The following is a 461373-nucleotide window of genomic DNA, read 5'->3' as shown; positions in this document are numbered from 1 at the left end:
CGCCCGAAGCGGTCGAGGCCATCAGGTCGGCGTTGGTCAGCTCCAGCACCAGGCGGCTGAGCAGGCGCGAATAGTCGCGCAGGCGCTGGTCGATACGCGCCTGGCCGAAGGCGTCGGTGAGCACAGTCTTGTTGTCTTCAGCAGGGTCGTGCCAGGTGGAGCCGCCGGGGATTTTTGGGTTGTTGGTCTGGGTGTAGCCATCGAGGTCGCCCAGCTCCCAGTGGGTGGCCTCTATATACAGAATCGGAATGTTCAGCGGCTCGAAAGACTCGCCATCGCTGCAGCAGCCGGTGCCCTTGGGGTATTGCGGGTCCAGGCCCGGGTTGGTGAACAGTGGGATGTTCAGCTCCTTGGCAATCTGCAAAGCGTGCTCGCGCAATGACGCCAAGGCGGGGTTGGCGGTGCTGTTCTGGCCGGCGTGGGCATACATCATGTCGCCGGTGATCAGGCTGTCGAGGTTGATCATCGCCAGCATGTTTGCGCGTTGGCTGGCGCTGAGTGAGTCGACAAACGCCTTTGAGCCGCGCAGGCCTTCTTCTTCTGCGCCGAAGCCGACGATCTGCAGGCCGTTTTCCAACTGCAATCCGCCGAGGTTCTTCGCCACTTCGGTCAGCACACTGGCGCCGGAGCCGTTGTCGTCCAGGCCTTGCAAGGTCGGGCGGCCGAAGTAGGTGTCGAAATGCGCGCCAATCACCACGTACTGCGCCTTGGTGCCGGCGGCGTAGGCCACCACGTTTTGCGAGGCGCGACTGCCGTTGTTCCAGGTGAAGTTCTGGCGACTGAGACTGTAGGCCGAACCCATCTGGCTCTGCATCCAATCCGCGGCCCCGTTGAAATTGGCGGTGCCGCGATACCGGCCGGGGTAGTCGTTGATCAGCGTTTCCAGGGTGGTGTTGGCGTGCTGGCCGTAATCGTAGGCCTGGGTGTGGGTCGACAGCAGGCTGCCGACAACGCTGATTGCGAGGGCTAGGGGCTTTATCACAAGGTCGTCCTTGAGGTGATGGGGATGTTCAAGCCCAGACCCATTGCACAATGCGCGCCTCATTCCCTGGGCGATTGCGAAGTGGCGCATTGTTAAACGCGTGGGTCGCTTGGCTGTAATTTGTAACGGATTTGATACTGATTGAGGCGTGACATGTCGTGATGTGGCGCACGATTTTGGCGAGGGGTGCAGCGAAAGGTAGCGTATTTGTTACATAAATATCGAGGTCAGCACATAGCAAATGTGGGAGCGGGCTTGCTCGCGAAGACGGTGTGTCAGGCAACTGATCCAGCGACTGACACACCGCATTCGCGAGCAAGCCCGCTCCCACACAAACCCGGCTCCCACTGGGGGATTCGCGGTGTTTTTAGGCCTTGAGGGTTTTCACACCTTCAGAAGTGCCCAGCAGCAACACATCAGCCGGACGCGCAGCGAACAAGCCATTGGTGACCACGCCCACGATCGCATTGATCTGGGTTTCCAGCTCAACCGGGTTGGTGATCTGCATGTTGAACACGTCGATGATGATATTGCCGTTGTCGGTCAACACGCCTTCGCGGTACACCGGGTCGCCGCCCAGTTTCACCAGCTCGCGGGCCACGTGGCTGCGGGCCATCGGGATCACTTCCACCGGCAGCGGGAACGCGCCGAGTACCGGCACCAGCTTGCTGGCGTCGGCGATGCAGATGAAGGTCTTGGCCACGGCGGCAACGATCTTCTCGCGGGTCAGGGCTGCGCCGCCGCCTTTGATCAGGTTCAGGTGTTCGTCGCTTTCATCGGCGCCGTCGACGTAGAACTCCAGGTCGCTCACGGTGTTGAGCTCGTACACGGGAATGCCATGGCCCTTGAGGCGTGCGGCGGTGGCTTCGGAGCTGGCCACGGCGCCGTCGAACGCGCCTTTGTGCTGGGCCAGCGCATCGATAAAGCAGTTGGCGGTGGAGCCGGTGCCAACACCGACGATGCTCTTGTCGTCGAGTTTAGGAAGGATTAAATCGACGGCGGCCTGGGCCACTGCCTGTTTGAGTTGATCCTGGGTCATGCGGGCTCCGGAACGGGCGGGGAGTTATCGAGGGCGGCGAGTATAACCCAACAAAACCTCGGGATTCGTGTGGTCGCCCGGCCAAACGCTGGGTTAGACTCCTTGGCCCTGCCCAACCTGCTCAGTGATACCCGCCGATGCTTGAACAGTACGTCAAAAAGATCCTCACCTCGCGCGTTTACGACGTGGCCGTCGAAACCCCATTGCAGACCGCTCGCCAGCTCTCCGAGCGCCTCGGCAACAAGGTCTGGCTCAAACGTGAAGACTTGCAGCCGGTGTTCTCGTTCAAGATTCGGGGCGCTTACAACAAGCTGACCCAGCTGAGCTTGGAGGAGCGCGCGCGCGGCGTGGTCACCGCGTCTGCCGGCAACCATGCCCAGGGCCTGGCCCTGGCGGCCAAGGTGCTGGGGGTCAAGGCCACCATCGTGATGCCCAAGACTACCCCGGAAATCAAGGTCGAAGGCGTGCGTTCGCGTGGCGGCAAAGTGGTGCTGCACGGTGATTCCTTCCCGGAAGCCCTGGCCTACTCGCTGAAACTGGTCGACGAAAAAGGCTACGTCTACATTCACCCCTATGATGATCCGCACACCATTGCCGGGCAGGGCACCGTGGCGATGGAGATTCTGCGCCAGCACCCAGGGCCGCTGGACGCGATTTTTGTGCCGGTGGGCGGCGGCGGGCTGATCGCAGGGATCGCGGCGTACGTGAAATACCTGCGCCCGGAAATCAAGATCATCGGCGTCGAGCCGGACGACTCCAACTGCCTGCAAGCCGCCATGGCCGCGGGCGAGCGCGTGGTATTGCCGACCGTCGGCATCTTCGCCGATGGCGTGGCGGTGGCACAGATCGGCCAGCACACCTTCGACATCTGCAAAGACTATGTGGACGAAGTGATCACCGTCAGCACCGATGAAATCTGCGCGGCGATCAAGGACATCTACGACGACACCCGCTCGATCACCGAGCCGGCCGGTGCATTGGGTGTGGCGGGGATCAAGAAGTACGTTGAGACGCGGGGCATTACCGGGCAAACCCTGGTGGCCATCGACTCCGGCGCCAACGTCAACTTCGACCGCCTGCGCCATGTGGCCGAGCGCGCCGAGCTGGGTGAGGGCCGCGAAGCTATCATCGCCGTGACCATCCCCGAGCAGCCGGGCAGCTTCAAGGCCTTTTGCGAGGCCGTGGGCAAGCGCCAGATCACTGAATTCAACTACCGCTACCACTCCGGCCGCGAGGCGCACATCTTCGTTGGCGTGCAGACCCACCCGGAAAACGACCCGCGCAGCGCGCTGATCGCCAGCCTCACCAGCCAGGGTTTCCCGGTGCTGGACCTGACCGAAAACGAACTGGCCAAGTTGCACATTCGTCATATGGTCGGCGGGCATGCGGCGAAAGTCAGCGATGAGTTGGTGTTCCGTTTCGAATTCCCGGAACGTCCGGGCGCGCTGTTCAACTTTCTTAACAAATTAGGCGGGCGCTGGAACATCTCGATGTTCCACTATCGCAACCACGGCGCGGCCGACGGCCGTGTGGTCGCCGGCCTGCAAGTGCCGGCGGACGAGCGCCACCTGGTGCCGGCCGCGTTGGCGCAGATCGGCTACCCGTATTGGGATGAGAGCGAAAACCCGGCCTACCAGCTGTTCCTCGGTTGAGCGACTACGCTGACTGAGCGGCCTTTAAGGAATCGAGACCATGGAAACGCTGACCACCCTGAAAGTTATCCACATCACCGCCACCGTGTTGCTGCTGCTCAGCGGCCTGGGCCTGGCGGTACTGGCCTGGCGCAAACGTAGTGCCGGCGCGGCGGTTACCGTGCAACGCCCGTGGGCGTTTGTGTGGTTGCTGATGGGTATTTGCGTGGTCAGCATGCCGTTTACCGGCTGGTGGCTCGTGCACTTGGTCGGCTGGCCGCTTGGGCAAACCTGGATTCTGGGCTCCAGCATCCTCTACACCGTGGCGGCGCTGGCCTGGTTCTGGCTGGTGGCGCGGCTTAATCGCCTGCGCTTGGGCGGCGGCGGCAGCCTGAATTTCACCTTGGCGCTGGCGGTGGTCAGCCTGGTGGGGTTTGTGGCGATTGCCGGGTTGATGGGCGCCAAGCCGGTCTAAAGGAGCGTCATGAACATTCTTCTGGTCGGCGCCACAGGGTTTGTGGGCCGCCATCTGTTGCGCGCCTTGCAGCAAGCAGGGCATTGCGTGGTCGCTACATCGCGCGAGCCTCGAAGCCAGGGTTGGCCGGGGGTTGAGTGGCGTGCGCTGGACCTTCGCCTGTTGGCCGGCGACCCCGAGCATTTTGTTTTCCCTGACGCTGTTGATTTATTGATCAACGCGGCGGGCCTGCTCAGCGTGGATGTGGCCGAGGTGAGCCGCGTACAGGATCAAGGCGCTCGTGTGCTGTTTGATCTGGCCGCCCGGCGCGGTGTACCGGTGTTGCAGGTTTCCGCCCTGGGTGCTTCGGTGCAATCCGACGTGCCGTTCCTGGCCAGCAAAGGCTCGGCGGATGAGTATCTGCTCGGCCTGGGCATAACCGCTGTGGTGCTGCGGCCTTCATTGGTGGTGGGCGTGGGCGGGACCAGCAGTGGCTGGTTGACCGGGCTTTCGCCCTGGCCGCTGATTCCGTTGCTCGACCTCAATGCCCAGCTGCAGCCCGTGCACATCGACGACGTGGTCGGTGCCGTGTTGGCGCTGTTACGGCGGTGGCCGGCCGAATCCATGGTACTGCCGTTGGTGGGCCCTGAGCCGCTGCGGTTGTTCCAGGTCATCGATCAGTTACGCGCCGCGCAAGGCTGGCGGCGGGGCCGATACCTGCAAGTGCCGTTGCTGGGCCTGGGCGGCTGGCTGGGTGATCGGCTGGGCTGGCGGGCGCTGAATCGCCAGAGTATCGCCCTGGCGCAACAGGACAATGTGGCCGACCCTGAGGTGCTGGCCTCGGTCTGCGGCTATACCGCCGCGCCGCTGGCCTCGCGCCTGCACGATTGGCCGAACGCCGCCATCAGCAGCCAGCAAACGATTCGCCCGCTGATGCTGGCGGTGATGGTGCTGATCTGGCTGGGCACTGCGGCGGTCTGCCTCGGCCCGGGTTACGACTGGGGCCTGCGCATCATGGCCGAGGCGGGTGTGCAAGGCTCTTGGGCGGCGCTGGCTGTGATCGGCGGTTCGGTCTGCGATGCGTTGTTGGGTTTAGGGTTGCTGGTGACGCGTTGGCGCAGGCAGGCGCTGATCCTGCAATTGCTGCTGATGGCCGGTTACACTGTGTTTATCAGCCTGGTTCTGCCCCATTACTGGTTTGACCCTTATGCCGCCGTCGCCAAAAACCTGGTGCTGATGGTGGCCACTTTATGGCTTCTATGGACAGAACCGTCGCGATGAGCGCCTACCTGCTGCTGAAAACCCTGCATATCCTGTCGTCGACCATTCTGTTTGGGCTGGGCGCAGGCTCGGCTTACTACGCCTTGCGCGCTTGGCGCAGCGGCAACGTTGAAGTCATCGCCGTGACGTTCAAGCACCTGGTGTTCGCCGACTGGGCGTTTACCGCGACCACGGCAGTGTTCCAACCCTTGAGCGGTGTTGGCTTGATGCATTTGGCGGGTTGGTCGATGCAGCAGAGCTGGCTGCAATGGACCGTCGGCCTGTATTGCCTGGCCGGGGTTTGCTGGCTGCCGGTGGTGTGGCTACAGATTCGCGTGCACAAGATGGCGGAGCAAGCGTTGCGCGACGGCACGGCGATGCCGATCAAGGCAAACACTTATATGCGTTGGTGGTTTGGCCTGGGCTGGCCGGCGTTTCTGGCGTTTATGGCGATTTTCTATTTGATGGTGGCTAAGCCGATGTAGGGCTTAAGACCGAGTCGACTTTATTGAAGGCAAGCCAGTTCCCACACTTGAATGTATTCACACATCCAAGTGTGGGAGCTGGCTTGCCTGCGATGGGCATAGGTATCTACACAACTTTTTTCGGGTTGAGTGCTGTGGTTGTCGTGGGGGGGGCGCTGGGTACATATCCGTTATTTGGGTGATGGCTTGGATTGGTTCCGCTCTTACAGCGGGTCACTTTTGAAAAGAGCCCAAAAGTAACCAAAAGGCTCTTGCCCCACCACTCGGCACCTCGCTTAGGCTCGGTGTGCCCTCACGCAGGCTTTGGAGCGGGGGCCGCCGCGATGGGCCATCCTTGGCCCAGCGCGGCTAAACCGGCGTCCTGCCGGTTTACCCCCGCTCCAAAGCCTGCGTTCGGCCAGCGTGGTTGACGGGGCGCCTAAGATCAAAATCAAGATCAAGATCTACAGCACGGCGGCCTAGTAGCCGACCTGAGTGGTTAGATCAAAAGCAAAGGCGAGGCGGCCTGACAGCCGACCTGATCTTGGAGGCTGAACTCAGTCAAATGTGGCAGGGGGCTTGCTCCCGATGGCGGTGTGTCAGTTGATGCATCTGGTGAATGGCCCACCGCATTCGCGAGCAAGCCCGCTCCCACATTTTGAGCTCAGTACATCAGGTAGATGTGTGTACTCGGTCAAATGTGGGAGCTGGCTTGCCTGCGAAGGCATCACCTGGCTATGCCTGATGTACCGAGGTGCCTGCATCGCAGGCAAGCCAGCTCCCACAGAAAAGCAGCTCTGCCTCTGATCTGTTTTTGCTGTGCTGTTGCCCTGCTTTTGCTTCAACCACTCAGGTCGGCTACTAGGCCGCCGTGCTGTAGATTTTGATCTTGATCTGGCATGCCGAGCCTAGGCGAGGCACCGAGTGGTGGGGCAAGAGACCTTTTGGTTACTTTTGGCTGGGCCGGCATTCCGGGCGTTTGCCAAAAGTGACCCGCTGTAAGAGCGGAACCATACGAAGCCGTTACCGCAGCAACGGATATGTACTCAATCTACCTAAACCCATCACAAGCTCAGCACCACACAAAGCGTTGCGTAGATACCTATGCTGCGATAGGGCCATCAGCTTCGCAGTGTAATCACCGGCCAGCCACGCTTCTGGGCCTCAGCCCGCAAATTTGGGTCCGGATCTACCGCCACCGCATGCGTCACTTGCTCCAGCAACGGCAAATCATTCATCGAATCGCTATAGAAGTAGCTGTCTTGCAGGCTGTAACCGGTCTCTTCCAGCCAGCGATTCAAGCGCGTCACCTTGCCCTCGCGAAAGCACGGCACATCGGTGCTGCGCCCGGTGTAACGGCCATTTTCCATCTCGCACTCGGTGGCGATCAGGGTTTCAACGCCCAGGCGTGCGGCAATCGGTGCGGTAACGAAGCGGTTGGTGGCGGTGATGATCACCAGCTTGTCGCCGGCGGCGCGGTGCTTGGCCAACAGTTCCACGGCCTGGGGCAGCATGATCGGCTCGATGCAGTCACGCATGTAGTCGTTGCGCCACTCGTTCAACTGGGCCATCTCGGTGCGGCCGAGAATCTCCAGGCAGAAGTTCAGATACTCGGCGTTATCCAGCGTGCCGGCCAGGTAGTCCTGGTAAAACTCATCGTTGCGGGCCTTGTAGGCCACTGCGTCGAGAATCCCGCGTTCGCAGAGGTAATCGCCCCAGGCGTGATCGCTGTCACCCCCCAGAAGCGTGTTGTCCAAGTCGAATAAAGCCAGGCGCATTGCAGTTACTCGCTGAAAAGTCTGTAAAAAGGCGTCCAGAATACGGTCTTTTCACAAGAGTGCACATAAGGTAAGAAGCCTCGTTGCCGCTGGAACAACCTTTGTGGAACAATGCGGCGACATGCGTTTGCGAGGTTGTTGCCGTGATCGACCCCGATGGTTTCCGTCCTAATGTCGGGATTATTCTTACGAATGATGCCGGACAGGTGCTATGGGCTCGCCGAATCAACCAAGATGCCTGGCAGTTTCCTCAAGGCGGAATCAACCCCGACGAAACCCCTGAAGACGCCTTGTACCGTGAGTTGAACGAAGAAGTCGGCCTTGAGCGTGAAGATGTGCAAATTCTGGCCTGTACCCGTGGCTGGTTGCGCTATCGTTTGCCGCAACGCCTGGTGCGTACCCACAGCCAACCGCTGTGCATCGGCCAGAAGCAGAAATGGTTTCTCCTGCGCCTGATCTCCAATGAGCAGCGGGTGCGGATGGATTTAACCGGTAAACCGGAGTTCGATGGCTGGCGTTGGGTCAGCTATTGGTATCCGTTGGGCCAGGTGGTGACATTCAAGCGCGAGGTTTATCGTCGCGCTCTCAAAGAGCTTGCCCCGCGCCTTTTAGCGCGCGACTGACGACGGAGTTCGACCCCGAGCCATGCTCAATACGCTGCGCAAGATCGTCCAGGAAGTTAACTCCGCCAAGGATCTCAAGGCGGCGTTGGGGATTATTGTGTTGCGCGTCAAGGAAGCCATGGGCAGCCAGGTCTGCTCGGTTTACCTGCTGGACCCCGAGACCAACCGTTTTGTGCTGATGGCCACCGAGGGCCTGAACAAGCGCTCCATCGGCAAGGTCAGCATGGCGCCCAATGAAGGTCTGGTGGGCCTGGTGGGGACGCGTGAAGAACCCCTGAACCTCGAAAACGCGGCCGATCACCCGCGCTATCGCTACTTTGCCGAAACCGGCGAAGAGCGCTACGCCTCGTTCCTCGGCGCACCGATCATTCACCACCGCCGCGTTGTCGGCGTGTTGGTCATCCAGCAAAAAGAGCGCCGCCAGTTCGATGAAGGTGAAGAAGCCTTCCTCGTGACCATGAGCGCGCAGCTTGCCGGGGTTATTGCCCACGCCGAGGCGACGGGCTCGATTCGCGGCCTGGGCCGCCAGGGCAAGGGCATCCAGGAAGCCAAGTTTGTCGGCGTACCGGGTTCGCCGGGTGCGGCCGTGGGTACGGCGGTGGTGATGCTGCCGCCGGCCGACCTCGATGTGGTGCCGGACAAGACCGTCAACGACATCGACGCCGAAATCAAACTGTTCAAGACTGCCCTGGAAGGCGTGCGCGCCGACATGCGCAACCTGTCGACCAAGCTGGCCACGCAACTGCGCCCCGAAGAGCGCGCGCTGTTCGACGTGTACCAGATGATGCTCGACGACGCGTCGCTGGGTAATGAAGTCAAAACCGTGATCAAGACCGGCCAGTGGGCCCAGGGCGCGCTGCGCCAAGTGGTCACCGATCACGTCAACCGTTTCGAATTGATGGACGACGCCTACCTGCGCGAGCGTGCCTCGGATGTACGCGACCTTGGTCGCCGTCTGCTGGCCTACCTGCAGGAAGACCGCACCACCAACCTGGTTTACCCCGACAACACCATCCTGATCAGTGAAGAGCTGACCGCCACCATGCTCGGCGAAGTGCCGGAAGGCAAACTGGTGGGCCTGGTCTCGGTACTGGGTTCGGGTAACTCCCACGTCGCGATTTTGGCCCGGGCCATGGGCATTCCGACGGTCATGGGCCTGGTCGACCTGCCGTATTCCAAGGTCGACGGCATCAACATGATCGTTGATGGGCACCGCGGTGAAGTCTTCACCAACCCCAGCGAGCTGCTGCGCAAGCAATACGCCGAGGTGGTGGAAGAAGAGAAACAGCTGGCACTGGGCCTCGATTCGCTGCGCGAGTTGCCGTGCGTGACCCTCGACGGCCACCGCGTACCGCTGCTGGTTAACACCGGCCTGCTCGCCGATGTGGCCCGCGCGCAGCAGCGTGGTGCCGAAGGGGTAGGGCTGTACCGCACCGAAGTGCCGTTCATGATCAACCAGCGGTTCCCGAGTGAGAAGGAGCAGCTGGCGATTTATCGCGAGCAACTGTCCGCCTTCCACCCGTTGCCGGTGACGATGCGCAGCCTGGACATCGGCGGCGATAAGTCACTGTCCTACTTCCCGATCAAGGAAGACAACCCCTTCCTTGGCTGGCGCGGCATTCGCGTGACCCTCGACCACCCTGAAATTTTCCTCGTACAAACCCGTGCCATGCTCAAGGCCAGCGAAGGCCTGAACAACCTGCGCATCCTGCTGCCGATGATCTCCGGCACCCATGAGCTGGAAGAAGCCCTGCACCTGATCCACCGCGCCTGGGGCGAAGTGCGCGACGAAGGCGCCGATGTGCCGATGCCGCCGATTGGCGTGATGATCGAAATACCTGCAGCGGTGTACCAGGCTAAAGAGCTGGCGCGGCAGGTGGACTTCCTCTCGGTCGGCTCCAACGACCTGACGCAGTACCTGCTGGCCGTGGACCGTAACAACCCACGGGTGGCCGACCTCTACGACTACCTGCACCCGGCGGTGCTGCAAGCCCTGCAACACGTGGTGCGCGACGCCCACGCCGAAGGCAAGCCGGTGAGTATTTGCGGTGAAATGGCCGGTGACCCGGCGGCAGCGGTGCTGTTGATGGCGATGGGCTTTGACAGCCTGTCGATGAACGCCACCAACTTGCCGAAGGTTAAGTGGATGCTGCGCCAGGTGAATTTGAGCATGGCCAAGGAGTTGCTGGCCGAGCTGATGACTATCGACAACCCGCAAGTTATCCACAGCTCGCTGCAACTGGCGCTCAAAAACCTGGGGCTGACGCGGATGATTAACCCGGCTTCGGCAAAAACGTTGTAGGGCCTGACGCCGATCAAAATGTGGGAGCGGGCTTGCTCGCGAATGCGGTATATCAGACAAAAATTCAGTGCCTGACACTCCGCATTCGCGAGCAAGCCCGCTCCCACATTAGTTTTGCGGTATGGCTAAATGTTGAGTTCTACCTCACCCAGACGGCCACCCAACGGCCCAAAACTACGCTCCACCATCTGCCGCGTCCCGTCGGCATTCACAATCAACGCCGTGCTCGCCCGCGTCCCATAACTGGGGCTGGCGATAAACACGCTCGACAACAAACTCTCTGTTGCCAACCCCACGCAGGTATCCGGCAGGTCGGCAAACGGCGCGGTCTGCGGGTCGCTCAAAATCCCCAGCAACGCCTCCGGCTGCGGGTTCTCCAGCAAGTCGTGCAACGCCGCCTTGGCTTTGAGCAATTTGGGCCACGGCGTATTCAGCCCGGCATTCGATAACCCATAAACCCCGGCCTCCAGCCGCGTTGGCTCGGCCTGATTGGCGTTGTAATGCCACAGCTGATCGCGCGTGCCCACCAGCAGGTTAAAGCCGGCATATTCAATCGAACGGCCGTTAACGTCGGCTAAATAGTCGTCAATTGGCAGCGATCCACTAAGAAAGCGCGCCACTAATTCCCCGCGCGACTTGCGTGCCGGCGGCTGGTGCGGGTCGCGAATATTGGTCAGGGCGGCAAACCGCCCGTCGGCGTTCACCCCAAGCCAACTGCCGCCCGCTTCCTGATCGCGGCCGGCGTAGATGTGCGGCGCATCCGGCCACTGGGCCAGCGGCAGGCTGGGGCGGGCGTAGAACTCATCGCGGTTGGCCGCAACGATCAGCGGTTGGGCATGGCCCGGCCGCCAGGCGAAAACAATCAGGCACATCAGGCGATCCCTTTTGTGTTTTCCCCCACTCTACCCACACAACGGCGGGCGTTCCATCGTATCGAAGTTGGGCCGCACGCCTTCCATCCGTTAACATGCCAGGCTGTTTTGTGTGTGCGAGCTTCTTAATTTGAAATTGCGGCTGTAACGCAGGCTTAATCGCACACCGGCATGGTCCGGTGCGCCATGACTATTGATTTAACGAGGAGTCGCAATGCTGCCTTACCCGCAGATCAACCCGGTGGCCTTGGCCATCGGTCCGCTGCAAATCCATTGGTACGGGTTGATGTACCTGATCGGCATCGGCGGTGCCTGGCTGCTGGCTTCCCGGCGCCTGAACCGTTTCGACCCGACCTGGACCAAAGAGAAACTCTCCGACATGGTGTTCTGGATGTCGATGGGCGTGATCGTCGGCGGGCGTCTGGGGTATGTGCTGTTCTACGATCTGCCGGCCTATATCGCCAACCCGACGCTGATCTTCGAGGTGTGGAAGGGCGGCATGGCGTTCCACGGTGGCTTCGTCGGCGTGATGATCGCGGCTTGGTGGTTCGGCCGCCGCAACGGCAAGTCGTTCTTCCAACTGATGGACTTCGTTGCGCCGTTCGTGCCGATCGGCCTGGGTGCCGGGCGCATCGGTAACTTCATCAACGCCGAGTTGTGGGGCAAGCCGACCGACGTGCCGTGGGCCATGGTGTTCCCGCCGTTCAGCGACCCGGCGCAATTGCCGCGCCATCCGTCACAGCTCTACCAGTTCGCCCTGGAAGGTGTGGCGCTGTTCCTGATTCTGTACATCTTCTCGCGCAAGCCACGCCCGACCATGGCCGTGTCGGGGATGTTCGCGCTGTTCTACGGGATCTTCCGTTTCATCGTCGAGTTCGTCCGCGTGCCGGATGCACAGCTGGGTTACCTGGCGTGGGGCTGGTTGACCATGGGTCAGATCCTCAGCATGCCGATGATTCTGGCGGGCCTGGGCCTGCTGTGGTGGGCGTACAATCGCCCGCAAGGCATCAAGAACACCGCGCTTTAAATTCGAATGCCGGGGCCTGCTTGAAGGGTTGAGCAGCCTCGGCTTCAACGATACGGGTACTAAAATGAAGCAATATCTCGAACTACTGAACGACGTCGTGACCAATGGATTGACCAAGGGCGATCGCACCGGCACCGGCACCAAAGCCGTGTTTGCCCGTCAGTATCGGCATAACTTGGCCGACGGCTTCCCGCTGCTGACCACCAAGAAGCTTCATTTCAAAAGCATCGCCAATGAATTGATCTGGATGTTGAGCGGCAATACCAACATCAAGTGGCTGAACGAAAACGGCGTGAAAATCTGGGACGAATGGGCCACCGAAGACGGTGACCTGGGCCCGGTGTACGGCGAGCAGTGGACCGCCTGGCCGACCAAAGATGGCGGCAAGATCAACCAGATCGACTACATGGTCGACACGTTGAAGAACAACCCCAACAGCCGTCGCATCCTGTTCCACGGCTGGAACGTCGAATACCTGCCGGACGAAACCAAGAGCCCGCAGGAAAACGCACGCAACGGCAAGCAAGCCCTGCCGCCGTGCCACCTGCTGTACCAGGCATTTGTGCATGACGGTCACCTGTCGATGCAGTTGTACATCCGCAGCTCCGACGTATTCCTCGGCCTGCCGTACAACACCGCCGCCCTGGCGTTGCTGACCCACATGCTGGCCCAGCAATGCGACCTGATCCCGCACGAGATCATCGTCACCACTGGCGACACGCACGCTTACAGCAACCACATGGAACAGATTCGCACCCAGTTGGCGCGTACGCCGAAGAAGCTGCCGGAACTGGTGATCAAGCGCAAACCGGCGTCGATCTACGATTACAAGTTTGAAGACTTTGAAATCGTGGGCTACGACGCGGACCCAAGCATTAAAGCCGACGTGGCCATCTAAAAGTCGGACTCGGTCAAAATGTGGGAGCGGGCTTGCTCGCGAAGGCAGTGTGTCAGTCGCCGAAAATATTGACTGATCTACCGCATTCGCGAGCAAGCCCGCTCCCACATTTGTTTCATGTATACATTAATGCCCGTGGCTTCTGCCCACGTGCGAAGGCTCAGCCTCGCTGGCCGCAACACTCCCGCTGAGCTCCAACCGCTGCAAAATCCCGCATTGGTCCATACCCGGCCCACCGCCGCAGCGTTGGCGCAGGTCCAGCAACTGTTCCTGCAACGCCAGCAACCCATCGATCCGCGCTTTCACGTGGTGGATATGTTCGTCAATCAACGCATTCACGCTTTCGCATTGGTCCTGGGGGCTGTCGCGTAGCCCGAGCAGGCTGCGGATTTCTTCCAGCGTCATGTCCAGGCTGCGGCAATTGCGGATAAAGATCAGCCGCTCGGTGTGCGCCTGGGTGTACACGCGGTAGTTGGCGTCGGTGCGCGCCGGGGGCGGCAGCAGGCCTTCCTTCTCGTAATAACGGATGGTTTCCACCTGACAGTCGGTCAGTTTGGCCAATTCGCCGATCTTCATCGCAGCAATCTCCAAATGGGTGCTTGACCCTATAGTGGCTACAGGGTCTTTACTTGGCAACAGGCACCTTTACGGACGCGACAGAATGAGCGATTCCCTCCACACCCCAAAACAGCATGATCACAAGCACGACCATGATCATGACCACGGCGCCAAACTGACGCCGGTCAAACCGCACGATCATGCCAGCCATGGCGGCTCTTGCTGCGCAAGCAAGGCTGCGCCTGCGGTGGTCACGCTGAGCGAAGCGCCGACTACCGGCTCGCGCTTGAGCACCTTTCGCATCGAAGCCATGGACTGCCCCACCGAGCAGACGCTGATCCAGAACAAGCTGGGCAAGCTCGCCGGTGTACAGCAGCTGGAATTCAACCTGATCAACCGCATCCTCGGCGTCACCCATGACCTGCCGAGCACCGCGCCGATCATCGACGCGATCAAATCCATCGGCATGCAGGCCGATCCCATCGAAGAAGGCGCTCCAGCTGCCGCACCGCCCGCCAAGAAACACTGGTGGCCGCTGGCAGTGTCCGGCGTGGGCGCATTGGGCGCCGAAGTGCTGCATTTCACCGGCTTAGCGCCGACTTGGGTGATTGCGCTGGTGGCGCTGGTATCGATCCTCAGTGGTGGCCTCACCACCTATAAAAAGGGCTGGATCGCGCTCAAAAACTTCAACCTGAACATCAACGCCCTGATGAGCATCGCGGTCACCGGCGCGATCCTGATTGGCCAGTGGCCGGAAGCGGCGATGGTGATGTTCCTGTTCACCGTGGCCGAGTTGATTGAAGCCAAGTCCCTGGACCGTGCGCGCAATGCCATCAGCGGCTTGATGCAGATGACCCCGGAACAGGCCACGGTGCAGCAAGCCGACGGCAACTGGGTCGAAAAAGACATTAAAAACATCGAGCTTGGCGATATCGTGCGGGTTAAGCCTGGTGAGCGCGTCGGCCTGGACGGTGAAGTCACCGCCGGCCAATCCACCATCGACCAGGCGCCGATCACCGGCGAAAGCCTGCCGATCGAAAAGGGCGTGGGCGATAAAGTCTTCGCTGGCACCATCAACCAGGCCGGCTCCCTGGAATACAAAGTCACTGCAGCCGCCAACAATTCCACCTTGGCGCGCATCATTCACGCCGTGGAACAGGCCCAAGGCGCGCGGGCGCCGACCCAGCGGTTTGTCGACAGTTTCTCGAAAATCTACACCCCGGCGGTGTTCCTGTTTGCGCTTGGCGTGGCAGTGATTGCGCCGCTGTTCCTGGCGGGCGTCTGGTTCGACTGGATCTATCGCGCTCTGGTGCTGCTGGTGGTTGCGTGCCCATGCGCCTTGGTGATCTCCACCCCGGTGACCATCGTCAGCGGCCTGGCCGCAGCGGCGCGCAAAGGCATCCTGATCAAGGGCGGCGTTTACCTCGAGGGCGGCTACAAGCTCGACTACCTGGCCCTCGACAAGACCGGCACCATCACCCATGGCAAACCGGTGCAAACCGATTACCTGGCGCTCTTTCCCAACATCGACGACAGCGCGCCAGCGCTGGCTGCCAGCCTGGCCGGGCGTTCCGACCACCCGGTGTCGTTGGCCATCGCCAATGCAGCTGTGGATAAAAACCTGCCGAGCCACGTTGTGGATAACTTCGAGGCCTTGGCCGGTCGCGGTGTGCGCGGTGATATCAATGGCGAAACCTACCACTTGGGCAACCATCGCCTGGTGGAAGACCTCGGCCTGTGCTCGCCCGAACTGGAAGAAAAGCTCTTCGCCCTCGAAAAACAAGGCAAGTCCGTGGTGTTGTTGCTCGACAAATCCGGCCCACTGGCGCTGTTCGCCGTGGCCGACACGGTCAAAGACAGCAGCCGCGAAGCCATCCAGCAACTGCACGAGCTGGGCATCAAGACCCTGATGCTCACCGGTGACAACACCCACACCGCCAAGGCGATTGCAGCTCAGGTCGGTATTGATCAGGCCCAGGGCGACTTGTTGCCCACCGACAAGCTGCAAGCCATCGAAGCCCTGTACGGCCAAGGCCATCGCGTGGGCATGGTCGGCGACGGCATCAACGACGCCCCGGCCCTGGCCCGTGCCGAGATCGGTTTTGCCATGGCGGCTGCCGGCACCGACACCGCCATCGAGACCGCCGACGTGGCCTTGATGGACGATGATTTGCGCAAGATTCCGGCATTCATTCGGCTCTCCAGGCAAACGTCGAGTATCCTCAAGCAGAACATCACCCTGGCGCTGGTCATCAAGGCGATCTTCCTGGTCGTCACCTTCCTGGGGATGGCCACCATGTGGATGGCGGTGTTCGCCGACATGGGTGTGGCCCTGCTGGTGGTGTTCAATGGCCTGCGCCTGTTGCGCAAATAGACGATGAGAGGGGCGTGTGCTGAGTGCCGAGTTAAAGGCGTTTTTTATGGTCGCCCGCCTGGGCAGCATTACCCAGGCGGCAAAAAAACTCGGCCTGAGCCAGCCCACGGTCACCACCCAGATTCGCAACCTGGAAAGCCAGTACGGTGTTGAGCTGTTCTATCGTGGCGGCCGCCGCCTGACGGTCAGCGACGACGGCGCGCGCCTGTTGCCGATGGTCAAGGCACTGTTGCAGCAGGAAGCCGATATCGAGTTTTTCCTGCGCAACAACGGGCAGGTCCAAGGGGCCTTGAGGATTGCCGCAACGGCGCCGTACTACATCCTCGATCTGGTCAAAGCCTTTCGCGAACGCCTGCCTCAAGTGGACGTTTCGGTGGAAATCGGCAACTCCCAGCAGGTGCTCGAAGCGCTGGACGATTACCGCGTCGATGTCGCCGCGTCGTCACAATTGCTCGAAGACCCACGCCTGATTCGCCGCGTCTTGGGCACCGATCCGCTGGTGCTGGCGGTGCATCGCAATCACCCCTTGGCCAAGCTCGATCACGTGCCGCTCAATGCGCTGGCCGGGCACACCTTGCTGATGCGCGAGACGGGTTCCACCACGCGGCGGTTGACCGAAGAAATGCTGCAAGGCGCAGGCGTGAGTTATGGGCCGCTGCTGGAAATCGGCAGCCGTGAGTCGATTCGCGAAGCAGTGCTGCGCAATATCGGCATCAGCATCATCGCCCGCCAGGAAGTGCCCCATGACCCGCAGCTGCGGGTGCTGACCATCGAGAATGCGCCGCAGATTCCGGAGTATCTGTACTGCCTCAAGGAAAGAAAATCGGCTCGCCTGCCTGCGGCGTTTCTTGGGCTGGCGCAGGAAATGTCCCCCCTCTGAGTGTGTCGCGGCACCTGTGGCGAGGGAGCTTGCTCCCGTTGGGCTGCGTAGCGGCCCCAAAAAGCTTGGGAGCGCTGCGCACTGGAGCGCCAGCCCGGTCCAGCGGGAGCAAGCTCCCTCGCCACAAGGGGAGCCGTTCCTACACAAATCCACCAATACCACTATCACTCCCTTTTGCCTTCCTGCCACACCAGATACTCATTGCCCACCTAGCATGGCCTTCATCAGTTTGATGAGGTGCCTCCATGAACACAGCCCTGACCCACCCCGGCGCGCCGATGACGGTGCGCGGTATCCAGAAACGCTTCGGCGCCTTTACCGCGCTGGACAACGTCTCGCTGGACGTCGCCGCCGGCGAGCTGGTGTGCCTGCTGGGGCCGTCCGGCTGCGGCAAGACCACCTTGCTGCGCTGCATCGCCGGCCTGGAACGCCAGGACAGCGGTGAACTGCGCCTGGGTAACCGCGATGTGTCCCTGCTGCCACCTCAGGCGCGGGACTACGGGATTTTGTTCCAGTCCTACGCGCTGTTTCCCAACCTGACGGTTGAAGCCAACATCGGCTACGGCCTTACTGGCAGCGGCCGCGATGAAGTGCGCAAGCGTGTCGGCCAAATGCTCGAACTGGTCGGCCTGCTCGGCAGCGAAAAGAAATACCCCGGCCAACTTTCGGGTGGCCAACAACAGCGTGTCGCTCTGGCGCGCGCCCTGGCACCGGCGCCTTCGTTGTTACTGCTCGACGAACCGATGTCGGCCCTCGACGCCCGCGTTCGCGAGCATCTGTGCACCGAGCTGCGCCAGCTGCAACGGCGCCTGGGCATCACTACGCTGATGGTCACCCACAACCAGGACGAAGCGATGTTGATGGCCGACCGTATTGCCGTGATGAACAACGGCAAGGTCGAGCAATACGCCACGCCTCAGGAAATCTACGACCGCCCGGCCACGCCGTTTGTGGCGGAGTTTGTCGGCCAGGGCAACTGGCTGCCGTTCAGCCGCAACAGCGCGAGCCATGCCCAGGTCGGCGGGATGAACATGCGCTTGGCCGACGATGCTGGCGTGGCCAAATCCGGGCGCTTGTTCTGCCGCCCGGAAGCCATCAGCGTCAACCCGCCAGTGCATGAAGAAAACCTGTTCCCGGCCAAGGTCCGCGAGATCACGTTTCTGGGCAACCGCTGCCGCATGAGCTTTGAACTGGAGCAACTGCCCGGCCACCCGCTGTTGGCCGAATTGGCCCCAGAGGCCATGCCGCGCCTGGGCGCCCAGGACATCTGGGTCGCCTTGCCGCCGCGCAGCCTGCAGGTGTTTGCCTGAGATGGCGGCTGTTATGGCACTGCCGCGTCAGGTCTCGCGCGCCGAAAACGGCGACCGCCTTTTTGTGCTCGGCGGCAAACTGCTGTGGCTGGTGCTGTTGGCCGTCGCCGTATTGCTGCCGCTGTTGGCGATCTTCTGGCGTGGTTTCAGTAGCGAAGCCGGGCAGGGCGGTGGCTGGGTCGCGGCGCGAGAACTGGCGACCAGTGCCAACTTTCACTGGCTGCTGGGCAATAGCCTTAAAGTTTCTCTCAGTGTGGCGGCGATCGTCGTACCGCTGGCCTATCTGTTTGCCTACGCCCTGCAACGCACGCTGATTCCCGGCAAGGCGATTTGGCGCGGCCTGTCACTGTTGCCATTGATGGCGCCGTCGATGCTGCCGGGCATTGCGCTGGTCTACCTGTTTGGCAACCAGGGCCTGTTGCGCGGGCTGCTCTCGGACAACATCTACGGCTTCTGGGGCATTGTGCTCGGTGAAGTGATCTACACCTTCCCACACGCGTTGATGATTCTGTTGTCAGCACTGTCGCTGGCGGATGCGCGACTTTTTGATGCCGCTTCGAGCATGGGCGCCAGCCCGGCGCGGGCGTTTCGCAGCATCACCTGGCCGGCCACGCGCCAGGCGGTGTTCGCCGCGTTTTGCCTGGTGTTCACCTTGACCATCACCGACTTCGGCGTGCCCGTGGTGGTGGGCGGCGATTATCAGGTGCTGGCATTGGAGGCCTACAAGGCAGTGGTCGGCCAGCAACAGTTCGGTCGCGGCGCATTGATTGGCATGGTGCTGTTGCTGCCGGCGCTGTTCAGCTTTGGCGTCGATGCGTGGTTGCGCCGCCGTCATGGCGACTCCATGAGCGGCCGCGCCCAGGTGTTCCAGCCAGCGCCCTCGCGACTGCGTGATGGCTGCTACCTGGCCATCGTGCTGCTGATTTGCGCGGTGTTGCTACTGGTGTTCGGCATGGCCGTGTACTCGTCGCTGGTGAAGTTCTGGCCGTACAACCTGTCGTTGTCGCTTAACCACTACCAATTTGAAGACACGGCCGGCGGCGGTTGGCTGGCCTATCGCAACAGCTTGACGATGGCCCTGTGCACCGCGCTGATCGGCAGCGTGCTGATCTTCACCGGCGCCTACCTGATGGAAAAGACCAAGACCCAGAAGGGCCTCAACCTGGCACTGCGCATGCTCAGTTTTGTGCCGATGGCCGTGCCGGGCCTGGTGTTGGGCCTGGGCTACGTGTTCTTTTTCAACCTCAACGGCAACCCGCTGCACGTGTTCTACGGGACCATGACGTTGCTGGTGGTGTGCACCATTGCTCACTATTTGACCACTGCGCAGATGACCGCGACCACGGCGCTGCGCCAACTTGATAGTGAGTTTGAAGCCGCCGCGCTGTCGCTCAAAGCGCCGTTGTATCGCCATTATTTGCGCGTGACTGTGCCGATTTGCTTGCCGGCGCTGCTGGACATCGTGCGCTACCTGTTTGTGTCGGCAATGACCACGGTGTCCGCCGCGATCTTCCTCTACAGCCCCGACACCATCCTCGCCGCCGTCGCCGTGTTGAACATGGACGATGCCGGCAATGTGGGCGGCGCCGCAGCCATGTCGACTCTGATCCTGTTCACCTCAGCTGGCGTCTCGCTGCTGCTGGCGTGGGCCTCACGTGGCGCGCTGCGCCGCTCCCAAGCCTGGCGCCAGACCGCGCCCGGCCAATAAAACATCCCTGAAGGAGGTGCTCCATGTTCAAGCCCTTGGCCCTGGCCGCTGCTCTACTCAGCGCATTCAGCCTGAATGCCTTTGCTGCCAACACCGAGTTGACCGTGTACACGGCCCTCGAAGCCGAGCAGTTGAAGACCTATAAACAGGCCTTCGAAAAGGCCAACCCCGACGTCGAGATCAAATGGGTGCGCGACTCCACCGGCATCATCACCGCCAAGCTTTTGGCCGAGAAAGACCGCCCGCAAGCCGACGTGGTGTGGGGCCTGGCGGCGTCGAGCCTGGCGATTCTCGATCAGCAAGGCATGCTCGATAACTACGCGCCGAAGGATCTGGACAAGATCGGCAAGCACTACCGCGACCCCGCCAACCCACCGGCCTGGGTTGGAATGGACGTGTGGGCTGCGACCATCTGTTTCAACACGGTCGAAGCCGAGAAGCAGGGCCTGAGCAAGCCGGTGAGCTGGCAAGACCTGACCAAGCCTGAGTACAAGGGCAAGATCGTGATGCCTAACCCCGCGTCGTCCGGCACCGGTTTCCTGGATGTCAGCGCCTGGTTGCAGACCTTCGGCGAGAAGCAGGGCTGGCAGTACATGGACGACCTGCACCAGAACATCGGCCAGTACGTTCACTCCGGCTCCAAGCCCTGCAAGCTGGCGGCTTCCGGGGAATTCCCGATTGGTATTTCATTTGAATACCCGGCCGTACAGCTCAAACGCCAGGGTGCGCCGCTGGACATCATCCTGCCGAAAGAAGGCCTGGGCTGGGACATCGAAGCGACTGCCGTGATCAAGGGCACTGCCCACGCCGACGCGGCTAAAAAGCTCGCTGACTTCTCGGCAAGCGCGGCGGCGATGGACCTGTACAAAGACAACTTCGCAGTCCTCGCCCAGCCCGGTATCGCCAAGCCGCAGACCGAATTGCCGGCCGATTATGAGCAGCGCCTGATCAAGAACGACTTTGCCTGGGCTTCGAAAAACCGCGACAGCATCCTGACTGAGTGGCGCAAGCGCTATGACGGCAAGTCGGAAAAACAGTGATTGATCGTTCCCGCGCTTCGCGCGGGAATGCCGCCCTGGACGCTGCGCGTCCGCTCTTGAAAGTCGTGACGCAAAGCGTCACCGGATGCATTCCCACGCGGAGCGTGGGAACGAGAGGAACGCATGAGTAGTGATCTCTTAGTCATCGGCGCCGGTATCCTCGGCCTGTCCCACGCCTACGCCGCCGCCAAACGCGGCCTCAAGGTCAAGGTGTTCGAGCGCAGTGCCACGCCACTCGGCGCCTCAGTGCGCAACTTTGGCCAGGCACTGGTCACCGGCCAACCCCCGGGGCCGATGCTCGACCTGGCTCAGGAAAGCCGCGATATCTGGGGGCACTGGGCGCAGGTGGCGGGGCTGCAGCTCAAGCGCAATGGCTCGTATCTGTTCGCCCGCACCGAAGCCGAAGAGCATTTGCTGGAAGCTTTTTGCGCCGGTCGCGCCCACGAATACGGCTACAACGTCGACTTGCTGCAAGGCGCGGCGATGAGGGATTTATATGGCGGCCAGTTCCGTCATCACCGTGCGGCGCTGCATGGCAAGGACGATCAACAGCTGTATTCGCGCGAAGCGATCCCGGCGCTGATCAACTACCTGCGCAGTGAGCTGAAGGTGGAGTTTCACTTTTCCACCCTGGTACGCGATGTCGAACCGGGTCAGTTGCACAGCACGGCGGGCAGCTTTCGTGGCGAGCAGATCATTGTTTGCTCTGGCCATGATTACCAAACCCTGCTGGCTGAATCGATTGGCGAACTCAACCCGAGCATCTGCCGCCTGCAAATGCTGCGCGCCCGGCCCGCGATCAATTTGAACCTGCAACACGCGTTGCTCACGGGCTTGAGTTGCGTGCATTACGGCGCTTTTGCCGACCTGCCGGAAGCCGCGCCAGTGCAGGCGCAGATCCTGCGCGACGCCCCGCACTTGCAGGAGCACGGCATTCACTTGCTGATCAGCCCGACGCCCCATGGCGAACTGATTATCGGCGACTCACACGACTACGGCAGCGATGCCTCGCCGTTCAACGCCGAGCAGGTCGATGACTGGTTGATCGAACTGGCCGAGCAGACCTTGGGCTGCAAAATCCAGGTGATGGAGCGCTGGCAGGGCGTGTATGGCTCACGTGGGCCGGGGCCGTTTTCATTCCTGCGCGCGGTCCCAGGTGTGAGCGCGGCATTGATGCACAGCGGCGTCGGCATGAGCGTGGGCCCTGCCATGGCCGAGCGAAATATCAGCGCATTGTGGGGCGCGCAGGCATGAACCCGGAACAGGCGATTGCCGAAATCTTCGGCTTGTACGAGCAGCACGGCACGGCCGATTACATCGGCGAGCCGGTGTCGCAGATCGAGCATATGTCCCAGGCCGCACAACTGGCTATGTCTGAAGGCTTTGACGATGAGGTGGTGCTCGCGGCGTTTTTCCACGACATCGGCCATCTCTGCGGCCAGGGCGGCGAAAACATGGGCGGTTATGGTGTGGTCAGCCATGAGCGGCTCGGCGCGGATTATTTGCGCCGCGCAGGCTTCAGCGAACGCATGGCCAAGCTCGTGGAGTATCACGTGCAAGCCAAGCGCTACCTGACGTTCAGCCAGCCGGACTATTACGCCCGGTTGAGCGAAGCCAGCCGTCGCACCTTGGGTTACCAGGGCGGCGCCATGACCGCCGAAGAAGCCGGCGCTTTCGAGCAAGACCCGCTCTGCCAGGTCAGCCTGCGCATGCGTCACTGGGATGAGCAGGCCAAGCAAATGCACGTGCCGGTGCTTGACCTTGAGCGATTGAAAACAATGGCACACCGACTGCTGATAGCCGCCAGCGTGGTTTCATACGCTCAGCCCGGAAGCGGCGGCTAGCGAGGTTTTCGTCCGAGTCATTACTCTCATGCGACTTCAGCCACGCAAGAGAGCATGTGATGCATTACTTGAAAGCCACTGCGCAGGATCGCAGCGGTAACGGAAAGGCCGATATGGTTGTCCTGCAGTTTTTCGAGCAGGTCCCCAACGAACCTGACGAAATGGTTCATGAGGCGGTCGCCATCGACATTACTGCTGATGGTGCCGCCGATATTCTGCTGCCTGGTGATATCAATCGCGACGGTTTTAAATCGGCGGAAGATAAATCACTGCTCAAGTGTTTTGCCGACATCTATTTGAAATTGAACTGGTTCAACGCCGGAGAAACCTGGCGTCGGTATATGACCATGCACGTCGCGCACACCGCCAAAAACGGTGTTCCAAATGCCATCAAACTCAGTTTTTACGAGTGCTGTACGTCGCGGGGAAAACGCACGCTGGTCTACACCGCCTCAGGCTATGACGGCGACAGCGATGGGGTGTTGGAGTCGTTCACCAGCAGCGACCTTGACCGCAATGGCATTGCCGACCATCACGACAAACTCGCCATAAAGGCCTTGTGCAACACCTTCCTGGCGTTCGACTGGGCGGCATGACCATTGGCTGTCGTTAACGTAATGGCCGCCACTACAAGGGACAAATAAATGCGTTATTTAAAGGTTTTCGCACAGGATCGTACGGGAGATGGCCGTGCAGATACGGTGCTGCTTCAGTTCTACGAAGGCGCCGCTGGCACGCAAGACAGTTTGGTCAATCAGGCCGTGGCCTACGACTTTTCAGCCGACGGCAAAGTCGACTACAGCAGAGGGGATGTGACGAACGACGGGCAGGAAAACCGCCTGGATAGAGGGTTGCTCGATAAGTTTGCGACGGCCTACTTGACGCTTAACTGGTTTAACCCTGGGACTGCTTCAAGTCGCTACATGAAAATGTTTGCCGAAGACTTCTACAAAGACGGCACGCCCGACACCGTGCGCCTGCACGTGCAGGAGGTGGTGGGCATCATCGAACCGGCCACTCTGATCGCCTGGAATGCCGCGTATGACTTTGATAACGATGGGAAACTTGAATGGAACATTCATTTCGATATCAACCATGACGGTGTGATAGACGACGTTGACCAGCGCTTGGTCCAGCAGTTGGCCGAGCTCTATCTGAAGTTCAATTGGCACGCGCCCGAAGCCTTTGAGGTCAAAGTCATTGATATTCCGGCTGCTTAGCGAGCCTGTCCTCGTGTCGTCGTTTCTGACTTATCAACGGGCACTCACCGTCACTCACCATTGAGCTCCTGCGCCAGTGCTTGAATCTGCTCCTGGCGCTCGGTCTGGCTCAGCTTGGACTGTGGGTTGAGAGACGACCAGTGCGGGTGGGCGCGGGCTTTGCCCAGGGCATCGGGCAACTTGCCTTCGCGCCAGGTTTTGTCCTGGGGCGTGTCGACCTTGATGCTGTGCATCGCCGCGTGGCCGCGCAGGTTCAGGGCCTTGAGCAACTGGCGTTGGCGCAAGGCAAGCAGGCGCAGCACGCTGTCGTCGACGGTCAGCTCGCGTTGGCCCTTGATCTTGCCCAGCAGGCGGCTGCCGTAGCTGCGCGCCGTTTGCAGCGCGCCACCGGCAATCGCACCGGCAATCGCGGCGGCACCGAGGGTCAGGCCACCGACCAACAGGTCCACACCCGCACCGGCTGCCGCGCCTGCGGCAATCCCACCACCGACGCGCACGCCGAGTTGCTTGAGGGTTTCGGGGTTGAACAGGTCGTCACCCCAACGTCCGTCGAGCAACGGCAAGTCGCTGGCGGCGGCGTCCTGTGGGCGGAAGCCGAACAGTTTGAGCAAGGCTTCCACACACTTCTGTTCGCGCTGGCGCACGGCCGTGCGCAAGTCGCTGATGGCTTGCTGCTCATGCTCCGTGACCACGCTGCGCCGGCACGCGGCGCAGTCGATCAACAGCTCGGCGATTAACCGCGCGGCGCTTTGCTGGCGAGCCTGGCGTTGGGCTTCCTGATCGAGGATCAGCCGCTCCAACTGCGGGCGCGCGTTTTCCAGCAGCAGGGCCAAGCTTTCATAGAGCCGACGCTCGCCGTCTTCCGGTGGCGCCACGCTGTCGAAACGCACCAGCGCATGCAAGCCGAGCCGCGCCAGGGCTTCGCGCCAGTCGGGCTCGCGGTGGTCACTGCTGCTGACAAAGTTGAGCACCGGCAGCAACGGTTTGCCGCAACTGGCCAGCACTTGCAGCTCGTCGCGGTACTTGGCCAGCACCGGTTCGCGGGCGTCGATCACATACAGGCCGGCGTCCGAGGCCAGTAACTGGCGCAGCACTTTGGCTTCCTGTTCGAAACGCTGGCGTGCTTCGCTGCCTTCCAAAAAACGCGCCAGGCGGGCCGGGCCGTCGAGGCGTTCGCCGGGGCGGTCCAGGCGTTCCAGGTAATCGAGCAGGGCGATGGCGTCTTCCAGGCCGGGCGTGTCGTACAGCTCGAGCAAGGCTTCGCCATCCACTGACAGGCGCGCGCCTTCTACATGCCGCGTGGTGCTGGGGCGATGGGAAACTTCGCCGAAGCCGACGTCACGGGTCAGCGTGCGCAGCAGCGACGTCTTGCCGACATTGGTGTGGCCGACCACGGCGAGTTTCAGTGGTTTAGTCATGACCGGTCTCCAGCCACGTGAGCGGCGCGCAATCGGCGAAGGGCACTTCAAGTTGTTGCAGCGCGGCGTGCCAGTCGCCCAGGCGTTCGGCGTCCAGTGCCTGGCCGGGCGGGGCTTGCAGCAGCCACACGCGGGTGGCGGTTGCGCTGCGCGCCAGCTCGGCGATCAGCGCCAGGCTGCCACGGTCGGGCGAGCGGCGTGGGTCGCAGGCGATGGCCAGGCGCGCGGGCGGGAAGCGGGTGAGTTGTTCCAGCAGTTTGTTGCGCGATTCGCGGCTGTCGAGGATGCCGGCATTCTTGACGCTGGCCGGCAGTTTGGGGGGCCAGGCGTGTTGGTCGTCCAGTTCGATGGCCACCAGCAGGGCACCGTCGCTCTCCAATTCGCTGACGCCGCCGCTGACCTGGTGTAACTGTTCGGGGGCGGCATCGTTGACGCCAAGCCGTTCGCTGCTCGGCATCAGGCGTTCGCGCAACTGGCTGTAGCCGGGCAGGTTGAGGTCCAGGCGCAGGGCGGCGCGCCCGCGTTTCCAGTGCCACAGGCACAGCAGCGCGAGGATCAACCGCGGCAGCAGGCCGTAGACCAGCAGCACGCCCACCAGCCAGGCGGCCCAGGCTTGCCGTGCGCTTTCGATATTCAGCGCGGAGTCGCCGCTGGCGCGAATCATCTCGACGGTCGGCACGTTAAAACCCAGCAGCGCGGGCAGGCTGCCGAGGGCTTGGGTCACCGCGACGAACGTGTCGGCGCCAAGGATGGTGGTTTCCCACACAAAGCCATAGCGCCGGGTGGCGAGCAAGGTCAGCAAAATCAGCATGGCGCTGAGCAACGCCAGTAGCCACAGGCTGTTGACCAGCACACCCACCGCCCAGCGATTGAGTTTCTGGCGTTGCAGCAACAGCAGCAACGCCGGCGCCAGTTGCGCGGCTTTGGCATCGCGGGCGAGTTTTTCACTCAGCCATAACCACAGGCGGCCGAGGCTGGCGCTGTGTTCGCCGGCAAACAGCAGGCCCAGGGCCCAGCTGATTAACAGGATCAGGTTCAAGCCGAGCAGGCTGCCCAGGGCCCAGAACACGTTGACCGGAGTCAAACCGTTGCCCAGTGCGGCAAACGCCAGACCGGCGCCACTGATCACCGCGACCACGGCCAACAGCACCAGCGCCAAGCGGGCACCTTGCAGCCAGCGGGTGAGGGCGGCGCTCAGGCCATCGCGTTCGGCCAAGTGCAGGGCGCGCTGTTGAATGCGCGTCGGCAAGTCGCCACCGGCCGTGCGGGCCAGGCGGTTGGCTTCCAGGTCTTCCAGGGGACCTGCGTGTTCTTCACGCAGGCGCACGGTTTCCGTCAGCCAGAGTTTGTGCAGGGGGTTCAGTGCAGTCACGCGCCGTCCTGTTGAGCAAGTGAGGTTGGAGCATAACCGCTAGGTCGCGGCTCTGGTATTCTCGTCGGCATGAAAAAAACTCTCCCTTTAAGCCTGATCGCAGCCCTCGGTGAAAACCGTGTGATCGGCGTCGACAACAGCATGCCCTGGCATTTGCCGGGGGATTTCAAATATTTCAAGGCCACCACGCTCGGCAAGCCGATCATCATGGGGCGCAAGACCTGGGATTCCCTGGGCCGACCGTTGCCGGGGCGCTTGAACATTGTGGTCAGCCGTCAGACCGATCTTGAGCTTGAAGGTGCGCTGGTATTTCCGTCACTCGATGCGGCGGTCGAAAGGGCTGAGGCCTGGGCGCTGGAGCAGGGCGTGGATGAGCTGATGCTGATCGGCGGTGCGCAGCTGTATGCGCAGGGGCTGGAACAGGCGGATCGCCTGTATCTGACGCGGGTGGCGTTGAGCCCGGAAGGGGATGCGTGGTTTCCCGAGTTTGATTTGAACCAGTGGAAGCTGGTCTCGAATGTCGAGAATGCGGCTGAGGGTGATAAGCCGGCGTACAACTTCGAAGTCTGGGAAAAAGCCTAAAAGCTTCGCGAGCAAGCCCGCTCCCACATTTGACCGAGTTTCAACATGAGAATGTCAAAATGTGGGAGCGGGCTTGCTCGCGAAGGCGGTCTAACAGGCGCTGCTAAACCTGCGCTAACTCAGCATGCTCATCGGCATTCAACAGCGCTTTATCCGTCTGCCCCATGATCTGGCTGGTAATCGCACCCGCCGTCATCGAACCGTTCACGTTCAGCGCCGTACGGCCCATGTCGATCAGCGGCTCTACCGAAATCAGCAGCGCCACCAGTGACACCGGCAAGCCCATCGCCGGCAGCACGATCAGCGCGGCAAAGGTCGCACCGCCGCCAACACCGGCCACACCGGCCGAACTCAAGGTCACAATCGCCACCAACGTCGCGATCCACAGTGGGTCGAGCGGGTTGATGCCCACGGTCGGGGCAACCATCACCGCCAGCATGGCCGGGTAGAGACCGGCGCAACCGTTCTGGCCGATGGTGGCGCCAAACGAGGCAGCGAAACCGGCGATGGATTGCGGGATGCCCAGGCGGCGGGTCTGCGCCTCAATGCTCAACGGGATGGCGGCTGCGCTGGAGCGGCTGGTGAAGGCAAACGTCAGCACCGGCCACACCTTGCGGAAGAAGCGCAGCGGGTTGACCCCGGCCAGCGACAGCAGCAGGCCATGCACCACAAACATCAGGCCCAGCGCCAAGTACGACACCACCACAAAACTGCCGAGCTTGATGATGTCTTGCAGGTTGGAACCGGCGACCACTTTGGTCATCAGCGCCAGCACGCCGTACGGCGTCAGCTTCATCACCAGGCGCACCAGGCGCATCACCCAGGCTTGCAGGGTGTCGATGGCGTTGAGCACTTTCTGGCCTTTTTCTACGTCGTCCTTGAGCAGTTGCAGCGCGGCAACCCCCAGGAACGCAGCAAAAATCACCACACTGATGATCGACGTCGGCTTGGCGCGTGCCAGGTCGGCGAATGGGTTGGCCGGCACGAACGACAGCAGCAGCTGCGGGATATTCAGGTCGGCGACCTTGCCTGCGTAATCACTCTGGATCACTTGCAGGCGCGCCATTTCCTGGGTGCCGGCCACCAGGCCTTCGGCGGTGAGGCCGAACAGGTTGGTCAGGCCGATACCGATCAGCGCCGCAATCGCCGTGGTGAATAGCAGCGTGCCGATGGTCAGGAAGCTGATTTTGCCCAGGGACGAGGCGTTATGCAGGCGCGCCACGGCACTGAGGATCGAGGCGAACACCAGCGGGATCACGATCATTTGCAGCAGTTGCACATAGCCGTTGCCGACCAAGTCGAACCAGCTGATCGAGGCCTTGAGCACCGGGTTACCATCGCCATAAATAGTGTGCAACGCCGCGCCAAACAGCACGCCAAGCACCAGTGCAAACAGGACCTTCTTAGCGAGGCTCCAGTTTGTATGACGCGTTTGTGCCAGGCCCAGCAACAGGGCCACGAACACCAGTAAGTTGAGAATCAGGGGCAGATTCATTGAAGCTCCGTTGAGAAGGCAGCCAATCGCGTGAGCCTGCGATTGCGAACCGGGAAGCCTAACAGCTTGAAATATATTGATTTAATACCGATATGGAATGTTGACTGTCGTTTTTGGAATAAGCATTTGGCGCTCAGGCGCATGGCATTGGCGCAATCACGACGCACGCGGTCGCGCTCGGGTGATGACTGTCACACAGATTTGTTAGCGTCGATGTCTTTCACTCAGGGAGAAAACGCTTATGAAGCTCGCGCCAACCTTACTTGCCGCCGCCTTCTGCTTCGGCCTGGCCGGCCAGGCATTTGCCGCCACCGAGTTGAAGCATTGGCCGGCGCCTGCCGCCGAGCAACTGAACAAGATGATCGCGGCGAATGCCAACAAGGGCAATTTCGCGGTCTTCGACATGGACAACACCAGCTACCGCTACGACCTCGAAGAGTCCTTGCTGCCGTACCTGGAAAACAAGGGCCTGATCACCCGCGACACCATGGACCCGTCCCTGAAGCTGATCCCGTTCAAGGACACCGCCGACCACAAGGAAAGCCTGTTCAGCTATTACTACCGCCTCTGTGAAGTCGACGACATGGTCTGCTACCCGTGGGTCGCGCAGATTTTCTCCGGCTTCACCCTCAAGGAACTCAAGGGCTACGTCGACGAGATGATGGCGTCGGGCAAGCCGGTGCCGGTCACCTATTACGAAGGTGACGTGGTCAAGACCATGGAAGTGCAGCCGCCGAAAGTCTTCACCGGCCAGGCTGAACTGTTCAACAAGCTGATGGAAAACGGCATCGAGGTCTACGTAATGACCGCCGCATCGGAGGAGTTGGTGCGCATGGTCGCTGCCGATCCGAAGTACGGCTACAACGTCAAACCCGAAAACGTCATCGGCGTGAGCACCCTGCTCAAGGACCGCAAGACCGGCGAACTGACCACCGCGCGTAAACAGATCGCCGCCGGTAAATATGACGAGAAGGCTAACCTCGGCCTGGAACTCACCCCGTACCTGTGGACCCCGGCGACCTGGATGGCCGGTAAGCACGCGGCGATCCTGACCTATATCGACGAGTGGAAAAAACCGGTGATCGTCGGCGGTGATACACCGACCAGCGACGGCTACATGCTGTTCCACGATGTGGACGTGGCCAAGGGCGGCATCCACCTGTGGATCAACCGCAAGGACAAATACATGACCCAACTCAACGGCATGATGGCCAAACACGCGGCCGCACAAGCCAAGGAGGGGTTGCCGGTGACGGCGGACAAGAACTGGGTGATCGTTAAGCCAGAGGAGATTCAGTAAGACCGAGGCGCCTGCCTTCGCGAGCAAGCCCGCTCCCACAGTCGACCGCATTTTCATATTGGAACTCGGTCAAGTGTGGGAGCGGGCTTGCTCGCGAAGGCGGTCTCAAGAACACCCCAGGGCCTCAGCAAAATAGATATCAATTGCGAACCAATCTCATCCTCTGTTAGCGTGCGCACTTCCTGAACATCCTGTTCTTCTCAAGCCGCTCTTCTCAAGCCGCTCTTCTCAAGGTGGTGCCGTGCTCTCCTGGAATTCGCAGATCGCGCGCCTGTTCGCGGAGCAGAAGAAAGCCCTCGAAGCCTTCGTCACCCGTCGCACCGGCAGCGCCCAGGTGGCCGCCGACCTGACCCAGGAATCATTCCTGCGCCTGGCTCGGCTGGACTCCGGCGAGAAGATCGACAACCTTCCGGCCTTCCTCTTCACCATCGCCAGCAACCTGGTGCGTGACCACCAGCGCCAGGCCATCCGCCGCGAGCGCCTGGATGCCGGCGAACCCAGTGAAGAGCTGCCCTGCAGCAACCCCGGTGCCGACGAACAGTTGGCCGCTTACCAGCGAGAGCAATTGATGCAGGACGCGATCCTGGCGCTGCCCGAAGCGACTCGGCAGATCTTCCTGCTTTATCATGTCGACGAACTTTCCTACCGCGAGATTGGCGAACGCCTGTCGATCAGCCCGCGCAGTGTGGAATACCAATTGCGTCGCGCCTTGATTGAATGCCGCGCCTACATCAAGACGCGGCTTGCCTGCGATGAACAAGGACGTCGGTCATGACCGCCAGCGCCGATGAGTTGTTTGAAGAAGCATCCGGCTGGTATTTCCGCCTGCATGCTGAGGACGTAACCGCCGCCGAGATGGACGCCTTTGCCGCTTGGCTGGGGCAGGGCAATGCCCAGGATGAAGCCTGGCAGGAAGTGCAGGCAATGCTCGGCGGGCTGCGCACACCTGCGCGGGTGATTCGCCGCGCCGAACAGGCGGCCTGGCGCAAACCCGCGCGGCGTTGGGCCTGTGCCGCCGCCGTGTTGCTGGCAGTGGGCCTGACCCTGCACAACACGCCTTGGCTTGACCGGCTGCGCGCGGACTACGCCACCGGCACCGGCGAGTCGCGCAGTATCGAGCTGGCTGATGGCTCGCACCTGCAACTCAACACCGACAGCGCAGTGCAGATCCGCATGAGCGCAGGCGAGCGCCAGGTTCGCTTGCTGCGCGGCGAAGGTTTCTTCGAGGTCACCAAAGACCCGGCGCGGCCTTTTGTGGTGCAGTCCGGCGATGGCTGGGTGAAGGTCGTGGGCACGCAATTCAGCGTGGCGCGGCGCGATGCGCAAACCCGTGTGCAGGTAGCACAAGGCAAGGTGCAGGTCAGCGCCGGCAGCGGTACACCGGTGTACCTGGAGCCGGGGCGGGCGGTGGAGTATCAAGGCCAGCAATTGGCCGATGTGCACGCTTTCGACCCGGCCAGCGGCTTTGCCTGGCGTCAGCGCCAATTGGTATTTCGCCAGCAGCCGCTGTCGGACGTGGTCAACGAGCTGAACCGCTATTGGCCCGGCAAGACGCTGGTAGTGGGCGACACACTGCGCAATCGCGTGGTCTCCGGCGTTTTCGAAATCGACAAACCCGACGCCGTGATCAAGGCGCTGGAATACACCCTCAACCTGCGTGCCGAGCATTACACCCCGTATTTGCTGGTGCTGCGCGAAGGCGAAGCGTCCTAAGCGTAACTTTTTCAAAAACTTTTCAGGGTTTCCCGGTAAGCGTTCGTCCTTGATCACTGAGGCGTAAATAGTAAGCACTCTCAAGTAGTGCGGCGCCGATCACAGACTTTTTGCACCGGGGAGCACCATCCATGGCACACCGATTCGCCGCGCGGCCCTTGCTGGCACTGGCCATTTCCATGGCGTGCGGCACTGCGCCGCTGTACTTGCAGGCCGCCGAGACTACACAGGCCCAGACCTACCGTTTCGATATCCCAGGGCAAAGCCTGGACGCTGCGTTGGCGGCGTTTTCGGCGGTGACGCGGGTTCAGGTGTTGGTGTCGGGTGAGTTGACTCAAGGCGTGGTGTCGCCGGGTGTGCGTGGCAACCTCGGGCAGCGCGAAGCGTTGGGCCAACTGCTCGGCGGTACGGGGTTGAGCGGGGCGTTTATCAACGCCGATACCGTGACCCTGGAAAAACGCGTGGCAACCGGCGGTGCGCTGGAAGTGGGCGCCACCACCATCAGTGCCGAACACCTGGGGGCGACCACCGAGGGCAGCGGCTCCTACACCACCGGCGCGGTGACTATCGGCAAGGGTGAACAGAGGCTCAAGGACATCCCGCAATCGGTCAGCGTGATGACCCGCAAGCAAATGGATGACCAGAACACCACCAAACTCTCCGAAGTGGTCAAGCGCACGCCTGGCCTGACCGCAACCAAATCCCCCGGCCCTGGCATGTTTATCTTCTCCCGGGGTTTCGAGGTGGGCACCCTGCAATACGACGGCGTGCCTATCCCGCGTAACACCTACGCGCTGGGCAGCTACCTCACCGAAAACATGGCGATCTACGACCGCGTCGAAACCCTGCGCGGGCCCGCCGCGTTGCTGCAAGGCGCAGACAGCCCCGGTGGCGCCATAAACCTGGTGCGCAAGCGCGGTCAGCAGGCGCCCACGGTGACCATCACCGCCAAGGCCGGCTCCTGGGACCACTACGGCACCCAGGTGGACGCTGGCGGCCCGCTTAACGCTGAAGGCACGTTGCGCGGCCGGTTTGTGGCGGATTACGACACCACGAATTCTTTCGTCGACTATGCCGGCAGCTGGAATCAGACGGTCTACGCCGCAGTGGACTACGACTTCACCCCCGACACCACGGTGGGCGTGGGCATCAGCAACCAGAAAGGCCATTCGCGGCCCAACTTCATGTCGCTGCCGCGTTACGCCAACGGCAACAATATCGGCTTACCGCGCTCTACCTTCGTCGGCGCCAGCTGGAACCGCAGCGTCAACAACCAGACCCAGGTGTTTGCCGACATCGAGCATCGCTTCAACGATGACTGGAAAGTAAAAGCCGCCCTGGTGGCCATGGATGAACACAACGACGCCACCTACCAGGCAACGTGGGATGCCATCCCCAACCCCGGCACCACCGGCAACGTGCGCTATGTGGACTGGGTGACCGACTTCAACAACAAGAGCCGGGGCGTGGATGTCTACGTCAACGGCAAGTTCGAGACCCTCGGCTTCCAGCAGGAACTGGTGCTGGGGGCCAACTACTCCAAGCTCACCACCCACGACCTGTACGCCCGCGATGCCACCGACGGCGCAGACATTTTCAACATCGACCATAACCGCCCGCAGCGCGACAAGTACCAGCTGTTCCAGGACGGTTCCGGCTCAAAGAACTGGTATGACGTCCGCCAGAAAGGCATCTACGGTACCTGGCGCGTCAAGGTGCTGGACCCGCTGACACTGATCCTCGGCGCGCGCACCAGTTGGTACGACTTTTCCTATACCGACCAGAGCGGTTTCCAGGGCGTATATGACGACCCGACCCGCAGCACCACGCAAACCACCGGCCGGGTGACCCCGTACGCCGGCCTGGTGTATGAGCTCAACGAACAGTGGTCGGCGTACGCCAGCTATGCCGATGCGTTCGAGCCCCAGACCAGCCTGACCACCTCCGGCTCCCTGCTCAAGCCCATCGAAGGCAAGAACTATGAGTTGGGCCTCAAGGGCGAACTGGCCGATGGCCGCCTGAATACGTCCTTTGCGATTTTCCGTTACGACCAGGAAAACCGCGCCGTGCAGGACCTGCAAGGGCCGATGAACTGTGGCGGCTGGTACTGCTCGGTGGCCTCGGGCAAGGTCCGCAGCCAGGGCTTTGAAGCCACGTTGAGCGGTGAAGTGCTGCCAGGTTTGCAACTGGCCTCGAGCTATACCTACAACACCACCAAATTTCTCAAGGACAACACCTACGAAGGCAAGGTCTTCAGCACCTGGACCCCCAAGCACCTGCTCAAGGTCTGGGGCGATTACCAGTTACCGGGCGACTGGCAGAAAGTCAGCCTCGGCGCCGGCGTGACTGCGCAAAGCAGCACCGAAGCCTACGATCGCAACTTCAGCGTGCCCGGCAATGCGCTGTGGGATTCGCGGGTGGCCTACAAGATCAATCAGGAATTCACGGTGGCGGCGAACCTGAACAACCTGTTCGACAAGAAGTACTACATTCCCGCGTACAACGCGACGTGGGGCAGTAACTACTATGGCGACCCGCGCAATGTGATGTTTACCATGACCTACACACCGCAATTCTAAGCCCTGCACACAAAACCTGTGGGAGCCAGCTCCCACAGTTGATCTTCAGTGTTCTAAAGGTTTTATGCAGGCAAAAAAATGCCCCGCACGTGGCGGGGCATTTTTATGCGCGGGGCTTACAGGCCGTCGAGCATGGCTTTGTTACGCACGGCGCCCTTGTCGGCACTGGTGGCCAGCAAGGCGTAAGCCTTCAACGCGGTGGTGACTTTGCGCGGACGCTTTTCCACCGGCTTCCAGCCTTTCTTGTCCTGCTCGACGCGGCGCGCGGCCAGCTCTTCGTCGCTGATCAACAGGTTGATCGAGCGGTTCGGAATGTCGATCAGCACTTTGTCGCCGTCCTGCACCAGACCAATTGCGCCACCGGCAGCGGCTTCCGGCGAAGCGTGGCCGATGGACAGGCCCGAAGTACCGCCCGAGAAGCGGCCGTCGGTCAACAAGGCGCAGGCTTTGCCCAGGCCTTTGGATTTCAGGTACGACGTGGGGTAGAGCATCTCTTGCATGCCCGGGCCGCCTTTCGGGCCTTCGTAGCGGATGATGACGATGTCGCCTTCTTTCACTTCGTCGGCAAGGATGCCGCGTACCGAGCTGTCCTGGCTTTCGTAGATCTTGGCGCGGCCTTCGAACACATGGATCGACTCATCCACACCGGCGGTTTTCACCACGCAGCCGTCCAGCGCGATGTTGCCGTACAGCACGGCCAGGCCGCCTTCCTGCGAGTAGGCATGCTCGACACTGCGGATGCAGCCGTTTTCACGGTCGTCGTCCAGGGTGTCCCAACGGGTCGACTGGCTGAACGCGGTTTGCGTCGGGATGCCGGCCGGGCCTGCCTTGAAGAAGTGATGCACCGCTTCGTCGTCAGTTTGGGTGATGTCCCACTTGGCGATGCCTTCGGCCAGGGATTTGCTGTGCACGGTCGGCAGATCGGTGTGCAACAGGCCGCCACGGGCCAGGGAACCGAGGATCGAGAAGATCCCGCCGGCGCGGTGCACGTCTTCCATGTGGTACTTCTGGATGTTCGGCGCGACTTTGCACAGTTGCGGCACGTGGCGGGACAGACGGTCGATGTCGCGCAGGTCGAAGTCGATCTCGGCTTCTTGCGCGGCGGCCAGCAAGTGCAGGATGGTGTTGGTGGAACCGCCCATGGCGATGTCCAGGGTCATGGCGTTTTCGAACGCCTTGAAGTTGGCGATGTTGCGCGGCAACACCGACTCATCGTTCTCGGTGTAGTAACGCTTGCACAGCTCGACGATGGTGCGGCCGGCCTGCAGGAACAGCTGCTCGCGGTCGCTGTGGGTGGCCAGCGTGGAACCGTTGCCCGGCAACGCGAGACCTAAGGCTTCCACCAGGCAGTTCATCGAGTTGGCGGTGAACATGCCGGAGCACGAACCGCAGGTCGGGCAGGCGCTGCGCTCGTATTCCGCAACCTTCTCGTCAGAAGCGCTGGAATCGGCGGCGATGACCATGGCGTCGACCAGGTCGAGGCCGTGGGAAGCGAGTTTGGTCTTGCCGGCTTCCATCGGGCCGCCGGACACGAAGATCACCGGGATGTTCAGGCGCAGGGAGGCCATCAGCATGCCGGGGGTGATCTTGTCGCAGTTGGAAATGCACACGATGGCGTCGGCACAGTGGGCGTTGACCATGTACTCCACGGAGTCGGCGATGATCTCGCGGCTCGGCAGGGAATACAGCATGCCGTCATGGCCCATGGCGATGCCGTCATCCACGGCGATGGTGTTGAATTCTTTGGCAACGCCACCGGCGCGTTCGATCTCGCGGGCGACCAGTTGGCCCAGGTCCTTGAGGTGGACGTGGCCCGGTACGAATTGGGTGAACGAGTTGGCAATCGCGATGATCGGCTTCTTGAAGTCGTCATCTTTCATCCCCGTGGCACGCCACAGTGCGCGGGCGCCGGCCATGTTGCGGCCGTGGGTGGATGTTTTCGAGCGGTAATCTGGCATGGAGCACTCCGGGCGGCTAATCAGGTACTAATCAGGTGCTAAAGGGGAAGTGAGCTTCTATTGACGTCTGGAACACTCAGAAAATGGCCGTGTGTCCAAACGTTGCCACTCGCGTCGCGGGATCGCCGCTTGCTTGGGCCTCGAGCTCATAAACCCGCCGGGGGATGACTGGCGATGAATAGCGTCGATTCTACACCGCTGGCGGCGGGAGGGAATGGGCAGGTGTGAGCGCCGGATGCGTGGGCTCGCGGTTTCAGACCGTCTGTCGACGCCGGACAAATCTCTCTCGCTGATAAGTCAGGGCCTACAAGGGCCGATATCTAGCGCAATGTAGCCTGTTTAGACTCGCCGGCTTCGGCCTACACACCGGCCAAAGGAATTTGAATGCCCGGTATCAATCGTTTTTTTTGGTTTTGCCTGCTGATCGGCCTGTTTCAGGGCATGGTGTTCTATGGCTCCGATTTGTTGTTTTTCGTGGGTGAAACGTTCTTTCTTTTCACTTGGACTCTGCTCTTGGTGGGGGGTACCGCGTTGCAGCTGCTGGGGGAACAAATCCGGCAGTGGCGCTCTGTGCTGGCTGTGTTTACGTTCACTTTGTTGATGGGCGGCATGACGCTATGGGTCAGTTACGGGACCGAGCCTGCAGGTATCAGTGGCGCGCGTGTCGATTCCTGGATCCTCAGCCTGGTGCCGCTCGCGACTATCGGCGCCTGCTTTTTATCTGCCTGGCCCGCCACCAAGGGGCAGCGCTGGCGGTATGAGGAGTTGTCTCGGAAAGCGTGGAACAGCGTGCTCATTGTGCTGTTCGCACTGATCCTGATGGGGCTGTATATCGCGCTGGTCATGCTCTGGGGTCGGCTGATGCAGATAGTGGGCATCGAGTTTTTCAAGCGCCACTTCTGGCGCGAATTCTTCATGTGCGTCAGCCTGCCGATGGTGTTCTCGCTGGGCATGTACCTAGGCACACGCAACGAAAAAACCATCGGCCTGATACGCAATATGCTGTTTGGCGCCTGTAGATGGGGGTTGCCTTTGATTGCACTGATCAGTGTGTTGTTTATCCTAATGCTGCCGTTCATTGGGCTCGCCCAGGTCTGGGCTACGGGTTATTCAATGCCGATTTTGCTGGGGTTGTGCGCTGTCCAGTTGTTCTTGCTTAATGGTGTATTTCAGGACGGCAACCAACCCAGCCCCTACCCAAAATGGTTGGTGCGTTTTATCGAGTTGAGCTTGCTGTGCCCTCTGATTTTGGCCGTACTGGCGTTTTATTCGACCTGGTTGTGGGTTGAGCAATATGGTGTGTCGACGCAACGTTTTATCGGCCTTGGGCTGGCGTTGCTAGGTGGCCTGTACGGTTTGGCAGCGGTGTGGGCAATGGTCTTGCGCTCGGCTGTCTGGCTCAGCAACTTGCGCGTGACTAACCCGGCAATAGCGTTGCTGACTTGCGTGTTGTTGGTGTTGATCAATACGCCGCTCCTCGCCCCGACGTGGCTCGGAGTCAGCTATCAGGAGCGGCACGTGCTCGACGAGCGCACCACGTCTGAAACGTTTGATTCGTGGTCCGAGGGCCCTGACTAAACACCGAAAGCCGTTATCGTCGCCCGATCCGCCTATTGGTCAGCAGCCCCCAAAGGCTGAGCCCGATGAAACTGATGGCGATGGTCATGAGCAGATGACCACCTGTCTGAGTCAATGCCGCACTGCTGACGGCAGCGGTGATGAACATGATGCTGTTGCCGGCCGAGGCTGCAGTGCCGGCGCTGCTTGAAAACAGCAACATCGCTGCCGAAATGGCGGCTGGCCGCACCAGCGTCACGGCCAGGGCACTGATCAGCATGGGAATGAGCAGGGTGATGGTCGTTATGGCTTCGTAGTGGATGATCAGCGCCAGCAGCACGCCAGACACACTGAGCAAGCCGAGGCCGATGTTGATTTGTCGCGGCAGTGAGATGCGCTTTTGCAGATACGACGCCGCCACGCCGCCGAACAGATAGGCCAGGCCGTACACCATCAGCACCAAGGCGTATTGGTATTCGGACAGCTTCAACTCATCCATGAAAATCAGCGGTGTCACGCTGATCAACGCGAAATAACAGGCGAACACCAGCGCGGCGATCCACCAATAGCGCAGGAAGTCTCGATTGCGGGCGACGGCTTTCAGTGTGCCGATGACCGACACCGGCGCGCGGTGCGGGCTGGCGGACTTGGACGCCAGGGTGAAGAACGCATGGATCAACATGCCCAGCGCCATCAGGGCGAAACCATAGAAGCTGCCTTGCCAATCGAAGGTGGTTTGTAGCCAGGAGCCGATCAGTGGCGAGAGCGCGACAAACGAGCCGCTCAGGGTCATGTAGTAGAGGCGCACGCGGGCTCGGTCCTGTTCCTCGAACAGGTCTTCCACCAGTGCGTGGCCCAGTACGAAGAACCCGCAACCCATGGCCTGCAGCGTGCGAAACATCAGGAAGGTCAGGTAATTCGACGCCAATGCGCATCCCATCGCCCCCACGATCGACAGCGTGATGCAGCCCATCAGGACTTCCTTGCGCCCCCATTTGTCCGACAGCGGGCCGGCGACCAGTTGTGAGATCGAAAAGACCAACGTGAATAAACTGATGGAGAGCGCGATGTCTGCCGTAGGCGTGTCGAACCTGGCGGCGAGCGCGGGAAACGAGGGCAGCAGAATATTGATCGGGAAGAAGCTGATCAGTGAAATGCAGGTGATGAGGATGAAGCGTGAGCGCTGTTGGCGTTTTACGTCGCCAGTGGGTTGGGCGTAGGACTCAGACATTGTTGTTGTTTTCCGGAGTGATTCCAGAAACCGATACTAGCCTGCGAAATGTGGAATTCAATCAAAACCGTTTCGCACGCCACGCAAAAAAATGTGGGAGCTGGCTTGCTCGCGAATGCGCAGTGTCAGTCAATACATTCATCGACTGACACACCGCCTTCGCGAGCAAGCCCGCTCCCACATTTTGATCTGCGCTTATAGCTTAGCTATTTGGCAGCAACCGGCAGGTAATGCTCTTGATGTAGCGCGTCTCGGCAATCGCCGGGTGCACCGGGTGATCCGGGCCCTGGCCGCCGCGTTCGAGCATCTGGATATTGCGGTCCAGGTGACGGGCGCTGGTCAGCAGGATGTTTTGCAGGTCGTCTTCCGGCAGGTGCATCGAGCACGATGCGCTGACCAGGATGCCGTCTTTGCTGAGCAGGCGCATGGCTTGCTCGTTCAGGCGGCGGTAGGCGCCTTCGCCGTTTTTCATGTCTTTTTTGCGTTTGATGAAGGCCGGTGGGTCGGCGACGATTACGTCGAAACGTTCTTCGCTGGCTTTCAATTCTTTCAAGGCCTCGAACACGTCGCCTTCGATGCAGGTCATTTTCTCGGCAACGCCGTTCAGTGCCGCGTTGCGCTCCACGCCGTCGAGGGCGAAGGCGGAGGCGTCGACGCAGAACACTTCACTGGCGCCGAAGGCTGCGGCTTGCACGCCCCAGCCGCCGATGTAGCTGTACAGGTCGAGTACGCGTTTGCCTTTGGCATACGGGGCCATGCGGGCGCGGTTCATGCGGTGGTCGTAGAACCAACCGGTCTTCTGGCCCTGGATCACCGGGGCTTCGAATTTCACGCCGTTTTCTTCCAGCGCCACCCACTCCGGCACTAGGCCGAAGACGGTTTCGACGTAGCGGTTGAGGCCTTCGGCGTCGCGCGCGGCGGAGTCGTTCTTGAACAGGATGCCGCTTGGCTTGAGCACCTGGGTCAGGGCCGCGATCACGTCTTCTTTGTGGGCTTCCATGGTCGCCGAAGCGATCTGGACGACCAGGATGTCGCCGAAACGGTCAACCACCAGGCCTGGCAGCAGGTCGGAATCGCCGTACACCAGGCGGTAGAACGGCTTGTCGAACAGGCGATCACGCAGCGACAGCGCGACGTTGATGCGGTGCACCAGCAGCGACTTATCCAAAGGCAACTTGATGTCGCGCGACAGCAGGCGTGCGCAGATCAGGTTGTTCGGGCTCATGGCCACGATGCCCAGGGTCTTGCCGCCGGCCGCTTCCAGGATAGCCTGGTCGCCCGCCTGGAAGCCGTGAAGTGGGGTGGCTGCCACGTCGATTTCGTTGCTGTAGACCCACAGGTGGCCGTTGCGCAAACGACGATCGGCGTTGGCTTTGAGACGCAGGCTTGGCAGGGACATGACGTCGCTCCGGAAAAAAGAGCGGGAGTATACCGTGTTGTGCATGAATTCGCGGCGCCGCCGGACATGTGGGAGCGGGCTTGCTCGCGAAAGCGGTGGATCAGCCACTGTATTCGGTGACTGACACCGAGCTTTCGCGAGCAAGCCCGCTCCCACATTTGATCTGGTTTCAGTTCGGCATTTGGGTGTCGGTCAAGTCTTCATAAGGGTTAGAATCCCCGCCTAGCCCAGAGTGTGTACTTATGTCCCAAGAGCTTTCCGCCGAACAGATCCAACAGGCCCTGCAAGGCATCAGCGTGCCGCCTCAACCGCAAATCATGGTGGATTTGCAGATGGAGCAGTACATGCCCGACCCGGACCTGGAAGTGATCGCGCGGTTGATTTCCCAGGACCCAGGCCTGTCTGGCGCCTTGTTGAAAATCGTCAACTCGCCGTATTACGGCCTGAGCAACAAGATCGCCTCGATCCAGCGTGCGGTAAACCTGCTGGGCAGCCGCTCGATCATCAACTTGATCAACGCGCAGTCGATCAAAGGCGAGATGAGCGACGACACCATCGTCACCCTCAACCGCTTCTGGGACACCGCCCAGGATGTGGCCATGACCTGCCTCACGCTGGCCAAGCGCACCGGCTCGCAAGCTGTCGACGAGGCGTATGCCCTGGGCCTGTTTCACGATTGCGGCGTGCCGTTGATGCTCAAGCGCTTCCCCAATTACATGGTGGTGCTCGAAGAGGCCTACGCCAATGCTGGTGCCGACTGCCGCGTAGTCGATACCGAGAACAATGCGTTCAACACCAACCATGCCGTGGTGGGTTATTACACCGCCAAATCCTGGCGCCTGCCGGAGCATGTGACCGACGCTATCGCCAACCACCACAACGCCCTGGCGATTTTCAGCGATGAGTCGTCGCGTAATCCGCAACTGAAAAACCTGCTGGCGATCCTGAAAATGGCTGAGCACATCTGCTCGTCCTATCGCGTGCTGGGCAACCAGACCGTGGACCATGAGTGGAATGCCATCGGCCATCTGGTGCTGGATTACGTGGGCCTGTCGGACTACGACTTCGAAAGCATGAAGTTGTCGATCCGCGAACTGGGCGCGCACTGACCCTTTCTTCACGAGGTACACATGCCCGAGTTACCAGAAGTCGAAACCACCCGACGCGGGATTGCGCCGCATTTGGAAGGCCAGCGTGTCAGCCGCGTGGTGGTGCGTGAGCGGCGCCTGCGCTGGCCGATCCCGGAAGACCTTGATGTGCGCCTGTCCGGGCAGCGCATCGTGCTGGTGGAACGGCGGGCCAAGTACCTGTTGATCAATGCCGAAGTGGGCACGCTGATCAGCCACTTGGGCATGTCGGGTAATCTGCGTCTGGTGGAGGTCGGCCTGCCGGCGGCCAAACATGAGCATGTGGACATCGAGCTGGAGTCCGGCATGGCCCTGCGCTACACCGACCCACGGCGCTTCGGCGCGATGCTGTGGAGCCAGGACCCGCACAATCACGAGTTGCTGATTCGCCTGGGCCCGGAGCCGTTGACTGACCTGTTTGATGGTGAGCGGCTGTTCCAGTTGTCCCGTGGCAAGTCAGTGGCGGTGAAGCCGTTCATCATGGACAACGCGGTGGTGGTGGGCGTGGGCAATATCTATGCGACGGAGGCGCTGTTTGCCGCCGGGATTGATCCGCGTCGCGCCGCTGGCGGTATTTCACGCGGTCGTTACCTGAAGCTGGCGATTGAGATCAAACGCGTGCTGGCGGCCGCCATCGAACGTGGCGGCACCACGCTGCGGGACTTTATCGGGGGTGACGGGCAGCCGGGGTATTTCCAGCAGGAGTTGTTCGTCTACGGCCGGGGCGGCGAGGGGTGCAAGGTGTGCGGTGCGGAGTTGCGCAACGTGGTGCTGGGGCAGCGGGCGAGTGTGTTTTGCCCTAAGTGCCAGAGCTGAATGCTATGTGATGGCTGTTGCCGCCTTCGCGAGCAAGCCCGCTCCCACCTTCGACCGCATTCTTATGGTGGAACTCGGTCAACTGTGGGAGCGGGCTTGCTCGCGAAGAGGCCCCAACAGCCACTAAAGAGGCTCAGGCCTTACCGGTAATCAACCGGTACTTCTCCATCAACTGCTCTTCAGTCTCAGGGTGTGCCTCGTCCAGTGGAATGCAATCCACCGGGCACACTTGCTGGCATTGAGGCTCGTCGTAGTGGCCGACGCACTGGGTGCACAGGTTGGGGTCGATCACGTAGATCTCTTCGCCCTGGGAAATCGCAGCGTTCGGGCACTCGGGTTCGCAGACGTCGCAGTTGATGCAATCGTCGGTGATGATCAGGGACATGGAAACTCCTGCCAGGGCTGTCAGCCAGGGCATCTGAAAAACTAATGCGCACAATTGTGCCGCATTGGCGCCCGCAGTGCGAGCGTGTGGCAAGCCCGAATGTCGTTCGCAGTCTCGGTGGCGAGGGAGCTTGCTCCCGCTGGGGCGCGAAGTGGCCCCACTCTGCTGGAAAAGATGGGGACTGCTGCGCAGTCCAGCGGGAGCAAGCTCCCTCGCCACATTGAGCTTACTTCTTGAAGCGTAGGGTCAGCGCATCTGCGACAGCCGGGTGCACGAACTTGGTGATATCTCCGCCCAAAGCGGCGATTTCGCGAACCAACGTCGAGGAAATGAACGAATAACGCTCCGACGGCGTGAGGAACAGGCTTTCAACGTCCGGCGCCAGTTGGCGGTTCATATTGGCCAGCTGGAATTCGTACTCGAAGTCCGACACCGCACGCAGGCCACGCAAGAACACATTGGCGTTCTGCTCTTTGGCGAAGTGCGCCAGCAAGGTCGAGAAACCCACCACTTCTACGTTGGGCAGGTGCTTGGTGACCTCACGCGCCAGCTCCACGCGCTGTTCCAGGGGAAACAGCGGGTTTTTCTTGGGGCTGGCAGCGACCGCGATGATCACATGGTCGAACAGGCGAGAGGCGCGCTCGACCAAATCGCCATGGCCTTTGGTAATCGGGTCGAAAGTACCTGGGTACAACACTCGGTTCATCGCGTCGTCCTGGCGGAGTCCGTTGGGGAACCGGATGGTATCGCAGCCATCCCGGTCGGCCAAGTCAACTTATGCATAAGAAAGCCGTATAGACACCGCGAATACCCCATTTTTTCACGCTGTTTTCAGACGTTCGGCCAAGGCTGTCGCCAGTTGCGCGGTTAATCCATACACCGACAATTGCGGGTTAGCCCCAATGCTGGTGGGGAATAACGAGCCGTCGTGGATCGACAGGTTGCGCAACTGGTGATGGCGACCGAGGCTGTCGGCCACTGCGTTTTTCGGGTCTTCACCCATGGCACAACCGCCCATCACATGGGCGCTGCCCAGCGTGGTTCGATGCAATTCCAGGCTCAAGCCGTCAATCAGGCTGCGTGCCTCGGCCAAGGTGCTCACGTAACGTGCATCGTGGTGCAGCGGCTTGACCGACTTGGCGCCCGCCGCGAACTGAATCTCGGCCATGCTGTGGAAGGCGCGGCGCAGGCCATCCCAGGCGTAGGGTGATACCTGATAATCCAGCACCGGCGTGCCGTCCCCGCGCAAATCCACGGTGCCGCCTGGGCTGTCGGGGTGGAAACCGTCGCGCAGCAGCGCGAGCATGGCGTGGGTGTGGGGCAGTTGGCTCATGTCCAGTGCGTTGCCGGTGCCGTAGCCGCCGAACAAAGTGCTGGCCAATCCCGGGTGTAAGGGCGGTGCCTCCAGCTTGTAGGACATTTTGCCGGTGGTGCCGTCCAGCCATTGGAAGTGGTCGGAGTAGATCGACTGCGGCGCGCCGTAGAACGGGTTGATGACTTCGTCGAACTGCCCGGCGGAAAAATTCACCAGATGCAGGAATGTGCGCTTGCCCACGCGCGAATGCGGGTCGGGCGCGTCCGAACGCATCAGCAGTGCCGGGCTGTTGATACCGCCGCCCGACAGCACGTAATGCTTGGCCTTGACCGTGATCTTGCGCCCGGTCGGTGCCACGCAGCGTTCGTCCATCGCCACGCATTCCAGGCTGCTGATGGTGTCGCCGCTGTACTTGAGGCGTTCAGCGCGGGCCAGATACAGCAGCTCGCCGCCTTTCTCCAGCGTGGACGGGATGGTGGTCACCAGCATCGATTGCTTGGCGTTGACCGGGCAACCCATGCCGCAGTAGCCCAGGTTGAAGCAGCCCCGCACGTTACGCGGGATCACGTGCCAGCTGTAACCGAGTTTTTCACAGCCTTTGCGGATCACATCGTTGTTGGCATTCGGTGGAATGGCCCATGGGGCAATGCCCAGGCGCTGCTCCATCTTCTCGAACCATGGCGCCATCTCGGCGCTGCTGTGGCCTTTTACCGCGTATTCACTGGCCCAGTGGGAAAGAGTGGCGTCGGGCGTACGAAAGCTCGACGTCCAGTTGATCAGCGTGGTGCCACCTACGGCACGGCCTTGCAGGATGGTGATCGCGCCGTCCTTGCTCATGCGGCCAATGCCTTCCTGGTACAGGCTGGCGTAGGCCTCGTCTTCGAGCAGCTTGAAGTCGCTGCTGGTCTTGAGCGGGCCCTCTTCGATCAGCAGCACCTTGTAACCGGCGGCGCTGAGGATTTCGGCGGTGGTGCCGCCACCGGCGCCGCTGCCGATGATCACCACGTCGGCTTCCAGGGTCAGGTCGCTGTCTAGCGCTGCGCCATTGTGGGTTTTCCAGCCGCGGGCCAGGCCGTCGCGGAACAGATCGGGTACGGGCATAGGTGTGCACTCTTATTTTTGTACGAAGTTGCAACCAATGTGGGCGCTGGCAAGCCACACATTTTCGATTGGGTTATCAGGGCTAGATTTTGGGTGGGCCGGGATAGCCGCAATGCGCCCAGGACTCTGGGCGCAAGTACCACGCCATGATCACCAGCTTGAGCAGCGAGCCCTGGCCCATGCGCAGCAAGTTCAGGTAGCTGTTTTCCCAGCGGTGCAGGAAGTTGCCGATCTGCTCACTGCTGGCGTTTTCCCAACGGCCCCAGATACCGGTCAACGGGCCACGGGTGATGCCCATGCTCAATACGTCGAACAGCTGCTGGGTGAGCTTGAACATCTCCGGTGACAGGTGCTGCAGGCTGTAGTCGAGCTTTTTCAGGGTGTCTTCGATCCCGGCGACCACTTCCTGGGCACTGGCCGCGCCTTCGAGCAGCACCGGGATCACCGCGCGCAAGAACGGCAAGTCACTGCTACGCAGCATGGCAAAGCCGCTGGCCGGGGTGCTGCTGGAGCAGCCGCTGAGGCTGGCGCCGAGCCCGGCGGTGGCCAGGAAAGCGCTGGCGCACAGGCCGATTTTGAGGACGCCGCGCCGCGACAGCGCAGGTGTTTCAGTCAGGCTGGGGTTCATTGTTATTGTTATCCCGAGAGTGGCGGAATCAGCGAACAAACAGCTTTTGAATCAACTTTTGGATCGACTTGCCGTAGGGCGGGTAGATCAACTTCGCCGCATTCAGGCGCTGTTTCACCAGCACACCCTTGGCCTTGCTGAAGGTGAGGAACCCTTCGTGGCCGTGGTAGTGGCCCATGCCCGAAGGGCCGATGCCGCCGAAGGGCATGTCGTCCTGGGCCACATGCAGCAAGGTGTCGTTCAGGCACACACCGCCGGAGTGGGTCTCGTGGAGTACGCGGTTTTGTTCGCGCTTGTTGTAGCCAAAGTAATACAGGGCCAATGGGCGAGGGCGCTGGCTGATGTAGGCAAACGCCTGGTCGATGCCGCGATACGGCACGATCGGCAGCACCGGGCCGAAGATTTCGTCCTGCATCACGGTCATTTCATCGCTGACATTCAGCAACAGGCTGTGGGCCATACGCCGTGCCTGGCCCTGATCGTAAAGCGCAATCAGGGTGGCGCCTTTGTCGGTGGCGTCCTTGACGTAGGCATTCAGCCGAGCCTGTTGCCGCTCATTAATGATGGCGGTGTAGTCCGGGTTGTCGGCCAGGGTCGGATAGAACCTGCGAACCGCCTTGCTGTAGGCCTCGACGAACCCCTCGACGCGGTCTTCCGGCACCAGCACGTAGTCCGGCGCCACGCAGGTTTGCCCGGCATTCAGGCATTTGCCGAAGGCGATGCGCTCGGCGGCGTCCTTGAGCGGCACGTCGGCGGAAACGATGGCCGGCGACTTGCCGCCCAGCTCCAGCGTTACCGGCGTGAGGTGCTCGGCAGCGGCGCGCATCACGTGCTTGCCGATGCTGGTGGCGCCGGTAAACAGCAGGTGGTCGAAGCGCAGCTTGGAAAACGCCATGCCCACTTCGGCTTCACCCAGCAGTACGCACACCAAGTCTTCGGGGAAGATTTTCGCCAGTAGTGCCTTGAGCAATTCACCCGTGGCGGGCGTGGACTCGCTGAGCTTGAGCATCACCCGGTTGCCCGCCGCCAAAGCGCCGACCAGCGGGCCAATGGCCAAATACAGCGGGTAGTTCCACGGCACGATCACCCCGACCACGCCCAGCGGTTGATAGATGACTTTGGCCGACGCGGGTTGGAAGGCAATGCCTACGGCGCGGCGGGAAGGTTTCATCCAGCCTTTAAGGTGTTTGCTGGCGTAGTGAATGCCATGCAGGCTGGGCATCAGTTCGGCGAACAGGGTTTCGTCTGCGCTGCGGTGGCTGAAGTCTTGGCTGATCGCGCTGATCAACCCCTCGCGTTCGTCGCTGAGCACGTCGCGCAAGGCCTTGAGCCATTGCTGGCGCTGCGCGGCCGGTGGCATCGGGTTGGCGGCATAAGCGCGGCGCTGGGCGTCGAACAGGTCCTGGAGTTGATCCAGCGCCTGGGAATCTTGCAGATAGGCAATGGTGGCAGACATGGCGCAGTTCCCAATTGTTATAGGTCTGCCTGGATTTTTAGAGTCATTGCTCTAAATTGTCAAATGTCATTGCAGCAACATGCGGATTTATCCAAACAAGGATAGGCCGTAAGATGCCCCATCACGTGTATAGAAGCTGATCCCCTATGGCACCACGAGTAAAGACCAGCGAGCGCATTGTGCAAACCAGCCTGGAGCTTTTTAACCAGCAGGGCGAGCGCAGCGTCAGCACCAACCATATTGCCGCCCATATGGAAATTTCCCCGGGCAACCTGTACTACCACTTCCCCAACAAGCAGGCGATCATCGCCGTGCTGTTTCGCGAATATGAAGCCCTGGTGGACAGTTTCCTGCGCCCGCCCCAAGGCCGCGCCGTCACCGTCGAAGACAAGCGCTTCTACTTGCAGGCCGTGTTGGCTGGCATGTGGCGCTACCGCTTTTTGCACCGCGACCTCGAACACCTGCTGGAAAGCGACCCGGAACTGGCCACCGGTTACCGGCGGTTTTCCCAGCGCTGCCTGATCCAAGGCGGCGCCATCTATCAGGGGTTTGTGGATGCGGGCATTCTCACTATGGACCCGGTACAAACCGAGGCCCTGACCCTCAATGCCTGGATCATCCTCACTTCGTGGGTGCGTTTTTTGTGCACCACCAATGAAAACTCCACCCATTTGAGCGCTGAGGCGATCAAGCGCGGGGTGTATCAGGTGCTGGTGCTGGAGGCGGGGTTTGTCACACCTCAGGCGAAAGAGGCGGTGGATGCGCTGTTCAAAGAGTTTTATGTGCCGTTGAACCAGGCACTGGAAGAAGTGAAGTAGGACCTTTCCCGAAACTGTTCACAGGAGTCCGTCATGCCGCTTGCCCAACTGATCAGCCCCCAGCAACTCGCCGAGCGCCAGAAGGCCGGCAGGTTGGTAATCCTGGATTGCCGCTTTGCCCTGGAAGACCCGGACTACGGGCTTTGCAGCTATGCCGAAGGGCATATCGAAGGCGCGCAATACGCTGACCTGGAACGCCACCTCAGCGGTCCGGTGACCAAAGGCGTGACCGGCCGGCACCCATTGCCAGTTGCGCACACGTTCACTGAGCAATTGCGTGCCTGGGGCATCAATGCCGACACCGATATCGTGCTGTATGACGACGGCCCCGCTGCCTATGCCGCCCGCGCCTGGTGGCTGCTGGCCTGGCTGGGCAAGCGTGATGGCGTGTTTATTCTGGACGGTGGCCTCAAGGCCTGGCACGCAGCCGGCTTCCCTTTGAGCCTGGATGGGCCAGTGGTTGAGCCGGGAATGTTTGTCGGAGCGCCGGACAATCACCTGCTGCTGGACGCCGAACACCTGCAAAAACGCCTGGGCGAACCGGGCATGACCTTGATCGATGCCCGCGCCCAGCCGCGTTTCCGTGGCGACGTGGAGCCCATCGACCCGATTGCCGGGCATATTCCTGGCGCGCAATGTGCGGCGTTCAATGAAAACCTGGGCAGTGATGGCCGCTTCCTGCCGGCCGAACAGCTTAAGCAGCGTTTCGCCACGCAGTTGCGGGGCCGTTCGCCGGATGAGCTGGTGGCGTACTGCGGTTCGGGCGTGACAGCGTGCCACAACCTGTTCGCCCTGAGCCTTGCGGGTTACCCGTTGGGCAAGCTGTATGCGGGGTCGTGGAGCGAGTGGATTACTGATCCTGCGCGAGGAATTGCGACGGGCGACTGATTTGCCTGGCCTGCAAACCCAATCAAACTGTGGGAGCGGGCTTGCTCGCGAAGGCGTAGCGTCAGTCGACACTTCATTGGCTGAACCACCGCCTTCGCGAGCAAGCCCGCTCCCACAGTTTTAACCGTGTTGTGTCAGTAACCATTGTGGGATTCGGCGTTCCAGGTAGTAACTAGGGCGCTTGAGCGAACCCTCAACAAACCCCACGTGCCCACCCTTGGCCACCAACTCGAACTCGGTGCAGTCCGACAGTTCGCTGGCCTCCGGCAAACTATGCGCGAACACAAACGGGTCATCCGCGGCCTGGATAATCAGCGTGGGCGTGCGAATTTCACCCAAGTAATATCGGCTCGAGGCACGACGGTAATAGTCCTCGGCGCTGAGGAAGCCGTGCAGTGGCGCCGTCACCCGCCCGTCGAAGTCCCAGAACGTGCGCATCTTCTCCAGCGAGCCAAGCGCCTCAAGGGCTTTGAGCCCGTCCGCTCGGCCATCCAGTAAAAAACGGCTTTGTTTGACGCGGATATACGCCAACATTTCGCGCATAAAGTGCTTTTGATAAACCCGCGAAAACCCCAGCCCGATACGGTCCGCACATTGATCCAGCCGAAACGGCACCGATACCGCCGCCGCGCCTTGCAACCCACAGGCTATGCCGGTTTCCCCCAAGTGCTTGAGCAGCACATTGCCCCCCAGCGAATAACCCACGGCATACAGCGGCGCCAACGGCCGCTTGGCGCGCAAATGGGCAATCGCCGCCGCGAGGTCTTCGCTGGCGCCCGAATGGTAACTGCGCGCCAAGAGGTTTGGCTCGCCCGAGCAGCCGCGCCAATTCAACGCTGCGCTGGCCCAACCTTGGGCGGCGAGGACTTTTTGCAGCCCTGCCACGTAGGGCGAGTTGGATGAACCGGTCAGCCCATGCAGCACCAGCACCAACGGCGCTTGCGCGTCATGGGGGCCATGCCAGTCGAGGTCGAGGAAGTCGCCGTCGTCCAGCCACAGGCGTTCGCGTTGGCGTTCGAGATGCGTGGTGGGGCGCCACAGCGGCCCCCACAGCGTTTGCAAATGGGGGTTGCCGAGACCGAAGGCGGGTTTGAACAGGTCGGAAGAAGGGGTCATGTCACTCTCGGTAGCAAGCGAACTCACTGTGGCGAGCGAGCTTGCTCGCGCTGGGCTGCGCAGCAGCCCTAACAAGAACACCGCACTTATTCAGTCAGAACACTGTTGCAGGTTTTGGGGCTGCTTCGCAGCCCAGCGGGAGCAAGCTCCCTCGCCACAATTGGAGTCAGGCTGAAAGATTAAGCAGCGCTTTCGACCAACCGATGCCACAACGCGTAATACACCCGACCGGATTTCTGCTCCCGGTGCAGGCGCCAGCTGCCCGGCAGGCCGAGCGTAGACGGTGCGGTCTCGCTTTCAGTGTAGATCCACGAATCCGCTGCCAGCCATTGGCGTTCTTCCAGCAACGCACACACAGTCGGCAACAGGTTCTGGTTGAACGGCGGGTCAAGAAACACCACGTCGTATTCGGTGGCCGCCTGGGTTTCCAGGTAGCGCAGCGCGTCGGCGGTTTGTACCTGGCCGGTGGTGCAACGCAGCGTGCCCAGGTGTTCCTTGAGGCTGGACACCGCCACATTGCTGGCATCCAACGCCTGGCCCTGGGCCGCGCCACGGGACAACGCCTCCAGGAACAGCGCGCCACTGCCGGCAAACGGGTCCAGCACCTTGGCCCCGCCGATGTACGGCGCGAGCCAGTTGAACAGGGTTTCGCGCACACGGTCCGGCGTCGGGCGCAGGCCTACGACATCGGGGAAGCTCAGCTTGCGGCTGCCCCATTCGCCGCCAATGATGCGCAGCTGGCCCACACCGTTATGCACGTTGTGGACAGGTTTTTTTGGGCGAGATGAACTGGCCATTAATGCTCCGGAACCCCGAGCGGCTGCTCGGCAGGTTTATCAGTGGGGGGCGGTAGTGGCTTTTGCGCAATCGTCGGGCCGGCGGTCACGATGACCATCTTGTCGGCGCTCAAGTGTTTATTCATTGCAGCCTTGACCTGCTCTACGGTCAGGGCCTGGGATTGTTTCATGAAATCTTCCAGATAACTCAGCGGCAGGTTGTAGAAACCCATGGCGCCCAGCTGCCCGGCGATATCGGCGTTGCTCGCGGTGGACAGCGGGAAGCTGCCGGCCAGCTCACGCTTGGCGTCGTCCAGTTCCTTTTGCGTCGGGCCGGTCTTGAGGTAGTCGGCCAGCACGTCTTCCACCAGGCGCAGGGTGCCGCCGCTCATTTCGGCGCGGGTTTGCAGGTTGATCATGAACGGGCCGCGTACCTGCATCGGCGAGAAGCCGGAGTACACGCCGTAGGTCAGGCCGCGCTTTTCGCGCACTTCGCTCATCAAACGGGTGCCGAAGCCGCCGCCGCCGAGGATCTGGTTGCCCAGCGACAAGGCTGCATAGTCCGGGTCGGCGCGGTCGATGCCCAGTTGCGCGAACAGCAAGTGCGTTTGCTTGGACGGGAACTCGATATGGCTCAGGCCAGCCTTCGGTTCGGTCGGCTGGGCGATTTTCGCCAGGGCCGGGCCTTTAGGCAGTGACGCGGAGACCTTGGCGGTCATAGCCTCGGCCTCGGCGCGAGTAAGGTCGCCGACCACTGCAATCACCGCGTTGCCCGCCGCATACGCCTTGGCGTGGAACGCCTGCAGTTGCGCGAGGGTGATCTTCGGAACGCTCTCTGGCGTGCCTTCGCTCGGGTGAGCGTAAGGGTGGTCACCGTACACGCGCTTGAACAGCTCAAGGCTGGCCAGCTTGGCCGGGTTCTGTTTCTGGTATTCAAAACCGGCAAGGATCTGGTTCTTGATCCGCGCCAGGGAGTCGGCCGGGAAGGTCGGCTTGCCGATCACGTCGTCAAACAGGGTGAGGGCCGCGTCGCGTTTGTCGCTGTCGCTCAGGCTGCGCAGGGACACCAGCGCCATGTCGCGGTAAGCGCCATTGCCGAAGTCGGCACCCAGGCCTTCAAAGCCGCTGGCGATTTGGCTGACATCTTTGCCCGGCACACCTTCGTTGAGCATGGCGTTGGTCAGCAGGGCCACGCCGGGTGTGTTGCCGTCCTGGCTGCTGCCGGCGGCGAACAGGATGCGCATGTCGAACATCGGCAACTCATGGGCTTCGACGAACAGCACCTTGGCGCCTTCGGCGGTGGTCCAGGTTTGCACGTCGAGCTTGCGGTTGGTCGGCGCCTTGCCGTCCAGTTCCGCCAGGGATTGCAGCTTGTTGGCCGATTCAGCTTTATCCAGCGCCTGGCTGGCGACGGATTCGCTCGGGCGCAACAAGTACACGGCGCCGGCAGCGATCACGGTGACGGCGATCAGGGCGGGCAGGATCAGGCGGCTGCTTTTGCGATCACTCATGAGCGGTCTCCTCAGGCAAAACATGGGCGACGCTCAAACGTTCGCGGGTGAAATAAGTACGTGCGGCTTTCTGGATATCTTCCGGGGTTACGCTTTGCAGGTCGGCAAGCTCGGTGTCCATCAGTTTCCAGGACAGGCCGACGGTTTCCAGGGAGCCGATAGCCGTGGCCTGGCTGGTGATGGAGTCACGCTGGTAAACCACGCCGGCAATGACTTGGGCGCGGATGCGCTCGAGCTCTTCGGTGGTCGGCGGTTTGGCTTTCAACTCATCCAGCAGGCGCCACAGGCCGGCTTCGGCTTGGGCAATGGTCTTTTTCTTCTGCTGATTCGGCGTGGCCGTCAGGGTGAACAGGCTGTCACCCCGGGTGTAGGCGTCGTAGCTGGTGGAGGCGGCGGATACCAGCTCTTCACCGCGCTCCAGTTGCTCCGAAATACGCGCGCTGTAGCCGCCGTCGAGCAAGGCCGAGAGCAGGCGCAGGGCTTGTACCGAGCGCTTATCTTCGGCGGTGGCCAAGCCAGGCACGTTGAAACCGAGGATGACGCTAGGCAGTTGGGTCTGCACGTGCAGGGTCAGCAGGCGTTCGCCGGGTTCGGCGAGTTCCAGCGGGATTTTCGCGGGGGGCACGTCACGCTTGGGGATTGGGCCGAAGTAACGCTGGGCCAGGTTCTTTACCTGGTCCGGAGTCACGTCGCCGACCACCACCAGCGTGGCGTTGTTCGGCACATACCAGGATTGATACCAGTGGCGCAGCTCTTCGACTTTCATGCGCTCCAGGTCCGCCATCCAGCCGATGGTCGGCGTGTGGTAGCCGCTGGCCGGGTAGGCCATGGCCTTGAAACGCTCGTAGGCCTTGGACATCGGGTTATCGTCGGTGCGCAGGCGGCGCTCTTCCTTGATCACCTCGATCTCGCGGCTGAACTCATCGGCCGGCAGGCGCAGGCTGGCCATGCGGTCGGCTTCCAGCTCGAAGGCGACGCCCAGGCGGTCACGGGCCAGCACTTGGTAGTAGGCGGTGTAGTCATCGCTGGTGAAGGCGTTTTCTTCGGCGCCCAGGTCGCGCAGGATCAGCGAGGCTTCGCCGGGGCCGACTTTGGCGCTGCCCTTGAACATCATGTGTTCCAACGCGTGGGACAAACCGGTCTGGCCGGGTGTTTCGTAGCTCGAACCAACCTTGTACCAGACCTGGGAAACCACCACCGGCGCGCGATGATCTTCGCGCACGACCACTTTAAGGCCGTTATCCAGGGTGAATTCATGGGTGGGTTGGGGGTCGGCAGCCAAAGCTGAAAGGGGCAGACAAACTGTACTGAACAGCAGGCCTGCAGCGCGGCGGGCTAGAGCATTCATTCGTTTTTAAACCTGTTGGGCTGCCCGCTTGGTCTTAGCGTCGGCGGGCGAGGAGGTTAGGGCGTGTCATTCCTCATTACCAGTACCGCGCCGGAGCCTGCTAGTGTGCAGGGCAAGGGGCGAGGAGCGCGATTTGGTTTTTCCAAATAAGCTCCGAGTAACGCAGCCCTGCACACTAGCAGGCCCGGCCCTTCGGGTTGTGCCTAAAAGCTAGCCAGGCTGCGTTGCAGGCCTTGGCAAGGGAAGCACATTCCCGGCGGCCTGCGCCTTGCCTGGCTAGCTTTTAGGCGACAACGCGGTACTGGTAATGAGGAATGACACGCCCTAGGATACTGATCCGATTTGGACACGGCCACCATGGCGGTAATCATGTCCCGGATCCAGTCGTAGGAAAGTGGCGGTGCAGGGTGTTTTTCCCCGACAATCTTCCGTTTTTCGCCGATGTTATCGCTTCAGTCCTTTATTGAAACGATTTGTTGAGGCCTTTATTTACGCCTTACAAAATGTTGCGCATGAACAAGCGAGCGTTAAAGCAGTCTGTTCTGCATCGAATTTATTTACCGAGGCGCCCTGGCGCATCGCTACTTTGAGATAGCCGTCCTCCATGTTTGGTTCCAACGACGACAAGAAGAGCCCAGCTGCGGCTGGCGAGAAAAAAGGCCTGTTCGGATGGCTGCGCAAAAAGCCGCAGGAAACCGTCGTCGAACAGCCGCAGGTTCAGCCTGAGCCGATTCCTGAGCCGATTCCTGAGCCCATAGTAGAAGCCGAACCGGTGGCTGAAACCCCGGCGCCGGTGATTTTGCCGATGGCTGAACCTGTGTTACAGCCAGTGGCTGAAGTTGAGCCAGAGCCAGAGCACAAGCCGTGGCTGGAACTGCCGGTGGCCGAAGAGCCCGTGGCGTTGGTTGAGGATGTGCAGGCCGAACACATGGCGCCGCCGATTCCGGCTGTGGTTGAGCCAGTGGAAGTAGTGGTCCAAGCGCCGCCGGTCGTCGAAGTGCCGGCGCCGGTCGTTGTTGAGCCGACACCTGTCCCTGTCGTCGTTGCCGCGCCTGCCGTTGTCGAGCCGCCTGTCGAACAAGAGCCGGTCACCGCTGCCACAGAAACCAGCAAAACCGGCTTCTTCGCCCGCCTCAAGCAAGGCCTGAGCAAGACCAGCGCCAGCATCGGCGAAGGCATGGCCAGCCTGTTCCTGGGTAAGAAAGTCATCGATGATGAGCTGCTGGAAGACATCGAAACCCGCCTGCTGACTGCCGACGTGGGCGTTGAAGCCACCGCCGTCATCATCCAGAGCCTGACTCAGAAGGTCGCGCGTAAACAGCTGACCGACGCCGACGCCCTCTACAAGTCCCTGCAGGCTGAGCTGGCGGCAATGCTCAAACCCGTGGAAGCGCCGCTGGTGATCACCCCGAACAAGCCGTTTGTGATCCTGGTTGTCGGTGTCAATGGCGCCGGCAAAACCACCACCATCGGCAAGCTGGCCAAAAAGCTGCAGTTGGAAGGCAAGAAAGTCATGCTCGCCGCCGGCGACACCTTCCGCGCCGCTGCCGTGGAGCAGCTGCAGGTCTGGGGTGAGCGTAACAAGATCCCGGTGATCGCCCAGCACACCGGTGCCGACTCCGCCTCGGTGATCTTCGATGCTGTGCAAGCTGCCAAGGCGCGCAATATCGACGTGCTGATCGCCGATACCGCCGGTCGCCTGCACACCAAAGACAACTTGATGGAAGAGTTGAAGAAAGTGCGCCGCGTGATCAGCAAGCTCGACGCCGACGCACCGCACGAAGTGTTGCTGGTGCTCGACGCCGGCACCGGCCAGAACGCCATCAGCCAGGCCAAACAATTCAACCAGACGGTACAACTCACCGGCCTGGCATTGACTAAGCTCGACGGCACGGCCAAAGGCGGCGTGATCTTCGCCCTGGCTAAACAGTTCGGGTTGCCGATTCGTTACATCGGCGTCGGTGAAGGCATCGACGACCTGCGCACCTTTGAAGCCGAACCCTTTGTACAGGCACTCTTTGCCGAGCGGGAGCGTTCATGATTCGATTCGAACAGGTCGGTAAACGCTACGCCAATGGCCATGTAGGCTTGCATGAGCTGAGCTTTCGAGTGCGTCGCGGCGAGTTCTTGTTCGTGACCGGTCACTCGGGCGCGGGCAAAAGTACCTTGTTGCGCCTGTTGTTGGCCATGGAACGCCCGACCACCGGCAAGTTGCTGCTGGCAGGCCAGGACCTGGCCACCATCAGCAATGCACAGATTCCGTTCCTGCGCCGTCAGATCGGCGTGGTGTTCCAGAACCACCAGTTGCTGTTCGATCGCACGGTGTTCAATAACATTGCGTTGCCGTTGCAGATCCTCGGGCTGTCCAAGGCGGAGATCGTCAAGCGGGTGGATTCGGCCCTGGAGCGCGTGGCGCTGTCGGATAAAACCGATCTGTACCCCGGCGACCTGTCCACCGGCCAGCAACAGCGCGTCGGCATCGCCCGCGCCATCGTCCACCGCCCAGCCTTGCTGCTGGCGGACGAACCGACCGGTAACCTCGACCCGCGCCTGGCGGCCGAGATCATGGGCGTGTTCGAAGACATCAACCGCCTGGGCACCAGCGTGCTGATCGCCAGCCACGACCTGGCGCTGATCGCGCGCATGCGCCACCGCATGCTGACCCTGCAACGTGGCCGCCTGATCGGTGACGGGGAGGCTGGCGTATGAGTGCAACACGCAGCCCTAAAGTTTCCGAGCGCGTGGCGCCCAAAGCCGCCGACCCGCAACCGCAGAAGAAAAAACGCGACGAAGACGACGGCCCGGATTTCAGCACGCTGTTGCGCGCCTGGATCGAAAGCCACCGCGCGAGCCTGCTCGATAGCCTGCGCCGCCTGGGTAAACAGCCCATCGGCAGCTTTTTCACTTGCCTGGTGATGGCTGTAGCGCTGAGCCTGCCCATGGGTTTGTCGCTGCTGCTTAATAATGTCGAGCGCCTGGGCGGTTCCTGGCAGCGTGCGGCGCAGATTTCCCTGTACCTGAACCTCGACGCCAGCGCCAAAGATGGCGAGAGCCTGCGCGATGACATCAAGAACCTGCCGGGCGTAGCAGACGCCGAGTACATCAGCCGCGACCAGGCCCTTGAGGAGTTCCAGCAGCAATCGGGCCTGGGCGAGGCGCTCAAGGAGTTGCCGCAGAACCCGCTGCCGGGCGTGGTGTTGGTGACGCCGAACGAAGTCGACAAGCCCGCACTTGAAGCCCTGCGACAAAAACTCGCAGAGATGCCCAAGGTACAACAGGCGCAACTTGATCTAGTCTGGGTAGAACGCCTGGCCGCGATTCTCAAGCTGGGTGACCGCTTTGTGTTCGGCCTGACAGTATTGTTGGTGTCTGCATTACTTTTGGTGATAGGTAATACCATTCGTCTTCATATTGAAAACCGTCGCACCGAGATAGAAGTGATTAAACTGGTCGGCGGCACGGACAGCTATGTGCGTCGTCCTTTTCTGTATATGGGCGCGCTTTATGGCTTCGGTGCCGGGATTTTGTCCTGGGGCGTACTGGCGTTTGGCCTGGACTGGCTGAACGACGCGGTGGTTGGGCTTGCCGGCTTGTACGGCAGCGATTTCGCCCTGGCCGGCGTGCCGGTTGCCGATGGTTTGTCACTCTTGCTTGGCGCGGTATTGTTGGGGTATATCGGTGCTTGGATTGCGGTCGCTCGTCATTTACGTGAGCTGGCGCCGAAGTAGTTAATGTCAGATTAATGTGGTTTCGTTTGTATTGACCGTATCAGTGGTTTAGGGAACTTGTCCTACGGTTCCCGGTCAATTTTCGCAGTGCTGAACTGCACGAGTTATGTGAGTCGGAGGTTTTTTCGTATGACCACTTCTATGCAACCTGTCTATGCCTTGGTCCCGGGTGCAAACCTGGAAGCCTATGTGCACACGGTCAACAGCATTCCATTGCTGACGCCGGAGCAGGAGCGTGAACTGGCCGAGAGTCTCTATTATGAGCAGGATTTGGGGGCGGCTCGGCAGATGGTGCTCGCCCACCTGCGTTTTGTCGTACATATCGCCCGTAGCTATAGCGGCTACGGCCTGGCCCAGGCTGACCTTATTCAGGAAGGCAACGTCGGCCTGATGAAGGCTGTAAAGCGCTTTAACCCTGAGATGGGCGTGCGCCTGGTGTCGTTTGCTGTGCACTGGATCAAGGCGGAAATTCACGAGTTCATCCTGCGCAACTGGCGCATTGTGAAAGTCGCGACCACCAAGGCTCAGCGCAAGCTGTTCTTCAACCTGCGCAGCCAGAAGAAACGCCTGGCGTGGCTGAACAACGAGGAAGTCCACCGTGTGGCCGAAAGCCTCGGTGTGGAGCCGCGTGAAGTGCGCGAGATGGAAAGCCGCCTGACCGGCCATGACATGGCCTTTGACCCGGCCGCCGAAGCGGACGACGACAGCGCCTTCCAATCGCCAGCCAACTACCTGGAAGACCACCGGTACGACCCGGCCCGTCAACTGGAAGACGCTGACTGGAGCGATAATTCCAACCACAACCTGCACGAAGCGCTTGAAGTGCTGGACGACCGCAGCCGTGACATCCTCTACCAGCGCTGGCTGGCAGAAGAAAAAGCCACGCTGCACGACCTGGCGCAGAAGTACAACGTGTCGGCCGAGCGGATTCGTCAGCTTGAGAAAAGCGCGATGAACAAGCTGAAGTTGTCGATCGCCGCCTAAAACGCAGAGTTCGAAAACAACGCGATCGAATGTGGGAGCGGGCTTGCTCGCGAAAACGGAGTGTCAGTCACCGGAAATGTTGACTGAAACACCGCTTTCGCGAGCAAGCCCGCTCCCACATTTGTTTCTATGTTGTGTCAGTCAGCCCACGGAGCCTTGCGTGAGTTGTTCAGCTCCACCAAGTAACCATCCCCACCCAACTGGCTCATCTGCTGACGAATCCACGCCGCCCTACGCGCCACATACGCCGTCGGATGGCTGGCACTCCACACCCGTGGGTTCGGCAACACTGCGGCCAAGTAGCTGGCCTGCTGGCGCGAAAGCGCCTTGGCACTGACCCCAAAGTGATGCCGCGCCGCCGCTTCGGCGCCAAACACACCTTCATCCCATTCCACGCTGTTGAGGTACACCTCAAGAATCCGCTGCTTGGGCCAAAGTATCTCGATCAACCCGGTGAACCAGGCCTCCAGGCCTTTGCGCAAGTAACTGCGGCCGGTCCACAGGAACAGGTTCTTCGACACTTGTTGGCTCAAGGTACTGGCGCCGCGAATCGAACCGCCGCGCTCGTTGTGCAGCAACGCCGCCTGAATCGCGCCAAAATCAAAGCCCCAGTGCTGCGGGAAGCGCTGATCTTCACCGGCCATCACCGCCACTTTCAGGTCGTCTGCGATCTCGTCCCACGCCACCCACGTGCGCTGCAGGTCAATCGGCTCGCCGTCGACCCAGGATTCAACCTTGCGCTCCACCATCAACGCAGTGAACGGTGGCGGGACGACACGAAACAGCAGCACCAGCAGCACACTGCCGATGGCAAACCATTTCACGACTTTGAGAAAACGCTTGAAGAGGAGACGCAGCATAGAGATGGCTTGGCCGAACCCGTTGAGCGGGCCATTATACAGACCCGGCCCTTTGAGTCTGACTGGAGTTCCTCATGCTGCGTAGCTTTCTGATGCTGGCTGCCTTTTTCGGCTTCACCGGCGTCGCCCTTGGTGCTTTCGCCGCTCACGGCCTGAAAAACCGCCTGAGCGCCGAGTACCTGGCGATCTTTCATACCGGCGTGACCTACCAGTTGGTGCACGCCCTGGCGCTGTTTGGTGTGGCGTTGCTGGCGGCGCATATCCCTGGCCGCCTGATCAGCTGGGCGGGCATTTCATTTACCGTCGGTATCCTGCTGTTCTCCGGCAGCTTGTATGCGCTGACCCTGACCGGCATCAGCAAGCTCGGCATTATCACGCCCTTTGGCGGGCTGGCCTTTCTGCTCGGCTGGTTCTTCCTCGGCTTGGCGGCGTGGCGCTTGCAGGCGATCTGACCGAGGGACTTGGGCCAGCAACGCCAATCGGGCTAGAATGCTGGCCCCTAAAAACGATGGCGGCCCGTGGCATGCGCATTCAGTTGAACGGCGAATCCTTTGAACTGCCCGACGGTGAAACCGTTGCGGCCCTGCTGACCCGTCTGGATTTGACCGGGCGTCGTGTCGCAGTGGAGCTCAACCTGGATATCGTCCCGCGTAGCCAGCACGCCCAGACCGCGCTCACCGAAGGTGACCAGGTCGAAGTGGTCCACGCCATCGGCGGCGGTTAGTCGCCCGGCGCGCAACTGCGCCGCCCCGGATTCTGCAGAACCTCACCCCATTTCGAGGATTTCCCATGAGCATCGTTCGTAGCGACAAGCCCTTCGTCCTGGCCGGTCGCACCTACCAGTCCCGTCTGCTGGTCGGCACCGGCAAGTACCGCGACATGGAAGAAACCCGCCTGGCCATCGAAGCCTCGGGCGCCGAGATCGTCACGTTCGCCGTGCGCCGCACCAACCTCGGCCAGATCGAAGGCGAGCCGAACCTGCTCGAAGTGCTGTCGCCGGACCGTTACACCTTCTTGCCGAACACCGCCGGTTGCTACGACGCCATCGAAGCCGTGCGCACCTGCCGCCTGGCCCGTGAGCTGCTCGACGGCCACAACCTGGTGAAGCTGGAAGTGCTGGCCGACCAAAAGACGCTGTTCCCCAACGTGATCGAAACCCTGAAGGCCGCCGAAACGCTGGTCAAGGAAGGCTTCGACGTGATGGTCTACACCAGTGATGACCCGATCATTGCCCGCCAATTGGCGCAAATCGGCTGCATTGCGGTGATGCCACTGGCCGGCCTGATCGGTTCCGGCCTGGGTATCTGCAATCCGTATAACCTGCAGATCATCCTCGAAGAAGCCAAGATTCCTGTGCTGGTGGATGCCGGCGTCGGTACTGCGTCCGACGCCACTATCGCCATGGAGTTGGGTTGCGATGCGGTGCTGATGAACTCGGCTATCGCCCATGCCCAGCAACCGATCATGATGGCCGAAGCCATGAACCACGCCATCGTTGCGGGCCGCCTGGCCTATCTCGCCGGCCGCATGCCAAAAAAACTGTACGCCAGCGCCTCTTCGCCGCTGGATGGTCTGATCAAGTAAGAGCCATTGATGACTGAATCAAACGAAACGCCGAACACCGTGGAAGAAGGCGACGAGTCCAAGCACCGCCGCATCAAGAGTTTTGTGATGCGCGCCGGCCGCATGACCGAAGGCCAGCAAAAGGGCCTGGAGCAAGGTACGCCGCTGTTCGTGTTGCCGCTGGCCGACGCGCCGGTGGACTATGACCAGGTGTTCGGCCGTTCGGCCCCGCGCTCGCTGGAAATCGGTTTCGGCATGGGCCACTCCCTGCTGGAAATGGCTGCGGCCGCGCCGGAGCAGGACTTCATCGGTGTGGAAGTGCACCGCCCAGGTGTCGGCGCGCTGCTCAACGGCGTGCTGACCCAAGGCCTGACTAACCTGCGGGTCTATGACTGCGACGCGATTGAAGTGCTCAACCGCTGCATCGCCGACAACAGCCTCGACCGCCTGATGCTGTTCTTCCCGGACCCATGGCACAAATCCCGTCACCACAAGCGCCGCATCGTCCAGGCATCCTTCGCGGAACTGGTGCGCAGCAAACTCAAAGTCGGCGGCATCCTGCACATGGCCACCGACTGGGAGCCGTATGCCGAATACATGCTGGAAGTGATGGATGTCGCCCCTGGCTACCGCAACCTGGCCGAAGACGGCAAATGCGTGCCACGCCCGGCTGAGCGCCCGATCACCAAGTTCGAGCGCCGTGGCGAGCGGTTGGGGCATGGGGTGTGGGATTTGAAGTTCGAGAAGCTGGCTTAACTGGCCACTTGCTTGAAATGCGGTAAAAAATGTGGGAGCGGGCTTGCTCGCGAATGCGCTGGTTCAGTCACCTAAGAGGTTGACTGACACTCCGCATTCGCGAGCAAGCCCGCTCCCACAGTTTGTTTTGTGTTGGGCTTTAAATCAGCGGCGGTCTGCCACAACGCCAATCAGCACCAGCACCACCACCAACACGGGCGCCAAGCTGTAGTTATTGAACTGGCTCAAGCCCCGCACAATCCACGGCGTGGCGTAGATCAATGCCGCGCCGCTGCCGATCATGCACACCAATGCCATCAACGGTACGCGCAGTGCGCCGGCGATGCTGCCCAGGCGGGCTTCAACCCAGCCTTTGATATCGGCGCCGAACAGCACCAGCAAGCAGCCGACAAGAGCCAGGGAGATTTCCGACAGGTTGCTACGGCTCCAGCGGGATACGGTGGCGAGCAGGTCGAGTACCAAATCCATTCGATTTCCTTAAGAGCGATCAGCTCAAAAACGTCTGCAACAGGTCATTGAGAAAGAGTTGCCCGCGGTCGGTGGCCGCCAGGCGTGACGGTTCGACCTGCATTAAGCCACTTTGTTCTGCCTCACGGCGGCCTTCATCCAGGCTCGCCAGGTCGAGGCCGGTGCGCTCGGCATAGAGCTTGGCATCGACGCCTTCGGTGAGGCGCAACGCGTTCATCAGGAACTCGAATGGCAGTTCTTCGTTGGTCAGTTCTTTTGCCCCGGCCTGGAAGTTTTTGGCCGGGTTCAGGTAGTCCTTCGGTGCCCGTGTCTTCCAGGTGCGCACGATGCGCCCGTCCGGGTGGCTGAGCTTGCCGTGGGCGCCGGCGCCGATACCGATAAAATCGCCAAAACTCCAGTAATTCAGGTTATGCCGCGCCGGGCGGCCCGGTTGGGCGTAGGCCGACACTTCATATTGCGCATAACCGTGTTCGGCCAGCAGCGCCTGGCCGGCTTCCTGAATGTCCCACAGCGTGTCGTCTTCGGGTAGCGCGGGCGGCTGGTTCCAGAACACGGTGTTGGGTTCTAGCGTCAGTTGATACCAGGACAGGTGAGTAGGCTTCAGTGCGATAGCCTGGCGCAAGTCGCTCAGGGCATCGTCCAGGGACTGATCGGGCAAGCCGTGCATCAGGTCCAGGTTGAAGTTATTGAACCCGGCCTGGCGCGCCATGCCAGCTGCGCGTGTGGCTTCGTCGCCGTTGTGGATGCGGCCCAACGCCTCAAGCTTTTGCTGCTGGAAACTCTGGATGCCGATGGACAGGCGATTGATCCCCAGCTTGCGGTAGGCCACGAACTTCTCTTGTTCGAAGGTCCCGGGGTTGGCTTCCAGGGTGATCTCGATGTCGCCGGCAAACGGGATGCGCGCTTCCACACCCTTGAGCAAACGACCCAGCGCGGCGGCGCTGAACAGGCTCGGTGTGCCGCCGCCGAAGAAGATCGAGCTGAGCTCACGGCCGTAAACCGCGTGCAGGTCTTGATCAAGGTCGGCCAGCAACGCGTCCACATACTCCTCTTCCGGCAGCACCTTGCTCGCGGTGTGGGAGTTGAAGTCGCAATAAGGGCATTTGCGCACACACCACGGGATGTGGATGTACAGCGCCAAAGGCGGCAAGAGGGGCAGGGCCGCCCGAGGTGTTTGCGCGCCGCCGTGGATCAGCGGCTGCGCGGAGGTGTTCTGGGTCATTTCAGGCTCAGGCGTTGGCGCAGCAAATCCATTGCGCGGGCGCGGTGGCTGATCTGGTTTTTATCGGCCGGGCTTAGTTCGGCGCTGGAGACATCGCGCTCCGGCACCCAGAACAGCGGGTCATAGCCAAAACCATGCTCGCCGCTGGCCGCCTGCAGGATGCGCCCGTGCCACAGGCCTTCGCAGAGAATCGGCAGCGGGTCGTCGGCATGCCTTACCAGCGCGAGCACGCAGACGAACTGCGCGCCACGCTGCACATCCGGCACGTCCTTGAGGGCGTCGAGCAGCTTGGCGTTGTTGGCCGCATCGCCCTTGCCGTCGGCATACCGCGCCGAGTAGATGCCAGGGGCGCCGCCGAGGAAATCCACGGCCAGGCCCGAGTCATCCGCCAATGCAGGCAGGCCGGAAATGCGCGCGGCATTGCGCGCCTTGAGGATGGCGTTCTCGACGAACGACAGGCCGGTTTCTTCCGGCTCGACCTGGCTGAACTCGCCGATCGAGCGCAGTTGCACGGAGTCACCGAGCATCGCCTGGAGCTCTTTGAGTTTGCCGGCGTTATGGCTGGCCAGTACGAGTTGGGTGAGGTTCATTATTCGGCCGGAAACAGTTCTTGGTTGAATTGGAAGCTATGGGCTTTGCCGCCGGTTTCAACGTTGATGGTAAACGTCTTGTATTCCCGCTGCGGCACGGAGTAAGGCGCCAGGTAATTGATTCCGCCTTTCTCGGTGATCTGCTTGAACGTCAGGATCTCAGTCTTGCCGCTCAGATCCTTGATGGTGCCGGTCACTTGCGCCGCCACGGGGGTCACGCCCTTGACCACGGTCACATTGATCAAGCCCTTGTTCTTGCTGCGCACCACACCCACGTCCTGGGCCGTTTCGGGTTGCAGGAAGCTGGAGGTGAAAGTGTTGTAATGCACCGTGATATCGCCGAATTCTTTCTGGCGATTACCGTCGATAGCGTCCGCCGCCATGGCGCTGGCGCCCAGGCATGCGGTGAGTAGAAATACAGCCAAACGACTCATGATCGTCCCTCTTGAAGATGATTAGACGGCAATCTGGTGATCCGTCAGGCCAGGACTGCTGACCCGGTAGATGCCGATTTCGCCCAACAGGTTGGGCCATAGCTTACTCGCCCAGCCGTGGCGGTGTTGTTGATCGACGGCAAGGCGGTTGATCACCTTGGCTTCACGCTCGCCGCACAAGGCTTCGAAGTCTTCGAAGGTGCAGAAGTGGATGTTCGGCGTGTTGTACCACGTGTACGGCAGGAAATCCGACACCGGCATGCGGCCCTTGGTGGCCAAGTACCAGCGGCAGCGCCAGTGGCCGAAGTTGGGGAAGGTGATGATGCACTGGCGACCCACGCGCAGCATTTCGTCGAGGATGCGGTCCGGGTAGTGCACCGCTTGCAGGGCCTGGGTCATCACCACGATGTCGAAGCTGTTGCTGGCAAAGTTGCCCAGGCCCTTGTCCAGGTCCTGCTCGATCACGTTGATGCCTTTGGCAACACACTGGGCGATGTTGTCCGGGTCGTTTTCCAGGCCATAGCCGGTGACTTGCTTGTTGTCCCGCAGCCAGCTCAGCAGTTCGCCATCACCGCAGCCAAGGTCGAGCACGCGGCTGCCGGCGGGGATCCAGTCTTGGATGATTTCCAGGTCGGCTCTCATGGCGTTCTCACAAAGTAATGCGATTCATGTAATTGCTGAAAGCCTGCAGGTAACGCGGGATCGGAATCAGGAAGGCATCATGGCCTTGCGGAGCATCGATCTCCAGGTAGCAGACGTCTTTCTTGGCAGCCATCAAGGCGTCCACCAGCTCACGGGAGCGGGCCGGCGAGAAGCGCCAGTCGGTGGTGAACGACATCACGCAGAACTTGGCCGTGGCGCCCTCGAAGGTTTTTGCCAGGTCGTCGTTGTAGTTCGCGGCCGGGTCGAAGTAGTCCAGTGCCTTGGTCATCAACAGGTAGGTGTTGGCATCGAAACGCCCGGAAAACTCTTCGCCCTGATAACGCAGGTAGCTTTCTACCTGGAACTCGACGCTGTGGAAGTCGTAGTTGAGCTTTTCGCTCTTGAGGCCACGGCCGAATTTTTCGCCCATGGAGTCGTCGGACAAGTACGTGATGTGCCCGACCATCCGTGCCAGCATCAAGCCGCGCTTGGGGATTACACCCGCTTCCTGGAACGAACCACCGTGGAACTCGGGGTCGGTGAGGATCGCCTGGCGCGCCACTTCGTTGAAGGCAATGTTCTGTGCCGACAGCTTGGGTGCCGAGGCGATGGCCAGGCAATGGCGTACGCGGTCTGGGTAGGTGATGGTCCATTGCAACGCTTGCATGCCGCCGAGGCTGCCGCCGATGACGGCGGCCCATTGCTGGATGCCCAGCAGGTCGGCGAGATGGGCCTGGCTGTGCACCCAGTCTTCCACGGTCAGCACCGGGAAATCCGCGCCGAACGGCTTGCCGGTTTCCGGGTTCAGGCTGCTCGGGCCGGTGGAGCCGTTGCAGCCACCGAGGTTGTTCAGGCTGACCACAAAGAACTTATTGGTGTCGATGGGCTTGCCCGGGCCGATGCAGCTGTCCCACCAGCCGGGCTTGCGCTCATCGACGCTGTGGAAACCGGCGGCGTGATGGTGGCCGGACAAGGCGTGACAGATCAGCACGGCGTTGCTCGCCGTAGCGTTCAACTGGCCGTAGGTTTCATAGATCAGGTCATAGGCAGGCAGCGAACGGCCGCAGGCCAGGGCCAGCGGTTCGCTGAAGTGCGCCACTTGGGGCACGACCAGTCCAACAGAATCGGGGGGGAAGGCAGTTGGCATCGACCCTGCTCTCGTTTAAATGAGGCGTAAGTCTAAAGAGCGGGGCCCCCAGCGGCAAGCAAAGGCCTGCACGGAGTCAATTCAGTACGCGGATACAAAATGTGGGAGCGGGCTTGCTCGCGAATGCGGTGTGTCAGTCAGCAAAAATATCGACTGATCGACTGCATTCGCGAGCAAGCCCGCTCCCACACTTATCCGCGTTTCAAATCAGGCCGAATAGTTCTTTAGGCATGAACGCGTAGTAGGCCAGGCGCGGGATCACCCAGCTTTGCAGCAGCTGGATCGCGATGAACGCGAAGATCGGCGAGATATCCAGGCCGCCCAGGTTGGGGATCAAGCGACGGAACGGCGCCAGCACCGGCTCGGTGATCTGGCTGACCAGCTCAGCGCCAGGGCTGCGGCTGCCCGGTGCGACCCACGAGAGGATCACGCTGATGATCATCGACCAGAAGATGATCTTCAAAAACAGCGAGAAGATACCGATCAGGCCCCAGGGCAACAGCAGCGGGGTGAAAGCCTGATAGCCGTTGAGCATCAGGATCACCACAAACAGCAAGATCTGCAGCAGCAGCGCCAGCACCAGCGAAGACATGTCCAGCCCGAACAGGCTCGGGATAACCCGGCGCAGCGGCTTGAGCAGCGGTTGGGTGGCCTTCACCACGAACTGGCAGAGCGGGTTGTAGAAGTTCGCCCGCACCAGTTGCAGGATAAAACGCATCAGCACGATCAGCAGGTACAGGCTGCCCAGGGTCTGGATGATGAAAATGGCAGCGTCATTGATTCCGAGCATGTTTTATTCCTATCTAACCCAGTTGCATGTAGGGGACGACTATTTGCCCAGCTGCTCGGCCATTTCAGCCGAACGATGCGCCGCGGCGCCCAGTGCTTTTTCCACCAGGGCTTCAAAGCCCCCGGCCTGGAACGATTCGATGGCCGCCTGCGTGGTGCCGCCCGGCGAGGTCACGCGGCGGCGCAGTTCGGCGGCGTCCACGTCGCTGCCCACGGCCATCTTCGCAGCGCCCAGCGCGGTTTGCTCGGCCAGTTGCTCTGCAACGTCGTGTGGCAACCCAAGCTTCACGCCAGCGACAGTCATGGCTTCAATCAGCAGGAAGAAGTAAGCCGGGCCGCTGCCCGACACGGCGGTGACCGCGTCCAGTTGCTGTTCCTGTTCCAGCCACACGGCGATGCCCACGGCGGACAGCAGCTCCTGGGCCTGGTCACGCTGTTCTGCGCTCACTTCGGACGTGGCGTACAAGCCGCTCACACCCTGGCGCAGCAGCGCCGGGGTGTTAGGCATGCAGCGCACGATGGGCTGGGCACCGAGCCAGTTGTTCATGCTGGCGCAGGTGATCCCGGCGGCAATCGACACGACCAGTTGGTGCGGCTGCAGGCTTGGGCGCAGGCTCTCGCACACGGCTTTCATGGCCTGCGGCTTGACCGCCAGCACGATCACGTCAACGCCTTGGATGGCCTCGGCGTTGTCGGCGAAGGTTTCAATACCGTGCTCGGTGCTGACGCGAGCGCGGGTGTCGGCGCCTGGGTCGCTGGCGCGGATCTGTGTGGCTTCGAGGCCTTTGGCCCGCAGGCCACCGATCAGGCTGGCCGCCATGTTACCGGCGCCGATAAAGGCAATACGCGTGTTGCTCATGACAGGTCCTTATTCAGAGGAAAGGCAGCCATTTCACGGCTGGCCGTAGTCGCGGGCGCCAAACAGTGCGGTGCCGATCCGCACCCAGGTGGCGCCTTGGGCAATGGCCGACTCAAGGTCGTGGCTCATGCCCATGGAAAGTGTATCGAGCCCCAGGTTCAAGCTGGCTTGCAGCTCGCGTACCGTGGCGAACGCTGCGTCTTGTGCGGCTCGGTCTTCAGTCGGCTCGGGGATCGCCATCAAACCGCGCAGCTTCAGGCGCGGCAGGGCGCTGATCGCATTGGCCAGGGCCGGCAGGTCGGCGGGTGTACAGCCGGACTTGCTGGCTTCGCCACTGACGTTGACCTGGATGCAGATGTTCAGCGGCGCCAGGTCGGCCGGGCGCTGTTCGGACAGGCGTTGAGCGATTTTCAAACGGTCCACGGAATGTACCCAAGCGAAGTTCTCGGCGATCGCACGAGTCTTGTTCGATTGAATGGGGCCGATGAAGTGCCAACTCAAGGGCAGGTCGGTTAATTCGGCCTGTTTGCCCAAGGCTTCTTGCAGGTAGTTCTCGCCAAAGTCGCGCATTCCGCCGGCATAGGCTTCGCGCACGGCGTGTGCGGGTTTGGTCTTGCTCACGGCCAGCAGGTGGATGCTGCTTTCGTCACGTTGCACGGCGTGGGCCGCGGCGCGGATCCGCTCGCTAACCTGGCCAATGTTGTCTGCTATCGTCGACATTCAAGATGCACCCGTGGATATGGAGTCCGCGGCATTCTACTGGAAATGGAAAGCCCTATGGATATCACTGAACTGCTGACGGCCAGCGTGCGCCGCGGCGCCTCCGACCTGCATTTGTCGGCCGGCCTGGCACCGATGCTGCGTGTTGATGGCGAGGTCTGGCCGCTGGATGGCCCGACGCTTTCGCCTACGCAAGTTGCGGACATGCTCAGCCCTTTGCTCAACCAGCACCAACAAAAGGATTTCGAAACATCTCTTGAAACGGATTTTGCCTTCGAGCTGCCGAGTGTGGCGCGGTTCCGGGTGAATGTGTTTCAGCAGGATCGCGGCATGGGCGCGGTGTTTCGCACCATCCCCGCCGAGGTGCAGAGCCTGGAAGGCCTCGGGCTGGGCGAGGTGTTCCGGCGTATCGCGCAACTGCCGCGCGGCCTGGTGCTGGTGACCGGGCCGACCGGGTCCGGCAAGTCCACGACGCTGGCAGCGATGATCGATTACCTCAATGGGCACCGGCGCCAGCACATCCTCACTCTGGAAGACCCTATCGAGTTTATCCACAGGCCGAAAATGGCCCTGATCAACCAGCGCCAGGTACACCGAGATACCCACAGCTTTTCGGCGGCGCTGCGTTCGGCCCTGCGCGAAGACCCGGATGTGATCCTGGTGGGCGAGTTGCGCGACCTGGAAACCATCCGCCTGGCGCTCACGGCTGCTGAGACCGGGCACCTGGTATTTGGCACGCTGCACACGACGTCGGCGGCAAAGACCGTGGGTCGGCTGGTCGATGTGTTCCCGGCAGCGGAAAAGGCCATGGTGCGCTCGATGCTCTCGGAATCGTTGCAGGCGGTGGTGTCGCAAGTGCTGGTGAAGAGGGTCGGCGGCGGTCGGGTGGCGGCTCACGAGATCATGCTGGGTACACCGGCCATTCGTAACCTGATCCGCGAAGACAAAGTGGCGCAGATGGTCTCGGCGATCCAGACCGGTGGGGCGTTGGGGATGAAAACGTTGGACATGAGCTTGAAGGCGTTGGTCAGCGAGGGGCTGATCAGCCAGGAGGCGGCACGGGGGCAGGCGAAGGTGCCAGCAGATATCTAGCGAACACTGAGATCACTGTGGGAGCTGGCTTTGTGGCGAGGGAGCTTGCTCCCGCTGGGCTGCGAAGCGGCCCCAAGATTTTGGGAGCGCTTCGCACTCCAGCGGGAGCAAGCTCCCTCGCCACAACAAGCCCGCTCCCAAATTGTTTACTGCATTTCAGCTAGAGATCAGCGCTGCACAACCCGCAAGTTGCTGTTCTGCTCTTTCGGCAGCACCCGCTTGGCAATCACGTAGTTCTTGTCCCAGAACGGCTTTTTCAGCGTGTCGATACTTACCGACTTGCCACGACGCGGCGCGTGGATAAAGCGGTCGTTGCCCAGGTAAATGGCAACATGGTTAACCTGGCGGCTCTTCAGCTTGAAGAACAACAGGTCGCCCGGCTTCAGGTCTTTGCGATCAACCTTCAGCCCGTGGCCGGCGGCCATGGCGTTGGAGGTGCGTGGCAAATCCACCGCTTTGACGTCGTTAAATGCATATTTCACCAAACCGCTGCAGTCGAACCCTTTACTTGGGCTGCTGCCGCCCCAACGATAAGGAGTACCGAGCACATTAACGGCGCGGCTCAAGACGTTGCTGCTTTGTTTGGTGTTGACTGCCATCAGGCCGGCGGTTGCTTTACCGTTGTGGGCCTTGCTCAGTTGAGTAGGGCGGTTGACGGTCAGCTTTACCGATTTGGCGGTGCTTGGCGTGCTGTGAACTTTAGGGGTGAAACCGTTAACGTTAGGAAGTCGTTGCTCACGATTGGTGGCGTGGGCGGCCAGTGGCATTAATAGGCAAATGGTTAGCCATGTCTTGAAAAATGGTCGCATTAGGCGTGGCTCTTTTAGGTTTGCGCGCAACTTTATAACAGCTTTTTGTGTCGTTCTCAGGCCGTTTGTCGACTGAACCCTGGGGTCAAATTCAGGAAAAACGCGACGAATTGCCGCTATTGTCCTACAGAGGTCAGGTGGCATAAGGCTTTGCGGGAAGGAAGATACCATTTGCCGTGCGTCGGGCGCCCGTAAAAAAGTCACAAAGAAAATGAAAAAATTTATCTATCGAGGCTAAAGAGGTACTCCATGAACACCTATCGACAGGATGTGATGCAGCAAGACACCCACAGCAAAGTGATCGGTTACCTGCTGTGGATTTTCGGTTTTACCGGGGCGCACCGCTTCTATTACGGCAAGCCGGTGACCGGGACAATCTGGTTTTTTACCTTGGGTCTTTTCGGCATCGGTTGGCTGATCGACTTGTTCCTGATCCCGGCCATGGACCGTGAAGCGGACCTGCGTTTTACCGCCGGCCCCATCGAATACAACGTGGCCTGGATACTGCTGGCGTTCCTGGGTGTGTTCGGTTTGCACCGCATGTACCAAGGCAAGTGGATCACCGGCCTGATCTACCTGCTGACCGGCGGGTTGTTCCTGATCGGGGTGCTGTATGACTTCTGGACGTTGAATACGCAGATTTCGATCCGCAATGCCGAGCGCAATAACGGGCGATAAATCGCTCAAGTCATGTAGAGATGCAAATGTGGGAGCGGGCTTGCTCGCGAATACGGTGCGTCAGCCGACAAATATGCTGACTGATCCACCGCATTCGCGAGCAAGCCCGCTCCCACATTTACTGTGCTCACTTCAGGCCGGAGTCAAGCCTGGTAGCTGATCCGCCCATCCACCAACGTGTACCGCACCGTCGCCGGCAGGCTGTGGCCGATGAACGGGCAGTTTTCGCCTTTGGACAGCCAGTGCTCCCCGGCAACCGTGGAGCTGGCCGGGTCAAACAGCACCAGATCCGCTGCCGAACCCTCCGCCAATTTACCTGCCGGCAGGCGCAAGGCCTCAGCCGGGCCGGCGCTCAGGCGCGCCAATAATGTCGGCAGGTCAAGCAAACCATCTTCCACCAACGTCATCGCCAGCGGCAGCAACAGCTCGACGCTGCTGATACCCGGCTCTGTTGCGCCAAACGGCGCCAGCTTGGCATCACGCTCGTGGGGTTGGTGGTGGCTGGAAATCGCCGACACCACGCCGGACTTCACGGCCGCACGCAAACCTTCACGGTCGGCCAGGGTGCGTAGCGGTGGCTGCACGTGGTACAGGCTGGAGAAGTCGATCAGCGCCTCATCAGTCAAAATCAGCTGGTACAACGCCACGTCTGCCGTTACTGGCAGGCCGCGCGCCTGGGCCTGGGCGATCAAGGCCACGCCGCGAGCGCTGGTCAGCTGGCTGAAGTGCGCACGCACACCGCTCTGCTCCACCAGCAGCAGGTCACGGGCCAGGGCCACGGTTTCAGCGGTTTCCGGGATACCCGGCAGGCCGAGGAAGCTGGCCACGGCGCCTTCATGGGCCAAGCCGCCTTCAGCCAGGTCGCGGTCCTGGGAGTGGAAGATCACCGTCAGGTCGAAGGTGGCTGCGTATTCCAGGGCGCGGCACAGAGTACGTGTGCTGCGAAAGCTTTCCAGGCCGTTGCCGAACGCCACGCACCCGGCGTCGCGCAGGGCGATCAACTCGGCGAGCTGTTCGCCTTCCAGGCCTTTGCTCAGGGCGCCGATGGGGAACACTTTGCAATTGCCGGCTTCGCGCGCGCGGTCGAGGATCAGCTCGGTCACGGCCGAGGTGTCGAGTACCGGCTTGGTGTGCGGTGGGCAGCACAGGCTGGTCACACCACCAGCAGCGGCGGCGCGGGTTTCACTGGCGATGGTGCCTTTGCGGCTGTAACCCGGCTCGCGCAGGGCGACGTTCAGGTCGACCAAACCAGGCGCGGCCACCAGGCCTTTGGCGTTGATGGTCTCGCTGGCGCTGAAGCCCGCAGGCGCGGCGCCGATGGCGATGATTTTGCCGGCTTCCAGATGAAGATCGGTAACGTGATCCAGCCCACTGGCTGGGTCGATGACTCGGGCGCCGAGAATGCTGAGCTTCACTGGGCGTTCTCCTGCTCGAATTGACGTTGCGCGGTTTGCCCGCTCATGGCCATGGACAACACCGCCATGCGCACGGCGATGCCGTAGGTCACCTGGTTGAGAATCACCGACTGGCTGCCGTCGGCCACCGCCGACTCAATCTCTACGCCCCGGTTGATCGGGCCTGGGTGCATGACGATGGCGTCCGGCTTGGCCCCAGCCAAACGCGCGGTGGTCAGGCCGAACAGGCGGTAGAACTCACCTTCGCTCGGCAGCAGGCCACCGGCCATGCGCTCGCGTTGCAGGCGCAGCATGATCACTACGTCTACGTCCTTGAGGCCTTTGGCCATGTCGGTGTAAACCTTCACGCCGTATTGCTCGATGCCGATTGGCAGCAGGGTTTTCGGCGCGATCACGCGGATGTCCGGGCAACCCAGGGCTTTGAGGGCCAGCATGTTCGAGCGCGCGACCCGCGAGTGCAGGATGTCGCCGACGATGGCCACCGAGAGGTTTTCAAAGCCGCCCTTGTGCCGACGAATCGTCAGCATGTCGAGCATACCTTGGGTCGGGTGCGCGTGGCGGCCGTCGCCGCCATTGATGATCGCTACGTTCGGGCACACGTGCTCGGCGATGAAATGCGCGGCGCCGGAGTCGCCGTGGCGTACCACGAACATGTCGGCGGCCATGGCTTCCAGGTTGCGCAGGGTGTCGAGCAGGGTTTCGCCCTTGCTCGCCGACGAGGTCGACACGTTCAGCGTGATCACGTCAGCCGACAACCGCTGGGCCGCCAGTTCAAAGGTGGTGCGGGTGCGGGTGGAGTTCTCGAAGAACACATTGCAGATGGTCTTGCCGCGTAGCAGCGGGACCTTCTTCACCGCGCGGCCACCGACTTCGAGGAACGAGTCGGCGGTGTCGAGGATTTCGGTGAGCAGTTCGCGGGGCAAACCGTCGAGGGACAAGAAGTGTTGCAACTGGCCCTGAGCATTGAGCTGCAGCGGGCGCTTGGCATCTAGAGGCGTCATCGCGGGGACTCTGTACAAGGCGGTTTAAAGGGCAAGGTCTTGCAGTTCGAGTTCGAGCGGCGTGGGACCGGACAATTTTACCCGCTGCTGGGCTGAAAGCGACAGGGTCGCGCCGACCACATCCGGGCTGATCGGCAATTCGCCGGCGTCCAGGTCCAGCAGGCACACCAGGGTCACGCTGGCCGGGCGGCCGTAGTCGAACAGCTCGTTCATGGCGGCGCGGATGGTGCGGCCGCTCATCAGCACGTCGTCGATCAGCACCAGGTGCTGGCCTTCGATCTCGAACGGCAGCGCCGAAGGGCGCACTTGCGGGTGCAGGCCGTTCTGGCTGAAGTCGTCGCGGTAGAAGGACACATCCAGCGTACCCAGTGGCGAGTCGCTGCCCAGTGCTTCCAACAACGCTTGGGCCACCCACACACCGCCAGTGCGAATGCCGATAAAGCGCGGCTCGCTGATGGCACGGTGTTGCAGGTGCGCCGTGAGGCGTGTCGCCATCTGGCTGATCAGTTCGGCGGGATTGGGCAGGCTCATGGTGGCTCCTTCAAGGTCTCGCGCAGGCAAGGTCCGGGCTCAAACGTAAAAAGACGCGGCAAGCCGCGTCAGTCAGGATTCAAATAAAGCGGTGTTTTCATCCAGCCAACCCTGCAACAGCAAGGCGGCGGCGATGGCGTCCACCGGGTTGTCGAGGTAACTACCTTTCTGGCCGCCACGGTCGCGGCGCTCACCCTTGGCTTCAAAGGTAGTCAGGCGCTCATCGTGGGTATAGAAGGGCAGGTTGTAGCGGCCATTGAGGCGGCGGGCGAATTTTTCGGCACGCAGGCACATGTCGCTGGGCGTGCCGTCCATGTTCAAGGGCAGGCCGACCACCACCGCGTCGGGTTTCCACTCCTTGATCAGGGCTTCGACCTGATTCCAGTCCGGTATGCCGTTCTGGGCTTTCAAGGTGCACAGTTCACGGGCCTGGCCGGTAATCACCTGGCCGACCGCTACGCCGATCTGTTTTGTGCCGTAGTCAAAACCGAGGATCAAGCGCAAGGCCATCAGGCGTGCCCCGCCTGGCTGGTCAGCAGGCTGAGGTTGACCCGCAGCTTGGCCGCCGCTGCTTCCAGGCGCAGTTCGCTGGCGGTATTGAACAGGATGTCGGCGTCGAACGGGCACGTCAGCCAGGCATTGCTGGCCAATTCAGCTTCCAGCTGCCCGGCTTCCCAACCGGCATAGCCGAGGGTGATCACGCTTTGTTCCGGCCCCACGCCGTCGGCGATGGCGAACAGCACGTCCTGGGAGGTCGACAACGACACACCTTCCAAGTCGACGGTGGCCTGGAACTTCGGCCCGGTGGGGTGCAGCACAAAGCCGCGATCAGTCTGCACCGGCCCACCGATGTAGATCGGTACGCTCTGGCAACGGGCCGGCGGGTCGATCTCGGGGCGCAATTGCTCAAGAATGTCCGCCAGGTTCAGCTCTTGCGGGCGGTTCACCACCAACCCCATGGCACCATTGGCGGTGTGCTCGACGATGTAGGTCAAGGTCTGCGCAAAGTTCGGGTCGGCCATATGCGGCATGGCGATCAGGAATTGGTGCTTGAGGTAGGTCGGGCTGACATTTTTCATGCCCACTAGTGTGGCGTTGGAGGGGCGAACTGACAAGCTGGGAGTTAGATGCAGACCTAATGTGGCGAGGGAGCTTGCTCCCGCTGGTCTGCGTAGCAGACCTGATACCGGCATTGTATTTTTCCAATTGAAACGCGATCACAGGTTTTAGGGCCGCTGCGCGCCCCAGCGGGAGCAAGCTCCCTCGCCACATTAAGCCCAGCCAACAGAGTGTCAGTTACTGGACAGCCGATCACCCCGGGCAAACTTCCAGGTGCGGATGATTTCCAGGCGGTCGATGTCGTTCAGGTCGCCGGTAAACGGCGCAAAAGGCGCGGCCAGGCGCACGATGCGTTGGGCGGCCTGGTCCAGCAGCGGTTGGCCGGACGACTCCAGCACCTGCACTTCATATAACGAACCATCACGGTTGATCGACACCAGTAAGCGCAAATTGCCATAGATCTGCTGGCGTCGGGCTTCGTCCGGGTAGTTGAGGTTGCCGATGCGCTCGACCTTCTTGCGCCATTCGTCCTTATACCAGGCGCCTTTGTCGCGCATGGTCGAGGCGGCGTTCAGGCGGTAGATGCGCGGGCGCTTGGCGTACAGCTGTTGTTCGTTGGCCAGTTCCGCTTCGAGGCTGGAGATCTGGTCGGAAAGCTGCGAGCTGTCGAAGGTCGGCGCCGGTTTCACGGGCTCGGGCTGCGGCTCGGTCTTGGTTTTCTCGCGCTGGGTCGGGGCTTTTTGCGGTTTTGGCGCGACGGTGGTCACGGCGGCTTTGGGTGCGGCCTGCTTGACCTCGGGCTTGGGCGTGGGCGGCGGGGTGACTTTATTCACCTTGTTGTCCTGGAACGGCGCCACTTCGGTGGTCTTGGGCACCGCCTTCTTGTCGAGGGTGCCGCTGCCCTGCTGATTGTCCTGGGCGAGAAAGTCGGCCTTTTCAGGCTTCTTTTCGCTCTTGAACGTGGCGAGGGTGATTTCCAGGGTTTTGGTGATTTGCTTGGGTTCGGCGAAGGTGAAGCCCAGGCCGAGCAGCAAGGCGAGGTGGATCAAGGCTGCCAGGAACAGGGTAAATCCGAGCCGATCAGCCGGGCGCACGCCGCTGTGGGAGAGTTCGGGGGGCAGATCGGACGGGAGCGTCATGACAAAAAAACCAACATCGCGCGTTTCACAGGTGGCGCATGATAACGCAATGTTGGTGTGTGTCCGGCTGTTCTATGTCACTTGGCGTTTAGCTTGCGCTCGATGGCCGCCATCAGCATTTCGCCGATGTTCGTGCCAAATGCGTTGTCGATCTCGCGAATACAGGTCGGGCTGGTGACGTTGATTTCGGTGAGGTTCTCACCAATTACGTCTAGTCCTACAAACAGCAGGCCTTTTTCGCGCAGGGTTGGGCCGACTTGGGAAGCGATCCAACGGTCCTTGTCCGACAGTGGTCGCGCCTCACCACGACCACCAGCCGCCAAGTTGCCACGCGTCTCGCCCGCCGCCGGGATACGCGCCAGGCAGTAATCCACCGGCTCGCCGTCAATCATCAGGATGCGCTTGTCGCCGTCCTTGATCGCCGGAATGTAAGCCTGGCCCATGATCTGCTGGGTGCCCAGGGCTGTCAGGGTTTCCAGGATCACCGACAGGTTAGGGTCGCCGGCACGGTGGCGGAAGATCGACGTGCCACCCATGCCGTCCAGCGGCTTGAGGATCACATCGCCATGCTTGGCGGCGAATTCACGCAGCACGTCGGCGCGGCGGCTGACCACGGTCGGTGGCGTGCACTGTGGGAAAAGGGTGGCGAACAGCTTTTCATTGCAGTCGCGCAGGCTCTGCGGCTTGTTGACGATCAACACACCGGCGCGCTCGGCCTGCTCCAGCAGGTAGGTGGAGTAGACGAATTCCATGTCGAACGGCGGGTCCTTGCGCATCAGGATCACGTCCAGATCGCTCAAGGGGCTGTCGATTTCATCCGCCAGCTCGAACCACTTTTCAGGGTTGGCAAACACCTGCAGCGGGCGCATGCGTGCGCGGGCCTCGCCGTCGCCCTGGTAAAGATCGCGCTGCTCCATATAGAACAAGGTCCAGCCGCGGGCCTGGGCGGCCAGGAGCATGGCCAGCGAGCTGTCCTTTTTATAGGAAATGCTGGCGATAGGGTCCATGACAATGCCGACGCGAACGCTCATGGGGGATTTCCTCTAGCAAATTAGGGCGCATAAAAGTGGCGTCAGAGTGGCGCTGCGGCTGTTGTGGGTCAAGGAAAAACCACCTGGCCGGTCGCTCGATAGATTGCGCCCGGAGACTGTGCTAAAAAGACTGCCACGGCGCAGCAGCCCTTGAATTCCAAGGCTTCTAGCGCTCATCCTGTGCAACATCAGGCAGTACACACCGAAAACCGATTCGCTGTGGCGATGGTAGAGCAGATATGGAACAGCATTCCAACGCCTTGAGAGTGATGGTGATCGACGATTCGAAAACGATCCGCCGCACCGCAGAAACCCTGTTGAAGAACGTGGGGTGCGACGTCATCACGGCCATCGACGGTTTCGATGCCCTGGCTCGAATTGTTGATCATCACCCGCACATTATTTTTGTCGACATCATGATGCCGCGCCTGGATGGCTATCAGACTTGCGCACTGGTGAAGAACAACCCGGCGTTCAAGTCGATCCCGGTGATCATGCTGTCTTCCAAGGACGGCCTGTTCGACAAGGCCAAGGGGCGCACCGTGGGTGTCGATCAGTTTTTGACCAAGCCTTTCAGCAAGGAAGAACTGCTGAGTGCGATCAAGGCCTACGTGCCCGGCTTCGCCGCAGTAGAACAAGCACACTGACACCGCCTCACAAGGGCCGGCGTCCACCAATGTAGTGGGGAAAACCATGGCACGTGTTCTGATCGTCGACGATTCGCCGACCGAAATGTACAAATTGACCGGCATGCTGGAAAAGCACGGCCACCAAGTCCTCAAGGCCGAAAACGGCGCGGACGGCGTGGCCCTGGCGTCCCTGGAAAAACCCGACGCGGTGCTGATGGATATCGTCATGCCCGGCCTCAACGGCTTCCAGGCCACACGCCAGTTGAGCAAGCATACCGACCCGAGCATCAACTCGATCCCGATCATCATCATCACCACCAAGGATCAGGAAACCGACAAAATCTGGGGTGAACGCCAGGGCGCCAAAGATTACCTGACCAAGCCTGTGGACGAAGAAACCCTGATCGCCACCCTGAACAAGGTGCTGGCCGGCTGACGGCACGCCATCATGACCGAGTCGCAAACTGCCTTCGAGCTGCTGCTGGACATCGACCGCCGCTGCCGCCTGCTGGCCGCCGACCTGCCGTCCCAGGAAACCCGCCTGCAACGTTGGAGCGGGATCGGCTTTCGCCTGGGGCCGTATTGGTATGTGGCGCCGATGGGCGAAGTCGCCGAGGTGTTGCATGAGCCGCGCTGTACCTTGATGCCCGGCGTCAAACCCTGGGTCAAGGGCGTGGCCAACCTGCGCGGGCGTTTGCTGCCGGTGATGGACCTGGGCGGGTTTCTCGGCCTGGAGTTGTCCAAGGCGCGTAAGCAACGGCGGGTGCTGGTGGTGGAATTCAGCGACTTGTTTGTCGGGCTGCTGGTGGACGAGGTGGTGGGCATGCAGCATTTCGCGCAAGACGCATTGTTGGCAAGCGTGCCCCCCGTGGCACCGTTTATCCAGGGCCAGTTCGACAGCGACCAGCTGTGGCAGGTCTTCAGCCCCTTCGCTTTGGCCCAGGCCCCAGGCTTCATGGATGTTGCCGCATGACCACTGTCACCTCACCCAAACCGCAAGCCGCCTCGCGCAGCCGTTCGCAGATCATTGTGCTGTTTATTGCACTGATCGTGTTCATCATGCTGTTGTTCGCCAACTTCGCGTACCTCAACACCCAGTCCACCTACGATAAGCAGTACATCGGCCACGCCGGTGAGCTGCGCGTGCTGTCCCAGCGCATCGCCAAGAACGCCACCGAAGCCGCTGCCGGCAAGGCCGCCGCGTTCAAGCTGCTGGGCGATGCGCGCAACGACTTCGCGCAACGCTGGGGTTACCTGAAAAAAGGCGACATCGACACCGGCCTGCCGGCCGCGCCCAGTGCGGTACGCGCCGAGATGCGCGCGGTGCAGACCGACTGGGAAGCACTGCTGAAAAATACCGACGCGATTCTTGCCAGCGAACAGACCGTGCTGTCGCTACACCAAGTGGCCGCGACCCTCGCCGAAACTGTGCCGCAATTGCAGATGGAATCGGAGAAGGTCGTCGACATCCTGCTGCAACGCGGCGCCCCGGCCGGCCAAGTGGCGTTGGCCCAGCGCCAGTCGCTGCTGGCCGAACGCATTCTTGGCGCGGTCAACACCGTGCTGGCCGGTGACGAAACCGCCGTGCAGGCCGCCGACGCCTTTGGTCGCGACGCCAACCGCTTCGGCGTGGTGCTCAACGGCATGCTCAACGGTAACCCGGGCTTGCGCATCACTCAGGTCGAAGACCACGACGCGCGTGCGCGACTGACGGAAATCGCCGAGCTGTTCGAGTTTGTCTCCGGCTCCGTGGATGAAATCCTCGAAACCTCGCCGCAGCTGTTCCAGGTGCGCGCCTCGGCGAGCAATATCTTCAACCTGTCGCAAACCTTGCTCGATGAAGCCTCGCACTTGGCCACCGGGTTTGAAAACCTCGCCAGCGGGCGCAGCTTCGACACCATCGGCGGCTACGTGCTGGGCCTGTTGGCACTGGCCTCGATCATCCTGATCGGCCTGGTAATGGTGCGCGAGACCAACCGCCAGTTGCATGAAACCGCCGAGAAGAACGAGCGTAACCAGAACGCGATCATGCGCCTGCTCGATGAAATCGAAGACTTGGCCGATGGCGACCTCACGGTGACGGCCTCGGTCACCGAAGACTTCACCGGCACCATCGCCGACTCCATCAATTACTCCGTGGACCAACTGCGCGATCTGGTCGCCACCATCAACCTCACCGCCGGCCAAGTGGCGGGCGCGGTGCAGGAAACCCAAGCCACCGCCATGCACTTGGCCCAGGCCTCGGAGCATCAGGCCCAGCAAATTGCCGAAGCGTCCACGGCGATTAACCAGATGGCCCAGTCTATCGACCAAGTCTCGGCCAACGCTGCCGAGTCCTCGGCGGTGGCGGAGCGTTCGGTGGAAATCGCCAACAAGGGCAACGAGGTGGTGCATAACACCATCCACGGCATGGACAACATTCGCGAGCAGATCCAGGACACCGCCAAGCGCATCAAGCGCCTGGGCGAATCATCCCAGGAGATTGGCGACATCGTCAGCCTGATCGATGACATTGCCGACCAAACCAACATCCTCGCCCTCAACGCCGCGATCCAGGCGAGCATGGCCGGTGATGCCGGGCGTGGTTTTGCGGTGGTGGCCGACGAAGTACAGCGGCTGGCCGAGCGTTCATCAGCCGCCACACGGCAGATTGAGACACTGGTACGGGCGATCCAAACCGACACTAACGAAGCCGTGATCTCCATGGAGCAAACCACCACCGAAGTGGTGCGCGGCGCGCGGCTGGCGCAAGACGCCGGGGTGGCGCTGGAAGAGATCGAAGGCGTGTCGAAAACCCTGGCGGCATTGATCCAGAGTATTTCCAACGCGGCGCAGCAGCAGACGTCGTCGGCGGGGCAGATTTCCCTGACCATGAACGTGATTCAGCAGATCACCACGCAGACGTCGTCAGGCTCCACGGCTACCGCCGAAAGCATCGGCAACCTGGCGAAAATGGCCAGTCAGTTGCGCAGGTCGGTGTCGGGTTTCACGCTGCCACCACCACGATCGGCGGATGATTGAAATGCAATCAAAATGTGGGAGCGGGCTTGCTCGCGAATGCGGTGGGTCAGCTAATAGGTTAGGTGGCTGATACACCGCTTTCGCGAGCAAGCCCGCTCCCACATTGGATCTCCTTTTGATTTGAGATCTTGGCAACACACGCAATCCATGAATTCTAAGCGGAGCAGTTATGGTTGATCGGCACGACTACGTGGCCCTCGAATGGGTCAAGGGCGACATTGCCGAAACCCTGAAACAGGCCCGTTCGGCGCTTGACGCGTTTGTCGAAACCGGCGACAGCGACGCTCTCGCCGAGTGCCTGGCCGGCATCCACCAAGTGCATGGCGCGCTGCAAATGGTCGAGTTCTACGGCGCGGCGTTGCTGGCCGAAGAGATCGAAGAGCTGGCCCTGGCCCTGCAAGCCGAGCGCGTCGGCCAGCGCGATGAAAGCATCCGCCTGCTGCAACAAGCCCTCGGCCAACTGCCGCTGTACCTCGACCGCGTGCACAGCGCCCGCCGCGACCTGCCGCTGGTGGTGTTGCCGCTGCTCAACGACCTGCGCAGCGCGCGCGGCGAAAGCCTGCTGTCGGAGACCAGCCTGTTCAGCCCGCAGCTGCTGTCGATTGCGCCGTTGCCCGATGAGGCCTTGGCCCAACGCACGCTGCCAGACCTTCATGAACAACTGCGCCAGTGGCACCAACTGCTGCAACAGGCTCTGGCCGGTTTGCTGCGTGAAGACCATGGCCCCAGCAACCTGGAAGACATGGCGCGGGTGTTTGCACGCCTCGAAGCGCTGTGCCAGGGCGCGCCGCTGCTGCCGTTGTGGCAAGTCACCTCGGCGCTGGTCGAAGGCATGCTCACCGGCGTGATCGCCAACAGCCCGGCGCTGCGCAGCCTGCTCAAGGCCAGCGACAAACAACTCAAGCGCCTGTTGGTCCAGGGCATCGGCGGCATTAACCAGCCTGCGCCGGATGAACTGCTCAAGAGCCTGCTGTTCTATGTGGCCAAGGTCACCCGGCCGACGCCACGCATGCAAAGCCTCAAGGAACGTTACGGGCTGGATGAAGCTTTGCCCGACAGCGCGGTGGTGGATGCCGAACGCGCGCGCCTGGCGGGGCCGGACCGTAATGCCATGGGCTCAGTGCTCGGCGCTTTGTGCGAGGAACTGGTGCGGGTCAAGGAACGTCTCGACTTGTTCGTGCGCAGCGACCGCCAACACACCGACGACCTTGATGCCTTGCTGGCGCCGCTGCGGCAGATCGCTGACACCTTGGCGGTGCTGGGCTTCGGCCAGCCGCGCAAGGTCATCATCGACCAGCTCGCCGTGGTGCTGAGCCTGGTCCAGGGCCAGCGCGAACCCAATGACGCGGTGCTGATGGACGTCGCCGGGGCGTTGCTTTACGTCGAAGCCACGCTGGCCGGCATGGTCGGCACCGTCGAGCCGCAAAGCCGCGAAGAAAGCCGCCTGCCCACCACCGACCTGACCCAGATCCATCAACTGGTGATCCGCGAATCCTGCCAGTGCCTTAAGCAAGCCAAAGAGCTGGTCATCGATTGTGTAGAAGCGCACTGGGACCGCCAGCGCCTGGAGTCGCTGCCTGAGCTGCTCAGCCAGGTGCGTGGCGCGTTGGCGATGATTCCCCTGCCGCGCGCGGCGAGCCTGATGCGCGGCTGCACCGATTATGTCGACGAACAGCTGATGGTGAACGATGCCGCGCCATCCGAGGCGCAGCTGGGGCATTTTGCCGACGTGATCAGCAGCTTGGAGTACTACCTGGAACGCATGCTTCAGGACCCCGACGCTGCTGGCGAACGCGTACTGGAACTGGCCACCCAAGGCCTCACCGCACTCGGCTATTTACCCGCCGAAAAGCCTTGGCGCCAAGCCCTGGCCGCGCCGGATGGCGCACTGTCGACAGAGGTCGCGCCGAGCCAATCCCAGTTCGACGCATTGGCCAGCCCCTCGTCGCGCCTGAACCCGCCAGCCCTGCAGCGTCCGGGCAGCCTGCTGCCACCGCCCGCTGGCGAAGAACCTATTGATGATGAACTGCGCGACGTTTTCCTCGAAGAAACCGACGAAGTCCTCGACGTGCTGCATCGCTCCTTGCCCAACAGCGCCGACAAAACCGCCCAGGGCGAAATGCGCCGGGCCTTCCACACGTTGAAAGGCAGCGGCCGTATGGTTCGCGCCCTGGTATTGGCCGAGCTGGCCTGGGCCGTGGAAAACCTGCTTAACCGCGTGCTCGAACGCAGCGTGGCCCTCAGCCCGGACGTGCAGCACGTGCTGGATGAAGCCGTGGCCCTGCTGCCGGAATTGATCGCCGACTTCGCGGCCGACGACCAGCGCCAGCGTGATGAAGTCGACGCCCTGGCCGCCCGTGCCCACGCCTTGGCCAGCGGCAGCGAGCCGGGCGCAGAGCCCCACGATCCGATGCTGCTGGAGATCTTCCGCAACGAAGCCCAGAGCCATCTGGAAAGCCTCAACCACTTCTTGCAACAGGCCGCCGAACACGTGCCGCTGCAAGTCAGCGATGAACTGCAACGCGCCTTGCACACCCTCAAGGGCAGCGCCTACATGGCTGGCGTGTTGCCGATGGCCGAACTGGCGCGGCCGCTCGATCACCTGACCCGCGAGTACAAGGCCCACCGCCTGCCGCTGGACCTGGATGAAGTGCAATTGCTGCTGGAGGCCGAAGGCTTGTTCCAGCGCGGCTTGCGTCAACTGAACAACGACCCGCTGGTGCCGATCAAGGGCGCGCCAGACTTGATCAGCCGTACCCAAAACCTGCTCGACCAGCAACTGCAAGCCCTGCTCGACGCGCCCAGCACCGGCCTGCGCATCAAGCGTGACCCGCAGCTGATCGCCAACTTCCTGGCCCAGGGCATGGACATCCTGCTGGATGCCGAAAGCCTGCTGCGCCGCTGGCAGCAACACCCCGGCGAGCGCCAGGAACTGACGGCGCTGCTGGACGAATTGACTACCTTGGGCGAGGGCGCGCACATCGCCGACCTGCACGCCATCGACGCGCTGTGCGAAGCCTTGCTTGATCTGTACGGCGCCGTGGAAGAGAGCAGCCTGGCGGTCAGCGAGCGGTTTTTCCATGAGGCCGAACAGGCCCATGAAGCGTTGATCAACATGCTTGACCAACTGGCGGCCGGCCAGGAAATCAACCCGGCACCGGCGCGGGTGCAAGCCCTGCGCGAATTGCTCGATGAAGCCCTCGACCCGTCCGCCACTGGCCTGATAAAAAGCGACGGCAGCCGTGCGTTGAGCATCAGCGAACTGGGCGCCGCCACCGCACAGTTGGACCAGGACACGGCAATGGACGACGAGATCGTCGAAATTTTCCTGGAAGAGGCGGTGGATATCCTCGACAGCGCCGGGCAGTCCCTCAAACGCTGGCTACTGGACCCGGACAACGCGGCACCGCTGTCGTCGTTGCAACGGGATCTGCACACCCTCAAGGGCGGTGCGCGCATGGCCGAGATCGGCCCAATTGGCGACCTGGCCCATGAGCTGGAAGGCCTTTACGAAGGCTTGGTGGACCGCCGCTACAGCTACTCGGCAGAACTGTCTCAAGTATTGATGGCCAGCCATGAGCGGCTGGCCTTGCAGTTGGATGAACTGCAGGCCCTCCAGCCCCTGAGCGACGCCAACGACGTGATCGCCCAGCTGCGCACGTTGCGCCAGGGCAACGCGCCCGCTACCCCGGCCGCTGAGCCGGAAACTGCGGCGGCTGATCCCGAGTTGCTGGATATCTTCCTCGAAGAAGCCGCCGACATTCTCGACAGCTCAAGCAGCGCCTTGCTGCGCTGGCAGGCCGAGCCGAGCAACCGCCAGGAAGTGGAAACCCTGCTGCGCGACCTGCACACCCTCAAGGGCGGCGCGCGCATGGTCGAGATCGCGCCGATTGGCGATTTGGCCCATGAGCTGGAGTTCCTCTACGAGGGGCTTTCCGCAGGTTTGCTCGCGCCGTCGCCGGAACTGTTCGCGTTGCTGCAAGGCTGCCACGACCGCCTGGCGCAGATGATCGACGCGGTGGCGGGCGGGTTGCCGGTGGGGTCGGTAGACAAACTTATCGAGCGCATCAAAAGCCTGGTGCACCCCAGCGATGAGCCGGTCGCGCCGGTCGCATTGCCCGCCGGTAAAGCCGAAGCGGCGGTTGATCCCGCGGCCGACATGGTAAAAATTTCCGCTGATTTGCTGGATGATCTGGTCAACCTGGCCGGTGAAACCTCGATCTTCCGGGGCCGTATCGAGCAACAGGTCAACGACGCGCGCGTGGCTCTCAACGAAGTCGAAACCACTATCGAGCGCATGCGCGACCAACTGCGCCGCCTCGACACCGAAACCCAGGGCCGCATCCTCAGCCGTCAGCAGGCCGAGGCCGAGCGCTTGGGCTATGAAGAATTCGACCCGCTGGAAATGGACCGCCACTCGCAGTTGCAGCAGCTGTCTCGCGCATTGTCCGAATCGGCCTCCGACCTGCTGGACCTCAAGGAGACCCTCGATCGCCGCAACGGGGATGCGCACAACCTGTTGCAGCAACAGGCGCGCATCAACACCGAGTTGCAAGAAGGCCTGATGCGCACGCGTATGGTGCCGTTTGAACGCATGCTGCCGCGCCTCAAGCGCATCGTGCGCCAGGTGGCGGAGGAGTTGGGCAAGGACGTCGAATTCGTGGTCGGCAACGCCGAAGGCGAGATGGACCGCAACGTATTGGAGCGCATGGTGGCGCCGCTGGAACATATGCTGCGCAACGCCGTCGACCACGGCCTGGAGTCACGCGAGGCGCGGCTGTTGGCCGGCAAGCCTGCGCGGGGCCGTATCAGCCTGGACCTGACCCACGAAGGCGGCGATATCGTCTTCGACATGCGCGACGACGGCGCCGGTGTGCCGCTGGAAGCGGTGCGGCGCAAGGCGATCAAGCGCGGCTTGCTCGCGCCTGATCAAGACATCAGCGACCGCGACGTGTTGCAGTTCATCCTGCAGCCGGGCTTTTCCACCGCCGAAAAAATCACCCAGATTTCCGGGCGCGGCGTGGGCATGGACGTGGTGCACGAAGAAGTGCGCCAGCTTGGCGGCTCAATGGTGATTGATTCGACGGCGGGCGAGGGCGTGCACTTTCGTATTCGCCTGCCGTTTACCGTGTCGGTCAACCGCGCGCTGATGGTGCAATGCGCGGACGACCAATACGCGATCCCGCTCAACACCATTGAAGGCCTGGTGCGCGTGCTGCCCCACGAGCTGGCCGGGCACTATCAGCAAGACCCGCCGCGTTATGAATACGCCGGTCAGCGCTACGAACTGTTTTACCTGGGCGACCTGCTGCACACCGTGGCCCGGCCGAAACTGCTCGGCCAGTACCAACCGGTGCCGGTGCTGCTGGTGCAATGCAACGAGCGGCGTGTGGCGGTGCATGTGGACGCCATGGCGGGTACGCGCGAGATCGTGGTCAAGGGCCTGGGGCCTCAGTTTGCCGGGGTTCAGGGCTTGTCCGGCGCGACCATCCTGGGCGATGGCCGCGTGGTGCTGATCATCGACTTGCTCGCGCACATCCGTGCACGCCAACCAGCGTTGCCGGCCCAGTCGGTCGACACGCCGCTGATCCTCAACGACCCGCTGAAAAAGCGCCCGCTGCTGGTGCTGGTGGTGGACGACTCGGTCACCGTGCGCAAAGTCACCAGCCGCCTGCTGGAGCGCAACGGCATGAACGTGCTCACCGCTAAAGACGGCATCGACGCCATCGCCCTGCTCGAAGAACACACCCCGGACCTGATGCTGCTCGACATCGAAATGCCGCGCATGGACGGCTTCGAAGTGGCCATCCAGGTGCGCAACGACCCACGGTTGATGCGCCTGCCGATCATCATGATCACCTCGCGCACCGGCCAGAAACACCGCGACCGCGCCATGGCCATCGGCGTCAACGACTACCTCGGCAAGCCATACCAAGAGTCGGTGCTGCTGGAAAGCATCGCCTACTGGAGCAAGTCCCATGCTTGACCACCGCACCAGCCAACTCACCTGCCTGCTGCTGCCGTTGGCTGACCGCCATCTGGTACTGCCCAACGTCGCCATCGCCGAGCTCATCGACTACCAGCGCGGCGAACCGGCCAGCGACGCACCACCGTGGTATTTGCGGCAAGTGACGTGGCGCGATCGGCAATTGCCGCTGATCAGCTTTGAAGCGGCCTGCGGTGAGGCCAGCGTGACCGGTGAGCGCTCACGGATTGTGGTGCTGAACGCGCTGGGCGGGCGGCCGACGTTGAAGTTTATTGCGATGGTGATTCAGGGGATTCCACGCTCGTACAAGCTCGATAGCCAGTTGAGTTATGTGGATGTGCCGCTGTGCCCGCTGGAGCTGGCGGCGGTGCAGGTGGGCGAGCATGTGGCGAAGGTGCCGGATTTGATGGGGCTTGAAGCGTTGTTGGTCGAATCCGGCCTGGCCTGACCGAAGGCCCTGATCGTTCCCACGCTCCGCGTGGGAATGCATCGCGTGACGCTCCGCGTCACCTTTGTGCTGAACTTGAGCGTTGCACTGGCTGGCGGGACGCGGAGCGTCCCAGGCGGCATTCCCACGCAGAGCGTGGGAACGATCAATCGCAGGCAAGCCAGCTCCCACACTGAACTGTGCTCGGCCCAAGCTCTCAATCAATCCGGGCAAACCGCTCAATCGCTGGCTGCTCCCGATGCTCGGCCTGCCACAAGTCGTAGGCACTTTGCATCGACAACCATAGCTGCGCAGTACTCACGCCCGCCCGCTCCAGCCTCACGGCAAGGTCAGGGCTGACAGGCGCATGGCCATGCAAGATTCTTGAAAATGTCTCGCGGGCAAAGCCTAGGCGTCGTGCCATTTCAGTGATGGTAATGCCCAAGGCTGGGATCACATCTTCAAGCAGGATTTCGCCTGGGTGAGGTGGGTTGTGCATGGGCATCTTGGTGCGTCCTGCTGCGGTGAGCATCTGCCATGAAGGCTAGGCAGGCGCGTTCTGAGCGGCAACCCTAAAGCACTGTATGAAACTTCCTTTTTGCCACTTCGGCTCTACTCATTTGATGCGAATTGATAGCACGAATGTCGGAAGTGGATGGATTTGTTGTAGGTGCATTCTGCATTTGGATTGAGCGGGTTTTCAGGCCTGAGTGGAGTGGCTAGCTTCTGCGTTCCTCACTGCCTGCAAGGATCTGCAAATGGCCGTACCGTTAATGCCGCCCGGTGTTTCAATTTTTGAAAACATGGCGATATCTCGATGTAAACGCACTCATCTCAAGCCGGGCTCGGCATTCGCCTATTCTTGGTTTTATTCTCAGGTCAGGGCTGCAGGCCCATGGAACTACAAGAAGCGAGGGCGCGAGTATGAGGCTTTTGGTAACTTTAATTACGGCGCTACGGGTACGGTGCTGGGCATTCCCGAGCATGTGTTGTTGCGAGCTGCTGGTGTGGCTCAAACCGCCGCAAAAACCACCCTTCCGGATTTTGGAACATGGTGGGGCGGTGAGCCTTTTGGTGATGACCCACGGGACCAATATTGGATAAGAAAAGGTATTGAATATGCAATTTCGCAAGGCCACTAAGCGCCTCATACCGTTTCTGCGTAATTGCCTGCTTGTGGTCTGCCTGATCTATATCGGCGGCAGTTGGATCCTGTCGTCCGGAACACCGGATCTGGATGAAGTGGTGTTGAAACATTCATTGGGCAACGGCACCTCTATATATGGTGCGCGAGACGGCCAGGGCGGTGCGACGGTAGGATTTTCCTACAGGTACTACGTCCATGAGGACTTGGGGAGTGATCAGGAAATACTCACCGCATTAGTGTCTGCACATCCTTTTCTGAAAACCAAAGAGCCCGATGTTCAAGTGAGTGATGAGGGCGGTGCGCTGCACCTGATCATTCAGGGGAAGGTCTATGAGTACCACAGCTATGCGCTGGAGGGCCTTGGAGCGGTCAAGGTGATGATGGCTTTGTGATGGGCCAGTCTTCGGATTTTTCCTGCAAGATTTCGGGCTGTGCATGAACTTGTTGCGGGTAGTCATGGCGGCTAGTCTTCGTCCCGTCATCGAAAAAACGGTGACACGGACGTGCAAGTCCGACGAAACTGTTTAGGCGTACAAACGCCCAGCCAACCACGGGCGCTTTTTGTGCTCGCTGCTTTATGGCGGCTGCGCGCAGGAGGTCTTCGGACCTGCTGGGTGTCCTAAACAGGCCCGGTCTTGCACACCTGCGCACGGTCGCCACCCTCATTCGCGTGCAAGCGAACGGTGGCGCTCCTTACTAACTGTTTAGGAGCTTTATCATGGTCAAACCTACCCCGAATCCGCCTCTCTTCACCGTCAACCCACACCAAAACACCGAAGCTCTACTGGTCAACGCCAGCGAAACCTTATCGTCGCTAAACGCCATGACCTGCAATCTTGCCTTCAACCTGGACACCTCCCAGCGCGCAATCATGCTCGGCATTCAGCAAATGGCCGAGTTGAGTCAGTTGCTCGTCGATAGAGCGCTGGAACAAGTCAGCCCGACGCCGGAAGGTTGAAGCGGTCCCAAAAAGGGATTGATCGGTCCCTGTTTGGGACCGCTACCTAACAACCACCACCGAACAAATGTGGGAGCGGGCTTGCTCGCGAATGCAGGGTGTCAGTCGGTACATGAGTAACTGACCCACCGCATTCGCGAGCAAGCCCGCTCCCACATTTTGTTCTTCATTTGGTCAGAGATCAGCGATTTGATCGTTCCCACGCTCCGCGTGGGAATGCATCGCGTGACGCTCTGCGTCACCTTTGCGCTTGCACTGACTGGCGGGACGCGGAGCGTCCCAGGCGGCATTCCCACGCAGAGCGTGGGAACGATCAATCATGCTCGGCATCCAGCAAATGGCCGAGTTGGGTCAGTTGCTGGTCGATAGAGCGCTGGAACAAGTCAGCCCGACGCCGGAAGGTTGAATCGGTCCCTGTTTGGGACCGCTATCTAACAACCACCACCGAACAAATGTGGGAGCGGGCTTGCTCGCGAATGCAGGGTGTCAGTCGGTACAGGTGTAACTGACCCACCGCATTCGCGAGCAAGCCCGCTCCCACATTTTGATCTTCAGTCGGCTCGAATCCAGTATTTGCTGATTGATCGTTTCGTATACTTCAACCGCTTAAAACTTGATCGTTCCCAAAAAGGGACCTATCGTTCCCTTTTTGGGACTCTTTGGCCGCAGCCATGCAAATCTTGCCGCTCAGCACTGCACTCTTCACCAACACCCAGCAGAAAGTGCTGGGCCTGCTTTTCGGCAAGCCCGATCAAAGTTTCTTCACCAATGAAATCGCGCGCTGGGCCCAGGTGGGCAAGGGCAGCCTTACCCGTGAGCTGGAGCGTTTGCAGCTGGCGGGCATCTTGAGCATGACGCGCCAAGGTAATCAGACCCACTACCAAGCCAACCCCCAATGCCCGATTTACTCGGAGTTGTTGGCCATCGTGCGCAAGACCCTGAGCCTGGACGAACCCTTGCGCACTGCATTGGCGCCTTTCGCCGAGCAACTGACGTGGGCTTTCATCTACGGCTCCATCGCCAAGGGCGAGGCGCACTCATCCAGTGACATAGATCTGATGCTGATCGGCGAAAGCCTCAACTACAGTGAAGTCATGGAGCAGCTCATGCCGTTGGAAGAGCAACTGGGCCGCACCATCAATCCGACGCTTTACACCCCCGAGGACTGGATCGGCAAATGGAATGCCGGGAACAGTTTTGTGCAGCGGGTCGTGCAGCAGGACAAGATCAATCTGATGGGGGGCAACCCCCTGGAATCCATGGATGGACAGCAAGGCAAATCTGGAGAGCCTGCAACGTAGCGGTGGCTTGAAGGCTGAGCCGCCGGATCGCAAGGAGTGTGATGGGCTGATGCGCTCGGCTCAGGACCGGTTAAGGGATGCGGGTAATCCACTGTTGTCGTTCGCCAGTCGTTTCGACCTGGCCTACAACGCCGCCCACGCTATCGCGCTCACGGCTTTGCGCTTGCGAGGGTATCGCTCTGACAAGCGCTATCTGGTCTTTCAATGTCTGGTTCACACCACCGACGCGAGCAAGGTGCAGGTGAGGTTATTAGCTCTGTGCCATGAGCGCCGAAATCTGGCGGAATACGAAGGGTACATGGATGAGGATGAGGCGCTGCTTGGGCAGTTGATGGATGGCGCGATGACTCTGCTGAATAAAGTGGAAGATTTGTTGGCGGCCCATCAATGGCAATGACCACCGAACAAATGTGGGAGCGGGCTTGCTCGCGAATGCAGGGTGTCAGTCGGTACAGGTGTAACTGACCCACCGCATTCGCGAGCAAGCCCGCTCTCACATTGATCGTTCCCACGCTCCGCGTGGGAATGCATCTTGTGACGCTCCGCGTCACCTTCGTTCACGACTTGAGAATTGCACTGACTGGCGGAGCGCGGAGCGTCCCAAGCGGCATTCCCACGCAGAGCTTGGGAACGATCAACTCTGCTGAATAAGTGGAAGATTTGTTGGCGGCCCATCAGTGGCAATGACCACTGAACAAATGTGGGAGCGGGCTTGCTCGCGAATGCAGGGTGTCAGTCGGTACAGGTGTAACTGACCCACCGCATTCGCGAGCAAGCCCGCTCCCACATTTTGATCTTCAGTCGGCGCGAACTCAGTGTTTGCTGATGATCCGTTACTGCAACCGTAATGATTCGCCATTGGGCTTGATTGATGCCCCCAAGTTTCACTCCTAAGGTACAGCCCACGACAGCAAACCCCGTGGAGCGACCATGACAACAACCATCACCCCCGACTCGCGCTGGACGCGGCGGCGCGACGAGAAGCAGCGGCGCCTCGGGCTGGTCAAAAAATACGCAGACGGGGCGGTGTTGCCCAGTGACAGAATCGTCGAGGCCTTGGAAGCCCTGATCCTTCCCGGCGACCGCGTGGTGCTGGAGGGCAACAACCAGAAGCAAGCCGACTTCCTCTCGCGCTCGCTGGCCAAGGCAGACCCGGCCAAGCTCCACGATTTGCACATGATCATGCCCAGTGTCGGCCGCTCCGAGCACTTGGACCTGTTTGAAAAGGGCATCGCCCGCAAGCTGGATTTCTCCTTCGCCGGCACCCAATCCCTGCGCATCAGCCAGTTGCTGGAAGACGGCCTGCTGGAAATCGGCGCGATCCACACCTACATCGAACTCTACGCGCGGCTGGTGGTGGACCTGATCCCCAACGTCGTACTGTCGGCCGGTTTCATGGCCGACCGCGCCGGCAATATCTACACCGGTGCCAGCACCGAAGACACGCCGGCGCTGATCGAACCCGCCGCGTTCAGCGATGGCATCGTGATCGTGCAGGTCAACCAGTTGGTGGATGACGTCACGGATTTGCCCCGCGTCGACATCCCTGCAAGCTGGGTGGATTTTGTGGTGGTGGCCGACAAGCCGTTCTATATCGAGCCGCTGTTCACCCGCGACCCGCGCCATATCAAGCCGGTGCATGTGCTGATGGCGATGATGGCGATCCGTGGCATCTACGAAAAACACAATGTGCAGTCACTGAACCATGGCATCGGTTTCAACACGGCCGCTATTGAATTGATCCTGCCGACCTACGGCGAATCGCTCGGTCTCAAGGGCAAAATCTGCCGCAACTGGACCCTCAACCCACACCCAACCCTGATCCCCGCCATCGAAAGCGGCTGGGTGGAAAGCGTGCATTGCTTCGGCACCGAGTTGGGCATGGAAAACTACATCGCCGCGCGGCCGGACGTATTCTTCACTGGCCGCGACGGCTCGATGCGCTCCAACCGGATGTTCTGCCAACTCGCCGGCCAGTACGCGGTGGACCTGTTTATCGGCGCCACATTGCAAGTGGATGGCGACGGGCATTCCTCCACCGTGACCCGTGGCCGCCTCGCCGGTTTTGGCGGTGCGCCGAACATGGGCCATGACCCGCGCGGCCGTCGCCATGGCACGCCAGCCTGGCTGGATATGCGCCACGACGATGCGCCGGAAGCCTTGCTTGAGCGCGGCAAAAAGTTGGTCGTACAAATGGTCGAAACCTTCCAGGAAGGCGGCAAACCCACCTTCGTCGAGACCCTCGACGCCGTGGAAGTGGCGCGCAAAAGCGGCATGCCGCTGGCGCCGATCATGATCTACGGCGACGACGTTACTCACTTGCTCACCGAAGAAGGCATCGCCTACCTGTACAAGGCGCGCTCCCTCGAAGAGCGCCAGGCGATGATCGCCGCCGTCGCAGGCGTGACCGCCATCGGCCTGCGCCACAACCCCAAGGACACCGCGCGCATGCGCCGCGAAGGCCTGATCGCGTTGCCCGAAGACCTCGGCATCCGCCGCACCGACGCCACCCGCGAGCTGTTGGCCGCCAAGAGCGTGGCCGACCTGGTGGAGTGGTCCGGTGGCTTGTACAACCCGCCCGCCAAGTTCAGGAGTTGGTAAATGCGCGCACTCAAACTGCATGAAATCAGCCTGGCTGATCGCCTGGCGGACATGGCCGTCGATGCGCTGATCGATGAGGCTGACTTGTCACCCAAACCCGCCTTGGTGGACCGTCGCGGCAACGGTGCCCACAGCGATTTGCACTTGGGCCTGATGCACGCTTCGGCGTTGTCGTTGTGGCCGATGTTCAAGGAAATGGCCGAAGCCGCGCTTGAATGTGGTGAAGTCGGTTTGCCTTTGCGCGAAGCCCTTGGGCGTATCGGTCGAGAAGGCGAGCAAGCGATGCTCACCACCACCCACGGCGTGAACACCCATCGCGGCGCGATTTGGGCGCTTGGTTTGCTCACCGCTGCGGCGGCGCTGGAGCCCCGTGCCGTAACGCTAAACGCGGCCAAACTGGCCCTGCTCAACGACCGCTACGCCCCGCAACCGCTGAGCCACGGCGCCCAGGTTGCGCAACGCTACGGCGCTCGCGGCGCCCGTGAGGAAGCGCAACTCGGCTTCCCGTCCGTGATGCAACGCGGCCTGCCGCAACTGCACAAAAGCCGCCGGCAAAATGCTGGCGAACAGAACGCGCGCCTGGATGCCTTGCTCGCCATCATGACCGACCTGGCCGACACCTGCGTGCTCTACCGCGCAGGCACCGAAGGCCTGCACGCCATGCAACGCGGCGCCCAAGCCGTGCTGGACGCAGGCGGCAGCGCAAGCCTGGCCGGTCGCCGCCAATTGCACGAACTCGACCGCCAATTGCTGGCCCTGAATGCCTCCCCCGGCGGCGCCGCCGACCTGTTGGCCGCCTGCCTGTTTATCGACCGCCTCGATGGAGCGCTGTGATGGAAACCTTATGCTTTGAATTCCCCGCCGGGCAGCCGCCAAAAGGCCGTGCGCTGGTAGGTTGCGTCGGCTCCGGCGACCTGGAAGTGCTGCTGGAACCGGGCACGCCCGGCACGCTGATCATCCAGGTGCAGACCTCGGTGAATGGCGCTGAACAACGTTGGCAGCACCTGTTCGAACGTATCTTCCAGGAACACACGCCACCGGCCTTGAAGATTGATATCCACGATTTCGGCGCCACGCCGGGCGTGGTGCGCTTGCGTCTGGAACAAGGTTTCGAGGAGATCGGCCATGACTGATTTGCTCAGCAAACACAGCTTTGTCGAACTCGGTGCACGGCAGCGGGCCAAGGCCTTGCTGGACGCCGGCACTTACCGCGAACTGATCGACCCGTTCCAACGCGTCATGTCGCCGTGGCTCAGCCGCCAGGGCGTGGTGCCTCAAGCCGATGACGGCGTAGTGATCGCCAAAGGCAGCATCGCCGGCTTGCCGGTGGTGGTTGCCGCTATCGAAGGCAACTTCCAGGGCGGCAGCCTCGGTGAAGTGGGTGGCGCGAAAATCGCCGGTGCTCTGGAGCTGGCGGCCGAAGACAACCGCAAGGGCATCCCGACCCGCGCCGTGCTGTTGCTGGAAACGGGTGGCGTGCGCCTGCAGGAAGCCAACCTCGGCCTGGCGGCGATTGCCGATATCCACGCGGCGATTGTCGATCTGCGCCAGTACCAGCCGGTGATCGGCGTGGTGGCGGGCAGTGTTGGCTGCTTTGGCGGTATGTCGATTGCCGCTGGGTTGTGCAGTTACCTCGTCGTCACCCGCGAAGCACGCCTGGGCCTCAATGGCCCGCAAGTGATCGAGCAGGAAGCAGGCCTGGAAGAATACGACTCCCGCGACCGTCCGTTTATCTGGAGCCTCACCGGCGGCGAGCAGCGCTTTAACAGCGGCTTGGCCGACCGTTACGTGGCGGACGATGTGGCGCAGATCCAACAGACCGTCACCGCGCTGCTGCAACAAGGCTTGCCCGAACACCAACGCAGCCGTCAGGTCGATTTCTACCTGGCGCGCCTGGCTGAACTCGACGCCACGCCGCAGATCGACGCGGCGACAGTTCGCGACCTGTATCAAGGAGACCGCTCATGAGAGGGCTGCAGTGGTTCAACGCATTAAGTAACGGCGCCACGCCCGTGGAGGGTTTGCCGGCCTCGCTGAAAGTCGCCGACGGCGTATTGGGTGAACACGCCGTGCGTTTCATCGCCGTGGTCACCGACGCGCAAAACCGCTTCCCACGGGCGCGCAATGGCGAAGTCGGCCTGCTCGAAGGCTGGGGCCTGGCCAAGGCCGTGGACGCGGCCATCGCAACGGGCGACAAGCGCCCGATCATTGCCATCGTCGATGTGCCCAGCCAAGCCTATGGCCGGCGTGAAGAAGCCCTGGGCATCCATCAGGCCCTGGCCGCCGCCGCCGACAGCTACGCCCGCGCGCGACTGGCCGGCCACCCGGTGATTGCGCTGCTGGTGGGCAAGGCCATGTCCGGCGCGTTCCTGGCCCACGGCTATCAGGCCAACCGGCTGATTGCCCTGCGTGACCCCGGCGTGATGGTGCACGCCATGGGCAAGGCTTCGGCGGCGCGGGTGACGCTGCGCAGCGTTGAAGAATTGGAAGCCCTGGCGGCCAGCGTGCCGCCGATGGCCTACGACATCGAAAGCTATGCCAGCCTCGGTCTGCTCTGGGAAACCCTGTCGGTCAGCCAGATTGAACAGCCCACGGCGGACGATGTGGTGCGGGTCAGCGATTGCCTGGTACACGCCATCAACGATGTCGATGGCGCCGATTTAAAAGGGCGCCTGGGCGCCACCAACCGTGGCGCTTCAAGCCACGTACGCCAGCTGCTGCGGGAGCAATGGTGAACGCCCACGATTTGCTCTGGGGCATGACCCCGGCGCACCTGCCCGCCGATGCACCGGCCTGGGCGGTGGACGCGATCAGCGCCGGCCACCCGGTGGTGGTGCGCCGCGCCCTCGCCGAACCTGGCCACGTGGCGGTCGGCGTGCGCGGGCGTTTGCGTGAGCAGCGGTTTGCGGCGGTGATGCCCATCGCCGCCGTGCAGCGACGAGTGACGCCGGAAGCCTTGCGCGCGGTAATCTCGCCACGGGATTTACCGGCGTTACGCGCGCTCGATCTATTGCGGCCGGTGCTGGCGCAGGAGACGTGGGGCGTTACCGGCAGCGCGGGTTTCGAGCTGGCCAGCGGCATTGAAGCGCTGCATGAGCAAAGCGACCTGGATTTGATCCTGCGCACGCCCCAGCGCCTGGCGCGCGGTGATGCCGAGGACCTGCTGGCGATATTGAACACGGCGCCGTGTGCCGTGGACCTGCAACTGCAAACCCCGTTTGGCGCCGTCGCCTTGCGCGAATGGGCCGGCGGCTCACGCCGCGTGCTGCTCAAAACCAGCAGCGGCGCGCACTTGGTGGTTGACCCTTGGCAGGCCGTGGCATGAGCAGCCTTTTGGTGTTTGCGGGGCAGGGCGCCCAGCGCACGGGCATGCTCCAGGCGTTGCCTGCCGATGTATTGGATGAGGCCAGCGATGCCTTGGGTGAAGACGTTCGCCTGCTCGATTCGGCGCAGGCCTTGGCGCGTACGCGCGCCGTTCAGCTGTGCCTGCTGATCGTCGGCGTCGCCCATGCCCGCCAGTTGCACCACACGCCCGATTACGTGGCGGGCCTGTCCATCGGCGCCTACCCGGCAGCGGTCATCGCGGGCGCTTTGGACTTTGTTGATGCGGTAAAACTGGTCAGCCTGCGCGGCGAGCTGATGCAAAACGCTTATCCACAGGGTTACGGGATGACCGCGCTCATCGGCCCTGAGTTATCCACTGTCGAAACCGTGCTGGCAGATATCCACAGCGCGCAAACCCCGGTGTACCTGGCCAACATCAACGCCGACAACCAAACCGTGATTGCCGGCAGCGATGAGGCAATGAAGCTCGTCGCAGCACGCATCAAGGGCAACGGCATCGCCAAGCGCCTGGCCGTCAGCGTGCCGTCCCATTGCGCGCTGCTGGATGCGCCTGCCCAGGCGCTGGCGCAAGCGTTCGTTACGCTCAAGGCGCCGCGTATTACCTACCTGAGCAGCACCCGCGCGCGGCCGATTCACAACCCTGAGCAACTGCGCGACGACCTGGCTTTCAACATGTGCCGCATCGTCGATTGGCGCGGCACCGTGCAAAGCGCTTACGAGCGTGGCGTACGCCTGCAAATCGAACTGCCGCCAGGCGCGGTGCTCACCGGCCTGTCACGCCGTGTGTTTGAGCAAGGCACGGTGATCGCCTGCGAAGGCGCGCGCCTGGACACCTTGCAGGCCCTGCTGCAAGAGGAGGAACGCCGCCACCGATAAAGCACCACCCAAGGCTTTCGAAGCACAAAAACAACAATTTCGATGAAGCACTTTGAGGACAACAACGATGATTATTTATGGTGTGGCCTTGCTGGCGATCTGCATGTTGGCGGGTGTGATCCTCGGCGACATGCTGGGTGTGTTGCTGGGCGTCAAATCGAATGTGGGCGGCGTCGGGATCGCCATGATCCTGCTGATCTGCGCGCGCTTGTGGATGCAAAAACGCGGTGGCATGACCAAGGACTGCGAAATGGGCGTGGGCTTCTGGGGCGCCATGTACATCCCGGTGGTGTTGGCGATGGCCGCGCAACAAAACGTGGTGACCGCGCTGCACGGCGGCCCGGTCGCTGTGCTGGCCGCCATCGGTTCAGTCGTGGTCTGCGGCTGCACCATTGCTCTGATCAGCCGCACTCACAAGGGCGAACCCTTGCCCGCTGAAGAGCCGCTGATCGCAGCTGCAGGAGGTCGCTGATATGTGGCCTCTGATCGAAAAAGGCTTGGAAAATAACAGCCTGGTCACCGCGTTTGCCTTCGTCGGCGTGGTGATGTGGGTTTCCGTGGTGCTGTCCAAGCGCCTGACCTTCGGGCGCATTCATGGCTCGGCGATTGCCATCGTGATCGGGCTGGTGTTGGCTTGGGTCGGCGGCACGCTCACCGGCGGGCAAAAAGGCCTGGCGGACATGGCACTGTTCTCCGGTATCGGTTTGATGGGCGGTGCGATGCTGCGCGATTTCGCCATTGTCGCCACGGCGTTTGAGGTGCAAGCCACCGAGGCGCGCAAGGCCGGGATGATTGGCGTGATTGCGCTGCTGCTGGGCACGATTTTGCCGTTTATTGTCGGCGCGAGCATGGCCTGGGCGTTTGGCTATCGTGATGCGGTCAGCATGACCACCATTGGCGCGGGGGCTGTGACTTACATCGTCGGGCCGGTGACGGGTGCGGCGATTGGCGCGACCTCGGATGTGATGGCGCTGTCGATTGCGACGGGGTTGATCAAGGCGATTCTGGTGATGGTCGGCACGCCCGTGGCGGCGCGCTGGATGGGCTTGGATAACCCGCGTTCGGCGATGGTGTTTGGCGGGTTGGCCGGCACGGTGAGTGGGGTGACGGCGGGGCTGGCGGCGACGGATCGGCGGTTGGTGCCGTACGGCGCGTTGACGGCCACTTTCCATACCGGGCTTGGGTGTTTGCTGGGGCCGTCGTTGCTGTACTTCATCGTGCGCGGTTTAGTCGGCTAACCCGATCGTTCCCACGCTCCGCGTGGGAATGCCTCTTGTGACGCTGTGCGTCACGCTTTTTGGAGCGGACGCGGAGCGTCCAGGGCTGCATTCCCACGCAGAGCGTGGGAATGATCAGAGTGAGACTTGGCGATTGGCATACATCCGGCACTCTGCCAACAGCGCCAGCAAGTTCGGGTCTCGCTCCTTGGCCTTCAAAAACACCACGCCAATATGCTGCTGCAACCGATACCTGGCTTGCAGCGGTATCAGCTTCACGCGGTTCTCATACACCGCCGCAATCCGCCCCGGCAGCAGCGCATAACCCACACCCGAACTGACCATGCTCAACAGCGTGAAGATGTCATTGACCTGCATCGCCACCTTCGGCTCGAACCCCGCCTGCTTGAACACCCGGTTGCCATCCTGATGCGTGGCGAAGCCTTGGGTGAGGGTGATGAAGGTGGCGTCGCGCATATCGGCCAGGTCGATTTCCTGTTCGCGGTCGAAGGGTGAGTCGGCCGGGGTGGCGAGAAAAATGTCGTCGGTGAACAGCGCGATCTGCTCACAATCAGGGTCGTTGGCGCGTTCGTCGAGGGAGATCAGGATCGCGTCGACTTCCATGTTTTTGAGCTTGTAGAGCAGGTCGAAGTTGGAGCCCAGGATCAGGTCGATATTGAGTTCGCTGCGACGAATTTTCAGGCCCATGATCAGCTGCGGTACGGTCTTGACCGTCAGCGAATACAGCGAGCCGAGCTTGAAGCGCTCGGCCGAGAAACCCGCGGCTTCGCGGGTCAGGCGCACGCTGTCGACCACATCGGCCACCAGCTTTTGCGCGCGTTCTTCCAGCACATAGGCGCTTTCCAGCGGCGTGAGGTTGCGCCCTTCATGTTTGAACAGCGGGCAGCGCAGCGCGTTTTCCAGCGAGTGGATGGCGCGGTGCACGCTGACGTTGCTGGTTTGCAACTCGGCGGCGGCGCGGGCCAGGTTGCCGGTGCGCATGAACGCCAGGAAGATCTCGAGCTTCTTGAGGGTGAATTCTTCGTCGATCAGCATGGCCGTGACTCTTGTACGAATACCCTTGATTGTGCCCCTAAAACCCGTTCACTCCCAGCCATGCGCTGCACCGCCACTTGGCATAGGCCAAACCTGCGCGCACGGTGATCAATGAGGGAACAGGTACAGCCTGGACACGGTCACAACCGCACCCGCCAAGCCAAGCAGGCGTCGGCCGAAGATAATGCCGACGTTGGCGAAGTTGGGGTCGAGGCATGAAGCGAATCATCTATCGGCGTATGCGTTTTGGAAAATGAAGAAAAGGTTGTTACCTGCCGAGCCGCCCAGCGCGTCAGACTGCAGGTAGCACAACCAAGTGATAACGGTTATTCGAGGTGAGTGACACATGTATCACGGGGAACGATTTAACGCCTGGAGCCATTTGGTCGGGGCGGTTGCCGCTTTTGTCGGCGCAGTGTGGATGCTGGTGGTGGCGAGCCTGGATGGCAGCCCCTGGAAGATCGTCAGCGTGGCGATTTATGGTTTTACGCTGCTGGTGCTGTACAGCGCGTCCACCGTGTACCACAGCGTGCGCGGGCGGCGAAAAGAGATCATGCAGAAGGTCGATCACTTTTCGATCTACCTGCTGATCGCCGGCAGTTACACGCCGTTTTGTCTGGTGACGCTACGCGGGCCGTGGGGTTGGACGCTGTTCGGGATTGTGTGGGGGCTGGCGGTGATCGGCATCCTGCAAGAGATCAAGCCGCGCTCTGAGGCACGCATCCTGTCGATCGTGATCTACGCGGTGATGGGCTGGATCGTGCTGGTGGCGGTCAAGCCGCTGCTCGCTGCGCTCGGCACGGCCGGGTTTGTATGGCTGGCGTCGGGCGGGGTGTTGTACACCGTGGGCATCATCTTTTTTGCCCTGGAAGATCGTATGCGGCACTCCCATGGGATCTGGCATTTGTTTGTGATCGGCGGCAGCTTGCTGCATTTTGTGGCGATCATGCATTACGTGCTGTAACAGGCAACGCGGTCAAAAATGTGGGAGCGGGCTTGCTCGCGAAGGCGGTGTATCAGTTTCAGATGAAGTGGCTGACACTCCGCTTTCGCGAGCAAGCCCGCTCCCACATTGGATTTTTGTTGTTCTCACAAACGTTCCAGTAGCGCCCGCGCGCGGTTGCCGAAAATATCCAAGAGACTCGCCAACATATGCGGCGGCGGTTCATCCGCGCGGGTCAGTGCATACAAGGTGATCGGCAGCGGCGGGGTGAGCGTGCGAATACAAGTGGTTGCCGTCGACGCACCCAAGGCCGTGAACGGGTCGATCACAGTCAACCCTGCCCCGGACTCCACCATCGCCCGGGCCAGGGAATAGGTTTGCACCGAGATCGTCACCCTGGGCGGTGGGTCGACATTTTCCAGGTAACTGTCGAGTTTTGCCGCCAACGGATCAGCGCTGGACAGGCCAATCAACGGCGCCCCCGCCAGGTCAGCCAGTGGCAGTGGCGTGCTCATCTCGGCTTCTGGCCAATAACCCTTTGAAGCCAACGCCACCAACACCCCGTGGGCCAACACTCGCGTGGTCAAGCCCGGATGGCCGGAGAAGTTGAGGGTCAGTGCCAGGTCGATCTCGCGCATCAACAGCTTTTGCACCAATTCGCCGCTATGGTCGCTGGACAGCTCGCAGGCCATGTTCGGGTAATCGCGTTTCCACTGCAGAATCGAAGGCGGCAGCAGCGACAGGGCCAGCGCTGGGATGGCGCCTATGCGCACACTTTGCCCCGGCTCGCGGCGTAAGCTCTTGGCCAGGCGCCTTACGCCTTGCAGGCTCTGGGTGACCTTCTCGACTTCGCTTTCCAGCGCCAGGGCTTCCGGGGTGGGCTGCAACTTGCCGCGCACGCGCAGAAACAATGGAAAGCCCAATTGCTGCTCGGCGTGCTGCAATACCTTGGTCACCGCCGGTTGCGAGACGTGCAGCAACTGAGCGGCGGCGCTGACTGAGCCGGTCTGGCGGATGGCCTGGAAGATTTCGATATGACGCAAGCGCATGGCACGTCCATAACCTTTGTTTATAGGTGACCCATCTTTATTCATTGTCGGTGGCCTGTCACCTGCCCCTAGGCTTGAGGCCTGTTCATTCAATGGCGGGAGGCTGGCATGGCCAGGCACGTTTGTATCATCGGCGGTGGCGTCATCGGCTTGGCGAATGCCTATGCCCTGGTGCGTGCCGGGCATGAGGTGACGGTGATCGACGCGCGCGGCAGCCTCGGCAGCGAGACCAGTTTCGCCAACGGCGGGCAACTGTCCTACCGCTATGTCGCGCCGCTGGCCGATAAAGGTGTGCCGCTGCAGGCCATCGGCTGGCTGCTGCGCGGTGACTCGCCGTTAACGCTGCGCCCGCGCCTCGACCCGCAGCAGTGGCGCTGGATGGCCGCCTTTATCGGCGCCTGCCGTGGCTCGGTCAACCAACGCAATGCCGCTCACCTGCTGCGCCTGGCCACTCTGAGCCAGGCCACCTTGCAGCAATGGCGCGAGGATGATCGCCTGGACGGCTTCGACTGGCGGCGCAACGGCAAGCTGGTGACGTTTCGCAGTGTCGGCACCTTTGAGCGTGCGCGCAGCAAGGTCACCGATTTTCTGCAACAGCAGGTGCTGTCGGCCGCTGATTGCGCGCGCCTGGAACCGGCGTTGGCGGGCGATGAGTTTGTCGGCGGTATCTACACGCCGAACGAAGAAGCCGCCGATTGTCATGCCTTCTGCCAGCGACTGGCCGCGCGGCTTGAGGCCTCGGGGCGTTGCACGTTTTTGCTGGGGCGCAAGGTCACGGGAATCCGCCACGCCGACGGTGCCGTGCAGGCCATCGTGCTGGGCGATGAAGTGATGCCGGTTGAGCAGCTCGTACTCGCCGCTGGGCATCGCAGTGCTGAGTTGAGGTTGCCTGGGTTGTCGTTGCCGCTGTATCCGCTCAAGGGCTACAGCCTGAGCGTACCGATTGGCGCGCATCACCAGGCGCCGAATGTGAGCATCACCGACTATGACCGCAAGATCGTCTACGCGCGTATCGGCGCGCAGCTGCGGGTGGCCGCCATGGTCGACATCGTCGGCTTCGACGCCGGCCTTGAGCCCAAGCGCCTGGCGCTGATCAAACGCCAGGCGCTGGAGACGTTTCCCCATGGCGGTGATTACGCTCATGCGCTTGAGTGGGCCGGCATGCGCCCGGCCACGCCGACCGGGTTGCCACTGATTGGCGCCAGCGTTTATCGCAATCTATGGCTGAACCTGGGCCATGGCGCGCTGGGCTTTACGCTGGCCTGCGGCAGTGGCCAACTGTTGGCCGAATTGATCGGCCAGCACCGTCCTTCCATTGATATGCAGGGCCTGGCGCCCCGCGCGGCTTGATTCGTCACACCACCAACGGAGAATAACAATGAAAAAAATCCTGTTGACCGGCTGCACCCTGGGGCTTCTGTTTGGCGCTCAGGTTCAGGCGACTGAAGCGCCTTTGGATGGCACCTTGAGCAAGATCGCCAGCGCCAAGTCCATCACCCTGGGCTATCGCGATGCGTCGGTGCCGTTTTCCTACGTAGGCGATCACAGCGGCAAACCCATGGGCTATTCGGTCGACCTGGCGAGCAAGATCGTCGAGCGTATCCGGCAGAAAACCGGGGTGGCCAACCTTAACGTGAAGTACAACCTGGTGACGTCCCAGACCCGTATCCCGCTGGTGCAGAACGGCACCGTGGACCTGGAATGCGGCTCCACCGGCGTGACCGCCGAGCGGCAGAAGCAGGTGGCGTTTTCCTACGGGTTTATCTATGTGAAGGGCCAGTTGCTGACCGCCAAGGACAGCGGCATCCACGGCTTTGAAGACCTCAAGGGCAAGAACGTGGTGACCACCGCCGGCACCACCAATGAGCGCTTTCTCAAAAATTACAACGCCGAACACAAGAGCAACATGTCGGTGATCAGTGCCAAGGACCACGGCGAAGCTTTCAAGATGCTCGAGACTGGCCGTGCGGCGGCGTTCTACATGGATGACGCGCTGCTCTATGGCGAGCGTGCCAAAGCCCGTGACCCACACCGCTGGGTGGTGGTGGGCAAAGAGCAGTCGCGGGAGATCTACAGCTGCATGGTCCGCAAGGACGACCCGCAGTTTCTTGCGCTGGTCAACGAGACGCTGGGCGACCTGTACCGTTCCGGGGAGATCAACGGGATTTACCAGCGCTGGTTTGAACAGCCGATTCCGCCCAAGGGCTTGAACCTGGAATTCCCGATGACGGCTGAGTTGAGGGCGATTATTGCGTCGCCTGTCAGCGACCCGGTGGACTGAAAACCCAATCCAAAATGTGGGAGCGGGCTTGCTCGCGAAGGCAGTGGGTCAGTTGATAAATAGGCTAACTGATCCACCGCATTCGCGAGCAAGCCCGCTCCCACATTGGGTTTGGGTTTGCACAGCGGGGTTAGAAGTCGCCCCACAGTTGCTGGGCAACGGCCAACGCCACCACCGGCGCCGTTTCAGTGCGCAGCACGCGCGGGCCGAGGCGCGCAGCATGGAAGCCGGCGCCTTGGGCGGTGTCGACTTCGTTATCGGTCAACCCACCTTCAGGCCCGATCAGAAAAGCCAGGCTGGCAGGCTTGGCATGGCTGATCATCGGCTCGGCCACTGGGTGCAGCACCAACTTCAAATCCGCCTCGGTTTGCTTTAACCAATCCACCAGCAGCAACGGCGGGTGAATCACCGGCACCGTCGAACGCCCGCATTGCTCGCAGGCGCTGATCGCCACCTGGCGCCAGTGCATCAGGCGTTTGTCGGCGCGTTCGTCCTTGAGGCGCACTTCGCAGCGCTCGCTGAAAATCGGCGTGATCGCATTCACGCCCAGCTCGGTGGCTTTCTGGATCGCCCAGTCCATGCGCTCGCCACGGGACAAGCCCTGGCCGAGATGAATGTGCAGGGGCGATTCGGTCTGGCCTGCGAAGCTTTCGGTGAGTTGCACGCTGACGCGTTTTTTACCGACCTCCAGCAACGTGCCCAAAAACTCCTGGCCGGAGCCGTCGAACAGTTGCACAGCGTCGCCTTCGCCCATGCGCAATACACGGCTGATGTAGTGCGCCTGGGCTTCGGGCAACTCGTGCTCGCCGAGGCTCAGCGGGGTGTCGGTGAAAAAACGGGACAGTCTCATTTCTGTTCTCTGGAAAAGGTTGTGCACAGCGGACGCGGAGCGTCCTGGGCTGCGTTCCCATGCGGAGCCTGGGAACGATCAGGTAGGTGCTATCAGCCCGGGTCGCGGAAGTCTGGGTGAAAGTCTTTGGGTACCGCAACGCTGACTTTGCTGTTGGTGGCGATGTCGATGCCTTCACTGGCTACCTCAGCCAAAAAGTCGATCTGCTCCGGGGTAATCACGTACGGCGGCAGGAAATACACCACGCTGCCCAACGGCCGCAACAGCGCGCCGCGTTCCAGGGCGTGTTCGAATACCTTCAGGCCACGGCGTTCCTGCCATGGGTAGGCGGCCTTGGTGGCCTTGTCCTGCACCATCTCAATGGCCAGCACCATGCCGGTCTGGCGCACTTCCGACACGTGCGGGTGGTCCACCAGGTGCGCGGTGGCGGTGGCCATGCGCTGGGCCAGGGCCTTGTTGTTCTCGATGACGTTGTCTTCTTCGAAAATATCCAGCGTTGCCAGGGCTGCCGCGCACGCCAGCGGGTTGCCGGTGTAGCTGTGGGAGTGCAGGAAAGCACGCAAGGTCGGATAGTCGTCGTAGAAGGCGTCGTAGACATCGTCGGTGGTGACCACGGCCGCCAGCGGCAGGTAGCCGCCGGTGAGGGCCTTGGACAGGCACAGGAAGTCCGGGCGGATGCCCGCCTGTTCACAGGCGAACATTGTGCCGGTGCGGCCGAAACCTACGGCGATTTCGTCGTGGATCAGGTGCACGCCGTAACGGTCGCAGGCTTCGCGCAGCAGTTTGAGGTACACCGGGTGGTACATGCGCATGCCGCCGGCGCCCTGGATCAGCGGCTCAACGATTACGGCGGCAACGGTGTCGTGGTTCTCGGCCAGGGTTTGCTCCATCGCCAGGAACATGTTGCGCGAATGCTCTTCCCAGCTCATGCCCTCAGGGCGCAGGTAGCAATCGGGGCTTGGCACCTTGATGGTGTCGAGCAGCAGCGCCTTGTAGGTCTCGGTAAACAGCGGCACGTCGCCCACCGACATCGCGGCGATGGTTTCGCCGTGGTAGCTGTTGGTCAGGGTCACGAAGCGTTTTTTGTTCGGCAGGCCGCGGTTGAGCCAATAGTGGAAGCTCATCTTCAGCGCGACTTCGATGCACGACGAACCGTTGTCGGCATAGAAGCAGCGGGTCAGGCCTTCAGGCGTCATTTTGACCAGGCGCTCGGACAGCTCGATCACCGGCTGGTGGCTGAAACCGGCGAGGATCACGTGTTCCAACTGGTCGACCTGATCTTTGATGCGCTGGTTGATGCGCGGGTTGGCGTGGCCGAATACGTTGACCCACCAGGAGCTGACGGCGTCGAGGTAGCGCTTGCCTTCGAAGTCTTCCAGCCATATGCCTTCACCGCGTTTTATCGGGATCAGCGGCAGTTGCTGGTGGTCTTTCATCTGGGTGCAGGGATGCCACAGCACCGCGAGGTCGCGTTGCATCCACTGGTTGTTCAAGCCCATCGTTTTATCTCCTCGAAGCGGTCCCGCGGCCGGCGCAGGCGTAACAATCGCGCAAGCCTATGCAATGCCAGGCAGTGTCACAACCCATTACAGAAGAATTCGCAGTAAACGCGGGACGGTCTGTCACGTTTCTAAGGAATAGTCCTTAATCCATAGTTAACGTACTGTGCATAACCTCTTGATCGTATTTCTCGATATTTCAAAGCGAAATTTTCCGCTTTAATTCGATAGGTAAATCGCTAGTCTTGGGCACAGTTCTTACGGGATTTGGAACATGCAGCTACGTAATTCGCCGGCACGCTATGGTTGGGTCAGCATGGTTTTGCACTGGGGTGTGGCCCTGGTGGTGTTCGGTTTGTTCGCGCTGGGCCTGTGGATGGTCGGTCTCGACTATTACAGCGCCTGGCGCAAAGACGCGCCTGACCTGCACAAGAGCATTGGCATCACGTTGTTTGCCATCATGCTGGTGCGCATCGTCTGGCGCCTGGTCAGCCCGCCGCCACCGCCGCTGGCCAGCTACAGTCGCCTGACCCGTATGGGTGCTGCGTTTGGCCATGCTTTCCTTTATCTCGGGCTGTTTGCCGTGATGATCGCCGGTTACCTGATTTCCACCGCAGACGGTGTCGGTATCCCGGTGTTTGGCCTGTTTGAGATTCCTGCCGTGGTTTCCGGGCTACCGGACCAGGCAGACACCGCCGGTGTGGTGCACCTGTACCTCGCCTGGGTGTTGGTAGTCTTCGCCGGCTTGCACGGCGTGGCTGCGTTGAAACACCACTTTATCGATCGTGATGCGACCCTCACGCGAATGCTGGGGCGCTAAGCCTGATGTTCAACCTCGACTCACAAGGAATAGAAAGCATGTTGAAAAAGACTCTCGCCGCTCTGGCACTAGGTACTGCTCTGCTGTCTGCAGGTCAGGTCATGGCTGCTGACTACAAGATCGACAAGGAAGGCCAGCATGCCTTCATCGATTGGAAAATCAGCCACCTGGGCTACAGCTTCATCCACGGTACCTTCAAGGACTGGGATGGTTCGTTCAGCTGGGATGCCGCCAAGCCTGAAGCCAGCAAAATCGCGGTCGACGTGAAAACCGCCAGCCTGTGGTCCAACCACGCAGAGCGTGACAAGCACATCGCCAGCAAAGACTTCCTGGACGTCGCCAAGTTCGCCGATGCCAAGTTCGTGTCTACCGCGGTTAAATCCACCGGCGAAAAAACCGCTGACGTGACCGGCGACCTGACTTTTCACGGCGTGACCAAACCTGTGACCTTCAAGGCCACTTTCAATGGCGAAGGCAAAGACCCTTGGGGCGGCGAACGTGCTGGCTTCAACGCCACCACCACGCTGAACCTGAACGACTTCGGCATCAAAGGCCCAGGCCCGTCTTCCCAGACCGTGGACCTGGACATCTCGCTGGAAGGTGTCAAAGCGAAGTAATTACTTTCGCTGTTTCACCCTCAAAACGCCGACCTCAGGGTCGGCGTTTTGCTGTCTGCCTGTTTATAAGCTGCCCTGATAGATCACAACTTGCTCTTTGAGCCAGGTGTGCAGCGAGGTTAACTGCGCTGAATGTTTACTGCCGGCCGGCCAGACCAAAAAGTAGCGCGAAGTGTGCACCGGCTCGATATCGGTGAGTCGGACCAAGTCCCCGCGTTGAATCAACGAATGGGCAATCGAGCGCCGAGTCAACGCGACGCCGTGCCCCAGCCTCACGGCTTCGAGCATCAATGTAGAGTCGGTGAACTCCAGCGAGGCTTGAGGGCGTTGCTCTTCCACGCCCGCCGCGCCAAGCCAGATGGGCCAGCTTTCACTGGCGTGCAGCAGTGGCTGCTCCAGGATGGCTTGCGCGGTGTCGGGCAGCACGCCGTGGTTGAAGTCGCGCGCAGCGACCACCAGTAATGAGTCGCCCATCAGCGGTTCACAATGCACATCGGCCCATTGCCCATGGCCGAAACGGATCGCGCAATCGAGCGGGCCCTGCTCGAAGCGGGCGAACTCCATGCTCGACTCCAACCTCAGGTGCAGTTCCGGGTGGGCGCTTCTGAAATCATGCAGGCGCGGCAGTAACCAATGCATGGCGTAGGAGGGCAGCACCGACACGGTCAGTTGCGGGTGCCTGGTTTTAGCCATGAGGTTTTCGGTAACCCCCGCAATCTCACCCAGCGCCTGCCGGATCTGGTAGGCATACACACGGCCCTCGTCGGTCAGCGACAGGGCGCGTTTGTTGCGCATCACCAACGCGATGTCCAAATACTCTTCAAGCGAACGAATCTGATGGCTGACGGCACTGTGGGTAACGTGCAGCTCCGTGGCGGCCAGGTTCACTTTGCCCAGTCGCGCCAGGGCTTCGAAGGCACGCAATGCGGCAAGCGGAGGGAGTTTCAATGTGTGAATTCCTTTCACAAAAAAGACTAATAATAGCCGCTATACGTAAAATCAGTGCGCTACTGATAATGCGCGACCGGTTATTCATTTAAATAGCGTCGTGCTGAATTCAGGAGTTGTAAGTCGTGATAGATGAAATTCAAGCGTTTCTGAAAGACTATTTTAGTGTGCTGCAAACCCAGGATCTGAAGGCATTCGATCAAGTGTTTCATCGGGGTTGCGTGTTATATAGCGCGCAAAACGCGGACGTGGTCGTGCGGCCCTTTGCAGAGTACCGGGCAATGGTTCAAGGCCGTAAGTCGCCCCAGGAAGGCGGTTTTCCGCAACTTGATGAAGTGTTGATGATTGATGTGATGTCCTCGGAAATGGCCATCGTGAAAGTGCGTTTGCGCTTGTTCAATAATGTAATGGTCGACTATTTGAATTTAATGAAAGTTGAAGGTCGCTGGATGATTTTCGCCAAACTGTTTCATAAGGCGGGTGAAGCATCCGACTCATGAGCACCGCGTCAGATACAAAAACGCCCCGAACAGTCGGGGCGTTTTTTTTGCCGTTTAAAACTCAGCGGTTGCGGGTCAGCAACGCTGGTTTCTCACCACGAGGGCGGCCTGGCAGTTGATCCAACTGCTCAGGTGTCGGGAAGCGGTCAGCTTTCGACTCCTTGTGGATGATCTTCGGCGCCGGGCCACCGCGTGGGTTTTGCACGGCGGGCTCGGACGAGCGTGGCTGGTCGTCACGGGCCGGGCGACGGTTGTTGCTGCGCGAGTCTTCACGACGCGCCTGGCCATCACGCGGTGCGCCATTACGCGGGCCGCTGCGCTTGGCAGGTGGCGTGCCTGTGGTGCCGCCGCTGCTGTTGCGCGGACCATTTTGACGACCGCCCTGCGGTTGGCCACCACGTGGAGCGGCAGAACCTGCGCCTGCGGCCGGTGCCGGTGCACCAGGACGACGGCCACGGCCTTGAGCCGGCTTGGCCTGGGGCACGTAGTCGACGCGGTTACCGAAGTTATCCACGTCGTCGTCGAGGAACTCGTCCGGGGCGCGGTCGGCTGCAGCGCGTGGCGGTTGGCTCGGCTGGCGCTGTTCGCGGGCCGGGGTGCCTTCACGGGGCTTTTGCTCGCGGGCTGGGCGTTCGCCACGGCCGTTGGTCGGCGCTTTTTCCTTGCCGCCTTTGTCTTTGCCCTTGTCGCGACGACCACCGCCACCACCGCCGCCGTTCGGGCCATCGCCCTTCGGACCGCGTGGGTTGCGTGGGTTACGCACGTCTGGACGCTCGCGCGCTTCAGGCTTCTCGGCCTCCACGGCGCTGGAGTCGAAGCCCATCAGGTCGCCGTCGGCGATTTTCTGCTTGGTCATGCGCTCGATGCTTTTCAGCAGTTTTTCTTCGTCCGGTGCGACCAGGGAAATGGCCTCGCCCGAACGACCGGCACGGCCGGTACGGCCGATACGGTGCACATAGTCTTCGTCGACGTTTGGCAGCTCGAAGTTGACCACGTGTGGCAACTGGTCGATATCCAGGCCGCGGGCGGCGATATCGGTGGCGACCAGGATGCGCACTTCACCGGCCTTGAAGTCGGCCAGGGCTTTGGTGCGCGCATTCTGGCTCTTGTTGCCGTGGATGGCGACGGCGGTGAGGCCGTGTTTGTCCAGGTACTCGGCCAGGCGGTTGGCGCCGTGCTTGGTGCGGGTGAACACCAGTACCTGTTCCCAGGCGCCGTGAGTGATCAGGTGCGCAAGCAGCGAGCGCTTGTGGCTGGCGGCCAGGCGGAAAACGCGTTGCTCGATACGCTCCACCGTGGTGTTCGGCGGCGTGACTTCGATGCGCTCCGGGTTATGCAGCAGCTTGCCGGCCAGGGCGGTGATGTCGTTGGAGAACGTTGCCGAGAACAGCAGGTTCTGACGTTTGGCCGGCAGGCGAGCCAGGACTTTTTTCACGTCATGGACAAAGCCCATGTCGAGCATGCGGTCGGCTTCGTCCAGCACGAGGATTTCCACGTGGGACAAGTCAACGCTGCCTTGGCCGCACAGGTCGAGCAAACGACCTGGGCAGGCGACCAGCACGTCAACACCGCGGGACATGGCCTGAACCTGTGGGTTCATGCCGACGCCGCCAAAGATGCAGGCGCTGACGAACTTCAAGTCGCGGGCATACAGCTTGAAGCTGTCGTGCACTTGGGCGGCGAGTTCGCGGGTAGGGGTCAGGACCAGTACGCGCGGTTGGCGCGGGCCGTGACGCTGGGATTTGTCCGGGTGACCGTTGGGGAACAACCGCTCCAGAATCGGGAGGGCGAAACCACCGGTTTTACCAGTACCTGTCTGAGCCGCAACCATCAGGTCGCGACCTTGCAACACGGCGGGAATAGCCCGCTGTTGCACCGGAGTAGGCTCGGTATAGCCCGCTGCCTCGATGGCGCGGACTAAAGCCTCGGAGAGACCGAGGGAAGCAAAGGACATGAGTAATCCTGTTTTAGTTAGGGCTTGGCCCAAAGGGATAATCTTGCCGGGCGTGAATGGCGCTTAGGGGAGCGCAACCCCGTCCGGTCCTGCTGCGTCTGGCGGGCACTCCACCGGCTCGCGCGGGCTGAAAGCTGCGCAGTAGCTGGGTTAGGTGCCTTTTTCAAGACCTCAGCGGCCGGGCGTGAGCCTGGCGGAAAGGCCGGAGTATAACAGAGCAATCACGGCGCGCCGCTTTCCTGCTGCTCAACGGTGTTACCAGAGGCCGTAATCGCCTGGATTCCACCATATTTGGCGCTCAAGACGGCGTAAGCGGGCTCCTGCTTGAAGCGTTTGAGTTCGGCAGCGAAACGCTGCACCAGCAGGTCCATGCCTGCGCCACGGCGCACGGCGAGAAATTGCGGCTGGCGGCTGACCACCACTGGCGCCTGGCTGACCTTGCCTTCCAGGCCCATGGCCTTGATCACATGCTGGCCCACGCGGCGATCCGTAATCACCAGATCGATGCGCCCCAGCGACAGCTTGCCGAAGTTCGCCTCGTGGCTGGGCGCCGGCTCGCGGTTGAACAGGGTGGATTCGCTGAAGGCGTCGCCATATAAGTAGCCTGGCGACGTGCCGACGGTCAGCCCGCGCACATCATCGAGGGTTTCGGCCGGGTGAGGGCGATCATTGGCGTAGAACAGCACGAATTCGACGTCCGACAGTGGTTCGCCGGGGTAGAGCAGCAAGGCGTCGCGCTCATGGCTGTGGAAAATGTCCAGCGCGCCGTCGGCGTGACCTTGGTCGAGCATGGCCAGGCAGCGTTTCCAGGGCAAAAATTGCCACTCCACGTCCACACCCAGACGCTGGAACACGATCACCGTGGTTTCATAGTCCAGGCCGTGCATGCTGCCGTTATCGTCGTACACGTAAGGTGCCCAGGGCTCGGTGACAATGCGCAGTTTCTCGCCGTAAGCGGTGAGGCTCAGACAAGTAAAAAACACAGCGGTCAACAGCTTGAGAATGACGGGCATACCCTGAGGTTACGACGCTACTGCACTAAAGAGAAGCTCTGGCACACGCATTTGCGGGCAAGTTGATGTGGCGCATTTAAAACAAAAAGGCCCTCGTATTAACGAGGGCCTTTGGGTAACGGAGCAAGCCTCAGCGTGGCAGCTTGAGGTTGTTCCAGATGGCCAGGCTCGGTTCAGCCTGGTTCAGGGTGTAGAAGTGCAACCCTGGCGCGCCACCTTGCAGCAATTGTTCACACATTTCGCTGATGACCTGTTCGCCGAACGCCTGGATGCTCTTGACGTCATCGCCATAAGCTTCCAGTTGCTTGCGCACCCAGCGTGGGATTTCAGCGCCGCAAGCGTCGGAGAACCGCGCCAGCTTGCTGTAGTTGGTGATCGGCATGATGCCCGGCACGATCGGGATGTTCACACCCATCGCCCGTACACGCTCGACGAAGTAGAAATAGCTGTCGGCGTTGAAGAAGTACTGGGTGATCGCGCTGTCGGCGCCGGCGTTGGCCTTGCGCACGAAATTTTGCAGATCGTCTTCGAAATTGCGCGCCTGGGGGTGCATCTCCGGGTACGCCGCCACTTCGATATGGAAGTGATCGCCGCTTTCTTCACGGATGAAACTCACCAGGTCATTGGCATAGCGCAGCTCACCGCTGGCCATGCCCATGCCGGAAGGCAGGTCGCCACGCAGGGCGACGATGCGCTTGATGCCGGCTTGTTTGTACTGGGTGAGCAGGCCGCGCAGGTCGGCCTTGCTGTCGCCCACGCACGACAAGTGCGGAGCGGCGGGAACTTTGACTTCGCTTTCCAGCTGCAGCACGGTGTTGATCGTGCGGTCACGGGTCGAGCCGCCGGCGCCGTAGGTGCAGGAGAAGAAGTCGGGGTTGTAGCTGGCCAACTGCTTGGCAGTCGCCATCAGTTTTTCATGCCCAGCATCGGTCTTGGTCGGGAAGAACTCGAAGCTGTAGCGACGGTCTTGGGACATGGTAATACCTATGGAAACTCATCAAGCCAGAAGATGTACACCGTCAATGTGGGAGCGGGCTTGCTCGCGAAAGCGGCGGGTCAGTCAATATATTTTGTGACTGGCCCACCGCATTCGCGAGCAAGCCCGCTCCCACACAAGCCCGCTCCCACAGAGAGAGCAGGCAGCAGGCATATCAGTAGCGGTAAGCGTGCGGCTTGAACGGACCTTCGACGGTCACACCGATGTAGTCGGCCTGGGTCTTGGTCAGTTGAGTCACCACGCCGCCGAAGCCGCGGACCATTTCCAGGGCCACTTCTTCGTCGAGTTTCTTCGGCAGTACTTCCACGGTCAGGCGCTCGGCTTTCTGGGCTGGCGACAGGTCGGCGTATTTCTGGCCGAACAGGAAGATCTGCGCCAGTACCTGGTTGGCGAACGAGCCATCCATGATGCGGCTTGGGTGGCCAGTGGCGTTGCCCAGGTTAACCAGGCGGCCTTCGGCCAGCAGGATCAGGTAATCGTCGTTCTGTGGGTCGAATTTGACAGCGCCGGTACGGTGAACCTTGTGTACCTGCGGCTTCACTTCTTCCCATGCCCAGTTTTTGCGCATGAAAGCGGTGTCGATTTCGTTGTCGAAGTGACCGATGTTGCAGACAACGGCGCGCTTTTTCAGGGCTTTGAGCATGTTTGCGTCGCAAACATTCACGTTGCCGGTGGTGGTCACGATCAGGTCGATCTTGCCCAGCAGGGCCTTGTCGATGCTTGCTTCGGTGCCGTCGTTCTGGCCGTCGATGAACGGCGAAACCACTTCGAAGCCGTCCATGCAGGCTTGCATGGCGCAGATCGGGTCAACTTCGGAGACTTTAACGATCATGCCTTCCTGACGCAGCGACTGGGACGAACCCTTGCCCACGTCACCGTAGCCGATCACCAGGGCTTGCTTGCCCGACAGCAGGTGGTCGGTGCCGCGCTTGATCGCATCGTTCAGGCTATGACGGCAGCCGTACTTGTTGTCGTTCTTGCTCTTGGTCACCGAGTCGTTGACGTTGATGGCCGGGATTTTCAGCTCGCCCTTGGCCAGCATGTCCAGCAGGCGGTGTACGCCAGTGGTGGTTTCTTCGGTCACGCCGTGGACGCGGTCGAGGATCTGCGGGTACTTATTGTGCAGCAACTCGGTCAGGTCGCCGCCGTCGTCGAGGATCATGTTGGCATCCCATGGCTTGCCATCCTTGAGGATGGTTTGCTCCAGGCACCAGTTGTACTCTTCTTCGGTCTCGCCTTTCCAGGCGTAAACCGCGATGCCGGCAGCGGCGATAGCGGCAGCGGCCTGGTCTTGAGTCGAGAAAATGTTGCACGACGACCAACGCACTTCGGCACCCAGGGCAACCAGGGTTTCGATCAGCACGGCGGTCTGGATGGTCATGTGGATGCAGCCGAGAATCTTCGCGCCTTTGAGCGGCTGCTCAGCGGCGTACTTGCGGCGCAGGCCCATCAGGGCTGGCATTTCAGATTCGGCGATAAAGGTTTCGCGACGGCCCCAGGCAGCGAGGGACATGTCGGCGACTTTGTAGTCGGTAAAACCTGCAGGCGTGATTACAGCGCTCATGAAGAGCCTCCATTCGTAGTGTGCGAATGGGCGCCGTTGTGCGTTTAGTATCCAGCTGGCTAACCAGGCCGGACAACGCCCCATCCGAGCCTGACAGGTCGAGCCTGCTGCAGCGCCCCTCGGACAGGTGGCGGGAGAACGGTATCAATTACAGATGACCGTTTTGAAGCGATGGCGATTATAGCTGTGCGCGCCAGACTTCCCAAGCCTTTCTGTCGGGCATATGAAGATCGCTCATGGGCTTGATAGGCAATGGTTCATAGAGCTTGAGCCTGGGCTCTGCCATGATGTTGCCCATCATTTCGCAACACGCTTTGGAGTGACCATGAACTTCCACACCCGCAAATGGGTAAAACCCGAAGACCTCAACCCCAACGGCACCCTGTTCGGTGGCAGCCTGCTGCGCTGGATCGACGAAGAAGCGGCCATCTACGCGATTGTTCAGTTGGGCAACCAGCGTGTGGTAACCAAGTACATCTCTGAAATCAACTTTGTCAGCGCTTCGCGCCAGGGCGACATCATCGAGCTGGGCATCACCGCCACCGAGTTCGGCCGCACCTCGATCACCCTGACCTGTGAAGTGCGCAACAAGATCACCCGCAAGAGCATTTTGACCGTGGAAAAAATGGTCTTCGTCAACCTGGGTGAAGACGGTTTGCCGGCGCCGCACGGCCGTACAGAGATCAAGTACGTGAAGGACCAGTTCCAGGAAGACGGCATCAGCGAGTAATCCTGCAACTGGCCAGTGAACGCTCTTGATGGGCGACAGGTCGTACCTGAACAACACCCCCGTTCAGGTACGCCCATGGCCACGCAAGAAAACGGCAAGACCCCCAACTTGTCGCAGGAAGAACAGCAAGACGTCGACAAGAACCAGCCGCCCCGTGCGGCGGTGTTGCACGAGATCATCCGCACCCAAGGCGACCAGGAACTGGAGCGCAGTGTTGCCGCCTTGTGGTGGTCGGCATTGGCGGCCGGGCTGACCATGGGCCTTTCGCTGATGGCCATGGGGTTACTCAATTCCCGACTGCCGCAGGGCGAGGCCTTTAAAGTGATCGCCAGCTTCGGCTATTGCGCAGGCTTCCTCGCGGTGATCCTCGCGCGCCAGCAACTGTTCACCGAAAACACCCTGACCGCCGTGTTACCGGTGATGAGCAAGCCCACGTGGGGCAATGCCGGGCGACTGCTCCGGCTGTGGTCGGTGGTGCTGGTGGGCAACCTGTGCGGCACCTTGTTGGTGGCCTATGTGATGCTGCACCTGCCGATCTTCGATACCAAGACCGATCTGGCCTTCCTCGAAATCGGTCGCAAGATCATGGAAAACGACGCCGGCCAGATGTTTGCCAAAGGCATCATCTCCGGCTGGATGATCGCCACCATGGTGTGGATGATCCCATCGATGGAAAGCGCCAAGATGTGGATCATCATCCTGATCACCTACCTGATGGCGTTGGGGGACTTCACCCACATCGTCGTCGGCTCGGCGGAAGTGTCGTACCTGGTGTTTGCCGGCGAGTTGCCGTGGAAGGATTTCTGGCTGGTGTTCGCCGGGCCGACCCTGGCGGGCAATATCATCGGCGGCAGCTTTATCTTTGCGCTGATCAGCCATGCGCAGATTCGCAGCGAAAGCAGCCTGCCAGGTAAAGCGGCTGCGGACCCGAGGCATCCGCAGCAGATCAACAAGGATCAATGATGCTCAGGCGTGGCTTGGGGCTCGTCCCGGGTCACGCGCTTGACCAGCTTGCCGATGCTTAACCCCTGCAACAGGATCGACGACAGCACCACGATGTAGGTGATGCTCAGCAGCAGGTCGCGCTCCGGCCCCAGCGGCAAGGCCAGCGCCAGCGCCACTGAAACCCCGCCACGCAAACCACCCCAGGTGAGGATACGGATAGTGCCGCGCGGCACTGTGCGCCAGCGCCGCAGCAGCAGGATCGCCGGGGCCACGGTCAACAGGCGTGAGAGCAGGATCGCCACGGCCAGCAAACTGGCGGCCAATACGTGCAGCCAGTTGAACGGCAACAGCAGCAGCTCCATGCCGATCAACGCGAACAGCAGGGCGTTGAGCATGTCATCGAGCAATTCCCAGAAGCCATCCAGGTAGCGGCGAGTCATGTCGTTCATCGCCAGCTTGCGGCCCAGGTTGCCGATGATCAGCCCGGCCACCACCATCGCAATGGGTGCCGAGACGTGCAGTTCGGTCGCCATTGCCGAGCCGCCGATCACCAGGGCGAGGGTCAGCATCACTTCGATCTGGTGCTGCTCGATGCTCTTGATCATCAGGTACACCAAATAACCGATCAGCCCGCCGAACACCACGCCGCCAATCGCCTCGTGGGCGAACAGCATGGCCGTGGCGCTGACGGTGGGTGTTTCGCCCAACTGCGCGATGCCCAGCAGTACGGTAAACACCACCACGGCTGTACCGTCGTTGAACAGCGACTCGCCGACGATCGTGGTTTTCAGCGGTTTCGACGCGTTAGCGGTTCGTAGCACACCCAACACGGCAATCGGGTCGGTGGGCGAAATCAGCGCGCCGAACAGCAGGCAGTAAAGGAAACTCACGTGCCAGCCGAACAGCGCAAAGATGTAGTACGCCAGGCTGCCAATCACCACCGTGGCAATCAACACGCCGAAGGTCGCCAGCAGGCCAATGGGCCAGCGGTAACTGCGCAGGTCGCTCAAGTTGACGTGCAAGGCGCCGGCGAATAGCAGGAACGACAGCATCCAGTTCATCAGCAGGTCGCCGAAGTCGATCTGGCCGATCAATTGCTGAATGCGCTCTTCCAAGCCTGGATAGCCGATGAAGCTCAGGCCTTGCAAGAGCAGCGAAAATAGCAGGGCCGTGACCATCACACCGATGGTGGGCGGCAGGCCGATAAAACGGTAGTTCACATAGGTGAGCAGCGTGGTGAGGCAAATGAAGGCGGCGACAAGTTCAAGCATCCGGGGTCCTTGAAAGGTGGAGTGAGCGTTGGTTAATGGGTGGATGGACCGCAGCAGTGGCGGGATGTTGCAAGGTGTAGGGCAAAAGGCCGGTAGAACCTTTTGCGGTGGCGTGGTTCATAGCGGTTAAGTGCGGCGTGGCACTTTTAGTGCTAAAACTTTAACCGCTGGCTAAAACTACAAAAGGAATCAGTGATGACGGTGGCTTTCTGGTGTGTGTTGATCGCAATTTTTCTGCCTTACCTGTGCACAGGTGTGGCCAAGTTCAGCGGCGGCAAGTTCGGGCCTCGCCAGAACCACGACCCTCGCGCTTTCCTGGACACGCTCGAAGGGTTCGCCAAACGCGCCCACAGTGCGCAGCTCAACAGCTTTGAAGTCACCCCGGCATTTGCCGCGGCGGTGATCATTGCTCACCTGGCCGGCACCGCGTCGCTGGTGACCATCAATGTGTTGGCGGTGCTGTTTATCACCAGTCGCCTGCTGTACATCATTTGCTACCTGGCGGACTGGGCGATGCTGCGCTCGCTGGTGTGGGCGCTGGGCATAGCGTTGATTGCGAGTTTCTTCTTTGTCTCGATCTAAGGCTTAACGCGAATACCTGTGGGAGGGGGCAAGCCCCCTCCCACATTTAGACGACATCGTCTGTCAGGTCCCAGCGGGCGCATCCGGCACGTGCGGCAACGCAGCGCCCTTAGGCCACAACATCCAGATCTGCCCCTGCTGCTTCATATTCCCGGCCAATTCACCCGCCGCATCACCCGTGCCCCAGAACAGGTCCGCGCGCACTTCGCCGGTGATTGCACCGCCGGTGTCTTGGGCCGCCACAGGTCGGGCAATCGGCGAACCATCAGGTTTGGTGGTCGACAGCCACAACAGGCTGCCCAGCGGAATTACCTTGCGATCCACTGCCACACTGTAGCCAGCAGTCAACGGCACATTCAGCGAACCGCGCGGGCCTTCATTGCTGTCCGGGCGGGCACTGAAAAACACATAGCTGGGGTTGCTCGCCAACAATTGCGGAATACGTTGCGGGTTAGCCTTCGCCCAGGCGCTGATCGCACCCATGGTCACGTCTTCTTTCTTCAGCTCGCCTTGCTCCACCAGCCAGCGGCCGATCGGGCGGTAAGGGTAGCCGTTCTGGTCGCCATAACCGACACGCAGTTGGCGCCCACCCGCCAGTTGAATTCGGCCCGAACCTTGGATTTGTAGAAACTGCAGGTCCATCGGGTTGGTCAGCCAGGCAATCGGTTTGGCGGTAGAGCCTTGGCCGTTGATGGTACTGGCGTCGTCATAGGGTTTGAGCACACGGCCTTCGAGGCGACCGCGCAGGCGCTTGCCCTTGAGTTCCGGGTAGATGCTTTCAAGGTTGACGATGATCAGGTCATCCGGCACGCCATACACCGGCACATGGGCGGTGGCGGTTTCGGTGAGGCTGCCGGGGTATACCGGTTCGTAGTAGCCGGTGATCAGGCCATTGGGTGTGTTGTCAGCCGAGCGCAGGCCGAACACATCCAGGCGCTCCTTGAGAAAACCGCGAACCGCCGTGGCATCGCTCGGCACGGCGGCCGCAGCTGCACAGGTCGCGCCCCAGACCGGGTCAGCCTTGAGGCGTTGGCAGGCGCTGCGCCAGGATTCAAACCCGGCCAGCAGGTCGCTGTCGGAAACGGCCGGCAGGGCTTCCCACGGCGCACTCACATAGGTGGCGACAGCATGCGGTTTAGCGGTTTCATCTTTGCCGGCGTCTTTGCCGCCATCGCAGCCGGCGAGCAACGCGATCATCGGCAGAGCCCACGCCAGGCGGCGGCTCCAAGGTTTCAAGGTGACATTCATACACGTAATTCCTGAAGCGATTGCCCGCGCCGTAGGGCTTTTGGGCAACCCTTATTATTAATAGGGCTATTGGTCTTTACGGGCGGGGCGAGGATACTGGCCGCCGTTTCCCGTGACCTTGAAGCCATGATGACTTTTAAAAAACTGACCCTGGTATTGCTGGCCTGCCTGACCTTGTCCGCCTGCGGCGGTGTCGATCCGAACTCGCCCCTGGGTCAGCGCAAGGCGATTTTTAAACAGATGCTCAAGACCGGCGAAGACCTGGGCGGCATGTTGCGTGGGCGTATCCCGTTCGACGGTGCGAAATTCGCCGAAGGCGCGGTCAAGCTCGATGCGTTGTCCCACGAACCGTGGAAACATTTCCCGAGCGTGCGCGAGGAAGATCACACCAGCGCCAAGGATAATGTGTGGCAGCAACAGGCACGCTTCCAGGAACTGGCCCGAAACCTTGAAACAGCCACCGGTGAATTGGTGATCGCAAGCCAAGTGCAGCCTTACAAGGCCAGCAACCTTGGGCCGGCAGTGCAGAAGGTTGAAGATGCCTGCACGGCCTGCCATAAACAGTTTCGGGACCACTGACCGGTTTTACTCGTCGAGTTCTTCGACGGCGTCCTGCAGGTCTTTGCGCGACTGGGCGAGCTTGTCTTTGCGTTTGTTGATCTTGTCCGCGTCGCCCTTTTTCATCGCTTTGTCGAGGTCGGCCTGACGGCGGCTGACGTCGTGCTTGGCGTCGAGCACCTTGTTTTCACGCTCTTTGCGCAAAGACGCGTCGGTGCAATGGGCGGTGACTTCGCTCAGGGCTTTTTCCAGGCCTGCTTGTTGCTCACTGTTGCCATGGGCCTTGGCTTGTTCGATCTGAGTAGTGATGGCTTGGCGCTTGGCGGCGCAGCCGGTCAGGGGTTGCGCTTCTTCGGCGGCCAACAGCGGGGTGGTCATGAAGCTTGCGACGGTGAACAAGGCAAGCGGTGCTAGGAATTTCATGTAAGGCTCCAGGGTCGCAATCAAATGGCAGGATGAATTCTGCCGTGGGTTGAAGGTGGCAGGGCCAGGTTCAAAACCCGTCAATCCCTGCCACACGTAGTGTTTCAGCCAAAGCTTGTACCTGTGGGTCGCGAAAAAAAGCGCTCAATTGCGCCGCGCGGCCCGGGCCGATGCCGTCGTTAGCCAGCCAGGCCTGGGTGTCTCTGGCGGCCAGGGTCTGCCAACCGCCCTCCAGGTCGTTGCGTGCCGAAGGCGGTACGCCCAAGGCTTTGAGCCATTGAGCAAACGGCCGTTGCCGCGCGCTTTGAAGGCTGTCGAGTAAACGCGCACGGCTGCGATCACCCAAGCCATCAATGTTAGCAAGCTCTGCCGCATCCAGGGTTAACCAATCGAGAATGCCTGCGATTAGACCGGCCTGGATCAATACGTTCCAGGTTTCGCGCCCGATGTGCGGCATGGACAAGCCCTGGTTGCCGCTCAACCAGGTCAGGCGCGCGAGCAGTTGCTCCTCGCAGCCGGGGTCCAGCTGCCAACAGCTCAAGGGGTGAAAGTCTCGAGGGTTGGGGGCTTGCACCTGCACGCGTGTTTCGTTGCGCAGAATCACTTGGTCCAGTCGAGGAATCACTTGGCCGGCCAGGCTGATGGACACCTGATCACCGGGCCGGATATCCAGCGCTTGCCAGCGTTTCAGGGAGCCGACGCTGACGCGGTTGATTTGCCGATCATCCAGTCGCACCGGCTCCAGCTCCAGGATGGGGGTGATGCGCCCGGTGCGGCCGATCTTGAACCGAACCTTGCGCACCAGCGCCAGTGCCTTGGCCGCCGGGTACTTCCAGGCAACCGCCCAGTAAGGTGCGCTGGCTTGCCAGCGTTTGGCGGGCGCGCGTGAGGCCTGGTGCAGCACCACGCCATCACTGGCGAAGGGCAGGGGTTGGTTGTACCAGTAGGTGCGCCAGTGTGCGGCGTCACTGATGGTTTGGACCGGCTGGCTGTAGCGGCTGCTGTCGGTAAAACCCCATCGCGCCAGGCCAGCCAGGCGCTCGGTAAAGTCTGCTGGGCCGTCTGGCCAGGCCCAGACGAATAGACCGATTCCTGCAGCCTCGGCATCGCTCAACTGTCGACGGTTCATCAGCCCGGCCACTTTGCTGCGTGCATTCAGCCCGCCATCATTTGACTGCACATGCTCGTCGAGGCGCCAATAGAGTTCGCCTTGCAGCACCAGGTCGATGGGTTCCGGCAGTTGCCGGATGATACTGGGGATCTGGCGTGCGGCGGCCGACCAGTCCTGGCCGAGCAAGCCGTTGCCTCGGCTGATGAGTTGGCTCAACCGACCCTTGCGATACACCAAGGTCACCGCAACACCGTCGACCTTGGGTTGAACCCACACGTCTTGTCGGGTCCTGAGCCAGTCATCGACAGCCTGTTCGTCCAGCAGCTTTTCCAGCCCGGTATGGGCGACCGGGTGGGCCCGCGTACCCCGTGAGCTTGCCAGTGGGTTGTCCGCCACTTGCGCAGGCTGGGCAAAACATTCTCGCCAGTGAGCCAGGCGCAGCCGGGCCTGATCGTAGAGTTCATCACTGACAGGGGATTGGCCGAGCCGATGATAACTGTCATCCCACAGCTTGATCTGTTCAGCCAGGGTGCTGACCTGTGATCGAGCTTCCTCGGGGCAATCTTCAGCCCACGCCAAAAAAGGCAGGGCGCTGAGTAAAAGAGCAATCAGTAACCGCATCATGAGCATCCTTGCTCGGAAAGGGTGCCCAGCCTAAATGATCCACGCAGCCACAAAAAAGCCCCGACGGTGCGGGGCTTTTTACCAGGTGTTTCTGCTTACTTGAACAGACCGCCCAAGGCTTTCACCGGATCGTTCTTGTCAGCCTTGGCCTCCTGCGTTTGCTGCTTGGCGTCGACTTTGGCCTGGGATTCAGCCAATTTGTTGCAACCTTTGTTGACCTGCTCCTGCGCCGCTTTAAAGGCTTTGACTTTCAGCGAGTCGTTGGCGGCCTCGGCAGCATCGATCTTGGTTTGCAGGTCTTTGGCTTGCTGCTGGCAGTTGCCGGAATTGCCGCCCAGTTGGGAGCTCAAGGCACCACCCAGGGCACTCAGGTCGGCGGCATGCGCCGGCAGGGCGAACAGGCTGAGCAGAAGAGCGGCAGTGGCGAGCGTGGAAAAGCGCATGAAAACCTCAATGTTCGATTGCCTGCGCGCTTATCTGTCCCGGGCTGGCGCAGGGCAATATCCAAGTAAGGTAAGGGCCCGAGAGGGCGCGGATTCTAGATGGCCATTATTTAGCCTGCAAGTATTGGATCCAAAAAATGTGAGCGTCTCGGGTAAATCGCCCGACAATAAAAAGCCCCGCAGGGAAAACCCTGCGGGGCTTTGTGTACCGCGAGCTGTTACAGGCCGGCAGCCGTGCGCAAGTCGTTGGCGCGGTCGGTTTTTTCCCAGGTGAACGTGGTGAAGGTGTCGTCGCCGACGGTCTTCTGCGCAGGGGTACGACCGAAGTGGCCGTAGGCTGCGGTTTCCTGGTACATCGGGTGCAGCAGGTCGAGCATGGTGGTGATTGCGTACGGGCGCAGGTCGAAGATCTCACGCACCAGCTTGACGATCTTGTCATCGCTGATCTTGCCGGTGCCGAAGGTATTCAGCGAGATCGACGTAGGCTGGGCCACACCGATGGCGTAGGAAACCTGGATTTCGCAACGCTCAGCCAGGCCGGCCGCGACGATGTTCTTGGCCACGTAACGGCCGGCGTAGGCTGCCGAGCGGTCAACCTTGGACGGGTCTTTACCCGAGAACGCGCCACCGCCGTGACGGGCCATGCCGCCGTAGCTGTCGACGATGATCTTGCGACCGGTCAGGCCGCAGTCGCCCACCGGGCCGCCGATGATGAACTGGCCGGTCGGGTTGATGTGGAACTGGGTGTCTTTGGTCAGCAGTTCGGCCGGCAGCACGTGCTTGACGATCAGCTCCATGACGCCTTCACGCAGGTCGGCGTAGGAAACATCCGGGTTGTGCTGGGTCGACAGTACGACGGCGTCGATACCGACGACTTTGCCGCCTTCGTAACGGCAGGTCACCTGAGACTTGGCATCCGGGCGCAGCCACGGCAGCACGCCGGATTTACGCGCTTGCGCCTGGCGCTGTACCAACTGGTGCGAGAAGGTGATCGGCGCCGGCATCAGCACGTCGGTTTCGTTGCTGGCGTAGCCGAACATCAGGCCTTGGTCGCCGGCGCCTTGATCTTCAGGCTTGGCGCGGTCCACACCTTGGTTGATGTCGGGCGACTGCTTGCCGATGATGTTCATCACGCCGCAGGTCGCGCCGTCGAAGCCGACGTCGGAGCTGTTGTAGCCAATGTCAGTGATCACGTCACGGACGATCTGTTCCAGGTCGACCCAGGCCGTGGTGGTGACTTCACCGGCGATGATCGCCACGCCCGTTTTCACCAGAGTCTCGCACGCCACACGGGCGAACTTGTCTTCAGCAATGATGGCGTCCAGCACCGCGTCAGAAATCTGGTCGGCGATTTTGTCCGGATGCCCTTCAGACACGGACTCGGAGGTGAAAAGGGAGTATTCGCTCATCTCGATGTTTTCCTGATATTTACCGATGGTGAGTGTCGCCAGCCGGCCGCTGAAAATGGCGGACCTGGATCTGGAAACCATTACGTAAACCTACATAGAGGCTTTCCCCGGGAACGAGTCCCGCAGCGGTGGCCCAACGGGCCAGATCGTCCTGTTCAAAACCCAACCAGAGATCACCGCAGGCCTCCTTGGCCCAACTCTGGTTGTGGCTGCATAAATCTGTGACCAGCAGGCTACCGCCCGGTTGCAGCAAATTTGCCATGTGCTTGAGGGCGTCGGCGGGGGCGGCGAAATGGTGCAAGACCATGTTCAGCACCACGCAGTCGGCCCGCAGCCCGGTGTCGTTCAGCGCATCAGCCAACTGCAGGCTGACGTTGCTCAACGCTTCGCGCTCGCAAAGCTGGCGCGCCAGTTCGAGCATCGCCGGGCTGTTGTCCAGCGCCGTGACCTGCGTAAAGCGGCGCGCCAGTTCCGGCAGGAAACCGCCGTCGCCAGGGCCAACTTCCAGCGCCGTCGCCTCATCACTGAAGCTCAGCTTGTCCAACAGCGCCAGTACGCTTTCGCGGTACTGGGGCAAGCCGGCGATCAGGTCCTGTTGGGCGCGAAACTTTTCGGCAACCCGGGAGAAAAAGTCCTGGCTGGCCGCGGCGCGTTGCCCGTGGACTTGGCTGATACGCGACTGCACATCAGCCGGCAGGCTCAAATTATCCACTTCTTCGAGCAGGGCGGCGTGCAGCTTGCCGCCGAGCAGTTCGGTGTGGGGCAGGGCGCGTCGGTAGAAAATCGCATTACCTTCGCGGCGGGTAGCTACCAGGTCGGCCTGGGCCAGTACCTTGAGGTGGTGGCTCATGCCGGACTGGCCGATGGCGAAGATCTGCGCCAGCTCCAGTACCCCGAAAGAATCGTTGGCCAGTGCGCGCAATACGTTCAGGCGTAACGGATCACCAGCGGCCTTGCACAGGGCTGCCAGTTCATCGCCGTCGTCGGGACGCAAGGTGGGCGCAGATAGGTTCATAAGGCCAGCAGTCTAGTGACGGGTGGAAATCCCCGCAAGGCCAATATCAAAAAGTTTTGATATTGGTCGATAATCGGTGGTTATAAGCAGCCGCTATAACCTTTAGACGAAGCAGTGGCCCGTTTCTGCAAGCGATTGCCGCGCAAACGGCAGGAAAAACACCCTCAAGTGACTATCTGTCATTGCCCGCAGGCGGTGGCTGAGGGAAAATGCCGGTCCTTTTTTCCGTTTCTTTTTCTCAAACCCCAGGAGATCAGCGATGCCCAGCCGTCGTGAGCGTGCCAACGCCATTCGTGCCCTCAGCATGGATGCCGTGCAAAAAGCCAACAGCGGCCATCCCGGTGCCCCGATGGGCATGGCGGATATCGCCGAGGTACTTTGGCGTGACTACCTGAAACACAACCCGAGCAACCCGTCATTCGCCGACCGCGACCGCTTCGTGCTGTCCAACGGCCATGGCTCGATGCTGATTTATTCGCTGCTGCACCTGACCGGCTACGACGTCACCATCGATGACCTCAAGAGCTTCCGCCAGCTGCACAGCCGCACCCCGGGCCACCCTGAATTCGGCTACACCCCAGGCGTCGAGACTACCACCGGTCCCCTGGGCCAAGGCCTGGCCAACGCTGTCGGCTTCGCGCTGGCTGAAAAAGTCCTGGGCGCGCAGTTCAACCGCCCTGGCCACAACATCGTTGACCACCACACCTACGTGTTCCTGGGTGATGGCTGCATGATGGAAGGCATTTCCCACGAAGTCGCTTCCCTGGCCGGTACGCTGGGCCTGGGCAAGCTGATTGCCTTCTACGATGACAACGGTATCTCCATCGACGGCGAAGTCGAAGGCTGGTTCACTGACGACACCCCTAAGCGTTTCGAAGCCTACAACTGGCAGGTGATCCGCAACGTCGACGGCCACGATCCGGAAGAAATCAAAACCGCCATCGACACCGCTCGCAAGAGCGAGCAGCCGACCCTGATCTGCTGCAAGACCACCATCGGTTTCGGCTCGCCGAACAAGCAAGGTAAAGAAGACTGCCACGGTGCCCCCCTGGGTGACGCGGAAATCGCCCTGACCCGTGAAGCGCTTAAGTGGAACCACGGCCCGTTCGAAATCCCGGCTGATATCTACGCCGAGTGGAGCGCCAAGGAAAAAGGCCTGGCCGCCGAAGCCGAGTGGGACCAGCGTTTTGCCGCCTACTCCGCCGAATTCCCGGAGCTGGCCAACGAACTGGTGCGCCGCCTCGCCGGTGACCTGCCTGCCGATTTCTCGGAAAAAGCCTCGGCCTACATCGCTGAAGTCGCGGCCAAGGGCGAGACCATCGCCAGCCGTAAAGCCAGCCAGAACACCCTGAACGCTTTCGGCCCATTGCTGCCTGAGATCCTCGGCGGTTCGGCTGACCTGGCCGGTTCCAACCTGACCCTGTGGAAAGGTTGCAAAGGTGTCTCGGCTGAAGACGCCAGCGGCAACTACATGTACTACGGCGTGCGCGAGTTCGGCATGAGCGCCATCATGAACGGCGTGTCCCTGCACGGCGGCCTGGTGCCTTACGGCGCAACCTTCCTGATGTTCATGGAATACGCGCGCAACGCCGTACGTATGGCTGCGCTGATGAAGAAGCGTGTTATCCATGTGTACACCCACGACTCCATCGGCTTGGGCGAAGACGGCCCGACGCACCAGCCGGTCGAGCAGCTGACCAGCCTGCGCACCACGCCGAACCTGGATTGCTGGCGCCCAGCCGACGCGGTTGAATCCGCCGTGGCCTGGAAGCACGCCATTGAGCGTAAGGACGGCCCTTCGGCGCTGATCTTCTCGCGTCAGAACCTGCAACACCAAGTGCGTACCGACGCGCAGATCGCTGCGATCAGCCGTGGTGGCTACGTGCTCAAGGACTGCGTTGGCGAGCCGGAGCTGATCCTGATCTCCACCGGTTCCGAAGTGGGCCTGACCGTTCAGGCGTACGACAAGCTGACCGCGCAAGGCCGCAACGTACGTGTTGTGTCCATGCCGTGCACCAGCTTGTTCGAAGCCCAGGATGCCGACTACAAGCAATCGGTTCTGCCACTGCAGGTCAGTGCGCGTATCGCCATCGAAGCGGCTCACGCCGACTACTGGTACAAGTACGTGGGCCTGGAAGGCCGCGTGATCGGCATGACCACCTACGGTGAGTCGGCGCCGGCGCCAGCGTTGTTCGAAGAGTTCGGTTTCACCCTGGAAAACATCCTGGGTCAGGCTGAAGAGCTGCTGGAAGACTAAGTCAGTCTGCGTTGTCTGTACTGGCGCCATCGCGGGCAAGCCCGCTCCCACATTTGGATCACGGTCTAATGTGGGAGCGGGCTTGCCCGCGATGGCGTCAGAACATTCAACACCGAACTAACCTTGATCGAGAACCCCATGCCTCAACCGCGTCCCTACAAAGTTGCACTCAACGGCTACGGCCGCATTGGTCGCTGCGTCTTGCGTGCTCTGTTCGAGCGAGGGGCGGCGGCCGGGTTTGAAATTGTCGCGATCAACGATTTGGCCGACATGGCCAGCATCGAATACCTGACGCGCTTTGACTCCACCCACGGCCGCTTCCCGGGCGAAGTGCGAGTGGAAGGCGACTGTCTGCATATTAATGGCAACTGCGTGCAGGTCTTGCGCAGTGCCACCCCCGAAGGCATCGACTGGAAAGCACTGGGCGTCGACCTGGTGCTGGAATGTTCCGGTGTCTATCACACCCGTGCCGATGGCCAGCGTTTTCTCGACGCCGGCGCACCGCGTGTGCTGTTTTCCCAGCCGATGGCCAGCGAGGCGGATGTCGACGCCACCATCGTCTACGGCATTAACCAGGATTGCCTGACCGGCGACGAACTGCTGGTGTCCAACGCCTCCTGCACCACCAACTGCAGCGTGCCGTTGTTGCGCTTGCTGGATCAGGCGATTGGCCTGGATTACGTGTCGATCACCACGATTCACTCGGCGATGAACGACCAGCCGGTCATCGACGCCTATCACCATGAAGACCTGCGCCGCACCCGCTCGGCGTTCCAGTCAGTGATTCCGGTGTCTACCGGCCTGGCCCGTGGCATCGAAAGATTGTTACCGGAACTTGCCGGGCGAATTCAGGCCAAAGCCGTACGGGTGCCGACGGTGAACGTGTCGTGCCTGGATATCACCATGCAAACCGTCAGCGACACTGATGCCACCGAGGTCAACCGGATACTGCGCGACGCCGCCACCAGCGGCCCGCTCAAGGGCCTTTTGGCCTATACCGAGTTGCCGCACGCCAGTTGTGATTTCAACCATGACCCGCATTCGGCGATTGTCGATGCCAGCCAGACCCGCGTTTCCGGCCCAAGGTTGGTGAACATCCTGGCCTGGTTCGACAACGAATGGGGGTTTGCCAACCGAATGCTGGATGTTGCGGAACATTATCTGCACATCGCCTCTAAACAACCTCAACAGTAACTCAGGAACTGCGACCCATGACCGTGTTGAAGATGACCGACCTCGATCTGCAAGGTAAGCGCGTACTGATTCGCGAAGACCTCAACGTCCCAGTCAAGGACGGTGTTGTCACCAGCGATGCGCGAATCCTGGCCTCGCTGCCGACCATCAAGCTGGCCCTGGAAAAAGGCGCGGCCGTGATGGTCTGCTCCCACTTGGGTCGCCCGACCGAAGGTGAGTTCTCCGCCGAAAACAGCCTCAAGCCGGTTGCCGACTACCTGAGCAAGGCCCTGGGTCGCGACGTGCCGTTGGTGGCTGACTACCTGGGCGGTGTCGACGTTAAGCCTGGCGACATCGTGCTGTTCGAAAACGTGCGCTTCAACAAAGGCGAGAAAAAGAACAGCGACGAACTGGCCCAGCAATACGCGGCCCTGTGCGACGTGTTCGTGATGGATGCTTTTGGCACCGCGCACCGCGCCGAAGGTTCGACCCATGGCGTGGCCAAGTTCGCCAAAGTCGCTGCCGCCGGCCCCTTGCTGGCCGCTGAACTGGATGCACTGGGCAAGGCCCTGGGCGCACCGGCCCAGCCAATGGCCGCCATCGTTGCCGGTTCCAAAGTGTCCACCAAGCTGGACGTGCTCAACAGCCTCAGCCAGATCTGCAACCAGCTGATTGTGGGCGGTGGCATTGCCAACACGTTCCTGGCAGCCGCTGGTCACCCGGTGGGCAAGTCGCTGTACGAACCCGACCTGCTCGACACCGCCCGCGCCATCGCTGCCAAAGTCAGCGTGCCGCTGCCGGTGGACGTGGTGGTTGCCAAGGAGTTCGCTGAAAGCGCCGAAGCCACCGTCAAGCTCATCGCTGACGTAGCGGCCGACGACATGATCCTGGACATCGGCCCGCAAACCGCGGCCAACTTCGCTGAACTGCTGAAGTCGTCCAAGACCATTCTGTGGAACGGCCCGGTTGGTGTGTTCGAGTTCGACCAGTTCGGCAACGGCACCCAAGTACTGGCCCACGCCATTGCTGAAAGCTCGGCTTTCTCCATCGCCGGTGGTGGCGATACCTTGGCGGCCATCGATAAATATGGCGTTGCTGACCAAATCTCCTACATTTCTACCGGTGGCGGCGCATTCCTCGAATTCGTCGAAGGTAAAGTTCTGCCGGCCGTTGAAGTGCTGGAAACCCGAGCCAAAGGCTGAGGCGCGTGATCCGGAAAAGGAGTATTCCCATGATCAAGTCGTTGGTACTGGTGGTCGCAGCGGGCCTGTTGGCCGGCTGTGGCAGCACGCCAAGCGCTAAGCCTGCGGCGGCAGAGCCTGCGCCTGGGCAGAAAAAAAGCTGCTACCAGGCTGACTGGCAAGCCGAAACCATGCCGGTGATCAACAAGCGCATCGGCAACGAACGGCTTGAGAAATACGACGCCGCGCCCAACGGTCAGGAACAGGGTTGCCCTTGACGGGTCTGATCAACTAACCGACAGCAGTGGCGGCCCTTGGGCCGTCGTTCGAGGATTGGCAATGAAAGGCGTTTTCGCCCTGGCAGCACTGGCCTTATTGGCCGGCTGCAGCAGCATGAACATGTTCAACAAGGCAGAGCCTGCCGACAAGTGGACCACCTGGACCTGCGACAGCAAGGCCGAGGTCAACTGGCGCTTTGCCAACCCGGCCCGTTCCGAAGTGGATGTACGCCTCGGCGGCTCGGACCAGGTTTACCGTCTTAAGCAGGACGTCGCCGCCTCGGGCGTGCTGTACAGCAACGACCAGTTGGCGTTTCACCAAAAAGGTGAGGAAGGCCTGATTTACTGGGTCGCCACCGATGATTTGATCGGGCGAGGTTGCAAGGCCCAGTAAGACGAACACGATCTCGAATGTGATGAGATCAAAATGTGGGAGCGGGCTTGCTCGCGAATGCGGTGGGTCTGTAATGAATGTGTTTGCTGATACAGCGCTTTCGCGAGCAAGCCCGCTCCCACAGTAGATCCGGTTCCAAAGTGACATGGATTTTTGAATCGGACACTGCAATAACGATTCAGCAAGCCAGGGATGCAAACCCTGACCTGCAATAACTTGAATAGCAGCCGCCGCTACGGCAGGCTTGCACGATTAACGACCCTCGAACGGGAGAGACAACACAATGGCACTTATCAGCATGCGTCAAATGCTGGACCACGCAGCCGAGTTCGGCTACGGCGTCCCAGCCTTTAACGTCAACAACCTTGAGCAGATGCGCGCCATCATGGAAGCCGCTGACAAGACCGACTCCCCAGTGATCGTCCAGGCTTCGGCCGGTGCCCGCAAATACGCCGGCGCCCCATTCCTGCGTCACCTGATCCTCGCCGCGATCGAAGAATTCCCACACATCCCGGTGTGCATGCACCAGGATCACGGCACCAGCCCTGACGTGTGCCAGCGCTCCATCCAACTGGGCTTCAGCTCGGTGATGATGGACGGCTCCCTCGGCGAAGACGGCAAGACCCCGACCGACTACGAGTACAACGTCCGCGTCACTCAACAGACTGTAGCCATGGCCCACGCCTGCGGTGTGTCGGTTGAAGGCGAGCTGGGCTGCCTGGGTTCCCTGGAAACCGGTATGGCCGGCGAAGAAGACGGCATCGGCGCCGAAGGCGTGCTGGATCACAGCCAGATGCTGACCGACCCGGAAGAAGCCGCCGACTTCGTCAAGAAGACCCAAGTTGACGCCCTGGCCATCGCCATCGGCACCAGCCACGGCGCCTACAAGTTCACTAAGCCGCCTACCGGCGACGTGCTGGCCATCGACCGCATCAAGGAAATCCACAAACGCATCCCTAACACCCACTTGGTGATGCACGGTTCTTCCTCGGTGCCACAAGAGTGGCTGGCGATCATCAACCAGTACGGCGGCGACATCAAAGAAACCTACGGCGTACCGGTTGAAGAAATCGTTGAAGGCATCAAGTACGGCGTGCGCAAGGTCAACATCGACACCGACCTGCGTTTGGCGTCTACCGGCGCAATGCGTCGCCTGATGGCCACCAACCCAAGCGAATTTGACCCACGTAAATTCTTCGGCGCCACCGTGACCGCGATGCGTGATGTGTGTATCGCACGTTACGAAGCCTTTGGTACTGCGGGCAACGCTTCGAAGATCAAGCCGATCTCGTTGGAAGCGATGTACCAGCGTTACCTCAAAGGTGAGCTGAACGCCAAGGTGAACTGAGCCTTAGGCGTTTAAACAGAAGCCCGCAGCGATGCGGGTTTTTTTGTGGGTGGGATTTGACTAGGTAAGTTTGAGTACCAGGAAAATCGCCAGGTGATCGTTTGATTCAGCACTAACTGACAGGTGTGTGCGCTTGTTTTTTATTCCAATAAAAATAGACCGCAATTGACACTGATGCAGTTAAAAATGCCATGCCTGCAGCCACGACAAAAGGCGCTGGGCGACCGCCTGCGATGATTAGCACTGTTCCTAAAGAAGGTCCTGTTATAACGCAGAGTATTTGGATGCTCCTGAAAGACATGGAGACTCTTCCGATGTTGTCAGAAGGGCATAATTGTTGAAGGATTATATTTGAAGATATTATCAGCGTCTCATAGCCGAAGCCATTTACAAACCAAACCAACGGATAGATATAGGCTCTTCCCGGTACTTGGAAAAGTACTAAGATTGCGGTCAGGAGTAATGCTGCAGAGAAAACAACTAATGCATGTGACCGAAGTAGAATCTCATCAATATTGCCCAGCTTGAACTTCACCAGCAGTGCTGCACATATTGCACCTCCGGCTGTTGCCGAGACAATTACTGAAAAATTAACTGGAGGTAAACCTTCATAGGCTAGAAAAGACGCCAAATGCGGGTCGTAAATTCCTAACGCCAGCGATATAAGCAGGGAGTACAAAAAACCTATGCGTAGTTGAAAGGGCAAGGCATTAAATATAGAAAGCCCTCTCGTCATGTCGCGATAGAGTGGAAGGGTTTTCGTGGCGGAACTATTCATTTGCGGTCGAAATACCAGGCAAGTAGACCTTAGGAGTGGGAAGGTTAATAAAACGGCGGCAGCCGACAAAAAGAATAAACCCTTAGGCGATAATACTGCCGTTAACACGCCTGCAAGTAACGGCGCAAAAATTTTTGAGGATTGATCAAATACACTGACGTAGCTGAAAAAAGATTTGCGCTCTTCAGCACGTATCAGTTGCCGAACCATAATGGTTATCGAAGGGAAGTAAAATAGGTTTGACACGCCTTTGATGATAACGAAAAACAGAAAACTCTGAAGGTCTGGAGACACTGCCAGCGCTACGGTAGATAGTGTGCGCATTAAGGCGCCAAATACGAGTGTTTTCCTTACGTCATGCCGATCTATCAGCGTTCCAACGATAGGACCAAAAAACAACATTGGGGCGCCCAGGCAAAAAGCCAGGAGCGCTATTGATGAAGGAGAGGCATGCCATAGATAAACGGGAACCGTGAAGATCAAAAAAATATCAAGCCACAGTGAGAGACTGGATAGCGCTTGCACGTAAATAAGTTTACTTGACGTTTTCATCATGCCGATCTGAATTGAGAAAAAGGTGGTCTTCAAATACGAAGCCGTCGAGTTTATGTTCACTGGCGAATCGATACAGGTCGCTCAACCTATTTATAAAGCCACGGCCGTTAAAGTTCAGTGAGGTGTTACAAAGTACCCCAACTCCTGAAACATCACGATAGGCGCTCAGTAATTGATACATACAAAGATTCTGCAACTTATTGACTGATTGAGGGCGCGCTGAGTTGTCAACATGCGTCACGGCCGGAATTTTAGATGAAATAACTTTGCGAAATTCCAGCATGAAGGGTGAGGGGTCAGGCGGGCAGAAGTATTCAGCCATACATTCTTCTAAACATATCGGCGCAATAGGTCGGAACCCTTCGCGCTTCTTGATTCTGTTCAATTTAATGAGGTTTTCTCTAGGGTAGGGCGCCGCTAATATTGAGCGATTTCCCAGGGCTCTAGGACCCATTTCATATCTGCCCTGCACCCAACCTAATATGCAACCTTCATGAAGCAATCGCGCAACACGTCGCCTATCATAGGGTTCACTAACGAAGGTGCCTGTGCTATCTGTGTCAGTTTGTGAAGGCTCCCCTGCATAGGGTGACCAGGTTATCTTGGCAAGTCCCTTGGTATGCCATAATGCGTCAATCGCAGTTCCAATCGCAGATCCACTGTCGTTTGTACATGGAGGAATAAATACATCAGAGAATAGTTGTGTCTCTTTCCATTTGGAGTTCCAGTCACAATTTAATCCGCATCCGCCAACAATTAATAAAGGTGCGTCATCAAAAACCAGTGGCTGTACAAAATCACGAAACAGATTGAAAATTGCGTTTGACAGGTGATGTGCAAGTGATGCAAGTCGAGGGTCGTCAAGTCCAATATTGTAATATTCACTGTTGCGGAATTGGTGCTTGTGAAGCGTTCTAAAGTTCATGTTCTCGTCAAGTAGTGTCGCTATTATGTGTCTGGCGTCCTCATCAATATCACCGTTTTCACCATAAGCAGCGAGCGCCATGAGTTTGCCGGCATCACTTAAACGAATTTGTCCCGCTCCAAGATTAAAAGTAGGATCTGCGAGCGCGTATAAAAAAGCAAATCTGTCCCCAGGGTTTTCAAGTGCACTACCTAATTTGGTAATACTTACGTTTTCATCGATTCGATAGAATGCGCCGAAATAGCCCTCCCAGAGTAATGCGTAGCAAGGCTGCCCTTGTGGAAAGGGTGAAAGCCCGTATCCGCATAAAAGGTGTGAGCGCTCATGGGAGGATGAAAAATAAGTAACGTCGTGACCCAATATTGAGCGTTTTTGATTAATGATCTGCTCTAATCCAGAATAGCCTGCACCAATGGTGTCACCTTTTGAGCTAAGTCCTCTACTCCACCCACTCTGAGCTACTATGTCCACGGGGTTGTTGATCATGTGAGAAATTTTCAACAGTATGTCGGGTGTCACGCTTGAAAAACGAAGGCCGTTATCCTTTTCTGCTTCTACAGAAAACTCCAAGTGGTTACCAATAATTAGGGCCACCGCCCCGTCATGTCCATCCTTAAGGCCAAGAATTACAATGTCATCATTTTCTACATTGACCATGCTCAGTCCCTCATCAGATTCCGTCTAGTAGTTCTCTAACTTCTTTGGTGTACGAACTACCCGTTCCATGCCCCGCACCCACCAAGAAAATGACTTGTTCCGAGGGAAGGTTGACCTCTAAGAGTTCATTTATCTCTTTGTCATGAAAGTAACCGGTCAACCAAGGATGTAAACCAAGCGCGGTAATTAATAAATTTGCAGTTTGTGATAAATGCCCGACGTCCATCAGCATTGGGCGATAGGCACGAGAGTGGGGGTATTTCCACCAAAGTTTGTCAAAGCGAGAGGTAAAAAAAATTGCAAACGCTAAATTGTTTGCCCAGTGCTGGCCGCATAAATAAGTAGATATTACTTCAGTTGGAAGATCGCGTACTTTCTCCAGAGTATGCTGCTCACTTATATAATGATAAATGCCGGGTGCGAGATCCTCGACATTTCGTACCCATACGTAACCCTCTGTCGCCTGTAAGCCTCCGGCTGAAGGTGACGTCCTTCTGAAGCCGAACTTTTGAGCGCCAATCGGAGCGTCGTAATCGGCCTCTTTTTTATCTGCTAAAGTTCCATACAGTACGGTCGCTAGTGACAATATTGATACTGACGTATCAAAAAAATCTCGGCAGGTATGACGTGCCAAAAGGGTCTCCCAAAGGCTCGCTTCTTTAATGACCGAGATGTTTGGAGGTGGCAGTAAAGTTTTTTTGCCTCCTTTTACTAAAGAAATATTTGGTTCGTTTTTATGAATTGACTTGCAAAAATTTAAGTAGCTTTTAGCATATTCAATGTACATTTCAGGCTTGTCTGGGGTTGGGGAATTCGGATGAGATGTCCCAATATGGAATATTTTTGATAGCACGTCCCAACCCCATTCATCGGTTGGTTTTACTTCATGAAGGACCCCGGATGTATCTATGGATATGTCATCGTCCGTATCCGATACGAAATCGCCTGCCGAAAAATGCACTAGTCGCTCAAATTCTCCAGTGCTTAATTGGTATTGAGCGTGATTTCTATAGTCCCACAAGTAAGTCGCGCCATCTTTAAGCACAAAAAATATGTCGTTCGAGAGCCATTTTTTTTTCGCAGTACACATAGCCGCCTGACCACCTATTAGTGAGGTTCATATTTAGTGGCTGCCTGGGCCGAAGCCCAGGCGGTACATCATTATTTAGTTTCTAGCTTTCTACTGTCAGAAGCTTCGACAATGCTACCCCCATAGTTGGGGATGAACTTGTAGTGGGGTACAGTCACCGTCTTAATTGAGAAGTGAGGGGTCTGGTACGCGTCGTTTGACTGATTGTTAAGCGTCGGTTCTATAATTACACGTTTCATATATAGTTCCTCAGGGTTATTGCCTTCGCAGATTTGCGATGCACTTAAACCGTATGAGGGCCTATTGTGATTGTCAATTTCAATTTCTTGTATTGTGTTTTTTTTAGTTTAGTTTTCGTGTGTTTTTCCAGGGGTTTGTCGGATCGTTCTGATTGGCATTTCCTACGTCTTACCCCACCATTGATTTCTGACAATACTAATTCATACACGAGGCTGTAATATTCAGTTGCATATAAGTCGAAGTGATCGGCATGCGTGATGTCTGTATTGCGCGTTAGGAAGCGTTCGGTACTGCGGGTGGTTCTTCGAAGAACCTGCCGGTCTTTCAGGGCGCGATGTGCCAGCGTTCTTCAAAGGGTGAGTAGAACGCCAAGGTGAACTGAGTATCAGGTATTTAAAAATAAGCCCGCAGCGATACGGGCTTATTGTGGCTGGGATTTTATCTGTTGTATTTATTGAAATGTCCGTTAAGACGGACATTTGGAGGGGCTCTTCCCAAAAAGTCCGATATGGGGGACGTCTGGTTTTTTGAAGTGAGGACTCGATTAGCCAGCAGTTGGCCTATCGAAACCACGATGCTCAATCACCCGGAACACATCGCTCACGTCCTGCACCAGAATACGCGCGGTGTTGGCCACGTTATTCAGGTCGCGCTCGGCGAAGTCCGGCAGGCTGGAGCAGGCGATCAGGTTGAGGTGTTCAAGGGCGGCGTTGAGGCGTTCGCGCAGGCAGGCGTGGAGGTCGAGCAGTGGGGCGTCGCTGTCGATTAACAGCACGGGGTAATCGGTGGCGGTTTCGGTGCAGGGACTGAAACGACGGGGTGGCAGTTGTTGGGTCATGGCAAATATTCCTCGTATCTAAAAAGGACTACCGCCGTTCGCTGCGAAACGAATGGGTGGTAGCTGTGTGCGGGTTCGCAGACCGAGGATACGAGGAACCCGGCAGACCCGAAGGTCTCCCACACACAGCCACCATAAAATAAACGCCGGGCGCCGAAGCGTCGTCGTTGCATTCATGATGCTTGGTTACACACGTATCGTTAGGGCTGCGAAACCCTATCGCCGATCACTGCCGGCGACGGGGCGAACTATAAGCGCCGACCTGATTCCCCGCAACGGTCGTGTAGGACGCTGAGCAACTGTGGGAGCTGGGCTTGCCCGCGATGGCGGTGTGTCAGCCACTATTTGCCGCGACTGATACACCGCCATCGCGGGCAAGCCCGGCTCCCACAGGGATCGTGGGTGTTCAAAAGGTGGGAATAATCGCTGACCCCTTCGGACCAGGCCTACTGGAAATGAGGCCGCGCTTACTCGTGATCAATATCCAACTTCGCAAACGTCACCCGCGCGCCTTCCTTGCTATTGCCACTGTTGTCCTGCACATAGGCGCCCGCCTTGAAATACAGCGGTTTGGCGCCCCACGCGGCACCGATGCGCTCATTCCATTGGCCGTCAGCGGCCTCGACACTCAGCAGCCCAGCCTTATTGAGGTTGATCACGTAGGTAAAGCTCTTCTCCAGCGGCACATTGGAGGCCACGATAATCACGCGGCCTTCTTCTTCGTCGGGGCGCATGCGCACTTTGGCGACGATGTTGCCGGTCTGGGTCTTTTGCTTGAATTGGTATTCCAGTTTGATCAGCGGTTTCTGGCTGTCATAGGCGTGAATTTGGCCGATGACCACTTTGCCGCTGGAGGGCACTTGGTTAACGGCCAGGGTGGCGCGTAGAAAGTTGTCGGCGTCGGGGTAGGTCCAGTTACGCAGCCGCCCATCGGCGTAGGTTTCACGCAGTTCGCTGCGCGGGTAAACAGCGTTTTCGGTGCGGGTGCCGGTCACGGGTGTCCAGAATTGCACGTCGCTGCCTTCGGCCTGGAAATATTGGTCCTTGAAGCCGCTAAGCAGTTTCGGCGTGTCGATGGTCGTGGGTGGCGAGCCGACCGGAATGCTCAGGTTCCAGGTGGAAAGGTCGATCATGGTGTTGGCCTTTTACAGAGGGTGAAAGCTTCGGCCTGTGGGCCTTACAGGTTCTTTATAGGCGGTGATCGTCTGGTTGTTAAACAATTGCTGGCAATTTATTGGCGTCAGAGGAATGCCAAAAAGCCATGTTTCCCATGAACCGTGGGCTGTAGGGCTTGACCGTTAGTCGGCTTCCTGAGCTTTGGCGCAATGATGGCACCCACGTCACTTCTGCTTTTTTAGAACCGGGGCTAGAGTGAGGCCTCAGTGTTTGTCCGGTTTTTTATCAAAAGTGACCGGCGCAGCCCCTCAAGGAAGAGACGTAGCATGGATTGCGCTCCACACCACGGCGAAGGCAGTTCGGTTCTTTTGGTGGTCGATGACTACCCGGAGAACCTCATCAGCATGCGCGCGCTTTTGCAGCGTGAAGACTGGCACGTGATGACCGCCGCATCCGGGCTGGAGGCGTTGGAGTTGCTGTTGGCGCACGAAGTCGACCTGGTCTTGCTCGACGTGCGCATGCCCGGTATGGACGGCTTTGAGGTCGCACGCCTGATGCGTGGCAGCCCGCGCACGTGCATGACGCCGATTATCTTGCTGAGTGCCCATGCCCAATCGGCGGCCTCTGTGTTGGAAGGTTATGCCAGCGGCGCCATCGATTACCTGTTCAAGCCGTTTGACCCGCATATTCTCAAGCCCAAGGTGCAGGCCCTGCTGGAGCATCAGCGTAACCGCCGGGCGTTGCAGCGCCTGAGCCATGACTTGGAGTCTGCGCGTGCCTTTAATGCCTCGGTGCTGGACAACGCCGCCGAGGGCATTTTGGTGGTGGGCGAGGGCAGTGTGATCGAGTACGCCAACCCGGCTATTTCGCGGCTGCTTAATGCCACCATGGCCGAGCTGCAGGGCGAGAGCTTCTTGAGTTTCCTGCAAAAACCCCATGTGCCCACCTGGTTGGGTTTCCCGATGTACGAGGCGTATCGCAAGGGCGAGACGTGGCGCCAGCACGACGCGATTTTGCGCACCGGTCGTGGCCAGCAAGTGCCGGTGGCCTTGTCTTGCGCGCCGTTGCCCGCCGAGCAGAAGGCCATGGTGGTGACGGTGCTGGACATGTCCGAGGTGCGCCACCTGCATCAGCAGCTGGAGTTTCAGGCGGTGACCGACCCGCTGACCGGGTTGTTGAACCGGCGTGGCTTTCACCAGGCGGTGGAGAACACTTTATTGCGCAGCGAACGTAACGAGCTGTCGCTGGTGCTGCTGTACCTGGACCTCGACGGCTTCAAGCGGGTCAACGACTCGTTGGGCCACGACGCGGGGGACCGGGTGTTGCGCTGGGTCTCTGAGCAAATGCAGGCGTGTTTGCGCTCCTACGACATTCTTGGGCGTATGGGTGGGGACGAATTCACCGCATTACTGGAGTTGGAGTTCCCGGAACAGGCGGCAAAGATTTCGGAAAAATTGATCGAACGCGTGTCGGTGTGCCAGCAGGTCGATGGGTTGGATGTGATGCTCGGCGTCAGCATTGGCATTGCGACCTTCCCGGACTGCGGCTCGGACTTGAACGGCCTGCTGCGCGCAGCGGATATCGCCATGTACGAAGCCAAGCGCGCGGGGCGTCAGCAATATCGCTATTACGACCAGGAAATGAACGGCCGCGCCCGCTCGCGCCTGATGCTCGAAGACAGCGTGCGCGCTGCGATCCAAAACAAGGATTTCACCCTGGTGTATCAGCCACAGGTGTCGCTTGAGGATGGGCGGTTGCGCGGTGTCGAAGCGTTGCTGCGCTGGCAGCACCCGAGTGTCGGCGATGTGCCACCGGGCCTGTTTTTACCGTTGTTAGAAGAGGCGCGGCTGATCAGCCAATTAAGCGCCTGGATCTACCAGCAGGTCGCCGCCCAACGGCAGGCCTGGCAAGCCAGCTTCGATGAAGAGCTGGTGCTGAGCGTGAGCTTGAGCAGCAGCCAATTCAACATGCCGAACCTGGCCGGCCAACTGCAGCAGGTACTCGAGCGGTATGGGTTGCAGGGGCGCCAGTTGGAGGTGGAAATCAGCGAAGACAGCCTGATGAGTAACCTTGAGGAAACCAACAAGCAGCTGAAGTTATTGCGTCAGATCGGGGTGCGTATCGCCTTGGATGACTTCGGTCTGGGCCAGTGCTCCCTGGCCCATCTGCGTGACTTGGAGTTCGACACGCTCAAGCTCGACCCGCAATTGGTGGCGCGCCTGCCGGGCTCGGTGCGCGATGCGGCGATGGCCTGCAGTATCATCCAGCTGTGTGGGCATTTTGATGTACTGGTGATCGCCGAGGGCGTGGAAACGCTCGAACAGGCCCAGTGGCTCAAGGCCAATGGTTGCTCGTTTGTCCAGGGGCCGTGGGCCGCGCAGCCGCTGCGGCCTGAGGAAATGGCCGACTGGGCCCACCCCGGGCCGCTTTGAAATTCGCTACACTGGCGCCCATTCGAACCCTGTTGCTGAACTCATGACCGCGCTGAAATACCTCCAGGCCTACCCCGCAGCTCTCCAGGAGCAAGTGCGCCAACTGATTGCCAAGGACCAGTTGGGCGCCTACCTGGAACAACGTTACCCCGAGCGCCATGCGGTGCAGAGTGACAAGGCGTTGTACAGCTATGCCCTGGCCTTGAAGCAGGAACACCTGCGTAACGCGCCGGCCATCGACAAAGTGCTGTTCGACAACCGCCTGGACCTGACCCACCGCGCCTTGGGCCTGCACACCACGATTTCACGGGTGCAGGGCGGTAATCTCAAATCCAAGAAAGAGATCCGCATTGCTGCGTTGTTCAAAGAGGCCGCACCGGAGTTTCTGCGCATGATCGTGGTGCACGAGCTGGCGCACTTCAAGGAATCAGACCACAACAAGGCGTTCTACAAACTCTGCGAATACATGATGCCCGGCTACCATCAGGTGGAATTCGACCTGCGGGTGTACCTCACGTATCGCGACTTGCAGGGCAAGCCCTAACCTCACCAGGCGACCCACCATGGACGTGAGCAAGACCAAAAGCAGTTTCTACCGCCGCCTGTATGTGGCGTACCTGATCGACAGCGGGCAGGCCAGCAGCGTGCCGGCACTGACCGACGCCACGGGCATGCCGCGGCGCACGGCGCAGGACACGATTGCCGCGTTGGCCGACTTGGATATTGTGTGCGAGTTCGAGCAGGAAGGCGGTGCGCGCAATCATGCGGGGCACTATCGGATTCGTAGCTGGGGGGCGATTGATCGCGGGTGGATCGAGGCGAATTTGGTGGGGATCAAGCAGGTGTTGGGTTATCCCTGAATGTGGCGGTGATTGGGCTGACGCTTTCGCGAGCAAGCCCGCTCCCACATTCGACCGCGTTTCAAAGGGTGTACACGGTTAATGTGGGAGCGGGCTTGCTCGCGAAGGGGCCATCAGGCGCGGCGCATACCAATATGCGCAATATCATCTTCCAGGTATTCCTCACCCTCCACCACAAACCCATACCGCCCGTAATACCCCTGCAAATGCGCCTGGGCTGACAGAAAAATCGGCGTTTCAGGCCAGATATCTTCAATGCGCTTGAGGGCCTCTTCCATCATCTGATGGCCCAGCCCGGTGCCGCGTGCCACGGGCGCGACGATCACGCGGCCGATCACCACATCACCGCCCTGTGTCTCCGGGTCCAGCAGGCGCAGGTAAGCCACCAACGCATCATTCTGCCAGGCCATCAGGTGGTGGGTGTCACCCGCAAGGTCCTGCCCGTCGAGGTCCGGATAAACGCACTGCTGTTCAACGACAAAGACCTCGCTGCGCAGGCGCAAAATGGCGTACAGCTGCTCCTTGCCTAAGTCGTCGTGATGCTTGCAGACCCAATCGACCTTCATGGTGTGTTCCCTTATTAATGGCTATTGCCGATAGTAAGCGTGGCGGGGCCTCCTGTCTAAATTGAGCATTTTTGTGAATGGCGTCAATTTGCCATCATTCAGTGCGATCGCGGCGGAGTTCTTTGTGTAATCTGCAATGCAGGCTCATTGATGAGCTACTGTTATCAGGCCACCGCCTGCCCGCCAAGGACTTTAAGCATGCCGCGATTTTCTCGTGCCGTTGCTTTGATAGGAGTGTTGTTGCTGGCCCAGCCTGCGGTCGCACAACGTTTGCGCCTGGTAGCGGATGCCTGGCCACCGTTTACCGATTCCACGTTGATCAATGGCGGGCTGGCGACCGATATCGTCAGCACGGCCTTGTCGCGCGCAGGCTACGCCAGTGATTTCGAACAGGTGCCTTGGGCTCGGGCGTTGATGGGTGTGGGCGATGGCCGTTATGACGTGTTGGTTAATGCCTGGTACGACGACGCGCGTACGCAACTGGGGCAGTTTTCCGCTGAGTACTTGCTCAACCGTGTGCGCTTTATCAAGCGCCGTGACGATCCCATCGATTATCAAAACCTGGAGCAACTGCACGATCAGCCTATCGCGGTGGTGCGCGGCTATGCCTATTCGGCGGCGTTCGACCAGGATGCGCAGTTGCACAAAGTGCCTGTGCATAACTTCGCCATGGCCGTGCGCATGCTCGCGGCGCAGCGTGTAAGGCTGACGCTGGAAGATGAATATGTTGCCCGTTATTACCTGGCACGCGAATCCCCACGGGTGCGCAATGCGGTGGAGTTTTTACCCCAGCCGCTGAGTGAAAACAGCCTGCATATTCTGGTCAGCCTGAAGAACCCCGAGCATGAACAGATCGTCGCCGGTTTTGACCGCGAAATTGCCAAGATGAAGGTCGATGGCAGTTATGCGCGGTTGATGAAGGCGCATGGGATGTAGCTTTCTTGCGGGCCCTATCGCAGGCAAGCCAGCTCCCACATTTTGAATTGCAAACACCTTCAAATGTGGGAGCTGGCTTGCCTGCGATGGCTATTTAAGCTGCGCGGGTGTCTTTGATCAAGTGCGCCGCCAACGTGCGCAGCGGCCCCAGCTGCCGGCAGATCAACGCCAACTGTGTCTGCACCAACCGCTGCCCTTCATCGATCTCATCGGGCATTTGCTCCAGGTCCGCCGCCAGCGCTTCTTCGGCATCGCTCTGAATGGCGATCGGCTGCTTGTTGGCCAGCCCCGTGGCGATTTCGTCGATGCTCGCCGCCAGGCTGTTACCGGCGCCGTCGATCAAATGCTCACGCACTTCGGCCGGCAGTTGCGTCTCGCGGTGCGCGCCCAGCCCCGACAGGTAGCTGAGCAAGGTGTGCGACAGCACCAAAAAGCGGAAGCCTACGTCGGCTTCTTTGCGAAAGTGCCCCGGCTCCATCAGCATGTTCGCCAGCGTGGTAGACAGCGCCGCATCGGCGTTGTGCGCGTTGCGCCGGGCCAGGCGGTAGGCCAGGTCGTCGCTCTTGCCCGCGGCGTATTGCTGCATGATTTGGCGCAAGTAGATGCTGTTGCAGGTCAGGGTGTTGGCCAGCACCTTGTTCAGGCGCCGGCCCTGCCAGTCCGGCAAGAACAGGAACACCGCCAGGCCCGCGATCAGGCTGCCAATCAGCGTATCGAACAGCCGTGGCAGAAACAGCCCATAGCCATCGCCCACTTGGTTGAAGCAGAACAACACCATCAAGGTGATCGCCGCCGTGGCCAAGGTGTAGCGGGTGGTGCGGTTGATAAAGAACACCAGGCCGGCGGCGATGGCGAACAGCGATTGCACCACGGGGCTTGGGAACAGGTCGAACAGCGCCCAGGCCACGGTCAAACCGATGGCCGTGCCGATGATCCGCTGGCCGAGCTTGCGCCGGGTTGCGCCGTAGTTGGGTTGGCAGACGAACAGGGTGGTGAGGATGATCCAATAACCCTGGGAGGCGTGAATCGCATGCAAGGTGCCATAGCCGATAGTCAGCGCCAGGGCGAGGCGCAAAGCATGGCGGAACAGCAACGACGTCGGCGTCAGCTGTGTGCGCAGGCGCGTCCACATTTCCTTGAGGTTGCGCGGGGCACGGTCCAGCAGGTTGCTGTCGGTAGCGTCGGCGAGCGAGTCGGGGTTGCTGGCGTCGCCCAGCAGGCGGTCGAGCGTGGACAGGTTGGCCGCCAAGGCGCGCAACGAGCGCAACAAGCCACGCCACGCGGGGTTGCTTTGAATGCGCAAGTGCTCCAGCGAGGCGTTCAAGTCGCCGAGGGCTTCGGCGAAGCTGTCGTCATAAATGAAGGGCTGGCGCAGTTGGATCGATTCGCCCAGGGTCTGGCAGGCTTTGCCTTGTTGGCGCAGCAGGCGCTGACAGCGGAACAGCACGTCGCTGTGGAAGAAGGCTTCGGCCAGGGCGTTATACGGGTAGTGGGACGAACTGGCGCGCTCGTGGATGTCTTGGGCCAGGAAGTACAGCTTCAGGTAGCGGCTGACTTTCGACCCCGGCCGACCATTGCCGACGCGGTGCAGAATGATTTCTTTCGCGGCATTCAGCGCCGCCACCACGCGCCCGTTTTGCTGGGCCAGTTCCAGGCGGCGCGCCTCTACATCCAGCTGACGAATCGGCTCGAACAGCGACGATTTGAGCTTGAGGTAGCGCCCCAACTCGCGAAACAGTCGCGCCAGGCTCTGTTGCACCGGTTGGTTGGAAAACAGCGCCTGCCACAACACCGAGAGCACGCCATACCAGGCGGCACCGGCCACCAGCAGCAGCGGTTCGTGCCAGAAGTCAGAGACGGCGCCACCGCGCTGGTCTACGCCGATCATGGTGTAGACCGACAGAATCAACGTCGCCGAGGCAATCGCGCCATAGCGTTCGCCCAAGGCGCCGAGCATGGTCAGGCAGAAACTGGCCAGGGCCAGGGCAATGGCGAAGATCCACGGATAGGGAAACAGCAGCTCCACCGACAGCGCGGCGATGCTGAAACACACCAGCGTCACCGCCAGGGCATTGAGTCGGCCTTGCCAACTGTCGTCGGTCTCGGCCAGGGCGCTGGCGATAATCCCCAGGAACAGCGGGATCAGCAGCGCCATTTCATCCTGATACCAGCACAGCGCCATGCTGCCGGTGAGGGCGATGAACACCCGTACGCTGTAACTGAATTTATCCAGCGCCCACAGGCGCCGCATGGACTGCTTGAATGAGGTCGATGACATGAAGTCTGGAGTCTTCCGGGACAGTGCCGCTAAATTGAGCTATCAAGGACGCCACGGCAAGCGTGGCGATCACATCAATTGCGCAAAATGTTCAGGATCACTACAAAACTAATGTGGGAGCGGGCTTGCTCGCGAAAGCGGAGGATCAGTTAAAAATCTATCAACTGACACACCGCATTCGCGAGCAAGCCCGCTCCCACATTTTTTTACCGCGTTGTGTCAGGCGTATTGCGCGGCCGCGTAGCCCGAAGCCCAGGCCCACTGGAAGTTGAAACCGCCCAAGTGCCCCGTCACATCCAGCACTTCACCGATGAAGTACAACCCCGGGCTTTTCAGCGATTCCATGGTCTTGGACGAGACTTCGCGCGTGTCCACCCCGCCCAATGTCACTTCGGCGGTGCGATAGCCCTCGGTGCCGGCCGGCACCAGTTGCCAGCTGCCCAGTTTTTGCGCGATATCGGCGATTTCGGCATGGGTGTACTGCTTCATCGGCTTGGACACGAACCAGGTGTCGGCCAGCAGGTTGGCCATCTTCTTGGTGAAGATCTCACCGAGCAGGGTTTTCAACTCGCTGTTGGGGCGCTCGACCTGCTGCTGTTGCAGCCAGGCATGCGCGTCGTGGTCGGGCAGCAGGTTGATTTCCAGCGTGTCGCCGGTTTCCCAGTACGAGGAAATCTGCAGGATCGCCGGCCCACTCAGGCCGCGGTGGGTAAACAGGATGTTCTCGCGAAAGCTTTGGTCGTTGCAGCTGACCAGGCAGTCCACCGAGGTGCCGGACAACTCGCCGCACACGTCCTTGAGCTGGTCGGTGATGGTGAACGGCACCAATCCTGCGCGAGTCGGCAGCAGTTCATGGCCGAACTGCTTGGCCACCTGATAACCGAACCCGGTGGCGCCCAAGGTCGGAATCGACAGGCCGCCCGTGGCGATTACCAGGGATTCGCAGCTCAGCTCACCCAGCGTGGTTTGCAGCTGATAACCGGCTTGCAGCTTGGCAATCTCCTGGACTGAAGTGTCCAGGTGCATGCTCACGCCGACTTGAATGCATTCATCGAGCAGCATGCCGAGGATGTCGCTGGATTTGTTATCGCAGAACAACTGGCCGAGCTTTTTCTCGTGGTACGGCACGCCGTGCTTGGCCACCAACCCGATGAAATCCCACTGGGTATAGCGGGCCAGGGCGGACTTGCAGAAGTGCGCGTTGTGCGAGAGGAAGTTGGCGGGCTCGGTGTACATATTGGTGAAATTGCAGCGGCCACCGCCGGACATCAGGATCTTCTTGCCGGCCTTGTTCGCGTGGTCGATCAACATCACCTTGCGCCCACGCCCGGCGGCGGTCAGTGCGCACATCAAGCCTGCGGCGCCGGCGCCAATGATCACAACTTCGGTCGAGCGCAAAACGGTGTCCTCTTACAAATTCTGAATCAGATCGTTCCCACGCTCTGCGTGGGAATGCCGCACTGGACGCTCTGCGTCCGCTTTGTGACGCGGAGCGTCACGGGATGCATTCCCACGCGGAGCGTGGGAACGATCAGGATCAGAGGATGCGCACGCGCAACGAACGGCCTTTGATCTTGCCGTCATTCAAGCGCTGCAATGCCTGCTTGGCGATCCCGCGCTCCACGGCCACGAAGGCCTGGAAGTCAAAGATCGCAATCTTGCCAACCTGGGCGCCTGGGATGCCGGCTTCACCGGTCAACGCGCCGAGGATGTCGCCCGGGCGAACCTTGTCTTTACGGCCGGCGGCAATGCACAGGGTGCTCATCTGCGGCAGCAGCGGGCCACCGCTTTGTGGCTTGAGGTTGTCCAGCTGGTCCCAGTTCAGCGGTGACTTCTGCAGTTGCTCGATGGCTTGGGCGCGGTGCGCTTCGGACGGCGCCACCAGGCTGATCGCAATCCCCGTCTCACCGGCGCGGCCAGTACGGCCTACGCGGTGGATGTGGATTTCCGAGTCACGCGCCAGTTCGACGTTGATCACCATGTCCAGCGAGTCAATGTCCAGGCCACGGGCGGCCACGTCGGTGGCAACCAGTACCGACGTACTGCGGTTGGCGAACATCGCCAGCACTTGGTCACGGTCGCGCTGTTCCAGGTCGCCATGCAGGCCGACGGCGGAAATGCCCTTGGCCGTCAGGTGATCCACGGTTTCCTGCACTTGCTGCTTGGTAAAGCAAAACGCCACGCACGACGCCGGGCGGAAATGCGCCAGCACTTTGGTCACGGCGTCCATGCGCTCTTCCGGCGAAATCTCGTAGAAACGCTGTTCGATCTGGTCGTCGGAGTGGAAGGCTTCGGCCTTCACTTGCTGCGGCGCGCGCATGAATTTCGAGGCCAGCTGCTTGATACTCACCGGGTAGGTGGCCGAGAACAGCAGCGTCTGGCGGCGCGCCGGGGTCTTGCTGATGATGTCTTCGATGGCGTCGTAGAAGCCCATGTCGAGCATGCGGTCGGCTTCGTCGAGAATCAGCGTGTTCAAGCCGTCGAGCACCAGCGAACCTTTGCGCAGGTGCTGCTGGATGCGGCCCGGCGTGCCGACGATGACGTGGGCGCCGTGCTCCAGTGAGGCGATCTGCGGGCCGAGGGACACGCCGCCGCACAAGGTCAGTACCTTGATGTTGTCTTCGGCACGGGCCAGGCGACGGATTTCCTTGGCGACCTGGTCGGCCAGTTCACGCGTCGGGCACATCACCAGGGCCTGGCAGCCGAAATAGCGCGGGTTGATCGGGTTCAACAGGCCGATGCCGAAGGCGGCAGTCTTGCCGCTGCCGGTCTTGGCCTGGGCAATCAGGTCCAGCCCTTTGAGGATCACCGGCAAGCTTTGCGCCTGGATCTGCGTCATCTCGACATAACCCAGCGAGTCGAGGTTAGCCAGCATGGCGGCGGAGAGCGGCAAAGTATTAAAAGCGGTGGCGATGGTAGTCACGGGACTGGCTCTGCAAAACAAAATGTTGCGCAGTGTACCAGTCCCACAGGATTTTCCCTGCAAGTTCTAGACGGGAAGCCTGTTAATGCTCGATGTCGTGCTCGCGGCTGACCACCCGTTTGCCGTCGGTTGGCGACAGTTGCAGGAAGATCGCCGCCGCCAGCATCGCCATGATGCCCACGGTGAGGAAGGTCAGCTGGAATGCGCCGAGGACGCTTTCTACACCGTCGTTGCCGGTTTCAGCGGTAAAGCCGCCGAGCAACGCGCCGGCACAGGCGACGCCCAGGCTGAGGGACAATTGCGCCACCACCGAGAGCAAACTGTTGCCGCTGCTGGCCTGGGCGTCGTCGAGGTCGATCAGGGTGACGGTGTTCATGGCGGTGAATTGCAGGGAGTTGATCGCCCCCAGGATTGCCAGCATGCACAACAGCAGCGGGTAGGGCGTGTGCTCGCTGACCAGGCCCATGCTGGCCAGCATGATGCCGAGGAGCAAGGTATTGCCGGTCAGCACCACGCGGTAGCCCAGGCGTTCGATCAAGGTGCGGGCGATGGACTTGGCAAACATCGCCGCCGCCGCCAGCGGCAGCATGCTCATGCCGGCTTCTGATGGCGAGTAACCCAGCGCCACCTGCAACAGCAGTGGCACCAGGAACGGCAGGGCGCCGCTGCCCAGGCGCGCAAACAGGTTGCCGAGAATGCCCACGGCAAAGGTGCGGGTCTTGAACAGCACCGGCGAGAACAGCGGGTTATCGATATGCCCGGCGCGCAGCCAGTACGCCGCCAGGCACGCCAGCCCGCCGAACAGCAGTAACATCACGCGCAAATGCGGCAGGTGCAGTTCGCCCAGGCCTTCCATGGCGATGGTGATCAGCACCATCGCCGCGCCAAACAGCACAAACCCCACACTGTCAAAACGCGTGCGCTCGCTGCCGCGCAGGTCGGGAATCAACTTCCACACGGCGTAGCAACCGACCATGCCCACTGGCAGGTTAATCAGGAAGATCCAGTGCCAGGTCAGGTATTGCACCATCCAGCCGCCCAGGGTCGGGCCGAGCAACGGGCCCAGCAGGCCGGGGATGGTAATGAAGCCCATGATCCGCACCAGTTCGGAGCGGGGGTAAGCGCGCAGTACGACGAGCCGCCCGACCGGCAGCATCAGCGCACCGCCCAAGCCCTGGATCACCCGCGCGCCCACCAGCATGGTCAAGCTGCTCGACAGGGCGCACAACAGTGAGCCGATGCTGAACAGCATGATCGCGCCAAAGAAGATTTTCTTGGTGCCGAAGCGGTCGGCCACCCAGCCCGAGGCCGGGATCAGCAAGGCGACGGTGAGCATGTAGGCAATCACCACCCCTTGCATGCGCAGCGGGTTTTCCGCGAGGTCCCGGGCCATGGCCGGCAGTGCCGTGTTGAGGATCGTCCCATCCAGCGACTGCATGAAGAAGGCAATCGCCACCACCCAGGGGAGCCAGCGGGCGGTCTTGGCATCGAGAGGGGCGCGATTGGGCATGAGCTACCTTTTTGTTAGCAGGCTATGTGTCGGCGATTATGCGCCATCCATTGCTCCTTTTCCCACTGGCGGTTCGTCTAAATCTGACAACGCCGCGTGCTTACCGACGAGGAAATCCAACAGCACACGGTGCACCGCCAGTGCGGCCTCGCGTGACTCAAGGTCGAGCAAGTGGCCGGTGTGTTCAGCCACGGCGAACGTGCTGCGCCCCACATATTTTTTGAACAGTTGGGCCTCTGCCGCCGGGGTGTACTCATCCAGCGCGCCGTTGATGAAATGCACCGGGGTTTCGATCTGCGTGAGCGCCGGCAGGTAGTTGCCATCGCCCAGGCCCAGCACCTGATGGATATGAAAGCGCGCCTGGCGGTACTCGGTGGTGGCCATGCTCGACAGGTGCCGATGGTTATTGCGCTTGAGCCTGGGCGAGAGGTATTTGCCGACCGTCTCGTTGAGCAAGTGGCCGACCGCCGACTTGTCATCGGCCTCGATCAACACGCGCACGCGTTCGACATAATCGAGCATCGCCTGGTTGAGGTTGGGCGCCAGGGCCATCACCACCGAGCTTTCGATGGAGGGCGGGTTGTGCGCCAGGGTCAGCAGCGTGGAGATGCCGCCCCACGAGGCCGACACCAAATGGTTGACCTCAAAGCGCTCCACCAGGGCGCGCAGGATGTGCACCTCGTCGTCCTTGGTGACCAGGTCAAGGTCGGTGTTGTGCTCGCGCGAAAGGCCGGAGAACGGCAGGTCGAACAGCAGCACATTGAAGTGTTCCGCCAGGCATTTGCTGGTGCGGGCGAAGGAACGGGTGGTGGACAGTGCCCCATTGACCATCAGGACGGTTTTTTTCTCCGAATCGTTACCGAGCTGCTCAACGTGAACGTTGTAGTGTTTGAACAGCCCTTCTATGACAAAACTTCCATGGTCCATGTCAACGCTCCAGCTTGCCGAATCCAGGCAAGGTCATGCTTCACGTGCGCGCACGCGGGGTTAGTGGCAGGGTGCCACCAACCGTTATAACGAGGTTTTTTGCGGGCGACAACCGACCGCACTGGGAGATGTGTGAGATGGGATTTTGCGGTAGGAAGGGGTGAGGCGGGGGTATCAGAAAAGAACACAGAACAGTGTGGGAGCTGGCTTGCCTGCGATGGCATCACTGCGGTCCTACTGACACACCGAGGTGTCTGCATCGCAGGCAAGCCAGCTCCCACAGGGGGAAGTGCTGTTTACAAAGTGAGAGTGAGGCGTTTAACCAACGCCCCCGGCAGCAAATTGGACGCGGTATTGCGCTGGCTGTACGTACTGGCCGACAACAACAGCTCCCGCTCCGCCGTCAGTGCTTCAAGCTGCGAACCGAGCAGGCTATACACGCTGTCATCAAAACGCATGGTGCTGACCGGCGCCTTGATCTCGCCGTCTTCCACCCAGAACGTGGCGAAACGCGTCATGCCGGTCAGGCGTGCGGCCGGCAAGTCCGAGTAGTTCAAGTACCACAGGTTGCTGATGTACAGCCCGGTGCCCAATTGCTTGAGGATATCGGCCTGGGCCAAGCTGCCCGCCGCCATCTGCAAGGCACTCGGCGATTCATCGCTGCTGGCGCCGTTGGTGCTCAAGCCGTATTCGGCAGCGCTGCGTGAGTTGATCAACTGGCCTTCTGCTTTGCCCGCGTTGATCAGCGTGACATCCCCGCGCGGGTAGCCTTCGGTGGAAAATGCCTGGCTCAGCGAGCCGCTGATCTGCTCGTCGACCTTCACCAGCGGGCTCAGCGACTGTTCACCGGCATACAGCTTTTGCAACGAGCTGCCTTTACTGGCAATCGCCTGCGCGGAAAACCCGCCCCAGGTGATGATGCTGATGATTTCTTCCAGCGCGGCCGGCGCGAGGTAGGCGCGGTATTGGCCCGGCGCCAGCTTGTGCAGCGGGCGGCCGAGAAACTCCAGCTGCTCGCGGGCCTGTTGGAAGCGTGCGGCGAACTCGGCGCTGTTCCAGGTGTGCCCGGCGTAGCTGGCTTTAACCGCTTCGCCGTTGGCGTGGAACAGGCTGAAATCGAAGTTGAAGCTATTGGACTGGTGCCAGCCGAACGCGCCATCTGAACTGGCGAAGCCACGGCTGATTGGGCCGGCCGCGTAGAAACCGACCAAGTCCACGCCGGCTGCGGCCTGGCTGATGTCATCCAGCACCTGGGCCAGTTCCGGCAGTGGGCGCAGTTGTTCGTTGCTGCTTTGCCAGGCGTTGTGATTGAGCAACAGGTACGGGTCCTGCGGCAGCAATGGCAAGGTTTCGCGCAACTGTTGCAGGCCATCGGCGAGGCGTTGGCGGTCCAGCTCGGGTTCACCGGCAAGGGTGATGCCGAGGTCGGCGTGGCGGCCGTCGTTGATCAGCTTGAGGTTCAGGCTGGCCTGTTGCACGTGCCCGGCTTGACGCACTTGCGCGTGGTTGAAGCGCACGAACTCGGAGGATTCGTCCGCATAACCCAAGTGAAATTGTTCCTTGTCGGTGACGGCCTGCTTGAGCCACTCCACCAGTGCCTTGAAGGTGTTCATCAGGCATCTCCCCCAAACACGTCGACGTCACTGAACACACACGCAGGCGACGCATGGCCCACGCGGATTACTTGGTTGGGTTCGCCTTTGCCGCAGTTGGGCGTGCCCAATACCTTGAAGGTGCTGGCGTCGCCGACGGCGCTGAGCTTGCGCCAGAATTGCGCGGAAATCGCACGGTAGTTGGGGCTCTTCACGACGCCCTTGAGTTCACCGTTTTCGATCAGTTGGCCCCACTCGCAGCCGAACTGGAATTTGTTGCGCGCGTCATCAATGGACCAGGAGCGGTTGGTGCTCATCAGAATGCCGTGCTCGATACCGCTGATCAACTCGGCCTGGGTCTTGTCGCCGGCCTCGATGTTCAGGTTGGCCATGCGGTCGATCGGCGCGCGGTTCCAGCTGCACGCGCGGCTGTTGGCGACGCCTTGCATGCCTGCGCGAAATTGCGACAGGGCGCCGCCCAACGGCTTGAGCAGCAGGCCGTCGCGGATCAGGAACTGCTTGGTGGCGCGGGTGCCGTCGTCGTCATGGCTGTAGCTGGCGAGCTGTTCGGGGATGTCCGGGTCGAAGGTCACATTCAGCAGCGGTGAGCCGTATTGCAGGTGGCCGAAGTCGCTGGCCTTTACAAAGCTGGTGCCGGCGTAATTGCGCTCATCGCCGAGGATGCGGTCCAGCTCCAGCGGGTGGCCGATGGATTCGTGGATCTGCAGGATCATCTGGTCGGGCATCAGCAGCAGGTCGCGCGGGCCGTGGGGCGTGTTGGGCGCGAGCAACAGTTGCAGCGCCTCGTCGGCGACGGTGCGGGCAGCGCCGGCCAGGCCGAAGCGGCGAATCACGTTCGCACTGCCTTGCTGGCCGAAGTTGGTGCCGCCCAGCGTGCGGGTCTGGCTGTCGTTGCCATCAAACGCGGTGACGCTCAGGCCTGGGTAGACGAAGCGCTGGGCCTGGCGCAATTCGGCACCGGCACTGTTGAGGTAGATCTGTTCAACCCGAGTGGTGCCCAGGCTGACTTCCCAGCTGACCAGGCGCTCATCCTTGGGCACGCTGGCAGACTCGTCACCGAGCAGTTGGTAGCAGTCGCTCAGGGACGGGAAGGGCTGGTCGAGGTCAGGCGACAGGTAGTCGGCGACGTCGCTGGCCACGGGCTGCGTGTGCAGGTCGAGCAGGGCGTGAGGCAAGATGCGCCGGGCTTGCTCTTCAGCACGCTCAAGGGCGGCTTGCAGGCCGGCAAGGGAGATATCGTGGGTGGCGGCGTAGGCTTCCACCCCATTGAGACGCACGGTGAGCATGGCGCCCTCGTCGTGGTTCAGGTGTGGCGGCTCGGCGACGTTCTTGCGTACCGACAGGTATTGGCCGGATTCGCGTACGTAACGCAGCGAGAAAAATTCGGCGCGGGTGCGCAGGGCACTGAAGTGCTTTTTGAGTGTGGCGTGGTGGTCGAACATGGGGCCTTCCTTGTGGGCGGCTCATCGCGGGCAGGCAACAGAGTAGGCCTGGGGCGGGGAGCTGATCAAGGAAAGGTGATCACCTGTGGCGAGGGAGCTTGCTCCCGCTGGGCTGCGCAGCGGCCCCCAAAATCTTGGGAGCGCTTCGCACTCCAGCGCGAGCAAGCTCGCTCGCCACAGGGTATTGCGGTTACTGAGCCAACGGGCCCACTTCACGCATCGGCTTGCCACGCACCGGCGCATCGCCTGCTACGTAGTAGTCGGCGGTGCTGCGCGGCAGTGGCTGGCGGCCACGGATCTTGTCGGCGATTTTCTCGGCGATCATGATCGTCGGCGCGTTCAGGTTGCCGGTGGTGATGATCGGCATGATCGACGCATCCACAACGCGCAGGCCCTGCATACCATGCACGCGGCCTTCACCGTCCACTACGGCCATCTCGTCGGTGCCCATCTTGCACGAGCACGACGGGTGGAACGCGGTTTCGGCGTGTTCGCGGATGAACGTGTCGAGCTGTTCATCGGTTTGCACGTCAATGCCCGGGCTGATTTCGCGACCACGGTATTGGTCGAGAGCCGGCTGTTGCATGATTTCACGGGTCAGGCGGATGCCGTCACGGAATTCCTGCCAGTCCTGCTCAGTGGCCATGTAGTTAAAGAGGATGCTCGGGTAGTCCCGTGGGTTCTTCGACTTCAGCTGCACGCGGCCACGGCTTGGCGAGCGCATGGAGCCCATGTGCGCCTGGAAACCGTGCTCCTTCACGCCGTTGCTGCCGTTGTAGTTAATCGCTACCGGCAGGAAGTGGTACTGGATGTTCGGCCATTCGAATTCAGGACGCGAACGGATGAAACCGCCGGCCTCGAACTGGTTGCTGGCGCCGATACCGGTGCCGTTGAACAGCCACTCGGCACCGATGGCTGGCTGGTTGTACCAGAGCAGCGACGGGTACAGCGAGACCGGTTGGGTGCAGGCGTATTGCAGGTACAACTCAAGGTGGTCCTGCAGGTTTTCGCCGACGCCTGGCAGGTCGTGGACCACCGGGATGTCGAGGCTTTCCAGCAGTTTGGCCGGGCCAACACCGGAGCGTTGCAGCAGTTGCGGCGAAGCGATTGCGCCGCTGCACACCAGTACTTCTTTGCGCGCACGGGCTTCAACGCGCTCTTCAGCGGCGCCGATCAGGTAACGCACGCCAACCGCACGCTTGCCTTCAAACAACACTTTGTCGGTGAGGGCGTGGGTGACGATGGTCAGGGTCGAACGCTTTTTAGCCGTGTCCAGGTAACCGCGTGCGGTGCTGGCGCGACGGCCTTTAGGCGTGACGGTACGGTCCATCGGGCCGAAGCCTTCTTGCTGGTAGCCGTTCAAGTCGTCGGTACGCGGGTAGCCGGCCTGTACGCCTGCTTCAACCATCGCGTGGAACAGCGGGTTGTTGCCGGCTTTAGGCGTGGTCACGCTGACCGGACCTTCGCCACCGTGGTAGTCGTTGGGGCCGATGTCCCGAGTTTCAGCTTTTCTGAAATAGGGCAGGCAGTCCAGGTACGTCCAGTTTTCAAGCCCTGGAAGTTTTGACCAGTTGTCGTAGTCCATGGCGTTGCCACGGATGTAGCACATGCCGTTGATCAGCGACGAGCCGCCCAGGCCCTTGCCGCGACCGCATTCCATCCGGCGGCCGTCCATGTGGGGCTCTGGATCGGTTTCGTAGGCCCAGTTGTAGCGGCGACCTTGCAGCGGGAACGCCAGGGCGGCCGGCATTTGGGTACGGAAATCGAGACGGTAGTCCGGGCCGCCGGCTTCCAGCAGCAGGACGGTGACGCCTTCGTCTTCGGTCAGACGGGTCGCCAGGGTGTTACCGGCGGAGCCGGCACCCACAATGATGTAATCGTATTCTTGGGACATAAATGCACCCTCATATAAGTGGTTCAAGCTGCTTTTGTGGCGAGGGAGCTTGTTGTGGCGAGCGAGCTTGCTCGCGCTGGAGTGCGTAGCGCTCCCAAGATTTTTGGGACTGCTACGCACTCCAACGGGAGCAAGCTCCCTCGCCACAAAGGCGCACCCCGGCTCGGGGGTGTTAGAACACCGAGGCGTAGTCGCCCAGCTCAACCTGTACCGATTTGATGCGGGTGAAGTTGTTCAGCGAGCTGATGCCGTTCTCGCGGCCCACACCGGATTGCTTGTAGCCACCGACCGGCATCTTGGCGTCGGACTCGCCCCAGGCGTTGATCCAGCAGATACCCGCTTCCAACTGATGAATCACGCGGTGAGCGCGGTTCAGGTCCTTGGTCACCAGGCCAGCGGCCAGGCCGAAGTCGGTGTCGTTGGCGCGGCGGATCACTTCTTCTTCGGTCTCGTAAGTGAGGATGCTCATCACTGGGCCGAAGATTTCTTCACGGACGATGGTCATCTCGTCGGTGCAGTCGGTGAACACGGTGGGTGCCACGTAAGCGCCTTTGGCGAATGCACCGTCGGTCAGACGGTCGCCGCCGCACAGTACGCGGGCGCCTTCTTCTTTACCTTTGGCGATGTAGCCGAGCACGCTTTCCATGTGGGCGAAGCTGACCAGCGGGCCGAAGTTGGTGTTTTCGTCTTGTGGGTCGCCAACGCGAATGCGCGCAACACGCTCAACGATCTTGGCTTCGAAGGCCGCTTGCAGGTGTTTAGGCACGAACACGCGAGTGCCGTTGGTGCAGACCTGGCCGGAGCTGTAGAAGTTGGCCATCATCGCGATGTCGGCCGCGCGATCCAGGTCGGCGTCTTCGAACACGATCAGCGGCGACTTGCCGCCCAGTTCCATGGTCACTTCTTTGAGCGAGGAGCTGGAAGCGCTGGCCATGACCTTCTTGCCGGTGTCGGTGCCGCCGGTGAACGAGACTTTCTCGATGCGCGGGTGCTCGGTCAGCCAGGTGCCGACTTCACGGCCGCTGCCGGTCAATACGTTGAACACGCCCGCCGGAACGCCGGCTGCGGTGTAGATCTCGGCCAGTTTCAGGGTGGTCAGCGAGGTGACTTCGCTCGGCTTGAAGATCATTGCGTTACCGGCGGCCAGGGCCGGTGCGGATTTCCACAGGGCGATCTGGATCGGGTAGTTCCAGGCGCCGATACCGGCCACTACGCCCAGCGGTTCGCGGCGGGTGTAGACGAACGAAGTGTCGCGCAGTGGGATCTGCTCGCCTTCGATGGCCGGCACCAGGCCTGCGTAGTATTCCAGCACGTCAGCGCCAGTCACGATGTCGACGTATTGGGTTTCGGAGAAGGCTTTACCGGTGTCCAGGGTTTCCAGGGCGGCCAGCTCATCGTTGCGCTCACGCAGGATGTCGACGGCGCGACGCAGGATGCGCGAACGCTCCATGGCGGTCATCGCGGCCCAGATTTTCTGGCCTTTTTCGGCGCTGACCACGGCACGTTCAACGTCGTCTTTGGTAGCACGTTGCACTTGGGCGAGAACTTCACCGTTAGCCGGGTTGATGGCTTCGAAGGTGGCATCGCTGCCAGCGTCGCTGTAGCCGCCGTCAATGTAGAGTTTTTGCAGTTCGAAACGGGCCATAAAGTCCTCGCAAGTGCATAAGTGGTTGGCGTTACCCGCCACCAGTGGGCCATGGGGTTCTGGCAACACTGAGTGGCAGACGTTCAGGGGCTGAGCGGTTATGTGTGCTCTAACTCACCTGCTTGGCCAATTGGAAATCCATGTATTCGTAAGCGATCCGCTGCGCCTGCTCCGTGTCGAAAGCGTCTCCCGACAGGGCACCGCGCAACCACAAACCGTCGATCAAAGCCGCCAGGCCCCGGGCTGCGCTGCGTGCATCTTCCAGCGGCAGCACACGGCGGAACTGGCAGCACAGGTTGGAATACAAACGGTGATCGTTGATCCGCTGCAACCTGTGCAATGACGGGTGGTGCATGCTGGTGGCCCAGAAGGCCAGCCAGGTTTTCATTGCCGGGCCGTTGACCTGGCTGGCGTCGAAGTTGCCGCCGATGATCACCTGCAGGTGGGCACGGGGGCTGTCTTCCTTCAACGCTTGCCTGCGTTCGTGGACGTTCTCGATCAGCACATTCATCAAGTACCGCATCGTTGCGGCGATCAGGCCGTTCTTGTCCTGAAAGTAGTGACTGATGATGCCGTTCGAGACGCCGGCCAAACGGGCGATCAGCGCAATGCTGGCATCTCCCATTCCGACCTGATCGATGGCCGTCAAGGTGGCTTCGATCAACTGCTGGCGGCGTATGGGTTGCATACCGACCTTGGGCATGTAGCACCTCTCCTTAGGCCTGCCGGTGGGCGATAAACGTCCGTCGGCTTGAAGGCCAGTCTATTTTGTTTTGATTGAACGTTCAATCAACAAAGAATAAGATCTGCGACAAATGGTCGCGACCTACAGATATTTCCTACCTGTGAGCCACTGCCTCTGACACCTGCAAAAACCCTTGAAACAGGCCATCTCAGGGCCTGGCCATTGCTTCGGCACGGCTCAAGAATTTTCGGGGTGTCTTTATAACACCCGTCCGTCGACTGCCGAAAAATCGATGTCCCGGGATAACCGTTGCCTTGTGTTTCTCTCTCGCACTGCCTGGAGCATCTGCGCCATGAGTTCTGCCTCTCTTATAAAGACCCCGCCGGAAAAGGTCCGGGTCAACGGTTGGGTGTTTTACACCTCCACCGCGCTCATTCTGTTGTTGACCGCCATTCTGATCATCGCCCCGCAGGAGGCCGGGCGCATGCTCGGCGTAGCACAGGCCTGGCTGTCGAAAAGCTTCGGTTGGTACTACATGGTGGTCATCGCCGCTTACCTGGTGTTCGTGGTCGGCCTGGCGTTTTCGTCCTATGGCAAGTTGAAACTGGGCAGCAAGGACGACACCCCGGACTTCAGCTACGGCGCCTGGGCCGGCATGTTGTTCTCGTCGGGCATCGGCATCTCGCTGCTGTACTTCGGTGCCTCGGAGCCTTTGGACCACTACTTCAACCCGCCCGAAGGCGCGGCCGCCAGCAATGGTGCGGCACGCCAGGCGCTGCAACTGACCTTCCTGCACTGGGGCCTGCACGGCTGGGCGATCTATGCACTGGTCGGCCTGGCCGTGGCGTACTTCGCGTATCGCCATAACCAGCCGCTGGCGTTGCGTTCGGCGCTGTACCCGCTGGTGGGCGAGCGTTGGGTGAAAGGCGCGGCCGGCCACGCGGTGGACGGTTTCGGCATGTTCGTGACCCTGCTGGGCCTGGTGACGAACCTGGGGATTGGTTCGATGCAGGTGTCGTCTGGGTTGGAAAACCTGTTCGGTATGCAGCACAGCAATACCAACCTGTTGATCGTGATCATCGTGATGAGCACCGTGGCGACCATCGCCGCCGTGTCGGGTGTGGAAAACGGCATTCGCCGCCTGTCCAACCTCAACATTGTGCTGTTCAGCGGTTTGCTGATCTTTGTGCTGCTGTTCGGCCCGACCCTGCACCTGCTCAACGGCCTGGTGCAGAACACCGGTGACTACCTCAACGGTATCGTGCTGAAAACCTTCGACCTCTATGTGTACGAAGGCGACGCCGACAAGACCGAGCGCTGGATGGGCCTGTGGACCCTGTTCTACTGGGCCTGGTGGATTTCCTGGGCGCCATTCGTAGGCATGTTCATTGCGCGTATTTCCCGTGGCCGCACCGTGCGTGAACTGGTGGCTGGCGTGCTGCTGATTCCGCTGGGCTTCACCTTGGCGTGGTTGTCGATCTTCGGTAACTCGGCACTGGACCTGGTGCTGAACCACGGTGCGGTGGAGTTGGGCAAGACGGCGCTGGAACAACCGTCGATGGCCATCTACCAACTGCTGGAGCATTACCCGGCGTCGAAAATCGTCATCGGCGTGTCGATCTTCGTGGGCTTCGTGCTGTTCCTGACCCCGGCGGATTCCGGCGCGGTGATGATGGCCAACCTTTCTTGCAAAGGCGGCAATGTGGACGAAGATGCGCCGCATTGGCTGCGAATCTTCTGGTCGGTCGTGATCACCCTGGTGACCATCGGCCTGCTGTTTGCCGGCAACTTTGAAGCCATGCAAACCATGGTGGTGTTGGCGGGATTGCCGTTCTCGGTGGTGCTGATTCTGTTCATGTTCGGTTTGCACAAGGCCATGCGCCAGGACGTGGCCATCGAACAGGAGCAGGCGCAATTGGCCGAGCGTGGCCGTCGTGGTTTCAGCGAGCGTTTGACCGCCCTGGACCTGCAACCAAGCCAGGGCACTGTGCAACGCTTTATGGACAAGCACGTCACGCCTGCGCTGGAAGAAGCGGCGGTTGCGTTGCGTGATCAGGGGCTGCAAGTGCAGACCCTGCTGGGTAAATCCAAGCGTTGCATTGGTGTGCGTATCGAGATGGAAGAGGGCAACCCGTTTGTCTATGAAGTGAGCCTGGATGCTTACTCGTCGGCACCGAGCGACTTGCCCGAAGAAGAGCGCACGCGTTACTACCGGGCCGAGGTCTACCTGCACAATGGGCCTCAGGAATACGACCTGATGGGCTTTGCCCAGGAACAAATCACCCGGGACGTGCTCGATCAGTTTGAAAGCCATCGGCAGCTCCTTGGCCGTGTCTATAGCTGATAGTTGAGCGGGGCGGCGCCGTCACTGGCGCCGCTTATTCAGTGCGTAAACAGATCAAAATGTGGGAGCGGGCTTGCTCGCGAATGCGGTGGATCAGTGACAGATGTGTTGACTGACACACCGCATTCGCGAGCAAGCCCGCTCCCACATTGACCCCGTTTCTTCAGCGGGGTTTGGGGTGTTGGCCTAGCCCAGGTTCTTGCCCAGCAGGGCGTGGTACAGCTCGCTGTCCCCCAAAATCCCCACCACTTGGTTGTTGTTGTGCAACACCAGCTTGTTCCCCGTGTGATACCGAATCTGCAACGCATCGCGCATGCCGATATTCGAATCCACCAGCGTCGGTACACGGCCCAAACCTTCCACCGGTTGTCCCGGCGCCCAGTTCTGCAGATTCAACGGCGTGCCGTTCTGGCGTGCGCCTTTAATCACATTGCCTTCAGTCAGGTCCAGCCACGAATCACCACCCGGGTCCAGGCTGATGGAGCCGTTGACGTGGGTGCAGTTGTCCAGGGTGCGCATCAGGCTGCGACCGCACAGAACGTTCAGCGGGTTGGTATGCGCGACGAAGGTGCGCACATAGTCATCCGCCGGGTTCAGCACGATCTCTTCCGGCACGCTGTACTGGATGATCTTGCCGTCTTTCATGATCGCGATGCGGCTGCCCAATTTGAGCGCTTCATCCAGGTCGTGGCTCACAAACACAATGGTCTTGCTCAGCTTGCGTTGCAGCTCCAGCAATTCATCTTGCAGGCCTTGGCGAATCAGCGGGTCGAGGGCGGAGAAAGGTTCGTCCATCAGCAGGATATCGGCGTCCATCGCCAACGCGCGGGCCAGGCCGACGCGCTGCTGCATGCCGCCGGACAATTCGTCGGGCTTCTTGTTGCGCCATTGGGCCAGGCCCACCAGCTCGAGTTTTTCATCCACCAGCGCGCGCCGCTCTTTCTCCGGGCGGCCCTGCATTTCAAGACCGAAGCTGATGTTCTCGCGCACCGTCAGCCAGGGCATCAAGGCGAACTTCTGGAACACCATGGCGATGCGCTTGGTGCGCATCATTTTCAGCTCGGCAGGCGTGCAGGACGCGATGTCGATCTGGCGCCCTTCATGCTCTACAAACAACTGGCCACGGCTGACGGTGTTGAGGCCGTTGATGCAGCGCAGCAAGCTCGACTTGCCCGAGCCCGACAGGCCCATCAGCACGCAGATCTCGCCTTTTTCCACGTCCAGGCTGGCTTTTTCAACGCCGACAATCTGCCCGGTCTTTTTCAGGATCTCGTTGCGGTGCATGCCCTGGTCGAGCAGCTTGAGGGCTTCGCGCGGGTCTTTGGAGAAGATCACGTCGACATTGTCGAATCGGATAATGCTCATGCATCACCCCCTACTTTGGCGTCGGGTTGTTTGCAGATGCGGTCGAGCATGATGGCCAGCAATACGATTGCCAGGCCGGCTTCAAAGCCCAGGGCAATGTCAGCGGTGTTGAGTGCGTTGACCACCGGCTTGCCGAGGCCGTCGGCGCCCACCAGGGCCGCGATCACCACCATCGACAGCGACAGCATGATGCATTGGGTAATGCCGGCGGCAATGCTCGGCATGGCGTGGGGCAGTTCAATGCGTGAGAGCAACTGACGGCGCGAGCAGCCAAAGGCCTTGCCGGCGTCCATCAACTCTTGCGGCACATCACGGATGCCCAGGTAGGTCAGACGGATAGGCGCGGCAATCGCGAACACCACCGTGGAAATCAGCCCAGGCACCACACCCAGCCCGAAGAGGGTCAGGGTAGGGATGAGGTAGACGAAGGTCGGTACGGTCTGCATCAGGTCGAGCACCGGCCGCATCAGGGTGTAGAACATCGGTTTGTGCGCGGCAACAATGCCCAGCGGCACACCGATGACCACGCAGACCAGGGTGGCGAACAACACCTGCGCGAGGGTTTCCATGGTTTCCTGCCAGTACCCAAGGTTCAGGATCAGCAGGAAGGAGGCAATGACAAACGCCGTCAGGCCCCATTTGCGTTGAATAAAGTGAGCGAGTAGCGCAACCAGACCGATCAATGCCAGCGGATTGAACCAGGTCAGCGCAAACGTCACGCCGTGGATCATCGTTTCCAGGGTCGATGCGATTGCGTCGAAGTAGTTGGCACCGTGTTGGGTCAACCATTCGACGAAGGCAGCGATGTACTGGCCTAGTGGGATTTTATGTTCAGTCAGCATGGTAGTGAATGTCCACATGCGAAGGGGAAAACATCCCGGACCAGCGCACCGGTCCGGGGTCAGCAATTACTTGTCGAGGTAAGCTTTAACGGCCTCCAAACCGGGTTTGCCATCAACCGTAGTCACACCGGCCAGCCAGGTGTCGAGCACTTGCGGGTTCTTCTTCAGCCAGGCCTTGGCGGCGGCGTCGGGTTTCATCTTGTCGTCCAGGACGTTGCCCATCAGGGTGCTTTCCATGTTCAGGGTGAACGACAGGTTTTTCAGCAACTGGCCCACGTTGCTGCATTCCTGCGTGTAGCCCTTGCGCACGTTGGTGTAGATGGTGGCCTGGCCGTAGTTGGGGCCGAACGAGTCGTCACCACCGGTCAGGTATTTCATCTTGAAGCGGGTGTTCATCGGGTGCGGTTCCCAGCCGAGGAACACGATGGCCTGGCCACGCTTGGAGGCGCGTTCCACTTGCGAGAGCATCCCGGCTTCGCTGGACTCAACCACTTTGAAACCCGCGGTTTTCAGGCCGAAGGCGTCTTTGTCGATGAGCGTCTGGATGGTGCGGTTGCCGTCGTTACCCGGTTCGATACCGTAGATCTTGCCGCCCAGTTCATCCTTGAATTTGACGATGTCGGCGAAGTCTTTCAGGCCCTTGTTGTACAGCGCTTCTGGTACGGCCAGGGTGTACTTGGCGTTTTCCAGGTTGGCGCGCACGGTTTCCACGGTGCCGGCATCACGGTACTGCTTGATGTCGTTTTCCATGGTCGGCATCCAGTTGCCGAGGAAGATGTCCATGTTCTTGCCGTCGGCCAGCGACTTGTAGGTCACCGGCACCGAAATCATCGTGGTGCGCGGCTTGTAGCCGAGGCCCTTGAGCACTTCGCTGGTGGTTGCGGTGGTGACGGTGATGTCGGTCCAGCCGACATCGGAGAAGTTAACGGTCTTGCACTGTTCCGGTTCTGCAGCGTGTGCCAGGGCTGGCAGACTCAGCATGGCGGCCAACAACAACGAGGGTGAACCTTTCATCGGGGTAGACTCCTGTGTCTTTTTTCTGGCGGCATTCGCCGCGCTTTATAAGTGTTGCGGTTGGGTCGTGCATCGAGGCGACGGCACGGTGCCTTGCAAACGAGTCGAGACTGATCATGTACCAGTGAAAATCTGACGCCTACAGGGGGCGTCGTATCCAGTACAGGGATGGTCGTATCCAGTGTCGGTGACGTCGCTTACAGATTTTTCCAATGGCAAAACCGCAGTTTTTACCGATCTGCACCGCTAAAAACGGCCAAAACGCCCGATCGCACGGGAGCGACGCTGGTGAGCATGGTTACGTCGGTGTGAGACGCCGTGAGGGCGGATAAAAGCTTGATGATGCCGCCATCTGGGCGATCTGAGCGTAGCAGCTCCTTGGTGTCCGGCCTGCTCACCTGCGGAGTTACACGTTAATGGCTATCAGTGTTTTCGACCTGTTCAAGATCGGCATCGGGCCTTCGAGTTCTCACACCGTCGGCCCCATGCGCGCCGCGGCGTTGTTCGTCCAGGCATTACGTGAACGTGAACTGTTGGAACAAGTACGGCGCGTCGAAGTTCAGCTGTATGGCTCATTGTCGGCCACCGGCATCGGCCACGGCAGCGACACCGCCACCATCATGGGCCTGATGGGCGAATGGCCGGACGCCATCGACCCGGCGCAAATCGGCCTGCGTATTCACACCCTGCGCGAGACCGACACACTGCTGCTCGACGGCCGTTTGCCGGTGTCGTTCATCTGGGCCCGCGACATGCGCCTGCTCGACGAAAACCTGCCGTTTCACCCCAACGCCATGACCCTCGTCGTGTTCGGCGATGAAGGCGAGCTGCACCGCGACACTTACTATTCAGTCGGCGGCGGCTTTGTAGTGGACGAGGCCCAGGCGCAAAGTGGCGTGGCCGACATGGACCGCACCGAACTGCCGTATGATTTTTCCAGCGCGGTGGAGCTGTTGCAGCTGTGCAAGACCCACAACCTGCGCGTGGCGCAATTGATGCTGGCCAATGAAAAAACCTGGCGTAGCGAAGAAGACATCCGCAGCGGCCTGATGAAGCTGTGGCGCGCCATGCAAGATTGCGTGGAGCAGGGCCTCAAGCACGAGGGCATCTTGCCCGGCGGCTTGAACGTGCGCCGGCGCGCCGCCAAATTGCACCGCAGCTTGCAGGAGTTGGGCAAGCCGAATGTGATTGGCTCGACCTTGAGTGCCATGGAGTGGGTCAACCTGTTCGCCCTGGCGGTGAATGAAGAAAACGCAGCGGGTGGGCGCATGGTCACCGCGCCGACCAATGGCGCGGCGGGGATCATTCCGGCGGTGCTGCATTACTTTATGAAGTTCAGCGAAGAGGTCACCGAAGCCAACGTCGTCGACTACCTGTTGGGTGCGGCGGCGGTGGGGATCCTGTGCAAAAAGAACGCCTCGATCTCGGGTGCCGAAGTCGGTTGCCAGGGTGAAGTGGGTTCGGCCTGCGCGATGGCCGCCGCTGGGTTGGCCGAGATTCTTGGCGCCACGCCGGAGCAGGTGTGCAACGCCGCCGAAATTGGCCTGGAACACAACCTCGGCCTGACCTGCGACCCGGTGGGCGGGCTGGTGCAAGTGCCGTGCATCGAGCGCAATGCGATTGCCGCCGTCAAGGCGATCAACGCCGCGCAAATGGCGCTGCGCGGTGACGGCCAGCACTTTATCTCCCTGGACCGGGTAATCCGCACCATGCGCGATACCGGCGCGGACATGCATGACAAGTACAAGGAAACATCGCGGGGCGGGTTGGCGGTGAGTGCGGTTGAGTGTTGATCCAGTGATACCGCCATCGCAGGCAAGCCAGCTCCCACAGGGGAATGCATTCCAAATGTGGGAGCTGGCTTGCCTGCGATCGCGGTAGTCGCAGCAACACTGCTCATAAAGTGAACACCGGAACCAAAAGGCGCCACCTTTTAGCGCGTCGCAAACAGATAAGTAGCCCTCAGACGATTCCCCTCCCGACCACCCGTCACTCGTGCGCGCGGTGACAGACTTTTCCTACGCCCGCAAAGCGCCTTCCCACAAGTGCTACCGATCTGCTCACACCCCGTGAGCGGGCTCACTCCAGCGTCCTTTTCGGGGCATATCCCGTACGTGTTGCGCGGGCTTATATAGACGCGTCATCAGGTCGTTTTCAGGAGTTATTGAATGGCCATTCAATTTTAGGCATGGCATTTGCTCTATCAATTCAAAGTCTCTCCTTTCCAGGGCGAGCGCAATAACAAGAGCCTCGCCTGAGGCCATCACCCGCTTTGTGTGAGGAGATACCGCGATGACGTCGTTCAACTCCGGGGCTCAACCCCAGAACCGTGCGCCTCAATCCATCGGCTTTTTGCTGCTGGACAATTTCACGCTGATTTCCCTGGCGTCTGCAGTGGAACCCCTGCGCATGGCCAACCAGCTGTCCGGCCGCGAGCTGTATCGCTGGACAACCCTGAGTGTCGACGGCAACCAAGTGTGGGCCAGCGACGGTCTGCAAATCACCCCCGATGCCTCCATGCACAAAGCCCCGGCCCTGGACACTGTGATCGTGTGCGGCGGCGTGGGTATCCAGCGCACCGTTACCCGTGAACATGTGTCGTGGCTGCAAAGCCAGGCGCGCCAGTCGCGTCGCCTCGGCGCCGTATGCACCGGCAGTTGGGCCCTGGCCTGCGCCGGTTTGCTCGACGGTTTTGACTGCAGCGTGCACTGGGAATGCCTGGCGTCGATGCAGGAAGCCTTCCCGCGCGTGGCCATGAGCACACGCCTGTTTACGCTGGACCGTAACCGCTTCACCAGTTCGGGCGGCACCGCGCCGCTGGACATGATGCTGCACCTGATCAGCCGCGACCACGGCCGTGAATTGTCGGCTGCCATCTCCGAAATGTTTGTGTACGAACGCATCCGCAACGAGCAGGATCACCAGCGCGTGCCGCTCAAGCACATGCTCGGCACCAACCAGCCGAAACTGCAGGAAATCGTCGCGCTGATGGAAGCCAACCTCGAAGAGCCCATCGACCTGGACGAGCTGGCGGTATACGTCGCCGTGTCGCGCCGTCAGCTGGAGCGGCTGTTCCAGAAATACCTGCACTGCTCACCATCGCGTTACTACCTCAAGCTGCGCCTGATCCGTGCGCGGCAGCTGCTCAAGCAAACGCCGATGTCGATCATCGAAGTGGCCTCGGTGTGCGGGTTTGTGTCCACGCCGCACTTCTCCAAGTGCTACCGCGAATACTTCGGCATTCCGCCACGCGATGAACGCGTAGGCTCCAACACCACCCAGCAAGTGGCGATGATGCCGATTCCGCAGGCGCTGGTGTTGTCACCGTTGTCGGGGCCGATGTCGGCGTTGAGCCAGGCCAGGAATGAGTCGACGTTCGCGAGTGTAAGGCTCTAGACCGAGTCGCCTGCATTCGCGAGCAAGCCCGCTCCCACATTTGGAATGCATTCCCCTGTGGGCGCTGGCTTGCCTGCGATAGCGATCTATCAGGCGCCAGAGTTCTGCTTGAACTGCACCAAAGCCGGCAACAACTGCTTATCGATCGCCTGACGCACAGCCGGCAAGATCGTCGCACTGCCGGTGTACATCTGTTCCACCATGCCCTTGAGCGCCTTGGCCCGCGCGGCGCTCAAACCGCGCACCGCACACTCGCAAGCCTGCTCGGCGGTGGCACCGCTGGACACTTCAAAACCCAGCGAGCGCAGTTGGCCCAGCAGGTCATCCTGGTCAATCAAATCCGCGTGCATCATGACGTTCATCCTGGTGTAGGGAGCGGGGACTGACTGGGATTCTGGTAGGCCCTCGGCCGGTCGGCAAGGGCAGAATTGACGAATGGCTCAGATGGCTATGAACAGGTCGTTTTCGGGTCATTTACCGACACAAGTAACAGGCACACTGAAGGCCAGGCACGCACCTTGAAGGTTTGGTCACCCTCGGGATGTCACGCTCACACCCAGCACTCTGCCCCGAACCAGTCACGGCTGGATCGGGGCTTTTTTTGCCTGGGGTTTGTGGTAGATGTGCCGGCCTCTTCGCGAGCAAGCCCGCTCCCACATTCGACCGCATTTCAAAGATAAAACTCGGTCAAATGTGGGAGCGGGCTTGCTCGCGAATGCCGCGCCTCGGTCTACCGCTGCAACACCAGAATTCTAGAAAGCAACTCATCCCTGTCGATGTAACAACCCTGGAAATGCCGCGCCCCGGAAGCCGGGTCAAACGCATTACGCGCATGTAAGGTGCGGCGGTTATCAAAGCACCACAACTCCCCCGGATTCAGGCGCTTGACCAGCCGAAAACGCGCTTCCCGCGTCATCGCGATAAAGCGCCGATACGCGCGATACAACAACGGCATCTGTTCAACCGGCGCCTCGAACGGCCCACGCAAAAAGTTGGCCATGCGGATCTCCGCGACTTCCCCCAAGGCATCCAGCGCAATGATCGGCGCGAGGCGGCGGTAGTCGCTGTGACGGTCTTTATTGCGAAACTCAACGGGGATTTCACACAGCGCGCGAAACGCCTCGGGGTCTTCGATGCGCAGTGCATTGGCGATGGCAAACCCATCGACAAAAATACTCTCGCCGCCCGTGGCATCGTTCACCAGGCAATGCAGAAATTGCAGCCCCGGTTGCAGCTCGCGTGTGGGCAAATCGCTGTGCAACGGCAGGTTGAAAGCGGTGTAGGCATTGCTGTCGGCATCGGCCTTGGATTGCACGTTGAACAGCACGCCGAAGTTACTCTCGCGAATGAACGAAATGCGCTTGGCGATCAGTGCCAGGGAACCGGGTTCGGTGGGCACTCCACGGATTTGCGTGAGGCCCGAGTCACGCAAGGCCAGCAACCATTGCAGCAGGGTTTTCGAGTCTTCCATCACGGCTGCGTAGTCGAATACGGGTAACTCGAAAGCGCTGTCCCACAACCGCGATTTGGGTTTGGCTGCACGGCGCTCGGCGCGGGATTCATCATCGTAGGCATGTGCCCGCAGCCAGCCCGGATCGTATTGGCTGCGATGACCGCCGTGCCATTCCACGCTCAGAAAACCTTGATCAACATGCGCACTGACGGCGGTGAGATTGTCTGCTACATCGACAATCTCCAGCACCTGCTCGCGGGTCACGCTGTACACGCATTCCGCGCACGGGCAGTTGTCCCGCAGCCATTGATGATGGAACGGGCTCACCCGCCCATCGGCCCATTGCACGCGAAGCTGATCAGCCAGCACTTGCACCTCGGCGAGGTCGCAGATTGTTGGGTAGGTACGGAAGTCGGCAACAGCGGCGGCGGTTTGCATGGCGATTCCTTAGTGTTTTTTGGGCGGTAATCCAATCACGCGGCCGAGCAGAGCAGGCCTTGGCAGGTCGGCCTGGTCAGCGCTGATGGCAATGAGTTCCCCCAGGGTGGCCTCGGTGAACGGTGCCGAATGCGGGCCGGCGAGGTCGACGTGCAGCAGCATCTGTTCATTGCCGGCCAGTTCTTTCTCATCACCGACCAGGTGCAGGCTGTGATAGAGGTGCAGGCGCTTGGCATCGTGAGCGATCAATTGGGTGTGCACCTCTACCTCTGCACCAAGTTTCACCTCGTGCAGGTAGTTAAGGTGCAGCTCCAGGGTGAACAACGAGTGGCCGCTGGCTTCGCGGTTTTCACTGTCCAAACCCAGGGTGTCCATCAGCGCATCGGTGGCGTAGCTGAAGATCAGCAGGTAGAACGCGTCGCGCAGGTGGCCGTTGTAATCCACCCAGTCGGGCTGGATGTTGGTGGTGTAGGTGGTCAATGCGGGCATGGCGTGGATTCCGAAAATGTACTCGGTCAAAAATGTGGGAGCTGGCTTGCCTGCGATAGCGGCGGTGAGTCGTACATCGCTATCGCCGGCAAGCCAGCTCCCACATGAAACCAACAGCGGTTACTCAGCGAAGCTCATACCGTGCTTGGCTTTGGTGGTCTTCACCGCTTCCAGCACCGCCAGCAGGCAATCATCACGATAGCGCTCCAGCGCCGAAATGCTGTGTTTGCCCAACTGCTCGCTGGTGCCATCGACCACATCGTCAATCAACTTGTCGGTCAGCTCCGGCGCCGGCAAATACGTCCACGGCAACTGCAACGCCGGGCCGAACTGTGCCATGAAGTGCCGCATCCCGGCATCGCCGCCGGCAAGGGTGTAGGTGAGGAACGTGCCCATGAACGACCAGCGCAAGCCAGCGCCAAAACGGATCGCATCGTCGATCTCGCCGGTGGTCGCCACGCCGTCATTGACCAAGTGCAACGCCTCACGCCACAGCGCTTCGAGCAGGCGGTCGGCAATAAACCCCGGCACTTCCTTACGCACGTGCAACGGGCGCATGCCGAGGGATTCATACACCTTGATCGCCGCTTGAATGGCTTCGGGTGCAGTGTGCTTGCCGCCCACCACTTCCACCAGCGGCAACAGGTAAACCGGGTTGAACGGGTGGCCGACCACGCAGCGTTCCGGGTGGGTCGAGCCCTCGTAGAACTCACTCGGCAACAGGCCCGAAGTGCTGGAGCCTATCAACGCATTCGGCTTGGCCGCCGCGCTGATCTTGCTGTGCAGTTCCAGTTTCAGCTCCAGGCGTTCCGGAGCGCTTTCCTGGATGAAATCGGCGTCTTTCACGCACTCTTCAATAGTGGCGACAAAGCGCAGGCGGTCCTGGGAGGCACCCGGCGCCAGGCCTTGTTTTTCCAGGGCGCCCCAGGCGTTGGCGACGCGTTTGCGCAGGGCCGCTTCGGCACCGGGCGCCGGGTCCCAGGCGACCACGTCCAGCCCGTGGGCCAGGGCGCGGGACACCCAGCCGCTGCCGATAACGCCGCTGCCGAGGGCGGCGAAGGTTTTGATTTCGGTGATAAAGCGCATGTCGACGTTCCCTGAATAATGTGAAGAACCCTGTGGGAGCGGGCTTGCTCGCGAATGCGGTGTGTCAGTTGATGCATTCGGTGACTGATTCACCGTCTTCGCGAGCAAGCCCGCTCCCACATTTTTAATTCGGTTTCGGCAGGAAGTTAGCCGCGCTTGGTCAGGCCCATCTTCACGCGGCCTTCCGCCGGGGTCATAACCCGTGCGCCCAGGCGGCTGAGGATTTCACTCGCCCGCTCCACCAGCTGACCGTTGGTGGCCAGCACGCCTTTGTCCAGCCACAGGTTGTCTTCCAGGCCGACCCGCACGTTGCCGCCCAGCAGCACGGCTTGTGCGGCCATCGGCATTTGCATGCGGCCGATGCCGAAGCCTGCCCACACTGCGTCGGCGGGCAGGTTGTCGACCATGGCTTTCATGGTGGTGGTGTCGGCCGGTGCGCCCCACGGGATGCCCAGGCACAGTTGGAACAGCGGGTTATCGAGCAAGCCTTCCTTGATCATCTGTTTGGCGAACCACAGGTGGCCGGTGTCGAAAATTTCCAGTTCAGGCTTAACGCCCAGCTCTTGAATGCGCTTGGCGCCAGCACGCAGTTGCGCCGGGGTGGACACGTAAATGGTGTCGCCATCGCCGAAGTTCAGCGTGCCGCAATCGAGTGTGCAGATTTCCGGCAGCAGCGCTTCCACGTGGGCCAGGCGCGTCAGCGGGCCGACCAGATCAGTGTTGGGGCCGAATTCCATCGGGTTTTCGCCGCCGCCGATTTCCAGGTCACCGCCCATGCCAGCGGTGAGGTTGACGATAATGTCGATGTCGGCCTCGCGGATGCGCTCCATCACTTCGCGGTACAGCGCTACATCGCGGCTGAACTTGCCGGTTTGCGGGTCACGCACATGGCAATGCACCACGGTCGCGCCGGCTTTGGCGGCCTCTACGGCAGCGGCGGCGATTTGTTTGGGAGTGACCGGCACGTGTGGGCTTCTGCCGGTCGTGTCGCCAGCACCGGTGAGTGCGCAGGTGATGATGACGTCGTGGTTCATGAGTCGGTTCCTTACAGGCGGGCGTAGTGATGCCGCGCGCAGCCAACAGCGGCTGCGACGCGGTGATTCGGGTCAGGTTATTTGCTGGTCAATTGCAGGTTGGCCGCGGCCGGTTTGCCGTCGAAGGTGGTCACGCCTTCGAGCCAGCGCTGCTGGTCTTGCGGGTGGTCCTTTAGCCACTGCCTGGCGGATTCGAGCGCGTCTTTGTGATCCAGCAACGGCTGCATCATTCGGCTCTCGTCGGCGGCGGTGAAGGTCAGGTTGGTCAGCAGCTTGTGCACGTTGGGGCATTGTTCGGCGTAGGTGGGCGAGGTGACGCTCCACACCGTGGCCATGCCTTCGTTCGGGCCCAGGGCGTCGTCGCTGCCGGTAAGGTAAGTCATCGCCACGTTGACGTTCATTGGGTGCGGCGCCCAGCCGAAGAACACCACGGCTTCCTTGCGGCGTACCGCGCGGTCCACGGCGGCGAGCATGCCGGCTTCGCTGGACTCCACCAGCTGGAACTTGCCCAGGCCGAACTGGTTCTTGGCGATCATCGCCTTGATCTGGGTGTTGGCGCCCGAACCTGGCTCGATGCCGTAGATCTTGCCGCCCAGCTCCTTCTCGAACTTGGCGATGTCGGCGAAGGTTTTCAGGCCTTTGTCCGCCAGGTAAGTCGGCACGGCGAGGGTGGCGCGCGCGTCTTCCAGGCTCGGCTTCTCGAGGACTTTGACTTGTTTGGCGTTGACGAACGGCGTGATGGTCTGGGTCATCAACGGGTTCCAGTAGCCCAGGAACAGGTCCAGGCGCTGGTCACGGATGCCGGCGAAGATGATTTGCTGGGAGGCGCTGGTCTGTTTGGTCTTGTAGCCGAGGCCGTCGAGCAACACTTGGGTCATGGCGCTGGTGGCGATCACGTCGGTCCAGTTCACCACGCCCATGCGCACGTTCCGGCAAGATTCTGCGTCGGCCGCGAATACGCTGGTGCTCAAAATGGCGCTGGCGCTGAGTGCGAGCACGCAGCGGCTGATCAGTCGGTTCATGGTGGATCCCTCGGCAGGTCGTTATTGTGGGGTCCGGCGTCTTTGTGCGCCGTGCAGCCAAGTTACGCAAGCCGAGGGCCGGCAAAGCGCACGGCGGCGACCAGCTCTTGCACTGCAGCGACCTGTGCTCTTGAATGGCCCCTTGAACTGGCGTATCACAGTGACCACGCTGCCCGTCTTGCGAGAGCGCCACCATGTCCCAGGATTTCTACTTTCTGCTGATGCCGGGTTTCTCGGCCATTGGCTTTATTTCCGCGCTGGAACCGCTGCGCGTGGCCAATCGCTTTCGTGGCGAGCTGTACCGTTGGCATGTACTCAGCGCCGATGGCGGTGCGGTGCTGGCGAGCAACGGCATGTCGGTGAACGCCGACGCCGCGCTGGAGCCGCTGAAAAAAGGCGCGACCTTGATGGTGGTGGCCGGTTTCGAACCCTTGAAGTTCACCACGCCCGCGCTGGAACACTGGCTGCGCCGCCTCGACCACGACGGCGTGACGCTGGGCGCCATCGACACCGGCGCCTGCGTGCTCGCTGAGGCCGGTTTGCTCGATGGCCACCGCCTCACCCTGCACTGGGAAGCCATTGACGCCTTCAAGGAGTCTTATCCACAGCTCACCGTGACCCAGGAGCTGTTCGAGATCGACCGTCGTCGCATCACCTGCGCCGGCGGCACTGCTTCCATCGACCTGATGCTCGACCTGATCGCCCAGGCTCACGGCCCGGACCTGGCGATCCAGGTTTCCGAACAATTCGTACTCGGCCGCATCCGCCCGCGCAAAGACCACCAGCGCATGCAGATCGCCACACGCTACGGCATCAACAACAAGAAGTTGGTGCAGGTGATCGGTGAAATGGAGCAACACACTGAGCCGCCGCTGAGCACGTTGGCGTTGGCCGAGGCGATCAAAGTCACTCGGCGCCAGCTGGAGCGGCTGTTTCGCCTGCATTTGAACGATACGCCAAGCAACTTCTACCTCGGCCTGCGCCTGGAAAAAGCCCGACAATTATTGCGCCAGAGCGATATGAGCGTGTTGGAGGTGAGTATTGCCTGTGGGTTTGAGTCGCCTTCTTACTTCACGCGCAGCTATCGGGCGAGGTTTGCGAAATGTCCGAGAGAGGATCGGCGACGGGAAGTGGTTTGACGGGCAATTATAGTTAATTATACTCACTACTATAATTTATAGTCCTTTCCATAATTGAGTATAAAACCATGTCCAAGAACAGCGGCTTTGTGTTTCGCCGCCCCGCCCTGGCAAGCAGCATTGCCGACGGTTTGGTGGGGGCCGGTATTCAGGATTTCACTTCCGGCCTGTTCCTCGCGGCGCCGCGCCGCACCGGCAAAAGTACCTTTTTGCGTGAAGACCTGATCCCGGAGTGCCAACTGCGCGGCTGGCTGGCGGTGTATGTCGATCTCTGGGCGGACAAAGACAAAGATCCGGCAGAGTTGATCGACAGCGCGATTGCCGCTGCTCTGGTGCCCTATGAAAAGGGCATTCGCAAACTGGCCAAGAACATTGGAATCGAGAAACTCAGCTTTCTGCGCACGCTCTCTTGGGACTTTACCAAACCACAATTGCCTGTCGGCGCAACGCTGACCCAGGCCTTGGAATTGCTCCACAGCGCTGCGCAAAAACCCGTCGTACTGGTGATTGACGAAGCGCAGCACGCCTTAACCACCGAGTCCGGTATCAACGCGATGTTCGCGTTAAAGGCCGCCCGGGACCAGCTCAACCAAGGCCGTGACGAGGAGGGCAGCGGCTTGCACCTGGTGTTCACCGGTTCCAATCGCGACAAGCTTGCGCATCTGGTGTTGGGCAAAAGTCAGCCGTTTTTCGGCTCCAGCATCACGCCGTTCCCCTTGCTCGGCAAAGCGTTCACCCAGGCTTATACCGCACACCTCAACGCGCACCTGGCCGAAACCAATCAATTCAGCGCTGCCGACATTGATGAGGCGTTTGAGTTGGCAGGTCATCGTCCCGAGATGCTGCGCACCATTATTGGTGAAGTGGCGCTGGAACTGGGCGAGGCCAGCAATTTGGGCCAACTGTTGCACAGTCGTGCCGAACTATTGCGCGCGGGTATATGGACTGAATTCGAAAGCGCCTGGAACAACCTCACCATCCCCCAGCGCGCCGTGCTGGAAGTGATGGTGGAGCGTTCGCAACACAACCAACCGTTCGCGCCGTTTACCGACAGCACCCTGACGGCAGTCAGCAAAGCGCTGGAAGACATGGGCAGCGACGTGGTGCCGGGCACTCAGACCATCCAGGCCTGCATCGATGCCCTGCGCGACAAGGAGCTGGTGTGGAAGTCGAGCCGGGGAGGCTATGCCTTGGAAGACAAAACGTTCGGCGATTGGCTGCTGCACAAAAGCCGTACATCTCACTGAAGGGCAACACGCATCAAATGTGGGAGCGGGCTTGCTCGCGAATGCGGTGTATCAGTGAGAGATGTTTAACCTGACACTCCGCATTCGCGAGCAAGCCCGCTCCCACAGGGGATTTGTGGTGTGGCTTACTTCTTTACCAGTGCCGAACACGCTGTTTTGTAGGCCTCATGCTGATATTTGTTCAGCGAGGCCGGCAGGGCAAAGTCGTGCTTCTTGTTCTGCGCATTGATGGTCTGCGGCGACAACAACACCACCTCAACACCCTCCAGCAACTGAAACACCCCTTCAATCTTGAACGTGGTCGGGCCACCGGCGAATTCGCCTTTCTTGCTGCGTTTCTTGATCGCGATGCGGGTGATGGCGTTTGCCTGCACAAACGCCTTCACCTGGGCGGCGAAGGCTTTGACGTTGGCCGCTTCATCGTCGCCGTCGAGGGCGATTTTCTTGGTGGCCAGGGCGATGTGTGTCAGCGCCTGGCTGTCCAGCGAGGCGACAGCGATGATGGCTTCGCTGCCTTTGATTTCGATGCCGCAGATAGTCATGAATGGCCTTGATTCAGAGAAAAGTGGCGGGGATTGTCGCTTATTCCTGCCCAATCGACTCCAAAAACTCCGACCGCTCATCACTCATCCGCGCCAGGCAATCATTCTGCGCAATCGCGTACTCCTTGCTGCCATTCACTGCCGGGAAGGTGTCCACTGCGCAATCGGCGTCGCGCAGTTTTTCCCATTTCTGCTGGGCATCCTTCAGACGAGCGGTAATGTCGGCTAGTTGCGACTTGTTGCTGCCATAGGTCGAACCCATGCGTTCCAGCAGGCCTTGATAGTTATCCTTGAGCAATTGCTCGGCGGTGGTCTTGTTGTAGGTGGCGCATTCCAGGGTTTGCTTGTCGTTCTCGATGCCATCGCACGGCGTGCTGTCGGTGTCTTCGGCCGCGTGGACGCCGGTTGCGATGAGTGCCAAAGCCAGGAAAATCGATTTCATTGCGCCGTCTCATATCAGGTGATGCGGAATTCTGGCTCAAGCGTAAGACAAAGAACAGTCACCCGTCAGACGTGTCATGACGCCCTTTGTCGCGGATTGACGCTTTCGGCAATTCCCCTGTCGTTTTTGCACCCGGCTCAGGTTGCCCCTGAGCATATGCTGGCCCCAAAGCGCCGGCAGACGATTCGGCGCACGAATCGCCAATAAGGGGACGCCTGATGAGCCCAGCGCAATTGCACGCCGACAGCATCGTTATCGACGGGCTGATCATTGCCAAGTGGAACCGCGACCTGTTCGAGGACATGCGCAAAGGTGGCCTGACCGCCGCCAACTGCACCGTGTCGGTGTGGGAAGGCTTCCAGGCTACGATCAATAACATCGTGGCCAGCCAGACCCTGATCCGTGAGAACAGCGACCTGGTGATCCCGGTGAAAACCACCGCCGACATCCGCAAAGCCAAGGAACAGGGCAAAACCGGCATCATCTTCGGCTTCCAGAACGCCCATGCGTTTGAAGACCAACTGGGCTACGTCGAGATCTTCAAGCAGCTCGGCGTGGGCGTGGTGCAGATGTGCTACAACACCCAGAACCTGGTCGGCACCGGCTGCTATGAGCGCGACGGCGGGCTGTCGGGCTTTGGCCGTGAAATCGTCGGTGAGATGAACCGCGTCGGCATCATGTGCGACCTGTCCCACGTCGGCTCCAAGACCAGCGAAGAAGTCATCCTCGAATCGAAAAAACCGGTGTGCTACTCCCATTGCTTGCCGTCCGGCCTTAAAGAGCACCCGCGCAACAAGTCCGATGAAGAACTCAAGTTCATTGCCGACCACGGCGGCTTTGTCGGCGTGACCATGTTTGCGCCGTTCCTGGCCAAGGGCATCGATTCGACCATCGACGATTACGCCGAAGCCATCGAATACACCATGAACATCGTCGGCGAAGACGCCATCGGCATCGGCACCGACTTCACCCAGGGCCATGGCCAGGATTTCTTCGAAATGCTGACCCATGACAAGGGCTACGCCCGCCGCCTGACCAGCTTCGGCAAGATCATCAACCCGCTGGGCATCCGCACCGTGGGCGAGTTCCCCAACCTCACCGAGACCCTGCTCAAGCGCGGCCACAGCGAGCGTGTGGTGCGCAAGATCATGGGCGAGAACTGGGTCAATGTCCTAAAAGACGTCTGGGGCGAGTGAATAACTCTGGAGCCTACTCCGCTCGCCGATAGCTGCGTCAGGTCCTCGCGCCAAACTCGCCGTACGTCCCGTACTGTCTCGCTTGTCGCTCCGGTCCTTGCTTGCTCTCGACGTGCTCGCTACGGCTCCAAAGTCATTCACACGGCTTGTTTATAAGAGCAAAGCAAAAGCTTTGTTAAGCACTCAAAACGAATTTTCGGAGTTAAGTTTCCATGGCCAAGATCGCCCCGCAATTGCCAATCGAAGTCGACAGCGAAACCGGTGTCTGGACCTCCGACGCCCTGCCGATGCTGTACGTACCGCGGCATTTCTTCGTCAATAACCATATGGGTATCGAAGAAGTACTGGGCGCTGATGCCTACGCCGAAATCCTCTACAAGGCCGGCTACAAATCTGCCTGGCACTGGTGTGAAAAAGAAGCGGAATGCCACGGCCTGGAAGGCGTCGCGGTGTTTGAGCACTACATGAAACGCCTGTCGCAACGCGGTTGGGGCCTGTTCAAGATCCAGGACATCGACCTCGACAAAGGCACCGCCAGCGTCAAGCTCGAACACTCGGCATTCGTCTACGTGTACGGCAAGGTCGGGCGCAAGGTCGACTACATGTTTACCGGCTGGTTTGCTGGCGCCATGGACCAGATTCTGCAGGCGCGTGGCAGCAAGATCCGCACCGTGGCCGAGCAAGTCTACGGAGGCTCCGAAGAGGGCCACGACGACGGCCTGTTCACCGTCAAGCCGTTGTAAGTCGAGGAACCGTGCCATGGCTTTCGAAGCAATGTTCGCGCCGATCCAGATCGGCAAACTGACCATCCGCAACCGCGTGCTCAGTACCGCCCATGCCGAGGTGTATGCCACCGACGGCGGCATGACCACCGACCGCTATGTGAAGTACTACGAAGAGAAAGCCAAGGGCGGGATCGGCCTGGCGATCTGCGGCGGTTCTTCCAGTGTGGCCATCGACAGCCCGCAAGGCTGGTGGAAGTCGGTGAACCTGGCGGATGACCGGATCATCCCGCACTTCCAGAACCTGGCCGATGCCATGCACAAGCATGGCGCCAAGATCATGATCCAGATTACCCACATGGGCCGCCGCTCGCGCTGGGATGGCGAGCATTGGCCGACCCTGCTGTCGCCGTCGGGTATCCGCGAGCCGGTGCACCGCGCCACCTGCAAAACCATCGAACCGGAAGAAATCTGGCGCGTGATTGGCAACTACGCCACGGCTGCGGCGCGGGCGAAAGCCGGTGGCCTGGACGGCGTGGAACTGTCGGCGGTGCACCAGCACATGATCGACCAGTTCTGGAGCCCACGGGTCAACAAGCGCACCGACGAATGGGGCGGCAGCTTTGAAAACCGCATGCGGTTCGGCCTGGAAGTATTGAAGGCCGTGCGCAAGGAAGTCGGCCCGGATTTCTGCGTCGGCATCCGTTTGTGCGGCGATGAATTCCACCCGGACGGCTTGTCCCACGAGGACATGAAGCAGATCGCCAAGTATTACGACGACACCGGCATGCTGGACTTCATCGGCGTGGTGGGTTCGGGTTGCGACACCCACAACACCCTGGCCAACGTTATCCCCAACATGAGTTATCCACCGGAGCCCTTCCTGCACTTGGCGGCCGGCATCAAGGAAGTGGTCAAGGCCCCGGTGCTGCATGCGCAGAACATCAAGGACCCGAACCAGGCCACGCGTATTCTGGAAGGCGGCTACGTGGACATGGTCGGCATGACCCGCGCCCACATCGCCGACCCGCACCTGATCGCCAAGATCAAGATGGGCCAGATCGACCAGATCAAGCAGTGTGTCGGCGCCAACTACTGCATCGACCGTCAGTACCAAGGCCTGGACGTGCTGTGCATCCAGAACGCCGCCACGTCCCGTGAATACATGGGCGTGCCGCACATCATCGAGAAATCCACCGGGCCCAAACGCAAAGTCGTGGTGGTGGGTGCCGGCCCTGCCGGGATGGAAGCGGCGCGGGTTGCCGCCGAACGTGGCCACGACGTGACACTGTTCGAGAAGAAAGAATTTATCGGTGGGCAAATCACCACCGCTTCCAAGGCGCCGCAGCGCGACCAGATTGCCGGCATTACTCGCTGGTTCCAACTGGAACTGGCACGCCTGAACGTCGACCTGCGCCTGGGCGTGGCGGCAGACGCGGCGACCATCCTCGACCTGCGCCCTGACGTGGTGGTGCTGGCGGTGGGTGGTCATCCGTTCCTGGAGCAGAACGAACACTGGGGCGCCGCTGAAGGTTTGGTGGTGAGCAGTTGGGACGTGCTCGACGGCAAAGTCGCGCCGGGCAAGAACGTGCTGGTCTACGACACCATCTGCGAATTCACCGGCATGTCGGTGGCGGATTTCCTGGCGGACAAAGGCAGCCAGGTCGAGATCGTCACCGACGACATCAAGCCGGGCGTGGCCATCGGCGGTACGTCGTTCCCGACCTACTACCGCAGCATGTACCCCAAAGAAGTGATCATGACCGGCGACATGATGCTGGAAAAGGTCTACCGCGAAGGCGACAAACTGGTGGCCGTACTGGAGAACGAATACACCGGCGCCAAGGAAGAGCGTGTGGTCGATCAGGTTGTTGTCGAGAACGGCGTGCGCCCGGATGAAGAGATCTACTACGGGCTCAAGGAAGGTTCGCGCAACAAAGGCCAGATGGACATCGAAGCCTTGTTCGCGATCAAGCCGCAGCCGTGCCTGAGCGAGCCGGGTGAGGGGTACTTGCTGTTCCGCATCGGTGACTGTGTGGCGCAGCGTAATACCCACGCCGCGATCTATGACGCCCTGCGCCTGTGCAAGGATTTCTGACCCACTTGATCGTTCCCACGCTCCGCGTGGGAATGCCGCCCTGGGCGCTCCGCGTCCGCTCTTAAGGTCGTGACGCAGAGCGTCACAGGATGCATCCCTGCGCAGAGCGTGGGGACGATCATTGACCCCGAGGTCTTTGGGAGCTTCACCATGTTGAACATCCTTCTTCCCATCCTGCTGTTTACCGCCCTGGGCCTTGCCGCCCTCGGCGCCCTGCGCCGGGTGAACATGTGGCGCCGTGGCCGCGCCTCCAAAGTCGATTTGCTTGGCGGCCTGCTGGCCATGCCCAAGCGCTACATGGTCGACCTGCACCACGTGGTCGCCCGCGACAAATACATCGCCAACACCCACGTCGCCACCGCCCTGGGCTTTGTGCTGTCGGCGTTGCTGGCGATTCTGGTGCACGGTTTCGGCCTGCATAACCGCATCCTCGGCTATGCCTTGCTGCTGGCTTCGGTGCTGATGTTTGTCGGCGCCACGTTCGTCTACCTGCGTCGGCGTAACCCACCGTCACGCCTGTCGAAAGGTCCGTGGATGCGCCTGCCGAAAAGCCTGATGGCGTTCTCGGTGAGCTTCTTCCTGGTGACCTTGCCGGTGGCCGGAATCCTGCCTGCTGACTTCGGCGGCTGGCTGCTTGCCGCGCTATTGAGCGTGGGCGTGCTGTGGGGCGTGAGCGAGATGTTCTTCGGCATGACCTGGGGCGGCCCGATGAAACACGCCTTCGCCGGTGCCCTGCACCTGGCCTGGCACCGCCGCGCCGAACGTTTTGGTGGCGGCCGTTCTACCGGCCTGAAACCGCTGGACTTGAGCGACAAAACCGCGCCTCTGGGCGTGGAAAAACCCAAGGATTTCACCTGGAACCAACTGCTCGGCTTCGACGCCTGCGTGCAGTGCGGCAAGTGCGAAGCTGCATGCCCGGCGTTCGCCGCCGGCCAGCCGTTGAACCCGAAAAAGCTGATCCAGGACATGGTGGTCGGCCTGGCGGGCGGCACCGATGCCCAGTTCGCCGGCAGCCCGTATCCATCAATTAACGGCGGGGGCAAACCCATCGGCGAACACAGCGGCAACCCGCACCAGCCGATCGTCAACGGCCTGGTGGATGCCGAGACCCTGTGGTCGTGCACCACCTGCCGAGCCTGCGTGGAAGAGTGCCCAATGATGATCGAGCACGTGGACGCCATCGTCGACATGCGCCGCCACCTCACCCTGGAAAAAGGCGCCACCCCGAACAAGGGCGCCGAAGTCCTCGAAAACCTGATCGCCACCGACAACCCCGGCGGTTTCGCCCCGGGCGGTCGCCTGAACTGGGCGGCGGATTTGAACCTGCCGTTGTTCAGCGAAAAAGGCAGCGCCGATGTGTTGTTCTGGGTTGGCGACGGTGCCTTCGATATGCGCAACCAGCGCACCCTGCGCGCGTTCGTCAAAGTGCTCAAAGCGGCCAAGGTCGACTTTGCGGTACTCGGCCTGGAAGAGCGCGACAGCGGCGACGTCGCGCGCCGCCTGGGCGATGAAGCCACGTTCCAACTGTTGGCCACGCGCAATATCCAGACGTTGGCCAAGTACAGCTTCAAGCGCATCGTCACCTGCGACCCGCACAGCTTCCACGTATTGAAAAACGAGTACGGCGCCTTTAACGGCAACTACGTGGTGCAGCATCACAGCACGTTTATGGCCGAACTGATCGGCGACGGCGCGCTGAACCTGGGCCAGCACAAGGGCAACAGCGTGACCTATCACGACCCTTGTTACCTGGGCCGCTACAACGGCGAATACGAGGCGCCGCGCCAAGTGCTGCGCGCGCTGGGGATCGAGGTCAAGGAGATGCAACGCTCGGGCTTGCGTTCACGCTGCTGCGGTGGCGGCGGCGGTGCACCGATCACTGACATTCCCGGCAAGCAACGTATCCCGGACATGCGCATGGAAGACATCCGCGAGACTGGCGCCGAGCTGGTGGCCGTGGGTTGCCCGCAATGTACGGCGATGCTTGAAGGCGTCGTGGAACCGCGTCCGTTGATCAAGGACATCGCCGAACTGGTCGCCGATGCGTTGTTGGACGAGGCCGCACCGACCCAAGCCCCGACAAAGCGTGAACCTGCGGAGGTGCATTGATGAGCGACATTATCCGCCGCGACCCACGGGCCGAATGGATCGCCCGCAACCGCCTGCACCCGTTGCATGCAGCCATGCAGCCGCTGCAACACAGTTGGATGGGGCCCAACGGCGTCATCCGCAAGAACCTGCATGGCATCGGTTTTATCGGCCCCAACGGCATCAAGCGCATCGACCGCAGCGGCGCCCAGCAGGGTGGCGCGGCCAAGCGTACGGCGGCGGTGGAGGTGCAGGTGCCGCTGCATCAGGTGACAGCACCGGCGTTCTACATCAGCGTAGTGCCGGACATGGTCGGCGGCCGCCTGAGCAGCCACGACCGCGACGTGCTCGGCCTGGCGCGGCAACTCGCCGGCAGCGACGGCGCGGTGCTGGCGGTGGTGTTTGGTGAACACAAAGAAAGTGCGTTTGCCACGGCGGGTGTTGACCGCCTGTTAGTGCTGGACGGCCACGCATTCGACGGTTATTCACCGGAACAACGCGTGCAAGGCCTGCGGGCTGTGGATAACCAGTTCAACCCACGCCATTGGCTGCTGCCCGACAGCCGCAGCGGGGGTGGCGAGTTGGGACGGCGTTTTGCCGCGAGCCTTAAGGAGCGCCCGGCCACACGGGTCTGGCAGATCAAGGGCGATGAGTGCCTCGGCCGCGCCGGTGCGGGCCAGGAAGACTTGGCTCGGCCGCTGCCGCGCCTGATTCTCGCCGCGGCCGAATGCGCTGATCCCGTCAGCGAAACGCGCCACGAAGTGTTGCCCATGGAGTTATCCACAGCCTTGGCGCGCCGCTTGCCGCGTATCGAAGATCTCGGTGCGGTGGCCGTCGACCCAGGCGCAATTCCTATGGCCGAGGCGGAGTTTATTTTCTCCGGCGGCAACGGCGTGAAGGACTGGGCACTGTTCCACCAGACCGCCGCTGCACTGGGCGCTACCGAAGGTGCCTCGCGGGTGGCGGTGGACGATGGCTTTATGGCGCGTGAGCGCCAGGTCGGCGCCAGCGGCACCTGGGTCACGGCGCGGGTTTACGTGGCCGTGGGCATTTCCGGGGCGATCCAGCACCTGCAAGGCATCGGTGCCTGCGACAAGGTGGTGGCAATCAACCTGGACCCGGGCTGCGACATGATCAAGCGTGCCGACCTGTCGGTGATCGGCGACAGCGCCGCGATTCTGCAAGCCTTGATCACTGCGGTCGAGGCCCACCGCAATGGCGCCAAGCGCGATGCGGCTTAAGGACATGACCATGACGACGAATGTAATCAGCTTGGTGTCCATCGGCGCCCACCCGACCTCAGGCCGCCCACGCCGCGCCGAGCAAGATGCCCGTGCTGTCGAGCTGGGCTTGCAGATGGCTGGGGATAAGTTGCAGGTGCTGCATGCAGGCAATATCCATGAGCCCACATTGCGCAGCTACCTGGGCATGGGCTTGCCACAGTTGCATGTGCTGGAACAGCCGGCAGGTGCTGACGCCTTGCCGGTGCTCAGTGATTACCTGCGCGACGCCGGCGCCCAAGTGGTGCTCACCGGCAGCCAGGCGGAAACCGGCGAGGGCTCGGGCATGTTGCCGTTCCTGCTGGCCGAGCAACTGGGCTGGCCGCTGATTGTGGGGCTGGCGCAGGTGGAGTCTATCGATGCCGGCGTGGCCCACGTGCTGCAGGCGTTACCGCGCGGGCAGCGGCGGCGCTTGAAAGTGCGTTTGCCGTTTCTGGCCACGGTGGATAACGCCGCGCCCAAGCCACGGCAGAGTGCCTACGGCCCGGCGCAGCGCGGCGAGTTGGCGGCCCATGAGGTGGAGATTGAACACGACGAGTTATTCACAGCTGCGCTGCTGCAACCGGCCAAGCCACGGCCCAAGCGCCTCAAGGTGATCAAGGCCAAGAGTGGTGCGGATCGTATGAAGGCGGCCACGGCCAAGGCCAGTGGTGGCGGTGGGCAGGTGCTCAAAGGGCTGAGCCCTGAGGCGGGTGCTGAAGCCATTCTCAAGCTGCTCATCGAAGAAGGCGTGGTGCGCTGATTCCCTGTGGGAGCTGGCTTGCCTGCGATAGCATCACTTCGGTCTAACTGATAAACCGAGTTGCCTGCATCGCGGGCAAGCCCGGCTCCCACAGAAAAGCCCGCTCCCACATTAGATCTGCGGTATTTGTGGTCTTACCCACAATCCCTGTTGACCCGTCTGTGGATAACCTGTTCGCGATTGTCCACAGCCCCGGTAAATCAAGCCCTACAGCCCACTGTACGAAAAACAACCAGGCTAACTGACGGTTTTTCCTTGGGTTTTTTCACAAACCTGTTCATTGCTCAAGGCAGACTTGCCCCCAAAGTCTGTTGGCGCTTCTGTGGATAAGATGTTTGCTACCGTCTACAGCCCATATAAACAGGGGCTTGCAGTGATCTGGTTAAAATATGATCAATTCGCGTTATTTACCCGATGAAAACCCTGAATACCCCGATTTATCAAGCGTTGACGTGGTTTTCCACAGCGCCGCGAAAGTTGTACCCAAAGTCTGTTGGTGCTTCTGTGGATAAGGTGTTTGCGTAGTGCTACAGGGCACGTAATCCGTGGCTTTCAACGCTTTGGTTAATAAATGATCAGTGGCTGTTAAAATCGCGTGAAGTGAATAAGTCACGGATTTTCTTCATTTATTTTCAGGTGGAAACGCACTTGCCCACAATTGCTGTGGGTGGCTTTGTGGATAAGTTGTTAGGCGAAGGCTGGAGGGCCGGGCGGCAGCGGCCTGCGAAAGGTTTGATCAAAATTTGAACACGGGTGATATCCAATGTGGGAGCTGGCTCCCACATTTTGATCGGTCGTGTGTCAGTTACTCGTGAACGGCTACGCCCTTGAGGTAAGGCGCCGGCGCCGCCCCCAGGTTGCTCAGCAAGCGCTCGCTGTACCAATCCACAAAGTTCACCACGCCAAACTCATAGGTCTGGGAGTACGGCCCTGGCTGGTAAGCGGTGGAATTGATCCCGCGCTGGTTTTCTTCGGCCAGGCGACGGTCCTGGTCGTTGGTGGCGTCCCACACTTTGCGCATGCGCTCCACGTCGTAGTCCACGCCTTCGACGGCGTCCTTGTGCACGATCCACTTGGTGGTGACCATGGTTTCCTGGGCGCTGATCGGCCACACAGTGAACACGATGATGTGATCGCCCATGCAGTGGTTCCAGGAGTGGGGCAGGTGCAGGATGCGCATCGAGCCCAGGTCCGGGTTCTTGATGCGGCCCATCAGCTTATTGCAGCCTTGCTTGCCGTCGAGGGTCATCGATACGGTGCCCTTGAGCAGCGGCATGCGCACGATACGGTTACGCAAGCCGAAGCTGGCGTGGGCGTAAGGGATTTTTTCCGCGTCCCAGGCGGCGGCCGACGCGGCGACGTGGTCCTTGAAGGCCTGGTCGGCGCGCGGGTCGGTGACGTCGTCCCACTCCAGCAGGGTTTTCAACAGTTCCGGGTGCGACGCGTTGCAGTGGTAGCACTCGCGGTTGTTTTCCAGCACCAGCTTCCAGTTGGCTTTTTCGAACAAGGTGGTCTGGATCGCCACCTTGGTGTTTTCCATGTCGTACGGTTCCATGTAGTGGTTCAGCGTCGACAGGAAGTCATCGATGGCCGGTGGGTTCTCGGCCAGGCTGATGAAGATATAACCGCCGGCGGTCTTCACGTTCACGGGTTTCAAACCGTACTGCTTCATGTCGAAGTCGGCGCCCATTTCGGTGCCGGCGAACAGCAGGCGGCCGTCCAGTTCGTAGGTCCACTGGTGGTAGTGGCAGACGAGTTTGGCGACCTTGCCCTTGTCGCTGGTGCACAAACGCGAGCCACGGTGGCGGCACACGTTATGGAACGCATGCACCACGCCGTCGGCGCCACGGATCACGATGATCGGGTTCTTGCCCACTTGCAGGGTCAGGTAGTTGCCCTTGGTGGGGATCTCGCAGGTCATGCCGGCGATCAACCACTCTTTCTGGAAGATCTCCTGCATGTCGATATCAAACAGCCGCTCGTCAGAGTAAAACGGCTGCGGCAGCGAAAAGGTGCGTTCGCGCTCTTGCAGCATTTGCGCGGTGGCCTTGCGTGCGGGTTCCAGCGGATCGCCCAAGCTTAAGGTTGCGGTGACGTCCATCGTGTGTGTCCTCAGGGCCATTCTGTGTGGCCGGCGAAAAGTGACTAATCAGGTTTTGCAGCAAGGCGTAAAGAAAGCGTAGTTGTTGGGAGCGAGTGTGGGCCCGGCAAAGGCCAGAACCTTGTCCATTAACGACATGGCCCACTCTGATCCCGACGCGCAACCCCCGTGGTATGGGGGCTGGTCGCGATAAGTATGTGAATGTCGCAGATAGGTAAATGGGTGGTTCTCGCGTTACGCAGAATCGCCACCATCAGGCCGATATACGGCTGCGGAGAACAGCATGTCCAACAGCTTCCTGAATCCGGTAACCACCCAGACCTGGGCCAATGGTCGGCACATCGTCCGTTGCGTCAAAGTCATCCAGGAAACCTGGGACGTGCGCACCTTCTGCTTTATGGCCGACCAGCCGATCCTGTTTTTTTTCAAGCCGGGACAATTCGTCACCCTGGAGCTGGAAATCGACGGCCAGCCGATCATGCGCTCCTACACTATTTCCAGTTCACCGTCGGTGCCGTACAGCTTTTCGGTAACGATCAAGCGCGTGCCGGGCGGCAAGGTCTCCAACTGGCTGCACGACACGCTGCATGAGGGCCAGGAGCTGGCGGTGCACGGGCCGGTCGGGTTGTTCAATGCCATCGACTTCAGCAACCCCAAAGTCCTCTACCTCAGCGGCGGCGTCGGCATCACGCCGGTGATGTCCATGGCGCGTTGGTATTACGACACCAACGCCAATGTCGACATGACCTTTATCCACAGCGCCCGCTCACCCAAAGACATCATTTACCACCGCGAGCTGGAACACATGGCGTCGCGGATCGATAACTTCAGCCTGCACCTGATCTGCGAAAAACACGGGTTGGGTGAGCCCTGGGCCGGTTATCGCGGCTACCTGAACCACAAGATGCTCGAATTGATGGTGCCGGACTTCCTCGAACGCGAAGTGTTCTGCTGCGGCCCTACGCCGTACATGAACGCGGTGAAACGCCTGCTGGAAGCCGCGGGCTTCGACATGGCGCGCTATCACGAGGAATCCTTCGGCGCCACGCCGCCCGAAGCGCGTGCCGACGCCGTGGAGCAAGCCGAACAAGCCGCCGACGCCCCGGAAATCGACCTGGCGGACCTGCATCAGGTGGAATTCATCGCCTCGGGCAAAAGCATCCGTGTGGCGCCGGGCGAAACCGTGCACGCGGCGGCAGCCAAGCTTGGGCTGCTGATTCCGAAAGCCTGTGGCATGGGGATTTGCGGCACCTGCAAGGTGATGAAACTGGGCGGGGAGGTCGAGATGGACCACAACGGCGGGATCACGGAAGAGGACGAAGCCGAAGGCTACATCCTGTCGTGCTGCAGCGTGCCGAAGGGTGATGTGCGCATCGAGTTCTGATTAACCGCGCTCGATCGTTCCCACGCTCCGCGTGGGAATGCCTCCTGGGACGCTCCGCGTTCCGTTTCCAGTTGTGACGCGGAGCGTCACGGGCTGCATTCCCACGCAGAGCGTGGGAACGATCATCAGCACCACCGTTGTATGTCTATTAAACCCTCACTTCCCGCGTAATTACGGGCGCTGGAATATCGCCAGTGCTCGGCCAAGTCCACATAGCCTCGCTTTACGGGGTTGCAATGGATGTAATCCAGTTTTTGGCGCATCACTGTCTCGCTGTACACCAATTCGGCATGTGAGCCTTCCTGCCAAAGCTGATAAACCCGGTCTGCCTTGTGTGCGCGTTTGCTGAAGCGCAGGCGTTGTAACACCCGCTCGGCACCTTTGCTTTGCAGGTCATCAATGATGGTACGCGCGGTGAAGGATTTGAATTGACTGACGCACTTGCACAGGTCAGGCGCTTGGGCGACGAAGTGCAGGTGGTTTTCAAGAATGACGTAGCCAAATAGGCTTAGCGCATGGTGCTTTTGCTGATATCGCCAACACTCCAGGAGATGGCCCACGAGGTAGTCGCGGGTAAACAGCGGTAGCCACTCCATGACAGTGCACGTTAGGAAGTGCGGTTTTTCGGGTTCGGTGATGACGTAGCGGCTTCTGCCCATCTATTCGTCCTTGAGTCGAGGTGTGGCGTGGACGCGGAGCGTCCGGGGATGCATTCCCACGCGGAGCGTGGGAACGATCAGTGTCGCTCCGCGTGGGAACGATCACTCAGGTCGGTTCCGCGTTGCAGGTCATGAGTCTGCGACGCGGTCCTTAGTTGTTAACGTGCAAAGAGCTGGATGGAGAATTGATCGCCTGAGGCTGTCAATTCGAAGGCTTTTTCATAGATGGTCAGGGTTCTCGAAGGCTCCCTGATGGTGTCACCGACGTTTGCCAGTTTCCTGAATTCGTCCCAACTTACGAACGTGTCGCTCAGGCTGCCGCCTTGTCGTGTGTTTAGGTTGTAGCATTGATTTTCCATGGTCTAACCTTCTGCTGGATTTCCGTTTCCGGCCGATTATTCGGCAGGCAGTTGTGCCCGAAAGGTGGCCGCTGCAGCGGCCTTTTCCTTCCGGGTTCCAGTAGGCTAGTCGATGAAAATAGGGTTAGATGCTGTCGGAAACACCAAATAACATTCTCGGCAATCCGCCAGTATTCGTCGCGCTTAGGCGCTCATCACTTTCCTAATATCCGCAGCTAATTCTCTTACGCGCTCTTCCTCGGTATCCCACGCACACATGAAGCGCGCGCCGCCTTTGCCGATGAAGGTGTAGAAGCGCCAGCCCTTGGCCGTCAGTGCCTCGATGGCCGCTTCCGAGAGCTGCAGGAACACGCCGTTGGCCTGTACCGGGAACATCAACTCGACGCCGGGAATATCCGCCACCAGGCTGCTCAGCAATTGTGCGCAGTGGTTGGCGTGGCGGGCGTGTTTGAGCCAGGCGTCGTTTTCCAGCAAGCCTACCCAGGGCGCGGAGAGGAAGCGCATTTTCGACGCCAGCTGGCCGGCCTGTTTGCAGCGGTAATCGAAGTCTTCAGCCAGCTTGTGGTTGAAGAACAGGATCGCCTCACCCACCGCCATGCCGTTTTTCGTGCCGCCAAAGCACAGCACGTCTACGCCGGCTTTCCAGGTCAGGTCTGCCGGTGAGCAGCCCAGGAACGCGCAGGCATTGGAGAAGCGTGCGCCGTCCATGTGCAGGTTCAGGCCCAACTCTTTGCAGGTGACGCTGATCGCGCGGATTTCTTCCGGGGTGTACACGCTGCCGACTTCGGTGGCTTGGGTCAGGGTGACCACGCGCGGCTTGGGGTAGTGAATGTCCTGGCGCTTGAGGGCGATCTCGCGGATCGACTCCGGGGTCAGCTTGCCGTTTTCGGTGCGCGCAGTGAGCAGCTTGGAGCCGTTGGAGAAAAACTCCGGCGCGCCGCACTCGTCGGTTTCAACGTGGGCGGTTTCCGAGCAAATCACGCTATGGTAGCTCTGGCACAGCGAGGACAACGCCAGGGAGTTGGCGGCGGTGCCGTTGAAGGCGAAGAATACTTCGCAGTCGGTTTCGAACAACTTACGGAAACCGTCGGCAGCGCGGTGGGTCCATTCATCATCGCCGTAGGCGCGTTGATGGCCCTGGTTGGCGAGTTCCATGGCGGCCCAGGCTTCCGGGCAGATGCCGGAATAGTTGTCGCTGGCGAATTGTTGGCTCTTGTCGGTCATGGCCCATTCCTGTGGTCGATGTTGGTGCGCACTGTAACCAAGATTGTCCGAAGTGCGCACGCACTGTAAATGCAAAGTCACTGGGGAATTATGCACGGTACTCAAACGATGCCTGTCGGACGCGTCCGTGATGGCGCTCTGGATTTGCTCAAGTGGCTGGCGCTGCTGAGCATGGTGCTGGACCATCTGCGCTACGTCGGGCTGAGCCTGGATGGCTTGTATGTACCGGGGCGCCTGGCGTTCCCCTGGTTTTGCATGGCGATTGCAGCCAATTTGCATCGGGTTCGAAACGCACCCGTGACCGGCCAATGGCGCTACTTGGGTTGGTTGTTGCTGTTCAGTGTGATCAGTGAAGTGCCGTACCGGCTATTTGTCGACGATGCCGATACGTTGAACGTATTGCCGACCTTGGCGCTGGGCCTGCTGATTGCTCGAGGATGGCAGCAGAAGGCGCTTGTTGATCGAGGTTTGGCGCTGATCGCCTTCACATTGGCCGCGGTTTTTTCCACGCAGTTGATGTTTGGATTTTTCGGAGTTTTGTTGCCGCTGGCCATGCTGCTGGTGTTCAGCCGCCCATGGTATTTCAGCGTATTACCCGGCTTGGTGTGTGTGGCCGCTAACCAATGGCAGATTCTGCTCAATAGCGCCAGCTTGATTGCGATGCTTGGGCTGGCTGCTTGCCTGATCGCGCCCTTGGCGGGGCTGCTCGTTTTGCGACACGGCAAGCACGCCGCGCCACCTCCCATGCGCCGCTGGGCCTATGCCCTGTACCCGTTGCATTTTCTACTCTTGCTGGTGGTTCGCAACGCTATTGGCTGAAGGCGATTGCAGCCAAGAAGGAGGGAATGGATGAGCGGAGTAAAACTCGCGCATTTTTTTCACGTCGTGTTCAAACCAATCCCGTAGCCATTGGCAATATTGAAGCGAAATGGCCTGTCCATGCACTGGGCTGGCACGTTCATCGACAATACAGTGGGCCGCCATCATTCCCGACATCAGGGCCTTGAGTACGCCGTGAGAGGCGCCAGGGTCCAACACGGTGGCTGCGTCTCCTATGATGAAATACCCATTGCCGGCCGCTTGGTCGCAGATTCGCCAGGTGACATCGGCACCCTGGATCGCGCCTTCACACGCCAGTTGGTCAAAACCGGCCGGCACAGCCGATGCCTTGGGCAGCTTGTCTTGCGCAAAGCGCAGGCGCGTCCAGTGATAGAGCCCCTGGCCGATGTGAGCCGTCCAGTACCAGCCTGCTCGATCAGCGAAGATGCCCAGCGCAGTCTCTTCAACCGTTCCTCGCTTATAGCCATACACCGCCGTCAACGGTGCGGAGTAGCGATGCGATGTCAGCCCCAGTTGGCGTGCCAGCCAACCATGCGCGCCACTGGCATCGACAAGGTGCCTGCAAAACAACTTCTCTGTCTGGGTCCGAATGCCCACCACGCGATCTTTTTCCAGCAGCACGGCCTTTGCCTGACAAGGTTGCAGGGCATGCACGCCTAATGCGATTGCTTGATTCAACAGCAACCCATCCAGCGTTGCCCTGGGGATTTGAAACCCTCGCCACGGCCCGTCTTTATCTTCGCCAAAAGGAACAAAGCGGCGTTCCTGATCCCACTGTACCCAGGTGCCCGTGGGGCGGATGAAGGCATCGCCGCGGACGTTTTCAGCCACGCCCAATTGCTGGAGCAGCGGTTCTATACCGGGGTGCAAGGTTTCACCCGGGCGTGGGCGCGGAAACAGCAGGCGCTCAACAAGCGCTACTTTCAGGCCCTGTTGCGCGCAACAAATGGCTGCCGCGCAACCTGCCGGGCCGGCGCCTATGATGATCACGTCATAATGATTCATGGTGTTTGGTCTGGGGTTTCTTGAATGTGCTCCCACCGCTCAATCCCCCGTTGGCGCAACATAACGTTTGGCCATACCAGGTAGGTATACGTGTCGGTCAGTTGGATTCGCACTTGGTCGAACGCGGGTGATCGAGCCGGTAAATAGCGGAACATTTTGAATCGATAACCCGTGTCATTGGGCGACACTGACACGTTCGTATTGAGCGTCACTACTTGGGCGTCACCCGGCGTTGCAGGGGTGAACGAGTCGATATGCCAGCGCGGAGCCCTGTCGGACTCTTCCACGGAAAGCCTGACTCGCCGGAAGGCATCGATACGCCGTTGATATTCCTGAGTGTCGACTTTGCCTGTCATCGCCAGCGAAAACTTTCCATTGAGTGCGTTTTCTACGTAGTCGACGTAGAAGAAGGATTCGAAGGCCCTGTGTGTTGCGTTATTGGCGATATAGCTCTTAGCTGCGGCTACGCCGTCCCAGGGCAAACCGGCATTTTTGCCGACCTCCTGATCCCGCATCGGCTTGATGGTCGGGCCGGCGATGCCATCAGGCTCATAGGACTGTGCTGAGTCCGGTGCAACAGCGGGCCAAAATGAGCTTAATGCCGCGCAAAGCTTGGCATCCTCGGCAAATGGGCTGGCCAGCCTGTAAGTCGCCAAGTGTCTTACGTCGCCCGAGGCGCTTCTGTGAACAGCGGTGGCAACGTCCCAGCCCGGCGCAAATACCCCAGCGCCTGCATCAGGAAGACACGATGCGCACTGCGCAGAAGCAACTTTTGGCTGGGGCGTGGTCGGTGCGGGCGTGGCATCAAATTGGGCAACAATCGCGGTCATGCTGACGTCCGTACTGGAAAAGGACGCAGGAAAAGACTGGATATTGGCCGGGTAACGAGAGTCGGACAGGCATCGCGGTTGTGTTTTGAAGAGTGTGCCCGGAAGATCCGGGTCGAGGTCTTCAAGCCATTCAACCAAGTGCCGCTGCGCGCACAGAGGGTAGAAGTCCGGCGGGCAGATCAGCGAATAGGCGGCCATGCGTTGTGGAATGGCGGCGTCCAGCGCTGTGCATTGGGCTTGAATCCGGCCATCGGCGGTGAAGTCCAGATAATGCAAGGCTTTGAAACTGCCCTTGGTTAACTCGGCCCGCATGTCTGACCGGCGATTGAGATTGGTGATGTTGCCGGCGTCATCGACTTTGTGGCGAATATGCACGAATTGCGAAGCGTTTTCGGGAAGTGTCAGGCTGGAAGCCAGAAGTGCGGGGTTGGCAGGCACGTTGAACGTCAACGGCTTGCCTTGGTATTGAGCGGCTTCAGTCAGATATTTATGGGGGGTGGCCGCCATTAATCCTTGGCCATACGTTTGCTCGGGCAGCCAGTCTGCGAGGCCTTGGGTGATGACGAAGGGCGGTTGGCTGATATGGGGTTCTGCCCAGCCCGACCCTGACCCCAGCGCCAGATGTATGTGGCGTAGTTTCTCGTTTCTGTGCTGTGCTTGGAGTTCAACGGCCAGTGTCATGCCGGCGATGCACTCGTTGCCGTTGAACAGTTTGTGCAGGGGCACCCAGAAATCGTGGGTGGCGTCATCGGCGCCAAAGCGCATGGGCCCGAAGCGGGTGCGGTCGCCTTTGAGCTGGACCGCGACATAGGCGCTGTACCTTGCCGGCAGCACTCGAATAGCAAAATTGTCCTCTTCTACAAACGGCAGGAAACCTCTGCTTTTTGCGTCGTACAAAGGGGCCGTAGAGCCCACCCGTGCCAGCCCGGAGCGTGAAAAACACAGATCGGCCTGCACCTTGTGCACGGTGTCGGGCGCCGGGCGATACTCGACCGCGAAGACCACCACCGCCATGGGCCGCCCACTGGCGCGCGCCGTCAATTGCGCAAGGCTGGGCGGCTGGCGGCCATACACGTAGGTGAGGACGGTTTCGAGTTCTGCCGGCGTGGGGTAAGCCAGGAGTGGGTTGCCGCTGGCGTCGGTTGTCACGTTGGGGCTGGCCAGTGCGTGGTAGAGCAGGCTGGCGGCGGGTTTGCCGGGTTCAATGCCCCGTGTTCCGCTCAAGGCGAAGTCTTCAAAGCCTGGGCGTGTTCGGTCTGGATTCAGCGTTTTACCCAGTTCGTTTTCAAGCGTGGGCGCAAGTATGTCGAGGCCGTGGCGAAGCAATAAGTTGCGCCAGCCAAAGGGCGCCAGACGCTTGCAGATATCAGAAACTTGGTTAAGTAGAGCCATGCCTGCATTCCTCAACGGGTGTGGGGCTCAATCTGGGTTTGCACCTTTGGAATTGAGCCGTGAACGCGTCGAATGCATGAACTGGCGCTGTTTGATGTGCAAGCGTAGCTGGGTTTGTAGGGCGGTGTGATCTAAGCATCGTTTGTACGTGCCTAAACGCGCTGCCAGGGTTTAATGCCCTGTTGGCGCAAGATAACGTTTGGCCATACGAGGTACGTAAACGTCTCGGTCAGTTTGATACGTGTTTGGTCGAACGCCGGTGATTGCGCTGGAGTAAAGCGGAACATTTCAAGTCGATAACCTATGCCATAGGACGTCGCTGGCAAGTCTGTGTTTGCCGTGACAACTGTGTAGTCGTCAGGCGTTGCAGGGTTGAACGAGTCGATAAACCAATCCCTTGCGGTGTTTCCCAATGAACGTCTGACTCTGCGCCAGGCATCAATGCGACGTTGATATTCCTGTGAGTCGACTTTACCCGTCAGCGCCAGCGAGAATTTCGTGTTTAGCGCGTTTTCCACGTAATCGGTGTAGAGATAAGTCTCGTAGGCCCTATGTGTCACGCCATTTGCGATATAGCTTGTCGCTGCGGGTACGCCATCCCAGGGCAAGCCGGTTTTCTTTCCGATTTCCTGATCCAGCATCGGCTTGATGGTCGGCCCGGCTCTGCCTCCCGGTTCATAGGATTGCGCAGAATCCGGCGCAACGGCGGGCCAAAAAGAACTCTGGGCTGCGCAAAGTTTGGCATCCTCGGGGAATGGGCTACCTAGCCTGTAAGAAGCCAGGTGCGTTACGTCGTCCAGTTCAGAGATGCCAACGTCCCAGCCGGGTGCGAACACCCCGGCTCCTGAATCAGTAAGATGCGAGGCACACCTTGCTGATGTGACAGTCGGTGTCAGGGGCGTAGCAGAGGCCGGCGAGCTATTAAATTGGCCAACAATTGCCGTCATGCTGACGTCGGTGCTGGAAAAGGACTCTGGAAAAGACTGGATATTGGCCGGGAAACGCGAGTCGGACAGGCATCGCGGACGAACAGAAAAGACCGTGAACTGAGCAACTCCGCCCATGCTTTCGAGCCATTCCAGCAGGTGTCGCTGGTCGCAAAGGGGGTAAAAGTCCGGTGCGCAGATCAGTGAGTAGGCGGCCACGCGTTGTGGAATCGCGGCGTCCAGAGCCGTGCAGTGGGCTTGAATCCAGCCATCGCCTGTGAAATCCAGATAGTGCAGGGCCTTGAAATTACCCTTCCTCAACTCGCTAAGCATGTTGGGTCGCCGATTCATGTTGATCACGTTGCCCGTGTCATCGACTTTATGACGAATGTGCACAAAATCGGGGGCATTACCGTTAATTGCCAAGCTGGAAACCAGAATGCCAGGACTGTCAGGCACATTGAATGTCAACAGTTTGTCCTGGTATCGAGCGGCTTCAATCAGATGTTTATGGGGAATGGGGGCGATTAATCCTTGGCCATATACAGGCTCGGGCAGCCAGGCTGCGAGGCCTTCAGTCATAACGAAGGGCGGCTGGCTGATATGGGGTTCCGCCCAGCCCGAACCGGCTCCCAACGCCAAGTGTATACGGCGTAATTTCTCGTTTTTGTGCTGTGCCAGGAGCTTAACGTCAAGTGTCATGCCAGCAATGCACGCGTTGCCGCTGAACAGTTTATGCAGCGGCACCCAGAAATCATTGGTTGCGTCATTTTGGCCAAAGCGCATGGGGCCGAAACTGGCGCGGTCGCCTTTAAGCTGGACTGCAACATAGGCACTGTAGCGCGCGGGCAAGACGCGAATCGCGTGATTTTCCCCATCTACAAACGGCAGGAAGCCTCTGTTTTTTGCGTCGTACAACGGCGCCGTAGTGCCCACCCGCGCTATGCCGGTTCGCGAAAAACACAGATCGGCATGCACCTTGTGCACCGTGTCCGGTGCCGGGCGGTACTCAACCGCGAAGACCACCACCGCCATGGGCCGCCCATTGGCGCGCGCCTGCAGTTGCGCAAGGCTGGGCGGCTGGCGGCCATACACGTAGTTGAGGACGGTTTCGAGTTCTGCCGGCGTGGGGTAAGCCAGGAGGGGGTTGCCGCTGGCGTCGGTGGTCACATTGGCATTGGCCAGTGCGTGGTAGAGCAGGCTGGAGGCGGGTTTGCCGGGTTCAATGCCCCGTGTGCCGGTCAAGGCAAAGTCTTCAAAACCTTGACGTGTGCGGTCTGGATTCAGCGTTTTACCCAGTTCGGCTTCAAGGTTGGGCGCCAGGATGTCCAGGCCGTGGTGACGTAATAAGGTGTGCCAGCCATGGGGCGCCAGGCGTTTGCAGAGGTCGATAACGTGGTTAATTAAAGCCATGCCTGTATGCCTCGATGCCTAAACGCGCTGCCAGGGTTTAATGCCCTGTTGGCGCAAGATAACGTTTGGCCATACGAGGTACGTAAACGTCTCGGTTAACTGGACATTGGCCAGGTCGAACGTGCGCGGTTCAACCCGTTTACAGCGGAATACTTTAAGTCGATAGCCTATTTCATCTGCTGTCACTGTCACGCCCGTGTTGAGCGTGGCTATTTTGGATTCATCCAATGTGGCCGTGTTGAAAGAGTCGATAAACCAATCAAACGCATCGTCGTCGTCATCGTCGTAGCCCTCGAGTGAGTTTCTGACTTGCCGTAAGGCCTCGATTCGACGTCGGTACTCCTGCGTGTCGACTTTGCCCGTCAGCGCCAGCGAGAACTTTCCGTTGAGCGCGTTTTCCGTGTAGTCGGTGTATTGGAGGGTCTCATAGGCCCTGTGGGGCGCGTTATTGGCGACGTATTTTTTCGCTGCCGGTACACCATCCCAGGGGAACCCGGCATTGTTGCCGATCTCCTGGTCCAGCATCGGATTGATGGTCGGACCGGCACCGCCATTCGGTTCATAGATTTGCCCTGAGTCCGGCGAAATGGCGGGCCAGAATGAACTCATTGCAGCACAGATCTTTGCATTCTCGGGAAACGGGCTACCTAGCCTGTAGGCCGCAAGGTGTATTGCGTCACCCAATGCGGGTTCTTGAGTAGCGGTGCCTATATCCCATCCCGGAGCGAATACCCCTGCGCCTGCATCAGGAAGACACGAGGCACGCTGTGCAGATGCGACGCTCGGACGTGGTGTCGCAGGGGCGGGTAGGTTATTTAGTTGGGCAACGATCGCTGTAATGCTGAGGTCCGTACTGGAAAAAGAATTCGGAAAAGATTGAATATTGGCCGGGAGCCGCGAGTCGGACAGGCAGGTCGGTTCTACGTTGAAGTACGAGGCCCGAGCATCCTGGTTGATGCTTTCGAGCCATTCCACCAGGTGGCGCTGTTGGATCAGGGGATAAAAGTCAGGTGCGCAGATCAATGAGTACGCGGCCACACGCTGTGGAATAGCGGTGTCCAACGCTGCGCATTGGGCTTGAACCCACCCATCGGCAGTAAAGTCGAGGTAATGCAAGGCGCTGAAATTGCCCTTCTGCAACTCGGCAAGCATGTCTCGCCGATGATTGAGATTGATGACGTTACCTGCCTCATTGACTTTATGGCGAATATGCACGTTTTCTGGAGCATTGCCGATGATTGCCAAGTTCGACGCAAAAAGTGGCGGGTTGTCCGGGACATTGAACGTCAACGGTTCACCCTGGTATCGGGCAACTTCAGCCAAATAATTGTGCGGCCTGGGGGCCATTAATCCAGGGCCATAGGCTGGCTCAGGCAGCCAGTCGGCGAGGCCTTGGGTAATAACAAAGGGCGGTTGGCTGATATGAGGTTCGCCCCAGCCGGAACCTGAACCCAACGCCAGGTGTATACGGCGCAATTTCTCGTTTTTGTGCTGGGCCTGGAGGGCAACATCCAGCGTCATGCCGGCGATGCACTCGGTGCCGCTGAACAATTTATGCAGCGGCACCCAGAAATCTTCGGTTGCGTCTTTTGCGCCAAAGCGCATGGGGCCGAAATGGGCGCGGTCACCTTTGAGCTGGACCGCGATGTAGGCGCTGTAACGTGCAGGAAGCACTCGAATAGCGTGATTTTCCCCTTCTGCAAATGGCAGGAACCCTCGGCTTGGCGCGTTGTACAACGGAGCCTTAGTACCCACCCGCGCGATGCCGGTGCGCGAAAAACACAGATCGGTCTGAACCTTGTGTACCGTGTCCGGCGCCGGGCGGTATTCGACTGCGAAAACCACCACCGCCAAGGGGCGCCCATTGGCCCGCGCCTGCAGTTGCGCAAGGCTGGGCGGCTGCCTGCCGTAAACGTAGTTGAGGACGGTTTCGAGTTCTGCCGGCGTGGCGTAAGCCTGGAGTGGGTTGCCGCTGGCGTCGGTTGTTACGTTGGCGTTGGCCAGTGCGTGGTAGAGCAGGCTGGAGGCGGGTTGGCCGGCTTCAATGCCCCGTGTCCCACTCAAGGCGAAGTCCTCAAAGCCTGGGCGCGTACGGTCTGGAGTCAGCGTTTTACCCATTTCGGCTTCAAGGTCGGGCGCCAGGATGTCGAGACCGTGGTGAAGCAACAGGGTGTGCCACCCATGAGGTGCCAGGCGTTTGCAGAGATCGGTAACGTGGTTAAGTAAGTCCATGCCGGTGGTCCTCGCTACCTAAACGCGCTGCCAAGGTTTAACACCCTGCTGACGCAAGACAACCTGGGGCCATACAAGGTAAGTAAACGTTTCGGTTAGTTTGATATGAACTTGGTTGAACGCGGGTGAGATAACCCGTTCATAGCGAAACACTTCAAACCGATAGCCGAAGTCAGTCGGCGTAACTGACCCGTTCGTATTAACCGCGACTACGTTGGAATCGCCTGGTGTTGCAGTGTTGAGCGAGTCGATAAACCACTGGTTGGACGTGGCGCCCAATGACAGCCTGACTCGCCGGAAGGCATCGACACGCCGTTGATATTCCTGCGAGTCGACTTTACCCGTCAGTGCCAGCGAGAACTTTCCATTGAGCGCGTTCTCGGTGTAGTCGGCGTAGCGGTATGCCTCGTAAGCCCTATGTGTAGCGCTTCTGGCGATATATTTTTTCGCTGCCGCTACGCCATCCCAGGGGAACCCGGCATTTTTGCCGATCTCCTGATCCAGCATCGGTTTGATGGTCGGGCCAGCACCGGCATTCGGTTCATAGGATTGCGCTGAGTCGGGTGCAACGGCGGGCCAGAATGAACTCAGTGCGGCGCACAGCTTGGCATCTTCGGGGAATGGACTACCCAGCCTGTAAGCCGCCAAGTGTCTTACGTCGCCCAAATTGGTTTGGTGATCAACGACGCCAACATCCCAGCCGGGTGCGTATACGCCTGCTCCTGCATCAGGGAGGTATGAAGCGCACCTTGCAGACGCGACGTTTGGCTGGGGCGCAGCCACGTCAGGCGAGGTATTAAACTGGGCAACAATGGCAGTCATGCTGACGTCTGTACTGGAGAAAGACTCGGGAAAAGACTGAATATTGGCGGGCAGACGAGAGTCGGACAGGCACCGCGGTCGTATACGGAAAATGGTGAACTGAGCAAGCCGGTCCATGCTTTCGAGCCATTCCATCAGGTGTCGCTGCTTGCACAGGGGATAAAAGTCAGGGGGGCAGACCAATGAATACGCGGCCACGCGTCGTGCAATGGCGGCGTCTAACGCTACGCACTGGGCTTGAATTCGGCCATCGGCGGTAAAGTCCACGTAGTGAAGGGCTTTGAAATTACCCTTCTGCAACTCATCCAGCATGTCTGGCCGGCGATTGAGGTTGATGATGTTGCCAGCGTCATCGACTTTGTGGCGAATATGCACGTATTCCGGCGCATTTTCGTCCAGCGCCAAGCTGGAAACCAGGAGGCTGGGGTCCTCAGGTACATTGAACGTCAAAGGCTTGCCCTGGTATTGGGCAGCCTCCGTCAGGCGTTTATGGGGTAGGGCAGCCATGAGCCCAGGGCCATACGCGAGCTCGGGCAGCCAGTCCGCGAGGCCTTCAGTGGTGATGAACGGAGGTTGGCTGATATGGGGTTCGCCCCAGCCGGAATCTGGCGCCAACTCCAGGTGTATGCGGCGTAATTTCTCGTTTTTGTGCAGTGCCTGGAGCTCAACGGCCAGCGTCATGCCAGCAATGCACGCGTTGCCGCTGAACAGTTTATGCAGCGGCACCCAGAAATCATTGGCTGCATCGGGTGCGCCAAAGCGCATGGGGCCGAAGTTGGCGCGGTCGCCCTTCAGCTGGACCGCGATGTAGGCGCTGTAGCGCGCTGGCAACACTCGAATTGCGTGATCTTCACCTTCTACAAACGGCAGGAAACCTCTGCTTTTTGCGTCGTACAACGGCGCCGTAGTGCCCACCCGTGCTATGCCGGTTCGCGAAAAACACAGATCGGCATGCACTTTGTGCACCGTATCCGATGCCGGGCGGTACTCAACCGCGAACACCACCACCGCCATGGGGCGCCCATTGGCACGCGCCTGCAGTTGCGCAAGGCTGGGCGGCTGGCGGCCGTAGACGTAGTTGAGGACGGTTTCCAGTTCTGCCGGGGTTGGGTAGGCCTGAAGAGGGTTGCCAGCGGCGTCGGTGGTCACATTGGCATTGGCCAGCGCGTGATACAGCAGGCTGTGTGCCGGTTTGCCAGGCTCAATGCCCCGTGTGCCGGTCAAGGCAAAGTCTTCAAAACCTTGGCGTGTGCGGTCTGTATTGAGCGTTTTACCCAGTTCGGCCTCAAGGTTGGGCGCCAGGATGTCCAGACCGTGGTGACGCAATAAGGTGTGCCAGCCATGGGGCGCCAGGCGTTTGCAGATATCAATAACTTGGTTAAGCAGCGCCATGCCTGCATGCCTCGACGGGGTGTGGCGTTCAATCTTTTCGATTAAACGGTGAACGCGTCGAATGCATGAGCTGGCGCTGTTTGATTGGCAAGCGTAGCTATTTTTTTGTGTTGTGCGCGCCAACGCCGCGGTTTTTGTTTACGGCTCCCGGTGTGACGCGCGATCTCAGCGCTTTATGCGCCTGCACGCCAGGCCATGTCGTAAACGCACCTTTGCGTGGCGTCCGTAGGCATTTGACCTGTCTGCACCAGCCCTACCATCGCATCAAAGGGCTCTGCACGGGCCTCAACAATACGAAAGGCTGGGAGAGACGCGATGTTCAGCAAAAAAGACCAGATCCAGGGATATGACGACGCCTTGCTGGCGGCGATGAATGCCGAGGAGCAGCGTCAGGAAGATCATATCGAGCTGATCGCGTCCGAGAACTACACCAGCAAACGCGTGATGGAAGCTCAAGGCAGCGGCCTCACCAACAAATACGCCGAAGGCTACCCAGGCAAGCGCTACTACGGCGGCTGCGAGCACGTGGACAAGGTTGAAGCCCTGGCCATTGAGCGCGCCAAGCAGCTGTTCGGCGCCGACTACGCCAACGTGCAGCCGCACTCGGGCTCGTCGGCCAACAGCGCGGTGTACCTGGCGCTGCTGAACGCCGGCGACACCCTCCTTGGCATGAGCCTGGCCCACGGTGGCCACCTGACCCACGGCGCCAAAGTGTCGTCCTCGGGCAAGCTGTACAACGCTGTGCAATACGGCATCAATACCGACACCGGCTTGATCGACTACGACGAAGTCGAGCGCCTGGCCGTCGAGCACAAGCCGAAGATGGTCGTGGCTGGTTTCTCCGCCTACTCCAAAACCCTGGATTTCCCACGCTTTCGCGCAATCGCCGACAAGGTTGGCGCGCTGCTGTTTGTTGACATGGCCCACGTCGCCGGCCTGGTGGCTGCTGGTCTGTACCCGAACCCGCTGCCCTACGCCGATGTGGTCACCACCACTACCCACAAGACTCTGCGCGGTCCACGTGGCGGTTTGATCTTGGCCCGTGCCAACGAAGAAATTGAAAAGAAACTCAACTCTGCGGTGTTCCCCGGCGCCCAGGGCGGCCCGCTGATGCATGTGATCGCCGGCAAGGCCGTGTGCTTCAAGGAAGCGGCGGAGCCGGGCTTCAAGGTTTATCAACAACAAGTGATCGACAACGCCCAGGCCATGGCCAGCGTGTTTATCAAACGTGGCTACGATGTGGTGTCCGGCGGCACCGACAACCACCTGTTCCTGGTCAGCCTGATTCGCCAGGGCCTCACCGGCAAAGAGGCGGACGCCGCCCTCGGTCGCGCCCACATCACCGTCAACAAGAACGCCGTGCCGAACGACCCGCAGTCGCCGTTCGTGACCTCGGGCCTGCGCATCGGCACCCCGGCGGTGACCACACGCGGCTTCAAAGTACCGCAATGCATTGAGCTGGCCGGTTGGATCTGCGACATCCTCGATAACCTCGGCGACGCCGATGTCGAGGCCAACGTGGCCAAGCACGTGTCTGCCCTGTGCGCTGATTTCCCGGTTTATCGCTGAGCGCGGTTTTGGAGTAATGACTATGCAACGCTACTCGGGCTTCGGCCTCTTCAAACACTCACTCAGCCACCACGAAAACTGGCAGAAAATGTGGCGCACGCCCACGCCTAAAAAGGTCTACGACGTGGTCATCGTCGGCGGCGGCGGGCATGGTCTGGCGACCGCCTATTACCTGGCCAAAGAGCACGGCATCACCAACGTGGCCGTGGTTGAAAAGGGCTGGCTGGGCGGCGGTAACACCGCGCGCAACACCACCATCGTGCGCTCCAACTACCTGTGGGACGAGTCGGCGCACCTCTACGAACACGCGATGAAACTGTGGGAAGGCCTGTCCCAGGACCTGAACTACAACGTGATGTTCTCCCAGCGTGGCGTTTACAACCTGTGCCACACCCTGCAAGACATCCGTGATTCCGAGCGTCGCGTGAGCGCCAACCGCCTCAACGGCGTCGACGGCGAACTGCTCAATGCCAAACAAGTCGCCGACGAGATCCCGTACCTCGACTGCTCGAAAAACACCCGCTACCCGGTACTCGGCGCCACCGTGCAACGTCGCGGCGGCGTGGCCCGTCACGATGCCGTGGCCTGGGGCTTTGCGCGTGCTGCGGACGCACTCGGTGTGGACTTGATCCAGCAGACCGAAGTGATCGGCTTCCGTAAGGAAAACGGCGTGTGCATCGGCGTAGAAACCAACAAGGGCTTTATCGGCGCCAAGCGCGTCGGCGTGGTGACGGCCGGTAACTCGGGCCACATGGCTTCGCTCGCCGGTTTCCGCCTGCCGATCGAATCCCACCCGCTGCAAGCGTTGGTGTCTGAGCCGATCAAGCCAATCATCGACAGCGTGATCATGTCTAACGCTGTGCACGGCTACATCAGCCAGTCCGACAAGGGCGACCTGGTGATCGGCGCCGGTATCGACGGCTACAACGGCTACGGCCAGCGCGGCTCGTACCCGGTGATCGAACACACTATCCAGGCCATCGTCGAGATGTTCCCGGTGCTGTCGCGCGTGCGCATGAACCGCCAGTGGGGCGGCATCGTCGACACCACGCCGGACGCCTGCCCGATCATCTCCAAGACCCCGGTGCCGAACATGTTCTTCAACTGCGGTTGGGGCACCGGTGGCTTCAAGGCCACGCCAGGCTCAGGCAACGTATTTGCCGCGAGCCTGGCCAAGGGTGAAATGCACCCACTGGCCGCACCTTTCTCCATCGACCGTTTCCACAACGGTGCGTTGATCGACGAACACGGCGCTGCGGCCGTCGCCCACTAACAGGAGAAATTTCCTATGTTGCATATCTTCTGTCCTCACTGCTTTGAGCTGCGCTCCGAAGAGGAATTCCACGCGTCCGGCCAAGCGCACATCCCGCGCCCGCTGGACCCGAATGCCTGCACCGATGAAGAGTGGGGCGACTACATGTTCTTTCGCGATAACCCGCGCGGCCTGCACCACGAGCTGTGGATTCACGCCGCCGGTTGCCGCCAATACTTCAACGCCACGCGCGACACGCTGACCTACGAAATTCTTGAAACCTACAAGATCGGCGAGAAGCCGCAATTCACCGCCAAGGCTTCTGGAGAGAAGGTATGAGCCAGATCAATCGCCTGTCCAACGGTGGCCGCATCGACCGCAATAAAGCCCTGACGTTTACCTTCAACGGCCAGAGCTACAAAGGCTTTGAGGGCGACACCCTGGCCGCTGCACTGCTGGCCAACGGTGTCGACATTATTGGCCGCAGCTTCAAGTACTCGCGGCCTCGCGGCATCTTTGCTGCCGGCTGCGAGGAGCCCAACGCGGTGCTGCAGATCGGCGCCACCGAAGCCACCCAGATTCCCAACGTGCGCGCCACGCAACAGGCGCTGTACCAGGGCTTGGTCGCCACCAGCACCAACGGCTGGCCGAGCGTGAACAACGACATGATGGGCATTCTTGGCAAGGTCGGCGGCAAGCTGATGCCGCCGGGTTTCTACTACAAAACCTTCATGTACCCGCAATCGTTCTGGATGACCTACGAGAAGTACATCCGTAAGGCTGCAGGCCTTGGCCGCTCGCCGACCGAGAACGACCCGGACACCTATGACAACTTCAACCGTCATTGCGACGTGCTGATCGTGGGCGCAGGCCCTGCCGGTTTGGCCGCGGCGCTGGCCGCCGCGCGCAGTGGCGCTCGGGTGATCATTGCCGATGAGCAGGAAGAGTTCGGCGGCTCCTTGCTGGACTCGCGCGAAAGCCTCGACGGCAAGCCAGCGGCCGAATGGGTTGCCAGCGTGGTTGCTGAGCTCAAAGCCTTGCACGATGTGGTGCTGCTGCCCCGCGCGACGGTCAACGGCTACCACGACCATAACTTCCTGACCATTCACGAACGCCTCACCGATCACCTCGGTGACCGCGCGCCGATTGGCGTGGTGCGTCAGCGTATCCACCGCGTGCGCGCCAAGCGTGTGGTGCTGGCGACCGGTGCCTGCGAGCGCCCGCTGGTGTACGGCAACAACGACGTGCCGGGCAACATGCTCGCTGGCGCGGTCTCCACTTACGTGCGTCGCTACGGCGTGGCACCCGGCAAAAAACTGCTGCTGTCGACTAACAACGATCACGCCTACCGCGTGGCACTGGACTGGTTCGACGCTGGCCTCACGGTGGTGGCCGTGGCCGATGCGCGCCACAACCCACGCGGCGCACTGGTTGAAGAAGCCCGCGCCAAAGGCATTCGTATCCTTACCGGCAGTGCCGTGATCGAAGCGCGTGGCAGCAAACACGTAACCGGCGCCCGCGTCGCGGCCATCGACGTCAAAGCCCACAAAGTCACCAGCCCCGGCGAGTGGCTGGAGTGCGACCTGGTCGCCAGCTCCGGTGGCTACAGCCCGGTGGTTCACTTGGCTTCGCACCTGGGCGGCAAGCCGACCTGGCGTGAAGACATCCTCGGTTTCGTACCGGGCGAAGCACCGCAAAAACGCGTATGCGTCGGTGGCATCAACGGCGTCTACGGCCTCGGCGATTCCCTGGCAGATGGTTTTGAAGGTGGCGTGCGCGCGGCCAGCGAAGCCGGTTTCGCGCCGGTAGAAGGCACACTGCCCAAAGCCTTGAGCCGTCTGGAAGAGCCGACCTTGGCGCTGTTCCAGGTGCCTCACGAGAAAGCCACTGCACGGGCGCCGAAGCAATTTGTCGACCTGCAAAACGACGTGACTGCCGCCGCCATCGAACTGGCGACCCGCGAAGGGTTCGAGTCGGTCGAACACGTTAAGCGCTACACCGCGCTGGGCTTCGGCACCGACCAGGGCAAGCTGGGTAACGTCAACGGCCTGGCGATTGCCGCGCGTTCGCTGAACGTGACCATCCCGCAGATGGGCACCACCATGTTCCGCCCCAACTACACGCCGGTGACTTTCGGCGCCGTGGCGGGCCGCCATTGTGGGCACATCTTTGAACCGGTGCGCTACACCGCGCTGCAAGCCTGGCACGTGAAAAACGGCGCCGAGTTTGAAGACGTCGGCCAGTGGAAACGCCCGTGGTACTTCCCGCGTAACGGTGAAGACCTGCACGCCGCCGTAAAACGCGAATGCCTGGCTGTGCGCGACAGCGTCGGCCTGCTGGACGCGTCGACCCTCGGCAAGATCGACATTCAAGGCCCGGATGCCCGCGAGTTCCTCAACCGCATCTACAGCAACGCCTGGACCAAGCTCGACGTGGGCAAGGCCCGCTACGGCCTGATGTGCAAAGAAGACGGCATGGTCTTCGACGACGGCGTCACCGCCTGCATCGCCGACAACCACTTCCTGATGACCACCACCACCGGCGGCGCGGCGCGCGTACTGCAGTGGCTGGAAATCTACCAACAAACCGAATGGCCGGACCTCAAGGTGTACTTCACCTCGGTCACCGACCACTGGGCGACCATGACCTTGTCCGGCCCCAATAGCCGCAAGCTGTTGAGCGAAGTCACCGACATCGACCTGGACAAGGACGGCTTCCCGTTCATGACCTGGAAAGAAGGCCTGGTTGGCGGCGTGCCGGCGCGGGTGTTCCGTATCTCGTTTACCGGCGAGCTGTCGTACGAAGTCAACGTGCAGGCCGACTACGCCATGGGCGTGCTCGAACAGATCGTCGAGGCCGGCAAAAAGTACAACCTGACCCCGTACGGCACCGAGACCATGCACGTACTGCGCGCCGAGAAGGGCTTCATCATCGTCGGCCAAGACACCGACGGCTCGATGACCCCGGACGACCTGAACATGGGTTGGTGCGTAGGCCGCACCAAACCGTTCTCGTGGATCGGCTGGCGCGGGATGAACCGTGAAGACTGCGTGCGTGAGGAGCGTAAGCAACTGGTGGGCTTGAAGCCGATTGATCCGACCGTGTGGCTGCCGGAAGGCGCGCAGCTGGTGCTGGATCCGAAGCAGACGATCCCGATGAAGATGGTCGGCCACGTCACCTCAAGCTATGCGCATAACTCGCTGGGTTACTCGTTTGCGATGGCGGTGGTGAAGGGCGGCTTGAAGCGCATCGGCGAGCGGGTGTTTTCGCCTCAGGCGGATGGCAGCGTGATCGAGGCGGAGATTGTGTCTTCGGTGTTCTTTGACCCGAAAGGCGAACGCCAGAACATCTGACAGACCGAGTCGCGGCCTTCGCGAGCAAGCCCGCTCCCACAGGGGAATGCATTCCAAATGTGGGAGCGGGCTTGCTCGCGAAGACGCCAGTAGCCGCACAACAGAATTAGGAAAGGTGCTATATGACAGCAGCCAACGTATACCAACAACGCCCCACCACCGGCGCCAAGGCCGAGTCGTCGCTGCACCATGCCGACCTCGCCAGCCTGGTCGGCAAGGGCCGCAAAAACGCCGGGGTGACCGTGCGTGAAAAGAAACTTCTCGGCCACCTGACGATTCGTGGCGATGGCCATGACGCGGCCTTCGCCGCCGGCGTACACAAGGCCCTGGGCATCGAGTTGCCCGGCGCCCTGCAGGTCATCGTCAACGGCGAGACCAGCCTGCAATGGCTCGGCCCGGATGAGTGGTTGCTGGTGGTGCCGAGCGGTGAAGAATTCGCCGCCGAGCAAAACCTGCGTGCCGCCCTGGGCGACCTGCACATCCAGATCGTCAATGTCAGCGGCGGCCAGCAGATCCTCGAACTCAGCGGGCCGAACGTGCGCGATGTGCTGATGAAATCCACCAGCTACGACGTGCACCCCAACAACTTCCCGGTGGGCAAGGCGGTGGGCACGGTGTTCGCCAAGTCGCAGCTGGTAATCCGTCACACCGCCGAAGACACCTGGGAGCTGGTGATTCGTCGCAGCTTCTCGGATTACTGGTGGTTGTGGCTGCAGGATGCATCGGCTGAGTTCGGCCTGAGTGTTCAAGCCTGAGGAGTCACGCACTATGAGCCGCGCACCCGATACATGGATTTTGACCGCCGACTGCCCCAGCGTGCTCGGCACGGTGGACGCGGTCACCCGCTACCTGTTCGAACAGGGCTGCTACGTCACCGAGCACCATTCGTTCGATGACCGCCTCTCGGCGCGGTTTTTTATTCGCGTCGAATTCCGCCAGCCCGACGGTTTCGATGAACAGGCTTTCCGCGATGGCCTGGCCACGCGCGGTGAAGCCTTTGGCATGATCTTCGAGCTGACTGCACCGAACTACCGGCCAAAAGTGGTGATCATGGTCTCCAAGGCCGACCACTGCCTCAATGACCTGCTGTACCGCCAGCGTATTGGTCAGCTGTCGATGGACGTGGTTGCGGTGGTCTCCAACCACCCCGATCTCAAGCCATTGGCCGACTGGCACCAGATTCCCTACTACCATTTCCCCCTCGACCCCAACGACAAACCGTCCCAGGAGCGTCAGGTGTGGCAAGTGATAGAAGAGACCGGCGCCGAGCTGGTGATTCTTGCGCGCTACATGCAAGTGCTGTCGCCGGAGCTGTGCCGCAAGCTCGATGGCAAGGCCATCAATATTCACCACTCGTTGCTGCCGGGGTTCAAGGGCGCCAAGCCGTATCACCAGGCGTACAACAAGGGTGTGAAATTGGTCGGCGCCACGGCGCATTACATCAACAACGACCTGGACGAAGGCCCGATCATCGCCCAGGGCGTGGAGGTGGTGGACCACAGCCACTACCCAGAGGATTTGATTGCCAAGGGGCGCGATATCGAAGGGCTGACATTGGCCCGGGCCGTTGGGTATCACATTGAGCGGCGGGTGTTTCTCAATGCCAATCGCACGGTGGTGCTCTGACTGACGCCTTCGCGAGCAAGCCCGCTCCCACACTTGGAATGCATTCCCCTGTGGGAGCGGGCTTGCTCGCGAAGAGGCCCTTACAAACAACGCACAAACAGCATCTGTACCCGAGCACTTAAACGCGCTGCCTGCCTGGGCAACGCGGTTCCATAAAAACAACAGCGAGGTGAAAGCATGTCTGGTAATCGTGGTGTCGTGTATCTCGGCAACGGCAAGGTCGAAGTACAAAAAATCGACTATCCCAAAATGCAGGACCCCCGTGGCAGGAAGATTGAACACGGCGTCATCCTGCGCGTGGTCTCCACCAACATCTGCGGCTCCGACCAACACATGGTGCGCGGCCGTACCACCGCCCAGACCGGCCTTGTGCTCGGTCACGAAATCACCGGCGAAGTGATTGAAAAGGGCAGCGACGTCGAAAACCTCAAAATCGGCGACCTGGTCTCGGTGCCATTCAACGTAGCGTGCGGCCGCTGCCGCTCCTGCAAAGAGCAACACACCGGCGTGTGCCTGACCGTCAACCCGGCGCGGGCCGGTGGTGCCTATGGCTATGTCGACATGGGCGACTGGACCGGTGGCCAGGCCGAATACGTACTGGTGCCGTATGCCGACTTCAACCTGCTGAAACTGCCGGACCGCGACAAGGCCATGGAGAAAATCCGCGACCTGACCTGCCTCTCCGATATCCTCCCGACCGGTTACCACGGCGCCGTGACTGCGGGCGTTGGCCCTGGCAGCACGGTGTACATCGCCGGCGCCGGCCCGGTCGGCCTGGCCGCTGCCGCTTCGGCGCGCCTGCTGGGTGCCGCCGTGGTGATCATCGGCGACGTCAATTCAATCCGCCTGGCCCACGCCAAGGCGCAAGGGTTTGAAGTGGTTGACCTGTCCACCGACACCCCGCTGCACGAACAGATCGCCGCGCTGCTGGGCGAGCCGGAAGTGGACTGTGCGGTTGACTGCGTGGGCTTCGAAGCCCGTGGCCACGGGCATGACGGCGCCAAGGCAGAAGCCCCGGCCACCGTGCTCAACTCGCTGATGGGCGTGGTGCGTGTGGCAGGCAAGATCGGTATTCCTGGCCTGTACGTCACCGAAGACCCAGGCGCTGTCGATGCCGCCGCAAAAATGGGCAGCCTGAGCATTCGCTTTGGTTTGGGCTGGGCTAAATCCCACAGCTTCCACACCGGGCAGACGCCAGTGATGAAGTACAACCGCCAGCTGATGCAGGCGATCATGTGGGACCGTATCAACATTGCTGAAATTGTCGGTGTGCAGGTGATCAGCCTGGATGACGCGCCACGTGGCTATGGCGAGTTTGATGCGGGCGTGCCGAAGAAGTTTGTGATTGATCCGCACAAGTTGTTCAGTGCGGCGTAAATATATGATTGAAAAAATGGCGACCCACAAGGTCGCCATTTTATTTACTTCGCAAACGTGGGGAATCCTGCAGGGGGTGCAGGTATTAACTGGTAGGTAGCTCCACGGAGGAAGTTTCTCCAGTAGGCGTTTTGCGTCTTACTTCATGCCAGATATGCAGTGGGTAAGCCGCGTGAATCACGATGGGTGCCTGGCTGCTATACGAAACCACATTGTTAGCCACGCGAACATTGGCAATTTTTCCTTTCCATCCGTAGCAAGCCACTTTGGTTTGACCGCCTGGTTCTGGATAGTCCATCCAATAGTAGCCAAGCGGGGCTTTTGTGAGCTGATTGCCAGGGTCTTGGTGATCGTTGCAATCGTCAAGCACGACTGGAATGGTCGCTTTGATCACAACCTCCCATTCATCTTCATCCTCTTTACTTTCCAAGTTGAATACATATTTTTGATAACCCCTCTCAACAGGACATTCTTGGGAGGTAGGCACTGCGTGGCCACTGCTTAGCGCGTGAAGCATTGCAGCGAATGTTTCAAATGTCAGGGTAGGAAATAGTTCCATGTTAGCCTTCTATAAAGTTAATGACTGGAATGGCCATTTTCCCGAGCCTTGAGGGTGCGCGGTGGTAATTATAGATACGGCGTTTGTTGGGCTCGACGTTGCAGGGCGTCTATCCTGTTGCTGGAAAGTTCAAGGTGCAGGTAACCCGCTGAAGGAGGCGCGGTGCCAAAGAAGTGAGTGATAGACCCGCATAACTTGTTCAGTGCCGCCTGAATGAAAAAGGGCGACTGTTAGTCGCCCTTTTTGCTCTTTGAACTTAGTTCGAGTAAGTAAATGAACACTTGGAAATATCAGAAGCCCTGCACGCTACGCTCTTCCAACTAGTGCCTGAGGCGGCTGCCCAGTTTTTGACGGGCTTTAACGTGACTCGCACACCTGCATCACTATCACTATCGCCTTCATAACTGCAAATCACTGCTTTAGTTTCATCCTTGTATTTAGCATCAAGTGCGTTATTGAGAAGGGCGTCCAGAGACGCCCTTTTGACGCGTTTGCTTATGCCTGCAAACGTCGGCTGATGACATCCAGCAAGTCACACCCATCCCGCAATGGAATGGCACAGAGCAGCGCGAAGTCCTGGAGGACGAGGTTGTCGGTTTGCAAGCCCTCGCGAAACGCGAGGTTTTCCATGACTTGGGTGACGGCGCGGATGCGGTAGACGGCGGCGTCGTGGAGTACGTCCAGCGGGACTTGGGTGTCGATAAGCAGGGAAGGGGTGGTGCTGTCGTGGCCGGTGAGCGGCATGTATCGGTTCATGTTTTAAAACCCATTCAAGTAGAGGTGGGCTACACACTTATCCGTCGCCAAACGGATTGGGTGGCAGCTGTACGCAGGTTGGCGAACCGGGAATGGAACCGGCAGACCCGAAGGTCTCCCGCGCACAGCCACCATGAAAGCAGCTATTGCGGACGCAAAAGAACCTGCAAAAAAGCAGAAGCTTTTGCACCATTCACCCGAGTCGCCAAACCCGTGTCGCCATGTGGACGACCGCCGAACTATAAGCGCCATCCATCGCCATGAGCAAGTCGCCCGGCCGATGAAGATCAAATGTGGGTCACTGATGGGTGAATGCGCACTGGGACGCATCAGGGTCTTCGCAATAGCTGCCTTTCCAGTCACCGACAGGCGTGCGGTTCCACTCTTTGATGGATTTGAGCGTGACCGAAACGCTGGCGTTGTTGCTCATGGGGCCTTTGTAGGTGCAGGTGAGGTCTTTGGTGCGCGCATCATATCGAGCATCATGAAAGGTCGAGTCGGTCAGGTCGGACGCTGAAGCCAATGCGTTTTCGCCTGTCCAGGTAAGCCCGCCCGGCTGTGAGGTTGCATAGCTGTAGCCGCCGCCGGTCATCGCGGTTTGGTTGATGTTCTGGATCGGTGGGCAGGTTGAGGTCGCCGCGATGGCATTGGCCATCAGCCCTGTCATTGCAGACAAACCCGCAAGCAGTGCGCGCTTCATGAATGTCTTCCGGTGGGGCGCAGGAGGTTCATGCTGCGGGCGATACAGGGAGTTGGCTACTGTTATAAATGACAGTTTCTTAGCGTATTTACTTATTGTTGAGCCGCTGGTTATTTCAAAGTCGCCCAGCCAATGAAGATCAAATGTGGGAGCGGGCTTGCTCGCGAAGGCGGCGTGTCAGTCAACACATTCATCAACTGATACACCGCCTTCGCGAGCAAGCCCGCTCCCACAGGTATTGAGTGGTGTCAGCGGGTAGCCAGTGCGCCTTGGTAAAGAACCGGGCCGGTGGGTTGGCCGGTCGGCGAACCGCCTTGTGGCTCCAGGCTGACAGCGAGGGTCGCGGGGGCAGTCAACAGCGCCTGCTGTTCTTCACTCAACTGGATTCGGCCTTTACCCGAGCTAGGCACCAGGCCCAGGGAGATCGGTTTGCCACCGGGCGCAATGACCCACAATTCCAGGGCGCGCGTCGGCTCTACCGCCGCCAAGGTCAATGGCTCTACTTGCAGGTGATCGCCAAATGCCTGGATCTGCAGCGCCGGTTGCTGGTTAGCCGCGACCAGCGTGGCGTTGTACTCGGCGCCGATATCACGCTGATAAAGCACACCCACCAGCACCGCGACGACCACCGCGCAGGCAGCCGCCAGCACACGAAAGCTCATCCAGAACGGTTTCTTCGCCGGCACATGCAGTACCTGCGGCTCGATGCGCGCCTTGATGCCGGCCCATACGTGATCGGGCACCGGTCGCTCGGGCAGTGCGCCGGTCAGGCTGGCGAGTGCAGCCTGCCAGTGGCCAAGTTCGACGCGCAGCGCGGCGTCTTCCAATAACAGCGCGTCGAAGCGCCGACGGGCAGTAGCAGGCATCAAGCCGATAGCGTAATCGGCAGCCAGGGCGCGGCGCAGGGCGGTGGTGTGGTAGTTCATGATTCAAGGCACCTGCGCAGGCGCTCCATGCCGCGGCGAATCCAGGATTTGACCGAGCCCAAAGGCGCGGCCAAGTGTTCGGCCAATTCCGAGCACGACAGGCCCTGGAAGTAAGCCACGGTGATTGATTGGCGCTGCATGCCGTCGAGCGTATCGAGGCAGCGGTTCAGGGCGCGCGCTTCCCGTTCGTTGTCGAGCTGTTCGTGAGCGCTGGGGCTGTCGTCGAGCATTGCATCCTGCTGGCCGTCGGCCAGGGGCTGTTCGCGGTGTTTGCGCAACTGGTCGATGGCCAGGTTGCGGGTGATGTTGACCATCCAGGTCATGGGTGCCGCCAGGTGTGCCTCGTAGCGCGAAGCGTTGTACCAGATGCGCACAAAGGCCTCCTGCAGCACTTCTTCGGCCAGGTCCGTGCGCCCCATGAACCGGAACGCAACGCCGTGCAGCCGTGGCGAAACGCTGCGGTAGAGGGTTTCGAACGCCTGGCGGTTGCCCAGGGCGCACTGGGCCAGCAAGGGCTGCAACGGGTCAGCATCATGGGTGGAAATAGGGCTTCTCCAGGCTCTCGAACGAGGGCGACGGGACTGCGCACGGTAGGCAGAGGGTAGTCCAGCTTGTGCATTCATTCCATCCAACTCCGGGCGGCGCATGAGGGATATACGCGAGGCAGGAACATTTGGATGCAGCCTTTTCTGAACTAATCTACAGGGGGGAACAATCCTTCGGGACTGTCAGTCAAACGCCTGCTTTTTAGTTCCTACATTCAGAGGTTGTCTTGATGAAGATTTCACGCGGTTTTGCCCTGTCCTGCCTGATGACCGTGGCCGCAGGCCCGGTGTTTGCTGCAGGTTTCAGCCTCGGCGACGTGGCCAATGCCGTTTCCGGCGCCCAGGGCAGCAATAACAAAGCGGCTGCCGCAGCGCCGAGTTCCGAGACCGCAGGCCTGCTGAGCGCATTGACCTCGCAACTGAACGTGACCCCCGAACAAGCCGTGGGCGGCACTGGCGCGATGCTGGGCCTGGCCAAAAACAAACTGAGCGGCAACGACTATTCGCAACTGGGCAAAAGCGTGCCCGGCCTGGATCAACTGTCGGGGAGCAATTCCCTGGGCAGCCTCGGCGCCTTGAGCGGGATGCTCGGCCAGAGCGGCGGCAGCAAGACCAGCGGCCTGGACGGCCTGCTGGGTAACGTGAAGAACACCAGCGACCTGAACACCGCGTTCAGCGCGCTGGGCATGGATAACAGCATGATCGGCAAGTTTGCGCCGGTGATCCTGCAATACCTGGGCGGCCAGGGCGCCAACGGCTCGGTGCTGAGTAAACTGGCCTCGGCCTGGGGCACCGGCAGCTAAATACGCTCCGCGCGCAATTGTTCGATGCGCGCGTCCTTCTCCTTCCAGAGCTGGTTCACCCAGTTCTGGACGGTCTGGCGAAACGCCGGATCATTCTCGTAATCGCCCTGCCACAACGCCGGGTCGAGCGCTCGGGTGCGAATGTCGATGATCACTTTCGGCACTGCGCCGCTGATCAAATCCCAGAACCCCGGAATCTTTTGCTGCTGCTTTTGAGATGGATAAACCACGGTCACGTCGAGCACCGCGTCCAGCTGTTCGCCCAGCGTCGCCAGCACAAACGCCACGCCGCCCGCCTTGGGCTTGAGCAGCCGCGCAAACGGTGAAGCCTGCTGCTTGTGTTTGGCCGCGCTGAACCGCGTGCCTTCCAGGTAATTGACCACCGTCACCGGCTGGCGCTTGAACAGCTCGCAGGCCTCTTTGGTGATCTTCAGGTCCTGGCCCGCCCGTTCCGGGTGCTTGGCCAGGAACGCTTTGGTGTAGCGCTTCATGAACGGGTAATCCAGCGCCCACCAGGCCAGGCCGAGGAAGGGCACCCAGATCAGCTCTTTTTTCAGGAAGAATTTGAAGAACGGCGTGCGCCGGTTAAGCGCCTGGATCAGCGCTGGAATGTCGACCCAGGATTGGTGGTTACTGATCACCAGGTAAGAGGTGTCGCCACGCAAGTCGCCGCCGCCGCGAATCTCCCATTGGGTGGGGATGCACAGTGAGAAGATCAGCTTGTCGATCTCGGCCCAGGTCTCGGCGATCCACATCACCGCCCACGAGGCATAGTCGCGATAACGCCCGGGCGCTACCAGCTTGAGCAGGGCAAACAGTATCAACGGCCCGAACAGCACCAGGGTGTTGAGCAATAGCAGCAGTGTGACGAAACAGCCGGTGAGCAGGCGGCGCATAAGTAACTCTTGGAATCTTGTGGGCAGGCCATGATAAGAGAGCTGCGCCTATAGGCCAAATCGCAAATCACCGTGCGAATGTTTCACAATGTGAAGGCTATGCTCGTTCCCAGGCTCTGCGTGGGAATGCCGCCAGTGACGCTCTGCGTCAAGCCTTTAAGAGCAGACGCAGAGCGTCCAAACCTGCATTCCCACGCAGAGCGTGAGAACGAGCTGCTGATGGCGGGGCTAACTAAGTGCTGCTTTTGCGGTCTAGAATCCGCCTACTTCTTTCGAGGAAATCACTTCGTGAAACTGCTCCTTGCTGCGTTTGCCCTGGTGGCTCTGCCCGTCATGGCTGCCGAACCGACCCTCTACGGTCGCTACGAATACATCCAGTTGCCGGAGATCGGCGAAACCTTCAAGGCCAAGATGGACACCGGCGCGCTGACCGCTTCGCTGTCGGCCCGTGACATCGAGACCTTCACCCGTGATGGCGACGATTGGGTGCGCTTCCGCCTCGGCGGCAAAGACGCGACCAACAAGGTCTACGAACATAAAGTCTCGCGCATCAGCAAGATCAAGAGCCGCGCCGACGAAGACGATGACAAGGACGAAGCCACCGTGGCCAAGCGCCCGGTGATCGACCTGGAAATGTGCCTGGGCAACGTCAAGCGCACGGTTGAGGTCAACCTCACCGACCGCAGCAGCTTCAACTACCCGCTGCTGATCGGCGCCAAGGCCCTGCGTGAATTCGGCGCAGCGGTGAACCCGGCGCGCCGTTACACTGCTGACAAACCGGACTGCTGACGGACCCACATGCCGCATATCCTGATTGTCGAAGACGAAGCGGCGATAGCCGACACGTTGATTTTTGCGCTGCAAGGCGAGGGCTTCACCACCACCTGGCTGAGCCTTGGCCAGGAGGCGCTGGCCCATCAGCGCCAGACGCCGGCCGACCTGATCATCCTCGACATCGGCCTGCCGGACATCAGCGGCTTTGAAACCTGCAAGCAATTGCGCCGTTTCAGCGAGGTGCCGGTGATGTTCCTCAGCGCGCGGGATGCCGAGATTGACCGCGTGGTGGGCCTGGAAATCGGCGCCGACGATTACGTGGTCAAGCCGTTCAGCCCACGGGAAGTGGCGGCGCGGGTGCGGGCGATCCTCAAGCGCGTCACCCCAGGTGCGGCGCCGACGGTATTCCAGGTGGACCTGGAACGCATGCAAATACACTATCGCGGTCAGCCTTTGAGCCTGACCCGCCATGAATTCCGCTTGCTGCAAAGCTTGCTCGAGCAACCCGAGCGCGTGTTCAGCCGCGAACAACTGTTGGACGCGGTGGGCGTGGCGGCCGATGCCGGTTACGAACGCAATATCGACAGCCATATCAAAAGCCTGCGCAGCAAACTGCGCGGCGTGGCCGCCGATGCCGAGCCGATCCAGACCCACCGTGGCCTGGGCTACAGCTACAGCCCGAGCCATAGCTGATGCGCCTGGGGCTGCGGATTTTCCTGGTGTATGCGCTGTTTATCGGCCTGACCGGCTACTTCGTGCTCAACACGGTGATGAAGGAAATCCGCCCCGGCGTGCGCCAGTCCACCGAAGAAACCCTGGTGGACACGGCCAACCTGCTCGCCGAAATCCTGCGGCTGGACGTGAAGAATGGCACCCTCGGCCAGAGCCATTGGCCGGAGTTGCTTAAGGCCTACGGCAGCCGGCAACCGGGCGCGACCATCTGGGGCCTGCCGAAAAACCAGGTCAACCACCGTATCTACGTGACCGACGCCAACGGCATCGTGTTGCTCGACTCCACGGGCGAGGCGGTCGGCCAGGACTATTCCAAATGGAATGATGTGTACCTGACGCTGCGCGGCGAATATGGCGCGCGTTCGACCCGTAATGAGCTGGATGACCCCAACTCGTCGGTGATGCACGTGGGCGCGCCGATCCGCGACAACGGCCAGATCATCGGCGTGGTCACCGTGGCCAAGCCCAACAGCTCGCTGCAGCCCTATGTGGACCGCACCGAGCACCGCCTGCTGTGGTACGGCGCCGGGCTGGTGGTGTTGGGCCTGCTGCTGGGCGCGCTGTTGTCCTGGTGGCTGAGCCGCGCGTTGCACCGGCTGACGGCGTATGCGCAGGCGGTGAGCGAAGGCCGGCGTGCCGAGTTGCCGCATTACCGTGGCGGCGAACTCAAGCAGCTGTCCACGGCCGTAGAGCACATGCGCACGCAACTGGAGGGCAAGGCTTACGTCGAGCATTACGTGCACACCTTGACCCACGAATTGAAAAGCCCGCTGGCGGCGATTCGTGGCGCGGCGGAGCTGCTGCAGGGCGACATGAGCCGCGAGCAGCAGCAGCGTTTCGTCGGCAATATCGACAGTGAAAGTGCGCGCTTGCAGCAGTTGATCGAGCGCCTGCTGAACCTGGCCCAAGTGGAACAGCGCCAGGGTTTGGAAGAGCAAATCAGCATGCCGTTGGCCACCTTGGTCGACGAAGTGCTCAAGGCGCAATGCGCGCGCATCGAAGGCGCCGGCTTGCACGTCGAGCAGGCCATTGCCGCGGATGTGAAGGTGTTCGGCGAGCCTTTTCTGTTGCGCCAGGCCTTGGGCAATCTGCTGGATAACGCCCTGGACTTCACGCCACCCGGTGGCACCTTGAGGTTCAGCGCGCACACCCAGCACAACGATGTGCAGGTGAGCCTGTTCAACCAGGCTGCGCCGATTCCCGACTACGCCTTGCCGCGCCTGAGCGAGCGTTTCTACTCTTTGCCGCGCCCGGCCAGCGGGCGCAAAAGCACCGGCCTTGGCCTTAACTTTGTCGAAGAAGTGATGAAGTTGCACGGCGGCGCGTTGCAGATCGGCAATGTGCAAGGCGGCGTGCAAGTGGTGCTGCATCTCCACACAGTCTCCACATTGCCCACATAAATCTCCCACACGCGCGGCTCACGCTCTGCCCATCAAAACAGGGAGAGCCCCATGAACCGCAGCTTGCTTTTCAAACTTGGCGCCATTGCGCTGCTGATCCTGCTGTTGCTGATTCCATTGTTGATGATCAACGGCATCATCAGCGACCGCCAGCAGATGCGCGATGGCGTATTGATGGACATCGCGCGCAGCTCCAGCTACAGCCAACGCCTCACCGGCCCGGTGATGGTAGTGCCGTATCGCAAGACCGTCCGTGAGTGGAAACTCAATGAAAAACTTAACGAGCGCTACGAACAAGTCAGTGAGGTGCGCGGTCGTCTGTATTTCTTGCCGGAGCAGTTTGAACTCGACGGCAAGGTGCAAACCGAGCTGCGCTCGCGGGGCATTTACCAGGCGCGGCTGTTCCATGCCGACAACCGCATCAGCGGGCGTTTTGAGCTACCGGAACAGCTGGGTATCAAGGAAAACTTTGCCGATTACCGTTTTGAGCCGGCGTATCTGGCGGTGGGTATCAGTGACATTCGCGGCATTGAAAATGCGTTGAAGCTGGAGCTGGGCAGCCAGCGCCTGGCGTTCTCGCCAGGCACTCAAGTGGCGTGGCTGGGCGAGGGCGTGCACGTGATGCTGCCGGAGCTGGACAGCAAAAAACCGGCCCCGGTGGGCTTCGCCTTTGACCTGCGCCTGCAAGGCACCGAGCAGATGCAAGTGGTGCCGGTGGGCAAGACCAGCCAGGTCAAGCTGGCCTCGAACTGGCCGCATCCGAGTTTTATCGGCAACTTCCTGCCGGCCCAGCGTGAGGTCACCGCGCAAGGTTTTACCGCCAATTGGCAGACCACGTTCTTCTCCACCAACCTGGAAGAAACCATGCGCAGCTGTGTGTGGGACAAGGTGTGTGACGACTTCAATAGCCGCAGCTTTGGTGTGAGCTTCATCGACCCGGTGGACCAGTACCTCAAGAGCGACCGCGCGATCAAATACGCGCTGCTGTTTATCGCCCTGACATTTGCCGGCTTCTTCCTGTTCGAAGTGCTCAAGAACCTGGCGGTGCACCCGATTCAATACGCATTGGTGGGCGTTGCCTTGGCGTTCTTCTACCTGCTGCTGTTGTCGTTGTCCGAGCACATCGGCTTTGGCTTGGCGTACCTGTTGTCGGCGAGTGCCTGCGTGTTGTTGATTGGGTTCTACGTGTGCCATGTGCTGCGCAGTGTCGCCCATGGCCTGGGCTTCTCGGCGGGGCTGGCGGCGCTGTATGGCTTGTTGTACGGGCTGTTGAGTGCCGAGGATTACGCGCTGCTGATGGGCTCGCTGTTGCTGTTCGGGCTGTTGGGCACGGTGATGGTGCTGACACGCAAACTGGATTGGTATGGCGTGGGCAAGCGCAAGGTGCAGTTTGATCTGGAGGCGGTGCAATGATCGGGTTACGGGAAGATCAGCAGTTGGGTGAGCAGTTGGCCGCAAGCATTGTCATATTCCTCAACGCCACCACCTTCCAATGTGGGAGCGGGCTTGCCCGCGAAGGCGGTGGGGCAGAAACAGATGCGCTGAATGACACGCCGCCATCGCGGGCAAGCCCGCTCCCACAGTAGATTGGGGTGAGTATCAGAGCGGTGGCTGGGTCTGCAGCATTGAAGGTCGCTGGCTGACCTTGGCGTACCAATCAGCAAGCTGGGGGTTTGCGGCCCGCCATTGCAGGTCCGGGTGGCGGAAGTCCAGGTAACCCAAGGCGCAGGCCACGCTGATGGACGCGATGTCGAAGCGGCTGGTTAGCTCGGCAATCGCCTCTTGCTCCAGTTCGGCGACGGCGCGGCGGATTTTGTTGCGCTGCTCATCCAGCCATTGGTCCCAGTGCTTTTCTGCCGGGCGCATGGCGGTTTCGTAACGCACCAGCACGGCGGCATCCATGATGCCGTCGGCCATCGAAGCCAGGGTCAGGCGGCGCCAGCGGGCCGAGCCGTCGCGGGGGATCAGCGGGTTGCCAACATGCTGGTGATCGAGGTAATCGAGGATCACCCGGCTATCGTGCAGCACCGAGCCGTCGGCCAGGCGCAGGGCCGGGATCTTGCCCACGGGGTTATCCTGTACAAGCTGCGCGTCCGGGTTGACCGGCGTCGGCATGCAGCCGTGCAACGCCACACGGTCCTGCTGGCCGGTCTCGATCAGCAGCACGCGGACTTTGCGAACAAAGGGTGAGGCGGGGTTGTGGAACAAGGTCATGCTGGGCGCGGACATGGGCATTCCTCGAAATGGGCAGTGGCTAGCCTAGAGGGTTGCGCGGTGGCTGGCGAGGGGGCTTTTGGGTGTTTTTGAGGGCCTCATCGCAGGCAAGCCAGCTCCCACCTTGAAATGCATTCCACCTGTGGGAGCTGGCTTGCCTGCGATAGCGCCCTCAGCCGCGCCGCCTGAACAACGCCCAAACACCAATCACCGCAGGAATCCCCAAACCCACCCAACTCAACGAATCCCACAGCCCATCCCCCAGCAGCGCGGCAAACAAGCCGGCCGCGCTGAGCACGCCAATCCCCAGCGGAATACCAAACACCTTCCAGAAATTCGACTGACGCGGCTTCATACCTTGGCCGCCTTGCGCCGCACGATCCACAGGTAAACGCCACTGCCCAGCACGATGATGGTCAGCACATCCAGCACCGCCCACAGGATCTTCATCGGCATGCCGCCGTAGTCACCGAAGTGCAGCGGCTGCGACATGCCCATGGCGTCCATGTACCACGGCCGTTCGGCGATGGCGGTGACGGCCAGGGTGCTGGCGTCGATCAGTACCGGCGTGAGCAAGTGCGAGGTCAGGTGCGTGCTGCCCTTCATGAACACCGCGTAATGGTGCTCACTGGAAAAACGCGTGCCGGGGAACGCGATAAAGTCCGGCTGCATGCCGGGCGCGGCCTTGGCGGCGATGCTCAGCAGCTCAGTGGCCGGTGCGCGTTGGGTCAGCGGCGGCGCGGTTTTGTACGGCTCGATCATTGCGCTGAGGCTGTCCTGGCGCCAGGCCGCGATGATCAAGTCGGCGCAGGCGCTGATCACACCGGTCACGCCCACCACCAGCGCCCAGGTCAGCGTGACCACGCCGATCAGGTTATGCAGGTCGAGCCAGCGCAAGCGCGTGGACTTGTCCTGGCGCACGGTGGCGAACTTCAAGCGGCGCATGAACGGCAGGTACAGCACCGTGCCCGAGACAATTGCCAGCACAAACAAAAGGCCCATGAAGGCCAACAGCAACTTGCCCGGCAGGCCGGCAAACATATCCACATGCAGGCGCAGCAGGAACAGTGTCAGGCCGCCATTGGCCGCTGGGGTTTCGACGGCTTCACCGGTGCGCGCATCGAGCATGAAGGTGTGCGACGAGTTGGGCTCGGTGCCTGCTGTGGCGGCCATGATCGCGATCACGCCGTTCTTGTCGTCCTCGTCCCACGCCAGGTACTGCATCGCCTCACCCGGGCGATGCGCCTGGGCTTTGGCCACCAGTTGCTCAAGGTTCAGCTGTGGCGTATCGGCGGGCATCTGCGCAAGTTCGGGTTCGTTGCCCAGCAGGTGATCGATCTCGTGGTGGAAGATCAACGGCAGGCCGGTGAGGGCGAGCAACAGCAGGAAGGCGGTGCAGATCAGGCTGGTCCAGGTGTGGATGAAGGACCAGCGGCGGATGGTTTTGCTTTTCATGGTTCATCCAAATGCAAAAGGGCCACGGCGTAACCGTGACCCTTGGGTGACCGTGTCAGTTGTTTACCACTTGTAGTTCACAGCCGCCACGACATTGCGTTCATCACCGTAGTAGCACCATGCGCCGTCGCAGGTCGACAAGTAATCCTTGTTGAAGATGTTCTTGGCGGTGACATCCACCGAGACGCCCGCGAGTACTGGGTTGATACGGCTCAAGTCGTAATGCACTGCAGCATCGTAAACGGTGTACGAACCTACATGGCCGTTGGCCGTATTGGCGGTGTTGCCGTAGGTGTCGCCCACATAACGCACACCAGCGCCTACGCCGAAACCATCCAGTACGCCCGAATGCCAAGTGTAGTCAGACCACAGCGACGCCTGGTTGCGTGGCACCAGCTTCATGCGGTTGCCCTTGTCATCCCCTTTGAGGATTTCGGTGTCGGTGTAGGTGTATGAACCCACCAGCTTCAGGTTGTCGGTGACTTCCGACGTGGCTTCCAGCTCCAGGCCGCGCACGCTGATTTCGCCGATCTGGCTGGTGACGTTGTTTTGTGTCACCGAAACGTTTTGCTGGCGCAGGTCAAACACAGCCGCGGTCAGCAGGGTTTTGCTGCCTATCGGCTGGTATTTCACGCCGACTTCAGTCTGCTTGCCTTGGGTCGGCTTGAACGACTGTGTGGCACTTGCACTGGCACCAGCAGTTGGCTGGAATGACTCGGTGTAGGAGATGTACGGCGTGATGCCCGAATCAAATACATAGCTCAGCCCCGCGTTACCGCTGAAGGCCTTGTCGCGTTGGGTATTGGTGGCGTCATTCATGTTGAAAAAAGTGGTGCCGGTGTGAATCCAGTCTTCACGACCACCCAAAGTCAGGCGCCATTTGTCCAGGGCAATCTGGTCTTGAATGTAGAGGCCGGTCTGCACAGTCTTCTGGTTGTAGTCGTAGAAGGTGAGTGGCGCGCCAGCCGGGCGTGGCTGGTTGTAGATCGGGCGGTTTGGATTAATGCTCGCGGCATTGCCTTCGATCCAGTGGTAGTCGGTGTTGGAGCGCTGGTGATCCAGGCCGAGCAACAGGGTGTGGTTGAGAGCACCCGTCTGGAAGTCGGCCTGGAAGTTGTTATCCACAGCCAATTGCGAAATGTCTTCGTCTACTTTGTCGTAGATGCGTTTGAGCATGCCGTCTGCGCCGACAGCGGTGTCGCCGTAGCTGGAGTAGGTCGTGTTAAAGGCCAGTTCGCTCTTGGTGTAACGCAGGTTTTGTTTGAACTGCCAGACATCGTTGAAGCGATGATCAAAGGCATAACCCAGAGCGTAGTAGGTGCGGTCGTAGTAGTCCTGGTCCGGCTCGCCAAGGTTCTTGTGATGGGAAATATTACCCGCCGGCGAACTCAGCTTGGTGCCTTGCAACGGTAAAAACTGGCCACTGATACCAGTGTCGTCGCGGGTGAACTGCGAGAGCAGGGTCAGGTGGGTGTCGTCGTTGATGTTCCAGGTCAGGCTGGGTGCGATGTTGTAGCGCTTGTCTTCGATATGGTCGATAGGCGTGCCGCTGTCACGCACCACACCGTCAACCCGATAGAGGAATTGGCCTTGGTCATCGATTTTTCCAGTGCTGTCGAAGCTGATTTGCTTGCGGTTATTGCTGCCGACCTCGGCGCGCACAGCGTTGCTGCTTTCAGTTTGTGGACGACGGCTCACCATGTCGAGCATACCGCCCGGTGGGGTTTGGCCGTAGACCGAGGATGCTGGGCCACGCAGCAGTGTGATGCGGTCTAGGTTCCACGTTTCCTGCTTTGGGTTGGCGTATGAGCCTTTGGGCAGCGGCAGGCCGTCAAGGAACTGAGTCGGCTCGAACCCACGTACTCGCAGCCAGTCGGCGCGGGAGTCGCTACCGTAGCTGCTAGCGATCACGCCCGGCATGTAGCGTACGGCGTCGTCGAGGTTCTGCACGCCACGGTCTTCCATCTGGGCGCGCGTGACCACCGACATCGAACGGGGCGCTTCAACGATCGGTGTATCCGTCTTGGTGCCCGCAGCGGTGCGTGTCGCTACATAACCATCCACCGGGCCCCACGCGCTTTCATAGCTGCCTTGCCCGGTGATACTGGTCTGCGGCAACGCCACAACACCCTCCGCAATCGCCACCAACGAATAAGTCCCGGCACTGCTTTGCTCCAACTGCAACCCAGTCCCGCGCAACGCCTCACGCAGCGCGCCCTGTGCATCGAACTGGCCGTTAACCGGTGCCGACGTCTTGCCCGACGCCAGCGCAGGGTTGAGGGTCAGCGCAAGACCGGCTTGGCTGGCGATCTGGTTCAGGGTGCTGGCCAACGGCGCCGCCGGCAGGTTGTACGCGCGCACGCTGGAGGCCTGTTCGGCGGCGACCAGTGCAGTGCTGGTCAGCGGGGCGCTGAGGGCAATGGCCACGGCTAACAGGCTGGGGCGCAACAAGGTGTCTAGCGTGCGGGACATAGGGCGGCTCCTGAATGGAAACATTTCTCAATTGCCTATGTGCCGAGCGAGATTCGAAAAGTGATAGGGCGGGGTGAAAATATTTTTTGATTCGGGCATTTGGGGTGTTTTTTAGGGCCTCTTCGCGAGCAAGCCCGCTCCCACATTGACGGTGTTCTACCTGGAGAAACACATTCGAATGTGGGAGCGGGCTTGCTCGCGAAAGCGGTAGTCCACGCATCGCCTAACCTAAGGCTTGGCGGTAACGTTCACCCACCACGGCGTATGCTGCTCGATGCGCACCGGCAAGGTCGGCAGCAGCGCGTTCAGCGCAAGCGTAGTGTCGTGCAGCGGGAAGCTGCCGGTGATGCGCAGATCGGCCACTTGTTTATCTACACCCAGATAGCCGCTGCGGTAGCGGCTGAGTTCCTCGACCACATCGCCCAGGCGGGCGTTGTCGACCACCAGCATGCCGCGCGTCCAGGCGTCGGCAGCGGGGGTGACGGCAAGCGCAGGGCCGAGGCCGTCGCTGCGCATCAGCACTTGCTGGCCTTGCTTGAAAATCTGTTCCTGGTGCAGCGCCTCAGGCTGAGCGGCCACGGCGGACTGCAGCACGCTCAGGCGCGTGGCGTCGTCTTCGCGCTTGACGATAAACCGCGTGCCCAATGCGCGCAGGCTGCCGTCGCGGGTTTGGACATAAAACGGGCGGGCATCGTTATGGCCGGTTTCGACGAGGATCTCGCCTTCCTGCAGCACAATCAGCCGGCGTTTTTCATCGAAACGCACATCGATGGCGCTGTGGGTGTTGAGGTTGATCAGCGTGCCGTCCGCCAGTTTCAGCGTGCGTTGCTCGCCGGTGGCGGTGCGTTGGTCGGCCAGCCAATAGTGGATCGGCACGTAACGCTCACCGGCAAACAACGCCAGCCCGCACACCAACGCGATACTCGCCAGGCCGCGCCCCAGCTTGCGCACGCGCTGGCGAATGCCCTCGCGTGACTGCAACAACGCCGCCCGCGCCGGGCCTGCGGCCACGCTGAAACGCTGGTCGAGCATGCCCAACTGGCGCCAGGCGCGCGCATGTTCGTCATCGCTGGCCAGCCATCTGGCGAATTCTTCCTGCGCAACCAAGTTGCCGTCACCGGAATCGAGGGACAGTTGCCACGCAATCGCGGCATCCAGTACACGCGCCGAAACCGGCTTGGCGCTGATCACCGTCACAGCGGCTCGCCATACAGCGCGATGTAGCACTGGCGAATGCCCTGGGCCAGGTACTGGCGCACGCGCGGCACTGACACTCCGAGGCGCTGGGCGATTTCGGCGTGGCCCAGGCCGTCGAGGCGGTTATAGAGGAAGGCGGCGCGGGCCTTGCTCGAGAGCTTGGCGAGCAGGCGGTCGATGGCCTTGAGGTCTTCGAGGATCAGTTGCTGTTCTTCCGGCGAGGGGTGCTCGCTTTCCGGGATCAGCATCAATTCGGTGAGGTAAGCCTGTTCCAGCGCCGCGCGCCGGAAGTAGTCGAACAGCAAGCCTTTGGCGATTGCCACCAGAAACGCCCGTGGTTCGCGGGGTTCGCGCAACTCGTCACGGCCCAGCAGGCGCATGAAGGTGTCCTGGCTGAGGTCTTCGGCGCGGCTCGGGCACGCCACGTTGCGGCGTAGCCAGGCCAACAGCCAGCCACGATGGTCGCGATACAACGCGCCAACAAGCTCACTGTGTGGGGTCTGGACCGACGACAAGGCATCACCGAATAAACAAGAGGTTTAAACTAACGAGAATTATTCGCGATTGTGTCAGAGGCAAAGAGTGGGCGCAATTGGCGTCTGTCGGCGATCGTTCCCACGCGCTGCGTGGGAATGCATCCCGTCCCTTGTGCAGGGCTTGAGTTTTGCGCCAAAAGCGGACGCGGAGCGTCCCGCCGGCATTCCCACGCAGAGCGTGGGAACGATCTTAGAAACCTGGGGCTTGTTTGCGCCGTTTCCATTGGCTCAAGCGCTCCTGCAGCGCCTGCGGGGAGTCGATGTGCTGCTGGCGTGCGCGACTCAACAGGATGAGCATCAGCTCCGCCGTGGCCAGGGCGTCGGCGCTGGCGTGATGGCGTTCACCGACCTGCAGCTTGAAATGGCTGATCCAGTCGTCCAGCCCGGCTTCACGAATATTCGCTTCGGGGCACAGCAGCGGGGCGATGTCGGCGACGTCGAGGAACGGATGCGCCAGGCGATAGCCCAGGCTGTCCTTAAGTGCGCGGCACAGCATGTGTTGATCGAACGGTGCATGGAACGCCAGCAACGGGCTGTCGCCGACAAATGCCATGAACGCCAGCAACGCCTCGACCGGGTCGCTGCCGGCGGCAATGGCGCTGGGGCCGAGGCCGTGGATGAGGACGCTGGGGCTGAGTTTTGTTTCGGCGCGGTGCAGGGTGCGCTCGAACATCTGCGAAAAATCCACGGCGCCGTCCTCAATCACCACCGCGCCGATGGACAGCACCTGGTCACGGTTGAGGTTCAGGCCGCTGGTTTCCAGGTCGACCACTACCCAACGCTGGCTGCGTAAGGAACTGTCGCCCAGCACCGCGGGTTTGGGCAGTTGCTCCAGGCGCCGTTGTTGGGTCGCGTCGAGCCCGGGCTTTTTCGTACGCAGCCAGTCGAACAGGCTCACAGCTGATACCGGAAGGTCAGGCTGCTTTGCAGGCGCTGGGCCTGGCGCAGGGACTCACGCAGGATGCGACGGTCCAAGTGGTTGAGGCTGTCGGGGTCGACGCGGTTGGAATACGCTTGGTTCTCGCGGGTTTGTAACTGGTGCTGCTGCATACGGGTTTGCTGGATAAAGTGATAGGCCTCTTCGTACGCGGCGCCGTCCAAGGGCTCGATGACCTCCTTAGCCACTAACTGGCGCAGGCGCTCCAGGGTATTGTTGGCGTGGATGCCGTTGGCCAGGGCCAGCAGGCGCGCGCCATCTACAAAGGGCGTAAGGCCCTGCACCTTGAGGTCGAGGGTGGCTTTTTCGCCACCTTTGCGCGTCAGCACAAAATCGCGAAAGCGCCCCACGGGCGGGCGCTGGCGCAAGGCGTTCTCGGCCAACATGCGTTGGAACAGCCGGTTATCCGCCACTTGATCCAGAATGCTCTGGCGCAACTGCTCGCAGCCCTGCTCGTCACCCCACACCACGCGCAAATCGAAATAGATACTGGAGGCCAGCAGATTTTCCGGCGTTGCCTCGCGGATAAACGCACCGAAGCGCCGCGCCCATTCGGCCCGCGACAGGCACAGTTCGGGGTTGCCGGCCATGATGTTGCCCTTGCACAAACTGAAGCCGCACAACGCCAGGCTTTGGTTGATCTGCTGCGCCACGGGCAACAAGCGGCCACGAATCTCGGCGGCTTCGGCGGCGTCCTTGGCGTCGAACAGGATGCCGTTGTCCTGGTCGGTAAACAGCGTCTGCTCGCGACGGCCCTCGCTGCCGAAACACAACCAACTGAAGGGCACGCCGGGGTCGCCTTTGTCGGCCAGGGTCAGCTCGATCACCCGGCACACGGTGTGATCGTTGAGCAGGGTAATAATGTGGGTGATCTGGGTGGACGACGCGCCATGGGCGAGCATGCGTTCCACCAGTTGGCCGATCTCACCGCGAATCGCCACCAGGTTTTCCACGCGTGGCGCGTTGCGGATGGTGCGCGCCAGGTGGACCAGGTCCACCCGTTGCAGGGAAAACAGGTCGCGTTCGGACACCACGCCACACACGCGCTGGTCTTTCACCAGGCACACATGGGCGATATGCCGTTCGGTCATGGCAATGGCGGCATCAAAGGCGCTGTGGTCCGGGGTCAAGAAGAACGGCGCCTGGGTCATATGGCCTGCGATGGCCTGATTGAAATCACTGGTGCCGTCGGCCACCACCTGGCGCAAGTCGCGCAGGGTGAAGATCCCCAAGGGCGCCTTGTGCGCGTCGACGATCACGATGCTGCCCACTTGCTGCTCATGCATCAGCGTCACCGCCTCGCGCAGTGGCGTGTTCGGGCAGCAGGTGACCGGATGGCGCATGGCCAATTCGCCCAGGCGCGTGTTCAACGAGTATTGGGTGCCGAGGGTTTCCACGGCTTTTTGCTGCACCTGTTGGTTTACCTGGTCCAGCAGGCTGCTGACACCGCGCAGGGCGAAATCGCGAAACGGGCTGGACAGCGCGAACAGCTTTATAAACGCCGGCTTGTTCAATTGCAGGCAGAAAGTGTCTTCGGCGGCCTTGTGCTCGGTGCGGGTCGCACGTTCGCCCAGCAGCGCAGCGAGGGGGAAACACTCGCCGGTGGTGATTTCGAAGGTGGTTTCAGTTGCATCTTGATTCGCCAGCGGGCGCTCGCCGACCACTCGGCCCTGCTTGACGATGTAAAAGTGCTCCACCGGCCCGCCCGACGGCTTGAGGATGCTGTCGCCTGGGCCGTAGAAGCGTAATTGGCACTGTTCGACCAGAAACGCCAGGTGTGCGTTTTCCATCTGGTTGAACGGGGGAAAGCGTTGCAGGAATTGCAGGGTGCCGTGAATGTTTTGCAACACGGCGATTTTTCCCGCCTGCGTGAAAGCATCAGCTTTACTCATAACAGTGACCGCAGTTTCTTGTCGTTATCGTCCTTTATGGTCAGCCCCCGTGCCCTGGGTGCCCATTGGACGTAAGTCTAGGTAGCGGTAAAACCATTCACCACTAGGGAAAAACCTTACACGACTATCGTCCAAACCCCGTAGAACGCCCACTAGGCAAACTTTCCGACGAAGTGCACATTGATCGCCCTTCCGCAGATGTCTGACGAGTGTGCTGCGAGATAGATAAGAACTGCTGAGAAACGTATGCCTGACCACGATATTTTGAGTGATGCCGAGCGCGAGGCGCTAAGCGCCGTGATGCTGGAGCCCGATCTACCGCCACAACGCGTGTTGATTGTCGATGACGACAAGGACGCGCGAGAACTGTTGGCGGAGATCCTGGGCCTGGACGGCATTCGCTGCATGACCGCCGACAGTGGTGAGTCGGCGTGGGATTTGTTGAAATCCAGCAGTTCCATTGGCCTGTTGATTACTGATCTGCGTATGGAGCCCAGCAACGGGCTTAAATTGATTGAGAAAGTGCGCGGTTCTGAGCGAGCGGCGTTGCCGATCATCATCATGTCGGGGGACGCGGAAGCGCCGGACGTGATTGATGCAATGCATTTGAGCGTGGTGGACTTTTTGCTCAAACCGATTGATAGCGTGAAGCTGGCGAAGATGGTCAAGCGCGAGTTGGGCATGGCGCAGTAGTGACCGCTGATCAGGCTGTTGTCATACCTGTCAATGTTGACAGTAGGCAGGGGCCTATTAAGTCTGTGTACTTCCCTGACAGTATTTATATTCATCATGGTCGCGATGGCTGACGTTACGTTTGGGCGGCCAACGCCTGTGGCTGTGCTGAAGGGTACTTATACCGTGTCGTCTAAATAACGAACTTGGGCTTTCAGCTCACGCCGATTTCAGTGTGTAAAGTCGGCGAGCATAGTTATTCAGGTGACAGCGCGGGAGCAGAGGTAACCGGTGGTCGGGTTCCCGTTAAAACTGTCAATTATGACAGTAGAAAAGCCATGAGGGCCCTTGTTTACTGGCATTGAAAGCAGCGATGAACATCGTTGCTTCAATCACTAAACATAAAGGGGTTTGATATGGCATTTCCGAAAAATTACACCGGAACAGCGAGCGTTAAGGTTACGAGTGCCGTTAAAACTATAGATGAGTTCACAACCGAAGACGTGTCAGGGGGGTTCGATAGCTTTATTGCGTGCGCCTCGGGCGGCTCGAATTCAAGCTTCTCTGTTATTTATCTGGAGTCCGTCAGAAAAAATGGCGTCTACAATTTTACTTACGATAAATCGACCAGCGGGCGCTTAACGTATGTTCGCAACGGGAGTGCGCTCGACGTGTTCGGCACTGTGAAGGTGACGACTACGTATGAAGGAGATAGGCAAGAATTACAGTTCAGCGGAACGTTTGTAAAAGATGAGCGCGAGTACAAAATCGAGGGGACAGGTTATCTCAAGTACGAGTGGATTTTTTAATCAGCTTGTTTGTAGTGCTGAACGCCCTGTTCTTAAGAACAGGGCGTTCAATTTTGATCAAGTTCTATTTTTCGCTTTGAACTCCCGACGCCGACGGTGCAACACCGGCTCGGTGTAACCGTTAGGCTGCTTGGTCCCTTCAATCACCAACTCCACCGCCGCCTGGAACGCGATGTTGCTGTCGAAATCCGGCGCCAGCGGACGATACAGCGCATCCCCGGCGTTCTGACGGTCCACCACCGGCGCCATGCGCTTGAGGCTTTCCATCACTTGGGCTTCGTTGACGATGCCGTGGCGCAACCAGTTGGCGATGTGCTGGCTGGAAATGCGCAGGGTGGCGCGGTCTTCCATCAGGCCGACGTCGTTGATGTCCGGCACTTTCGAGCAGCCGACGCCTTGGTCGATCCAGCGCACGACATAGCCGAGGATGCCCTGGGCGTTGTTGTCCAGCTCGTTGCGGATTTCTTCCTCGGACCAATCGGTGTTGCTGGCCAGGGGAATGGTCAAGATGTCGTCCACCGACGCACGCTCGCGCTTGGCCAGTTCGGCCTGGCGCGCGAACACGTTAACCTTGTGGTAGTGCAACGCGTGCAGCGCAGCCGCCGTTGGCGACGGCACCCAAGCAGTGTTGGCACCGGCCAGCGGGTGAGCGATTTTCTGCTCAAGCATCGCCGCCATCAGGTCGGGCATCGCCCACATGCCTTTGCCGATCTGCGCACGGCCCTGCAGGCCGCTGCTCAGGCCGATGTCGACGTTCCAGTTCTCATACGCGCCAATCCACTTCTCAGCCTTCATCGCCGCTTTGCGCACCATCGCGCCGGCTTCCATGGAGGTGTGGATCTCGTCGCCGGTACGGTCGAGGAAACCGGTGTTGATAAACACCACGCGCTCGCTGGCCGCTTTGATGCAGGCCTTGAGGTTGACCGTGGTACGGCGCTCCTCGTCCATGATCCCGACTTTAAGGGTGTTGCGCGGCAGGTTCAGCACGTCTTCGATGCGCCCGAACAGCTCGTTGGTGAACGCGGCTTCTTCGGGGCCGTGCATTTTCGGTTTAACAATGTAGACCGAACCGGTGCGGCTGTTCTTGCGGCTGTTGTTGCCGTTGAGGCTGTGGACCGCCGCCAGGCTGGTGAGCAGGCCGTCGAGAATGCCTTCGGGCACTTCGTTGCCGTCTTTGTCGAGGATCGCATCGATGGTCATCAAGTGGCCAACGTTGCGCACGAACAGCAGCGAACGACCGTGCAGCGTCACGTCCTGGCCATCCACGCCGGTATAAACGCGGTCGGCATTCATGGTGCGGGTGAAGGTTTTGCCGGCCTTGGCCACTTCTTCGGCCAGGTCGCCCTTCATCAGGCCGAGCCAGTTGCGGTAGATCACCACTTTGTCATCGGCATCGACGGCGGCGACGGAGTCTTCGCAGTCCATGATGGTAGTCAGCGCAGCTTCCATCAGCACGTCTTTGACGCCGGCGGCGTCGGTCTGGCCGACCGGGGTGCTGGCGTCGATCTGGAGTTCGAAGTGCAGGCCGTTGTGTTTCAACAGGATCGCAATCGGCTGCGCCGCAGGGCCTTGGAAGCCGATCAACTGCGCGTCGTCGCGCAGGCCGCTGTTGCTGCCGCCCTTGAGGCTGACGATCAGCGTGCCATCCACGATCTTGTAACCGGTGGAATCGACATGGCTGCCGGCGCTGAGCGGCGCGGCTTCGTCGAGGAACGCACGGGCGAAGGCAATCACCTTGTCGCCACGTACCTTGTTGTAGCCCTGGCCCTTCTCGGCGCCATCGGCTTCGCTGATGGCATCGGTGCCATACAGCGCGTCATACAGCGAGCCCCAACGCGCATTGGAGGCGTTGAGGGCGAAACGCGCATTCATCACCGGTACAACCAGCTGTGGGCCGGCCATGCGGGCGATTTCGTCATCGACGTTTTGGGTCGAGGCCTGGAAGTCTGCGGCTTCTGGCAGCAGGTATCCGATGTCTTGCAGGAAGGCTTTGTAGGCCACCGGGTCGTGGGCTTTGCCTGCGTGAGTCTGGTGCCAGGTATCGATCCGCGCTTGGAAATCGTCGCGTTTGGCGAGTAGGGCTTTGTTCTTCGGAGCCAGGTCGTGGATGACCTTGTCGGCGCCGGCCCAGAACTGGTCGGCAGTGATGCCGGTGCCGGGAATGGCTTCGTTGTTCACGAAGTCGAACAGGACTTTGGCGACCTGCAGGCCACCGACTTGAACGTGTTCAGTCATTGCTTGCCTCACTCTGCGGAGCTTATGCGCTGTTTCAGATTTTCATTATGTAGTGCACGGTTGGGCATACTACATGATGACTTGCGGTTGTGAAAATTAGACTAAATACGTCGTTTAGCGACCCACTTTGGCCGTACGGTCACAGCGGAGAACCGGATGTTCTCAAAAAACTATTGGATTGTTCCAGATAAATATAAAAATGGTACACGATTTGTTTTCGGGGACTCACCGGTCCACCTTATAGATTGAATTCAGAGGGCTTCGCCATGGACCATCTTGTACTCACTATTATCGCCGCCGACAAACCCGGCCTGGTTGAACGCATCGCGCAGAACATTGCTGACCACGGCGGCAACTGGCTGGAAAGCCGTATGGCGCACATGGCCGGGCAGTTTGCCGGGATCCTGCGGGTAAGTGTTCCCACAGAGAGCCGTCAGGATCTGGTGAATGCGCTGGAGGACTTATCCACACATGGCATTCGCGTGCTGGTGGGCGAGGGCAGCACAGGGCAGGCGTCTGCCTCCAAGCCGATCCTGATGACGCTGGTGGGCAATGATCGGTCGGGCATCGTGCGTGAGATCACCACGCTGTTGAGCAAGCAGGGCGTCAACCTGGAGCGGCTGAGCACCGACGTGCGCCCGGCACCCATGAGTGGTGATCCGCTGTTCAGTGCCGAGGCGCTGCTGCAGGTGCCGTCGTCGCTGTCCCTTGAGACGCTGCAAGCCTCACTGGAAACCTTGGCGGATGACTTGATGGTGGAGCTGCGCAACGAGGAATAATCATCCACAAGGTTATGCATGGAAAACTTGCATGGGCCTGTGGATAACCTGTAGAGACCCGGCGCCAGGCCACGCCGGCCGGGCTTCTGCTTGACTTGAGCAAAAAACGAGCAGTTTCAAGGGCTTGTGCACAAATGGCGGGGATCAGGTTGTGGATAACCTTGGGGTGGATGCCTGCAAGCCACGGCCGCTGTGGCTTGCAGAGGTTTGTACGTTATTTGATCAGCGTTTGCGTACGGTCAGCCAGGCATCCAGGCTGTAGACCACCAGGCCGGCCCAGATAAACGCGAAGGCAATCAGCGTGCTGGTTGCCAGATGTTCACCGAACAAAAACACCGCTTCCAGCAGCACCAGCGTCGGTGCCACGTACTGCAAGAAGCCCAGCGCGGTATAGGGCAGATGGCGCGCGGCAGCGTTGAAGCACACCAGCGGGATCAATGTCACTGGGCCGGCGGCCACCAGCCACCAGGCTTCGGTTGTGCTCCAAAACTCAAGTTGTGCGCTGTGCGCGGACGGGTTGAACAGCAGCCAGGCCACAGCGATTGGCACCAGCATCCAGGTTTCCACCACCAGCCCCGGCAACGCCTTGACCGGCGCCTGCTTGCGGATCAGGCCGTAGAAACCGAACGTCAGCGCCAGCACCAGCGACACCCACGGCAAACTGCCGACCTGCCATACCTGCTGCGCCACACCGACCGCAGCCAGCCCGACCGCCATCCACTGCAAGCGCCGCAGGCGTTCGCCAAGGATCACCATGCCCAGCAGCACATTCACCAGCGGGTTGATGTAGTAACCCAGGCTGGCTTCGAGCATGCGCCCGCTGTTAACCGACCACACATAAGTCAGCCAGTTGGCGGCGATCAATGAGCCGCTGAGTGCCAATATCGCCAGGCGCTTGGGGTTGTCGCGCAGTTCACGGAACCAGCCTGGGTGCTTCCACACCATCAACAGCAAACCGCCGAACAGCGCCGACCACAACACGCGGTGTACGATGATTTCGGCGGCGGGAACGCTGGCGATGGCTTTGAAATAAATTGGGAACAGGCCCCAGATGACATAGGCGCTCAGGCCCAGGATGTACCCCTTGCGGGGGTTGGCAGCTTGCATTGCAGAATCCTTGCTCAGGCAGCTAACAAAGGCGCAATTGTAAGGATTTTTGTCGACCGGTGGGATGAGGCTTTTCTGTGGGAGCTGGCTTGCCTGCGATGCAGGCAACTCGGTGCATCAGTTCTGCCAAGGTGATGCCATCGCAGGCAAGCCAGCTCCCACAGAAGAAGGGGGTCAGAACAGTTTCAGCGGTTCTTCATTGAGGGCTGAGAGCTGCTCGCGCAACGCCAGCACCTGGTCGCCCCAATACCGCTCGCTGCCAAACCACGGAAAGCTGTGGGGGAACGCCGGGTCTTCCCAACGTCGCGCCAGCCAGGCGCTGTAGTGCATCAGGCGCAACGCGCGCAGAGGCTCGATCAAGGCCAGTTCGCGTGGGTCGAAGTCGTGAAACTCCTGGTAGCCGTCCATCAATTCCGACAGCTGGCCCAGGCATTCCTGACGGTCGCCGGCAAGCATCATCCACAGGTCCTGCACGGCCGGGCCCATGCGGCAGTCGTCCAGGTCGACGATATGGAACATCTCATCGCGGCACATCATGTTGCCGGGGTGGCAGTCACCGTGCATACGGATGTTCTTGTGCGGCGTGGCTTTGTAGACCTCTTCCACGCGCTTGAGCAGGTCGCGCGCCACGGACTCGTAGGCCGGCAGCAGGCTTTTTGGAATGAAGTTGCCTTCCAGCAAGGTGGTGAGGGAGTCGTGACCGAAGTTTTTCACCCCCAAGGCTTCGCGGTGTTCGAACGGGCGGGTGGAGCCCACGGCGTGCAAACGGCCGAGCAACTGCCCCAGGCGATAGAGCTGATCCAGGTTGCCCGGCTCGGGCGCACGGCCGCCACGGCGTGGGAACAGGGTGAAGCGGAAACCGGCATGTTCGAACAGGCTTTCGCCGTTGTGGATCAGCGGCGCGACCACCGGCACTTCGCATTCGGCCAGTTCGAAGGTGAAGCGGTGCTCTTCGAGGATCGCTTCGTTGGTCCAGCGCTGGGGCCGATAGAACTTGGCGATCAGCGGTTCGGAGTCTTCGATGCCCACCTGATACACGCGGTTTTCGTAGCTGTTGAGCGCCAGGACGCGAGCATCGCTGAGAAAACCGATGCTTTCGACAGCGTCGAGAACCAGGTCGGGCGTGAGTGTTTCAAACGGATGGGCCATGCGAACTCCTGCGCGCAGCAGGGCGCCGCGTCCGGCCCGGTATGGTAACGCACCAGCGCTGGGATAGGGCGCTGTTGTGTGGCGAGGGAGCTTGCTCCCGCTGGGCTGCGCAGCCGCCCCAAAACCCTACGCCGCGCTCTGACTGAAGGGCTGCGGTGCGCTGGGTTAGGGCCGCTTCGCGCCCCAGCGGGAGCAAGCTCCCTCGCCACAAGGGCCTATCAGGCGCCGACGATCCCGCCGTCATCCCGCCGAATGGCCATCACCGAGGAGCGCGGCTTGCCATTGGGCAGGTGCTCCGGCCAGGTCGAACCACCGGTCTCGCCCGGATGCTGAATGCCCACAAACAGCGTCTTTTGGTCCGGCGAAAAGCTGATGCCCGTTACCTCACACGCCACCGGCCCGACCATGAAACGGCGGATTTCCCCGGTGCTCGGGTCGGCACACAGCATCTGGTTATTGCCCATGCCGGCGAAGTCGCCCGCGTTGCTGTAGTCGCCGTCGGTGAGGATCCACAGGCGCCCAGCCCTGTCGAAACCCAGGCCGTCAGGGCTGTTGAACATGTTTTGCGGATTGATGTTGGAAGAGCCTCCTTTGGGTGTGCCGGCATGCACACCGGGGTTGCCGGCCACCACAAACAGGTCCCAGGTAAACGTCGTGGCACCATGGTTATCGGCATCGGTCTTCCAGCGCAGGATCTGGCCGTAGACGTTTTTTTCGCGCGGGTTGGGCCCACCCACCGGCTGGCCATCTTCGCCGCGCTTGGCGTTGTTGGTCAGGGTGCAGTAGACCTGGCCGTCGGTGGGGCTGACCACGATCCATTCCGGGCGGTCCATGCGCGTGGCTTTGACCACGCTGGCGGCCAGGCGCGCGTGGATCAGCACTTCGGCCTGGCTGGCGAAACCTGTGCTGGCGTCGATGCCGTTTTTACCGTGGGTCAACTCGACCCATTGGCCCTTGCCCTTGGGGTGGTCGGCGTTGCCATCGCCCGCGTCGAAAATCGCCACGTACAAGGTGCCGTGGTCGAGCAGGTCTTTGTTGGCCTTGGGGTTCTTGTGGTTGATCTTGTCGCGGCTGACGAACTTGTAGATGAACTCACCGCGTTCGTCGTCGCCCATGTACACCACGGCGCGGCCGTCGCGGGTTTCAGCCAGGGCAGCGTTTTCGTGCTTGAAACGGCCCAGGGCGGTGCGCTTGACCGGCGTGGATTGCGGGTCGAACGGGTCGATCTCCACCACCCAACCGTGGCGATTGAGTTCATTGGGGTTCTTGGCCATGTCGAAACGCGGGTCGTGCAGGTGCCAGTTGATGTCTTTGCTGGCCGCTACCACACCGTAGCGCTTTTGCCCGGCGTCGAAGGTTTGCTGTGGGTTGCTGCTGCCAAAGCAGTCGGTGAAGTTCTCTTCGCAGGTCAGGTAAGTGCCCCACGGGGTCTTGCCGTTGGCGCAGTTCTGGAAGGTGCCGAGGGCTTTTTTGCCGGTGTTGTCGGCGCTGGTTTTCAGCCAGGCGTGACCGGCTGCCGGGCCGCTGAGGCGGATCGGTGAGTTACCGTGGATGCGTCGGTTGTAGCGCGAATCCTGGACAAACTGCCAAGTGTCGCCCCTGCGCCGCACTTCGATCACCGACACACCTTCGCTGGCCTGGGCCTTGCGCACGTCTTCGGCCGATTGCGGCGCGCCGCCGTGGGCGTAGAGGTAGCGGTAGTTGGTGTATTCGTTGTTGATCGCCATCAGCGCGCGGTTGTCGTCACCGGGGAAGGCGAACAGGCTCATGCCGTCGTTGTTATCGCCGAACTGCTGCTCCTGGGCTTTGGCGGTGCCGTTGCCGGAGGGGTCGAACGCCGGAGCGTTCTTGTGCAACGGCTGGCCCCAGCTGATCACTACCGAAGCGCTGTAGCCGGGCGGCAGGGTGATAGCGTCGCTGGTGGCGGCGGCAATGCTGGTGAACCCCAGCAGTGGGCTGGCACTGGCGGCGTTCACGGCCAGGGCGCTGCGGGTCAGCAGGTTGCCGCCGAGGAACATCGCGGCACCGCACAGGGCGCCGGCGCCGATAAAACGACGGCGGGTCAGGCCGACCATCTGTTCAAGGTCGGTGGCTTGGTTTTCTTCTAATAGGCTCATCTCAGGCTCCCTGCGGTTTTTGCAGACACCTTAAGGAGCGCGCGTGACGAAATTGTTGCAGTTTGAAGTGGCGCTCGCCCGCTACACCGGCGTGCCGAGCAACACGTTGCTGGGCGAGAACTGCACCTGGATCTGCTGGCCCTCGGCGGCATTCAGTGCCTTGAGCGCGGCGGGCTGCGCCAGGGCGCATAAAACCTGACCGTTGGGCAAGGTGATACGCACCTCGCTGGGGCCGTCATCAGCGTCGAGAATCGTCTCGATCACGCCGCTCATGCAATTGTGTCCAGGTGTTGCAGCTTGCCCGATAGCGAGCAGCTCCAGCCAGCCGGCCTTGATCAAGGCAACCACTTCCACGCCGCTCTCGAGTTCCAGGCGTTGGGTGCTGTCGTGGGTGATCTGCGCACTCAAATTCAAGCCGCCCGACAATTGCAGGCGGATCAGGTCATTGCGGCCATGGCTGTCGATGGCGCTGACCTGACCGTGCAATTGGTTGCGCGCACTGGTGCGCAGCATCAAGCGGCCCAGCAGGTTGAAGTCACTGGCATCCTCATCCGAACCGAGTATTTGGGCCTGCAACACTTGTAGGCGTTGGTAGAGGCGCAACACGCGCTCACCTTCGGCCGTCAGCTTGGCACCGCCGCCGCCCTTGCCGCCGACGCTGCGTTCGACCAGCGGTTTTTGCGCCAAGTTGTTCAATTCATCGATGGCGTCCCAGGCGGCCTTGTAACTCAAGCCGGCGCTTTTGGCCGCGCGGGTGATCGAGCCCTGCTCGGCGATGTGCGCCAGCAGGGCAATGCGCTGCGGGCGGCGAATGATGTGTTGGCTGAGGGAGGTCGGCAGAGACATGTGGATACGCTTCTATAAGGTCAGCGGACGTTGCAGGCGTGGCGCACGGGAGTCAAGTCATGTGCCGGGTTTTGGCGTGCGGGCCAGGCAGTAGACGTCGACCTGGCGCGCGCCGGCGTCCATCAACAGCCGAGCCAGGCTGTGGGCGGTGGCGCCGGTGGTGAGCACATCGTCCACCAGTGCCAGGTGGCGGCCTTGCACCTGGGCGTCGGGTGCCAGCGCAAACGCGGCGAGCAGGTTGCGTTTGCGGGTCTTGGCGTCGAGGGCTTGTTGCGCGACGGTTTCATGGGGGCGTAACAACAGATGTTCATCGTGGGGGATATCGAGGTGTTCACTGAGCCAGCGGGCCAGCATCAACGCCTGGTTGAAGCCGCGCTCGCGCAGGCGCTTACTCGCCATGGGCACCGGCAGCAGGCAGTCGGGGCGCGTGAGTTCGGTGTTGTCGAAGCGGTGTTGCAGGTGCTGCCCCAGGAGGCTCGCGAGCAGGTGGCCGAATGGCCAGCGCGACTGATGCTTGAAGCGGCTGATCAAACTGTCGACCGGGAAACTGTAGGACCACGGTGCGATCACCTGTTTAAACGCAGGCGGTTGTTTCTGACACTGGCCGCAGATCAGTCCTTCCATCGGCAACGGCAGGGCGCATACCTCGCACTGCTCCAGAGACCACGGCAGCTCAGTTTCGCAGACGTTACACACACAATCGGCCGATTCGGTGGCTTCATCGCAGACTAAACAGGTCTGGTTGTTTTTTAGCCAGATGTAAACCTCGTGTTTGTGTCCAGGTTGACAGTGCATGAATCTTCCTTAAATATGCCGAGCATCCGTGTCGTGACTGTGGGTATTGCCCTTCCCACAGCGAAAGCCCAAGCATAATCAAGGAATCGCCCATGAGCGCCAGCATCACTGCCACCCTGCGTCACGATTGGTCCTTAGCCGAAGTCAAAGCGCTGTTTGTACAGCCCTTCAATGACCTGTTGTTCCAGGCGCAGACCGTGCACCGCGCGCATTTCGACGCCAACCGTGTGCAAGTGTCGACCTTGCTGTCGATCAAAACCGGCGCTTGCCCGGAAGATTGCAAATATTGTCCGCAGTCGGGCCACTACAACACGGGCCTGGAAAAAGAAAAGCTGATGGAAGTGCAGAAGGTCCTCGAAGAGGCTGCGCGCGCCAAAGCTATCGGTTCGACCCGTTTCTGCATGGGCGCTGCCTGGAAACACCCGTCGGCCAAAGATATGCCGTACGTGCTTGAGATGGTCAAAGGCGTGAAAGCCATGGGCCTGGAAACCTGCATGACCCTCGGCCGCCTCGACCAGGACCAGACTGTAGCGCTGGCCCAGGCCGGCCTCGACTACTACAACCACAACCTCGACACCTCGCCGGAGTTCTACGGCTCGATCATCACCACCCGCACTTACAGCGAGCGCCTGCAAACCCTGGCCTACGTGCGCGATTCGGGCATGAAGATCTGCTCGGGCGGCATCCTCGGCATGGGCGAGTCCCTCGACGACCGCGCCAACCTGCTGATCCAACTGGCCAACTTGCCGGAGCATCCGGAATCGGTGCCGATCAACATGCTGGTGAAAGTCGCCGGTACGCCGCTGGAAAACGCCGATGACATCGACCCGTTCGACTTCATTCGTATGTTGGCCGTGGCGCGCATCCTGATGCCGCAATCCCATGTGCGCCTGTCGGCCGGTCGTGAAGCGATGAACGAGCAAATGCAGGCCCTGGCGTTCTTCGCTGGCGCCAACTCGATCTTCTACGGCGACAAACTGCTGACCACCGCCAACCCGCAGGCCGACAAGGACATGCAACTGTTCGCGCGCCTGGGCATCCTGCCGGAAGCCCGTGAAGAGCACGCTGATGAAGTGCATCAGGCGGCCATTGAGCAGGCGTTGGTGGAGCAAAAGAGCAGCGAGCAGTTCTATAACGCCGTGGTTTGACGCCGATCCCCCATTTGGAATGCATTCCAAATGGGGGAGCTGGCTTGCCTGCGATGACGGCGGCACATTCAGCATCAATGTGTCTGGATAACCGCTATCGCAGGCAAGCCAGCGCCCACATTGGACCGAGTTCAACCTGATCTACCGAGGCCTGCATGTCTTTTGATCTCGCCGCGCGTCTCGCTGCCCGCCGTGCCGAACATCTTTATCGCCAACGCCCTTTGCTCCAGAGCCCGCAAGGCCCTGAAGTCGTGGTGGACGGCCAACCGCTGTTGGCGTTCTGCAATAACGATTACCTGGGCTTGGCCAATCACCCGCACGTGATCGAGGCCTGGCGCGCCGGTGCGTCCCGTTGGGGCGTGGGCGGCGGCGCCTCGCACTTGGTGGTCGGCCATGCCACGCCGCACCATGAGCTGGAAGAGGCGTTGGCCGACTTGACCGGGCGCCCGCGCGCGCTGTTGTTCACCACCGGCTATATGGCCAACCTCGGTGCGGTCACGGCACTGGTGGGGCAGGGCGACACGGTGCTGGAAGACCGCCTCAACCATGCCTCGCTGCTGGATGCCGGTTTGCTCTCAGGTGCGCGTTTCAACCGCTACCTGCATAACGACGCTGCCAGCCTGGCCAAGCGCTTGGAGAAAGCCACCGGCAATACGCTGGTGGTCACCGACGGCGTATTCAGCATGGACGGCGATCTGGCCGGCCTGCCCGCGCTGGCCCGTGAAACCAAGGCCAAAGGCGCCTGGTTGATGGTCGATGATGCCCATGGCTTTGGCCCGTTGGGCGCCACTGGCGGCGGTATTGTCGAGCATTTCGGCTTGAGCCAGGAGGACGTCCCCGTGCTGGTCGGCACCCTGGGCAAAGCGTTCGGCACGGCCGGGGCATTTGTGGCGGGCAGTGAAGAGCTGATCGAAAGCCTGATCCAGTTCGCACGGCCGTATATCTACACCACCAGCCAACCGCCGGCGCTGGCCTGTGCCACCCTGAAAAGCCTGCAACTGCTGCGCACCGAGCATTGGCGGCGCGCGCACCTTAATGGCCTGATCCGCCAGTTCCGCCAGGGCGCCGAACAGCTTGGCCTGAACTTGATGGACAGCTTTACGCCGATTCAGCCGATCTTGATCGGTGACAGCGCCAAGGCCGTGCGCCTGTCGCAGATGCTGCGCGAGCGCGGCCTGATGGTCACCGCGATTCGCCCGCCCACCGTGCCTGCCGGCAGCGCGCGTTTACGCGTGACATTGACGGCGGCCCACAGCGAGGCGCAGGTGCAGCTATTGTTAAACGGATTGGAAGCGTGTTTGCGCTTGTTAGGCGCCACGGAGCCCGACCATGCGTGATCGACTGATATTGCTGCCCGGCTGGGGCCTCGGCGTATCACCGCTGGAGCCTTTGGCGGCCGCCTTGCGTGGCCTCGACGAACACCTGCAGGTGCAGATCGAACCGTTGCCGGCGTTGGATTCCAGTGAGTTGAATGAATGGCTCGACGAACTCGACGCCACACTGCCGGACAACGCCTGGCTGGGCGGTTGGTCGCTGGGCGGCATGCTCGCCTCGGAGCTGGCGGCGCGGCGCGGCGAGCGTTGCTGCGGGCTGCTGACGCTGGCGAGCAACCCGTGTTTTGTCGCCCATGCTGGCTGGCCCAGCGCGATGCCGGCCGAAACGTTTGATGCGTTTCTCGCCGGTTGCCATGCCGATTCCCAAGTCACCCTCAAACGCTTCGGCCTGTTGTGTGCCAAGGGTGCGCAAGACCCGCGCGGGCTCTCGCGTTTGCTGGTCAGCGGTGCGCCGAATACGCCTTCCAGCGTGTTGATGCCAGGGCTTGAGTTGCTTGCCCAGCTCGATACCCGTGCCGCGCTGCTGGCCTATCGCGGCCCCCAGCTGCACCTGTTCGCCGGTCTGGATGGGCTGGTGCCTGCCGAGGCCGCCAGTGATTTGCTGGCGTTGCTCCCCGATGTCGAAATCGGCCTGATTGAACAGGCCGGTCACGCTTTTCTTCTGGAAGACCCCCACGGTGTAGCGGGGGCCATCCAGGCTTTTTTGCATGAGTGCGTTGATGACTGATTTATCCCGCCCGCCACTGCCGGGCGCCTTGCCGGACAAGCGCCAAGTGGCGGCCTCGTTTTCCCGCGCCGCTGCCAGTTACGACAGCGTGGCCGAGTTGCAGCGCGCGGTGGGCACTGAACTGCTGGCGCGCCTGCCCGCTGGCAATGCACCGCAGCGCTGGCTGGACCTGGGCTGTGGCACGGGTTTTTTCAGCCGCGTGCTGGGCGAGCGGTTGCCGGCAAGCCAGGGCGTGGCGCTGGATATCGCCGAGGGCATGCTCAACCACGCGCGGCCCTTGGGTGGCGCCGAGCATTTCATCGCCGGTGACGCCGAGCGCCTGCCGTTGCAGGGCGAGAGTTGTGGGCTGATCTTCTCCAGCCTGGCCGTGCAATGGTGCGCGAATTTCGAGGCGGTGCTCAGCGAGGCTTACCGCGTGCTGCAGCCTGGCGGCGTGCTGGCGTTCGCGAGCCTGTGCGTGGGCACTCTGGATGAGCTGCGCGAAAGCTGGCGCGCCGCGGATGGCCTGGTGCACGTCAACCGCTTCCGCACCTTTGAGGCCTATCAACAGCTGTGCGCCGCCAGCGGCTTGCGTGTGGTCAGCCTGGAGCGCCAGCCCCACGTGTTGCATTACCCGGATGTGCGCAGCCTGACCCACGAACTCAAAGCGTTGGGCGCGCATAACCTCAACCCGGGTCGCCCGGGAGGGTTGACGGGGCGCGCGCGGATTGTTGCACTGGTGGACGCTTACGAGCAGTTCCGTCAGGCCCAGGGCCTGCCCGCCACGTATCAAGTGGTGTACGCCGTACTGGAGAAACCTCTATGAGCGCCGCTTACTTCATCACCGGCACCGACACCGATGTCGGCAAGACCACCATCGCCGCCGGCCTGCTGCACGCTGCAAGGCTGGCGGGCAAAAGCACCGCTGCGGGAAAACCGGTGGCCTCGGGTTGCCAGGTAACGCCCAATGGTTTGCGCAATAGCGATGCTCTGGCACTGCTGGCTGAGTGTTCGTTGCCGCTGACGTATGCCGAGGTCAACCCGGTAGCGTTCGAGCCTGCCATCGCGCCACACCTGGCGGCGCGAGAGGCGGGCGTGGCGTTGACGGTGCAGTCGTTGTTAAAGCCGATGCAGCAGATTCTGGCGCGGCAGGCAGATTTCACCTTGATCGAAGGCGCGGGCGGCTGGCGCGTGCCGTTGGTCGATCAGGCCAACCTGTCGGACCTGGCCATGGCGCTCAAGCTGCCGGTGATCCTGGTGGTGGGCGTGCGCCTGGGCTGTATCAGCCATGCCTTGCTGACCGCTGAAGCCATCGCGCGCGACGGTTTGCCGTTGGCAGGCTGGGTGGCGAATATCATCGACCCCAAGACCTCCCGTCTGGAAGAAAACCTCGCCACCCTGGCTGAGCGGCTGCCCGCGCCATGCCTGGGCCGCGTGCCGAAACTCAAGCAGGCCAGTGCTGAAGCCGTCGCCGAGTACTTGGAGTTGGACCTGCTTGACTGATTTTGGCTATCGACAAGGCATTATGCCATTAGTGTTTTTGACGGGCGTTTTGCCGGGATGTCTGCTTAAATTCCAGCTCACGATTCTCTAAAGGCAGGCTTACGCCATGGAAATCTCTGGAAGCAGCGCGTTTTATTCGGGGCTGAGCACTATTCAGGCCGGGCAGAACCGCGTCGACCAGGCCGCCGGCAAGATTGCCAGCGCCGCGACGACCCAGCCATCGGACGCACAAAGCGACCGTCTGCAAGCCAACGACCGTGCTCAGCCGTCCAACTCGGCGAGCAATATGGTCGAAATGGCCCAAGGCAAGTTTCAAGTCGAGCTGGGCGCCAAAGTCGCCAAGGCTTCGGATGAAATGCTCGGCACCTTGATCGACACCTACGCTTAATCCCCCTCTCTTCGGTACGCTGGTTTTTCTGTGGGAGCGGGCTTGCTCGCGAAAGTGATGCAACAGTCAGCCGATGTATTGACTGGTGCACCGCCTTCGCGAGCAAGCCCGCTCCCACATTTGCTCTGCGTCGTCTATCTGAACTTTTACACGCCCTGAACCACGTGGCATCTCGCCGCAGGCCTTGCCGTGCGCGGCATTGATCCGTGTCTTGACAAACGGCTTCGGGAGGGTGCTTGACAACCCCAGGTCGTAAACGTATGTTTCAAACACCTGTTTGACCGCCAGCACACATCCACGCGGTTGTTCATCCCAGATACATCAGCAGAGGTTTATCGCTATGCCTGACTACAAGGCCCCCTTGCGTGATATTCGCTTCGTTCGTGACGAACTGCTCGGTTATGAAGCGCACTATCAGAGCCTGCCGGCTTGCCAGGACGCTACCCCGGACATGGTTGACGCCATTCTCGAAGAAGGCGCCAAGTTCTGTGAGCAAGTGCTGGCACCGTTGAACCGCGTGGGTGACATCGAAGGGTGCACCTGGAGTGAGTCAGGCGTTAAGACCCCTACTGGTTTCAAAGAAGCCTACAAACAGTTCGTCGAAGGCGGCTGGCCAAGCCTGGCCCACGACGTGGAGCACGGTGGCCAAGGCTTGCCGGAATCCCTGGGCCTGGCGGTGAGCGAAATGGTTGGCGCCGCCAACTGGTCGTGGGGCATGTACCCGGGCCTGTCCCACGGTGCGATGAACACCATTTCCGAGCACGGCACCCCTGAGCAGCAAAACGCTTACCTGACCAAACTGGTCTCGGGCGAGTGGACCGGCACCATGTGCCTGACCGAGCCGCACTGCGGCACCGACCTGGGCATGCTGCGTACCAAGGCCGAGCCTCAGGCGGACGGCTCCTACAAAGTCTCGGGCACCAAGATCTTCATCTCGGCCGGTGAACACGACATGGCCGACAACATCGTCCATATCGTGCTGGCCCGCCTGCCGGATGCACCGGCTGGCACCAAAGGCATTTCGCTGTTCATCGTTCCCAAGTTCGTACCGAACGCAGACGGTTCGATTGGTGAGCGCAACGCCGTTTCCTGTGGCTCCCTGGAACACAAGATGGGCATCCACGGCAACGCCACCTGCGTGATGAACTTCGACGCGGCCACCGGTTTCCTGATCGGCCCGGCCAACAAAGGCCTGAACTGCATGTTCACCTTTATGAACACCGCGCGTCTGGGCACTGCGCTGCAAGGCCTGTCCCACGCTGAAATCGGCTTCCAGGGTGGCCTGAAATACGCCCGCGACCGCCTGCAAATGCGTTCGCTGACTGGCCCGAAAGCGCCGGACAAAGCCGCTGACCCGATCATCGTGCACCCCGACGTGCGCCGCATGCTGCTGACCATGAAAGCCTTCGCTGAAGGCAACCGTGCGATGGTGTACTTCACCGCCAAGCAAGTGGACATCGTCAAGTACGGCACCGACGATGACGCCAAGAAACAGGCCGATGGCCTGCTGGCCTTCATGACCCCAATCGCCAAGGCATTCATGACCGAAGTCGGTTTTGAATCCGCCAACCACGGCGTGCAAATCTACGGCGGCCACGGCTTTATCGCCGAGTGGGGCATGGAGCAGAACGTTCGCGACAGCCGCATTTCGATGCTGTACGAAGGCACCACCGGCATCCAGGCACTGGACCTGCTCGGCCGTAAAGTGCTGATGACCCAGGGCGAAGCGCTCAAGGGCTTCACCAAGATCGTGCACAAGTTCTGCCAGGCCAACGAAGGTAACGACGCGGTCAAAGAGTTCGTTGCACCGCTGGCTGCGCTGAACAAAGAGTGGGGCGAGTTGACCATGAAGGTCGGCATGGCCGCGATGAAAGACCGTGAAGAAGTCGGTGCTGCTTCGGTGGATTACCTGATGTACTCCGGCTACGCGTGCCTGGCTTACTTCTGGGCCGACATGGCGCGCCTGGCTGCCGAGAAACTGGCTGCCGGCACCAGCGAAGAGGCGTTCTATACCGCCAAGCTGCAGACCGCACGCTTCTACTTCCAGCGTATCCTGCCGCGTACCCGCACACACGTTGCCACCATGCTGTCGGGCGCCAGCAACCTGATGGACATGAAAGAAGAAGACTTCGGCCTGGCTTACTAAACCTACCGAGCTCCCTTCCAGAGCCGCCACTTCTTCATTGGGGTGGCGGCTTTTTATTATTCGCTTAAACCTCCCATGGCTTGGTGTGATGGCCAGCCTCTGCCGTATACCCTCAACATCGCCCGGCAGTTACAGGGTTGGCGACCGATACCTGTCCAGCAAATGCCTAGACCACTCGTCGCCACTGTCAATTCTGACAGTAGATTCGGTTAATCCTCCAAGCGCCTCATTCACCTTGCCCGTCGCGCCATTCCCGGCGCCCTAAACCAGCAAGGTAATGATGATGACGACTCCTACCGGCCCAATCGTTGACATATCCCTGAATGCACCCAAAGCGACCTTCGCCATCGCGCTTGATGAAACCGAGATCCCATATAAACTCGACTACCCTGAAATAGCAAAATGGGCCTTGGGCCTGCGCGCCACGGACCCTTATGCCGAGTTCTCCTCCGAGGCCTGGTTCGCTGAATCCATCGGTGACGAATTCTACCTGTACTGTAATGACAAACTGGTGAGCAAGGGCAGCATTACCACCAAGGCAACGCGTTACTTCTTGAAAGTCCTCCTGAACGACCTGCCGGAGGGCTTGGTCAATGTGTACTGGGAAGTGGAGCGCAGGACCGGTCAGAAAAGTCGTTCGACGACCGAGACGTATCTGGTCATGAAAACCCACCCTGCCGGCATAGACCGTAGGCCGGACATCTTCGGGCACGACGGATTGCGCGTGGTGGCTGAAGGCTTTTCGGCAGAGTCGGATATTGATGAAAACACTGCAGCTCGCGGGATGTGGGCTCTGGTTGATAAATATCTGAACGCCCGTGAGAACGATGAAATTTTCGTCTACCTGGACGGTGTCCCCACCAAACATCGCTTGAGCGCCACAGAGGCCCGCGGGGCTGGGCCGTATCGGGTGTTCATACCGCCGACGGTCTTCAAGAAGATCAGTCAATCCGGCCCCATAGCGCTTATTTGCACCGTGTTAGACGTGGCCGGAAACACACCCGAGGGGAACGATAAGTTTTCGCCGCCCTTCATGTTGAACAGCAACGCGGACCCCTTGCTGTTTGATCCACCGTTGCTTTATGTCAAAGACATTGAGTCCATTGTGTTTGATCTGGGCACCCAAAGTAATCTCCCTCTCAGCGTGCTGGCTACACCGCGACGCACGGTAGGGTTCCCCAGCCCACCCAACCAGATCGTTGTGACGCTGACCTGGTTCAGGCCTGACGGTACAACAATACGCGCGAGCAAGAGCTTGCCGCCGTTTGCGCACACGCAAAGGGCCGGCGATAAAACGCCGGTGCCTGATGATTACTTCCAAGAGGAAGGGTTTGTTCGCATGTCGTTCGTTCTGTTAACCCCAACAGGGGTATTGCTTGGACGCTCGGGCAGCAGCACGGTGCGGGTGGGGGGCACGCGGGTATTGACGTATCCGGCGCCGGCCTTCGACAACAAGCCAGGGCCTCAGACGATCACCCTGCAGAACTATCCCAATGGGGCCGATGTGACGGTGGCGTACCGGAGCATGTCCACTAACGATGTAATCCGCCTCAACTTGACCACTCCAAATGGCACCGTCGTCACCCTTGGGCTAAAGAGCGGGATAAACGGTGGAACAGTGATCTTCCGCATCGATGCGCAAACCCTCGCCCAGAGCGCGGGCCAAGTTATCAAGTTAAGTTACGAGGTGACGGTGGGGGGCAAAACCACCAAGTCAGATGTTCAGGAGCTGACGTTTCAGGCTGCCACAATAAGTCCAGGTGTGTTCGCCACTGTCGCTGTGGGGCTAAACGCACATGATGTCAGGATCACCAAGGACGGGTTGCTGGCTTATGTAGGTAATACACTTGACCATACGGTTTCAGTCATCGATATCAAGTCCCGCAAGGTTGTTGATACCATTTTTGGAACACCGTCGGCGTTCCAGCTGTTGTTGAACGCAGATAACTCACGGCTGTATGTGAGCAGTTTCAGGTCTGGAACAATTGCAGTCATTGATACCGCAACGCGCAGATTAATTCTGACGATGACGCCTCAGGGCGGCGAAAGGACTGCATGGATGGCACTCAATGCAGATGAGTCGCGCCTGTTTGTGGCGTGCACCTACGGTGGATTCGTAGCGGTCCATGATGCGAAAACGGGTGCGGTTCTGAACCGCATCACCACGCCACCGTTGCCGGAGGGTGTAACGCTCAACCCAGAGAAAACACAGATATTCATCTCCACCAGTAAGGAGACGGTGATCACCAATGCGAATGGCCTCGGCGGGGGCATGGCAAGAGTTGCAGGCAACACCCAATCCGAAGGGATAGCCTTCAATCCCAACAACAAACCGTATCCGCGTGCCTACGTGACCGGAGTTGATTCACTCGCGATTATTGATACCCAGACCAATGTTGTTACCAAGAGGCTGTCCGGCTTCACTTACGCTTGGGGCGCTGCGATGAATCCGAGGGCTCCGGAATGCTATGTTGGCGCAGTGGGCCCAGGCGGGACGCCAGGCAATCGCGATTCGCTTTACATCATCAATACTGAAACAGAACAAGTTATTCGTCGCTACGCCGGCTTCGACAACATTGGCGGTATCGCTTTTACACCCAATGGTGAACTCGCCCTTATGGTGAATCATGGAACGGGGATAGTGTCATTCTTTAAGACTTGAGATGTTTTGGTCACCTCAGAACACTGCTTTGAAAATGTATTGGGGCAGCTTAACCCTAGGTTGTCTTTTTTTTTCGCTTAAACTAACCGCTGGCCTATGCGGGAATGTCGCGAGATGACACAAGATAAGTCGACCTGGGTTACTAACTTTCGGCCGGTTCTTTAAAAAGCCGCCGCTCCTTCTGGAGTGGCGGCTTTTTTGTGGGCGCTGAAAAACTGCAGCTAAGGGGTCGGGACAAAAGGTGTTCCGTCGCAATAGAAGTTGCCGGGCAGGACACCCCTGACCGCAATTGCCAAAGGCTGCGATTGAAGCACTTGCCCGGTAGCACTCGGCGTCGTATAGCTGAAATACATCACGCCTCTGCCGATGAGCCGCATTGTAGTCGAGTAAGGCACGTTTACGGTCTGCCCCACTGTTGAAGCGTTCGGTGAAATCGGTACTGTTATGGTGATCGGTGGGGCAATGGGGGTCGAACCATCGTCTTGCCGGCTCAGAACGCAAGTCAATGTCGCCGACGTGTTAGCCCGTAACAGGGCAGAAGGTGGAAGAAATACCTCAATAGACCGGTTTGCGTAGGTTGCGCTCACAGGCAGCGGCGAATTGCAGGTCAGGCTGCCGTTGTTCAGGTTGCGCACCACCGGCGGAGCCAACTGCATCAGGGGCGAAAAATTGAGGATGAGGGTTCTGTCAGGCCCGAAGTAGCTGGTTGCGCCGTTGATGACCCTGAACTTGACCGTGCTTTGCGTATTATTGTTGGCGGCGCCCGGAACATAGGTTTGCAGTAGCGCCGTGGTAGCAATAAACCGCAGAGGGAGCGGTTGTCCTGTATAGGTCAATGTCGTTGTCACGGGGGTATTCGTACCCAGGATTCCGGTCAGAGTGTCGCCGTATTGCAAGCCGTCGGCGCTGTCCAGCCACATCTCGATCCCGCCTTGCCCGCTTTGGTTGATATCCGCCAAGGTCACTGTGTTGTCGGGCGCCATTGCCTGGGTCACGCGTGGCATGGCAATGTTCGACGGTGTGATTCGCAACGCCACCATGATCTCAAGAATCAACGAATCCCGAGCGCGGGTGCCAGCCTCGGTCAGAAGGCGGTAAGTCAGTTGCAGCATGCCGTTGCCACGAGCGCGAAAAACTGACGCGGGGACGGATATATAACGAATAGCCGGATAGTCGGGCAAGTTAACGACAACGTTGGGCGGCAGGTTGTAAGGCACCTCCATATGGCTGGCAGTGGTGCCTAAGTAAAAAACACCCCTCGCATTTGTTAGAGCGTTGGTCACCGGGTGTTCAGGAATCCGGAACATGACCGGGTCATTGTTGGCCAGATACTCATCTGTAATGAGCGGCGTCGCCAGGTTCGTGGGCAGCAGTGGGCGCGGCGCGGTGATGACCTCGTAACCAAACGGTGGGGTTTTTTGGACCCGCAAGGGCGTGCTGGCGGTCGCGCGCAGAACGTTATTGCCATCGTCCACGATATAGGTGAGTAGATACTTGCCCTCGTTGCCCACCATGCAGCGCGGCACGTTTATTTCAATATCCCCTGTGGGATAGGTCGAATAGCGCTGGTAGGCCACCGCTTGGTATTCGCCCGGCACAGGGGATTCACTGAACACTATGATCCTGCACTCGGTGCCGGTAGGCCCGGGCTGCGGCAGCGGCGAGATTCGAAGCTTCAGGTCACTTTCCGCCGCCCGCAGGGGGATCAAGCCGTTGGTATTGGGGATAGCGTCCACCACGGCCAGCGGCGGCAGCCTGGGTATTGCGTTACGAATCAAGAACAGTGAGCCGGTGCGCACTTGTTCGGTGACTAAGGTATCCATAGTGGTGACTCCCATCGTGTGAAAGGACACTCCCTTGTCCCGACTACCCTCTGGGCGAAAATGAGTGGCAGGCGCTAGTAAGCACGCCATAACCATTGATGGATACTGTCAGAACTAACAGGCAGAGGAAGCTCGCGCATCGCTCTGTTCATCGCGGTGATAAAAAACCGCAGTGTGACACTCAGGGATTAGACCGAACGGCCGTTAAAGTGATGGCAATGTGATACAGGTCACATTGAATGTGCTTAACTGTGCGCAGTGAAGGCACTGTGCCATCTTTTTGAGTGGGTCGGAGCTTTACCCTTGTCGCGCGCGTCCGCTGTACGTTTGAGTCATTTTCTCCCCTCGTTGCTGCTGTTGCTGGCCGGGCTCTCGGCTGCGTATGTCAAAGATCTCAACGTCTTCTTCACCTCGCTGTTTAACGTGCTGCCGACCTTGGTGTTGCTGCTCGGTGGTGCGTACTGCGCGGTGTATCGGCGCCAGCGTGAACTGTTCTTGATGGTCACGGTGTACGTCGTTTACTTCCTGTTGGACACCCAGACCGATTACTACCGCGACAACGGTCGTGTCCGAGAAGATGCGGCGGTGGTCTTTCACCTGTGTTGCCTGTTGTTGCCACTGCTGTTCAGCATTTATGCGCTGTGGCAGGAAAAAACCCACCTGTTCCGAGACTTCGTAGCCCGCTGCGCCGTGCTTTTCGCCTTAGGCAGCGTGGCACTGGCGCTTGAGCAGAGTTTTCCGCAGGCCTTGTTGAGCTGGCTGGCGGAGATCCGCTGGCCGGCCTTGCATGGCCGATGGATGAGCCTGATCCAGCTGTCGTACCCCATGTTCCTGATTGGTTTTGTCACCCTGGCGGCGCAGTACTGGTATCAGCCGCGTCCTTTGCACGCCGCGCAACTGGTGGGGCTGCTGGGGCTGTTCTGGATGTTGCCGCAAACCTTCATCCTGCCGTTTACCCTGAACATCATGTGCAGCCAGGTGATGTTGATGATCGCGGCCGGCGTGGCGCATGAGGCTTATCAAATGGCCTTCCGTGATGAGCTGACCGGCTTGCCGGGCCGCCGCGCGCTCAACGAGCGCATGCAGCGGCTGGGGCGCAACTATGTGCTGGCGATGAGTGACGTCGACCACTTCAAACGCTTTAACGACACCCACGGCCATGATGTGGGCGACCAAGTCTTGCGCCTGGTGGCCAGCAAGCTGTCCAAGGTCAATGGCGGCGGGCGTGCCTACCGCTATGGTGGTGAGGAGTTTGCCGTGGTATTCGCCGGCAAGACCTTGGACGAATGCATGCCGCATTTGGAAGAGATTCGCGAGATCATCGCCAACTACGACATCAAGCTGCGCAACCCGGACCGCCCCCACGACGATCAGCAAGGCCGCCAACGCCGCGCGGGCAGCGGCGCGTCAAGTGTATCGGTGACCGTCAGTATCGGTGTGGCCGAGCGCCAGGCCGAGCAACGCACCCCGGAAGAAGTGCTCAAATCCGCCGACCAGGCGCTGTACGCTGCCAAAGGCGCGGGGCGTAACTGCGTGGTCGCGGCGGGGCAAACCCGGCGTGGCGCAGTGCGCATGGAGAGTGCTGTCGGTTGAGTGATGGCGCTGTATTCAGCGGTTCTACAGTGATTGATTGCGCCAGTGGCCGGCAGTAGGTTGAAACCATCTGCTGCCGGAGACATCGCCATGCCTGAATACAAAGCGCCTCTGCGCGACATGCGTTTTCTGATCGACAACGTGTTTGATTTCCACGGCCATTACGCCGCGCTGGGTGCGACGGACGCCAGCCCGGATATGGTCAGCGCGATCCTCGAAGAAGGCGCCAAATTCTGCGAAAACGTGCTTTCGCCGCTCAATCGCAGCGGCGATGAAGAAGGCTGCCACTTCGACAACGGTGTTGTGACGACGCCCAAGGGCTTCAAGGAAGCCTTCGCGCAGTACGTGGAAGGCGGCTGGCACGGCGTGGCGGCGGACCCAGCCTACGGTGGCCAGGGCTTGCCGCACTCTTTGGGTCTGGTGCTGAGCGAAATGATCGGTTCCAGCAACACGTCCTGGGGCATGTACCCGGGGCTGACCCACGGCGCAATGTCGGCGATCCACGCCCATGGCACCGATGAGCAGAAAGCCACCTACCTGACCAAACTCACCGCCGGCGAGTGGACCGGCACCATGTGCCTGACCGAAGCCCATTGCGGCACCGACCTGGGGCTGATCAAGACCCGCGCCGTGCCCCAGGCGGACGGCAGCTATGCGCTCACCGGCAGCAAAATCTTCATCTCGGCCGGGGAGCACGACATGAGCGCCAATATCATCCATTTGGTGCTGGCCAAGTTGCCGGATGCGCCGGCGGGCACCAAAGGCATCTCGTTGTTTATCGTGCCCAAGTTCCATGCCGATTCGGGTGAGCGCAACGCGGTGCACTGCGGCTCCATCGAGCACAAGATGGGCATCAAGGCGTCGGCCACTTGCGTGCTGAATTTCGACGGTGCCAAGGGCTTCCTCATTGGCGAAGCGAACAAAGGCCTCAACTGCATGTTCACCATGATGAACCACGCGCGCCTGGGCACCGGCATGCAGGGCTTGTGCAATGGCGAAGCGAGTTTCCAGGGCGCCATCAAGTACGCCAACGACCGCCTGCAAATGCGCTCGTTGACCGGCGCCAAGGCGCCTGAGAAAGCCGCCGACCCCATCATCGTGCACGCCGATGTGCGCCGCATGTTGCTGACCATGAAAGCCTTCAACGAAGGCAACCGCGCGCTGACCTACTTCACCGCGCAATTGCTCGACACCGCGCACCTGGGCAGCGATGCCGGCCAACGCCAGGAAGCCGAAGACCTGTTGGCGTTCCTTACCCCGATCTGCAAAGCCTTTATGACCGATACGGGGCTGGAGGTGACCAACCACGGTATGCAGATATTCGGCGGCCATGGCTACATCCGCGAATGGGGCATGGAGCAATTGGCGCGTGATGCCCGCATTGCGCCGATCTATGAAGGCACCAACGGCATCCAGGCGCTCGACCTGCTAGGGCGCAAGGTGCTCGGCAGCCAGGGCAAGCTGTTACGCGGTTTCACCAAAATTGTGCATACGTTCTGCGCGGCAAATGCTGAGCATCCGCAGCTCAAGGCGCATGTGGCACAGCTCAATCAACTGAACCAGCAATGGGGCGAGTTGACGGTGCAGGTCGGCATGGCCGCCATGAAAAACCCGGATGAAGTGGGCGCAGCGGCGGTGGATTACTTGATGTACAGCGGTTACATCATTCTCGCCTACCTGTGGTTGCGCATGGCGATAGCGGCGCAGGCACAAGACGATGCCGAGTTTGCCAAAGCCAAACTGGCTACCTGCGACTTTTACTTCAAGCGTTTGCTGCCGCGTACGGCCTCGCACCGGGCCGCAGTGGAAGCGGGCAGTGAGTGCCTGATGAGCTTACCTGCTCAGTTGTTTGCCCTGTAGGCGGCTGATTCTCCTGCGGCTAACTGTGTGCGGGCTTGTGTGGGAGCTGGCTTGCCTGCGATGCAGTCACCTCGGTACGTCAGTGAAACGGCGGTGATGCCATCGCAGGCAAGCCAGCTCCCACATTAGATCCATGTGTGACTTATAAATACTTAATAGTCACGAACGGACCCTATGTGTCTGAAAAGTTGTTCGGGTACACTCGGAGCTTGTAAAACCGATCCTACCGAATCACTTTTCACGTTCTCACGAGGTTTGCCATGGCTGATTACAAAGCGCCGCTGCGTGATATGCGCTTCGTCCTCAACGAAGTATTTGAGGTCGCCAAGACTTGGGCCCAATTGCCGGCATTGGCAGACACCGTGGATGCCGAAACCGTCGAGGCGATCCTGGAGGAGGCCGGCAAAGTCACCGCCAAGTCCATCGCGCCGCTCAGCCGTAACGGCGATGAGCAAGGCTGCCGCTGGGCGGACACCGTGGTCAGCACGCCGGAGGGTTTTCCACAGGCTTACAAAACCTACGCCGAAGGCGGCTGGGTGGGCGTAGGCGGTGACCCGATCTTCGGCGGCATGGGCATGCCCAAGGCAGTTTCGGCCCAGGTTGAAGAGATGATCAACTCGTCGAGTTTGGCGTTCGGCCTGTACCCGATGCTGACGTCCGGCGCCTGCGTGTCGATCAACACCCACGCGAGCGAAGCACTCAAAGCCATTTACTTGCCGAAGATGTATTCCGGCGAATGGGCCGGCTCCATGTGCCTGACCGAAGCGCATGCCGGGACCGACCTGGGGATTATCCGCACCAAGGCCGAGCCTCAGGCGGACGGCTCTTACACGATCAGCGGCACCAAGATTTTTATCACTGGCGGCGAACACGATCTCACCGAAAACATCATCCATCTGGTGCTGGCCAAGCTGCCGGATGCGCCGGCCGGTCCCAAGGGCATCTCGCTGTTCCTGGTGCCCAAGTTCATGGTCAATGCCGACGGCAGCCTGGGCGCACGTAACCCGGTGAGCTGTGGCTCCATCGAGCACAAGATGGGTATCCAGGCGTCCGCGACCTGCGTGATGAACTTCGACGCAGCCGTGGGTTACCTGGTGGGTGAGCCTAACCGTGGTTTGGCGGCGATGTTCACCATGATGAACTACGAGCGCCTGGGGGTGGGTATCCAGGGCTTGGCGTCGGGTGAACGCTCCTATCAGAACGCGATTGAATATGCGCGTGACCGTCTGCAAAGCCGTTCGCCGACCGGCGCCCAGGCCAAGAACAAAGTCGCTGACCCGATCATCGTGCACCCCGACGTGCGCCGCATGCTGCTGACCATGAAGGCTTCCAACGAAGGTGGCCGCGCGTTCTCCACTTACGTGGCTACACAGTTGGATATCGCCAAGTTCAGCGAAGACGCCGTCGCCCGCGAGCGTGCCGACAATCTGGTGGCGCTGCTGACGCCGGTCGCCAAAGCGTTCCTCAGCGACCTGGGCCTGGAAACCACCGTGCTCGGCCAGCAGGTGTTTGGTGGCCACGGCTACATTCGCGAGTGGGGCCAGGAGCAGCTTGTTCGGGATGTGCGCATTACCCAGATCTACGAAGGCACCAACGGCATTCAGGCGCTGGACTTGATGGGGCGTAAGATTGTCGGCAGCGGCGGTGCGTTCTACACCTTGTTCGCCGACGAGATCCGCCAGTTCATCGCCACGGCGGGCACCGAACTGGGTGAGTTCACCCGCCCGCTCAGCGCGGCGGTGGATAACCTGGATGAGTTGACTGCCTGGGTGCTGGACCGCGCCAAGACCAACCCGAATGAAATCGGCGCAGCGTCGGTGGAGTACCTGCACGCCTTTGGCTACATGGCTTACGCCTATATGTGGGCACGCATGGCCGAGGCGGCGTGGGGCAGAGAGGCTGAGGAAGACTTCTATGCCAGCAAACTGGGCACCGCACGTTTCTACTTTGCGCGCTTGCTGCCGCGTATTCATTCGCTGAGTGCTTCGGTAAAAGCCGGTAGCGAATCGCTATTTTTGCTGGATGAAGCACTGTTTTAAGGGCTTTGAGGGCGTGTAAGCATTCTCTTACATGACGTGCTGCTATTCGTCCTCTATCGCCAAATTGGATCCACGGATAATCTACTTCACATGGACGTCGCGCAGGAAGCGCAAAGCAACAACAGGGACACGTAGGATTCTGCCAGGATGGCGGAGTGAAATGGATGTCAGGGAAACAGTCTGCAAAGCCCCGCTTCGGCGGGGTTTTCTTTTGCCTGCGAAAAAGTCAGGCAGATGCCTGCGGGGCATTCATCACGTCTTCCAGCAAGGTGCGCAGCAGCGCCACCGTGGCTTGCTGGCGCTGTACGTCGCGGTACACCAGGCCGACTTTCAGCGGCACTCTCGGCTCACTCAAGGGTTTCCACAGCAACGCCTTGCTGTTGTGCTCGTCCTGGGAGCGCCCGGGCAGCACCGTCGCCAGTTTGGTATGCGGCAGGCTGTCGAGTATCCCAATCATCGTATTGAGCTCCGCCTGCACTTGCGGCCGCCGGCCCAGGTTGGCGAGCTGGCCCTGCCAGATCTGCCGCACTTGAAACTCTTCCCCCAACAGCAACATCGGCAATTCGGCGGCCTGTTTGAGCGAGACTTTCTTGAATTCGCGCAGGGGATGGTCTTCGGGTATCACCACCTTCAATTCATCTTCATACAACAGCACACCGTGCAGCCCCGGCTGGCGCGGCGGCAGGTAGCTGATGCCGATGTCCAGCGAGCCGTTAAGCAGCCGGCGCTCAATCTCCAGCCCCGTCAATTCGTAGATCTGCACCACCAAATGCGGTTGGGCCTTGCGCACGCGCTCAAGCATTTGCGGGACGAGGCTGGTGTGCACGGTTTGCAGCACGCCGATGGCCAAGGTGCGCATCGCCTGGCCCTTGAAGTTGCGCAAGGCTTCGACCGCTTGCTGCAGGCCATCAATCAGCGGCAATGCATGGTTGTACAAGGTGTGCGCGGCCAGAGTCGGTAACAGGCGTTTGCTGCTGCGCTCGAACAGGCTCACGTCCAGGTTCTGCTCCAGCTGGCGAATCTGTTGCGACAAGGCCGGTTGAGAGATCGACAGACGCTCCGCAGCACGGCCCACGTGGCCTTCCTCATACACCGCGACGAAATAACGCAGTTGCTTGAAATCCATAAGAGTTACTTATCGAAAAAGCTGGAAAATCGAAATGGCCGGTGGCCGCTCAGAGGCCTAGTCTAGCGCCTATTCGCAGGGCTTACAGGGCCGGATCTGGCAATGAACAGCGTATTTGTTGATAGCGTTTACATAGGCAAGGCAAAACACCTCCAGGCCGTGTTTGCACGGGGCACCGACCAAGGTCCGGTTGCCATCGGGGGTGAGCTGTGAATCTGTTTCGTCGCCCTGCGCCGAGCCTGGACGATTTGATCCTGGACGCGCCACATGACCTCACCGGTGAAAGCCTGATGCCCACCGCGGCAAGGCCTGCGCAGGTGTTCGTGCGTGGCCAGGGCTCCTGGCTCTGGGACAGCGACGAGCGTGCGTATCTGGATTTCAGCCAGGGCAGCGCCGCCAACAGCCTTGGCCATAGCCCGCAAATATTGATCACGGCCCTGGCCGATCAGGCTCAGGCGCTGATCAACCCAGGCAATGGCCTGCACAACCGCGCCCAACTGAACCTCGTCGATCGGCTGTGCCATCACACCGGCAGCGATCAGGGTTACTTGCTCAATAGCGGCGCGGAAGCCTGCGAAGCCGCGATCAAACTGGCGCGCAAATGGGGCCAACTGCATCGCGGTGGGGCTTATCGCATCATCAGCGCCAGCAACGGCTGCCACGGCCGCAGTTTCGCGGCGATGGCCGCCTCGAGCGGTGCTGGCGCAAACCGCTTTGAGCCGCAATTGCCGGGTTTCAGCCACGTGCCTTTCAACGACCTGCCGGCCCTGCACGCGGCGGTGGATGCACAGACTGTCGCCATCATGCTGGAGCCGATCCAGAGTGAAGCCGGGGTTATTCCCGCCACCGAGCACTATCTCAAAGGTGTTGAGCGACTGTGTCGCGAGCTGGGAATCCTTTTGATCCTCGATGAGGTGCAAACCGGCATCGGCCGTTGCGCCAGCTTGCTCGCCGAACAACAGTACGGCGTGCGCGCCGACATCATCACCCTCGGCAAAGGCCTGGGCGGCGGCGTGCCGCTGGCGGCGTTGTTGGCGCGCGGCAAAGCTTGCTGCTTCGAAGTGGGCGAATTGGAAGGCACCCATCATGGGAATGCATTAATGGCATCGGCGGGAGTGGCAGTGCTCGATACGGTGTTGGAACGCGGCTTTCTCGAACACGTCCGTGAGTCAGGCCTCTACCTGGGCGAAGGCCTCGCCCGTTTGGCTTATCGCTACGACCACGGCCAATTACGCGGCCATGGCCTGATGTGGGGCCTTACGTTGTCGGATGATTCTGCAGATGCCGTCGTAAAAGCAGCCCTGCATGAAGGCCTGATCCTCAACGCCCCGCAACCCAATTGCCTGCGCTTCACCCCAGCCCTGACGATCAGCAAAAGCAACATCGACGAAATGCTCCTGCGCCTGGCCCGCGCCTTCTCCCGCGTGCGCACCGCACAACTGCAATGCCGCAAGGGCATCGCCGTTTAAACACTCATTCCCGAACCGTCTCGCGGCATACGCGGCGCCTCCAGCCTGATTCTTTTGGCTGGGGGCGTTTTTTTGTCTGCTCATTTCAGGATGGCCCAGTGCCAGATCTCACTGAACCCTCACGAGCGCCCAAGGTCGATTAGCTACACGGCTCACACGAGCCGATTTTCTGGAGCTGACCCATGGATATCATTCGTATCATCATCGCCATTCTGCTGCCGCCACTGGGTGTGTTCCTGCAAGTGGGCTTCGCCGGCGCGTTCTGGCTGAACATCCTGCTGACCCTGTGCGGTTACTTCCCGGGCATCATTCACGCTGTGTACATCATCGCCAAACGCTAAAACCCTCAGCCTTTTGCGATGAGCCGTGAGTTGCGCTCGTTGCGAAAGGCCAACTGCTCGATGGTCTGAGTGGCGTGCTCGGCTTCTTCCCGCGCTTGCAGGATGATGCCGTGCTGCTCGGACTTGCTGCACACCGGGTCGGCGTTGCTCGCGTCCCCCGTGAGCATGAAGGCCTGGCACCGGCAGCCGCCGAAGTCCTTTTCCTTCTCGTCGCATGAACGGCACGGCTCGGGCATCCAGTCGTAGCCGCGAAAGCGGTTAAAGCCAAATGAGTCGTACCAGATGTGCTGCATGCTGTGGTCGCGCACATTGGGAAACTGCACCGGCATCTGTCGGGCACCGTGGCAGGGCAGGGCAGTACCGTCCGGCGTTACGGTCAGAAAGATGCTGCCCCAACCGTTCATGCAGGCTTTGGGGCGTTCTTCGTAGTAATCCGGCGTCACAAAGATCAGCTTGCACGGGTGGCCTTCGGCTTCGAGCTTGGCGCGGTATTCGTTGGTGATGCGTTCGGCGCGCACCAGCTGTTCTTTCGTCGGCAACAATCCCACACGATTGAGCTGCGCCCAACCATAGAATTGGCACGTGGCGAGTTCGACGAAGTCGGCTTCCAGCGCGATGCACAGCTCGATAATGCGGTCGATCTTGTCGATATTGTGCCGATGGGTAACGAAGTTCAGCACCATCGGATAGCCATGGGCCTTTACTGCACGGGCCATTTCGAGCTTTTGCGCGAAGGCTTTTTTTGAGCCGGCCAGCAGGTTGTTCACCTGTTCGTCGCTGGCCTGGAAGCTGATCTGGATATGGTCCAGCCCGGCCTTCTTGAAGTCACTGATCTTCTGCTCGGTGAGGCCGATGCCGGACGTGATCAGGTTGGTGTAAAACCCAAGCTTGCGCGCCTCGGCGATCAGCTCGGCAAGGTCCTGGCGTACCAGCGGTTCGCCGCCGGAAAAGCCCAACTGCGCGGCACCCATCTCCCGCGCTTCGCGAAACACCTTGATCCACTGCTCGGTGCTCAGCTCCTTGCCCTGTTCGGCAAAGTCCAGCGGGTTGGAGCAATACGGGCATTGCAACGGGCAGCGATAAGTCAGCTCGGCGAGCAGCCACAGTGGCAGGCCAATGGGCGGTTTTTCAGGCAAGGGTGATCCAGTGCTCAGCACGGGCGACCTCCATGAATTGCTCGATGTCTTTACCGAGCTCAGGCACACCGGGGAATTGTTTATCCAACTCGGCGATGATCGCCGCCACGTCGCGCTCGCCGTCGATCAAACCACCGATCAGCGCGGCGCTGTCGTTGAGCTTGATCATGCCTTCGGGGTAGAGCAACACGTGGCCTTTTTGCGCCGGCTCGTATTGGTAGCGGTAGCCCTGGCGCCAGGTCGGTGTTCTGCTGCGATCAAAACTCATAGGGTGATCCCTTTATGCCACACCCGCTGCTCGGTCACGCTGTGATAGGGCGGGCGGTTCAGTTCGTAGGCCATGCTCATGGCATCCAGCATGCTCCACAGGATGTCCAGTTTGAACTGGAGAATTTCCAGCATGCGTTCCTGGCCCTCGCGGGTGGTGTAGTGCTGCAGCGTAATCGCCAGACCGTGCTCCACATCGCGTCGGGCCTGGCCCAAGCGGGTACGGAAATATTCATAACCGGCCGGGTCGATCCACGGGTAGTGCTGCGGCCAACTGTCGAGCCGCGATTGGTGGATCTGCGGGGCGAACAGTTCGGTCAGCGAGCTGCTGGCGGCTTCTTGCCAGCTGGCGCGGCGCGCGAAGTTGACGTAGGCATCTACCGCAAAACGCACGCCGGGTAGCACCAGTTCCTGGGAACGCAGTTGGTCCGGGTCGAGGCCGACCGCCTGGCCCAGACGCAGCCAGGCTTCGATGCCGCCGTCTTCACCGGGGGCGCCGTCGTGGTCGAGCAGGCGCTGAATCCACTCGCGGCGGATCTCGCGGTCCGGGCAGTTGGCCAGAATCGCGGCGTCTTTGAGCGGGATGTTCACCTGATAATAGAAACGGTTGGCGACCCAGCCCTGGATCTGCTCGCGGGTGGCGCGGCCTTCATACATCGCCACGTGGTACGGGTGATGGATATGGTAGAAGGCGCCTTTGGCCCGTAGGGCATGCTCGAACTCAGCGGGCGTCAGCGGTGTGTCAGTCATGTGGTGTGCTCCTACAATTCAATGCTCATGCCGTCGTAAGCCACTTCGACATTACGCCGCACCAACTCAGCGCGCTCGGGGGAGTCTTCATCGAGGATCGGGTTGGTGTTGTTGATGTGGATAAGCACCTTGCGCTGCTCGGGCAACTGCTCCAGTACTTCCAGCATGCCGCCGGGGCCGTTTTGCGCCAGGTGGCCCATCTCGCGACCGGTGCGGGTGCCGACGCCACGGCGCTGCATTTCATCGTCATCCCACATCGTGCCGTCCACCAGCAGGCAGTCGCTGCCGGCCATGATTTCCAGCAGCGGCGCGTCGACCTTGCCCAGGCCTGGGGCGTAGAACAGTTTGCCGCCGGTGCGCAGGTCTTCGACGATCAGGCCGATGTTGTCGCCTGGGTGCGGGTCGAAGCGGTGCGGCGAGTAGGGCGGTGCGGCGCTGCGCAGTGGCAGCGGGGTGAAGCGCAGGTTGGGGCAGGCCGGGATGGTGAAGCTGGCGTCCAGCTCGATGCGGTTCCAGGCCAGGCCGCCATTCCAATGCGTGAGCATGGTGAACAGCGGGAAGCCGGTGCTCAGGTCTTCATGGACCATGTCGGTGCACCATACCTGGTGCGGGCAGCCTTCGCGCAGGCTCAACAGGCCGGTGGTGTGATCGATCTGGCTGTCCATCAGGATGATCGCGCTGATGCCGGTATCGCGCAGCGCGCGGCCGGGTTGCATCGGTGCAAAGCCTTGCAGTTGCGCGCGGATATCCGGCGACGCATTGCACAGCACCCAATTCACGCCATCGTCGGAGATCGCGATGGACGACTGGGTGCGCGCCTGGGCCCGCAGGCTGCCGTCGCGAAAGCCTGCGCAGTTCACGCAGTTGCAGTTCCACTGCGGGAAGCCACCGCCGGCGGCGGAACCTAGAATCTGGACAAACATGGTCGCTCCATCAAAGCTCAAAACAAAAACGCCCCGGGCGAACCGAGGCGTTGTATTACTCAGCCAATTAACGGCTGGCGAAGTACATGGTGACTTCGAAACCAATACGCAGATCAGTGTAAGCAGGTTTGGACCAAGACATATTCATACTCCTACGAAGGGATGGGACGTTCACTACTCAGTAATACATATAGTCCACCTCCAACCGGAGATGTTCAGAGGTGTGCGTATGAATGTTACGCAATTCTTTTCAAGTTAGCGCTGTCTTGGTGGCAAAAGCCTTTTGCAGGGCCAGCAATGATCAGCCTGCTGTGTGCCAGAAATCCTTACAGCGCGGGCCGTTGGCCACGCAGCGCCAGCCGCCTGCAGCGTCGTTGAGCTGCCGTGCGGCGTGCTGCAGATCTGCGTGCGTGCGGCTTTGGATCAGTCGCTGAAGCTGCTCCAGGTAACCCGACGAATGGCCAGCCAGTTGCGCCTGCCAGAGCAGGTCGGCGGCTTGGGCGACAGGCAGTGCCTGGGCAGTGAATTGCTGCGCCAGGTTCCGGTTACCAAGGTCGGTACTGTTGTTGATCAACGCCGGCAGTTGCGCCAGGAAGGTCTGCAGGTGTTCGATGATCCCGGTCAGGGAAACGCTGGGGGATTGAACACCAAACAGCAGGCCGGTTTGCCCGTTGATCTGTCGGATGCCGCTGAATACGGCGTAGCCGATTTGCAGTTCTACCCGCAGGCGCTGGTAGAACGGCCCTTGGAGCAGATGCCCGAGCAATCGCCATGCCGCTTCATCGGCCAGGGATTGGGTTGGCGCCGGGCAAAACAGCAGCAACGCGGCTTCGCTGGAGTCGGTTTTTATCTCGTGCCAGAGCCGCTGGCCGTCGAGGTTTTGGGGCGTGTATTCGAGGCTTGCCGGCTGGCCAGGCAATCGCGCTGCGGCGGTCTTGATAGCCGCCTCACACGTTGCGGGCAAACCTGCGCCCAGGCCTTGCCAGCGTGCGGTGGCCCATGACGCTGGTGTCTCACTCGGCCCAGCGCCAGTACCGACACAGTAAGCGGGTAACGCCTTGAGCAGTTCTCGGATGGCAATCATCGGCGTTTGGGCGGATGGCGACGGCGGCTCGGCGGACCGGCCCAGGTTAAGCGCCAGTGCTTCGAGCACGGCCGGCATGGGCTCGTGAAGGCCGACCATTTTCACCATCCAGTCATTGGCGAGTGTTTCGAAAGTCAATTCGATTCCGGCCTGGCGGGCATGCTCGCGCAACGGTTGCAACGTGTTTTCCAACCCCGCTGGAGCCGCGCAATCAAACCGCCAATGCAGGTACAACGCGCCCTCATCAGTGTCATCCGCCAACGCTTGGCTGAAGGTCAGCGCCGACGCATCTCGACGCCCCCGCGAGCGATCCTGGGCAAAGGTACGCAAGCCACGGTGGGCGCTGGTCTGGCCGCGAATCAGGCCGGCGCGTTCTTCCTTGACCGGTGGGCGCAAGAATGGATTGTTGGGCGGTAGCTGCCAAGCCTGCTCGGAGCGTGGCAGGTGCAGTGAGTCGAGCAGGCGCTTGAGGGCTGCGACGCCCTGCTCCGACAGGTCTTCGCTGTCGTTGCGAGCCAGTGCCAGGGCGCCCTGGATCTGTTGTTGGCGAGCGTTGAGCAGGGCGAACTCTTCTCGTAACGGCGCCCAGTCGCTGCGTGCGAAAAAGCTCAACCAGTCGTGCAATAACGCTTCGATCTGAGTAGCCGAATCGCCTTGGGCGCCGAGGGTAATGTCGATATCCAGCAGCGCTTGCCCGGCGAATTGATACAGCACGGATGCTTGCAGTGCGCTCGCCAGCTTTTGTGCTTTCAGCTGCGCCAGTAAGCCACCGGGTGCCGAGGCGTTGAGCCAGGTGCACAGAAAATCCAGTGCTTCACGGGGCGTGTGACAGGCAATGACGTGGTGCAGGTGGTTATTGGCAGCGTGTTGATAGGCGTGTGTTGCGCCGTGCATCAGTGCCGGCGGTTCGGCCTGTGGGTGCAAAGGCCCCGAGGCCAATGCCTCGCTGAATTGCTGCGCCAAGGCTTGCAGCTCATCCAATGTTTGTGGGCCGGCAAGGCTCAAGGTCATCTGCCCGCTTTGGTAAAAATGCGCGTGGAATTCGCGCAGTGCTTGCTGAAATGCCTCACGTTCTACCGGCAGGCTGTCCCTGTTCCCGGCATGAAAGCCACGCAGCGGATGATCCGCCGCCAAGCCTTCGAACAGCGCGAGCTGCTGCTGCGCCGTGGCATCCTGGGACCAGGCGACAAACTCTGCGTGCAGCACTTCGCGCTCACGCAACTGATCTTCAATCGCCAGGCGCGGGTGAGCCAGCATGTTCGCCAGGCGCTCCAGCCCTTCGGCAAAGCTCGCCAGTGGCAATTCAAAGAAGAAGTCGGTGGTGCGCTCGCGGGTGCTGGCGTTGACCTGCCCGCCGTGGCGTTGCACGTAGGCCATCAGGCCTTCGCTTGTGGGAAAGCGCTCGGTGCCGAGAAACAACAAATGCTCAAGAAAGTGCGCCAGCCCCGGCCAGGCCAATGGCACGTCATGGCTGCCCGCAGCCACCCGTAAAACGGCAGCGCAACGTTTCAAGCGTGGCGCATGGCGCAGGGAAACCCGCAGGCCGTTGGCCAGGGTCAGGTGCAGGTGATGAGGGTGGGCCGGCGCAGGCATGGGCACTTCCGAAACGTAGGATGTGGCCATGTTAACAAACCGCTGACAAACCGGCTGGGTCAGGGCTTGTGCAGTGCGCCGTACAACTGCGGGCGACGGTCTTGCAGGTAGTGATTGGCGGCACGGGCATCGATGATGGATTGGCGATCCAGCGTCCCGACAATCAGCGCTTCATCCAGGCCGGCCTGGGCGATGCGCTGGCCATTCGGCGCGGCAATGCTGCTTTGCCCGCAATAGTGAATTTCGCCTTCCTGCCCGCAATAGTTGGCGTAGGCCACGTAACACTGGTTTTCAAAGGCCCGCGCCCGCACGGTGACGTCGGCGACAAAGTCGAACGGCACCATGTTGGCGGTCGGCACCAGGATCACTTCGGCACCGGCCAGGGCCAGGCGACGAGTGTTTTCCGGGAACTCCAGGTCGTAGCAGATCAGGAAACCAAGCTTCCAGCCGTTCAATTCCACCAATGGGAAATCATCTTCCCCGGCACTGAACATCGAGTGGTCCAGGTCGCCAAACAAGTGAGTCTTGCGGTAGTTGCACAGACGCTGGCCGTGGGCGTCGATCAACTGCACGGCGTTGTAGATCTGGCCGTCCTCGGCCCGTTCCGGGTAGCCGTACAAAATCGCCAGCCCGGCGCTTTTGGCAAGCGCGGCAATCGCCTGTGCCGAGGCGCCATCCTGCGCTTCGGCCAACGCGCCAACGGCTTCGGCGCCGATGTTGTAGCCGCTGAGAAACATCTCCGGCAGCACCAGCACATCGGCATCCGACGCTTCATGCGCCAGCTGATGCAGACGCTTGAGGTTGCCGGCCACATCCAGCGGTAGCGGCGGGCATTGGTACAGGGCGACGCGCATGCTCAACTCCTTAATCGGCCAGGGCGATTGGCCCGATCTCATCGAATACATCACCCGGCCCTGGGTTCTGCGGATGCGTGCTGCCGCCGAAGTGGGTCATGATGCCCCACACCGCGTTCAGCGAGGTTTGCACCGCGCCTTCGACCCAGGCGGGCGTCCAGGAGACGTCGTCGCCGGCGATAAAAATCCCACGTTGTTCGGCGGGCATGTCCTTCTGCATAAAGTGCGCATACATCCGCTGGTTGTAGCGATAGTGGCCGGGCAACGCGCCTTTGAAAGCACCGAGGAAATGCGGGTCGGCTTCCCAGGACACGGTAATCGGGTCGCCGATGATGCGCGCCTTGATGTCGACTTTCGGGTAGATTTTTTTCAGCGCATCGAGCGCCAGTTTCACCCGCTTATCGATGGGCTGCGGGAGCATTTTCAGCGCGTCGCTCATCCACGAATACGACAGGCAAATCACGCCTGGCTTGTCGTCGCCGTTGTCGAACAGGTAAGTGCCACGGGTCAGGCGATCGGTGAGGGTCATGCTCATCAGGTCGCGACCGGTTTGCGGGTCTTTATCTTTCCAGAACGGGCGGTCGACCATCACGAAGGTTTTGGACGATTGCATGTAGCGCGTGCGGTCCAGGGCCATCCACATCTTTTGCGAGAACAGGGTTTCGTCGCATTCGATCTGGGTGGTCAGCAGCCAGCTTTGGCAGGTGGTCAGCACGGCGGCGTATTCACGGGTGTCGCCATAGTTGTCGGTCACGGCAAAGCGACCATCGGCGGCATGGGCAATACGGCTCACACCGGCCCGTGGCGCACCGCGATGCAACGAACTGAGGCTGGTGCCCGCCGGCCAATGGGCGCAGCGCTCCGGTACGTGGCGCCAGATGCCCATGGGCACTTGTGCCACGCCGCCGACCACCAGGTGCTGGTGGTCGTCGCAGTTGGTCATCACCACACGGAAGATTTCCAGCATCGAGTTGGGGAAGTCCGAGTCCCAGCCACCGGTGCCGAAACCCACTTGGCCAAACACTTCGCGGTGCGCGAAAGACAGTTTGGCGAAGGCCTTGGAGGTGGCGACGAAGTCATAGAAGGTGCGGTCGTCCCACAACGGCACCAGCTTATTCCACAGCTCTTTAAGGCGCGGTACGTCACGGTCGCGGATGGCTTGCTGGATATCACCGAACTGCGAACCGGCTTCCAGCGCATCCGCCCACGCATCGGCGACTTCCTGGAACAGCACCGGCAAATCAGACAGTTTTTGCGCGTAGTGGGTCTGGCCTTCGAGGTCGACCACGGTACTGCCGGAGGCCGGCGTCAGCGGGTTGGGGAAGGGTTTGGTCTCCAGGCCCAGCTTGTCCACATAGTGGTAGAACGCGGTGGACGACACCGGAAAACGCATGCCACCCAACTCGGCGATGATGCCTTCGGCCCCTTCAAACGCCTGGGAGCGCAAGCGGCCGCCCATTTTCGAGGCCTCATACACCACCGGCTTGAGGCCCAGCTTCATCAGCTCATAAGCGGCCACCAGGCCCGCGATCCCTGCACCGACAATCGCCACTTCGGCGCCATGGTTGGCGGCCGGAATGCTGCCCAGGCCAGCCGGGTGTTCGATCCAGTCATCAAAGGCAAACGGAAAATCCGGGCCGAAGATGGTGATAGGTTTTTTACCGTCGGCGGGGTGGCGATTGGTCTTGCTGATGGTGCTGGACGGAATGCTCATGGCTGACCTTACTGACGACTCGGCGGGATTGGGCCCGTTGAGTATAGGAAAAGATGGCAGCCAGTTTAGGCAGCGTAGCGTACGTAATTAAGACGCAATGTGTCGTCGGATTGAACTGTTTTTAGTCAAAGTGACGAGCGCGGTGGTCAGATTGGTTGTCCGCGATCCAATTTGTTACTGAGGATGATCGACGTGGTGGTTTTCTCCACGCCGTCGACACTGCCGATCTGGTCCAGCAACTGATCAAGCTGCTCGGGCGAATCGGTGCGCAGCCAGGCCACGTAATCGAACTCGCCACTCACCGCGCACAGCTGCTGCACCTGCGCCATCGCACTCAGCCTGCGCAGCACTTCCTTGCCCGAACGCGCTTGTACGGTGATCCCGACATACGCCTGCAAACCGCCATCGACTACCCGCTGCCCGAGGCGTACGCCATAACCGGTAATCACCTGGGTTTTCTCCAGGCGCGCCAGGCGCGACGTCACCGTGGTACGCGCAATACCCAACTGCCGGGCAAGCATGGCCACGCTTTCGCGGGCGTTGATCTGCAAGGCAGCAATCAGTTGGCGATCGATTTCATCGAGGACGGGCAAGGGCAGAGCTCCAGTGCGGGCGGCAATGGGTCGCCATGTTACAGGCTTGCGCGGTGCTGGAGCGCTGCGATCTGCGAGATTAAGGTGCCTTGCACACTTTCGCAGCGGCGGGATCGTTCGGGATAAACGAGTCCGGCGCGCCAGGCTTGAGCACCACATAGCCACGGCGCCATGGCTGGTCGTCAATCAGGTTCCAGCGATGGCCGGTGCCGGTGTTGTCTTCAGCGACCAGCACTTCACCCGGGTGCAAAGTGAATTTCTCGCCGTCGCGAGTTGCAAATGCCAGGGTGCCGGAGAGTGTCATGACGTATTGCGGCTCTGGGTCGTTATGCCAGCCGTAAGAAGCATGTGCCGGAGTGGTTTTGAAGTGAATGGCGGTCACGTCGTTGCGCATGCTTTGGTCGATGGTGCCCTCCAAAACGTGCGAGGCGTTGTCTGCGCCGGTGCAAAGTTTGTACGCCTTGATGGTGGCCGGGGCAGGCGTTGCTGCGTGTGCGCCGTTCAGCGTTGCAAGGGTGATTGCGAGAGCGCCTGCGGTGCGCAGGCTGAGGGTAAAAAAAGCGTGAGGTGATCGGTTGGCTTGAGGCATAGAGCCGGAGTTCCTCATACTGGGGTGAGTGGCCGACCATGGTCTGTGCCGCAGCAGTTGAGGACAATTAACAAATCTTTCATTGCAGGCAAGGGCGTGAGAGCCAGCGTCGCCTATTCCCATACGCCAGACACGCAAAAGCCGCGCAGTGCGCGGCTTTGAGTATGGTGGGCCCAGTAGGACTCGAACCTACGACCAAGGGATTATGAGTCCCCTGCTCTAACCAACTGAGCTATAGGCCCTCAGTAGGTCGCGGATTATAACGATGGTTTCCCCACTGTGCCATCCGAAAAGTCTGAAACCCTCATATGAAGAAAAGCCTCGGCAAAAAGCTCGGGCGGCAGGGGCAGGCTGACGATGTAGCCTTGCATCTGTTCACACCCTTCGGCGGCCAGGAAGGTCTGTTGTGCGGCGTTCTCTACGCCTTCGGCGATGATGGTGAATTGCATGCTGTGGCCCAGCGCGATGATGGCGCGCACGATGGCGGCGTCGTGGGGGTCGTCGGGCAGGCCGCGTACGAAGGACTGGTCGATCTTGAGGAAGTCCAGTGGCAGGCGCTTGAGGTAACTGAGGGATGAGTAGCCGGTGCCGAAGTCATCAATTGCCAGTTGCACGCCCAGGCGTTTGAGTTGGTGCAGCACTTCCAGGGCTTCTTCGGCCTGGCTCATGATGAAGTTTTCGGTGATTTCCAGTTGCAGGCAGCCGGGCTCCAGGCGGTAGTCGCGCAGGAGCTGTTCGATGCGTGCGAGCAGGCCGGGGTGGCGCAGTTGGGCGCCGGCCAGGTTGACCGAGAGTGGGCCGAAGTCATCGAAGATTTCTTTCCACAGGTGCATCTGACGGCACGCCTGTTCCAGTACCCAGTCGCCGATCTGCAGGATCATGCCGTTTTCTTCGGCCAGGGCGATGAAGTGTTCAGGCGGAACATCACCAAAGGTTGGGTGGTGCCAGCGGATCAAGGCTTCGGCGCCGATCAGTTCCTGGGTGTCCAGGCTCAGCTTTGGTTGGTAGTACAGAAATAACTCTTCACGCTCGATGGCCCGGCGCAGTTCGTGTTCCAGGGCCACGCGCTCGTTGGCTTGGGCGGTGAGGTCGCGGGTATAGCTTTCGACGCGGTTACGGCCCTTGGCCTTGGAGCGGTACATCGCCGCGTCGGCGTTTTTGACCAAGGTGGCGACGTCGGTGCCATCCTGCGGGTACAGGCTGGTGCCGATACTGGCACTGATGAAGAACTCGTGCTCGCCGGCCTGAAACGGCGGGGTAAAGCAGGCGAGCAGCTTGTTGGCCAGGTGCTCGGCATCGCTGGCTTGTTGCAGGCCGGGTAGCAGGATGATGAATTCGTCGCCACCCAGGCGCGCCACGGTGTCGACGTCGCGCAGTTGCTCCTTGAGGCGTACGGCGATGTCCTTGAGCAGCAGGTCGCCGACCGGGTGGCCGAGGCTGTCGTTGATGTGTTTGAAACGGTCGAGGTCGAGGAACAGCACCGCGCCTTGGTTGCCACTTTCCTGCTGGCCGTTAAGTGCCGCCTGCAGCCGGCTTTCGAACAGGGTGCGGTTGGGCAGGCCGGTCAGTGGATCATGATGCGCCTGGTAGTCGAGACGCGCCTGGGCATGCTTGAGGCTGGAGATGTCGGCAAACACGGCGACAAAGTGGGTGATCACTTGCTCGCGGTTGCGCACGGCACTGATGGTCAGCCAGCTGGGGTACAACTCGCCGTTTTTACGGCGGTTGGAGATCTCACCCTGCCAGTGCCCCTGGGCAGTCAACTGGTGCCACATTGCCGCGTAGAACGCGCTGTCATGCAGGCCGGAAGCGAGCAGGCGCGGCGTACTGCCGAGGGCTTCGGCTTCGCTGTAGCCAGTAATTTCGCTGAAGGCACGGTTAACGGCGCTGATGTTCTGCCGGGTGTCGGTGATCAACACACCTTCGGCAGTGCTTTCAAATACCGTGGCCGCCTGTTGCAGTTTTTCCTGCATGAACTGGCGTTCGGTGATGTCCCGCGCGATGGTCAGCATGCACGCTTCATCGCCGATGGGCAGCGGCCGGCTGGACACTTCGCAGAGGCGAATCTGCCCATCGTTACGGCGTATACGGCAGACGAAATCGCGGACAAAACCGTCGCGTTGCATCAGTTCGAGCATGTGCTTGCGTTCGTTGAGGTCGACCCAGATGCCCAGGTCCAGGGTGGATTGGTCGATTGAGGTGGCACTGGTGAAACCGGTAAGGCGGCTGAAGCCGTCATTCACCTCAATCAGCAGCCCATCGCGCTGACGGCTGAGCAGCAAGCCATCGGGTGAGGCGTGGAAGGCCTTGGCGAATTTCTCTTCGGAGGTTTGCAGCTGTTGCTGGGTCTCCTTGAGCTGGCTGATATCGCGCACCACCACCACCAAGGCTTCTGTGGTGTCGAGTTGGAACGGCTCCGCCGAGATCAGCCCGGTAAAGACCTGGCCGTTACTGCGCCGAAAAGACATTTCCAGGTTGCGGATGCTGGTGGTCTGCACCCGTTGCAGCAGGTCGGGGCCCACGCCTTGAATGCCCCAGATATTCAATTCGGTGGCGCTTTTGCCCACCACGTCTGCGGCACTCAGGCCGATCTGGTCCTCAAACGCCTTGTTGACCTCCAGCAGGCAGCCGTCGGACAGGCGCGCAATCACCAGGATGTCCGGGCATTGCTGGAACACCGAGGCGAATTTTTGTTCGGACAGCTGCAAGGCTTCTTCGGTGCGCTTGGCTTCGCTGATATCGATCATCAGGCCGCGCAGTACCGGCTCATGCCCATGCTCGATCAGGCTGACAATGTCGCGCACCCACAAGCAGCGGCCATCGGCGGTGATTACCCGATAATCGATGCTGTGGTCACGGTTGGCGCGGGTTTCCCGGTAGCAGTAGGCCTCGGCACGTGTCAGGTCGGCGGGGTGGACGATGTTGCGCCAGAAGCCTGGGATCAGCCAATGCGCACGCGGGTAGCCCAGCAGTTCCTCGGCATGGGGTGACACGTAGCTGTAGGTGAAATCAGTGATGCTGGCTTCCCAGGCGATGGCGGACAAGCTCTCCACCAGCCCGCGATAGTGATATTCGCTGCTGCGCAGTTCTTGTTCGAGGGCGACCCGCCGGGAGATTTCCGAGCTGAGTCGACGATTGATCCGAATCACGATAGCCAGCACGGTGCTCAACAGCAGCACGGCTGGCAGGCCGTACATCAGCAGGTCGTACCAGAACGTGCGGTGATTAGTGATGCTGCCGACCCAGTGTTGCTGGATAGCGTCGGTTTCGCTGGGGCTGAGGTCGGCGAGGACCTTATCCAGGATGCCCACCAGCATTTTCTCATCACGCGGCACGCCCATCGCCAACTGATAGCGATAGGGCGTTTCGCCGCTGACGTATAAACCATCAAGCTTGAGTTGGCGCAGGCTCCAGACGCTGGAGGCAAGATCACCGACCACGGCGTCCACTTCATCGGTGGCCAGCGCTTGCAGCGTCGAGCTGACGTTGGGCATGGCCACCAGGTTGAGGTCAGGATGGTGGGTGCGCAGCAATTCGTGGGGGGCGTAGTTCTCCACCACGGCAATCTTGAGACCGTACAAGTCCTTGAGGTTGCGTGGTTTCGCACCACCTTCATGGGCGAGGATGATAATCGGGAAATCCAGGTACGGGCGCGTAAAGGCCAGGAAGCTCTGGCGCTCCGGGGTGGACATGATGCCGGGCAGCAGGTCGAGCTGGTTGTTTTTGGCCTGTTCGAGCACGGCGCTCCAGTTTACGGGCTCGATCAGGTTGATCCTGACGCCCAGGCGGTCCTGGATCAGGCGCACGTAGTCGGCGGCCAGGCCTTGATAACGGCCATTTTGGTCTCGGTACTCGAAGGGTGGCCAAGAGGCGTCCACCCCAAGGCGCAGCTCCTGATGGTCCGCCAGCCAGCTACGCTCTTCATCAGTGAGAGTCAACGCGCCAGCCGTTGCGGTCCAGGTCAGCAGCGACAGCAGTATCACGGTCGGCAGTCTGGGCATAACGGTCTCGTTATGGCACGGGGAATGTTTCGAGTGTAGACGGGCATTGCGGGGGAGGGGCGTAGCGGGGCAGTTAATCTGTAGAAAGTAATCTGCACAAAGCAAAACCCCCGGCCTGGGCCGGGGGTTCTGTTATCACTCGTCGAGGAAGGAGCGTAGATGCTCGCTTCGCGTCGGGTGGCGCAACTTGCGCAGCGCCTTGGCTTCGATCTGACGGATCCGCTCACGGGTCACGTCAAACTGCTTACCGACTTCCTCAAGGGTGTGGTCGGTATTCATGTCGATGCCGAAACGCATGCGCAGTACCTTGGCTTCACGGGCAGTGAGGCCGGACAGTACGTCGCGAGTCGCTTCTTTAAGGCTCTCCACAGTGGCGACATCGATTGGCGACTGCATGGTCGAGTCTTCGATGAAGTCACCCAAGTGGGAGTCTTCGTCATCACCAATCGGCGTTTCCATGGAGATCGGCTCTTTAGCGATCTTCAATACCTTGCGGATTTTATCCTCAGGCATTTCCATGCGTTCGCCCAGCTCTTCCGGGGTCGGTTCGCGACCCATTTCCTGCAACATCTGCCGGGAAATACGGTTGAGCTTGTTGATCGTCTCGATCATGTGCACCGGAATACGGATGGTGCGGGCCTGGTCGGCGATCGAGCGAGTGATCGCCTGACGGATCCACCAGGTGGCATAAGTCGAGAACTTGTAACCGCGACGGTATTCGAACTTGTCCACAGCCTTCATCAAGCCGATGTTGCCTTCCTGGATCAGATCGAGGAATTGCAGGCCACGGTTGGTGTACTTCTTGGCGATGGAGATCACCAGACGCAAGTTCGCTTCAACCATCTCTTTCTTCGCGCGGCGGGCCTTGGCCTCACCGATCGACATGCGACGGTTGATGTCCTTGATTTCGGCAATCGTCAGACCGGTTTCGGTTTCAAGCGCAGTCAGCTTCTGCTGGCAACGAATGATATCGGGCTGCAGGCGACCAATGGCTTCAGCGTATTTCGCCTTGCCTTTGGCCAGTGCGTCGGTCCAGCTTTCGTCAACTTCGTTACCCGGGAACTGGCGCAGGAAGTCGGTACGCGGCATACGTGCATCACGTACACACAGCTGCATGATTGCGCGCTCTTGGGCACGCAGACGCTCCAGGGCACTGCGAACACGCTCAACCAGGCCTTCGAATTGCTTCGGCACCAGCTTGATCGGCATGAACAGCTCAGCCAGGGCCACCAGCTCGGCGATTGCCAGCTTGTTGCCACGACCGTGCTTTTTCAGGGCCTTGCGGGTGATTTCCATTTGATCGGAAACCGCACCGAAACGCTGGGCAGCGATGACCGGGTCCGGGCCGCTTTCGACTTCATCTTCGTCGTCGCTGCTGGCTTCAGCCTCGTCGTCGTCAGTGTCGTCGTCAGCTTTGACAGCTTTCGGGTCGACTGGCGGCGGTACTTCGGCGGCAGGCGGCGCAATGCCGTCGTCCGGGTCGATGTAACCGCTCAGGACGTCGGACAGGCGACCGCCTTCGGTGGTGACGCGGGTGTACTCGGACAGAATATGGTCAACCGTGCCAGGGAAGTGCGCAATTGCGCCCATCACTTCACGGATGCCTTCTTCGATACGCTTGGCGATTTCAATTTCGCCTTCGCGTGTCAGCAACTCGACCGTACCCATTTCACGCATATACATGCGCACAGGGTCCGTCGTGCGACCGATGTCGGTCTCCACTGCTGCCAACGCTGCTGCTGCCTCTTCGGCCGCAGCCTCGTCGGTATCAGCGTCGGCCAGCATAAGGGAATCCTTATCTGGCGCAGTTTCGAATACGTTGATCCCCATGTCGTTAATCATGCGGATGATGTCTTCCACCTGCTCTGGATCTGAAATATCCTCAGGCAGGTGGTCGTTGACCTCTGCGTAAGTCAGGTAACCCTGCTCACGACCCAGTGTGATCAACTCTTTGATACGAGACTGCTGTTGCGCTTTTCCGGACATAACACCCTATCCACTGAAGGTCTTGGCGGGCAAAAAACAAGCCGAGGATTATACCCGAGCTATGACCTCACACGCCAGCTGAGGTCGGGTTTGATGCGGAAACATTCTGTTTTAAGAGGTCGCGCATCTGTTTTGCTATCTGAATCTGCTCTTCAGCCGACAATCCCGGCTGCCTTGCTCTCTTGATGAGCTCTTCGAGGGTCTGCGTATGCTGACCCGCGGATAACCTAGTAATGGTGTCTAAAAACTGTTGTTCAAGGTTATCGCCGTCAATTAGCCACTCCTTTTCTGCGAGTGCTTTCAATAGCCGGCCTTGTTCGGTGCCATGCCAACGAGCCATCAACTGAATTGAGTTTAGCTTAGGATTTTTCTGTACCGCCTCGATCAAGGCGATCAGCACCTGAGCATAAGTGTTGCTTTCGTTGGCAAAGTGATCAGCGCTTTCAACTTTCTTGGCCAATTGCGGGTGGTGGATCAGCGTGCGCAACGCAATAAGCGTCGGGGCTTCCACCGCCACTGGCGTACGTGGAGCGTAGGCTTCATCGCGATCACCGCGTTTGCCGTTCTTGCTCCAGGGTTTCTTGTCCCATTTTTTGCCGCCGGCGCCGGGTTTCTTCGGTGTCCACTCTTGCTGGGGCGTGTAGGCCTCCTGCGGTTGGTGGAAGTCGGAATAGTCCGGCATGGCGTCGTAATCCATGCCCGGGTCGTACGCCGGCGGCGCATCTTGCGGTGCGTTGTGTACCAGCTGGCTGACGGCTTCGCCGCTCAGGCCGGTGATTTCCAGCAGGCGCATGCGCATCAGTGATTTCAGGTTGGCGCCCGGTACTTTGTCGATCAGCGGCGCTGCGAGGGTGGCCATGTGGGCCTTGCCTTCGAGGGAGCGCGGGTCGGCTTCTTCGGTCAATTGCTGGAAAAAATAGTCCGCCAGCGGCTGCGCGTGTTGGTTGATGCGCGCACGGAATGCGTCGGTGCCTTCGGAGCGCACAAGCGTGTCCGGGTCTTCGCCTTCAGGCAGGAACAGAAAGCGTGCGCGGCGCCCGTCCTGCAGGCTCGACAGCGTGGCTTCGAGTGCGCGCCAGGCGGCGTTGCGGCCGGCCTGGTCGCCGTCGAAACAGAACAATACGCTGGGCACCACGCGAAACAGGCGCTTCATGTGTTCTTCGCTGGTCGCGGTGCCGAGGGTGGCGACGGCATTACGCAGGCCCTGCTGGGCGAGGGCGATCACGTCCATATAGCCTTCAACCACGATGATTTCATCGAGGTTGCGATTATTCTTGCGCGCTTCGAACAGGCCGTAGAGTTCCTGGCCTTTGTGAAACACCGGGGTTTCCGGGGAGTTCAGGTACTTGGGTTTGTCGTCCCCTAGTACGCGCCCACCAAAAGCGATGATCCGGCCACGGCTGTCTCGGATCGGAAACATCACACGGTCGCGGAAACGGTCGTAGCGCTTGCCGGTCTCAGCGTTTTCCACCAGCAGCCCGGCGTCGATCATGGCCTTCTGCTGCAGCGTGTCGCTGCTCAGGTGCTTATAGAGGTTGTCCCAGCCGGGGGGCGCGAAACCGAGGCCAAAGTCCCGCGCGATTTCACCGGTGAGGCCACGGCCCTTGAGGTAATCGACGGCGGCCTTGCGCTGCGGGTGGCTTTTAAGCGCCTGACGGTAGAAGTCGGCAGCGGCTGTCAGCAGCGGGTACAGCGGCGAGTCGGTGGGTTGCCGCGGTTTGTGCGGGCGGCCACTTTCTTCTCGGGGTATTTCCATGCCGGCGGCTTTGGCCAGGTCCTCGATAGCCTGGGGGAAGTCCAGGTTGTCGTGGTCCATGAGGAAGCCGAGGGCATTGCCGCCCGCGCCGCAGCCGAAGCAGTAGTAGAACTGCTTGTCGGGGCTGACGCTGAACGAGGGTGTCTTTTCTTTGTGGAACGGGCAGCAGGCGGTGTAGTTTTTGCCGGCTTTTTTCAATTGCACGCGCGAGCTGACAACATCGACGATGTCGGTGCGGTTCAGAAGGTCGTCAATAAAGCTCTGGGGAATTAGCCCGGCCATGGCGTTCTCGTCATCACTGCGTGTCATGAGGCCCGCGAAGTGCTCGGGCGCGCAAATGTGCGGCTCGATCAACTGTCGTCTGCTTGGGCTGTCAGGGAGTGTATCTGCCGAACATTCACTGACGTTAATTTCTATCAGCGTTCGGCATGGAAATGTTGCCCGGGCGTCCGGTGTTGGCCAATGGTGGGCCTCGGAAACGCATAGTTGGGCACAGCCGACACAGTTGATCGTCTGTTTGTAGAATGAGTGTGCTCGTCAGTAGCCTTGTTAGGCTCGTCAGAAGAGACGTGCACCGCTGGCAAAAGAGCCAGTCCTGACGTGTGAAGCAGTGTCTCGGTCGCATGTGCGGCGTCGACGATGAAGCATCAAGCGATATCCGCAAATGCCAATAGCCCGGCTGAGGGCCGGGCTTGGCAGAAGCTTGCTACGTAAGTCTGTGTATTAGTACAGACGAACGGCGCGGCGCTGCTCGCGCTGAACTTTCTTAGCGTGACGCTTAACAGCGGCTGCTGCTTTGCGCTTACGCTCAGAAGTTGGCTTCTCATAAAATTCGCGGCTACGAACTTCAGCCAGAACACCGGCTTTTTCGCAGGAGCGCTTGAAACGACGCAGAGCTACGTCGAAGGGTTCGTTCTCTTTTACTTTGACGGCTGGCATCCAGAGCTACCTTCTTTCATTACCGGGAATCAACGTTCTCGTCGCAAAAAATTCGCGGCTGAGGTCGTCGGTTTTTAAGGGTTGCGGATGTTAACCCCTCATTGCCCGGAATGCAAAGCCTCTGATCGAAAACCGCTAGTCGGGAGGGGGAGTGGCGACTATTATGCGCGCCTTCGAATTCAGCCTCTACAAGGCGCAAACCCATGCTAGTACTGGGACTTGAAACCTCCTGCGACGAAACCGGTGTCGCACTTTACGACAGTGAACGCGGGCTTTTGGCCGATGCACTGTTCAGTCAGATCGACCTTCACCGCGCCTATGGCGGTGTGGTGCCGGAGCTGGCCAGCCGTGATCACGTCAAGCGCATGCTGCCCTTGATTCGCCAGGTGTTGGACGAGGCCGGCTGCGTGCCGACCGAGATCGATGCAATTGCCTACACCGCAGGCCCTGGATTGGTCGGAGCCCTGCTGGTTGGGGCCTCTTGCGCCCAGGCGCTGGCGTTTGCCTGGGGCATTCCGGCCCTCGGCGTGCACCATATGGAAGGCCATTTACTGGCGCCCATGCTGGAAAAAACGCCGCCGCAGTTCCCGTTCGTCGCTTTGTTGGTTTCGGGGGGGCATACGCAGTTGGTTCAGGTCGACGGGATCGGCCAATACACGCTGTTGGGCGAGTCCCTGGATGATGCCGCGGGTGAAGCGTTCGACAAGACCGCGAAGATGATGGGCCTCAATTACCCCGGTGGTCCGGAAATCGCTCGCCTTGCCGAAAACGGCGTCCCGGGCCGCTACACCTTCCCGCGCCCCATGTGTGATCGCCCAGGCTTGATGTTCAGCTTCAGTGGCTTGAAAACCTCTGCACTGAACACCTGGCAACAGAGCGTCAGCGCCGGGGACGACAGTGAGCAAGCCCGTTGCGACATCGCACTGGCGTTCCAGCAGGCCGTGGTGGAGACTTTGACCATCAAGTGCAAGCGCGCCCTGAAGCAGGCGGGCATGAAGCGCCTGGTGATCGCAGGCGGCGTCAGCGCCAACAAAGCCTTGCGCACCTCGTTGGAAAAAATGCTCGGCGACATGCAAGGCGATGTGTTCTATGCGCGCCCTGAGTTCTGCACCGACAACGGCGCGATGATCGCCTATGCCGGTTGCCAGCGCCTGCAGGCCGGGCAACATGAAAGCCTGGCGATCAGCGTGCAGGCACGCTGGCCGATGGAGCAGCTGTCACCGCTTTGAGGTGCGCCGTGAGCCGGGTTCAGGGCGGGTATTTAAAAATGCCGTTCGCGCCCGGCAAACAGGTCGCGTAAATTGCCGCGGTGGCGCCAGACGATCAGCAGTGTCAGCACGCTCATCGGCAACAGCGCCGCAGGTTCCTGCCAGGCCAGCAATGGCAGGGTGAGGGGTGTGGCGATCAGTGCCGCCAACGAGCTGGTGCGGGTCAGGTAAAACGTCAGCAGCCAGGCCAGCACGGCTAGCAACGCAGCTGGGGGGTAAATCCCCAGCAACATGCCGGCCGCCGTGGCGACACCCTTGCCACCGCGAAAGCGGAAGTACAGCGGGAACAGATGGCCCAGGACGGCACACACGCCCACCCAGGCCTGCTGTTGCAGGCTAAGGCCAGCTAAATTGGCGATCAGTACGGGCAACAGGCCTTTGCAGACGTCGCCCAGCAGCGTCAGTACGGCGAGTTTCTTGCCGACCAGGCGCAACATGTTGGTGGCGCCGGCATTGCCTGAGCCACTCATTCGCGGGTCGGGATTTCCCGTCAGGCGGCTGAGCAAAATGGCGAAGGACAGCGAGCCGAGCAGGTAGGCGAGAATCGCCAGTAACCAAAACATGCTAACTATTCCGGGCGAGGACGCCCTGATTCTAACGGGGCATCGCGCCCTTGTCGTGCTGCGGAGAAGAGCTTGGACAGAGTGTTTATCGAAGGCCTGGAAGTTGACACCGTAATCGGGGCCTACGACTGGGAGCGCGGCATCAAGCAATGCCTGCGCCTGGACCTGAGCTTCGCCTGGGACAATCGTCCGGCTGCGGCCGGTGATGACCTGACGCTGGCGCTCGATTACGCCAGCGTGTCCGCGCGTATCCAGGCCTTTGCCGAGCAGTCCCAGTACCAGTTGGTGGAAACCTTTGCCGAGCGCCTGGCCGAAGTGCTGATGAGTGAATTCCAGATTCCCTGGCTGCACCTCAAGTTGACCAAGCCAGGCGCCGTGCCGGCAGCCAAGGGCGTGGGCGTGGAGATCGAGCGCGGATGTCGCTAACTCAGGTTTACCTTGGCCTTGGCAGCAATATCGAGCGCGAGCCGCATTTGCGCGCTGGCCTGGATGCGCTGGCGAGCTTCCTGACCGACATGCGCTGCTCGCCGGTGTTCGAAAGCCAGCCGGTGGGCATCAAGAGTGGGCCGTTCTTCAACCTGGTGGTGTCGGCGTATACCGACCTGCCGTTGATGGAACTGGATCGCCGGTTGAAATTCATCGAGGCCGACAACGGCCGCTATGCCCCGGATCGCAAGGGGCTGCCGCTGGATATCGATGTGTTGCTGTATGGCGAACTGGTGGGGAATTTCGATGGCTTGATCCTGCCGCGCGCAGAAATCCTGAAAAATGCCTTTGTATTGTGGCCGCTGTCCTTGATGGCGCCGGATCGCGTGCACCCGGAGGCGGGCAAGACATTAGCCGAGTTGTGGCGCGACGCGCAGATCGATCAGGTGCTGGCACCAGTCGGCTTTGAGTGGCAGGGCCGGCAACTCACCCCGAACGCATTCTTGTAGGCACCAAGCTTTCTGTGGCGAGGGAGCTTGCTCCCGCTGGGCTGCGAAGCAGCCCCAAGCTTCTGGGGGCGCTGCGCACCCAGCGGGAGCAAGCTCCCTCGCCACAAAGGTTGGCGTTCAGGCGTTGTGCTGTTCCTTGTAAGCTTTCAGCGCCTTGAGCCGTTCGCGCTTGAGCGCCTCGCCCAGCGCCGGGCCTGTGAAGCCTTTCTCCAGCAGAGGCGCCACGGCCACTTCGCGCGCCACCTTGGCCGCACCGCGCAAATAATCCGCCTGTGGATAACTTCTCTGTTCCAGGCCTTTACGGCCTCGTGCATCCATTTCGCACGCCACCACAAACTCCTCGAAGCGCTGCGGTCGCCGATATACGTCAAAACTCTGCAGCAACTCCAGCAATGTCGAGGCTTTGAGCTCCAGCGCACGATGGCCGTGAGTGTGATATTGGCCCACCAACAGCGCCAGTTCCTGGCAATCCCTCGGCACCTTGAAGCGCTCGTTGACCGCCTTGATCAGCTTCAAGCCCGTATGTTCATGGGCAATATGCTGCGGCAACTTATCCACAGCCGTCAGGCCTTTGCCTACGTCATGCAGCAGGCAGGCCCAGCGCACGGTGAGGGGTTGTTTGTGCAGGGCCGCCTGTTCCAGCACGCTCAAGGTGTGTATGCCGGTGTCGATTTCGGGGTGATGGGCTTCGGGCTGTGGTACACCGAACAGCGCATCCACTTCCGGCATCAGGGTTTTCAGCGCATTGCAGTCACGCAGTACTTGGATAAACACCTGAGGTTGGTCTTCCATCAACGCCCGGGAGATTTCTTTCCAGCTGCGCTCCGGGGTCAAGGCTTCCAGTTCGCCGGATTCGCTGAGCTGACGCATCAGTTCCAGCGTCTCAGGCGCTACGGTGAAACCCAGGTGTGCATAACGCGCCGCAAAGCGCGCAACGCGCAGCACTCGCAGAGGATCTTCGGCAAACGCCGGGGATACGTGGCGCAAAATGCGTGCTTCAAGATCACGCTGGCCGTGGTACGGATCGCTCAAGTTACCGTCATCGTCCTCGGCGATGGCGTTGATGGTGAGGTCGCGGCGAATCAGGTCTTCTTCCAGCGTGACCTCGGGGCTGGCATGAAACACAAAGCCGCCGTAACCCCGACCACTCTTGCGCTCGGTGCGGGCGAGGGCATATTCGTCGCCGTTCTTTGGGTCCAGGAACACCGGGAAGTCAGCGCCCACCGGCTTGTAGCCCTTGGCGAGCATTGCCTCAGTGGTTGCGCCGACAACTACGCGGTCAATGTCGGTGACTTTGATGCCGAGCAGGCGATCACGCACCGCACCGCCGACTGTGTAGATTTTCATGAAAAAGCCTCCATTAGCGGCACAGGATACCGCCTGTGCCGGGCTAATGGAGGCTTTGCTGTTTCAGAGATGCACCACAGCCAGGTCCAGGCGGCCGTAGTCGTTGTCGTTGTGATCGTTGCGCGGTGGCACATGGTGAGTTTTCATCACTTGGTCGCCCTGCAGGGTTTCCAGGTGAATGTCGAAGCCCCACAAACGGTGCAGGTGCTTAAGCACTTCCTCGGTGGATTCGCCCAAAGGTTTGCGGTCGTGCTGCTGGTGGCGCAGGGTCAGCGAACGGTCGCCGCGCACGTCGATGCTGTAGATCTGCACGTTAGGCTCGCGGTTGCCCAGGTTGTACTGCGCCGCCAAGGTCTCGCGGATGGTGCGGTAACCAGGCTCGTCGTGGATCGCTGGCACCACCAGGTCGTCCTTGAGGTCGTCATCCATGATGCTGAACAACTTGAGGTCGCGAATGACCTGGGGTGACAGGTACTGCAGGATGAAGCTCTCGTCCTTGAAGCTGCTCATGGCGAACTTGATGGTCGACAACCAATCGCTGCCGGCGATTTCCGGGAACCAGCGGCGGTCCTCCTCGGTGGGGTGTTCGCACATGCGTCGGATGTCGCGGTACATGGCAAAGCCCAGCGCGTAGGGGTTGATACCGCTGTAATACGGGCTGTCGAAGCCTGGCTGAAATACCACGCTGGTGTGGGAGGTGAGGAACTCCATCATGAAGCCGTCGGTGACCAGACCCTCGTCGTACAGATCATTCATCAAGGTGTAGTGCCAGAACGTTGCCCAGCCTTCGTTCATCACCTGGGTCTGGCGCTGTGGATAAAAGTACTGGGCGATCTTGCGTACGATACGCACGATTTCCCGTTGCCAAGGTTCCAGCAGTGGTGCGTGTTTTTCCAGAAAATACAGGATGTTTTCCTGAGGTTCGGCGGGGAAGCGTGCGTTGTCCTTGTCGCTGTTTTTCCCGGTTTTCTTGGGAATGGTGCGCCACAGGTCGTTGATCTGTTTCTGCAGGTGCTCCTCGCGCTCCTTCTGGCGCAGGCGCTCCTCCTCGGCAGAAATCGGATATGGGCGTTTGTAGCGGTCGACCCCATAGTTCATCAGGGCATGGCAGGAATCGAGCAGATCCTCCACCGCGTCGATGCCGTGGCGTTCCTCGCATTGCATGATGTATTGCTTGGCGAACACCAGGTAATCGATGATCGAGCTGGCATCGGTCCAGGTGCGGAACAGGTAGTTGCCCTTGAAGAAGCTGTTGTGCCCGTAGCACGCGTGCGCCACCACCAGTGCCTGCATGCAGATGGTGTTTTCTTCCATCAGGTAGGCGATGCATGGGTCGGAGTTGATCACGATCTCGTAGGCCAAACCCATTTGGCCACGGGTGTAGGACTTCTCGGTGCTGAGGAAGTGTTTGCCGTAGGACCAATGGTGATAGCCCAAGGGCATGCCGACCGAGGCGTAGGCATCCATCATCTGTTCGGCGGTGATCACTTCGATCTGGTTGGGGTAGGTGTCCAGGGCATAACCCGCCGCGATACGGCTGATTTCCCGGTCATAGGCCTGGATCAGTTCAAAGGTCCACTCGGAGCCGGTGGAAATGGGTTGGCGCTTATGCTCTTTTTTGGCGGTCATGTCACTAACCTGCGCTGGAAGAGTTCACGGAAGACCGGGTAGATATCGCCGGCCGAGACCAGTTGCTGCTGGGCGAAGGTGTCGGCAAAGGCTTCGCCGATGCGCTCATATTCGAACCACAGGGCCTGGTGCTCACGGGGGGTAATCTCGACGTACGTGTAGTACTGCACGAACGGCATGATCTGGTTAATCAGGATGTCGCGGCAGATGGGCGAGTCGTCGTTCCAGTTGTCGCCGTCGGAAGCCTGAGCCGCGTAAATGTTCCACTCATTGGCCGGGTAGCGTTCGGCCATGATTTCCTGCATCAGTTTCAGCGCGCTGGACACGATGGTGCCGCCGGTTTCCCGCGAGTAAAAGAACTCCTCTTCATCCACTTCTCGGGCGCTGGTGTGATGGCGGATAAACACTACGTCGATCTTGTCGTAGTTCCGCTTCAGAAACAGGTACAGCAGGATGAAGAAGCGCTTGGCGATGTCCTTGGTGGCCTGGGTCATCGAGCCGGACACGTCCATCAGGCAGAACATCACGGCCTTGGAGCTTGGGTTGGGTTGTTTGACCAGCAGGTTGTATTTCAGGTCGAAGGTGTCGAGGAACGGCACGCGGTGAATCCGCGCGCTGAGTTTTTCGATTTCTGCCTCGATTTCCTGGATATCGCCGAAGTTGTCCGGCTCTTCGCGCTTCAAACGCGCCAACTCTTCCTTGGCCTGCTTCAGTTTGGCACGGCTGCTGCCCGACAGGGCAATACGCCGGGCATGGGCCGAGCGCAGGGTGCGGATGATATTGATCCGCGACGGGTTGCCCTCGTTGCTGATCCCGGCACGGACAGTCTTGAAGGTGTCGGTGCCGGTCAGGTTACGTTTGACCAGGTTGGGCAGTTCCAGGTCTTCGAACATGAATTCGAGGAATTCTTCCTGGGTGATCTGGAACACGAACTCATCCATGCCCTCACCGGAATTACCCGCCTTGCCAGGGCCTTTACCACCGCCACCGCCTTGCGGGCGCTGGATGTGTTCGCCGGTGGTGAATTCCTTGTTGCCTGGGTGCACGACGGTCTGTTTGCCGCCCCGGCCGTGGTGCAGCACCGGTTCGTCGATGTCGCGCCCGGGAATGCTGATTTGTTCGCCATGCTCCATGTCGGTGATGGAGCGGCGGCTGACGGCCTCTTCAACCGCCTTTTTGATGTGGTCACGGTAGCGCCGCAGGAAACGCTGACGGTTTACCGTACTCTTGTTCTTGCCATTGAGGCGTCGGTCGATCACATAGCTCATGGGGAGCCCTCCGGGCAGCTTCACGTTACAAGCTTCAAGCCGCGAGCTGGAAGCTTAGAGACAAGCGGTCAGCTGCCAGGCCAAGGGCCCGGCAGCGCACGCCTGTCGCTGCCTTACTGTGATTTACGAACCCGCAGATACCACTCGGAGAGCAGCCGTACCTGTTTGTCGGTGTAGCCGCGCTCGACCATTCGAGTAACGAAGTCGTTGTGTTTTTGCTGATCTTCCTTGCTGGCCTTGGCGTTGAAGCTGATGACCGGCAGCAGATCCTCGGTGTTGGAGAACATTTTCTTCTCGATGACCACCCGCAGCTTCTCGTAGCTGAGCCAGGTAGGGTTCTTGCCGTTGTTGTTGGCGCGGGCGCGCAGTACGAAGTTGACGATTTCGTTGCGGAAATCCTTCGGATTACTGATGCCGGCCGGTTTCTCGATTTTCTCCAGCTCCTCGTTGAGGGCCACGCGGTTGAGGATCTCGCCGGTTTCCGGGTCGCGGTATTCCTGATCCTGAATCCAGAAGTCGGCGTACAGCACGTAGCGGTCGAAGATGTTCTGGCCGTACTCGCTGTAGGACTCCAGGTACGCAGTCTGTATTTCCTTGCCGATAAACTCGATGTAGCGCGGCGCCAGGTACTCTTTGAGGAAGCGCAGGTAGCGCTCGCGGGTTTCGGCCTGGAACTGTTCCTGTTCGATCTGCTGCTCCAGCACATACAGCAGGTGCACCGGGTTGGCCGCAATTTCGTGCGGGTCGAAGTTGAATACCTTGGAGAGAATCTTGAACGCAAAACGTGTGGACAGGCCGTTCATGCCCTCGTCAACGCCAGCGGTGTCGCGGTATTCCTGAATCGACTTGGCCTTGGGATCGGTGTCCTTGAGGTTTTCGCCGTCGTAGACGCGCATCTTCGAATAGATGTTCGAGTTCTCCGGCTCCTTGAGCCGCGACAGCACGGTGAACTGAGCGAGCATCTTCAAGGTGTCAGGCGCGCAGTGAGCCTTGGCCAGGGAGCTGTTGAACAGCAACTTGTCGTAGATCTTGATCTCATCGCTGACCCGCAGGCAGTACGGCACCTTGACGATGTAGATCCGGTCGATGAACGCTTCGTTGTTCTTGTTGTTACGGAAGGTGTGCCATTCCGATTCGTTGGAGTGGGCCAGCAGGATCCCGGTGAACGGAATCGCGCCCAGGCCTTCGGTACTGTTGTAGTTGCCTTCCTGGGTGGCGGTGAGCAGTGGGTGCAGCACCTTGATCGGTGCCTTGAACATCTCCACAAACTCCATCAGGCCCTGGTTGGCCCGGCACAGCGCGCCCGAGTAGCTGTAGGCGTCGGCGTCGTTCTGTGGGAATTCTTCGAGTTTGCGGATATCGACCTTACCCACCAGCGCCGAAATATCCTGGTTGTTTTCATCGCCCGGTTCGGTTTTTGCCACGCCGATCTGGTTGAGAATCGACGGGTAGAGTTTCACCACGCGGAACTGGCTGATATCCCCGCCAAACTCGGCCAGGCGCTTGGTGGCCCAGGGCGACATGATGGTATTGAGGTAGCGCCGTGGGATGCCGAAGTCTTCTTCGAGGATCGCGCCATCTTCCGTGGCGTTGAACAGCCCCAAGGGCGACTCGAACACCGGCGAGCCCTTGATGGCGTAGAAGGGCACCTTCTCGATCAGTTGTTTGAGTTTTTCAGCCAGGGACGATTTACCGCCGCCGACGGGGCCGAGCAGGTAGAGAATTTGTTTCTTCTCTTCCAGGCCTTGGGCGGCATGGCGGAAGTAGGAGACGATCTGGTCAATGCATTCTTCCATGCCGTGGAAGTCTTCAAAGGCCGGGTAGCGGCGGATCACCTTGTTGGAAAATATTCGCGACAGGCGCGAATTATTGGCGGTTTCCACCAGCTCCGGCTCACCAATCGCCAAGAGTAGGCGTTCGGCGGCAGACGCGTAGGTGCTGCGGTCCTGTTTGCACAGCTCGAGATACTCTTGCAGCGTGAGTTCTTCCTGCTGTGTGGACGCGAAGCGTTGTTGGAAGTGGCTAAAGATACTCATGACGTCGTCACCTCGCTCGATACGTGGAGCCGACGCCGGGTCAATCAGTCGATGCTGGCAGTCATTGGTGATCAACCAATGGCCGTTTTCCCCCCAAACACCCTGAAACGCTACCGATGACCCGCACGCCGGTGTACCGGCTCTCCCCTGATTCGGATGGCCTGCGCTTAAGGATAGTTCGGAATCGGGGAGGTCAAGGCGGGATACGTAATTAGTTTGGCTGCGCCGTTCGTCAGAAACGGCGCGAGCCCAAGCGTCACGCGGGGTAGCGGGGTGTGAAAAAAATTATTGCGAATCGCTTGAGGCAATTTCTGCAGGATAGGTCGCGCGCCACAGCTCAAAGCCGCCGTCCAGGCTATACACGTCGGAGAAGCCCTGGCTGATCAGATAGGCCGCCGCGCTCTGGCTGGAGTTGCCGTGGTAGCAGGCGACGATCACCGGCGCGTCGAGGTCGGCGGCGCGGATGAAGTCGGCAATGTTGTGGTTGTCCAGATGTTGCGCGCCAGTGATGTGACTGGCGGCGTGAGCCTGAGGGTCGCGGATGTCGACCACCACAGCGCCTTTTTCGCGCAGGGCCAGGGCTTGTTCGGGAGGGATACGTTTGAATTCGCTCATGGCGGGCTCCTAGGGCTTGGCGGCCGGCAGTGTCACAGAAAGGGGGGATTCGCACTGGCAGCTCAGGCGCTCGCCGGTGTCGATGTTCATCAGGGTCATGCTGGCGCCCCACACGCAGCCGGTGTCGAGGGCGAATACACCGGGCTCATCGCACTTGCCCTCAAGGGCCGCCCAGTGGCCGAAAATAATCTTCGTGTCACGGGTCTTGCGTTCCTTGTGCGCGAACCAGGGCTTGTAGCCGGGCAGCGCGGTGTCGGCGCCTTCCTTGCTCTTGAGGTCCAGCTTGCCCTCGGCGGTGCAGAAACGCATGCGCGTGAAGTAGTTGGTGATCACGCGCAGGCGGGCCACGCCGGTGAGGTCGTTGTCCCACTTGACCGGCTCGTTGCCATACATGCCGTCGAGGTAGGCGGTGTACAGGTTGTCATCGGCCAGGGCGCTCTCGACTTCGGCGGCGCACTTGAGGGCTTTCTTCAGCGTCCACTGCGGCGGGATGCCAGCGTGGACGAGGGCCATGTTGCGGCCTTCGTCGTAATGCATGAGCTTGTGCTGGCGCAGCCACTCAAGCAGCTCGGCGCGATCCGGCGCTTCAAGGATCTCGCGCAGGGTGTCGCCCTTTTTCAGGCGCTCGATGTTATTGCCGGCGGCCAGCAGATGCAGGTCATGGTTGCCCAGTACGCACACCAGCGAATCGCGCAGGCTATATAAGTAGCGCAGGGTCTCCAGAGACTCGGGGCCGCGATTGACCAAGTCGCCCACTAACCACAGGCGGTCGCTGGCCGGGTTGAAGGCAACCCGCTCGAGCAGGCACTTGAGAGGCTCCAGGCAGCCTTGCAGGTCGCCGACCGCATAGGTCGCCATCAGTGCAGGGCTCCAGGCACCGCGAGGCGGAAGGGCGCGATGATGGCGTCGAAATGTTTACCGTCGTCGGCGAGCATCTGATAGCTGCCTTGCATGTTGCCGACGCGCGAAGTCATCACGGTGCCGCTGCTGTAGGTGTGGCTTTTGCCGGGGGCGATCAACGGTTGCTGGCCAACCACGCCGGCACCGCGCACTTCCTCGACTTGGCCGTCACCGTCGGTGATCACCCAATGGCGCGACAGTAGCTTGGCCGGCACCTGCCCGTTGTTCTTCACCGTGATGGTGTAGGCAAAGGCGAAACGGTTTTGTTCGGGTTGCGATTGGTCCGCGAGGAAGCGGGTGACGACGCTGACGTCGATCTGGTAGCGAGGATCGGACATGCAAGAGGCCTTAAAAGCAAAAGCGGAGGACAGCAGATGCGGATCAGTCTAGGCCATCAGCAGGGCACTAGGCCAGACATGCTGTCTGGCCCATGCTTGGCAGGCTTCAGTCCGCGGCTGGCGCAGGCTGGATGGCGAGCTGGTCAGCCAGGCGTACAAACGCGGCCAGGTCCAGTTGCTCGGGGCGTAGGCTGCCATCGACGCCGGCGGCTTCGATTTCAGCGTTGCTCAGCAGCGCCTTGAGCGTATTGCGCAGGGTCTTGCGGCGTTGGTTGAACGCTTCGCGCACCACGCGCTCGAGCAACTTGTGATCCTTGGCCGGGTGCGGCAACACAGCGTGAGGCACCAGACGCACGATGGCCGAGTCGACCTTCGGCGGCGGGTTGAAAGCGCCCGGGCCGACGTTGAACAGGTGCTCTACGCGGCAATGGTACTGAACCATGATCGACAGGCGGCCCCAATCGCCACCGCCAGGGCCTGCCGCCAAACGCTCAACCACCTCTTTTTGCAGCATGAAGTGCATGTCGCGGATGATCCCTGCGTTATTCAGCAGGTGGAAAATCAGCGGCGTGGAGATGTTGTAAGGCAGGTTACCGACTACCCGCAGGCTGTTGGGCGCGGCATTGAGGCTGTTGAAGTCGAACTTCAGCGCATCGCCCTGGTGCAGGTTGAAATTGGGTTTGTCGGCAAACTGCTGGTTGAGGATCGGGATCAGGTCCTTGTCCAGCTCAACGACATCAAGCTGCCCGCCACTGGCCAGCAGGCCTTGGGTCAAGGCGCCCTGGCCCGGGCCGATTTCCAGCAGGCGGTCTTCGGGCTTGGCGTGGATGGAGCGCAGGATACGGTCGATTACGCCAGCGTCGTGCAGGAAGTTTTGCCCGAAGCGCTTGCGCGCCCGGTGTTGGTAATGCTCAGTCATATACGGGTCTCGGCCATCTGATAGGCGGTTTCCAGGGCCACGTGCAGGCTGCCGGTATCGATCTTGCCGCTGCCCGCCAGGTCCAGGGCAGTGCCATGGTCGACGGAGGTGCGGATGATCGGCAGGCCCAGTGTCACGTTGACTGCGGCGCCGAAGCCTTTGTATTTCAGCACGGGCAGCCCCTGGTCATGGTACATCGCCAGCACTGCGTCGCAGTGCTCCAGATACTTGGGGGTAAACAGAGTGTCCGCAGGCAGTGGGCCACGCAGGTCCATGCCTTCTTGGCGCAGACGCTCTAATGTCGGTTCAATGATGTCGATTTCTTCATGGCCCAAATGGCCGCCTTCACCGGCGTGCGGGTTAAGCCCGCAGACCAGGATGCGCGGTTGGGCAATGCCGAATTTCTGTTGCAGGTCGCTGTGCAGGATGCGCGTGACGCGCTCCACGCGCTCGGCGGTAATGGCATCGGCGATATCGCGCAACGGCAGGTGCGTGGTCACCAGGGCAACCCGCAGGCCGCGCGTGGCCAGCATCATCACCACTTGGGCGGTATTGGTCAGCTCGGCGAGGAATTCGGTATGCCCGGAAAAGGCGATGCCGGATTCGTTGATCACACCTTTGTGTACCGGGGCGGTAATCATGCCGGCGAAGTCGCCGTCGATGCAGCCCTGGCCCGCACGGGTCAAGGTTTGCAGCACAAAGGCCGCATTGGCTTTGTTCAGTTGCCCGGCAACCACCTTGGCCGCCAGTGGGGTGTGCCACACATACAGGCTGCCGGCCGGTGCAGGCAGGTCGGGCCAGTTGCCCGGCGCCACGTCCAGCAGGTTGACGGCCACACCCAACTGCGCGGCCCGCTCAAGGAGCAGGTCGCGGCTGGTAATGGCAATCAGGGGGTGTGGCTGAGGCTGCGAGGCGAGCAGCAGGCACAGGTCTGGACCAATGCCGGCCGGCTCGCCGGGTGTTACCGCGAAACGCTGGGGTTTCACTGTGCTGCCTGGTCGGTGCCTGTTTGCTCGGCGCCTGGCAGCTTGTTTTCTACGTAGGCTTCGTCACGGATCTGACGCAACCAGGTTTGCAGCTCTTCATCGTATTTGCGGTTACGCAACACGGTCAGTGCTTGTTGCTCGCGGGCCTGAGTGGTGTTGTCAGTCGCGCGGCGACCAAGAACTTCCAGTACATGCCAGCCATATTGCGTCTTGAACGGCTTGGACAGCACGCCTTGCGGCGTATCGGCCATCACTTGCTGGAACTCAGGCACCAAGGCTTTCGGGTCGATCCAGTTCAGGTCGCCACCGTTGAGAGCCGAACCCGGGTCTTCCGAGAAGCTCTTGGCCAGGGTTGCGAAGTCTTCACCGCCTTCGATGCGGTCATAGATCTTCTGGGCCAGCTCCTTGGTTTGCGCCTCGGTACGGATTTCGCTCGGTTTGACCAGGATGTGACGAACATGCACTTCGTCTTTCAGCGAGGTCTCGCCGCCACGTTTTTCCAGCAGCTTGAGGATGATGAAACCGCCTGGCGTGCGTGCTGGCTGGGTGATTTCACCTGGCTGCATGGCGCTCAGCTCGCGGTCAAACGGAGGTGGCAATTGAGCAGCTTTACGCCAGCCCATGTCACCGCCGTCCAACGCGTTGTCACTGCCGGAAACGGCAATTGCTGTCTGGGCAAAGTCAGCACCGGCTTTCAGGCGGTCATAAACGGCCTGGGTTTTTGCGGCGGCTGCATTGAGCTGCTCGGCGTTGGCGCTGTCCGGTGTCGGAATCAGGATGTTGGCCAAGTGCAGTTCTTCGGAAAGCTGCATCTTGCCCAAATCCGAAGCCAGGAAGTTCTTCACTTCCTGCTCGGAAACCTGAACCCGTTCGGCCACACGGCGCTGACGCACACGGCTGATGATCATTTCACGGCGGATCTGGTCACGGGCGTCCTCATAGGACAGGCCGTCGTGGGCCAGGGCGGCGCGGAACTGGTCAATGCTCATGTTGTTACGTTGAGCGATGGTGCCAACGGCCTGGTTCAGTTCTTCGTCCGAAATACGGATGCCGGAACGATCGCCGATCTGCAGTTGCAGGTTTTCGACGATCAGGCGTTCCAGGACCTGTGGGTCCAGCACGCTGGTAGGCGGCACGCCGCCGCCACGCTTGGCGATGGTCTGCTGAACTTCCTTGACCCGTTGGTCCAGTTGGCTCTGCATGATCACATCGTTATCGACGATGGCCACTACCTTGTCCAGCTGTTGAACCGCAGCGTGTGCCGATGCGGTCCCCAGGAACAGCGCGCCCAGCACTAGTGGGCGCAAGCAATCAGAAAGCTTTGTCTTCACGTTCACGATAACCTTCAATGCCTTTGTCGAGGAAGCTCTCTACCTTGGCGCCGGTCAGGCCGCCGAGTCCTTTGAGGACGATCTGGAAGAAGAGCCCGTGGTCACCCTTTTCGTTAAGCGGGGCGATCTGGCTGTATTCGTCGTTGGAAACCCAGTAACGGTTGATGACGCGCAGTTTCCAGCAGCAGTTGTCGTACTCGAAACCACCGAAGGCTTCCAGGGTACGGTTGCGAGCATAGTCATACTGCCAGCGGGTGATCAGGTTCCATTGAGGAATGATCGGCCACATCATCGAGAAGTCGTGTTGCTGGATTTTGTAGTAATCCTTCACGAAGTTCGGATCGCCCGGTTGACCGTAGTCACCACCGAACTGCCATTTGCCGGTCAGTTGGTTGTAGACAACCTGGTCGTTACGATAGCGGTAGCCGACGTTGATGATCTTGTTCGGGTTGTCTTCCGGCTGGTAGTGCAGCATGGCGCTGCCGGAACGAGGACTGTGTTCCTCGGTGTCCCAGTTGTAATCGGCAGTGGCACGCCAGTCGCGGTTGAAACGGAACTCGTAGTCCAGGGCGACAGGCGACACATCAGACTGTGCATCGGCACGGTCGGACGCGAGGATGCCCGGCAGTTGAACCTGGCGATCCTTGAAGTACACCGCCTGGCCGATAGCAACGCGCTGACGCTCAAAGCCGTTTTCTTCGATCCAGCGACTGGTCAAGCCCAGCGAGAGCTTGTTCTCGTCGCCGATCCGGTCGTTGCCGCTGAAGCGGTTGTCACGGAACAGCGAAGCGTAGCTGAACGAGTATTCACTGGTGTCGAATACCGGAATATCACTCTGGTCCTTGTTCGGGACATAGAGGTAGAAGGCGCGCGGTTCCAAGGTTTGGCGATAGTCTTTACCGAACCAGTTGGTATTGCGGTCGAAGTACAGGCCGCTGTCTACGCTGGCGATTGGGACTGCGCGGTCTTGAGAACTCTTGAAATCGCCACCGGCGTATTGAGTGCCCGCTGCGACTGCTGCCGCCTGTTGCGCGATGATGTCGTTCTTGCCCTTGGTATCAAGGTCAAGATCGTACTTGGTGTAAACGTACTTGAGCTTCGGCGTAATAAAACCGTAGGTCCAGTTCATCGGGTATTCGACGGCAGGCGCGACGTTCAGGCGAGTACCGTTTGCACGGGTCAAGCCGGTAACGTAGGTGTCCAACCGCGGCGACACAAGGCCGTTCTCATCGGTGAACGTGCCATTTTCCAGGTCCCGATCAAAGCGCACAGCTTCTGTTTCATAGGTGAAGTTCACGCCACCCGGATGGTACGGCAGCATCCCGTTGAAGGTGATCTGCGGTAGCCGGTTATACGGGGTGATCTGGGAAATCGTCGCCAGTTGGTAAGCCTGAAGGTTCAGGCGCGCCTGGTAGGAGTCGCCGCGATAGGTCACGGAGCCCTGCTGGTTGACGAAGTCCTGGGTCTGAATGCCTTCCTGGTAGGACTTCAGGTCCTGGAAGTAGTAAGGATCGCTGATCTTGGTGTAGTCGACCTGGGTCGACAGACGCGAATCCAGCCCGCCCTTATGCTGCCAGTTGAGCATGTAGCGAGTTTTTTCGTAGTCGGTCTGTTTTTCCCGCTCGTTGCTGTCGTCGTTCAGGTACGCGCCGCCGAACTGGCCTTCGCTGGACTTGGTGAGGTAGCGGAATTCGCCTTCCATCAACAAACCGCGCTTGGTCATGTACTGCGGGTACAACGTGGCGTCGTAGTTCGGTGCCAGGTTGAAGTAGTACGGCGTTACCAGCGTGAAGCCGGTTTCGCTGCCGGTGCTGAAGCTCGGCGGCAGGAAGCCGGACTGACGACGGTCGTCGATCGGGAAATAGATGTACGGGGTGTAGAGGATCGGAATGTTCTTGATCCGCAACGTCGCGTTGGTCGCCGTACCGAAACCGGTGGCCGGGTTCAACGTGATGTTGTTGCCCTTGAGCTGCCAGGCGTTGCTGTCCGGCTCGCAGGTGGTGTACGTACCGTCCTTGAGACGGATGATCGCGTTCTCGGCACGCTTGGCGTACAGCGCGTTACCGCGGATACGCGACTTGTGCAGCACGTATTCGGCGTTGTCGATCTGGGCGGCGCCAGTATCGAGCTGGACCTCGGCATGGTCACCGACGATCAGGGCGCCGTTGTCGCGCAGACGGACGTTGCCGTTCAGCTCGCCACGGTTTTCGGCCTGATACAGGCTGGCTTCCTGGGATTCCAGCTGCATGCTGCCCTGGCGCATGACGACGTCACCGGCCAGGGTTGCGATTTGCTGTTCCTGCTCGTAACGAGAGGCCTTGGCACCGATGAAGGTCGGCGCATCGCTCTTGTTCGTCTTGTCGTTCATGCCAGGACGCATCGGTTCGATGTACGAACCCGAGCAATAAGGACCGGTCTCAGCCAACTGGGCTGCGGTCAGCTTCTCGCGAGGCACCCAGTCCAAGTGGCTGTAGTCGGCGCTGCGCGAACGCAGGCCTCGGCCCTTGGCGTCGGTGACCAGCGCGGTTTTCGGCTCGGCCTCGGCGCTGCCGCCAGCCTCGGCTTGCGCCGTGCTGTTGGCCGAGCTGACGGCTGCGCCGTCATGCACCGGGCGTGGTGGCAACGGGGCTGCGGCGGTTTTTGGCGCGCAATCCCAGGCACCCGAAGCAGAGACTGAGCAGTCATACTGTTCCGCGGCGACCACGAATGAGGTGGCGAAAGGTTGCATGGCCAGCAGACTGCCGGTTACCAGCAACGGAAATTTTCTACGAAACGCGGGGGATTTCAATGCCATCTTATTAGTCCGGGCTTCCTGCGTGCCATCTGCCCGCGGTTTGGGCCGCACGCCTCTCGATGGTCTGAAAAAGATGCGTGATAATAAAGCATGACCCGCTTGACGGCTAGCGCCGTCGGAGACCCTTGTAATGCCCGAGCAAGATCTACGTTTACAACAGCTGAAAGTCTGGCTGGATGAGCAGTTGCCGATCCTTTTCAACGCTCAGGACTGGGGTGCCGTACCACCGGCCACATTGACCGCAGCCAGCAGCGACGCGAGTTTCAGGCGTTACTTTCGGTGGGAAGGCGGTGGCCGAAGTTTCGTCGTAATGGACGCGCCACCCCCCCAGGAAAACTGCAAACCTTTCGTCGATATCGCTGATTTACTCGCGAAATCAGGAATAAATGTGCCAAAAATTTATGCAGAAGATTTGCCGCGCGGCTTTCTTTTGCTCAATGACCTGGGCAGAAAAACCTATCTGGACGTGATTGACGAGCAAAACGCCGATCAATTGTTTGCCGATGCCATCGACGCGCTGCTGGCTTTTCAGCAATTGCCGATGGACACGCCGCTGCCCAGCTACGACGTCGCCTTGTTGCGCCGTGAGCTGGAACTGTTTCCGGAATGGTACGTTCGCCGGCATTTGGGTATCGAGTTTGATGCACAGCAGCAAGCCTTGTGGCAGCGCGTCAGCGATCACTTGATCGACAGCGCCCTGGCCCAGCCCAAAGTGCTGGTGCATCGCGACTATATGCCGCGCAACCTGATGATCAGCGAACCGAACCCGGGCGTGCTGGACTTCCAGGATGCGGTCTACGGCCCCGTCACCTACGACATCACTTGCCTGTTCAAGGATGCATTCCTCAGCTGGCCCAAGGCGCGCGTGCGGGAATGGCAGCGCGGCTACTGGGAGCGTGCCGGGCAGCTGGGTATTCCGGTGCAGGCCGATTTTGCAGAGTTCCAGCGCGCGAGCGACCTGATGGGCGTGCAGCGTCACCTCAAGGTAATCGGCATTTTTGCGCGCATCTGCCATCGCGACGGCAAGCCACGCTACCTGGCCGACGTGCCGCGCTTCTTTGCTTATATAGAGGCGGTACTGGCAGACCGCCCTGAGCTGGCTGAGCTGGGCGAACTGCTTGCCAGCCTGCGCCAACCGGTCGAGGCTGGCGTATGAAGGCCATGATCCTGGCGGCCGGCAAGGGCGAGCGGATGCGCCCGCTCACGCTGCACACGCCCAAGCCGCTGGTGCAGGCGGGCGGCAAGCGGCTGATCGAGTATCACCTTGAAGCGCTGGCAAAGGCCGGCTTCAGCGAGATCGTGATCAACCATGCCTGGCTCGGCCAGCAGATCGAAAGCTACCTGGGCGACGGCGCGCAGTTTGGCCTGCGCATCCAGTATTCGGCCGAAGGCGAGCCGCTGGAAACCGGTGGCGGGATTTTCAAGGCGCTGCCGTTGCTGGGCGACGAACCCTTCCTGCTGGTTAATGGCGACATCTGGACGGACTTTGACTTTGCCAGCCTGCGTCACAAGCCGCTGCAAGGGCTTGCTCACTTGGTCATGGTCGACATGCCTGACCACGCGCCTACAGGCGGCGACTTCTACTTGAGCGACGGCTTGCTTCATGATGCCGCGCCCGGTGCCGATAACCTGACCTTCAGTGGCATTTCAGTGCTCGACCCCCAGCTGTTCGCGGGTTGCAGCGCCGGTGCCTTCAAACTGGCGCCGCTGTTGCGGGAGGCCATGGCCAAAGGTCTGGTAACGGGAGAGCACATGACGGGACGCTGGATTGATGTCGGCACGCTGGAGCGTCTGGCGCGGGTTGAAACCTTGCTGACTGCGGGGCACTAAGATGTTGTGGCCAGGGACACTGATTGGTGCCGGGGCTGGCTTTGCCATTGCCAGTATTCCGGGGGCCTTGTTGGGCGCATTGCTGGGGCAGGCACTGGATCGCCGCCTTCAATTGCAAAGCTGGGCGCAATTGCGCGAGCGCTTGGGCGGGCGCCCGGCGCTGCGCAACGACGAATTGCTGTTCGTGCTGTTGGGGCGCCTGGCCAAGAGTAATGGCCGGGTCGTGGACGGGCATATCCAGCAGGCACGCCAGGAAATGCGCTCGCTGGATATGACCGAGTCCGCCCAGCGCCGGGCAATTATCGCGTTCAATCGCGGTAAATCCGGTTCCGACCGGGTGCGTACTTATCTGCGGGTGCTCAAGGCTCAACCCCATGCGGCGGAAGGTGTGTTGCGCGCCTGTTGGCGCATGGCCTGGGCGGACGGCAAGGCGGATAACGCCGAGCGCGACTTGATCGAGTCGTGGGGCAAGTGGCTGGGCTGGACGCCGCAACAGCTTCAGGCGTTGGCTGCCGACTACGTGCAGGAGCGCAAACCATTGGCTAATCGTGCGGGTGCCTATCAGGACGCAATGCGAATCCTGGGGGTGACGTCGACCAGCGAGCCGACAGTTATCAAGCGTGCCTATCGCCGCCTGCTCAGCCGCCACCACCCGGACAAGATTGCCGGCACGGGTGCCAGCCCCGCACAGGTGCGCGAGGCGACCGAGCGAACCCGCGAGTTGCATAACGCCTACGCGTTGATTCGCGAGCGCCGGGATTTTCGCTAGCCAGCACAAATCCTGAGTTGCCAACTCCATTCGTGTGGGAGCTGGCTTGCCTGCGATAGCGGTGTGTCAGCTAAACAGTTGTCACTGACAGCCCGCTATCGCAGGCAAGCCAGCTCCCACAGTTGATTGGGTTATCAGATCAAGGTTACTCAGCAGCAGTCTGCGGACTCAACCACCCGCGAATCCGCCGATACAATTGCTCCTGCTCGGCAGCACTGTTGCCGGGCAAGGTCTTGAGAGACACCTGCTTATAACCTTCATTCTTGCCACGCTTGGCGGCCTGGGCGCGCGCCAGTGCGTTTTTGCGCTCCAGGGCGGCGTCTTGGTAGAAAACATCCGCCGTCGGCACTTTCAGCGCGGGCGCCAGTTGTTGCAGGTCCGGCTGCCGGGCCGCTGGCGTCTTGCCGGCTACCATGACCAACTTCTGCACCTGGGACGGTTGTTTCTCGCTCAGGTAGCGCGCGGCCCACCAGGCGCCCGTGCCATGGCCGAGCAGCACCACACTGCGTGCGCTCTGGGTCTGGGCAAAGGCGACGGCGGCGTCGATCCGGTCGAAGATGCGCTTGGCGTCGGTCTTGTCCTGTTCATCGGCGCCCGGCACTACCGCCGGGTCGGTGCCCTCGGCTTCGGCGCTCGCGGCCTGTTCGATAGGTTTGGCGGCGGTGCTGCCGTCTTTACTGCTGGTGTCGACGGCAGCCTTGGGCGATTCCATGACGCGCGGCGGCAAGGTGTCGACGTTCACGTCCGGCAGCGACAGGCTCAGCGTGCCCCAGTTGGCATCGGGCAATTTGCGCCGCAACGGTGCGATTGCTTGCGGCCAGTCAGCACTTTCACCGGCGCCCGGCACGATAATCACCACGCCTTCGGGCTCGGCGCTGTTGGCCGGTTTCCACAAGGCCAGGAATGAATCGCTGCCGGCCTGCAATTGTTGCTGTTCCTGTTGCGGAACCTGGCGCTCCAGGGCGCTGGCTTCTTCCTGGCTGCGCTCGGGCAGGGGTTGGCGTTCAACCGGTTTTTCGGCGGCGGGTGCAGGGGCGTCGGCGGCTTGAACAGAAAAGGCGCTGGTAAATAGCAGCGACAGGCACAATGCTGGCAGTGCCGAACGGTGGATAAAGGGCATCGTTAATTCCCGGCCAGAAGTGATTCCAGCAGCCTAATGGGTTGGTCAGTGTTTGTCAGTGATGTGAGACGTGGATCATGGGTTTTCGCTGTCTGCTGGTTATCGGCGGTTTGTGCTTTGCCTTGATGGCGAATGCCGCGCCTGCGCCTGTCGCACCCCAGGCGCAGCTCAATGCGCAGCAGCGTGAATGGCTGGCCGAGCATTCGGAATTGCGCGTGGGCCTGGTATTGCAGGCGCCGTACGCGCAATACGATCGGCGCCTGCAGCGCTTGTCCGGGGCCAATGTCGAGTTGATGCAGTGGCTGGCCAAGGCGCTGAATATCGAACTGACCTGGCGCAACTTTCCCAACCAGGAGCAACTGGAAGCCGCTGTGCGCGACGGCGCGGTGGATATTGCTCCCGGTCTGCAGCAAACCCCGGCCGGCTTGCGCCTGTGGTTATTCAGCGACCCTTATATGCGCGTGCCCCAGCATATTGTGGGTTTCCGCGACGGCGGTGGCGCGGTGGAGCTGGAGAAACTCGACGAGTTGTCCCGCGTGGCCGTGCGCATGCCCAGCGCGGTCGCCGATTACCTGCGCAGCAATTATCCCAACCTCAACCTGCAAGGCGTGCCCATGGAGCGCCAGGCGCTGCAATTGTTGGTGAGCCAGCAGGCGCGTTATGCCGTGGTCGATGAGGCGCAGTTGAGCCGGTTGTCCGGTGAGGCGGAGTTTGCCGGGCTGGCGGTGGTCGGCGATATCGGCCTGCCGCAACTGCTGCGCGTGGCCACCCGTCGTGAGTGGCCAGAACTGGCGAGCATCATGCAAAGCGCTTTGCGCGCGATACCTGCCCGCGACCTTGACCAACTGCACAGCCGCTGGCTGCAACCCAAATACCCGCGGCTGACCGAATCGCCGGGGCTGTGGCAAAACCTCAGCCTGCTCCTGGCGATGTTCTTGCTCGCCAGCCTCGCGGTGGTGTTTTGGCAGCGTCGTCACCAGCGTGTGCTGGAGCACAGTTTGCTGGCCGCCCGCGAAGAAAGCGCCGCGCGCGCCGCCGGTGCCGAGGCCTTGCGGTTGACGCAGTTCTCCATCGATCAAAGCACGGTCGGCATCCTGTGGGTCAATTGGGACAGCCATGTGCGTTACGCCAACCATGCCGCCGAGACCATGCTGGGCTACGGCGCGGGCGCGTTGATCGAGCGGCCGCTGATCGATTTCGACCCGACCTTGAACATGGACCGCTGGCTCAACCTTTGGAAACGCGCGCGTGCCAGCGAAGAAGGCCCGCAAACCTTCGCCGCTGATTGCGTACGCGCCGACGGCAGCATCCTGCCGGCCGATGTGTCGTTGAGCTTTCTGCGTTTTGCCGACGGCGAATACTTGGTGGTTTATCTCAACGACGTTACCGAGCGCCGTCGTTACGTGGCCGCCTTACTGCAAAGCGAAACACAATTGCGCGAACTCTCGGCCCACCTGGAAACCGTGCGCGAAGAAGAAAAGGCGCGTATCGCCCGTGAAGTGCACGATGAGCTTGGGCAGATGCTCACGGTGCTCAAGCTGGAAACCTCGATGTGCGAGTTGGCCTACGCGCAACTGGACCCGGGCCTGAACGAGCGCTTGCACAGCATGAAACGCCTGATTGCCCAGTTGTTCCAGCTTGTCCGGGATGTGGCCACCGCGCTGCGCCCGCCGATTCTCGACGCCGGCATTGCCTCGGCCATCGAGTGGCAGGCCCGCCGCTTTGAAGCCCGCACACAAATCCCTTGCCTGGTCCAAGTCCCGGATAACCTGCCGGCCCTCAGCGATGCCAAGGCCATTGGCCTGTTCCGTATCCTGCAGGAGGCGCTGACCAATGTGATGCGCCACGCCCAGGCGCATACTGTCGAGCTGACCTTGAGCGTGGAGGGCGCCGACCTGCGGCTGACCATCAGCGATGATGGCATCGGTTTCGTCGAGACCCAGGGCCGCCCGGTGTCCTTTGGCGTCGTCGGCATGCGCGAGCGGGTGCTGATGATGGGCGGGCAATTGAGCCTGCACAGCGAACCGGGGGAGGGCACCACCTTGAGTGTCACGGTGCCGTTGGATGCATAACCCTAAGAGGAAGCCCCTGTGATTCGCGTATTGGTAGCCGAAGACCACACCATTGTTCGTGAAGGCATCAAGCAATTGATCGGCCTGGCCAAAGACCTGCTGGTGGTCGGTGAGGCCAGCAATGGCGAGCAGTTGCTCGAGACCTTGCGCCATGTGCAGTGCGAGGTGGTGTTGCTGGATATCTCGATGCCCGGCGTGAACGGCCTGGAAGCCATTGCGCGTATCCGTGCACTGAGCCATCCGCCGGCGATCCTGGTGTTGTCGATGCACGATGAGGCGCAAATGGCCGCCCGTGCCCTTAAGGTCGGCGCGGCGGGGTATGCCACCAAGGACAGTGACCCGGCGCTGTTGTTGACGGCGATTCGCAAGGTCGCGGCGGGCGGGCGTTATATCGACCCGGACTTGGCCGACCGCATGGTCTTTGAAGTCGGCCTTACCGATGCGCGGCCGCTGCATTCGTTGCTGTCGGAGCGCGAGTTCTCGGTGTTCGAGCGTTTGGCCCAGGGTGCCAACGTCAATGACATCGCCCAGCAACTGGCGCTGAGCAGCAAGACCATCAGCACCCACAAGGCGCGGTTGATGCAAAAGCTCAATATCACGTCATTGGCTGAGTTGGTGAAGTACGCCATGGAACATAAACTCTTGTAACCCCATTGATCGTTCCCACGCTCCGCGTGGTAACGCCTCTTGTGACGCTCTGCGTCACGCTTTGGGACGCAGAGCGTCCCAGGCTGCATTCTCACGCGGAGCGTGGGAACGATCAGAGGCAGGCGGCATGCCCAATAACGACACCGCAAAAATACCGCCACGCCCATTCTTGCTGCTTGCGGCTCGTCACGCGTAGCAGTCCTGTCCCATCCCCGCCATCCGTGTAGGGCAATCCCTACCCCGAACCTTCCATCCGGCTGATGCGATTCTCTCCTGGCCCCCGATTTCCGGGGCCTCGCGCCTGGACTACGCTTGTGCCACAGCAGTCCAAAATACAAAGGTGCGGGTATGAGCGAGGTGGATTCAAATGATGTGCTGGTCAGCTTTCGTGGCGTGCAGAAGAGCTACGACGGCGAGAACCTGATCGTCAAAGACCTCAACCTGGAGATTCGCAAGGGCGAGTTCCTCACCCTGCTCGGGCCGTCCGGTTCGGGCAAGACCACCAGCCTGATGATGCTCGCCGGTTTCGAGACGCCGACTGCCGGCGAGATCCTGCTGGCCGGGCGTTCCATCAACAACGTGCCGCCGCACAAGCGCGACATCGGCATGGTGTTTCAGAACTACGCGCTGTTCCCGCACATGACCGTGGCCGAGAACCTGGCGTTCCCGCTGTCGGTACGTGGCTTGAGCAAGACCGATATCAGCGAGCGGGTCAAACGCGTGCTGAGCATGGTCCAGCTCGATGCCTTCGCCCAGCGCTACCCGGCGCAACTGTCTGGCGGCCAGCAACAGCGGGTGGCCCTGGCCCGCGCGCTGGTGTTCGAACCGCAACTGGTGCTGATGGACGAACCCCTCGGCGCCCTCGACAAACAACTGCGTGAACACATGCAAATGGAGATCAAGCACCTGCACCAGCGCCTCGGCGTGACCGTGGTGTACGTGACCCACGATCAAGGCGAAGCGTTGACCATGTCCGACCGCGTGGCGGTGTTCCATCAGGGCGAGATCCAGCAGATCGCCGCGCCGCGCACCTTGTACGAAGAACCGAAAAATACCTTCGTCGCCAACTTCATTGGCGAGAACAACCGCCTCAATGGTCGCCTGCACAGCCACACCGGCGAACGCTGTGTGGTGGAGCTGGCGCGCGGCGAAAAGGTCGAGGCGCTGGCAGTGAATGTCGGCCAGCTCGGCGGCCCGGTGACCCTGTCGGTGCGCCCGGAGCGCGTCAGCCTCAATGACTCCAGCGAATCGTGTGTGAACCGTTTCTCCGGGCGCGTGGCCGAATTTATCTACCTGGGCGACCACGTGCGCGTGCGCCTGGAAGTCTGCGGCAAGGCCGATTTTTTTGTGAAACAACCGATTGCCGAGCTGGACCCAGCCCTGGCGGTCGGCGACGTAGTACCGATTGGCTGGCAAGTCGAGCACGTTCGCGCACTCGACCCACTTCTAGAGGCGAATTGATCGCCCCCTGGCTTCACCAACCCTGCACGTGGAGAGAACAACAATGTTGAGATCCCTTAAGTATTCCGCCCTGGCCATCGGCTTGATGGGCGCGACACAGGCCATGGCAGGCCCGGACCTGACGGTCGTGTCCTTCGGTGGCGCGAACAAGGCGGCCCAGGTCAAAGCCTTCTATGCACCGTGGGAAAGCGCGGGCAACGGCAAGATCGTCGCCGGTGAGTACAACGGTGAAATGGCCAAGGTCAAAGCTATGGTCGACACCAAAAGCGTGTCCTGGGACCTGGTGGAAGTGGAGTCGCCGGAACTGTCCCGTGGCTGCGACGAAGACATGTTCGAACCGTTGGACCCGAAACTGTTCGGCAACAGCGCCGACTACGTGAAGGGCGCGATTCAGCCGTGCGGCGTGGGCTTCTTTGTGTGGTCGACCGTGCTGGCGTACAACGCCGACAAGCTGACCACTGCACCGACCAGTTGGGCAGATTTCTGGGACACCAAGAAATTCCCGGGCAAGCGTGGCCTGCGCAAGGGCGCCAAGTACACCCTGGAATTCGCCTTGATGGCTGATGGCGTGGCGCCGAAGGACGTGTACAAAGTGCTGGCCGGTAAAGACGGCCAGGACCGTGCGTTCAGGAAGTTGGATGAACTCAAACCGTCGATCCAATGGTGGGAAGCCGGTGCACAACCGCCGCAGTACCTGGCCTCGGGTGACGTAGTGATGAGCTCGGCTTACAACGGCCGCATCGCTGCCGTGCAAAAAGAAAGCAACCTGAAAGTGGTGTGGAACGGCGGCATCTACGACTTTGATGCCTGGGCCATTCCAAAGGGCCTGGCCAAGGACCGCGCCGAAGCGGCGAAGAAATTCATCGCCTTCTCGGTGCAGCCACAGCAGCAGAAGACCTACTCGGAAAACATCGCCTACGGCCCGGCCAATACCCAGGCTGTGCCATTGCTGGCCAAGGATGTGCTGAAGGACATGCCGACCACGCCGGAGAACATCGCCAACCAGGTGCAGATCGACGTGAGCTTCTGGGCGGATAACGGCGAGCAGTTGGAGCAGCGCTTCAATTCCTGGGCGGCCAAGTAACCAGCAACACCGCTCAATCCTTGTGCGAACCGGTAAGTGTGGGAGCGGGCTTGCTCGCGAATGCGGTGGATCAGTCTCCTAATGTATTGACTGTCACACCGCATTCGCGAGCAAGCCCGCTCCCACACAAGCCCGCTCCCCTGTGGGATTTGCTGTGTTGGGCAGAGCGCATTCATTTTCAAGTTCCGGAGTTTGCCATGGTTACCGCCATTCCCAGCCCCACCCTCAAGCAGCGCCTGGCGCGTGCCGAGCGGCTCAACCGCTGGAAGGCCCAGGCCCTGATTGCCCCGCTGGTGCTGTTTTTGCTGCTGGTGTTTCTGGTGCCGATTATTGCGCTGCTCTACAAAAGCGTTGGCAACCCTGAAGTGGTCGGCGGCTTGCCGCGCACCGTGGTGGCGGTCAAGACCTGGGATGGCCGTGGCCTGCCGGCTGAGCCGGTGTACCGGGCGCTCAGCGAGGACCTGGGCGAAGCCCGCAAAAAACAGACGCTGGGCGACTTGTCCAAACGCTTGAACATGGAACTGGCCGGCTACCGCAGCCTGCTGACTAAAACCGCGCGGGCGCTGCCGTTTACCGACGCGCCTGCCTCTTATAAAGAAGCGTTGGAAAGCCTCGACGAACGCTGGGGCGACCCGGCGTACTGGCAGGCGATCCGGCGCAACACCAGCACCCTCACGCCTTATTACTTGCTGGCGGCGGTCGATCACCGCATCGATGACCTTGGCGAAGTGGCCCCGGCCACGCCCGATCAGGCGATCTACCTGGACATCTTCGCCCGCACGTTCTGGATGGGCCTGGTGATTACCTTCATCTGCCTGCTGCTGGCCTATCCACTCGCCTACCTGCTGGCCAACCTGCCGGCACGCAAAAGCAACCTGCTGATGATTCTGGTGTTGCTGCCGTTCTGGACCTCGATTCTGGTGCGAGTGGCGGCCTGGATTGTGTTGCTGCAGTCCGGTGGGCTGATCAACAGCGCCCTGATGGGCATGGGCCTGATCGATAAACCCATGGAGTTGGTGTTCAACCGCACCGGGGTTTACATCTCGATGGTGCATATTCTGTTGCCGTTCATGATTTTGCCGATCTACAGCGTGATGAAAGGCATCTCGCCCACCTATATGCGTGCGGCGATTTCCCTGGGCTGCCACCCGTTCGCCAGTTTCTGGCGTGTGTACCTCCCGCAAACCTATGCCGGTGTTGGCGCTGGCTGCCTGCTGGTGTTCATCCTGGCGATTGGTTACTACATCACTCCGGCACTGCTCGGCAGCCCGAATGACCAAATGGTCAGCTACTTCGTGGCGTTCTACACCAACACCAGCATCAACTGGGGCATGGCCACGGCGTTGGGCGGCTTGCTGCTGCTGGCGACGGTGGTGCTGTACCTGATCTACAACCGGCTGGTGGGCGCCAGTCGCCTGCGCCTGAGCTGAGGAGAATTTGCGATGCTGAGCCCTTATATGTCACCGGTGGAGCGGGTGTGGTTCTACAGCTTGCGGATCCTGTGCGGCCTGATCCTGCTGTTCCTGATCCTGCCGGTGCTGGTGATTATCCCGCTGTCGTTCAACAGCGGCAGTTTTCTGGTGTACCCGCTGCAAGGCTTCTCGCTGCACTGGTATCAGGATTTTTTCGCCTCGGCCGAATGGATGCGTGCGCTGAAGAACAGCATCATTGTCGCCCCGGCGGCCACCGTGCTGGCGATGGTGTTCGGCACCTTGGCGGCGATAGGCCTGACGCGCGGCAATTTCCCCGGCAAAGCACTGGTGATGGCGTTGGTGATTTCGCCGATGGTGGTGCCGGTGGTGATTATTGGCGTGGCCAGCTATTTGTTCTTCGCGCCGCTGGGCTTGGGCAACAGCTTCTTTTCGCTGATCGTGGTGCACGCGGTGTTGGGCGTGCCGTTTGTGATCATCACCGTGTCGGCGACGTTGCAGGGCTTCAACCATAACCTGGTGCGCGCGGCGGCCAGCCTGGGCGCTTCGCCGTTGACCGCGTTTCGGCGGGTGACCTTGCCGCTGATCGCGCCGGGAGTTATTTCCGGGGCCCTGTTTGCCTTTTCCACCTCGTTCGATGAAGTGGTGGTGACACTGTTTCTTGCTGGCCCCGAGCAGGCGACCTTGCCGCGGCAGATGTTCAGCGGCATCCGTGAAAACCTCAGCCCGACCATTGCGGCGGCGGCGACTTTGTTGATTGCCTTTTCGGTGCTGCTGTTGCTGACCCTTGAATGGCTACGAGGTCGTAGCGAAAAGCTGCGCACCGCCCAGGTCTAAAGCCAGGTGGAGATCAAAATGTGGGAGCGGGCTTGCTCGCGAATGCGGTGGTTCAGGTACCTATTCAGTGACTGACCCACCGTCTTCGCGAGCAAGCCCGCTCCCACACTGGATCTGTGTCCATTCAGTGAATAGCCATTCAGGCCCTGAATGCTGGGCAACCCCAAATACCCAGCTATCCTTGTGCCAGCCCATCATTAATAAGAGGCCGCGCACATGAGTACCTCCTCATTCAAGATCGCCCACAAATTGCTGACCGGCGCTGGCGCCATCGAACAGCTCGCCTTTGAGCTCACACGCCTGGATGTGGATAACCCGCTGATCGTCACCGACGCGGCGCTGGTCAAATCCGGCACCGTCGCGCTGGCACTGGAACACTTGGGTGAACGCCCCTATGAAATCTTCGACCGCGTGCTGCCCGACCCCGAAATCGCCATCGTCGAAGACTGCATGCGCGTGTACCGCGAAGGCGGGCATGACGGCCTGATCGGCGTAGGTGGCGGCAGTGCCATCGATATTGCCAAGAGCGTCGCCGCCTATGCCGGTTACCACGGCGCGCTGGCGGACTTGTTCGGCGTCGACCAGGTGCCGCGCAAAGGCCCGCCGTTGATCGCTATCCCGACCACGGCCGGCACCGGTTCGGAGGTGACCAATGTGGCGATCCTCTCCGACAAGGCCGCTCAGCTTAAAAAAGGCATCGTCAGCGATTACCTGCTGCCGGACGTCGCGCTGATCAGCCCGCAAATGACCCTCACGTGCCCGCGCAGCGTCACCGCCGCCAGTGGCGTGGATGCGCTGGTGCATGCCATCGAGTCCTACTTGTCATTGAATGCCTCGCCGATCACCGATGCCCTGGCGATCGGCGCGATCAAGCTGATTGCCAAGGCGTTGCCCAAGGCCTACGCCAACCCGGCCAACCTGCAGGCCCGCGACGACATGGCCACCGCCAGCCTGATGGCCGGCATGGCGTTCGGCAATGCCGGCGTGGGTGCGGTGCATGCCTTGGCATACCCGCTGGGCGGGCGTTTCAATATCGCCCACGGCGTGAGCAATGCGCTGTTGCTGCCCTACGTGATGCACTGGAACAAGTTGGCCTGTGTGGAGCGCATGCAGGACATTGCCCAGGCCATGGGCGTGAATGTCAGCGGTTTAAGCGTTAACGATGCCGCCGACCAGGCCGTCGAGGCGATGACGCGACTGTGTGCTGCAGTGGAGATCCCGGCAGGCCTGCGCAGCTTCGGCGTTCCCGAGGACGCGATCCCTGCCATGGCCACGGAAGCGGCGGGTATTGAGCGCTTGATGCGCAACAATCCGCGCAAGCTAAGTGCGGCGGATATCGAGAAAATCTACCGGGCGGCTTACTAACCGTTGAGTTAGGTCACGGTGCGCGCAGCAAAGCATGAGGTATACAATGCGCGCCATCGTGATTTAGCTCAAAAAAGGTGCGTCATGCAGCCCTTCGTTATCGCTCCATCGATTCTCTCCGCCGACTTCGCCCGCCTGGGTGAGGAAGTGGACAAGGTATTGGCCGCCGGTGCCGACTTCGTGCACTTCGACGTCATGGACAATCACTACGTGCCCAACCTGACCATCGGCCCGATGGTCTGCGCGGCGCTGCGCAAGTACGGCATCACCGCGCCGATCGATGCGCACCTGATGGTCAGCCCGGTGGACCGCATCGTCGGTGACTTCATCGAGGCCGGCGCCACTTACATCACCTTTCACCCGGAAGCCACGCTGCACGTCGACCGCACCCTGCAACTGATCCGCGAAGGCGGTTGCAAGGCGGGCCTGGTGTTCAACCCGGCCACGCCGTTGAGCGTGCTCGAATACGTGATGGACAAGGTCGACATGGTCTTGCTGATGAGCGTCAACCCAGGCTTTGGCGGGCAGAAGTTCATTCCCGGCACCCTGAACAAGCTGCGCGAAGCCCGCGCGCTGATCGATGCGTCCGGCCGTGATATCCGCCTGGAAATCGACGGCGGGGTCAACGTCAACAATATCCGCGAAATCGCTGCCGCTGGCGCTGACACCTTCGTGGCCGGCTCGGCGATCTTCAATGCCCCGGACTACCCGGCAGTCATCGACAAGATGCGTGCCGAACTGGCGCTGGCGCGTCCATGAGCGGCTTTGAGCAGCTGTTCCCCGGCAAACTGCCACGGCTGGTGATGTTCGATCTGGACGGTACGTTGATCGATTCGGTGCCGGACCTGGCGGCGGCGGTGGACCAGATGCTGCTCAAGTTGGGGCGCAAGCCTGCAGGGATAGAGTCGGTGCGTGAGTGGGTCGGCAACGGCGTGCAGATGCTGGTGCGCCGGGCCTTGGCCAATCATATCGATGCCGAAGGTGTCGATGATGTGGAGGCCGAACACGCCCTGGAACTGTTCAACGCCGCCTATGAAGACGGCCACGAGCTGACCGTGGTTTACCCCGGCGTGCGCGACACCCTCAAGTGGCTGCACAAGCAGGGCGTGGAAATGGCCCTGATCACCAACAAGCCGGAGCGTTTTGTCGCGCCGCTGTTGGATCAGATGAAGATCGGCCGTTATTTCCGCTGGATCATCGGCGGTGATACCTTGGCGCAGAAGAAGCCTGACCCGGCAGCGCTGTTCTTCGTCATGAAAATGGCCAATATCCCGGCCTCGCAGTCGTTGTTTGTCGGCGATTCGCGCAGTGATGTGCAGGCGGCGAAAGCGGCCGGCGTGCAGTGTGTGGCCCTGAGCTACGGCTATAACCATGGGCGGCCAATCGCCGAAGAATCGCCGGCGCTGGTAATTGATGACCTGCGCTTGCTAATCCCCGGTTGCTTGGGAGCGGGCGCTGAGATAACGTTGCCCGACATCGAACCAACCCCTTCTGGAAACGCCATCGTGGTGGTCACTCGCAAACTATGGATGAAAGTCATCAAGGCCCTGGCCCGCTGGCGTTGGCGCGCCTGACTGATCCTGGCCGCGCTGCGGCACGTTTGCACACCTGACCGTTTGACCCTCACGCCACGAGGCACCTTATGATCCGCGAAGAATTCCTGCGTTTGGCCGCTGCCGGCTATAACCGTATCCCCTTGGCCTGTGAAACCCTGGCCGACTTCGATACGCCGCTGTCGATCTATTTGAAACTGGCCGACGAGCCCAATTCCTACCTGCTGGAATCGGTGCAGGGCGGCGAGAAGTGGGGCCGTTATTCGATCATCGGCCTGCCGTGCCGCACTGTGCTGCGGGTGCATGATCACCATGTGAGCATCACCCTGGACGGCGTCGAGATCGAAAGCCACGACGTTGAAGACCCGCTGGCCTTCGTCGAAGCCTTCAAGGCGCGCTACAACGTGCCGACCATCGCTGGCCTGCCGCGCTTCAACGGTGGCCTGGTGGGTTACTTCGGCTATGACTGCGTGCGCTACGTGGAACAACGCCTGGGCAAATGCCCGAACCCGGACCCGCTGGGCGTGCCGGACATTCTGCTGATGGTCTCCGACGCGGTGGTGGTGTTCGACAACCTCGCCGGCAAGATGCATGCGATTGTCCTCGCCGATCCGTCCCAGGCCGACGCCTTCGAGCAAGGCCAGGCCAGCCTCGAAGCCCTGCTGGAAAAACTGCGCCAGCCGATTACCCCGCGTCGTGGCCTGGACCTCAGCCGTCCGCCTGCCGCCGACCCGATCTTTCGTTCAAGCTTTACCCAGGATGACTACGAGCGCGCCGTCGATACCATCAAGGAATACATCCTTGCCGGTGACTGCATGCAGGTGGTGCCGTCGCAACGCATGTCCATCGACTTCAAGGCCGCGCCAATCGATCTGTACCGTGCACTGCGTTGCTTCAACCCGACGCCGTACATGTACTTCTTCAACTTCGGCGACTTCCACGTGGTGGGCAGTTCGCCAGAAGTGCTGGTGCGGGTCGAGGACAACCTGATCACCGTGCGTCCGATTGCCGGGACGCGCCCACGTGGCGCGACCGAAGAGGCCGACCTGGCGCTGGAAGAAGACCTGCTGAGCGACGACAAGGAAATCGCCGAGCACTTGATGCTCATCGACCTGGGCCGCAATGACACCGGGCGCGTCTCGGAAATCGGTTCGGTGAAGTTGACCGAGAAGATGGTCATCGAGCGGTATTCCAACGTGATGCACATTGTGTCCAACGTCACTGGCGAGCTGAAAGAAGGGTTGACCGCCATGGACGCGCTGCGCGCGATTCTGCCGGCCGGCACCTTGTCGGGCGCGCCGAAGATTCGCGCGATGGAAATCATCGACGAGCTGGAGCCGGTCAAGCGCGGTGTATATGGCGGCGCCGTGGGCTATTTCGCCTGGAACGGCAACATGGACACCGCGATTGCGATCCGCACGGCGGTGATCAAGGACGGCGAGCTGCATGTGCAGGCCGGTGGCGGGATTGTTGCCGACTCGGTGCCAGCGCTGGAATGGGAAGAGACTTTGAACAAACGCCGCGCGATGTTCCGTGCGGTGGCGTTGGCCGAGCAAACCCCGCAAAACTAAAGCCAGATGTAGATCCAAATGTGGGAGCGGGCTTGCTCGCGAAGGCAGAGTGTCAGTCACTGGATGTGTAGCTGATACACCGCATTCGCGAGCAAGCCCGCTCCCACATTGGTTTTTCGCTGATCTTACGAGCAGTTTAGAAATCCAGACTCACCCCCACACTCACCCCTTGCTGGGTCAGGCTGTCATCCTTCCTCACGTTATACGCCGCCCGCAACGCCAGTTCCTGAGTCAGCTTGTGGCTGACACCCAGACTCAAGCGATCCGAATTGCTACGCGGTGTGTAGCCCTCCAACTTGAAATCTATCCCCGGCACGCTGTTGAGCGACATCTTCACCTTTTGGGTGTCGTTTTCGAACTCATGCTCGTGGGCCACTTCGCCAAACACCTGAGTTTGCGGCGTGACCCGGTAGCTGCCCTGCAGGCCGACGCCAAGGCGCTTGGAGTCGCGTTGCTGATCATCAAAGGTCAGGGCGGTGGAACGGTTGTCTTTTTCCGAATAGCCATCGACTTCGACCCGCGCATAGTCGGCGCTGATGAACGGCGACAGGTGCCAATCGCTGCCGGCCCCGGCAATGTCATAGCCCAACCGGCCGCTCAAGGCCCAGAGCCAGCCATCGGTGTCGCCTTTTTCGGAACCTTCGCTGACGCCCAGGGCGAACTTGCGTTTGAGGCTGTCGAAGTCCAGCTTGCCGCCGGTCAGCGCGGCATCGGCCCACCAGTGGTTTTGGTGGTATTGCGCGAACGCGGTGCCCATGTAGCTGTTGAGTTTGTAGTCGGAATCGCTGGCGCCGGCTTCGAGTGTCTGCCGATACAGGCCGGCTGCGACGCCGACGCGCCAGTTTTCGTCGAGCCGGTAGCTGCCGCCGACATTCAGGTTGTAACCACTGCCGTCGCCGCTGGCCGAGCTGCTTTGGTCATCGAAGTCCAGGTGCTGGCCGCCACCGGCGACGATGGCGCGCCATTGGCCGACCGCTTGCCAGTTGCCGTTGTCCGCCTGCCATTGGTTGCGCAGTTCATCTTGGTGGGCGCGCAACGTGCCTTGGGCCATTTCCGGTAGCAGGCTGAGTTCCCAGGGCGCCGCGAGCAGTGAATAGGCGTAGTCGGCGATCAACCGTTGCCCGGCGATGGTGGGGTGGACCGAATCGTTGTAGACCAGCTTGGTCGGGTCCGGGTTGGTGCCGCCAATGCCGTAGGTCGGGTTGGCGGTGCAGCTGTTACCGCTGAAACAGGTGCCGGTGAGGTTCTGCCCGGTCGCCAGGCCAAAGCGAGCCGGGTCGGCGAAGGTTTCATTCAAGAGCAGCGGAATATTCAACGGGATGATCTGCGCGTCGATCTGCGACAGGCGCTGCACCAGTGACTGGTTGAAAATAGTGCTCAGGGCCGAACTCGATGCCTGCAGTGGGGTGCCATTAATGGCAGGGGTCAGGCCCAGGTCGGGCAGCATCCACACCATGATGTAGCGTGCGCCGGCTTGTTGCAGCACTTGGGCGCTGTCAGCCAGGCGCCCGCCAGCCGCAACGGCCTGGCCTGGGCTGAGGACGCGCCCTTGCAGGAAGTCATTGCCGCCACCCGAGAGGAAGTACAGCGCGTTGGGGTCGGCCCGCCCGCCGTTTGCCGGAAGATAACCCTGGCGACTGCGCAGCACCGTGCCGCCACCCGGGTTGCCAGGCGGAATTGCCGCGTCGGAGACCGAGGTGATGGAGTCCAGGATGTTGTCGGTGCGGTAGCCGCCGACTGCCCAGTTGTTGCCGTCAGGCAAGCCTTGCGCCGCGCGAACCGGTGAGGTGGAGGCATTCAGGTCGTTGGGCGCTACACCGAGTTTGGAGCCCAGCAAGGTCGAAGAAACCAGGCCGTAGTCGCCCTGAAACGCGGGGCCGGTGCGATTGGTAAAGCGCAGGGTGGCGCCGTTGGAGCCATCCGGGAATTGGCCGGCGTCGGCCAGGCTGTCGCCAAAAACGATCATGGTTGAGTAAGGCGACGGGGCCGCAAACGCCTGCGCACAGGCCAGTGACAGAAGGCAGGCGGCCAGGGGCGCGAAAAACGGTGGTCTGAGCATGCGAAATTCCATTTAGTTGTTTTTGTATCGGAAGCGAAACACTAGCAATGTATTGCGAGAATTCGGCGAAGAAAACCGTTTTTTCCTATAAAGATTCCGTCGTGATTTCCCCGTATTCGCTGCTCCATATTGCACCGCTGGCGAGGCTACGTTACTGTGCCTGAACGTATGAATGAGACCCTCCCCGTGTTGATCATCAGCAAACTCTTGATGCGAGTAGTCAAGGCACACGCCCGTTGGCGTTGGCGCGCCTGACATTTTTCTCTGCCGGCCCTGGCCGGACCTGTACCGATTTGCCTTCTTCACCCGTTGTTTGACGCCCCTTGCCGGCTAACCCTGGCAACCGGAACGTGCGTCTGGCAGCGGGTCACTCTCTTGGAAGGCGGTCATTTGAAATCAGTGAATTCAAGAGGTTTGAACCCACATGTTGCTGATGATTGATAACTACGACTCCTTTACCTACAACGTTGTGCAGTACCTGGGTGAGCTCGGTGCCGAGGTCAAGGTCGTGCGCAACGATGAACTGACAGTCGCCGAAATCGCCGCCCTGAACCCGGAGCGCATCGTGGTTTCGCCTGGCCCTTGCACGCCGACCGAAGCCGGTGTGTCCCTGGAAGCCATCCAATACTTCGCCGGCAAGTTGCCGATCCTCGGCGTGTGCCTCGGCCACCAGTCCATCGGCCAGGCCTTTGGCGGTGATGTGGTGCGCGCGCGCCAGGTGATGCACGGCAAGACCAGCCCGGTGTTCCATAAAGACCTCGGTGTGTTCCACGGCCTCAACCTGCCGGTGACGGTAACCCGCTACCACTCGCTGGTGGTCAAGCGTGAGACCCTGCCCGAGTGCCTGGAACTGACCGCCTGGACCCAACTGGAAGACGGCTCGGTCGATGAGATCATGGGGCTGCGCCACAAGACACTGAATATCGAAGGGGTGCAATTTCACCCTGAGTCGATCCTGACCGAGCAGGGCTACGAGCTGTTCGCTAACTTTCTCAAGCAGAGCGGCGGCACGCGCTAAGGACTTTTCATGGATATCAAGACTGCCCTGAGCCGTATCGTCGGCCATCTGGACCTGAGCACCGCTGAAATGAGCGATGTGATGCGCGAGATCATGACCGGCCAATGCACGGACGCGCAGATCGGCGCGTTCATGATGGCAATGCGCATGAAGAGCGAGAGCATCGACGAAATCGTCGGCGCCGTGTCAGTGATGCGTGAACTGGCCGACAAGGTCGAACTCAAGACCCTCGACGGTGTAGTCGACGTGGTCGGCACTGGCGGCGACGGTGCAAATATCTTCAACGTGTCGACGGCTTCCTCCTTTGTGGTCGCGGCTGCTGGCTGTACCGTGGCCAAGCACGGTAACCGTGCGGTCTCCGGTAAAAGCGGCAGCGCCGATTTGCTGGAAGCGGCCGGCATCTACCTGAACCTGACGCCGGTACAAGTGGCGCGCTGCATCGACAGTGTCGGCATTGGCTTCATGTTTGCTCAATCCCATCACGGCGCGATGAAACACGCGGCCGGCCCGCGCAAAGACCTAGGTCTGCGCACCCTGTTCAACATGCTTGGCCCGCTTACGAATCCGGCCGGTGTGAAACATCAGGTGGTCGGCGTGTTCAGCCAGGCGCTGTGCCGCCCGCTGGCCGAAGTGTTGCAGCGCCTGGGCAGCAAGCATGTGCTGGTGGTGCATTCCAAAGACGGTTTGGACGAATTCAGCCTGGCGGCGCCGACCTTCGTGGCGGAGCTGAAGAATGACCAAGTCACTGAGTATTGGGTCGAGCCCGAAGACCTCGGCATGAAAAGCCAGAGTTTGCATGGCCTGTCGGTGGAAAGCCCGGCCGCCTCGCTGGAACTGATTCGTGATGCCCTGGGGCGTCGCAAAACAGAAAACGGCCAGAAAGCGGCAGAAATGATCGTGCTTAATGCCGGTGCGGCACTGTATGCCGCCGATCACGCCTACAGTCTTAAAGAGGGCGTGGCCCTCGCACATGATGCGTTGCACACCGGGCTCGCTCGCGAGAAGCTCGAAGAACTGGGTGCCTTTACTGCGGTGTTCAAGATGGAGAATGAAGGATGAGTGTGCCGACCGTTCTGGAAAAGATCCTGGCCCGCAAGGCTGAAGAAGTCGCTGAACGTCGCGCCCGCGTTAGCCTGGCCGAGCTGGAAGGCCTGGCGAAAAGCGCTGACGCACCGCGTGGTTTTGCCAATGCCTTGATCGCCCAGGCCAAGCTCAAGCAGCCGGCCGTGATCGCCGAGGTCAAGAAGGCCTCGCCGAGCAAGGGCGTGATCCGCGAGCACTTCGTGCCGGCCGAAATTGCCGTCAGCTATGAAAAGGGCGGTGCGACCTGCCTGTCGGTGCTGACCGATATCGACTACTTCCAGGGGTGCGACCTGTTCCTGCAACAGGCCCGCGCTGCGTGCAAGTTGCCGGTGATCCGCAAGGACTTCATGGTCGACCCGTATCAGATCGTTGAGGCCCGTGCCCTCGGCGCCGATTGCGTGCTGCTGATCGTCTCCGCATTGGATGACGTGAAGATGGCTGAGCTGGCGGCCGTGGCCAAAAGCGTCGGCCTGGATGTGTTGGTGGAAGTACACGACGGCGATGAGCTGGAGCGTGCACTGAAAACCCTCGACACACCGCTGGTGGGGGTTAATAACCGTAACCTGCACACGTTCGAAGTCAGCCTGGAAAACACCCTCGACCTGTTACCGCGTATTCCGCGTGACCGCCTGGTGATCACCGAGAGTGGCATCGTCAACCGTGCCGATGTGGAACTGATGGAAATCAGCGGTGTGTACTCGTTCCTGGTCGGTGAGACCTTTATGCGCGCCGAGAACCCGGGTGCCGAACTGCAGCGTTTGTTCTTCCCGGAGCGTGGCGTGGCGGTCAGCGGTTCGACCCTGGATTGATTTGAAACACAGTCAAAAAATGTGGGAGCGGGTTTTCGCAGTGAGGATGGCGCAATGACTCAACCCGTATCGATGACCGTCGAAGCAGGCCTGGCCGCCGAGCAAGACCTGCTGGCGGCGGTGTGCGCCGGTGAGCAAGCGTTCGGGCTGCTGTTCTGGCAGCCCAGCGATCAAGCACTGGTCATGCCGCGGCGGTTGAGTCGCCTGCCGGCTTTTGACGCCGCCAGCCAAGTATCAGCCGATGCCGGTTGGCCGGTATTGCTACGGGAAACCGGTGGTGAGCCGGTGCCGCAGTCTGCCGCGACCGTCAATATCGCCCTGGTCTACGCGCCACCGCGCAGCGAAGGTGATCAAGGACGCATCGAAACCGGTTATCAGCGCTTGTGCCAGCCGATCTGCGACTTATTGATCGCGTTGGGTGGCGACGCTTCCGTCGGTGAAATCGACGGTGCGTTCTGCGACGGCCGTTACAACGTCAACCTCAATGGCCGCAAGATGGTGGGCACTGCCCAGCGCTGGCGGCAGAGCGGTGGCCGCCCGGTGGGGTTGGTGCACGGTGCGTTGTTGCTGGATAACGACCGCGAGGCGTTGATTGCGGCGGTCAACCGCTTCAATGAAGCCTGTGGGCTCGACCAGCGAGTGCGTGCCGACAGCCATATCGCACTGCACGAAGCTTTTCCCGCGCCGGATGCGATCAGCCGGCTGGATGCCTTGTACCGTCGAATGCTGGCCGGCTTCCTGCCGGGTTAACGCGTACCGAACACCACCATCGTCTTGCCTTTGACGTGCACCAGGTTGCGTTCTTCCAGGTCCTTGAGTACGCGACCGACCATTTCCCGTGAACAGCCGACAATGCGCCCGATTTCCTGGCGTGTGACTTTAATCTGCATGCCGTCCGGGTGGGTCATGGCGTCGGGCTGTTTGCACAGTTCCAGCAAGCAACGGGCTACGCGCCCGGTGACGTCGAAGAATGCCAGGTCGCCCACTTTGCGTGTGGTATCGCGTAGGCGCTGGGCAATCTGACCGCTCAGAGCGTAAAGGATGTCGGGATCATGCTGGGCCAATTCGCGAAATTTCGCGTAACTGATCTCGGCGACTTCACACTCGACCTTGGCGCGCACCCAGGCGCTGCGTTCCTGCTCTTTGCCCGCTTGTTCGAACAGCCCCAGTTCCCCGAAGAAATCGCCGGTATTGAGGTAGGCGATGATCATTTCGCGGCCGTCTTCGTCCTCGATCAGGATGGTGACCGAGCCTTTGATAATGAAGAACAGCGTTTCGGAGCGTTCACCCGCGCAGATGATGTTGTGCTTGGCCGGATAACGCCGGCGCTGGCAATGCATCAGCAGCTTGTCGAGATTCTTGATCTTGGGTGTGGGAGTAAGAGCAACCATGGTTGTATCCCGAAAAGACTGCACGGTGTAGTTGGATTTATTTTTTATCCAGCGGTGTCGGCATTGATACACGCTGTACAAAGGATGGCAATGCGCCATTGAATTGGCGCCAGCTTACCAGACACATTCTGCCTCGATTAAGGAATTTACCGGCCAAACGCTGTCATTGATCGTTTTCAGGAAGAAAGCTGCTGTTTCAAGGCCCTGTGCTAAGCTGGCGACCCTTTTTTAGCAGTGGAGTCTGGGCGATGAAGGCACGCATCCAATGGGCGGGCGAGGCCATGTTCCTCGGTGAATCGGGCAGCGGCCATGTTGTGGTCATGGACGGCCCGCCGGAGGCCGGCGGCCGAAACCTGGGCGTACGCCCGATGGAAATGCTCCTGCTGGGTGTCGGCGGTTGCAGCAATTTCGACGTGGTCAGCATCCTGAAGAAATCCCGCCAGGCCGTGGAAAGCTGCGAAGCCTTCCTGGAAGCCGAGCGTGCCACTGAAGACCCCAAGGTGTTCACCAAGATCCACATGCATTTCGTGGTGAAGGGCCGTGCGCTGAAGGAAGCCCAGGTCAAGCGTGCCATCGAGCTGTCAGCTGAGAAGTATTGCTCGGCGTCGATCATGCTCGGCGCGGCCGGTGTGGCTATCACCCATGATTACGAGATCATCGAGCTGGGTTGATCGCCAGTCGGCAAAAAAGAAGGGCGCCTTGATATGGCGCCCTTTTTTGTGGATCAGATTTGATGCACCTATATTCGATGCACCTATATTCGATAGGTGCTCTTGGTCATGACCTTGGCCAAAAGGCTCATGCCAAACCTGACCGGCGCCGGGAAGCGGAAGCCGCCTGCATCCAGTGCGCTGTCTGCGTGGTGTTCTTCATCGATGCGCATCTGCTCAAGAATGGCGCGGGACTTTTCGTCTTCGGCCGGCAACTGTTCCAGGTGCTCATCCAAGTGCTTGCACACCTGATGTTCCGTCGCGGCAACAAACCCGAGGCTGACTTTGTCGCTGATCAAACCGGCAGCGGCGCCAATGCCAAACGACAAACCGTAAAACAGTGGGTTCAACACGCTGGGATGGCTGCCGAGCTGACGAATGCGTTGCTCGCACCAGGCCAGGTGGTCGATTTCTTCTTCGGCGGCATGTTCCATCGCAGCACGCACCTGCGGCAGCTTGGCGGTCAGCGCCTGGCCTTGGTACAGCGCCTGGGCACAGACTTCACCGGTATGGTTGATACGCATCAAGCCGGCGACGTGGCGGGTGTCGGTCTCGCTCATCTGCGCATCCGGCTGCACGATGGCCGGTGATGGGCGGTACGGTTGGCCGCTGAACGGCAACAGTGTGCGCATGGCCGTGTCGGCTTGCAGCAACAGACGGTCAATCGGCGAGTAGTGACGTTGGGTAGTCATGCTGACCTCCGGGAAGAATCTCGGCGGCCAGTTTACCGCAAGAGAGGGTGATGCGTTTGCGTTGAGTCAAGGGCATGAAGTCGCAGCCCTGGGCCGCGACCTAAGCAGAAAGACTGATCAGCCCGGTGGCCAGCTCATCTGGCGCTGACCCAGAACATGCATGTGGATGTGGTAAACGGTCTGGCCGCCTTTCGGGTTGCAGTTCATCACCAGACGAAAGCCCTCCTCACAACCCTGTTCCAGCGCAAGGCGTTGGGCGGTGAACAAAATATGCCCAGCCAAAGCTTTGTCTTCTTCGGTCAGGTCATTGAGTGTGGCGATATGCTTCTTCGGGATAACCAGGAAATGCACAGGGGCTGCTGGGTAGATGTCCTTGAAGGCCAGGATCTGGTCGTCTTCGTAGATGATGTCCGCCGGTATTTCCCTGTTGATGATCTTGGTGAACAGAGTATCCACAGCTGTTTCTCCATTATTAAAGTGCAAGGGAGTGTACCCAGCCAGTCAGCGTGGGCAATAGGCCTTGTTGATGGCGCCGGCAATCTTGCGCGTCAGCCAGCGCGGACTGAAACGCGGGCTGAACGCCAGCCAACGGTTGCGTCGCCCAGGAATAATGATGGCTTTGTTTTTTTCCAATGCACGAACGGTGTAGAGCGCGACTTCTTCCGGGCTCATCAGTTGTTGGCTGCGGTCGAGTTTGGCGGTGTCCATTTGTGCGGTGCCGAAGAACGCGGTGCGCGTAGGCCCAGGGCACAGCACCGAGACCTTGATGCCGCAGGTTTTCAACTCTTCGCGCAGGCCTTCGGAGAAGTGCAGCACATACGCCTTGCTGGCGTAGTAACTGCTCATCCAGGGGCCGGGCTGGAAGGCTGCCACCGAGGCAACATTGAGAATCTGCCCGCCGCCCTGCAACGCCATGGCATTGCCCAGGGCATGGCACATACGGGTCAGGGCCAGAATGTTGACTTCGATCAGGTCTTGTTCGGTCATCCAGTCCTGGGCCAGGAACGGTCCGCTGGTGCCGATGCCGGCGCAATTGACCAGCAGGTCGATCTGCCGCTCACCTTCTTCAAGTTCCAGTAGAAAACCGGACAAGCGCAACGGCTCGCCCAAGTCGCAGGCCCGAAACAGCACCTCGACGCCGAAGCGTTGAGTCAATTCGATTGCAATGCTTTCCAACTGATCACGCTGGCGGGCCACCAGAATCAAGCTGCGGCCGCGACGGGCCAATGCTTCGGCCAAGGCCAGGCCGATGCCGCTGGAAGCACCGGTGATCAGAGCGTAACGGGTCATGCCTTTCTCCATCGCAACGCCGCCGGGCCTGTGACAGAGGCATCACAGGCGGGCGGGCGTTTCTTCACTGTTCTGGAGAGTCTACAGGTTCAGCCGTGTCGTCAGCACTTTGCGCGGCTTCTTCTTCATCAACGGTGACGCTTTGATCGGTGGCGTCATCGGAGGTGATGGAGCTGCTTTCGTAGCTGCTGTCCATATTGGCTTCGAGCTGATTCAGGTAGCCGTTCATGCCTAGCGTGACCACAATGGCGAGCATCACCGGAATGAACGCCAGCCACAGCGTGGCCAACACTTTTACCGCTGTGGAGTTGCGCGGCGGCGGCGGACCGTACTGGTTGGCGCCGGTATTGCCCGGCAGCACCAGCAGCAGGAGTGGGAAAATGCTGTTTACGATCGGCACCAGGTTCAGGAAGTACAGCCAGCCTGACCAGCCCAAGTCATGCAGGCGCTGCACGCCGATTTGTACGCTGACCCACACCAGTGCGACAAACAGCGCGAGGCCCAGCAGCACGCCTAGAATCGTGCCCGCCGTCGGTGAAGCGGTTGCCACGGCGAAGCTTGCCGTACTGATGATGCCGCCTGCGACGAGGAGTGCGAGGGTCAATACCAGCGTCCAGGCCAGGTAGCGCAGGCGACCGATACGGCCGTGAATGGTGAACACCTTGAGTGTTGAGAACTCGGCAGTATTGTCACCTACGGCGGCACGCGGCGGAGCATAGGGCGAAGCGGCGGGGCGCGAAAAGTCAGAGGTGCCGGAATCCGTCTCATGGGCTTCAGCCAGGCTGAACGCCACGGGCTGCTCAGGCTCGATGCGTGCATCGACCCCGGCGTTTTTCAGCGCGATGAGGTAAGTTTCGGCGTCGGAGCGCGACAGGTCACGCTTGAGCGCAACCGCGCGACCAGTGAAGAGTTTTTCGATGGCATCCACATCGCTCTTGAACAGCTCGGCGAGGTTCAATTTGGCGGTGGTGCTTTCGACACCCGGGAGCAAGGCTCCATCAAACACAATCTTGAAACGGTTGTCGCTCATGCGGGCATCCTTGTCACTTAATCAGGAAGGAGAGAGCAGGTCGGCTTCTATCAGCAGGCCTGGCGATTGTCAGCGTGGCCATTGTAACTGGGCAGCCTGCTCGCGCGCCTTGCGATATTCGGCATCCAGGCGCGCAATCAGTTCATCGACACTGGGCAAGTCATCAATCTCACCGACGCCTTGGCCGGCTGACCATACAGTCTTCCAGGCCTTGGCCTCGTCGCTCAACGGCTTGAGCTTGGAACCGAAGTTGACTTCACCTTTGCCCTGCAGGGCGGCGAGGTCGAAACCGGCGTTTTCCAGGCTCTGGCGCATAAAACTGGCGGGCACACCGGAGACTGCGGGAGTGTGCACGATGTCGGCGGCGCGCGATGTGAGCAGCATCTCTTTATACGCATCCGGGGCGTGGCTTTCGGTGGTGCCGATAAAGCGCGTGCCGAAATAGGCGAGGTCTGCGCCCAGCAACTGGGCGGCGAGGATTTCATGCCCATGGTTGAGGCAGCCGGCCAACAGCAGGGTTTTGTCGAAGAACTGGCGAATCTCGGCAATCAGCGCGAACGGGCTCCAGGTGCCGGCATGGCCCCCGGCACCTGCGGCCACGGCGATCAGGCCATCAACGCCGGCTTCTGCGGCTTTCTCGGCATGGCGTCGAGTGGTGACATCGTGAAACACCAGGCCGCCGTAGCTGTGCACGGCATCGACCAGTTCCTTCACCGCACCCAGGCTGGTGATGACGATCGGCACTTTGTGCTCGACGCAGATCGCCAAATCGGCCTCCAGGCGTGGGTTGCTGTTGTGCACGATCAGGTTAACGGCATACGGCGCGGGGTTGTCGAGTTGCGCCAGGCCCGCTTCGATTTCTTCCAGCCAGGCCTTGAAACCGCTGCTTTCACGTTGGTTCAGTGCCGGGAAACTCCCCACTACGCCATTGCGGCAGCAGGCCAGGACCAGTTGCGGGTTGGAAATCAGGAACATCGGCGCCACCACGACGGGCAGGCGCAGACGTTGTTCAAGCAAAGCGGGCAGCGACATTGGAGGTACCCCGAGTGATTGAAGTTAGAACGGTTTGACCACGACCAAAATTACGATAGCCAGCAATATCAGAACCGGCACTTCATTGAACCAGCGATAAAAGACATGGCTGCGGGTGTTTTTGCCACGGGCAAAACGTTTTACCTGTGCGCCGCACATATGGTGGTAGCCGATGAGCAGCACGACCAAGGTCAGCTTGGCGTGGATCCACGCGCCGGATTGAAAGATGGCAGGGTTGAGGTAGATCAGCCAGCCGCCGAATATCAGGGTGGCGATCATCGCCGGGCCCATGATGCCGCGGTAGAGCTTGCGCTCCATGATGCAGAAGCGTTCTTTGCTGACGGTGTCCTCACTTTGCGCGTGGTAGACGAACAGGCGTGGCAGGTAGAACAGCGCGGCAAACCAGCAGACGACGCTGACGATGTGGAAGGCTTTGATCCATAGATAGAGCATTTCTAATTATTCCCAGGTTCACGGTAACTGAAGATAGTAGTGGCTCATGCGCCCGTACGTCACGTTGACGGTTGTCGCAGGACGATACGGCCCCTATTATCGACGGCTTTCCAGTGGGTTCGTTGAGGGCAGGTTTATGGTCAAGGTCGGTATCGTCGGCGGCACGGGTTACACCGGTGTCGAATTGCTGCGTCTGTTGGCTCAGCATCCGCAAGCTGAGGTGGTGGTCATCACCTCCCGATCCGAGGCCGGGCTGGCCGTTGCCGATATGTACCCGAACCTGCGAGGCCACTACGACGGCCTGGCGTTCAGTGTGCCGGACATCAAGACCCTGGGTGCCTGTGATGTGGTGTTCTTCGCCACGCCTCACGGGGTTGCCCATGCGCTGGCGGGTGAATTGCTGGCGGCGGGCACCAAGGTCATTGACCTGTCGGCTGACTTCCGTCTGCAGGATGCTGAAGAGTGGGCCAAGTGGTACGGCCAACCACACGGCGCACCAGAGTTGTTGGAAGAAGCGGTGTACGGCCTGCCTGAAGTCAATCGCGAGCAGATCAAGCAAGCCCGTCTGATCGCCGTGCCGGGTTGCTATCCGACCGCGACGCAGCTGGGTTTCCTGCCATTGCTCGAAGCCGGCTTGGCGGACACTTCGCGTCTTATCGCCGACTGCAAGTCGGGCGTCAGCGGCGCTGGTCGTGGTGCGGCGGTAGGTTCGCTTTACTCCGAGACGTCGGAAAGCATGAAGGCCTATGCGGTAAAAGGGCATCGCCACTTGCCGGAAATCCGCCAGGGCTTGCGTCGCGCCGCCGGCAAGGACGTGGGCCTGACCTTCGTGCCGCACCTGACGCCGATGATCCGTGGCATTCACTCAACCTTGTACGCCACCGTGGTCGATCGCTCGGTAGACCTGCAATCCTTGTTTGAAAAGCGCTATGCCAACGAACCGTTCGTCGACGTAATGCCTGCCGGTAGCCACCCGGAAACCCGCAGTGTGCGCGGCGCCAACGTCTGCCGTATTGCCGTTCACCGTCCGCAGGATGGCGACTTGGTAGTCGTGCTGTCGGTTATCGACAATCTGGTCAAGGGTGCGTCGGGCCAGGCGGTGCAGAACTTGAACATCCTGTTCGGCCTGGATGAGACGCTGGGCTTGTCCCACGCAGGCATGCTGCCGTAAGGCTTGGTTGCTGTTGTGCAAAAGGCCCGTTGATCGGGCCTTTTGTGTTTTTAATGGCGGCAGCGCAGATTGATATACCGTAACAATAGTTGACCGCTTTTCTAGGAGAAGCGGATAATGCCCGCCATTACGCATATGGCGGCGGTACGCCGGGAGATTATCAGCATGAGCGTTGAGTCCTTCACCCCCACGGCTTTGCAATTCACCCACGGTGCTGCGCACAAGGTGAAGAGCCTGGTCGATGAAGAGGGTAATGATCGCTTGAAGCTGCGCGTATTTGTTACGGGCGGCGGTTGTTCAGGGTTTCAGTACGGTTTTACCTTCGATGAAGATGTAGCCGATGACGACACCATCGTCGAGCGCGAGGGCGTCAGCCTGGTCGTGGACCCGATGAGCTTCCAATACTTGGCAGGTGCCGAGGTGGATTACCAGGAAGGTCTGGAAGGCTCGCGTTTCGTGATCAAGAACCCTAACGCCACCACAACCTGTGGTTGCGGGTCTTCGTTCTCGATCTGATCGACAGCGGATGCAAAAGCGCCGCTTGGCTTTGATAGGCCAAGCGGCGTTTTGCTGTCTGCAGATTATGAAAGCGTCAGGCCGGGTAGATCGCGCCCAGTACTCGCAGCCCACGTGCGCCGGTAACGCTGGGGTGGTTGGCGGCAATGCCTTCGAGGCAGCAATGGGCCAGCCACGCGAAGGCCATGGCTTCGACCCAGTCGGGATCGACGCCGTAAGCGGCAGTGCTGCTGACCTGGGTGGACGGCAGCAGCCTCGCCAGGCGGCTCATCAGCGCGGCGTTATGTGCGCCGCCACCACAGATCAGCAGCGTTTCGGTATCGGTTTGTGCGGCTTGCAGGGACTCGACGATGGTCAGCGCGGTCAGTTCAAGCAGAGTTGCTTGTACATCCTGGGGTTGAAACGCCGGCAATCTGCCAAGGTGGTGTTGCAGCCATCCCAGGTTGAAGACTTCACGCCCAGTGCTTTTCGGGCCTTTGGTCAGAAAGAAGGGGTCGCTGAGCAGGGCGTTGAGTAGTTGAGGCTCCACCTTGCCACTGGCAGCCCATTCGCCGTCGCGGTCAAAGTGCTCGCCGCGCTGCTGATGAATCCAGGCGTCCAGCAAGACGTTGCCCGGGCCGCAGTCGAAGCCCGCTACCGGTTTGCCGGTCTCGATCAGGCTGAGGTTGCTGAACCCGCCGATGTTCAACACGGCACGGTTGCCGCTGCGCTCACCGAACAAGGCTTCGTGAAATGCGGGCACTAAAGGCGCGCCCTGGCCACCGGCGGCAACGTCGCGGCTGCGGAAGTCGCTGACCACGGTGATGTTTGTCAGCTCAGTGAGCAGCGCAGGGTTGCCGATCTGGACGGTGAAGCCGCGTGCGGGCTCATGGCGGATGGTCTGGCCGTGGCTGCCTATCGCGCGAATGTCGTGAGGTTTAAGGTTCTGCTGTTGCAGTAGGGCATGAATACCTTGAGCAGCAAGTGTCACCCAGTGTTGCTGGGCAATTGCCGAGCGGGCGATCTCATCCGGGCCGCTGGCGCACAGGCTGAGCAGCTCGGCGCGCAGGCTGTCAGGCATAGGGATGTAGTGCGTGGCGATCAAGTTGATCGCCGGGTCTTGTTCGATCAGGGCGATATCCAGGCCGTCGAGGCTGGTCCCGGACATCACACCTATATAGAGCGACATACGTTAGCGCTTCGCCGAGGCCAGCAGAGTAGAGCGCTCCTGGTCCATGCGTGCCATCAATGGCTGGCTTTGCTGCAGGAAGCGCGCGCGTTCGGCTTTGGCGATCGGGTCGGCCATCGGCAATTTTTGGCCCAGTGGGTCAACGTGGACGCCGTTTACCTGGAACTCATAGTGCAGGTGCGGGCCGGTGGACAGGCCAGTGGTGCCGATATAGCCGATGACCTGGCCTTGCTTCACGTTACTGCCGGTCGACACGCCCTTGGCGAACCCTTGCATGTGGCCGTACAGCGTGCGGTAGGTGTTGCCGTGCTGGATGATTACGGTATTGCCGTAGCCGCCGCGACGCCCTGCGAGCAGAACCTTGCCGTCACCGGCCGCTTTGATTGGCGTGCCGCGCGGGGCGGCATAGTCCACGCCTTTGTGGGCGCGGATCTTGTTCAGGATTGGGTGCTTGCGGCCCATCGAGAAGCGCGAGCTGATGCGGGCGAAGTCCACCGGCGTACGGATGAACGCCTTGCGCATGCTGTTGCCGTCAGCCGTGTAGTAGCTGCTATTGCCTTGTTTGTTAGTGTAGCGAACGGCGGTGTAGGTTTTGCCACGGTTGGTGAAACGCGCGGAAAGGATATTGCCAGTGCCGACGACTTTGCCGTTGGCGACTTTCTGCTCGTAGATCACGTCGAATTCGTCGCCCTGACGAATGTCCTGAGCGAAGTCGATGTCGTAGCCAAACACACTGGCCATGTCCATGGTCATGCTGTGGGACAAGCCGGCGCGTGCGGCCGATTGTGAAAGGGAGCTATTGATCACGCCGTGTACGTAGGCGGAGCGCATCACGGGTTTGGTGGTGATGCGGTTGAAGGCGAAGCCTTTGGCGCCCTTGGTCAGGGTGATGCTTTCAAGGTCGCTGACGCTGCTGTGCAGGTTGTTCAGTTGGCCGTTGGGTGCCAATTCGAACTCAAGCTTCTGGCCGTGTTTGAGCTGGGTGAATTGCCTGGCTTGTTTATCGCTGGCCAGCACCTCATTAACAGTGGCAGCAGGCAGGCCGACCTTTTCGAACAGCGTTGAGAGCGTGTCGCCTTTGGCTACGATCACTTCGCGATGCAGGGGATTCTTGGCAGCGACTGCCGCCGGCTGCTCTTGAGTGGCTTGCTTAGTGTCTTCGGGAGTGCTTTCTATCTGCGCGAACGGCGACTCAACAGGGGCATTTGTGGCTTGTTGCGCGTCGGCAGCGTCTTGATCTTGTGTCAGTTGTTCAGCTGGACTTTCCAGGTCAAGGCTCAGGGATGTTCGTTTGGCTTCTACGTCACTGGAAGGGAATACCAGGAGTGCCAGGCTGAGAAGGGCGGCGATACCACTTGCGGCGAGCAGGTGGGTCTTCGGGTAAAGCGGCGGCGCTTTAGACGGTTCTGTGGTCATAAGTAATTTTGACTTTGAAGATGAAATGGAAAAGATGAATGACATGATGAAGATGAAATAACTGTATAAAATATAACCAAATCATCTGTTGCGCAAGCTCGCGAACGCTGGGCTTGCTGAATGGTGTCCGTGCGCAGGGCAAAACTTGTAATTAGTCCCTGATCTTGTATGGTTGGTTCCCTTTTGAATCTGAGCCTTGCGGGTCTGTTATGAAGTCGGTTGAAGAGCAGCTAGCGCTGATAAAACGTGGTGCGGAAGAACTGTTGGTCGAGGCCGAGCTGATCGAAAAGCTCAAGCGTGGCCAACCCCTGCGTATTAAGGCTGGCTTCGATCCGACGGCGCCGGATCTGCACCTGGGTCATACCGTGCTTATTAATAAGCTGCGTCAGTTCCAGGAGCTGGGGCATCAGGTCATCTTCCTTATAGGTGACTTCACCGGGATGATCGGTGACCCAAGCGGTAAAAGCGCGACGCGTCCGCCGCTGACCCGTGAACAGGTTCTCGACAATGCCGAGACCTACAAGACCCAAGTGTTCAAGATTCTCGATCCGGCCAAGACCGAGGTGGCGTTCAACTCCACCTGGATGGACCAGATGGGGCCGGCGGACTTCATTCGCCTGACATCCCAATACACCGTGGCGCGCATGCTTGAGCGTGACGACTTCGACAAGCGCTACTCCACCAACCAACCCATCGCGATTCACGAGTTCCTGTACCCGCTGGTTCAAGGGTATGACTCGGTGGCGTTGCGCGCGGACGTTGAGCTGGGCGGTACCGATCAGAAGTTCAACCTGCTGATGGGGCGTGAGCTGCAGCGCGCGTATGGGCAAGAGGCGCAGTGCATCTTGACCATGCCGTTGCTGGAAGGGTTGGATGGCGTCAAGAAGATGTCCAAGTCCTTGGGTAACTATGTAGGTATCCAGGAAGCGCCGGGCGTTATGTACGGCAAGCTGGTTTCGATTCCTGATGCGTTGATGTGGCGTTACTTCGAGCTGTTGAGCTTCCGCTCGATGGACGAGATTAATGCATTGCGTGCTGATGTCGAGGCGGGTGCCAACCCGCGTGACGTGAAGATCAAGTTGGCGGAAGAGATCGTTGCACGCTTCCATGGTGAAGAGGCTGCGGCCAGCGCTCATCGGGCGGCCGGCAACCGTATGAAGGATGGCGAGCTCCCGGATGATCTGCCGGAGATCGAATTGACTGCCGCTGAGGCAATGCCGATTGCTGCTGTCCTTAATAAGGCAGGCCTGGTGAAGAACTCTGCGGTTGCGCGCGACCTGCTGGGTTCCGGTGGCGTGCGTATAGATGGTGAAGTGGTTGATCGCACCTTTATATACGAGCTGGGCGCTACTCACGTTTGCCAGGCCGGGAAGAAGGCATTTGCGCGTATTACGCTCAAATCCGAATAAACCTGAAATTAAGTGTTGACGGCGATTTATATCTGTCTATAATTCGCCCCACTTCCGGCGCAGTCGAAACGGAAAACTCCTTGGTAAACAAAGAGTTATGCGAGATTCGACGGCGAGTTGCTTCAGTTCATCGAAGCCCAGAAGGAGTTGGTAGAGCGGTGTTGTTTAGCTCTATTAACGTTTCGATCCTCTCGGTCGAAAGCGGAGAAAAAGAGGTGTTGACAGCAGCGTGTAACGCTGTAGAATTCGCCTCCCGCTAACGAGAGATCGGAAGCGCAAGTGGTTGAAGTTGTTGAAGAAATCTTCGAAAACTTCTGAAAATAATCACTTGACAGCAAATGAGGCTGCTGTAGAATGCGCGCCTCGGTTGAGACGAAAGATCTTAACCAACCGCTCTTTAACAACTGAATCAAGCAATTCGTGTGGGTGCTTGTGGAGTCAGACTGATAGTCAACAAGATTATCAGCATCACAAGTTACTCCGCGAGAAATCAAAGATGTAACCAACGATTGCTGAGCCAAGTTTAGGGTTTCTTAAAAACCCAAAGATGTTTGAACTGAAGAGTTTGATCATGGCTCAGATTGAACGCTGGCGGCAGGCCTAACACATGCAAGTCGAGCGGTAGAGAGAAGCTTGCTTCTCTTGAGAGCGGCGGACGGGTGAGTAATGCCTAGGAATCTGCCTGGTAGTGGGGGATAACGTTCGGAAACGGACGCTAATACCGCATACGTCCTACGGGAGAAAGCAGGGGACCTTCGGGCCTTGCGCTATCAGATGAGCCTAGGTCGGATTAGCTAGTTGGTGAGGTAATGGCTCACCAAGGCTACGATCCGTAACTGGTCTGAGAGGATGATCAGTCACACTGGAACTGAGACACGGTCCAGACTCCTACGGGAGGCAGCAGTGGGGAATATTGGACAATGGGCGAAAGCCTGATCCAGCCATGCCGCGTGTGTGAAGAAGGTCTTCGGATTGTAAAGCACTTTAAGTTGGGAGGAAGGGCAGTTACTTAATACGTGATTGTTTTGACGTTACCGACAGAATAAGCACCGGCTAACTCTGTGCCAGCAGCCGCGGTAATACAGAGGGTGCAAGCGTTAATCGGAATTACTGGGCGTAAAGCGCGCGTAGGTGGTTTGTTAAGTTGGATGTGAAATCCCCGGGCTCAACCTGGGAACTGCATTCAAAACTGACTGACTAGAGTATGGTAGAGGGTGGTGGAATTTCCTGTGTAGCGGTGAAATGCGTAGATATAGGAAGGAACACCAGTGGCGAAGGCGACCACCTGGACTAATACTGACACTGAGGTGCGAAAGCGTGGGGAGCAAACAGGATTAGATACCCTGGTAGTCCACGCCGTAAACGATGTCAACTAGCCGTTGGAAGCCTTGAGCTTTTAGTGGCGCAGCTAACGCATTAAGTTGACCGCCTGGGGAGTACGGCCGCAAGGTTAAAACTCAAATGAATTGACGGGGGCCCGCACAAGCGGTGGAGCATGTGGTTTAATTCGAAGCAACGCGAAGAACCTTACCAGGCCTTGACATCCAATGAACTTTCTAGAGATAGATTGGTGCCTTCGGGAACATTGAGACAGGTGCTGCATGGCTGTCGTCAGCTCGTGTCGTGAGATGTTGGGTTAAGTCCCGTAACGAGCGCAACCCTTGTCCTTAGTTACCAGCACGTAATGGTGGGCACTCTAAGGAGACTGCCGGTGACAAACCGGAGGAAGGTGGGGATGACGTCAAGTCATCATGGCCCTTACGGCCTGGGCTACACACGTGCTACAATGGTCGGTACAGAGGGTTGCCAAGCCGCGAGGTGGAGCTAATCCCACAAAACCGATCGTAGTCCGGATCGCAGTCTGCAACTCGACTGCGTGAAGTCGGAATCGCTAGTAATCGCGAATCAGAATGTCGCGGTGAATACGTTCCCGGGCCTTGTACACACCGCCCGTCACACCATGGGAGTGGGTTGCACCAGAAGTAGCTAGTCTAACCTTCGGGAGGACGGTTACCACGGTGTGATTCATGACTGGGGTGAAGTCGTAACAAGGTAGCCGTAGGGGAACCTGCGGCTGGATCACCTCCTTAATCGACGACATCAGCTGCTCCATAAGTTCCCACACGAATTGCTTGATTCATTGAAGAAGACGATAAGAAGCAGCCAGAGATGGATGTAGCTTAGTTGGTTAGAGCGCACCCCATGCTCTGTGGTAAAGAGCAGGGTGAGGTCGGCCTTGTAGCTCGAAATTGGGTCTGTAGCTCAGTTGGTTAGAGCGCACCCCTGATAAGGGTGAGGTCGGCAGTTCGAATCTGCCCAGACCCACCAATTTTGTGTGGGAAACGCCTGTAGAAATACGGGGCCATAGCTCAGCTGGGAGAGCGCCTGCCTTGCACGCAGGAGGTCAACGGTTCGATCCCGTTTGGCTCCACCACTACTGCTTCTGAAAGTTTTGAAAGCTTAGAAATGAGCATTCCATCCGTGTGATGGTGAATGTTGATTTCTAGTCTTTGATTAGATCGTTCTTTAAAAATTTGGGTATGTGATAGAAAGATAGACTGAACGTTACTTTCACTGGTAACGGATCAGGCTAAGGTAAAATTTGTGAGTTACTCGTAATTGAGTATTATCGAATTTTCGGCGAATGTTGTCTTCACAGTATAACCAGATTGCTTGGGGTTATATGGTCAAGTGAAGAAGCGCATACGGTGGATGCCTTGGCAGTCAGAGGCGATGAAAGACGTGGTAGCCTGCGAAAAGCTTCGGGGAGTCGGCAAACAGACTTTGATCCGGAGATGTCTGAATGGGGGAACCCAGCCATCATAAGATGGTTATCTTACGCTGAATACATAGGCGTAAGAGGCGAACCAGGGGAACTGAAACATCTAAGTACCCTGAGGAAAAGAAATCAACCGAGATTCCCTTAGTAGTGGCGAGCGAACGGGGACTAGCCCTTAAGTGGCTTTGAGATTAGCGGAACGCTCTGGAAAGTGCGGCCATAGTGGGTGATAGCCCTGTACGCGAAAATCTCTTAGTCATGAAATCGAGTAGGACGGAGCACGAGAAACTTTGTCTGAATATGGGGGGACCATCCTCCAAGGCTAAATACTACTGACTGACCGATAGTGAACTAGTACCGTGAGGGAAAGGCGAAAAGAACCCCGGAGAGGGGAGTGAAATAGATCCTGAAACCGTATGCGTACAAGCAGTGGGAGCCCACTTTGTTGGGTGACTGCGTACCTTTTGTATAATGGGTCAGCGACTTATTTTCAGTGGCGAGCTTAACCGAATAGGGGAGGCGTAGCGAAAGCGAGTCTTAATAGGGCGTCTAGTCGCTGGGAATAGACCCGAAACCGGGCGATCTATCCATGGGCAGGTTGAAGGTTGGGTAACACTAACTGGAGGACCGAACCGACTACCGTTGAAAAGTTAGCGGATGACCTGTGGATCGGAGTGAAAGGCTAATCAAGCTCGGAGATAGCTGGTTCTCCTCGAAAGCTATTTAGGTAGCGCCTCATGTATCACTGTAGGGGGTAGAGCACTGTTTCGGCTAGGGGGTCATCCCGACTTACCAAACCGATGCAAACTCCGAATACCTACAAGTGCCGAGCATGGGAGACACACGGCGGGTGCTAACGTCCGTCGTGAAAAGGGAAACAACCCAGACCGTCAGCTAAGGTCCCAAAGTTATGGTTAAGTGGGAAACGATGTGGGAAGGCTTAGACAGCTAGGAGGTTGGCTTAGAAGCAGCCACCCTTTAAAGAAAGCGTAATAGCTCACTAGTCGAGTCGGCCTGCGCGGAAGATGTAACGGGGCTCAAACCATACACCGAAGCTACGGGTATCACGTAAGTGATGCGGTAGAGGAGCGTTCTGTAAGCCTGTGAAGGTGAGTTGAGAAGCTTGCTGGAGGTATCAGAAGTGCGAATGCTGACATGAGTAACGACAATGGGTGTGAAAAACACCCACGCCGAAAGACCAAGGTTTCCTGCGCAACGTTAATCGACGCAGGGTTAGTCGGTCCCTAAGGCGAGGCTGAAAAGCGTAGTCGATGGAAAACAGGTTAATATTCCTGTACTTCTGGTTATTGCGATGGAGGGACGGAGAAGGCTAGGCCAGCTTGGCGTTGGTTGTCCAAGTTTAAGGTGGTAGGCTGGAATCTTAGGTAAATCCGGGATTCTAAGGCCGAGAGCTGATGACGAGTTAACTTTTAGTTAACGAAGTGGTTGATGCCATGCTTCCAAGAAAAGCTTCTAAGCTTCAGGTAACCAGGAACCGTACCCCAAACCGACACAGGTGGTTGGGTAGAGAATACCAAGGCGCTTGAGAGAACTCGGGTGAAGGAACTAGGCAAAATGGCACCGTAACTTCGGGAGAAGGTGCGCCGGTGAGGGTGAAGGACTTGCTCCGTAAGCTCATGCCGGTCGAAGATACCAGGCCGCTGCGACTGTTTATTAAAAACACAGCACTCTGCAAACACGAAAGTGGACGTATAGGGTGTGACGCCTGCCCGGTGCCGGAAGGTTAATTGATGGGGTTAGCTAACGCGAAGCTCTTGATCGAAGCCCCGGTAAACGGCGGCCGTAACTATAACGGTCCTAAGGTAGCGAAATTCCTTGTCGGGTAAGTTCCGACCTGCACGAATGGCGTAACGATGGCGGCGCTGTCTCCACCCGAGACTCAGTGAAATTGAAATCGCTGTGAAGATGCAGTGTATCCGCGGCTAGACGGAAAGACCCCGTGAACCTTTACTATAGCTTTGCACTGGACTTTGAATTTGCTTGTGTAGGATAGGTGGGAGGCTTTGAAGCGTGGACGCCAGTCTGCGTGGAGCCAACCTTGAAATACCACCCTGGCAACTTTGAGGTTCTAACTCAGGTCCGTTATCCGGATCGAGGACAGTGTATGGTGGGTAGTTTGACTGGGGCGGTCTCCTCCTAAAGAGTAACGGAGGAGTACGAAGGTGCGCTCAGACCGGTCGGAAATCGGTCGTAGAGTATAAAGGCAAAAGCGCGCTTGACTGCGAGACAGACACGTCGAGCAGGTACGAAAGTAGGTCTTAGTGATCCGGTGGTTCTGTATGGAAGGGCCATCGCTCAACGGATAAAAGGTACTCCGGGGATAACAGGCTGATACCGCCCAAGAGTTCATATCGACGGCGGTGTTTGGCACCTCGATGTCGGCTCATCACATCCTGGGGCTGAAGCCGGTCCCAAGGGTATGGCTGTTCGCCATTTAAAGTGGTACGCGAGCTGGGTTTAGAACGTCGTGAGACAGTTCGGTCCCTATCTGCCGTGGACGTTTGAGATTTGAGAGGGGCTGCTCCTAGTACGAGAGGACCGGAGTGGACGAACCTCTGGTGTTCCGGTTGTCACGCCAGTGGCATTGCCGGGTAGCTATGTTCGGAATAGATAACCGCTGAAAGCATCTAAGCGGGAAACTAGCCTCAAGATGAGATCTCACTGGGACCTTGAGTCCCCTGAAGGGCCGTCGAAGACTACGACGTTGATAGGTTGGGTGTGTAAGCGCTGTGAGGCGTTGAGCTAACCAATACTAATTGCCCGTGAGGCTTGACCATATAACACCCAAGCAATTTGTGAACTCGAAAGAGGCCAGATTGCGGTGTGTGAAGACGATAGAACCGAAAGTTCGACTCTTACAAACACCGAAAGCTATCACATACCCAATTTGCTGAAGCGAGGCCATTTGGTCACGACTCAGTACCCGAATTTCTTGACGACCATAGAGCATTGGAACCACCTGATCCCATCCCGAACTCAGTAGTGAAACGATGCATCGCCGATGGTAGTGTGGGGTTTCCCCATGTGAGAGTAGGTCATCGTCAAGATTAAATTCCAGAACCCCTGTTTGCTAACGCAAACAGGGGTTTTGTTTTGGGCGGTCAGAAAGGAGTTAAGGCAGTAATCCTCGCTCGCGATGGGTCTAAACGATTGTGCGCCATGCATGGCGCACCTCTATCAGCAAAGTCCCGCCTTCCAGTGCTCAAATCTCGGCCTTTCTATGCAATGGCCTTATGCATGGCTATCATGCGTGCCTCATTGTGAGGCGATACTTGCATGCTGACGTTGTTAGAACTTCTTAAAGATGGCCGATTCCATTCCGGAGAAGCGCTGGGTGCCGCCTTGGGTGTCAGTCGCAGTGCGGTTTGGAAGCAGCTCCAGCATCTTGAGGCAGAGCTGAATCTGCCCATTCACAAGATCCGTGGTAAGGGATATCAGCTTGCATCCCCGTTGGTGTTCTTGAATGCAGAAGAAATTGAAACGAATGCCTCTTCTTTGACGTGGCCCGTTTACATCTCAGACTCTATTGACTCCACTAATGCAGAAGCTTTGCGCCTTATCGAGGCGGGTAATGATGCGCCATTCCTGGTGCTCGCGGAGCAGCAAACAGCCGGCAGAGGTAGGCGAGGCCGCAAGTGGGTCAGCCCGTTCGCTCAGAATGTCTATTACAGCCTTGTGTTGCGCATCGAGGGTGGGCTGCGGCAGCTGGAAGGTCTCAGTCTCGTAGTTGGATTGGCTGTCATGCAGGCTCTACGTGAATTAGGTGTGCAGAGTGCTGCCTTGAAATGGCCAAACGACGTCCTGGTTGGGCACAAAAAAATAGCCGGTATCTTGCTTGAGTTGGTCGGAGATCCAGCGGACATTTGCCACGTTGTGCTTGGAATAGGCATTAACGTAAATATGCAGCAGGCTGCTGAGGTTGATCAGCAGTGGACCTCCGCACAGCTGGAAACAGGCTCTGCAGTCGACCGCAATTACTTGGTTGCGCAGCTGGGTCTGCAGCTGCAAAGTCACCTGGAGCGACATAAGGCCTTTGGTTTCTCTGCGCTCCAGGAGGAGTGGGAGCGAAATCATTTGTGGCAGGGGAGGGCTGTGTCTCTCATTGCGGGCGTCAACCAGATAGACGGGATTGTGCTGGGTATCGACCACCAGGGCGCACTGCGTCTGAGCGTCGATGGTGTCGAGAAAATATATAGCGGTGGTGAGTTAAGCCTGAGGCTGCGTGATGATTCTTGAGCTCGACTGTGGGAATAGCTTTATCAAGTGGCGTTTACTCGAGTCGCAGGCGGCTAGTGCCTCTGCGGAAGGTGTTGTCGATTCGGATCTCGCATTGATTAAGAGTCTGACTGCAATTGCGGGCCTGTTGCTGACGCAATGCCGTCTGGTGAGTGTTCGGGCTTCAGAGGAAACCGGCAAACTGGTTGAGGCGTTGCAGGAGAGTTTTGGTGTCACGGTCTCCTGTGCTGCCCCAGCGCGGGAAATGGCCGGAGTGCGCAATGGGTATGAAGAGTTCGAGCGTCTTGGGCTTGATCGTTGGTTAGCGATGCTTGGTGGTTTCAATCTGGCGCCAGGTGCTTGTTTGGTGCTCGACTTTGGCACCGCCGCGACTGCGGACTTTATTGCTGCTGATGGTGAGCACCTTGGAGGCTTCATATGTCCAGGATTGCCTCTTATGCGCAGCCAGTTGCGAACGCACACCCGCAAGATTCGCTACGACGACGCTGCGGCTGAGCAGGCCATGGAGCGTCTGTCACCGGGGCGAACGACCGTTCAAGCTGTCGAGCGAGGCTGTACGTTGATGCTCAGAGGGTTTGTATTGACTCAGCTTGAGTTGGCACGCCGTTATTGGGGGGATGACTTCACCGTTTTCCTAACGGGGGGGGATGCTGACCTGGTCTCGGACGCCGTACCGCAGGCACGCTTTGTTCCTGATCTGGTTTTTGTGGGTTTGGCGATGGCGTGCCCTTTGTCCTGAGGTAATTATGCGTTGGCTGTTTTTGCTTTTGCTTGTTCTCAATGCCTTCTATTACGTCTGGCATCAACAAGAGGCGCCGTTGCGCGCCAAGGACGTCACGCCTTTGAGTCTTTATCGAGGCTCCCAGCAGGACATCCGGCTGTTGAGTGAGTCTTCTGAATCGGTAGCGCGTCGTGATCGAGCAAAAGCTCCCGAGACACAAAATACATGCTTATACATAGGTGGCTTTGCTGATCAGCGGCAAGTGCAGTCGCTCGAGCAGCGCCTGATGAGCCTGGATATAAGGGTCAAGGTGCAACTGCTCAATGCTCCTGACGCCTCTGGCTATTGGCTCCGTGTGGCCCCTGAAAGCAGGCGTCTTGCGGATGATCTGCCCTTTGAAAACCTTGCTAAGGAATTCAATGAGTTAAAACATAAAATAATGCTGTGCGAAGGCATTGCAACTGTCGAATAGTTTGCATAGAATGGCGCCCGCTTCGCAGTGAAGACCTTTACGGCCTGCAGTGTGAAGCGAGCGTCAACGCAGCTAACCTCATATTTTTAATGAGAAAATGCTTGACAGAAGGCCGGCGTGATGTAGAATGCCGGCTCGCTTAGGAGGGGTTCCCGAGCGGCCAAAGGGATCAGACTGTAAATCTGACGTCTACGACTTCGAAGGTTCGAATCCTTCCCCCTCCACCATTTTTAGCGTGAGCTGCAAGCTCCGCGGGTATAGTTTAGTGGTAGAACCTCAGCCTTCCAAGCTGATGATGCGGGTTCGATTCCCGCTACCCGCTCCAAGTTTGCAGGTTGTGCACGGTGTTTTTGCTCTTGTAGCTCAGTTGGTAGAGCACACCCTTGGTAAGGGTGAGGTCAGCGGTTCAAATCCGCTCAAGAGCTCCATATAACAAGGCAGATATGAAAATATCTGCCTTTGTTTTAACAGCGGCCTCGGCTTGATGGTCTTCTGCCTGGCTTGATGTTGGGTGATTTCAAGTCTCTTGGGGTTGGTTGTTGTAAAGTCTTTTTCAGGCCTGCATAATGGTCGGCCTGATTTTGTTTTAGGTCAGTAGCTCAATTGGCAGAGCGACGGTCTCCAAAACCGTAGGTTGGGGGTTCGATTCCCTCCTGACCTGCCAGATTCACTTGGTGTGTCTGGCTTTCTTTTCACAGGATCTTCATAGATGACTCCTAAGGCTGAAGCTCAAAGCTCTCGTTTCGATCTGGTCAAGTGGCTTGCTGTAGTCGCACTGGTGGTCGTAGGCGTTGTTGGCAATCAGTATTACTCTGCTTCGCCGATCCTGTACCGCGTACTCGCTTTGCTTGCCCTTGCCGCTGTAGCTGCCTTTGTAGGCCTGCAGACTGCCAAAGGCAAGTCTTTCGCAGTTCTGGTAAAGGAAGCTCGCACAGAAATCCGTAAAGTCGTTTGGCCGACTCGCCAAGAAACCACGCAGACCACGTTGATTGTTGTGGCTGTTGTTCTGGTTATGGCGTTGCTGTTGTGGGGGCTTGATTCCCTGCTCGGCTGGCTTGTTTCCTTGATTGTTGGCTAAGGGTGTCCCGTGGCTAAGCGTTGGTACGTTGTGCATGCTTACTCGGGTTACGAGAAGCATGTCATGCGCTCTTTGCTAGAGCGCGTAAAGCTGGCAGGCATGGAAGATGGCTTCGGCGAAATTCTGGTTCCCACTGAAGAAGTGGTTGAAATGCGGAATGGTCAGAAGCGCAAAAGCGAACGCAAGTTCTTCCCTGGCTACGTGCTGGTTCAGATGGACATGAATGAAGGTACTTGGCACTTAGTCAAGGACACTCCTCGTGTTATGGGTTTCATTGGCGGTACTGCCGATAAGCCTGCTCCGATCACCGACAAAGAGGCGGAAGCAATTCTGCGTCGTGTTGCTGACGGTAGCGACAAGCCTAAGCCGAAGACATTGTTCGAACCGGGTGAGGTTGTTCGTGTCACAGATGGTCCGTTTGCTGATTTCAACGGTACTGTCGAAGAAGTTAACTACGAAAAGAGCCGGATCCAAGTGGCGGTGCTCATTTTCGGTCGCTCTACTCCGGTAGAGCTGGAGTTCAGCCAGGTCGAGAAGGTCTAGCTGAGCAAGCATCCCAACCCCGCAGCCTTAGGCTGTGGGGTTTTGTCGTCACTGGGATAAACGCGCAAGTAACCGGGGAGCCTTTCGAGGCGTTTGAACCCGTAATTGGAGTGCCTCATGGCCAAGAAGATTACCGCTTACATCAAGCTGCAAGTGAAGGCCGCTCAGGCCAACCCAAGTCCACCTGTCGGCCCGGCTCTGGGTCAGCACGGCGTGAACATCATGGAATTCTGCAAGGCCTTCAACGCCCGTACTCAGGGTCTTGAGCCAGGTCTGCCGACTCCAGTGATCATCACTGTATACAGCGACCGTAGCTTCACTTTCGAAACCAAGTCGACCCCGGCTTCGGTTCTGTTGAAGAAGGCTGCAGGTCTGACTAGCGGTTCCGCTCGTCCTAACACCGTTAAGGTTGGCACCGTAACTCGTGCTCAGTTGGAAGAAATCGCGAAAACCAAAAACGCGGATCTGACTGCAGCTGATATGGATGCAGCCGTGCGTACCATCGCCGGTTCTGCTCGTAGCATGGGCCTTAACGTGGAGGGTGTGTAATGGCTAAGCTGACCAAGCGCCAAAAGGCTATCGCCGGCAAAATCGAAGCAGGCAAGGCCTACAACTTTGTAGACGCTGCTGCCCTGCTGACTGAGCTGTCGACTGTCAAGTTCAGCGAGTCCGTTGACGTTGCTGTAAACCTGGGTGTTGACCCACGTAAATCCGACCAGGTCGTTCGTAGCGCTACTGTGCTGCCACACGGCACTGGCAAGACTGTACGTGTTGCTGTCTTCACCCAAGGCCCGGCAGCTGAAGCTGCTCTGGCCGCCGGCGCTGATCGCGTTGGCATGGACGACCTGGCTGCCGAAATGAAAGGCGGCGACCTGAACTACGACGTAGTTATTGCTTCCCCGGATGCAATGCGCGTTGTTGGTCAGTTGGGTCAGATCCTCGGTCCACGTGGTCTGATGCCTAACCCTAAAGTCGGCACCGTAACACCAGACGTAGCTACCGCGGTTAAAAACGCCAAGGCTGGTCAGGTTCGTTATCGCACCGACAAAAACGGCATCATTCACACCTCCGTTGGCAAAGTCGGCTTCGATGCCGTCAAGCTGAAGGAAAACGTTGAAGCCCTGATCGCTGATCTGAAGCGTATCAAGCCAGCTTCCTCGAAAGGTATCTATGTCAAGCGCGTTACCCTGAGCACCACTATGGGCCCAGGTCTGGTCATCGACCAAGGCTCGCTGGACGTATAAGACACAGGTTGACGCGAGAGATCGCGACAATTGAAAAAATTGGGGTCCCTGCCTGGCGGGGGCTATCCAAGACCGTAGGCGGCGCAAGTCTTAAACCACAAGCCTACGCAGATGGTGCTCCCGGTTCCTTACCGAATCAGACACCAAAACGACATCCGGCTTCGGCCAGATGAAACGGTAACAAGCAGGAGTTAAACCCGTGGCAATTAATCTCAATGACAAGAAGGCCATCGTCGCTGAAGTCAACGAGGCTGCCAAAGCTGCTCTGTCCGCTGTCGTGGCTGATGCCCGTGGTGTGACAGTAAGCGCTATGACCGGACTCCGTAAAGAGGCTCGTGAAGCTGGCGTCTACGTACGTGTTGTACGTAATACCCTGCTCAAGCGCGCTGTTGCTGACACTGAATACAGTGTCCTCAACGACGTGTTCACCGGCCCGACTCTGATCGCGTTCTCCACTGATCATCCTGGCGCTGCTGCCCGTTTGTTCAAAGAGTTCGCCAAGAGTCAGGATAAGTTCGAGATCAAGGCAGCTGCGTTCGAGGGCAAGTTCCTCGCAGCTAACCAAATCGACGTACTGGCAACACTGCCGACCCGTAACGAAGCTATTTCTCAGCTGATGAGCGTGATTCAAGGCGCTACCAGCAAGTTGGCTCGTACTCTGGCCGCAGTTCGCGAGCAAAAAGAAGCTGCCGCAGCCTAAGGCTGAGCACTTCCTCTCGCGTATTTTTGTTTATTTCGATGGCCGCGTAGGCCGTCCCCCAATTCAGGAATTACAGCAATGTCTATCTCCCAAGACGATATCCTCAACGCCGTAGCTGAAATGTCGGTTCTGCAGGTTGTTGAGCTGATCAAAGCTTTCGAAGAAAAATTCGGTGTTTCCGCTGCCGCTGCTTCCGCTGGTCCAGCTGTTGCTGCTGTTGCTGCTGAAGAGCAAACCGAATTCAACGTCATGCTGCTGGAAGCTGGCGAGAAGAAAGTAAACGTGATCAAGGCAGTTCGTGAACTGACCGGTCTGGGCCTGAAAGAAGCCAAGGCTGTAGTTGACGGCGCTCCTGCCCAGGTTCTGGAAGCAGTGTCGAAAGACGCAGCTGACAAAGCTAAAGCAGTGCTGGAAGAAGCAGGCGCTAAAGTCGAGCTGAAGTAAGCATCGACCTTGCGTCTCCAGCCCAAGCGTTAAGCTGAAGGCTGATGGCTGGTGGCTCTTGCCACCGGCCTTTTTCCGTTCTTGGCTGTCGACTCGGTCGCCGCCATTAACGCGCTGTAGCCACCCGATGCGGTGGTGCAAACCATGGGGTTTGCAAGATTTTCTGGCTGCTCCCGTCGGGAGGGGCCAAACAAGCAGGTGACCAAGCTGGGGAACGCTGATGGCTTACTCATATACTGAGAAAAAACGTATCCGCAAGGACTTTAGCAAGTTGCCGGACGTCATGGATGTCCCGTACCTTCTGGCTATCCAGCTGGATTCGTATCGTGAATTCTTGCAAGCGGGAGCGACTAAAGATCAGTTCCGCGACGTGGGCCTGCATGCGGCCTTCAAATCCGTTTTCCCGATCATCAGCTACTCCGGCAATGCTGCGCTGGAGTACGTGGGTTATCGCCTGGGCGAACCGGCATTTGATGTCAAAGAATGCGTGTTGCGCGGTGTTACGTACGCCGTACCTTTGCGGGTAAAAGTCCGTCTGATCATTTTCGACAAAGAATCGTCGAACAAAGCGATCAAGGACATCAAAGAGCAAGAAGTCTACATGGGCGAAATCCCACTGATGACTGAAAACGGTACCTTCGTTATCAACGGTACCGAGCGCGTTATCGTTTCCCAGCTGCACCGTTCCCCGGGCGTGTTCTTCGACCACGACCGCGGCAAGACGCACAGCTCCGGTAAGCTCCTGTACTCCGCGCGGATCATTCCGTACCGCGGCTCGTGGTTGGACTTCGAGTTCGACCCGAAAGACTGCGTGTTCGTGCGTATCGACCGTCGTCGTAAGCTGCCGGCCTCGGTACTGCTGCGCGCGCTCGGCTATACCACTGAGCAAGTGCTGGATGCTTTCTACACCACCAACGTATTCAGCCTGAAGGATGAAACCCTCAGCCTGGAACTGATTGCTTCGCGTCTGCGTGGTGAAATTGCCGTCCTGGATATCCAGGATGAGAATGGCAAGGTTATCGTTGAAGCTGGTCGCCGTATTACTGCGCGCCACATCAACCAGATCGAGAAAGCCGGTATCAAGTCGCTGGACGTGCCGCTGGACTACGTCCTGGGCCGCACCACCGCCAAGGTCATCGTTCACCCGGCTACAGGCGAAATCCTGGCTGAGTGCAACACCGAGCTGAACACCGAGATCCTGGCGAAAATCGCCAAGGCCCAGGTTGTTCGCATCGAGACCCTGTACACCAACGACATCGACTGCGGTCCGTTCATCTCCGACACACTGAAGATCGACTCCACCAGCAACCAATTGGAAGCGCTGGTCGAGATCTATCGCATGATGCGTCCTGGTGAGCCACCAACCAAAGACGCTGCCGAGACCCTGTTCAACAACCTGTTCTTCAGCCCTGAGCGCTATGACCTGTCTGCGGTCGGTCGGATGAAGTTCAACCGTCGTATCGGTCGTACCGAGATCGAAGGTTCGGGCGTGCTGTGCAAGGAAGACATCGTCGCGGTGCTGAAGACTCTGGTCGACATCCGTAACGGTAAAGGCATCGTCGATGACATCGACCACCTGGGTAACCGTCGTGTTCGCTGCGTAGGCGAAATGGCCGAGAACCAGTTCCGCGTTGGCCTGGTACGTGTTGAGCGTGCGGTCAAAGAGCGTCTGTCGATGGCTGAAAGCGAAGGCCTGATGCCGCAAGACCTGATCAACGCCAAGCCAGTGGCTGCGGCGGTGAAAGAGTTCTTCGGTTCCAGCCAGCTCTCGCAGTTCATGGACCAAAACAACCCGCTCTCCGAGATCACCCACAAGCGCCGTGTTTCCGCACTGGGCCCGGGCGGTCTGACCCGTGAGCGTGCAGGCTTTGAAGTTCGTGACGTTCACCCGACGCACTACGGTCGTGTTTGCCCGATCGAAACGCCGGAAGGTCCGAACATCGGTCTGATCAACTCCCTGGCCGCTTATGCGCGCACTAACCAGTACGGCTTCCTCGAGAGCCCGTACCGTGTAGTGAAAGACGCTCTGGTCACCGACGAGATCGTGTTCCTGTCCGCCATCGAAGAAGCTGATCACGTGATCGCTCAGGCTTCGGCCACGATGAACGACAAGAAAGTCCTGATCGACGAGTTGGTAGCTGTTCGTCACTTGAACGAGTTCACCGTTAAGGCGCCGGAAGACGTCACCTTGATGGACGTTTCGCCGAAGCAGGTAGTTTCGGTTGCTGCGTCGCTGATCCCGTTCCTGGAACACGATGACGCCAACCGTGCGTTGATGGGTTCCAACATGCAGCGTCAAGCTGTACCGACCCTGCGTGCTGACAAGCCGCTGGTAGGTACCGGCATGGAGCGTAACGTAGCCCGTGACTCCGGCGTTTGCGTCGTGGCTCGTCGTGGCGGCGTGATCGACTCTGTTGATGCCAGCCGTATCGTGGTGCGTGTTGCCGATGACGAAGTTGAAACTGGCGAAGCCGGTGTCGACATCTACAACCTGACCAAATACACCCGCTCGAACCAGAACACCTGCATCAACCAGCGTCCGCTGGTGAGCAAGGGTGATCGCGTTCAGCGTAGCGACATCATGGCCGATGGCCCGTCCACCGACATGGGTGAGCTGGCACTGGGTCAGAACATGCGCATCGCGTTCATGGCATGGAACGGCTTCAACTTCGAAGACTCCATCTGCCTGTCCGAGCGTGTTGTTCAAGAAGACCGCTTCACCACGATCCACATTCAGGAACTGACCTGTGTGGCACGTGACACCAAGCTTGGGCCAGAGGAAATCACTGCAGACATCCCGAACGTGGGTGAAGCTGCACTGAACAAACTGGACGAAGCCGGTATCGTTTACGTAGGTGCTGAAGTTGGCGCAGGCGACATCCTGGTTGGTAAGGTCACTCCGAAAGGCGAGACCCAGCTGACTCCGGAAGAGAAGCTGTTGCGTGCCATCTTCGGTGAAAAAGCCAGCGACGTTAAAGACACTTCCCTGCGCGTACCTACCGGTACCAAGGGTACTGTCATCGACGTACAGGTCTTCACCCGTGACGGCGTTGAGCGTGATGCTCGTGCACTGTCCATCGAGAAGACCCAACTCGACGAGATCCGCAAGGACCTGAACGAAGAGTTCCGTATCGTTGAAGGCGCGACCTTCGAACGTCTGCGTTCCGCTCTGGTAGGCCGCAAGGCTGAAGGCGGCGCAGGTCTGAAGAAAGGTCAGGACATCACCGACGAAATCCTCGACGGTCTTGAGCACGGCCAGTGGTTCAAACTGCGCATGGCTGAAGATGCTCTGAATGAGCAGCTCGAGAAGGCCCAGGCCTACATCGTTGATCGTCGCCGTCTGCTGGACGACAAGTTCGAAGACAAGAAGCGCAAACTGCAGCAGGGCGATGACCTGGCTCCAGGCGTGCTGAAAATCGTCAAGGTTTACCTGGCAATCCGTCGCCGCATCCAGCCGGGCGACAAGATGGCCGGTCGTCACGGTAACAAAGGTGTGGTCTCCGTGATCATGCCGGTTGAAGACATGCCGCACGATGCCAATGGCACCCCGGTCGACGTCGTCCTCAACCCGTTGGGCGTACCTTCGCGTATGAACGTTGGTCAGATCCTTGAAACCCACCTGGGCCTCGCGGCCAAAGGTCTGGGCGAGAAGATCAACCGTATGATCGAAGAGCAGCGCAAGGTCGCAGACCTGCGTAAGTTCCTGCACGAGATCTACAACGAGATCGGCGGTCGCAACGAAGAGCTGGACACCTTCTCCGACCAGGAAATCCTGGATCTGGCGAAGAACCTGCGCGGCGGCGTTCCAATGGCTACCCCGGTGTTCGACGGTGCCAAGGAAAGCGAAATCAAGGCCATGCTGAAACTGGCAGATTTGCCAGAAAGCGGCCAGATGCAGCTGTTCGACGGCCGTACCGGCAACAAGTTTGAGCGCCCGGTTACTGTTGGCTACATGTACATGCTGAAGCTGAACCACTTGGTAGACGACAAGATGCACGCTCGTTCTACCGGTTCGTACAGCCTGGTTACCCAGCAGCCGCTGGGTGGTAAGGCTCAGTTCGGTGGTCAGCGTTTCGGGGAGATGGAGGTCTGGGCACTGGAAGCATACGGTGCTGCTTACACTCTGCAAGAAATGCTCACAGTGAAGTCGGACGATGTGAACGGTCGGACCAAGATGTACAAAAACATCGTGGACGGCGATCACCGTATGGAGCCGGGCATGCCCGAGTCCTTCAACGTGTTGATCAAAGAAATTCGTTCCCTCGGCATCGATATCGATCTGGAAACCGAATAACACGTGACGCGAATCGAGGGCGGGGCTGTTTAGCCCGCTCTCTGCTCCGCCAGGAGGAAAGGCCTTGAAAGACCTACTGAATTTGCTGAAAAACCAGGGTCAAGTCGAAGAGTTCGACGCCATCCGTATTGGATTGGCATCGCCTGAGATGATCCGTTCGTGGTCGTTCGGTGAAGTTAAAAAGCCGGAAACCATTAACTACCGTACGTTCAAACCAGAACGTGACGGCCTGTTCTGCGCCAAGATCTTTGGCCCGGTAAAGGATTACGAGTGCCTGTGCGGTAAGTACAAGCGCTTGAAGCACCGTGGTGTGATCTGCGAGAAGTGCGGCGTTGAAGTTGCACTGGCTAAAGTTCGTCGTGAGCGCATGGCGCACATCGAACTGGCTTCGCCGGTTGCCCACATCTGGTTCCTGAAATCGCTGCCGTCGCGTATCGGCTTGCTGATGGACATGACCCTGCGTGATATCGAACGCGTTCTCTACTTCGAGAGCTATGTCGTTATCGATCCAGGCATGACCACCCTTGAAAAAGGTCAGTTGCTGAACGACGAGCAGTACTTCGAAGCGCTGGAAGAGTTCGGCGACGATTTCGATGCCCGTATGGGTGCTGAAGCCGTCCGTGAACTGCTGCACGCTATCGACCTGGAACACGAGATTGGCCGTCTGCGTGAAGAAATTCCGCAAACCAACTCCGAAACCAAGATCAAGAAACTGTCCAAGCGTCTGAAGTTGATGGAAGCCTTCCAGGGTTCCGGCAACTTGCCAGAGTGGATGGTGCTGACCGTTCTGCCGGTTCTGCCGCCAGACCTGCGTCCGCTGGTACCGTTGGACGGTGGTCGTTTCGCGACCTCCGACCTCAACGACCTGTACCGCCGCGTGATCAACCGTAACAACCGCTTGAAGCGCCTGCTTGATCTGTCCGCTCCGGACATCATCGTGCGCAACGAAAAGCGTATGTTGCAGGAAGCTGTCGATGCACTGCTCGACAACGGTCGTCGTGGCCGCGCTATCACCGGTTCGAACAAGCGTCCTCTGAAATCCCTGGCTGACATGATCAAGGGTAAGCAAGGTCGTTTCCGTCAGAACTTGCTCGGTAAGCGTGTTGACTACTCCGGTCGTTCGGTAATTACCGTAGGCCCGACCCTGCGTCTGCACCAGTGCGGTCTGCCTAAGAAGATGGCTCTTGAGCTGTTCAAGCCATTCATCTTCGGCAAGCTGGAAATGCGCGGTCTCGCGACCACCATCAAAGCGGCCAAGAAAATGGTCGAGCGCGAACTGCCAGAGGTTTGGGACGTTCTTGCTGAAGTGATTCGCGAACACCCGGTTCTCCTCAACCGTGCACCGACCCTTCACCGTCTGGGTATCCAGGCGTTTGAACCGGTACTGATCGAAGGTAAGGCTATCCAGCTGCACCCTCTGGTCTGTGCTGCGTACAACGCCGACTTCGACGGCGACCAAATGGCCGTGCACGTACCGCTGACACTGGAAGCCCAGTTGGAAGCGCGTGCGTTGATGATGTCGACCAACAACATTCTGTCGCCAGCCAACGGTGAGCCAATCATCGTTCCGTCCCAGGACGTTGTATTGGGTCTGTACTACATGACCCGTGAAGCGATCAACGCCAAAGGCGAAGGTCGTGTGTTCGCTGACCTGCAAGAAGTTGACCGTGTGTTCCGTGCCGGCGAAGCCGCACTGCATGCAAAGGTTAAAGTGCGGATCAACGAAACCGTCAACGACCGTGACGGCGGCAGCGTGAGCGGCACCCGTATCGTCGACACCACTGTCGGCCGTGCGCTGTTGTATCAAGTTGTGCCAAAAGGCCTGTCGTACGACGTCGTTAACTTGCCGATGAAGAAAAAGGCGATCTCCAAGCTGATCAACCAGTGCTACCGCGTGGTTGGTTTGAAAGAGACCGTGATCTTCGCTGACCAGTTGATGTACACCGGTTTTGCTTACTCGACCATTTCCGGCGTTTCCATCGGTGTTAACGACTTCGTTATCCCGGATGAAAAAGCCCAGATCATCAGTGCTGCTACCGATGAAGTGAAGGAAATCGAAAGCCAGTACGCCTCCGGCCTGGTAACCCAGGGCGAGAAGTACAACAAAGTGATCGACCTTTGGTCCAAGGCCAACGACGAAGTGTCGAAGGCGATGATGGCTAACCTCTCGAAAGAGAAGGTTATCGACCGTCATGGCGTAGAAGTCGATCAAGAGTCGTTCAACTCGATGTACATGATGGCCGACTCGGGCGCACGGGGTTCTGCTGCGCAGATCCGTCAGCTCGCCGGTATGCGTGGCCTGATGGCCAAGCCGGACGGTTCCATCATCGAAACGCCGATTACTGCGAACTTCCGTGAAGGTTTGAGCGTACTTCAGTACTTCATCTCTACTCACGGTGCTCGTAAAGGTCTGGCGGATACGGCGTTGAAAACCGCTAACTCCGGTTACCTGACTCGTCGTCTGGTAGACGTTGCGCAAGACTTGGTTGTGACTGAAGTCGACTGCGGGACCGAACACGGCCTGCTGATGACTCCGCACATCGAAGGCGGCGACGTTGTAGAGCCGTTGGGTGAGCGCGTACTGGGTCGAGTAATCGCCCGTGACGTATTCAAGCCAGGTACCGAGGAAATCATCGTTCCTGCCGGCACCCTGGTAGACGAGAAGTGGGTCGAGTTCATCGAACTCAACAGCATCGACGAAGTGATTGTTCGCTCGCCGATCAGCTGCGAAACCCGCTACGGCATTTGCGCCAAGTGCTACGGCCGTGACTTGGCTCGTGGTCACCAGGTGAACATCGGTGAAGCGGTCGGCGTTATCGCTGCCCAGTCCATCGGTGAGCCGGGTACCCAGCTGACCATGCGTACGTTCCACATTGGTGGTGCGGCAAGCCGGACCTCCGCAGCCGACAGCGTTCAGGTGAAGAATGGCGGTACTGTCCGTCTGCACAACCTGAAGCACGTTGAGCGAGTGGATGGTTGCCTGGTTGCTGTGTCCCGTTCCGGTGAGCTGGCCATCGCTGATGACTACGGTCGTGAGCGTGAGCGTTACAAGCTGCCGTACGGTGCTGTGATTTCGGTTAAAGAAGGTGACAAGGTCGACGCTGGCGCAATCGTGGCCAAGTGGGATCCGCACACTCACCCAATCGTTACCGAAATGAAAGGTACCGTGACCTACGTGGGCATGGAAGAAGGCATCACGATCAAGCGTCAGACTGACGAATTGACCGGTATGACCAACATTGAAGTACTCGACGCCAAAGACCGTCCAGCTGCCGGTAAAGACATCCGTCCTGCCGTTAAGATGGTCGATGACAACGGCAAGGACTTGTTGCTGCCAGGCACTGACGTGATCGCTCAGTACTTCCTGCCAGCCAACGCCCTGGTCGGTGTAGCGGATGGTGCGAAGATCGCGATCGGTGATGTTATCGCGCGTATCCCGCAAGAAACTTCGAAGACCCGTGACATCACCGGTGGTCTGCCGCGTGTTGCCGACTTGTTCGAAGCTCGTCGTCCGAAAGAAGCGTCGATTCTGGCTGAAGTCAGCGGCACCATCGCGTTCGGTAAAGAGACCAAGGGCAAGCGCCGTCTGGTCATTACCCCGAACGACGGTACCGATCCGTACGAAGAGCTGATTCCGAAGTGGCGTCACCTGAACGTCTTCGAAGGCGAACAGGTAAACCGCGGCGAAGTTATCTCCGACGGCCCAAGCGATCCACACGACATCCTGCGTCTGCTGGGTGTGAGTGCGCTGGCCAAGTACATCGTTAACGAGATCCAGGACGTTTACCGTCTGCAAGGCGTGAAGATCAACGATAAGCACATCGAGACCATCCTGCGTCAGATGCTGCGTAAAGTTGAAATCGCTGAATCCGGCGATTCCAGTTTCATCAAGGGCGACCAGATGGAACTGACTCACGTACTGGTAGAAAACGAACGTCTGGGCGCGGATGACAAATTTGTCTCCAAGTTCACTCGTGTGTTGCTGGGTATCACCAAGGCGTCGTTGTCCACTGAGTCGTTCATCTCGGCGGCCTCCTTCCAGGAGACCACTCGCGTACTGACCGAAGCAGCGGTAACCGGCAAGCGCGATTACCTGCGCGGCCTGAAAGAAAACGTGGTCGTGGGTCGTCTGATCCCGGCAGGTACCGGTTTGGCTTACCACAGCGAGCGTAAGCGCCGCCGTGATGCTGACAAGCCGCTGCGCGTAAGCGCCAGTGAAGTGGAAGCTGCACTGACCGAAGCGCTTAACTCAAGCGGTAACTGAGTTCTGCGATAAATAAGTCTGGGCCCTGGCAGCCCCATTCGTCGGATCGAGGCAATTTTGCCCCGGTTCGATGAGAGGGGAGGTCGGGGCCTTGCCTTGACTGGGGACAAGATCCTCTTTAGACTCTTGTACCCCTAAATTTGGCGGGAATTCGTTCCTGCCATTTTGCTTTTCTTGCAAGACAATAGCGTCGCAAGACAACAGTGGAGCTAGTAGATGGCAACTATCAACCAGCTGGTACGTCAGCCGCGTAAGCGTATCGTCGAGAAATCCGACGTACCTGCGCTGCAGAACTGCCCGCAACGTCGTGGCGTATGCACTCGCGTGTATACCACTACGCCGAAAAAACCTAACTCGGCACTGCGTAAAGTATGCCGTGTGCGCCTGACCAACGGTTTCGAGGTTTCCTCGTACATCGGCGGTGAAGGCCACAACCTGCAAGAGCACAGCGTGGTACTGATCCGCGGCGGTCGTGTAAAAGACTTGCCAGGTGTTCGTTATCACACCGTACGCGGCTCCTTGGATACTTCCGGCGTTAAAGGTCGTAACCAGGGTCGTTCGAAGTACGGTACCAAGAAGCCTAAGTAGTAGCGGCTTTTTGTAAAACTGAATCATCTTATTTTCTGAGTCGATAAGAGTAAGGTCGGAGGCGTCCCGAAAGGGCACTGATTCCGAACGAACCTGAAGACCGTTTGAGGGCTTATCCATGCCAAGAAGACGCGTAGCAGCCAAGCGCGAAGTGCTTGACGATCCAAAATACGGAAGCCAAATTCTGGCCAAGTTCATGAACCACGTGATGGAAAGCGGCAAGAAAGCCGTTGCCGAGCGTATCGTTTATGGCGCGCTGGAAAAGGTTAAAGAACGCAAGAACAGCGACCCCCTGGAAATCTTCGAGAAAGCTCTCGACGCCATCGCTCCGCTGGTCGAAGTGAAGTCGCGCCGTGTAGGCGGTGCTACTTACCAGGTTCCGGTCGAAGTTCGTCCGTCCCGTCGTAACGCTCTGGCAATGCGCTGGTTGGTAGACTTCGCCCGTAAGCGCGGCGAGAAGTCTATGGCTCTGCGTTTGGCTGGCGAACTGTTGGACGCTGCTGAAGGTAAAGGTGCTGCTGTTAAGAAGCGTGAAGACGTGCACCGTATGGCTGAAGCTAACAAAGCTTTCTCGCACTACCGCTTCTAATCTTAGCTTCACTAATTTTGCGAGGGCTTTATGGCTCGTACTACTCCGATTAGCCGCTACCGTAACATCGGTATCGTTGCTCACGTGGATGCTGGTAAAACCACCACCACCGAGCGCGTACTGTTTTACACCGGCAAAAGTCACAAGATGGGCGAGGTGCATGACGGCGCCGCGACCACAGACTGGATGGTTCAGGAGCAGGAGCGTGGTATTACCATTACTTCTGCTGCTATTACCGCCTTCTGGAAAGGTTCCGAGAAGCAGTACAAGGATGAGCACCGCTTCAACGTAATCGATACCCCGGGCCACGTAGACTTCACTATTGAAGTTGAACGTTCCCTGCGCGTACTCGACGGCGCTGTGGTTGTGTTCTGCGGTACCTCGGGTGTTGAGCCTCAGTCGGAAACCGTATGGCGTCAAGCCAACAAATACGGCGTTCCACGTCTTGTTTACGTAAACAAGATGGACCGTGCTGGTGCTAACTTCCTGCGTGTGATCGGTCAGATCAAACAGCGCTTGGGTCACACCCCGGTGCCAATCCAGTTGGCTATCGGTTCCGAAGACAACTTCCAAGGCCAGATCGATCTGCTGACCATGGAAGCTGTTTATTGGAACGACGCTGACAAAGGTATGGTTCCTGTTCGCAAGCCTATCCCTGCTGAGCTGCAGGAACTGGCTGACGAATGGCGCAACAACATGGTTGAAGCTGCGGCCGAAGCCAACGAAGAACTGATGAACAAGTACCTCGAAGGTGAAGAACTCACCAACGTGGAAATCAAGGCCGCTCTGCGTCAGCGTACTATCGCTGGTGAGATCGTCTTGGCTGTTTGCGGCTCCTCGTTCAAGAACAAGGGCGTTCCCCTGGTTCTCGATGCTGTGATCGACTACCTGCCGGCACCAGTGGATATTCCTGCCATCAAGGGTACTGACCCGGATGACGAGACTATCGAGCTGGAGCGTCATGCAGACGACGCAGAACCGTTCTCCGCTCTGGCATTTAAAATTGCCACTGACCCATTCGTGGGTACCTTGACCTTCGTCCGCGTTTACTCGGGCGTGTTGAACTCCGGCGACGGCGTGATCAACTCGGTTAAGGGTAAGAAAGAGCGCGTGGGTCGTATGGTGCAAATGCACGCAAACGCCCGCGAAGAGATCAAGGAAGTACGCGCTGGTGACATCGCGGCCTTGATCGGCATGAAGGACGTCACTACTGGCGAAACTTTGTGCAACGCTGACAAGCCAATCATCCTGGTTCGTATGGACTTCCCGGAGCCGGTTATTTCGGTTGCCGTAGAGCCTAAGACTAAGGATGACCAGGAAAAAATGGGTATCGCTCTGGGCAAGCTTGCTCAGGAAGATCCATCTTTCCGCGTCAAAACTGATGAAGAGACTGGTCAAACGATCATCTCCGGCATGGGCGAGCTGCACCTGGACATCCTGGTTGACCGGATGCGCCGTGAGTTCAACGTCGAAGCCAACATCGGTAAGCCTCAGGTTTCCTATCGTGAGCGCATCACGAAGAATTGCGAAATCGAAGGCAAGTTCGTTCGTCAGTCCGGCGGTCGTGGTCAGTTCGGTCACTGCTGGATCCGTTTTGCACCTGCTGACGAAGGTCAGGAAGGTCTGCAATTCGTGAACGAAGTAGTTGGTGGTGTTGTTCCTAAGGAATACATCCCGGCTATCCAGAAGGGTATCGAAGAGCAGATGAAGAACGGTGTTGTTGCCGGCTATCCGCTGATCGGCCTGAAAGCAACCGTTTTTGACGGTTCTTACCACGACGTCGACTCCAACGAGATGGCGTTTAAGGTGGCTGCTTCCATGGCAACCAAGCAACTGGCCCAGAAGGGCGGTGGTGAGTTGCTTGAGCCAATCATGGCGGTAGAAGTTGTTACACCTGAAGACTATATGGGTGATGTCATGGGCGACCTTAACCGTCGTCGCGGCATGATCTTGGGTATGGAAGACACGGTTTCCGGCAAAGTGATTCGCGCCGAGGTTCCGTTGGGTGAGATGTTCGGTTATGCGACCGACGTTCGCTCCATGTCCCAGGGTCGCGCAAGCTACTCTATGGAATTCAAAAAATACAACACAGCTCCGGCGCACATCGCTGAAACTGTATCCAAAAAACAAGGCTGATTCAGTCCTTTAGGCAAGGAGTTAATTGTCGTGGCTAAAGAAAAATTTGATCGTTCCCTACCGCACGTCAACGTTGGCACTATCGGTCACGTTGACCACGGTAAAACCACTCTGACTGCTGCTCTGACTCGCGTTTGCTCCGAAGTATTCGGTTCCGCAATCGTTGATTTCGATAAAATCGACAGCGCACCAGAAGAAAAAGCTCGTGGTATCACCATCAACACTGCGCACGTTGAATACAACTCGCTGATCCGTCACTACGCTCACGTTGACTGCCCAGGTCACGCTGACTATGTGAAGAACATGATCACCGGTGCTGCCCAGATGGACGGCGCGATCCTGGTTTGCTCGGCCGCTGATGGTCCGATGCCACAAACCCGTGAGCACATCCTGCTGTCCCGTCAGGTAGGCGTTCCGTACATCGTGGTTTACCTGAACAAGGCTGACCTGGTAGACGACGCTGAGCTGCTGGAACTGGTTGAGATGGAAGTGCGCGATCTGCTGAGCACTTACGACTTCCCAGGCGACGACACTCCGATCATCATCGGTTCTGCTCGTATGGCTCTGGAAGGCAAAGACGACAACGAAATGGGCACCACGTCCGTTCGTAAACTGGTTGAAACTCTGGACAGCTACATCCCAGATCCAGTTCGTGTTATCGACAAGCCGTTCCTGATGCCAATCGAAGACGTATTCTCGATCTCCGGTCGCGGTACTGTTGTAACTGGTCGTATCGAGCGCGGTATCGTTAAGGTTCAAGATCCACTGGAAATCGTTGGTCTGCGTGACACTACCGTCACCACCTGCACCGGTGTTGAAATGTTCCGTAAACTGCTCGACGAAGGTCGTGCGGGCGAGAACTGCGGCGTTCTGCTGCGTGGTACCAAGCGTGACGACGTTGAGCGTGGCCAGGTTCTGGTTAAGCCAGGTTCGGTTAAGCCGCACACCAAGTTCGAAGCTGAAGTGTACGTGCTGAGCAAAGAAGAAGGCGGTCGTCACACTCCGTTCTTCAAAGGCTACCGTCCACAGTTCTACTTCCGTACTACTGACGTGACTGGTAACTGCGAGCTGCCGGAAGGCGTTGAAATGGTTATGCCAGGCGACAACATCAAAATGGTTGTTACCCTGATCAAAACCATCGCAATGGAAGACGGTCTGCGCTTCGCTATCCGTGAAGGCGGCCGTACCGTTGGTGCTGGCGTTGTAGCTAAAATCATCGAGTAATTATCTCTTCTGAGATAGCCTTGATGTTTTGAGGAGGCCCCCGCTTAGCGGGGGCCTTTTTTATTGGGTTGACACCTATGTAGGCCGTCTATAGAATTGCGCCTCCTTTTAACGGGCGTATTGCGCTCGCTGGGAATAGCAGCCGGAGTCTGAAATCCAATGCAAAATCAGCAAATCCGTATCAGGTTGAAGGCTTTTGACCATCGCCTGATCGACCAATCCACCCAGGAAATCGTGGAAACCGCGAAACGTACTGGTGCTCAAGTGCGTGGTCCAATTCCACTGCCTACCCGTAAAGAGCGGTTCACCGTTCTGGTCTCCCCGCACGTCAACAAAGACGCGCGTGACCAGTACGAGATCCGTACTCATAAGCGCGTTCTGGACATCGTCCAGCCAACGGATAAAACCGTTGATGCACTTATGAAGCTTGATCTGGCGGCCGGTGTGGAAGTACAGATCAGCCTCGGCTAAGACTTGGGTCTTAGTCGTGTAACGCTCTGAAATGGGCGGCCATAGCGGGTGAAAGCCCCGTACACTCATGAGGTTTACAACATGACTATTGGTGTAGTCGGTCGTAAATGCGGTATGACCCGTATTTTCACCGAAGAAGGTGTCTCCATTCCGGTCACGGTCATTGAGATCGAACCGAATCGCGTCACCCAGTTCAAAACTGAAGAGACCGATGGCTATCGTGCAGTGCAAGTCACTGTCGGCGAGCGTCGTGCTTCGCGCGTGACTGCTGCTCAGGCAGGTCACTTCGCTAAAGCAAACGTTGCAGCTGGTCGCACTGTTATGGAGTTCCGTCTTGAAGATGGCGACTACCAGGCTGGCGATCTGATCAACGCTGAAATCTTCGCTGCTGGTCAACTGGTTGATGTAACCGGTCAGTCCAAAGGTAAAGGCTTCCAGGGTACGATCAAGCGTTGGAATTTCCGTGGGCAAGACAACACTCACGGTAACTCCGTTTCCCACCGCGTCCCGGGCTCTATTGGCCAGTGCCAGACTCCTGGTCGTGTATTCAAGGGCAAAAAAATGTCCGGTCATATGGGCGCTGAGCGCGTGACCGTGCAGTCCCTAGAAGTAGTGCGCGTCGACGCTGAACGCAATCTGTTGTTGGTCAAGGGTGCTGTTCCTGGCGCTACTGGCGGCAACCTGGTTGTACGTCCAGCGGCCAAGGCTCGCGGTTAAGGGGAAGCTGACATGCAATTAAATGTAAATGACGCTCAAGCGATCGAAGTTTCCGAACTGACATTTGGCGGCGAATTCAACGAGACGCTGGTTCACCAAGCAGTCGTGGCCTACATGGCCGGCGGCCGTCAAGGTAGCAAGCAGCAAAAGACCCGTTCCGACGTACGTGGTGGCGGTAAGCGCCCTTGGCGTCAGAAAGGTACTGGCCGCGCTCGTGCCGGTACTATCCGTAGCCCAATCTGGCGTGGCGGCGGTACCACTTTCGCAGCTCGTCCGCAGGATCACACTCAGAAGCTCAACAAGAAGATGTACCGCGCAGCTCTGCGCTCCATCCTTGCTGAACTCGTGCGTACTGATCGTCTGGTCGTGGTTCAGGACTTCGCTGTTGAAAGTCCAAAAACCAAAGATCTGCTGGGCAAACTGAACAACATGAGCCTGACCGACGTTTTGATCGTGTCCGAAGCTGTTGATCAGAACCTGTACCTGGCTGCTCGCAACCTGCCACACGTTGATGTACGTGACGTGCAAGGTTCCGATCCAGTTAGTCTGATCGCATACGACAAGGTGTTGATCACCGTGTCGGCCGTGAAGAAATTCGAGGAGCTGCTGGGATGAACCAGGAACGCGTATTTAAAGTTCTGCTTGGCCCGCACGTTTCCGAAAAGGCTACGGTTCTGGCTGACAAGAAAGGCCAGTTCGTTTTCAAGGTTGCAACTGACGCAACCAAGCTGGAAATCAAGAAGGCCGTCGAAAGCCTGTTCAGCGTGAAAGTAGAGCGTGTTACTACCCTGAATGTTCTGGGTAAGAGCAAGCGCACTGCTCGCGGTCTGGGCAAGCGTAATGACTGGAAGAAGGCAGTTATCTCCCTTCAGCCAGGCCAAGATCTCGATTTCAGCAGCAGTGCTGAGTAAGGAAGGGGTGCATCATGGCAATCGTTAAATGCAAACCGACTTCCCCTGGCCGCCGTTTTGTGGTCAAGGTGGTCAACCAGGAGCTGCATAAAGGCGCTCCTCACGCACCGCTGCTCGAGAAAAAATCGAAGACTGGTGGTCGTAACAACAATGGTCGTATTACCACTCGTCACATTGGTGGTGGCCATAAGCAGCATTATCGTCTGGTCGACTTCCGTCGCAACGACAAAGATGGCATCGCTGCCACTGTCGAGCGTATCGAATACGATCCAAACCGTACTGCTCACATCGCTCTGCTGCTGTACGCAGATGGCGAGCGTCGCTACATCATCGCCCCTAAAGGCGTGAGTGCTGGCGACCAGCTGATCGCAGGTGCTTTGGCACCGATCAAGCCGGGCAACGCTCTGCAACTGCGTAACATTCCAGTTGGTAGCACCGTACACGGCATCGAATTGAAGCCAGGTAAAGGCGCGCAAATCGCTCGTTCCGCTGGTGCTTCGGCTCAGCTGATCGCTCGTGAAGGTGTCTACGTGACCCTGCGTCTGCGTTCTGGTGAGATGCGTAAAGTGCTGGCTGAATGCCGCGCGACCCTGGGTGAAGTCTCGAACTCCGAGCACAGCCTGCGTTCGCTGGGTAAAGCTGGTGCCAAACGCTGGCGTGGCGTTCGCCCAACCGTTCGTGGTGTTGCCATGAACCCGGTTGACCACCCACACGGTGGTGGTGAAGGTCGTACCTCTGGTGGTCGTCATCCGGTATCGCCATGGGGCTTCCCGACTAAGGGCGCGAAGACTCGTGGTAATAAGCGTACCGACAAAATGATCGTCCGTCGTCGCAAGTAAATAGAGGGATACGACAGTGCCACGTTCTCTGAAAAAAGGTCCTTTTATTGATCTTCACCTACTGAAGAAGATCGAAGTGGCGGCGGAAAAGAACGATCGCAAGCCGGTGAAAACCTGGTCGCGTCGTTCGATGATCCTGCCACAAATGGTCGGTCTGACCATCGCTGTACACAACGGTCGCCTGCACGTCCCAGTTCTCGTGAACGAAGACATGGTCGGCCACAAACTAGGCGAGTTTGCCGGTACCCGCACATATCGTGGGCACGTGGCAGACAAGAAAGCCAAGCGTTAAGGGGTTAGGAAATGGAAGTAGCCGCTAAGTTGTCGGGCGCTCGAATCTCCGCCCAGAAAGCCCGCTTGGTCGCCGACCAGATCCGCGGGAAGAAGGTGGGCGAAGCGCTCAACCTGTTGGCTTTCAGCAGTAAGAAAGCCGCCGAGATCATGAAGAAAGTGCTGGAGTCGGCCGTAGCCAACGCCGAGCATAACGAAGGCGCAGACGTTGATGACCTGAAGGTCAGCACCGTTTTCGTCAACGAAGGGCGTTCGCTGAAGCGCATCATGCCACGTGCCAAAGGCCGTGCTGATCGCATCGTCAAGCGGTCTTGCCATATCACTGTCAAGGTTGCTGACAAGTAACGGAGTCGAAGAGATGGGTCAGAAAGTACATCCCATTGGCATTCGCCTGGGAATCGTCAAGGAGCACACCTCCGTCTGGTACGCAGACGGTCGGACTTATGCGGACTATTTGTTCGCTGATCTGAAGGTGCGTGAGTATCTCCAAGACAAACTAAAAAGCGCGTCCGTAAGCCGTATCGATATCCATCGTCCGGCACAAACTGCACGTATCACCATCCACACCGCTCGTCCAGGTATCGTTATCGGGAAGAAAGGTGAAGATGTTGAGAAACTGCGTCAGGACCTGACCAAGCAAATGGGTGTGCCTGTGCACATCAATATCGAAGAGATCCGCAAGCCGGAGCTCGACGGTATGCTGGTTGCGCAGAGCGTAGCTCAGCAGCTGGAGCGTCGCGTAATGTTCCGTCGCGCTATGAAGCGCGCTGTACAGAACGCCATGCGCATTGGTGCCAAAGGCATCAAAATCCAAGTGAGCGGTCGTCTCGGCGGTGCTGAAATCGCACGTACTGAATGGTATCGCGAAGGTCGTGTGCCACTGCACACCCTGCGTGCCGACATCGACTATGCCAACTACGAAGCTCACACCACTTACGGTGTGATCGGTGTAAAGGTTTGGATCTTCAAAGGCGAAGTAATTGGTGGTCGCCAAGAAGAACTGAAACCACAAGCACCAGCGCCTCGTAAAAAAGCTGCTAAGTAAGGGGTACGCCAAATGTTGCAACCTAAGCGTACGAAGTTCCGCAAGCAGATGACAGGTCACAACCGTGGCCTGGCTCAGCGCGGTAGCAAAGTCAGCTTCGGCGAGTTCGCGCTGAAGTCTGTAGCTCGTGGTCGTCTCACCGCTCGTCAGATCGAGTCAGCGCGTCGTGCTCTGACCCGTCACGTAAAACGTGGCGGCAAGATCTGGATCCGTGTATTCCCGGACAAGCCGATCTCCAAAAAACCTCTCGAGGTTCGTATGGGTAAAGGTAAGGGTAACGTGGAATACTGGGTAGCCCAGATTCAGCCAGGCAAAGTCCTGTATGAAATCGAGGGTGTAACTGAAGAGCTGGCGCGTGAGGCTTTTGCCCTGGCTGCTGCAAAGCTGCCGCTCGCCACCGCCTTTGTTAAACGGACGGTGATGTGATGAAAGCGAATGAACTTCGTGAAAAATCCGCACAGCAGCTGAACGAGCAACTGCTCGGCCTGCTGCGCGACCAGTTCAATCTGCGTATGCAGAAAGCAACTGGCCAGTTGGGGCAGTCTCATCTGCTCTCGCAAGTTAAGCGTGACATTGCTCGCGTGAAGACTGTGCTCAACCAGCAGGCAGGTAAGTGATCATGGCTGAAGCCGAAAAGACTGTCCGTACGCTGACTGGCCGTGTTGTCAGCGACAAGATGGACAAAACCATCACCGTTTTGATCGAGCGTCGCGTTAAGCACCCGATCTACGGTAAATATGTTAAGCGTTCGACTAAGCTGCACGCGCACGACGAAACCAACCAGTGCCACATCGGCGACAAAGTCACTATTCGTGAAACTCGTCCGCTGGCCAAGACTAAGTCTTGGGCGCTGGTTGATGTTCTCGAACGCGCTGTGGAAGTCTAAGGACTAGGGGTCGGAGAAATTATATGATTCAGACTCAATCCATGCTCGATGTGGCCGATAACAGCGGCGCTCGCCGTGTTATGTGCATCAAGGTGCTGGGTGGCTCCCATCGTCGTTACGCTGGTATCGGTGACATCATCAAAGTTACCGTGAAGGAAGCAATTCCTCGCGGTAAAGTGAAAAAAGGCCAAGTGATGACTGCTGTTGTAGTCCGCACTCGTCACGGCGTACGCCGTGCTGATGGCTCCATTATCCGCTTTGATGGCAACGCTGCTGTTCTTCTGAACAACAAGCAAGAGCCGATCGGCACCCGTATCTTTGGGCCAGTGACCCGTGAACTTCGTACTGAGAAGTTCATGAAGATCGTCTCGCTCGCCCCAGAAGTGCTGTAAGGAGATCCGACATGCAAAAGATTCGTCGTGACGACGAGATCATCGTGATCGCCGGCAAAGACAAAGGTAAGCGCGGTAAGGTGCTTAAGGTTCTCGCCAATAACCGTCTGGTTATCGGTGGTCTGAACCTGGTTAAGCGTCATACCAAGCCTAACCCGATGTCGGGCGTACAAGGCGGTATCGTCGAAAAAGAAGCTCCGCTGGACGCTTCTAACGTCGCCATTTTCAACGGCGAAACCAACAAGGCTGATCGCGTTGGTTTCAAAGTAGAAGACGGCAAGAAAATTCGTGTCTTCAAGTCGACCCAAAAAGCGGTTGATGCTTGAACACTGCTAGGTAGAAGACCATGGCACGACTAAAAGAGATTTACTGGAAAGAAATCGCACCTAAGCTTAAGGAAGAACTTAAGCTTTCGAACGTGATGGAAGTTCCACGCGTTACCAAAATCACCCTGAACATGGGTTTGGGCGAAGCGGTCGGTGATAAAAAAGTCATCGAGCACGCTGTTGCTGACCTGGAAAAGATCACCGGTCAAAAAGTCGTTGTGACTTACGCTCGGAAATCCATCGCTGGCTTTAAAGTCCGTGAAGGTTGGCCGATCGGCGTCAAAGTGACTCTGCGCCGTGAGCGTATGTACGAATTCCTGGATCGTCTGCTGTCGATCTCCCTGCCTCGGGTTCGCGACTTCCGCGGCCTGAATGCCAAGTCCTTCGATGGTCGTGGTAACTACAGCATGGGCGTGAAAGAGCAGATCATCTTCCCGGAAATCGACTACGACAAGATCGATGCTCTCCGCGGTCTGGACATCACCCTGACCACCACTGCCAAGAACGATGATGAAGGTCGCGCCCTGTTGCGTGCTTTCAAATTCCCGTTCCGCAACTGATTGGAGTAGGACCATGGCCAAGATGAGCATGAAAAACCGCGAGCTGAAGCGTCAGCTCACGGTTGCCAAGTACGCCAAGAAGCGTGCAGCACTGAAAGCAATCATCGTTGATCTGAACGCAAGTCCAGAAGCACGTTGGGAAGCTACAGTTGCTCTGCAGAAGCAGCCACGTGACGCAAGCGCTTCGCGCATGCGTAACCGCTGCCGCCTGACCGGTCGTCCACACGGCGTTTACCGCAAGTTCGGCCTCGGCCGTAACAAACTGCGTGAAGCGGCAATGCGTGGTGACGTACCAGGTCTGGTTAAAGCTAGCTGGTAAGTACTTTCAGCGTCCCGGTGGGCAGAATCGCAAGATACTGACCGCCGGTGGCCTTGAATCTGGATCAAGCCCCTTTTGGGGCTTGTTTCATTTCTGGAGTATGTCTAAAATACGCGGCTCGCCTGAGCCCGTGTTTTTTATACTCGGAGATTCTCGGTGACATATGTAGCCGCAAGGCTAATTTTTTTGTATTAGGAGCGTCTAGCCCATGAGTATGCAGGACCCGTTAGCGGACATGCTAACTCGTATCCGTAATGCCCAGATGGCTGAAAAGTCCGTCGTAAGCATGCCATCTTCCAAGTTGAAGGTAGCTGTTGCCAAAGTCCTGAAAGACGAAGGCTACATTGCGGGTTATCAGATCAGCAGCGAAACCAAACCACTGCTGTCCATCGAGCTGAAGTACTTTGAAGGCCGTTCGGTCATCGAAGAAGTGAAGCGCGTTAGCCGTCCAGGCCTGCGTCAGTACAAGTCCGCTGAAGATCTGCCGAAAGTTCGTGGCGGTCTGGGCGTGTCTATCGTCTCCACCAACAAAGGTGTGATGACGGATCGTGCTGCGCGCGCTGCCGGTGTCGGCGGCGAAGTTCTTTGCACTGTGTTCTAAGGGGGGATAAGCATGTCTCGCGTCGCTAAGAACCCCGTTAAGCTGCCAGCCGGTGTCGAAGTCAAATTCGCAGGCCAACAGCTTTCGGTGAAGGGTGCCAAGGGCACTCTTGAACTGAACATCCATTCGTCCGTTGAGATCGTTGAAGAAGCTGGTGAGCTGCGTTTCGCTGCTCGCAATGGCGATCAACAAACTCGCGCAATGGCCGGTACCACGCGTGCGTTGGTAAACAACATGGTCCAAGGCGTAAGCCAAGGCTTCGAGCGCAAGCTCCAGCTGGTCGGTGTTGGTTACAAAGCGCAAGCAAAAGGCACGGTTTTGAACCTTGCCCTTGGCTTCTCGCACCCAGTGGATTACGAACTGCCGGAAGGCATCACCGCTGAGACCCCTAGCCAAACCGATATCCTGATCAAGGGCATCGATAAGCAGCTGGTAGGTCAGGTGGCCGCTGAGATCCGCGACTTCCGTCCACCAGAGCCGTACAAAGGCAAAGGTGTGCGCTACGCGGACGAAGTCGTCCGTCGTAAAGAAGCCAAGAAGAAGTAGGGCATAGCAAATGACCGACAAAAAAGTTACTCGACTGCGTCGCGCTCGCAAAGCACGCCTGAAAATGCACGAGCTCGAAGTCGTGCGTCTCTGCGTGTATCGCTCGTCGCAGCACATCTACGCCCAGGTCATCTCGGCCGACGGCAACAAAGTCCTGGCAAGCGCCTCGACTTTGGATAAAGAACTGCGTGATGGTGCCACTGGCAACATCGACGCGGCCACAAAGGTTGGCCAGCTGGTCGCTACGCGTGCTAAGGCCGCTGGCGTCTCGCAAGTGGCTTTCGACCGCTCTGGCTTCAAGTACCACGGCCGCGTTAAAGCGCTGGCTGATGCTGCTCGTGAAGCTGGGCTGGAGTTCTAAGTTATGTCAAATAACGACCAAAAGCGCGACGAAGGCTACATTGAGAAGCTGGTTCAAGTTAACCGCGTAGCCAAAACCGTTAAAGGCGGCCGTATCTTCACTTTCACCGCGTTGACCGTGGTGGGTGATGGTAAAGGGCGTGTTGGCTTCGGCCGTGGCAAGTCACGTGAAGTGCCTGCTGCGATCCAGAAGGCAATGGAAGCTGCTCGTCGCAACATGATCCAAGTTGATCTGAACGGCACCACGCTGCAGTACGCAATGAAGTCCGCTCACGGCGCTTCGAAGGTGTACATGCAGCCTGCTTCTGAAGGTACCGGTATCATCGCTGGCGGCGCTATGCGTGCTGTCCTCGAAGTTGCTGGCGTTCAGAACGTTCTGGCCAAGTGCTACGGCTCGACTAACCCGGTAAACGTGGTTCACGCCACTTTTAAAGGTTTGAAAGCTATGCAATCTCCTGAGTCCATCGCTGCCAAGCGTGGTCTGACTGTCAAGGAGATCTTCTGATCATGGCTACCGTTAAAGTAACGCTGATCAAAAGCATGACCGGCCGCATCCCTAACCACAAACTGTGCGTTAAAGGTTTGGGTCTGCGTCGCATCGGTCACACTGTAGAAGTCCAGGATACTCCCGAGAATCGCGGGATGATCAACAAGGCTTACTACATGCTGCGTGTAGAGGGTTAATCGATGAAACTCAATGATCTGAGTCCAGCGCCGGGTTCCCGTCGCGAAAAGCATCGTCCGGGCCGTGGTATCGGTAGCGGTTTGGGTAAGACTGGTGGCCGTGGCCACAAAGGTCAAACCTCCCGCTCCGGTGGCACCATCGCTCCAGGCTTTGAAGGCGGTCAACAGCCGCTGCATCGTCGCCTGCCTAAGTTCGGTTTCGTATCCCTGAAAGCCATGGACCGCGCAGAAGTGCGTTTGTCCGAGCTGGCTAAAGTGGAAGGCGACATCGTTACTGTGCAGACCCTGAAAGATGCCAACGTGATCAACGTCAACGTACAGCGTGTGAAAATCATGCTGTCCGGTGAAGTGACTCGCGCTGTCACTATCGGCAAGGGAATCGGCGCCACCAAAGGTGCGCGTTCGGCTATCGAAGCAGCTGGCGGCAAGTTCGAGGAATAAATGGCTAAGCAAGGTGCTCTCTCAGCGCTCGGCAAAGGCGGTATGTCTGAACTTTGGGCTCGTCTGCGTTTTCTGTTCCTGGCGATTATCGTCTACCGAATAGGCGCACACATCCCGGTTCCAGGTATCAACCCGGACCGACTCGCAGACCTGTTTCGACAGAATGAGGGGACCATTCTTAGCTTGTTCAACATGTTTTCCGGCGGCGCGCTGGAACGGATGAGCATCTTTGCACTGGGGATCATGCCGTACATTTCGGCATCGATCATCATGCAATTGATGACCGCCGTCAGCCCGCAGTTGGAGCAGTTGAAGAAGGAAGGTGAAGCTGGCCGTCGCAAGATTAGCCAGTACACCCGCTACGGCACTGTCGTCCTCGCCCTGGTTCAAGCTATCGGCATGTCCGTTGGCTTGGCGGGGCAGGGGATTGCGTTCACTGTTGACTTTGGCTTCTATTTCGTCGCGGTATCCACTTTTGTGGCTGGTGCGATGTTCATGATGTGGCTGGGTGAGCAGATTACTGAGCGTGGTGTTGGTAACGGTATCTCGATGTTGATTTTCGCAGGTATCGTCGCCGGTCTTCCGAGAGCAATTGGGCAGTCTTTCGAGTCTGCGCGTCAGGGTGATATCAATATCTTCGCCTTGGTTGCTATCGGTTTGCTGGCAGTAGCGATTATCGGTTTTGTGGTGTTCATTGAGCGTGGCCAGCGTCGTATTGCTGTTCACTACGCCAAGCGTCAGCAGGGCCGTAAGGTCTTCGCTGCGCAGACTAGCCACTTGCCGCTGAAAGTGAATATGGCCGGTGTTATTCCGGCAATTTTCGCGAGCAGCATATTGCTGTTTCCGGCTTCGTTGGGTACCTGGTTTGGTCAGTCTGAAAACATGGGCTGGCTGCAGGACCTCTCTCAGTCGATCGCTCCTGGTCAGCCGTTGAATATTCTGCTGTTTAGTGCAGGGATTATTTTCTTCTGCTTCTTCTATACGGCGTTGATGTTCAATCCGAAAGACGTAGCGGAAAACCTGAAGAAGTCCGGTGCCTTTATTCCGGGTATCCGTCCAGGTGAGCAGTCGGCACGCTACATTGATGGCGTTCTGACGCGTTTGACCCTGTTCGGTGCTCTATATATGACGGCCGTATGCTTGTTGCCCCAGTTCCTGGTGGTTGCAGCAAACGTTCCGTTCTACCTTGGCGGGACCTCGTTGCTGATCGTGGTCGTGGTTGTGATGGACTTCATGTCCCAAGTACAATCGCACCTCGTTTCGCACCAGTACGAATCCCTGATGAAGAAAGCCAACCTGAAGGGTTACGGCAGCGGCATGTTGCGCTGAGTACCCATAAGGTTCGAGGAGTTGGTGATGAAAGTTCGTGCATCGGTGAAAAAGCTGTGCCGTAACTGCAAGATTATTCGCCGCGAAGGTGTTGTTCGAGTAATTTGCAGCGCGGAACCGCGTCACAAACAGCGCCAAGGCTGAGTGTGATCCGCTTGAAGCCCGGCAGCTAGTGCGCTGCCGGGTTGATTATTTGTTATTACAGCGATATTATCTCGCGCCCTATTTCTTGGCTTCCGGGGCGTAGGTAGCTGTCAATTGGAGTCCCACTGAATGGCCCGTATTGCAGGCGTTAACATTCCAGATAACAAGCACACTGTTATCTCGCTGACCTACATCTATGGTGTTGGTCGCACTACTGCGCAGAAAATTTGCGCAGACACTGGGGTAAACCCAGCCGCAAAGATCAAAGATCTGAGCGACGAGCAGATTGAGCTGTTGCGTGGCGAAGTGGCGAAGTTCACCACTGAAGGTGACCTGCGTCGCGAAATCAACATGAAAATCAAGCGTTTGATGGACCTCGGTTGCTACCGTGGTCTGCGTCATCGTCGTGGTCTTCCAGTACGCGGTCAGCGTACCAAGACTAACGCGCGTACCCGTAAAGGTCCGCGTAAGCCGATCCGCAAGTAATCGCCCACGCGAATCGACAGGAAAATTATCATGGCAAAACCTGCTGCTCGTCCTCGTAAAAAAGTTAAAAAGACAGTGGTTGATGGCATCGCCCACATCCATGCTTCTTTTAACAACACAATCGTGACCATCACCGACCGTCAAGGTAACGCGCTGTCTTGGGCTACCTCTGGTGGTTCGGGTTTCCGCGGTTCCCGCAAGTCCACGCCGTTTGCTGCTCAAGTAGCTGCTGAACGTGCTGGTCAAGCTGCGCTGGAATACGGCCTGAAAAACCTCGACGTCAACGTCAAAGGTCCAGGTCCAGGTCGTGAGTCTGCTGTCCGTGCTTTGAACGGCTGTGGCTATAAGATCGCCAGCATCACCGACGTGACGCCAATCCCGCACAACGGGTGCCGTCCGCCGAAGAAGCGCCGCGTGTAATCCAGGAGATTGTAAAGAATGGCTCGTTACATTGGTCCAAAATGCAAACTCGCTCGTCGCGAAGGCACCGATCTCTTCCTGAAGAGCGGCGTGCGCGCGATCGAATCGAAGTGCAACATTGAAGCAGCACCTGGTATCCACGGCCAACGCCGCGGTCGCCAGTCCGATTACGGCACCCAACTGCGTGAAAAGCAGAAGGTCCGTCGTATCTACGGCGTTCTCGAGCGTCAGTTCAGCGGCTACTACAAAGAAGCTGCTGGCAAAAAAGGTGCAACCGGTGAAAACCTGCTGCAACTGCTCGAATGCCGTTTGGACAACGTTGTATACCGTATGGGCTTTGGTTCGACTCGCGCCGAATCCCGTCAGCTGGTATCGCACAAATCCGTCAGCGTAAACGGCCAAACCGTTAACGTACCGTCCTACCAGGTTCGTGCTGGTGACGTGGTCGCGATTCGCGAGAAAGCAAAAAACCAACTTCGCATTGTCCAAGCTCTCGATCTGTGTGCCCAACGTGGCCGCGTAGAATGGGTAGAAGTAGACACTGAGAAGAAGTCGGGCGTTTTCAAGAACGTTCCTGCTCGCAGTGATCTGTCCGCCGACATCAACGAAAGCCTGATTGTCGAGCTCTACTCCAAGTAAGGGCTAGAAAATAGGTGCATCCATGCAGATTTCGGTAAATGAGTTCCTGACACCCCGCCACATTGATGTGCAGGTTGTCAGTCCAACCCGCGCCAAGATCACTCTCGAGCCTCTCGAGCGTGGTTTTGGCCACACCCTGGGCAACGCGCTGCGCCGCATCCTGTTGTCCTCAATGCCCGGCTGTGCAGTAGTCGAGGCCGAGATTGACGGTGTGCTCCACGAGTACAGCGCCATCGAAGGTGTACAGGAAGACGTAATTGAAATCCTGTTGAACCTTAAAGGTCTGGCTATCAAGCTGCACGGCCGTGACGAAGTTACGCTGACCTTGTCGAAGAAGGGTTCGGGGGTGGTTACCGCTGCCGATATTCAGCTGGATCATGATGTCGAGATCGTTAACCCCGATCACGTAATCGCTAACCTGGCGTCTAACGGCGCCCTGAACATGAAGCTCACCGTAGCTCGTGGTCGTGGTTATGAACCGGCCGACTCGCGTCAGAGCGATGAAGACGAAAGCCGCAGCATTGGTCGCTTGCAGCTTGACTCTTCGTTCAGCCCGGTTCGCCGTATCGCATACGTGGTGGAAAACGCCCGTGTCGAACAGCGTACTAACCTGGACAAGCTGGTTATTGATCTGGAAACCAACGGTACTCTGGATCCTGAAGAGGCTATCCGCCGCGCTGCAACCATTCTGCAACAGCAGTTGGCTGCGTTCGTCGACCTCAAAGGTGACAGCGAACCAGTGGTAATCGAGCAGGAAGACGAGATCGATCCGATCCTGCTTCGCCCGGTTGACGATCTGGAACTGACTGTACGTTCGGCTAACTGCCTTAAGGCGGAAAACATTTACTACATCGGCGACCTGATTCAGCGTACCGAAGTAGAACTGTTGAAGACTCCGAACCTGGGCAAGAAATCCTTGACTGAAATCAAGGACGTTCTGGCCTCCCGCGGTCTGTCCCTCGGCATGCGCCTCGACAACTGGCCGCCTGCAAGTCTTAAGAAGGACGACAAGGCGACTGCCTGATCGTCGTAATCACCGAACGTGAGTTTGGTAAGGAATGAACCATGCGTCATCGTAAAAGTGGTCGTCACCTGAGCCGTACCAGCTCGCACCGCAAGGCCATGTTTCAAAACATGGCGGTGTCGCTGTTCGAGCACGAGCTGATCAAAACTACACTGCCGAAAGCTAAAGAACTGCGTCGCGTTGCTGAGCCGCTGATCACTTTGGCCAAGACAGACAGCCTGGCTAACCGCCGTTTGGTTTTCGACCGTACTCGTTCGAAAGCTATCGTTGGTAAGCTCTTCAACGACCTGGGCAAGCGTTACGCTACCCGTGAGGGTGGCTACCTGCGCATCCTCAAGTGCGGCTTCCGCACTGGCGACAACGCGCCTATGGCGTACGTCGAGTTGGTTGATCGTGCTACTGCCGGCGAAGCTGTAAGCGCCGAGTAAAACGACAAGCTGCAACGAAGAACCGGGCCTAGTGCCCGGTTTTTTGTGGGCGTTAGAAAACCCAACTATATTCTTCGCTTCACTGCCTTCTCTACGAAACCCATAACTATCTGCTGCGCTGGTGTATTAGTTATTCTCTATCAAAGTCCATGATTTAATGCATTTGATGGCGTCATCTTGATGGTCGATACTCCCTCCAAGCCGATTAGCCGGCAGTTCCAAGTCTGACCTGAGGAAGATTGAGCATGAGCCAGAACAAAATCCTTACCACCGCCAGCGGTGCGCCTGTCGCCGACAACCAGAACTCCCGCACTGCCGGCCCACGAGGCCCATTGCTGCTCGACGACTTTCACCTGATCGAGAAGCTCGCGCACTTCAACCGTGAAAATATCCCGGAACGTCGTGTGCATGCCAAAGGTTCGGGTGCTTACGGCACGTTTACCGTGAGCCGAGATATCACTCAGTACACCAGCGCCAAGCTGTTCGAATCTGTCGGCAAACAAACCCCGACCTTCCTGCGATTCTCCACGGTAGGCGGCGAGCGCGGTTCGGCTGATACCGAGCGTGACCCACGCGGCTTCGCGCTGAAGTTCTATACCGAAGAAGGTAACTGGGACATCGTGGGTAACAACACGCCAGTGTTCTTCATCCGTGACCCGCTGAAATTCCCGGACTTTATCCACACCCAAAAGCGCCTGCCGCAAAGCAACCTGAAGAGCGGGCAGATGATGTGGGACTTCTGGTCGCACTCCCCGGAGGCGCTGCACCAAGTCACTATCCTCTTTTCGGATCGAGGCATTCCTGACGGCTACCGTCACATGCATGGCTTCGGCAGTCACACCTACAGTTTGATCAACGACAGGGGCGAACGTCATTGGGTCAAGTGGCACTACAAGACCAAGCAAGGCATCAAGAACCTGGCACCCGCTGAGGCAGCGCGCCTGGCCGGTACAGACCCAGATTACGCTCAGCGTGACTTGTTCGGTGCGATTGAGCGCGGCGACTTCCCGAAATGGAGTGTCAACATCCAGATCATGACCGAGGCCCAGGCTGCCGCGCATTATGAGAACCCCTTCGACGTTACCAAGACCTGGTCGCAGCAAGAGTTTCCTTTGATCGAAGTCGGCGAGCTGGAGCTTAACCGCAACCCGCAGAACTACTTCGCCGAAGTTGAGCAAGCCGCGTTTGGACCAAGCAACATGGTTCCTGGTGTAGGTCTGTCGCCAGACCGCATGCTGCAAGGCCGCGTATTCGCTTACGCCGATGCGCACCGCTACCGTGTAGGCACTAACCACCAGCAGTTGCGGGTGAATGCTCCACTTAGCCCGGTGAACAGCTATCAGCGTGACGGTTCGATGGCCTTCGGGAGTAACGGCGGGGCTGCGCCCAATTACGAGCCAAACAGCTACGCTGACGCGCCCAAGCAGGCACCGCAATACGTAGAGCCTGCGCTGGCGCTTAGCGGTGCAGCTGATCGCTACGATCATCGCGAAGATACCGATTACTACAGCCACGCAGGTGCGCTGTTCCGCTTGATGGATGCCGGGCAGAAGGCCCTGCTGATCAGCAACATTGCCGGCGCTATGGCCGGGGTCAGCAGCGATGTGGTGCAGCGCCAGCTGCAGCACTTCTTCAAAGCTGACCCTGCTTACGGGCAAGGCATTGCAACTGCGCTGGGCGTAACGCTTAGCTGACTCTAAACGAGAAGCAGAACCGCCCTCATTTGGGCGGTTTTTGCGTTATTTCCGCTACTTTTCTCAGAAAAACTTCGGTTTTCTGCCGCTCGTCTCGTGACCTCCGGCTCGTGATGGTTCAAACTACAGACTTTCAAGCAGGGAGATGTAGGGCGATGCAAGGTCACCCCGACGTAATCGATTACCTCAACACGTTGCTGACGGGCGAACTGGCAGCTCGTGACCAATATTTCATCCATTCGCGTATGTACGAAGACTGGGGCTTTACCGAGCTCTATGAACGTATTAATCACGAAATGGAAGAAGAGGCACAGCACGCCGACGCGTTGATGCGCCGTATCCTGATGCTCGAAGGCACGCCGCGCATGCGTCCCGACGACCTGGATGTGGGCACCACGGTGCCTGACATGCTCGCAGCCGATCTTCGGCTCGAATACAAGGTGCGTGCCGCACTCTGCAAGGGCATCGAGCTCTGTGAGCAGCACAACGACTATGTAACCCGCGAAATCCTCCGGGTGCAGTTGAATGACACCGAAGAAGATCACACCTACTGGCTGGAAAAGCAGTTGGGCCTGATCAAGCTGATCGGCCTGGAGAATTACCTGCAATCGCAGTTCTGATCCCCGGCTACAAAAAAGCCCCTGTCACCGCAACGTGACAGGGGCTTTTTCATGAGCCCGATAAATCAGGCTTTATCGCGTGCCAATAATGGCTTCAAGTAGTAACCGGTATGCGACTGCGGCATTTCGCAGACCTGCTCCGGCGTGCCCACCGCAATAATCTGGCCGCCCTTGGAGCCGCCTTCCGGCCCCAGGTCCACCAACCAGTCGGCGGTCTTGATCACATCCAGGTTGTGCTCAATGACCACCACTGTGTTGCCGTGGTCTCGCAAGCGGTGCAGCACGTCCAGCAATTGCTGAATGTCGGCAAAGTGCAGGCCCGTGGTCGGCTCATCAAGGATGTACAAGGTCTTGCCGGTATCACGCTTGGACAGCTCGCGAGACAACTTCACCCGCTGCGCCTCGCCGCCGGACAAGGTAGTCGCCGATTGCCCCAGCTTGATGTACGACAAGCCCACATCCATCAACGTTTGCAGCTTGCGCGCCAACGCTGGAACCGCGTCGAAGAACACCCGCGCTTCCTCGATGGTCATCTCGAGGGTTTCATGGATGCTCTTGCCCTTGTACTTGATCTCGAGCGTTTCGCGGTTATAACGCTTGCTCTTGCACACATCGCACGGCACGTAGATGTCCGGCAGGAAGTGCATCTCTACCTTGATCAAGCCATCGCCCTGGCACGCTTCGCAGCGCCCGCCCTTGACGTTGAACGAGAACCGCCCAGGCCCATAACCGCGCGAGCGGGATTCCGGCACGCCGGCAAACAGTTCGCGAATAGGCGTGAACAACCCGGTATAGGTCGCCGGGTTGGAGCGCGGTGTACGGCCAATCGGGCTTTGGTCGATGTCGACGACTTTATCCAGGTGCTCAAGGCCCTTGATGCTGTCGTGAGCAGCCGCTTCCAGGGTGGTCGCGCCGTTCAAGGCGGTGGCACTCAGTGGGAACAGTGTGTTGTTGATCAGCGTCGACTTGCCCGAGCCGGATACACCTGTCACACAGGTCAACAAGCCCAGAGGGATTTCCAGGTCGACATTACGCAAATTGTTGCCGCGCGCGCCCTTGAGGTGCAACGCCATCTTCTTGTTGCGTGGCGTACGCTTGGCCGGCACTGCAATCTTCACGCGCCCCGACAGGTACTTACCGGTCAACGAGTCCGGGTGAGCCATAACTTCGGCAGGTGTGCCCTCGGCAACAATATGCCCACCGTGCACACCCGCGCCCGGGCCAATGTCGACGACGTAATCCGCCAGGCGAATCGCGTCTTCATCGTGCTCGACCACGATCACCGTGTTGCCGATATCCCGCAGGTGCTTCAGCGTGCCCAGGAGGCGGTCATTGTCGCGTTGGTGCAAGCCAATCGACGGCTCATCGAGGATGTACAAAACGCCCACGAGACCGGCACCGATCTGGCTGGCCAAACGGATCCGCTGAGCTTCACCGCCCGACAGAGTGTCGGCGCTGCGATCCAGCGACAGGTAATCCAGGCCGACGTTAACCAGGAACTGCAGGCGCTCGCGGATCTCCTTGAGGATCTTGTCGGCAATTTCCCCGCGGCGGCCGGTCAGCTTGAGCACACCAAAATATTCACAGGCGTCACCGATCGGCAGGTTGGTCACTGCCGGCAACGTCTTCTCACCCACCCACACATGCCGCGCTTCGCGACGCAGGCGAGTGCCCCGGCAATCCGGGCAAGGCTGAGTGCTGAGGAATTTGGCCAGTTCTTCGCGCACGCTCGCCGACTCGGTCTCGCGGTAGCGACGTTCCAGGTTCGGCACGATGCCTTCGAATGGGTGCGAGCGTTTGACGATATCGCCACGGTCGTTCAGGTATTTGAAGTCGACGTTCTGCGAGCCGCTGCCGTGCAGGATGACCTTCTGCTGCTCGGCCGGCAGTTGGTTGAACGGCACTTCCAGGCTGAATTTATAGTGCGACGCCAACGACCCCAACATCTGGAAGTAGTAGACGTTACGCCTGTCCCAGCCACGTATCGCACCCTCCGCCAGAGTCAGGTCACCGTTAACCAGGCGCTTGATGTCGAAGAATTGTTTAACCCCCAGCCCGTCACAGGTCGGGCAGGCACCCGCCGGGTTGTTGAAGGAAAACAACTTGGGTTCGAGCTCGCTGATCGCATGGCCACAGATCGGGCAGGCAAAGCGCGCGGAGAAGATGATCTCTTCACCCGGCTCGTCATCCATTGGCGCAACCAGCGCAATACCATCCGCCAGCTTCAGCGCGGTCTCGAACGATTCGGCCAGACGCTGCTGCAAGTCGGCGCGTACCTTGAAGCGGTCGACCACCACATCAATGGAGTGCTTCTTCTGCTTGTCGAGCTTCGGCGCTTCATCCAGCTCATAAAGCTTGCCGTTGATGCGTGCGCGCACAAAACCTTGCGCACGCAACTCTTCGAAAACCGAAAGATGTTCGCCTTTACGTTCACGAATCACCGGCGCCAGCAGCATCAGCTTGGCGCCTTCCGGCTGGGTCAGCACCAGGTCGACCATCTGGCTGACGGTCTGGGCTTCCAGGGGAATATCGTGGTCCGGGCAGCGCGGAATACCCACGCGCGCATACAGCAGGCGCAGGTAGTCGTAGATTTCGGTAATGGTGCCCACGGTGGAGCGTGGGTTGTGGGAGGTCGATTTCTGCTCGATGGAAATAGCGGGCGACAAGCCTTCAATGGTGTCGACGTCAGGCTTTTCCATCATCGACAGAAATTGCCGGGCATAGGCCGACAGCGATTCCACATAGCGGCGCTGACCTTCGGCATACAGCGTGTCGAACGCCAGGGACGATTTGCCGGAGCCGGACAGCCCGGTGATGACGATCAGTTTGTCCCGGGGCAGGGTCAGGTCGATGTTCTTCAGGTTGTGGGTTCTAGCCCCACGAATCAGGATCTTGTCCAAGATGGCCTCGCACGGCGGGCGTAAATAATGCAGGAGTATACGGCTAAAGACTGGATGAATATACACTGTCAAAGTGCCGGGTGCAGCCTTACATGAAAGCTGCGCGGCAAAGCGCCGCATATACCCTCTCAATCGATGGGACTGGTAGAATCGCCGCCGGTTCACACGAGGTTTTTCCATGCACGATCCCCACAGCGAACGCATGAGTAGCGGCGAGACCCGAGCGGCAAGCGGTCTGGCCCTGGTGTTCGCCTTCCGTATGCTTGGCATGTTTATGGTGTTGCCGGTGCTGGCGACCTATGGAATGGATCTCGCAGGGGCAACCCCCGCCCTGATCGGCCTGGCGATTGGCGCCTATGGCCTGACCCAGGCGCTGTTTCAGATTCCGTTCGGGATCATTTCCGACCGTATTGGCCGTCGGCCAGTGATTTACCTGGGGCTCATTGTGTTCGCCCTGGGCAGTGTGCTCGCGGCGCAGTCCGATTCGATCTGGGGCGTAATCGCCGGGCGCGTTCTGCAGGGCGCCGGCGCGATTTCCGCCGCCGTCATGGCGCTGCTTTCGGACCTGACCCGCGAGCAACACCGCACCAAGGCCATGGCCATGATCGGCATGACCATCGGCCTCTCGTTCGCGGTGGCCATGGTGGTGGGCCCATTGCTAACGCGCGCCTTTGGTTTGCACGGGTTATTCCTGGCCACGGGCGGCATGGCGTTGTTCGGCATCGTGATCGTGGCCTTCATGGTGCCGCGTTCCACCGGCACCTTGGCGCACCGTGAGTCCGGCGTCGCGCGCAAGGCGTTACTGCCGACCCTCAAGCACCCGGACCTGCTGCGCCTGGATTTAGGTATCTTCGTATTGCACGCGATGCTGATGTGCAGCTTCGTCGCGCTGCCCCTGGCACTGGTCGAAAAAGCCGGCCTGCCCAAGGAGCAGCACTGGTGGGTCTACCTGACAGCCTTGTTGATCTCGTTCTTCGCCATGATCCCGTTCATCATCTACGGCGAGAAGAAACGCAAAATGAAACGAGTTTTGCTCGGCGCCGTCGCGACGCTGATGCTCACTGAGCTATTCTTCTGGGAGTTCGGCGACAGCCTGCGGGCGCTGGTAATCGGCACGGTGGTGTTCTTCACCGCGTTCAACCTGCTGGAGGCCTCGTTGCCTTCGCTGATCAGTAAAGTTTCACCGGCCGGTGGCAAAGGCACGGCGATGGGGGTGTATTCCACAAGCCAGTTCCTCGGCTCTGCGCTGGGCGGCATCATGGGGGGCTGGATGTTTCAGCACGGCGGGTTGTCGGTTGTGTTCCTCGGATGCGCCGGGCTGGCTGCACTTTGGCTGGCCTTTGCTGTTACCATGCGCGAACCTCCCTACGTCACAAGCCTGCGTTTGCCGCTATCGCCTGAGGCGATCCGTGAAAGCGGTCTGGTAGAGCGTCTGAAGGCCGTCGTAGGGGTAACAGATGCAGTTGTGGTCGCTGAAGAGGCGGCCATTTACATCAAATTGGACACCGAATTATTGGATCGCGCGACGCTCGAGCAACTGGTCAACCCAGTGCCGACAGCGCGCCCAGCCTAGGAGAACGTTATGGCCCGTGGGGTTAACAAAGTCATATTGGTCGGTACTTGCGGCCAGGATCCCGAAGTTCGCTACTTGCCTAACGGTAATGCCGTGACCAACCTGAGTCTGGCGACCAGCGAGCAGTGGACCGACAAGCAGACTGGCCAGAAGGTCGAGAAAACCGAATGGCACCGTGTGTCGATGTTCGGCAAGGTTGCAGAGATCGCGGGTGAGTACCTGCGCAAAGGTTCGCAGGTCTACATCGAAGGCAAACTGCAAACCCGCGAGTGGGAAAAAGACGGCATCAAGCGTTACACCACTGAAATCGTGGTCGACATGCAAGGCACCATGCAACTGCTCGGCGGCCGCCCACAGCAGGGCGACCAACAAGGCGGGGGCAACAACTACCAGCAGTCCGCTCCGGCCCCACGCCAGCAAGCTCCGCGCCCGCAGCAGTCGGCACCGCAACAGTCGCGTCAGGCGCCGCCTCCACAGCAGGCCGCTCCACAGCCGGCTCCGGATTTCGACAGCTTTGATGACGATATTCCGTTCTAACCTACATTAGACCTTTTTGTAGAATTTAGCCCCAAAGCCCCCGCACTGCGGGGGCTTTGCATTTCTACGCGTGTAAAAAATATCTCGAGCAGGCTCCTTAGGTCAGGTGCCACGTAGATACCTAAAGATAGGCGTGCGCCGTGAAACCTTCGGCGCGCAGGGCTAAGTCCTCAAATGGTGGGCGACTTATCGTTCTCGAAGCTGAAATGCACAGCGAGTCGCACAGTTGAGGTACGTGGGCCTGATGCGGGAAAGGGGCGTCCGCAATTCGGCATAAGTCGCTTTCGACTCATTTTTCAGCGTATGACTGTGTATAGGCATTATTGAAGCGCCTATACATCAAGCGTGACGGCTGTCTTTTATATGCGCGATAAGCCTGATGAAGGTGTTGTCTTCACGCCACTCTTTGTCCAGTTGCTTTTGTGTCACTGCATCGAGCCGTGAGTAATGATTACCCCTCTCTGTAATACCTATGATCCGCCATAAATCCGACCAGCCTGCAGTCCCTTGCTCAACACGGGTGGTCACATATAGACCTTCTCGCACAAAGTTGAACTCATGTTGCTCACCCGATGCGTCATGATAGATTATGCAACTGTGGAAATAACACGCTCTTGACGTTATACCTTTCAAGAGAGCCAGCACCCCTTCAACACCTAGGGTCTCCAACACATAACGTGCATACACCCCAGGAAAGCCATTGAGCGCCTGAATGTGAAAACTGCTGTCTTCAATAAAGAAGGCTCCAGAAAATTGCGTCGCTGCAAAACGGGCTTTGGCCCGGCAGACCTCATCGGCAGAGGACGCCTGTATCTCGGGAACGTCAATGAATACCTGCTTTATGGGTATCCCTTCATGTTCGAACGTCTGAAAGGCCTCTGAAAACTTGCGTGCATTACTGGTCACAAACCCCAGCATCATTTTTCTCCTGAATGAGAACAGAGCTAATTACAATCAATACGACAGCGACCATCAAGGCGGCTGACAATGCTTGAGAAAAAACAAGCATCGACAAAATAAAGGAAAACATCAAAGTGGAATAATTTGAAAAGCTGAGAGTGGCCGGGCTCATTCTGCCTGAGATGAATAGCATTAACGCTATTGCCGCTATATTAATCAAAATTCCCCCCATATAAAGCGCGATGCTTTCACCTCCTGTCAAAACCGGTAACCCCCCGTTCAGAGATAGAAAAAGCAGACCCGACACCAGGTTGGTGATGAATAGTAACTGTAGATAAGAGGTGCCCATGCTCGAGCACTTTTTAACTAAATAACCACTGACCGCATACGACAAAGGCACTATCAACATCAGCCCGTACACGATCAAGTCCGCCTTGCCTGCACTTCCATCCAGTCGCGGAACAATCATTAACATTACGCCCGTTATCCCAAGCATGATCGCCAGTACTGACTTGGCATTGACGCTGACACGAAACAGCACAGCGCCGATGAGTATGGAGAACATGGGGGTCAGGCTGGTAATCAGAGACGTTTCAGCCGGTGACATAACACGCAAGGACAGGTAAAGCACGCAATAAGGGATGAAGACCAAGCTCAGCGCAACCCCCAGCATCCAGCCAAACTGCCCTTTATTCCAGGTCAACAGGGTTCGTCTGAATCGGGTCACCAGCATCAGTGAAGTGAGCGCTATCACAGTCCCTATATTCAATATCAATGGGAACTCAAATACGGAAGCATTGCCCTCAAGCAATATCTTTCCGAGCACGGACTCTGAGGCCCATAGCAATCCCAATAGCAGGATCAGCGCGCTTTTCCCTAAGGTACTCAATGAGGGGCAGCATGCAGGTAATCTTCAAGTGAGGCATAGACTCTAAAGGTATCGCGCCCCGTTGTGATAATCATATCCTCTGTCTCAGCAACTTCTATAAAAGCTAAAAAATGCTCCCAATAGCCGTTGACGTTAATAAAGCTTATTGGCTGTGATGCCAGGCCGAGCTGTTTGCGCGTGATGATCTCGCAGGTTTCATCCAGCGTACCAAACCCTCCAGGCAAAATAACGAACTCATCGGCCAACTCCATCATTTTTATCTTTCTCTCTGAGAGTGTCTGCGTTTCAATGACTTCCTGAACGTTGCTGGAGGCTAATTCGACATGCCTCACTTCAGGGGAGGTAATTCCGATCACTCGTCCTCCATGGCGGCGAGCCCCCTCTGTCAGCTTTCCCATCAGCCCACCCATGGCTCCGCCATGAACGACGGTATCGCCCCGCAAAGCCAGTTGCGCTCCCGTTTCCAATGCGACTGAGGCATATACAGGGGATCGACCTTCACCAGAACTGCAGAAAACACAGACATTCATACCGTCTCCCCCAGCAACGCTTCAAAATACCCTACGGTATAGCTTCGAAAAAGACTTCGGGAATCATGTTGCCAACTGGACACTTCGTCCCAGAGCGTTTTATGGATAGAGTCGCCAAACGTGCGCCGAAGCCATGTGGAATCGACATTGTGCCTGGGGAGGTGATCGTACCGTCCAGATCCGATCTGCGCAGACTTGGCCAGTTTCGCCCCCGATTCGTCCAGAATGACCGGAGAGAAAAAACGCGCAGGATGTTTATCCAGAGCAATGCCAAAGCGAAGGAGCGCCTCCATATTGATGGTCGCATACTGGACCCAATCCGCCCCGTCGCTCATCATGTTCTGGCCGTTTTCGCTGTCCATTTTGTGGATATAGTAAATCTCGCGGGCCAACGCCCTGACCGGTGTATTGATATCAAACAAATCCTTGTTATATTCAGACAGTGTACCGCCATAAGCCCCGTGATTAGGGCAGAAGCACTCGTAGTGCCGTCCCCCGTCGCTTGCCGCCCCTGCAAATACCCCTCCCTTTTTATTGGAAAGATGACACACGGGACACGCAAAACGAACCTTGAACTTGCGCTCTGAAGGACAAAGTAACGGTGCGAGTTCGTCCTCCATGGCAATCAGATCCAGAATTATCCGTCTTATTTCAGGTACAGCTTGGAACTCGCCGTAGCTCCAGGTTTTAACGGGTATTCCTGAAAAACCCGAAAATATGTTCAGTAAATAGCGAAATTCCACCAGGTGTTTTTCCGAGGCAGACTCTCCTTCCGCAGAAAGCGTGTTCGCCAACGTACGGTAATAAGCGTCACCCTTTATAGTGTGGTGCTCGCCTGGCGCATTTTCCAGTTCCCAGAATAAAATCTCGGTGCTCACGCCCAGCGTATCTTCAAGCTTTCTGGCAAGCGCAAATGTACTTATAAGCGAGGTGACCGTGCCCAAGTGGGGAAAGCTGTTCGGTTGAGCGGCGGGGTGAAATATGACTTTTGCCTTGCCATCAAGTTTATGCGCATAGAGATCTTCGATCGTCTGGGCGGTATGACTGATGCCAATCGGGGGCAGCAATTTACTCATGACCTTCTCCCGCTTGCAGTAACTTGAAAGACACACAGGTGATCTTCAAGCTGCTCCATATATTCAGGATTGTGTACATTCACGGCGCACAGGAAAGTTTCCTTCTCCTGCTGACAGGTGAACGTTCTCATGGGAGACACTGCCGCACTGACTTCTACTTTATGAAATAGACCGTTCAGAAAATCCATCAACTCCGTCTTGTCGTAGCTGCAAACGGGCCATCCCATAAAATCTGCCGTATTTGCCGGGGAAGCATAAATTTGCTTCAGGGTTGGCATGCCGACATAACTGAAGGCCCCTGAAGCAATGACAAGATCGGTCCCGCGCAGTAGTTCGGTGTGCTCAGGGGTGAGGCAAGAGTTCTCTAGGTCCTGACAAATCACATGGTCGATATAGTGATGCTTTAGAGCGTAATCAAGTGCATTGCTTGAAATGTCCGTACCAATGACAGTTGCTTTTTTAACAGTAGGCGTCAGACATTTCTGCAAAAAAGAGTCATAGGGCATTTCGTTTTTTATAATTCGTCCATTGAATCCGTAACTGCAGGCCACATCCACGACCTGGCATTCTCCTCGTTCAAGAAGTATGGAATCAACCTTGGCAAGGAGAGCATCATAGACAAAGTCTGGCTGACGGTAGTTGTATCTTTTTAATGACTCGATATAGGGTTCTGGCGAGGGCTTGTTGTAGATGCTATTAAAATTTTCTTTTTGGAAACTAACATGCCTTCCTTAATGCATTTGTTTCCTTAAAGACTAGTCGTCAATATATATAGCGCAATAATTTTTTATTTTAAATATCCACGAATGCTAGAAATCTTATAGCATTCAGATGCTTAGCTCGACCGTCTGCGCTCTATGGTTATCGACTCTTAGTCGGCATTGCTGTCTGTCGACGTAGACGCTCGCGACAAACCCTATCCGTTGAGCCGGACTGAGATGTTTCCCTTAAATCGGTTTATGGCTACTCCAGAAAGAGTATACGGCCCGTGCTGAAAGTGTAGCGGTCGAGGTTTCTTTTGCGTGGTAGTCACTTGCGTTCTAAGGTCCCAGGCTTGGAACGCGCAAAACCCCCGATGGCCCTCGCCCCGGGGGAGTTATTGCCCCGGATCAAGCCTCCGCCGCCGCCGCGGTCACCACCATTTCCTTGAACCGCTGCAATACCGCTGAGCCGTCACCGATGCGCGTTGCCAAATGCAGCGGTGCTACCAGGCTGCGACACTCCGTGAGCGTGCGATAAACAATACCGTCGCCGCGCAACCTCTGCATGGACGCCGGCACAATGGACACCCCAAGGCCCGCCGCCACCAGGCTCAGTGTCGCGGTCATGCGTGGCGCCTCCTGGACCACCTGCGGGCTGAACCCCGCTTCACGGCAGGCCACCAGAATCGCGTCATACAACCCCAAGCCTACGCGACGGCGGTAAAGCACAAACGCTTCGGTTGCCAAGGCAGCCAATGGCAGGGGAGATTGGGCGTCGATGGCCAACGGGTGATCGGTAGGCAGCGCCAGCAGCATCGGCTCCACCAAAATAGGTTGGTCCTGCAACGATTGAGAGCCACTGAGCGGCGAGCGGATAAACGCCGCATCGAGTTTTTCATGCGCCAGCGCGTCCAGCAGCTCGCCAGTCCCCGCTTCCTCCAGTACAACCGAGATACCCACAAAGGTTTCGCGAAACAGCCGCAACACGCTGGGCACGAACGGGTGCAGCGCCGCAGAGCTGGTGAAGCCGATGGCTAAGCGGCCACGCTCACCACGCGCGGCACGGCGCACCACGTCGGCTACCCCTTCAACGTGGGCGAGAATGTTGCGTGCCTCGTCCAACAAGGCCAACCCGGCAGTGGTGGGGCGCACGCCACGGGGCAGGCGCTCCATCAACACCACGCCCAATTCTGCCTCAAGGCTTTGCAACAGCCGAGTCAGCGGCGGTTGCTGCATCCCCAAGCGTTGCGCTGCACGGGTGATGTAGCCTTCCTCGGCAATTGCGACAAAGGCTTTGAGTTGGCGAAGCTCCAGCATAGGGATACTTTCAAGGTATGGGAGGTCGCCAATCCTGGCATTTGTTCTCATGGCTCACAAGATTTAGGCTGTGGCCAACCTCAACAAGAAGGAAAGCCGCGATGACCTGGTCAGCCAAGCAGTACACGATGTTTGAACAGCAGCGCACCCGTCCCGTCCGTGACCTGGTCGCGGCCATTCCCAATACGGGTGTGCGTACCGCCGTCGACCTGGGCTGTGGCCCTGGCAATTCCACCGAGGTGCTGGCTGAGCGCTTTCCACAGGCACACGTTACCGGCATGGACAGCTCCGACGACATGCTGGTGGATGCCCGCAAGCGGTTACCGGCGTTGAGCTTTGAATTGGCTGATATCGGCGCCTGGAATCCCGCACAAAAATTCGATGTGATTCTCGCCAACGCTTCCCTGCAATGGCTGCCGGACCACGCCACGCTCTATCCGCACCTGGTCAACCAACTGACACCTGGCGGCACGCTGGCCGTGCAAACCCCGGATAACCTCGACGAACCGGCTCACCGCCTGGCCCGCGAAGTCGCGGCCGATGGCCCGTGGGCGGCGAAGATCGGCTCGGTCAAACACAATGAGCGGCACACCGCGAGTGACTACTACGAGCTGTTGAGTAAACACTGCAGCATCGTCGATGTATGGCGTACCACTTACCAGCACCCGCTGGCGGATCACGCAGCGGTGGTGGAATGGTTCAAGGCTTCGGCACTGCGGCCCTTTCTTGCGCCGTTGAACAATGGCGAAAAAGCCGCCTTCCTACAGCAATACCAAGCGCGAATTACCCAGGCTTACCCAGCCTTGGCCGATGGCACGGTATTGCTGCCGTTCCCGCGTCTGTTCATCATCGCTACGCGTTGAGCCTGGCAAACAAGTGTCGGTTATACAGCCGCCGCTTGTGCCTTCAAGTACTCATCCGTCGACAATACGCTGGCATACGCAAACGCCAGCGAGGCCATGTAAGAGGCCTGGACCTGCGCCGCCGGAATCACTTGCCCATTAAATTCCAGATCGCGCGTCGCACACGCATCGTGGAGCACCGTGACCTTGTAGCCCAAGTCCGCTGCCGCACGGGCCACAGCGTCGATGCACATATGGCTCATGCTGCCCACCACGACCACTTCGGTAATGGCGCGTCGTTCCAGCAACGCCTGCAGATCCGTCCCGCGAAACGCGTTCACAAAATGTTTAAGCACCACCGGCTCATTGCCTTCGTTCAGCACCTTGGCATGCAGATGCGCGCCCTTGGAACCCGGGGTGAAGAACGGCGCGTCTTCAGAGGCGAACTCATGGCGCACATGAATCACTGCGTTCCCCGCCTGGCGAAAGGCCTGCAGCACCTGTGCAGCCTTGTCTGCCGCAGCTTCCACACCGTCGAGCGGCCATTTGCCTTGGGGGAAGTAGTCGTTCTGGATGTCGATCAGGATGAGTGCTTGCTTGGCCATGTGGGTTGTCTCGTGGTGGGTGGATCGGCCGAGTATCTTAGCTGGCGGCGGAGCTTAGGCGCGCGAATCGTGCAGAACGCCGCGTGTTTAAACGCGCGTCGTGCAGAATAAGACAGGCCAACTGCCATCTGTTTTGCAGCAACTGATTGATTTAAAAAACATCTTTCCAAAAGCAGCCTTGGCTTGATCCCTGCAACCCTTCCTGCACACACATGGCAGGATGGCCAAGGGGGACGCATGACCCCGACTCAACGCAAGAAGCTGGTGGTCGCTCACTCCACGCGAGAGGGCGCCCCGCAGCACGAAGTCGACACCAACCTCGCGTTGGCGCGCTGGCTGGCGCAGATCCTGGGGCTCAAATTCGGCGGCAGCTATGACCCGCAGGTGCACGCCGACCGTGAACTGTATTTGCTGCCCACGCAAACCCTGGTCGGCGCGGCTCAAGCGCTCAAGCTTAAGGTCACAGGGCCGCAAGACCTGTGGGGCGGTTATGTCGACCACGATTTCATCTGCACCAAAGCCATCACCCATGGCCTGCTCAGCCCTGAATCAACGGCGCCCGAGGGCTGGTCGCCGTTGTTTGGCGAGCGTGTGCGCAAAGTGGTGCTCGACGGCCTGAGTGTTTTCGCACTGCAAGACGCGCTGCCCGCCGCCACGCGCTTGCTTTACAGCGGGCCGATCCGCTTGAAGCCCGTACACGCTTGCGCCGGGCGCGGGCAGGAAGTTATCCACAGTCTCGACGAATTCGAAGCCGTGCTGGCGCGGCCCGATATAGCGCGGTTATTCGCTGAAGGCGTGGTATTGGAGCAAGACCTGCACGACGTCATCACCCACAGCGTGGGCCAGAGTTTTATCGGCGATCGCGTGTTCAGCTACTGCGGCGAGCAATACCTCACCCAGGACGGGCAGGGCGAAGAGGTCTACGGTGGCTCCAACTTGCTGGTCGTGCCCGGCTACTACGAAGATCTCTTGACGCTTGAGCTGCCTGACGACGTACGCGAAGCCATCGAACAAGCCCAGGTCTTCGACACCGCCGCCGATGAGGCCTACCCTGGTTTCTACGCGTCGCGGCGCAACTACGACATTGCCCAAGGCCTGGACAGCGAAGGCCAGCGCCGCAGCGGCGTGCTCGAACAGTCCTGGCGCATGGGCGGGGCCAGCAGCGCGGAAGTCGCGGCGCTGCAAAGCTTCATCAATAACCCGGGCCTGCGCGCGATCCGCGTGTCATCGGTGGAAACCTACGTAGACCAACCGCTGCCAGCGGACGCCATTGAGGTGTACCGCGGCCCGGCCGAAAACAGCGACTTTCTTCTCAAGTATGTAACGGTTAAATCTTATGACGGCTAGAAGCGAGAGCATTGCGATCGATATCGACGACGAACAGATGAGCGGGACGTTCCTGAGCCCCAAATCCAAAGTGCCCGGCGTGCTGTTTGTGCACGGCTGGGGCGGTAGCCAGGAGCGCGACCTTGAACGTGCCAAAGGCATCGCAGGGTTGGGGTGCGTGTGCCTGACCTTCGACCTGCGCGGCCATGCCGGCACCGGTATTCCGTTGTCCCGCGTCACCCGCGAAGACAACTTGCGCGACCTGCTGGCGGCGTACGACCGCTTGCTGTCGCACCCGGCCATCGACACCTCGGCCGTGGCGGTGGTGGGCACCAGTTACGGAGGTTACCTGGCGGCGATTCTCACCTCATTGCGCCCGGTGCGCTGGCTGGCGCTGCGCGTGCCGGCGCTGTACCGCGACCAGGAATGGCTCAAGCCCAAGCGCGAACTGGATAAGGCCGACCTGATGGATTACCGCGGCACCCTGGTGCACGCCGAAACCAACCGCGCCCTGCATGCCTGCGCGAAATTCACTGGCGATGTGCTGATTGTCGAATCGGAAACCGACGACCACGTGCCCCACGCCACCATCATGAGTTACCGCGCGGCGTGCCAGCAGACTCACTCCTTGACCCACCGTATCATCGACGGCGCCGATCACTCGTTGAGCGACCCGGTGTCGCAGCAGGCTTACACCTCGATCCTGGTGGACTGGATTACCGAGATGGTTGTGGGTGAGCGGTTGAGCATTATTCAGTCCCAATAATGTGGTGTTCTTTGGGACGCCTTCGCGAGCAAGCCCGCTCCCACAGTTGGAATGCGTTTCAAATGTGGGAGCGGGCTTGCTCGCGAAGGGGCCGGTCCTGTCAACACCCGATCAAGCAGGTGTCTTCTTCACCCGCAACGCCTTGGCCTTGGCCTCAACCCCGAGGTACATCACCAACGCAATCACCAGCGGCAAAATAAAGTACACCGCCCGATAGGCAATCAACCCCGCGAGCAAACTGCCCCGCGACGCCTCATGCTGCAACAAACCGATAAACACCGCCTCCAGCACCCCAAGCCCCGCCGGAATATGCGTGACCACACCGGCAATCGCACTGATCAACAACACCCCCAACACCAGCGGATAGTCCAACTTGGCCGGCAACAAGGTAAAGATCACCGCCGCCATCAATGACCAGTTCAACGCACCCAAGGCCAACTGCAAACACGCCATGCGCAGCGACGGCAGGTTGATCTCGATGCCCTTGATCGACCACGCACGCTTTTTCGAAAACCTACAGGCCGCCAGGTAGCCGAGGCTTACCATTACCAGCAACACACCAATGCCCTGCAACGCCAAGGTGCTGACTTTCCAACCCGGTGGCATCGTCACCAGCCCGCTGCTGAACACCGCACCGGCCAAGGCCATATAGCCAAACCAATTGGTCGCCAGGCTCAGCCCAAGAATCTTGGCGATATTGCTGGTGCTCACCCCAAGCCGCGAATACAGCCGATAACGCATGGCGATGCCGCCGACCCACGCGCTCAGGTTGAGGTTAAACGCGTAGCTGATGATCCCCACCGGCAGGATCTGCTTCCACGTCAGAGGTTGGCGAATATAGGTGCGGCCGATCAGATCGAAGCTTGCGTACACGAGAAAACTGCACAGGGTCAGCGCAGCGGCGATCAACAGCGTGCGCAGCTTGAAGTCACCCAGCGTCTGCAGCACTTCGCTCCAGTCGATGCGCCGCGCGAGCAAGGTGAACAGCACGATCAGCAGCAGGAAGAAGGCGATGGTCAGCGGTTTCTTCCAGCGCTTGAATCGCGAACTGCCGGTTTCAGCGGTCATGGGCCTGGCTCTCGAAGGGTTTCAAGCGCGGCTTGTGCGCGGGCAGCCAGCCCGTCAGGGCGGGGAAATGGCGCATCACATGAAACACCAGGAAGCCCACGGTCAGCCGCCATAACCACAGGCGTGGCTTGCGGTTTTCCGGGATGGTCTGGCAGTGGTTTTTGGCGAGTATTTCCAGGCGTTCGTACAGCTGCTGATTGAACGCGCGGTCGCGAATCAGCACATTGGCCTCAAGGTTCAGCGACAAGCTCAGCGGGTCCAGATTGCTCGAGCCCACCGTGCTCCACTCGTCATCTACCAACGCGACTTTGCCGTGCAGCGGGCGCTGGCAATATTCGTGAATCACCACGCCATCCTTGAGCAAATAATCGTAGAGCATGCGTGCCGCCAGCTTGGCCAGCAGTACATCGGGTTGGCCCTGCATGATCAGTTGCACATGCACGCCACGCCGCGCGGCATTGCGGATCTCGCGCAGCAAGCGGTAGCCGGGGAAGAAGTAGGCGTTGGCAATCACCACGCGTTTTTGTGCCTTGCTCAAGGCGTGTATATACGCCTCTTCGATATCGTCGCGGTGCTGCATGTTGTCGCGATAGATCAGGCGCACCAGGCCGTCGTCGTTAGCGGTCGTCCACAGCGAGGGGCGTTGCTGGCGCCGTCGCCAGCCGCGCCGAGTACGAACCTGGCGACCACTTTGTGCGAGGGCAAAATGGTGCAGGTCCGCCACGGCGGGGCCGATCACTTTTACGGCGTAATCCTGCTTGGCTTCGGGGCCGAAATCGCCCAGGTGGTCAGCCGAAAAATTGATCCCGCCGATAAACCCTACCGTGGCATCCACCACCACGATCTTGCGGTGCAGGCGCCGAAACCAATTGGTGCGAACCCCCAACATTTTCGTCGCCGGGTCGAACATTTGCACCAGCACGCCAGCCTCCGCCAGCTCACCGAGAAACCCCGGGCTCAGCTCGCCGCAGCCAAACCCATCCAGGCTGACCACCACTTTCACGCCGCGCTGCGCCGCCTCAATCAGGACGCCTTTAAGCTCATGACCGACCTTGTCCTCGAACAGAATAAAGGTCTCCAGCAGGATCTCCCGCTGCGCCTCACGCATCGCGTCGAAGACTTTCGGAAAGTACGCCTCGCCGTTCTCCAGCAGCTCGAGCTGGTTGCCGCTCTGCCAGCCGTAATCGAGATCACGCGCCTTGGCTTCATCTGGCGGCTGATCGGTGGCGATGTGCTCTACCGCAACGTTCATAGCTCGATCTCCACTGACAGCGGCACGTGGTCTGACAGATGGGACCAAGGCCGGGTGGTGAGCACTCGGGGGTTATGAATCTTCAGGTTGCGCACATAGATGCGATCCAGCGCCAGCAACGGCAGGCGCGCCGGGAAGGTGCGCGCAGGCTTGCCGTGGGCTTCGACGAATACTTCCTTGAGGCCGCTTCGGCTCAGGTCGGCCTTCTGGCGCCAGTCGTTAAAATCACCGGCGACCACCAGCGGCGCGTCGGCAGGAATCTCGCTGATACGCTGCTCCAGCAAACGCAACTGCTGCTGGCGATGTACCTCGCGCAGGCCCAAGTGCATGCAGATCGCATGCACCTCCTGGCCGGTGCCAGGCAGGCGCAACACGCAGTGCAACAGGCCACGGCTTTCATGGCCGCTTTGCGAGATGTCGAGGTTGTCGTAGCGCACGATCTGGAGTTTCGACAGCAGCGCATTGCCGTGGTCGCCATGCGGGTAGACCGCGTTGCGCCCGTAGGCGAACTGCGGCCAGATGCTGTCGGCGAGAAATTCGTACTGCGGCATCTTCGGCCATTCGCTATAACGCTGGGGATGGCGCTCGTGGGTGCCGTGGATCTCCTGCAGAAACACCATGTCGGCGCCCACGCTGCGCACTGCTTCACGCAACTCGGGCAGGATGAAACGTCGATTCAACGCGGTAAAGCCCTTGTGGATATTCACCGTCAGCACCGTGAAGCGGGTGATGGCGGTGGTGGGCGTGACGGGGATCAATTCCGGGTGCGTCATGGCAACACCCCGGCTTCCGGTAATTTGCCGGGCTCGGTGGCCAGGTGCTTATCCAGCTCGAAGCGCTGCAACAATTGGCGCGCATCGAAAGGCGCGCGTACTTTAATGTCGTTGTCGAAAAAGCAGAACACGTCGCGCTGTTTGCGCGCGCGTGGCTTATGGTTCGGGTCTACCAAGTGCGCATCCTTAGGCTGCTTGCCGTGGCGCCAGCACTCGATGCGATCACCCCAACGCTTGAGCGCCTCTGCGGTGTAGCCGCTGGCGTAGAGTTGCTTGTCACCGTGCAGGCGCAGGTACAGGAAGTTGGCGGTGACATCTTCGACATACGGCCACTTGCCAGCGGTGTCGGCCACCACCAGTGCCACACCGTGTTTATCCAGCATCTGCACAAACTCGGGCACCGCAAAGCTTTTATGACGAATCTCCACCGCATGGCGCAGGGGCTTTTTGCCATGGGCCTTCATGCTCGCCTTGCCGTTCAGGCGTGGCTCATGCTGCCGGGCGAGGGCGGCGGCCTGCTGGGTATCGGTGGGTAGTTCCTGCAGAAAAGCTTCAAATAGCGGCGCGTCGAACTTGAAGCTGGGTGGGAACTGCCAGAGGATCGGCCCGAGCTTTTCTTTCAGTTCCAGCACCCCGGAAGCGAAGAAGTTGGCCATCGGCTTGTGCACGTCGCGCAAGCGCAGAATGTGCGTGATATAGCGCGGCGCCTTGACGCTGAACATAAAGTTTTCAGGCGTGTCGGCATACCACTCGGCATAGCGTTTGGGGGTTTGCAGTGCGTAGAACGAGCCGTTGATTTCAATGCTGTTAACGGCGCGTGACGCAAATTGCAATTCGCGTTTCTGGGTCAGCCCCTCGGGGTAAAAGCCCCCGCGCCAGGGCGTGTAGCGCCAGCCGGAAATGCCGATGTGAATCGCCGCCATGGTTGCTCCCGTGGATGTAGGGTCTAGTGACCTCCGTTTTGGGATGACTGCGGTTTTTGTGTGAAAGTTTCCACGGACCTACAGACGGTACACGGTCAAAATGTGGGAGCTGGCTTGCCTGCGATAGCGGTGGGCCTGGCAATGAATTCGGTGCAGACCCACCGTATTCGCGAGCAAGTCGAAGCGTCGAACCGCCGCTCCCACATTTAGGTTGAGGGGGGGCTGGATCAGTGTCCGGCCACCACGCGTGTCGAGCTTTGGGCATACACCGGCCCCAACCGATCCAATCGACCGCTCCACGCCGTCAGCGCCAGGGCCACCAACACCACCAAGCCGCCAATCCACGCCGTATGGATCAAGCCCATGTGCGCCACGATCAAACCACCGGCCCACGCACCACCGGCGATCCCCAGGTTAAACGCGGCGATGTTCAAGCCCGAGGCCACATCCACCGCCTGCGGCGTGTGATGTTCGGCCTGGCGCACTACGTACACTTGCAGACCTGGCACATTGCCGAAGGCGACCGCGCCCCACACCAACACGGTGGCCAGGGCCAGCCATGGGGTACTCGCAGTCAACGTGAGGATGAACAACACCGCCGCGAGCAGGGCAAAAATGATCTTTAACGCGCTGATCGGCCCGCGTTTATCCGCCAACTTGCCGCCCCAGATGTTCCCGGCCGCCACCGAGATGCCATACACCAGCAACACCAGGCTGACGGTGCCGGCGCTGAAACCGGAAATATCCTGGAGGATCGGTGCCAAGTAGGTGAACGCAATGAACGAACCGCCGTAGCCCACCGCCGTCATGGCGTAAACCAGCAGCAGGCGTGGTTGTTTCAATACTTGCAGTTGCTGCAACAGCGACGCCGGCTTGCTGTGGGCAATGTTCTTCGGCACGTAGATCAGGCTGCCGATAAACGCGATCAAGCCCAGCGCCGAGACGGCGAGGAAGGTTTCACGCCAGCCGAAGTGTTGGCCGATGAACGTACCCAGCGGCACACCCGTTACCAAGGCGACGGTCAAGCCGGTAAACATGATCGCAATCGCGCTGGCGGCTTTTTCCTTGGGCACAAGGCTGGTGGCGATGGTCGAGCCAATTGAGAAAAACACCCCGTGGGCCAGGCCGGTAACAATCCGCGCCAGTACCAGGGCTTCATAGCTCGGTGCTTTCCAGGCCAGCAGGTTGCCGAGGGTGAACAGCACCATCAGCGACAACAGCAGCAGTTTGCGTGGCACCTTGCCGGTGAGGGCGGTGAGCACTGGCGCGCCAATGGCGACGCCCAAGGCGTAAAGGCTGACCAACAGGCCTGCCGATGGCAGGGTTACGCCAAGGTCGGCGCCGATGGTGGGTAACAGGCCAACGATGACGAACTCGGTGGTCCCGATGGCGAAAGCGCTGAGGGTCAGCGCGAGCAAAGCAATGGGCATGGCTGCAACTCCGGTGGGTTTCAATCAGGGGCGCAGTGTCGGGTGTTGGCGTGTGCGGAAAAAGCCAGGGATCGGCATTTGATATTTGCCTCACGCGCACAGATCGTTCCCACTAACGCGACGCAGAGCGCCCATGGCTGCATTCCCACGCAGAGCGCGGGAACGATCAGCGCTCAAACCCGTCAGTTCCTTACAGACCCTGCTGAAGGAGCCCGGTGTTTTGCTGAATCTAAAGACTGCATTACTGCTCGGCGCGCTGCTGTTTTGTAGCAGTGGCGCACTGCAAGCCGCCGCCACCGCGCCTGCAGCCGAAACCCCCGCCAAACCAGAGTTGCTGGTGGAAGGCGGCCTGTTAGGCGCCATCAGCTCCAGCATTGACGACGTACAAGACAAGCTCGACCTCAATCAAAACCTGATTGATGCCTGGCGCCTGCGGGCCGACCGTGCAGCAGACGAAGTAGGGCGCCTGGTCGACCAGACTGCCCAGCGTTCGCCGTGGAGTGTGGCCGGGGACTTCCTGCTGCTCTCCGGCGTGTGGTTGGGCGCCTTTGCGGTGTTGACGCTGCTGGGTCGTTTTATCGTGCAGCGCTTGAGTCGGCGGCATTTCATCGCACAGCGCCAGCGTTTGCTGGCAGTTCTGGGGTATGTGGTGCCCTACACGGTTCCCGCCATTATTTGCTTGCCGCTGACCCTCTACGTCAGCCACTTCTTGCCCACCTCCGTGGGGCGCGCGCTGGCGCTGTGTTTCGCCTATGCCACCAGCAGCGGCATCTTTTCCACATCGATGTTGTTGTGCGTGATCGTCATGTTCAACGTCGGTCACAAACGCCCGGCGGTACAGATCATTCGTGACTACTGCCCCAAGCCGCTGTTCCTGATCGGCTTCCTCGCCGCCCTGAGCGACGCGCTGACCAGCCCGCAAATCGCTCGCCAACTCGGTGGCAATATCACCAGCAGCATCGCGGTGTTCACCGGCCTGTTTGCGGCAGTGATTTTCGGTGTGCTGGTGGTGCGCCTGCGCCGGCCCGTGGCGCATCTGATCCGCAATCGGCCACTGGCTCAGCGCCTTAAACACCCGGCGTTGCAGCAATCGCTGCGGGTGTTTTCCGGGCTGTGGTACTGGCCGATTCTGTTGATGGTGCTGGTCTCGGCCATCAACTTGATCGGCGCCGGCGACGACAACCAGAAAGCCCTGCGTTGCGCGCTGTTCACCACGATTTTACTGATCGGCACGGTGTTTCTCAGTACGGTGCTGCAACACCTGTTCAAGTCGCGCAGCCAGGTGGCGATCCAACGCAGCAGCGCCTACAAAGAACGCTTCCTCAGCCTGTTACACGCAATTTTGCGCATCGTCATGGCCATCGCGTTTATCGAAATTCTCGGGCGTATCTGGGGCATCTCGTTGTTCGAATTCGCTCAGCGCAACTCGGTAGGCCGCGCGATCAGCGATTCCCTCAGCAGCATCGGCCTGATCCTGCTGATGACCTGGCTGTTCTGGGTGGTGCTCGACACGGCGATCCAGGAAGCGCTGAAGCCGCCAGTGAACAAACGCTCCAGCCGCCAGCCGAGCACACGGGTCAAAACCATCCTGCCGCTGCTGCGTAACGCGGTAAAAATCATCCTGGTGGTGATCTGCGCGATCACCACCATGGCCAACCTGGGCATCAACGTCGCGCCGCTGCTGGCCGGTGCCGGTGTGGTCGGCCTGGCCATCGGTTTCGGCTCGCAGCAATTGGTGCAGGACGTGATCACCGGCTTGTTCATCATCATCGAAGACACGCTGTCCATCGGCGACTGGGTGGTACTCGACTCCGGCCACGCCGGCACCGTCGAAGGCCTGACCATCCGCACGTTGCGCCTGCGCGATGGCAAGGGTTTTGTGCACTCGGTGCCGTTCGGGCAGATCAAGGCGGTCACCAACCAGTCGAGGCAATTTGCCTATGCGTTCTTCTCGGTGCAGTTCACCTACGACACCGATGTGGACAAGGCCGTGGAGCTGATCCGCGAGGCCGGGCAATCGATCCGCGACGACGTGTTCCTCAAGTACAACCTGCAAGGGCCGCTGGAGGTCTTTGGCGTCGACAAGATGGACCTCAACGGCGTGGTGCTCACGGCGCAATTCCGCACGGTGTCGGGCGGGCAATACGCGGTGAGTCGCGCGTTTAACCAGCGCTTGAAAAAGCTTGTGGATAACTGTGATGAGGTGCACTTCGCGCAAACTTATCCACAGCAGGTTTTGTTGCCTAAGCGCACGGCCCAGGTGGATGAGCCGGATGAAGAGGTGCCGGCTTCGGTGGTGTTGACCGAGCAGCCGCGTACTCAGTGATTGATGGTGCCTGGGCTGGCCTCATCGCGGCATAGGTATCTACACATCTTTTTTCGGGTTGAGTGCTGTGGTTGTCACGGGGCCGCTGGGTACATATCCGTTGCTGCGGTATTGGCTGATATTGGTTCCGCCCTTACGGCGGGTCACTTTTGGAAAAGAGCCCCAAAAGTAACCAAAAGGGCTCTTGCCCCACCACTCGGTGCCTCGCCTAGGCTCGGCATGCCCTCACTCCGGCTTTGGAGCGGGGGCCGCCGCGATGGGCCATCCTTGGCCCAGCGCGGCTAAACCGGCGTCCTGCCGGTTTACCCCCGCTCCAAAGCCTGCGTTCGGCCAGCGTGGTTGACGGGGCGCCTAAGATCAAAATCAAGATCAAGATCTACAGCACGGCGGCCTAGTAGCCGACCTGAGTGGTTAGATCAAAAGCAAATGCGAGGCGGCCTGACAGCCGACCTGTTTACTGAAACTGTTCTCGGTCTAATTGTGGGAGCGGGCTTGCTCGCGAATGCGGTGTGTCAGTCAGTTTATTTGTAACTGGCCCACCGCTTTCGCGAGCAAGCCCGCTCCCACATTTGGAGCTCAGTACATCAGGTAGATGTGTGTGTACTCGGTCAATGTGGGAGCTGGCTTGTCGGACCGCCGAACCGCTGCGATGGCATCAACTGGGTATGCCTGATGTACCGAGGTGTCTGCATCGCAGGCAAGCCAGCTCCCACAGAAAAGCAGCTCTGCTTCTGCTCTGCTTTTGCCCTGCTTTTGCTTCAACCACTCAGGTCGGCTACTAGGCCGCCGTGCTGTAGATTTTGATCTTGATCTGACAGGCCCCGTTAACCACGATGGCCGCACGTAGGCACGGTGGAGCGGGTAAACCGGCAGGGATGCCGGTTTAGCCGCGCTGGGCCAGGGATGGCCCATCGCGGCGACCCGCGGAAACGGGCCGGAGTGCGGGCATGCCGAGCCTTAGCGAGGCACCGAGTGGTGGGGCAAAGACCTTTTGGTTACTTTTGGCTGGGCCGGCATTCCGGGCGTTTGCCAAAAGTGACTCGCTGTAAGAGCGAAACCCCAAGCCGCCGTTACCGCAGCAACGGATATGTACTCAATCTACCTAAACCCATCACAAGCTCAGCACCACACAAAGCGTTGCGTAGATACCTATGCTCATCGCGGGCAAGCCCGGCTCCCACATTTCTGACCGTGTGAACCCGTTCAAATGTGGGAGCTGGCTTGCCTGCGATAGCGTCAGATCAGGCACCCCTAATGCCTGATCAACTTCTCCTGCACTGCCAACTGATCCACCTCCACCCACACCTGCTGCTTGCCACCCACCATCACCGCCGCCGGCAACCCATCCCGATACACAATCCGATTGCCACTCACCGCCGGCACTTTATTGCCCGGCAACAACGTGCCCACCAGGTTCAGCGGGTCGGCCCCGCACACGGCAATCAAACTGCCGTCATGCGGCCTGCGCCGTACTTCACGCAACAGCGGGATCGCTTCGGGCAACGCAAACTGCTCACCCGCCAACCCACTGACAAACCGCCCCCCACGAATCTCCCCACGCGCCTCCAAACGGTGGAACGTGCGCAATAATTCGCGCCAGCTTGGCAACCAATCGGCCTCACGCTCCAGCAACCGCCAGAACACCACGCCATAGCGGCGCAGCAAGGTCATCGCCACGTGTTCCAGCGTTTCGGCTGAATGCGGCCCAGCAGCGCTGGGCGAGCGGCGCACCAAGGCCCAGCGCCCGGCGTCGTCCATGCCGCCGATAAACGCCCCGCGCCCGCGCCGACTGCTGCGCGCCTGGCGTTTGCTGGCGGGTGTGGTCAGTGCGCGAAGGCCAGCGAAACTGTCGGCATTCACCAGCCCGGCGCCCACCAGTTCCTGCAACGCGGTTTCCAATTCGCTGCGCAATAGATGGGCTTCGTGCACCAGTTCATCGAAAAACAACGCGCCGTGCTCGCGCAAGGCGAGGTGGACTTTCTGCGCCTTGGGCGACAGCGTGGTGCTGTCGGTCAGTTCGGTCAGCCCGCTCCACAGCGGCACTTGGGCACGCGGCAGCAACACCACTGGCGTGCTGCGCAGTGCCATCGCGCTGGCCTTGTTGCTCAGCCGCGTCCACACCAGTTTGCCGCTGCGGCACAGCTCGTCGAGCCAGGTGGATGAGTAATCCTTGAGCCGCGCGCTGAGCAAGTCACTGTCCCAGGCCGAAGTGGCGGCGGCGTAACCTTCGAACTGCGCGACGATCTGCGCCAACATCGCGCTGCCCTGACCGCGCGTGCCGTCGGCCAGGTGCTGCCAGTCGAACAGAAAGCGCATGAAGTCCTGCAACGCCACCGGCTCGATTTCCCGGCGCAGGCGCTTGACCGTGTAGCGATGAATGCGCGCCAGCAAGTGGCGTTCACACCACTGTTCTTCGCTGGCGCCGGGGCTGAAACGGCCGCGCAGCACGTAGCCTTCCTGCTCCAGGCGAGCCAGCGCCTGGGTGACATCCGATACCGGCAGGGCCAGCGGCGCGGCAATCTCGATCAGCGTCAGCGGGCCGAACCCGCCGAGGCGTGCGCGCAATACCTCCACCAGCGCGTCATCGAAGGTCCACGGCTCATCAAAGCCGGGCAGCAACGGCAAGTTGTTGGGATAGATCGCCTGCACGCAACTCAAGCGTTCCACCGCCACCCACAGGCCGTTGCTCAGTTGATAGGCGCGCCCACCTTTGGCCAAGGCGCGCAGCCACTCGGCCCATTGCGGCGTGACCTCATGAGTGGCGATGCATGCGAGGCTCATCAACGCCTCATGCATTTCGTCCAAACCATTGGGCGCCGGCCAGGCTTCTTCGCGCACGCCGGCGATGGCCTCGGCATCCAGTGCGCCGAGGTCGTCGGTGCTCTGCGGGTCGCTCCAGCGCCGGTTGAGCACGGCCTGGGTGCGGCGCTCTTCCAGCGGCGCGTCATCGAGAAAGGTATAGGGGCGCGCGCTGAGAATTTCGGCGGCCATGGGCGAGGGCGCGGGCAGGTCTCGGCTGATCAGGCGCACTTCGCCGCGTTCCATGCGCCGTAGCAGCGCCAGCCATGCAGTGCTGTCCATGGCCTCGTGCAGGCAGTCGTCGAGGGTTTGCTCCACCAACGGGTGCTCGGGTACTTCGCGCTCGCCGGCAAGGTTTTCCAGGCAGGCGATCTGGTCGGGAAATACGCTGGCGATCAGGTCTTCGCTTTTCATGCGCTGGATCTGCGGCGCCACCTTGCGCCCGCCGGTAAAGCGCGGCAACGCCAGGGCCACGCCGGCGTTCCAGCGCCAGCGCACGCCGAACAGCGGCGCATCCAGCACGGCCTGGATCAGGATGTGCTCGGCATTGTTGCTGTTGAGATAGCGCCACACCTCGTCCAGCTCGAAACTGTGGCTGGTGGACAGCGACAACACGATTGCATTTTCACTGGCCGCCGCTTGCAACTCGACGTTGAACGTACGGCAAAAGCGCTTGCGCAAGGCCAAGCCCCAGGCGCGGTTTACCCGACTGCCAAATGGCGTATGGATGATTAATTGAGTGCCACCGGACGCGTCGAAAAACCGCTCCATGATCAACGTGTCCTGGGACGGCAACGCGCTCAGGGCCAAGCGCGCGCGGGCCAGGTAATCGAGGATCTGTTCGGCGCTGGCGCGGTTCAGGCCGAGCGTGCCGGTGAGCCAGTCTTGTGCGGGTTGCAGGTCACCGGGCGTGGCGCTGAGCAGCGCGTCCAACTGGCCCTGAAAGCGCGCCACGGCGGCCGACAATTCGTTGCTGCGCCCTGGCGCCTCGCCGAGCCAGAACGGAATGGTCGGCGGCTGGCCGTGGGCATCTTCGACACGCACCTTGCCGGCTTCGACGCGCAATATTCTGTAGGACGTATTACCGAGCTGGAAGATATCCCCGGCGATGCTTTCCACCGCGAAGTCTTCGTTGACGCTACCGATATTCAGGCTCTGCGGTTCCAGTAATACGCTGTAGTCGGCATTGTCGGGGATGGTGCCGCCGCTGGTCACGGCGGTCAGCTTGGCGCCACGGCGGCCGCGCAGCGTGTGGGTCACGGCGTCGCGGTGCAGGTAGGCGCTGCGGATGCCCTGGCGACCGTTATAGCCGTCGGCGAGCATCTGCAGCAGTGCCTGGTAGTGGCGTTCGTCCAGCTCGGCGTAGGGTGAAGCGCGGCGGATAAGCGCCAGCAGTGCCGCCTCGGACCATTCGCGGGCGCTGACTTCGGCGATGATCTGCTGGGCCAGTACATCCAGCGGCGCCACTGGTATCTGCAAGGTGTCCAGTTCGCCGCGGCGCACGCAGTCGAGCAGCGCGGCGCATTCGATCAGGTCGTCACGGGTGGTGGCGAACAGGCGGCCCTTGGGCGTGCCGCCGACCTGGTGGCCGGAGCGACCGACGCGTTGCAGGAAGCCATTGATTGAGCCGGGCGAGCCGATCTGGCACACCAGGTCGACATCACCGATATCAATCCCCAGCTCCAGCGACGCGGTGGCGATCAGCACTTGCAGCTCGCCGGCCTTGAGCCGTTGCTCGGCGCCCAGGCGCAGCTCTTTGGCCAGGCTGCCGTGGTGGGCGGCCACGGCGGTTTTGCCGAGGCGCTCGCTCAAGTGCCGCGCCACGCGTTCGGCCAGGCGCCGAGTGTTGACGAAAATCAGCGTGGTGCGGTGTTCACGAGCCAACGTGGCGAGGCGGTCGTAGACCAATTCCCACACGTCATTGGCCATCACCGCCGAGAGCGGCACTGGCGGCACTTCAATATCCAGGTCGCGTGGGCGGGCGTGGCCGATATCGACGATGTCGCAATTGCGACCTGTGCCGACCAAAAAGCGCGACACCGCCTCAATGGGTTTTTGCGTGGCCGACAGGCCAATGCGGGTCAGCGGCTCGGTGCACAAGCCTTGCAGGCGTTCCAGGCTTAGGGCCATGTGGCTGCCACGTTTGCTGGCGGCGATGGCGTGGATCTCGTCGACGATCACCGTGCGCGTGCTGGCGAGCATTTGCCGGCCGGAGTCCGAGCCCAGCAGCACGTAGAGCGATTCCGGGGTGGTCACCAGGATATGCGGCGGGCGCTTGCGCATCAGCGCGCGGTCTTTTTGCGGGGTGTCGCCGGTGCGCACGGCGGTGCGGATCACCAAGGGCGGCAAGCCCATGGCCTGCAACTGTTCGGTGATGCCGGCCAGCGGGTTTTGCAGGTTGATCTGGATGTCGTTGGACAGCGCCTTGAGGGGTGAGACGTACACCACGAGGGTTTCATCCGGCAGTTGCCCGCCGTTGGCCAGGCCCTGGTGAACCAGGTCATCCAGCACGGCCAGGAACGCCGTCAGGGTTTTACCGGAGCCGGTGGGCGCGGCAATCAGCGTCGAGCGACGCTGGCGGATCAGCGGCCACGCCTGGGCCTGGGCGCCGGTCACCGACGGGAAGGTGCTGCGGAACCAGGCGCTGACGGCGGGGTGGAAGCCGCTCAAGACCGTGTCCGTGGATGCATGAAGGTTCATGATTGGAGTTATGCGGCCGTCTCCAATAAGTTGCAACCCCGCACTTTATAAGTGACGGTTGCGCTACAAACCCGCAAAATGCAACGATTCTGGCAACCACCTACGGCAAGGCCCACAGGCCTGCCGATAATAACCATCGTTCCAAACAGACCGGGCCTGCTCAATCTATGCGAATGCGCCTTATGTTACTGGGCGGCGGGAATGCCCTCGGGCAAGCGCTGATTCGCCTCGGTGCAGAGGAAGACATCGGTTTCCTCGCACCCAAACCGCCCCAAGACGGCTGGGATGCCGCGAGCCTCACCCAATTGCTCGACGACACCCGTCCCGATGCGTTGATCAACCTCGCCTACTATTTCGACTGGTTCCAGGCCGAAGCGGTCAGCGAAACTCGTTTGGCTGCCCAGGAATTCGCCATCGAACGCCTGGCCGAACTGTGCCAGCACCACAGCATCACCTTGCTGCAACCGTCCAGTTACCGCGTGTTCGATGGCTCCCGCGCCACTGCCTACAGCGAAAAAGACGAGCCGGTGCCCCTGGGCCTGCGCGGCCAGGCGTTGTGGCGCATCGAGCAGAGCGTGCGCGCCACCTGCCCGCAACATGTGTTACTGCGTTTTGGCTGGTTGCTGGATGACAGCGTTGACGGCACCCTCGGGCGCTTTTTGGCCCGGGCCGAGAAGCCGGATGAGTTACCGATGGCCGATGACCGGCGCGGCAACCCGACACCCGTGGACGATGCGGCGCGGGTGATCATCTCGGTGCTCAAGCAACTCGATTGCGCCGCGCCGCTGTGGGGCACGTATCACTACGCGGGCCACGAGGCGACCACGCCGTTGGCGCTGGGCCAGGCGATTCTCACCGAAGCGCGTAATTTCCACCCGTTGGCGATCGAGTCCCCTACCGCCCAGGCCCACGCGGCCCGGCCGGATGCGGCGGATGAACCGCAACACGCGGTGCTGGCCTGCAAGAAGATCCTGCACACCTTTGGTATCAAGCCACGGGCGTGGCGGGCGGGGTTGCCGGCGTTGCTGGATCGGTTCTACCGGCACGGCTGACACCACACAAAACCAAATGTGGGAGCAGGTTTGTGTGGGGGGCTACCGCCAAAGCTGACACCCTGCAAAACCAAATGTGGGAGCGGGCTTGCTCGCGAAAGCGGTGGGTCAGTCGACTAATTTGTTGACTGAAACTCCGCATTCGCGAGCAAGCCCGCTCCCACATGGGTTATGCAGTGTTGCTTAGAACTTGTAGCCGATACCGACCATGTAAACCATCGGGTCTACATCTACGTTGACCTTGGCGCGGGTGCCTTGGCCCAGCGCGTTGTTGTCCACAGTGGCCTTGGTGCTGATGTCGATGTAGCGCGCCTGGGCGTTGATCATCCACTTGTCGTTGATCATGTAGTCGGCACCGATCTGCGCGGCCCAACCCCAGGAGTTTTCAGCCTTGAAGTTGCTGAAACCGGCTTGTTCGGCGCGGCTGCCGACGTGCTCGTCGTAGATCCAGGTGTAGTTGATACCGGCGCCCACGTACGGTTGGAAGGCGGATTTGTTATCCAGCGGGTAGTACACGACGCTCAAGGTTGGCGGCAGGTGTTTCAGGGTGCCGAGCTTGCCGTTGGCGGCGCCCAGCGCGGTGCCCTTGATCTTCACATCATGCTCGAACGGCGTGGCCGCCAGCAGCTCGATCCCGACGTGGTTGGTCAGCATGTAGGCGAAGTTCAAGCCCAGTTGGGTGTCGCTGCTCATGGTCGCCTTGCCGCCCAGGTTGGCGCCCGCCAATGGGCCCTGGTCAACCTTCACGTGGCCGCTGTCAGCTTTCGGATTCACGGTAATTGCACCGGCGCGAATCAGAATGTCGCCCGCTTCGTGAGCGTGTGCGACAGGGGCGGCGAGGGCGAGCGCGAAGAGGGACGCGCCGAGCAGAGACTTGTTCATGGGAGCTCCAAAAGGACGTTAAAAGTTGTACGTCCAATGGTAAAGATCGTTCCGTTCGATCCTTTGACTCAGCTCAATGAAAGGGCGATCAGGCGTTATTCCTGCAGCTCGTAGACATAAATCTTGTCGGCATCCATCTGGTAACCGGCATCCGCCAGCTCACTCGAAGACGGCTTGACCTGCATCGAGCCTTCGATCCAGTACGGCTGATACAGCTCATCGAGTTTCACCCCGACTTCGCTTTTCACATGCACGATCTGATTCGACGGCGGTGGCGGTACGTGGATGCACGCGCCGAAATACGGCACCAGCAAGAACTCGGTGGTGCGGCCTTCTTCGCTGACTTCCAGCGGCACGATGTAGCCCGGCAAACGTATGTGTTGGCCATCGAGGCTTTGCACCACGGGCGCGTTGGGCAAGTCCTGTTTGGCGGCCGGCGCCGACTCGACCGACAACGCATCGGCCATGTTCGACAGGTCGTGCAGCGGCTTCATATTGGGGATCTCCGGCGGCGCGTCCGGCGGGATCATTTCCTGCCAGGACAGGTCCTTGGGTTGTTCCTCGGCCCAGGCGGGCAGCGCCACCAGCAGCAATAGCGCAAACAGGGCACGACGCATCGAAACCTTCCTCATAAACGTATTGAGAGGCCATCGGCCAGGGATTGTCGATAGGCGCGCCACGCGGGCACGCTGCCCATCAACAGCGCTGCGGCCAGGATACCGGCGAGCAACGTCCATTCATATTCGCTGGGCCACGACATCGGCAGGTCGAGGCCATAGTTGGCCTGTAAATACCCGCGCGACGCAGCGATGCACACATACAGCAGGCCGACGCCCGCCACCACGCCGGACAACGCCAGGGCGAAGGCTTCGAAAATCAGCAGCGTTGCGATATGCCAGGGCCGCGCGCCCACCGAGCGCAAAATGGCCATTTCGCGACGGCGTTCGTTGAGGCTGGTGAGGATCGCCGTGAGCATGCCGATCAAACCGGTCAGCACCACGAACAGCGAGATCACGAACAGCGCCTTTTCGGCGGTGCCCATCATGCTCCACAGCTCTTGCAGGGCCACGCCGGGCAGAATCGCCAGCATCGGCTCGCCACGGAACTCATTGATCTCGCGTTGCAAGGCGAAGGTGGAAATCTTGTTGTTCAGGCCGAGCATAAACGCGGTGATGGCCTGCGGGGTCAGGTCCATATTGCGCGCCTGATCGGCGCTGATGCGGCCTTTGCCTTGCGCCGGCACACCGTTGTGCCAGTCGATGTGAATGGCTTCCATACCGCCGAGGCTGATATGCAGTGTGCGGTCCACCGGGGTGCCGGTGCGCTTGAGGATGCCGACCACAGTAAATGGCTTGTCATCGTGCTTCACCAGGCTGACCACCGCGACACCATGCGCCAGTACCAGCTTGTCGCCCAGTTTGTAGTGCAGTGCGTCGGCCACTTCGGCGCCGAGCACCACTTCGAACGGGTCGGTGGCGAACGCGCGGCCGCTGGCCAGTTCAAGGTTCTGTTTGCGGCCGTATTGGTAGTGCTCGAAGTACGATTCGTTGGTGCCCATCACGCGATAGCCGCGATGGGAGTCGCCGAGGGAAATCGGGATCGCCCATTTCACCTGCGGGCTGGCGGCGAAGTGCTCGTAGCTGTCCCAACGGATGTTGTTGGTGGCGTTGCCGATGCGGAACACCGAGTACAGCAGCAAGTTGACCGAGCCCGAACGCGCGCCGACGATCAGGTCGGTGCCGCTGATGGTGCTGGCGAAGCTGTTGCGCGCCTCAACGCGCACGCGCTCCACCGCGAGCAACAAACAAACTGAAAGCGCGATGGCGAAAGCGGTGAGGGTCGCGGTAAAGCGGCGGTTAGCCAGGCTGGCCATGGCTAGACGGAACAGATACATCTCAAACCTCTGCGGGCGTGGCGGCGCGATTGAGTTCGGCCAGCGACAGGTGGCGGTCGAACAGCGGCGCGAGGCTCTGGTCATGGCTGACAAACAACAGGCTGGCACCGGCGTCGCGGCATTCGGCGAACAACAGCTGTATGAAGGCTTCGCGGGCGTCGTAGTCCAGCGCCGAAGTGGGTTCGTCGGCGATCACCAGTTCCGGTTGGCCGATCAGTGCGCGGGCAGCGGCCACGCGTTGCTGTTGGCCGATGGACAGTGAGTCGGCGCGGCGCTCCAGCAGGTTTTTATCTTTCAAACCCAAATGCGCGAGCAAGGTCGCGGCGGCCTGGTCGACACTGCCGTGGCGCTGAACCGCCCGTTGCGCGCGCAGCTTGGAAAAGTGGCAAGGCAGCTCGACGTTCTCGCGCACCGAAAGGAACGGCAGCAAGTTGAACTGCTGGAAGATGTAGCCGGTGTGGTCGACACGGAAGCGGTCGCGGGCGCCGGCCGACATCGCGGCCAGCTCCTGGCCGAGCAGGCGAATGCTGCCACGGCTGGGTTTCTGCACGCCGCCCAGCAGGCCGAGCAAGGTGGTTTTGCCACTGCCGCTCGGGCCTTTTAGAAACAGGGTTTCGCCCGCTTCCAGGCGGAATGCGGGGATGTCCAGCAACTGTGGGTGACCGGGCCAATTGAAGCCCAGGTCAGACAGTTCGATCAGTGCTTGGGTCATGGGAAATCAGTGGTCTGCTTTGATTTGGATGATGACACCGATCAACTGTGGGAGCTGGCTTTTGTGGCGAGGGAGCTCCCACCCTGATCGGGTTTTCAGATCAGAATTTCAGGGTCGCTGTCTGCGCCGTTGCTTCCACACCTTGCTGGCCGCTTGGGCCGATCAGTTGTACCTGAATCTTCTGGGTGGCGGGGAAGGTCTTGAACACCTGGGTCAGGTCCAGATTGCTCAGGGCTGTGGGCGTGGTGCAGGTGAATTGGTAGTGGGCGTGGATTTCACTGTGGTCGTGATGATGTTCGTGGGCGGCCGCGCCTTTGCCGTCGGTGGCGTGGTCGTCATCGTCGTCGTCATGCTCGGCTTCAGGCTTGTCGCCGAACAATGGGCTGTTGAGTTCCTGGGTGCTGATCACGCAGCCGGCAGACTTGGGCAAGTTGAACAGGGCCAGTGGGTTTTCCAGCTGTTTGCGGGCGGCGGCGACCTTGGCTTTGTCGGCCGGGGTGGTGGCCTGGTGTTCAAAGCCCACGAGGTTCATGGCGGGGCTGTCAAATTCCAACTCAAGTGCCTGGCCGTCGAGTACGGCATTGAGGCGGCCGACGCCGTGCTCGTGGGCGCCGAGGCTGCCGTGCTCATGTTCATGGTCATGGTCATGGTCATGCTCATTGGCGGCGTGAGCGATGGCCAGTGGCAATAGGGCAAACGGCAAAGCAAACAGCAGACGGCGCATGAGAAGGCTCCAGAACATGAAAGTTTTGTTATGTGATCTTATAACAGTAGTGCCAGAGTTTGACCGCCCGCTTGGCGTTGCGCAAGCCGCGTGGGAGCATGCCGGTCAGAAACGTGCAGGAGTAAGGACGATGTTGCGAATTCGTGGAACCGTCGGCGACGTGCCGGTGGATTTGACCCTGGAGCTCGACGACGGTGATTGGGCGCGCTTGGGCGCCCAATTGCAGGCGGCACCTACGCCGAGCGAGCCCGCTGCTGCGCCGGTCAAACACAATGATGATCTGTGGCAGAACGCCCAGGACCTGTTGCGCAAGGCCGGGCAACTCAACGGGCTGGAATTGCTCGATCAGTTGGAAGGCTTGGCCGGCGACGCCGCGTCAGGCAAGCGCCTGCTGGTGCGCCTGCGCCACAGCGCCAAGGTGAAAGTGGCCAGCGGCGGGGATACGCCGCTGTACAGCTGGATCGGCGATTAGTACAGCGCGGCGAACAACTTGCGGCGGTACACGGTGACCAGCGGGTGGTCATTGCCGAGCAGTTCGAACACCTGCAGCAAGGTCTTGTGCGGCAAGCCTTCGCTGTAGCTGCGGTTGCGGATAAACAGCTTGAGCAGGCCTTCCAGCGCCGCATCGTATTGCTGACGCGCCAGTTGCTGAATCGCCAGTTGGTAGGCCGCTTCATCGTCCTGCGGGTTTTGTGCCAGGCGGCTCTTCAAGTCGGCGGCGTCCGGCAGGTCTGCGGCCTGGCGCAGGAAGGTGATCTGCGCCTTGGCCCCGGCGAGTGCGGCTTTGTGGTCGTCGCTTTTCACCGCGTCGAGCACGGCCTGGGCTTCGCCCAACTCACCGCGCTCGGCCAGGCAGCGCGCATACAGAATCAGCGCGCCAGCGTTGGTGTTGTCCTCGCCCAGCAGCGCGACCAGCACTGCTTCGGCGTCGCTGATACGGCCTTCGGCAAACAGCGCCTGGGCCTGCTCCAGCGGGTCAGCCGCAGCCGGCGGCGGCATTTGCACGTGCGGCTCCAGCATCGCCCGCACCGCCGACTCCGGCTGCGCCCCGGCGAACCCGTCCACCGGCTGGCCATCCTTGAACAGCACCACGGTGGGCAAGCTTTGTATGCCAAAGCGCGCGACGATATCCTGCTCGGCCTCGCAGTCGACCTTGGCCAGCAGTAACTCGCCCTGATAACTCTCGGCAATTTTCGCCAACATTGGCATCAACGCTTTGCACGGCGCGCACCACTCGGCCCAGAAATCCACCAGTACGGGTTTTTCGAAGGAGTTCTGGATAACCGCCTGGTCGAAGTTGGCGGTGGTGACGTCGAAGATGTACGGCGTGGGCTCACTCATGGGGCGTCTCGAATAAAGCGGGAATGGGGCAACTATAAGGGCTGGCACGGTTGACCGGAAGCCGCATAGTGCTCAGGTGCGAGGCGCGTGCCAAAAAGGGTCTTGATACCACTCGGGAGGAAACCCCATTGCCTTCAGGCTGACGTCGGGGAACTCGCTGATCAATTGGTACAAGCTGGACGCCCAGCGAGTCTGCGGGCTCACCTGATGCATCAGATGATTGAGAATGCAGAGTGTCGAAAACAGGCGACTATGTGGCCCAGGCTGCAAGAGATGTTCCGGCCACAAAAAGTTGGCTTTTTTCGGCAGCTCGGGACGAATACCCAGTTCTCGGTTCCACATTCGCGAATGATGGGCGCAAATGTTTCGGATGGTGGTCAGTGTGTGTAGCCAGGACTGCATGAGGGGAGCCGGAAGTACTAAGCGCCTGGCAATGGCTTTCTTGTCGGCATCCTTGGCCAAGCCTTTGTACAAGTGTGAGAGGTCACCCAGCGTCAGCTCTTCCAGCATCGCCCAACCAGGCATCAGGGTTGGGTGGGCATAGGTCGTGGGGTAGTGGCGGGCGTAGCTTTCTTTTGCCCTTTGGCGTTTGAGTAGCTCTTTTCTATTGCCGTTCGCTTGTGATCTATCGATGCGCTCGCACTCGCGCTGATAGTCACGCGTTGCGCTGGCTTGTTTGTTGGATAGCACTGCCAGCAAGCGCTGATGATCAAACGTCGGGTGAAACATCCGTGGGTTGATGTACCAATGACTGCCATGAGCAGGCCCCATATGGTTGCTGATGACCGAGCGTGATGCTATTTCGACTCGCTCAATGGCATCCATGGTGAGTAGGCGAAGCCGTCGGTCAAAGTCGTAGAGGCGGGTTAACTGACGAAACTGGCTACCGTCACGAAAGTGATGGTCGGTATCTTCTGGCTGTTGGAAAGGCCGCATGTAAGGGCTGAGTCGAAAGAAGCTGACTGATTGCAAGAAGAGCTCAGCGCGGGGTTCATCGTGAATCAGCAATCCGCGCCGCTTGAGCAGTTCCAGTTGGGCGGGAACGTCGATGGCAGGTTTGCTGAATGACCTCATGCCCAAAAAGTCCCGGGCATAAAAAACCCGCACAATTTGTGCTTGGTTACTGACGCAACCAGAGGCATGGCGGGTGTATTGCGGCAAAGGTTAGGCAGATACCTGGTTATTTGCAAGGTCTGTACTTGGACGCCGATGAGTGAGCTTGAGTGCAAAGGCATGCTGGTCGATTGTCCAGGCCACGTGTGAAAGGAGGGCATTCTCCATGCCCTGCCTTTCCCTGTCTTAGCCAATCTATTGCTGAAAATTTGTAACGCTAAGGCTCATCGCCGCGAATGGTACAGGCTCACCTTGCGAAACTCCCACGGCTCGGCCAGGTCCGGCAGGGTCAGCGCGTCGAGGATATCCAGGCGCTGATAAGCCGGGTGCTGGAAGTCGCGCACCCGCGAGTCGGCCACCAGTGCTTCGCGGCCGCGCGTCAGGAACTGGTCGAGCAGCGGCAGGTTGGCGCGGTCATAAAGCACGTCGGCGACCAGGATCAGGTCGAAGCGGTCGGCTTCGGTGAAAAAGTCGGCTGAATAACTTAGCGTCACACCGTTGAGTTCGGCATTCGCCCGGCAGGCGGCCAAAGCCAGCGGGTCAAGGTCGCAGGCCACCACTTCTCGGGCGCCCGCTTTGACGGCGGCGATCCCGGCCACGCCGGAACCGGCGCCAAAATCCAGCACACGTTTGCCGGCGACCCACTCGGGGTGCGCCGCGAGGTAGCGGGCCAGCGCCAGACCGCTGGCCCAGCAAAAACTCCAGTACGGCGGTTCATGCAGGATGCGCCGGGTTTCCTCGGGGCTGAAGGCGCGGTCCATGTTGTCCGCGTCCAGCAGCCACAACGACAGCTCGGTGCCCGGCAGCGGGCAGGGCACCAGTTGCGCGTCGCCGATCAGCTCGCTCAGGGCGCGTTGCAGGTCCAGCGGTGGCGTCATGGTGCCTTGACGAGTTGCAGGGGGCCGGTGGTCTGGGTGATCGCCTGGGTGATGCGCACGGCGGGCAGGTGCAGAATCAACTGGCCGGACTGGCTGGCGCGACCACGCAATTCAACGCGCGCACCGGCCGGAAAGACTTCCGGGTTGAAGCGCAGGCGGAAGGCCAGGGGCTTGCCATTCCCGGTCAATACGCTGCTGGCGAGCAGTTGCTGCGGGCGGTTGCGCTCGTCGATCACCAGCAGGGCCAGTTCAACTTCGGCACCGGCGGGGATGTTGGTGAGGTTGCCATTGATTTCCCGTTGATACGCCGGCAGGGGGCCGAGGTCTTCAATACCTGGGAGTTTTTTCTCTTGGGCGGGCGTCGGTTGAGGCACGGAAGGTTTGGGGGCTTCGCTGCTGCAGGCGACCAGGAAACTGAACAGGGCGAGTAAAACAAGTGGTCGTAACTGCATGTACGGCTCCAGAAAGGGCAAAATCCGTGGCTTAAAAAATATGAAACATAATAGTCAGCCTATATACCGTAAAGGCTATGGCTTGTCTTGCCATGGGGATGCGCTACCATGGCCCTCCCTTTTTTTGTTGCCTGCCACCATGCACTGTCCCTTCTGCGGTGCCAACGACACTAAAGTCATTGACTCGCGTCTGGTCGCCGAGGGCGATCAAGTACGCCGCCGGCGCGAATGCCTGGCCTCTGGCTGCGGTGAACGTTTCACCACCTTTGAAACCGCCGAACTGGTATTGCCACGTCTGATCAAGTCCGACGGCAGCCGCCAGCCTTTCGACGAAGAAAAACTGCGCGCCGGTATGCAGCGCGCCCTGGAAAAACGCCCGGTGAGTGTCGAGCGGCTGGAGGCGGCGCTGGTGCATATCAAGCACAAGCTGCGTGCCACCGGCGAGCGCGAGGTCAAGAGCCTGGTGGTTGGAGAGCTGGTGATGGGCGAGCTGCAAAAGCTCGACGAAGTCGCCTATATCCGTTTCGCCTCGGTGTATCGACGCTTCCAGGACCTCAATGAGTTCCGCGAAGAGATCGACCGCCTGGCCCGTGAGCCTGCCAAAAAATGAACTCTGCGTCTGCCGAACAAGCTGTCCTCGACGCCCATTACATGGCCCGCGCCCTCGAGCTGGCGCGCAAGGGCCTGTACACCACCCACCCCAACCCACGTGTGGGCTGCGTGATTGTGCGTGATGGGCAGATTGTCGGCGAAGGCTGGCACGTGCGCACGGGCGAGCCCCATGCCGAACCCAATGCCCTGCGCGCCGCTGGCGACAAGGCGCGCGGCGCTACGGTGTACGTGACGTTGGAGCCTTGCAGCCATCATGGGCACACGCCGCCGTGTGCCGATGCACTGGTGACCGCCGGTGTGGCGCGGGTGGTGGCTGGGATGCAGGACCCGAACCCCGAAGTGGCCGGGCGCGGTTTGCGGCGTTTGGCGCAAGCCGGTATCGAAACCCGCAGTGGCGTGCTGGAAAGCGAAGCGCGCGCTCTCAACCCAGGCTTCCTCAAACGCATGGAACACGGCCTGCCATTTGTGCGGGTCAAGCTGGCGATGAGCCTGGACGGCCGCACTGCGATGGCCAGCGGCGAAAGCCAATGGATCACCGGCCCAGCCGCCCGCGCCGCTGTACAACGCCTGCGGGCCGAGGCCAGCGTGGTGTTGACCGGCGCCGATACGGTCTTGGCCGATGGCGCTCGGCTGACCGTGCGCGCCGCCGAATTGGGCCTGGATCAAGCCACCACCGCGCTGGCCATGTCCCGCCCGCCGTTGCGCGTGTTGATCGATGGGCGCCTGCGAGTGCCGCTCAACGCGCCTTTCTTCAAAGCGGGCCCGGCGTTGGTTATCACCTGTGTCACCCCGGAAAACCAGTTCCCGCGCGGCCCAGAATGCCTGGTGGTGCCGGGCGTCGACGGTCAGGTTGACCTGCGCTCGGCCTTGGTCGCCCTGGCTGCCCGTGGCGTCAACGAAGTATTGGTGGAGGCCGGCCCGAGCCTGGCCGGCGCGTTTGCCCAGCAGGGCCTGGTCGACGAGTACGTAATCTTCGTCGCCGGCAAGTTCCTCGGCTCCGCCGCCCGGCCTTTGCTGGACTGGCCGCTTGAGAAACTGGCCGACGCCCCCCAACTCAAGATCACTGAAATGCGCGCTGTAGGCGACGACTGGCGAGTCACTGCCATCGCGCTACCACCAGCGAGCGTATAATTCTGACCGGGCACTTAAGTGCCCGTACCGTTTTCCAGGAGAAGGCCATGTTCACCGGCATTATCGAATCCATCGGCAGCATCCGTGCCATGACCCCCAAAGGCGGCGACGTGCGCCTGCTGGTTGAAACCGGCAAGCTCGACCTCGGCGACGTCAAGCTGGGCGACAGCATCGCCGTCAGCGGCGTGTGCCTGACCGTCATCGAGCTGCCAGGCAACGGCTTTGCCGCCGACGTCAGCCGGGAAACCCTGGACTGCACCGCGATGAACGACCTCAAGGCAGGCAGCCCGGTCAACCTGGAAAAAGCCCTGACCCCGACCACCCGCCTGGGCGGTCACCTGGTCAGCGGCCACGTCGACGGCGTCGGCGAAGTGGTGGCGCGCAGCGAAAACGCGCGTGCCGTGGAATTTCGCATTCGCGCGCCAAAAGAGCTGGCCAAGTACATCGCCCATAAAGGCTCGATCACCGTCGACGGCACCAGCCTGACCGTGAACGCCGTGAATGGCGCCGAATTTGAACTGACCATCATTCCCCACACCCTGAGCGAAACCATCATGGCGTCGTACCAGCCAGGTCGCCGGGTGAACCTGGAAGTCGACTTGCTTGCCCGTTACCTGGAGCGCCTGTTGATGGGCGACAAGGCCGCAGAGTCTGACTCTCTTCAAGGGCCATCCGGGAACATCACTGAAAGTTTTTTGGCCGCTAACGGCTATCTGAAATCCTGACCAAGGGGGTGCCGTGTGGCGCTCAATAGCATCGAAGAACTGGTTGAAGACATCCGCCAAGGCAAGATGGTCATCCTGATGGATGACGAAGACCGCGAGAACGAAGGCGACATCATCATGGCCGCCGAGGCCTGCAAGCCTGAGCACATCAACTTCATGGCCAAGCACGCCCGTGGGCTGATCTGCATGCCCATGAGCCGCGAGCGCTGCGAACTGCTCAAGCTGCCGTTGATGGCGCCGCGCAACGGGTCGGGTTTCGGCACCAAGTTCACCGTGTCCATTGAAGCGACCACTGGCGTCACCACCGGTATCTCCGCCGCCGACCGCGCGCGCACCGTGCAAGCCGCCGCCGCCAAAGACGCCAAGGCCGAAGACATCGTCAGCCCGGGCCACATCTTCCCACTGATGGCCCAACCGGGCGGCACCCTCGCTCGCGCCGGCCACACCGAAGCCGCCTGCGACTTGGCGCGCATGGCCGGTTTCGAGCCAAGCGGCGTGATCTGCGAAGTGATGAACGACGACGGCACCATGGCCCGTCGTACTGAACTCGAAGCGTTTGCCGCCGAACACGACCTCAAGATCGGCACCATTGCCGACCTGATTCACTACCGCATGATCCACGAACGTACCGTTCAGCGGATTGCCGAGCAGCCACTGGACAGCGAACTGGGCCAATTCAATTTGGTGACCTACCGTGATTCAGTGGAAGGCGACGTGCACATGGCCCTGACCCTGGGCAACATTTGCGCCGAAGAGCCGACCCTGGTGCGCGTACACAACATGGACCCGCTGCGCGACCTGCTGATGGTCAAGCAGCCGGGGCGCTGGAGCCTGCGCGCCGCCATGGCCGCGGTCTCCGAGGCTGGCAGTGGTGTGGTGTTGCTGTTGGGTAACCCGGTGGATGGCGACGTATTGCTCGCGCATATTCGCGAAACTGCCGAGCACACTCAGGTCAAAACGCCGACCACTTACAGCATCGTCGGCGCCGGCTCGCAGATCCTGCGCGACCTCGGTGTACGCAAAATGCGCCTGATGAGCGCGCCAATGAAATTTAATGCGATATCCGGTTTCGACCTGGAAGTTGTAGAATACGTGCCCTCCGAATAAAGGCTGGCGCTTTTTGCCCCTTGTTCGCGGTTAAATCATCACTGAGGGACGCACTTTTCGCGTCCCGGCTCTTTAAGAGATTTGTCGAATGACCCTGAAGACCATCGAAGGTACCTTCATCGCCCCCAAAGGCCGCTATGCCCTGGTGGTTGGCCGCTTCAACAGCTTCGTGGTTGAAAGCCTGGTAAGCGGTGCCGTTGACGCCCTGGTTCGCCACGGTGTGAGCGAGAGCGACATCACCATTATCCGTGCCCCTGGCGCCTTCGAAATTCCACTGGTTGCGCAAAAAGTTGCACAGCAGGGTGAATACGCGGCAATCATCGCCCTGGGCGCGGTTATTCGTGGCGGTACTCCGCACTTCGAATACGTGGCCGGCGAATGCACCAAGGGCCTGGCCCAGGTGTCCATGGAGTTCGGCGTGCCAGTCGCTTTCGGCGTACTGACCGTAGACTCCATCGAGCAAGCCATCGAGCGTTCCGGCACCAAGGCCGGTAACAAAGGCGCCGAAGCTGCCCTGTCCGCGCTGGAAATGGTCAGCCTGCTGTCGCAGTTGGAGGCCAAGTGATTTCCGACGAAAGCGATCGTTTCAACCCGCGCGACCCTCGCCCTGCGGACGCCGGTAAGCCGTCCAAGAGCGTCAAACGTCGCGAAGCGCGTCAGCTTGCGACTCAGGCGCTGTATCAATGGCACATGGCGAAAACCTCGCTGAACGAAATCGAAGCGCAATTTCGCGTCGACAACGATTTCAGCGACGTAGATGCCAGCTACTTCCACGACATCTTGCACGGCGTCCCGGCCAATAAGACCGAGATCGACACCGCGCTTGCACCCTGTCTGGACCTGACCCTCGAAGAGCTGGACCCAGTTGAGCTGGCCGTACTGCGCCTGTCCACCTGGGAACTGCTCAAGCGCGTCGACGTGCCGTACCGCGTGGTGATCAACGAAGGTATCGAGCTGGCGAAAGTCTACGGTTCGACCGACGGCCACAAGTTCGTCAACGGCGTGCTCGACAAGCTGGCCCCGCGCCTGCGTGAAGCCGAAGTGAAGGAACACAAGCGCTAATCTGCGCTTGAGTCCTGAATGGGCGAGTTTGAGCTGATCCGTAACTACTTCGCCGCCGCGCCTTGTGCGCAAGGCGGCGAGGGCATTGCCTTGGGGATCGGCGACGACTGCGCCTTGCTGGCGCTCCCCGCTGGGGAGCAGCTGGCAATTTCCACCGATACGTTAGTGGCCGGCGTGCACTTTGCCGACCCGTGTGACCCGTTCCTGCTCGGCCAGCGCTCGCTGGCCGTGGCAGTGAGCGACCTGGCCGCCATGGGCGCCCATCCGCTTGCCTTTACCCTTGCCCTGACCACGCCAACTGTCGATGCCGATTGGCTGCAACGCTATGCCCAGGGTTTGAACGCCATGGCGCAAAGCTGCGGCGTGGGCCTGGTGGGCGGCGACACCACGCGCGGGCCACTGAGCTTGACCCTGACCGTATTTGGCCGTGTGCCAGCCGGGCAGGCGTTAACGCGCAGCGGCGCGCAACCGGGTGACTTGCTGTGTGTGGGCGGTGAATTAGGCAATGCTGCCGGTGCTTTGCCATTGGTGCTTGGCCAACGCAGCGCCGATGCGGCCATCGCCGAGCCTTTGCTGGCGCATTACTGGTCGCCACAACCGCAATTGGCGCTGGGCCTGGCGCTGCGTAACAAGGCGACATCGGCCATGGATATCTCCGACGGGTTGTTGGCCGATTGCGGGCATATCGCCAAAGCGTCGGCTGTCAGCCTGTTGATCGAGCACCAGCGCCTGCCGTTATCCAAGGCACTGCTGGCGTTTGTCGGCGATGATCAGGCGCGAGTCGCCGCATTGAGCGGCGGCGACGACTACGTGTTGGCGTTTACCCTGCCACCCGCCGAGCTTGCGCCATTGTTGGCCAGTGGTTGGCCGATCCACGTGATCGGCCGGGTCGAGGCGGGGCAGGGCGTAACCTTGCTCGACGCCAAGGGCCAAGACATCACCCCGGCCGTGCGCGGCTATCAGCATTTTCACGAGACGCCGTAAGCTCACCACCTGCGCTACCCTCTATACGGTTCTCACGGTGTAGGAGGTTGTCACCATGGATGTGCGCCGCTGGCTGCTGATATTGCTGTGTGCCGTCGCGTCGCTGGTGCAGGCGCAAGACGCCCCGGTGCCTGGCAAGGTCATGCTGGCCAGTGAGGAATGGAACGACTACACCAACAAAGACGGCAGTGGGCTGGCCTGGGATGTGTTGCGCCAAGTCTTCGAGCCGGCCGGCATCACGCTGCAAACGCGCAGCGAGCCCTATACCCGTTCGGTCGGCCTGGCCCAGCGTGGCGAGGTGGACGGCTGGGTCGGCGCCTATCGAGGTGAAGCCAGCGGCGTGTTGTACCCGCACTGGAACTTCGACTCCGACCCTATCTATGCCCTCGGGCTGGCGACCACGGCGACACCCAGCATTGCCACGCTGGGCAATTACCGCCTGGCCTGGGTGCGTGGCTACAAGTACGAGGAGTACTTGCCGAACCTGCACCGCTTCAACCAGATCGAACGCCGGGACGGCATCCTGCCGATGCTGCAGCACGCCCGCGCGGACTTCTACCTCGACGCCCTCACCGAAGCCAAGTACGTCCTGGGTCAGGCCGACGATCCGGCGCAATTCAAGCTCACCCACATCGCCGAGCTGCCGCTCTACATAGGCTTTGCCGATACTGAGCGGGGGCGGGCCCTGATGGCGGTGTATGACCGACGCATGGCGGCCTTGGTCAAGAGCGGCGAGCTGAAACCGATTTTCGAGCGCTGGAAACAGCCGTACCCGTTCTGACCTGCATAGAACCGGGATGAAGGCCAATCGAACCTATTGATCTTTATCAGCGATAATTCAGCTTAAGCGTCTGTAGGAACCTGCTGTTACAATGGCGCCCTCTGTGAAATCTGAAATCAGGAGCACACGGTGCCCGTCGTTTTCGTCGCCGCTTCCAAGCTGCCTACCCCTTTTGCTACGTTCACCATGAATGGCTTTCTCGAAGAAGCCACTGGCCGCGAGCACGTCGTGCTCAGCCTGGGTGACATCACCGACGGCGCGCCGGTACTGGGCCGCGTGCACTCCGAGTGCCTGACCGGTGATGCGCTGTTCAGCCAGCGCTGCGACTGCGGTTCGCAACTGGAGGCGGCCATGCGCGCCATCGCCCGTGAAGGCCGTGGCGTGCTGCTGTACTTGCGACAGGAAGGCCGTGGCATTGGCCTGATGAACAAGATCCGCGCCTACGAGCTGCAAGACGGCGGCGCCGATACTGTGGAAGCCAACGAACGCCTGGGCTTCGCCGCCGACCAGCGCGATTACGCGATCTGCCTGCCGATGCTCGAGCATCTGGGCGTGAAATCCCTGCGCCTGATGACCAACAACCCGCGCAAGGTCAAAGCCTTGACCGAGATGGGCATCACCGTGGCCGAGCGCGTGCCGTTGCACACCGGGCAAAACCCGCACAACAAGCTGTACCTGGCGACCAAAGCCAGCAAGCTTGACCACATGATGGGCAACGAGCATCAGGGCGAGGTCGACCGCGCGTGACCCGTGGCCAGGTAAAACGGCGACTGTCCTTCAGCTGGTGGCAGTACCTGGCCCTGGCGCTGCTTCCACTGTTCGTGCTCAACCTGGTGTTCGGCCAGGCCGAATCCCTGCTTCCTGTGCTGGCCATGCCGTTCTTTATTGCCGGCGTGGCCTCGATGTTTCTGAGCCTGCGTTATTTTCACGGCTATAAACACGCGTTGATCGCCACCGCCAAAGCCCTCGATACCGCCGAAGAGCCGGCTGCCTGGATCGCCCTCGCGGCGCGTCGGCGCACGGCGTTGCTGGTGGCTGCCATACCGGCCTGGATCGGTGCGTTGGCAGTGTTCGTCGGCCTCGAGGCCGTGCCGCTGTTTCTGCTGGCGCTGTCGACGCTGGTACTGTTTTACCTCTACCGCATCCCACGTCAGTTGGGATGATGCGCTACTGGCTGGCGGTGCTGCTGCTGGCATTCAGTGCCCAGGCGTTGGCGGTCGAGCGCGTCGTCAGCCTGGCGCCTTCACTCTCTGAAATCGTGGTTGAACTGGGCGCCGCCGACCTGCTGGTGGGGGTGCTCGACGGTGGCGAACGCCCGGCGGCATTGGCGAGCGTGCCCTCGGTTGGGCAATACGGGCAATTGAACATGGAGCGCCTGCTCAGCCTCAAACCCGACCTGATCCTGCTGTGGCCCGGCAGTGTCGGCCCGGCTCAGCGCGAGCAGTTGCAGCGCCTGAATATCCCCGTGTATGTCGCAGAACCGCATAGCCTCGGACAACTGACCACCCAGGTTCAAGCGATCGGTGAGCAATTGGGCCGTGCCGACGCCGGCCGGCAACGGGCCGCGCAGTTACGCCAGCGCCTGGTCGAACTGCGCCAACGCTACCAGCGCGCCGACCCGTTACGGGTGTTTTATCAGGTGTGGAATCAGCCGCTGTACACCGTGGGCGGTGGGCAGATCATCAGCGATGCGCTGAGTGTGTGCGGCGCGCGCAATGTGTTCGATGACCTGAAGCTACCCGCGCCGCAGGTCAGCATTGAGTCGGTGCTGCAGCGTAATCCGCAGGTGATTCTGGCGGGCGATCAGCCGCAGTTGGACGCCTGGAAGGCCTGGCCCCAGGTCGCCGCCGTGGCGCAGGGGCGATTGTTGCTAGTGCCGGATAAAGGCCTGGAACGGCCCAGCGGGCAGATGCTGGAGGCCATTGCTAAGTTGTGTGAGCGCATCGCAACAGGTCGTTAGTGCTTTTTACCTATGTTCGGCGATCTATCAGATCGTTCGACTTGAAAAGTGCGAAGCGTCCGACAGATTCTGATTGCGTAGGCGTTCAGCCTGTTCAGGCTTGCGTTTGATGTGCAGGGCGCAAGAAATTCCTGTCAGACCACTTCGGATTTTTCATGCATCTTCTCATTGCTTGCGCCGGCACCCTATTTCTCGTATGGGTCGGGTGCAATACCCTCATCGGGGTTGCCACATTGATGGCCTTCAGCGACCACCCCGTTTATATCAAGGCCTCCGAGGCAGGGGCGACCAAAGATGACCTCCTGGCCATTCAGCTGCCGGACCGTGTCACACCCATTCACGGTGGGGCGGCCACGTGTTTTGATTACACGTTGAGGAGTAAAGGCAAGAAGAGGGCGCTTTATATTGCGTTCACCGTTGCCGAAAAGGTCAGTGTCTATGGCTTTTCGACCTGTGCCAGCACGCATTGAGGGCGCGATACCTTAGCGCCAACGAGTGGCCACGTTAGATCTACCGTGAGGCCTGGAGTGATTGGTCTGTCGAGAAAATCAGACTTTGCCTCCAGATTCTCGCACCCATGGTTGTTAGTGTTGCTGATGCCCATCCGGGTTGATTAGGCAGCATAAGGACACATCATGCGTTATCTCTTGGCGGTCTCGGGTACCGCCGTCGCATTGGCGCTAATAAGCGGGTGCGACATCTCCCAAAGAATCACGTCTCTCAGGACATTCGGTACTCACCCTGTGGTGGACCGATCTTCATCGATGGACAGCACCAAGCAGGACATGCTGAACCTTCAGGCGCCGACGAAAATCACCTCTATCCGTAGCGGCACCTCACAGTGCTTTGACTACGCATTGGAGCGTGATGGAAAAAAAGCGGATTATTTCGTTTCGTTCACGTCTGATGGATGGGCTAACGCCTGGGGCTACTCGACCTGCAGCAAGGTGTTGGCAGACGGTAGCCTGGCATCCAATGCGCGAGTCAAAAGAAATACTGATCGTTGATGATGGGTTGCCGGGTGCACGGCAATCGTTAAAAAAACCAGGAGGTGGCCATGCGCCGTTTGATCATCGGTATTTCTACTGCTCTTTTACTGACCGGTTGCAACACGCTGGAAGGTATCTCAACGCTGATGAATTTCAGCGACCACCCCGTAGCCGCCAAAGCCGCCGAGGCGGGCGCCACTCAGCAGGACATTCTTGCAATCCAACAACCCCAGGGCATCACCCAGGTTCGTAATGGCAGCTCACAGTGCTATGACTACAAGCTTGAAAACAAAGGCAAGAAAAAGGACTTATATATTGGTTTTACCGATACGGGCGCGGTTAACGCCTACGGCTTCATAAATTGCGCCGAAGCAATCAAGGCCGGGTATCTGAACTCTAACAAGCCGGCCCGGCAGGTTTATTAAGCAACGGCCCTACAGCTTCGGCGTCCACGTCAGGCCGAGCATCCAGGTCTGGCCTTCTTCGCGGTAGTCCTGGTTGTTAGAGAAGTCGGGGGAATTGTAGCTGTAGCGTGCCCGCGCATACTGGCGGTCCAGCAGGTTGTCGACCTTCAGCGAAACGCTGACTTCATGATTGACTGCCCAGCGGCTACGCAGCCCCAGCAAGGCATAGCCGCCGAGGCGATTGCGATTGTCTTCAGCGTCATAGCTGCTGCTGATCGCCTGCCAACTGGCACCTACGCCCAACTTATCGAATTGCCGGTCCAGGTCCAGGCTCAAGGTGCGCCGCGCACGGCGGGCCAGGGTATGGCCGGTTTCGCGGTCGCGCGGGTCGATAAATGCCACGCCCAGGTTGCCCTGCCAACCAAACAGTTCCTGCTTGAGCGCCGCTTCAAAGCCATTGATGCGTGCCGACGCCACATTCTGCGGTTTGCTGGTGCTGTCGAGAATAATCGCGTCGCTTAAGTCGGTGCGATACAGCGAGGCTTCCAAACGGGTGCTGTCACTCAGCTGGCTACGCCATTGCAGCTCGTAGCTCTTTGAGGTCTCCGGCTGCAGGTTGGGGTTGCTGTACTTCGTGTCAGGGTAGTAAAGGTCGTTGAAGGTCGGCGCGCGGAAGCCTTCGCTGTAGCTCAGCAGCACGTCATTGTCGGGGTTGATCGGCAGCGTGAGGGTGCCGCTCCAGCTGTTCTGGCCGCCGAACTGCTGGTTCTGGTCGCGGCGCAGGCCCAGTTCGGTGGAGAACCACTCCCCGTGGAAACGATGTTGCACAAAGGCTGCACGGTTCCAGCGGCTGTTCTCGGTAAAGGCGCTGGAGCCGTGGAAGCGGTCTTCGTACCAGTCGCCGCCGAGGATCAGGTTGTTTTGCTCATCCAGCGTCAGGTCGTTTTGCCAGTTGACCGAGTCGCGATAGGTGTTGAACACGCTGAAATCATCACTGAGCTTGTCGCGCTTGGTATCACGGTTCTCGCTGTGGCCCAGCTCCAGGCGCGACTGCCAGCGTTCATTCAACTTGGCGTCGACATAGCTGCTGGCGCTGCTAACGGTGTAGTCGGTGTAGGGTTGTTGCCCAACACTTTGCCCGGTGGCGACGTCATAGCGGCCGAAACTGTTGTCGTATTCCGACTTGCCGCGGTTATCCAATAGGTTGAAACCCACTTCCAGCTCATCGTTGAAGGCATGGCTGAGGTTCAGGCTGATGGACTGATTGCGATAGGCATCATGGTCGCCATCGCTGGGGAACGACTCGTGGGTGGAGTTGATTCCCGCGGTGTCATCCAGGCTCGCCCCCAGGTTGAAGCGCGTGTGCTCATCGCCGCCAGACAGGCCAAGGCTGCGCTCCCAGGTCTGGTGGCTGCCAAACCCCAGCTTCACGCGCGGCTGCAGGCCTTGTTCGGCATTGCGCCGGGTAAAAATCTGGATCACCCCGCCAATCGCATCACTGCCGTAGATCACCGAACGCGAGCCGCGCAGTACTTCCACGCGTTCAATCTGGTCGACGTTCAGGTATTGCAGCCCGCTGTCACCGGAGGTGGTATTGGCAATGCGCTGGCCATCGACCAGCACCAGGCTTTGCGCGGATTTGGTGCCGCGAATGTAGATCCCCGGCAAACTGCCGCGGCCACCGGTGGGCGCCACTTGCACGCCGGGTACGCGGCTGAGCAGGTCCGTCACGCTGGTGGGTTGCAGGCGGTCGATGTCATCGCGGGTGAACACGGTGTTGGCGGCGCTGCTGTCGTTGCGTGCCTGGACCTGGCGGTTGGCGCTGATCACCACGTCGGGGAGTTTCAGCGCGTCGTCACGCTCGAAACTGTCGGCGAGCAGGTCAGTGGCCGGGAGCAGCAGCAAGGGCAGGGCAAAGCGAAGACGGGTCATGGGCTGTCCCTAGCGTTCATCAGCAATACAAAACCAATGTGGGAGCTGGCTTGCCTGCGATGACGGCGGCACATTCAACTTCAATGTGTCCGATAGACCGCTATCGCAGGCAAGCCAGCTCCCACATGTTGACCCGGTTTCTGCCGGGAGGTCGGGTTACAGGCCCAGCAGGGCCATGCGCGCGCGCACCGACGCTTCGATACCAGACTCATCCAAGCCACACTCAGCCAGCATCTGCGCCGGCTTGGCATGTTCGACATACACATCGGGCAAGCCCAGGTGCAGCACCGACTTGAGGATGTTCTCCCGCGCCAGGAACTCACTGACCGCCGCACCGGCGCCGCCCATGATGGCGTTTTCTTCGACCGTTACCAGCAGCTCATGGCTAGCGGCGATCTCGCGCACGAGTGCCTCGTCCAGCGGTTTGACGAAACGCATGTCGACCACGGTGGCGTCGATCTTCTCGGCGACTTTCAAGGCTTCGGCCAATTGCACGCCAAACACCAGGAACGCAGCCTTGCTGCCTTGGCGACGCACGATGCCTTTACCGATTTCAATCGGCTCAAGGTCTTTCTCGATCAGCGCATTCGGGCCATTGCCGCGCGGGTAACGCACGGCAGCGGGGCCGTTGTACAGGTGGCCGGTGCTGAGCATCTTGCGCAGTTCGTTCTCGTCGCTCGGCGTCATCACCAGCATGCCGGGGATGCAGCGCAAGTAGGACAGGTCGAAGCTGCCGGCGTGTGTCGGGCCGTCTTCGCCAACCAAACCGGCGCGGTCGATGGCAAACAGCACGTCGAGGTTCTGCACTGCCACGTCATGCACCAACTGGTCATAACCGCGCTGCAGGAAGGTGGAGTAGATCGCCACTACCGGCTTGGCGCCTTCGCAGGCCATGCCGGCAGCGAAGGTCACTGCGTGTTGTTCGGCAATCGCCACGTCGAAATAGCGCAGCGGGAAACGCTCGCTGAACGCCACCAGGTCGGAGCCTTCCTTCATCGCCGGGGTAATGCCCACCAGGCGCGGGTCGGCGGCGGCCATGTCGCACAGCCATTCGCCAAACACGCCGGAATACTTCGGCCCGCTGGCCTTTTTCGGCGCGGCGGCAGGGGCGTCCACAGGTTCGAGCTTGGTGATCGCGTGGTAACCAATCGGGTCGACTTCCGCCGGGGCGAAGCCTTTGCCCTTTTTGGTAACGATGTGCAGGAACTGCGGGCCCTTGAGGTCACGCATATTGCGTAGCGTGGCGATCAGGGTGGGCAGGTCATGGCCGTCGATCGGGCCGATGTAGTTCCAGCCCAGCTCTTCGAACAGGGTGCCGGGAACCAGCATGCCCTTGGCATATTCTTCGGTACGTCGGGCAATTTCCCACGCGCCGGGCAGGCGCGAGAGCACTTTCTTGCTGCCTTCGCGCATGCTGGCGTAGGTGCGGCTGGAAAGGATTTTTGCCAGGTAATTCGACAGGCCACCGACATTGCGCGAAATCGACATGTCGTTGTCGTTAAGGATCACCAACATGTTGGCGTTCACTTCCGGCGCATGGTTCAGCGCCTCGAAGGCCATGCCGGCGGTCAGCGCGCCATCACCAATCACCGCAATTGCCTTGCGCTCGCTGCCTTGCAGCCGGGCGGCAATGGCCATGCCCAGCGCTGCACTGATGGAGGTGCTGGAGTGGCCGACGCCAAAGGTGTCGTACTCGCTCTCGGCGCGACGCGGGAAGGCGGCCAGGCCGTCCTTCTGGCGCAGGGTGCCCATGCGCTCGCGACGGCCGGTGAGGATTTTATGCGGGTACGCCTGATGGCCCACGTCCCACACCAGCCGGTCGTCCGGGGTGTCGAACACGTAATGCAGGGCGATAGTCAGCTCGATGACGCCCAAGCCGGCACCAAAATGCCCACCGGTCTGACCGACCGTGTAGAGCAATTCCAGGCGCAACTCATCGGCCAGGGTTTCCAGCTCGGCTTCACCCAACCGACGCAGGCCGTCCGGCGTGGCAGCACGGTCGAGCAGGGGCGTGGACGGGCGCTTGCGGGGAATCTCTTGAAACGTCGTGGGCATCAGGCGAATCGTTATAGGTATAGAAGAGGCGGCAGTTTACCTCAAGCAGTGCAAACTGCCCACGCAGAGCGCCGAACTTGGCCGATATGCGGCTGCAATGGCCGCCGTAATCAATGGCGGCGTTCGACGATATACCGCGCCAAGTCGCGCAATGGCTCGGCCGCCGCGTCGAAAGGTCGCAGGGCATCCAGAGCCTGGTCGCGCAGTTCGAGGGCATACGCCTTGGCCGCTTCAAGCCCAAGCAGCGCCGGATACGTCGGTTTGTCCCGTGCGGCATCTGCACCTTGGCGTTTGCCCAGGGTCGCGGTGTCACTTTCAACGTCGAGAATGTCGTCCTGCACCTGGAACGCCAGGCCGATGGCCTGCGAATAGGTCTGCAGGGCGGCCAATTGCACAGCTTCAGCGCGGCCACTGGCCAGGGCGCCCAAGTGCACAGCGGCCTCGATCAGCGCGCCGGTCTTGTGGCGATGCATGTGTTCGAGGGCTTGCTGGTCCAGCTTGCGGCTGACCGAGCCCATGTCGATCGCTTGCCCACCGACCATGCCCGCCGGGCCGGCGGCCAGGGCGAGGGTGGTTACCATGCGCAGGCGGATCTCGGCATTTACGCTGCTCAAACGCGGGTCCAGCAATGCACTGAACGCCAGGCTCTGCAGGCCGTCACCGGCCAGGATCGCGTAGGCCTCATCAAAGGCTTTGTGAGTGGTCGGCTGGCCGCGACGCAAATCATCGTCGTCCATCGCCGGCAAATCGTCATGCACCAGCGAATAGGCGTGAATCAGTTCCACCGCACACGCCGCGCCATTGGCCTGCTCGGCAGGCACGCCCAAGGCTTCACAGGCCGCATACGCCAGCAACGGGCGCACGCGTTTGCCGCCATTCATCACGCTGTAGCGCATGGCTTCGTAAAGCCGATTCATTTCCGGGCTTGGCGCAACAAACAAGGGCTCCAGCGCCGCATTCACCCGGGCTTGGCTACTGGCCTGATACGCGTCGATCATTCGGGTTGTTCCGCATCGAAAGGTTCTTCGGCCAACTCCCCGTCACGCTCCAGCAACACTTGGACCTTTTGCTCTGCCTGCGCCAACGCGCTCTGGCAGTCGCGCGTCAGGCCGATGCCTTGCTCAAACGCTGTCAACGAGTCCTCCAGCGACAACTCGCCGTTCTCCAGACGCTCGACCAGGGTTTGCAGGTCGGCGAGGGATTGTTCGAAATCGAGTGCAACTTTTTTGCGGGCCATGGCGGCTATTCCGGTAGACGGTAAACCGGCGCGACACTAGCAGACATGGGGATTCTGGGCAAATGAGTGGGGCGGTTCAGTCGCCTTCACCCTTGATTTGATAGCGCGTACTGCGGCCCCCGCCGGGTAAACGCACCAGGCAGTTTTTTTCCAGCAAATCAGCCAGATGTCGAGTGGCGGTGGCCTTGGACACCTTCGCCACGGCCTGGTACTGCGCAGCGCTGATGCCCTGTTCAAAGCCCTTTTCACCGCCGTCGAGTAGTCGGTTAAGTACCTTGATCTGCTCGGCGGACAAAGACAGGTCAGCGTATCGCTGCCAGAACCGGCTCTTCTCTAGAACCTGATCGATACGCGACATTGCCTTTTGCACACTGCGCAATAGGGTTTTGAGAAACCACTCCAGCCACTCGGTGATATCCAGCGTGGCCTTCTGGCTGGACTCCAGCGCGTTGTAGTAGCCGGCGCGGTCCTCGAGGATGCTGGCCGACATGGCATAGAAACGGATCGCTTGATGCTCGCCTTGGGCCAGTGCCAGGTCAGTGATTGCGCGGGTCAAGCGGCCATTGCCGTCATCGAAAGGATGCAGTGTGACAAACCAGAAATGTGCGACGCCGGCACGCACCAGCGGGTCCAGCTCCGGTTGATCGCGGCTGGTTTCAAACCATTCGAGAAAATCATCCAGCGCTTGCTCCAGGCCCTGGCGTGGCGGCGCTTCGAAGTGGATGGTCGGCCGATCAAGTCGTCCGGAAACCACCTGCATGGGCTCGTCGCCCCTCAATGCGCCGATATTGAGCGGGCGCGCAGCAAGGCCGGTCTCCGGTGCCGGAAACAACCACTGATGCCAATTCAGTAAACGAGTCAGGGTGAACGGCTGCTCGAATTGCTCGGTGGCATCCATCATCAGTTCGGCGAGGCCTTCACTGCGACGGCTTACTTGCCCATCCTGCAGGGCCTCCAGGCCCAAACGTCGCGCCAGAGACGAGCGCACAGAGCCGACATTCAACTGCTCGCCTTCGATTGCCGAGGACGTCAGTATATTTTGCAGCAACGCATCCAGTTCATTCTGCGCACTGACCGCCTGGCTGACGGAACCGAGCATGCCCAGCAGCTTGCCTTGTGCTTGCCCACACTCGCGCAGCAAGGCGGCCAAGCGCTTAGGCTGCCAATGGAAGTGTGGCCAGTCGGTGTGTTGCCAGATCCAGTGCGGATGATCCATGGAGGCATGCCTGGGTGCGTGAGCCGAATAAATGAGCTATTCGGCTCATTTTATGAGCCGATTGTGCATTCTATTCGGCTCATCGTCTATCTCGCTGTCGCTGCGATCAAGAGGGTAGCGAAGCCGCCGCGCGCAGGTAGTTGTAGGCAGTTGCCCGGGAGATCTTGATGTAACCCACGACGTAGTCGACGAAGTTACGCACATCCAGCAAGCCATGTTCCCGCGTCTGCACTAATACCTGGATTATTTCCCACGGCCAAAATCGCTGGGTTTCATATCAGGCCGTTTTCTTGCTCCCCGTATCTATGTCCGTGCTGCCCCAAGGCCGCCAGTCGTCAGTGTGCCGCTCACTGCCGTGCGGCCCGCTGGAGCTGGTGCCGCCCGCCAGGAATTTCTCCCACAGGTTCTTGCTGTCCGGGTCGCTGTCTTTGTGCAGGTAGGGCGCCAGCCGCGCCAGGGAGCTGCCTTTTTTGTCTTCGGTTTCCTTGAAGTGTTTCCACTCATCCGACTGGTACTCGAACATCGATTTGTCGTCTGGCGTGTCGCGGCCGCCGTACATGTAGCTGGCATAACGTGCGTATTCGAGCTTGTCGCCCCAGTCGTCCTTGGTCACGCCGGCGTCGGCGAGGTCCTTGAAGAACTTGCCTTGGGAATCGGTGAGCTTTTGCATTTTGGCATGCTCGACCGCCTCGGCAATCAGCGTGCCTGCCACCCCGAAAATCACACCCGCCACGGCGAAAACCGGGCCCGCCACACGGGCGCCGATGGCCAGCCCACGTACAACGGTCGCGGCAACATCACCGGCCAGTTTGCCTGCCAGGTGTGCGCCTTTGGGGGCGAACATCGCGATGGTATTGGCAATCGCCATACCGGAACCGGATGCACCAGCGCCAAGAGTGAAGGCAGCGTCAGTTTTTTCCAGTGCGGTTTTGGCATTTTTCAGTTTGCGCGCGCCGGAAACGATGTCCATCACGCCGCCGGTCAAGTCCAGGCCGGCGCCGCCCATAAAGCGCAGGAACGAGCGCCCGGAGGCGATTGCAATTTCGGATTTTGACGCCGAGGAGCCTTTGCCGGGAATGTCCTTGACGCCCATGTGTTCGCCCAGGGTTTTGGCGGCGCTGTCGTACTCCTTTACCTCATCGGCCGACAGGTTGCCCACGTCGAGTTTCTTCAGGGTTTCGGAGGATTCCTTGACGCGGGTGCTGATAGATTCGGCCAGTGCGTCAGATTTTTCAGTGGCTTTCTTGCCCCAGATGTCCGGCAGGTTCTCATCGATCAGGCCGAGCCATTCAGTGGCTTTGATTTTGGCCGGGCCTTTACCGTCTTTATCCACGTCAGGTTCATAGGGTTTAGTGCCACCCAGGGTTTCCACAATGTTCGAACCGAACTTGAGGAAGTCGTTGGTAAAGCTCAAACCAGAAACCAGGTCTTTCGCGGCGGCGATTTTCTGGTCTTCGGTCATGTTGCCGCCGCCATTGGCGAGCTGCAGGGCGCCGCTGACCAGGCTCATCGTGCCGGCCATGGCACCGAGCCCGCCAGTGGAACTGGCGGTGTGCAGCACCGTCTTCAAGGAACCGGCAGCCGCCTCGCGATTGGCGCCCAGGCCCTTCAATTGGGTGTCGACCACCTTGTCGATAGCTTTCGGGTCGCCGCTGGCGGCAGCGAGACGAATGGCCGCTGCGATCTGTTTGTTTTCGGCCGGGGTCAGCCCTTTGATATGGCCGTCGAGGATGTCGATCTCATCCTTCATCTTTTTGTACATGTCGTACGCTTTGTCGCCCTTGTCCAGGCCCCCGAGGGCGGCGTTGATACCGCCCTTGATCATCGTGAACGAAGCCTTCAGGCCACTTTCGGCATTTTCCGGCGAGACCTTGTCGGGGTTTTCCATGTAGGTGTTGAGCTGGTGCGTCATCATGTTCTGGTCAAACGTCTGACGGCGCGCGGTGAAGCTGTCCGGTTCCAGAATACGCAGCGACTCGAAATAGCGGTCTACGTCCAGCTCAGCCATTTCTGATTTTTTCGGATCGCCCGAGTCGTTCATCGCGATTACATACTCTTCGAAGTTCAAGTTGGCATCACGGGTGCCATCCTTGAAGAGTGCGGGGAAGACTTGTTCGCGTACTTCATTCAGTCGATCTTGCGACAAACTACCGACACTTTTCTTTAGTTCTGCGTCGTAACGGTCCTTAATCCCTTCCTTGCCCATCAGCGTGGAAATTTCCTTGGCGAGTTTTTCCTCGTCGACCATTTCCTTCACATCTTTGCCATTCAACTTGGTCGGCGTCTTATCCGTCTCACGGTAAGTGCCGCTGCCCAGGTTGATGCTCTCGGCATAGCCGTACAGGTCGTAGCCATTGTCCAGCGCGGCCTGGGCGTCCATCAGCTTGACGATCTTGGCTTCATCCGAGTCTTCGGCCAGCTTGCCGCTCTTGATGTCATCGCGAATGCCCTGCACAAAATTCTCGGCCGTCTGGCCGCCCACGGTCTTGTCGTTGGGCAACTCCATGTCCATCAGCCCTTCGGCGCCGAAGGTCGGGATGTTGTACTTGTCGCGCAGGGCCTGCACGTCCTGCGGCTCATCGGGCGGCGCGGCCTTGTCGCTATGCGTCGCGTCTTTGACGTGCATCAGGTCGCCTTTGAGGCTTGAGTAGCCGTACTTGCCGAAATCCTGCAAGCGGCCGGCCTCGGTGCCGTGGCGGGCCTCTTTGTCTTTGGTGAAGCCATCAATGCTGTCGTTGTCTTTATTCCTGGCGTCGAAGCCGGTCAGCAAGTTGCCGTTTTCATCGATGCTCACCACGTGTTCCAGCACCTGGGTGGCGCGGTACGCGGCGTCGGCATCGTTCTCGAAATCACCCACCTGTTTCTTCAGGTTGTCCTTCACATCGCTCTGGTTGCCGAGGTTTCTCAACAGCGGCGTGGCGTCGATAATCTCCTTGGCCGAGCGCGTGTCACCGTCGGGGCGCTTTTGCTTATCGCCCAAATCCGACCTCACCACCTCGCCGCGCAGGCTCGAATAGCCATACTTGCCAAAATCCTGCAGACGGCCCGCCTCAGTGCCATGCCGGGCGTCGCCATCTTTGGTGAACCCGTCGATGCTGCTGTTGCCCACATTCTTGCCATCGGTCAGTTTGCCGTCTTCGTCGACGTATTCCACATGCTCCAACACCTTGGAGGCGCGATAGGCCGCATCCGCGTCCTTCTCAAAATCGCCGACCTGCTTCTTAAGGTTGTCCTTCACCCCACTTTGATTGCCGAGCTGGGCGAGCAGCGGCGTGTCATCAATAATTTGCTGGGCCGAGCGAGTGTCACCTTCCGGTCGTTTCTGGCCTTTGCCCAGCTCATCCTTCGGTGCAGAGGCTTTTTTAACCGATTTTTCCCAGGCAGCGACGGAGCTTTTATTCGTGACCGCAGCGTCCTTTGGGGTCGTTTCTACCTTCGCTACCATGGTACTTCTCCTGATGTAATTGCTGCGCCGGCCACTTTTAAAACGCGCAGGGCCGCACAACTTCCTGGTTAACTAACCGAGGCTGTTTATTGAATAACAAGAGGGCGGCCTTAGTTGGTCGGCCGCTGTGCATGAATGCTGTGAAATGCAACGTCACGGAACTTAGCACGGACATTTGCCCAATTCGCAAACCCTTCACAACAATTCACAACGCCAAGGCTATTTCGGAACATTTATGCAGTAAGGCCGGCACACGCAAAAAAGCCCACCGTTCAAGGCAGGCTTATCGTAGAGCGGCTAGGGCTTAGTTTTGGCGGGCCGTCAGCGCCGCATAACCGTTCATCAGGTTGCGATAGTTAGGGATACGCTGAGACAACAGATTCCCCAACCCTTCCATGTCATTGCGCCAGTCGCCCTGCAACTCACACGCCACCGAAAACCAATTCATCAACTGCGCACCCGCCTGCGTCATCCGGCTCCACGCCGCCTGCTGCACCGTGGTATTGAAGGTGCCCGACGCATCCGTCACCACAAACACCTCAAACCCCTCCGCCAGCGCCGACAACGTCGGGAACGCCACACACACATCCGTCACCACACCCGCAATGATGATCTGCTTGCGCCCAGTCGCCTTGACCGCCTTGACGAAATCCTCGTTGTCCCACGCATTAATCTGACCAGGGCGAGCGATGTACGGCGCATCCGGGAAGATCTCCTTCAACTCCGGCACCAGCGGGCCATTGGGGCCTTGCTCGAAACTGGTAGTGAGGATGGTCGGCAAGTTGAAGAACTTGGCCAGGTCGGCCAGGGCCAGCACGTTGTTCTTGAACTCGTTGGGGGAGAAGTCCTGCACCAGTGAGATCAGGCCGGTTTGGTGGTCGACCAGCAGGACTACGGCGTCGTCTTTATTCAAGCGGTTGAAGGTTGGAGTGCTCATGGTTGAATCCTTTTTTTGTTTAGGTTGGTTGGGCGTTGTGTTCAACATGGGCATAGATTAATGGGTGGGTGGCGGGGGATAAATCGGGTGGGAGGAGTCTTGCTGTCAACTCAAATGTGACAATGGCATTTTCGAAATGAAGATCTCAATTTTTTGCATGAGGGTATTTACTGCAAAATTGGTTTAATATTTTCTCCAATAATCACCTTATAGGTGCATATAGAGCATGAAAATAAACCAGTTGCTATCTGATTGGCCCGAAGGGGCTGTCGTGACGCAAGCGTGGCTACACGAACATGGTGTGGGCCCAAGTCTCATCCAGAAGTACCAACACAGCGGCTGGGTAGAGCGAGTGGGCCATGGCGCTTGGAAGCGCAGTGGCGACAACATTGACTGGCAGGGTGGCGTATTCGCGCTACAGCAAGGCGCCACACTGCAGTTGTGGCCAGGCGGCGCGACGGCGCTGAGCTTGGCCGGTTACAGCCACTACATGACATTCGGCAAGCAGGCGGTCGACCTGTTTGGCACCCAGGGCGCGACGCTTCCTGGCTGGCTGTGTAAATACCCGTGGAACGTTGATATCAACGTCCATCCCGGCGGGCTCTTCCCCGCCATGGAAGACTTGGCGTTACAACTATTCCAAGTCCCTTACAGCCGATTTGAGATAAAAATCTCTACCCCGGAACGCGCCGTGCTTGAGCTTATCCATCAAAGTGACAACGAGGTGCTCTTCAGCAGTGTGGTGGATGTGCTCAATGGCCTGGCCACGCTAAGCCCCAAGCGCCTGCAAAATCTGCTTGAAGCGTGCAATTCCATTCGGGTCAAACGCGTTTTCCTCCTGCTTGCGCGCAATACAGGTCACGCATGGTACGGCCGTCTGGCCCGCTCCAGCATTGATCTAGGCAAAGGCAAGCGGCAAATCATCCGGGGTGGTCGACTCGATAAAGAGTTTCTTATCACCGTACCGGAGCGTTTCGCTAATGCCCCTTGATCCACGTTATGCCGCCCAGGTTCGATTGTTGGTGCAAGTCATTCCTTACGTTGCGTCAGAGCGATGCTTTGCACTCAAAGGCGGAACGGCGATTAATTTGTTTGTGCGCGACCTGCCACGTTTGTCGGTGGATATTGACCTGGCGTATCTACCCAATTCTGATCGCCAGCAAGCATTGAACGATGCTCGTCTGGCGCTACAGCGGATAGCAGATGCAATACGGCGAGGAATACCTCAGGCGGTTGCAACCGTTCAAGGGAATCGAGATGACGAACTGCGGGTTCTCGTAAGGAGCGCTCAGGCGCAGATCAAGATTGAGGTTTCGCCTGTGCTGCGCGGGACTGTGCATCAGCCGCAAGCGCGTGATGTGGTACCGCTGGTTGAGGACGACTTCGGGTTTGCTTCCATTGCCGTGGTCTCCTTGCCCGATTTGTATGGCGGAAAAATCTGCGCTGCATTGGATCGGCAACACCCCAGAGACCTATTCGACGTAATGCTGATGCTTCGCGCAGAAGGACTGACTCGCGAAATTTTCGAGGGCTTTCTGGTGTATTTGATCAGCCATGGCCGACCTATGGCTGAATTGCTTGCCCCCCGTTGGAAGGCGCAGGCGGGCGTGTTCCAGGCTGAGTTTGCAGGCATGACCCGGGAGCCGGTGACGCTTGAGCAATTGGAGGCGACCAGGGAGGTGCTGCTTGCTGCGATACGCAAGCAGTTTAACGACCAAGATGCTGCTTTCCTGCTCTCGCTCAAACGAGGAGAGCCAGACTGGGCGTTGCTGAAATTGGTAGGGATTGCTCAACTGCCGGCGGTGCAGTGGAAGCTGAGAAACATCATGGTGATGTCTGCTGTGAAGCGGGCAGAGGCGATAACGAAACTGGAAGTCGTTGTGGGCCAATTATTGGAGGGCTAACGGTTTTAACCCTGGAACGCGGTGGTTTTGTGTGGGCAGCAGCTTGCAGCCCAATTGCTGAGTGTTGAGGCATTTCACGCCTGATCAGGTACAGCACAGTCGGCAAGCCGCGATGGACCCTCCGTCTAGTCGCAGTGCCAGCAGGGCCAGTCCCTTTCATTTGCAGGACGTTTCCTAGAGAATCCCAGCGGCTTGCGCCAGCTAAATCCCGCGACTAGGCTGCGTTCCGTCACTGCATTTTCAGTGATCGGGTTTAGTCGCCCGGACTTCGCTAGGCGCACGCGCCATCCCAAAGCCAGCTGTTTTCTCACCTGCACTTTATGGTGGCTGTGCGCAGGGCACCTCTGGGTGCGCCGGTGCCTAGCGGCCGGTCGACTAACCTGCGTACAGCCGCCACCTCTGCTCGTTTAGTCGCGAAAGGACGGTGGTAATCACTTACTGCTAGAGGTTTTCTATGGATAGCGTTGTTTCGGATTCGCCGTCATCGGCTGCGACTAAGCCATTTACTGTTAATGAAGAGCTGAGCTTTGAAGACGCCTGGGTGCGTATTGCTGAGTTGCTGCAATGTGCGGTGGCTACGTCGCAGGCGCTTGGTGAACCGCTGGGGGCGCCGCATAGGGCGGTGATGCATTTGGTGGAGATGGCGAAGATGGTGGCGGATCGGGCTGTGGAGTATATGCAGCCTGAGTAACGCTACTGAGAGGCGGGCGAGGCAACAAGCGGCCCGCTTTTGCTTATCAATAGTCCAACAACTGTTGGACTATTGATTTGTGATTCTTGCAGACATTAAAAAGCCGGCTTGTGGCCGGCTTCTCGGGGACTGCTTCAGCTTGTTTTTGACAAACCTCACCAGCCTTCAAATCGCTCAGCCAACATCACGTCTGACTGAATAGTAGGGGCATCAGCGGGAACTCCTCCGCATCGCCGAGCAGGGTGAATAGCCTTAAGCCACCCCCTGCCAAATGTGCGGCGCATGATACCCACATTCACCTCAAATGCCTACCTCCGGGTCCGATTTAGAGCCTTCCCAGCCCAGCAGGTGTTCGTCCAGTGGCACCGGTCGGCGGTTGTTGAGCGTGGACCACCAGAACACCCACCCGACGATTTCGAAGTTCTGTTCGAAGCGTTGCTCGTGGGTGAGGTATTCGTCGGGGTGTTCGTTGGCGTTGTGGCTGCGCATGCGTAGGCCGCCGCCTGGGCGGTTGTAGAGGTATTTGATGCGCAGCATGCCGTCGTGTTCGACGGCGTAGATTTCGCCGTCGGTGATTTGGCTGCGGCCGCGGTCGATGGCGAGGGTGGAGCCTTGTTGGATGATGTCGATCATGCTGTTGTCGACCATGTAGGCGCCTACCGCGCGGTCGGGTTTTACGTTGAGGGTTTCGAGGATGCGCAGGGAGACGCGGATGCGTTCGCTTGAGGTGAAGGTGGGGTGGAGGGCGATCTCCACGTCGAGTTTTTCCGGGAGGCAGACGGGGCCAGTGAGGTATTTGCCGCTTTCTTCGCGGGTGCGCAGTCCTTTGTGTGTGTCGGGGCCTTCCAGCAGGAAGTTGGCCGGTGGGTGTTTAAGGCCTTCGCCGGTGCGTAGCCAACGGCTGGAGACGCAGAGCAGTTCTGCGATCTCGTTGAGTCGGCCCATGGGCACGCCGCGTTTGAACCAGTTGTTCACGTGTTGAGGCGTGACGCCGCGGTTCTTGGCGAAGTCGGAGGCGGAAAGATGAACTTCCCGTAATAACGCTTTTAGTCGATCACCTGATGTATTCATAAACGCAGAGTTTACTGGCCGGAAAAACACATCAAATAAACCATGCGTTGATTGTCGCCTGTAGGGATTTACTTAGTTGTAGGCCGATATTTCAGTATTTCCACTTGGTTAAACATCACGCATTAAACATTGAACTTATGGTTTAATTTTTCCCACAAAAAAAGCCCCGAATAGTCGGGGCTTTTTTAATTGCCGGGGCAATGAGGAGTGCGTATCAGCCTTTGTAGGCTGCGACCGACTTCATGATCTCGGCGCGGGCGGCGTCTGCGTTGCCCCAACCGTCGATCTTCACCCATTTGCCTTTTTCGAGGTCTTTGTAGTTCTCGAAGAAGTGCTTGATCTGTTCCAGCAGCAGAGGTGGCAGGTCGGTGTATTCCTTCACGTCCACGTACAGCTGGGACAGCTTGTCGTGTGGCACAGCGATAACTTTGGCATCGCCGCCGCCGTCGTCGGTCATGTTCAGGATGCCGACTGGGCGCGCGCGGATAACCGAGCCTGGGGTAACCGGGTAAGGGGTTACGACCAGCACGTCGAGGGGGTCACCGTCGTCAGCCAGGGTGTTCGGGATGAAACCGTAGTTGGCCGGGTAGAACATCGGGGTGGCCATGAAACGGTCAACGAACAGGCAGTCGCTGTCTTTGTCGATTTCGTATTTGATCGGCGCGTGGTTGGCCGGAATTTCGATGGCGACGTAGATGTCGTTCGGCAGGTCTTTGCCAGCCGGAATCTTGCTGTAGCTCATTGGGCGTTGCCCCCGTAGTTGGCCATGGAACATGGCCGGATTGGCCTAAAAGTGGCGGCGATTATAGGCATATTCTGACGCCGATGCCATGCGTCAGACGTCGTACGGCGCGTGGCGTTCCGTCTGATAGCGCGCGTCACTGGCTTGCAGTTGGTGCAGGCGGGCAAGCGGGTCCTGGCGATAAAAGCGGCTCAGTTGCGCGTACACCTGTGGATACGTGTTGGCCAGTAAGTCCGGGGCGCTGAAAAAGTATTCGCTGGTGACGGCGAAGAACTCCGCCGGGTTTTCGGCGGCGTAGGGGTCTATGTCGGTGTCGACGTCGGGGTTGGCGTCCAGCTGGCGGTTGAGGTCATCAAACGCGCTTTGCATCACGCTGGCCCATTCCTGCACGCGCATGTCGTGGTGCAGCGGCGGCAGGCCGTTGGCGTCGCCGTTGAGCATGTCGAGCTTGTGTGCAAATTCGTGGATGACCAGGTTGTAGCCTTCCCAATTGCCGCTGGCCAGCACGCCGGGCCAGGCGAGGATCACCGGGCCCTGTTGCCAGGCTTCGCCGCTGTGTTCGCCGTCCCACTCGTGCTCGACGCCGCTGGCATCGCGATGGCGCTGGGGGCTGATGAAGTCGTCGGGGTACAGCACGATTTCATGGAAGCCTTGATACCAGTCGAGGTCGCCGAGGTTCATCAGCGGCAACTGTGCCTGGGCCGCAAGCAGCAGGCGTTGTTCCTGGTGCAGTTCGACGCCGGGCAGGGCGGTGAGGTGTTTTTCGGCGAGGAACACCACGCAGGCTTCGCGCAGCCACTGGTCTTGCTCGGCGCTGATGCCGTCGAGGAAGCTCAGGTGGTGGCGCACCCGTTGCCAGGTGTCATCGGCAATCGGGTGCTTGGCCAGCAAGCGCCGGCGACGCCAGGCGCTGAGGGACCACATTGCCAGTTACTGCGGCTTGGCTTCGGAGGAGCTGCGACCGAAGCGGCTGCGGAACACACCGATGATCATCGGCACCAGCGACAGCAGGATGATGAACACCACCAGCAGCGACAGGTTTTTCTTGATAAACGGCACATTGCCGAAGAAGTAGCCCAGGGTTACCAGGCCGCCGACCCAAAGGATGGTGCCGAACACGCTGAACCCGAAGAAGCGCGGGTAGGGCATTTTGGCGATGCCGGCCACGAACGGCGCAAACGTGCGCAGGATCGGCAGAAAGCGCGCCAAGGTCACGGTTTTACCGCCGTGTTTGTCGTAGAAGTCGTGGGTTTTTTGCAGGTAGTCGCGGCGGAAGATTTTCGAGTTCGGGTTGCTGAACAAGCGTTCTCCGGCTGTTCGCCCGATCACGTAGTTGGTGCTGTCACCCAGGATGGCCGCGAGCATCAGCAAGCCGCCCAAGAGGATTGGGTCCATGCCGCCGCCTGCAGCGACCGCGCCGGCGATAAACAGCAAGGAATCACCCGGCAGGAATGGCATGACCACCAAGCCTGTTTCGCAAAAGATAACCAGGAACAGAATGGCGTAGATCCACACTCCGTAGTTTCTCACCAGCATGTCGAGGTACACGTCGAGATGCAGGATAAGGTCGAGCGGGTTGAAATCCATGGATGGCACCTGTGTGAATGGCCCGGCTCAGCAGGCCAGTGCGGGGGCTACGGGTAAGTAAGGCTACGGGTGTATGCCGTATTTCTTACAACCCTGAAAGGTCCGCATTATACGTATTGAGAGGTGAAAAGCGTGTTGGTTTTGTAGCGGGGGATGTCGTGGGAATCAAGGGTGTACACGATCCAAAGGTGACTCAGACCTCAATGTGGGAGCGGGCTTGCTCGCGAAAGCGGTGGGCCAGTCGAATCTTTGTTGACTGATACACAGCTTTCGCGAGCAAGCCCGCTCCCACAGGGGATCTGCGGTGTTCGGGCTTATTGGGTCAGTCCTCACTGATCGGCAACACGTAGTTCTTGAACTCCGTGTCTTCGCGAAACCCAATCGATTCATAGGTCTTCTGCGCCACCTCATTGTCACTGCTGGTCGACACCCGCAGCCGCACGGCATGGGTCTCCTTGGCCATTTTTTTCGCCGTGCGCATCAGGTTGTCCGCCACCAATTGCCGGCGCGCATCTTCGGCCACGTAGATGTCATTGAGGATCCACACGCGTTTAAGCGACAGCGACGAATAGCTCGGGTACAGCTGGCAAAACCCCAGCAGGCGCTTGTCGTCATCATCGGCCAGGGCCAGGTAGATCACCGACTCCTTGCGGCGCAGGCGTTTTTCCAGAAAGGCCCGCGACGAGTCCGGGAACGGCAGCGCGCCGTAGAATTCGCGGTATTTGACGAACAACGGCGTTAACAGGTCCAGGTGTTCCAGGGTCGCTTGAGTAATCCGCATGCCAGGGCCTCAACTTCCAAAGGGGGGATGACCACACAAGCGGCCGTGACTGGATGCTGCCTAATGGCGCTAAAAAGCGCAATCATGCCGCTATCAGTCATTCCGGCGGGCTGAGCAGGAAATTGCCTTTCATCAGGTCAGGATCATCCGACTCGATGGTCTGAACCTGCGCTTCGTCCTTGAGATTGACCCCCGACAGCTGCCGGCGACACGCCTCTTTCATCAAGTAAAGCAGGCGGTGCGCGGCCATGCCGTAGCTCAAGCCTTCCAGGCGCACATTGGAGATGCAGTTGCGGTAGGCGTCGGTGAGCCCGACCTTGGGGTTGTAGGTGAAATACAGCCCCAGGCTGTCCGGCGAACTGAGCCCCGGCCGTTCGCCGATCAAAATCACCACCATCTTGGCCCCCAGCAATTGGCCGACCTCATCCGCCACCGCGACGCGGCCTTGTTCCACCAGAATCACCGGCGACAAGGACCACCCTTCAGCGTGGGTCTGTTCCTCCATGCGTGTCAGAAACGGCAGCGTATGTTTATGCACGGCCAGCGCCGACAGCCCGTCGGCCACCACCACCGCCAAGTCCACACCGCCAGGGTGAGCGGCGGCATACTCACGCAGGCTCTGCGCCGACTCATCACTCAAACGTCGCCCCAGGTCCGGGCGTTGCAAATACATATGCCGGTCAACGGCGGCGCTGTGCAGCAACAGGCTGTCCCGCCCGCGTTCGGCCATCTGGCTGCTTAAGCCCGCGTGGTCGAAAGGCAGGTGCACCGCATCGCGCGCCTGGGCGTGGGCAAACTGAAAATCCAGCTGCGCGCTGGTGGGAATGCTGGTGCCGGTGCGGCCCAGGGCAATACGCGCCGGCGTGAGGCGGCGCAGTTCCAGCCACGGGTTGTCAGGCAGGTCTACTTGCACAGGCGGCTCCTTCATCCCAATTGCTTCAAGGCGTGGCGAAACGCCGGTGGCAGGCTGTTGCCGAAATGCACCTTGCCGTCGGCTTGCGTGAAGATGCCCATCTTCGCCAGCCACTGTTCAAACTCCGGCGCCGGCTTTAAACCCAATGTTTGGCGGGCGTATAACGCGTCGTGGAACGAGGTGGTCTGGTAGTTGAGCATGATGTCATCGGAGCCGGGGATGCCCATGATGAAGTTGATCCCGGCCACGCCCAGCAGGGTCAGCAGGGTGTCCATGTCATCCTGGTCGGCTTCGGCGTGGTTGGTGTAGCAGATGTCGCAGCCCATCGGCACGCCGAGCAGCTTGCCGCAGAAGTGGTCTTCGAGGCCGGCGCGGATGATCTGCTTGCCATTGTACAAATACTCCGGGCCGATAAAGCCTACAACGGTGTTGACCAAAAACGGCTTGAAATGCCGCGCTACGGCGTAGGCGCGGGTTTCGCAGGTTTGCTGGTCGACGCCAAAGTGCGCGTTGGCCGACAAGGCGCTGCCCTGGCCGGTTTCGAAATACATCAGGTTCTGGCCCAAGGTGCCGCGGTTCAGGCTCAGGCCCGCCTCATAACCTTCCTGCAGCACGCTCAAGCTGATACCGAAACTGGCGTTGGCCGCTTCGGTGCCGGCAATCGACTGAAACACCAGGTCCAGCGGCACGCCACGGTTGATGGCCTCGATGGAGGTGGTCACGTGGGTCAGCACGCAGGCTTGGGTCGGGATTTCGTAACGCTGGATGATCGCGTCGAGCATCTCGAGCATGGCGCAGATCGAGGCAATGCTGTCGGTGGCCGGGTTGATGCCGATCATGGCGTCGCCGTTGCCATACAGCAGGCCATCGAGAATGCTTGCGGCAATACCGGCCGGTTCGTCGGTGGGGTGGTTGGGTTGCAGGCGGGTCGACAGGCGCCCGCGCAGGCCCATGGTGCCGCGAAACTGGGTGACCACGCGAATTTTTTGCGCGACCAACACCAGGTCCTGCACGCGCATGATCTTCGATACGGCGGCGGCCATTTCCGGTGTCAGCCCAGGCGCCAAGGCGCGTAGGGAATGTTCGTCGGCCGCGTCGCTGAGCAGCCAGTCGCGCAGGCCGCCGACGGTCAGGTGGCTGACCACGCTAAACGCCTGTTTATCGTGAGTGTCGATGATCAGCCGGGTGACTTCGTCGCGCTCGTAGGGAATCAACACTTCTTCGAGGAAGTGTTTCAACGGGATGTTCGCCAGCGCCATTTGCGCCGCCACGCGCTCGCCGTCGTTCTGCGCGGCCACGCCAGCGAGGAAGTCCCCAGAGCGTGCCGGGCTGGCCTTGGCCATCACGTCCTTGAGGCTGTCGAAGCGGTAGGTGTGTGCACCCACCGCGTGGGAAAAGCTTGCCATACAGTGTCTCCTTGGCGACGCGGGCAGGCTGTGAGTAAAGCGCCCGCGTCGAGGTTTACGGCAGTTAGTGCAAGGCGGCCTCTGCGGCCTGGATCGCCGCGAATTCTTCTTCCGGCGTGCCTGCTACCAAGTGATGCCGGCTGTAGAAAGCAAAGTAAGCAATTAATACTCCATAGATGATCGCGGCGCCAATCACCACCCGTGGATCCACCAGAAAGCCCGCCACCACGGCCACACAGGCCAGTACCAGGGCGACGCCGGAGGTGAAAATACCGCCCGGCGTGCGGTAAGGGCGGTCCATTTTGGGGCGGCGGATGCGCAAGGTGATGTGCGCGGCCATCATCAGCACGTAGGAAATGGTCGCGCCAAACACCGCCACCAGAATCAGCAAATCGCCCTGGCCGGTCAGCGACAGGCCGAAGCCGATGATGCCGGGGATCACCAGCGCCAATACCGGCGCTTTGCTTTTGTTGGTCTGCGACAGTTTGCGCGGCAGGTAACCGGCGCGCGACAAGGCAAAGATCTGCCGTGAATAGGCGTAGATAATCGAGAAAAAGCTCGCGATCAGCCCGGCCAGGCCCACAAGGTTGACGAAGCTGCCCATCCAGGTCGAACCGCCGTAGGACAATGCCAACGCCTCAACCAGCGGGTTGCCCGACTTGATCAGCGCATAAGTGCCCGCGCCGCCCGGTGCGATCACCAGAATCAACAGGGCAAAACTGGTCAGCACCACAATGGCGCCGATCAGGCCACGGGGCAGGTCGCGTTTGGGGTTCTTGGTTTCTTCAGCCGCCAACGGCACGCCTTCTACCGCGAGGAAAAACCAGATCGCATAGGGAATCGCCGCCCACACGCCGACGTAGCCAAACGGCAAGAACGTGCTGGCGCCCTTGGCCTCGGTCACCGGAATATCCAGCAAGTTGGCGACGTTGAAGTGCGGCACCATTGCCACCAGGAACACGCCCAGGGCAATCGCGGCAACGGCGGTAATCACAAACATCAACTTCAAGGCTTCACCCACGCCGAAGATGTGGATGCCGATAAAGATGATGTAGAACGCCAGGTAAATCATCCACCCGCCAATGCCGAACAGCGACTCGCAATAGGCGCCGATAAACACCGCGATGGCGGCGGGGGCGATGGCGTATTCAATCAGGATGGCGGTGCCGGTAAGGAACCCGCCCCAAGGGCCAAAGGCGCTGCGGGCAAAGCCGTAGCCGCCGCCGGCAGTGGGGATCATGGAAGACAGTTCGGCCAGGGAAAAGCACATGCACAAATACATGGTAGCCATGAGCAAAGTAGCGAGGAACATGCCGCCCCAGCCGCCTTGGGCCAGGCCGAAGTTCCAGCCGGCGTAGTCGCCGGAAATCACATAGGCAACGCCCAGGCCGACCAGCAGCACCCAGCCGGCGGCGCCTTTTTTCAGTTCGCGTTGTTGGAAGTAATCGGTGCCGACTTTTTCGAAGTCGACGGAAGAGCCAGTGGGTTCGCTAGGCATGAGGAAGTACCGTCCGTTCTTATTGTTTTAACTCGGTGTATGAATGCCGAATGCAAGTTACAAGTACTTGTGGAGATCCAATGTGGGAGCGGGCTTGCTCGCGAAAGCGGTGTATCAGTCAATTCATCGTTTACTGACACACCACTTTCGCGAGCAAGCCCGCTCCCACATTTTTAATTGCATTCCAAATGTGGGAGCGGGTTGTTAATTAGAAAAAGCCCAACGGATTAATGTCGTAGCTCACCAGCAAGTTTTTGGTCTGCTGGTAATGATCCAGCATCATCTTGTGCGTCTCACGGCCCACACCGGACTTCTTGTAACCGCCGAACGCGGCATGAGCCGGGTACAGGTGGTAACAGTTGGTCCACACGCGGCCCGCCTTGATCGCGCGGCCCATGCGGTAGGCGCGGTTGATGTCGCGGGTCCACACGCCGGCGCCCAGGCCGAACTCGGTGTCGTTGGCAATCGCCAGGGCTTCGGCTTCGTCCTTGAAGGTGGTGATGCTCACCACCGGGCCGAAGATTTCTTCCTGGAACACGCGCATTTCGTTGGTGCCCTTGAGCAGGGTCGGCTGGATGTAATAACCGCCGGCCATATCGCCGGTGAGCTTCTCGACTTTGCCTCCGGTCAACAGTTGCGCGCCTTCGCCTTTGGCGATTTCCAGGTAGGACAGGATCTTGTCGAACTGCTGCTCGGACGCCTGGGCGCCGACCATGGTGTCGGTGTCCAGCGGGTCGCCGCGTTTGATCTGCTCGACCTTTTTCATCACCACTTTCATGAAGTCGTCGTAGATCGACTCTTCCACCAGCGCGCGCGATGGGCAGGTGCACACCTCGCCCTGGTTGAAGAACGCCAGCACCAAGCCTTCGGCGGCTTTTTCGATAAACGACGGTTCGGCTTTCATGATGTCGGCGAAGAAGATATTCGGCGACTTGCCGCCCAGCTCAACGGTGGACGGAATAATGTTCTCGGCCGCCGCGTGCATGATGTGCGAGCCCACGGGCGTGGAGCCGGTGAAGGCGATCTTGGCGATGCGCTTGCTGGTGGCCAGGGCTTCGCCGGCTTCTTTGCCGTAGCCGTGCACCACGTTCAGCACGCCGGGTGGCAGCAGGTCACCGATCAACTCCATCAACACGTTGATGCCCAGCGGGGTTTGCTCGGCGGGCTTGAGCACCACGCAGTTACCGGCGGCCAGGGCCGGCGCGAGTTTCCACGCGGCCATCAGCAGCGGGAAGTTCCACGGGATAATCTGGCCGACCACGCCCAGTGGCTCGTGGAAGTGATACGAGGCGGTCAGTTCGTTGATTTCGGCGCTGGTGCCTTCCTGGGCGCGGATGCAGCCGGCGAAGTAGCGGAAGTGGTCGGCGGCCAGCGGGATGTCGGCGTTGAGGGTTTCACGCACGGCTTTGCCGTTGTCCCAGGTTTCGGTGATGGCCAGCAGTTCGAGGTTCTGTTCGATACGGTCGGCGATCTTCAGCAGCACCAGCGAGCGGTCCTGGGCTGAGGTTTTACCCCAGGCATCAGCGGCAGCGTGGGCGGCGTCGAGGGCCTTGTCGATGTCTTTGGCCGTGGAGCGCGGGAATTCGGCGATGGGCTTGCCGTTGACCGGCGAGGTGTTGGTGAAGTAGTTGCCATCCACCGGCGCGACGAATTCGCCGCCGATGTAGTTGCCGTACTTGGCCTTGAACGAGACGATTGCGCCTTCAGTACCGGGATGTGCGTAACGCATGGTGGGTATCTCCTGACTTTTATGGTTATTGGAGTACAGCGATGCTGCGCTTGATAAAGCGTAGAGCAAAGGTCGGGCCATTGCTTTGCAGGCCAGGTAAATCAAGGGGTTGGGCTTTGTTGCAAGGCGTTGCTGTGACAGGGTTGATACAGTCTGGGTGACAGTTTGTGCCATAAGCGGTACAGCCTGTGACCGGTGGGTCTGCCTGGGATTGCAATGGTGGGATGCCTGGGGGATGCTGGCTGTTCTCACGCAGAAAGAATAATAAGAACATGCATAACGATCATTTCAGCCGCCATGCCCAGCAAGTGTTAACCGTCACCCGTGGGCAGGAGCTTGCCCAAGGCCCTGGCAGCGACCCGTCCATTGCCCGCTCCTGGCTGCGTTGCCTGGAGGACTACCACCTCGACCCCGCGTTGAGCATCGCCCCCACCGTGCTCGAACACGGCCGCTTGCTGGAAAGCCGCCAGCGTCTGCAACAGGTGCTGCACATTGCCGGCACCGAAATGAACAGCCTGCATCAGCAGCTCTCCGGTGCCGGCCATGCGGTACTGCTCACCGATGCGCGCGGGGTCATCCTCAACTGCGTCACTGCGCCGTCCGAGCGCAAGATTTTCGAGCGCGCCGGGCTGTGGCTGGGCGCCGACTGGAGCGAAGCGTGCGAAGGCACCAACGGCATCGGCACCTGCCTGGTGGAGCGCCAGTCCCTGACCATCCACCGCGATGAGCATTTTCGTGGTCGCCACACCGGGCTGACCTGTTCGGCGAGCCCGGTGTTCGACCCTCAGGGCGAATTGCTGGCCGTGCTGGACGTGTCGTCGGCGCGCGAGGCCGTGTCGCGTCAGAGCCAATTCCACACCATGGCGCTGGTGAACCTGTCGGCGAAGATGATCGAGAGTTGTTACTTCCTGCGTCATTTCGAAAACCACTGGCTGCTGCGCTTTCATTTGCAGGCGGAGTCCGTGGGGCTGTTCAGCGAAGGGCTGCTGGCGTTCGATGGTGAGGGGCGGGTGTGTGCGGTCAACCAGAGCGCGCTGAATTTGCTGGGCCAGCTTCGCGGCAGTTTGCTGGGGCAACCGGTGGAGGCGTTTTTTGAATGCACCCTCGACCAACTGCTCGGTCGTGCCAGCGCCAATGCCACGGCCAGTTGGCCGTTGCGTACCCGCGACGGCCGGCATTTATTCGCCGCGTTGCGGGGGCAGGCGCGCAGCGTGCCGGCGCCGATGGCCAAGCCTGAGGCGCCACGCGTGCCGGGTATCTGCCTGGGCGATCCAGCGCTGCAGAATGATTTTCGCAAGGCTGTGAAGGTGTTTGAGCGTGACGTGCCGCTGTTGATCAACGGCGAAACCGGCAGCGGTAAAGAAGCGTTTGCCAAGGCCGTGCACCAGGCCAGCCAGCGTGCCGGCAAAGCGTTTGTCGCCCTCAATTGCGGCGCCATTCCGGAAAGCCTGATCGAAAGTGAATTGTTCGGCTATCGCGGCGGCAGCTTTACCGGCGCCCGCAAGGAAGGCATGCAAGGCAAGCTGCAACAGGCGGATGGCGGCACGCTGTTCCTGGATGAAATCGGCGATATGCCCCTGGCCCTGCAGACCCGTCTATTAAGAGTGCTGGAAGATCGCATGGTGGTGCCTATCGGCGGTGAACCCCAGGCGGTGAACGTCAGAATCATCAGCGCCACGCACCGCAATCTGCAGGCGCGCGTGCAGGACGGCGAGTTCCGCGAAGACTTGTATTACCGGCTCAATGGCCTGGAAATCGCCCTGCCGCCCTTGCGCGAGCGCAGTGACAAGGCGCAATTGCTGGATTTCCTGCTGATACAGGAAGCGGCGGGCCAGCCGGTGGTACTCGATGCCGCTGCTCGCCAGGCATTGTTGGTGTTCAGCTGGCCAGGCAACGTACGTCAGTTACGTACAGTACTGCGCACACTGGCAGCCCTGTGTGAGGACGGTAAGGTTTGTGTCGCGGATCTACCGATGAACATCCGGCAGGCACAACCCGAGCAGGTGATTGAAGCGAGCACGACGTTCGCCTTAGGTGATGCGGAACGTCTTACGCTGCTTAATGCACTGGAGCACCAATGTTGGCACATGACTCATACGGCAACTTATTTGGGCGTGAGCCGAAATACGCTTTACAGAAAGTTGCGCAAGTATGGAATCGCTCGAAGCGCGGTAACTTAACTTACAGTCTTTTTGGCTTTTTCGGTGGGGGAATAACTATAAAAGTTAATAGTGATGCTTTCAGCCGCTCGGCAGCACTTTGTTGCAATGTAATAGACTGTTGAGTTCAGCGGCTTGTAGGTGAGGAAGTGCCACTGGCTGAGATCTTTTGGCACATGTTCGTGCGCAGATGCCGTGTAATTTGTAGGCAATGCAACCACTCAACGTACGAACGGTAAATGACCGTTTTTACTATGAGGTGGGCGAATGACTCATATCAATAACGCTGTTGGGCCAAAGGTTCCTTTTTATGAAACCGCACACGTTGAACCCGTCGCTGTAAAGGCTGGGAAAAAGCCTTCATCGTTGAGCGAAACTACTTCCGCGCAAGCAGGTGTAAACCCTACTTCGGTTGGGCAAGGCGTAGATGTCGGTGACGTATCAGTACTTTCAGGCGGTGAGGGTGGTCGCAAGAAGCGCAGCGCCGATCAGCCTGACACCCTTGCCTCCCGTGCAATTGCGGATGCGGCGGTGGCCAAGGCGACAGCATTCGCGGCTGTGTCAGCCAGTGCTGCCAGCGCATTTCTTGTAGCGCCACCTGATGTCCCGGTTGCTGCGCAGTCCACACTGGGACGTTGGCGTACGCAATTGGATAACGCCTTCCAAGCCCCTGGTTTTTTAGAGTGGGCAAAGGAGCAGGGTCTTGATACGACTCACCTGAAGTTAAACCCCACCACCGGGGAACTGACAGGCACTGCCGGCGATAAGGAACTCACGTTTTCTTTAGCGGATCTCTCGGGATGGGCGGATGTCTCCCGAACGCTGTTGTCTATCGCCAAAGTCATCGCACCAGAGCCTGGCCAAACGTTTTATTACCCCTGGCCTGAAGGCAAAGTACCTTTGCGCGAAGTGGGCTGGTTTTATAATCAGCCGGTCAACCTCACGCCGGCGCAGGTCAGTGTGCAACTCAAGAAGTTTGAAGACGGGGCAAACTTCGTATTTGAACAGGGGGCTTATGCCTCACAACGATCTCCAGAGGCATTGGAAAAACAACAAATAGCCTTGGGCAATGATGCGAACAATCATGCGCTCATCATGGCGCTGGAGTCACAGGCTGACGATGTCATTGGCAGAATTCATTTAAGCGTGGTCATGGTCCCGATCGATCCCCGCTCCGAGTATTCCCGCGAGAGTGATGAGCCGGTCGGCGAGGTGAGTGTGGCCGAACTGCTGGAAGACTATGAACTGCATGTGCCAAGGAACGCGGAGGAAGCGCGTAATTTAGCCAATACGCTGTCTTTTGATCTTGCCCACAGAGCGCCCAGGGCGGACAAAGGGTGTGCGCCGTTTTTGATCCGGTCGTCGGACCCTGCAGCGTTGGACGCTGAAGCACAGACGCAGGTTCGGCAGATAGTCGCGCAGTGGAAGGCTCAATCAAAACCAGTAACACCGGCCGCTCAAGTGGGGCAAGGCGCCGACAGTTTGATGGGGCGGTTGATCCGCCAACTTCCTAACCACACAAGGCAGGCGATAAAAGATAACCCGGCTGCGGCATTGGATGAACTCATTCGTTTGCCAGACGCGAAGGCGTTGGGCAGAAAAATACAGAAGGCGCTTCATGGGTATGAAACACCCACCAGTGCCCTTGAGTATCTAAGTGCAGCACTTGCACTTGACCTGGATTCGGCTGCCGGTGTGTCACGCCATAATCTGGCGGGTTACGATGTGTATGCTCGAGACAATATCGGTGCTACACCTGCTGAGATTACGAAGCGCTTCATTCGTCATCTTGAGGCGCGGGTGGGTGTTGAGACGGCGCCTCTTGCGGCGCGTTTATTGTTATCCGTTTCAGCGCCCGAGTTTGTGGCGAATCAACTGCCGCCTAATATTGTCTATGGCTCCCTGCAATGGGGACTCTATTCCATTGAGGCTTGGCGCATTGAAAAACAAGTGCCGGGTGCTGTTGCTGACATGACGTATAGCCAAGTCATGCTTTTTGGGCAAACTAAACCAATTTCAACGGACGGCGTTGATCAGGTGAACGAAGTACGCCGTGGCCCGGTGATCGACTGGGCTATTGCGAATGAGGTTATCAGCGCGAGGGCGGATAACGTTTATCCCGCGCAAGATTTTAATCTGGCCGCGGATGCAATGGTCAAACTGGAGAGAGAATTGGGATGGGCGAAGGACACCTTGGGAAAAAAGCCGCCTACCCGCAAAGAAATAGCGCTGGCGGAGTTGAAGAGGGTTTTTCCTGAAGGTATCGATTTTGAGAAGAAAGTTATAAAGGACGATGCTGAGCTCTGGCCATTTAACGTCAGTTACTCGCTGGTGGACATTTATATGTCTGGCGAACTGGCCACAAAGGTATGGGTGTCGAGTGACACAAAGGCTGTCCCATACAATAAGATGCGGGACAGATTTCATGAGCTGAACCCGGATATTAACAAAGCATTTGACACGGCGTTTTCCAAGTACCAAGCGCGAAAAGAAGCCGCTACAAATACAACATTCAGGTATCACCTGTCCTTGCTGCCTGTGGCGGATCGGGAAATTCTTAATCATTCAGATATCAGCTTCTATGCCGTGCGTAGAAACTACGATGGTGAGAATTATGCCCAGCGGGGTAATCATGAGCGCCACGTGCCGAATGGCGAGCCGAGCCCACAAGAAGTTGAGGCGCTGACGGGGCGTCATGGTGTACTTATACAAGCGGATCGCGGTAATGGGGTGTTTGACTATTACAGCTATTTCCCACAGGAGGCAAAGATCGTCAAAGAGCCGGGGTTGTCAGAATCTCTCGTCAGCAGGCCGCAGAAACCCTGGGCGGGGCCATTGCGCAATGATCGAGGCGATGTGCTTCGCATCGACGATAATCCTTATCATGGTGCCCCGCCAAAAGAGCATGCGAGGTCAAGGGTTCTGGTCGAGCGATTGGCGCCACCCAATACAGATCGTGCTGGAGCACAGCAGCCATCTGATAACGCGGAGGGGCTAAAGGGCAGTTATTTTTCCAGGCGATCTCGTGAGCTAGGTTCAACCGTCAGCCACCACTTTTTGCCCTATTTTGAGCAAGAGAAGAGCGTGGCAAAGGGCGTAACAGATAGAGAGCAGGAAAGAATAACCAATAGAAAACTCGATGGGATTTTTCTGAGTCTTGCCCCTTTTCATGATGGGATCAAGGCGGCCCTTAATGGCGATGTCTCCGGAGCTACCTTGGAGCTTGGCTTCGATATACTCGGTTTTCTCATACCCGGTGCCGGTCATGCTCGAAAAGCCCTTAAAGCCGGTCGCGGCCTAATTAAGGCCATCGCCTCCGGTATTGTAAAAGGGGCCGCCTCATCGTTTGCATTTGATGACTTTTTAGCGGCGCCCAAAAATTTCCGAACGGGGATAAAAGCCGTGGGGCGAGAGGTGGGTAATCTGACGTCCACGTTGCCGAAGGTGCTATCTCGAAGAATCAAAGCGTTTGATCCTCAAAAAAAGTACAAACATAATGATGTCGTCAGGAACTTTTACCACAAAGTAACGGGGCGATCCGGTGAGATAAAACCTGTCACGGCGATTTTTCTCAATGGCGGGTGGTATGCCTATAATCTTATAACAAAAACCCCATACGGCGTGCAGTTGGTACAGCAGAGCATTGTCGGGGCGGCAATAGCATAAGTGTGTAGGATTTGTTTTAACGTGACGGGTTGAAGTGACTGTTTTAGTGGTGTGTGTTTACCGTGGTTCAGTGCCCGGCTTGCACTATAAATTAAGTAATAAATGCGCAGGTGTTTATTGGTTTTTGTTGGAACGTTGTAGCGGGACTTACCACTTATGTTGTGGAGGAAATGGATGGCTTCCTAATGTAACTTAATCATTAGGTGAATCATATGAACGTTGTAAATTCCACCGTATCGCAATTGCCTTTCGCTCAACAGCACGTTGCCCCTGAGGCGGCGAGCAAGACGGCAGTAGAACATGCATTACCCTCTTCAGTGGCGGTTACTCAGGACATCGCTGCCAAAAGCGCTGGCCGGGATAACGCCTCAATAGAATATGAGATGTTCGCTGATGAAGGTGATCGCTTCAATAGAACCGGGCGTGGGCTAGGGTCCATAGGGGCTAGGTTTTTTAAAAAGAAAAAGCTGGTCGTGCCAGACAGTGCTAAGGCTCCGGAAGCGGTCAAACTAGGGGCCGTTGATGTCAATAAGCCCGGAACTTCGGGAACAACGGCATTTGATAAAGACATTGCCAAAGAGCAAGCTGAGTTTAAGCCCGAGGGCAGCCAGGCCAGCAAGCTTGTGCATGAAGAAGTCAAAATCGTCGAGCCTGCTTCCTTAAGTTTGACTGTCCCCAATGTAAGCGTTAACGGAAAAGCCGTCTCGCCGTTTTCCTCGGAAGCGCTGACTAAAGCAAAAAAAGAGTTTGAAGACGCCGCGGCTGCCGCTGATGCAAACAAGACAGAAATGCCAGTGAAGAAAGAGGTCAAAGCTGACGCCGATACAACGACCGCGCCCGCAAAGCCGAAACTCTCTGATACTAAAAAGCTCTTGGTCACGGCCACCGTCGGCGCGGCGGTGACAGCGCTGGGTACCTTTATCGCTAAGCTGATTGAAAAGACCCTCAGTGACGATCCTGCCACTAAGTTCAAGGTTTCTTTAGCCGAAGCAAAAATCATCGATAGGGTTCAGCAAGATGTTTTTGGCGTGGTGACCACGCTGCATCACGCTGTTGGAAAGCCGGACTTCGATGCAGGCTTCGACTGGTCTCTTAAAACCGACGCAGAACGTATCATTGCGCTTGAGGCCATGACTATCGAACTTGAGAAAGCGTATGCAAATCTTGGCGTAAAGTTTGACGTTGAAACTCACTTTGATCATTCGCGTAGCGACGATCCAGACGTCGCGGTGCGTGCAAAAATCATTGAATCCAGGCTGGCGGTTATTATCGCTATCAGTAATGAAATCGCGCCGAAAATGAACGCTAAAGTGAAGTAAGGCATGGACCTCGGCTTTTCTAAAGCCTGACCGGCCTCTTTGCGGTCAGCGGCGTAAAGCCTTTCCTAAAAGTGCTGTTGTCTTCGCAGCAGCCGTGTGCACGCGGCTGCTGCGCAGGCAATGGCATTTTTTTTGGCTGCGCGTGGCGGTACTTGAGTAAGAGGGTATTTGAATGTCTGCGTAGGCATTAGCACACCTCAGTTATCAGGTGATTGATTTTTTCGGAGTTAGCATGGAAGTGTCACACACAGTGTGTTGGCGTGTTCGCCAGGAACTGCTTCAGCGCAGGTGTCCACTTAACGATGGGACATTATCTTATCGGCGAGGTGTTATATGACGACTGTTTCGGGTTTTAACTCATTGCCGATGGTGCCACGTCATGTGGCGCCGTCGGTTAAAACGGTCGCCGTACCTGCCGTGGAGACCGCCCCGGCGCACATCAATAGCACTGCCATTCGAAGTAAGCGCAGCACAGCGCTGCCCGACAGCCCCGAGGTTCGTGCACGGGCTGATGCTCAGGTGGCGAAGTTCTTCGCAAGCGCATTGGCAACTCGTTCCTTTCAAACCTCAATGGCGCCGCCCAACGTTGAGGTCTCTCTACAGTCCACACTCGGTCGTTGGCGAACTCAGCTGGACAGCGCGTTCAAAGGCCCTGGGTTCCTGGCGTGGGCGAAAGAGCAGGGGCTTGATACGAAGCGCATGAAACTGGACCCCGCCCGTGGGGAGCTCACCGGTATTGTCGATGGGAAGCAGCAAACCTTTTCCTTAAAGGATGATTCGGGCTGGTCAGATATTTCTCGAACACTGTTGTCCATTGCCAAAACGCTCGCGCCTGAACCCGGGCAAGCATTCAGTTACCCCTGGCCGGACGGGCAGGTGCCGCTTTACACGGTAGGGCGGTTTTACAATGAGCCTATCGACCTTACGCCCGCGCAATTCGCCTTGCACCGCAAGAAGTTGCTGAACAAGGCGCTGTTTGAATTCGCGCCTGTGCCTTATGCGTCACTGCGATCTGCAGAGGCGATAACGCGGCTTAACGAGGCGTTGGGGGATGAGGCTGAACGTCATGCACTGATTACGGCGCTGAGGTCCCAGGTAGATGATGCCAATGGAAATATACAGCTCAATAACGCCAGGCTGCCTCTTAACCCCCACGTTAGCGAAGTTGTCGACGAGCAACGCCGAGCGCTGAGTGTTGCGCAAATCATTGAGCAGGAAGGCTACAAAGTGCCGGTCAATAAACAGCAGGCACTTGAGTTGGCCCAGGCGCTGTTCTTTGACCTTGCCCATCGGGCGCCCGGGGCAGACGCGGGTGGGGCACAGCCCATCGCTGGACTATTGGGTGTCACGTTACTGCGCAAGATGCGAGCACAGGTCGAAGATTGGAAGAAGCAACCAACCGCCCAAGTTTCAAGTGCCCAGGCAGGGGCGGGGGCGGGCAGTTTATTACATAGGTTGATCAGCCTGCTCCCTGAAACCACGAGGAAGCTGATTGCGCAAAACCCCTCACGCGTACATGACCAGCTCATTCGCTCACCTCAGGCACGGGAACTGGGTGAAGGCATACAAAAAAAGCTTAAATTAGCGCAGACGCCGACCAGTGCGATCGAGAGTGTGAGTGCCGCACTCGTGCAAGAACTGGATCCAGGGGCCGGTAAATCGCCCTTCAATTTGGCCGGCTATAACCTGTATAGCAATGACAACGCCGGCGCTTCAGCCGCTGAAGTTGTCAGGCGCTTCATCACGCACCTTGAGAATAAGGTGGGAGCAGAGGCCGCGCCTCTTGCCGCGCACCTATTACTCTCGGCAGCGGCGCCCGAGTACCTGGTAAAAGAGATACAGCCTAATCTTGTTTATGGCTCTCATACCTGGGTGAGTTTCTGCACAGCGGTTTCACGTATCGAGCAACAAGTGCCTGGGGCGTCAGCGAACATGACGTTTAGCCAAGTGATGGCTTACGGTGAGGTGCCTCCGGTTTCACTTGAGAGCGAGGTCCAATTGAGCGTGGCAGCGCGCAATCCAATTATCAGTTGGGGGGTTGCAAACGATATTATCCAAAGCCGTCCCGATCATAGTTACACCGCGGACGACGCCAGGCGTTCACACGAAGCATTGAACAAACAGCAAAGAGCGCTTGCGTGGGCAAAGACTGTCTTGTTAACACCGGCGATAACGCGAAGGGCGCTGGCGTTGGCAGAGTTACTGCGGGTATTTCCGAACGTGGATCCGACGCAGGCGGTTTTGCAGGATACGTCGGTAAAACACACGCCTGTGTCGTTACTGGATATCTACATGAGCGGGCCAATCAAACCGGGCAAGTGGAAGTCGCTGGATAACACCAAATGTCCCTATGATGAAATAAAGTCGCAGCTTTCCAAGCTTGAGCCGGATATTAATAAGGTTTTTTCGGATACGTTTCAGGCGTATAAAAGAGATCATGAAGATGCCTGGAGTATTCGCTTCAAGTACCAACTGTCTCTGCTGCCCCCCGCTGATCGAGAGCATATAAAACACTCGAAGGTCACTTTTTTTGAAGTGTCTCGCCCCTTTCTTGAGACGGAACTTGACCCACGAGGAGGCTTGTTTCCCGGTCGCCGAATCCGACAGCCGACTGAGCAGGAACTTGAGGCGCGAAAAGGCAAGCATGGTCTGCTCATGAAAGTGGAGGGGCGTGATGGGAAGGTGAGCGCTTATAGTTATTTCCCCACCGAAGGAAAAATGGTCAAGGAAAAGGGCTACTCGGCGCAGCACACTGACATTGACGACAGCCTGTACTTTAATGGGGACCCCGTCGGTCGCCGACCTGGCGCGCCTACGCTCTTTACGCAATACGGTGCGGCGAATGACGAGCGTGATCTACCCGGCAGCGCCGGTAACATAAACACTGCTTATTTTTCCGAAAGAAACGGCACACTCGGTCTAACGACCGCTGGTTTTTTAACCCGTCATTATGAGGCGCTGAAACTTCAAGCGGCGGGTGTCACTGCGCTTGAGAAAGGACACGCCTACGATGCAAAGTTAAAAAGTTTTTTTCTGGGTCTCATTCCTTTTTATGACGGCGTGCAGGATGCAATCAAGGGGAACGTCGGGGGGGCAATTTTTAATATCGGGTTCGATATTTTTGGCTTTGTCCTCCCGGGGCTGCACGCTGCCCGCAAAGCCTCCACGCTTGGCAAGAGCGGACTTGGCGTGCTCAAAAGCTTTCTTTTCGCAGGTGTCGGGGCCTCAGTGGGGTATACCGATACGGTTGATATTGCGAAAAATTTAAATAAGGGGGCGGGGGCAGTCTATAAAGACATCCACCACCTTGCCGGCACTGGGCAGGCACTATTGTCTCGCCTTAAAGGTAACTACAAAACCTATGAAGTGACTAAAGTCTATAAAGATGGCGATATCGCCAAGGGTTTTCTTCGGTCGGCGGAGGATAACGTGTGGCGCCCTTCAGTGGCAGTTTTCAAGAAAGGCGGGTGGTACGCATACAATGTAATAACCAAGGCGCCATTTGGCCCTCAGGCGGCACAGTTTGGTGTCGTGAGTGCCTTGTAATACTGCATTTTTATTGGATGTGTTGTTCGCTCGGATAGTTTGTTTTTGTTGCTGTATTGGAACGCTTTCTGTGCTTTCTTCCACTGATTAAGAGGGAGTAATGGATGTCTTTCTGCTATTAATTAATGGATACCTGTCTACTATGTGTTGATCATGAGGTGGCACACCGTGATACTTTTTAATTCGATCCAAGAACATAAGCGAGTAAAGTGCACAAGGATTGGAGATATTATTTCTTCGTTTGGACATATCAGGAGAGCTGACACTGATGTCCCTACGCGGACCTCTGTAGAAACGCCCAAAGTGGCAGGCGCTCAACAGGGCAGCAGCGCGGGGGTGAGCGAGCGCAAATTTGACCAGGCGTCTGTCGATGCCAAAGTTGAAAGTTTCATGGGGCAAGGGCACACGAGCGGCGCCCGGTCGCCGCAACAAGCGCCTGATGCTCATGCGCCTGACACCCCCGAGATGGCTGAATACAAAGCCAAACATCAAAAGGAATGGCAGGCCCGTAAAGATGCAGAAGCCCGGGATAAATTGTTTGGCCAGTCCACGCCCGGCCGAGTGGATGGAGAGGAGGTTCAACCGTTCTCTTCGCAACGCCTTGAGAGTGAATCTGCATCACTGACAAGCGCTGCTAAAGCGAAGGCTGAGAAAGCGGCACCGGCCAGAAATATTTCATTACTGCGCACTGCAGTCATTGCCGCACCGTTTAGTGCGGCGGGGCTGATTGTTGCCGGAGCCGTTAATGCTTACACCAAGACACTTATTGACCCCGCGCCCGTCTCCAACGCGCTGACACAGGAAGATCTCACGAACGCCCTAATCGTCGATCAGACTCGACATGATGTATTTAAGGCGGCAAACACGTGGAATGGTCTAAATGGCTATAAAGACTTTGCTCCCGGCTTGAGTTATGCCTCGAAAGACGATGATGGGCGCATGGACGACCTGGAAGAGCTGGTTGATATTGCAGAGGCACAGTTGGCTATCAATGCCAAAGAGATGGGTATTTCACTCACCTTCGCTTCCACGGGGGCGCCGAAGGATGATATCGAAGGCCGCGCATGGGATATCAATACAAGGCTTGCCGTACTGACGGTGTTGTTCAAGCGCATGTCAGCAAAGTTGAAGGCTGGCGTGGCGTGAACTTTCGCGCTTTCCCTCCCTGCCGCCGGGCCCTGTTGGCGTAGTCGGCAAAGGCGCCAAGCGCACAAAAGCGTCGTTGTCGCTGACGTACTGTATTCACAGAGGTCGGATTCAACGGCGCTTTTAATCAAGCAAGCCATCAGCCTGGGTGCTTGTCCGACGTGCTCCTGGCGCAGGCACCTCACGCTAAAGAGTGCGACTTTTCTCACCTTACGCTAACCTGCCTCGATGTTTTACGAGGTCAACCATGCACATTCATATTCTCGGTATTTGCGGCACATTCATGGGGTCGATGGCGGTTCTGGCTAAAGAGCTGGGCCACCATGTCACCGGCTCCGACGCCAACGTTTACCCGCCCATGAGCACGCAACTGCAGGCCCAGGGTATTGAGTTGACCCAAGGCTACGATCCGTCGCAATTCGACCCGGTTCCGGACCTGGTGGTTATCGGCAATGCCATGGTGCGGGGTAACCCGGCGGTCGAGTACGTACTCAATAAAGGGTTGCCGTATGTCTCCGGCCCCCAGTGGCTGGCGGACCATGTGCTGCAAGGCCGCTGGGTACTGGCGGTGGCCGGCACTCACGGCAAGACCACCACCAGCAGCATGCTGGCCTGGGTGTTGGAGCATGCGGGCATGAGCCCGGGCTTCTTGATTGGCGGCGTGCCGCAAAACTTCTCGGTGTCGGCGCGCCTGGGCGATACGCCGTTCTTCGTGATTGAGGCCGATGAATACGACAGTGCGTTCTTCGATAAGCGCTCCAAGTTTGTCCATTACCGCCCGCGCACGGCGATCCTGAACAACCTTGAATTCGATCATGCGGACATCTTCCCCGATCTGCCGGCCATTGAACGCCAGTTCCACCACTTGGTGCGTACCATCCCGAGTGAAGGCCTGGTTATCCACCCCACCACTGAACCGGCCTTGCAGCGGGTGATCGACATGGGCTGCTGGACCCCGGTGCAAACCACCGGCGCGGGCGGGCAGTGGCAGGTCAAGTTAATCAGCGAAGACGGCTCTAAATTTGAAGTGCTGTTGGAAGGTGAAGCCCAAGGCATCGTTGAATGGGACATGACCGGTCAACACAACGTCGCCAACGCGCTGGTGACTCTGGCAGCCGCGCGGCATGTGGGCGTGGTGCCATCAATGGGCATTGCGGCTTTGAGCGCATTCAAAAGCGTGAAGCGCCGTATGGAAAAAGTCGCCGACGTGAATGGGATTACTATCTACGACGATTTTGCCCACCACCCCACCGCGATTGCGACCACGCTGGACGGCCTGCGCAAGCGTGTCGGTGACGCCAACATCATTGCCATTATCGAACCGCGCTCCAACTCCATGAAGCTCGGTGCACACCGTGATGGCCTGCCGGAAAGCGTCAACGACGCCGACCAGGTGGTCTGGTACGCGCCGGCCAGCCTCGGCTGGGACTTGCCGGCCATCGCGGCGCTGTGCACGGTGCCCTCAATCGTCTGCGATTCCATCGAGGGCATCATTGAGCACGTCAAGCATCAAGCCAAGCCAGGCACCCACGTGGTGGTGATGAGCAACGGCGGCTTCGGCGGCCTGCATGGCAAGCTGGCCGAGGCGCTGAAATGAGCGGCCCGGAACGCGTCACCCTGGCGATGACCGGCGCTTCCGGCGCGCCGTATGGCCTGCGCTTGCTTGATTGCCTGGTGCGCGAAGACCGCGAGGTGCATTTTTTGATCTCCAAGGCCGCGCAATTGGTGCTGGCCACCGAGACCGATGTTGCGCTGCCGCCCAAGGTACAGATGATGCAAGCCTTCCTCACCGAATATACGGGTGCGGCAGCGGGGCAGATCAAGGTCTACGGCAAAGAGGATTGGATGTCGCCCGTGGCCTCCGGCTCCGGAGCGCCGGCCGCGATGGTGGTGGTGCCGTGTTCCACCGGCACCTTGTCGGCGATCGCCACGGGCGCCTGCAATAACCTGATCGAGCGTGCGGCGGACGTGACCTTGAAGGAGCGCCGCCAGCTGATCCTGGTGCCGCGTGAGGCGCCGTATTCGAGCATTCATCTGGAGCACATGCTCAAGTTGTCGAACATGGGCGTGACCATCTTGCCGGCATCGCCTGGCTTTTATCACCAGCCGCAGACCATTGATGACCTGGTGGATTTTGTGGTGGCACGGATTCTCAACCTGCTGAACATTCCCCAGGACATGCTGCCGCGTTGGGGCGAGCACCATTTGAGCAGTGATGAATAAGGCGCTGTGGGTGCTGTTGGCGCTGCAATTGACCGGCTGCGCCACCGCGCGCACGCTGGATGCCGCGCAGCCCGGCGCGCCGGTGGTGTATGCCGGGACGCGCCTGGATTTGTATGCGATCAACGGCGGCTGTTGCGCCAAGGACCGATTTGGCGCTGAGGCGCCGAGTTATCCACACGTCGACCTGCCGGCCAGTGCGCTGCTCGATACGCTGCTGTTGCCGCTGTCGGTGTTGACGGTGTTAGGCGTTGGGTTTAACGCAACCGGCGGGCTCTAGCGCCGACCCTGAAGGCAATACAAAACCAATGTGGGAGCGGGCTTGCTCGCGAAGGCAGTGTGTCAGTCGATGCATAGTTGACTGAACCACCGCATTCGCGAGCAAGCCCGCTCCCACATGTTTAAACCGAGCTATTTGCCCAGCTTGCGCAACTCATCCGACTCCACTACCCGCACCCCATCCTGCTCTTCCAGCGCCAGGCGCCACATGGCGCGGGCCAGTTCGCAGACCTCAATGCCACGGTATTTGCCGGGAATCAACCGCGATAACGGCCCGGCCAACTGCTCGGCCAAGCGTGGCTCCAACCTGTCTCCCAGCAACAGCGACGGCCGCACGATGGTCAGTTGCGGCCAATCCTGCGCCTTGAGCGCCAGTTCCATTTCGCCTTTGACCCGGTTGTAGAAGATTGAGGATTTCGGGTCGGCGCCAATCGCACTGATCACGATCAGGTGCCGCGCGCCCATTTCCCGTGCGCGCTTGGCAAAGGCCACGACCATGTCCAGGTCGACTGCGCGGAAGGCCGCTTCGGAGCCGGCCTGCTTGATGGTGGTGCCCAGGCAGCAGAAGGCGATGTCAATTTGGCCGCTCAGTTGCGGCAAGAATACCGCCGGGTCGCCCACCGGGTTTTCCAGGTGCGGGTGTTCGGCCAGCGGTTTGCGGCTCGGCGCCAGTACGCGGGTCACGGTGGGTTCGTTGAGCAGGCGGTCGAGCAGGTGTTCGCCGGTCAGGCCCGAGGCGCCGGCGAGCAGGATATGTTGAGGTGTCAGGTACATGGTGTTTCCCCCTTGTTACACGTTACAGCTTAGTTGCCTTTGGCTTCCTTGCTATTCATTGAGACGCTTTCGAGCGCCTTTCGTGCCTGCTGTTTACGTAATAATTGCCAATGGGCGATCACACCTTTGGGGGCCCACATCTGCGGTTCGGAGGCTTCGAAGTTGTCCGCCTGTTCGCGCTCGGCCACATGCACTTCTGCCAGTTTGAAGGCCTGCTGTAAATCGTCGGTCTGGTTAAAAGCTTGTGCGAAAAGGGCGTCGCCGAAGTAGGTGAAATCCGCTTCCTCGGAACAGCCGAAAGACACGCGATCAGCGCGCGAGGCGGTCATGATCAAGGTGCGCTCATCTTTCAGCGCCGGGATAAAGCCGCCGGAATAGCAGGCGGAAATCACGATGATCTTGTCGCGGTTTTTCAGCGGGGCGAGCACGGCGGCCAGTTCATCGGCGGGCAGGTCGGCCAGCTCCATGCGCGGTTGGTCGAGTACCAGTTCGTGTTCGTGGGTGCCGTGGCTGGTCATGTAGATAAACACCAGGTCTTCCGGGCCGGTGCGCTCGGCCAGGGTTTGCACCGCACGGCGCAGGCTTTCGCGGGTGGCCAGCGGGCGGTCGGCGATGTGGTCGCGGTGGTTGACCAGGCGAATCTGCCCGCGCGCGCCGAAACGCGTGGCGAGCATGTTGCTCACGTAATCGGCTTCGCGCAGGAACACGCTTTGTTTGCCATCGCCAGCCACCGCCAGGGTGTACAGCTCGACGGCGGGCGTAGAGGGCGGCACAGCGGCGAGGGCGGCATCCAGCAAGCGGCCCTGGGCGAGTACGCCGATTTCCAGCGGGTCGGGCAGCAGCTTGCCGTCGGCATCGCGCACGCGCATGCCGTTGACCCAGGTGCCGGCCTGTACGGTGCCGTCGGTGAGCACCAGGCTGCCTTTGCCTTGGTAGCTGTCGCTGTCGAAACCGCCGATATAGAAGCTGCCATCGGTGAGGTTCAGGCGGCCCTCGCCGGTGAAGCGCCAATCGCTGAAGTAGCCGACATAGTGGCTGCCGTCGACGCCGATCAGCTCGCCTTTGCCGCTGAGTGCGCCTTCCTTGAACTGGCCGATCCACACGTCGCCGTCGGCATTTTCATAGCGGCCTTTGCCGTTGAGCTGGTTCTGTTTGAACTGGCCGACATAGATGTCACCGTCGGCGCTGTTGAAGGTGCCATTGCCTTCGAGCTGGCCATCGACAAAGTGGCCGCTGAACTGGTTGCCACTGTCGTCGTTGCGTTGGCCTTCGCCATTCGGCTTGCCGTGGGCGAACTGGCCCTGGTATTGGCTGCCGTCGGCCAGTTCGAGGCGGCCGAGGCCGGAATACTGGTCGTCCTTGAATTCACCGCGATAGGTCATTTGCCCCTCTTTGAGGGTGCCTTCGCCATTACGCCGACCATTCTTGAAACCGCCGACATAGCTGCTGCCCGCCGTGGTCAGGCTGCCCTGGCCGTCGAACAGGCCCTGCTGGAACTGGCCTTTATAGACTTCGCCGTTGCTGCCATGCCATTCGCCCTGGCCGTGCCACTGGCCTTTGTCGAACTGGCCGGCGTACCAACTGCCGTTGGGGTAGTCCACCCGGCCCTGGCCTTGCAGCAAGCCATTGACCACATCGCCCCGGTAACGGCCGCCATCGGGCAGGCGCGCATCGGGCGGCAACAGCGATTCGCCGTCTCCGCAAGCGGTGAGCAACAGGGCAAGGGCAAGGGGGGCGAGTGGGCGCATAGCGGGATCCGGATAATTGAGCGCCGAGTATGCCGCAGCCGCAGGATTCATACATAAATTTACATACACTGTGGCAAGGTTTATTGCCTCACCACAGGCGCAGCCTTACACGAAGTAGAGTGACAACGACTCAGCGACGTAGGCGGGCTTTTCCTGGCCTTCGATTTCCAGGGTGGCGGTAGCCTTAAGTAGCCATTGGCCAGGTTTTTTCTCGGTGACCTCGTTGAGTGTCACGTTCAGGCGGACCTTGGAGTCGACCTTCACCGGCTGAATGAAACGCACGCTGTCCAAGCCGTAGTTGACGGCCATCTTCAGCCCCTCGGGCATGATCAGAATGTCTTCCATCAGCTTGGGCATCAGCGACAGCGACAGGAAACCGTGGGCGATGGTGCTGCCGAACGGCGTCTTGGCGGCCTTGACCGGGTCGACGTGGATGAACTGATGATCGCCGGTGGCCTCTGCGAACAGGTTGATACGTGCCTGGTCGATGGTGAGCCATTCGGAACGTCCCAGTTCCTTGCCGACATAATCTTTGAGCTGCGCTACAGGTACATAGGGCATTGCGACTCTCCTTGGTTCATCGGTTTTTATAGGTGTGCGAAATCCATGTTAGATCATCATGGGCAACCCACTCGGTCAACCCACCATGCTTTTGGCGAATGCCGGAGCATAGGGCAGGCGTGCTTATAATGCGGCGAGTCTTTTAGGGGGGAGAACGGATGCTGTTACGTGGCCTGACATGGCTGGTGCTGTTTCAATTGATCGGCACCGCGATCAACCATTTGCTGTTGCCGGTGCTGCCGGGCCCGATCATCGGCTTGCTGCTGATGCTCGGCTTTCTGATCTGGCGTGGCGAAGTCGGCGAACCCCTGAGCCTGGCCGCCAGCAGCCTGTTGCGCTATTTGCCGCTGCTGCTGGTGCCACCGGCGGTGGGCGTGATGGTGTACGCCAAAGACATCGTCGCAGACTTCTGGGCCATCGTCGGCGCACTGGTGTTGTCGCTGGTGATCGCCATGGGCTTTGTCGGCGTGCTCATGCAGCACCTGGTCAAGCGCAAGGAGAAGGATCAATGACCTTCGACTGGCAGGGTGCGTGGACAGCCGTCATTCATCACCCCTTATTTGGCATCGGCATCACCCTGGGGGCGTATCAGTTGGTGCTGGTGGGTTTCGAGAAAACCCGCTGGGTCTTCCTGCAGCCGGTGCTGGTGTCCATGCTGTTGGTGATCGGCGTATTGCTCAGTTGCGGCCTGACGTACGCCGAGTACCGCAAGAGCACCGAGATCATGAGCATTCTGCTCGGCCCGGCGACGGTGGCCCTGGCCGTGCCGCTGTTCCTGAACCTGCGGCGGATTCGCCAATTGTTCTGGCCGATATTTACTACGCTGGTGGTAGGTGGCGTGTTGGCCACCGGCCTGTGTGTACTGCTGGGCTGGTGGTTTGGCGCCGAACACATGATGCTGATGACCATGGCGCCCAAGTCCGTGACGTCACCCATTGCGATGCTGGTGGCGGAGCAGATCGGTGGCGTGGCCGCCTTGGCGGCGGTGTTTGTGCTGATCACCGGGGTGATTGGTGCGATGATCGGCCCGGCGTACCTGTCGCGCCTGGGTGTGCACAGCCCCGAGGCGCGCGGCATGGCCTTGGGCATGACCGCCCACGCCGTTGGCACCTCGGTGGCCCTGCAGGAAAGCGAAGAGTGCGGCGCCTTTGCGGCGTTGGCCATGAGTCTGATGGGCGTGGCCACGGCGGTGTTCCTGCCGCTGGCCGTGTCGGTGATTGTTTAAACCGGGTTTAAGGAAACCTTTATGAGTCTGGCGCTGTTCCCGCTCAATACCGTGCTGTTCCCTGGCTGCACCCTCGATTTGCAATTGTTCGAGGCGCGCTATCTGGACATGATCAGCCGCTGCATGAAAAAGGGCGAAAGCTTCGGTGTGGTGTGCATCCTTGACGGCAGGGAAGTGGGCATGGCCCCGGACGGCTACGCGCTGATCGGCTGTGAAGCGCTGATTCGCGACTTCAAGCAGCAGGACAACGGCCTGCTGGGAATTCGCGTCGAAGGCGGGCGCAGGTTCCGGGTGCGTGACGCCGGGGTGCAGAAAGACCAGTTGCTGGTGGCCCAAGTGCAATGGCTCGAAGAGCTGGCGGACCAACCGCTGGAAGAAGAGGACGCCGACCTGCTGGCGTTGCTCCAGGCGCTGGCCGAGCACCCGATGGTCGCCTCGCTGGACATGGGCACGCATGCCGATGGCCAGCAAGCGTTGGCCAATCAGCTTGCTTATCTATTGCCGTTCACCGAGGCCGACAAGATCGACCTGCTGCAACTCGACGACCCGCAGCAACGCCTGGATGCAATCCAGATGTTGCTCGACGAGTTGCAGGGCGAACTCTTCACTCAGTAGGCGTAGCGCAGCAGGGCGTGGGACGTGCCGTTGAGCGCGATGAAACTCAGCACCGCCACCAGCGCCGGTAACAGCAGCCACCAGGCTTTTCGTGGCATGGGCGGCAGCGGGCTGCGGTACTGGATGGCGGTCAGGCTGAACGCGCACACCGTCATCGCCAGCAGCGTGCCGGCCAAAATGTCCGTCGGCCAATGGGCGCCGAGGTAAACCCGCGACAAGGCAATAAACGCGGCAGGAATACAGCCCATCAGCATCCAGGTCAGACGCAACCGCGTGGGTTGCCCGCGACCGGCCAGCACGGCCAGTGCCAGGAAAAACGCAAAGGCGCCGGAGGCGTGGCCGCTGGGCATGCTGAAACTGGTCAGTGGGTCGGTGAGGATTTCCGGGCGGCCACGGGCGAAAAACAGTTTGGTGCCAGTGTTGATCACCGCCGCCCCGGCCAAGGTGGCGCCGACAAACAGCGCGTGGCGCCATTGCCGCGCCAGGAACAGCAGGCCGGTGAACACGGCGCTGGCGACGAACATCTTCTTGAACTCACCCAACTGCGTGATGCGCACCATCACCTCGTCCAGCCATGGGCTGCGGTGTTCCTGCACCAGCGCGCTGAGGCCCTGGTCGAAGTCGTTGAGGTGGGTGTAGCCGATAAACAGGGCGATCAACAGCGTCAGGCTGGCGCAACCGATCCACAGCGTGGCGCGGCGATGGCCGCGCAGGCTGCTGTTTAAACTCAGCCCCAGCAATATCGCCAAACAGGCTGCGACGATGGCCGCTTCCGGCCAGAAGCCTTCCGGCAATGGCAAGCGGAACGCGGCGCCAGCCGCCCAGCCGGGCAGCAGATAGGCCACCGACCAACCTGCTGCCGCCAGGATGCTCACTGCGGCAAAGCGCGGGAAGGGCATGTCGCACATCCCGGCCACCATCGGCAGCATCGGGCGCAGTGGGCCGATGAAGCGTCCTACCAGCAGGCTGGCGATGCCGTACTTATGGAAGTAGGTTTCTGCGCCGTTCATCCATTCCGGGTGGTGACGTAAGCCGGGCAGGCGCCGGATGTTCTGGTGAAAATGTCGGCCCAGGTAGTAGGAAACCCCGTCACCCAGCAGGCCGCCGAGGAAACCCAGCAGCAGGGTTTCACTCAAGGACAGCGCGCCGCTGCCGGCCAGCGCTGCAATGGCAAACAGCAGCACCGTGCCCGGCACGATCAACCCGGCGATGGCCAGGCACTCCACGCACGCGACGATGAAGACCGCGACGGCCAGCCATTCGGGGTTCAGGGTCAGCCAGCCGGTAATGCTATCGAGCCATTGGCCCATACAATCCACTCCATGTATGTAATACGAAACCTGAGACAGTGAAGATCAATTGTGGGAGCTGGCTTGCCTGCGATGGCGGCATACAGCCGAACATGGAGTCGCCCGGCCCACCGCTATCGCAGGCAAGCCAGCTCCCACATTGAAATTGCGGTGCTGCTGGTTTCAACTTTCAGCGTGTTCAAATCAACAAATAATCGCGGCCTTCGACCTGGCCCCGACGCAGCGGGTTCTTCGTGCAATAGGGCGCGTAGCCCGCATCAACGAAGCGGTACATCAAATGCTCATCGCGACCACTGGGAATGCCCAGGCGCGTGGTCTGGATGATCTGCGTCGGCGCCTGGCCCACGTCTTCAACGTAGAGCAACTCCTGGTCAAATCGCTTGGCATCCCACATCGGCACTTTCAGGCCCAGGGCTTTACACAGCAGGGTTTGGCCGGCGCAGAGTTTCTGCGAGGGGCGAGGGTGACCGTTGGCGTCCGGGTTGTTCAGCAGCATCTGCGCCAGGCTCGCCGGGCCGCAGATTTCATCGACCCACGGATACGCCGATTTGATCAGCACGGCATTGCCCGGGCCGTGGGCGCTGAAGTTAAGCGAATCGCCACCACGGGCGTAGTACATGTAGATGTGCCCACCGTCCAGAAACAAAGCCTTACGTTTTTCTGTGTAGCCGAGTGAGGCGTGACTGCCTTTTTCGGCCACGTAATAGGCTTCGGTTTCAATAATTCGCGCTGAAAGCCAGAGATCGCCGACACGATGGCGTATGACTTTTCCAAGTAATTCGCGCGCGAGCACTTGTGCATCACGGTCGAAGAAGCTGTCGGGCAGGGCGCTGGCAGGGCGTTGCGGGGCAAAACTGGACATGGCGGTAAGGTTAATACGGCTAAATGTGACCGAATAATAACAACTCCCACCTTAATTACTGCTGAACCCCAAGTTTTTACAGTTCATTTCGACCATCCGCCCCTCACCGCTGTCAGTCGGGCGGCGTCACAGCTATAATCTGCCGCTTTCCTCTTTGCCAAGACTCCCCGACCATGACTGAGTCCGTTCTTGACTACATGACCCGCCTGGGTCGCGCTGCCCGTCAGGCCTCGCGGTTGATCGCCCGCGCGAGCACCGCGCAGAAGAACCGTGCCCTGCTGGCTGCCGCCGATGCTCTGGATGCTTCGCGCTCCGAGTTGGCCGCTGCCAACGAACTGGACCTGGCCAACGCCCGCGCCAATGGCCTGGAACCAGCCCTGCTGGACCGCCTGGCGCTGACCCCGGCACGTATCGACGACATGATCGAAGGCTTGCGTCAGGTGGCCAAGCTGCCTGACCCCATCGGTGAAATCCGCGATATGCGTTACCTGCCGTCTGGCATCCAGGTCGGCAAGATGCGCGTGCCACTGGGCGTGATCGGCATCATTTATGAGTCGCGCCCGAACGTGACCATCGACGCCGCGAGCCTGTGCCTCAAGTCCGGCAACGCCACCATCCTGCGTGGCGGTTCCGAGGCGATTAATTCCAACCGCGCGATTGCCGCCTGCATTCAGCAAGGCCTGGCCGTGGCCGAGTTGCCGGCTGAAGTGGTGCAAGTGGTGGAAACCACCGACCGTGCCGCCGTTGGCGCGCTGATCACCATGCCGGAATTTGTCGACGTGATCGTGCCGCGCGGTGGCAAGAGCCTGATCGAGCGCGTGAGCCGTGATGCCAAGGTGCCGGTGATCAAGCACCTGGACGGCGTGTGCCACGTGTTCATCGACGTCGCTGCCGATATTGATAAGGCGATCCGCATCGCCGACAACGCCAAGACCCACCGTTACGCCCCGTGCAACACCATGGAAACCCTGCTGGTGCACGCAGGCATTGCCGATCGCGTGCTGCCGCCGCTGGCTTCCATCTACCGTGACAAGGGCGTGGAGTTGCGCGGTTGCGAGCGCACCCGTGCGCTGCTCGGCGCGGACGTGATCGAAGCAACTGAACAAGACTGGTACACCGAGTACACGGCGCCGATCCTGTCGATCCGCATCGTCGACGACTTGGACCAGGCCATCGAGCACATCAACAAATACGGCTCCAAGCACACCGACGCCATTGTTTCCGAGCATTTCAGCGATGCCCGGCGTTTCCTCAACGAAGTGGATTCCGCTTCGGTGATGGTCAACGCCTCGACGCGCTTTGCCGATGGCTTCGAGTATGGCCTGGGGGCGGAGATCGGCATTTCTACCGACAAGCTCCACGCACGCGGCCCGGTTGGCCTTGAAGGCCTGACCAGCGAGAAGTACGTGGTGTTCGGCGACGGTCATGTGCGCACTTGATGGCTAAACGCATCGGGCTGCTCGGCGGCACCTTCGACCCCGTGCACATCGGCCATTTGCGCAGTGCCCTGGAAGTCGCGGATGCCCTCGCGCTGGATGAGCTGCGGGTGATGCCCAATGCGCGCCCGCCCCATCGCGATACGCCGCAGGTGTCAGCGCAGCAACGCCTGGAAATGGTGCGGCTTGCCGTAGACGGCATAGCGCCGCTGGTGGTGGACGACCGCGAGCTCAAGCGCGATAAACCGTCCTACACTGTCGATACCCTGGAACTGATGCGTGCCGAATTGGCCGCGGACGACCAGTTGTTTCTGCTTTTGGGCTGGGACGCATTTTGCGGCCTGCCCTCTTGGCATCGCTGGGAGGAACTCCTCC

At 59.6% G+C, this 461373-nt stretch carries 421 protein-coding genes, 7 tRNA genes, 3 rRNA genes and 1 riboswitch (2 of these 432 running past the window's edge); of the genes, 235 read left to right on the top strand and 196 right to left on the bottom strand.

Translation table 11 applies throughout. The features are described from left to right. Positions 1-982 carry the 5' portion of an autotransporter domain-containing protein gene (locus ACA065_RS29165; RefSeq protein ID WP_497692556.1) on the bottom strand. The gene continues 965 nt to the left of window position 1, outside the view, so 982 of the gene's 1947 nt are visible here — the first part of the coding sequence; the start codon lies at positions 980-982; its stop codon lies off the left edge, out of view. Between the two features lie 367 nt (positions 983-1349). Then, on the bottom strand, positions 1350-2021 hold the full coding sequence (gene rpiA, locus ACA065_RS29160) for a ribose-5-phosphate isomerase RpiA (RefSeq protein WP_005792336.1): 672 nt from the start codon (positions 2019-2021) through the stop codon (positions 1350-1352). Positions 2022-2158: 137 nt separating this feature from the next. Here rpiA and ilvA point away from each other — a divergent pair, with 137 nt between their 5' ends. From ilvA to ACA065_RS29140, 4 genes are read left to right on the top strand one after another with little or no spacing between them, the layout of a single operon-like run. Then, positions 2159-3673: a threonine ammonia-lyase, biosynthetic gene (gene ilvA / locus ACA065_RS29155; protein ID WP_083356252.1), complete on the top strand. Its 1515-nt coding sequence runs from the start codon at positions 2159-2161 to the stop codon at positions 3671-3673. Positions 3674-3713: 40 nt separating this feature from the next. Beyond that, positions 3714-4127 (top strand): DUF2269 family protein, encoded by a 414-nt coding sequence (locus ACA065_RS29150; protein ID WP_497692555.1) that lies wholly within the window; start codon positions 3714-3716, stop codon positions 4125-4127. A 9-nt stretch (positions 4128-4136) separates the two neighbouring features. Then, positions 4137-5387 carry an SDR family oxidoreductase gene (locus ACA065_RS29145; protein ID WP_497692554.1) on the top strand — a complete coding sequence of 417 codons (1251 nt, stop codon included), beginning with the start codon at positions 4137-4139 and terminating at the stop codon, positions 5385-5387. Continuing rightward, a complete protein-coding gene (locus ACA065_RS29140) occupies positions 5384-5851 on the top strand; it encodes a DUF2269 family protein (RefSeq protein WP_497695435.1) in 468 nt (155 codons plus the stop codon). Before ACA065_RS29145 ends, ACA065_RS29140 begins: the two co-directional genes overlap by 4 nt. A gap of 1100 nt (positions 5852-6951) precedes the next feature. Here the strand turns inward: ACA065_RS29140 and ACA065_RS29135 are convergent. Continuing rightward, positions 6952-7608, bottom strand: a complete 657-nt coding sequence (locus tag ACA065_RS29135; RefSeq protein WP_497692553.1) for a histidinol-phosphatase — start codon at positions 7606-7608, stop codon at positions 6952-6954. 143 nt (positions 7609-7751) lie between these two features. Between ACA065_RS29135 and ACA065_RS29130 the strand changes: the two genes are divergently transcribed. Both ACA065_RS29130 and ptsP read left to right on the top strand, forming a co-directional pair. Beyond that, the gene (locus tag ACA065_RS29130) at positions 7752-8231 is read left to right on the top strand and encodes an RNA pyrophosphohydrolase (RefSeq protein WP_003176750.1); all 480 of its coding nucleotides are present in this window, start codon (positions 7752-7754) and stop codon (positions 8229-8231) included. 22 nt (positions 8232-8253) lie between these two features. Beyond that, a complete protein-coding gene (gene ptsP / locus ACA065_RS29125; RefSeq protein WP_497692552.1) occupies positions 8254-10533 on the top strand; it encodes a phosphoenolpyruvate--protein phosphotransferase in 2280 nt (759 codons plus the stop codon). A gap of 125 nt (positions 10534-10658) precedes the next feature. Here ptsP and ACA065_RS29120 read toward each other — a convergent pair whose 3' ends face one another. Then, a complete protein-coding gene (locus ACA065_RS29120) occupies positions 10659-11405 on the bottom strand; it encodes an NRDE family protein (RefSeq protein ID WP_497692551.1) in 747 nt (248 codons plus the stop codon). Positions 11406-11619: 214 nt separating this feature from the next. Here ACA065_RS29120 and lgt point away from each other — a divergent pair, with 214 nt between their 5' ends. Next, the gene (lgt, locus tag ACA065_RS29115; protein WP_497692550.1) at positions 11620-12432 is read left to right on the top strand and encodes a prolipoprotein diacylglyceryl transferase; all 813 of its coding nucleotides are present in this window, start codon (positions 11620-11622) and stop codon (positions 12430-12432) included. 64 nt (positions 12433-12496) lie between these two features. Beyond that, positions 12497-13330 (top strand): thymidylate synthase, encoded by an 834-nt coding sequence (locus ACA065_RS29110; RefSeq protein ID WP_106575719.1) that lies wholly within the window; start codon positions 12497-12499, stop codon positions 13328-13330. Positions 13331-13456: 126 nt separating this feature from the next. Here the strand turns inward: ACA065_RS29110 and cadR are convergent, their stop codons facing one another. Further along, positions 13457-13906, bottom strand: a complete 450-nt coding sequence (gene cadR, locus ACA065_RS29105) for a Cd(II)/Pb(II)-responsive transcriptional regulator (RefSeq protein WP_497692549.1) — start codon at positions 13904-13906, stop codon at positions 13457-13459. Between the two features lie 85 nt (positions 13907-13991). Between cadR and ACA065_RS29100 the strand changes: the two genes are divergently transcribed. The 9 genes from ACA065_RS29100 to ACA065_RS29060 all read left to right on the top strand — a co-directional run bounded on the left by ACA065_RS29100 (position 13992) and on the right by ACA065_RS29060 (position 24264). Beyond that, positions 13992-16262 (top strand): heavy metal translocating P-type ATPase, encoded by a 2271-nt coding sequence (locus ACA065_RS29100; RefSeq protein ID WP_497692548.1) that lies wholly within the window; start codon positions 13992-13994, stop codon positions 16260-16262. Positions 16263-16278: 16 nt separating this feature from the next. Further along, positions 16279-17142, top strand: a complete 864-nt coding sequence (locus tag ACA065_RS29095; protein ID WP_497692547.1) for a LysR family transcriptional regulator — start codon at positions 16279-16281, stop codon at positions 17140-17142. A gap of 245 nt (positions 17143-17387) precedes the next feature. Further along, positions 17388-18452 (top strand): putative 2-aminoethylphosphonate ABC transporter ATP-binding protein, encoded by a 1065-nt coding sequence (locus tag ACA065_RS29090; protein WP_497692546.1) that lies wholly within the window; start codon positions 17388-17390, stop codon positions 18450-18452. 1 nt (position 18453) lies between these two features. Next, a complete protein-coding gene (locus tag ACA065_RS29085) occupies positions 18454-20160 on the top strand; it encodes a putative 2-aminoethylphosphonate ABC transporter permease subunit (protein WP_497692545.1) in 1707 nt (568 codons plus the stop codon). Positions 20161-20183: 23 nt separating this feature from the next. Then, a complete protein-coding gene (locus ACA065_RS29080) occupies positions 20184-21200 on the top strand; it encodes a putative 2-aminoethylphosphonate ABC transporter substrate-binding protein (RefSeq protein ID WP_497692544.1) in 1017 nt (338 codons plus the stop codon). Positions 21201-21323: 123 nt separating this feature from the next. Next, complete coding sequence (locus ACA065_RS29075) at positions 21324-22454, top strand: TIGR03364 family FAD-dependent oxidoreductase (protein ID WP_497692543.1); 1131 nt, start codon at positions 21324-21326, stop codon at positions 22452-22454. After that, a complete protein-coding gene (locus ACA065_RS29070) occupies positions 22451-23044 on the top strand; it encodes a phosphonate degradation HD-domain oxygenase (protein ID WP_497692542.1) in 594 nt (197 codons plus the stop codon). The genes ACA065_RS29075 and ACA065_RS29070 overlap by 4 nt, the downstream gene beginning before the upstream one ends. Positions 23045-23103: 59 nt before the next feature. Next, positions 23104-23640 (top strand): hypothetical protein, encoded by a 537-nt coding sequence (locus ACA065_RS29065; RefSeq protein ID WP_497692541.1) that lies wholly within the window; start codon positions 23104-23106, stop codon positions 23638-23640. Positions 23641-23688: 48 nt separating this feature from the next. Beyond that, positions 23689-24264: a hypothetical protein gene (locus tag ACA065_RS29060; RefSeq protein WP_497692540.1), complete on the top strand. Its 576-nt coding sequence runs from the start codon at positions 23689-23691 to the stop codon at positions 24262-24264. 50 nt (positions 24265-24314) lie between these two features. On the opposite strand, the gene ACA065_RS29055 is transcribed toward ACA065_RS29060, so the two are convergent. Continuing rightward, positions 24315-25682: a DUF3482 domain-containing protein gene (locus tag ACA065_RS29055; RefSeq protein WP_497692539.1), complete on the bottom strand. Its 1368-nt coding sequence runs from the start codon at positions 25680-25682 to the stop codon at positions 24315-24317. Next, a complete protein-coding gene (locus ACA065_RS29050; protein WP_497692538.1) occupies positions 25675-27054 on the bottom strand; it encodes a DUF2868 domain-containing protein in 1380 nt (459 codons plus the stop codon). The genes ACA065_RS29055 and ACA065_RS29050 overlap by 8 nt, the downstream gene beginning before the upstream one ends. 69 nt (positions 27055-27123) lie before the next feature. On the opposite strand from ACA065_RS29050, the gene ACA065_RS29045 reads away from it, so the two are divergent. Next, a complete protein-coding gene (locus tag ACA065_RS29045; RefSeq protein ID WP_497692537.1) occupies positions 27124-27636 on the top strand; it encodes a dihydrofolate reductase in 513 nt (170 codons plus the stop codon). A 103-nt stretch (positions 27637-27739) separates the two neighbouring features. Here the strand turns inward: ACA065_RS29045 and ACA065_RS29040 are convergent, their stop codons facing one another. Beyond that, positions 27740-29131 carry an L-cystine transporter gene (locus ACA065_RS29040; RefSeq protein WP_497692536.1) on the bottom strand — a complete coding sequence of 464 codons (1392 nt, stop codon included), beginning with the start codon at positions 29129-29131 and terminating at the stop codon, positions 27740-27742. Positions 29132-29372: 241 nt separating this feature from the next. Between ACA065_RS29040 and ACA065_RS29035 the strand changes: the two genes are divergently transcribed. The 4 genes from ACA065_RS29035 (at position 29373) to ACA065_RS29020 (ending at position 34723) form a co-directional block, all read left to right on the top strand. Then, positions 29373-30431, top strand: coding sequence for an HAD family hydrolase (locus ACA065_RS29035; RefSeq protein ID WP_497692535.1), 1059 nt, complete (start codon positions 29373-29375; stop codon positions 30429-30431). A gap of 241 nt (positions 30432-30672) precedes the next feature. Beyond that, complete coding sequence (locus tag ACA065_RS29030) at positions 30673-31206, top strand: RNA polymerase sigma factor (protein WP_497692534.1); 534 nt, start codon at positions 30673-30675, stop codon at positions 31204-31206. Then, the gene (locus ACA065_RS29025; protein ID WP_497692533.1) at positions 31203-32144 is read left to right on the top strand and encodes a FecR family protein; all 942 of its coding nucleotides are present in this window, start codon (positions 31203-31205) and stop codon (positions 32142-32144) included. Before ACA065_RS29030 ends, ACA065_RS29025 begins: the two co-directional genes overlap by 4 nt. A gap of 131 nt (positions 32145-32275) precedes the next feature. Further along, a complete protein-coding gene (locus ACA065_RS29020) occupies positions 32276-34723 on the top strand; it encodes a TonB-dependent siderophore receptor (protein WP_497692532.1) in 2448 nt (815 codons plus the stop codon). A gap of 116 nt (positions 34724-34839) precedes the next feature. Here the strand turns inward: ACA065_RS29020 and ilvD are convergent, their stop codons facing one another. Beyond that, positions 34840-36681: a dihydroxy-acid dehydratase gene (gene ilvD / locus ACA065_RS29015; protein ID WP_497692531.1), complete on the bottom strand. Its 1842-nt coding sequence runs from the start codon at positions 36679-36681 to the stop codon at positions 34840-34842. A 384-nt stretch (positions 36682-37065) separates the two neighbouring features. Between ilvD and ACA065_RS29010 the strand changes: the two genes are divergently transcribed. Next, positions 37066-38259: a hypothetical protein gene (locus ACA065_RS29010; RefSeq protein WP_497692530.1), complete on the top strand. Its 1194-nt coding sequence runs from the start codon at positions 37066-37068 to the stop codon at positions 38257-38259. A 13-nt stretch (positions 38260-38272) separates the two neighbouring features. On the opposite strand, the gene ACA065_RS29005 is transcribed toward ACA065_RS29010, so the two are convergent. Further along, entirely contained in the window at positions 38273-39469 is a 1197-nt protein-coding gene (locus ACA065_RS29005) for an MFS transporter (RefSeq protein WP_497692529.1), read from the bottom strand. A 202-nt stretch (positions 39470-39671) separates the two neighbouring features. Beyond that, on the bottom strand, positions 39672-40868 hold the full coding sequence (locus ACA065_RS29000; protein WP_178966048.1) for a class I SAM-dependent rRNA methyltransferase: 1197 nt from the start codon (positions 40866-40868) through the stop codon (positions 39672-39674). Between the two features lie 296 nt (positions 40869-41164). Here ACA065_RS29000 and ACA065_RS28995 point away from each other — a divergent pair, with 296 nt between their 5' ends. Both ACA065_RS28995 and mutM read left to right on the top strand, forming a co-directional pair. Beyond that, entirely contained in the window at positions 41165-41977 is an 813-nt protein-coding gene (locus ACA065_RS28995) for an HDOD domain-containing protein (RefSeq protein WP_497695434.1), read from the top strand. Positions 41978-41998: 21 nt separating this feature from the next. Beyond that, positions 41999-42811 (top strand): bifunctional DNA-formamidopyrimidine glycosylase/DNA-(apurinic or apyrimidinic site) lyase, encoded by an 813-nt coding sequence (gene mutM, locus ACA065_RS28990; protein ID WP_497692528.1) that lies wholly within the window; start codon positions 41999-42001, stop codon positions 42809-42811. Between the two features lie 133 nt (positions 42812-42944). Here the strand turns inward: mutM and ACA065_RS28985 are convergent, their stop codons facing one another. The 5 genes from ACA065_RS28985 to ACA065_RS28965 form a co-directional block, all read right to left on the bottom strand. After that, positions 42945-43196: a YfhL family 4Fe-4S dicluster ferredoxin gene (locus ACA065_RS28985; protein ID WP_003213796.1), complete on the bottom strand. Its 252-nt coding sequence runs from the start codon at positions 43194-43196 to the stop codon at positions 42945-42947. Positions 43197-43422: 226 nt separating this feature from the next. Then, positions 43423-43902, bottom strand: a complete 480-nt coding sequence (coaD, locus tag ACA065_RS28980; protein WP_003176711.1) for a pantetheine-phosphate adenylyltransferase — start codon at positions 43900-43902, stop codon at positions 43423-43425. 114 nt (positions 43903-44016) lie between these two features. Beyond that, on the bottom strand, positions 44017-45612 hold the full coding sequence (locus tag ACA065_RS28975; RefSeq protein WP_497692527.1) for a GMC family oxidoreductase: 1596 nt from the start codon (positions 45610-45612) through the stop codon (positions 44017-44019). An 82-nt stretch (positions 45613-45694) separates the two neighbouring features. Then, a complete protein-coding gene (locus ACA065_RS28970; protein WP_497692526.1) occupies positions 45695-46240 on the bottom strand; it encodes a twin-arginine translocation pathway signal protein in 546 nt (181 codons plus the stop codon). Positions 46241-46268: 28 nt separating this feature from the next. Further along, positions 46269-47696: a coniferyl aldehyde dehydrogenase gene (locus ACA065_RS28965; RefSeq protein ID WP_497692525.1), complete on the bottom strand. Its 1428-nt coding sequence runs from the start codon at positions 47694-47696 to the stop codon at positions 46269-46271. A 146-nt stretch (positions 47697-47842) separates the two neighbouring features. Here ACA065_RS28965 and ACA065_RS28960 point away from each other — a divergent pair, with 146 nt between their 5' ends. Together ACA065_RS28960 and ACA065_RS28955 are read left to right on the top strand one after the other, a co-directional pair. Beyond that, entirely contained in the window at positions 47843-48514 is a 672-nt protein-coding gene (locus ACA065_RS28960) for a TetR/AcrR family transcriptional regulator (RefSeq protein ID WP_497692524.1), read from the top strand. Between the two features lie 33 nt (positions 48515-48547). Further along, a complete protein-coding gene (locus tag ACA065_RS28955; RefSeq protein WP_497692523.1) occupies positions 48548-49402 on the top strand; it encodes a sulfurtransferase in 855 nt (284 codons plus the stop codon). 120 nt (positions 49403-49522) lie between these two features. On the opposite strand, the gene ACA065_RS28950 is transcribed toward ACA065_RS28955, so the two are convergent. The 4 genes from ACA065_RS28950 to ACA065_RS28935 all read right to left on the bottom strand — a co-directional run bounded on the left by ACA065_RS28950 (position 49523) and on the right by ACA065_RS28935 (position 54153). Continuing rightward, positions 49523-50518, bottom strand: a complete 996-nt coding sequence (locus ACA065_RS28950; RefSeq protein ID WP_497692522.1) for a hydrolase — start codon at positions 50516-50518, stop codon at positions 49523-49525. 179 nt (positions 50519-50697) lie between these two features. After that, positions 50698-51315: a 16S rRNA (guanine(966)-N(2))-methyltransferase RsmD gene (gene rsmD, locus ACA065_RS28945; RefSeq protein WP_497692521.1), complete on the bottom strand. Its 618-nt coding sequence runs from the start codon at positions 51313-51315 to the stop codon at positions 50698-50700. Further along, the gene (locus tag ACA065_RS28940) at positions 51315-52805 is read right to left on the bottom strand and encodes a M16 family metallopeptidase (protein WP_497692520.1); all 1491 of its coding nucleotides are present in this window, start codon (positions 52803-52805) and stop codon (positions 51315-51317) included. Before ACA065_RS28940 ends, rsmD begins: the two co-directional genes overlap by 1 nt. Further along, positions 52798-54153: a M16 family metallopeptidase gene (locus ACA065_RS28935; protein ID WP_497692519.1), complete on the bottom strand. Its 1356-nt coding sequence runs from the start codon at positions 54151-54153 to the stop codon at positions 52798-52800. The genes ACA065_RS28940 and ACA065_RS28935 overlap by 8 nt, the downstream gene beginning before the upstream one ends. 604 nt (positions 54154-54757) lie before the next feature. Here ACA065_RS28935 and ftsY point away from each other — a divergent pair. From ftsY to rpoH, 4 genes are all read left to right on the top strand, one after another. Next, entirely contained in the window at positions 54758-56194 is a 1437-nt protein-coding gene (ftsY, locus tag ACA065_RS28930) for a signal recognition particle-docking protein FtsY (RefSeq protein WP_497692518.1), read from the top strand. After that, positions 56191-56862, top strand: coding sequence for a cell division ATP-binding protein FtsE (ftsE, locus tag ACA065_RS28925; protein ID WP_003213784.1), 672 nt, complete (start codon positions 56191-56193; stop codon positions 56860-56862). The genes ftsY and ftsE overlap by 4 nt, the downstream gene beginning before the upstream one ends. Beyond that, positions 56859-57881, top strand: coding sequence for a permease-like cell division protein FtsX (ftsX, locus tag ACA065_RS28920; RefSeq protein WP_083356291.1), 1023 nt, complete (start codon positions 56859-56861; stop codon positions 57879-57881). The genes ftsE and ftsX overlap by 4 nt, the downstream gene beginning before the upstream one ends. 129 nt (positions 57882-58010) lie before the next feature. Continuing rightward, positions 58011-58865, top strand: coding sequence for an RNA polymerase sigma factor RpoH (rpoH, locus tag ACA065_RS28915; protein ID WP_058413665.1), 855 nt, complete (start codon positions 58011-58013; stop codon positions 58863-58865). A 137-nt stretch (positions 58866-59002) separates the two neighbouring features. Here rpoH and mtgA read toward each other — a convergent pair whose 3' ends face one another. Next, positions 59003-59725: a monofunctional biosynthetic peptidoglycan transglycosylase gene (mtgA, locus tag ACA065_RS28910; RefSeq protein WP_497692517.1), complete on the bottom strand. Its 723-nt coding sequence runs from the start codon at positions 59723-59725 to the stop codon at positions 59003-59005. A gap of 74 nt (positions 59726-59799) precedes the next feature. On the opposite strand from mtgA, the gene ACA065_RS28905 reads away from it, so the two are divergent. The 4 genes from ACA065_RS28905 (at position 59800) to trmB (ending at position 62044) form a co-directional block, all read left to right on the top strand. Further along, positions 59800-60177 (top strand): DUF423 domain-containing protein, encoded by a 378-nt coding sequence (locus ACA065_RS28905; RefSeq protein WP_497692516.1) that lies wholly within the window; start codon positions 59800-59802, stop codon positions 60175-60177. A 71-nt stretch (positions 60178-60248) separates the two neighbouring features. Continuing rightward, positions 60249-60449, top strand: a complete 201-nt coding sequence (gene thiS, locus ACA065_RS28900) for a sulfur carrier protein ThiS (RefSeq protein WP_497692515.1) — start codon at positions 60249-60251, stop codon at positions 60447-60449. 65 nt (positions 60450-60514) lie between these two features. Beyond that, complete coding sequence (locus ACA065_RS28895) at positions 60515-61309, top strand: thiazole synthase (RefSeq protein ID WP_497692514.1); 795 nt, start codon at positions 60515-60517, stop codon at positions 61307-61309. A gap of 9 nt (positions 61310-61318) precedes the next feature. Further along, positions 61319-62044 (top strand): tRNA (guanosine(46)-N7)-methyltransferase TrmB, encoded by a 726-nt coding sequence (gene trmB, locus ACA065_RS28890; RefSeq protein WP_497692513.1) that lies wholly within the window; start codon positions 61319-61321, stop codon positions 62042-62044. A 144-nt stretch (positions 62045-62188) separates the two neighbouring features. Here trmB and ACA065_RS28885 read toward each other — a convergent pair whose 3' ends face one another. The 9 genes from ACA065_RS28885 to ACA065_RS28845 form a co-directional block, all read right to left on the bottom strand. Then, positions 62189-62512 (bottom strand): DUF3392 domain-containing protein, encoded by a 324-nt coding sequence (locus ACA065_RS28885; RefSeq protein WP_016972961.1) that lies wholly within the window; start codon positions 62510-62512, stop codon positions 62189-62191. Positions 62513-62531: 19 nt separating this feature from the next. Further along, positions 62532-63734 (bottom strand): radical SAM family heme chaperone HemW, encoded by a 1203-nt coding sequence (gene hemW / locus ACA065_RS28880; protein WP_497692512.1) that lies wholly within the window; start codon positions 63732-63734, stop codon positions 62532-62534. After that, a complete protein-coding gene (gene rdgB, locus ACA065_RS28875; protein ID WP_497695433.1) occupies positions 63731-64327 on the bottom strand; it encodes an RdgB/HAM1 family non-canonical purine NTP pyrophosphatase in 597 nt (198 codons plus the stop codon). Before rdgB ends, hemW begins: the two co-directional genes overlap by 4 nt. Next, the gene (locus ACA065_RS28870; protein WP_497692511.1) at positions 64324-64758 is read right to left on the bottom strand and encodes a DUF4426 domain-containing protein; all 435 of its coding nucleotides are present in this window, start codon (positions 64756-64758) and stop codon (positions 64324-64326) included. The genes rdgB and ACA065_RS28870 overlap by 4 nt, the downstream gene beginning before the upstream one ends. Before the next feature lie 21 nt (positions 64759-64779). Beyond that, positions 64780-65400, bottom strand: coding sequence for a methionine biosynthesis protein MetW (gene metW, locus ACA065_RS28865; protein ID WP_003213768.1), 621 nt, complete (start codon positions 65398-65400; stop codon positions 64780-64782). A 7-nt stretch (positions 65401-65407) separates the two neighbouring features. Further along, entirely contained in the window at positions 65408-66547 is a 1140-nt protein-coding gene (gene metX, locus ACA065_RS28860; RefSeq protein ID WP_497692510.1) for a homoserine O-succinyltransferase MetX, read from the bottom strand. Positions 66548-66749: 202 nt separating this feature from the next. Continuing rightward, positions 66750-67337 (bottom strand): YggT family protein, encoded by a 588-nt coding sequence (locus ACA065_RS28855; protein ID WP_497692509.1) that lies wholly within the window; start codon positions 67335-67337, stop codon positions 66750-66752. A gap of 39 nt (positions 67338-67376) precedes the next feature. Continuing rightward, positions 67377-68195: a pyrroline-5-carboxylate reductase gene (gene proC / locus ACA065_RS28850; RefSeq protein ID WP_497692508.1), complete on the bottom strand. Its 819-nt coding sequence runs from the start codon at positions 68193-68195 to the stop codon at positions 67377-67379. A 33-nt stretch (positions 68196-68228) separates the two neighbouring features. Further along, complete coding sequence (locus tag ACA065_RS28845) at positions 68229-68915, bottom strand: YggS family pyridoxal phosphate-dependent enzyme (RefSeq protein ID WP_497692507.1); 687 nt, start codon at positions 68913-68915, stop codon at positions 68229-68231. 57 nt (positions 68916-68972) lie between these two features. On the opposite strand from ACA065_RS28845, the gene ACA065_RS28840 reads away from it, so the two are divergent. Beyond that, the gene (locus ACA065_RS28840) at positions 68973-70007 is read left to right on the top strand and encodes a type IV pilus twitching motility protein PilT (RefSeq protein ID WP_497692506.1); all 1035 of its coding nucleotides are present in this window, start codon (positions 68973-68975) and stop codon (positions 70005-70007) included. Between the two features lie 167 nt (positions 70008-70174). Here the strand turns inward: ACA065_RS28840 and ACA065_RS28835 are convergent, their stop codons facing one another. Then, the gene (locus ACA065_RS28835) at positions 70175-70816 is read right to left on the bottom strand and encodes a C40 family peptidase (protein ID WP_497692505.1); all 642 of its coding nucleotides are present in this window, start codon (positions 70814-70816) and stop codon (positions 70175-70177) included. A 249-nt stretch (positions 70817-71065) separates the two neighbouring features. On the opposite strand from ACA065_RS28835, the gene ACA065_RS28830 reads away from it, so the two are divergent. Beyond that, the gene (locus ACA065_RS28830) at positions 71066-71494 is read left to right on the top strand and encodes an NINE protein (protein WP_497692504.1); all 429 of its coding nucleotides are present in this window, start codon (positions 71066-71068) and stop codon (positions 71492-71494) included. A 143-nt stretch (positions 71495-71637) separates the two neighbouring features. On the opposite strand, the gene ACA065_RS28825 is transcribed toward ACA065_RS28830, so the two are convergent. The 7 genes from ACA065_RS28825 to gshB all read right to left on the bottom strand — a co-directional run bounded on the left by ACA065_RS28825 (position 71638) and on the right by gshB (position 77670). Continuing rightward, on the bottom strand, positions 71638-72909 hold the full coding sequence (locus tag ACA065_RS28825; protein WP_497692503.1) for a dihydroorotase: 1272 nt from the start codon (positions 72907-72909) through the stop codon (positions 71638-71640). Next, positions 72906-73910, bottom strand: coding sequence for an aspartate carbamoyltransferase catalytic subunit (locus ACA065_RS28820; RefSeq protein WP_497692502.1), 1005 nt, complete (start codon positions 73908-73910; stop codon positions 72906-72908). Before ACA065_RS28820 ends, ACA065_RS28825 begins: the two co-directional genes overlap by 4 nt. Positions 73911-73934: 24 nt before the next feature. Further along, positions 73935-74441, bottom strand: a complete 507-nt coding sequence (gene pyrR, locus ACA065_RS28815) for a bifunctional pyr operon transcriptional regulator/uracil phosphoribosyltransferase PyrR (RefSeq protein WP_497692501.1) — start codon at positions 74439-74441, stop codon at positions 73935-73937. A gap of 72 nt (positions 74442-74513) precedes the next feature. Further along, positions 74514-74951, bottom strand: coding sequence for a Holliday junction resolvase RuvX (gene ruvX, locus ACA065_RS28810; protein WP_497692500.1), 438 nt, complete (start codon positions 74949-74951; stop codon positions 74514-74516). Continuing rightward, positions 74951-75520, bottom strand: a complete 570-nt coding sequence (locus tag ACA065_RS28805) for a YqgE/AlgH family protein (RefSeq protein WP_078739562.1) — start codon at positions 75518-75520, stop codon at positions 74951-74953. The genes ruvX and ACA065_RS28805 overlap by 1 nt, the downstream gene beginning before the upstream one ends. Before the next feature lie 213 nt (positions 75521-75733). Next, positions 75734-76639 carry an energy transducer TonB gene (locus ACA065_RS28800; protein ID WP_497692499.1) on the bottom strand — a complete coding sequence of 302 codons (906 nt, stop codon included), beginning with the start codon at positions 76637-76639 and terminating at the stop codon, positions 75734-75736. A 77-nt stretch (positions 76640-76716) separates the two neighbouring features. Beyond that, the gene (gene gshB, locus ACA065_RS28795) at positions 76717-77670 is read right to left on the bottom strand and encodes a glutathione synthase (protein WP_497692498.1); all 954 of its coding nucleotides are present in this window, start codon (positions 77668-77670) and stop codon (positions 76717-76719) included. A 239-nt stretch (positions 77671-77909) separates the two neighbouring features. Between gshB and pilG the strand changes: the two genes are divergently transcribed. The 6 genes from pilG to ACA065_RS28765 all read left to right on the top strand — a co-directional run bounded on the left by pilG (position 77910) and on the right by ACA065_RS28765 (position 87754). Next, the gene (gene pilG, locus ACA065_RS28790; RefSeq protein ID WP_497692497.1) at positions 77910-78317 is read left to right on the top strand and encodes a twitching motility response regulator PilG; all 408 of its coding nucleotides are present in this window, start codon (positions 77910-77912) and stop codon (positions 78315-78317) included. Positions 78318-78363: 46 nt separating this feature from the next. Continuing rightward, positions 78364-78735 carry a twitching motility response regulator PilH gene (gene pilH, locus ACA065_RS28785; protein WP_497692496.1) on the top strand — a complete coding sequence of 124 codons (372 nt, stop codon included), beginning with the start codon at positions 78364-78366 and terminating at the stop codon, positions 78733-78735. A gap of 12 nt (positions 78736-78747) precedes the next feature. Beyond that, on the top strand, positions 78748-79272 hold the full coding sequence (locus tag ACA065_RS28780; protein ID WP_497692495.1) for a chemotaxis protein CheW: 525 nt from the start codon (positions 78748-78750) through the stop codon (positions 79270-79272). Beyond that, a complete protein-coding gene (locus ACA065_RS28775; RefSeq protein WP_497692494.1) occupies positions 79269-81320 on the top strand; it encodes a methyl-accepting chemotaxis protein in 2052 nt (683 codons plus the stop codon). Before ACA065_RS28780 ends, ACA065_RS28775 begins: the two co-directional genes overlap by 4 nt. A gap of 169 nt (positions 81321-81489) precedes the next feature. Continuing rightward, the gene (locus tag ACA065_RS28770) at positions 81490-87306 is read left to right on the top strand and encodes a hybrid sensor histidine kinase/response regulator (protein ID WP_497692493.1); all 5817 of its coding nucleotides are present in this window, start codon (positions 81490-81492) and stop codon (positions 87304-87306) included. Then, positions 87299-87754, top strand: a complete 456-nt coding sequence (locus tag ACA065_RS28765; protein WP_497692492.1) for a chemotaxis protein CheW — start codon at positions 87299-87301, stop codon at positions 87752-87754. Before ACA065_RS28770 ends, ACA065_RS28765 begins: the two co-directional genes overlap by 8 nt. Before the next feature lie 196 nt (positions 87755-87950). Here the strand turns inward: ACA065_RS28765 and ACA065_RS28760 are convergent, their stop codons facing one another. After that, positions 87951-88238, bottom strand: coding sequence for a HigA family addiction module antitoxin (locus ACA065_RS28760; RefSeq protein WP_497692491.1), 288 nt, complete (start codon positions 88236-88238; stop codon positions 87951-87953). 253 nt (positions 88239-88491) lie between these two features. On the opposite strand from ACA065_RS28760, the gene ACA065_RS28755 reads away from it, so the two are divergent. From ACA065_RS28755 to madM, 15 genes are all read left to right on the top strand, one after another. Further along, on the top strand, positions 88492-88875 hold the full coding sequence (locus ACA065_RS28755; protein ID WP_497692490.1) for a polymorphic toxin type 44 domain-containing protein: 384 nt from the start codon (positions 88492-88494) through the stop codon (positions 88873-88875). Next, on the top strand, positions 88853-89272 hold the full coding sequence (locus tag ACA065_RS28750) for a hypothetical protein (RefSeq protein ID WP_124418656.1): 420 nt from the start codon (positions 88853-88855) through the stop codon (positions 89270-89272). Before ACA065_RS28755 ends, ACA065_RS28750 begins: the two co-directional genes overlap by 23 nt. 326 nt (positions 89273-89598) lie before the next feature. Continuing rightward, entirely contained in the window at positions 89599-89838 is a 240-nt protein-coding gene (locus ACA065_RS28745) for a DUF6124 family protein (RefSeq protein ID WP_497692489.1), read from the top strand. Positions 89839-90157: 319 nt separating this feature from the next. Next, positions 90158-90244 carry a DUF6124 family protein gene (locus tag ACA065_RS28740; protein WP_497695432.1) on the top strand — a complete coding sequence of 29 codons (87 nt, stop codon included), beginning with the start codon at positions 90158-90160 and terminating at the stop codon, positions 90242-90244. 265 nt (positions 90245-90509) lie between these two features. Further along, on the top strand, positions 90510-91139 hold the full coding sequence (locus ACA065_RS28735) for a nucleotidyltransferase domain-containing protein (protein WP_497692488.1): 630 nt from the start codon (positions 90510-90512) through the stop codon (positions 91137-91139). Further along, positions 91102-91536, top strand: a complete 435-nt coding sequence (locus ACA065_RS28730; protein WP_497692487.1) for a hypothetical protein — start codon at positions 91102-91104, stop codon at positions 91534-91536. The genes ACA065_RS28735 and ACA065_RS28730 overlap by 38 nt, the downstream gene beginning before the upstream one ends. Before the next feature lie 533 nt (positions 91537-92069). After that, positions 92070-93740, top strand: coding sequence for a malonate decarboxylase subunit alpha (mdcA, locus tag ACA065_RS28725; protein ID WP_179676540.1), 1671 nt, complete (start codon positions 92070-92072; stop codon positions 93738-93740). Further along, positions 93741-94574 (top strand): triphosphoribosyl-dephospho-CoA synthase, encoded by an 834-nt coding sequence (locus tag ACA065_RS28720; protein WP_497692486.1) that lies wholly within the window; start codon positions 93741-93743, stop codon positions 94572-94574. After that, positions 94574-94873: a malonate decarboxylase subunit delta gene (locus ACA065_RS28715; protein WP_497692485.1), complete on the top strand. Its 300-nt coding sequence runs from the start codon at positions 94574-94576 to the stop codon at positions 94871-94873. Before ACA065_RS28720 ends, ACA065_RS28715 begins: the two co-directional genes overlap by 1 nt. Beyond that, positions 94866-95708 (top strand): biotin-independent malonate decarboxylase subunit beta, encoded by an 843-nt coding sequence (locus tag ACA065_RS28710; RefSeq protein ID WP_497692484.1) that lies wholly within the window; start codon positions 94866-94868, stop codon positions 95706-95708. The genes ACA065_RS28715 and ACA065_RS28710 overlap by 8 nt, the downstream gene beginning before the upstream one ends. Further along, entirely contained in the window at positions 95705-96475 is a 771-nt protein-coding gene (gene mdcE / locus ACA065_RS28705; protein ID WP_497692483.1) for a biotin-independent malonate decarboxylase subunit gamma, read from the top strand. Before ACA065_RS28710 ends, mdcE begins: the two co-directional genes overlap by 4 nt. Further along, positions 96469-97065 (top strand): malonate decarboxylase holo-ACP synthase, encoded by a 597-nt coding sequence (locus tag ACA065_RS28700; RefSeq protein WP_497692482.1) that lies wholly within the window; start codon positions 96469-96471, stop codon positions 97063-97065. Before mdcE ends, ACA065_RS28700 begins: the two co-directional genes overlap by 7 nt. Further along, positions 97062-97961, top strand: a complete 900-nt coding sequence (mdcH, locus tag ACA065_RS28695) for a malonate decarboxylase subunit epsilon (RefSeq protein WP_497692481.1) — start codon at positions 97062-97064, stop codon at positions 97959-97961. The genes ACA065_RS28700 and mdcH overlap by 4 nt, the downstream gene beginning before the upstream one ends. 67 nt (positions 97962-98028) lie before the next feature. Beyond that, positions 98029-98433 (top strand): malonate transporter subunit MadL, encoded by a 405-nt coding sequence (gene madL / locus ACA065_RS28690; protein WP_497692480.1) that lies wholly within the window; start codon positions 98029-98031, stop codon positions 98431-98433. Between the two features lies 1 nt (position 98434). Further along, positions 98435-99199 carry a malonate transporter subunit MadM gene (gene madM / locus ACA065_RS28685; RefSeq protein ID WP_497692479.1) on the top strand — a complete coding sequence of 255 codons (765 nt, stop codon included), beginning with the start codon at positions 98435-98437 and terminating at the stop codon, positions 99197-99199. 114 nt (positions 99200-99313) lie between these two features. Here madM and ACA065_RS28680 read toward each other — a convergent pair whose 3' ends face one another. Continuing rightward, positions 99314-100234: a LysR family transcriptional regulator gene (locus tag ACA065_RS28680; RefSeq protein WP_497692478.1), complete on the bottom strand. Its 921-nt coding sequence runs from the start codon at positions 100232-100234 to the stop codon at positions 99314-99316. Between the two features lie 346 nt (positions 100235-100580). On the opposite strand from ACA065_RS28680, the gene trhA reads away from it, so the two are divergent. Then, entirely contained in the window at positions 100581-101198 is a 618-nt protein-coding gene (trhA, locus tag ACA065_RS28675; protein WP_497692477.1) for a PAQR family membrane homeostasis protein TrhA, read from the top strand. A gap of 125 nt (positions 101199-101323) precedes the next feature. Here the strand turns inward: trhA and ACA065_RS28670 are convergent, their stop codons facing one another. Continuing rightward, a complete protein-coding gene (locus ACA065_RS28670; RefSeq protein ID WP_497692476.1) occupies positions 101324-102226 on the bottom strand; it encodes a LysR family transcriptional regulator in 903 nt (300 codons plus the stop codon). A gap of 108 nt (positions 102227-102334) precedes the next feature. Between ACA065_RS28670 and ACA065_RS28665 the strand changes: the two genes are divergently transcribed. Then, on the top strand, positions 102335-103576 hold the full coding sequence (locus ACA065_RS28665; RefSeq protein WP_497692475.1) for a D-amino acid dehydrogenase: 1242 nt from the start codon (positions 102335-102337) through the stop codon (positions 103574-103576). Positions 103577-103604: 28 nt separating this feature from the next. Further along, the gene (locus tag ACA065_RS28660) at positions 103605-104507 is read left to right on the top strand and encodes a transporter substrate-binding domain-containing protein (protein ID WP_497692474.1); all 903 of its coding nucleotides are present in this window, start codon (positions 103605-103607) and stop codon (positions 104505-104507) included. A gap of 130 nt (positions 104508-104637) precedes the next feature. On the opposite strand, the gene ACA065_RS28655 is transcribed toward ACA065_RS28660, so the two are convergent. Both ACA065_RS28655 and ACA065_RS28650 read right to left on the bottom strand, forming a co-directional pair. Next, positions 104638-105357 carry a 16S rRNA (uracil(1498)-N(3))-methyltransferase gene (locus tag ACA065_RS28655; protein ID WP_497692473.1) on the bottom strand — a complete coding sequence of 240 codons (720 nt, stop codon included), beginning with the start codon at positions 105355-105357 and terminating at the stop codon, positions 104638-104640. A 92-nt stretch (positions 105358-105449) separates the two neighbouring features. Continuing rightward, complete coding sequence (locus ACA065_RS28650) at positions 105450-106856, bottom strand: adenosylmethionine--8-amino-7-oxononanoate transaminase (protein WP_497692472.1); 1407 nt, start codon at positions 106854-106856, stop codon at positions 105450-105452. A 274-nt stretch (positions 106857-107130) separates the two neighbouring features. Here ACA065_RS28650 and ACA065_RS28645 point away from each other — a divergent pair, with 274 nt between their 5' ends. Beyond that, positions 107131-107676: a cytochrome b gene (locus ACA065_RS28645; RefSeq protein WP_497692471.1), complete on the top strand. Its 546-nt coding sequence runs from the start codon at positions 107131-107133 to the stop codon at positions 107674-107676. 38 nt (positions 107677-107714) lie between these two features. Next, positions 107715-108293 carry a YceI family protein gene (locus tag ACA065_RS28640; protein WP_497692470.1) on the top strand — a complete coding sequence of 193 codons (579 nt, stop codon included), beginning with the start codon at positions 107715-107717 and terminating at the stop codon, positions 108291-108293. Between the two features lie 63 nt (positions 108294-108356). Here ACA065_RS28640 and ACA065_RS28635 read toward each other — a convergent pair whose 3' ends face one another. Beyond that, entirely contained in the window at positions 108357-109241 is an 885-nt protein-coding gene (locus ACA065_RS28635; RefSeq protein ID WP_497692469.1) for a LysR substrate-binding domain-containing protein, read from the bottom strand. Positions 109242-109366: 125 nt separating this feature from the next. Between ACA065_RS28635 and ACA065_RS28630 the strand changes: the two genes are divergently transcribed. Further along, entirely contained in the window at positions 109367-109741 is a 375-nt protein-coding gene (locus ACA065_RS28630; protein ID WP_497692468.1) for a nuclear transport factor 2 family protein, read from the top strand. Positions 109742-109802: 61 nt separating this feature from the next. Here ACA065_RS28630 and rhlE2 read toward each other — a convergent pair whose 3' ends face one another. The 4 genes from rhlE2 to ahcY all read right to left on the bottom strand — a co-directional run bounded on the left by rhlE2 (position 109803) and on the right by ahcY (position 115269). Further along, positions 109803-111695, bottom strand: a complete 1893-nt coding sequence (gene rhlE2 / locus ACA065_RS28625) for an RNA helicase RhlE2 (protein ID WP_497692467.1) — start codon at positions 111693-111695, stop codon at positions 109803-109805. 221 nt (positions 111696-111916) lie between these two features. Next, positions 111917-112708: a substrate-binding periplasmic protein gene (locus tag ACA065_RS28620; RefSeq protein ID WP_497692466.1), complete on the bottom strand. Its 792-nt coding sequence runs from the start codon at positions 112706-112708 to the stop codon at positions 111917-111919. Between the two features lie 130 nt (positions 112709-112838). Next, complete coding sequence (gene metF, locus ACA065_RS28615; protein ID WP_497692465.1) at positions 112839-113684, bottom strand: methylenetetrahydrofolate reductase [NAD(P)H]; 846 nt, start codon at positions 113682-113684, stop codon at positions 112839-112841. A 175-nt stretch (positions 113685-113859) separates the two neighbouring features. Beyond that, positions 113860-115269 carry an adenosylhomocysteinase gene (ahcY, locus tag ACA065_RS28610; protein WP_497692464.1) on the bottom strand — a complete coding sequence of 470 codons (1410 nt, stop codon included), beginning with the start codon at positions 115267-115269 and terminating at the stop codon, positions 113860-113862. Positions 115270-115290: 21 nt separating this feature from the next. After that, a riboswitch (S-adenosyl-L-homocysteine riboswitch) is annotated at positions 115291-115396 on the bottom strand. A 198-nt stretch (positions 115397-115594) separates the two neighbouring features. Here ahcY and ACA065_RS28605 point away from each other — a divergent pair. Both ACA065_RS28605 and ACA065_RS28600 read left to right on the top strand, forming a co-directional pair. Next, positions 115595-115999 carry an acyl-CoA thioesterase gene (locus ACA065_RS28605; protein ID WP_010167614.1) on the top strand — a complete coding sequence of 135 codons (405 nt, stop codon included), beginning with the start codon at positions 115595-115597 and terminating at the stop codon, positions 115997-115999. A 75-nt stretch (positions 116000-116074) separates the two neighbouring features. Beyond that, complete coding sequence (locus ACA065_RS28600; protein ID WP_497692463.1) at positions 116075-116962, top strand: formate/nitrite transporter family protein; 888 nt, start codon at positions 116075-116077, stop codon at positions 116960-116962. Here the strand turns inward: ACA065_RS28600 and ACA065_RS28595 are convergent. After that, a complete protein-coding gene (locus ACA065_RS28595) occupies positions 116956-118215 on the bottom strand; it encodes a cation:proton antiporter (protein ID WP_497692462.1) in 1260 nt (419 codons plus the stop codon). The genes ACA065_RS28600 and ACA065_RS28595 overlap by 7 nt on opposite strands. Positions 118216-118410: 195 nt before the next feature. Here ACA065_RS28595 and ACA065_RS28590 point away from each other — a divergent pair, with 195 nt between their 5' ends. Beyond that, positions 118411-118797: an MAPEG family protein gene (locus tag ACA065_RS28590; protein ID WP_497692461.1), complete on the top strand. Its 387-nt coding sequence runs from the start codon at positions 118411-118413 to the stop codon at positions 118795-118797. Between the two features lie 63 nt (positions 118798-118860). Here the strand turns inward: ACA065_RS28590 and mltA are convergent, their stop codons facing one another. Beyond that, entirely contained in the window at positions 118861-120045 is a 1185-nt protein-coding gene (gene mltA, locus ACA065_RS28585) for a murein transglycosylase A (protein WP_497692460.1), read from the bottom strand. A gap of 129 nt (positions 120046-120174) precedes the next feature. Between mltA and ACA065_RS28580 the strand changes: the two genes are divergently transcribed. Further along, entirely contained in the window at positions 120175-120624 is a 450-nt protein-coding gene (locus ACA065_RS28580; RefSeq protein ID WP_497692459.1) for a c-type cytochrome, read from the top strand. Positions 120625-120630: 6 nt separating this feature from the next. On the opposite strand, the gene ACA065_RS28575 is transcribed toward ACA065_RS28580, so the two are convergent. The 5 genes from ACA065_RS28575 to ACA065_RS28555 all read right to left on the bottom strand — a co-directional run bounded on the left by ACA065_RS28575 (position 120631) and on the right by ACA065_RS28555 (position 125628). Beyond that, positions 120631-121026: a DUF1090 domain-containing protein gene (locus tag ACA065_RS28575; RefSeq protein ID WP_497692458.1), complete on the bottom strand. Its 396-nt coding sequence runs from the start codon at positions 121024-121026 to the stop codon at positions 120631-120633. A 70-nt stretch (positions 121027-121096) separates the two neighbouring features. Beyond that, positions 121097-122761: an NAD-dependent DNA ligase LigB gene (ligB, locus tag ACA065_RS28570; RefSeq protein ID WP_497692457.1), complete on the bottom strand. Its 1665-nt coding sequence runs from the start codon at positions 122759-122761 to the stop codon at positions 121097-121099. A gap of 95 nt (positions 122762-122856) precedes the next feature. Beyond that, on the bottom strand, positions 122857-123204 hold the full coding sequence (locus tag ACA065_RS28565; protein ID WP_497692456.1) for a hypothetical protein: 348 nt from the start codon (positions 123202-123204) through the stop codon (positions 122857-122859). Between the two features lie 218 nt (positions 123205-123422). Continuing rightward, on the bottom strand, positions 123423-124613 hold the full coding sequence (metK, locus tag ACA065_RS28560) for a methionine adenosyltransferase (protein ID WP_017139400.1): 1191 nt from the start codon (positions 124611-124613) through the stop codon (positions 123423-123425). Between the two features lie 19 nt (positions 124614-124632). Further along, complete coding sequence (locus ACA065_RS28555; RefSeq protein ID WP_497692455.1) at positions 124633-125628, bottom strand: ArsR/SmtB family transcription factor; 996 nt, start codon at positions 125626-125628, stop codon at positions 124633-124635. 259 nt (positions 125629-125887) lie between these two features. On the opposite strand from ACA065_RS28555, the gene tkt reads away from it, so the two are divergent. The 6 genes from tkt to fba all read left to right on the top strand — a co-directional run bounded on the left by tkt (position 125888) and on the right by fba (position 132259). Continuing rightward, a complete protein-coding gene (gene tkt, locus ACA065_RS28550) occupies positions 125888-127885 on the top strand; it encodes a transketolase (protein ID WP_448653893.1) in 1998 nt (665 codons plus the stop codon). A 138-nt stretch (positions 127886-128023) separates the two neighbouring features. Next, entirely contained in the window at positions 128024-129079 is a 1056-nt protein-coding gene (epd, locus tag ACA065_RS28545; RefSeq protein WP_016977753.1) for an erythrose-4-phosphate dehydrogenase, read from the top strand. A 17-nt stretch (positions 129080-129096) separates the two neighbouring features. Then, the gene (locus ACA065_RS28540; protein WP_497692454.1) at positions 129097-130260 is read left to right on the top strand and encodes a phosphoglycerate kinase; all 1164 of its coding nucleotides are present in this window, start codon (positions 129097-129099) and stop codon (positions 130258-130260) included. 29 nt (positions 130261-130289) lie between these two features. Beyond that, positions 130290-130517 carry a hypothetical protein gene (locus ACA065_RS28535; RefSeq protein WP_497692453.1) on the top strand — a complete coding sequence of 76 codons (228 nt, stop codon included), beginning with the start codon at positions 130290-130292 and terminating at the stop codon, positions 130515-130517. A gap of 61 nt (positions 130518-130578) precedes the next feature. Further along, positions 130579-130911 (top strand): MliC family protein, encoded by a 333-nt coding sequence (locus ACA065_RS28530; protein WP_497692452.1) that lies wholly within the window; start codon positions 130579-130581, stop codon positions 130909-130911. A gap of 283 nt (positions 130912-131194) precedes the next feature. Next, a complete protein-coding gene (gene fba / locus ACA065_RS28525) occupies positions 131195-132259 on the top strand; it encodes a class II fructose-bisphosphate aldolase (protein WP_003177554.1) in 1065 nt (354 codons plus the stop codon). 112 nt (positions 132260-132371) lie between these two features. Here the strand turns inward: fba and ACA065_RS28520 are convergent, their stop codons facing one another. From ACA065_RS28520 to ACA065_RS28500, 5 genes are all read right to left on the bottom strand, one after another. Then, the gene (locus tag ACA065_RS28520; protein WP_497692451.1) at positions 132372-133625 is read right to left on the bottom strand and encodes an MFS transporter; all 1254 of its coding nucleotides are present in this window, start codon (positions 133623-133625) and stop codon (positions 132372-132374) included. After that, positions 133573-135174 carry a carbamoyltransferase C-terminal domain-containing protein gene (locus tag ACA065_RS28515; RefSeq protein ID WP_497692450.1) on the bottom strand — a complete coding sequence of 534 codons (1602 nt, stop codon included), beginning with the start codon at positions 135172-135174 and terminating at the stop codon, positions 133573-133575. Before ACA065_RS28515 ends, ACA065_RS28520 begins: the two co-directional genes overlap by 53 nt. Before the next feature lie 13 nt (positions 135175-135187). After that, positions 135188-136264, bottom strand: a complete 1077-nt coding sequence (locus tag ACA065_RS28510) for a SagB family peptide dehydrogenase (RefSeq protein WP_497692449.1) — start codon at positions 136262-136264, stop codon at positions 135188-135190. A 784-nt stretch (positions 136265-137048) separates the two neighbouring features. Further along, the gene (locus ACA065_RS28505) at positions 137049-137342 is read right to left on the bottom strand and encodes a fructose-bisphosphate aldolase (RefSeq protein ID WP_497692448.1); all 294 of its coding nucleotides are present in this window, start codon (positions 137340-137342) and stop codon (positions 137049-137051) included. A 467-nt stretch (positions 137343-137809) separates the two neighbouring features. Beyond that, positions 137810-138475 carry a polysaccharide lyase family 7 protein gene (locus ACA065_RS28500; RefSeq protein WP_497692447.1) on the bottom strand — a complete coding sequence of 222 codons (666 nt, stop codon included), beginning with the start codon at positions 138473-138475 and terminating at the stop codon, positions 137810-137812. A 309-nt stretch (positions 138476-138784) separates the two neighbouring features. On the opposite strand from ACA065_RS28500, the gene ACA065_RS28495 reads away from it, so the two are divergent. From ACA065_RS28495 to ACA065_RS28485, 3 genes are read left to right on the top strand one after another with little or no spacing between them, the layout of a single operon-like run. Continuing rightward, positions 138785-140890: a putative bifunctional diguanylate cyclase/phosphodiesterase gene (locus tag ACA065_RS28495; protein WP_497692446.1), complete on the top strand. Its 2106-nt coding sequence runs from the start codon at positions 138785-138787 to the stop codon at positions 140888-140890. Positions 140891-140933: 43 nt separating this feature from the next. Next, a complete protein-coding gene (locus ACA065_RS28490) occupies positions 140934-141434 on the top strand; it encodes a M48 metallopeptidase family protein (protein ID WP_064454485.1) in 501 nt (166 codons plus the stop codon). A 19-nt stretch (positions 141435-141453) separates the two neighbouring features. Continuing rightward, entirely contained in the window at positions 141454-141750 is a 297-nt protein-coding gene (locus tag ACA065_RS28485; protein ID WP_497692445.1) for a winged helix-turn-helix domain-containing protein, read from the top strand. A gap of 113 nt (positions 141751-141863) precedes the next feature. On the opposite strand, the gene ACA065_RS28480 is transcribed toward ACA065_RS28485, so the two are convergent. Beyond that, positions 141864-142316, bottom strand: coding sequence for a GNAT family N-acetyltransferase (locus ACA065_RS28480; protein ID WP_497692444.1), 453 nt, complete (start codon positions 142314-142316; stop codon positions 141864-141866). Positions 142317-142514: 198 nt separating this feature from the next. On the opposite strand from ACA065_RS28480, the gene ACA065_RS28475 reads away from it, so the two are divergent. After that, on the top strand, positions 142515-143252 hold the full coding sequence (locus ACA065_RS28475) for a substrate-binding periplasmic protein (protein ID WP_497692443.1): 738 nt from the start codon (positions 142515-142517) through the stop codon (positions 143250-143252). A 94-nt stretch (positions 143253-143346) separates the two neighbouring features. On the opposite strand, the gene yccS is transcribed toward ACA065_RS28475, so the two are convergent. The 10 genes from yccS to betI form a co-directional block, all read right to left on the bottom strand. Further along, a complete protein-coding gene (gene yccS / locus ACA065_RS28470; RefSeq protein ID WP_497692442.1) occupies positions 143347-145530 on the bottom strand; it encodes a YccS family putative transporter in 2184 nt (727 codons plus the stop codon). Positions 145531-145749: 219 nt separating this feature from the next. Beyond that, positions 145750-146928 carry a BaiN/RdsA family NAD(P)/FAD-dependent oxidoreductase gene (locus tag ACA065_RS28465; RefSeq protein WP_497692441.1) on the bottom strand — a complete coding sequence of 393 codons (1179 nt, stop codon included), beginning with the start codon at positions 146926-146928 and terminating at the stop codon, positions 145750-145752. A gap of 139 nt (positions 146929-147067) precedes the next feature. Then, complete coding sequence (dbpA, locus tag ACA065_RS28460) at positions 147068-148405, bottom strand: ATP-dependent RNA helicase DbpA (RefSeq protein WP_232005461.1); 1338 nt, start codon at positions 148403-148405, stop codon at positions 147068-147070. A 130-nt stretch (positions 148406-148535) separates the two neighbouring features. Next, a complete protein-coding gene (mdtD, locus tag ACA065_RS28455; protein WP_497692440.1) occupies positions 148536-149963 on the bottom strand; it encodes a multidrug transporter subunit MdtD in 1428 nt (475 codons plus the stop codon). Positions 149964-149999: 36 nt separating this feature from the next. Continuing rightward, a complete protein-coding gene (locus ACA065_RS28450) occupies positions 150000-150890 on the bottom strand; it encodes an alpha/beta fold hydrolase (protein ID WP_497692439.1) in 891 nt (296 codons plus the stop codon). Positions 150891-151186: 296 nt separating this feature from the next. Further along, positions 151187-152503, bottom strand: a complete 1317-nt coding sequence (locus tag ACA065_RS28445; RefSeq protein WP_497692438.1) for a TldD/PmbA family protein — start codon at positions 152501-152503, stop codon at positions 151187-151189. After that, on the bottom strand, positions 152503-153945 hold the full coding sequence (locus ACA065_RS28440) for a TldD/PmbA family protein (RefSeq protein WP_497692437.1): 1443 nt from the start codon (positions 153943-153945) through the stop codon (positions 152503-152505). Before ACA065_RS28440 ends, ACA065_RS28445 begins: the two co-directional genes overlap by 1 nt. A 190-nt stretch (positions 153946-154135) precedes the next feature. Further along, complete coding sequence (gene betA / locus ACA065_RS28435) at positions 154136-155839, bottom strand: choline dehydrogenase (protein ID WP_497692436.1); 1704 nt, start codon at positions 155837-155839, stop codon at positions 154136-154138. A gap of 172 nt (positions 155840-156011) precedes the next feature. Beyond that, positions 156012-157484 carry a betaine-aldehyde dehydrogenase gene (gene betB / locus ACA065_RS28430; protein WP_497692435.1) on the bottom strand — a complete coding sequence of 491 codons (1473 nt, stop codon included), beginning with the start codon at positions 157482-157484 and terminating at the stop codon, positions 156012-156014. 109 nt (positions 157485-157593) lie between these two features. After that, entirely contained in the window at positions 157594-158187 is a 594-nt protein-coding gene (gene betI, locus ACA065_RS28425; RefSeq protein WP_032858683.1) for a transcriptional regulator BetI, read from the bottom strand. Between the two features lie 391 nt (positions 158188-158578). Here betI and ACA065_RS28420 point away from each other — a divergent pair, with 391 nt between their 5' ends. Next, complete coding sequence (locus ACA065_RS28420) at positions 158579-160513, top strand: BCCT family transporter (RefSeq protein ID WP_497695431.1); 1935 nt, start codon at positions 158579-158581, stop codon at positions 160511-160513. Positions 160514-160699: 186 nt separating this feature from the next. Here the strand turns inward: ACA065_RS28420 and choV are convergent, their stop codons facing one another. The 3 genes from choV to ACA065_RS28405 all read right to left on the bottom strand — a co-directional run bounded on the left by choV (position 160700) and on the right by ACA065_RS28405 (position 163734). Further along, a complete protein-coding gene (gene choV, locus ACA065_RS28415; protein ID WP_497692434.1) occupies positions 160700-161878 on the bottom strand; it encodes a choline ABC transporter ATP-binding protein in 1179 nt (392 codons plus the stop codon). Further along, positions 161875-162720: a choline ABC transporter permease subunit gene (choW, locus tag ACA065_RS28410; RefSeq protein WP_497692433.1), complete on the bottom strand. Its 846-nt coding sequence runs from the start codon at positions 162718-162720 to the stop codon at positions 161875-161877. The genes choV and choW overlap by 4 nt, the downstream gene beginning before the upstream one ends. A 66-nt stretch (positions 162721-162786) precedes the next feature. Beyond that, a complete protein-coding gene (locus tag ACA065_RS28405; RefSeq protein WP_497692432.1) occupies positions 162787-163734 on the bottom strand; it encodes a choline ABC transporter substrate-binding protein in 948 nt (315 codons plus the stop codon). Between the two features lie 416 nt (positions 163735-164150). Here ACA065_RS28405 and ACA065_RS28400 point away from each other — a divergent pair, with 416 nt between their 5' ends. Further along, positions 164151-165527 carry an L-serine ammonia-lyase gene (locus ACA065_RS28400; RefSeq protein WP_497692431.1) on the top strand — a complete coding sequence of 459 codons (1377 nt, stop codon included), beginning with the start codon at positions 164151-164153 and terminating at the stop codon, positions 165525-165527. A 499-nt stretch (positions 165528-166026) separates the two neighbouring features. Then, complete coding sequence (gbdR, locus tag ACA065_RS28395; protein ID WP_005792167.1) at positions 166027-167130, top strand: choline metabolism transcriptional regulator GbdR; 1104 nt, start codon at positions 166027-166029, stop codon at positions 167128-167130. A gap of 89 nt (positions 167131-167219) precedes the next feature. On the opposite strand, the gene ACA065_RS28390 is transcribed toward gbdR, so the two are convergent. From ACA065_RS28390 to ACA065_RS28365, 6 genes are all read right to left on the bottom strand, one after another. Further along, positions 167220-167483, bottom strand: coding sequence for a hypothetical protein (locus ACA065_RS28390; RefSeq protein ID WP_106575603.1), 264 nt, complete (start codon positions 167481-167483; stop codon positions 167220-167222). 377 nt (positions 167484-167860) lie between these two features. Next, complete coding sequence (locus ACA065_RS28385) at positions 167861-169021, bottom strand: gamma-butyrobetaine dioxygenase (RefSeq protein WP_497692430.1); 1161 nt, start codon at positions 169019-169021, stop codon at positions 167861-167863. A gap of 9 nt (positions 169022-169030) precedes the next feature. Continuing rightward, a complete protein-coding gene (locus tag ACA065_RS28380; protein ID WP_497692429.1) occupies positions 169031-169510 on the bottom strand; it encodes a thioesterase family protein in 480 nt (159 codons plus the stop codon). A 120-nt stretch (positions 169511-169630) separates the two neighbouring features. Continuing rightward, on the bottom strand, positions 169631-170596 hold the full coding sequence (locus tag ACA065_RS28375) for an L-carnitine dehydrogenase (protein ID WP_497692428.1): 966 nt from the start codon (positions 170594-170596) through the stop codon (positions 169631-169633). Positions 170597-170742: 146 nt separating this feature from the next. Beyond that, positions 170743-171630: a 3-dehydrocarnitine:acetyl-CoA trimethylamine transferase CdhC gene (gene cdhC / locus ACA065_RS28370; RefSeq protein WP_497692427.1), complete on the bottom strand. Its 888-nt coding sequence runs from the start codon at positions 171628-171630 to the stop codon at positions 170743-170745. Positions 171631-171707: 77 nt separating this feature from the next. Further along, on the bottom strand, positions 171708-172652 hold the full coding sequence (locus ACA065_RS28365; RefSeq protein WP_497692426.1) for a choline ABC transporter substrate-binding protein: 945 nt from the start codon (positions 172650-172652) through the stop codon (positions 171708-171710). Between the two features lie 194 nt (positions 172653-172846). On the opposite strand from ACA065_RS28365, the gene ACA065_RS28360 reads away from it, so the two are divergent. After that, positions 172847-173791, top strand: coding sequence for a GlxA family transcriptional regulator (locus tag ACA065_RS28360; RefSeq protein WP_497692425.1), 945 nt, complete (start codon positions 172847-172849; stop codon positions 173789-173791). Positions 173792-173859: 68 nt separating this feature from the next. Beyond that, entirely contained in the window at positions 173860-175038 is a 1179-nt protein-coding gene (locus tag ACA065_RS28355) for an AAA family ATPase (RefSeq protein WP_497692424.1), read from the top strand. Between the two features lie 125 nt (positions 175039-175163). Here the strand turns inward: ACA065_RS28355 and ACA065_RS28350 are convergent, their stop codons facing one another. After that, the gene (locus ACA065_RS28350) at positions 175164-175580 is read right to left on the bottom strand and encodes a DUF3010 family protein (RefSeq protein WP_497692423.1); all 417 of its coding nucleotides are present in this window, start codon (positions 175578-175580) and stop codon (positions 175164-175166) included. 40 nt (positions 175581-175620) lie between these two features. Beyond that, positions 175621-176022: a lysozyme inhibitor LprI family protein gene (locus tag ACA065_RS28345; protein WP_497692422.1), complete on the bottom strand. Its 402-nt coding sequence runs from the start codon at positions 176020-176022 to the stop codon at positions 175621-175623. Between the two features lie 218 nt (positions 176023-176240). On the opposite strand from ACA065_RS28345, the gene ACA065_RS28340 reads away from it, so the two are divergent. The 6 genes from ACA065_RS28340 to etfB all read left to right on the top strand — a co-directional run bounded on the left by ACA065_RS28340 (position 176241) and on the right by etfB (position 184148). After that, positions 176241-177218, top strand: coding sequence for a dipeptidase (locus tag ACA065_RS28340; protein ID WP_497692421.1), 978 nt, complete (start codon positions 176241-176243; stop codon positions 177216-177218). Positions 177219-177430: 212 nt separating this feature from the next. Then, entirely contained in the window at positions 177431-177961 is a 531-nt protein-coding gene (locus ACA065_RS28335) for a DUF5943 domain-containing protein (protein WP_008033249.1), read from the top strand. A 16-nt stretch (positions 177962-177977) separates the two neighbouring features. Further along, positions 177978-180038, top strand: a complete 2061-nt coding sequence (gene dgcA / locus ACA065_RS28330) for a dimethylglycine demethylation protein DgcA (RefSeq protein WP_201125556.1) — start codon at positions 177978-177980, stop codon at positions 180036-180038. A 150-nt stretch (positions 180039-180188) separates the two neighbouring features. After that, a complete protein-coding gene (gene dgcB / locus ACA065_RS28325; RefSeq protein WP_497692420.1) occupies positions 180189-182147 on the top strand; it encodes a dimethylglycine demethylation protein DgcB in 1959 nt (652 codons plus the stop codon). Next, positions 182147-183367, top strand: coding sequence for an electron transfer flavoprotein subunit alpha (etfA, locus tag ACA065_RS28320; RefSeq protein ID WP_497692419.1), 1221 nt, complete (start codon positions 182147-182149; stop codon positions 183365-183367). The genes dgcB and etfA overlap by 1 nt, the downstream gene beginning before the upstream one ends. Positions 183368-183377: 10 nt before the next feature. Next, the gene (etfB, locus tag ACA065_RS28315; protein WP_497692418.1) at positions 183378-184148 is read left to right on the top strand and encodes an electron transfer flavoprotein subunit beta; all 771 of its coding nucleotides are present in this window, start codon (positions 183378-183380) and stop codon (positions 184146-184148) included. A gap of 805 nt (positions 184149-184953) precedes the next feature. Here etfB and gbca read toward each other — a convergent pair. Continuing rightward, positions 184954-186249 (bottom strand): glycine betaine monooxygenase oxygenase subunit, encoded by a 1296-nt coding sequence (gene gbca, locus ACA065_RS28310; protein WP_497692417.1) that lies wholly within the window; start codon positions 186247-186249, stop codon positions 184954-184956. A 283-nt stretch (positions 186250-186532) separates the two neighbouring features. Here gbca and gbcB point away from each other — a divergent pair, with 283 nt between their 5' ends. Beyond that, positions 186533-187633 carry a glycine betaine monooxygenase reductase subunit gene (gene gbcB / locus ACA065_RS28305; RefSeq protein ID WP_122716694.1) on the top strand — a complete coding sequence of 367 codons (1101 nt, stop codon included), beginning with the start codon at positions 186533-186535 and terminating at the stop codon, positions 187631-187633. A gap of 125 nt (positions 187634-187758) precedes the next feature. Here gbcB and ACA065_RS28300 read toward each other — a convergent pair whose 3' ends face one another. From ACA065_RS28300 to ACA065_RS28290, 3 genes are all read right to left on the bottom strand, one after another. After that, entirely contained in the window at positions 187759-188292 is a 534-nt protein-coding gene (locus ACA065_RS28300) for an REP-associated tyrosine transposase (protein WP_497692416.1), read from the bottom strand. Between the two features lie 158 nt (positions 188293-188450). Further along, positions 188451-188651 (bottom strand): hypothetical protein, encoded by a 201-nt coding sequence (locus tag ACA065_RS28295; RefSeq protein ID WP_497692415.1) that lies wholly within the window; start codon positions 188649-188651, stop codon positions 188451-188453. Positions 188652-188834: 183 nt separating this feature from the next. Continuing rightward, complete coding sequence (locus ACA065_RS28290; protein WP_497692414.1) at positions 188835-189875, bottom strand: threonine aldolase family protein; 1041 nt, start codon at positions 189873-189875, stop codon at positions 188835-188837. A 90-nt stretch (positions 189876-189965) separates the two neighbouring features. Between ACA065_RS28290 and ACA065_RS28285 the strand changes: the two genes are divergently transcribed. Beyond that, on the top strand, positions 189966-190694 hold the full coding sequence (locus tag ACA065_RS28285; protein WP_497692413.1) for a TraX family protein: 729 nt from the start codon (positions 189966-189968) through the stop codon (positions 190692-190694). Here the strand turns inward: ACA065_RS28285 and ACA065_RS28280 are convergent. The 5 genes from ACA065_RS28280 to ACA065_RS28260 all read right to left on the bottom strand — a co-directional run bounded on the left by ACA065_RS28280 (position 190659) and on the right by ACA065_RS28260 (position 200727). Continuing rightward, entirely contained in the window at positions 190659-191720 is a 1062-nt protein-coding gene (locus ACA065_RS28280; protein ID WP_497692412.1) for an NAD(P)/FAD-dependent oxidoreductase, read from the bottom strand. The genes ACA065_RS28285 and ACA065_RS28280 overlap by 36 nt on opposite strands. Further along, positions 191717-193942: a hypothetical protein gene (locus tag ACA065_RS28275; RefSeq protein ID WP_497692411.1), complete on the bottom strand. Its 2226-nt coding sequence runs from the start codon at positions 193940-193942 to the stop codon at positions 191717-191719. Before ACA065_RS28275 ends, ACA065_RS28280 begins: the two co-directional genes overlap by 4 nt. A 152-nt stretch (positions 193943-194094) precedes the next feature. Beyond that, positions 194095-196281 carry a hypothetical protein gene (locus tag ACA065_RS28270; RefSeq protein WP_497692410.1) on the bottom strand — a complete coding sequence of 729 codons (2187 nt, stop codon included), beginning with the start codon at positions 196279-196281 and terminating at the stop codon, positions 194095-194097. Between the two features lie 18 nt (positions 196282-196299). Beyond that, complete coding sequence (locus tag ACA065_RS28265; protein ID WP_497692409.1) at positions 196300-198513, bottom strand: hypothetical protein; 2214 nt, start codon at positions 198511-198513, stop codon at positions 196300-196302. A gap of 18 nt (positions 198514-198531) precedes the next feature. Next, a complete protein-coding gene (locus ACA065_RS28260; RefSeq protein WP_497692408.1) occupies positions 198532-200727 on the bottom strand; it encodes a hypothetical protein in 2196 nt (731 codons plus the stop codon). 315 nt (positions 200728-201042) lie between these two features. On the opposite strand from ACA065_RS28260, the gene glyA reads away from it, so the two are divergent. The 7 genes from glyA to fdhA all read left to right on the top strand — a co-directional run bounded on the left by glyA (position 201043) and on the right by fdhA (position 209904). Beyond that, a complete protein-coding gene (glyA, locus tag ACA065_RS28255) occupies positions 201043-202296 on the top strand; it encodes a serine hydroxymethyltransferase (protein ID WP_497692407.1) in 1254 nt (417 codons plus the stop codon). A 22-nt stretch (positions 202297-202318) separates the two neighbouring features. Beyond that, the gene (locus ACA065_RS28250) at positions 202319-203569 is read left to right on the top strand and encodes a sarcosine oxidase subunit beta (protein ID WP_010207084.1); all 1251 of its coding nucleotides are present in this window, start codon (positions 202319-202321) and stop codon (positions 203567-203569) included. A gap of 15 nt (positions 203570-203584) precedes the next feature. After that, entirely contained in the window at positions 203585-203887 is a 303-nt protein-coding gene (locus ACA065_RS28245) for a sarcosine oxidase subunit delta (RefSeq protein ID WP_034116139.1), read from the top strand. Further along, complete coding sequence (locus ACA065_RS28240) at positions 203884-206901, top strand: sarcosine oxidase subunit alpha (RefSeq protein ID WP_497692406.1); 3018 nt, start codon at positions 203884-203886, stop codon at positions 206899-206901. The genes ACA065_RS28245 and ACA065_RS28240 overlap by 4 nt, the downstream gene beginning before the upstream one ends. A 122-nt stretch (positions 206902-207023) precedes the next feature. Further along, positions 207024-207656, top strand: a complete 633-nt coding sequence (locus tag ACA065_RS28235) for a sarcosine oxidase subunit gamma (RefSeq protein WP_497692405.1) — start codon at positions 207024-207026, stop codon at positions 207654-207656. A gap of 13 nt (positions 207657-207669) precedes the next feature. After that, on the top strand, positions 207670-208527 hold the full coding sequence (purU, locus tag ACA065_RS28230) for a formyltetrahydrofolate deformylase (protein ID WP_497692404.1): 858 nt from the start codon (positions 207670-207672) through the stop codon (positions 208525-208527). A gap of 177 nt (positions 208528-208704) precedes the next feature. After that, positions 208705-209904 (top strand): formaldehyde dehydrogenase, glutathione-independent, encoded by a 1200-nt coding sequence (fdhA, locus tag ACA065_RS28225; RefSeq protein ID WP_094949511.1) that lies wholly within the window; start codon positions 208705-208707, stop codon positions 209902-209904. Between the two features lie 85 nt (positions 209905-209989). Here the strand turns inward: fdhA and ACA065_RS28220 are convergent, their stop codons facing one another. The 5 genes from ACA065_RS28220 to ACA065_RS28200 form a co-directional block, all read right to left on the bottom strand. Continuing rightward, on the bottom strand, positions 209990-210463 hold the full coding sequence (locus ACA065_RS28220) for an ecotin family protein (RefSeq protein ID WP_497692403.1): 474 nt from the start codon (positions 210461-210463) through the stop codon (positions 209990-209992). Between the two features lie 495 nt (positions 210464-210958). Further along, the gene (locus tag ACA065_RS28215) at positions 210959-211219 is read right to left on the bottom strand and encodes a hypothetical protein (protein ID WP_414188169.1); all 261 of its coding nucleotides are present in this window, start codon (positions 211217-211219) and stop codon (positions 210959-210961) included. 298 nt (positions 211220-211517) lie between these two features. Next, complete coding sequence (locus tag ACA065_RS28210; RefSeq protein ID WP_497692402.1) at positions 211518-211919, bottom strand: hypothetical protein; 402 nt, start codon at positions 211917-211919, stop codon at positions 211518-211520. A gap of 248 nt (positions 211920-212167) precedes the next feature. Then, positions 212168-212845, bottom strand: coding sequence for an anti-sigma factor (locus tag ACA065_RS28205; RefSeq protein WP_497692401.1), 678 nt, complete (start codon positions 212843-212845; stop codon positions 212168-212170). Continuing rightward, positions 212842-213468 carry an RNA polymerase sigma factor gene (locus ACA065_RS28200; RefSeq protein ID WP_497692400.1) on the bottom strand — a complete coding sequence of 209 codons (627 nt, stop codon included), beginning with the start codon at positions 213466-213468 and terminating at the stop codon, positions 212842-212844. The genes ACA065_RS28205 and ACA065_RS28200 overlap by 4 nt, the downstream gene beginning before the upstream one ends. Before the next feature lie 152 nt (positions 213469-213620). On the opposite strand from ACA065_RS28200, the gene ACA065_RS28195 reads away from it, so the two are divergent. Beyond that, positions 213621-214193, top strand: coding sequence for a DUF2780 domain-containing protein (locus ACA065_RS28195; RefSeq protein ID WP_497692399.1), 573 nt, complete (start codon positions 213621-213623; stop codon positions 214191-214193). Here the strand turns inward: ACA065_RS28195 and yihG are convergent. Beyond that, on the bottom strand, positions 214190-215089 hold the full coding sequence (yihG, locus tag ACA065_RS28190) for a 1-acylglycerol-3-phosphate O-acyltransferase, YihG family (protein WP_497692398.1): 900 nt from the start codon (positions 215087-215089) through the stop codon (positions 214190-214192). The genes ACA065_RS28195 and yihG overlap by 4 nt on opposite strands. 288 nt (positions 215090-215377) lie before the next feature. Here yihG and rloA2 point away from each other — a divergent pair, with 288 nt between their 5' ends. The 4 genes from rloA2 to creD are packed head-to-tail and all read left to right on the top strand — an operon-like array spanning position 215378 to position 219408. Continuing rightward, entirely contained in the window at positions 215378-215878 is a 501-nt protein-coding gene (gene rloA2 / locus ACA065_RS28185; RefSeq protein WP_448653937.1) for a retropepsin-like aspartic peptidase RloA2, read from the top strand. A 9-nt stretch (positions 215879-215887) separates the two neighbouring features. Next, a complete protein-coding gene (gene creB, locus ACA065_RS28180) occupies positions 215888-216556 on the top strand; it encodes a two-component system response regulator CreB (RefSeq protein ID WP_497692397.1) in 669 nt (222 codons plus the stop codon). Beyond that, positions 216556-217995 (top strand): two-component system sensor histidine kinase CreC, encoded by a 1440-nt coding sequence (gene creC / locus ACA065_RS28175; protein ID WP_497692396.1) that lies wholly within the window; start codon positions 216556-216558, stop codon positions 217993-217995. The genes creB and creC overlap by 1 nt, the downstream gene beginning before the upstream one ends. A gap of 51 nt (positions 217996-218046) precedes the next feature. Further along, positions 218047-219408: a cell envelope integrity protein CreD gene (creD, locus tag ACA065_RS28170; protein ID WP_497692395.1), complete on the top strand. Its 1362-nt coding sequence runs from the start codon at positions 218047-218049 to the stop codon at positions 219406-219408. 186 nt (positions 219409-219594) lie between these two features. On the opposite strand, the gene ACA065_RS28165 is transcribed toward creD, so the two are convergent. The 8 genes from ACA065_RS28165 to ACA065_RS28130 form a co-directional block, all read right to left on the bottom strand. Then, positions 219595-220224: a glutathione S-transferase gene (locus ACA065_RS28165; RefSeq protein ID WP_497692394.1), complete on the bottom strand. Its 630-nt coding sequence runs from the start codon at positions 220222-220224 to the stop codon at positions 219595-219597. A 157-nt stretch (positions 220225-220381) separates the two neighbouring features. Further along, complete coding sequence (locus ACA065_RS28160) at positions 220382-220564, bottom strand: hypothetical protein (RefSeq protein WP_124418612.1); 183 nt, start codon at positions 220562-220564, stop codon at positions 220382-220384. After that, positions 220561-221664, bottom strand: coding sequence for a PepSY-associated TM helix domain-containing protein (locus ACA065_RS28155; RefSeq protein ID WP_497692393.1), 1104 nt, complete (start codon positions 221662-221664; stop codon positions 220561-220563). Before ACA065_RS28155 ends, ACA065_RS28160 begins: the two co-directional genes overlap by 4 nt. A gap of 63 nt (positions 221665-221727) precedes the next feature. Further along, positions 221728-224136 (bottom strand): TonB-dependent siderophore receptor, encoded by a 2409-nt coding sequence (locus tag ACA065_RS28150; RefSeq protein WP_497692392.1) that lies wholly within the window; start codon positions 224134-224136, stop codon positions 221728-221730. A gap of 228 nt (positions 224137-224364) precedes the next feature. Beyond that, a complete protein-coding gene (locus ACA065_RS28145) occupies positions 224365-225333 on the bottom strand; it encodes a FecR domain-containing protein (protein ID WP_497692391.1) in 969 nt (322 codons plus the stop codon). Further along, complete coding sequence (locus ACA065_RS28140; RefSeq protein WP_497692390.1) at positions 225330-225848, bottom strand: RNA polymerase sigma factor; 519 nt, start codon at positions 225846-225848, stop codon at positions 225330-225332. The genes ACA065_RS28145 and ACA065_RS28140 overlap by 4 nt, the downstream gene beginning before the upstream one ends. A gap of 211 nt (positions 225849-226059) precedes the next feature. Further along, positions 226060-226767: a 3'-5' exonuclease gene (locus ACA065_RS28135; protein WP_497692389.1), complete on the bottom strand. Its 708-nt coding sequence runs from the start codon at positions 226765-226767 to the stop codon at positions 226060-226062. Beyond that, positions 226764-228698, bottom strand: coding sequence for a putative nucleotidyltransferase substrate binding domain-containing protein (locus ACA065_RS28130; RefSeq protein WP_497692388.1), 1935 nt, complete (start codon positions 228696-228698; stop codon positions 226764-226766). The genes ACA065_RS28135 and ACA065_RS28130 overlap by 4 nt, the downstream gene beginning before the upstream one ends. Positions 228699-228944: 246 nt before the next feature. Here ACA065_RS28130 and ACA065_RS28125 point away from each other — a divergent pair, with 246 nt between their 5' ends. Together ACA065_RS28125 and ACA065_RS28120 are read left to right on the top strand one after the other, a co-directional pair. Then, positions 228945-229391, top strand: a complete 447-nt coding sequence (locus ACA065_RS28125; protein WP_497692387.1) for a response regulator — start codon at positions 228945-228947, stop codon at positions 229389-229391. A 395-nt stretch (positions 229392-229786) separates the two neighbouring features. Beyond that, positions 229787-230179 carry a hypothetical protein gene (locus tag ACA065_RS28120; protein WP_497692386.1) on the top strand — a complete coding sequence of 131 codons (393 nt, stop codon included), beginning with the start codon at positions 229787-229789 and terminating at the stop codon, positions 230177-230179. A 57-nt stretch (positions 230180-230236) separates the two neighbouring features. On the opposite strand, the gene ACA065_RS28115 is transcribed toward ACA065_RS28120, so the two are convergent. Continuing rightward, a complete protein-coding gene (locus ACA065_RS28115; RefSeq protein ID WP_497692385.1) occupies positions 230237-232414 on the bottom strand; it encodes a malate synthase G in 2178 nt (725 codons plus the stop codon). A gap of 266 nt (positions 232415-232680) precedes the next feature. Between ACA065_RS28115 and ACA065_RS28110 the strand changes: the two genes are divergently transcribed. Beyond that, positions 232681-233193 (top strand): glycine cleavage system transcriptional repressor, encoded by a 513-nt coding sequence (locus ACA065_RS28110; RefSeq protein WP_497692384.1) that lies wholly within the window; start codon positions 232681-232683, stop codon positions 233191-233193. Between the two features lie 222 nt (positions 233194-233415). On the opposite strand, the gene rarD is transcribed toward ACA065_RS28110, so the two are convergent. The 5 genes from rarD to ACA065_RS28085 all read right to left on the bottom strand — a co-directional run bounded on the left by rarD (position 233416) and on the right by ACA065_RS28085 (position 239207). Further along, positions 233416-234300: an EamA family transporter RarD gene (gene rarD / locus ACA065_RS28105; protein ID WP_497692383.1), complete on the bottom strand. Its 885-nt coding sequence runs from the start codon at positions 234298-234300 to the stop codon at positions 233416-233418. Between the two features lie 174 nt (positions 234301-234474). Continuing rightward, positions 234475-235449: a serine/threonine protein kinase gene (locus ACA065_RS28100; protein WP_497692382.1), complete on the bottom strand. Its 975-nt coding sequence runs from the start codon at positions 235447-235449 to the stop codon at positions 234475-234477. A 218-nt stretch (positions 235450-235667) separates the two neighbouring features. Next, positions 235668-237566, bottom strand: coding sequence for a PhoX family protein (locus ACA065_RS28095; protein ID WP_497692381.1), 1899 nt, complete (start codon positions 237564-237566; stop codon positions 235668-235670). An 81-nt stretch (positions 237567-237647) separates the two neighbouring features. Further along, entirely contained in the window at positions 237648-238412 is a 765-nt protein-coding gene (locus ACA065_RS28090; RefSeq protein ID WP_497692380.1) for a TOBE domain-containing protein, read from the bottom strand. Between the two features lie 57 nt (positions 238413-238469). Then, a complete protein-coding gene (locus tag ACA065_RS28085) occupies positions 238470-239207 on the bottom strand; it encodes a ComFC family protein (RefSeq protein ID WP_497692379.1) in 738 nt (245 codons plus the stop codon). Between the two features lie 92 nt (positions 239208-239299). Between ACA065_RS28085 and bioB the strand changes: the two genes are divergently transcribed. From bioB to ACA065_RS28045, 8 genes are all read left to right on the top strand, one after another. Next, complete coding sequence (gene bioB, locus ACA065_RS28080; protein ID WP_497692378.1) at positions 239300-240355, top strand: biotin synthase BioB; 1056 nt, start codon at positions 239300-239302, stop codon at positions 240353-240355. Positions 240356-240510: 155 nt separating this feature from the next. Beyond that, entirely contained in the window at positions 240511-241692 is a 1182-nt protein-coding gene (gene bioF, locus ACA065_RS28075; RefSeq protein WP_497692377.1) for an 8-amino-7-oxononanoate synthase, read from the top strand. Beyond that, positions 241685-242416: an alpha/beta fold hydrolase gene (locus ACA065_RS28070; protein ID WP_497692376.1), complete on the top strand. Its 732-nt coding sequence runs from the start codon at positions 241685-241687 to the stop codon at positions 242414-242416. The genes bioF and ACA065_RS28070 overlap by 8 nt, the downstream gene beginning before the upstream one ends. Then, positions 242409-243221 (top strand): malonyl-ACP O-methyltransferase BioC, encoded by an 813-nt coding sequence (gene bioC, locus ACA065_RS28065; protein ID WP_497692375.1) that lies wholly within the window; start codon positions 242409-242411, stop codon positions 243219-243221. The genes ACA065_RS28070 and bioC overlap by 8 nt, the downstream gene beginning before the upstream one ends. Beyond that, positions 243218-243898 carry a dethiobiotin synthase gene (gene bioD / locus ACA065_RS28060; RefSeq protein ID WP_497692374.1) on the top strand — a complete coding sequence of 227 codons (681 nt, stop codon included), beginning with the start codon at positions 243218-243220 and terminating at the stop codon, positions 243896-243898. Before bioC ends, bioD begins: the two co-directional genes overlap by 4 nt. A 106-nt stretch (positions 243899-244004) precedes the next feature. After that, positions 244005-244286, top strand: coding sequence for a hypothetical protein (locus tag ACA065_RS28055; RefSeq protein ID WP_025857014.1), 282 nt, complete (start codon positions 244005-244007; stop codon positions 244284-244286). A gap of 340 nt (positions 244287-244626) precedes the next feature. Then, entirely contained in the window at positions 244627-246432 is a 1806-nt protein-coding gene (locus ACA065_RS28050; RefSeq protein WP_497692373.1) for a phenylacyl-CoA dehydrogenase, read from the top strand. A 283-nt stretch (positions 246433-246715) separates the two neighbouring features. After that, a complete protein-coding gene (locus tag ACA065_RS28045) occupies positions 246716-249094 on the top strand; it encodes a YncE family protein (protein WP_497692372.1) in 2379 nt (792 codons plus the stop codon). Positions 249095-249315: 221 nt separating this feature from the next. On the opposite strand, the gene ACA065_RS28040 is transcribed toward ACA065_RS28045, so the two are convergent. Further along, on the bottom strand, positions 249316-250917 hold the full coding sequence (locus ACA065_RS28040; protein WP_497692371.1) for a hypothetical protein: 1602 nt from the start codon (positions 250915-250917) through the stop codon (positions 249316-249318). A 303-nt stretch (positions 250918-251220) separates the two neighbouring features. On the opposite strand from ACA065_RS28040, the gene ACA065_RS28035 reads away from it, so the two are divergent. From ACA065_RS28035 to ACA065_RS28025, 3 genes are all read left to right on the top strand, one after another. Next, complete coding sequence (locus tag ACA065_RS28035) at positions 251221-252510, top strand: GGDEF domain-containing protein (protein ID WP_497692370.1); 1290 nt, start codon at positions 251221-251223, stop codon at positions 252508-252510. Positions 252511-252600: 90 nt separating this feature from the next. After that, positions 252601-254370, top strand: coding sequence for an acyl-CoA dehydrogenase C-terminal domain-containing protein (locus ACA065_RS28030; protein ID WP_497692369.1), 1770 nt, complete (start codon positions 252601-252603; stop codon positions 254368-254370). 260 nt (positions 254371-254630) lie between these two features. Continuing rightward, on the top strand, positions 254631-256409 hold the full coding sequence (locus tag ACA065_RS28025) for an acyl-CoA dehydrogenase C-terminal domain-containing protein (RefSeq protein WP_497692368.1): 1779 nt from the start codon (positions 254631-254633) through the stop codon (positions 256407-256409). A gap of 226 nt (positions 256410-256635) precedes the next feature. Here the strand turns inward: ACA065_RS28025 and ACA065_RS28020 are convergent, their stop codons facing one another. After that, positions 256636-257535 (bottom strand): LysR family transcriptional regulator, encoded by a 900-nt coding sequence (locus ACA065_RS28020; RefSeq protein ID WP_497692367.1) that lies wholly within the window; start codon positions 257533-257535, stop codon positions 256636-256638. 209 nt (positions 257536-257744) lie between these two features. Between ACA065_RS28020 and ACA065_RS28015 the strand changes: the two genes are divergently transcribed. Together ACA065_RS28015 and ACA065_RS28010 are read left to right on the top strand one after the other, a co-directional pair. Beyond that, positions 257745-259004: an aspartate aminotransferase family protein gene (locus tag ACA065_RS28015; protein WP_497692366.1), complete on the top strand. Its 1260-nt coding sequence runs from the start codon at positions 257745-257747 to the stop codon at positions 259002-259004. A gap of 182 nt (positions 259005-259186) precedes the next feature. Then, complete coding sequence (locus ACA065_RS28010; RefSeq protein ID WP_010207008.1) at positions 259187-259345, top strand: YqaE/Pmp3 family membrane protein; 159 nt, start codon at positions 259187-259189, stop codon at positions 259343-259345. Positions 259346-259350: 5 nt separating this feature from the next. Here ACA065_RS28010 and pqqE read toward each other — a convergent pair whose 3' ends face one another. The 15 genes from pqqE to rpsU all read right to left on the bottom strand — a co-directional run bounded on the left by pqqE (position 259351) and on the right by rpsU (position 277530). Further along, complete coding sequence (gene pqqE, locus ACA065_RS28005; protein WP_064454410.1) at positions 259351-260481, bottom strand: pyrroloquinoline quinone biosynthesis protein PqqE; 1131 nt, start codon at positions 260479-260481, stop codon at positions 259351-259353. Next, complete coding sequence (gene pqqD / locus ACA065_RS28000; RefSeq protein WP_497692365.1) at positions 260474-260749, bottom strand: pyrroloquinoline quinone biosynthesis peptide chaperone PqqD; 276 nt, start codon at positions 260747-260749, stop codon at positions 260474-260476. Before pqqD ends, pqqE begins: the two co-directional genes overlap by 8 nt. Continuing rightward, positions 260746-261498, bottom strand: a complete 753-nt coding sequence (pqqC, locus tag ACA065_RS27995; RefSeq protein ID WP_053258334.1) for a pyrroloquinoline-quinone synthase PqqC — start codon at positions 261496-261498, stop codon at positions 260746-260748. Before pqqC ends, pqqD begins: the two co-directional genes overlap by 4 nt. Before the next feature lie 11 nt (positions 261499-261509). Next, positions 261510-262421 carry a pyrroloquinoline quinone biosynthesis protein PqqB gene (pqqB, locus tag ACA065_RS27990; protein WP_032883902.1) on the bottom strand — a complete coding sequence of 304 codons (912 nt, stop codon included), beginning with the start codon at positions 262419-262421 and terminating at the stop codon, positions 261510-261512. A 67-nt stretch (positions 262422-262488) separates the two neighbouring features. Beyond that, on the bottom strand, positions 262489-262563 hold the full coding sequence (pqqA, locus tag ACA065_RS27985) for a pyrroloquinoline quinone precursor peptide PqqA (RefSeq protein ID WP_009045898.1): 75 nt from the start codon (positions 262561-262563) through the stop codon (positions 262489-262491). Positions 262564-262722: 159 nt separating this feature from the next. Continuing rightward, positions 262723-265098 (bottom strand): pyrroloquinoline quinone biosynthesis protein PqqF, encoded by a 2376-nt coding sequence (gene pqqF / locus ACA065_RS27980; RefSeq protein ID WP_497695430.1) that lies wholly within the window; start codon positions 265096-265098, stop codon positions 262723-262725. Positions 265099-265157: 59 nt separating this feature from the next. After that, positions 265158-265952, bottom strand: a complete 795-nt coding sequence (locus ACA065_RS27975; protein ID WP_497692364.1) for a carbon-nitrogen hydrolase family protein — start codon at positions 265950-265952, stop codon at positions 265158-265160. A gap of 10 nt (positions 265953-265962) precedes the next feature. Next, positions 265963-267645 (bottom strand): flavin monoamine oxidase family protein, encoded by a 1683-nt coding sequence (locus tag ACA065_RS27970; protein WP_497695429.1) that lies wholly within the window; start codon positions 267643-267645, stop codon positions 265963-265965. 167 nt (positions 267646-267812) lie between these two features. After that, positions 267813-268259, bottom strand: coding sequence for an Lrp/AsnC family transcriptional regulator (locus ACA065_RS27965; RefSeq protein WP_078734923.1), 447 nt, complete (start codon positions 268257-268259; stop codon positions 267813-267815). A 79-nt stretch (positions 268260-268338) separates the two neighbouring features. Continuing rightward, positions 268339-268848, bottom strand: a complete 510-nt coding sequence (locus ACA065_RS27960) for a cupin domain-containing protein (RefSeq protein ID WP_497692363.1) — start codon at positions 268846-268848, stop codon at positions 268339-268341. Between the two features lie 165 nt (positions 268849-269013). Then, positions 269014-269090, bottom strand: a tRNA-Ile gene (locus ACA065_RS27955). 15 nt (positions 269091-269105) lie between these two features. Next, a complete protein-coding gene (locus tag ACA065_RS27950) occupies positions 269106-272849 on the bottom strand; it encodes an EAL domain-containing protein (RefSeq protein ID WP_497692362.1) in 3744 nt (1247 codons plus the stop codon). Positions 272850-272984: 135 nt separating this feature from the next. Continuing rightward, on the bottom strand, positions 272985-274835 hold the full coding sequence (gene rpoD / locus ACA065_RS27945; protein ID WP_497692361.1) for an RNA polymerase sigma factor RpoD: 1851 nt from the start codon (positions 274833-274835) through the stop codon (positions 272985-272987). A 67-nt stretch (positions 274836-274902) separates the two neighbouring features. Continuing rightward, positions 274903-276873 carry a DNA primase gene (dnaG, locus tag ACA065_RS27940; protein WP_497695428.1) on the bottom strand — a complete coding sequence of 657 codons (1971 nt, stop codon included), beginning with the start codon at positions 276871-276873 and terminating at the stop codon, positions 274903-274905. 441 nt (positions 276874-277314) lie between these two features. Beyond that, positions 277315-277530 (bottom strand): 30S ribosomal protein S21, encoded by a 216-nt coding sequence (gene rpsU / locus ACA065_RS27935; protein ID WP_002551877.1) that lies wholly within the window; start codon positions 277528-277530, stop codon positions 277315-277317. Positions 277531-277733: 203 nt separating this feature from the next. Between rpsU and tsaD the strand changes: the two genes are divergently transcribed. Continuing rightward, positions 277734-278759 (top strand): tRNA (adenosine(37)-N6)-threonylcarbamoyltransferase complex transferase subunit TsaD, encoded by a 1026-nt coding sequence (gene tsaD / locus ACA065_RS27930; RefSeq protein ID WP_497692360.1) that lies wholly within the window; start codon positions 277734-277736, stop codon positions 278757-278759. Positions 278760-278791: 32 nt separating this feature from the next. Here tsaD and plsY read toward each other — a convergent pair whose 3' ends face one another. Next, on the bottom strand, positions 278792-279361 hold the full coding sequence (plsY, locus tag ACA065_RS27925; RefSeq protein ID WP_497692359.1) for a glycerol-3-phosphate 1-O-acyltransferase PlsY: 570 nt from the start codon (positions 279359-279361) through the stop codon (positions 278792-278794). Between the two features lie 72 nt (positions 279362-279433). Between plsY and folB the strand changes: the two genes are divergently transcribed. Together folB and folK are read left to right on the top strand one after the other, a co-directional pair. Next, positions 279434-279787 carry a dihydroneopterin aldolase gene (gene folB, locus ACA065_RS27920; protein ID WP_026140135.1) on the top strand — a complete coding sequence of 118 codons (354 nt, stop codon included), beginning with the start codon at positions 279434-279436 and terminating at the stop codon, positions 279785-279787. Further along, on the top strand, positions 279778-280296 hold the full coding sequence (gene folK / locus ACA065_RS27915; RefSeq protein WP_497692358.1) for a 2-amino-4-hydroxy-6-hydroxymethyldihydropteridine diphosphokinase: 519 nt from the start codon (positions 279778-279780) through the stop codon (positions 280294-280296). Before folB ends, folK begins: the two co-directional genes overlap by 10 nt. A gap of 117 nt (positions 280297-280413) precedes the next feature. On the opposite strand, the gene ACA065_RS27910 is transcribed toward folK, so the two are convergent. The 11 genes from ACA065_RS27910 to ACA065_RS27860 form a co-directional block, all read right to left on the bottom strand. Then, a complete protein-coding gene (locus ACA065_RS27910; protein WP_497692357.1) occupies positions 280414-281643 on the bottom strand; it encodes a multifunctional CCA addition/repair protein in 1230 nt (409 codons plus the stop codon). Positions 281644-281706: 63 nt separating this feature from the next. Beyond that, positions 281707-283272 carry a SpoVR family protein gene (locus ACA065_RS27905; protein WP_497692356.1) on the bottom strand — a complete coding sequence of 522 codons (1566 nt, stop codon included), beginning with the start codon at positions 283270-283272 and terminating at the stop codon, positions 281707-281709. After that, the gene (locus tag ACA065_RS27900; protein ID WP_003194735.1) at positions 283269-284540 is read right to left on the bottom strand and encodes a YeaH/YhbH family protein; all 1272 of its coding nucleotides are present in this window, start codon (positions 284538-284540) and stop codon (positions 283269-283271) included. The genes ACA065_RS27905 and ACA065_RS27900 overlap by 4 nt, the downstream gene beginning before the upstream one ends. Positions 284541-284653: 113 nt before the next feature. After that, complete coding sequence (locus ACA065_RS27895; protein ID WP_003194732.1) at positions 284654-286576, bottom strand: PrkA family serine protein kinase; 1923 nt, start codon at positions 286574-286576, stop codon at positions 284654-284656. A gap of 285 nt (positions 286577-286861) precedes the next feature. Continuing rightward, on the bottom strand, positions 286862-287191 hold the full coding sequence (gene glpE, locus ACA065_RS27890; RefSeq protein WP_497692355.1) for a thiosulfate sulfurtransferase GlpE: 330 nt from the start codon (positions 287189-287191) through the stop codon (positions 286862-286864). A 9-nt stretch (positions 287192-287200) separates the two neighbouring features. Next, positions 287201-288049 carry a symmetrical bis(5'-nucleosyl)-tetraphosphatase gene (locus tag ACA065_RS27885; RefSeq protein ID WP_497692354.1) on the bottom strand — a complete coding sequence of 283 codons (849 nt, stop codon included), beginning with the start codon at positions 288047-288049 and terminating at the stop codon, positions 287201-287203. Beyond that, positions 288049-288429 carry a Co2+/Mg2+ efflux facilitator ApaG/CorD gene (gene apaG, locus ACA065_RS27880; protein ID WP_497692353.1) on the bottom strand — a complete coding sequence of 127 codons (381 nt, stop codon included), beginning with the start codon at positions 288427-288429 and terminating at the stop codon, positions 288049-288051. The genes ACA065_RS27885 and apaG overlap by 1 nt, the downstream gene beginning before the upstream one ends. Positions 288430-288535: 106 nt before the next feature. Further along, positions 288536-289348 (bottom strand): 16S rRNA (adenine(1518)-N(6)/adenine(1519)-N(6))-dimethyltransferase RsmA, encoded by an 813-nt coding sequence (gene rsmA, locus ACA065_RS27875; RefSeq protein ID WP_017739504.1) that lies wholly within the window; start codon positions 289346-289348, stop codon positions 288536-288538. After that, the gene (gene pdxA / locus ACA065_RS27870; protein WP_497692352.1) at positions 289345-290334 is read right to left on the bottom strand and encodes a 4-hydroxythreonine-4-phosphate dehydrogenase PdxA; all 990 of its coding nucleotides are present in this window, start codon (positions 290332-290334) and stop codon (positions 289345-289347) included. The genes rsmA and pdxA overlap by 4 nt, the downstream gene beginning before the upstream one ends. Next, positions 290331-291665: a peptidylprolyl isomerase gene (locus tag ACA065_RS27865; protein WP_497695427.1), complete on the bottom strand. Its 1335-nt coding sequence runs from the start codon at positions 291663-291665 to the stop codon at positions 290331-290333. Before ACA065_RS27865 ends, pdxA begins: the two co-directional genes overlap by 4 nt. After that, positions 291646-294459, bottom strand: a complete 2814-nt coding sequence (locus ACA065_RS27860; RefSeq protein WP_497692351.1) for an LPS-assembly protein LptD — start codon at positions 294457-294459, stop codon at positions 291646-291648. Before ACA065_RS27860 ends, ACA065_RS27865 begins: the two co-directional genes overlap by 20 nt. 130 nt (positions 294460-294589) lie before the next feature. On the opposite strand from ACA065_RS27860, the gene ACA065_RS27855 reads away from it, so the two are divergent. From ACA065_RS27855 to ACA065_RS27845, 3 genes are read left to right on the top strand one after another with little or no spacing between them, the layout of a single operon-like run. Continuing rightward, a complete protein-coding gene (locus tag ACA065_RS27855) occupies positions 294590-295615 on the top strand; it encodes an aminoglycoside phosphotransferase family protein (RefSeq protein WP_497692350.1) in 1026 nt (341 codons plus the stop codon). Then, a complete protein-coding gene (murU, locus tag ACA065_RS27850; RefSeq protein ID WP_497692349.1) occupies positions 295612-296289 on the top strand; it encodes an N-acetylmuramate alpha-1-phosphate uridylyltransferase MurU in 678 nt (225 codons plus the stop codon). The genes ACA065_RS27855 and murU overlap by 4 nt, the downstream gene beginning before the upstream one ends. A gap of 1 nt (position 296290) precedes the next feature. Further along, positions 296291-297058 carry a TerB family tellurite resistance protein gene (locus ACA065_RS27845; RefSeq protein ID WP_497692348.1) on the top strand — a complete coding sequence of 256 codons (768 nt, stop codon included), beginning with the start codon at positions 296291-296293 and terminating at the stop codon, positions 297056-297058. A gap of 145 nt (positions 297059-297203) precedes the next feature. Here ACA065_RS27845 and ACA065_RS27840 read toward each other — a convergent pair whose 3' ends face one another. Beyond that, positions 297204-298178, bottom strand: a complete 975-nt coding sequence (locus tag ACA065_RS27840; RefSeq protein WP_497692347.1) for an alpha/beta hydrolase family protein — start codon at positions 298176-298178, stop codon at positions 297204-297206. A 77-nt stretch (positions 298179-298255) separates the two neighbouring features. On the opposite strand from ACA065_RS27840, the gene ACA065_RS27835 reads away from it, so the two are divergent. The 10 genes from ACA065_RS27835 (at position 298256) to trpE (ending at position 310199) form a co-directional block, all read left to right on the top strand. Beyond that, a complete protein-coding gene (locus ACA065_RS27835; RefSeq protein WP_497692346.1) occupies positions 298256-300250 on the top strand; it encodes a sensor histidine kinase in 1995 nt (664 codons plus the stop codon). Between the two features lie 18 nt (positions 300251-300268). Continuing rightward, on the top strand, positions 300269-300898 hold the full coding sequence (locus ACA065_RS27830) for a response regulator (RefSeq protein WP_497692345.1): 630 nt from the start codon (positions 300269-300271) through the stop codon (positions 300896-300898). Positions 300899-301246: 348 nt separating this feature from the next. Beyond that, a complete protein-coding gene (locus ACA065_RS27825; protein WP_497692344.1) occupies positions 301247-302359 on the top strand; it encodes an ABC transporter ATP-binding protein in 1113 nt (370 codons plus the stop codon). Positions 302360-302402: 43 nt separating this feature from the next. After that, the gene (locus ACA065_RS27820) at positions 302403-303443 is read left to right on the top strand and encodes an ABC transporter substrate-binding protein (RefSeq protein WP_497692343.1); all 1041 of its coding nucleotides are present in this window, start codon (positions 302403-302405) and stop codon (positions 303441-303443) included. A 197-nt stretch (positions 303444-303640) separates the two neighbouring features. Further along, entirely contained in the window at positions 303641-304873 is a 1233-nt protein-coding gene (locus ACA065_RS27815; RefSeq protein ID WP_497692342.1) for an ABC transporter permease, read from the top strand. A 12-nt stretch (positions 304874-304885) separates the two neighbouring features. Further along, the gene (locus ACA065_RS27810) at positions 304886-305710 is read left to right on the top strand and encodes an ABC transporter permease (RefSeq protein ID WP_028618151.1); all 825 of its coding nucleotides are present in this window, start codon (positions 304886-304888) and stop codon (positions 305708-305710) included. A gap of 216 nt (positions 305711-305926) precedes the next feature. Continuing rightward, a complete protein-coding gene (locus tag ACA065_RS27805; protein WP_497692341.1) occupies positions 305927-307075 on the top strand; it encodes an iron-containing alcohol dehydrogenase in 1149 nt (382 codons plus the stop codon). Positions 307076-307159: 84 nt separating this feature from the next. Beyond that, the gene (rpe, locus tag ACA065_RS27800) at positions 307160-307834 is read left to right on the top strand and encodes a ribulose-phosphate 3-epimerase (RefSeq protein WP_497692340.1); all 675 of its coding nucleotides are present in this window, start codon (positions 307160-307162) and stop codon (positions 307832-307834) included. Further along, complete coding sequence (locus ACA065_RS27795; protein WP_497692339.1) at positions 307831-308649, top strand: phosphoglycolate phosphatase; 819 nt, start codon at positions 307831-307833, stop codon at positions 308647-308649. The genes rpe and ACA065_RS27795 overlap by 4 nt, the downstream gene beginning before the upstream one ends. A 68-nt stretch (positions 308650-308717) precedes the next feature. Then, positions 308718-310199, top strand: coding sequence for an anthranilate synthase component I (gene trpE, locus ACA065_RS27790; RefSeq protein ID WP_497692338.1), 1482 nt, complete (start codon positions 308718-308720; stop codon positions 310197-310199). A 136-nt stretch (positions 310200-310335) separates the two neighbouring features. On the opposite strand, the gene estP is transcribed toward trpE, so the two are convergent. Continuing rightward, positions 310336-312258, bottom strand: a complete 1923-nt coding sequence (gene estP / locus ACA065_RS27785) for an esterase EstP (protein WP_497692337.1) — start codon at positions 312256-312258, stop codon at positions 310336-310338. A gap of 424 nt (positions 312259-312682) precedes the next feature. Here estP and ACA065_RS27780 point away from each other — a divergent pair, with 424 nt between their 5' ends. From ACA065_RS27780 to ACA065_RS27765, 4 genes are read left to right on the top strand one after another with little or no spacing between them, the layout of a single operon-like run. Then, positions 312683-313276: an aminodeoxychorismate/anthranilate synthase component II gene (locus ACA065_RS27780; protein WP_497692336.1), complete on the top strand. Its 594-nt coding sequence runs from the start codon at positions 312683-312685 to the stop codon at positions 313274-313276. 9 nt (positions 313277-313285) lie between these two features. After that, a complete protein-coding gene (gene trpD, locus ACA065_RS27775) occupies positions 313286-314335 on the top strand; it encodes an anthranilate phosphoribosyltransferase (RefSeq protein WP_106575502.1) in 1050 nt (349 codons plus the stop codon). Then, entirely contained in the window at positions 314332-315168 is an 837-nt protein-coding gene (gene trpC / locus ACA065_RS27770) for an indole-3-glycerol phosphate synthase TrpC (RefSeq protein WP_497692335.1), read from the top strand. Before trpD ends, trpC begins: the two co-directional genes overlap by 4 nt. 54 nt (positions 315169-315222) lie before the next feature. After that, a complete protein-coding gene (locus tag ACA065_RS27765; RefSeq protein WP_497692334.1) occupies positions 315223-315918 on the top strand; it encodes a lipoate--protein ligase family protein in 696 nt (231 codons plus the stop codon). On the opposite strand, the gene crp is transcribed toward ACA065_RS27765, so the two are convergent. Then, positions 315915-316559 carry a cAMP-activated global transcriptional regulator CRP gene (gene crp / locus ACA065_RS27760; RefSeq protein ID WP_083356506.1) on the bottom strand — a complete coding sequence of 215 codons (645 nt, stop codon included), beginning with the start codon at positions 316557-316559 and terminating at the stop codon, positions 315915-315917. The two genes, ACA065_RS27765 and crp, sit on opposite strands and share 4 nt — an antisense overlap. Positions 316560-316807: 248 nt before the next feature. Here crp and ACA065_RS27755 point away from each other — a divergent pair, with 248 nt between their 5' ends. After that, positions 316808-317230 (top strand): OsmC family protein, encoded by a 423-nt coding sequence (locus ACA065_RS27755; protein WP_005792019.1) that lies wholly within the window; start codon positions 316808-316810, stop codon positions 317228-317230. Positions 317231-317313: 83 nt separating this feature from the next. Here the strand turns inward: ACA065_RS27755 and coq7 are convergent, their stop codons facing one another. The 6 genes from coq7 to hemJ form a co-directional block, all read right to left on the bottom strand. Beyond that, a complete protein-coding gene (coq7, locus tag ACA065_RS27750; protein WP_053258296.1) occupies positions 317314-317961 on the bottom strand; it encodes a 2-polyprenyl-3-methyl-6-methoxy-1,4-benzoquinone monooxygenase in 648 nt (215 codons plus the stop codon). A gap of 117 nt (positions 317962-318078) precedes the next feature. Beyond that, a complete protein-coding gene (locus ACA065_RS27745; protein ID WP_497692333.1) occupies positions 318079-318417 on the bottom strand; it encodes a histidine triad nucleotide-binding protein in 339 nt (112 codons plus the stop codon). Positions 318418-318462: 45 nt separating this feature from the next. Next, positions 318463-319251 carry an SDR family NAD(P)-dependent oxidoreductase gene (locus tag ACA065_RS27740; protein ID WP_024077693.1) on the bottom strand — a complete coding sequence of 263 codons (789 nt, stop codon included), beginning with the start codon at positions 319249-319251 and terminating at the stop codon, positions 318463-318465. 64 nt (positions 319252-319315) lie between these two features. Beyond that, positions 319316-320281: a DUF805 domain-containing protein gene (locus ACA065_RS27735; protein ID WP_497692332.1), complete on the bottom strand. Its 966-nt coding sequence runs from the start codon at positions 320279-320281 to the stop codon at positions 319316-319318. Positions 320282-320350: 69 nt separating this feature from the next. Further along, the gene (locus ACA065_RS27730) at positions 320351-321313 is read right to left on the bottom strand and encodes an NAD(P)H-dependent flavin oxidoreductase (RefSeq protein WP_497692331.1); all 963 of its coding nucleotides are present in this window, start codon (positions 321311-321313) and stop codon (positions 320351-320353) included. Positions 321314-321337: 24 nt separating this feature from the next. Further along, positions 321338-321766, bottom strand: coding sequence for a protoporphyrinogen oxidase HemJ (gene hemJ / locus ACA065_RS27725; protein WP_497692330.1), 429 nt, complete (start codon positions 321764-321766; stop codon positions 321338-321340). Between the two features lie 136 nt (positions 321767-321902). On the opposite strand from hemJ, the gene argC reads away from it, so the two are divergent. Continuing rightward, positions 321903-322937, top strand: a complete 1035-nt coding sequence (gene argC, locus ACA065_RS27720) for an N-acetyl-gamma-glutamyl-phosphate reductase (RefSeq protein WP_497692329.1) — start codon at positions 321903-321905, stop codon at positions 322935-322937. A gap of 165 nt (positions 322938-323102) precedes the next feature. Then, on the top strand, positions 323103-323453 hold the full coding sequence (gene erpA / locus ACA065_RS27715) for an iron-sulfur cluster insertion protein ErpA (protein ID WP_003176443.1): 351 nt from the start codon (positions 323103-323105) through the stop codon (positions 323451-323453). 76 nt (positions 323454-323529) lie between these two features. Here erpA and ACA065_RS27710 read toward each other — a convergent pair whose 3' ends face one another. Both ACA065_RS27710 and ACA065_RS27705 read right to left on the bottom strand, forming a co-directional pair. Further along, positions 323530-324621 (bottom strand): anhydro-N-acetylmuramic acid kinase, encoded by a 1092-nt coding sequence (locus ACA065_RS27710; protein ID WP_497692328.1) that lies wholly within the window; start codon positions 324619-324621, stop codon positions 323530-323532. Between the two features lie 3 nt (positions 324622-324624). Further along, positions 324625-326037 carry a peptidoglycan DD-metalloendopeptidase family protein gene (locus ACA065_RS27705; RefSeq protein ID WP_497692327.1) on the bottom strand — a complete coding sequence of 471 codons (1413 nt, stop codon included), beginning with the start codon at positions 326035-326037 and terminating at the stop codon, positions 324625-324627. A 209-nt stretch (positions 326038-326246) separates the two neighbouring features. Between ACA065_RS27705 and tyrS the strand changes: the two genes are divergently transcribed. From tyrS to bfr, 55 genes are all read left to right on the top strand, one after another. Continuing rightward, on the top strand, positions 326247-327446 hold the full coding sequence (gene tyrS / locus ACA065_RS27700) for a tyrosine--tRNA ligase (RefSeq protein ID WP_145157402.1): 1200 nt from the start codon (positions 326247-326249) through the stop codon (positions 327444-327446). A gap of 553 nt (positions 327447-327999) precedes the next feature. After that, positions 328000-329536, top strand: a 16S ribosomal RNA gene (locus tag ACA065_RS27695). A gap of 161 nt (positions 329537-329697) precedes the next feature. Next, positions 329698-329774 (top strand) — tRNA-Ile (locus ACA065_RS27690). 30 nt (positions 329775-329804) lie between these two features. After that, positions 329805-329880: transfer RNA gene (locus ACA065_RS27685), tRNA-Ala, on the top strand. 251 nt (positions 329881-330131) lie between these two features. Next, positions 330132-333023, top strand: a 23S ribosomal RNA gene (locus tag ACA065_RS27680). 154 nt (positions 333024-333177) lie between these two features. Continuing rightward, a 5S ribosomal RNA gene (gene rrf / locus ACA065_RS27675) occupies positions 333178-333293 on the top strand. The 16S, 23S and 5S rRNA genes sit together here with 2 tRNA genes alongside, the layout of an rRNA operon. Before the next feature lie 229 nt (positions 333294-333522). After that, positions 333523-334482, top strand: coding sequence for a bifunctional biotin--[acetyl-CoA-carboxylase] ligase/biotin operon repressor BirA (gene birA / locus ACA065_RS27670; RefSeq protein ID WP_497692326.1), 960 nt, complete (start codon positions 333523-333525; stop codon positions 334480-334482). Next, the gene (locus tag ACA065_RS27665) at positions 334472-335221 is read left to right on the top strand and encodes a pantothenate kinase (RefSeq protein ID WP_497692325.1); all 750 of its coding nucleotides are present in this window, start codon (positions 334472-334474) and stop codon (positions 335219-335221) included. The genes birA and ACA065_RS27665 overlap by 11 nt, the downstream gene beginning before the upstream one ends. A 7-nt stretch (positions 335222-335228) precedes the next feature. Beyond that, a complete protein-coding gene (locus tag ACA065_RS27660) occupies positions 335229-335675 on the top strand; it encodes a hypothetical protein (protein WP_497692324.1) in 447 nt (148 codons plus the stop codon). A 142-nt stretch (positions 335676-335817) separates the two neighbouring features. After that, positions 335818-335902: transfer RNA gene (locus ACA065_RS27655), tRNA-Tyr, on the top strand. Between the two features lie 24 nt (positions 335903-335926). After that, positions 335927-336000: transfer RNA gene (locus ACA065_RS27650), tRNA-Gly, on the top strand. A gap of 27 nt (positions 336001-336027) precedes the next feature. Beyond that, positions 336028-336103 (top strand) — tRNA-Thr (locus ACA065_RS27645). Between the two features lie 160 nt (positions 336104-336263). After that, positions 336264-336339: transfer RNA gene (locus ACA065_RS27640), tRNA-Trp, on the top strand. Between the two features lie 45 nt (positions 336340-336384). Beyond that, on the top strand, positions 336385-336753 hold the full coding sequence (secE, locus tag ACA065_RS27635) for a preprotein translocase subunit SecE (protein WP_003194658.1): 369 nt from the start codon (positions 336385-336387) through the stop codon (positions 336751-336753). A gap of 9 nt (positions 336754-336762) precedes the next feature. Further along, entirely contained in the window at positions 336763-337296 is a 534-nt protein-coding gene (nusG, locus tag ACA065_RS27630) for a transcription termination/antitermination protein NusG (RefSeq protein ID WP_003176436.1), read from the top strand. A 117-nt stretch (positions 337297-337413) separates the two neighbouring features. Then, positions 337414-337845 carry a 50S ribosomal protein L11 gene (gene rplK, locus ACA065_RS27625; protein WP_003176435.1) on the top strand — a complete coding sequence of 144 codons (432 nt, stop codon included), beginning with the start codon at positions 337414-337416 and terminating at the stop codon, positions 337843-337845. Continuing rightward, a complete protein-coding gene (gene rplA, locus ACA065_RS27620; protein ID WP_003232403.1) occupies positions 337845-338540 on the top strand; it encodes a 50S ribosomal protein L1 in 696 nt (231 codons plus the stop codon). The genes rplK and rplA overlap by 1 nt, the downstream gene beginning before the upstream one ends. 199 nt (positions 338541-338739) lie before the next feature. Next, on the top strand, positions 338740-339240 hold the full coding sequence (gene rplJ, locus ACA065_RS27615) for a 50S ribosomal protein L10 (RefSeq protein ID WP_083356521.1): 501 nt from the start codon (positions 338740-338742) through the stop codon (positions 339238-339240). Positions 339241-339318: 78 nt separating this feature from the next. After that, on the top strand, positions 339319-339684 hold the full coding sequence (rplL, locus tag ACA065_RS27610; RefSeq protein ID WP_003210093.1) for a 50S ribosomal protein L7/L12: 366 nt from the start codon (positions 339319-339321) through the stop codon (positions 339682-339684). Between the two features lie 220 nt (positions 339685-339904). Beyond that, positions 339905-343978, top strand: a complete 4074-nt coding sequence (gene rpoB, locus ACA065_RS27605; protein WP_497692323.1) for a DNA-directed RNA polymerase subunit beta — start codon at positions 339905-339907, stop codon at positions 343976-343978. Between the two features lie 64 nt (positions 343979-344042). Then, complete coding sequence (gene rpoC / locus ACA065_RS27600; RefSeq protein WP_497692322.1) at positions 344043-348242, top strand: DNA-directed RNA polymerase subunit beta'; 4200 nt, start codon at positions 344043-344045, stop codon at positions 348240-348242. Positions 348243-348458: 216 nt separating this feature from the next. After that, entirely contained in the window at positions 348459-348830 is a 372-nt protein-coding gene (gene rpsL, locus ACA065_RS27595) for a 30S ribosomal protein S12 (RefSeq protein ID WP_002555494.1), read from the top strand. A 118-nt stretch (positions 348831-348948) separates the two neighbouring features. Next, the gene (gene rpsG, locus ACA065_RS27590; RefSeq protein WP_002555493.1) at positions 348949-349419 is read left to right on the top strand and encodes a 30S ribosomal protein S7; all 471 of its coding nucleotides are present in this window, start codon (positions 348949-348951) and stop codon (positions 349417-349419) included. 30 nt (positions 349420-349449) lie between these two features. Beyond that, positions 349450-351555: an elongation factor G gene (gene fusA / locus ACA065_RS27585; RefSeq protein WP_015886136.1), complete on the top strand. Its 2106-nt coding sequence runs from the start codon at positions 349450-349452 to the stop codon at positions 351553-351555. 30 nt (positions 351556-351585) lie between these two features. Next, positions 351586-352779, top strand: a complete 1194-nt coding sequence (gene tuf / locus ACA065_RS27580) for an elongation factor Tu (protein ID WP_003176426.1) — start codon at positions 351586-351588, stop codon at positions 352777-352779. Between the two features lie 159 nt (positions 352780-352938). Further along, positions 352939-353250, top strand: coding sequence for a 30S ribosomal protein S10 (gene rpsJ / locus ACA065_RS27575; protein ID WP_003186070.1), 312 nt, complete (start codon positions 352939-352941; stop codon positions 353248-353250). A gap of 81 nt (positions 353251-353331) precedes the next feature. Then, positions 353332-353967: a 50S ribosomal protein L3 gene (gene rplC, locus ACA065_RS27570; RefSeq protein ID WP_003194649.1), complete on the top strand. Its 636-nt coding sequence runs from the start codon at positions 353332-353334 to the stop codon at positions 353965-353967. Between the two features lie 12 nt (positions 353968-353979). Then, entirely contained in the window at positions 353980-354582 is a 603-nt protein-coding gene (rplD, locus tag ACA065_RS27565; RefSeq protein WP_017135963.1) for a 50S ribosomal protein L4, read from the top strand. Next, positions 354579-354878 (top strand): 50S ribosomal protein L23, encoded by a 300-nt coding sequence (rplW, locus tag ACA065_RS27560; RefSeq protein WP_002555488.1) that lies wholly within the window; start codon positions 354579-354581, stop codon positions 354876-354878. Before rplD ends, rplW begins: the two co-directional genes overlap by 4 nt. 14 nt (positions 354879-354892) lie before the next feature. After that, complete coding sequence (gene rplB / locus ACA065_RS27555) at positions 354893-355717, top strand: 50S ribosomal protein L2 (RefSeq protein WP_003210080.1); 825 nt, start codon at positions 354893-354895, stop codon at positions 355715-355717. A 16-nt stretch (positions 355718-355733) separates the two neighbouring features. Beyond that, positions 355734-356009, top strand: coding sequence for a 30S ribosomal protein S19 (rpsS, locus tag ACA065_RS27550; RefSeq protein ID WP_003232420.1), 276 nt, complete (start codon positions 355734-355736; stop codon positions 356007-356009). 11 nt (positions 356010-356020) lie between these two features. Next, complete coding sequence (gene rplV / locus ACA065_RS27545) at positions 356021-356353, top strand: 50S ribosomal protein L22 (protein WP_003103908.1); 333 nt, start codon at positions 356021-356023, stop codon at positions 356351-356353. Between the two features lie 13 nt (positions 356354-356366). Continuing rightward, a complete protein-coding gene (rpsC, locus tag ACA065_RS27540; RefSeq protein WP_003176422.1) occupies positions 356367-357053 on the top strand; it encodes a 30S ribosomal protein S3 in 687 nt (228 codons plus the stop codon). Positions 357054-357065: 12 nt separating this feature from the next. Beyond that, positions 357066-357479 (top strand): 50S ribosomal protein L16, encoded by a 414-nt coding sequence (rplP, locus tag ACA065_RS27535; RefSeq protein ID WP_003232424.1) that lies wholly within the window; start codon positions 357066-357068, stop codon positions 357477-357479. Further along, on the top strand, positions 357479-357670 hold the full coding sequence (gene rpmC, locus ACA065_RS27530; RefSeq protein WP_002555481.1) for a 50S ribosomal protein L29: 192 nt from the start codon (positions 357479-357481) through the stop codon (positions 357668-357670). Before rplP ends, rpmC begins: the two co-directional genes overlap by 1 nt. 2 nt (positions 357671-357672) lie before the next feature. Continuing rightward, a complete protein-coding gene (gene rpsQ, locus ACA065_RS27525) occupies positions 357673-357939 on the top strand; it encodes a 30S ribosomal protein S17 (RefSeq protein ID WP_003176419.1) in 267 nt (88 codons plus the stop codon). A gap of 23 nt (positions 357940-357962) precedes the next feature. Next, positions 357963-358331, top strand: a complete 369-nt coding sequence (gene rplN / locus ACA065_RS27520; RefSeq protein ID WP_002555479.1) for a 50S ribosomal protein L14 — start codon at positions 357963-357965, stop codon at positions 358329-358331. Positions 358332-358342: 11 nt separating this feature from the next. Continuing rightward, entirely contained in the window at positions 358343-358657 is a 315-nt protein-coding gene (rplX, locus tag ACA065_RS27515; protein ID WP_003176416.1) for a 50S ribosomal protein L24, read from the top strand. 20 nt (positions 358658-358677) lie between these two features. Next, a complete protein-coding gene (rplE, locus tag ACA065_RS27510; RefSeq protein WP_003176415.1) occupies positions 358678-359217 on the top strand; it encodes a 50S ribosomal protein L5 in 540 nt (179 codons plus the stop codon). Between the two features lie 13 nt (positions 359218-359230). Next, the gene (gene rpsN / locus ACA065_RS27505) at positions 359231-359536 is read left to right on the top strand and encodes a 30S ribosomal protein S14 (RefSeq protein WP_003176414.1); all 306 of its coding nucleotides are present in this window, start codon (positions 359231-359233) and stop codon (positions 359534-359536) included. A gap of 208 nt (positions 359537-359744) precedes the next feature. Then, positions 359745-360137, top strand: coding sequence for a 30S ribosomal protein S8 (gene rpsH, locus ACA065_RS27500; protein WP_010566853.1), 393 nt, complete (start codon positions 359745-359747; stop codon positions 360135-360137). A 12-nt stretch (positions 360138-360149) separates the two neighbouring features. After that, positions 360150-360683 (top strand): 50S ribosomal protein L6, encoded by a 534-nt coding sequence (gene rplF / locus ACA065_RS27495; RefSeq protein ID WP_003176412.1) that lies wholly within the window; start codon positions 360150-360152, stop codon positions 360681-360683. 10 nt (positions 360684-360693) lie between these two features. Further along, complete coding sequence (gene rplR / locus ACA065_RS27490) at positions 360694-361044, top strand: 50S ribosomal protein L18 (protein ID WP_015886135.1); 351 nt, start codon at positions 360694-360696, stop codon at positions 361042-361044. A 3-nt stretch (positions 361045-361047) separates the two neighbouring features. Then, complete coding sequence (rpsE, locus tag ACA065_RS27485) at positions 361048-361548, top strand: 30S ribosomal protein S5 (RefSeq protein WP_003176409.1); 501 nt, start codon at positions 361048-361050, stop codon at positions 361546-361548. Between the two features lie 2 nt (positions 361549-361550). Further along, a complete protein-coding gene (rpmD, locus tag ACA065_RS27480; protein WP_003176408.1) occupies positions 361551-361727 on the top strand; it encodes a 50S ribosomal protein L30 in 177 nt (58 codons plus the stop codon). A gap of 3 nt (positions 361728-361730) precedes the next feature. After that, complete coding sequence (gene rplO, locus ACA065_RS27475) at positions 361731-362168, top strand: 50S ribosomal protein L15 (RefSeq protein ID WP_003176407.1); 438 nt, start codon at positions 361731-361733, stop codon at positions 362166-362168. Continuing rightward, positions 362169-363497 (top strand): preprotein translocase subunit SecY, encoded by a 1329-nt coding sequence (gene secY, locus ACA065_RS27470; protein WP_094950471.1) that lies wholly within the window; start codon positions 362169-362171, stop codon positions 363495-363497. A 27-nt stretch (positions 363498-363524) separates the two neighbouring features. Next, on the top strand, positions 363525-363641 hold the full coding sequence (rpmJ, locus tag ACA065_RS27465) for a 50S ribosomal protein L36 (protein ID WP_002555468.1): 117 nt from the start codon (positions 363525-363527) through the stop codon (positions 363639-363641). Positions 363642-363770: 129 nt separating this feature from the next. Next, positions 363771-364127, top strand: a complete 357-nt coding sequence (rpsM, locus tag ACA065_RS27460) for a 30S ribosomal protein S13 (RefSeq protein ID WP_003210063.1) — start codon at positions 363771-363773, stop codon at positions 364125-364127. Positions 364128-364157: 30 nt separating this feature from the next. Continuing rightward, positions 364158-364547 (top strand): 30S ribosomal protein S11, encoded by a 390-nt coding sequence (rpsK, locus tag ACA065_RS27455; RefSeq protein ID WP_002555466.1) that lies wholly within the window; start codon positions 364158-364160, stop codon positions 364545-364547. Positions 364548-364565: 18 nt separating this feature from the next. Continuing rightward, positions 364566-365186: a 30S ribosomal protein S4 gene (gene rpsD, locus ACA065_RS27450; protein ID WP_003210056.1), complete on the top strand. Its 621-nt coding sequence runs from the start codon at positions 364566-364568 to the stop codon at positions 365184-365186. Between the two features lie 22 nt (positions 365187-365208). Next, positions 365209-366210 carry a DNA-directed RNA polymerase subunit alpha gene (locus ACA065_RS27445; protein ID WP_003176403.1) on the top strand — a complete coding sequence of 334 codons (1002 nt, stop codon included), beginning with the start codon at positions 365209-365211 and terminating at the stop codon, positions 366208-366210. A 41-nt stretch (positions 366211-366251) separates the two neighbouring features. After that, complete coding sequence (rplQ, locus tag ACA065_RS27440; protein ID WP_017135967.1) at positions 366252-366638, top strand: 50S ribosomal protein L17; 387 nt, start codon at positions 366252-366254, stop codon at positions 366636-366638. A 245-nt stretch (positions 366639-366883) separates the two neighbouring features. Then, entirely contained in the window at positions 366884-368332 is a 1449-nt protein-coding gene (locus ACA065_RS27435; RefSeq protein WP_497692321.1) for a catalase, read from the top strand. Between the two features lie 155 nt (positions 368333-368487). Continuing rightward, positions 368488-368952, top strand: coding sequence for a bacterioferritin (bfr, locus tag ACA065_RS27430; RefSeq protein WP_003176400.1), 465 nt, complete (start codon positions 368488-368490; stop codon positions 368950-368952). Between the two features lie 65 nt (positions 368953-369017). On the opposite strand, the gene uvrA is transcribed toward bfr, so the two are convergent. Then, complete coding sequence (gene uvrA / locus ACA065_RS27425) at positions 369018-371852, bottom strand: excinuclease ABC subunit UvrA (protein WP_497692320.1); 2835 nt, start codon at positions 371850-371852, stop codon at positions 369018-369020. Positions 371853-372030: 178 nt separating this feature from the next. Here uvrA and ACA065_RS27420 point away from each other — a divergent pair, with 178 nt between their 5' ends. Next, positions 372031-373425 (top strand): MFS transporter, encoded by a 1395-nt coding sequence (locus ACA065_RS27420; protein WP_497692319.1) that lies wholly within the window; start codon positions 372031-372033, stop codon positions 373423-373425. Positions 373426-373434: 9 nt separating this feature from the next. After that, positions 373435-373962, top strand: coding sequence for a single-stranded DNA-binding protein (locus tag ACA065_RS27415; protein WP_010467282.1), 528 nt, complete (start codon positions 373435-373437; stop codon positions 373960-373962). A 339-nt stretch (positions 373963-374301) separates the two neighbouring features. Here ACA065_RS27415 and ACA065_RS27410 read toward each other — a convergent pair whose 3' ends face one another. The 6 genes from ACA065_RS27410 to ACA065_RS27385 all read right to left on the bottom strand — a co-directional run bounded on the left by ACA065_RS27410 (position 374302) and on the right by ACA065_RS27385 (position 379375). Then, on the bottom strand, positions 374302-374883 hold the full coding sequence (locus tag ACA065_RS27410) for a non-canonical purine NTP pyrophosphatase (protein WP_497692318.1): 582 nt from the start codon (positions 374881-374883) through the stop codon (positions 374302-374304). After that, positions 374858-375673: a DMT family transporter gene (locus ACA065_RS27405; protein ID WP_497692317.1), complete on the bottom strand. Its 816-nt coding sequence runs from the start codon at positions 375671-375673 to the stop codon at positions 374858-374860. The genes ACA065_RS27410 and ACA065_RS27405 overlap by 26 nt, the downstream gene beginning before the upstream one ends. Before the next feature lie 74 nt (positions 375674-375747). Next, a complete protein-coding gene (locus ACA065_RS27400) occupies positions 375748-376281 on the bottom strand; it encodes an LOG family protein (RefSeq protein WP_497692316.1) in 534 nt (177 codons plus the stop codon). Next, complete coding sequence (locus tag ACA065_RS27395) at positions 376278-377357, bottom strand: hypothetical protein (protein WP_497692315.1); 1080 nt, start codon at positions 377355-377357, stop codon at positions 376278-376280. Before ACA065_RS27395 ends, ACA065_RS27400 begins: the two co-directional genes overlap by 4 nt. After that, positions 377354-377914, bottom strand: coding sequence for a class I SAM-dependent methyltransferase (locus ACA065_RS27390; RefSeq protein WP_497692314.1), 561 nt, complete (start codon positions 377912-377914; stop codon positions 377354-377356). Before ACA065_RS27390 ends, ACA065_RS27395 begins: the two co-directional genes overlap by 4 nt. A gap of 552 nt (positions 377915-378466) precedes the next feature. After that, the gene (locus ACA065_RS27385) at positions 378467-379375 is read right to left on the bottom strand and encodes a LysR family transcriptional regulator (protein ID WP_497692313.1); all 909 of its coding nucleotides are present in this window, start codon (positions 379373-379375) and stop codon (positions 378467-378469) included. Between the two features lie 101 nt (positions 379376-379476). On the opposite strand from ACA065_RS27385, the gene tam reads away from it, so the two are divergent. Further along, a complete protein-coding gene (gene tam / locus ACA065_RS27380) occupies positions 379477-380238 on the top strand; it encodes a trans-aconitate 2-methyltransferase (RefSeq protein WP_497692312.1) in 762 nt (253 codons plus the stop codon). A gap of 20 nt (positions 380239-380258) precedes the next feature. On the opposite strand, the gene ACA065_RS27375 is transcribed toward tam, so the two are convergent. Further along, positions 380259-380822 carry a cysteine hydrolase family protein gene (locus ACA065_RS27375; protein WP_497692311.1) on the bottom strand — a complete coding sequence of 188 codons (564 nt, stop codon included), beginning with the start codon at positions 380820-380822 and terminating at the stop codon, positions 380259-380261. Positions 380823-381059: 237 nt separating this feature from the next. Between ACA065_RS27375 and ACA065_RS27370 the strand changes: the two genes are divergently transcribed. Further along, complete coding sequence (locus ACA065_RS27370; protein ID WP_497692310.1) at positions 381060-382169, top strand: DUF3182 family protein; 1110 nt, start codon at positions 381060-381062, stop codon at positions 382167-382169. Then, positions 382159-382914, top strand: a complete 756-nt coding sequence (locus ACA065_RS27365; protein WP_497692309.1) for an alpha/beta hydrolase family protein — start codon at positions 382159-382161, stop codon at positions 382912-382914. Before ACA065_RS27370 ends, ACA065_RS27365 begins: the two co-directional genes overlap by 11 nt. Before the next feature lie 111 nt (positions 382915-383025). Here the strand turns inward: ACA065_RS27365 and ACA065_RS27360 are convergent, their stop codons facing one another. The 5 genes from ACA065_RS27360 to ACA065_RS27340 all read right to left on the bottom strand — a co-directional run bounded on the left by ACA065_RS27360 (position 383026) and on the right by ACA065_RS27340 (position 388360). Further along, positions 383026-383982 carry a lysylphosphatidylglycerol synthase domain-containing protein gene (locus ACA065_RS27360; protein ID WP_497692308.1) on the bottom strand — a complete coding sequence of 319 codons (957 nt, stop codon included), beginning with the start codon at positions 383980-383982 and terminating at the stop codon, positions 383026-383028. After that, positions 383972-385234 carry a cardiolipin synthase ClsB gene (clsB, locus tag ACA065_RS27355; protein ID WP_497692307.1) on the bottom strand — a complete coding sequence of 421 codons (1263 nt, stop codon included), beginning with the start codon at positions 385232-385234 and terminating at the stop codon, positions 383972-383974. Before clsB ends, ACA065_RS27360 begins: the two co-directional genes overlap by 11 nt. Then, positions 385231-386007: an endonuclease/exonuclease/phosphatase family protein gene (locus tag ACA065_RS27350; protein ID WP_497692306.1), complete on the bottom strand. Its 777-nt coding sequence runs from the start codon at positions 386005-386007 to the stop codon at positions 385231-385233. Before ACA065_RS27350 ends, clsB begins: the two co-directional genes overlap by 4 nt. Continuing rightward, positions 386004-386930: a DUF72 domain-containing protein gene (locus tag ACA065_RS27345; protein WP_497692305.1), complete on the bottom strand. Its 927-nt coding sequence runs from the start codon at positions 386928-386930 to the stop codon at positions 386004-386006. Before ACA065_RS27345 ends, ACA065_RS27350 begins: the two co-directional genes overlap by 4 nt. A gap of 227 nt (positions 386931-387157) precedes the next feature. Then, the gene (locus tag ACA065_RS27340) at positions 387158-388360 is read right to left on the bottom strand and encodes an MFS transporter (RefSeq protein WP_497692304.1); all 1203 of its coding nucleotides are present in this window, start codon (positions 388358-388360) and stop codon (positions 387158-387160) included. Between the two features lie 220 nt (positions 388361-388580). Here ACA065_RS27340 and ACA065_RS27335 point away from each other — a divergent pair, with 220 nt between their 5' ends. After that, positions 388581-390686 (top strand): mechanosensitive ion channel family protein, encoded by a 2106-nt coding sequence (locus ACA065_RS27335; protein ID WP_497692303.1) that lies wholly within the window; start codon positions 388581-388583, stop codon positions 390684-390686. 1251 nt (positions 390687-391937) lie between these two features. Here the strand turns inward: ACA065_RS27335 and ACA065_RS27330 are convergent. Beyond that, a complete protein-coding gene (locus ACA065_RS27330; RefSeq protein WP_497692302.1) occupies positions 391938-396185 on the bottom strand; it encodes a DEAD/DEAH box helicase in 4248 nt (1415 codons plus the stop codon). 167 nt (positions 396186-396352) lie between these two features. Between ACA065_RS27330 and ACA065_RS27325 the strand changes: the two genes are divergently transcribed. Next, positions 396353-397237: a sugar nucleotide-binding protein gene (locus ACA065_RS27325; protein WP_497692301.1), complete on the top strand. Its 885-nt coding sequence runs from the start codon at positions 396353-396355 to the stop codon at positions 397235-397237. Positions 397238-397420: 183 nt separating this feature from the next. On the opposite strand, the gene ACA065_RS27320 is transcribed toward ACA065_RS27325, so the two are convergent. The 5 genes from ACA065_RS27320 to ACA065_RS27300 form a co-directional block, all read right to left on the bottom strand. Beyond that, positions 397421-398119, bottom strand: a complete 699-nt coding sequence (locus ACA065_RS27320) for an OmpW/AlkL family protein (RefSeq protein WP_497692300.1) — start codon at positions 398117-398119, stop codon at positions 397421-397423. Between the two features lie 95 nt (positions 398120-398214). Then, a complete protein-coding gene (locus tag ACA065_RS27315) occupies positions 398215-398736 on the bottom strand; it encodes a DUF3299 domain-containing protein (protein WP_497692299.1) in 522 nt (173 codons plus the stop codon). 11 nt (positions 398737-398747) lie between these two features. Continuing rightward, positions 398748-400013, bottom strand: coding sequence for an ABC transporter permease (locus tag ACA065_RS27310; protein WP_497692298.1), 1266 nt, complete (start codon positions 400011-400013; stop codon positions 398748-398750). Between the two features lies 1 nt (position 400014). Further along, positions 400015-400725, bottom strand: a complete 711-nt coding sequence (locus tag ACA065_RS27305) for an ABC transporter ATP-binding protein (protein WP_497692297.1) — start codon at positions 400723-400725, stop codon at positions 400015-400017. Positions 400726-400825: 100 nt separating this feature from the next. Further along, a complete protein-coding gene (locus ACA065_RS27300) occupies positions 400826-401449 on the bottom strand; it encodes a DUF2796 domain-containing protein (RefSeq protein WP_497692296.1) in 624 nt (207 codons plus the stop codon). Positions 401450-401579: 130 nt separating this feature from the next. Between ACA065_RS27300 and ACA065_RS27295 the strand changes: the two genes are divergently transcribed. Next, positions 401580-401921, top strand: coding sequence for a hypothetical protein (locus ACA065_RS27295; protein ID WP_497692295.1), 342 nt, complete (start codon positions 401580-401582; stop codon positions 401919-401921). Here ACA065_RS27295 and trxA read toward each other — a convergent pair. The 4 genes from trxA to ACA065_RS27275 form a co-directional block, all read right to left on the bottom strand. Beyond that, positions 401918-402790 carry a thioredoxin gene (gene trxA / locus ACA065_RS27290; RefSeq protein ID WP_497692294.1) on the bottom strand — a complete coding sequence of 291 codons (873 nt, stop codon included), beginning with the start codon at positions 402788-402790 and terminating at the stop codon, positions 401918-401920. The genes ACA065_RS27295 and trxA overlap by 4 nt on opposite strands. 72 nt (positions 402791-402862) lie before the next feature. Beyond that, positions 402863-403864 (bottom strand): Abi family protein, encoded by a 1002-nt coding sequence (locus tag ACA065_RS27285; RefSeq protein ID WP_497692293.1) that lies wholly within the window; start codon positions 403862-403864, stop codon positions 402863-402865. A gap of 263 nt (positions 403865-404127) precedes the next feature. After that, positions 404128-404781 (bottom strand): class I SAM-dependent methyltransferase, encoded by a 654-nt coding sequence (locus ACA065_RS27280; protein WP_497692292.1) that lies wholly within the window; start codon positions 404779-404781, stop codon positions 404128-404130. Continuing rightward, positions 404778-405233 carry a YbaY family lipoprotein gene (locus ACA065_RS27275; RefSeq protein WP_497692291.1) on the bottom strand — a complete coding sequence of 152 codons (456 nt, stop codon included), beginning with the start codon at positions 405231-405233 and terminating at the stop codon, positions 404778-404780. Before ACA065_RS27275 ends, ACA065_RS27280 begins: the two co-directional genes overlap by 4 nt. A 139-nt stretch (positions 405234-405372) precedes the next feature. Here ACA065_RS27275 and nrdR point away from each other — a divergent pair, with 139 nt between their 5' ends. The 14 genes from nrdR to ACA065_RS27205 all read left to right on the top strand — a co-directional run bounded on the left by nrdR (position 405373) and on the right by ACA065_RS27205 (position 415009). Further along, complete coding sequence (nrdR, locus tag ACA065_RS27270; protein WP_236410898.1) at positions 405373-405843, top strand: transcriptional regulator NrdR; 471 nt, start codon at positions 405373-405375, stop codon at positions 405841-405843. Next, the gene (ribD, locus tag ACA065_RS27265) at positions 405840-406976 is read left to right on the top strand and encodes a bifunctional diaminohydroxyphosphoribosylaminopyrimidine deaminase/5-amino-6-(5-phosphoribosylamino)uracil reductase RibD (protein ID WP_497692290.1); all 1137 of its coding nucleotides are present in this window, start codon (positions 405840-405842) and stop codon (positions 406974-406976) included. The genes nrdR and ribD overlap by 4 nt, the downstream gene beginning before the upstream one ends. A 47-nt stretch (positions 406977-407023) precedes the next feature. Further along, on the top strand, positions 407024-407701 hold the full coding sequence (locus ACA065_RS27260) for a riboflavin synthase (protein ID WP_497692289.1): 678 nt from the start codon (positions 407024-407026) through the stop codon (positions 407699-407701). 15 nt (positions 407702-407716) lie between these two features. After that, positions 407717-408808 carry a bifunctional 3,4-dihydroxy-2-butanone-4-phosphate synthase/GTP cyclohydrolase II gene (gene ribBA, locus ACA065_RS27255; RefSeq protein ID WP_497692288.1) on the top strand — a complete coding sequence of 364 codons (1092 nt, stop codon included), beginning with the start codon at positions 407717-407719 and terminating at the stop codon, positions 408806-408808. 88 nt (positions 408809-408896) lie between these two features. Beyond that, a complete protein-coding gene (gene ribH / locus ACA065_RS27250) occupies positions 408897-409373 on the top strand; it encodes a 6,7-dimethyl-8-ribityllumazine synthase (protein WP_003176356.1) in 477 nt (158 codons plus the stop codon). After that, positions 409370-409870, top strand: a complete 501-nt coding sequence (gene nusB, locus ACA065_RS27245; RefSeq protein WP_497692287.1) for a transcription antitermination factor NusB — start codon at positions 409370-409372, stop codon at positions 409868-409870. Before ribH ends, nusB begins: the two co-directional genes overlap by 4 nt. An 18-nt stretch (positions 409871-409888) precedes the next feature. Beyond that, entirely contained in the window at positions 409889-410854 is a 966-nt protein-coding gene (thiL, locus tag ACA065_RS27240) for a thiamine-phosphate kinase (RefSeq protein WP_497692286.1), read from the top strand. A 55-nt stretch (positions 410855-410909) separates the two neighbouring features. Next, complete coding sequence (locus tag ACA065_RS27235) at positions 410910-411635, top strand: substrate-binding periplasmic protein (protein WP_497692285.1); 726 nt, start codon at positions 410910-410912, stop codon at positions 411633-411635. Between the two features lie 129 nt (positions 411636-411764). Further along, on the top strand, positions 411765-412382 hold the full coding sequence (gene ribA / locus ACA065_RS27230; protein ID WP_497692284.1) for a GTP cyclohydrolase II: 618 nt from the start codon (positions 411765-411767) through the stop codon (positions 412380-412382). After that, positions 412379-412798: an MFS transporter gene (locus ACA065_RS27225; RefSeq protein ID WP_497692283.1), complete on the top strand. Its 420-nt coding sequence runs from the start codon at positions 412379-412381 to the stop codon at positions 412796-412798. The genes ribA and ACA065_RS27225 overlap by 4 nt, the downstream gene beginning before the upstream one ends. Beyond that, a complete protein-coding gene (locus ACA065_RS27220; RefSeq protein ID WP_497692282.1) occupies positions 412795-413595 on the top strand; it encodes a cobalamin-binding protein in 801 nt (266 codons plus the stop codon). Before ACA065_RS27225 ends, ACA065_RS27220 begins: the two co-directional genes overlap by 4 nt. A gap of 155 nt (positions 413596-413750) precedes the next feature. Then, the gene (locus ACA065_RS27215; RefSeq protein WP_497692281.1) at positions 413751-414065 is read left to right on the top strand and encodes a hypothetical protein; all 315 of its coding nucleotides are present in this window, start codon (positions 413751-413753) and stop codon (positions 414063-414065) included. 165 nt (positions 414066-414230) lie between these two features. Continuing rightward, entirely contained in the window at positions 414231-414602 is a 372-nt protein-coding gene (locus ACA065_RS27210) for a hypothetical protein (protein WP_497692280.1), read from the top strand. Between the two features lie 50 nt (positions 414603-414652). Next, positions 414653-415009, top strand: a complete 357-nt coding sequence (locus tag ACA065_RS27205; RefSeq protein WP_497692279.1) for a lipoprotein — start codon at positions 414653-414655, stop codon at positions 415007-415009. Between the two features lie 9 nt (positions 415010-415018). On the opposite strand, the gene ACA065_RS27200 is transcribed toward ACA065_RS27205, so the two are convergent. The 8 genes from ACA065_RS27200 to ycaC form a co-directional block, all read right to left on the bottom strand. After that, entirely contained in the window at positions 415019-416920 is a 1902-nt protein-coding gene (locus ACA065_RS27200; RefSeq protein ID WP_497692278.1) for a TonB-dependent receptor domain-containing protein, read from the bottom strand. 156 nt (positions 416921-417076) lie between these two features. Continuing rightward, entirely contained in the window at positions 417077-418975 is a 1899-nt protein-coding gene (gene dxs / locus ACA065_RS27195) for a 1-deoxy-D-xylulose-5-phosphate synthase (RefSeq protein WP_497692277.1), read from the bottom strand. A 110-nt stretch (positions 418976-419085) separates the two neighbouring features. After that, on the bottom strand, positions 419086-419973 hold the full coding sequence (gene ispA / locus ACA065_RS27190) for a (2E,6E)-farnesyl diphosphate synthase (protein WP_497692276.1): 888 nt from the start codon (positions 419971-419973) through the stop codon (positions 419086-419088). Beyond that, on the bottom strand, positions 419970-420212 hold the full coding sequence (locus tag ACA065_RS27185) for an exodeoxyribonuclease VII small subunit (RefSeq protein WP_003176346.1): 243 nt from the start codon (positions 420210-420212) through the stop codon (positions 419970-419972). The genes ispA and ACA065_RS27185 overlap by 4 nt, the downstream gene beginning before the upstream one ends. Positions 420213-420288: 76 nt before the next feature. Beyond that, positions 420289-421428: a Fic family protein gene (locus tag ACA065_RS27180; RefSeq protein WP_497692275.1), complete on the bottom strand. Its 1140-nt coding sequence runs from the start codon at positions 421426-421428 to the stop codon at positions 420289-420291. Between the two features lie 106 nt (positions 421429-421534). Then, on the bottom strand, positions 421535-421660 hold the full coding sequence (locus ACA065_RS27175) for a hypothetical protein (protein WP_497692274.1): 126 nt from the start codon (positions 421658-421660) through the stop codon (positions 421535-421537). 45 nt (positions 421661-421705) lie between these two features. Next, positions 421706-424873: a type III effector HrpK domain-containing protein gene (locus tag ACA065_RS27170; RefSeq protein WP_497692273.1), complete on the bottom strand. Its 3168-nt coding sequence runs from the start codon at positions 424871-424873 to the stop codon at positions 421706-421708. Positions 424874-425177: 304 nt separating this feature from the next. Further along, the gene (ycaC, locus tag ACA065_RS27165) at positions 425178-425810 is read right to left on the bottom strand and encodes an isochorismate family cysteine hydrolase YcaC (RefSeq protein WP_497692272.1); all 633 of its coding nucleotides are present in this window, start codon (positions 425808-425810) and stop codon (positions 425178-425180) included. 226 nt (positions 425811-426036) lie between these two features. On the opposite strand from ycaC, the gene ACA065_RS27160 reads away from it, so the two are divergent. From ACA065_RS27160 to ACA065_RS27150, 3 genes are all read left to right on the top strand, one after another. Beyond that, a complete protein-coding gene (locus tag ACA065_RS27160; RefSeq protein WP_497692271.1) occupies positions 426037-426801 on the top strand; it encodes a type IV toxin-antitoxin system AbiEi family antitoxin domain-containing protein in 765 nt (254 codons plus the stop codon). Next, complete coding sequence (locus tag ACA065_RS27155; protein WP_497692270.1) at positions 426791-427714, top strand: nucleotidyl transferase AbiEii/AbiGii toxin family protein; 924 nt, start codon at positions 426791-426793, stop codon at positions 427712-427714. The genes ACA065_RS27160 and ACA065_RS27155 overlap by 11 nt, the downstream gene beginning before the upstream one ends. A gap of 454 nt (positions 427715-428168) precedes the next feature. Then, positions 428169-428405 carry a DUF6124 family protein gene (locus ACA065_RS27150; RefSeq protein ID WP_497692269.1) on the top strand — a complete coding sequence of 79 codons (237 nt, stop codon included), beginning with the start codon at positions 428169-428171 and terminating at the stop codon, positions 428403-428405. A 300-nt stretch (positions 428406-428705) separates the two neighbouring features. On the opposite strand, the gene ACA065_RS27145 is transcribed toward ACA065_RS27150, so the two are convergent. The 9 genes from ACA065_RS27145 to exaC form a co-directional block, all read right to left on the bottom strand. Next, positions 428706-429476: a LexA family transcriptional regulator gene (locus ACA065_RS27145; RefSeq protein WP_497692268.1), complete on the bottom strand. Its 771-nt coding sequence runs from the start codon at positions 429474-429476 to the stop codon at positions 428706-428708. A gap of 214 nt (positions 429477-429690) precedes the next feature. Further along, on the bottom strand, positions 429691-430218 hold the full coding sequence (ppa, locus tag ACA065_RS27140; protein ID WP_003176323.1) for an inorganic diphosphatase: 528 nt from the start codon (positions 430216-430218) through the stop codon (positions 429691-429693). Positions 430219-430311: 93 nt separating this feature from the next. Beyond that, a complete protein-coding gene (locus tag ACA065_RS27135; protein WP_497692267.1) occupies positions 430312-431142 on the bottom strand; it encodes a M90 family metallopeptidase in 831 nt (276 codons plus the stop codon). A gap of 6 nt (positions 431143-431148) precedes the next feature. Then, positions 431149-431805, bottom strand: coding sequence for a DedA family protein (locus ACA065_RS27130; RefSeq protein ID WP_497692266.1), 657 nt, complete (start codon positions 431803-431805; stop codon positions 431149-431151). 322 nt (positions 431806-432127) lie between these two features. Then, entirely contained in the window at positions 432128-432586 is a 459-nt protein-coding gene (locus ACA065_RS27125; protein WP_159960199.1) for a GNAT family N-acetyltransferase, read from the bottom strand. Positions 432587-432683: 97 nt separating this feature from the next. After that, positions 432684-433514 (bottom strand): ethanolamine ammonia-lyase subunit EutC, encoded by an 831-nt coding sequence (eutC, locus tag ACA065_RS27120; RefSeq protein ID WP_497692265.1) that lies wholly within the window; start codon positions 433512-433514, stop codon positions 432684-432686. Beyond that, the gene (locus ACA065_RS27115) at positions 433511-434905 is read right to left on the bottom strand and encodes an ethanolamine ammonia-lyase subunit EutB (protein ID WP_497692264.1); all 1395 of its coding nucleotides are present in this window, start codon (positions 434903-434905) and stop codon (positions 433511-433513) included. Before ACA065_RS27115 ends, eutC begins: the two co-directional genes overlap by 4 nt. Before the next feature lie 64 nt (positions 434906-434969). Then, positions 434970-436403, bottom strand: a complete 1434-nt coding sequence (gene eat / locus ACA065_RS27110; protein WP_497692263.1) for an ethanolamine permease — start codon at positions 436401-436403, stop codon at positions 434970-434972. A 208-nt stretch (positions 436404-436611) separates the two neighbouring features. After that, positions 436612-438132 carry an acetaldehyde dehydrogenase ExaC gene (gene exaC / locus ACA065_RS27105; RefSeq protein ID WP_497692262.1) on the bottom strand — a complete coding sequence of 507 codons (1521 nt, stop codon included), beginning with the start codon at positions 438130-438132 and terminating at the stop codon, positions 436612-436614. Between the two features lie 272 nt (positions 438133-438404). On the opposite strand from exaC, the gene ACA065_RS27100 reads away from it, so the two are divergent. From ACA065_RS27100 to ACA065_RS27065, 8 genes are all read left to right on the top strand, one after another. Next, positions 438405-440312 (top strand): sigma-54-dependent Fis family transcriptional regulator, encoded by a 1908-nt coding sequence (locus ACA065_RS27100; protein ID WP_497692261.1) that lies wholly within the window; start codon positions 438405-438407, stop codon positions 440310-440312. 246 nt (positions 440313-440558) lie between these two features. After that, positions 440559-443957, top strand: coding sequence for a hypothetical protein (locus tag ACA065_RS27095; RefSeq protein ID WP_497692260.1), 3399 nt, complete (start codon positions 440559-440561; stop codon positions 443955-443957). A gap of 212 nt (positions 443958-444169) precedes the next feature. Next, the gene (locus tag ACA065_RS27090) at positions 444170-445276 is read left to right on the top strand and encodes a hypothetical protein (protein ID WP_497692259.1); all 1107 of its coding nucleotides are present in this window, start codon (positions 444170-444172) and stop codon (positions 445274-445276) included. Between the two features lie 333 nt (positions 445277-445609). Beyond that, complete coding sequence (locus ACA065_RS27085; protein ID WP_497692258.1) at positions 445610-448822, top strand: hypothetical protein; 3213 nt, start codon at positions 445610-445612, stop codon at positions 448820-448822. Positions 448823-449158: 336 nt separating this feature from the next. Then, positions 449159-449968, top strand: a complete 810-nt coding sequence (locus tag ACA065_RS27080) for a hypothetical protein (protein ID WP_497692257.1) — start codon at positions 449159-449161, stop codon at positions 449966-449968. Between the two features lie 247 nt (positions 449969-450215). Next, positions 450216-451565, top strand: a complete 1350-nt coding sequence (gene mpl / locus ACA065_RS27075; protein WP_497692256.1) for a UDP-N-acetylmuramate:L-alanyl-gamma-D-glutamyl-meso-diaminopimelate ligase — start codon at positions 450216-450218, stop codon at positions 451563-451565. Then, on the top strand, positions 451562-452191 hold the full coding sequence (gene ubiX, locus ACA065_RS27070; protein ID WP_003219402.1) for a flavin prenyltransferase UbiX: 630 nt from the start codon (positions 451562-451564) through the stop codon (positions 452189-452191). The genes mpl and ubiX overlap by 4 nt, the downstream gene beginning before the upstream one ends. Further along, positions 452184-452468, top strand: coding sequence for a YceK/YidQ family lipoprotein (locus ACA065_RS27065; protein WP_497692255.1), 285 nt, complete (start codon positions 452184-452186; stop codon positions 452466-452468). The genes ubiX and ACA065_RS27065 overlap by 8 nt, the downstream gene beginning before the upstream one ends. Positions 452469-452599: 131 nt before the next feature. Here ACA065_RS27065 and ACA065_RS27060 read toward each other — a convergent pair whose 3' ends face one another. The 3 genes from ACA065_RS27060 to ACA065_RS27050 form a co-directional block, all read right to left on the bottom strand. Then, a complete protein-coding gene (locus ACA065_RS27060) occupies positions 452600-453241 on the bottom strand; it encodes an oxidoreductase (protein WP_497692254.1) in 642 nt (213 codons plus the stop codon). A gap of 29 nt (positions 453242-453270) precedes the next feature. Then, complete coding sequence (locus ACA065_RS27055; protein ID WP_497692253.1) at positions 453271-454989, bottom strand: C13 family peptidase; 1719 nt, start codon at positions 454987-454989, stop codon at positions 453271-453273. 105 nt (positions 454990-455094) lie between these two features. Then, positions 455095-455550: a MaoC family dehydratase gene (locus ACA065_RS27050; protein ID WP_083356598.1), complete on the bottom strand. Its 456-nt coding sequence runs from the start codon at positions 455548-455550 to the stop codon at positions 455095-455097. A 158-nt stretch (positions 455551-455708) separates the two neighbouring features. Here ACA065_RS27050 and ACA065_RS27045 point away from each other — a divergent pair, with 158 nt between their 5' ends. Genes ACA065_RS27045 through ACA065_RS27035 form a run of 3 tightly spaced genes read left to right on the top strand, consistent with a single transcriptional unit; the run spans position 455709 to position 457390 of the window. Continuing rightward, entirely contained in the window at positions 455709-456062 is a 354-nt protein-coding gene (locus ACA065_RS27045; protein ID WP_497692252.1) for a CidA/LrgA family protein, read from the top strand. After that, positions 456059-456775 (top strand): LrgB family protein, encoded by a 717-nt coding sequence (locus tag ACA065_RS27040; protein WP_497692251.1) that lies wholly within the window; start codon positions 456059-456061, stop codon positions 456773-456775. The genes ACA065_RS27045 and ACA065_RS27040 overlap by 4 nt, the downstream gene beginning before the upstream one ends. A gap of 21 nt (positions 456776-456796) precedes the next feature. Next, the gene (locus ACA065_RS27035) at positions 456797-457390 is read left to right on the top strand and encodes an LON peptidase substrate-binding domain-containing protein (protein WP_497692250.1); all 594 of its coding nucleotides are present in this window, start codon (positions 456797-456799) and stop codon (positions 457388-457390) included. Here ACA065_RS27035 and ACA065_RS27030 read toward each other — a convergent pair. Beyond that, positions 457384-458700: a bifunctional DedA family/phosphatase PAP2 family protein gene (locus ACA065_RS27030; protein ID WP_497692249.1), complete on the bottom strand. Its 1317-nt coding sequence runs from the start codon at positions 458698-458700 to the stop codon at positions 457384-457386. The genes ACA065_RS27035 and ACA065_RS27030 overlap by 7 nt on opposite strands. 178 nt (positions 458701-458878) lie before the next feature. After that, positions 458879-459562 carry a DNA-3-methyladenine glycosylase gene (locus ACA065_RS27025; protein WP_497692248.1) on the bottom strand — a complete coding sequence of 228 codons (684 nt, stop codon included), beginning with the start codon at positions 459560-459562 and terminating at the stop codon, positions 458879-458881. A gap of 173 nt (positions 459563-459735) precedes the next feature. Here ACA065_RS27025 and ACA065_RS27020 point away from each other — a divergent pair, with 173 nt between their 5' ends. Together ACA065_RS27020 and nadD are read left to right on the top strand one after the other, a co-directional pair. Beyond that, positions 459736-461001, top strand: a complete 1266-nt coding sequence (locus ACA065_RS27020; protein WP_497692247.1) for a glutamate-5-semialdehyde dehydrogenase — start codon at positions 459736-459738, stop codon at positions 460999-461001. Next, on the top strand, positions 461001-461373 hold the 5' portion of the coding sequence (nadD, locus tag ACA065_RS27015; protein WP_448654082.1) for a nicotinate-nucleotide adenylyltransferase. The gene runs 272 nt beyond the window's last position; the window shows 373 of its 645 coding nt (coding positions 1-373); the start codon lies at positions 461001-461003; its stop codon lies beyond the right edge, outside the window. The genes ACA065_RS27020 and nadD overlap by 1 nt, the downstream gene beginning before the upstream one ends.

Source organism: Pseudomonas sp. LBUM1640 (assembly GCF_059716225.1).
The sequence above is the reverse complement of the archived record's forward strand: the minus strand, read 5'-3'. Positions and strand labels throughout refer to the sequence as shown.

Excerpts from the sequence above, each read along its gene's own strand:
- ACA065_RS27155 (WP_497692270.1), top strand. The coding sequence starts at position 426,791 with ATGCCCCTTGATCCACGTTATGCCGCCCAGGTTCGATTGTTGGTGCAA.
- ACA065_RS27200 (WP_497692278.1), bottom strand. The coding sequence starts at position 416,920 with ATGACCCGTCTTCGCTTTGCCCTGCCCTTGCTGCTGCTCCCGGCCACT.
- ACA065_RS29100 (WP_497692548.1), top strand. The coding sequence starts at position 13,992 with ATGAGCGATTCCCTCCACACCCCAAAACAGCATGATCACAAGCACGAC.
- creD (WP_497692395.1), top strand. The coding sequence starts at position 218,047 with ATGAACCGCAGCTTGCTTTTCAAACTTGGCGCCATTGCGCTGCTGATC.
- rpsQ (WP_003176419.1), top strand. The coding sequence starts at position 357,673 with ATGGCTGAAGCCGAAAAGACTGTCCGTACGCTGACTGGCCGTGTTGTC.
- betA (WP_497692436.1), bottom strand. The coding sequence starts at position 155,839 with ATGTCCCAAGAATACGATTACATCATTGTGGGTGCCGGCTCCGCCGGT.
- ACA065_RS28380 (WP_497692429.1), bottom strand. The coding sequence starts at position 169,510 with ATGCCCGCATTGACCACCTACACCACCAACATCCAGCCCGACTGGGTG.
- ACA065_RS28265 (WP_497692409.1), bottom strand. The coding sequence starts at position 198,513 with ATGGACTTACTTAACCACGTTACCGATCTCTGCAAACGCCTGGCACCT.
- ACA065_RS27300 (WP_497692296.1), bottom strand. The coding sequence starts at position 401,449 with ATGCGCCGTCTGCTGTTTGCTTTGCCGTTTGCCCTATTGCCACTGGCC.
- ACA065_RS29145 (WP_497692554.1), top strand. The coding sequence starts at position 4,137 with ATGAACATTCTTCTGGTCGGCGCCACAGGGTTTGTGGGCCGCCATCTG.
- ACA065_RS28215 (WP_414188169.1), bottom strand. The coding sequence starts at position 211,219 with ATGAACCGATACATGCCGCTCACCGGCCACGACAGCACCACCCCTTCC.
- eutC (WP_497692265.1), bottom strand. The coding sequence starts at position 433,514 with ATGAAGGAGCCGCCTGTGCAAGTAGACCTGCCTGACAACCCGTGGCTG.
- ftsE (WP_003213784.1), top strand. The coding sequence starts at position 56,191 with ATGATTCGATTCGAACAGGTCGGTAAACGCTACGCCAATGGCCATGTA.
- ACA065_RS28770 (WP_497692493.1), top strand. The coding sequence starts at position 81,490 with ATGGTTGATCGGCACGACTACGTGGCCCTCGAATGGGTCAAGGGCGAC.
- ACA065_RS27960 (WP_497692363.1), bottom strand. The coding sequence starts at position 268,848 with ATGCCTCAAGCCAACCGATCACCTCACGCTTTTTTTACCCTCAGCCTG.
- mtgA (WP_497692517.1), bottom strand. The coding sequence starts at position 59,725 with ATGCTGCGTCTCCTCTTCAAGCGTTTTCTCAAAGTCGTGAAATGGTTT.
- ACA065_RS28235 (WP_497692405.1), top strand. The coding sequence starts at position 207,024 with ATGACAGCAGCCAACGTATACCAACAACGCCCCACCACCGGCGCCAAG.
- ACA065_RS29110 (WP_106575719.1), top strand. The coding sequence starts at position 12,497 with ATGAAGCAATATCTCGAACTACTGAACGACGTCGTGACCAATGGATTG.
- ACA065_RS28390 (WP_106575603.1), bottom strand. The coding sequence starts at position 167,483 with ATGATGCACGCGGATTTGATTGACCAGGATGACCTGCTGGGCCAACTG.
- ACA065_RS28345 (WP_497692422.1), bottom strand. The coding sequence starts at position 176,022 with ATGAAATCGATTTTCCTGGCTTTGGCACTCATCGCAACCGGCGTCCAC.
- ACA065_RS28645 (WP_497692471.1), top strand. The coding sequence starts at position 107,131 with ATGCAGCTACGTAATTCGCCGGCACGCTATGGTTGGGTCAGCATGGTT.
- erpA (WP_003176443.1), top strand. The coding sequence starts at position 323,103 with ATGAGCGTTGAGTCCTTCACCCCCACGGCTTTGCAATTCACCCACGGT.
- ACA065_RS27330 (WP_497692302.1), bottom strand. The coding sequence starts at position 396,185 with ATGAACCTTCATGCATCCACGGACACGGTCTTGAGCGGCTTCCACCCC.
- ACA065_RS29035 (WP_497692535.1), top strand. The coding sequence starts at position 29,373 with ATGAAGCTCGCGCCAACCTTACTTGCCGCCGCCTTCTGCTTCGGCCTG.
- ACA065_RS28340 (WP_497692421.1), top strand. The coding sequence starts at position 176,241 with ATGAGCCCAGCGCAATTGCACGCCGACAGCATCGTTATCGACGGGCTG.
- betI (WP_032858683.1), bottom strand. The coding sequence starts at position 158,187 with ATGCCCAAGGTCGGTATGCAACCCATACGCCGCCAGCAGTTGATCGAA.
- etfA (WP_497692419.1), top strand. The coding sequence starts at position 182,147 with ATGAGCGACATTATCCGCCGCGACCCACGGGCCGAATGGATCGCCCGC.
- ACA065_RS28950 (WP_497692522.1), bottom strand. The coding sequence starts at position 50,518 with ATGACCCCTTCTTCCGACCTGTTCAAACCCGCCTTCGGTCTCGGCAAC.
- pqqF (WP_497695430.1), bottom strand. The coding sequence starts at position 265,098 with ATGCCTGCGCCGGCCCACCCTCATCACCTGCACCTGACCCTGGCCAAC.
- ACA065_RS29060 (WP_497692540.1), top strand. The coding sequence starts at position 23,689 with ATGCGTTATTTAAAGGTTTTCGCACAGGATCGTACGGGAGATGGCCGT.
- ACA065_RS28100 (WP_497692382.1), bottom strand. The coding sequence starts at position 235,449 with ATGGCCCATCCGTTTGAAACACTCACGCCCGACCTGGTTCTCGACGCT.
- mdcA (WP_179676540.1), top strand. The coding sequence starts at position 92,070 with ATGACAACAACCATCACCCCCGACTCGCGCTGGACGCGGCGGCGCGAC.
- ACA065_RS28040 (WP_497692371.1), bottom strand. The coding sequence starts at position 250,917 with ATGGATACCTTAGTCACCGAACAAGTGCGCACCGGCTCACTGTTCTTG.
- ACA065_RS27805 (WP_497692341.1), top strand. The coding sequence starts at position 305,927 with ATGAGTACCTCCTCATTCAAGATCGCCCACAAATTGCTGACCGGCGCT.
- ACA065_RS29090 (WP_497692546.1), top strand. The coding sequence starts at position 17,388 with ATGAACACAGCCCTGACCCACCCCGGCGCGCCGATGACGGTGCGCGGT.
- rpsD (WP_003210056.1), top strand. The coding sequence starts at position 364,566 with ATGGCTCGTTACATTGGTCCAAAATGCAAACTCGCTCGTCGCGAAGGC.
- ACA065_RS27885 (WP_497692354.1), bottom strand. The coding sequence starts at position 288,049 with ATGGCGACCTATGCGGTCGGCGACCTGCAAGGCTGCCTGGAGCCTCTC.
- mdtD (WP_497692440.1), bottom strand. The coding sequence starts at position 149,963 with ATGCCCAATCGCGCCCCTCTCGATGCCAAGACCGCCCGCTGGCTCCCC.
- metW (WP_003213768.1), bottom strand. The coding sequence starts at position 65,400 with ATGAGAGCCGACCTGGAAATCATCCAAGACTGGATCCCCGCCGGCAGC.
- ACA065_RS28935 (WP_497692519.1), bottom strand. The coding sequence starts at position 54,153 with ATGAATGCTCTAGCCCGCCGCGCTGCAGGCCTGCTGTTCAGTACAGTT.
- rplK (WP_003176435.1), top strand. The coding sequence starts at position 337,414 with ATGGCCAAGAAGATTACCGCTTACATCAAGCTGCAAGTGAAGGCCGCT.
- ACA065_RS28495 (WP_497692446.1), top strand. The coding sequence starts at position 138,785 with ATGGATTGCGCTCCACACCACGGCGAAGGCAGTTCGGTTCTTTTGGTG.
- ACA065_RS28335 (WP_008033249.1), top strand. The coding sequence starts at position 177,431 with ATGGCCAAGATCGCCCCGCAATTGCCAATCGAAGTCGACAGCGAAACC.
- ACA065_RS28270 (WP_497692410.1), bottom strand. The coding sequence starts at position 196,281 with ATGGCTTTAATTAACCACGTTATCGACCTCTGCAAACGCCTGGCGCCC.
- rpmC (WP_002555481.1), top strand. The coding sequence starts at position 357,479 with ATGAAAGCGAATGAACTTCGTGAAAAATCCGCACAGCAGCTGAACGAG.
- rplB (WP_003210080.1), top strand. The coding sequence starts at position 354,893 with ATGGCAATCGTTAAATGCAAACCGACTTCCCCTGGCCGCCGTTTTGTG.
- rpsM (WP_003210063.1), top strand. The coding sequence starts at position 363,771 with ATGGCCCGTATTGCAGGCGTTAACATTCCAGATAACAAGCACACTGTT.
- trpD (WP_106575502.1), top strand. The coding sequence starts at position 313,286 with ATGGATATCAAGACTGCCCTGAGCCGTATCGTCGGCCATCTGGACCTG.
- ACA065_RS28710 (WP_497692484.1), top strand. The coding sequence starts at position 94,866 with ATGACTGATTTGCTCAGCAAACACAGCTTTGTCGAACTCGGTGCACGG.
- ACA065_RS28510 (WP_497692449.1), bottom strand. The coding sequence starts at position 136,264 with ATGTGTACTGCGAAAAAAAAATGGCTCTCGAACGACATATTTTTTGTG.
- pqqC (WP_053258334.1), bottom strand. The coding sequence starts at position 261,498 with ATGACTGACACACCGCTGACGCCCGCTGAGTTCGAGCATGCCCTACGG.
- ACA065_RS27185 (WP_003176346.1), bottom strand. The coding sequence starts at position 420,212 with ATGGCCCGCAAAAAAGTTGCACTCGATTTCGAACAATCCCTCGCCGAC.
- estP (WP_497692337.1), bottom strand. The coding sequence starts at position 312,258 with ATGCTCAGACCACCGTTTTTCGCGCCCCTGGCCGCCTGCCTTCTGTCA.
- ACA065_RS27445 (WP_003176403.1), top strand. The coding sequence starts at position 365,209 with ATGCAGATTTCGGTAAATGAGTTCCTGACACCCCGCCACATTGATGTG.
- ACA065_RS28600 (WP_497692463.1), top strand. The coding sequence starts at position 116,075 with ATGGCCACGCAAGAAAACGGCAAGACCCCCAACTTGTCGCAGGAAGAA.
- etfB (WP_497692418.1), top strand. The coding sequence starts at position 183,378 with ATGACGACGAATGTAATCAGCTTGGTGTCCATCGGCGCCCACCCGACC.
- gbcB (WP_122716694.1), top strand. The coding sequence starts at position 186,533 with ATGTCCAACAGCTTCCTGAATCCGGTAACCACCCAGACCTGGGCCAAT.
- ACA065_RS28030 (WP_497692369.1), top strand. The coding sequence starts at position 252,601 with ATGCCTGAATACAAAGCGCCTCTGCGCGACATGCGTTTTCTGATCGAC.
- ACA065_RS27415 (WP_010467282.1), top strand. The coding sequence starts at position 373,435 with ATGGCCCGTGGGGTTAACAAAGTCATATTGGTCGGTACTTGCGGCCAG.
- ACA065_RS29070 (WP_497692542.1), top strand. The coding sequence starts at position 22,451 with ATGAACCCGGAACAGGCGATTGCCGAAATCTTCGGCTTGTACGAGCAG.
- ACA065_RS28195 (WP_497692399.1), top strand. The coding sequence starts at position 213,621 with ATGAAGATTTCACGCGGTTTTGCCCTGTCCTGCCTGATGACCGTGGCC.
- ACA065_RS27410 (WP_497692318.1), bottom strand. The coding sequence starts at position 374,883 with ATGATGCTGGGGTTTGTGACCAGTAATGCACGCAAGTTTTCAGAGGCC.
- glyA (WP_497692407.1), top strand. The coding sequence starts at position 201,043 with ATGTTCAGCAAAAAAGACCAGATCCAGGGATATGACGACGCCTTGCTG.
- pyrR (WP_497692501.1), bottom strand. The coding sequence starts at position 74,441 with ATGAGCCTGCCCAATCCCGCCGAACTGATCAGCCAGATGGCGACACGC.
- ACA065_RS28205 (WP_497692401.1), bottom strand. The coding sequence starts at position 212,845 with ATGAACTACCACACCACCGCCCTGCGCCGCGCCCTGGCTGCCGATTAC.
- ACA065_RS27780 (WP_497692336.1), top strand. The coding sequence starts at position 312,683 with ATGTTGCTGATGATTGATAACTACGACTCCTTTACCTACAACGTTGTG.
- ACA065_RS27215 (WP_497692281.1), top strand. The coding sequence starts at position 413,751 with ATGCATCTTCTCATTGCTTGCGCCGGCACCCTATTTCTCGTATGGGTC.
- rplQ (WP_017135967.1), top strand. The coding sequence starts at position 366,252 with ATGCGTCATCGTAAAAGTGGTCGTCACCTGAGCCGTACCAGCTCGCAC.
- rsmD (WP_497692521.1), bottom strand. The coding sequence starts at position 51,315 with ATGGCCAGTTCATCTCGCCCAAAAAAACCTGTCCACAACGTGCATAAC.
- ACA065_RS28845 (WP_497692507.1), bottom strand. The coding sequence starts at position 68,915 with ATGTCGACGATAGCAGACAACATTGGCCAGGTTAGCGAGCGGATCCGC.
- ACA065_RS28025 (WP_497692368.1), top strand. The coding sequence starts at position 254,631 with ATGGCTGATTACAAAGCGCCGCTGCGTGATATGCGCTTCGTCCTCAAC.
- epd (WP_016977753.1), top strand. The coding sequence starts at position 128,024 with ATGCCTCAACCGCGTCCCTACAAAGTTGCACTCAACGGCTACGGCCGC.
- ahcY (WP_497692464.1), bottom strand. The coding sequence starts at position 115,269 with ATGAGCGCTGTAATCACGCCTGCAGGTTTTACCGACTACAAAGTCGCC.
- ACA065_RS28805 (WP_078739562.1), bottom strand. The coding sequence starts at position 75,520 with ATGAAAAATGTCAGCCCGACCTACCTCAAGCACCAATTCCTGATCGCC.
- rpsH (WP_010566853.1), top strand. The coding sequence starts at position 359,745 with ATGAGTATGCAGGACCCGTTAGCGGACATGCTAACTCGTATCCGTAAT.
- gbca (WP_497692417.1), bottom strand. The coding sequence starts at position 186,249 with ATGGACGTCACCGCAACCTTAAGCTTGGGCGATCCGCTGGAACCCGCA.
- ACA065_RS28130 (WP_497692388.1), bottom strand. The coding sequence starts at position 228,698 with ATGAGTAAAGCTGATGCTTTCACGCAGGCGGGAAAAATCGCCGTGTTG.
- ACA065_RS27305 (WP_497692297.1), bottom strand. The coding sequence starts at position 400,725 with ATGACCCAAGCACTGATCGAACTGTCTGACCTGGGCTTCAATTGGCCC.
- gbdR (WP_005792167.1), top strand. The coding sequence starts at position 166,027 with ATGACGTCGTTCAACTCCGGGGCTCAACCCCAGAACCGTGCGCCTCAA.
- ACA065_RS29055 (WP_497692539.1), bottom strand. The coding sequence starts at position 25,682 with ATGACTAAACCACTGAAACTCGCCGTGGTCGGCCACACCAATGTCGGC.
- ACA065_RS27210 (WP_497692280.1), top strand. The coding sequence starts at position 414,231 with ATGCGTTATCTCTTGGCGGTCTCGGGTACCGCCGTCGCATTGGCGCTA.
- ACA065_RS29000 (WP_178966048.1), bottom strand. The coding sequence starts at position 40,868 with ATGTCCCTGCCAAGCCTGCGTCTCAAAGCCAACGCCGATCGTCGTTTG.
- ACA065_RS28535 (WP_497692453.1), top strand. The coding sequence starts at position 130,290 with ATGATCAAGTCGTTGGTACTGGTGGTCGCAGCGGGCCTGTTGGCCGGC.
- ruvX (WP_497692500.1), bottom strand. The coding sequence starts at position 74,951 with ATGGCCTTGCGCTTGATCCTCGGTTTTGACTACGGCACAAAACAGATC.
- ACA065_RS27260 (WP_497692289.1), top strand. The coding sequence starts at position 407,024 with ATGTTCACCGGCATTATCGAATCCATCGGCAGCATCCGTGCCATGACC.
- ACA065_RS28350 (WP_497692423.1), bottom strand. The coding sequence starts at position 175,580 with ATGACTATCTGCGGCATCGAAATCAAAGGCAGCGAAGCCATCATCGCT.
- rpsU (WP_002551877.1), bottom strand. The coding sequence starts at position 277,530 with ATGCCAGCCGTCAAAGTAAAAGAGAACGAACCCTTCGACGTAGCTCTG.
- ACA065_RS27280 (WP_497692292.1), bottom strand. The coding sequence starts at position 404,781 with ATGACGCCACCGCTGGACCTGCAACGCGCCCTGAGCGAGCTGATCGGC.
- ACA065_RS27310 (WP_497692298.1), bottom strand. The coding sequence starts at position 400,013 with ATGTATCTGTTCCGTCTAGCCATGGCCAGCCTGGCTAACCGCCGCTTT.
- ACA065_RS28250 (WP_010207084.1), top strand. The coding sequence starts at position 202,319 with ATGCAACGCTACTCGGGCTTCGGCCTCTTCAAACACTCACTCAGCCAC.
- rplX (WP_003176416.1), top strand. The coding sequence starts at position 358,343 with ATGCAAAAGATTCGTCGTGACGACGAGATCATCGTGATCGCCGGCAAA.
- tyrS (WP_145157402.1), top strand. The coding sequence starts at position 326,247 with ATGAAGTCGGTTGAAGAGCAGCTAGCGCTGATAAAACGTGGTGCGGAA.
- ACA065_RS28975 (WP_497692527.1), bottom strand. The coding sequence starts at position 45,612 with ATGCCCGTACCCGATCTGTTCCGCGACGGCCTGGCCCGCGGCTGGAAA.
- ftsY (WP_497692518.1), top strand. The coding sequence starts at position 54,758 with ATGTTTGGTTCCAACGACGACAAGAAGAGCCCAGCTGCGGCTGGCGAG.
- ACA065_RS27370 (WP_497692310.1), top strand. The coding sequence starts at position 381,060 with ATGACCCCGACTCAACGCAAGAAGCTGGTGGTCGCTCACTCCACGCGA.
- ACA065_RS27810 (WP_028618151.1), top strand. The coding sequence starts at position 304,886 with ATGCTGAGCCCTTATATGTCACCGGTGGAGCGGGTGTGGTTCTACAGC.
- ACA065_RS27385 (WP_497692313.1), bottom strand. The coding sequence starts at position 379,375 with ATGCTGGAGCTTCGCCAACTCAAAGCCTTTGTCGCAATTGCCGAGGAA.
- ACA065_RS28650 (WP_497692472.1), bottom strand. The coding sequence starts at position 106,856 with ATGGGCTTGAACAACCAGTGGATGCAACGCGACCTCGCGGTGCTGTGG.
- ACA065_RS28760 (WP_497692491.1), bottom strand. The coding sequence starts at position 88,238 with ATGCCCATGCACAACCCACCTCACCCAGGCGAAATCCTGCTTGAAGAT.
- ACA065_RS27360 (WP_497692308.1), bottom strand. The coding sequence starts at position 383,982 with ATGACCGCTGAAACCGGCAGTTCGCGATTCAAGCGCTGGAAGAAACCG.
- ACA065_RS28765 (WP_497692492.1), top strand. The coding sequence starts at position 87,299 with ATGCTTGACCACCGCACCAGCCAACTCACCTGCCTGCTGCTGCCGTTG.
- ppa (WP_003176323.1), bottom strand. The coding sequence starts at position 430,218 with ATGAGCTACAGCAAGATTCCGGCTGGCAAAGACCTGCCGAACGACATC.
- ACA065_RS28835 (WP_497692505.1), bottom strand. The coding sequence starts at position 70,816 with ATGCGACCATTTTTCAAGACATGGCTAACCATTTGCCTATTAATGCCA.
- ACA065_RS28740 (WP_497695432.1), top strand. The coding sequence starts at position 90,158 with ATGCTCGGCATCCAGCAAATGGCCGAGTTGGGTCAGTTGCTGGTCGAT.
- rpsC (WP_003176422.1), top strand. The coding sequence starts at position 356,367 with ATGGGTCAGAAAGTACATCCCATTGGCATTCGCCTGGGAATCGTCAAG.
- ACA065_RS27905 (WP_497692356.1), bottom strand. The coding sequence starts at position 283,272 with ATGACCGCCAAAAAAGAGCATAAGCGCCAACCCATTTCCACCGGCTCC.
- ACA065_RS28355 (WP_497692424.1), top strand. The coding sequence starts at position 173,860 with ATGTCCAAGAACAGCGGCTTTGTGTTTCGCCGCCCCGCCCTGGCAAGC.
- ACA065_RS28505 (WP_497692448.1), bottom strand. The coding sequence starts at position 137,342 with ATGACCCAACAACTGCCACCCCGTCGTTTCAGTCCCTGCACCGAAACC.
- ACA065_RS28400 (WP_497692431.1), top strand. The coding sequence starts at position 164,151 with ATGGCTATCAGTGTTTTCGACCTGTTCAAGATCGGCATCGGGCCTTCG.
- ACA065_RS27205 (WP_497692279.1), top strand. The coding sequence starts at position 414,653 with ATGCGCCGTTTGATCATCGGTATTTCTACTGCTCTTTTACTGACCGGT.
- ACA065_RS28665 (WP_497692475.1), top strand. The coding sequence starts at position 102,335 with ATGGCCAGGCACGTTTGTATCATCGGCGGTGGCGTCATCGGCTTGGCG.
- rplL (WP_003210093.1), top strand. The coding sequence starts at position 339,319 with ATGTCTATCTCCCAAGACGATATCCTCAACGCCGTAGCTGAAATGTCG.
- ACA065_RS27130 (WP_497692266.1), bottom strand. The coding sequence starts at position 431,805 with ATGGATTTCAACCCGCTCGACCTTATCCTGCATCTCGACGTGTACCTC.
- ACA065_RS29075 (WP_497692543.1), top strand. The coding sequence starts at position 21,324 with ATGAGTAGTGATCTCTTAGTCATCGGCGCCGGTATCCTCGGCCTGTCC.
- ACA065_RS27065 (WP_497692255.1), top strand. The coding sequence starts at position 452,184 with ATGAATAAGGCGCTGTGGGTGCTGTTGGCGCTGCAATTGACCGGCTGC.
- creB (WP_497692397.1), top strand. The coding sequence starts at position 215,888 with ATGCCGCATATCCTGATTGTCGAAGACGAAGCGGCGATAGCCGACACG.
- rpsL (WP_002555494.1), top strand. The coding sequence starts at position 348,459 with ATGGCAACTATCAACCAGCTGGTACGTCAGCCGCGTAAGCGTATCGTC.
- trhA (WP_497692477.1), top strand. The coding sequence starts at position 100,581 with ATGTATCACGGGGAACGATTTAACGCCTGGAGCCATTTGGTCGGGGCG.
- ACA065_RS27660 (WP_497692324.1), top strand. The coding sequence starts at position 335,229 with ATGCGTTGGCTGTTTTTGCTTTTGCTTGTTCTCAATGCCTTCTATTAC.
- mdcH (WP_497692481.1), top strand. The coding sequence starts at position 97,062 with ATGAGCAGCCTTTTGGTGTTTGCGGGGCAGGGCGCCCAGCGCACGGGC.
- ACA065_RS28010 (WP_010207008.1), top strand. The coding sequence starts at position 259,187 with ATGGATATCATTCGTATCATCATCGCCATTCTGCTGCCGCCACTGGGT.
- yccS (WP_497692442.1), bottom strand. The coding sequence starts at position 145,530 with ATGTCATCGACCTCATTCAAGCAGTCCATGCGGCGCCTGTGGGCGCTG.
- secY (WP_094950471.1), top strand. The coding sequence starts at position 362,169 with ATGGCTAAGCAAGGTGCTCTCTCAGCGCTCGGCAAAGGCGGTATGTCT.
- ACA065_RS27030 (WP_497692249.1), bottom strand. The coding sequence starts at position 458,700 with ATGGGCCAATGGCTCGATAGCATTACCGGCTGGCTGACCCTGAACCCC.
- ACA065_RS27235 (WP_497692285.1), top strand. The coding sequence starts at position 410,910 with ATGGATGTGCGCCGCTGGCTGCTGATATTGCTGTGTGCCGTCGCGTCG.
- clsB (WP_497692307.1), bottom strand. The coding sequence starts at position 385,234 with ATGAACGTTGCGGTAGAGCACATCGCCACCGATCAGCCGCCAGATGAA.
- glpE (WP_497692355.1), bottom strand. The coding sequence starts at position 287,191 with ATGAGCGAATTCAAACGTATCCCTCCCGAACAAGCCCTGGCCCTGCGC.
- ACA065_RS27320 (WP_497692300.1), bottom strand. The coding sequence starts at position 398,119 with ATGAACAAGTCTCTGCTCGGCGCGTCCCTCTTCGCGCTCGCCCTCGCC.
- ACA065_RS28830 (WP_497692504.1), top strand. The coding sequence starts at position 71,066 with ATGAACACCTATCGACAGGATGTGATGCAGCAAGACACCCACAGCAAA.
- bioF (WP_497692377.1), top strand. The coding sequence starts at position 240,511 with ATGTCTTTTGATCTCGCCGCGCGTCTCGCTGCCCGCCGTGCCGAACAT.
- rplR (WP_015886135.1), top strand. The coding sequence starts at position 360,694 with ATGACCGACAAAAAAGTTACTCGACTGCGTCGCGCTCGCAAAGCACGC.
- ACA065_RS27910 (WP_497692357.1), bottom strand. The coding sequence starts at position 281,643 with ATGAAAATCTACACAGTCGGCGGTGCGGTGCGTGATCGCCTGCTCGGC.
- ACA065_RS28285 (WP_497692413.1), top strand. The coding sequence starts at position 189,966 with ATGCACGGTACTCAAACGATGCCTGTCGGACGCGTCCGTGATGGCGCT.
- dxs (WP_497692277.1), bottom strand. The coding sequence starts at position 418,975 with ATGCCCACGACGTTTCAAGAGATTCCCCGCAAGCGCCCGTCCACGCCC.
- ACA065_RS28450 (WP_497692439.1), bottom strand. The coding sequence starts at position 150,890 with ATGGACCATGGAAGTTTTGTCATAGAAGGGCTGTTCAAACACTACAAC.
- ACA065_RS27710 (WP_497692328.1), bottom strand. The coding sequence starts at position 324,621 with ATGTCGCTCTATATAGGTGTGATGTCCGGGACCAGCCTCGACGGCCTG.
- ACA065_RS27060 (WP_497692254.1), bottom strand. The coding sequence starts at position 453,241 with ATGTACCTGACACCTCAACATATCCTGCTCGCCGGCGCCTCGGGCCTG.
- ACA065_RS27825 (WP_497692344.1), top strand. The coding sequence starts at position 301,247 with ATGAGCGAGGTGGATTCAAATGATGTGCTGGTCAGCTTTCGTGGCGTG.
- ACA065_RS28565 (WP_497692456.1), bottom strand. The coding sequence starts at position 123,204 with ATGCGCTTTTCCACGCTCGCCACTGCCGCTCTTCTGCTCAGCCTGTTC.
- rpmD (WP_003176408.1), top strand. The coding sequence starts at position 361,551 with ATGGCTACCGTTAAAGTAACGCTGATCAAAAGCATGACCGGCCGCATC.
- ACA065_RS28090 (WP_497692380.1), bottom strand. The coding sequence starts at position 238,412 with ATGTCTCTGCCGACCTCCCTCAGCCAACACATCATTCGCCGCCCGCAG.
- ACA065_RS28715 (WP_497692485.1), top strand. The coding sequence starts at position 94,574 with ATGGAAACCTTATGCTTTGAATTCCCCGCCGGGCAGCCGCCAAAAGGC.
- ACA065_RS28050 (WP_497692373.1), top strand. The coding sequence starts at position 244,627 with ATGCCTGACTACAAGGCCCCCTTGCGTGATATTCGCTTCGTTCGTGAC.
- ACA065_RS29045 (WP_497692537.1), top strand. The coding sequence starts at position 27,124 with ATGAAAAAAACTCTCCCTTTAAGCCTGATCGCAGCCCTCGGTGAAAAC.
- argC (WP_497692329.1), top strand. The coding sequence starts at position 321,903 with ATGGTCAAGGTCGGTATCGTCGGCGGCACGGGTTACACCGGTGTCGAA.
- ACA065_RS29020 (WP_497692532.1), top strand. The coding sequence starts at position 32,276 with ATGGCACACCGATTCGCCGCGCGGCCCTTGCTGGCACTGGCCATTTCC.
- ACA065_RS28540 (WP_497692454.1), top strand. The coding sequence starts at position 129,097 with ATGACCGTGTTGAAGATGACCGACCTCGATCTGCAAGGTAAGCGCGTA.
- ACA065_RS29005 (WP_497692529.1), bottom strand. The coding sequence starts at position 39,469 with ATGTCTGAGTCCTACGCCCAACCCACTGGCGACGTAAAACGCCAACAG.
- rsmA (WP_017739504.1), bottom strand. The coding sequence starts at position 289,348 with ATGACTGAGCATTACCAACACCGGGCGCGCAAGCGCTTCGGGCAAAAC.
- ACA065_RS29140 (WP_497695435.1), top strand. The coding sequence starts at position 5,384 with ATGAGCGCCTACCTGCTGCTGAAAACCCTGCATATCCTGTCGTCGACC.
- ACA065_RS28500 (WP_497692447.1), bottom strand. The coding sequence starts at position 138,475 with ATGATCGACCTTTCCACCTGGAACCTGAGCATTCCGGTCGGCTCGCCA.
- rplC (WP_003194649.1), top strand. The coding sequence starts at position 353,332 with ATGACTATTGGTGTAGTCGGTCGTAAATGCGGTATGACCCGTATTTTC.
- bfr (WP_003176400.1), top strand. The coding sequence starts at position 368,488 with ATGCAAGGTCACCCCGACGTAATCGATTACCTCAACACGTTGCTGACG.
- metX (WP_497692510.1), bottom strand. The coding sequence starts at position 66,547 with ATGCCAACTGCCTTCCCCCCCGATTCTGTTGGACTGGTCGTGCCCCAA.
- ACA065_RS27025 (WP_497692248.1), bottom strand. The coding sequence starts at position 459,562 with ATGTCCAGTTTTGCCCCGCAACGCCCTGCCAGCGCCCTGCCCGACAGC.
- dgcA (WP_201125556.1), top strand. The coding sequence starts at position 177,978 with ATGGCTTTCGAAGCAATGTTCGCGCCGATCCAGATCGGCAAACTGACC.
- ACA065_RS28245 (WP_034116139.1), top strand. The coding sequence starts at position 203,585 with ATGTTGCATATCTTCTGTCCTCACTGCTTTGAGCTGCGCTCCGAAGAG.
- ACA065_RS27820 (WP_497692343.1), top strand. The coding sequence starts at position 302,403 with ATGTTGAGATCCCTTAAGTATTCCGCCCTGGCCATCGGCTTGATGGGC.
- ACA065_RS28855 (WP_497692509.1), bottom strand. The coding sequence starts at position 67,337 with ATGCTCGGAATCAATGACGCTGCCATTTTCATCATCCAGACCCTGGGC.
- ACA065_RS27420 (WP_497692319.1), top strand. The coding sequence starts at position 372,031 with ATGCACGATCCCCACAGCGAACGCATGAGTAGCGGCGAGACCCGAGCG.
- ACA065_RS27795 (WP_497692339.1), top strand. The coding sequence starts at position 307,831 with ATGAGCGGCTTTGAGCAGCTGTTCCCCGGCAAACTGCCACGGCTGGTG.
- ACA065_RS29150 (WP_497692555.1), top strand. The coding sequence starts at position 3,714 with ATGGAAACGCTGACCACCCTGAAAGTTATCCACATCACCGCCACCGTG.
- rplA (WP_003232403.1), top strand. The coding sequence starts at position 337,845 with ATGGCTAAGCTGACCAAGCGCCAAAAGGCTATCGCCGGCAAAATCGAA.
- ACA065_RS28095 (WP_497692381.1), bottom strand. The coding sequence starts at position 237,566 with ATGAGCCTATTAGAAGAAAACCAAGCCACCGACCTTGAACAGATGGTC.
- ACA065_RS27035 (WP_497692250.1), top strand. The coding sequence starts at position 456,797 with ATGAGTCTGGCGCTGTTCCCGCTCAATACCGTGCTGTTCCCTGGCTGC.
- ACA065_RS28165 (WP_497692394.1), bottom strand. The coding sequence starts at position 220,224 with ATGTCCGCGCCCAGCATGACCTTGTTCCACAACCCCGCCTCACCCTTT.
- ACA065_RS28210 (WP_497692402.1), bottom strand. The coding sequence starts at position 211,919 with ATGAAGCGCGCACTGCTTGCGGGTTTGTCTGCAATGACAGGGCTGATG.
- trpC (WP_497692335.1), top strand. The coding sequence starts at position 314,332 with ATGAGTGTGCCGACCGTTCTGGAAAAGATCCTGGCCCGCAAGGCTGAA.
- ACA065_RS27045 (WP_497692252.1), top strand. The coding sequence starts at position 455,709 with ATGCTGTTACGTGGCCTGACATGGCTGGTGCTGTTTCAATTGATCGGC.
- ycaC (WP_497692272.1), bottom strand. The coding sequence starts at position 425,810 with ATGAGCACTCCAACCTTCAACCGCTTGAATAAAGACGACGCCGTAGTC.
- rplN (WP_002555479.1), top strand. The coding sequence starts at position 357,963 with ATGATTCAGACTCAATCCATGCTCGATGTGGCCGATAACAGCGGCGCT.
- ACA065_RS28260 (WP_497692408.1), bottom strand. The coding sequence starts at position 200,727 with ATGGCGCTGCTTAACCAAGTTATTGATATCTGCAAACGCCTGGCGCCC.
- ACA065_RS28905 (WP_497692516.1), top strand. The coding sequence starts at position 59,800 with ATGCTGCGTAGCTTTCTGATGCTGGCTGCCTTTTTCGGCTTCACCGGC.
- ACA065_RS28120 (WP_497692386.1), top strand. The coding sequence starts at position 229,787 with ATGGCATTTCCGAAAAATTACACCGGAACAGCGAGCGTTAAGGTTACG.
- ACA065_RS28240 (WP_497692406.1), top strand. The coding sequence starts at position 203,884 with ATGAGCCAGATCAATCGCCTGTCCAACGGTGGCCGCATCGACCGCAAT.
- ACA065_RS28475 (WP_497692443.1), top strand. The coding sequence starts at position 142,515 with ATGCCGCGATTTTCTCGTGCCGTTGCTTTGATAGGAGTGTTGTTGCTG.
- tam (WP_497692312.1), top strand. The coding sequence starts at position 379,477 with ATGACCTGGTCAGCCAAGCAGTACACGATGTTTGAACAGCAGCGCACC.
- rhlE2 (WP_497692467.1), bottom strand. The coding sequence starts at position 111,695 with ATGTCCTTTGCTTCCCTCGGTCTCTCCGAGGCTTTAGTCCGCGCCATC.
- ACA065_RS28445 (WP_497692438.1), bottom strand. The coding sequence starts at position 152,503 with ATGAACACCTTCAAGGCACTGGTGGAGTGGCTCAAGCAGGCCGTCACC.
- coaD (WP_003176711.1), bottom strand. The coding sequence starts at position 43,902 with ATGAACCGAGTGTTGTACCCAGGTACTTTCGACCCGATTACCAAAGGC.
- ACA065_RS28375 (WP_497692428.1), bottom strand. The coding sequence starts at position 170,596 with ATGCGCTTTATCACCGAAATCAAAACCTTCGCCGCCCTCGGCAGCGGC.
- ACA065_RS28490 (WP_064454485.1), top strand. The coding sequence starts at position 140,934 with ATGACCGCGCTGAAATACCTCCAGGCCTACCCCGCAGCTCTCCAGGAG.
- ACA065_RS28070 (WP_497692376.1), top strand. The coding sequence starts at position 241,685 with ATGCGTGATCGACTGATATTGCTGCCCGGCTGGGGCCTCGGCGTATCA.
- ACA065_RS28405 (WP_497692432.1), bottom strand. The coding sequence starts at position 163,734 with ATGAAAGGTTCACCCTCGTTGTTGTTGGCCGCCATGCTGAGTCTGCCA.
- ACA065_RS27400 (WP_497692316.1), bottom strand. The coding sequence starts at position 376,281 with ATGAATGTCTGTGTTTTCTGCAGTTCTGGTGAAGGTCGATCCCCTGTA.
- dgcB (WP_497692420.1), top strand. The coding sequence starts at position 180,189 with ATGTTGAACATCCTTCTTCCCATCCTGCTGTTTACCGCCCTGGGCCTT.
- tkt (WP_448653893.1), top strand. The coding sequence starts at position 125,888 with ATGCCCAGCCGTCGTGAGCGTGCCAACGCCATTCGTGCCCTCAGCATG.
- secE (WP_003194658.1), top strand. The coding sequence starts at position 336,385 with ATGACTCCTAAGGCTGAAGCTCAAAGCTCTCGTTTCGATCTGGTCAAG.
- ACA065_RS27125 (WP_159960199.1), bottom strand. The coding sequence starts at position 432,586 with ATGCGGATTACTCAAGCGACCCTGGAACACCTGGACCTGTTAACGCCG.
- ACA065_RS28620 (WP_497692466.1), bottom strand. The coding sequence starts at position 112,708 with ATGCCCGTCATTCTCAAGCTGTTGACCGCTGTGTTTTTTACTTGTCTG.
- ACA065_RS28480 (WP_497692444.1), bottom strand. The coding sequence starts at position 142,316 with ATGAAGGTCGATTGGGTCTGCAAGCATCACGACGACTTAGGCAAGGAG.
- ACA065_RS27100 (WP_497692261.1), top strand. The coding sequence starts at position 438,405 with ATGCATAACGATCATTTCAGCCGCCATGCCCAGCAAGTGTTAACCGTC.
- ACA065_RS28735 (WP_497692488.1), top strand. The coding sequence starts at position 90,510 with ATGCAAATCTTGCCGCTCAGCACTGCACTCTTCACCAACACCCAGCAG.
- madL (WP_497692480.1), top strand. The coding sequence starts at position 98,029 with ATGATTATTTATGGTGTGGCCTTGCTGGCGATCTGCATGTTGGCGGGT.
- ACA065_RS27135 (WP_497692267.1), bottom strand. The coding sequence starts at position 431,142 with ATGTGGTCCCTCAGCGCCTGGCGTCGCCGGCGCTTGCTGGCCAAGCAC.
- ACA065_RS28985 (WP_003213796.1), bottom strand. The coding sequence starts at position 43,196 with ATGTCCCTGATCATCACCGACGATTGCATCAACTGCGACGTCTGCGAA.
- ACA065_RS27730 (WP_497692331.1), bottom strand. The coding sequence starts at position 321,313 with ATGTCGCTGCCCGCTTTGCTTGAACAACGTCTGCGCCTGCCCGTCGTG.
- thiL (WP_497692286.1), top strand. The coding sequence starts at position 409,889 with ATGGGCGAGTTTGAGCTGATCCGTAACTACTTCGCCGCCGCGCCTTGT.
- ACA065_RS29135 (WP_497692553.1), bottom strand. The coding sequence starts at position 7,608 with ATGCGCCTGGCTTTATTCGACTTGGACAACACGCTTCTGGGGGGTGAC.
- ACA065_RS28300 (WP_497692416.1), bottom strand. The coding sequence starts at position 188,292 with ATGGGCAGAAGCCGCTACGTCATCACCGAACCCGAAAAACCGCACTTC.
- ACA065_RS28440 (WP_497692437.1), bottom strand. The coding sequence starts at position 153,945 with ATGTTCGACCACCACGCCACACTCAAAAAGCACTTCAGTGCCCTGCGC.
- ACA065_RS27740 (WP_024077693.1), bottom strand. The coding sequence starts at position 319,251 with ATGACCCGTTACGCTCTGATCACCGGTGCTTCCAGCGGCATCGGCCTG.
- yihG (WP_497692398.1), bottom strand. The coding sequence starts at position 215,089 with ATGCGCCGCCTGCTCACCGGCTGTTTCGTCACACTGCTGCTATTGCTC.
- rpmJ (WP_002555468.1), top strand. The coding sequence starts at position 363,525 with ATGAAAGTTCGTGCATCGGTGAAAAAGCTGTGCCGTAACTGCAAGATT.
- ACA065_RS28595 (WP_497692462.1), bottom strand. The coding sequence starts at position 118,215 with ATGCTTGAACTTGTCGCCGCCTTCATTTGCCTCACCACGCTGCTCACC.
- ACA065_RS27835 (WP_497692346.1), top strand. The coding sequence starts at position 298,256 with ATGGGTTTTCGCTGTCTGCTGGTTATCGGCGGTTTGTGCTTTGCCTTG.
- ACA065_RS27350 (WP_497692306.1), bottom strand. The coding sequence starts at position 386,007 with ATGACGCACCCGGAATTGATCCCCGTCACGCCCACCACCGCCATCACC.
- ACA065_RS27055 (WP_497692253.1), bottom strand. The coding sequence starts at position 454,989 with ATGCGCCCACTCGCCCCCCTTGCCCTTGCCCTGTTGCTCACCGCTTGC.
- rpsN (WP_003176414.1), top strand. The coding sequence starts at position 359,231 with ATGGCCAAGATGAGCATGAAAAACCGCGAGCTGAAGCGTCAGCTCACG.
- mutM (WP_497692528.1), top strand. The coding sequence starts at position 41,999 with ATGCCCGAGTTACCAGAAGTCGAAACCACCCGACGCGGGATTGCGCCG.
- proC (WP_497692508.1), bottom strand. The coding sequence starts at position 68,195 with ATGAGCAACACGCGTATTGCCTTTATCGGCGCCGGTAACATGGCGGCC.
- ACA065_RS27895 (WP_003194732.1), bottom strand. The coding sequence starts at position 286,576 with ATGAGTATCTTTAGCCACTTCCAACAACGCTTCGCGTCCACACAGCAG.
- ACA065_RS27040 (WP_497692251.1), top strand. The coding sequence starts at position 456,059 with ATGACCTTCGACTGGCAGGGTGCGTGGACAGCCGTCATTCATCACCCC.
- madM (WP_497692479.1), top strand. The coding sequence starts at position 98,435 with ATGTGGCCTCTGATCGAAAAAGGCTTGGAAAATAACAGCCTGGTCACC.
- ACA065_RS28965 (WP_497692525.1), bottom strand. The coding sequence starts at position 47,696 with ATGTCTGCCACCATTGCCTATCTGCAAGATTCCCAGGCGCTGGATCAA.
- ligB (WP_497692457.1), bottom strand. The coding sequence starts at position 122,761 with ATGATGCGGTTACTGATTGCTCTTTTACTCAGCGCCCTGCCTTTTTTG.
- ACA065_RS27340 (WP_497692304.1), bottom strand. The coding sequence starts at position 388,360 with ATGCCCATTGCTTTGCTCGCGCTGACCCTCAGCGCTTTCGCCATCGGG.
- gshB (WP_497692498.1), bottom strand. The coding sequence starts at position 77,670 with ATGAGCGTTCGCGTCGGCATTGTCATGGACCCTATCGCCAGCATTTCC.
- fdhA (WP_094949511.1), top strand. The coding sequence starts at position 208,705 with ATGTCTGGTAATCGTGGTGTCGTGTATCTCGGCAACGGCAAGGTCGAA.
- ACA065_RS28275 (WP_497692411.1), bottom strand. The coding sequence starts at position 193,942 with ATGGCTCTACTTAACCAAGTTTCTGATATCTGCAAGCGTCTGGCGCCC.
- ACA065_RS28295 (WP_497692415.1), bottom strand. The coding sequence starts at position 188,651 with ATGGAAAATCAATGCTACAACCTAAACACACGACAAGGCGGCAGCCTG.
- murU (WP_497692349.1), top strand. The coding sequence starts at position 295,612 with ATGAAGGCCATGATCCTGGCGGCCGGCAAGGGCGAGCGGATGCGCCCG.
- bioD (WP_497692374.1), top strand. The coding sequence starts at position 243,218 with ATGAGCGCCGCTTACTTCATCACCGGCACCGACACCGATGTCGGCAAG.
- rpiA (WP_005792336.1), bottom strand. The coding sequence starts at position 2,021 with ATGACCCAGGATCAACTCAAACAGGCAGTGGCCCAGGCCGCCGTCGAT.
- ACA065_RS27115 (WP_497692264.1), bottom strand. The coding sequence starts at position 434,905 with ATGGCAAGCTTTTCCCACGCGGTGGGTGCACACACCTACCGCTTCGAC.
- trpE (WP_497692338.1), top strand. The coding sequence starts at position 308,718 with ATGATCCGCGAAGAATTCCTGCGTTTGGCCGCTGCCGGCTATAACCGT.
- ACA065_RS28385 (WP_497692430.1), bottom strand. The coding sequence starts at position 169,021 with ATGCAAACCGCCGCCGCTGTTGCCGACTTCCGTACCTACCCAACAATC.
- ACA065_RS29080 (WP_497692544.1), top strand. The coding sequence starts at position 20,184 with ATGTTCAAGCCCTTGGCCCTGGCCGCTGCTCTACTCAGCGCATTCAGC.
- ACA065_RS28045 (WP_497692372.1), top strand. The coding sequence starts at position 246,716 with ATGACGACTCCTACCGGCCCAATCGTTGACATATCCCTGAATGCACCC.
- mltA (WP_497692460.1), bottom strand. The coding sequence starts at position 120,045 with ATGAATGTCACCTTGAAACCTTGGAGCCGCCGCCTGGCGTGGGCTCTG.
- ACA065_RS28680 (WP_497692478.1), bottom strand. The coding sequence starts at position 100,234 with ATGCTGATCGACGAAGAATTCACCCTCAAGAAGCTCGAGATCTTCCTG.
- ACA065_RS28150 (WP_497692392.1), bottom strand. The coding sequence starts at position 224,136 with ATGTCCCGCACGCTAGACACCTTGTTGCGCCCCAGCCTGTTAGCCGTG.
- ACA065_RS27150 (WP_497692269.1), top strand. The coding sequence starts at position 428,169 with ATGGATAGCGTTGTTTCGGATTCGCCGTCATCGGCTGCGACTAAGCCA.
- ACA065_RS27845 (WP_497692348.1), top strand. The coding sequence starts at position 296,291 with ATGTTGTGGCCAGGGACACTGATTGGTGCCGGGGCTGGCTTTGCCATT.
- purU (WP_497692404.1), top strand. The coding sequence starts at position 207,670 with ATGAGCCGCGCACCCGATACATGGATTTTGACCGCCGACTGCCCCAGC.
- ACA065_RS28160 (WP_124418612.1), bottom strand. The coding sequence starts at position 220,564 with ATGAAGCCGCGTCAGTCGAATTTCTGGAAGGTGTTTGGTATTCCGCTG.
- ACA065_RS28605 (WP_010167614.1), top strand. The coding sequence starts at position 115,595 with ATGAACTTCCACACCCGCAAATGGGTAAAACCCGAAGACCTCAACCCC.
- ACA065_RS28970 (WP_497692526.1), bottom strand. The coding sequence starts at position 46,240 with ATGAACCCCAGCCTGACTGAAACACCTGCGCTGTCGCGGCGCGGCGTC.
- ACA065_RS27220 (WP_497692282.1), top strand. The coding sequence starts at position 412,795 with ATGATGCGCTACTGGCTGGCGGTGCTGCTGCTGGCATTCAGTGCCCAG.
- ACA065_RS27755 (WP_005792019.1), top strand. The coding sequence starts at position 316,808 with ATGAAGGCACGCATCCAATGGGCGGGCGAGGCCATGTTCCTCGGTGAA.
- ACA065_RS28755 (WP_497692490.1), top strand. The coding sequence starts at position 88,492 with ATGGCCGTACCGTTAATGCCGCCCGGTGTTTCAATTTTTGAAAACATG.
- ACA065_RS28485 (WP_497692445.1), top strand. The coding sequence starts at position 141,454 with ATGGACGTGAGCAAGACCAAAAGCAGTTTCTACCGCCGCCTGTATGTG.
- ACA065_RS28780 (WP_497692495.1), top strand. The coding sequence starts at position 78,748 with ATGACCGAGTCGCAAACTGCCTTCGAGCTGCTGCTGGACATCGACCGC.
- ACA065_RS28745 (WP_497692489.1), top strand. The coding sequence starts at position 89,599 with ATGGTCAAACCTACCCCGAATCCGCCTCTCTTCACCGTCAACCCACAC.
- ACA065_RS28575 (WP_497692458.1), bottom strand. The coding sequence starts at position 121,026 with ATGAAATTCCTAGCACCGCTTGCCTTGTTCACCGTCGCAAGCTTCATG.
- ACA065_RS29120 (WP_497692551.1), bottom strand. The coding sequence starts at position 11,405 with ATGTGCCTGATTGTTTTCGCCTGGCGGCCGGGCCATGCCCAACCGCTG.
- ACA065_RS27160 (WP_497692271.1), top strand. The coding sequence starts at position 426,037 with ATGAAAATAAACCAGTTGCTATCTGATTGGCCCGAAGGGGCTGTCGTG.
- fba (WP_003177554.1), top strand. The coding sequence starts at position 131,195 with ATGGCACTTATCAGCATGCGTCAAATGCTGGACCACGCAGCCGAGTTC.
- rplD (WP_017135963.1), top strand. The coding sequence starts at position 353,980 with ATGCAATTAAATGTAAATGACGCTCAAGCGATCGAAGTTTCCGAACTG.
- metF (WP_497692465.1), bottom strand. The coding sequence starts at position 113,684 with ATGTCCCAAGACCGTCGCTACAGCTTCGAGTTCTTCCCGACCAAGACC.
- hemW (WP_497692512.1), bottom strand. The coding sequence starts at position 63,734 with ATGACCCAGAACACCTCCGCGCAGCCGCTGATCCACGGCGGCGCGCAA.
- ACA065_RS28155 (WP_497692393.1), bottom strand. The coding sequence starts at position 221,664 with ATGAAAAGCAAAACCATCCGCCGCTGGTCCTTCATCCACACCTGGACC.
- ACA065_RS28960 (WP_497692524.1), top strand. The coding sequence starts at position 47,843 with ATGGCACCACGAGTAAAGACCAGCGAGCGCATTGTGCAAACCAGCCTG.
- ACA065_RS28555 (WP_497692455.1), bottom strand. The coding sequence starts at position 125,628 with ATGAACCTATCTGCGCCCACCTTGCGTCCCGACGACGGCGATGAACTG.
- ACA065_RS28670 (WP_497692476.1), bottom strand. The coding sequence starts at position 102,226 with ATGCGCTTGCGTCATATCGAAATCTTCCAGGCCATCCGCCAGACCGGC.
- ACA065_RS27095 (WP_497692260.1), top strand. The coding sequence starts at position 440,559 with ATGACTCATATCAATAACGCTGTTGGGCCAAAGGTTCCTTTTTATGAA.
- crp (WP_083356506.1), bottom strand. The coding sequence starts at position 316,559 with ATGGTTGCTCTTACTCCCACACCCAAGATCAAGAATCTCGACAAGCTG.
- ACA065_RS28870 (WP_497692511.1), bottom strand. The coding sequence starts at position 64,758 with ATGAGTCGTTTGGCTGTATTTCTACTCACCGCATGCCTGGGCGCCAGC.
- ACA065_RS28365 (WP_497692426.1), bottom strand. The coding sequence starts at position 172,652 with ATGAACCGACTGATCAGCCGCTGCGTGCTCGCACTCAGCGCCAGCGCC.
- rplE (WP_003176415.1), top strand. The coding sequence starts at position 358,678 with ATGGCACGACTAAAAGAGATTTACTGGAAAGAAATCGCACCTAAGCTT.
- ACA065_RS27180 (WP_497692275.1), bottom strand. The coding sequence starts at position 421,428 with ATGGATCATCCGCACTGGATCTGGCAACACACCGACTGGCCACACTTC.
- ispA (WP_497692276.1), bottom strand. The coding sequence starts at position 419,973 with ATGATCGACGCGTATCAGGCCAGTAGCCAAGCCCGGGTGAATGCGGCG.
- plsY (WP_497692359.1), bottom strand. The coding sequence starts at position 279,361 with ATGTTTTGGTTACTGGCGATTCTCGCCTACCTGCTCGGCTCGCTGTCC.
- ACA065_RS27375 (WP_497692311.1), bottom strand. The coding sequence starts at position 380,822 with ATGGCCAAGCAAGCACTCATCCTGATCGACATCCAGAACGACTACTTC.
- dnaG (WP_497695428.1), bottom strand. The coding sequence starts at position 276,873 with ATGGCCGGGCTAATTCCCCAGAGCTTTATTGACGACCTTCTGAACCGC.
- ACA065_RS27145 (WP_497692268.1), bottom strand. The coding sequence starts at position 429,476 with ATGAATACATCAGGTGATCGACTAAAAGCGTTATTACGGGAAGTTCAT.
- ACA065_RS27090 (WP_497692259.1), top strand. The coding sequence starts at position 444,170 with ATGAACGTTGTAAATTCCACCGTATCGCAATTGCCTTTCGCTCAACAG.
- rpsG (WP_002555493.1), top strand. The coding sequence starts at position 348,949 with ATGCCAAGAAGACGCGTAGCAGCCAAGCGCGAAGTGCTTGACGATCCA.
- ACA065_RS28200 (WP_497692400.1), bottom strand. The coding sequence starts at position 213,468 with ATGAATGCACAAGCTGGACTACCCTCTGCCTACCGTGCGCAGTCCCGT.
- ACA065_RS27735 (WP_497692332.1), bottom strand. The coding sequence starts at position 320,281 with ATGAGCGACAACCGTTTCAAGATTGTGTTTGATGGAGCCTTGCTCCCG.
- ACA065_RS28800 (WP_497692499.1), bottom strand. The coding sequence starts at position 76,639 with ATGACGCTCCCGTCCGATCTGCCCCCCGAACTCTCCCACAGCGGCGTG.
- ACA065_RS27950 (WP_497692362.1), bottom strand. The coding sequence starts at position 272,849 with ATGCCCAGACTGCCGACCGTGATACTGCTGTCGCTGCTGACCTGGACC.
- rpe (WP_497692340.1), top strand. The coding sequence starts at position 307,160 with ATGCAGCCCTTCGTTATCGCTCCATCGATTCTCTCCGCCGACTTCGCC.
- ACA065_RS28640 (WP_497692470.1), top strand. The coding sequence starts at position 107,715 with ATGTTGAAAAAGACTCTCGCCGCTCTGGCACTAGGTACTGCTCTGCTG.
- ACA065_RS28290 (WP_497692414.1), bottom strand. The coding sequence starts at position 189,875 with ATGACCGACAAGAGCCAACAATTCGCCAGCGACAACTATTCCGGCATC.
- ACA065_RS28720 (WP_497692486.1), top strand. The coding sequence starts at position 93,741 with ATGCGCGCACTCAAACTGCATGAAATCAGCCTGGCTGATCGCCTGGCG.
- exaC (WP_497692262.1), bottom strand. The coding sequence starts at position 438,132 with ATGCGTTACGCACATCCCGGTACTGAAGGCGCAATCGTCTCGTTCAAG.
- metK (WP_017139400.1), bottom strand. The coding sequence starts at position 124,613 with ATGAGCGAATACTCCCTTTTCACCTCCGAGTCCGTGTCTGAAGGGCAT.
- ACA065_RS28220 (WP_497692403.1), bottom strand. The coding sequence starts at position 210,463 with ATGGAACTATTTCCTACCCTGACATTTGAAACATTCGCTGCAATGCTT.
- coq7 (WP_053258296.1), bottom strand. The coding sequence starts at position 317,961 with ATGACTACCCAACGTCACTACTCGCCGATTGACCGTCTGTTGCTGCAA.
- ACA065_RS27020 (WP_497692247.1), top strand. The coding sequence starts at position 459,736 with ATGACTGAGTCCGTTCTTGACTACATGACCCGCCTGGGTCGCGCTGCC.
- ACA065_RS27325 (WP_497692301.1), top strand. The coding sequence starts at position 396,353 with ATGCGAATGCGCCTTATGTTACTGGGCGGCGGGAATGCCCTCGGGCAA.
- ACA065_RS28775 (WP_497692494.1), top strand. The coding sequence starts at position 79,269 with ATGACCACTGTCACCTCACCCAAACCGCAAGCCGCCTCGCGCAGCCGT.
- choV (WP_497692434.1), bottom strand. The coding sequence starts at position 161,878 with ATGAGCATTATCCGATTCGACAATGTCGACGTGATCTTCTCCAAAGAC.
- ACA065_RS28115 (WP_497692385.1), bottom strand. The coding sequence starts at position 232,414 with ATGACTGAACACGTTCAAGTCGGTGGCCTGCAGGTCGCCAAAGTCCTG.
- cdhC (WP_497692427.1), bottom strand. The coding sequence starts at position 171,630 with ATGAACCACGACGTCATCATCACCTGCGCACTCACCGGTGCTGGCGAC.
- ACA065_RS28085 (WP_497692379.1), bottom strand. The coding sequence starts at position 239,207 with ATGCACTGTCAACCTGGACACAAACACGAGGTTTACATCTGGCTAAAA.
- thiS (WP_497692515.1), top strand. The coding sequence starts at position 60,249 with ATGCGCATTCAGTTGAACGGCGAATCCTTTGAACTGCCCGACGGTGAA.
- rplO (WP_003176407.1), top strand. The coding sequence starts at position 361,731 with ATGAAACTCAATGATCTGAGTCCAGCGCCGGGTTCCCGTCGCGAAAAG.
- ACA065_RS27295 (WP_497692295.1), top strand. The coding sequence starts at position 401,580 with ATGTTGCGAATTCGTGGAACCGTCGGCGACGTGCCGGTGGATTTGACC.
- trmB (WP_497692513.1), top strand. The coding sequence starts at position 61,319 with ATGACTGAATCAAACGAAACGCCGAACACCGTGGAAGAAGGCGACGAG.
- ACA065_RS27085 (WP_497692258.1), top strand. The coding sequence starts at position 445,610 with ATGACGACTGTTTCGGGTTTTAACTCATTGCCGATGGTGCCACGTCAT.
- mpl (WP_497692256.1), top strand. The coding sequence starts at position 450,216 with ATGCACATTCATATTCTCGGTATTTGCGGCACATTCATGGGGTCGATG.
- lgt (WP_497692550.1), top strand. The coding sequence starts at position 11,620 with ATGCTGCCTTACCCGCAGATCAACCCGGTGGCCTTGGCCATCGGTCCG.
- bioC (WP_497692375.1), top strand. The coding sequence starts at position 242,409 with ATGACTGATTTATCCCGCCCGCCACTGCCGGGCGCCTTGCCGGACAAG.
- ACA065_RS28655 (WP_497692473.1), bottom strand. The coding sequence starts at position 105,357 with ATGAGACTGTCCCGTTTTTTCACCGACACCCCGCTGAGCCTCGGCGAG.
- ACA065_RS28110 (WP_497692384.1), top strand. The coding sequence starts at position 232,681 with ATGGACCATCTTGTACTCACTATTATCGCCGCCGACAAACCCGGCCTG.
- nrdR (WP_236410898.1), top strand. The coding sequence starts at position 405,373 with ATGCACTGTCCCTTCTGCGGTGCCAACGACACTAAAGTCATTGACTCG.
- ACA065_RS27345 (WP_497692305.1), bottom strand. The coding sequence starts at position 386,930 with ATGGCGGCGATTCACATCGGCATTTCCGGCTGGCGCTACACGCCCTGG.
- rplF (WP_003176412.1), top strand. The coding sequence starts at position 360,150 with ATGTCTCGCGTCGCTAAGAACCCCGTTAAGCTGCCAGCCGGTGTCGAA.
- ACA065_RS27315 (WP_497692299.1), bottom strand. The coding sequence starts at position 398,736 with ATGCGTCGTGCCCTGTTTGCGCTATTGCTGCTGGTGGCGCTGCCCGCC.
- ACA065_RS27840 (WP_497692347.1), bottom strand. The coding sequence starts at position 298,178 with ATGCCCTTTATCCACCGTTCGGCACTGCCAGCATTGTGCCTGTCGCTG.
- rplW (WP_002555488.1), top strand. The coding sequence starts at position 354,579 with ATGAACCAGGAACGCGTATTTAAAGTTCTGCTTGGCCCGCACGTTTCC.
- ACA065_RS27050 (WP_083356598.1), bottom strand. The coding sequence starts at position 455,550 with ATGCCCTATGTACCTGTAGCGCAGCTCAAAGATTATGTCGGCAAGGAA.
- ACA065_RS27860 (WP_497692351.1), bottom strand. The coding sequence starts at position 294,459 with ATGGCATTGAAATCCCCCGCGTTTCGTAGAAAATTTCCGTTGCTGGTA.
- ACA065_RS28515 (WP_497692450.1), bottom strand. The coding sequence starts at position 135,174 with ATGGTCAATGTAGAAAATGATGACATTGTAATTCTTGGCCTTAAGGAT.
- ACA065_RS29040 (WP_497692536.1), bottom strand. The coding sequence starts at position 29,131 with ATGAATCTGCCCCTGATTCTCAACTTACTGGTGTTCGTGGCCCTGTTG.
- pqqB (WP_032883902.1), bottom strand. The coding sequence starts at position 262,421 with ATGTTTGTCCAGATTCTAGGTTCCGCCGCCGGCGGTGGCTTCCCGCAG.
- birA (WP_497692326.1), top strand. The coding sequence starts at position 333,523 with ATGCTGACGTTGTTAGAACTTCTTAAAGATGGCCGATTCCATTCCGGA.
- ACA065_RS27815 (WP_497692342.1), top strand. The coding sequence starts at position 303,641 with ATGGTTACCGCCATTCCCAGCCCCACCCTCAAGCAGCGCCTGGCGCGT.
- ACA065_RS28700 (WP_497692482.1), top strand. The coding sequence starts at position 96,469 with ATGGTGAACGCCCACGATTTGCTCTGGGGCATGACCCCGGCGCACCTG.
- ACA065_RS28020 (WP_497692367.1), bottom strand. The coding sequence starts at position 257,535 with ATGGATTTCAAGCAACTGCGTTATTTCGTCGCGGTGTATGAGGAAGGC.
- ACA065_RS28750 (WP_124418656.1), top strand. The coding sequence starts at position 88,853 with ATGCAATTTCGCAAGGCCACTAAGCGCCTCATACCGTTTCTGCGTAAT.
- ribD (WP_497692290.1), top strand. The coding sequence starts at position 405,840 with ATGAACTCTGCGTCTGCCGAACAAGCTGTCCTCGACGCCCATTACATG.
- ACA065_RS28730 (WP_497692487.1), top strand. The coding sequence starts at position 91,102 with ATGGACAGCAAGGCAAATCTGGAGAGCCTGCAACGTAGCGGTGGCTTG.
- ACA065_RS28820 (WP_497692502.1), bottom strand. The coding sequence starts at position 73,910 with ATGACGCCTCTAGATGCCAAGCGCCCGCTGCAGCTCAATGCTCAGGGC.
- pilH (WP_497692496.1), top strand. The coding sequence starts at position 78,364 with ATGGCACGTGTTCTGATCGTCGACGATTCGCCGACCGAAATGTACAAA.
- ACA065_RS28590 (WP_497692461.1), top strand. The coding sequence starts at position 118,411 with ATGACGGTGGCTTTCTGGTGTGTGTTGATCGCAATTTTTCTGCCTTAC.
- ACA065_RS27975 (WP_497692364.1), bottom strand. The coding sequence starts at position 265,952 with ATGCGCGTCGCCCTGTACCAATGCCCGCCGCTACCGCTGGATGTGGCC.
- rpsE (WP_003176409.1), top strand. The coding sequence starts at position 361,048 with ATGTCAAATAACGACCAAAAGCGCGACGAAGGCTACATTGAGAAGCTG.
- hemJ (WP_497692330.1), bottom strand. The coding sequence starts at position 321,766 with ATGCTCTATCTATGGATCAAAGCCTTCCACATCGTCAGCGTCGTCTGC.
- ACA065_RS27395 (WP_497692315.1), bottom strand. The coding sequence starts at position 377,357 with ATGAGTAAATTGCTGCCCCCGATTGGCATCAGTCATACCGCCCAGACG.
- ACA065_RS27855 (WP_497692350.1), top strand. The coding sequence starts at position 294,590 with ATGCCCGAGCAAGATCTACGTTTACAACAGCTGAAAGTCTGGCTGGAT.
- ACA065_RS27275 (WP_497692291.1), bottom strand. The coding sequence starts at position 405,233 with ATGCAGTTACGACCACTTGTTTTACTCGCCCTGTTCAGTTTCCTGGTC.
- ACA065_RS27765 (WP_497692334.1), top strand. The coding sequence starts at position 315,223 with ATGACTCAACCCGTATCGATGACCGTCGAAGCAGGCCTGGCCGCCGAG.
- ACA065_RS28360 (WP_497692425.1), top strand. The coding sequence starts at position 172,847 with ATGTCCCAGGATTTCTACTTTCTGCTGATGCCGGGTTTCTCGGCCATT.
- rplV (WP_003103908.1), top strand. The coding sequence starts at position 356,021 with ATGGAAGTAGCCGCTAAGTTGTCGGGCGCTCGAATCTCCGCCCAGAAA.
- ACA065_RS28940 (WP_497692520.1), bottom strand. The coding sequence starts at position 52,805 with ATGAGTGATCGCAAAAGCAGCCGCCTGATCCTGCCCGCCCTGATCGCC.
- dbpA (WP_232005461.1), bottom strand. The coding sequence starts at position 148,405 with ATGCTGGCTAACCTCGACTCGCTGGGTTATGTCGAGATGACGCAGATC.
- cadR (WP_497692549.1), bottom strand. The coding sequence starts at position 13,906 with ATGAAGATCGGCGAATTGGCCAAACTGACCGACTGTCAGGTGGAAACC.
- ACA065_RS27365 (WP_497692309.1), top strand. The coding sequence starts at position 382,159 with ATGACGGCTAGAAGCGAGAGCATTGCGATCGATATCGACGACGAACAG.
- ilvD (WP_497692531.1), bottom strand. The coding sequence starts at position 36,681 with ATGCCAGATTACCGCTCGAAAACATCCACCCACGGCCGCAACATGGCC.
- rarD (WP_497692383.1), bottom strand. The coding sequence starts at position 234,300 with ATGCAAGCTGCCAACCCCCGCAAGGGGTACATCCTGGGCCTGAGCGCC.
- eat (WP_497692263.1), bottom strand. The coding sequence starts at position 436,403 with ATGCCTAGCGAACCCACTGGCTCTTCCGTCGACTTCGAAAAAGTCGGC.
- ACA065_RS28840 (WP_497692506.1), top strand. The coding sequence starts at position 68,973 with ATGGATATCACTGAACTGCTGACGGCCAGCGTGCGCCGCGGCGCCTCC.
- bioB (WP_497692378.1), top strand. The coding sequence starts at position 239,300 with ATGAGCGCCAGCATCACTGCCACCCTGCGTCACGATTGGTCCTTAGCC.
- ACA065_RS28125 (WP_497692387.1), top strand. The coding sequence starts at position 228,945 with ATGCCTGACCACGATATTTTGAGTGATGCCGAGCGCGAGGCGCTAAGC.
- mdcE (WP_497692483.1), top strand. The coding sequence starts at position 95,705 with ATGAGAGGGCTGCAGTGGTTCAACGCATTAAGTAACGGCGCCACGCCC.
- fusA (WP_015886136.1), top strand. The coding sequence starts at position 349,450 with ATGGCTCGTACTACTCCGATTAGCCGCTACCGTAACATCGGTATCGTT.
- ribH (WP_003176356.1), top strand. The coding sequence starts at position 408,897 with ATGACCCTGAAGACCATCGAAGGTACCTTCATCGCCCCCAAAGGCCGC.
- pilG (WP_497692497.1), top strand. The coding sequence starts at position 77,910 with ATGGAACAGCATTCCAACGCCTTGAGAGTGATGGTGATCGACGATTCG.
- ACA065_RS28530 (WP_497692452.1), top strand. The coding sequence starts at position 130,579 with ATGAAAGGCGTTTTCGCCCTGGCAGCACTGGCCTTATTGGCCGGCTGC.
- ilvA (WP_083356252.1), top strand. The coding sequence starts at position 2,159 with ATGCTTGAACAGTACGTCAAAAAGATCCTCACCTCGCGCGTTTACGAC.
- ACA065_RS29010 (WP_497692530.1), top strand. The coding sequence starts at position 37,066 with ATGCCCGGTATCAATCGTTTTTTTTGGTTTTGCCTGCTGATCGGCCTG.
- ACA065_RS28580 (WP_497692459.1), top strand. The coding sequence starts at position 120,175 with ATGACTTTTAAAAAACTGACCCTGGTATTGCTGGCCTGCCTGACCTTG.
- ACA065_RS27900 (WP_003194735.1), bottom strand. The coding sequence starts at position 284,540 with ATGAGCTATGTGATCGACCGACGCCTCAATGGCAAGAACAAGAGTACG.
- ACA065_RS28660 (WP_497692474.1), top strand. The coding sequence starts at position 103,605 with ATGAAAAAAATCCTGTTGACCGGCTGCACCCTGGGGCTTCTGTTTGGC.
- tsaD (WP_497692360.1), top strand. The coding sequence starts at position 277,734 with ATGCTAGTACTGGGACTTGAAACCTCCTGCGACGAAACCGGTGTCGCA.
- ACA065_RS28055 (WP_025857014.1), top strand. The coding sequence starts at position 244,005 with ATGGAAATCTCTGGAAGCAGCGCGTTTTATTCGGGGCTGAGCACTATT.
- creC (WP_497692396.1), top strand. The coding sequence starts at position 216,556 with ATGCGCCTGGGGCTGCGGATTTTCCTGGTGTATGCGCTGTTTATCGGC.
- ACA065_RS27435 (WP_497692321.1), top strand. The coding sequence starts at position 366,884 with ATGAGCCAGAACAAAATCCTTACCACCGCCAGCGGTGCGCCTGTCGCC.
- ACA065_RS27285 (WP_497692293.1), bottom strand. The coding sequence starts at position 403,864 with ATGAGGTCATTCAGCAAACCTGCCATCGACGTTCCCGCCCAACTGGAA.
- folK (WP_497692358.1), top strand. The coding sequence starts at position 279,778 with ATGTCGCTAACTCAGGTTTACCTTGGCCTTGGCAGCAATATCGAGCGC.
- ACA065_RS29065 (WP_497692541.1), top strand. The coding sequence starts at position 23,104 with ATGCATTACTTGAAAGCCACTGCGCAGGATCGCAGCGGTAACGGAAAG.
- ACA065_RS28280 (WP_497692412.1), bottom strand. The coding sequence starts at position 191,720 with ATGAATCATTATGACGTGATCATCATAGGCGCCGGCCCGGCAGGTTGC.
- apaG (WP_497692353.1), bottom strand. The coding sequence starts at position 288,429 with ATGTCCGATCCTCGCTACCAGATCGACGTCAGCGTCGTCACCCGCTTC.
- ACA065_RS29025 (WP_497692533.1), top strand. The coding sequence starts at position 31,203 with ATGACCGCCAGCGCCGATGAGTTGTTTGAAGAAGCATCCGGCTGGTAT.
- rpoD (WP_497692361.1), bottom strand. The coding sequence starts at position 274,835 with ATGTCCGGAAAAGCGCAACAGCAGTCTCGTATCAAAGAGTTGATCACA.
- ACA065_RS28955 (WP_497692523.1), top strand. The coding sequence starts at position 48,548 with ATGCCGCTTGCCCAACTGATCAGCCCCCAGCAACTCGCCGAGCGCCAG.
- choW (WP_497692433.1), bottom strand. The coding sequence starts at position 162,720 with ATGCTGACTGAACATAAAATCCCACTAGGCCAGTACATCGCTGCCTTC.
- rpoB (WP_497692323.1), top strand. The coding sequence starts at position 339,905 with ATGGCTTACTCATATACTGAGAAAAAACGTATCCGCAAGGACTTTAGC.
- ACA065_RS27170 (WP_497692273.1), bottom strand. The coding sequence starts at position 424,873 with ATGGTAGCGAAGGTAGAAACGACCCCAAAGGACGCTGCGGTCACGAAT.
- trxA (WP_497692294.1), bottom strand. The coding sequence starts at position 402,790 with ATGAGTGAGCCCACGCCGTACATCTTCGACGTCACCACCGCCAACTTC.
- ptsP (WP_497692552.1), top strand. The coding sequence starts at position 8,254 with ATGCTCAATACGCTGCGCAAGATCGTCCAGGAAGTTAACTCCGCCAAG.
- betB (WP_497692435.1), bottom strand. The coding sequence starts at position 157,484 with ATGGCCCGTTTCGAACTGCAAAAACTCTACATTGACGGCGGCTACAGC.
- rpsK (WP_002555466.1), top strand. The coding sequence starts at position 364,158 with ATGGCAAAACCTGCTGCTCGTCCTCGTAAAAAAGTTAAAAAGACAGTG.
- ACA065_RS27705 (WP_497692327.1), bottom strand. The coding sequence starts at position 326,037 with ATGACCACAGAACCGTCTAAAGCGCCGCCGCTTTACCCGAAGACCCAC.
- rplP (WP_003232424.1), top strand. The coding sequence starts at position 357,066 with ATGTTGCAACCTAAGCGTACGAAGTTCCGCAAGCAGATGACAGGTCAC.
- ubiX (WP_003219402.1), top strand. The coding sequence starts at position 451,562 with ATGAGCGGCCCGGAACGCGTCACCCTGGCGATGACCGGCGCTTCCGGC.
- rpoH (WP_058413665.1), top strand. The coding sequence starts at position 58,011 with ATGACCACTTCTATGCAACCTGTCTATGCCTTGGTCCCGGGTGCAAAC.
- ACA065_RS29085 (WP_497692545.1), top strand. The coding sequence starts at position 18,454 with ATGGCGGCTGTTATGGCACTGCCGCGTCAGGTCTCGCGCGCCGAAAAC.
- ACA065_RS27665 (WP_497692325.1), top strand. The coding sequence starts at position 334,472 with ATGATTCTTGAGCTCGACTGTGGGAATAGCTTTATCAAGTGGCGTTTA.
- rpsJ (WP_003186070.1), top strand. The coding sequence starts at position 352,939 with ATGCAAAATCAGCAAATCCGTATCAGGTTGAAGGCTTTTGACCATCGC.
- ftsX (WP_083356291.1), top strand. The coding sequence starts at position 56,859 with ATGAGTGCAACACGCAGCCCTAAAGTTTCCGAGCGCGTGGCGCCCAAA.
- pqqD (WP_497692365.1), bottom strand. The coding sequence starts at position 260,749 with ATGAGTTTTGATCGCAGCAGAACACCGACCTGGCGCCAGGGCTACCGC.
- ACA065_RS28885 (WP_016972961.1), bottom strand. The coding sequence starts at position 62,512 with ATGGATTTGGTACTCGACCTGCTCGCCACCGTATCCCGCTGGAGCCGT.
- ACA065_RS28895 (WP_497692514.1), top strand. The coding sequence starts at position 60,515 with ATGAGCATCGTTCGTAGCGACAAGCCCTTCGTCCTGGCCGGTCGCACC.